This window comes from Alphaproteobacteria bacterium (assembly GCA_040220875.1).
Lineage (GTDB): Bacteria > Pseudomonadota > Alphaproteobacteria > JAVJVX01 > JAVJVX01 > JAVJVX01.
Genome location: JAVJVX010000005.1, coordinates 396,090 through 804,038, shown reverse-complemented (window position 1 = coordinate 804,038; position 407,949 = coordinate 396,090). Strand labels below are relative to the sequence as shown.

Sequence of the window (407,949 nt, the reverse complement as noted above, 5' to 3'; positions counted from 1 at the left end):
ATCTCGCGCACCCGGGCGACGAAATCCTCGTCGCGGTACAGGATCGGGTGATCGCAGCCATGGGCGCGGGCGATCTCCGCCTTCTCGGGACTGCCCACCGTGCCGATCACCGTCGCCCCCAGATGCTTCGCCCATTGGCAGGCGATGGTGCCGACGCCGCCGGCCGCGGCATGAAACAAAATCACGTCGCCCTCTTTGACCCGGTAGACCTGGCGCAACAGCATCTGCACCGTCAGCCCCTGCAGCATCATCGCGGCGCCCTGGCGCGCGGTGATGCCATCGGGCAGTTTGACGGGGCGATCGGCGGGCATCATTCGGGCCTCGGCATAAGCGCCCGACGGGCGCGAGGCATAGGCCACGCGGTCACCGGGGGTGAGGTGGGAGACACCCTCGCCCACCGCCTCGATGGTGCCCGCCCCCTCCATGCCGAGGACGGCCGGGAAGCTGTCGAGCGCATAAAGCCCGGTGCGGTGATAGATGTCGATGAAGTTGACGCCGATGGCCTCTTGCGTCAGCCGCACCTCGCCCGGGCCAGGCGCGCCGATTTCGACATCCTCGTATCGAAGGACGTCGGGCCCGCCGTATTCGTGAATGCGAATTGCCTTGGTCATCGGACCCCCGCCGGCCGGCGCTCAGGCGAGGTGGGTCTTGAAAAACGCGGCCGTGCGCCCATCGGCCAGCTTGGCCGAGTCGGGCTCGTAGTGATCGCCCCCCTCGCGGGCGAAGGCGTGATCGGCGCCCGGATAGGTGTGGGTCGTGATCAGTGCGTTGGCGCCGGCCGCCTCGAGGATACTCTTCTGTGCATCCTTCGGGACGAACTGATCCTCCTCGGCGACATGCATCAGCAGGGGGCGCGAGATGTTTTTCATCTCGTCCAGAAGCCCCTCGATTCCGACGCCGTAATAACTGACATTGCAGTCTGCGTCGGAGCGTGTCGCCATCAGATAGGCGAGTCGCCCGCCGAGACAATAGCCGACGCTGCCCGCCTTGCCGGTGCACGCGTCGAGATCGCGCAGGGCCGTCAGGGTCGATTTCAGATCATCGATTCCCTTTTCCATATCGAACCCTTCCAGCAGGCCGAAGGCGCGCTGGAATTCCTCTTGCGTATTGCCGGTGAGTTGAACGCCCGGCTCCTGGCGCCAGAAAAGATCGGGGCACAGCACCACGTAGCCGGCGGCCGCGAAACCGTCGGCGATCTGGCGCATATTGGCATTGACGCCGAAGATTTCCTGAATGAGCAGAATGCCCGGCCCCTTTCCCGTCTCGGGGCTCGCCATATAGGCGGCAAAGCCGGCGCCATCCGAAGCTGTGATCTCGATCTCGGCCAAGGTTCAGTCCTTCCGTTTTGCTGCTGGGAAATTCACGCTGCTTGCCCGATGCCGCGCCCGCCCTGTTCGAGGGTCAGAAGCGCCGCCTTGGTTTTCAGGCCGCCGCGCCCGGAATAGCCCGTCAACGCGCCCGTGGCGGACAGCACGCGGTGGCAGGGAATCAGGATGGGGATAGGATTGGCGCCGCAGGCCGTGCCCACCGGCCGCGCCGCGCGGGCGCCGATCCGCCGGGCGATTTCTCCGTAGCTCACGGTCGCCCCGTAGGGGATCGCGGCGAGCGCCTGCCAGACTTGTTTTTGAAACGCCGTGCCGCGCGGCGCGAGGGGCAGATCGAAAGCCCGGCGCCGGCCCGCGAAATAGGATGCGATCTGGGCCCGCGCCTCGCGCAAAAGCGGGCTCGGCGTGCCGCCCGCGCCGGCGCGCGTCCACTCGAGACGGGTGATCGCGCCGGCCTCTTCGCTCAGCCTGAGGCGGCCGGCCGGGCTGTCGAATATCAGATCATTCATCGATCGTCCCCCCGCATTGGGCCAGGTCCCCTGTCCCGAATATCATTAGCACAGGGCGCCGCCGGCGCGCTGCCCTTTCCCTCTCGGCCTAACCCGTCGTTGGCCCGGCCGGACCCGGCCCCGAGAGCAGCGCCTCCAGGGCGGCCGGGGTTGTCACGGGTTCGGAACAGACCGGCCCCTCGCACAGATAGGCAGTGGCCGATCCGTCGCGCGCGCCCTTGCCGGTGGCCGGGTGGCCCGGCGGCAGCGGCGTGCCCTCGTCGAGCGCCAGGAGAACCCGGTTGGGACTGGGCGCCTGCCAGGCCGCGCGCGCCAGCGCGGCCGCGTCGGCATCGCTGCCCGGGGGCGCGACGATCACGATCTGAGCGGCGTTTTCGAGGAACTCGGCATTGTTGAGCAGCGTGCCGAGCGGGATGAAGTTTCGCGCGAGGTCACCCGTGAAGGCATGGATGATCGCTGTCGCCCGTTCGAATGCGTCATTGTCCCCGGTGAGGTAGAAAAGCCTGGCGAACACCCCGACCAGGATGCCGTTGCCCGACGGGACCGCCTGGTCGGCCGCGGATTTGGTCCGCACGATGAGGTTTTCGGTATCGTCGGCGGTGAAGAAATAGGCGCCGTCCGCCGGGTCGCGGAAATGCGCGTCGAGGATCGCGATCCAGTCCCGACACTGATCCAGATAGCGCGCCTCGCCGCTGGCCTCGAACAGCGCCAGCGCCGCGCGGCACATATTGGCGTAATCATCGAGCGTTGCCGGCTGGTTGAGCCGGCCGGCCCGCCAGGCATGGCGCAGGACCGTTTCGCGGCCCGATGCCGTCGTCATGGTTCCGGCGACGAAATCGAAAGCGCGGCGTGCGGCCGTCAGCCATTCGGGCATGTCGAACGCGCGTCCCGCAAGGACCAGGGCCGCGATCATCATGCCGTTCCAGTCCGCCAGCACCTTGTCGTCGAAACCGGGATGGATTCGTTTCTCGCGCGCTTCGAACAGGATGCGGCGGCATTTTTCGAGCACCGGATCGCCGATGGCGCCGCCGGGCTCGAGCCCGGCCGGACGGTTCAGGATCGTCTTGCCTTCCCAGTTGCCGCCGGGGCTCACGTCATAGGCTTCCTTGAAGCGGTCGGCATCCTTGCCCAACAGGCGGTCGATCTCTTCCTCGCCCCAGACATAGAACTTGCCTTCGACGCCTTCGCTGTCGGCATCGAGTGTGCTGGCGAAACCGCCCTCCTCGATCTGCATTTCGCGCAGGACCCAGACCACGGTCTCGCGCACCCGCGCCTCGTAAAGCGGCTTTCGCGCGCCCTGCCAGGCCTGGGTGAGAATCTCGATCATCTGGGCGTTGTCGTAGAGCATCTTCTCGAAATGGGGGACCAGCCAGCGGTTATCCGTGGCATACCGCGCGTAGCCGCCGCCGAGATGATCGTAAATGCCGCCCTCGCTCATCCGGTCGAGCGTCAGCAGCACCGCATCGCGTGCGGCCGTGTCCGAGCTCCGGCGCCAGGCGCGCCAGAGCAGCTCGAACAGGGGAACATGGGGAAATTTCGGCGCCCCGCCGATGCCGCCGTTCTGCCTGTCGACCTCGCTCGCGAGGCGGGCCGCGATCCGGTCGAGGTCTTCCGGCATCACGCCGTCCCCGGGAGCGCCGCGCGAAAGCTGCTCGAGAGCCTCGCCAAGGGCGGTGACGTTCTTTTCGACCTTGTCCGGGTTCTCGCGATAGATCTTGTGGATGTGCTTCAAGAGATCGGTGAAGGCGGGGCGACCGAACCGCGTCTCGTTAGGAAAATACGTGCCGCCCCAAAACGGTTTCGCGTCCGGCGTGAGGAACATGGTGAGCGGCCAGCCGCCCTGCTCGCCCAGGAGCGCCAGCGCATTTTGATAAATGGAATCGAGGTCGGGCCGTTCCTCGCGATCGACCTTGATATTGACGAAAAGCTCGTTCATGACCTCAGCCGTCGCGGCGTCCTCGAAGCTTTCATGGGCCATGACATGGCACCAGTGGCACGCGGCGTAACCGACGGACAGCATGATCGGCTTGTCGTCGCGTCGCGCCGTCGTCAGTGCCTCCTCTCCCCAGGGATACCAGTCCACCGGGTTGTCCTTGTGCTGGAGAAGATAAGGGCTGGTCTCGTTCTCGAGGCGGTTTCCCGTCATGTCGCTCGCAGGGTCGGGGTGGGGGTGTCGGGGCGCGTCTGGCCTGATCGGCCGTGTGATCGGGCCTCACTCATAACATAAAACCCCCTGCCTTGTGACCGCCCGGTGCACGGGGCTGGCGAAAGCGGGCCGGGCGCCGCTATCCTGCCGGGCTTGGAACGGGAGACATCGGATGAAAATCACGATCGATATCGATTGCACGCCCGAGGAGGCCCGGCGGTTTCTCGGCCTGCCGGACCTGGCCGCGGCGCAGGCGGATATTCTTGACGAGTTCAAGGCGCAGACGGCGCGGGCGCTCGAAGGCATGGACGGCGAGGCGCTGATGAAACTCTGGCTCTCGGGGGCCGGGCTCGGTGGCGGCAAGATGGACGAGACCCTCTCGGGGCTGGGCGATCTCCAGCGCGCGTTCTGGGAGGGGATGGCAAAGGCGGCCGGCGGGGCCGGCGGCGGGAAAAACTGACATGGCGGAACGCGACGGGCGGGACGGGAACGCGGGGGCGGCTGACGGTGAGACGGGCGCGCGCGACCCGGCGCCCTACTACCGGCGCCACGTTTTCTGCTGCGTCAACGAGCGCAAGCCGGGCGATGCCCGCGGCTGCTGCAGCTCCAGGGGCGGCGCGGATCTGCGGAAATACATGAAGGACCGCGCCTTCGCCCTCGGGCTCGACGGGGTGAGGATCAATCAGGCGGGTTGCCTGGATCGTTGTGAATTCGGCCCGGCCCTGGTGGTCTACCCGGAGGGGGTCTGGTACGCCCCGCGGACCGAGGCCGATATCGACGAGATTCTGGAAACCCACCTCCGGGATGGCGGCCGGGTTCACCGGCTGATGCTGGCCCCCGATGCGCCCTTCCCGTGAGCCGGCCTGACGCTCACCATGTCACGATCTATGCCCCGGCGACGCCGCCGGGCGCGGCGGCGGTGGCCGTGTTGCGGCTGTCGGGGCCGGAGTCGCGCGCCATTCTCAGCTCGTTGACGGGGCGAAATGATTTTGTCCCGCGCCGCGCCAGCCTCGTGACGATCCGTGATCCCGCCAGCGGCGAGACGCTGGACCGGGCCCTGGCGGTGCTCTTTCCCGGGCCGGAGAGCTATACGGGCGAGGATTCGGTGGAGCTTCACCTTCATGGCGGGCGGGCCGTGATGGCCGACGTGCTCGACTGCCTGGCCAGCCTGGCCAGCCTGGCCAGTCTGGCCAGCTTGGCCGGGGAAGGCCGCGCCCTGCGCCCGGCCGAACCCGGCGAGTTCACGCGCCGCGCCTTTCTCGCCGGCAAGATGGACCTGACCGAGGCCGAGGGGATCGCCGATCTGGTGGCGGCCGAGACTTCGGCCCAGCGGCGCCAGGCCCTCGGCCAGGCTGGCGGCGCGTTGGGCCGGCTCTACGAATCCTGGCGCTCGCGCCTGATCCGGATTCTGGCCCATGCGGAAGCGATGATCGACTTCCCGGAGGAGGATTTACCGGAAAGTATTACTGATGAGGCCATACCCAAGATACAGGAGGTTATGGCGGAAATAACACAACATCTTGCGGATGCGCGGCGCGGAGAGATTCTGCGCGACGGTGTTCACGTCGTCATTCTGGGCCCGCCGAATGCCGGCAAATCGACCCTGCTGAACAAGCTGGCGGCGCGTGAGGCGGCGATTGTCGCAGCGAGGGCGGGGACGACGCGCGACGTGATCGAGGTGCGCCTCGACGTCGCGGGCGTCCCGGTCATCCTGGCCGATACGGCGGGGCTGCGGGAAACCGGTGACGAGATCGAGAGCGAGGGGGTGCGCCGGGCGGTGGCGCGGGCGGCCGAGGCCGATCTCCGGCTCGTCGTGGTGGACGCGACCGAGCCCGGCGCCGGGGCGGCTGCGATCGAGCGCTGGGGCGGGGAGGATCCGATGGTCCTGGTGAACAAGATAGACCTCCTCGCCACGACCGCGCCGGTGCCCGAGACGCTGGGCGGGCATCGCTGCCTGGCCCTGTCGCTCGGCACCGGGGCGGGGCTCGGGCCCGCGCTCGCAGCGCTGGCGGGGCGGGTCCGGTCACTCGCCGGAGATGGCAGGGACACTGTCCTAACGAGGGCACGGCATCGTTCAGCCCTCGAGGAGGTCCGGCAGGGGTTGGCGCGCGCGGCCGATCGACTGGGTGCCGGGGGTGGCCTGGATTTGGCGGCGGAAGACCTCAGGTTAGCGGCGAGGTCGCTGGGCCGGATCACGGGCCGGGTCGATGTCGATGAGCTGCTCGATGTGGTTTTCGGGGAATTCTGCATCGGTAAATGAGATTTATAAAACGGCCGAAACGGACTTTTTTTATGGGTGGATTCAGCCGCCTGCACTGTTTCACGTGAAACAGCAGCCGGAATAGGACAGGCCGGGAAAGAATCGCGGCAAAACAGTCGGGCTGGATGGCGCGGCTTTCAGTGTCGGCCCGGGCGGGAGGCACGGATCGAAGGATCGGCCGGCTTTGACTCGGGGCCCCGGTCTCCATAGATTAGCGCGCCATGACCCCGAGCCCTGATATTTCCCGCCATCCGACTGCCGGTGTTTCCCCCGATCTCGCGGAGATCGTGCGGCGCCCGGGCGAGCTGGGCGGGCATGCCGGTTTCGACGTACTGGTGGTCGGCGGCGGGCATGCCGGCTGCGAGGCGGCCGCGGCGGCCGCGCGTGTCGGTGCCCGGACATTGCTGGTGACCCAGAGGGTCGCGACGATCGGGGAAATGTCCTGCAATCCGGCCATTGGCGGGTTGGCCAAGGGGCATCTGGTGCGGGAGATCGACGCGCTGGACGGGTTGATGGGCCGGGTCGCGGACCGCGCCGGGATCCAGTTTCGCCTTCTTAACCGGAGCAAGGGCCCGGCGGTGCGGGGCCCGCGCACTCAGGCCGACCGGAAACTCTATCGCCGCGCCATGCAGGAAAGCCTGGCGGCGGTGGCGGGGCTGACGGTTCTCGAGGATTCGGTCGAGGGTCTGGCCCTCGACGGCGCAGGCCGGGTCGCCGGGCTGATTTGCGCCGGCGCCGGTCTCGTGGCCGGCGGGTCGGTTGTCATCACCACCGGCACTTTCCTGCGCGGCGTTATTCATATCGGGTCGCGCCAGATCGCCGCCGGGCGCGTCGGCGAGATGCCGGCGGTGGGTCTGGCGGAAACTCTGGCGCGCGCCGGATTTCGGCTGGGGCGCCTCAAGACAGGGACTCCGCCCCGCCTCGACGGGCGAACGATCGACTGGTCGGGGCTGCAGGCCCAGCCGCCCGACCGCGAACCGGTGCCGTTCTCCTTCCTCACCCGGGAAATTACCACGCCGCAGATTTCCTGCCATGTGACCGCCACGACCGAGGCCGGGCACGCGCTGATCCGGGAAAATCTCGACCGGTCCCCGCTCTATTCCGGGCAGATCGCCGGGACCGGGCCGCGCTATTGCCCGTCCATCGAGGACAAGGTGGTGCGGTTCGCGGGCAAGACGGCGCACCAGGTTTTCCTCGAGCCCGAGGGGCTGGATGACGACACGGTCTACCCCAACGGGATCTCGACCTCATTGCCGGAAGACGTCCAGCGGGCCCTGGTGGCGAGCATCCCCGGGCTCGAGAATGCCCGGATTTTGCGCCCTGGCTATGCTATCGAGTATGATTTCGTGGACCCGCGCGAGCTTGGACCCAGCCTCGAAACCCGGCGCGTCCCGGGGCTTTTCCTCGCTGGCCAGATCAACGGCACGACCGGCTATGAGGAGGCGGCGGCCCAGGGCCTCATGGCGGGGCTCAACGCGGCCCGCCGGGCCGGCCGCGGCGCGCCCGTCACGCTCGACCGGGCGGACGCCTATATCGGGGTGCTGATCGACGACCTGATCACCCGGGGGACCAGCGAGCCCTACCGGATGTTTACCTCGCGGGCTGAATACCGGCTGACTCTCCGGGCCGACAATGCCGACCAGCGCCTGACGCCGAAAGGCCTGGAGATCGGCTGCATCGGCCGGGAACGGGAGGCGGCCTTCGGTGAAAAGGCAACTGCCCTCGCCGCCGCGCGGGAAATCCTGAGCGATTTGCAGGCGACGCCGAGCCAGCTCGCCAGGCAGGGATTCGCGGCGCCGCAGGACGGAGTCCGACGGACGGCTCTGGACTGGCTCGGTTTTCCCAATATCGCCTGGGCCGATCTCGTGACGCTCTGGCCGGGAATCGGGAGAATTTCGGCCGAAATCGCCGAGCAGTTCGAGATCGAGGCGGCCTATGCCGGCTATCTGCAGCGCCAGGCTAACGACATCGCGGCCTTCCGGCGCGACGAAGCCCTCGAATTGCCGGGCGATCTCGATTACGCGGGGATCGGCGGCCTGTCGGCCGAGGTGCGCCAGAAGCTGGAGACCGCCCGCCCGGCCACGCTGGGGGCGGCCGGGCGCATTTCCGGCGTTACCCCGGCGGCCCTGGTGGCCCTGTTGCGCCATGTGCGCCGCCGCGGGGGTGCCGCCGCGTCGTCCCCCGCGGCCTGAAGGCGGTGACATCCGGAGCCCCTCTGAGCCCGGCCGGATTTGCGTCGGCCACCTCTGTTTCACGTGAAACACTGGGGCGGTTCGAGACCTATCTCGACCTTCTGGGAAAATGGCAGGCGCGGGTCAAGCTGGTCGGACCGGCCGGCCTGACCGATCCCTGGCGCCGGCATTTTCTGGATTCGGCCCAACTCGTCCCCTATCTCCCGAAAACGGCGCGTTCGCTCGTGGATCTAGGATCGGGCGCCGGGTTTCCGGGTCTCGTCCTGGGCATTCTCGCGCTCGAAACCCCGGCCATACCCCCGGTCCATCTGGTCGAGTCCGATCACCGGAAGACCGCCTTTCTGGCCGCGGTGATCGGCGCCACCGGGGCGCGGGCCCGGCTCCATACCGCCCGGGCGGAGGCGCTTGGCGCCGCGCCCGGGGCTCTTGCCACCCAGATTCCAGGGCCCCGGATTGTCACCGCCCGCGCCCTCGCCCACCTCAACAAATTGTTGCCGCTGGCCGCTCCTTTTCTAGATGCTGGGGGTGTGGGGCTGTTTTTGAAGGGAGAAAAGGCAGAAGATGAATTGACCGCGGTCCGGAAAGATTGGATCATGAGCGCGAAATCCCACCCGAGTCGCACGGATTCGGCGGGAAAGCTGCTCGAAATTCGGGGGTTGCGTCGTGTCGATCGCTGAAGCCGCGAATCATTCCGATAACGAAACGAATAATCGCGAACACCGACCGGCTGCGGGCACGCCACGCCGGCCCCGGGTGATCGCCATTGCCAACCAGAAGGGCGGTGTCGGCAAAACCACCACGGCCATCAACCTGGCCACGGCCCTTGCCGCGATCGGCCAGGACGTGCTGCTCGTCGATCTCGACCCCCAGGGCAATGCCAGTACCGGCCTGGGGTTGAGCCCCGAATCCCGGATCCAGACCAGTTACGATGTGCTGCTGGGGGCGGAAGGCGTGGCGCCGGCGACGCTGGCGGCCGCAATCGTCGCCAGCTCCGTCCCCCATCTCGATCTCCTGCCCGCCTCGGTCGACCTGGCGGGGGCCGAGCTGGAACTGATCGACGTCGCCCGCCGGGAGTACCGTCTCCTGGATGCCATCCGCGAAACGCCGCTGCATTACGATTACGTGCTGATCGACTGCCCCCCTGCCCTCGGGCTCCTCACCCTCAACGCGCTGGTCGCGGCCGATGCCATCCTGGTTCCGCTGCAATGCGAGTTCTACGCGCTCGAAGGTCTCGGCCATCTGGTCAAGACCATCGACCGGGTTCGCAATGCCCTCAACCCGCGTCTCGAAATCCAGGGCATCGTCCTCACCATGTACGATAAGCGCAACCGGCTGAGCGACCTGGTCGCGGCCGATGTCCGCGACTATTTCGGCGACAAGGTCTACCAGACGATGATCCCGCGCAATGTCCGGGTGTCAGAAGCGCCGAGCCATGGCAAGCCGGTCCTGCTTTATGATTTTCGCTGCTCCGGCGCCCAGGCCTACATCAAGCTGGCGCGCGAGGTCCTGCATCGGGAAGGAGCGATGGCGTGAGCGAGACGAGCGGCGGAAAACGCAACCAGCTTGGCCGCGGTCTCTCGGCCCTGCTCGGCAACGAGTCGAATGACTACGCCGAGCTCGATCGCGTCCGTGCCGGCAAGAACGTGCCGATCGAGTTTCTGCGCCCGGGGCGGTTTCAGCCACGCCACCGGTTTGACGCGGGCGAGATAAACGCACTCGCCGCCTCGATCACGAAGAACGGTATCCTGCAACCGATCCTCGTCCGCCGCCTGCCGGAAGAACCCAACGCGTTCGAGATCATCGCCGGCGAGCGGCGCTGGCGCGCGGCGCAGCAGGCCAAGCTCTATGAAGTACCGGTCGTCATCCGGGATTTCTCCGACAAGGAAGCGCTTGAAGTCGCGCTGGTGGAAAATCTCCAGCGCCAGGACCTGTCGCCCATCGAAGAGGGCGCGGGCTATCGGCGACTGTTGGAGGAGTTCGGCTATACCCAGACCGATCTCGCCGATTCCCTCGGCAAGAGCCGCAGTCATGTGGCGAACACCATCCGGCTTCTCGATCTGCCGGACGCGGTCCGCATGCTGGTCGATGAGGGCAAGCTGTCGGCCGGGCACGCACGGGCGCTGCTCGCCGCGCGCGAGCCGGTCAGGCTGGCCGAACAGGTCGTGCGCGAAGGGATGAGCGTGCGCCAGGTGGAACGCCTGGTGCAGAAGGAAAAGAGTGCCGCCAACGGCGGCGCGGGTAAACGCACGACCCGCGCGCCCGCGACAAAGGACGCGGATACGCTGGCGCTCGAGCGCGACCTGTCCGCCCTTCTCGGGCTCAAGGTCTCGATCGCCTTCGATGGCAAGGGCGGGACCCTGACAATCCAGTACAAAACGGTCGATCAGCTCGACGACGTGCTCAAGCGGCTCAACGCCAGATGATCGCGCGCGATGGCCGCGGCCGCGCCTAGGCGCGCGGGCGGCGCGGCGCGTGCTGCCGCGCGAGAAGGGCGATATCCACCAACGCCCGATGGCAGACAAGCTCCTCCGGCATCCCCGTCGTTTTGCAGAGACTTTCCGCTGCCGTCAGATCCGCCAGTGCGCCCGCCAGACGCTCGGCCTCCCAGCGCGCGAGAGACCGGCGAAAGACAGTCTCGACCTTGAAGAACACCCGCGGCCTCAAGGCCGCCATCGCCTCGTGCTCGCTCATTCCGCGTTCGATTCTGAGCCGCGTCTGGTGCAACCGGCGCAGATGGCGGAGCGTGGCGCGCAGCAGGCCGACCGCCCCCACCCCCTCCGCGATCGCCCGGGTGAAGCCCCGGTCGAGCCCGGCAAAGTCGCCTAGTCCGGCAGCCAGCGCCACGTCCTCCATCGACATCATTGCGCTGTCACCGATGCAGCCGATGACGTCATCCAGTGTCAGCGTGCCACCCGGTCCCGCAAAAAGTCTCAGCTTTTCAATCTCGCGGCGGGTCTGCAAACGGTCGCCGCCGAGATGGGTGGCGAGAAAATCCATCGCCTCGGACTCGAGTGTGATGCCGTCCTCGCCCAGCATGGTGCGGGCCAGCGCGCGCACCGCTTTCTCGTCATCCACATAGCAAGCGAGCGCCGCTCCGTTGCTCGCCCCCTCGAACAGCTTGCGCAGGGCCGAGCGCGCCGGCAAATCGCCCGCTTCCACCACCACCAGATAATCGCCGGGCGGCGGATCATCGAGCAGGTCCCCGATCGCCTTTAGCCCGGCCCGGTCGCCCGCCTGGCGCACCCGCACCGCGCGCCGGCCACCCGTGAACGAGATCGCCGCCGCCTCGTCCCGCAGCCGGGTCGGCTCATCCGCCAGATCGGCCGCCGGGAATTCCGTCACCTGGAACGGGTCGTTCACGCTCCCGGCCGTGCCGATGACGAGTTTCTCCGCCCGCTCCTGCACCAGCCCCTGATCCGGGCCGTAGACGAGCACCGCCCGCAGAGCCTCGGGGGGTGTGCTGACAAATCTTTCGGCCTCGCGGGGGGGAACCTTCATCGCCGGCCTATGAACGGGTCCGGCTGCGGGAGAGGAAAATCGCGACCCGGGTCGCGATATCGTCCGCCAGAAGGCGGAGCGCTTTTGTGCGCGCGTCCTGTTCCGCCAGCAGCGTGGCGAATTGCTGGTCCAGAATGTCGTAGCTGTTAACCGCCTGGACCTCGCCCGAGAGCGCGATAGCGCTGGTTTCCAGATTGTGCAGGCGGTAATTCGCGGTCACCGTCAGCTTGGCGCGGCTGGCGGTTTCGTCGCGCCGGATGCCGAGGCCCTGCTGTCGCTCGCGCAGCTGAATCGACAGTTGGTATGCCGGCAGTTTCTCCCGCCCCGTCGGGTTGAAGCGGGTGAGCAGGAAATTTTGCAGCTGCTGGCCCGCGCGGTCCGGAATGTTGCCGATACGCACCGCCGCCAGCGTCTCTTCGCCGGTTGCGCCGTAATTGCCGTAAAGCGGGCGCAGCCCGCACCCGGCCAGCAGGCAGCAGAGGCCCAGCATGGCCGCGCGCCCGGCGATCCGGCGCGTCGCCCCCCGGCCGGGGGATGAGAAAGGAGAAATCGTCTCAGGCCACCACATTGACGATCCGGTTTGTTACCACGATCACCCGTTTCGGCGACCGTCCCGAAAGATCGCTCACCACCGTCTCCAGCGCCAGCGCCTTTTCGCGCGCCACCTCCTCGGCCGCATCGACCGGCAATTCCAGGGTGCCGCGCTTCTTGCCGTTGACTTGCACCGCGACAGTCACGACGTCGTCCTGCATGAGGTCCGGATCGGCGACGGGCCAGGGCGCGTCCGCGACCAGTGTCTCATGTCCCAGGCAATGCCAGAGCTCTTCCGCGATATGTGGCGTGATCGGCGCGATCAGACGCACCAGCGCCTCGAATCCGTGCCGGCGCACCCAGGCGCCGTCGGGGGCGTCCGTTTCCGGCAGGTCCGATAACGCGTTCGCCAGCTCGCGGATGCGCGCCACGCCGGCGTTGAAATGAAAGGATTCGATGGCTTCGGTAACCGCGCGGATGGTCTTGTGGGTCAGCCTGAGCGCCGCGTCGGATTTGGGGCCGATCGTGTTCGGCCGCGCCGCGCCGACCGGCGCCAGCGCGCCGCCGCGTTCCTCCGACAAGGCCACGAGCCGCCACAACCGGTTGAGAAACCGCCAGGCGCCCTCGACCCCGGCATCGCTCCATTCCAGATCGCGCTCGGGCGGGCTGTCGGACATCAGGCAGAGCCGCGCCGTGTCGGCGCCGTAGCTGTCAACGACGGATTCGAGCCCGACGACATTGCGCCTGGACTTGCTCATTTTCTCGAGGCGTCCCACGCTGACGGGCCGGCCGTCGCGGGTTTTGAAAACGCCCTCGCCCTCGCGCACCACCTCTTCAGGGTAAAGCCAGTTGCCGTCGGGGTCGCGATAGGTTTCGTGACATACCATGCCCTGGGTGTGCAGCCCGGCAAAAGGCTCACGTGTCGTCAGATATCCCAGATCAGCGAGTGCCCGGGTGAAGAAGCGCGCATAGAGAAGATGCAGCACAGCGTGTTCTATGCCGCCGATATACTGATCCACCGGCATCCAGTAATCGGCCGCCGCGCGGTCGATGCCTCCGTCCGCGGCGGGTGAGCAGAACCGCGCGAAATACCATGACGATTCGAAAAATGTGTCGAACGTGTCAGTCTCACGCACCGCCGGTTTTCCGGTATGCGGGCAGGTCGTGTATTTCCAGCTCGGGTGGTTCTCGAGCGGGTTGCCCGGCCTGGAGAGATCGATGTCTTCCGGCAGTTTCACCGGCAGCTGGTCCTCGGGCACCGGCACCACGGTGCCGTCCTCGAGATACATGACCGGAATCGGACAGCCCCAATAACGCTGGCGCGAGACGCCCCAGTCGCGCAGCCGGTATTGCACCGCGCGCCGGCCCTTGCCGCGCTCCTCCATCCGGCGCGCCACCTCCGCCTTCGCGTCCTTGACCGAGAGCCCGTCGAGAAACTCCGAATTCGCCAGAACGCCGTCCCCGGTATAGGCGGTATCGGTGATCTCGGTGGTTGCGCCGTCCTTCGCGTCGGGCACGACCACGGGCCTGACAGGCAGATCGTATTTGCGTGCGAAATCCAGATCGCGCTGGTCATGGGCGGGGACACCGAAAATCGCGCCCGCGCCATATTCCATGAGAACGAAATTCGCGACATATACAGGCAGACGGTCCTGGCCGAACGGATGGCGCGCGTAAAGCCCGGTGGCGAAGCCCCGTTTCTCGGCCGTCTCCAGCGCCGCCTCGCTCGTGCCGATCTTCTGGCATTCGGCGATGAAGGCCTGCATTTTTTCGTTGTCCTGGGCGAGAGTGACCGCGAGCGGGTGATCCGGCGCAATGGCGCAAAAGGAGGCGCCGAAGATCGTATCGGGGCGAGTGGTAAAGACCTCGAGCTCGTCTTCGCGCGCGTTCCCGCCGGAATCCTCAAGCCCGAACCAAAGATGCAGCCCCTCGGAGCGGCCGATCCAGTTCTGCTGCATCAGCCGCACGCGTTCGGGCCAGCGCTCCAGCTCTTTCAGCCCGGCCAAAAGGTCATCCGCGTAGTCGGTAATCTTGAGAAACCATTGCGACAGTTTCTTGCGCTCCACCAGCGCACCGGAGCGCCAGCCCCGGCCATCGACGACCTGCTCATTGGCGAGCACGGTCTGATCGACGGGATCCCAATTGACGTAGGACTCCTTGCGGTAAGCGAGCCCCTTCTCGAGGAACTCGAGAAACATTTTCTGCTCGTGCCTGAAGTAATCCGGATGGCAAGTGGCGATTTCGCGATCCCAGTCATAGGCAAGGCCCATGCGTTTGAGCTGGTCACGCATGACCCGGATATTGTCGTAGGTCCATTCGGACGGCAGGACGTTGTTCTGGATGGCGGCGTTTTCCGCCGGCATGCCGAACGCGTCCCAGCCCATCGGATGCAACACGTTGTAGCCGGACGCTTTCTTGTAACGCGCCACCACGTCGCCCAGGGTGTAGTTGCGCACATGGCCAACGTGCAGTCGCCCCGAAGGGTAGGGAAACATTTCAAGCACGTAATATTTCTTCGCGCTCGGGTCTTCAGTGACGCGAAACGCGCCTGTCTCTTCCCAGATCCGCTGCCAGCGCATCTCGGTTTCCACCGGATTGTACCGGTCCGCAGTCTCTCGGGATGACGCCATGATGATCTAGAACAGGCTGTAGGTCGTGTCCTGCGCGGCAATTTGCTGCGCACGGTCCATGATCGTTCCGGCCAGGGCGGCGGCCGTTTCTTCGCCGGGCGGTGCGTCGATCCACGCATTCTGGGGATTGCGCCACTGGCGCAGGACCGAGACGCGCAGGTTGCTCCGTGTCAGATCGGAGCCGAGCACGAAAACCCGCACCCGGAACCGTTCATCCGGCGCCTCGGGCGGCGCGTACCAGTCGCTCACGATCAGCCCGTCGTCCTCGTCGCGCACGGTGCGCACGAAAGACAGCGTATCGATGCTCGCCATCCACAACTCATCATTGACGCCGCGCCCGTCGAAACCGAAAAGCCCGGAAAGGGAACCCGCATCCATGTCGAGGCCGTTCTGGCAGCCGCCGAGAAAGACGCTGGCCAGCACGGCGGCGAAGAGGCCGTCGCGAACCCGGTGCCGGGCGGCGGCAGTGCCGGAACGGTGGGCGAGTTGTAGCACGAGGATTCTCCTGACGACGAGACGAGCGAGGCAGGCGGGACGCGGCGCCCGATCCTTACCCCCCGGCAGGGACGCGGCCGCCCAGGGGCTTTTTTTCGGCCTCTTTGGCCCCCCGGTCAAGAGAGGGGGCGAAGGCCGAAACGCCGGCGATCCCCGCGGCCCCCGCGGCGCGGACGCGGGCGACGCGGCCGGGGCCCAATCCGCCGAGGGCGTAGACCGCCATTCCCTGCCGGCGCGCGGCCCGGCAGAGAGCGGCGAATCGTACCGCACCAAGGGGCCGGCGGCCCGGATGGGAGGCGGTGGCGAAGACCGGGGAAACCAGCACCAGGCGGACGCCGGCGCGCTTGGCCCGGAAAAGCTCCGGCAGCCCATGGACGGCAGCGCTCAGGCGGCGGCCGGGCCGGCGCCGGGCGCGGACGGGGTGGCGTTTGAGCCAGGGGGCGCTCAGATGCCAGGCGCCGCGGCGCGCCAAAGCGGGCCGGAGCCCGTCTTGGGGCCGGCAGGCCCGGGCGAGAAAGATGCCGTGCTGGCGACAGGCCCGGGCGAGCCGGCGCGCGAGGGCGGCCCGATCGGGCGCACCATAATGGCGAAAGATGACGAGGCTTCCGGGTGGCAAAGCGGCGGGCAGGCGAAGGGGGTCGCCACCGCGCGCATCATCGGTCAGCGCGATCACTGACGGAGACGCCGCGCCCCGGGGCAAAGGGCGGGGCCATCGCGGTGCGGCTCCTGTTGCGCGGATGGTCATGGGGGCCTCTTTCTTTTGCGCGGGACTGTTGCACGGGCGCCGAAAAACGGCAAAGAAAGACGGATGCCAACGCCTTTCCGGAACCGGCCATGACCAGCCAAGAAACCCTCGAAGCCGCCGCCATCGCCGAGCGCCTCTCGGGGCTGCGCGGGCTGATCGGCGAGGCCGCCGCCGGGGCCGGCCGGCGGGGGGAGGACGTGACCCTGATCGCGATATCGAAGAAACAGCCGGCCCATCGCATCGAGGCGGCGCTCGCGGCCGGGCAGCGGGTCTTCGGCGAAAATCGCGTGCAGGAAGCGGCCGCGCGCTGGCCGGAACTGCGCGCGCGATATGACGCTGTTTCGCTGCATCTCGTGGGGCCGCTGCAAACCAACAAGGTGTCCCAGGCGGTCGAGTTGTTTCAGGCGATCCATACCCTCGATCGGGACCGGCTCGCCCGGGCGCTCGCCCGCGAACGCGACCGGCGGCCGGGCCGGTCATTTCCGGATCTTTTCATTCAGGTGAATACGGGCGAAGAGCCGCAGAAATCGGGCGTGGCGCCGGCCGATTTGCCGGCCCTGCATGCGCTGGCCGCGGGCGAACTGGGCCTGCCGGTGATCGGGCTCATGTGCCTGCCGCCAGTGGACGAGCCGCCGGCCGTGCACTTCGCCTTTCTGGCGAAACTCGCGGGAGAGTTGGGCCTGCCGGGCCTCAGCATGGGGATGAGCGACGATGTCGGGATCGCGGTGCGCCTCGGCGCAACCCATGTCCGCGTCGGCACCGGCATTTTCGGCCCGCGCCCGGATCAGCCCTAGTCAGTCGCCAATGTGTCGGGCACCACAAGATGGGTCTCGCGCGTGGCGGTTCGCAGGACCCGCCGCAGATCCCTTTCGCCCAGCGCGACGCATCCCTGCGTCGGGCGGAAATCGTCATGGGCGAGGTGGAGAAAGATCGCGCTGCCCCGGCCGGGGCGCGGCGGGTCGTCGTTGAACCCGACCACGACAATCACGTCGTAGAGATGATCCGGGCGCCACAGTTTCTCGCACCGCGCCTCGTAAGGCAGCGCCACCATCGAATTGTAGGCCGGATCGCGGGGGTCGTCGCACCAGCCAAGCCCCTCGCGCAGCGGGGCCGCGGGCAACCGGGTTTCAAGATCGGCGATCCGGTCGGGCCGGTACAGCACGCGGCGCAGCGGGAAGCGGCCGGCCGGCGTCGCCTGGTCGCCCTCCACCTTGCGCCGCCGCACCCCGGCTGGCCCGATGGCGCAGGGCAGGGTTTCGCCTTCCCAGGCCAGGGTTCGGGGCGAGGTCAGCAGCAGATGCATGTGCCTCTTATATGGGGGCCGTCCTAAAGCTGCAATTCAAGTCGCGTGGCGGCCGTTCCCCCGCCCGCCGCGGCCCGCGCCGCTTCGGCCGCGCGCGCTGTCTCGCGCATCATCTGCTGATACTTGTCGAGCGCCGTCATCATCCGATCCGCGACCGCTTGCGCCGGGACTGCCGCCAAGTCGTTCGGCATCGTTAAGTCGGTGCCGGCCAGCGGCTCGTCGCCAGGCGCATCGGAGACCCGGGCCGCCACGGACACGTTGTCCGCTGGCGCCGGTGCGGCATCGGGCTTCTCGGCCAGGGTTTCGGGCGCCGCTGGCGAAGCCCGAAAGAGCGCGATAACATGGCCGCCCAGATCGTCGCCGCTGATCCAGTCGAGGACCGCATTGGCGGCCGCGCTGGCGGCGCCGATTGGCCCGCCGAACAGCGCGCCGCCCAGAATACGGGGCACGGCGCTGATGGGATCGTCGACATATTCGCGGTAAAAATTGCTGACGACCGGGATGTGCTGCATCGGATTGACGACATCCAGGAGGTGGTCGAAGAACCCCTCCTCTTCCGCCTGCGGTGTCGCGCCGGCCGCATCCGGCAGCGCCGCGGCAAGGGCCGGGGCCGGGCGGGCCGAGTTCGCGAAGGCGTCGAGAAGATGGTCGAACGCATGGGGCGGGCCGTCCGACGCGCTCGCCCGGGCATGGACCTTCAGATGGTTCAGGGCATTCGCCGGCAGGGTGGCCGGCGTCTCGGCAAGCGGCATGGGGCGTTGGCTCCGGGGCTGATCCACAGGCGGCGCCGCAAGGACGATGCCAGTATGGGGACGGATCCCGGACTTTCTTTTCCAGCGAACTCATGGACTTAGGGGCCGGGCGGCCGCATCCGACCGGGGCCGGGGCGGGGGGCGGCAGGAATTGCCGGGGGGCGGCCAAAAAACGCCCGGTCGATTCTGCCGGCTAAAGCAGGTGGCCGCCCTTGTCGGCCTTGGTGAAGAGGTAGCGCTCGTTATGCGGGTTCGAGGGAAAGACATGGGCCACACGCTCGGTGACCTCGACGCCGTGCGCCTCGAGGTGGCGCATCTTGTCGGGATTGTTTGTCATCAGCCGGACCTGGTCGACACGCAACTGCTTCAGCATTTCGGCTGCGACGATGTAGACCCGCTCATCCGCCTCGTAGCCGACGCGCTCATTGGCATCGAAGGTATCGAGCCCCTCGTCCTGAAGCCGGTAGGCGTGCAGCTTGTTGACGAGGCCGATGCCCCGCCCTTCCTGGGCGAGATACAGCACTATCCCGGCGCCGTTGGTCGCGATCTCCTTGATCGCACCGCGCAGTTGCGGGCCGCAATCGCAGCGCAGGCTGCCCAGCAGATCGCCCGTCAGGCATTCGGAATGCAGGCGGACGAGCACCGGGCGGGAGGTGTCCACCTGGCCGATCACGATCGCCAGGTGCTCCGTGCCCCCATCATCGGGGCGAAAGGCGATGACCCGTGTATCGGCGGCATCCTCGAGCGGGATATGCGCCTCTCCCACCGCGCGGAGATGACGGGCCACCTCTTCCTCGTAGCGGAAGGCATCCGCCGCCTCGACCACCATCAGATCAAGGCCGTCGATTTTTTCCGGGAAGGTGGTGCCGTCCTCAAGCGGCTGCAGCGGCGCGATGACCGCGGCCGGCAGAAGGCGCGCCAGCTTGGTCAGGGCCAGCGCCGCATGTTCGGCGCCTCCCTCCTCGGCTGCCCGGACGTCGCCCCCGGTTTCAAAGTCTCCCGGGACTGTCGCCAGCGGATCGGCGAGAAGCCGGACCACCCCGGCCCCCGTCCCGCGCGCCAGCGGCAGGACGTAGGCGGCGGCGGCGGCGGCAGGGATCGGCGATTCGGCTTTTTCCGGCCCCAGCCCGAGCGCGGCCGCGCGGGGCGGCGTGATCGCCGCGCGCGGGGGATTGCCGGAAAGAACCCTGAGACGGCCCAGGGTTTCGTCGCTGACGGTTTCACCCGCCAGCATGAGATAGGCCTCCCGGCCCCGGCGCAGTCCGACGAAACCGCCCCGGCGCAGGTCGGCGAGCGCCCGGTCCACGGGGATCAGGCGCGAGGGGTCGTCGGTCCGGCCGTAATGAAGCTGGGGCAAGGTCATGATGCGTCGCGCGATTTTCCGCCGCCGCCGCGTTCAGGCGCCGGTCGACCCGGCCCTGGCCAAGTATCGGCGGGGCAATTGTGGTTCTGATACGGCGAAACTGGTGGCCCGGATCGCGGCCGGCATCAGAACGAAAATTCGAAACCAGTGAGCAGGGCCCAATCGTCGAACGGCAGCAGGGGTGCCGCCTCCGTCGCCTGGTCTTTTTCACTGACCGAAAAGGCGGCGCGCAGGTTCATCTTCTCGCCGACGGCATAGCGCCCGGCAAGCTTGACGCTGTCCTCGGTATCGGTGCGATCGATGAAGAGCGAATTGGTGCCAAGCCCGCGCGAGCCCGACAGGCTGACCAGCCCCTGGCCGAATTCATAGGACAGGCCAACGCCGAAGGACCGGCCGAGACTGGTTCCCGCCAGCCGGCCTTCGCCGCCCTGCTGGCTGAGCTGGTGGGAGAGCCCCGCGCCCAGCGCGAAGGCGCCGTAGCGAATATGGCCGTCCACATCGATACCGTCGGTGAGGCCGAGGTAATGGCTGAAGCGGTTCTCGAGGCGCGAGTAGCCCGCGCCTATGCCGACCTCGAATCCGTCGAACACGGTCCCGGAAAGACCGAAGCCGGTCCGATGACCGGTCTGGACCGTGGGGACGCTGAACCGGAACCCGTCATCGGGCGCCTCGGCATCGGCGCCCGAAATGCTGAGCCGCATGCCGCCGCCGGCGGTCCCGAAGCGCGGCGTGAAGAAGGCCGGGCGCGTGTCGGCGTCGAACTGGCTGAGCGCCATCGCGCCCAGACCCAGCCCCGGCGCGCCCGGGCGGGCCAGGTTCTGATCGACGAACCGGAGCGAAAGCGTGTCCTCGGGAGCACCTGCACGCGGCGCGACGGTGACCGTCTCGCCAGCGGCGAGGGCCGGCATGGCAAAGGAGGCGAGCACCAGGACGAGGGCCGGCGCGAGCGCGCGGCGCAGCCGGTGCCGCGCCGTCCGCGCCACCTGCCGATCGCCGGCGGCGATGACCTGTGCCTCCGATCCGCGTGTGCCTCTGTTCATTCTCGTCTCCTGCCCGGGACCGCCCCGCTCGGGGGCGCACCCCGAGGGATCGTTAAGGACTGTCCGGCACCCTTCAGACTACCATGGCCGAACCCGCCTGCCAGAGTCGATTCAATCCCCTTCGATGGCGCATAACGCGCTTATCCGGCGCGGCGTGTCTTTCGGAACACGGTTTTCTTAACCGTGACGGTTTCGGCGAAGATAAGCGGGCGGCGGCCGATCCCGGGCGCGGGCGCCCTGTTTCCGCCCGATTCCGGGCCAAGACTGCGGCTGTGGCGCCGGAGCGGCGACCGGCCCTCCCGGCCCGGCCCGGGCGCCGGTCTGGCGCTAGTTTGGCGGTCGGTCTGGTGGTCGGTCTGGTGGTCGGTCTGGCGCAAGACCTCCCGGCTCGTTTTGTGCTATGTGAGCGGCGTCCGGCGCGCCGCACGGCGGCCGGCCCGGGACTCAAGAGAAGAGGAAGATATGCCTGCTACACGGCTCCTTCTTGTCGATGATGACGAAACCCTGCGCCAGTCGCTGGCCGAGCAGCTTGATCTGTACGAGGACTTCGAAACGGTCCAGGCGGCCGACGGCGCGGCGGCGCTCGAACAGATAAAGTCGGGCCATTTCGACGCCGTGTTCCTGGACGTGGGCCTGCCGGATATGGACGGGCGCGAGGTGTGCCGGCTCATGCGCCGGGCCGGGCTCAAGTCGCCTATCATCATGCTGACCGGCGCGGCCACGGATTCCGACGCCATTCTCGGCCTCGATTCCGGGGCCAATGACTACATCACCAAGCCGTTTCGCATCGGTGTGCTGCTGGCCCGCCTCCGCGCCCAGCTCCGCCAGCATCAGCAGAGCGAGGACGCGGTCTTCACCATTGGCCCCTTCACCTTTCGTCCGGCGGGCAAGGTGCTCGAGGACGGCAACGGCGGCGGTAAGGTGCGGCTGACCGAAAAGGAGACCCAGATCCTTAAATACCTGTATCGCGCCGACGGCAAGGTGGTGGCCCGCGACCAGCTTCTCAATGAGGTCTGGGGCTATAATGCCGGGGTCACGACCCACACGCTGGAGACCCATGTCTACCGGCTGCGCCAGAAGATCGAGCGCGACCCGGCCAACGCCACCCTTCTGGTGACCGAGCCCGGCGGCTATCGGCTGGCGCCCTGATCCGCCTCGCCCGGCCGGACGGCAGCGCTAATTGTTTCGGAATCGAAATGATCTGGCGGCGCGGCAAGCAGGGCTAGACCCGCGGCAGATCGAGGGTCACCGTGACGGGGACGTGATCCGAGGGTTTCTGCCAGTCCCTGGCCTCCCGCAGGATCTCCGCCCCCGCCAGTGCCGGAGCCAGTTCCGGGCTCACCCAGATATGGTCGAGCCGCCGCCCGCGGTCCGATTTCGCCCAGTCCCGGTTGCGATAGCTCCACCAGGTGAAAACCTGTTCCGGTTCCGGAATGAAATGGCGCACCGCATCCACCCAGTCGTAAGCGGCCTGGCATCGGGTCAGGTGCTCGACCTCGACCGGGGTATGGGACACGACGGAGAGAAGCTGCTTGTGGGACCAGACATCGGCCTCGAGGGGCGCGATGTTCAGGTCCCCGACCAGAATACGCCCGCCCGCCCCCGGCGTGACGGCGGCGCCCACCGCCTTGGCTCCCTTGGCCCCCTTGGCCGCCTTGGGGGACCGCGCGGGCACCGCGGCGCGGGCCTCGTCTTTCAGCCAGGCCTCGAGTTCGTTGAGAAATTGAAGCTTGTGGGCGAATTTTTCGTTTGCTTCGGGATCGGGCAGATCGCCCCCGGCCGGTACGTAGAGGTTGTGAAGCTCGACCCCGCCCGGCAGGGTGGCGAAAACATGGCGGGCATCGCGCCGGCCGCACCAGTCGCGACGCCCCGCGGGCCCGAGGGGCAGTTTGGAGAGGATCGCGACGCCGTTATAGCCCTTCATCCCGTATATGGCCTGATAGGGGTAACCGAGCGCTTCCACCGCCCCATGGGGAAATAATTCGTCCATCACCTTGGTTTCCTGCAGGCAGATGACGTCCGGCGCCTGGATCTCGGCCAGTTGGCGCAGCAGGTCCAGGCGCAGCCGGACAGAATTGATGTTCCAAGTGGTCAGGCGAATCGACATGGCGAAGTCAGAATCGCACGCGCGCGCCCGGCATGCAATCGCCCTGCGCCGCGCCCCACGACCGGCCGACTGGCGGCCATCCGGATTTCACTACCTCGGGGCACTACCTGCCGCGTCACTCTCTCGAAACAGCGGGATTCAAAGAGTTTCCGGCCTGTTCCAGGGGTTCCGAAGGTCAGACTAAAAAAGTATGACCGCACTACCTGGCGGGGCCGTTCGGGGAAAGTAGAGGACCCCTGGTCAGGGGGCTGACCAGGGGTCCAGTCTCCGGCCGGAGATCGAAATGCGCGGGGTAACGCATTCCGGGGAGAGGTCGTGGCGTCTAGGGGGGAAGGCGCCGATCCTGGACCTCTCCTTTCGTACAATTTAGAAACTATCAAAGGTGTCTTCAAGAGGCTTCGGCATTTATTCCTCGAAACCGCAGAAACCAGCGCCGCCGAGAGGTTTTTACCGATCCGTCCAGAGGGGCGCGTCAAACTTGAACAGGGCCGGATCGAGATCAGCCCCCCGATCCAGGGATTCGAGCACCACAGTGGTCTCGAGCCCTTGCGGATCCCGCACGGTCCATTGCCGGAGGATCAGCGGATCATCCTCGAAAATCAGGGTCAGGAACCCCGCTTCGGGCTGCTCGGCATTTTGCAGGGTCACCCGCAACAGCCCTCCCTCGCGCGAAAGCCGGCGGAGGGTCACATCGTCGGAAAAATCAATTCGGTCACGCAACAAAATACCGGCCGGCGTGTCCCGTGTCTGGATCCTGTCGGCCTGCTCCAATTCCCGGTCGTAAAGGGTAAGCCAGCCATCGTCGCCCACGACAAGCAGCGTCTCCGGCGGGGCGTATTCGAGCCGCAGGGAATCGGGCCGTTTCATATAGAGCTTGCCGCGGCTCACCTGGCCGCCGGGCGCGTACTGCGTGAACTCGGCGCGAAACTGGTCGAGCCCGTCGAGATATGCTTCGACCCGCGCCAGGTCGCTGGCCGCGCCGGACGTTCCCGGCCGGGCGATGATCAGGGCGAGCGCGGCAACGCCCAAAATCCGCAGGCATGTCCGAAAGATCGTCATTGCTGCCAGTCTGCCCGCGCCCGATGGCGGAACGAGGGCAGCCGGATCCGGCCCCCCCGTCTCACCCGGTCGCCTCGTCCCGGCCCGGCGCCAGTACTTCGCGCCGGCCCACGCGATCGGCCGGGCTGACCACGCCGTCGCGTTCCATCTGTTCGATGATGCGCGCCGCCCGGTTGTAGCCGATCTGCAGATGCCGCTGGACAAAACTGGTCGACGCCTTCCCCTCGCGCACAACCAGCGCAACCGCCTCGTCGAACAGCTCGTCATACCCGTCGCGATTGCCGGCACCGCTGTCCCCCCCGGTGCCGTCCTCGATCTCCTCGGTCACCGCTTCCTGATAGGCCGGCTCGCCCTGCGCGCGGAGCGCGGCGACCACGGCCTCGACCTCCTCGTCGCTGACGAAGGGACCATGCACGCGCGCGATGCGGCCACCCGATCCCATGTGCAGCATGTCGCCCTGGCCGAGCAGCTGTTCGGCGCCGGGCTCACCCAGGATGGTCCGCGAATCGATCTTCGACGTGACCTGAAAGCTGATCCGGTTGGGGAAATTAGCCTTGATGGTGCCGGTGATGACATCGACCGACGGGCGCTGCGTCGCCATGATGAGGTGAATGCCGGCGGCCCGCGCCATCTGAGCGAGCCGCTGGATCGTCGCCTCGATATCCTTGCCGGCGACCAGCATGAGATCTGCCATCTCGTCGACGATGATGACGATATAGGGCATCGGCGTGAGGTCGAGAGTCTCGTCCTCATAGACCGGCTTGCCGGTCTCCTCGTCGTATCCGGTATGAATGCGCCGGCTCAGCACCTCGCCCTTGCCCTTGGCTTCGCCCACCCGCTCGTTATAGCCGGTGATATTGCGCACCCCGAGCTTGGACATGTTGCGGTAGCGCGTCTCCATTTCCCGCACCGCCCATTTAAGGGCGACAACCGCCTTCTTGGGCTCGGTCACCACGGGAGCGATCAGGTGGGGAATCCCCTCGTATATCGACAGCTCGAGCATTTTCGGGTCGATCATGATGAGCTTGCACTCATCCGGCGTCAGCCGGTACAGGAGCGAAAGGATCATGTCGTTGATCGCCACCGACTTGCCCGAGCCCGTCGTGCCGGCAATCAGAAGATGCGGCATTCGGGCAAGGTCGACGATCTCAGGGGCGCCGCCTATATCCTTGCCAAGCACAAGCGGCAGCCGGGCCGTGCTTCGCTCATACGTGCTGGACCCCAGAATTTCGCGGAGACAGACAGTCTCGCGCTCGCTATTGGGCAGTTCAATGCCGATCGCATTCCGCCCCGGCACCACGGCGACGCGGGCCGATACCGCGCTCATCGAGCGTGCGATGTCATCGGCCAGCGCCACAACGCGAGACGTCTTGACCCCCGGCGCCGGAACCAGTTCGTAAAGCGTGACCACAGGCCCCGGCCGCACCTCGGTGATCTCGCCCTTGATGCCGAAATCCTCAAGCACCGATTCCAGCATGCGGGCATTCTGCTTGAGGCTCTCATTGTTCTGCGCCGCCGTCCGTCGTCCGGGCGGTGCTTCGGTCAGAAGCTCGAGCCCCGGCATCTCGTAGGATTCGCCCCCCAGATTAAGCCGCGCCTGTCGCGCAGCTTCCGCACGCTTGCCCGGCGCCGGTCTGGGCCGGGGCGTCACCACAGGCTCCCGGCTGCCTTCCGCGGTCGCGCGAAACCCTTCCGGCGTGGGCGCGGCCGGCGGATCCGCCGGCGCGGCCGGCGCACCGGCCTCGCCCTGCAGTGCCGGCGGCGGAGAAACCGTGACCCTCGGCAGGTGGTCCTTGACGAAGGCCGCGACATCGGGGATCGCGACATGGCCCCCTTTGAGGCGGGCGAGGGCGCGGCGCGCGGTGCCCCAAAGCCAGAGGAGAAGGGCGGCAATGCCGCGGGCCGCAAGGCCGAGGGCAGAGGTCGCGTGGCCACCAATCCAGGCCGCGCCGGCGCGCAGGTTGCGGCCCGCCCAGGACCATTCCGACGCCTCGAAGCCGAGCGCCCAGATGCCCGCCGCCAGTCCCGGCAGGGCGGCCGCGATGGCGACGAGGGGGCGGGCCTGGTCGAGCCCCCACCAGATGTTCACGATCTCGGCCGCCCGGCTGATGCCGAGCGCGCCCGTGACCCCCCCGAGCCCGGCGCTGAAGGGCCACGCATGGGGAGCCGGCACGCCGGCCAGCGCGACCGCGCCCAGGAGCACGGCGAGCGGCAGCAGGCACAGGCGCAGCCAGGGGCGTGACAGGCGGTGCTCGGGACGAAACAGGATTTGCCCGCCCCACGCCAGAAGCGCGAGCCCGATCAAAATGGCGGCGAGGCCCAGCGTTTGCAGCAGGAGGTCGGCACCGTAGGCGCCCGGCAGGTGCAGCCAGTTGGCCGGGGGCGCCGGCGTGGCGCGGTTGAAGGACGGGTCGGCCGCATCGAAACTCGCCAGCGCCAGAACGGTCGCGAGGCCGAGCACGGCCAGAACAGCCCCCCGCACCAGCACGCCGCCCTGTCTGAGCCCCTGACGGAGGGGCTCGGGAATGATCCGGTGTTGCCCAGTCTTCTTCCGCTTTGCCATGCCCGGCTTTCCGGCAAGCCGGCATTCGTGCCGGTCGCCCCGATCTGAACTTCGCCTGCCCCGAAGGTCCCTTGTGTATTGCCTGCGGCCCGCAAGGGATCGCCACGGCGGCACCGGCGCCAGCGGGCCGGCACAAGGTAACCCATCCGGTGCCCGCAACATATTGCGTTTTATGGTTTGTCTCCACCCTACCGGGACGAGGATTTTTGGTCTTCCATTGTTTCATCCCCCGCCCTGCCGGTAGGATGGCGCCCGCTTTCAGTCAATGCCGCGCCCGCCCTGGGGTCATCCGCCGGAGCCGGGCCGGACCAACGAAAAAAGGATAATTGCATGAGTACGATTTGGACCGATCTGGCCGGGGTGGAATTCAAGCAGACCTATTACGACGCGGGAGGCGTCCGCACCCGCGCGATCGAAGCCGGCGACGGGCCGACGCTGATTTTCCTCCACGGCACAGGCGGCCATGCGGAAGCGTATCTGCGCAATATCGAGGCGCATGCAAAGCACTTCCACGTCTACGCCATCGACATGGTCGGGCACGGTTATACCGACATGCCCGATATCGAATACGGGATGCAGGACTATGTCGATTTCCTCAAGAATTTCGTCGACGCCATCGGAGCAGACCGCGTTCATGTCTCCGGCGAATCGCTGGGCGCCACGGTGTCCTCATGGTTTGCCCTCGCGCATCCCGACCGGGTCAACAAGATTGTCATGAACACCGGCATGATGCTGCCGGCGGACAAGGAGGGCGAGAAGGAGTTGCAGGACCTCCTGGAGCGCAGCCGCAAGGCGACCGGGGCTCCCGACCGCGAGGCGATCCGCGCGCGCATCCGCTGGCTCATGTACGAGGATCACAGCGTGACGGAAGAGCTTGTGGACATCCGACACAGAATCTATTCGGCACCGGGGCGCGCCGCGATTATCCGGCGCATTGCCGAACAGAGCATCGGCACGCTGCTGGATCCCGCCCGGCAGGAGAAATGGTACAACCCCGAGCTTCTCAAGAAGCTCGCCTGCCCGACCCTGGTGTTGTGGACTCGCCACAATCCTGGCCAGACCGTGCCGGTGGCAGAGAAGGGCGCGGCGCTCATCCCCAACAGCGAAATGGTGGTGCTGGAAAACAGTGCCCATTGGCCGCAATGGGAAGAGCCCGAGGAATTCAACCGGGTCCATATCGATTTTCTGCGCAAGTAGCCCCGCACGCCCCCGGTTCCCCTGGTCCAAAAATCGCCGTAACGTTTCGGCTGAGACCGGCGATGTGCCGGGGTGGTCGTGCCAGGGCCTGGGGGAGCGGCGATGAACCGAACAAAATCGAGCGACATCACAAGCGATCTTCTGTATCGGAGCGCGGCCTGGGTGCCGGACATGACCGGCGTCGAGGCCGCGCCCATCCCGCCCGGGGGCACGAAGCCCTGGGCGCGGTGGGTGGAGGCCGAGCTCGGCTTCCGCAACCACTGGTACCCGGTGTTCCCGGCCCGCGATCTCGCCCCCGGCGCCGGCAAGGCGGTGGTGCTGATGGGCGAGGAAATCCTGTTCGTTCGCAACAAGGCGGGGAAACTCTACGCGCTTGAAGACCGGTGTGCCCATCGCGGGGCGCGCCTCTCATGCCGTCCGCTCCTCTATACGGACGACACGATCACCTGCTGGCATCACGCCTTCACCTATAACCTCGATGACGGGACGATCGCCTGCATTCTCAATGATCCAACCTCGTCCATGGCCGGGCAGGCGGGGATCAAGATCTATCCGGTCGAGGAGGCGAAGGGCCTGGTCTTCTGCTTCGTTGGCGATATTGACCCGCCGCCGCTGGCCCATGACGTGCCGCCCGGATTTCTCGACCCGGATATGGCGGTCCGCGTGGCCGAGCCCTATGTCGTCCATGCCAATTGGCGGCTTGGGTGCGAGGGCGGCTATGATCCCAGCCACCATTTCATCCACAACTGGTCACCCTTCAACATCAACCTTCAGATACCCGCCGCCTTCGGTTTCGCACCCGAACCGGCGCAGGTGGTCGAAACCACGACTTACGTCGCCGATGACGGCGGCCCCCGGGGGTTTACCCGCGATCAGCAGGCCACGCATCCTCGGTTCCGCGCCACCATTCCCGCCAACAGGAACCGGGGCCCGGTCGAAGTCGTCCTGCCGCTTGCCTATGACAAGGACGAGGCGGAGATCCGCGCCATGGGCGAGGTGAACTACACCACCAAGGTCGGGCTGTGGCTGCCTTGTGGTCTCAAGGTGGATCCCTGGCCGTATCCCGGCCTGTTTCACAATGAATATTACGTGCCACGCGACGCAACCTCCCACTACTACATCCAGTGCGGCTGGCGGCGCGTTTCCAGCGAGGCCGAGCGCGAGGATTGGGAGACCGGCGAGCTTGGCCGCGTGCGTTGGGAGGTGCCGGTGGTCGAGGACTTTACCAGCGCCGACGCCTTCGCGCGGGAAGGCACGACGAAGTTCTATGACGAGGAAGGCGGATGGGAGCTCGAGCGGCTCAATCAGCCGGACATCGAATTGCTGATGTGGCGAATCTTCGCCAGCGACCAGGCACGGGGTATCCAGAAGCCCGATCACACCAAGGGCCGGTTCAAGCGCTGATTGCCGCCGGGCTCAGGAGCGGCAAGCGAAATCAAAAAATGGGCGCCGTTCCGGAGAGAGGGAAACGGCGCCCAATTTGCCCTTGGCGGGCTGACGCGACTTATGAAACCGATTCGCCGTGCAGCGCCTGGTCGAGGCCTTCACGCTCCGCATCGGCATCGACCCGGAGGCCGATAACAAGATCGATGACCTTGAGCAGAATGAAGGTCGCGATCCCGGAATAGATGATCGTGGCGAGGATGCCGTAGATCTGGGTCCAGATCTGGCCGAGATTTCCCTCGAGCGCACCGGGCGTCCCGCCGATCGCCTCGACCGCGAATACGCCCGTAAGGACAGCGCCAACGATACCGCCCACGCCGTGAATGCCGAAGACATCGAGGGAATCGTCGTAGCCGAGCGCCTGCTTGACGCTGACCGCGGCCCAGTAGCAGATGCCACCCGAGGCGATGCCGATGCAGAGCGCGCCCGCCGGGTCGACGAAGCCCGAGGCCGGCGTGACGGCCACGAGCCCCGCAATGGCGCCCGAGATAATGCCCAGCACGCTGGGCTTCCCCCTGAGCGCCCATTCGACGAACATCCAGGTCAGCGCCGCCGCCGCGGTGGCGATCTGGGTCACCAGCATGGCCATGCCCGCGCCGCCATTGGCGCCCACGGCCGAGCCCGCGTTGAACCCGAACCAGCCGACCCACAGCATCGATGCGCCGATCAGGCTGAGTGTGAGATTGTGCGGCGCCATGTTCTCGGTGCCGTAGCCCGTGCGCTTGCCGATGACGAGACAGGCGACCAGGCCCGCCACGCCGGCATTGATGTGCACCACCGTGCCGCCCGCGAAATCGAGCACGCCGTCATCACCGAGAAATCCGCCGCCCCAGACCCAGTGGCAGACGGGGGCATAGACGAGCAGCATCCAGAGCGCGGCAAAGACCACGAGGGCCGAAAACCTCATCCGGTCAACCACGGCGCCCACGATCAGCGCCGTGGTGATGATGGCAAAAGTCATCTGAAACATGATGAAAACGCTTTCGGGAATCGTGCCGGAGAGCGCGTCGACCGTAAGGCCCGACAACATGAAGAAATCCAGCCCGCCGAAATAGGGCGTGCCCTCGGCGAAGGCGATAGAATACCCGGCCACCATCCACAGGACCGAGGCAATACCGGTAATCGCGAAACACTGCATCAGCACGCTCAGCACGTGCTGCTTGCGCACCATGCCGCCATAGAAGAGCGCCAGGCCCGGAATGGTCATCATCAGCACGATCGCCGTCGAGGTCAGCATCCAGGCGGTGTCACCCGTATCGAGGACGGGATCGGCCGCGCCGGCCCCTGTGGTCATGGCCAGAAATCCCGGAACAGCCAAGGCAAGCGGCCCGAAGGCGGTTCTTGTGAGCCGTGCGCGGCGAGCGGTGTTTTTGAAGGTCACGCCAGTTATCCCCTACTCTGTCTCGTTGTCCCTGTTGGGCCGTCGCCCCGGTGGCGGCAGTCGTCTGTGGCGGGCGGGCGCGACCCGGCCGGTCGCCCCGCTGCCCGGTCGGGGACTATTCAATTCCCGTGCCGGCCCGCGGCTCGACGAATAATCCTTTACAGATCAGATATTTGCCCCAACGGGGCCGGGCTGGCTGGGCATCGGCCCGAATAAAAATGCCCGAATTATAAGCAAACAGGGGGAGACGCGGTTTGTATGACCAATTATTATGCAATTCGGGCGCCCGGCTGAATTGTCGCGGCCGGCCCGCCGGCGATTATCGCTATGATGGGCCAAACCGGATTTGAATGAGCTGGCGCAGGCATGACAGAGGTTTCCGTCGTTCCGTCCGATATGTCCGACCCCGAGGCGCATGCGAGCTGCGATGTTCTCATCATCGGGGGGGGCATGGTGGGCCTCACCCTGGCCGAGGCCCTCGCCGGCGCCGTCACCGGCGGGGCCGGTACCCTCCGGATCGCGGTCGTCGATCGCGAGGACCCGGCGCGGGCGGAAGAGGCCGGATTCGACGGGCGCACCACGGCGATCGCGCTTGGCGGCAAGCATATCCTGGATGCGCTTGGGTTGTGGGATGGGCTCGCCCGCGAGGCGTCGCCGATCCTGGACATCCGGGTGTCCGAGGCTGAAAGCACGCTCTTCCTGCATTACGACCATCGCGATGTCGGCGACGAGCCGCTCGGCTTTATCGTCGAGAACCGCTTTATCCGGCGCGCGTTGATGGAAAAGGTGCGAGCGCGGCCAAGCATCGGGTTGTGGCGCGGCCATCTCCTGAAGCGCCTTGACCAGTCGGCCGTCCCCGGCGCGCCGGCCGCGCTCGCCGTTCTGGCGGGACCCGACGGGCGGGAAAAGCGGGTCCGCGCCCGGCTTGTCGTGGCGGCGGACGGGCGTCCGTCACGGCTGGCCCGGGAGGCGGGCATCCCCGTCAGCGACTGGCGCTACCACCAGGCCAGCATCGTTTGCACCATCGCCCATTCGCGCCCGCATCAGGGCGTGGCGATCGAGCATTTCCTGCCGGCCGGCCCGTTCGCGGTCCTGCCGATGCAGCACAACCGCTCGTCCATCGTCTGGACCGAAGACAAGGATCTGGCTGCCGCCCTCGTGCGTCTGCCGGAGGATGAGTTTCTCGAAGAATTCCGTCGCCGGTTCGGTGAGTGGTATGGCGATCTGTCCCTCGTGGGGCCGCGCGCCCTCTACCCGCTAGGCGTCACCTTTGCCCACCGGCTATACCAAGACCGTCTCGTGCTCGTGGGGGACGCGGCCCATGCCATCCATCCGATCGCGGGGCAGGGGTTCAACCTCGCCCTTCGCGATGTCGCGACCCTGGCCGAGCTCATCGTCGATCATCATCGCCTCGGGCTCGATCTCGCGGGCCCGCTGCTCGAGGCCTATGACCGGGCGCGCCGGGCCGACACGCTGGCCCTTCTGGCCGCGACCGACGGGCTTAACCGGCTCTTCTCCAATGATATTGCGCCGGTGCGCGTGCTGCGCGGGCTGGGGCTCGCTGCCGTCAACAACATGCCGGCGCTGAAACGTTTTTTCATGCGCCATGCGATGGGGATCGAAACCGGCTCGGCGGATTCGATGCCGCGCCTCGCGCGCGGCTTGCCGCTCTAGCACCGGCTGTGGGCGCCGGGTGTGGGCGCCAGGTGTAGGCGCCGGCGCGCCTTATGGCTCGCGGCTGAGCCCCTCGCGCCGCAGCGCGGCCAGGTAGGCGGCCCAGCGCGAGTCAAAATTCCGCCCCAACTCGTAAAGATATTTCCAGGAATAGAGCCCGCTATCGTGAAGATCATCGAACTTGATCCGGACGGCATAATTGCCGACGGGCTCGAGCTCGAGAATGCCCACATGGCGCCGGCCCGCCACGATCTTCTTCTCCTCGCCGCCATGGCCCTGCACCTCGGCCGACGGGCTTTCGACGCGAAGATACTCGGCCGGAAGGTCGAACACTTCGCCATTATCGAATGTCACGGAAAGAATCTTTTCGGCCGAGCGAAGCCGGATTTCGACCGGCCAGTGCGCCGCGCCGAGCGGATTATCGCGCGCCGGCGCGCCGGTCACGCGCCGCCCTCCAGGTCGCGCGCCTCATCCACCAGCATGATGGGAATCCCGTCGCGGATCGGATAGGCCAATCCCGCCTTTTCGCTGATCAGCTCCTGGCGGTCGCGATCATACCTGAGCGGCGCCTTGGTGAGCGGGCAGACAAGTATTTCTAGCAATTTCGGGTCCACATCGCGGGGATCGGGATCGGCGCTCTCGTGGGTCATGGTCGTGTATGTCCTTCAGGTCTGTCCAAAGCGGCTGTCTGTGGCAGTCGGATTGCCGGCCGTCTACTGGCGGCGGAACGGGGTCTCGTCATCCTCGGTCTCGGCCGCCCCCATTTCCAGAAGCGCGATGGCGATCTCGGCCCGATGGCGGAAGTCCTCGGCCTCCAGAAGGGCCTGTTTTTCGGGCGGATCGAAGGGGCAGGACATGGCCAGCGTGTTGACAAGATGCACCGTTTCGCTGCCCTCGACCGCCTCCCAGTCCGTCTTGATTTCCTTCACTCTGAAATAGGCGCGGATCGCCTTCAGCAGGCGCGCGCGGTCGATCTCTTCCGCCACCCTCTCGCGCGGTTCGATCATGTCGGCCCGATAAGGACCCCAGTCCGGCGTCACCCGGCGATAGCCATCCCTGGGCGACAATTCGCCGATGGTGCGAAACCGGCACAGCCCGGTCAGGGTGATCATGTAGCGCCCGTCCTCGGTCTCGGCGAAGCTGGTGATCCGGCCGGCGCAGCCCATCGCGTAGAGCGGCGGGTTGAAGTCGCCCAGGCCCGCCTCGCCGCGGGACAGTTTGGGCTGGATCATGCCAATGAGGCGCGGGCCGGCGAGTGCGTCGCTCACCATATTCAGATAGCGCGGCTCGAAGATGTTGAGCGGCAGCTTGCCGCCCGGCAGCAACAGCACCCCCGCCAGCGGAAAGACCGGCAGAATATCCGGCAGTTCCTCGAAGCGGGGTTCGAACCTGTTGCGACCGCTCATATCGGCGTCACACGCTGCCGGGGGTCATGAGAACAGCATCGAGGACAGGGTGCGCCGCCCTTCCATGGTCACGGGATGTTCGTGCCCGAGCGCCTCGAAGAATTTGAGCAACTGCTCCTTCGCCGCGCCATTGTTCCAGGCGCGGTCCGCGCGGAATATATGAAGCAGCTCATCCACCGCCTCTTTCTGACGCCCGGCGCTGAACAGCGCCTCGGCGTACTCGAAGCGCGCCTGATGATTGGCGGGATCGGCGGCGACTTTGTCGGCATGGGCCTGCACCTCCGAATCGGATGCCCCCTCGCCCATGATCTCAAGCGCCGCCACGGCCGTCGCGAGATCGGGATGGGTCCGCTGATCCGCCGGGATCTGGTCCATGAGCTGGCGCGCTTCGGCCACATGCCCGAGCTGCACGAGGCAGCGAATAATGCCGCCCGCCGCTTCGAGGTTATCCGGCTGTTGCTGGGCCACCTGCTGATAGAGCCCACCGGCGCGCTGGTAATCGCCCTCGGCGAAGGCGTCCTTGGCCGCGTTCAGGGCCTGGGTGACCGAGCCCTCGCGCCCGGGCACGCCGCCCTGGCATAGCCGGTCGATGAACTGGCGAATCTGGCTTTCCGGCACCACGCCATTGAAGCCGTCCACCAGTTGCCCGTCCTGAAAGCCGTAGACGGTGGGGATGGACTGGATGCGCAGCTGCTGGGCCAATTCCTGGTTCTCGTCGATATTGACCTTGACCAGCTGCACCTCACCCGCCGCGGCCCGGACCTCGCGCTCGAGGACGGGGGTAAGTTGCTTGCAGGGCTCGCACCAGGGCGCCCAGAAATCCACGATCACCGGGGTCTCGCGGGAGGCGTGGATGACATCCGCCTCAAAACTGGCGGTATCGGTGTCCTTGATGAGCGGCCCGCCCGCGGGCGTGGTCCCCTCGCCAATAATGGGTTCTGTCATGGTCGGGTCCGGAAAAATGTCTCGTGTCCGTGCCAAACATGGGGCCTCAACCGGGCGCTGACAAGCCCTCGCGGGCCTGTCCGGCGCGCCGAACGGGCCCGTCGCGCCCTCTTGCAAAGCGGCGCGTGAAGCGTATGATCGCCCGTCCTCGGCCCCCGATTTGGGGCCGGGCCGAGCCAGAACGCGGGAGTAGCTCAGGGGTAGAGCATCACGTTGCCAACGTGAGGGTCGCGGGTTCAAATCCCGTCTCCCGCTCCAGCCGGCCCCCGCCTGCTCCGTCAGAAATCCCGGCCATTTCGGCCAAGTCGACCCCGCCCGCGGGCGGGTTTCCCCGCCGCGCCCCGGGGCCACGCTGGCGTTAACTATTTTTTTCCCATAATTTCACATAGTTGCGCCAAATTCACAGCGTTGCCGCGATTCCGGGGGATAGTCCGATCGCCCCCGCGGGGCAGAGTCGCGCGAACCGGAGGCATCAGGGTCCATGAGTCAGTCGCAGCAGCAGCGCAAGGCGGATGTCCTCGCCGAAATTCTGAGCGAGGTGCGCGAGCGCGTTCCGGCCAACGACGCTGACGCGGTGGCGCGCTTTACCGAACGGTTCTACCACCATGTCTCCTTCGAAGACCTGGCCGGCCGCACGGCGAGCAATCTCTACGGCGCCGCCCTCTCGCTCTGGCAACTCGGCGCCCGCCGCCCGGCCGGCAAGCCCCGCATCCGCGTTCTCAATCCTCATATCGATGAGCATGGCTGGGCCTGTCCGCATACGGTCATCCAGGTTGTCAATGACGACATGCCGTTTATCGTCGATTCCGTCGTCAACGAGCTCAACCGGCGCGACCTTCTCGTCCATCTGACCATTCACCCGATCGTCAGTGTGCTCCGCGGTGCCGAGGGCGAATGGCTGGGCCTGGGCGAGGCGGGCGAGCAAGGCGCCGTTCAGGAATCTTTCCTTCACATCGAGATCGAGGAGCAGGCGGACTCCGCCATTCCCGAGATCGAGGCCTGTATTGCCGGCATTCTCCATGACGTTCGTCTGGCGGTGGATGACTGGCGCAACGTGGTCGATCGCATGCGCGAGTCGATCCGCGATCTCGAATCCGATCCGCCGCCTCTCGATCCCGGCCATGTCGCCGAGGCAAAATCATTTCTGGAATGGATGGTGGACAACCATTTCACTTTCCTGGGATGTCGCGATTACGACCTTGTCACCGAGAACGGTGCACAATACGTGCGCCTCAGGGAAGACTCGGGTCTTGGTATCCTGCGCGAGGTGAGCGAGGAATCGCGCGCGCGCCATAGCACGCCGCTTGCGGAGGCCGAGCGCGAGTTCGCCAATCGAAAGGAAGTGCTGATCATCCGCAAGGCATATGACCGGGCGACAGTGCATCGCCCGGTGCATATGGACTATATCGGCATCCGCCTCTTTGACGGGGCGGGCAACGTAACGGGCGAACGCCGGTTCCTTGGGCTTTTCACATCGTCCGCCTATCGCGAACGCCCTTCCGTCATCCCGATGATCCGCCAGAAGATGGGCCGGATCATGGCGCGCGCCGGGTTCTCGCCCAACTCCCATGACGGCAAGGCGCTCGAACATGTGCTGGAAAGCTATCCGCGCGACGAGTTGATGCAGGCGGATGAGGAGACGCTTTACGAGGCCGCCATTCGGCTGTTGCGCCTCGAGGAACGCCCGCGCGTCGCGTTCTTCCTCCGGCCCGATCCGTTCCAGCGGTTTCTGTCCTGCCTGATCTATGTGCCGCGAGACCATTACGCCACCGCGATCCGTCACCGGTTCCAGGAGATACTGGAGAGCGAACTGAATGCGACCTGCTCCGCGTTCCAGACAGAGGTGGGCGACGGGCCGCTGGCCCGGATTCATTTCGCGCTCAGCACCGAGCCGGGCAGGATTCCCGACATCGACCCCGATGCGATCGAGGCGAAGCTGGCCGAAGCCGCCACGCGCTGGACCGACAAGCTGAAGGAAGCACTGGTCGCCCGTAATGGCGAGGAGGAGGGGCTTGCCCTTTGGCGCCGCTATCGCTACGCCGTGCCCACCAGCTACAGCGAGAATGTGCCGGCAGAATTTGCCACCCTCGATATCGACCAGGTGGAAGCGACGCTCAGGACGATGAACCTGCGCACGTCGCTCTATCAGAAGCTGGGGGCCAAGGGGACCAACTGGGGGCTCAAGCTGTTCTTCCCCGGCGTGCCGATGACGCTCTCCGATGTCATTCCGATGCTGGAGAATGCCGGGCTGAAGGTGCTGAGTGAAATTCCCTACGAGATTTCACTGAATGAGGGCGCGACGAAGGTCTGGATACATGACTTCGTCGTTTCCTGGACCTCGGAAGCCGAGCTTGACGTGCATGACGTGCGCGACAAGTTCGACCACTTGCTCAAGCGCATCTGGAACCGCCAGGTGGAGGATGACGGGTTCAACCGACTGGTTCTCCGCGCCGGGCTGACCTGGCGTGAGGTTGTGTACTTCCGCACCTGTTGCAAGTATCTGCGTCAGACGGGCATCACGTTTTCCGAACCCTATATGCAGGACACGCTGGATCGGAACCCGAATGTGGTGGTGCTTCTCAGCGAGCTCATCCGCACCCTGTTCAATCTCGAGGACGATGGCCACCGCCACGTCCGCGCGGTAGAGCTCAATGTGCGGATCGAAGAGGCGCTGGAGCAGGTCGCCAATCTCGACGAAGACCGCATCCTGCGCCGGTTTCACAATTTCTTCCGTTCGGTGCTGCGGACGAATATTTTCCAGGAAAGCGAAGGCCGGCCGGCGGACGACGAAATCACGCCCGATCCGGAATTGCGCTTCAAGGAATATGTGTCGTTCAAGATCGACAGTGAGGAGGTGGATGACCTGCCCTTGCCGCGGCCGCGCTACGAAATCTTCGTCTACTCGCCGCGGGTCGAGGGCATTCACCTGCGCGGCGGCAAGGTGGCGCGCGGCGGGCTGCGCTGGTCCGACCGGCGCGAGGATTTCCGGACCGAAATCCTCGGCCTGATGAAGGCTCAGATGGTCAAGAACGCCGTCATCGTGCCGGTTGGCTCCAAGGGCGGGTTCGTGGTCAAGAGGCCGCCGGCGGAGGGCGGACGTGAGGCGCTGATGGAAGAGGTCATCGCCTGCTACAAGACTTTCATATCCGGCCTCCTCGATCTCACCGACAATTTGAAGGAGGGCTCGGTAGTGGCGCCGGCCGGGGTGCTGCGCCACGACGATGATGATCCGTATCTCGTCGTCGCGGCCGACAAGGGCACGGCGACCTTCTCGGATATCGCCAATGGTGTGTCGCGTGATTACGGCTTCTGGCTCGACGATGCTTTCGCATCGGGCGGCTCCGCCGGCTACGACCATAAAAAGATGGGGATCACGGCGCGCGGCGCCTGGGAATCCGTCAAACGCCATTTCCGCGAAATGGGCAAGGACATCCAGTCCGAGGATTTCACCGTCATCGGTGTCGGCGACATGTCTGGCGATGTCTTCGGCAACGGAATGCTGCTCTCGCGCCACATCAAGCTGATCGGCGCCTTCAATCACCAGCATATCTTCATCGATCCCGATCCGGATCCGGAAGCCGGGTTCCGCGAGCGCGAGCGGCTGTTCAAAGAGCCGCGCTCGAGTTGGGCCGACTATGACCGATCCCTCATTTCGAACGGCGGCGGGATTTTCGAACGCTCGGCCAAGAGCGTCACCCTGACGCCGGAAATAAAGGCGCTGTTTGGCGCCAAGTCGGACAAGATGACCCCGGCCGAGTTGATCCGCACCATGCTGACGGCCGAAACCGAGCTCTTATGGTTTGGTGGCATCGGCACTTACGTCAAGGCGATGACCGAATCCCAGGCCGAGGCCGATGACCGGGCGAATGACGCGCTGCGTGTCGACGCGGCCGATGTCCGTGCCCAGGTAATCGGCGAAGGCGCCAATCTGGGCGTGACCCAGCGCGGGCGCATCGAATACGCGCTTGGGGGCGGGCGGCTGAATACGGACGCCATCGACAATTCGGCCGGCGTCGATTGCTCGGATCACGAGGTCAACATCAAGATCGCGTTGCGCGGTGTGCTGGAAGCCGGCGACATGACCATGAAGCAACGCGACCGGCTTCTCGAGGAGATGACGGATGAGGTGGCCGCGCTTGTGCTGCGCGACAACTACCTGCAGACCCAGGCCCTGTCAGTGGAGCAGGCGCGCGGGACGGATGCGCTTGACGAGCATGTCGCGCTGATCCGCTGGCTGGAACGCTCCGGGCGGCTCAACCGGCAGATCGAATTCCTGCCCGATGATGAGAAGCTCACGGAACGCCAGGTCCAGGGCCAGGGCCTGACCCGGCCCGAACTGGCGGTGTTGCTGGGCTACGCCAAGATCGCCCTTTATGACGGCCTGCTGCCTTCGGATCTGCCCGATGACGAATTGCTGGAAGGGGATCTGATCAAATATTTCCCGACCCAGATGGCCGAAGGTCACACGCAGGCGCTGCTCGACCATCGCCTGCGCCGCGAGATCATCGCGACCCGCGCGACCAACAGTCTCGTCAACCGGGCCGGGCCCGGCTTCGTCACCCGCATGGCCGAGCGCACGGGCCTCGACCTGCCTGAAATCGTCCGGGCCTATGCGGTCACGCGCGATGTGTTCGATCTGCGCCGGCTTTGGGAGGAGATCGAGGCACTCGACAACAGGGTAGCGGCGGGCATGCAGACAGATATGCTGATCGCGATCGCTGATCTGATCCAGCGCTGCAGTCTCTGGTTCCTGCTCAATCTGCCCCACCCCATCGATACGGCGGCGGTGACGGCGGAATACGGGGCCGGCATACGCATCCTTGCCGATGAGATCGGCAATCTCGTGGCGGAGCGCGATCGCACCTCGCTGAGCGAGGCGGCGGCGCCGCTTACGGCGGCCGGCGTGCCGGACGACCTGGCCTGGACAGTTGCCAGTTTCGATCTGCTCGCTTCGGGCTGCGATGTCGTCAAGATCGCCAGCACGGAGGGTCTCGAGGTCAGCGGTGTGGCGCGGACATATTTCGGCGCCGGTACGCGGTTCGGTTTTGATCGGCTGCGCGGTTTCGCGCGGGGTGTGGCGACCGAATCGCGCTGGGACAAACAGGCGGTTGATGCCATGCTGGATGATCTTTATGCCAACCAGTCGGCGCTGACGATGCGGATCCTGGAAACGGCGGGCGGAATCGAGAACGTGGATGTGATGATCGAGGCCTGGGGTGCGGCGCGCACGCATGCAATCAAGCGGCTCGAAGCCATTCTGCACGAGCTCGAAACCGCGCCGGCCGTCGATATCGCCATGCTGGCTGTTGCCAATCGCCAGGTCCGCGCCCTGGTGAACGCCTAGGCCGCCCCCCTTGGCCCATCCCCGGGAACCCCGAAAAGCGCTCATTGCCTGGTGTCTTTACGATTGGGCCAACTCGGCCTTCCCCACCATCATCTCGACCTTCATTTTCGCGACATATTTCACCACCGCCGTCGCGCCGGACAAGACCACAGGCACGGTGATGTGGGGGAACACGCTGGCCGTCAGCGGCGTGGCGATCGCGGTGCTGGCGCCCATCATGGGCGCGATCAGCGACGCAAGAGGGCCGCGCAAATCCTCCCTCGCCCTCTTCACGGCGCTTGCCGTCGCCTGCGCTGCCCTCTTGTGGTTCGTGACACCCGATCCCTCGGCGATCTGGCCGGCCCTGATCCTGGTCGGCCTCGGCACGCTCGGATTCGAACTTTCGCTCGTTTTCTATAACGCCATGCTGCCCGAACTCGCCCCGCCGGGGCGGCTCGGCCGCTGGTCCGGCTGGGGCTGGGGGCTCGGCTATCTGGGCGGCCTCTGCTGTCTGGTGATCGCCCTTTTCGGCCTCATCCAGGCCGACCCGCCGCCTTTCGGCCTGGCCCGGGAAAGCGCCGAACATATCAGGGCGACGACGATACTGGTGGCGCTCTGGTTTGCGCTGTTCTCGCTGCCGATTTTCGTGCTGGTGCCCGACCGGCCGGCGAACGGCGATGTGCCCTCCCTTCCGGTCGCGGTGCGCACCGGCCTCGCGCAACTCTGGCGGACAGTGCGCAATGTGCGCGAAAAGGCCAACGCCAACATCGCCCGTTACCTGATCTCGCGGATGTTCTATATCGACGGGCTGAATACGCTCTTCTCTTTCGGTGGCGTGTATGCGGCGGGCACGTTCGGCATGTCCATCGATCAGGTCATTCTGTTCGGCATCGCCCTCAACGTGGCCGCCGGGCTCGGCGCCGCGGCCTTCGCCTGGGTCGATGACTGGCTTGGCTCGAAGCGCACCGTGCTGCTGGGTCTCGGCGCGATGATCGCCTTCGGCACGCCGCTTCTCTTCGTCACCTCGACCACGCTGTTCTGGGTGTTCGGCCTGGCACTTTCGGTGTTCTTCGGCCCGGTTCAGGCCGGCAGCCGGTCCTTCATGGGTCATCTCGCGCCGCCTGACCTGCGCACCGAGATGTTCGGCCTCTACGCTCTCTCGGGCAAGGTCACGGCGTTCCTGGGGCCCGCCCTTCTCGCCTGGGCTACGGGGCTGTTCGACAGCCAGCGCGCAGGAATGGCGATGGTGGTGCTGCTGATCGCGGCCGGTGCCATCATCCTGACGACGGTCCGCGCGCCTCAAGCCGGCGCCGCTAGTGGCGGAAGTGACGCATCCCGGTAAAGACCATGGCGAGGCCGGCCTCGTCGGCGGCCGCAATCACCTCATTGTCGCGCACCGAGCCGCCTGGCTGGATGACCGCCGTCGCGCCCGCCTCGGCCGCGGCCAGAAGCCCGTCCGGAAACGGAAAAAACGCGTCCGAAGCCACCACGGAACCCCGGGTGAGGGGCGTCGCGAGCCCGGCCTCGCGGGCGGCGTCCTCAGCCTTGCGGGCCGCGATGCGTGACGAGTCCACGCGGCTCATCTGCCCGGCACCGATGCCGACACTGGCGCCGTCCCTGACATAAACGATGGCGTTCGACTTGACGTGTTTGGCAATCCGGAACGCCATCAGCAGATCGGCCATCTCGTGGGCATCGGGGGCGCGTCGGGTGACGACCTTGAGATCCCCTGCCGTCACCCGGCCATTGTCCCGCCCCTGAACCAGAAAGCCGCCGGCCAGCGTGCGCACCGTCATCCCGCCGGCGGCGGGATCCGGAAGGGCGCCGGTTTCCAGCACGCGCAGGTTTTTTTTCGCGGCCAGAATTTCGGCCGCCTCGGCACTGATCTCGGGGGCGATCACCACCTCGGCGAAGAGCGTGGATATTTTCTCGGCTGTCTCGCCATCGAGGGCGCGGTTAACCGCGATGATCCCGCCAAACGCGCTGACCGGATCGCAGGCAAGCGCGCGCGCATAGGCGGCGGCGAGCGTGTCGGCGCTGGCGACGCCGGACGGGTTGGCATGCTTGATGATGGCAACGGTAGGGGCTTCGAATTCCGCCACCAGTTCGAAGGCGGCATCGGTGTCGTTCAGATTGTTGTAGCTGAGCGCCTTGCCCTGAAGCTGGCGCGCGGTGGCAACGCCGGGGCGCGGCGCGTGCCCAGGTTCGATCGCGCGGTAAAACGCTGCCGACTGGTGGGGGTTTTCGCCATAGCGCAATATTTCGGCCCGCTCGCCGGTGACCGTCAGGCGTTCGGGCCAGGCCTCGCCCAGCTCGCCCGCCAGCCAGCCCGAAATCGCCGCGTCATAGGCGGCGGTGCGGGCATAGGCCTTGCGCGCCAGCCGGCGACGCAGCCCGGCGGTCGTCGCCCCCTGATTGGCCGTCATCTCCGATCTGACAGCCTCGTAATCCGCGGGGTCCACGACGATGGTGACATCGCCGTGATTCTTCGCCGCCGCCCGGATCAGGGCGGGGCCGCCGATATCGATATTCTCGACGCACGCATCGAAATCCGCGCCTGAATCCACCGTCGCTTCGAACGGGTAAAGATTGACCACCACGAGATCGATCGGCGTGATGCCGTGTGCGGCCATGGCATCGACATGGCCCGGCACATCGCGCCGCCCGAGAATCCCGCCGTGGATCAGCGGATGCAGCGTCTTCACGCGCCCGTCCATGATTTCGGGGAAACCCGTATGGGCGGAAACTTCGGTCACCGGCAGGCCCGCCGCGCGCAGCGCCCGCGCCGAGCCGCCGGTGGAAAGAAGCTCGACCTGATGCGCGATCAGAAACCGGCTGAGCTCGACAAGACCGGTCTTGTCGGAAACGGAGATCAGGGCGCGGTTGATGGTGGTGGTTTTGTCGGTCACGGGCGGGCGTCCTCAAATTGTGCGATGTCTTTTTATGGAGAGGGCGGGACGTGCGATCAACCGCCTTGTCCGCTGGCGAGGCTCTGTTCGCGTTCCTGCGCGGACGCGCCGTATTCGGGCACGAGCTCGGCGAGTGTGGCGCGGCACGCCGCGTCGTCCCAGGCGAGCGCCATTTCTTCCAGCCGGGCTATGCCCGCGCGCAGTTGCGCCAATTCACCCGCACGCGGGGCGGCCAGACGGATGGCGCCATGGGGTGTGGGCATGAGGGATTCGTCCGAATGGAAAAGCTCTTCCGAAAGCTTTTCGCCCGGACGGAGACCCACATACTCGATCCTTATGTCGCTGCCTTCCCTCAGGCCGGCGAGGCGGATCATCTGCCGCGCCAGATCGGCGATCAGCACCGGTTCCCCCATATCCAGAACGAACAGCTTGCCACTGTTGATGTTCTCGCGATAGCGCAGGGTCGAGGCCTCGAGCACCAATTCCACCGCTTCCCTCACTGTCATGAAGTAACGCTTCACTTCAGGATGGGTCACCGTCAGCGGCCCGCCGGCGTGAAGCTGGCGCTCGAACAGCGGCACGACGGAGCCGGTCGATCCAAGCACGTTGCCAAAGCGCACGGTGACGAAACGGGTTGGTGAGTTCTCCCGGTCGAGTGCCTGGCAATAGGCTTCGGCCAGTCGCTTGCTGGCCCCCATCACGTTGACGGGATTGACCGCCTTGTCGGTCGAGATCATCACCATCACCTCGACGCCGTGATCGAACGCCGCATCGGCGACGTTGCGGGTGCCGATAACGTTGGTCAGAACACCTTCCGAGGGATTTTCCTCGACGATGGGGACGTGCTTGAGGGCGGCAGCATGGAACACGATCTGGGGATCAATCTGCTGAAACACCTCGCGCACGCGATTGGCGTCGCGCACATCGGCCAGTATTTTATGGCGCGGCAGACCGGGCAGCCGTTCGCCGATCTCCAGATCGATCGCGTAAAGCAGATATTCCCCATGATCGAGCATGTGGAGGGCCGCCGGATTGAAGCCGCCGATCTGGCGCACCAGTTCGCCCCCGATCGTCCCGCCCGCGCCCGTGACCAGCACGCGCTTGCCCTCGATCAGCGCACGCATGTCCTCGCGATGCAGGACGGCCTGCGGGCGGCCCAGCAGATCCTGGATGGCCACGGGGCGAATCTCCGGCTTTTCTTCGCCGCCCGGGCGAAAATCGGTCAGGCTCGGCAGGCGCGATAGCGGGATGTTGCGGCGCTCGGCAACGTCGAGAATGGCCCGGATGCGCTGACCGTCCATGGCGCGGTTGGCGATGACGATCCGCTCGGGCGCTTCGCCCTGCGCCGCCAGCCTGGCCAGGGCCGGCTCGAGTTCGTCGGCCGTGCCGAGCACCTTGATCCCGTGGATATCGCGCCCCACCCGCGCGCCCTTGTCATCGAGGATGCCGACGATCCGGTAGCTGGCTTCGGGATCGCGGCCGAGATCGCGGATGAAGAGTTCGGCCGTGTCACCTGCGCCGATCAGCAGCACCGGTACGCGACGCATATCGGTGAGCGCCAGTTTGAGATCAAGGCGCCGGTCCTTGTAGGCGCGGTAAAGAAAGCGCGAGGCGCCCAGCATGATGATCAGGACAAACCAGTTGATGACGACGACCGAGCGCGGGAAATCCTGTCCCCGGTTCAGCAGAAACAGGATCGGGACGAAAATCAGGATGGACAGCGTCACACCGCGCCCGATCGCCATCAGATCGTTGAGCGAGGCATAGCGCCAGATACCGCGATAGACCCCGCTGGCACGCAGGACGATCGCCGTGACCACCACGAAAATCAGTCCATCCTGCCAGATGACCTCGGGCGCATAGCTCCAGATCTGGTCGCCCAGCCGCAGGTAGAGCGCGGCCAAAAAGGAAAGCGCCGCCATGACAATGTCATGCAGGAAGGCAAGGTTGGCGCGGGTCAGAAGCTTGTTCACGATTCGGGATTCTGGCCGTTAACGGGAGACAGGCGCAAACCTACCACAGGGGATTCGCGCGGGTCGTCGTCAATCTGGCCCCGCGCCGATCGCGGCGCCCCGGCGGCAGAGCGTGTGCGCGAAGGCGGTGGCCGGATCGACGGGCGGCTGCCAGTCGAACGCCTGGCGAAACGCACTGTCATCCACCTCGAACTGCCCGAGAAGCCGGGTCCTGAGCCCGGGCCGGCCCATCGCCCGACCGGCCAGATCGAGGGCCAGTCCCAGCACTGGCCGGGGACAGGTGAAAAGCCGGGCCGGCCGGCCGGCGGCCCGGCGCAGGCCGGCCATGATTTCGGCCAACGTCATCGCCGGCCCGTCGGTGACGGCGAACGTGCCGCCAAGCGGCGGCGCGCGCTCGATTACCCGGCGCACGGCATCCGCCAGGTTCGCCACGTAAATCAGGCTGCGCCTGTTCGTGAGGCCCGCGAGGGGGAGCGGCCAGGGCGAGCCCGCAAGGCGCAGGAGGCTTGCGAAATTGGCCGCGACGCCCGGCCCGTAAACAAGCGGCGGGCGCAGCACCGTCACCACCATCCCGGGGAACGGCCGGCACGCCCGGGCGAGCACCGTCTCGCCATCGTATTTGGATTGGGCATAGGCGCCCCGGGGCCGCGGCGTGTCGGTTTCGCGAAAGGGGGTGGCGGAGACCTCGCCCATGACCTTGGCCGTACTCATATGGATAAACCGCCGCACGCCCGCCTCGCCGGCCGCGCCGGCGAGCTCGGCAACGGCGCCGACATTGGCGGCGCGAAGCGCCGCCTCGGCCGGTTCGCCCCGAACGTCATGGATGTCATGAATGTCGTGAATGTCATGGGCCCGGCCCGCGAGATGCACCACCGCCTCCATGCCGCTCAGGATCCGGGACCAGTCGCTGCCGCTATCGAAGGGCGCGAGGACTGTCGCATCGGCCGCGAGCGGAGGAGTGTCCGGTTCCGGCCGGCGCAGTCCCGCCGTCACGTGATGGCCGGCACCACGCAGCGCCGGCACGAGGTGGCGGCCGATGAAACCGGTGGCGCCGGTGACGAAGACGCGGGCCACGATCGCCTAGGCCGCCCGCGCGGGGGGCATGTCGCGGCCCTTGAGAAGATTGGCCATGAGGGCTCCCACGACGAGCAGGGCGCAGAAAACGGAAACCCAGGGTGCGCCCGCGGCCGCGACGACCGCGAAACACACGAGCGCGAAGCCGGCCAGCAGCACCCGGAGGCTCACCCCGTCATGGCCAAGGCCCCGGCGCACGGCCTTCTGATACGCGTGCTCGCGATGGGCTTCCCAGATCTTTTCGCGTCGGGCGAGGCGGGCGAGCAATGTGGTGCCCGAATCGACCAGATAATACAGCGGCAGGATCAGCGCCGCCGCCCACTGGCCACTGGCCGCGAGCCACAGGAGCAGCCAGCCCAGGACGAAACCAAGGGTGACGCTGCCCACGTCACCCGCGAAGATGCGCGCGGGTGCCCAGTTCCAGGGCAGGAATCCGGCGACTGCCGCGGCGGCGAACAGCGCCAGCCAGCCCAGCGCTGCCGGGGCGGCGCCCAGCAGCGCCAGCAGACAGAGCCCGCCCGTGATGACGAGGCTCTCGATGCCGGTGATGCCGTCGATCCCGTCCATGAAGTTGTAGAGGTTCAGAAACCAGACCCAGACGATCACCGTCAGCACGCGATCGGCCAACGGCGGCAGCCAGCCCTGAAAGACGAGCGCCGATTCGGGGAAGGAGGAGAGGCCGAGCGCGGCAATCGCGATCTGCACGGGAAAGCGGAAAAGCGGGCTGAGGCCGCGCAGATCGTCGAGCCAGGACATGGCGGCGAGCAGGGCGGCGAGCGCGATCACCGGGCGCGGATCGAAGGCCGCGACCTCAAGCGCCGCCGCCGGCCACAAGGTCAGCCCCGCCCAGCTCGTGAGCAGCACCGCTGTGATGGCGAGGCCCCCGCCCTTGGGTGTGGGGCGCATATGGCTCGAGCGATGATTGGGCGCATCCAGAATGGCGCGCCGTTCCGCGATCCACTGGGTCAGCCAGGTCAGCGCCCAGGCCGCCAGCAAAGCCGACACGGTCAGCAGGGCGAACCATGCGGACGTTCCAAGGCCGCCAGGGTCGGTTCCGGTCACGTCCAAGGCCATCGCTGACCTACCGCCATGCCGCCGCCGGATCATCCGCGGCGCCGTCCTCGCGCCCAGGCGTGCGCCGGCCCAGCACCAGAAGCGCAAGCACCGCCATCAGCACCAGAGTGGCAAGCCACCAGCCCTGCCAGAGCCCGAAGGAAAGCCCCGCGATGGTGAACGCGCTGGCGAGAAACCCGAGCATGCCGGGGACGCGGCCGTCGGGCGTGGCGCGGGCAAGGCCCCGCACCGCGCACCAGAGGAAGGCTGCGAGCAGAACGGCGCCCACCGCGCCGAGCTCCAGCCAGACCTGAAGCGCCCCGTTATGGGGATGGTTGGGCAGGTAATTCGCGCCCGGCCGGATCTCCGCGAAGGCGCCGGGCACGTGGCGGCTCGCATCCATGCCCCAGCCCAGCACCGGGCGTTCGGAAATTCTGTCGCTGGCGAAGTGCCAGACCATAAGACGATGGGTGAGGGAGGATTCGGGCGTGCCCGGCGCGCCGGTCACGGTGCCGGGTGAGGGCAGAAGCTCAACCGCGACCGGTGCCAGAAGCACGGTCGCCGCCACGATCCCGGCCAGCACGCGGCCTGACATCCCGGGACGCCAGAACGCAGCGAGCATGACGAGGAGGCCGAGAGCGAAGGCGAGCTTCGTCGCCATATTGGCGGCGAAAAACACCACGCCCGCCGTCAGCCCGAGCAGCCCGAGCTGCGCCGTGCGCCGGCGGCCGAGAGCCACCAGGATCGGCCAGATACCGAGCGTCAGAATGCAGAAGGCACGGTCGAGGAAAGAGTCCATTTCCCAAACCGGCATGAGGGCGCTGTGCGTGAGCTCGTAGAATGCGCCGCCCGTCTGGTATTCGAAAATGGTGAAGGCCAGAGCGAGGCAGTATCCGGCGATCGCGAAGGGGCCGAGGAGGGTGACGGGCGCAAAGCCGGCCGGCAGGGCGAGGCGGACGAGGAGGGCGCCGCCGATCGCCATGGCGAGAAGCCGCGCGGCGCCACTGGTGGCGTCCACGGGCTGGAGCGCCCAGACGGGCGAGAAGCCGGCCCAGCTCGCGAGCAGGAGGGCGAAGACGAGCGCCGGAAAAGCCATGACGCCACGGGGAAACAGGGGTCCCGGCGCGCGCCAGAGCAGAAGCAGCGCCACCAGAGCCATGAGTGCGAAAAACGGCGCCAGCCCCTTCGGCGCGACCACGCCCAGGACCGGCGTCACGAAACAGATGACCGTCAGTGCCCGGCCTCGGGCCGCGTCGATCGTCGGGACCATCAGTTCTTGTCCGTCACGCGCTGAAGTGCCCACTTTATCACGGCGCCGCCCGGCCGCGTGGTTCCGGCCAGCACGATCTGCTCGGCACGCTGCTGGCGGTCCGCCTGGCCAAGATACACGCTTTCCTCGATCCGGATATCCGCTCCCTTCGCCCGAAACCGCCAGCCCGCGCCCGAGGGCGGGCGCAACAGCACGACGTGGCCGCCCTCGGAAAGGGAGACCCGCACGCGAGGATGGAGATGAAAGCGAACGACGAAGGGCGCGCCGTCGGGGCCTTCGAGGCGGTCTTCGCCCCGGAAATCCCAGCCGGTCGCGTCCAGCCACAACCGCCGCGTATGCATGAGGTCGAAATTGCGCCGGAAGCCGTCCTGCTGGGCCTCGAGCCAGGCGCCATCCTCGCTGTCGTTGCGTGTCAGATGGGTGATCCGGCTGCGTCGGCTGAAAGCGCCCGTGGGCAGGATGTCACTCGAGTCCGCGTCGCACACCGAAAGGGTCGAATGGGCAGCGGTGCGCCGCGCCGCCTGACGCCAGCCGGGTGTCCGGGGGCCGGCGCCGCAGTTCACAACGATCCGTTCACGCCCGACGCTGAATTCGAAGGACAGTGTGCCGGCATGGGCGTAATGATCGGCCCCCGCCGGTGGCGGGGCGCCCGTATCGGCCAGCACGCGTGTGCGGTTGAAGGCGAGACGCTGAAATCCGGTATGAGGCGCGCTGGCAAAGGGCTTGCCTCGCGCCTCGGCCCGCTGCAACACGAGATCGATGATCCAGGCCGCCTCCTCGACGCTGTCATTGAACAGCGCGAGCCCCCCGTCACCATGGCAGTAGAACCGCAGCATGGGCGACATGCGGTCGATCGCCGATTGCAACTCTTCCGGCACAGTTTCGCGGGCGGCGACAAGCGTGGCGCGCATGTCGATGAGATGCCGCAGCACGTTGAGATGCTGTGACGGGCTGCGCTCGACATGGCCGCCGTCGGGAAATACCTGCGCTTCCAGGGCATCGGTCAGAAGGCGCCGCACGCGGTCGAGCCGGGGCGTGTCAAGCGGCAGGCAGGCCTCCACATAGATCAGCCCCTTGAGGGCGGCGATGAGCTGGCTGCCTTCGGCCCCGCGCGGCAACACCCGTGTGAGGTGCCGCGTCTGGCGGCTGATGCTGTGAAAAAAGCGACGGCGAAAATCGTCCGGCGCGCTGGCACAGAAGAAGTCATGCTGCGCCAGCCAGTTCGCCAGCCGGAGCCCGGTGACGTCCGGACGCCAGGCGAGCGCGCTCCAGCTCCCGCATCGCTCCATCCAGTCATCCACCAGGGCGCGGGCGCGTTTGCGCGCAACATCGTTGCCCACGGCGTGCAGGTCGCGCAGCCAGTCGAAGCTGTGCAGCCGGGCGGCGGCTTCGTCATCGATGGCCGCCACGCCGGCGAGAGGCCAGGCACCGCTCGCGTTCCGGAAACGCCGGCCGCCAAAGGTGAATTCGCCCCGCAGGATGGCGGCGCCGCGCTCGCTGTCGCCGGGCCAGGGGTCGGGCGGCGCGGTCTCGATGCTGCGCGGCCGGGCCATCAGCAGGAGGCCGTAGACGGGCGAGGCGTAGGCCGGCTCCATCATCTTGCGCCAGAGCCGCGAAACTGTCAGCCGGGCCGGCGCGGCCTGGGCCAGTTTCAGCCAGTCGCTCAGGGAAAGGCGTGGACTTCGATGGTCCGTGTCGTTGTTGCCGGTAAAAGGTTCGGCAGGGGCAGTCATCTACGCGACATCACGCAAGCGCCGGATATTGCCAGCATAGGCCTCGCGGCCACCAGAGAAGGTCGCGGTGCCCGCGACCAGCACATCGGCGCCGGCCTCGACAGCGCTCCGCGCCGTCTCATTATTGATGCCGCCATCGACTTCGAGGTCGATCTCGCGGCCGGTGGCGTCGATAGCAAGGCGCAGCGCCCGGATCTTGTCGATCTGGGACGGGATGAAGGCCTGTCCGCCAAAACCCGGATTGACGCTCATGACGAGGACGAGGTCGACCTCGCCGAGGACCGGCAGCACCATCTCAATCGGGGTCGCGGGGTTGAGCGCGACGCCGGCCTTCCTGCCATGTTCGCGAATAAGCTGAAGCGTGCGGTGCAGGTGGGGCCCGGCCTCCGGGTGCACGGTGATGATATCGGCCCCCGCCTCTGCAAAGGCGGCGACATATGGATCGACCGGCGAGATCATGAGATGCACGTCGAAGGGGAGATCGCTGGCCGAACGCAGGGCCCGCACGACGCTCGGTCCGATCGTCAGGTTGGGGACGAAGTGGCCATCCATGACATCGACGTGGATATAGTCGGCGCCGGCGTCGGTGACGGCGCGGATCTCCTCGCCCAGCCGCGCAAAATCAGCCGACAGGATACTGGGAGCGATCCGCAGTTTTTGTTGCATGTCGGGTTTCCTATCAGGTCATTCGGAGCGCCGCAAGCGGGCCGCGTAAAACCCGTCCATCCCACCCAGCTCTCCGAGGTGATGGGGCAGGGTGCGCAAATCGCCCTCGGCCGAAACCGCGGCCTCGATCCCGCCTATTTCGGCCGCGCGCACCGGCAGGCGGATGAAGGCAGGATGCTTCTCGAGGAACCGTGCGGTCTGTTCGACGCCTTCCTCGGCCTCGAGCGAACAGGTGCAATAGACGAGGACGCCGCCCGGCTTGACCAGGTGCGCCGACGCCGCCAGCAGGGCCTCCTGCAGCCGGGCCAGTCGCGCCACGTCATCGGGTGTCTTGAGCTGTGCGATATCGGGATGGCGGCGCAGCGTGCCGGTGGCAGTGCAGGGCGCATCCAGGAGGATCGCATCGAACGCCTGGGCCGGGCGCCAGGACAGCACGTCGGCGACCGTGGTCCGGCTCTTCAGGCCAAGCCGGTGGAGATTGGCGTCATGCTTGCGCAGCCGGGCCGGCGAGGTGTCGACGGCGTGAATTTCCGCCCCGCCCTCGGCGCCGTTCCGGCTGCCGGTCATGGCGGCGAGCTGTGCGGTCTTGCCGCCCGGCGCGGCGCAGAGATCGGCGATCCTGAACCCGCCGTGATTGGCCGGAACCGCATTCATCAGGAGTTGCGCCGGCAGGGAGGCGGCCGCATCCTGGACCCACCACGCGCCTTCGTCATAGCCCGGCATGTCGGAAATGGCGCCGCCACCGGCGAGGCGGACGGAGCCGGTCGGCAAGACCGCACCGCCCAACCTCTCGGCCCAGATGCCGGCGGATTCGGGCTCGCGCAGCGTGATGTCGAGCGGCGGGGTCCGCATGTGCATCTCGGCGATGGCCCGGCTCGGCACCTCGCCATATGATCGGCACCAGCTTTGCCAGAGCCAGTCGGGCGTGTTCAACCGGGGCGCGTCCTGGTCCGCGACCCGTTCGCGCGCCTCACGGTCGGCCCGGCGCAGTACTGCATTGACGAGTCCCCGCGCAAAAGAATGCCCGCGCCCCGCCACCAGACGGACGGATGTGTCCACGGCGGCATGCGCCGGGGTGTCCAGAAACAGCAACTGGCAAAGGCCAAGCCGCAGAATATCCTCGACATCGCGCGCATTGGCCTTTAGCGGCCGGTCCAGGAAAGTGGCGATGAGAGCATCGATCTGACCCAGCCGGCGCAGCGTGGTGACGGCGAGAAGCCGGGCGAATGCGCGGTCGCGCGCCTCGAGACGGGTATTGGCGCTGGAGCGTTCGAGAGTGTCGTCGAGCGGGCGCCCCTTGCGCAGCACCGCCTGGAGAAGGTCGAGCGCCACGGTCCGCGCGCCGGGCGTCACCTGCGCCTTGTCGGGCGCGTCGGTCCGGGCGGCGGAATGAGGAGGGTGCGGATCGGACATGCCGGCACTTTAGTCCGGGCGCAGGGGGAAACCACCCGTTCATTTGAGTGTACCCGGGAGCGAGTGCTCCGGTCGCCTTCGGCAGGCACCGGTGGCATACTCGGCTCACCATGACAAAAGCGGAAAAAGAGAAGAAGCCGTCCCGCCCGGCGCCGGCGACCCCGGCGCTACCAGCGTCAGGCGCGGCCGACCTTGCCGGGGCAGACAAGCCGGCCGAGCTTCGGCCCGATCCGACGCGGTATGGTGATTGGGAGAAGGACGGCCGCTGCATCGATTTCTAGCGGGAATCCCTGGCCATATTTGTTGTGCAGCCGGCTCTCGCGGGCTGCCGGCGCCGCTTTTATCTTTACAATCTTAAGTTGTGTAGGCCACTCTGCCCCCGCCCGCAAAGCGGGTACAAGGGACAGCCCCGAATCAAGGGATCCGGCGCATGGCGTCACGGCCGACAGACCCTTTTCCGACCGGCGGCCGGATCGCCCGCAAGCGCTGCGGGCGTCTCCTGGCAACCGTTCTTTCGACAACAGTCCTTGTCACCGCCGGGGCCGGAACGACCGCCGGTATGGCGGCCGCGGAGCAAGGCGGGCTTGGTCCCGTCGCGGCCCACCTCGTGCGTGTCATCGATGGTGACACGGTGCGGGTCCGCGCCCATATCTGGATCGACCAGCAGGTGGAGGTCACGGTGCGCCTCGAGGGTGCGGACGCGGCGGAGCTGAATGGGCGCTGCGAATTCGAACGCCGCCTCGCGCGGGAAGCGCGGGCGCGACTGGGTGAGCTTCTCAGCGACGGCGGTCTCGTGATGGACCGGATCGGCCCCGGCAAGTATGGCGGGCGCGTCGTGGCCCGGGTCTTTACCCTGGCCGGGGACGACATCGCCCAACGGCTCATCGAGGAGGGACTCGCCCGCCCCTATGACGGCGGCGGGCGCGGCCCGTGGTGCGACGCCCTCGCAAGCGCGCCGTAACACCCCTGCGCGTCTGACGTCAGGCCCGGTTTACTTCCTGGCGGTTGACCTTGAGATCGTCCACCACGCCCGGGTCCGCCAGGGTCGAGATATCGCCCAGCTTGTCGAGCTCGTTCTCGGCAATCTTGCGCAGGATGCGCCGCATGATCTTGCCCGATCGGGTCTTGGGCAGACCCGGCGCGAACTGGATCGCATCCGGCACCGCGATGGGGCCGATCTCCTTGCGCACCCATTTCTTCAATTCGTCGCGCAACTCCTCGCTCGGCTCCTCGTTCAGGTTCAGCGTGACATAGGCGTAGATGCCCTGTCCCTTGATGTCGTGGGGCACGCCGACAACGGCGGTTTCGACCACCTTGGGATGGGCGTCCAGCGCGCTCTCCACCTCGGCCGTTCCCATCCGGTGGCCCGAGACGTTGATCACGTCATCGACCCGGCCGGTGATCCAGTAATACCCGTCGTCGTCCCGCCGGCAGCCATCGCCCGTGAAATACTTGCCCTTGTAGGTCGAAAAATAGGTCTGCACGAAACGGTCGTGATCACCGTAAACGGTGCGCATCTGGCCGGGCCAGGAATCCAGCAGGCACAGATTGCCCGAGCACGCCCCCGAGAGCTCCTGACCGTCACTATCGACGATCGCCGGGCGAACCCCGAAAAGCGGACGCGTCGCGCTGCCCGGCTTGAGCCGGGTGGCGCCCGGCAGCGGGCTGATCAGGATGCCGCCGGTTTCCGTCTGCCACCAGGTATCGACAACGGGGCAGCGCTCGTCCCCGACGACCCGGTAATACCAGAGCCAGGCCTGATCGTTGATCGGCTCGCCGACCGAGCCCAGCAGGCGCAGTGATTTGCGACTGGTCTTTTGCACCGGCGCATCGCCGTGGCGTTCGAGTGCACGGATGGCGGTGGGTGCGGTGTAAAAGATGTTCACCTGATGCTTGTCGACCACCTGCCAGAAGCGCGAGACATCGGGATAGTTCGGTACCCCCTCGAACATGAGAGTGGTCGCGCCGTTGGCCAGCGGCCCGTAGACGATGTAGCTGTGTCCCGTCACCCAGCCGACATCGGCGGTGCACCAGAACACCTCGCCCCGCTTGTAGTCGAAGACGTACTCGTGGGTCATCGAGGCATAGACGATATACCCGCCCGATGTGTGCAGCACGCCCTTCGGCTTGCCGGTAGAGCCCGATGTGTAAAGGATGAACAGAGGGTCCTCGGCGTTCATTTCCTCGGGCGGGCATTCGGCCGGCACATCCGCTACCAGCTCGTGATACCAGACGTCACGGTCCGCTTCGAAATTGACGTCCGCGCCCGTGCGTTCAACCATCACGACATTGCGGATCGTGGGGCAGTTCCTGACCGCGTCATCCACATTTTTCTTGAGCGGCACCTTCTTGCTGCCGCGCACCCCCTCGTCCGCCGTGATGACCAGAACCGAATTGCCGTCCTGAATGCGCCCTGCGAGGGAGTCGGGCGAGAATCCGCCAAACACGACCGAATGTATCGCGCCGATCCGCGCGCAGGCGAGCATGGCCACCGCCGCTTCCGGAATCATCGGCATGTAGATGGTTACCACCTCGCCCTTCTTGACGCCCAGCTGCTTCAGCCCGTTGGCGAGGCGGCAGACTTTTTCGTAAAGCTCGCGATAGGTGATACGCGCGTCCTGGTCCGGCTCGTCGCCCTCCCAGATGATGGCGATGTCATCACCCCTGGTTGCCAGGTGCCGATCCAGGCAGTTGGCGGACACGTTGAGTGTCCCGTCGTAAAACCAGCGGATCCGCACGTCGCCCGTAAAATCGACATCCCTGATCTTCGAGTAGGGCTTGATCCAGTCGATCCGCCGCCCTTCCTTCGCCCAGAAGGCCTCAGGGTCGGCGACGGACGCTTCGTAATCCCTGAAATACCGGTCTTCGTTGATATGGGCATCGGCAGCGAACGCCGCCGGCACGGGAAAGACCGGAGCTTCAGACATATGAGACCTCCCTCTGATGGGCCTGTTCCAGAATGACGGGGTGATCGCTGCCGGCGCCATTGGCCGGCATTTCCCTGCCCCCCGCTTGGTTGTAGCCGCCCCCGCTGGCGGGGGGCTCCCGCGTCATTAGCAAAATTGCGGGGTTCCCGCTAGCGCCGCCGGTCCGTCCGCCCCGGCGCCCCTGGGGACAGCTCGTAGAAGTATAAATTAACTAAAGTTTTACCCGTATAAGTTGTAATCCCCTCGACCGGCCCCTGAGGGGCCCTGTGCTGTCGAAGGCCCCTCCGGGGCATCTGTCTGAGAGAGGAAGTTCAAGATGCTGAAGTTTAAGAGCCGGGCCAGCCTGGGCCGGGAGACTGACCAGAGTGACGTTGCCCTGATTTCCGAGGGGGCCGGGGAGGCGCCAGCGACCGATTCTGTGGCGGGTGAGCTCGAACGGCTGCGCCAGGTGATCGACAGCATGCCGGTGAACGTCCTGACCTGCGATCTCAAGGATTTCACCATCACCTTCGCCAACCAGACCAGCCTTCGAACCCTCGAATCACTCGAGGACCTGCTGCCCTGCAAGGGCAGCGAGATCGTCGGCCAGTCGATCGACATTTTCCACAAACACCCGGAGCACCAGCGCAAGCTCCTGCGCGACCCGGCCAACCTGCCCCACCAGGCGATCATTCAGTTGGGCGACGAATTTCTCGATCTGCTCGTTACGGCGATGACTGATCGGGGCGGGAATTACATCGGCCCGATGCTGACCTGGAGCATCATCACTGAAAAAGTAAAACTCGACGAGGCGGCCGCGCGATTGGCCAACATGGTCGATCAAATGCCCATCAACGTGCTGACCTGCGAAAAAACCAATTTCAAAATCAACTACGCGAACAAGACCAGCCTGGACACGCTGGCCGAGCTCGAGCATCTCCTGCCGTGCAAGGCGACCGAGCTGATGGGCCAGTCGATCGACATTTTCCATAAACACCCGGAACATCAGCGCAAGCTCCTGGCCGATCCGGCGAACCTGCCCCATCAGGCGAAGATCCAGCTTGGCAATGAATGGCTCGATCTCAAGGTCTCGGCCATGTACGACAAGCAAGGAAACTACGAGGGGCCAATGCTGACCTGGTCCAGGGTCACCAAACAGATGGAACTGGCCAATAATTTCGAGACGAACGTCTCGGCCGTCGTGGAAGCTGTTTCGTCCGCATCGACCGAAATGCAGGCCACGGCCGAGAGTATGTCGACCACGGCAGAAGAGACGACCCGTCAGGCAAGCGCGGTCGCCGCCGCTTCCGAGGAGGCGGCCGCCAATGTCCAGACCGTCGCGGCCGCTGCGGAGCAACTTTCAAATTCAATCAATGAAATCAGCCGCCAGGTCGCGGAATCGACGAAAATTTCCGCCACCGCCGTCGAGGAGGCGCGGCGCACCAATACCGAGGTCGAGGGGCTTGCCGAGGCCGCCCAGAAAATCGGCGAGGTCGTCGATCTCATCAATGACATTGCCAGCCAGACAAATCTCCTGGCCCTCAACGCGACCATCGAAGCGGCTCGCGCCGGCGAAGCCGGCAAGGGGTTCGCCGTCGTCGCGAGCGAAGTCAAGAGCCTCGCCAACCAGACGGCTCAGGCAACCGAGGAGATCAGCCAGCAGATCGGCAATATCCAAAGTGCGACCACGACCGCCGTCACGGCGATCAAGGGGATCGACGAGATCATCTCCAAGATCAGTGAAGTCACCACGTCGATCGCGTCGGCCGTCGAACAACAGGGCGCGGCCACGAACGAGATCGCGCAGAATGTCCAGCAGGCCTCGAGTGGGACGCAGGAAGTCTCCAGCAATATCGGCGGCGTCAATCAGGCCGCCAGCGAAACCGGCAACGCAGCCGGACAGGTCCTCGAGGCCGCTTCCGGGCTGTCACGGGATTCCGAAACTCTGAAGCAGGCCGTCCAGTCCTTCCTTCAGGAAGTCCGGGCGCTCTAGGCGGGCGTCCCGACGCCGGCGGCCGGCGGGATCCCCCAAATCCTGCCGGCCGCCGTTTCTTCTCCCGTGTCAATCCGGTTCCGGCGGCGCGACCCAGATCGCGCCGTCACGGATTTCATGGGCGACCGGCGTGAGACTGTCGCCGCGGCAGGGACCATGAACGCAGTGCCCGTCCGCAAGCCGAAACAGCGCACCATGGGTGGCACACAGAAAGTGCCGCTTGTCGATATCGAGAAACCGGTCCGGCACCCAGTCCAGCGGGCCGCCCGTGTGGGGGCAGCTGTTTTGGTAGACATAAATCTCCGGGCCGTTGCGATAGACGATGAGGCGGTGCGTGTCTCCGTCACCCGGGTCACCCCGATCGATGCGAAACCCCTTCGCACCTGCGGCCGGCAGTTCGTCGAGACTGGCAAGGCGGATCGATTGGGTCATTTCGTCAACCGGGGATCAGGCGTCGATACCGCCCATCCTGCAGATCCGCTTCCAGCTTCGCGCGTCGAGGGGCGAGACCGAGAGGCGTGACTGGCGCACCAGCGCAATACCGCCAAGCTTCTCATCCGCCTTGATGTCGGAGAGCGCCACGGGTGTATCGAGCGCCATGAGCGCCTTCACATCGACCATGCCGAAACGGCCCGACTCGTCCGTGTGATCCGGGTAGTATTCCCTGACCACCTCGACGACGCCCACGATGCGCCGCTCCTTGCCCGAATGATAAAAGAAGGCGCGGTCGCCCTTCTTCATCGCCTTCATGTTGTTCGAGGCCTGGTAATTGCGCACCCCGTCCCAATGGGTGCGCTTGTCCCTGACCATCTCCGCCCAGGCGTAGGTCTCGGGCTCTGATTTCATGATCCAGTAAGCGATGGAAAGTCTCCCTGAAACGGCCATGTCCTTAGAAGCTGTCGCGGTCGAATTCCTCGCGAAACGGCCGGGCCAGCAGCGCCTCGATCGCATCATCGACATCGGCCCCACGGTTGACGACCGCATCCACGCTTGTCGCGATGGGCATCTCGACGCCCAGCCGCGCCGCCAGATCGACCACCGCGGCCGAGGTGTCGACACCTTCTGTCACGGCGCGCCGTTCGCCCAGCACATCGGCCACCTGCCGGCCCCGGCCGATCTCGATGCCGAGGGACGTGTTGCGTGAACGGGAGCTGTTGCAGGTGAGCGAAAGATCGCCCAGCCCCGACAGCCCCATCACGGTTTCCGCCCGCCCGCCTTTCGCAAGCGTGAGGCGGCGCATTTCAGCCAGCCCGCGCGTCAGAAGCGCGGCGCGCGCATTCTCGCCAAGTGCCTTGCCCATGACAATGCCCGAGGCGATGGCGAACACATTCTTGATCGCGCCGCCGATCTCGGCGCCGATCACGTCGGGCCAGTAATAGGGGCGCAGCGCCCGGCTGCCGAAACGCTCGATCAACCCGTGACCCAGCGTCGGGTCATCGGCCGCCAGCGTCACGGCCGTGGGCAGCCCGCACGCCACCTCGTCGGCGAAGGTGGGTCCCGACATGACGGCGAAGGCGCGACCGGGCGCAACCTCGCCGACCACTTCACTCATCAGTGCGCCCGAGGATTTTTCTATTCCCTTCGCGCAGATGATGAGCGTTGCGCCGTCCTTCAGGAAAGGGATCGCCTTGGCGAGTGTCTCGCGCAGGAATTGCGCCGGGATAACGAGAAAGACGAGATCGGCCCCGGTCAGCGACGCGTCGAGATCGGTGCTCGCCCGGATGGTTTCAGCGAGCGTCTGCCCGGGCAGGTAGAGCGGATTTTCGCGGTCGCGCGCGATGCTCGCCACCACTTCAGTCTCGCGCGCCCAGAGCCGGACCTCATGGCCGGTTCGCGCGAATGTCTGGGCGAGCGCCGTGCCCCAGGCACCGGCGCCGATGACGGCGAGCGGCGACGTGACGGCGCTCATGCGGCCGGCGCCGTCATCTCGGCCAGGGGCCAGCGCGGGCGGACCGGCGCCGCGGGGTCGCCCCTGGCGCCGAGCATGAAGCGTTCGATCCCCGCCCAGGCGATCATCGCCCCATTATCGGTGCAGTAGCGCAGGGGCGGCGCCAGAAGGGTGAGACCGGCGGCGGCGGCGCAGTCGGCAAGCCGGCTGCGCAGGAAGCCGTTGGCCGCCACGCCGCCCGCGACGACGAGATGGCGGAGCCCTACGGCCGCGGGCTCGCCGTCGCGCACGGCCCGGATGGCGTTCGCGACACGGTCGCCCAGCACGTCTCCGACGGCCGATTGGAACGAGGCCGCCATATCCGCGATGTCATCGTCGGTGACGCCGCCCGCCGCCTTGCGCCGCACCAGGGCCAGACGCACGGCGGTCTTGAGCCCGGCGAAGGAAAAATCCGCGCCGTCCCGGCCCAGCATCGGCCGCGGCAGATCGAAAGCCTGGCGCCGCCCCTTGAGCGCGCGGAGCTCGATTTCGGGACCGCCCGGATACGAGAGACCCATCATCTTGGCCACCTTGTCGAAGGCCTCGCCCACCGCATCGTCGATCGTGGTGCCGAGTACACGATACGACCCCACGCCCGAGACCAGCAGGATCTGGCAATGCCCGCCCGAGACCAGCAGGAGCAGATAGGGAAAATCGAGCTCGCGTTCCGTCAGCCGGGCCGACAGGGCGTGCGCCTCGAGATGGTTGATGGCGAGACAGGGACGGCCGGCCGCGAGCGCCACGCCCTTGGCCAGGGTAAGCCCGACCATGAGCCCGCCCACCAGTCCCGGCCCCGAGGTGGCGGCGACGCCATCGAGATCGGCGAAGCCGAGCCTGGCCTCGTCCATCGTTCGGCGCACCAGGTTCTGAAGATGAACCAGATGGGCGCGGGCGGCGATCTCGGGCACCACGCCGCCATAAGGGCGGTGGTCGGCCAACTGGCTCAGGGTCAGTTCGCCCAATACGGCCCGCTCGGCGATGGTGTGGTCGCCACCGATCTCCGCCCGGACCACCGCCGCCGCCGTTTCGTCGCAACTCGTCTCGATGCCGAGAAAAATCACGTTCTGAAATCCCGCCTCTGTCATGCGCGCGCGCCGTGATGTGCCGTGCCGGCCCCGCCTTCCTCTGGCCCGCCACCGCGGTCCCGGCTTTCGCCGCCGCGCGCAACGCGCTAGACATTTACCTACCATGTCCGGCAAAAAAATACCCGCCCCGCCCGGCCCCGCAGGTTTCAGCCTGACGCTCGGCACGCGCGGCAGTCCGCTCGCCCTGGCCCAGGCCCATCAGGTGGCCCGGCGCCTGGCCGCCCTCGGCCGGGAATCCGGCACGCCGATCCGGACCCGAATTCGCACGCTCCAGACGACGGGTGACCGGGAAGTCTCGGGTCCGCTTCGCGATATCGGCGGCAAGGGTCTCTTTACCAAGGAGATCGACGCGGCCCAGCTCGCGGGTGAGGTCGAGGTGGGCGTCCATTCCATGAAGGACCTCGCCACCCGTTTGCCCGATGGCCTCGTCATCGCCGCCGTCCTGCCGCGCGAGGATCCGCGCGACGCGCTGTTCGCGCGCGGCATCACGCGCCTCGCCGATCTGCCCCCGGGCGCGGTCCTGGGCACGGCCTCGCTGCGCCGGGCCGCGCAGGTACGGGCCTTGCGCCCTGATCTCCGGGTCGTGAGCCTGCGCGGCAACGTCCAGACCCGGCTGCGCAAGCTCGCCGCGCGCGAGATCGATGCCACCCTGCTCGCCCTTGCCGGGCTCAACCGGCTCGAACTGGCGGGCGAGGCGGATGCGGTGCTCGAGACCGACGAGATGCTGCCCGCCGTGGCCCAGGGCGCGATAGCCCTCACCTGCCGGGCCGACGATCCGGTGGTCATCCGAATTCTCGCGGCCCTCGACGATCCCGACAGCGCCGATCCGGTCACGGCCGAGCGCGCGATGCTGGCGGTGCTCGACGGCTCGTGCCGGACACCTATCGCGGGGCTGGCCCGCCTGCGCGGGGCGGACATTCATCTCGAAGGCCTCGTCGCCCTGCCGGACGGCTCGGAGGTTCATCGCGCCGAGGCCACGGGCCCGCGCCATGAGGCGCAGAGCCTTGGCCGCCGCCTCGGCGAGCTGTTGCGCGACCGCGCCGGGCCCGGCTTCATGGCCCGGCTTCTGGCCGCAGAGTCGGTCGACGGTCCGGGCGAATCGGGCGGGTCCGGGACATAAGCCCATGGCGCGCCCCATTGCCCTTGTCACCCGCCCCTGGGAGGACGCCGAACCGCTCGCCCATGCGCTCCAGAGCCAGGGGTACCGCCCGGTCGTCGAACCGCTGCTCGGGATCGAGGACCTGCACACGCCGCTGCGCCCGCCCGATGATCTGCAGGCCATCGCCGTCACCAGCACGAACGGGGTGCGCGCGCTCGCCCGCCGCGCCCATCTCGATCTTTGGCACGTGCCGGTGTTCACCGTCGGCGACGCAAGCGCCCGCGCCGCGCGCGCGGCCGGGTTTCGCCATGTCACCTCGGCCGCGGGCGACGTGGCCGCGCTCGCCCGGTGCCTGGTCCAAAATCTCGACCCCGCGGCGGGCCCGGTCCTGCATGTTTCGGGCGCGAATGCTGCCGGGGATCTCGCGGGCCGCCTGGCGGGCGAGGGCTTCGACGCAAAACGTGTCGCGCTCTACCGGGCCGAACCGGCGCGCCGTCTCTCGGAAGCGGCTCGCGCCCTCTTTCGCGCTCGCGCCGTGGCGCTGGCGCTGTTCTTTTCGCCGCGAACCGGGGAGACTTTCGTCCGCCTCGCCAACCGGGACGAGATCGGCCCCGATTGCGCCGAGACGGTCGCGCTCTGCCTGAGCCCGGCGGTGGCGAAAAAAATCAGCATCCTGCCGTGGCGGGCGGTTGTGATCGCCGACAAGCCCGATCAGGATAGCCTCCTCACCGAGGCGGCCCGGCTCGCCAACAGGTTCCACGCCTGAACGCCAGGCGGCCCTACGGCCATCGGGACAGACAGCGTCGGGAAGGATATATTGAGCGGCATGACAGACGATCCCGAAATCGATCGCGATGCAGGCGGGACGGACGGCGACGATGCGAGCCCGGCGGCGCGCGAGTCCGCGAACAAGCCGACGCGCCCCTTTCGCCGCATGATGAGGCGCCTGGCGTGGCTTCTGTCGCTCGGCGTCGTCATTGCGCTGGGTGCCGTGACGCTGGAACACTGGCGCCCCGTCGTGGATGGATGGATCGAGGCGATGACGCCGGCGGCGGAAGATGACGGCGCCCCGGCCGAGGCCCCGGCCTCTGCGCCCGAGGCGCTGGCGCTGGAAGATGACGTCCCGGCCGACGAGGTGCCCAGCCCCGTCGAACCGTCTGGCGATGCCGAACCGTCTGGCGATGCCGAGCCGTTTCGCAGCGCGGTGCAACGCGCGCTCATGGATATCGAGGACCGTTTCATCGGGGTGGAAGACCGGCTCGCCCGGATCGAGGAGACGCTTGGCGACGCTGCCGGTGGGGAAAGGCTCGAGGCCATGGAGGCCAGACTCGGCGCGCTTCTGGCCGAGCAATCGGCGGCGCTGGCGGCACAGAAGCGTCAGCTTGAAGGCGAGCTGGCCCGCCTCCGCGAGCGTGTGGCCGCGCTCACCGCCCGGGTCGCGGCCGCGCCGCAGAATATGGGCGCCCGCGCCCCTCTCGGCGATGAGGGACTGGCGCTGGCGCTTGGTCAGTTGCGCCAGCAATTGCTGGCGGGGCGGGATTATCTGGCCGAGCTGCGCACGGCGACGCGCCTCGCGGGCGAAGAGGCGCGCGCCGCCCTTGACCGGCTGCGCCCCCAGGCCGAGACCGGTCTCGCCGGCCTTGCCGAGCTGGAGCGAGAGTTTCAGCGCCTCACCCCCGCCGTGCTGGCCGGCGCCCGCGAGAATGCGGGGGCAGCGGCGCAACCGGGATGGCTCGATCGTGTCGTGGCCCGGCTGCGCGGCCTCGTCACCATTCGCCGAACCGGCGACGTCGCGGGCGAGGATGCGGGCGCGCGGATCGCGCGGGCGGAAACAGCACTCGCGCGTGACGATCTCGCCGGCGCCGTCGCGGAGATGAAAAATCTCTCGAGCGATCTCGCGGGGGAAGCGGGCGCGGCCGTCTCGGCCTGGCTCGTCCGGGCCGAGGCCCGGCTCCAGGCCTTGGAGTTGCTCGACCGGCTCGACCGGCTGGCGCTGGAACGGCTGACCGATGAAATCCCCGCCCCCGACCCGCCGCCGGACGAGGCCGGCTAGATGCTCCGTGGCGTCGTCATTCTGGCGGGTCTTGCGGTCCTCGCGCTCGGGGCGGCCTGGCTGGCCGATCACCCGGGACGCGTCGTGCTTGACTGGCAGGGCTGGCGCATCGAGACCTCGATCGGCGTCGTCGTGCTGGGGGTGGCCCTTCTCACCCTGACGTTTCTCATAATCTTCCGGCTCTGGTCCTTCATCGCGGCGACGCCGATGCGCTGGCGCAGGGCGCGCGATGCGCGCCGGCGCGAGCGCGGCCAGAACGCCCTGGCCCGGGGCCTCCTCGCGGTGGCGACGGGCGATGGCGCGGCGGCGGCGAAAGAGGCGCGGATCGTCTCCGAAAATCTCGGCCACCGCGTGCTGACACTTCTGCTCGAAGGCGAGGCGGCGCGGGTCAGCGGTGACCACGCAACCGCCCGCCGGCTTTATGGCGAGATGCTGGAGACGCCCGAGACGCGGCTTCTGGGCTATCGCGGTCTCGCGCTCGAAGCCTATCGCGCCGGCGATCTGAACGCCGCGCTCGACCATGTGAGCCAGGCGGCCCGGGCCCAGCCCCGCGCGTCCTGGGCGCTCGAATTGCTGTTTGATGTCCAGCTTCGCACCGCCCGCTGGGCCGAGGCGGAAGAGACACTCGACCGCCTCCTGCGCGCCCGGCTGGTGACCCCCGAGATCGGCAAGCGCCGGCGCGCGCTCCTGCGCCTCGAGCAAAGCCGCGCGGCCGAGACCAACGGGCTCGAGGACGCGGCGCTCGACCATGCGCGCGCGGCCGAGCGGCTTGACGAAACGCTGCTGGCCGCTGTCCTGCGCACGGCCGATCTTCTCGCCCGGCGCGGCCGCACGCAACGCGCCGCCCGCGTGCTGGAACGCGCCTGGGAGCGCGCCCCCCATCGCCTGATCGGGGAAGCCTATGCCGGGCTTTATGCCGATGACACGCCGCTCAACAGGGTGATCAAGATCGAGAAACTGCGCCAGCTCCAGCCCGACCATGCCGAGACCCATCTCATTCTGGGCGAGGCGGCGCTCAAGGCCGGACTCTGGGGCGAAGCCCGGACCCATCTCAAGGCTGCGGCCGAGGGGGCGCCGTCGCGCCGTGTGTTTCGTGCGCTGGCCGAGCTGGCCGAGATGGGTGACAACGATGGCGCGGCGGTGCGCCAGTATCTCGCCCGCGCCGCCGACGCGCCGGCCGATCCGGTCTGGTCGTGCACGAATTGCGGCAAGGAGGTTCGCGAGGTCACGGCCGTCTGCCCCGATTGCGGCGCCTTCGATACGATCCGCTTCGGCCCGCCCGCGCCGCATCACGCGCCGCGCCTGGCGGGCAGCCAGGTGCTCGACGCGCCGGCCCTGCCGGCGGCCGGTTCCGCCCCGGCAGCGGGGGCCACGGGCGCGGCCTGACCGCCCGATTAAGCCGCCTTTAAGCAAAATCGCCGAAAAAGGGCGGCCCCGGTCCCGATCGCCATCCCCGGTCGGGACCCTGATCGGGCCGCCGATCCCGACCCCGGGCCAAACGGCTTGCGCGCCGCGCCCGATCGGCGGTAATCAGGGGGCGTTAACGACAGTTCGCGGGCAAGACCGCCGGGCGCCGGGCCCGGCACTCGCCCCGCTCCCCGCCCCGGCGGGGACGCACATGGGCCGCCTTAGCTCAGTTGGTAGAGCATCGCATTCGTAATGCGGGGGTCGCGTGTTCAAGTCACGCAGGCGGCACCATCCTCTTCATGACGCCCAATCTGGGCTCAGCTTCAGAACCTGAAGGTCGCAGGCGTAAACCCTGCGCCCGCAACCAAAAATAACGTCGGTAGCTCAATGAGTTCGGGGAGTTTTGCTATTTGGGGCGGTGGGTGGCTTGCATCAGATTTGCAGTGAATTTTTTGCCCATGTTGCGGGGTGAGACTGATAGCGGTACCGCCGACCCAATTCTCAATCTTGAACAAATACGGCGATCAAACTGAAGTTATCTTCGGCACCACGATTTTCGACGATGGCCCGCATTTTCTCAACAAACGGACTGGGTTCACTAAAGTCGGCTGCTATGGCACGCATCTCCCGCAAAAAAACTTTTTCGTGCATGCCGTCAGAAGTGAAGAAGAATTTGTCTCCCACATGCACGTCAAAGTCAAAAACGTCTATTTTTGGTTCCTTGCGGGCTCCAAGAGCGCTGTCAAGAATATTTTGTCTTGGGTAATTTATTAATTCTGATTTGCTTAATTTTCCTTGGTCGAATAAACGCTGTGCCTCTGTATGATCCTTTGTTAATCGAAGAATACCATTCTCACGGGCAATCGCTGCTCTACTATCTCCGCAATGAACTCCGGCTACGGTCGAGTTTCGAAAGATTGCCGCCGTTAGTGTCGTCGCCATTGTGCTTTCGCTCGAGCCCGGCGCCTGCGTGGACCTAATTTGGCTGTGGATGAGCTTTGCTAGATCAGAAAGATTAGGTTGGGTTGATTTTTCCTTGGTAACCGCGTTCCCGAATAACTGTATGGCAATCCCCGAGGCCGTATCACCACCGCCCATACCTCCCAACCCGTCAGCAACGGCAACAGCCACAGCTCCACCCGGCAAATTCCAAATGCCTATGCTGTCCTCGTTTACCGTTCTTGGGCCCGCTTCGGTAATGCTTGCTGTTGCAAACCTCATTGACAGAGCTCTGATAGCGCTTGGACGATTTCGGGATGGAGTTGACTGCGGTCCACGCTGATGGATCTTTCTAGATGGGCTACCGCGGAGCAAACCCAATTGTCACGGACCCGAAACTCAATTGCGACCCTCTTAGCTAACGCGTCATCCATATCGGGCCCACAAAGGCGCATAAATTTTCGTTCTACATACCAACGATTGTGGCTGGTTCCCATCTCCAACATTGCAACTAGGCAGTCGACTTTGGTCTCGAAATTGCCTTGTTCGACAAAAATTTCTAATCGGTTTGCAATGCCATCACAGTGATCAAAGTTAAAGGCCGTGTTAAATACCCAATCTGCGTAAACTATACCGATTTGGTTTGCACACCCTGGAGCTGCCTCACAAAGTTCGGTTATGCGCTGCCCGCTAAGATTCATGCATATGGCGCGCCTGTCCTGTTTGCTCGCCTGTGAATCAAGGAAATCTGCGAGCGCAGCCCATACATCTTCGTGTATCGAATTATCCGAATCTAGTTCGCTTATATAGTCAGCAGCCTGCCGGCTTTCGGTTTCGACATTGACGCTACCGACGCTTACCAGCGCGTCCAAGACGCTTCTGGCCGTCCGAAATCGCCGCGCAGGATCAAAGTATGTGCATCCGCGCAAGATTCCCCCATGCGGGCCTTCTTCTTTAATTTCAGCACACGGGACTCGATCAGCTGTGCCAACCATGTCGTGGAGGATGCAGCCAAGAGAATAGATATCGGATTGAGGTGACGCTCGTCTCAAATCTTTTGTTATTTCCGGCGCAGTGTAGTGATCTGAACCTTTCGCCATCCCAGTTGTTGTCAAAGCAGAAAGTTGTGATTCGTTTAGAGAAATCAGGCCAAAGTCACTAACTGCATAATAAGTAACCGGATCGTCACCGGAGTTATCAGTAAATCGGAGTACATTTTGGGGTTTAAGGTCACGATGGTAAATTTGAACCGAGTGCAATTCTTCCAAGGCAGCAACAATATCGCTAATTGCAGCGATAAAATTACCGCCCAGTGTTCTATCTGCGGCGATATCTTTGTCTAACGTACTTTCCGCCACAGGCATTAAGTAATATGGGGGGGCGGCATCTGGGTCGTCATCAATGACAGGAACAATATTCTGGTGTGAAACGCTTTTCTGAATCCGTGCTTCTCTCTTAAATCTCTTAATTACGTTTTCCCGGAGTTCAGGGGTGAGCGGCTGGTTCTCTGAAAACGTCTTGCGAGCGTATCGGGTTCCATCATCGTCCTCGACGAGGTCGACGTTTCCGAAGCCTCCTACCCCCAACTGTTCAATTACCTTCATCGCAAATCATCCGCATATCCCGAGCCGCGTGCTGTGCGAGGGACGAGGATAGCACTGAAACCCCCAAGCGATAATGATCGTTCGAAGGCTTCGGTGTCGGCTACAGGTTCGAGCGGCAGTCGGACTTACGGGTGTCGGAATGAAATCACTCAGCAGCGGTCGGCTGAACGCGGCTGTGGTGGGCATATGTATCCCACGTGATCTTGTAATCGTCTGACTGGTTGCCCCAGCCTACCCACCCCTTTCGGGTGTCGCGAGCGAATAGCTCGATGAAAGGCCCGCGGCCGCACGCCTCGATCACTTCATAGAGTTCATCCAGCTTGCGGCTATGTTCCCGTTTCTGCGTGGGGATTAGGTTCAGCTGAAGCCGAACGGGCGCCGGGCCCGTCCCGGCCCATCCTCGCCCATCCCCGCCCGTCCCGGTCCACCGATACCACCCCGATCGCCACGGATTAACGGCCGTCCGCGAACGGCGCCGGAATTCTCGCGGCGGGCGGATTTTTGCTGATAGGCTTTGCCTGCCGGCAACCGGCTTTCGCGCCGGGCGTCGGGTGAAGCAGAAACCCGCTACCCGAACCCAGGGGGAATCCCATGACACCCGATCTCTATTATCTCGCGCTGACGGCGCTTCTGACCGCTCTTCTATGGGTCGCCCACGTCATCGCCATCGTGCGCACCTATGGCTTTTACGGGCCCAAGGAATATACCGAGGCCAAGGTGCTCGACCTGCCCAGCTGGGGCCAGCGCTGCATGCGCGCGCATCAGAATGCGGTGGAACAATTCGCGCCGTTCGCTGCCCTCGTCCTCGTCGCCCATCTGACGGGCTCGACGGGCGAGACGACGGCGCTCGCCGCGGCCAGCTATTTCTGGCTGCGCGTCGCCTACACCATCGTCTTCTGGCTTGGCGTGCCGTATCTGCGCACGCTTCTCTTCGTGCTCTCGGTGCTGGCGATTCTCGTCATCGGCTGGGAAGTCGTCAGCTAGGCGGCGGCGGGCGGGTGGCCCCGCGCGACCCCGACCGGCCTTGGCCGGACGGGGTCCGCGGTCCCTGTCCCGGACTGGCCCGTCAGTACTTGACCGAGCAGCCGTAGGGCTTGGTCGCGGCCGGGTCCGGCGCCGCGCCCGCGTCAACCGCCTCGAGCGCGGCCGTCACATAATTCGTGGCGCCCGGGACATCACCCTTGTCGGCCGTCGGCCGGTCGTCGATCGCTCCCATGTAGGCGAGCTTGCCGTCGGGGCGGATGACGAACATATGGGGCGTCGTCCGGGCGTCATAGGCGCGCCCGATTTCGCCTTCGGGATCGAGCAGCACGGCGCTCGGATAGGCGCCGCGTTCCGCCGTCAGCTCGTTCGCCATGTCGGACGAGACATGGCCCTGCTTGCCCGGCGCGCTCGAGATCACCGTCAGCCAGACCACGTCCTCGTCCGTGGCGCTTCGCTGCAGGCGCTGCATGTTGCCTGTCTCGTAATGTTTGCGGACATAGGGGCAGTCATGGTTCGACCATTCCAGCACGACCGTCCTGCCCTGAAACGAGTCGAGCGAAACCGTCTTGCCGTTCGAATCGGTCGCCGTGAACCCGGGCGCCGGCGCGTCCACGCGCGGGGACGCGGCTGCCGGGCGCGAGACTATGGCGACCGCGATCGCCAGCGTCATCAGGGCGAGAATGATCAGCGAGAGAAATCTGACGGGCGCGCCGGCCGTGCGCGCGGCCGAGCGGAGTCTCCGGTGTCGATGGGGGGACATGAAACGCCTCCTTCGCGGCGGGTGAGGGGAACGGCGCTGGTACCGCCGCCGGCGCCGCGCCACAGTCTACCCCATGCCCTTCGAGGTCGCGCAAGGGGCAATGGAGGGCGTCAGCCCGCTTCGGGCGCGCGGTCGGGCATGGTGAGCGTCAGCCCGCTTCGGGCGCGCGGTCGGGTAACGTGCCGAGGATCGAGAGAAGCGCGTTTTCGGTCAGGATCTGGGGCAGGATCTCGGGCGGTGCGCCCGGCGCGCGATAGAGGACGTAGAGTGGCACCCCGTTGCGCCCGAACCGGGCCAGCGCCGCCGCGATCTCGGGATCGCGCCGCGTCCAGTCCGCCTTGAGATAGGCGAGATTCTTGTCGCGAAAGGCCGCCACCACCCCCGCGCGCGCGATCGCCACCTCCTCATTGACGAGGCAGGTGATGCACCAGTCGGCCGTGAAATTCACCAGCACCGGTCGGCCCGTGGCGAGGATTTCCGCCGGCCGGCCCGGCGCCCAGGGTGTCCAGTCGGGTCCGCGCGCGGCCTTTTCGGCGCTGGCGACACCGGGCGCGGCGCCGGTCTCGAGCATCCAGCCGAGCGCAAGGGCGAAAGCCAGCGCGGACGCGGCCACCGCCTTGAGGATCACGGGCCGCCGTCCCGTCCCGTCCTCTGCCCGGCGTGCCCAGCCAGTCAGCCAGATCGCGAAGCCGACCAGCAGAAACCCGCTCAACGCCAGTGCGAGCCCCGTCGAATCGACCTGCCGCGACAGCACCCACAACAGCCAGAGTGCGGTCGCGTAAAGCGGAAAGGCGAGGAGCCCCTTGGCGAAGTCCATCCACCGCCCCGGCCGCGGCAAGAGGCGCAGCAGTCCGGGGGACAGGCTCAGCGCCAGATATGGAAGCGCCATGCCAAGGCCAAGCGCGACAAAGACGGTGAGCCCGATCGCGCCCGGCTGGAGGACGGCGAAGCCCAGCGCCGCGCCCATGAAGGGGGCGGTGCAGGGGCTGGCGACGACGGCCGCCAGGACGCCGGTCACGAAGGCGCCCGACAGCCCGTCCCGGCGCGCCGCCAGGCCCTGGCCCAGCCCCATCAGGCGTTCGCCCGGCTGGAACACGCCCGACAGGCTGAAGCCGAGCACGAGGAAGAGATAGGCGAGCCAGGTGAGCACGAGGGGGGATTGCAACTGAAACCCCCAGCCGATGCCGGCACCGCCGGCGCGCAGCGCCAGAAGGATGCCGGCGAGCAGGGCGAAGCTGGCGACCACACCAAGGGTGAAGACCGTGCCCTGAAGGGCCAGCGACCGGCGCCCGTCATGGGCATGGGCGGCGAACCCCGCCGCCTTCATGAACAGGATCGGAAACACGCAGGGCATCACATTCAGGATGAGCCCGCCGATCAGGGCGAAGAGCAGGGCCTGCCAGAGCGAGAGGCCCGGCAAGGCGGGCGAACCCGCCAGCGGGGCGAGCCCGCCCGCCTCGTGCGCCCGGATATCGAAAGCCGCCCGCGCCGCCTCGTCTGTCCCCTCGGCCCCATTGGTGACGAGGACGCCCTGGAGCCGGTCCGGCGCCTCCGCCAGGGCCGCGTTGCGCGGCAGCGCCAAAGTCAGCGCGCCGTCATCTCGCGAAAAATTCTGGGCGCCCGCATAATCGATAACGCCAAAGCCGCCCGAGCCGCGCGGGAAGAACCAGGCGGATTCGATCCGGTCGGGAAGCTCGAGGCCGGAAACCCGCAGGGTGACTGTCTCGTCCCGCGCCTCGAATTCCGCCGAATAGGGTGTGCCCGAAGGTGTCTGGCGCGGCAGATGCGCCCGCGCGCGGGCGAAAAGCGGGGCGTCGGGACTGTCGGGCGGCGTCGCGCCGGCGCCGGCAACGGGCAGCGTCAGGCGGAAATTTCCGTTCTCGGGGATGCAGATTTCGGCACAGACGAGCCAGGTCGCCGCGGCTTCCACTTCGAGCGCCGAAGCCGCGTGCCCCGGCGCGAGGCGCATCGGGACCAGCAGCGTAACCTGTCCCTCGTAGCCGTAATTGGCGAGCGGCCCCACGGGGATAAGCCGGGGATGAGGCCAGCGGATCTCGCCCGCCGTCAGCCCCTCGGGCAAGGTCCACGCGATCCGCGTCGCCTCGCCCGAATCGCCCGGGTTCTCCCAATAGGTGTGCCAGCCCTCGCGCATGGCGAGCGACAGGCCGAGCCAGGCCACTTCCCCCGGCCGAAGCGCGGTTTTCTCGGATACCAGCCGTGCGGTGACATGATCGGTCACCACGCGATCGGTGGCCGTGGGAGCCGCGTCGGCGCCCGCCACGCCGGCCGGCAGGAGGCCGAGACAGAGCGTCAGCCAGAGTGCTGGTAAGAGCGCGCGTATTGCCATCAGGGCTCGCAAGTCAGGGAACGCACCATGCCGCTATCACCAGGCCACTATAGTGAAAAACCGCCAGCCGCCATATGTTCCCGCCAGCCGCGGACGGTGCCCGAGATCCACGGTGTTCTGGTTGAATTTCAAAGGTTTCCGACCGAGGCGGCTTGACTCGCCCGCCCCTGCTTCCTACACAAGCGCGGGGCCGTCGGCGCCTCGAGGCCGGGCGCGAGGCACGGGTGACAAGGACCGACGGCTGGGGATGGCATCGGTTTCGGCCACGATCAGCGTCGGAACTACTCAGATCTCACGAACATGCGCCACCGAGTCACGTCACGGTTTCTCGCGCGTACCCGGCTCACATACGTGTGACGACACGATGACGGGTGCTGCTGGTATTCATGTTCCGCCGGGCGGGACCGTCCATTCGGGCGAGGACGACACGAAGGGCCGGAGGAGGCCCGGTTTGTTTCGGGAGTGCAGAAATGACAGAGATGATCGCGATCGATGGTCTCGTGAAGAAATTTGGACCGATCACCGCGGTCGCCGGCGTCACGTTCCGGGTCGAGAAGGGCGAGGTGCTCGGCTTCCTGGGTCCCAACGGCGCGGGCAAGACGACCACCATGCGCATGATCACAGGCTTCCTCCCGCCCACCGCCGGAACCGCGCGCGTCTGCGGCATCGACGTGACCCGGTCGCCGATTGAGACCAAGGCGCGCATCGGCTACCTGCCGGAAGGCGCGCCTTCCTATTTCGATATGACGGCCGATTCCTATCTCGGCTTCATCGCCAATATTCGCGGCCTCACCGGGGCGGAGAAAAAGCGCCACATCGACGTCGCCGTCGAACGCGCCCATATCCGCGAGGTCATGGGCCGGCCGATTGAAACCCTGTCCAAGGGCTACAAGCGCCGCGTCGCGCTGGCCCAGGCCATCCTCCACGATCCCGACATCCTCATCCTCGACGAGCCGACCGAGGGGCTCGATCCAAACCAGAAATTCGAGGTCCGCGGTCTCATTCGCGAGATGGCGGCGGAGAAAGCGATCATCATCTCCACCCATCTGCTTGAGGAGGTCGAGCCCGTCTGTACCCGCGCCGTGGTCATCTCCCGCGGCCGGCTGGTGGCCGACGGGACGCCGCGCGAGCTGCTGAGCCGCGCCCCGTTTCACAACGCCGTGCAAATCAGCCTCGGCGCAGACACGGCCGGCGCGGCGGCGGCAGCCTTGCGCCAGCTCCCGCGCGTGGACAGTGTCGAGCGGCTGGAGAGCGGCGGAGACCTCGCGCTCTTGCGTGTCGTGCCAAAGGGACGCGCCTCCATCATCAGCGAGGTGACCCAGTTGCTGCGCGACAAGAATATCTCGACCGAAGAGATCCTTGTCGATCCGGGCAGTCTCGAAGACGTGTTCCGCGACCTGACGACCGGCGCCACGAAAAATATCGGGGCGGCGGAGGCGGCCCATGCGTAACACCTGGTTCATCTTCAAGCGCGAACTGGCCGCGTATTTTTCGACGCCGGTCGCCTATGTCTTTATCGTGATTTTTCTCAGCCTGATCGGTGCCCTGACCTTCTATGTCGGCAATTTCTTCGAATCCGGACAGGCCGACCTCCGCGGATTTTTCTTCTTCCATCCCTGGCTGTACCTGTTGCTGATCCCCGCGATCGCGATGCGTCTCTGGGCGGAGGAGCGCAAGTCGGGCACCATCGAAATGCTGACGACGCTGCCAGTCTCCACGACCCAGATCGTGGTTGGCAAATATCTGGCGGCTTGGATCTTCGCGGGGATCGCCCTGGCGCTGACCTTTCCCATCTGGATTACGGTCAACGTGCTCGGCAACCCCGATAATGGCGTGGTCTTCGCAAGCTATATCGGCAGCTTCCTCATGGCCGGCGCGTTCCTCGCCATCGGGTCTTGCGTGTCGGCATTCACGCGCAACCAGGTCATCGCCTTTATCGTCGGGGCCACGGTCTGCTTCCTGTTCACCATGAGCGGCCTCGACCTGGTGCTCAACTTCTTCCGCGCCTGGGCGCCGGAGCTGGTTGTGGAGGCGATCGGCTCGCTGAGCTTTCTCACCCATTTCACATCGGTGACGACGGGTCTTCTCGATCTTCGCGATGTCATCTTTTTCTTCGCGGTGATCGCCGCATGGCTCTACGCCAATGTTGAGATCGTCGAATTGAAGAAAGCGTCGTAGGAGGACGGATATGAGCAAACACAACCCCACCGTTCTCACCATTCTCGGTCTTGCACTTCTTCTGTTGCTGCTGCTGGCAGTCAACATGTTCGCGGGGGAGGCACTCCGGACCGCGCGCGTCGATCTGACGGAGGACAAGCTTTACACACTCTCGGACGCGACCAAGCAGGTGCTCGGGGAAATCGACGAGCCGGTCACCTTCCGGTTCTTCTATACGAAACAGCTCGGCGACCGCAGCCCGGCCATTGCCTCCTACGCGGACCGCATTGAGGAACTGCTGGATCAGTACGCCCTGCTGTCCGACGGCAAGCTCCGGGTCGAAAAATATTACCCCCAGCCCTTCTCCAATGAGGAGGACCAGGCGGTGGCCGCCGGGCTGCGCAGCGTTCCCTACAACGCGCAGGGCGATCTGGGCTTCTTCGGGCTCGAAGCGACCAACTCGACGGATGACCAGAAGCTCGTGGAGTTTTTCTCGCCCGAGCGCGAGAATTTTCTGGAATATGACCTGACGCAGATTGTTTACGCGCTGTCGAATCCCGAACGGAGGGTGCTGGGCCTGCTGAGCAAGCTGCCGCTGAGGGGCACGGAGGGGATTCCCAACCTGCCCCAAAGCCAGCAGATGCCGCCCTGGGCGGTTTACAGTCAGCTCAGCGAATTGTTCGAGATCCGGGAAGTGCCGGTGACGACGGACCGGATCGATCCCGATGTCGACGTGCTGATGGTGGTCCATCCCCAGCAACTTCTCGACAAGACGTTGTATGCGATCGACCAGTTCGTGCTGCGTGGTGGCAAGCTCATGGTCTTCGTCGACCCCTATTCGGAGGTGCAGGGCGGCCAGCAGCGGGGTCCGGCGCAGGGCGCGGCGCTCGGCAATTCCGAAATCTATCTGGAGCCCCTGTACGAGGCCTGGGGCGCCGAGGTGCTTGGCGGCCAGGTGGCGGGCGATCTCGAGGCGGCCGCGCGGGTCGATCTCGGCGGCGGCAAACGGGCCGCCTTTACCGAGTATGTCGCCTGGCTCAACCTGACCAAGCGCAACCTCAATGCTGACGACGTGGTGACCGCCCAGCTCGAGAATCTCTCCCTCGGGACGGCCGGTATCATCGAGCTCACCGAAGGCAGCCAGGCAGAACTTCTGCCGCTGCTCGTGACCTCGGAATATTCCCAGAAGATCGATGTCAACCGTGTGCGGTTCCGGCCCGACCCGGTCAAGCTGCTCAATGAATTCGAGCCTTCCGGGCAAAACATGGTGCTGGGCGCGCGGATCACCGGGACATTCAAATCCGCCTTCCCCGACGGCCCGCCATCTGTACCCCAGCCGGCCGATGGTCCGCCCCCGGCCGAAGAGACGGAGCCGCTGCCTCCGCATATCGCGGAAGCGGCTGCGGCCAACTCGGTGGTGCTGGTGGCCGATACCGACCTCCTTTCGGATCCCTTCTGGCTGTCGCCGCAGGGCGGCATGCCGCTCGCGGATAACGGCACGTTCGTCGCCAATATCGCCGAGAGCCTGACGGGCCGGCAGGACCTCATCGGTTTGCGCAGCCGGGGCACGTCGATCCGTCCGTTCATGCTGATTGAAAAGCTCGAACGTGAAGCGGAGCAGCGCTACCGTTCCGAAGAACAGGCACTTGCGCGGAAACTCCAGGAATCGCAGGAGAAATTCGAAAAGCTTCAGGGCCAGGGCAATCCGGAGAATCGCGACACGATCCTGACCCAGGACCAGAGCGAAACGCTCGAGCAGGTTCGCGCCGAAATCGTCAATACGCGCAAGGAGCTGCGTCGCGTGCAGGGTGAATTGCGCGAGGATGTCAATCGCGTCGGCACCGTCGCCAAGGTGGTGAACATCGTCGCCATGCCGCTTTTGGTGGCGCTTATCGCCATCGGGCTCGCAATCGTGCGCCGGGCCCGTCGCGCGCGTCGCGCCGCGATCGCCGATTAGGCCACGGAACACGCCCATGAACAGGATTACGCAACAAGGGTCGGCACTATGAAACTTTCCACGGTTATCGGACTGGCAGCGGCGACGGCGGTCTTTACCGGGGCCACGATGCTGGTCAACTGGTCGGGCACGGACGATCCCGTTGTGGAACGGGCGGGTGAGCCCGTGTTCCCGGATCTCGAGGAGCGCCTGGATGACGTGCAAAGGATCACGCTGACGAATAACGTGCGCACCCTGACAATTCATCGCGACGAGGGGACCTGGAGACTGAAAGAGTTTGCCGATTATCCGGCACGACAGGCACGGGTGCGCGAATTGCTGATCGGCCTTGCCGACCTCGAATACTACGAGCCCAAGACGAGCCGGCCCGATCTCTACGAGCGTCTGGAACTGAACGACGTCACGGACGACCGCTCGCGCGTGCGTCATATCACTCTCTATGGCGCCGATGATCAGGAGATGCTCGACGTCTACGCGGGCAAAAACCGCTTCAATCTGCCTGGGGCCCAAAACAAGGGTATTTACCTGCGCTTCCCGGGCAAGGAACAGACCTGGCTGACGCGCGGCAGTTTCGTTCCGGTCGAGGACCCGATGCGCTGGATCGACCAATCGATCATCGACCTGCCCTCGACCACCTGGCAAAGGGTCACGCTCCTCAGCCCGGCCGGCGAGAAAATCGTTTTCACGAAGGAGGACCCGGACTCGACGGACTACAAGGTCGCCAATCCGCCCGAGGGAAAGTCGGCCGAGGGCGGCTGGTCGGTCAATGTCGTGGGCTCCGTTCTGACCGGTCTCGATCTCGAAGATGTGAAGAGGGCGGAAGAGGTCGATTTCGAGAATAATGAAGTCTGGCGGGCAACCTACGAATCCTATGACGGGCTTACGGTCAATATCCGGATGGCCGATATCCGGACGGATTACTGGGCCGTCTTCGACGCCTCGGCCGGTGAAAACGCGAGCGAAAACGCCGTCAAATTGGCCAGCGATATCAACGACGAAACAGCCGGCTGGGCCTATCGGCTGGTCAGCTACAAGGCTACGCCCCTGCGCACGCGCATGGACGAGCTGATCGCTGAATCCGGCGCCGAGGGCAGCCCCGGCCGCTAGTCGCCAAGCCCCCCAACAAGCTTGAAAACCAGGTTGGGCCACGGGTAGCCTTACGCCACCCGGGGCGACAGCCGGGATCCTGGAAGTTTCCTTATTTTCAAAGGGGGGTACTGGCACAAATGGCGGCGAAAAACTCATCGGAAAGCTGGGGCGCGGTCGCGCGCATCTTTCACTGGACCATCTTTATCGTGATCGCGGGGCTGCTCGTAGTCGGCGTACTCATGACAGATATGCCGGACGGCCCGGACAAGGGCGAGCTTTACGGCCTGCACAAATCTTTCGGCGCCGTGCTCCTGGCCCTCGTATTGCTGCGCCTTGGATGGCGGCTGATGAATGTGCGTCCCGATCTGCCCGGCCACATGAAAAGCTGGGAAGCGACGCTGGCCAAGGCCAACCATCTTGTGCTGTACGTTGTCATCATCCTGATGCCGGTCAGCGGGATCGTCATGTCGCAGGCGGCCGGGTTTCCCGTCTCCGTCTTCGGCCTCTTTGAACTCCCGACATTCGTCGAGAAGAGCAAGGAGCTGGGCGGGCTGGCGCACAGCATCCATTACTGGACGGGCTGGACAATTGTGGCGCTTGTGGCTCTCCACATCGCGGGCGCCCTCAAGCATCACCTCGTCTACAAGGACAATGTCCTGCGCCGGATGATTTCCGGCTAGACGGATCGCTGTCGGGAATCCGGCGGTCCGGGCATGGCGCCCCCGACGGGAAGCCCAGGAGATGAGCCGATATGCCGTCCGGCGATGCAACGGTCTGCGTCATCATTCCGGCCTACAGGATGCTGGGGGCCCTGCGCCGCGCCCTGGCCAGCGTGGCGGCGCAGACCCGGCTGCCGGACGAGGTGATCGTGGTCGACGACGCGTCGCCTGAGCCCGTCACCGAGGACATTCTCGCCCTCTTCCCGACCCTGCCGGCGCGCATCATCCGGCACGAAGAAAACCAGGGTGCCGCCGGTGCGCGCAATACGGGGGTGGCGGCAGCCGGCTGCGAATTCGTCGCTTTTCTCGATGCCGACGATGAATGGCATCCGCAAAAACTTGAAAAGCAGCTCGGGTTTCTGGCCGGGCAAAGTGAGGCCAACCAGGTCAGCTTCACGGGCTATCGTCTGGTGCATGGCGCGACCGGCCACGCCGACGATCGCCGCGTCCCGCTACGCGGCTCGCCACTCGATACTTACATCTGGGGTTGCAATGTCAGCCTCGGCTCGACCTTCATGGGCCGGCGCGATCTGTTCAACAGGCTCGGCCCATTCGATACCTCCCTCCGGCGCTTCGAGGATTGGGACTGGGTGCTGCGTTCGGCCGACACTCACGATATCGCGGTCCTGTCCGAGATCCTTGCCGTCATTCATTCCGGTGCCTGGCCCTCCTTTGAAAGCGTGCGTCACTCCGTTCGGGTGCTGCGCCGGCGCTACGTGCGGGCCATCGGCTTTCATTCCCGCACCCGCGCGCGGATTTTCGTCTCCAGCCTGCAGCTTGAACTTTCCGTCGCCGCCTATCGTGCGGGCCGGCATTTCCGGGCGACCTGGTATTTTCTCACGGTAATGGCCCTTTATCCGGCGCGGGATGCCAATTTCTGGCATGCGTTTTTCCGCCGCCTGATGCTGGATTTCTGCTCCAGGTTGAAGGAAATCTTCCTTCCGCGCCCCTCGGCGCGTCAAATCTGATGCTTGGAGTGTACCCACCCGGATACGCTCGGGAACGATCCGCGGTTCCGTATGGGCCGGACCTTCTCGGGCCTTTACCCGCCACACATAAATAATTAGTCTGTTCCGTCCTTGTCACGCATAACCGGGCCGCGCCCGGAAGGGATCGCTCATGAAAATCGAGGAAAGCTTCACCGTCCAGGCACCGATCGACAGGGTGTGGGAATTCATCACCGACCCCGAGCAGGTCGGCCCCTGCCTGCCCGGCTGTGAAGAGATCGAGGTGCTGGGCCCCACTACTTACAAGGCGCGGATCAAAGTGGCGCTCGGCCCGATCAAGACGACTTTCAAGGTGGACGTCGAGGTCACGGAAGAGCGCCCGCCGGAATTCGCCGCCTCGGTCACGCGTGGCGAGGAAGGCGGCAAGGCCAGCCGCGTCAGCGCCGACAGCACGTTGGCGCTCAAGGCGCTCGACGAGTCCCAGACGGAGGTGACTTATGCTTCCGATGTGTCGGTGGTCGGACGGCTGGGCAAATTCGGTCTGGGAATCATGAAAAAGAAAGCCAAGAGCATGGGCGAGGAATTCGCCGCGAAGTTTCGCGAACGGGTCGAGGGCGATGGCGCCCGGGCGGCGGAGGCCAGCGCATGAGGTACCTCGCCCCCGGCTCGCTCAAGGAGGCGCTCGACATACTGCGGCGGGAGGACGACGCGCGCTGCATCGCGGGCGGCGCCACGCTCGTCGCCATGATGAATGCCGATCTGGTCGCGGTGGATGTACTGGTGGGTCTGGGCCGTATCGCCGAACTTTCCGGCATCACCGAGACGGATGACGAGGTCCGGATCGGTGCCACGACGCGCCACGCCGAGATCGCCGCAAGTCCCGTGCTTACGGGGGCGCTCGGCGTTGTCCGGAGCGCGGCCGGACAGATCGCGCATCCGGCCGTGCGCAATATGGGGACGATCGGGGGCTCCATCTGCCATGCCGACCCGGCGGCCGATTTCCCGGCTGCACTCCTTGCCGCCGACGCCACCATCGAGGCCGCGAGCGCCGAGGGGACCCGGCAGATACCGATCGGAGAATTTTTCGAGGATTATTTCGAAACGGCGCTCCGCGAGGGCGAGATCGTCACCGCCATCCGGCTGCCCCGAGGGCCCGCCGGCGCCCGGGGCCATCACGTGAAATTCTCGCGCGTGGATGGCGATTACGCCACGGTTTCCGTCTCGGCCGTGCTGGTGATGGCGGGTGCGACATGCAGCTATGCGCGCATCGCGCTCGGCTCCAGCGGCCCCGTGCCGATCCGGGTGACGGCGGCGGAAGAGGCGCTCGTCGGCTCGCCCCTCGATCAGGCGGCGATTGCCGAGGCGGCCCGGCTCCTGGCCGAGGCGGCGGACCCGGTCGACGATGTGCGCGGGACGACGGAATACCGGCTCATGCTGATCCCGCGCCTGTTGGCGCGGGCGCTCAACACGCTCAAAGACGGGGAGACCGCCAGTGTCTGAAATGGACGTGATTGAAAAACAGCCCGTCACGCTTCGCGTAAACGGAAATGTCCATGAACTTGAAATCGCGCCCGCGCGCACGCTTCTGGATGTCTTGCGCTCGGAATTACGCCTTACCGGCGCCAAGCGCAGTTGCAACCAGGGCGTATGCGGCGCCTGTAGCGTGCTGCGTGATGGCAAGCCCGTTCGCGCCTGTATTTCACTGGCGTTTGCGGCGGAGGATAGTGAGATCACGACAATCGAGGGGCTGGCCGACGGCAATCGGCTTTCCCGCGTGCAGCAGGCCTTCGTCGATGCGGGCGCCGTTCAGTGCGGCTTTTGCATGCCGGCAATGGTGATCGCCGCAACTGCGCTTCTGAATGAAAACCCGAACCCCGGTGTCGAGGAAATCCGCCACGGGCTGGGCGGCAATATCTGCCGCTGCTCCGGCTATGTGAAGGTGGTGGATGCAATCCTCTCGCTGACGGAAGGAAGCAAGTCATGAGCCCCGAAGGTGTCACCTCTCCCAACCCGGTCGGGGACGCGATCGGGAAATCGGTGCCGCGTCTCGAGGCTCGTGAGAAACTCACCGGCCAGGCGGTATACACCGATGACATGACCCTGCCGGGCATGCTGCACGCCGCGATGCTGGGCGCCCCGTACGCCCATGCACGTATCCGCTCGATCGACACTTCCGAAGCCGAGGCGCTCGAAGGCGTGCGCGCGGTCGTCACGGCCGAGGATCTGCCGAAAAAGAAATATGTCGGCGTCTTCCTGAAGGACCAGATGACCTTCGCCGGCGACAAGGTGCGCTATATCAGCGAGCCGATCGCTGCTGTTGCCGCCGATACACTGGAAATCGCCCGCAAGGCCCTTCAGTTGATCGAGGTCGAATACGAGGAGCTGCCCGCCGTTTTCGACCCGGAAGAAGCGCTCGAGGCGGATGCGCCCATCCTGCACGAGAACCGCGACGAATACCCCTGCCCCTATGAGCGCCCCGAACATCCCAACGCCGTCGCCTATACCCAGTTCAAGGAAGGCGATATCGACAATGCCTGGGCCGAATGCGATGTGATCGTCGAGGGGGTCTACGAAACGCCGGCGCAGGAACACATGTATATGGAGCCCTGCTCGACGCTGGTGGCGGTCGACGCGAACGGCAAGATCACCATCTGGTCGTCCATGCAAAGCGTTTTTCGCGTCCAGACCATGATTGCCGAGGCGTTCGATATGCCGATGTCGAAAGTTCGCGTGATCGCCCCGCGCATCGGCGGCGGGTTCGGCGGCAAGTGCGATCTGACGAACCAGCCCGCGACGGTGGCGCTGGCATTGAAGTCCGGCCGGCCGGTCAAGATGACGCTGTCGCGCGAAGACGACATGATGATGATGAAAAGCCGCCATGCCGGCAAGATCTACTGCCGCACAGGCGCCCGGAAGGACGGCACGCTGGTCGCCCGCGAAATGCGCCTCTTTCTCGACGGCGGGGCCTACGCCGACGAAAGCCCCGAAGTGTCGACCGTGGCGGCGTTCTTCGGCCGGGGGCCGTATCGGATACCCCATGTCAACGTCGAATCCTGGTCGGTCTATACCAACAAGTTGCGGGCCAGCGCATTCCGCGGCTTCGGCAATCCGCAGGCGACCTTCGCCTCGGAACGCCAGATCGACGAGGTTGCGGAAAAGCTGGGCATGGATCCGATCGACCTGCGCATCAAGAACGCCCTGCAATCGGGTGACAAGTGGCTTGGTGGGCAGACCGTGGAAGGCGGCAGCCTCGCCGAATGCCTGGAAAAGGCGCGCGCGGCCTCGGACTGGGACAAGCGCCGGCAGAACAACGGCAAGGAAGTGCGTCCCGGCAAGCGGCGTGGCATCTGCGTCAGCGGCATGTCCCATATCAGCGGCATGCTGTCGGCCGGTGCGGCGGTGCGCCTGCACGAGGACGGCACCGTAACCGTCAACACCGGTGCGGTGGATATCGGCGAGGGAGCCGATACCGTCATGGCGCAGATTTGCGCGGGCGCCCTGGGCCTGTCGCTCGATCAGGTGAATTACGGCAATCCGGATACGGACTCCTCGCCCTACAACTTTCAGACCTCGGCCAGCCGCGTTACCTACATGGTGGGCAAGGCGGTCGAACAGGCATCGGAGCGCGTGCGCGAGCAGATGTTCCGCCACGCGGGCGAAATGCTCGAATGCGCCGAGGACGATCTCGAGTTGCGCCCGGGCGGCGTGATCGGCATCCGCGGCGTCGGGGACGCGGCCGTGCCTTTCGCGGCGATCGCCGGGCGCTCGCTCTACGCTTCGGGCGGCCCCATCATGGGGACCCATAACTGGCTGTTCGAGGGCGAGCGTTTCGATCCCAAGCGCGCGCTGGTGCGCGGCTTCGCACTCGACGGAATAGGTGTCTTCACCTTTGGCGCCCATGTCGTCGAGGTCGATGTCGACATGGCGACGGGGAAGACCGAGGTGCTCGAAGCCTGGTGCGCGCATGATGTCGGCCGCGCGCTCAACCCGGGCGCCGTCGATGGCCAGATCCACGGCGCCTTCGCCCAGGGGCTGGGCTACGGGCTCTATGAGGAACTGGTCTGGGACGACGGCCGCCTCGTCAACCCCACGATGATGGATTACAAGGTGCCGGGCCCACTCGACCTCCCGTACAAAATCCATCCGATCCTGATCGAGAACCCGTCGGACGGCCCCTTCGGCGCCAAGGGCATTGGTGAGATCGCCCTGGTGGGGACGGCGCCGGCCATTTGCAATGCGATCACGGCTGCCACGGGCGCTGCCATCAACCGGATCCCGGCGACGCCCGAACGTGTGCTCCGCGCCATTCTGGCGGCCGAAGGCGGCTCGTGACCGGCACACCCGTTCCCGAGGACGTCACCGCCGCCGCCCGACTGATGGCCGGGCAGAATTACATCGCCGATCGCAGCCTCGCGGTGACGGTCTTCCTGGCGCTGCGCCTGGGCCGGCCCCTTTTCGTCGAGGGCGAGGCGGGCGTCGGCAAGACCGAGATCGCCAAGGTCCTGGCGGCCGGGCTCAATCGTCGCCTGATCCGCCTGCAATGCTACGAGGGGCTGGACATCGCGGCCGCGGCCTACGAATGGAACTACCCCCGGCAGATGCTGGAAATCCGGCGGGCCGAAGTGACCGGGGAAGCGGCCGATCTGGCCGAGCATCTCTATACCGAGCGGTTCCTCATCAAGCGCCCCCTGCTTCAGGCGATCGAGCCCGATCTCGCGGGACCGCCGGTCCTGCTGATCGACGAGCTGGACCGGGCCGATGAGGCGTTCGAGGCCTATCTCCTCGAGGTGCTGTCCGATTTCCAGATCACCATTCCCGAGCTTGGCACGATGCGCGCGGCAGCGCCGCCCATCGTCGTGCTGACCTCGAACCGCACGCGTGAAATTCACGATGCCCTCAAGCGCCGCTGCCTCTATTTCTGGCTGCCCTATCCCGATGCCGAGCGCGAGCGTGAAATTCTCAGGGTTCGCGCCCCCGGCGTGGGCGAAGAGCTGAGCGGTCAGGTCGTGGATTTCGTCCAGGCCCTGCGCCGGCGTGACCTGTTCAAGCTGCCCGGCGTCGCGGAAACCATCGACTGGCTCGAGGCGCTGATGGCGCTCGATGCGACCGAGCTTACGCTGGAAAACATGCGCGACACGCTCGGCGTCGTCCTCAAATACGAAGAGGATGTGGCCCGGATCGGCGCCGGCGAGGGCGCGGAAATCCTGGCCGAGATACGCGGAGGGGCCTGATGTCGGGCGCCGGTGGGCGGCTCTGGCTCAATCTGATGCATTTCGCGCGTCTTCTGCGCGCGGCCGGCTTCCCGCTCGGCACCGGTGAGGTGGCGCGGGGGATGGAGGCGCTGTCGGCGGTCGGTCTGCGGCGCCGCGACGATGCCTACTGGGCGCTGCACGCTGTCTTCGTGGACCGCCAGGACCGGCACGCGATCTTCGACGAGGCGTTCCGCCTGTTCTGGCGTTCGCTCGATCGTGGCGGCGAAGCGCCCCTGGCGGACGGCGGCGGGGCCCGCCTGTCCCGTCGGCTCGCCGAGGCGCTGGAGGCGGCGGGGGAACGGCCGGCGGGAAAACCCGGTAGCGAGACGATCGAACCGCGCCCGGGGTCCGGTGACGAGGGGGATGGCGATACGCCGCGGCTTCAGGCCCGCCCCACCTATTCGGCGCGCGACGTGGCGGGTGACATGGATTTCGGCCAGATGTCGGCGGCCGAACTGGCCGAGGCGGAGGCCGCGATCCGACGTCTCGCCCTGCCGGACGATCTCGTCCGGCGCCGGCGTTTTCGCGTGCAGGCCGAAGGCCCGCGCGTCGATCTTCGCGCCAGCCTGGCGGCCAGCCACCGGACGGGCGGCGATGTCATCCGGCTCGTCCGGCGCGCGCCCATCGCTGCGCCGCCACCACTCGTCGCGCTCATCGATATATCCGGCTCAATGAGCAACTATTCCCGTGTGATGCTGCGCTTCATGCATCGTCTCGGCCAGGCACGCGGGAACGTGCACTGTTTTCTGTTCGGGACGCGCCTGACCAATGTGACCCGCATGCTCCGCCAGCGGGACGGTGACACGGCGCTGGCTGACGTGGCCGAAAAGGTACGCGACTGGTCGGGCGGCACGCGAATCGGCCCATCGCTGCATGATTTCAACTTCGACTGGTCGCGCCGCGTGCTCACCGGCGGGGCCACGGTGCTGCTTGTGACGGACGGGCTCGAACGCGATCCGGGGGGCGAGCTCGCGGCCGAGATGGCGCGCCTGCGCCGCGCCAGCCGGCGGCTCGTCTGGCTCAATCCCCATCTGCGTAATACGGACTACGCGCTGATGGCCCGGGGGGCGCGGGCGATCCGGCCCTATGTCACCGACTTCCGGCCGGTGCATAATATGACCAGCCTGGCGGCGTTGGTGACGGCCCTTAGCCGGTCGGGACCCCGGGGATCCCGTCGCCAGGCGGCCTGACGGTGACCGGCACAGGGCGGAGTCGAGGATGAGCGCAAGGGAGAGAGACTTTTTTGACGAGGACGCGCTGGCGGTGGCAGGTGCCTGGCGCCGCGCCGGCCGTGGCGTCGCCCTGGCCACGGTGATCCAGACCTGGGGGTCTTCGCCCCGGCCGCTGGGCAGCCAGCTTGCCGTGGCGGATGACGGGCGGTTCCACGGCTCGGTCTCGGGCGGCTGCGTCGAGGCCGCCGTCATTACCGAAGCGCGCGAGGTCATCCGCACCGGTCAAGCCAGGCTCCTCAGCTTCGGCGTCGCGGCCAACGAGGCCTTCGAGGTGGGCCTGCCCTGCGGCGGGCGCATCCGTGTTTTCGTCGAGCCGGTGGATTAGACGGCGATGAAGCTGGCGATCCTCGAGCTTCTCGACCGGGCGGCGCGCGAAGGCCGAGAGGTGGTGCTTGTCACGGATCTCGCCTCGGGCGCGCAGGCGGTGATCGAGGGCGGCGCGCGGGTCGCCGGGGATCTCGTGTTGTCGGATGACGTCGTGAGCTCGGCCGAGACGGCCCAGGCAACGCGCGAGAACCGGCATGTCGAAACCGGCGAGGGCGCGTTTTTTCTGCAGGTCTACGGCCCGGCCCTGCGCATGATCGTCGTCGGCGCGGTACATATCGCCCAGGCGCTGGTCCCGATGGCCCGGCTGGCCGGTTTCGATGTGACGCTGATCGATCCCCGCACGGCCTTCGCCACGCCCGAGCGGTTCCCCGAGACCCGCATCCTTACCGAATGGGCGGAGACGGTCCTGCCCGGGCTGGCCCCCGACAGCCGCACCGCGGTCATCACCCTGACCCATGATCCCAAGCTGGACGAGCCGGCGCTCGCGGCGGCGCTCCGCAGCCCGGCCTTCTATATCGGCGCGCTGGGCAGCCGGCGTTCGGCCGTCTCGCGCAACAAACGCCTCGCGCGGCTTGGCTTCAGCGATGCTGAAATCGGCCGCATTCATGGCCCCGTCGGGCTTCCGCTCGGCGCCGTGACGCCGGCCGAAATCGCCGTCGCCATTCTGGCCGAGGCGGTCAAGGTGCTGCGCACGGGGATCGCGTGAGTCCGCCGGACAGCGCCGGGCCGACCGGGCAGTTCGGCGCCCTGATCCTCGCGGCCGGATCTTCGCGCCGTTTTGCGGCAGAGACGGGCGGGGAGAACAAGCTGCTCGCCCGGCTCGGTGGCAGGCCCCTGATCCGGCAGGTCGTCGAGGGTGTCCAGGCGGCGGTGCCGGGCCCGGTCATGGTGGTGACGGGATATCAGGCGGCGCGGATCGAGGAGGCCCTGGCCGGGCTGGACGTCGCCTTCGTTCACGCTCCCGACCACGGCAAGGGCATGGCCCATTCGCTGAAGGCGGGCGTGGCGGCGCTCTGCCGGCGCGACAGGGGCCTCGAGGCGTTCTTCCTTTGTCTCGGCGACATGCCCTTCATCGACAGCGGGGTTCTGGCGGAGATGATGGCGGTTTTCCGCCAGACCTCGCCCGCGCCCATCGTCATACCGGTGTATGCCGGCCGGCGGGGACATCCGGTTTTGTTCCCCTGCCGCCTGTCGGCCGAATTCGCCGGGCTTGCGGGGGACCGGGGTGCCCGGCCCATTCTCGAGGCTCACGGGGCGGAAATAGTGGAAATTCCGGGCCGCGGCGCCGGTATTTTGCGTGACCTGGACCGGCCATCCGATTTTGGATGACAAAAGCGCCGCCCGCTTGCGCCCCGTGGCGGGTTTTATGGCATGATCGGGCAGGGCGCGGCGATGCCCCGTTTCTTGCCCTGTGCCGTTTGACCGGATTTGTTTGACCGGATTTGTTTGAAAGGACCACCCATGGCGGATGCGCCGAGCGAAGAGGCCTCCCTGCTGTCGCTGCACCGGGATTCCCATCTTTCGGGCAGCGATGCGGAGGCAGCGCTCACCGACTTCGAGTTTGCCCTGCACCACGTGGCGGAATCGTTCCGCCGCTGGGTCAGCGAGCTGAACGCCTATATCAGCGGGGAGGAGCTTACCTGGTCCGATATCTCGGTCCTGCAGGTGGTGCGGTTCCGCGATATGCCAAAAAGCGTCTCGCAAATCGCAAAATTCCTCCATCGCGAGGATCAGGCCAATGTCCAGTACGGGCTGCGAAAGCTGGAACGGGCCGGGCTGGTCCGAAAGGTCCCGGGCGTGGCGCAGCGCCAGACGGCCTATGAAGTGACCGAACGCGGGCGCGATGCGACGGACCACTACGCCCAGCTTCGTCGCGAGGTGCTGGTGGACCTGCTCGACGGGCTGGGCGTGCCCGAGGCGGTATTGGGCGATACCATGAGCCGGCTCATGGTGATGACGGGCCTCTATGATCAGGGGGCCCGGCGGATCGCCCTGAACCGCTCCCACGTGGCAAGCGTCGATCTGGTGGGCCGGGCGCAGAAAAAGGCCGGCTGAGACCCCCCGGCCGCCATGGGTTGAAAAATTATCAGATAAGTTACAGGATAACTTTACAAGTCCAGTTTCGAGCGTCCATCATTGAATTTCGCGCACTCGACGAGGAGGGATCCCATGACCGAGACCAAGGCAACACCCTTGCCCGATTTGCCGCTGACGCCGCACCTGCGGGAAATCCTCGCCGCGCTCGACCCCTCGGCGCAGGGCGTGGACAAGGCCATTTCGCTTCCACCCGACTGCTATACTTCGGAAGAATGGTTCGAGTTCGAGAAGCGTGCGATCTTCGATCGCGATTGGGTGTGTCTCGGCCATCACAGTCTCATCCCCAAGCCGGGCGACTATTATTCGATCACCATGAATGACGACCCGCTGCTGGTCCTGCGCGGCAAGGACGGCGAGGTGCGTGTCATGTCTGCCGTTTGCGCCCATCGCGGCCATGTGCTGGGCGAGGCGCGCGGCAATACGGATGTCTTTACCTGTCCGTTCCATGGCTGGAGCTACAATGTCGACGGCGAACTGGTCAGCGCGCCGGAAATGGATGCGACGCTGCCTTTCGAGGAATTGCAGAAGAAGGCCTGTTTGCCGCAGATCAGGACAGAAGTCTGGAACGGCTTCATTTTCATGAACATGGACGGCCAGGCCAGGCCGCTCGCTTCCCGGCTGAAGAGGCTCTCGAAGGAGGTGGAAAACCACCATCTGGCCGATCTCGTGACGCCGCCCCTTGTCGAGTGGGCCGACAATCCGTGGAACTGGAAGTTCATGCAGGAAAACGCGATCGAGCCCTATCACACCTGGTACCTGCACAAGGGTCCGCACGACTTCGCGCCGTCGCGGCTCGCCAGTTTTGATGAATGGCTCGAGGACGACGATGGCGCGATCTATCACCCGACCGGATTCGTCGAGCTCGATGGCGGCTTCAATATCGCCAATAAATGTCTGATGCCGGTGATCAAGACGCTGACGGAAAAAGAGCGCAAGCGCGTGATGTTCGCCACCGTTGCGCCCAATCTGTTCTTCGGCGCGCAGCCGGATTGCGTATTTTTCTATGTGATCTGCCCGCAAGGCGCCAACAGCCTCACGCTGCAGGTGGGTGCCCTGGTGCCGAAGGAAACCATGCGGCTGCCCGATTTCGACATGCGTTTCGGGGCCACGGTCGAAGGTGTCTCGGTCTTCAACGACCAGGATACGGTCGCCAATACACTGACCCATAAGGGGCTGCGCTCGCGCTTCGCCGGGCGGACCCGGTATGCGCCCAAGGAGGAAACCCTCTCCCAGTTCAATCGCTGGCTGGTCAAGCGGTACAAATCCTATGGCGACGACCTTTCCGGCATGAAACGGGCGGCCGAATAGGAGGCGCGGACATGGCGGCACCGACCGAAAGAGTCCTGCCCACCGCCTTCGAGGATCTGAGCCCCTTTCTCGACTGGGCCGAGCCGACCGAACGCGGGCGTCATCGCCAAAGGCTCTCCAGCTCCCTGGCGGAAATCCGCGCCTTCTACGATGCGATGCACGCGCGCATCGACGCTGTGCTCGACTATCTCAATGAAAAGCCACTCGACAAGATCGCGGGTGCCGACAAGGTGCTGCTCGATCTCGCCCTCGCCCTGCCCGAAGCGGCGAACGCGGTCGAGTTGTTCGAGTCACCGGAGCACCCGTACGGCATGCCGATCGAGCGGTTCGTGCCCGTGCACGATCTGTCGGGCGAGAGGGTAAGGGAGGAATAGGATATGGACGGACAGCTTTCCAGCGGGGCGCCGCGCACCTGGCATCGCAAGGACCCGGGCCAGGGAACGGCCCCGGTCGGTCTGGACGCCTATGTCTCGCCCGATTTTTTCGAGGCCGAGCGGGAAAAGATTTTCCGCGCGGGCTGGATCAACATGGGCCGCGTCGAGGAAATGCCGGAGCCGGGCGATTATCTCGTCCGCGACCTGCGTGTGGCGCATACTTCCATCCTGATCGTCCGTGGCAAGGACGGCCAAATCCGCGGATTTCACAATATGTGCGCCCATCGCGGCAATCCCGTGGCCTGGCACGAAAAGGGCAGGTGCCGGGGCGGATTTACCTGCAAATTCCACGGCTGGGTCTATGACGACAGGGGTCGGCTGGTCCACATATCGGATGAGGGAAGCTTCTTCGATATCGACAAATCCGCGAATGGCCTGACTCCGGTTCACACCGACGTCTGGCAGGGCTTCATCTTCGTCAACCTCGCCGATACCCCGAAACAGGGCCTCGCCGAATTTATGGCACCGGTCACGCCCACCATCGACGGTTACCCGTTCGACGCCATGCGCGGGCGCTATACCTACCGCCCCCGGGAAAACGTCAACTGGAAGACGCTCTGCGAGGCGCAGCAGGAAGGCTGGCACCTGCCCTATCTGCACGACAAGACGCTGGCCAAATCGGCGGCGACGGCTCAGCAGGATTTCCGCCACGCGGCGCTGATCGCCTACGGCCCCCACGGCGTCGTCTCCTCGAGTCCGCCCGAGGGATACAAACCGTCGAAGACGACACAGATCGCCGGCCGCTTCGGCTCCAACAGTTTCGACGCCTTCTCGGTCAAGCGCGGGGAGGACGGCGAACGGCGCGGGCCGAAATGGCACGGCGCATTCGACCTTTATTTCATCTTCCCGAATTTTTTCATCGGCCTGCTGGAAGGGACGTATTTCACCTACAACATATGGCCGGAGGCAGTGGACCGGTCAGTCTGGGAAATCCGCCTGTATTATCCGGAGCCGCAGAACGCCGGGCAGGTCTTCGCCCAGGAATTCGGCAAATGCGGCATCAGGGACACGCTGATGGAAGACGCGTTCACGCACGAAAAGATCCAGTCAGTGATCTCATCGGGTGCCAAGACGCATTTCCACCTTTCGGACGAGGAGCACATCGTCCGTCATTTCCACAACCAGGTGCGGGCCGCCGTCGAGGCCTAGGCGGCGAAAGCGGGCGTATAGTCCAGGCCGAAAAGATCAGCCACCGGCTTGAGCGTCAGCGCGCCCTTCTGCACGTTAAGCCCGTTCTGAAAATGCCGGTCTCGCGTCATCGCGCCCTCTACCCCGTCCTTCGCCAGACGCAGGACGTAAGGCAGACTGGCCTCGCACAGCGCGTGTGAGGCAGTGCGGGGCACCGCGCCCGGCATGTTGGCGACCGCGTAATGTCGACGCCCTTCGGCCTCCATGATGGGGGCGGCGTGGGTGGTGGGCCGGCTCGTTTCGAAGCAGCCACCCTGATCGATGGACACATCGACCAGCAACGCGTCCGGATTGATGCCGCGCAGCATTTCGCGCGTGACGATCCGCGGGGCCGCCGCGCCCGGCACGAGGGCCGCGCCCACGATAAGGTTGGCGTCCGCGCATTCCTCCTTCACCACCGAAGGCGATGAGTGGCGGGTCACCACGCGGCCGCCGTAGCGCTGTTGCAACTCGGCCAGCCGGTCGAAGGACATGTCGATCACGACGACCGACGCGCCAAGCCCAACGGCCACATCTATGGCGTTCTTGCCGACGACGCCGCTGCCGATCACGACCACCTTGGCCGGCCGGACACCCGCGATGCCACCCAGGAGGATGCCGGGGCCGCCTTCCGGCTTTTCGAGGAACCGGATCCCGGCCTGCACCGAAAGGCGCCCGGCGATCGCGCTCATCGGTGCCAGAAGCGGCAGGTTGCCGGCCGGGCTTGTGATCGTCTCGTAGGCGACGGCGGTGCAGCCCGAACGCATCAGATTTTCCGTCAGGCTGCGATCGGCCGCCAGGTGAAGATAGGTGAAAAGCACATGTCGCGGGCCGAGGCGGGCGATCTCGCCCTCCTGGGGTTCCTTGACCTTGACGATCATTTCAGCCGCCTCGAAGACCGCCCCCGCATCGGCGCAGATGGTCGCGCCGGCCTCGGTATAGGTCCCGTCCTCGTAGCCGGCGCCCGCGCCGGCGCCGGTTTCGACGAAGACCTCGTGGCCGTCCGCGATCAGCGCGCGCACGCCATCGGGCAGAATGGCTACCCGGTATTCGTGAGTCTTGATTTCCTTAGGCAGACCGATCCGCATGAAACGGCACTCCTCGACGGTTGGTGGTGAAAGGGTTGTCGGCGCTAGATGTCCGCGATGGCGAACGGCAGCTCCCGCACGCGTTTGCCGGTAAGCGCGAAGACCGCGTTGGCGATCGCGGGCGCGATCGCCGGGGTCCCGGCCTCGCCGATGCCGCCCGGATCGCCCCCGGTCGGCGCGAGATGGACGTCGATTTCCGGCATTGTCTCCATGCGGATCATGTCATAATCGGGAAAATTGCCTTCGACAACCCTTCCCTGATCGATCGTGATGCGACCAAAAAGCGCTGCCGTCGCGCCAAAGGTGACGGCGCTCTCCATCTGGGCCACCACCGTGTCGGGATGGACGACGGTGCCGCAATCGACGGCACAGGTCACCTTGTGCAACCGTATCTCGCCATCCGTCACCGAGATCTCCACGACCTGGGCCACGTAGCTCTCGTAGGATTTGTGCACGGCCAGCCCGCGCCCGCGTCCGGGGGGCGGTTTATCGCCCCAGCCGGATTTTTTCGCCACCAGATCGAGAACCGCGCGATCACGGGGCCGGTCCGCGAGAAGGGCGCGGCGATATTCATAGGGGTCGGCCCCCGCGTTATGGGCCAGCTCGTCGATGAAACTCTCGACAAAAAACGCGTTCAGCGAGTTCCCCACGCTCCGCCACCAGCCCACCGGCACGAGCGGTTCGGTCGTCACATGTTCCACCCGGATATGGGGGATGGCGTAAGCGATGTCTTCGGCCCCCTCGACCTGGGTCGCATCGGCGGTGGGCAGCGGGGCGCCCGGACGGATCCGGCTCATGTAATCGGCCAGCACCGATTGGCCGGCGCTGCGATGATGCCAGGCGACGGGCCGCCCGTCCCCGTCGAGACGGGCCGTCATGCGGCAGGTTCCGGCCGGGCGATAGGTATCGTGACGCATATCCTCTTCCCGGTCCCAGAACAGCTTGACCGGCCGCCCGGCCAGCGCCTTCGCCACCCGCGCGGCCTGGCGCGCCGCGTCGGGCTCGGACCGCCGGCCGAACCCGCCGCCGAGAAACGGGGTTTCGACGGTCACCCGGTCGGCATCGATGTCGATCTCGTCGGCGGCCGCGTTGCGCATCAGGTTCGGGTTCTGATTGCCGGTCCAGAGTGTCAGTGCCCCGTCGGCATAGAGCGCCGTCGCATTCATCGGCTCCATGCAGGCATGGGCAAGATAGGGCAGCCGATAGGTGGCGCTGAACACATTTGCCGTCCCCGCGCCGGCCAGTTGGTCGGGCGCGTCGCCCCTGTCGGTAAAGACATGCGCGTCACCGCTGGCGATAGCGCGGTCGTGGCTCTCGAAAATTTCGTCGCTCGACATCTCGAGTGCGCCCGTGTCATCCCAGATCACCGGCAGTGCCGCGAGGAGCTGGCTGGCGCGCCAGGTGTTGTCGGCGACGACCGCGATGCCGCGCGGGATTTCCACCACATCGATAAACCCGGGCTTGCCCGCGATGGCGCTCTTGTCGAAGGATTTGAGTTTGGCGCCGAAGCGCGGCGCGGTACGGACCGCGCCATAGACCATGCCGTCTCCCTGTATATCGGGTGCGAAAATCGCCTGTCCGTCGGTTTTCTCTCGCAGGTCCAGACGGGGCACATCACTGCCGATCAATTGCCACTCGGCCGGCTCCTTGAGTCGCACATGTTCCGGCGGATCGGTCAGCGCCGCATCCGCTGCCAGCTCGCCGAAGCCAAGTCGCCGGCCCGTCGCGCCATGGGTGACCGTGCCCTTCTCCGCCCGGCACTCGGCCCGCGGGACTTCCCAGCGTCGCGCCGCCGCGGCGATCAGCATCTCGCGCGTGGCCGCCCCCACACGGCGCATCGGATCGTAAGCCTCGCGAATGCTGGTGCTGCCGCCGGTTCCCTGAATTCCCAGCGCCCGGGCGACTTTTTGCGTCGCCCAGCGCACGGCGTCGGCCAGGATACCCTCGCCTTCCGGGCGGAAGCGGATCGCTTCCATGAACAGCGTCACATTGGCATAGACGTTGTCCACCGGCGCCTGGACGAAATGCACGCGCGCCCAGTCCGCGTCCAACTCCTCGGCCGCGAGCAGCGGCAGGGACGTATAGACCCCCTGGCCCATCTCGACACGGGGCACCGCGATCGTGACGTCACCGGCCGCCGAAATCTTGATCCAGGGGTTGAAGACATGCTCGCCCTGTCTGGCGCTTGCCGCAAAGGGATGATCGGCGCCGGCGGCGCGCGCGATCATCGGCAGGCCCACGAGAAGGCCGCCGCCCGCGACCGCGGCCGAGACGAGGACGCGCCGACGGGTGATTCCTTCGGCCGCGAATTTGCCTGTGGCGAGTTTGCCGGTGGACGCTTCGCGGTCCCTCATTCGGCACCTTCCGCGGCGAGATGGATGGCCTTCCGGATCCGTCCATAGGTGCCGCAGCGGCAGATATTCGTTATCGCGTCGTCGATCTCCGCATCGCTCGGCTGGGGGTTCTCCTGCAAAAGCGCGGCCGCGGCCATGATCATGCCCGATTGGCAATAGCCGCATTGCGGGACCTGGGCCGAGACCCAGGCGGCTTGAAGCGGATGCGCGCCGTCGCCCGCGCCTCCCTTCCCGATGCCCTCGATGGTGGTGACAGTGGCGTTCTCGACGGCCGAGATCGGCAGCACGCAGGATCGCCTCGCTTCCCCGTCGACATGTATGGTGCAGGCCCCGCAATCCGCGATGCCACAACCGTATTTGGTGCCTGTCAGCCCGAGCGCGTCGCGCAGCACCCAGAGCAATGGCGTATCCGGCGCGACCTCGGGCGCGACCTCCTCGCCATTCAGGACAAATGCGATTTTCGCCATGGTCCGGATAATATCAGGTCACGGGCGGGCGATCCAACGTCACCGTCAAATTTCGGCCCCCCGCCCGGTCCGGGGTCGCTTTCCCCACCGGGCCGGGTGGGATAGGCTGGCGCGCGCCCCGCCCGCCCCGCCTGTCCGATCCGGCCTGCCATCCATGCTGCATCTGCCTCCCGCCTCTTCGCCCCGAACCTCCTGGCTGCTGGCCGGGGGATGGGGCGTTGTCATCTATCTGACAATTCCGGTGGCCCGTCAGTTGCAGGACACCGTCCTCGCCGCTGCGGCCGGCTGGCGAGGCGCCCGGGCCGAAGATCTCTTCGCCTGGCTGGTTACGCTACTGGCTGTCGTCCTGGTCACGGCGCTGGCCATCGGACTTGCGCGGCAGCGCCGCCTCATGGCGCGCCACCTGTTGTTTCTGCCGCTGATCGTCCTGGCCTTCGCGGCGCTCGCCTTCTCGCTCGATGCGAGTCCTGTCGAATCCCTCCATCTCGCGCAATACGGCGTCCTGGCGCTCCTGATCCTGCGGGCGCTCAGTCATCGCCTTCGCAATCTCAGCGCCTATCCGCTGGCCGCTCTCCTGGCCGGGCTCGTGGGGTTTGGCGATGAGCTGGTGCAATGGGTGCTGCCTCAGCGCTTCTGGGATCTGCGCGATATCTGGCTGAATTTCCTGGGGGGCGCGCTTGCGCTTCTGGGCTACGGGCTGGCCGTGCGCCCCGACAGTCTGTCGCGCCGGCCGGACGCCGCTTCCTGGCGCCGCCTCGCGCGCTGGAGCATGGCGGCGACGGCGGGGCTGGCACTCGTGCTGGCGGCCACGCCGGTGCGGCTGCAGGCGCTCGGGGACACGCTGCCGGGGCTGAGCGCTCTCACCGACGGCACCGATGCGCTCGGCGAATACGGGCGCATGATCGAGATACCGGGCACCGGCCGGGTGCGGTCGCGTCTCTCCCGCCAGGCGCTGATCGAGGCGGATCGCGCGCGGGCCGGCGATGCGGCCCGGGCGATGGCGGCACTTGGCGCGGAAGAGGATTACACGCGCTTTCTGGCAACCCACTCGCCCGGCATCGATCCGTTCCTGTATCAGTTTCGCGTGCATCTCTTTCGCCGCGACCGCTACCTCGCCGCCGCCCTGGCCGCGCCCGAGCCGGGGGATCGCGAGGCTCTCCTTTTCGTCGCCGCCCGGGAAGATGCCATCCTCCAGGCCCTTTATCCGGAGACGCTGGCCGAAACCGGTTCACGGCTGGATGCAGGGACGGCTAAACTCCTCGACGACGCCCAGGATCCGGGCCGGCCTTATACGAGCGCCGCCGGCTCGACCCTGATCACCTGGGCGGGTGAACGGGAACTCCTGGGCGCGCTCGGGCTTGTGTTTCTTGTTTTGCTGGCCGGCGAGCGGCTGGCCGGGCGGCGGCAGAACCGGGGGAAGATCACATGAGCATCACCGGGGGCGGGACACGCCGGCGGTTTCTGGCGCAGCTCGGCGCGACGGCCGGCGCTCTGGCGCTGCCGGGCGCTCTGTTCCGGCCGCGACCAGCCGCGGCGGCGTCCCCCATTGCGTCCCCCGGTGCGTCCCCCATTGCGTCCCCCGGGGCGCCTCCCGTGGCACGCGGCGCACGACCGAAGCTGCATTTCGTCTTTTACACGGATTGCCACACCCGTATCGAATTCGACACGCCCCGCGCCCTCGACATGGCGGGCGGCGCGATCCGGCGGGAATCGCCCGAGATCGTCATCGGCGGCGGCGATTTCATCACCGACGGTTTTCAGAACCATGCCGACTTTGTCGCGCCGCGCTGGGATGCTTATTTGAAATTTCACCACGCTCTCGGGGCGGAGAATTTTCCCGCTATCGGCAACCACGATCTGGTTGCCGCCAACCCCGAGGACGGCCGGCCGGCGGCGGCCGACCCGCGCGCGGTTTATCGCGCCAGGCTGGGTCTGGCGCGCACCTATTATGCCTTCGATGCGGGCGGCTATCATTTCGTCGTGCTCGATCCGATGGAGGTGGTCGGGGGCGATCTGCAATATCGCGGCTTCGTCGACGCGGCGCAGCTCGACTGGTTGCGCGATGACCTGTCGCGCCTGGCGCCGGGCACGGCGGTTATCGCGGTCACCCATATGCCGCTCGCGACCGCCTTCTACCAGGTGACCGAAGGCAACGAGGCGGAAATGCCGGCCAACCGCGTGGTGGTCAATAACCGCGACGTGCTCGATGCCTTCGCGGGGCACAACCTTATTCTTGTGCTTCAGGGACATCTGCATGTGCTGGAAAGCCTGAAATGGCGATCGACACATTTTGTGACCGGCGGTGCGATCTGCGGCAAGTGGTGGCGGGGCAGCTGGCACGGGACACCCGAAGGCTTCTGCGTCTTCGATCTTGACGGCGACGATGTGCGCTGGCGCTATGTCACCTATGGCTGGCAGGCGCAGCGGCCCGTTGATCAATAGGCGGCGGACCAGCATTTGACCTTCTCGCAATTTCCTGTCCCCGAGCGGGACGCCGGACGCGCACCATGACTGATCTTTCCGCCCGGCCGGTCCGTTCCTGGCAGCGCACGCTTCGCGTCTACAGCTCCCCCCGGCTGCTATTCGTCTTCGTCATGGGTTTCGCGAGCGGCTTGCCGCTGTTGCTCACCGGCGGCACGCTCAGTATCTGGATGGCCGAACTCGGCGTGGCGCTCACCACCATCGGCCTCTTCGCCTTTGTCGGCACGCCCTATAATTTCAAGTTCCTCTGGGCGCCCATCGTGGACCGCGTCCCGCTTCCCTGGCTGACGGCCCGGCTCGGCCGGCGGCGCGGCTGGATGCTGGTGATCCAGGGCCTGCTGCTGGCCGCGATTGCCGCGCTCGGCCTCACGGACCCCCTGGCCAGCCCGCTGGTTACCGCGGCGCTGACGCTGGTGGTGGCGTTCTTCTCGGCCAGCCAGGATATCGTGATCGATGCCTACCGCATCGAAATCCTCGACGAGGCGCAACAGGCGCCGGGCGTCGCCATGACTCAGGCCGGATATCGCATCGGGCTGATTGCCGCGGGCGCGGGCGCTCTCTACCTGGCCGACTGGCTGGAAGACTGGTCGATCGTCTATGCGCTTATGGCGCTGCTTGTCCTCGTGGGCATGCTGGCGACCCTGCTGGCCCCTGTGCCCGATGACGACCGCGCCATTCTCGCGCGGGCCGACGGCACAACCGGTGGAATCGAAATAGGCTCCTGGTTTCGCGAGACACTCATCGCCCCGTTCGCGGAGTTCGTCTCGCGCAACGGGCTCGGGACCGCCCTCATCGTGCTCGGCTTCGTGCTGCTCTACAAACTTGGCGATGCCTTCGCCGGGGTCATGGCCAATCCCTTTTACGTGCTGATCGGTTTCACGAAATCCGAGATCGCATCCGTCAGCAAGATCTTTGGCGTCGCCGCCTCTCTCGCCGGCGTGTTTCTCGGCAGCCTCGTGGTCGTGCGATACGGCGTGCTCAAGAGCCTTCTTGGCTGCGGCATCCTTCAGATGTTCTCCAACCTGATGTTCGCCCTGCAGGCCCATGTCGGGGCTGAGGTCTGGCTCCTGTTCTTCACCATCGGGATCGAGAATTTCTCGGGCGGTCTCGGCTCGGCCGCTTTCGTGGCCTATCTGTCGCTTCTGGCCAACCGCAAGTTCACGGGCACGCAATTCGCCCTTCTCACGTCGCTGATGGCGACCGGGCGCACCATGCTGTCGGCGGTCAGCGGCTATGTCGCTGATCAGACTGACTGGACGAGTTTTTTCATCATTTCGACCTTCGTCGCCTTGCCGGGGCTGTTATTGTTGCTCTGGATGATGCGCCATCTGTCGATGGACCGGCAGGTGCACGGGCGGGCGGCGCGCTAGCGCGCGACAGGCCGGGTGCGGGAAAGCCCCGGGGGGAGGTAACGATGACGCTGGGCCGCGAACAGATGGAACGGGCGATCCGTGCCTATTTCGACGGGTGCAACGAGGCCGATCACGCCAAGATCATGAGCTTCTTCACGCCCGACGCCGTGCATTACTTTCCCGGCGGCAGCCCGTTCGGCGCCGCCCGGGGGGCGCGGGCGATCGCCGATCTCTGGCTGCATTGTGTCGAGGTGCTCGGCTCGTGGTGGACGATCGACCGCATGGCGATCGACGAGGCGGCGCGCGAGGCCGTGATCGAGTGGACCCACTTCAAGCCGAAGCAGAGCCAGGTGCTGCGCGGCGATGAATGGTACAAATTCGATGACCGGGGCCTGATTACCGAGATCAGGGCCTATTACGCCTGCCCCACCCATGACGGTGTGGCGAAACATGAAATCGGCGGGTTCGATTACGCGGGTGAGGGTTATCCGCTCGATCTGCCCGAGGCGGCAAGGCGGGCCGGGCGTTAGGGCCCGGCGGCGGCGCAAAATCAGTCCTCGCCCTCGGCCAGGTCGTTGATGGCCTCGATGTCGCACAGCGTCACGTGATGAATGTCGGGAATATCGATCAGCCGGTCGGATTTCATGCGCGACAGCGTGCGACTCACGGTCTCGACCGTCAGTCCCAGATAATCCGCGATATCGACACGCGCCATGGGGATGAAGATGCCGTCGGCGCCATTCCCGAGCCGGCGGCTGACCCCACTCATCATCAGAAGGAAGCTCGCGATCCGCTCGCTCGCCGTCTTGCGTCCCAGAAGCAGCATCTGCCCGTGAGCGAAAGTGATCTCGTGCACGGCGATCTCGCGGAATTTTTCCTCGAGCCGTGGTGAACGCTCGCAGAGCTGGTGCAATTCCGAGCGCGGCAGGCGGCAGACCCGCGTGGCGATGACCGCCTCGGCGTTGACGTCGTGCAATTCGCCAAAGGGGAAATCGACGAAGTCGCCCGGAAAGGCGAAGCCGACGACCTGGTTACGCCCGTCGCGCAGCGTCTTGTAAAGCTTGAGCGCGCCTTCCGAAATGGCGTGGACATGGCGTGCGGGGTCGCCCTCGAGATAGAGGACCTGATCGCGCTCGAGCAGGATCTGGTCCATTTTGGGGAGAAATCGCTCGAAGGCCTGGAAATCGCCCGAGGCAAGTACGCAATTTGCGGAGACTTCGCATCGTCGGCAGCGGTCCCGCGTGCGCGCGGCGCGGCCATTCACATAATTGATGTCACCAAATGGCGGCCCGATTTTCCGCGGGGGTTCGTGGCGCGTGGTCTGCACGCGGTTAGGCATTTCAAGGTTCCTTCGATCTGCGGTTGGGGGGCCGGCCGCAACCGGAACTTGTTGTATTTCTAAATTAACACCCATTTTGCGACTCCTGCGAGTCAATCCGGTCAGAAACTTGTCGAATTCCCTATCGGAGGTAGACCATCCGCGCATTTACCCCTTCGGATGAACACCCCTTCCGGAGAAATCCTCGAGCAGCCCGGCGGAATCAGGCGGGCGGAATTTGTGAATTTTTTGATCTGGATCAAATTTCCGCGCGCCAGTGTCGCGCGCGCCGGGCCATACGGGCCGAGAACTCTGCGTTCATAGAACGTACGGTCAAATAATTCGGAAAGAATCTCAGGAAAGCGGATCGCCGCCCCAGGGGTTGTCGAGGATCTGCACCCAGCGCCCGTCCGGCAGGCGGCGCATGACCTCGGTGCCGCTTCCCGAGATCAGGCTCCGCCGGCCGTCGGGTCCGGTGCCGGTGAACCGCCAGGCCGAGCGCATCAGCGCCAGCTCGTCATGCCGGAGGCAATAGATGGTCTCGAGCGCTGCGTCCTCCGGCTCGAGCGCGAGGAGACCGGCGAGGGCCTCGCGGATCAGGGCCAGCCCCCGCACCGGCGCCGCGCCGGGCGAGGGGACCATCACCGCGTCTTCGTCGTAAAGCGCCATCAGCCCGTCGAGGTCGTGATTGCCGATGGCGGCGATAAAAAGCGTCTGGATCTCTTCGGGGCTGCGCGCATGCCGGCTCATCGTTTCCTCCGCTAAGACGTGGCTGGCGCCAAGCCTAGAAACTTCCCGCCCCCGAGTCACGTCCGCCGCCCTGCCAGTGCCAGTGCCAGTGCCAGTGCCAGTGCCAGTGCCAGTACCAGTACCAGTGCCGGCGGCCCCCATCTGGCGCCCGCCGGCCCCCGCCTGCTATACAGACCCCCGGGTCCCCGTAGCTCAGCAGGATAGAGCACGAGATTCCTAAACGGCCGACCTTCGGGGGCCAAGTTGTTGTGTTGACGTACGTGTTGAGTCGATGATCGCCGCGCGGACCGTGGTTGAGGACCGTGATGGCGGACGGAGCGCCCGTAGCTCAGCAGGATAGAGCACCAGATTCCTAATCTGGGGGTCGCAGGTTCGAATCCTGCCGGGCGCGCCAATTTCCCTCTACTGGCGCATTTTTGATGTCTTCGATCAGGTTCGCGACGTTCCCCCGCACAGAGAGCCCCGCCGAATTCTTGCGGGAACTGGTCGCGGTGTTCGAGCGCCACGAGGCTGACATCTCAACGCGCAATCCAGCGAAGGGCCTGACGAGCGACGAGGTGCTGACACTGCTGCGTCCAGACCTGGTCGAGTTGGGCTTTCAGGTCGAGGCGGGCAAGCGATCCGAGCAGAAGATACGCCGCCCGGTCTTCTTTGGAGAGAACGCCCAGCCGAGCCTGCAGTACGAGATCGACGCTTGGCACCCCGAGTGGCGCGCGGGCCTGGAGGTCGAGGCGGGCCGGGCATGGATGGGCAACGCGGTATATCGCGACCTGATCCAGGCGCTGGTTATGGTGGACCTTCAGCACCTGGTCCTCACCGTCCCCAACTCCTACAGGTACAAGACTGGCGGAAGGAACGTGACCAGAACGACTACGACAACACCGTCGCCGTGGCTGATGCGCTCTTTGGGCACTCGCGTATCCAAATGCCATTCCCCTTGTGCATCGTCGGATATTAGTCGCAGCAATTACCACATCTGGTATGGTTCTCGTTTTGTGCTCGGCAAATATTGACAGCAAGTATACGACTCGCTAGCGTTGCAGCGACGTTGTCTTCAACCAGCGCGAGTCGTGATATGGCTAGGAAACCAAACAAGGAAGTGACGAGTGCCCCTGCCGCGTCGGCCGCAGCGAAAGTGCTGCGGAACCCTAAGTCTACCAAGGCTCAAAAGTCAGCAGCCGCATCGGCGCTGACGCAGCGGCCCGACAGGCGCAAAAAGGGCAGATAAATTGGCTGGGAAGCTTGCCTGCTTGTTACCAACTGCGGCCCGATTTCGTCAGCGAGTGCCGCTAAAGCCGTGAAAATCAAGAAAGTTAAACTGACGCAATTCAAAAGGTTCACCGAACTTACGGTGACAGATATCCCCGAGTCCGCTCGCTTGGTGATAATGGCCGGACCGAATGGAAGCGGTAAGTCGTCGTTTTTCGATGCGCTCAATGCATGGCATCGAGAAGGTTGGAAGGCGGTTGGCGGATGGGACGAAACATACCATAGCAAAGTCGGCTCGCCCGAAAATCTGGGATGGAATAGGGCGATCGAAATCGAGTTTTACGGCGAGGTACCCCAGGATCAGGACGAGAAGCGTAAGGCAATTTATGTCCGATCTGCCTACCGAAACGACCCTGAGTTTCAAATTGGAAATCTGCATCGAATCACCCCCCTACTTCAGGAAGAACGATTCAGCCGGCTCATTGATAATGATGCTGCCGTTGCGAAGAACTATCAGAGAATGGCTAGTCAGGGGCTAGAGGATGTTTATGAAAAGGAAGACCCCTCGCTGACCATTGGCAAATTCAGGGATAAGACGATTGGCGAGATTCAGAGCGCTATAAAGCGGTTGTTTCCAGATCTCATATTAAACAGCTTAGGTAATCCACTTGTAGAGGGAACGTTTAGATTCGATAAGGGGGCCAGTAAGGGGTTCCTCTACAAGAATCTGTCTGGTGGCGAGAAAGCTGCGTTCGATCTAATTCTTGATCTCATCATTAAGCGGCGCGAGTTCAACAATACGGTGTTCTGCATTGACGAGCCTGAGGCTCACATGAACACTCGATTACAGGGCGCGTTGCTCGAAGAATTGTATCGGTTGGTGCCCGAAAATTGCCAGCTTTGGCTAGCAACGCACTCTATCGGAATGATGAAGCGCGCCCGTGATCTAAGTGCAGCCCACCCTGATACTGTCGTTTTTGTAGATTTTGGTGATAAAGATTTCGATGAAACTCAGGTTCTTAAGCCAATACCTCCAACAAGGCCGTTCTGGCAGCGAGTCCTAAATGTTGCGCTAGATGACCTAGCTGCCCTCATTGCTCCAAACCGCGTCGTCATTTGCGAGGGAGCGCCCAAAGTGCCGGGCGCGGGCAAGAACGCTTCAATGGATAGCGAATGTTATGAAAGGATTTTTGAAGCTGAGTTTCCTGAAACGAAATTCATTTCCGCAGGTAACTCACACGAGGTGGAGAATGACCGAATTGCTTTAATTCAAGCTCTTCAATCTCTCGTTCAGGGAACTCAAGTTGTCCGGCTTATTGATCGGGACGATCACGCCCCGGAGGACATTGCGAGCAAAACCGCTCAAGGTGTGCGCGTGCTGTCGCGCCGAAACTTGGAATGCTATTTGTTTGACGATGAAGTGCTTACGAAGCTCTGCGAAGTGCATGGAAAACCAGAGGAAGCCATCAATCTCTTGGGTGACAAGATCACCGCGTTAACTAATGCACAGGCGCGTGGCAAAGCCGCAGATGATCTCAAAGCTGCTTCCGGTGAGATTTATACCCATGCGAAAAAACGTCTCGGGATCGTTGGAGGTGGAAATGATGTCAAGGCTTTCATGAGATCAACACTGACGCCGCTCATAAATCCGGAAATGGGCGTCTACCAAGAGCTTCGAAAAGATATTTTCGGCTAATTTGGACTGCCGATATGCAGCTCAACGGACCCATGTCTCCCGCCCTCTGCCGGCATCCGTCGCACGTGCGATGGTCCGCTCCCTCGCTGCGGAACCGTCGAGTGCACCTAAGGCAGGGACGCTCGACGGTCGGGACGCGTGGCTTGCCGTGCCGGACAATCTTCGTAGCGCTCACACCACCACCTGCGTCGTGATCAGCGACGTGCGTGCCGTCGAGCGGGTCCACGAGGTAGGGCGACAGCGTGCCCAAGGGCGCGCCGGTCTGTGCGATGGCGAACCCTTCCTCGGCGTGGATGCCGCGATGGCCCTCGGCGGCGGCGAGCCCAGCGGGGTGGGACAGTGCCAACCGTCCGGGCGCGGGCATCACGAGCGGCCCGGTGACGAGGTCGTGCGGGGCGGCGAACAACACTCGGAAGGCGGACAGGTTCGCACGGTCGCGGCGGCGCTCGCGCGCCAGCCAGCGGATCGCGTCAGGCAGCGCCATCGGCAAGCAACTCCCGGAAGCGCCGCACCGCCGGGTGCGAGCGCGCGCTGCCGCTTGGCTCGGCGGGGCCGCCGGCAGTTTTTCCTCATTTTCAGTCTCTTGCGGCGGAATTGACCGGCTCGTTTGACTCGCCCGCCTGCCCGGCTCATCTTGGGGCCTCTCCACAGAACCCGGGCACACCCGCCATCGAACCCCAATCAGGCCTTCGATCCCATGACCATTTTGCCATGACCATTTCTTTGCCATGACCATTTCGCCAACCGATTCGCCCGCCGATCTGGCCGACACCCGATCCTTCCAGGAGCTCAACGAAGCCAAGGAGGATTTCGACAGCATCTATGACCGCGCCGACCCGCGCGCCTATTACGGCGAGCTCGGCGGGCTGGGCTACCGCATCCCGACCGAGGCCAAGCCGGTCTTCGCCCGCATCCTCGACGGGCTGGCCGAGCAGCGCGCGCTGGCCCGGCCGACGCTCGCCGATATGGGCTGCTCCTACGGCATCAACGCGGCAATGCTGAAATACGACATGACCTTCCGCGATCTGGTCGAGCGCTACCGGGCGGGCGGGCTCCGTGGGGCAAGCGCGTCCGAGGTGGTTGCCGCCGACACCGCGTTCTTCCGTGGCCGCCGCCCGGTGCGGGACGTCAATGTCATCGGCATGGATGTCGCGAAAAAGGCCGTCGATTACGGATGCAGGGTGGGGCTGCTGAAGGACGGCATCACGCAGAACCTCGAAGAAGCCCCGCCTTCACCCCGATCATCGGCGCTGCTGGGCGAAGTGGATCTCGTCACCTCGACGGGCTGTGTCGGCTACGTGACCGAAAACTCGTTCCGCGAGCTGGTCCCCCGGGCGCGCCGCCCATGGATCGCGTCCTTCGTGCTGCGCATGTTTCCCTACGACGCGATCGCCGATTATTTCGCGACGCTCGGCCTGGTGACGGAAAAACTCAGGGGGCGATTCTTCCCGCAACGCGCCTTCGCCTCGGAAGAGGAAAAGGCGGGCGCGCTCGAGACGCTCTCGGGGCTCGGCATCGATCCCGCCGGGCTCGAGGCGGACGGGCATTACTATGCCGAGTTTTATCTGACCCGCCCCCGGGCCGAGGTCGCGGCCCGGCCGCTCGTCGCGCTGCTCGGGCTGTCGCGGCGGAACGGGTCCTAGCGGAACAGGGAATCGAACGGCAGGGAGTAATTGAGCACGACGATCTCGGTCCCGGGATTCACGTCGTCCAGATTGGCGTTCGAGATGTGATGGAAGGCCACGCCCAGGCGTGAGCGGTCGTCGAAGCGCCAGGCGATCTCGCCGCCGGTGCGAAACTCGATCGTGCTGCCGAGATCCTTGCCGTCGCCGTCGCTGTAGCCGCCTACCGCCGCGCTCGGCGTCAGCACGATGCGCTTGCCGAAATAGAGATCGGCCAGCACGCCGAAATAGCCGTAGACCGCGCGGTCGGTGGTCGCACTCACCCCGACGAAGGGCTTGAGAAAATAAAGGAAACGGTAGTCCGAGCGATATTCGAGGCGAAACTCGCCCGCCTCCTCGTCGTCGTTGACATCGAACATGCCCGCGCCGACGCTCAGATAATCCGGGTCATCCGCCTTTGCGCCCCAAAGATACGCGTCATCGAAATCGCGGTCGTCGGCCAGGGTGCCACCCGCGGACAGAACGAGCACGCCCCAGACCGCCAGCGCGGCCGCGCCTCTCCTCCCCAGGGTTGGGACCAGGGTTCGGGCCAGGTTCAGGACCAAGGTTCGGGCCAGAATCATGTCGTGCCTCGTCTTCCTCGTTTCCCGGCGCCGGTCTCCTCGTACCGGGCCGCCCGCATCTTAGGGCCTGGGATCGTTTTGGCAATTCCCGCCGCGCGCCGGTTTCCGCCCTGCGTCTAATAGACGAGCGATTTGAAATCGGCCGCCGCGTGCAGCAGGGCCGTCCGGATGCCGGGTTCGAGCGCCGAATGTCCGGCATCCGGCACAATGGTGTAGGTAAGCGGCGCCCCCCCAGCCGCCAGATCCCGAATAGGCCAGGCGCGCACCAGCGCGTCCGCGCTGATGATCGGACAGACGATATCATAGCGGCCCTGCACGATATGGGCCGGAATGCCCTGGAGGCGATGGGCGTGGGCAAGCAGCGCGTCGGGCTCCATGAAGATGTCGTTGACGAAGTAATGCGCCTCGATCCGCGCCAGCCCCAGCGCCAGCCGCTCACCCTCGAAGGCGGCGACCGTGCTCGGGCTCGGCCGCAGGGTCGAGCACGCGCCCTCGTACTGGCTCCAGGCGCGGGCGGCCGGCATGTGGACGCCGGGGTCCGGATCGATCAGCCGGCGATGGTAGGCGCGCAGCAGATCGCCCCGCTCGGCCTCGGGCAGGAAGCCCGCGAATTTCTCCCAGTTCTCGGGAAAGATCGTGCCCATGCCGTAAAGGAACCACTCGATTTCCGACGGACGGCACAGGAAAATGCCGCGCAGGATAAGCCCGGCGGTGCGTTCGGGGTGGGCCTCGGCATAGGCCAGCGACAAGGTGCTGCCCCACGAACCGCCGGCGACGATCCAGCGCTCGATCCCGAGATGGGCGCGCAGCTTTTCCATGTCGGCGATCAGATCGGGCGTGGCGTTGGCCGCGAGTTCGCCATGGGGGGTCGAGCGCCCGGCGCCGCGCTGATCGAAGATCACGATGCGGTAGTGGTCCGGATCGAAAAACCGGCGATGAATGGGGCCCGCCCCGGCGCCCGGCCCGCCATGCAGGAAGACCACCGGCCTTCCATCGGGCCTGCCCGATTGTTCCCAATACATCTCATGTGGCGGATCGAGGGGCAGCATGCCCTTATCGAAGGGCTCGAGAGGCGGGAAAAGCTCGGACACGTATACTCGCGGCAAAGGTCAGGGGCGTTGTCGGTTGGACCCGGAGTTTAGCCGTTCAGCGCCCGACCGCAAGGCGGCGGCCCAGGACGGTGTTCAGAACGGTGTCCGGGCGCGGAGATCAATCATATTTCGGCCACGCTGCCTGGCCTATGCTTGGTCCCATGTTTGGTCCCATGTTTGGTCCCATGTTCGGCCCCATGTTTGGTCCGCTACCCCGCTGCGCGCTCCAGAGCCAGGGTTACCGCCCGGTCCTCGTGCTGCTCGTCTGGCTGGCGGGACCGGCACTGGCGCCGGTCCCGCTGGTGGCGGCCGACGCGGAGGGCGCGCGGTTGACCGAGGCGATGGCCGACCAGGCGGGGCTGACCCGCCTGTCGCCCGATGGCGACAGCCCGGCGCGCGTCGGCGGCATCATCGACGGCGATACCCTGGTACTGGGCGACGGCCGCCAGCTTCGGCTCACCGGTATCCAGGCGCCCAAGCTGGCGCTCGGCCGGCAGGAGTTTCGCGCCTGGCCCTTCGCCGAGGAAAGCCGGTCGGCCCTCGTGGCCCTCGCGGCCGACCAGCCGCTTCGGCTTTACCGTGGCGACCTGTCGGAAGACCGCCACGGTCGCGTGCTGGCCCATGCCACGCTGGCCGATGGTACCTGGTTGCAGGGGGCGCTGATCGCGGGCGGTTTCGCCCGGGTCTACAGTTTTGCCGATAACCGCGCCCTGGTCGGCCGCCTGCTCACCCTCGAGGCCGAAGCGCGCCGGGCGGGCCGCGGGCTCTGGGCGCTCGGGGCCTATGCCGAAAGGCCGGCCGAGGCGCTGGCGCGCGCCTTCACGCGCCATTCCGGCGAGCGCGGGGAGTTTCATCTGGTCACCGGCCGGGTGCGCGCCGTGGCGCGGGTGCGCTCCACGGTTTATCTTAATTTCGGTCCCGACTGGCGCAGCGACTTTACCGTCCGGCTCGACCGGCCGGCCGTGCGGCTTTTCGAGGCCGCGGGGCTGGCGCCCGAATCCCTCGACGGGCGGCGGGTTCGCGTGCGCGGCTGGGTGCACCATTTTAACGGGCCGATGATTGACCTCACTCATCCCGAACAGGTGGAGCTTCTGGACGAATGACGAAACTTGCCAATCGCGCTGCCCGGTTTTCTGATCGCGTCCGGATGTCCGGACGGGCCCCGCTGGTGCTCCTGCTCGCGTTCCTGCTGGCCGGTCTTCTCGCCGGATGCACGACGAACCCGGCGACCGGCGAGCCCAGCTTCACGCCCTTCATGTCCAAGGCGGACGAGGTGCGGATCGGGCGCGAGGAGCATCCGAAGATCCTCAAGCAATTTGGCGGTGAGGTGGCGGACCCGGAAATCCGGCGCTACGCGCAAAGCATCGTCGATCTGCTCGTGGCGACCAGTGAAACCCCCGAAGAACCCTTCAAGGCGACCATCCTCAACACGGATGTGGTCAACGCTTTCGCCCTGCCGGGCGGCTATGTCTATGCCACGCGGGGCCTCATGACGCTGGCCGGCAACGAGGCCGAGTTCGCGGGCGTGCTGGGCCACGAGATCGGCCATGTCACCGCCCGCCACACGGCTCAGCGCTACAGCCAGAGTGTCGTGGCTCAGATCGGCGCCGTGCTCGCGGGGGCGGCAACCGGCAATCGGGGGGTTGCCGATCTCGCCAATCTGGGCGCGGGGCTGTACCTGACGAGCTTTTCGCGCGATCAGGAATTCGAGGCCGATATGCTGGGGGTGCGCTACATGAGCCGCGCCGGCTACGACCCTGGCGCCATGGCCTCGTTTCTGGATGCGCTCAGCATGCACAGCGCCCTCGAGGACAGGATCGCGGGCAAGGAGGGCCGGCCCGACGGGATCGACTTCTTCTCAACCCACCCCAGGACCGAGGACCGCGTGAGCGAGGCGATCAGCCTGGCAGGCGAGCGGACGGTCGCGGACCCCATGCTGGCGACCGACATCTACATGAAGAAGATCGACGGCATGATCTACGGTTCCGATCCGAAGCAGGGGGTCATTCGCAACCGCAGTTTCATTCATCCGGAGCTGCGTTTCACCTTCGACGTGCCAAAGGGCTTTCGGCTGGTCAATTCGGAAAGCCAGGTGCTGGCCGTGGGGCCCGACAAGGCACGGATCATTTTCGATATGGCGCCCGAGCCGGTGGATGGTCCGATGGCCTATTACCTGTCTGAAATCTGGGCGCCGGGGGCCAGCCTGACCGGACTGGAGACCATCACCATCAACGGGCTGGAAGCGGCGACGGCGGCGGCCAGCGTCAACACCACGGATGGCGAGATGGCGGCCCGGCTGGTGGCGATCCGCAAGGACGTGCAAACGATCTACCGCTTCCTGTTTCTTGCGCCAGCCGGTGCCATGACCTCGTTTTCCGAGGAGTTCCGGCGCACGACGCACAGCTTCCGCCTGATCTCGGCCAAGGAGGCGGCTGCGGTCCGGCCGCTTCGCCTGCATGTTTTCCGGGCGTCGGCCGCGGACAGCGTCGCCGCGCTTGCCGCCGCCATGCCGTTCGACGATTTCAAGGAAGAGCGCTTCCGGGCGCTGAACGGGCTCACGCCGGGCCAAGGGATCCGCCCCGGACAATGGCTGAAGACCGTGCGCCAGTGATTCTGACGACCGGCCGCCGGCCCCGGGCATAAGAAAACCCCGGCCGCGTGGCCGGGGTTCCGAAAGCCGGGCGTCGGCGCGATGTCAGGCCGCCTTGCGCAGCACGTTCTCCAGTTTTTCCGAGGCGGCATCGGTCTCGATCCGCTCGATCGCGGCCAGTTCGCGCGCCAGCCGGTCCAGCGCCGCCTGATAGATCTGACGTTCGCTGTAGGACTGTTCGGGCTGGTCCTCCTTGCGGAACAGATCGCGCACCACTTCGGCGATACTCACCGGGTCGCCGGAGTTGATCTTGGCTTCATATTCCTGCGCCCGGCGGCTCCACATCGTGCGCTTGACGCGCGCCCGTCCCTTGAGCGTGGTCAGGGCCGAGGCCATACGGTCCTTGCTCGACAGCTTGCGCAATCCCGATTCCTTCGATTTGTCGAGGGGAACGCGCAGCGTCATGCGGTCCTTTTCAAAACTGATGACAATAAGGCCGAGGGTCTCGCCGGCGATTTCCTGCTCCTCGAGCCCGACGACCCGGCCGACCCCATGAGTCGGATAGACGACAAAATCGCCCGGCGAAAACGGCGAGCTCGGTGCCTTGGCCTTCCTGCCGGCTGCTTTCGGCGCGGCCTTCGCGGCGGTTCCGGCCAGCGTTCCGGCCGACGCCTTCTTCGCCTCGGGCTTGGCGGACGGGGTGGCCAGGGTCGTGCCGACGGCTTTGGCCGAGCTCCTGGCCCGGGTCTTTGCGGGTGCCCGGTGCGTGGTCTTGCTCGAGGCCTTCTTCGCCAACGGTTTGCGGCTCGTCGCCGTGCCCGATGTCCGTGCCCGCCCGCCCGGGGCCGTCCCGGCGCGCGTCTTGGATTGGGTCCGGGCCTGGGTCTTCTGGGTCTGGGTCTTTTGGGTCTGGGCTTTAGTCTGGGCTTGGGTCCGGGCTTTGGTCTGGGCCGCCTTCTTGCCGGATACCCGGGGTTTTGCCGTCGATTTCGTCGATTTTGTCGTCTTTTTTGCGGCTGTCTTGGCCATTGAGTGTCCTATCCAGTGTCCTATCCAGTGTCCGGTCTCGAGAGAAATCACGTTTGCCGGGCGCATTGGCGCCTCTGGCAAGGCCAAATACGCAGGTTCCCCCGCCCAGCGACCAGGCCCCCGGGAGAACAGCGGAATTTTTGAATTGAAGTTGCCACAATATATCACAACCGGCGCCGCGGGGACAGCGAAACAACACTGCGCCCTGGAAACAGGCGCCGGCTCGGGAGTTTTTGCGGCCGAATCTGCGTCCAACTACGGGTTTTCGGCTTATTTACCGTGTTTTGGCCCGTTTTTCCGCCCTAAAGGCGGGTTTTCGGCCCAAAATCACCCAGGATCACGATGCCTGGAGCTTCAGGATGCCGGATTCGGGCTGAATTCGCCCTTTTTGCCCGATTTGCCTTCCCATTCCTTGGCGTCCGGCAGCGGGTCCTTCTTGGCGGTGATATTGGGCCATTGCTCGGAATAGGTGCGGTTGAGCTCCAGCCACTCGCCCGACTCGTCGTCGCTTTCGGGCATGATCGCCTCGACCGGGCATTCCGGCACGCAGACGCCGCAATCGATGCACTCATCCGGGTTGATGGTGAGCATGTTCTCACCCTCATAGAAGCAATCGACCGGGCAGACTTCGACGCAATCCGTGAACTTGCATCGGATGCATGCCTCAGTAACGACGTAAGCCATCGCATTAACTCCAGAATTTCGCAAACAACGCTACCGGTCGCGACCTCGCCGGGCGCACCGGGATATATCAGGGTACGTCCTTAGCGTGCCCGCCAGCGTTAGTCGAGCCCTTCCGTTACCGGGTGACGTTCCCGCCGTCGTCGCCCCCGTCATCCGGGGCGATGTCCGCCGCGAGCCGGGCCACGGCCCGCTTGCGCGCCGCGCCACGGTCGAAATCCGTGACATGCAGGAGCCCGCCGAGCCGACGCAGGAGATTGGCCTCGAAATCGTGGAGTTCTCCGTCGGCATAGGCGACTTCCCAGAGCATTTCGACCAGTTCCACCCGCTCGTCGTAATCGAGGGCCCCGGTCAGGCGCAGGGCAAAGGGATGAAGCTGGGTCGATTCGGCGATCTCGGCCTCGGCCTTTGCGAGCAGGTCGCCTGCCTCCGTCGCGGAAAGCCCGAAATGTGCCTCGAGGCAGCGCGCAATGGCAGACCGCTCGGCAGCATCCACCTGGCCGTCCATATGGGCCGCCTCGACCATGAGCGCGGCGGCAGCGAGGTGGATGGCCGCATCCTCGCGGCCTGCCTCGGCCGCCAAATCCGGTGTTCGGAACAGGTTCGCCAGTTTCGAAATCATTTCAGGTCAGTCTCCCGCGCCTCGTCCACCGGTGCAATATCCTCATAAAGAGACCGCGCCTCCCCGGCCGGGGCGCGCCCGTCCGAGAGCCTGAGGATCCGGATGACGCGAATATGCTTGCCCAGGGGGAAGGTCAGGACCTCCCCCCCGCGAACGGAAAAATGTGGCTTGGCGGTCTTTTCTCCGTCGACCCGCAGCCGGCCTGTTTCGACATAGCGCGTGGCCAGACGCCGCGTCCTGAAGAGCCGTGCATGCCAGAGCCATTTGTCGAGACGGAGCGCCGGCGCCGTCACGATCCGCCAGTCTCCGGGTCCGTCGTCTCCGCCTTGCCCGACTTGCCCGCGCCCTGCCGGCGATGGCGCCGGCCGCCGCCGTCCTGCGGCGCGTCGCTGGCAAACTTGAGTTCGCGCAGCTTAGCGAAGGGTGAATAGGACTCGTCGAAACGGGCTTCGCGCGCAGGGCCGCCAGACCGCCAGCCCGGCCGCCCCCCGGCCGATCCCCCAGCATGTCCCCCAGCGTGTCCCCCGGCCTGTCGTGCGCCCTTGCCCCGGCCCCTCTCTTTGGCCGCTTCTTGGGCCGTCTTTTGGGTCGTCTTTTGGGTCGCTCCGTGGGCGGTTTTCGCGGCCGTTTTTTCGGACTGTGGCGCCTCGCCGCCTTGTCGCTCCCGGTTCCGGCCGTGCCGGCCGGCCGGTCGTCTGTTCCGGTCCCCGGCCTGTTTTCCACCGTGTTTCCGGGCCTTTCTTCGGGGACGGTGACGGACCCGGGCGGGCGTATCCTCAGCCGTCAGCAATTCGTATCCGAGCGCCTCGAAAACGCCCGGTGCATCGGCCAGCTTCAACCCCGCCTGTGACAGGAGATCGGCCGGCAGGGGATGACCGGGCCGCGGTCTCGCCGGCGGCCCATCCGTGCCGCCCGTCGCCTCCGTTGCCTCCGTGGCCCCCGCTTCCTGGCCGGCCGGCTGACCGGTTCCAGCGGGTTCCGGAGCCGGCTCTTCTGCACCATCCGGTCCTGCCCCCCCCGCCGCCGCCGCCGCCGCCGCCTCCGGCATTCCGGGCGGCGTTTCGGGCGGTGTATCACGCGCGGCTTCGGGCGGTTCGGCGGTTGCCGGGCCTGGGGTCGGTGGGTGAGACGCCGGCTCGGGTGCCGGATGAGTGGCCTGCCACAGCCCCTGGCCGAGGCGGTTGAGAATATCCGCGCGCAGAAACACCGGCCCCACGCGCAGGTATCCGGCCGCCTGATAAAAGGCGCTGGCCTGGTCGTCCGGTTCTGTCCGGGCGGCGCCGGGCAATGTTTCGGGGTGGAAACTCATGCGCCCGTCAGGGGGCAGCGGCAATGTATCGAAGGTTTCGTGAAAGACCCGCCATAAGAGGGCGCGCAGGGTCAGGCTGGCGCCGCCGCCCTGAAGCCCGTCCACGTAAATCGCCTCACTACCGATGCGGACGCCGGCGCGATTGAGATCGCGGCGCTGTTCCTTCGAGAGTTCGCGGACAAGCTCGATGACCGCACTCCGGCGCAGCGTGCCCAGCGTCTCACAGAGCTGGAAGGCGAGGCCGCGCCCGCTGCCGGTCAGGCTGGCCGCGGTCAGGCGAAAGAGCGGGGCGAGATGGCGCCGCAGTTCTTCGTCAACCCAGGCGGCGAGGCGGGTTGCCATGATGTCGCGTTCGCCCGCCTCGAGGAGATCGCTCGGCAGGATCTCCACGCGCGGGCGGAGGATTTCGGGGCCCCTGGCCAGCCGGGCGATGCGTTCACCGCGCCACAACATTCCGCCATCGGGGGCGAGGCTGAAAGCATCGTGGGTATCGGTTCGCACGCCTTGCAGCCGGGTCACGATTTCGCCCCTGAGCGCCTGGCGGGCCGCCCGGACGAGCGCGCGGGCGTCCTCGCCGGTCGAGGATAGATCGGCTCCGAACCGGAAGCCGGCGAGCTTGCCCACATAAAGATTCTCGACAAGAACTTCTCCCTCCGCGCCGATCTCGGCATTCAAATTATCCTCGGCATTGAGCTTTTGCAGCAGGACCGAGGTTCGCCGGTCGACGAAACGCTGGGTTAGTCCCTGGTGCAGGGCGTCCGACAGTCGGTCCTCGAGCTGCCGCGCCCGCTCCTGCCAGCCCGGCCCGTCCTCGAGCCATTCCTGACGGTGGGAAATATAGGTCCAGATTCGAATCTGCGCGAGCCGCCCCATCAATGTCTCGATATCGCCGTCGACGCGGTCGAGGCGGGCAAGCTGGGCGTTCATCCAGGCCGCCGGCAGGAGGCCGTTCTCGCTCATCAGATATTCGAAAACACGGCCCACGAGCCGGGTATGGGCGTCCGAATGGGTCTGATGGAATTCCGGGATCTGGCAGGCCGCCCAAAGTCGGGTGACGGCATCGCGGCCGGTCGCGCGGGCCGCGATGCCGTCCAATTTTGCCAGGTCGCGCAAGGTTTTCACGTCATCCGAGTCGGGCGCCCGCCAGAGATCGGATGCGGGGGGCGGTGCGTTCAGGGATTCGAGCAACCGGGGGACGGATGCAAAATCCAGTTCGCGATTGCGCCAGTAAATGCCGTCGATACGCTCGAATTCGTGGGACTCGACAGCGGCGATGGTTTCGGGCTCGAGGCGTTCGCAGCCGGCCGTGGTGCCAAAGGTTCCGTCATGCATGTGGCGCCCGGCGCGGCCCGCAATCTGGCCGATCTCGGCAGGGCTTAAGGGCCGCCGGCGCTCGCCGTCGAATTTCCAGCGCGCCGCCAGGGCGACATGGTGCAGATCCATGTTGAGGCCCATGCCGATGGCATCGGTCGCGACCAGATAATCGACATCGCCCGACTGGTACAGCGCAACCTGGGCGTTGCGCGTGCGCGGGCTGAGCGCGCCCATCACTACCGCCGCTCCGCCGCGCTGGCGGCGGATCACCTCGGCCAGCCCATAGACATCGTTGGCCGAGAACGCGACCGCGGCCGAGCGGCGCGGCAGGCGGCCCAGTTTTTTCTCGCCGCCATAGCTTAATGTCGAGAATCTCGGCCGCTCGATAATCTCGATCCCGGGCAGGAGCCGGCTCAAGAGCGGCCGGATCGTCGCTGCGCCGAGGAACATGGTCTCTTCCCGGCCGCGGGCATGGATCAGCCGGTCGGTGAAGACGTGGCCACGCTCCCGGTCGGCCGCGAGCTGGACCTCATCCACGGCCAGAAAAGCGACGTCCCGATCCGCGGGCATCGCTTCCACGGTGCAGACGAAATACCGCGCCGTGGGCGGGACGATCTTTTCCTCGCCCGTGACCAGCGCCACTAGGCTGTCCCCCTTGATCGCCACCAGTCGGTCGTAATTCTCCCGGGCCAGAAGACGCAGCGGAAATCCGATCATGCCCGACGCATGGCCGGCCAGGCGTTCCATGGCCAGATAGGTCTTGCCGGTGTTGGTGGGGCCAAGCACGGCCGTGAGGCGCGCCGTCGCAGGTGTGGTGGGCATGGGGCGAGAGTGGCGTGCCGGGCGGGGTGGTGCAAGGGGGTCGCGGGGCCCGGGCTGCGTTGCGCTGTGGTGCCGTCCGATTTCGTCGCCGTCAGTTCCAGGTCAGTTTCGCGGCGCCCAAAAACGGGCCCATATGTTCGCCCTGAACGAGGATCGCGCATCCGCCGGCGTGGTCCACCATGAGAGTCGATCCGTCGAGGCGCATCTCGAGATCGCCCCCCGGCCATAATCCGACATGAACCAGATTGCGGACGACATTGTAATTGCGCAGGAACATGCCCTGATTCTCGCCGCTGCGTATGGCGGTGCCGCGCAGCTGGTCGAAGGTCACCATCCAGATATGCGCTGGCTCCGCCTGCGGCGGACCGGAGATAGCGACCCTCAGCTCGCCCGAGGCGCCGATTTCGAGGGAAACGCGGGCGCGGTCGGGCTTGGCCTCGCGCGCCATTTCGACCAGTCGTTCCAGCGCGTTTTTCGAGGTTGCGTCCGCCTCGTATTCGCCATCGACCACGAATTGCGGGGTCGAGACCATCTTGTCTCCGAACCGGCGCGCGTAAAGTTTCTGACGCTTGCTGAAGGAGGGCTTCGAATACGGGTCGCGCCAGCCGATGTAATTCCAGTAATCGACGTGGAAGCTCAGCGCGATCACATCCTCGCGGCCGACGAATTCGCCCAGCAAGCGGTCCATGGCCGGGCAGGCTTCGCAGCCCTGGGAGGTGAACAGCTCCATCACCACCGGACCGGTCTCGGACCGGGAGGTGTCCGCGCCCTGCGCCGGCCCCGACGTGATGGTCGCCAGAAGGAGGGCCGCGAGGGCCAGGCCGGCCAGCCCCGGCCGGGCGCCGGCCCTGCTCCCCTGGGGCCGGGCGTGATCCGCTGTCTGTTTCATGGCGACATTTTAGGCGGTGCCCTGGAGAGCCCCCAATCACAACTCCATGAGGCGCTGTTTCATGAGGCGCAGCGCCGGTGCGGTCAGGCGCTTTTCCGCAGTTTGCGCAGGACGAACGAGAGAATCCCGCCATGGCGGAAATAGTCGAGTTCGTCCTCCGTATCGATCCGGCACAGGAGTGCAACCTCCTCCGTCCCGCCGTCCGGCCGGCGCACGATGCATTTCAGCTCCGCGCGCGGTTTCAAATCGCCGATGCCGGAAATGGAAAAAGTCTCTCCGCCGTCCAGCTTTAGGGTTTCGCGCGTCACGCCGTCCTTGAACTGAAGCGGCAGCACGCCCATGCCGACAAGGTTTGATCGGTGGATGCGCTCGAAGCTTTCGACGATCACTGCGCGCACACCCAGAAGCTTGGTTCCTTTCGCGGCCCAGTCGCGGCTGGAGCCGGTGCCGTATTCCTTTCCCGCCACCACGACAAGCGGTGTGCCGGCATCCTGATAGGCCATCGCCGCGTCATAGATGGGCATTTGTGCGCCGTCGGGCATGTGACGGGTGATGCCGCCCGATGTGCCCGGTGCCATCTCGTTGCGCAGGCGGATATTGGCGAAGGTGCCACGCATCATCACTTCGTGATTGCCGCGCCGCGATCCGTAGGAGTTGAAATCGTGCGGCGCCACGCCGTGATCGGTCAGATAGGCGCCGGCCGGACTGTCCGCCTTGATTGCGCCGGCGGGCGAGATGTGATCCGTGGTCACACTGTCGCCAAGAATGGCGAGCGGGCGGGCGTCCACGATGTCTTCGGGGCTGTCGGGGTCGATCGACATGCTCTCGAAATAGGGCGGCTGCTGCACATAAGTGCTGTTCGCATCCCAGTCGTAATTCTTGGCATTTGTGGTTTCAATGCCGCGCCACACTTCATCGCCGGTGAACACATTGGCGTAGCGGGTTTCGTACATATCGCGGGACAGCGCCGCCTGGACCGTTTCGTGAATTTCGTGATTGCTTGGCCAAATGTCCTTGAGGTAGACGGGCTTGCCATCGGCGCCCTCTCCCAGGGGATCGTTCTGCAGATCGACATGCATGGAGCCGGCCAGCGCGTAAGCCACCACGAGGGGCGGCGAAGCCAGATAATTGGCGCGAACATGCGGGCTGATCCGGCCTTCAAAATTCCGGTTGCCCGACAGCACTGAGCAGACGACGAGGTCGCCGCTTTCGATGGCCGCCTCGACCGGTGGCGCGAGCGGACCCGAATTGCCGATACAGGTGGTGCAGCCGTACCCGACGAGATTGAAGCCGAGCTTGTCGAGATCGTCCTGGAGTCCGGCCTTCTCGAGATAATCCGTAACCACCTGCGAGCCGGGCGCCAGCGAGGTCTTGACCCAGGGTTTCACCTTGAGCCCCTTTGCCGCCGCCTTCCGGGCGACCAGCCCCGCGCCCACCATGACCGAGGGGTTCGAGGTGTTGGTGCAGCTCGTGATCGCGGCGATGACAATATCGCCATTGCCGATCTCATAGCCGCCGCCCTCCACGGCGACGCGGGTCGCGGCCTTCTTTTTGTCGCCGCCCACAGCGTCATCAAGCGTCCTGGCGAAGCCTTCGGCGGCGGCTGAGAGCCGCACCCGGTCCTGCGGGCGTTTCGGCCCGGCCAGCGAAGGCTCCACCGTCGCGAGATCGAGTTCCAGCGTGTCGGTATAGACCGGCTCCGGCGCGTCATCCGTGCGCCACATCTCCTGCGCGCGCGCATAGGCTTCGACCAGCGCCACGCGGGCTTCGTCCCGGCCGGTAAAGGCGAGATAATCGGTGGTCTTGCCGTCGATCGGGAAAAGGCCGCAAGTGGCGCCGTATTCGGGCGCCATGTTGGCGATGGTCGCGCGGTCTGCCAGCGGCAACTCGCCGACGCCGGGGCCGAAAAATTCCACGAATTTTCCGACGACACCTTTCTTGCGCAGCATTTCGGTGACCGTCAGTACCAGATCGGTCGCCGTCGCGCCTTCCGAAAGCTGTCCGGTAAGGCGCAGGCCAACAACTTCGGGGATCAGCATGGAGACCGGCTGTCCCAGCATCGCGGCTTCGGCCTCGATGCCGCCCACGCCCCAGCCGAGCACCGCAAGCCCGTTGATCATGGTCGTGTGGCTGTCGGTGCCGACCAGTGTATCGGGATAGGCGACGGTCTCGCCGTCGATTTCGGATGTCCAGACGACCTGGGCCAGGTTCTCCAGATTGACCTGGTGGCAGATACCGGTGCCTGGCGGTACCACGCGAAAATTGCGAAAGGCGTTCTGCCCCCACTTCAGAAATGTGTAGCGCTCGCGGTTGCGCTCGAACTCGACCTCGACGTTCTTGCGAAACGCGTCCGCCGTACCGAAGTAATCCACCATCACGGAATGATCGATCACCAGATCGACCTGCGAGAGCGGGTTGATCTTTTCGGGGTCGCCGCCCAAGGTCTGCATGGCGTCGCGCATCGTGGCCAGGTCCACGACCGCCGGCACGCCGGTGAAATCCTGCATCAGGACACGGGCCGGGCGATAGGCGATCTCGCGGTCGGACTTTCGTTCCTTCAGCCAGTCGGCCACGGCCCGGATGTCATCCGCCGTCACCGTCCGCCCGTCCTCGTGGCGCAAGAGATTTTCCAGCAATACTTTCAGTGAGAACGGCAGGCGGGAAATATCGCCAAGGCCGTTTTCGGCCGCCTTGGCCAGGCTGAAATAGGTCACTGTCTGGCTACCGGCCGTCAGGGTCTGGCGGGCACCGAAGCTGTTGGGGTGGGACACGGAAAGCCTTTCTCGATCAGGGTTGGGCGGCGGCGGTGGACGGGGGCGGCCGAGGGGTGCGATTTACCATCCCGGGGCGTTTTTTGCATCCCTGGAATCGCCCGCGCCAAATGCCCCGGACGGGCCTCTCTTGACAGTTGCCGAAAAATCACAGTTTGGCCACATTCCCGGCGCATTTCGGCCCCGTTGACCAGCCACAGTCCCACCATTCCTACCCCCCTAGGACCCCGACCCTCTTCGGAGAGGTCGGGCCCAGCCTTCCCCCAAAGGCTGGAGACAAGACTGAAGGCCGGCCCTTTCGGGCCGGCCTTTTTTTCTCCGCCCCCCCCCCCCCCCGGGGGGCGCCCGTCCGCTCTCCGGGGCGCCGCGGGCGAAATGACGCGTGCCGGCCAGCTCTGCTCCTGTGCTAGGGTCCGCCGCCCTGGCAGAAGACTGAGCGGCGCGAGATGGTATCGATCGAGACGACGAGAGGAGCGGGGGGCGAGCTGGGCGCGCGCGGGCTGGCCGCAATCCGGGGTGAACGGCTCGTCTTTCAGGATCTCTCCTTCCGGTCCGCGCCCGGCGATCTGCTGGTGGTCACGGGCCCCAACGGCAGTGGCAAGTCCACGCTGCTCCGGCTGCTCGCCGGGCTGCTGGCACCGGCGCGCGGCGAGGTTTCATACGCTGGCCGGGTGGTTCTCGGCACGGGCGCGCGGCCGGATGATGCCTATCGCAGCCGGCTGCATTATCTGGGGCACGATAACGCACTCAAGCCGGCGTTGACCGTGATCGAAAACCTGCGCTTCTGGGCGGGGTTTTATGGCGGGCGGACGGATCGGGCGGCGCTTCTGGACGCGCTCAGACGTTTCGAGGTGGACCGCCTCGCCGATCTGCCGGTGCGGGTGCTGTCCGCCGGCCAGCGCCGGCGCGTGGCGCTCTCCCGCCTGACGGCGGTCCGCCGGTCCCTTTGGATCCTGGACGAGCCCGATGCCGCGCTCGACAGCTACGCGGGCGACCTGCTGGCCGCCGTCATCGCCTCCCATCGCGCTTCGGGCGGGCTCGTGGTGGCCGCGACCCATGGTTCGCTGGCCATGGGCGCACAGCGCGAACTGCGCCTCAGTGCCGCCGGACCGCGCGCTCCGGACAGTCCCCCCGCCTGGATCGAGCATTCGAAGGCGCCCGTTTCATGACCGGATTTCTCGTCCTTCTCCGGCGCGATCTGACGCTGGCGCTCGGCCGGGGCGGCGATACGCTCACGGTTCTCTTTTTCTTCATGCTGACGGTCTCGCTCTTCCCCTTCGGTGTCGGGCCTGGCGACCAGTTGCTCGCCCGGGTCGCATCGGGGATCATCTGGGTGATCGCGCTGCTGGCCGCGTTGCTCGGGATCGAACGTCTTTTTCAGGCGGATGCCGATGACGGCAGCCTCGACCTGCTGGCCCTGGGTCAGGCGCCGTTCGAAATGGTGGTGCTGGCCCGGGTATTGGCTCATTGGCTGGTCACGGGCCTGCCCATCGTGGCGCTCTCTCCGATCCTCGGCTCCATGCTGGCCCTGCCGGCATCGTCGCTCTGGCCGCTTGCGGCGGCGATGGCGCTGGGAACGCCCTGTCTCAGCCTGCTGGGCGCCGTGGGGGCGGCGCTGATTGTGGGCGCGCGCAAGGGCGGGGTCCTGCTGGGGCTGATCGTGCTTCCGTTCTTCGTGCCGGTACTGATTTTCGGCGTGGCGGCGGTCGAGGCCCCGATGGCGGGCCAGGAGACGGGGCCCTTTCTGCTGATTCTGGGCGCCTTTTTGCTCGCCGCGCTGGCACTTTGCCCCTGGGCGGCGGCGGCGGCGCTTCGCCAGTCATTGCAGTAGCGCGAGGAGACATTATGCTTGCCGGACCTGACAGGGACACCGTCTGACGTGATCCACTACCTCGCCAATCCCGCGCGGTTCGCCCGCCTCGCCAATCGGATCCTGCCGTGGAGCTGGGCGGTGGCGCTGGTGCTTGTGGCCTGGGGCGTCTATCTCGGCCTCTGGGCCTCGCCGGCGGATTACCAGCAGGGCGAGACGGTCAGGATCATGTATGTCCACGTCCCGGCGGCCTGGGTCGCGATGCTTTCCTACACCGTTCTCGCCGGCGCCGGCGCCGCCGGGCTCGTCTGGCGCCATCCGCTCGCGTTTCTCGCCGCCCGCGCGGCCGCCCCCATCGGTGCGTGCTTTACCTTCCTCGCGCTGGCGACCGGCTCCCTCTGGGGACAGCCCACCTGGGGGACATGGTGGGTGTGGGACGCCCGGCTCACCTCTGTGCTGGTGCTGTTCTTCCTCTATGTCGGCCACATGGCGCTGGCCAACGCCTTCGAGGACATCAACCGTGGCGACCGGGCGGCAGCGATCCTGGCACTGGTGGGTGTGGTGAACCTGCCCATCATCAAATGGTCGGTCGATTGGTGGAATACGCTGCACCAGCCAGCGTCGGTCATGAAACTCGGCGCGCCCAGCATTCATCCCGATTTGCTAACGCCGCTCCTCATCATGGGGCTCGCCTATGTCGCAATGTTCGTGTCGCTGCTGTTGCTGCGCCTGCGGGGCGAGGTGGCGGCGCGCCGGCTGCGCGTGATGGCGGCCAACCATGCGGCGGGCCAGGATGTCGGCCCGGCGCCCCGGACCGGCGAGGCGCCATGAATGAATTTCTGGAGATGGGCGGGTATGCCGCCTTCGTCTGGCCGGCCTACGGGCTGAGCCTTCTGGTGCTGGTCGGACTCTGGCTGCACTCGCGCCTGCGGCTCGCCCGTATCGAGCGCCGCCTCGCACTTTTCGAATCGCTCTTCGAAGCGGAGCGCGCCGAGGCGGCGGCGGCCGGAGCGGCCGACGACCCCGGCGCGGGAGATGGGCAATGACCCGCCGCGGACGGCGCCTCGTTTTCGTCCTGCTGGCCCTTGCCTGTCTCGGCGGCGCGGCGGCGCTGATCGTCACCGCCTTCGAGGATACGCTGGTCTTTTTCTTCAGTCCGACACAACTGGCGGCGATGGACAGCCTGCCCCAGGACCGGCCCATCCGCGTGGGCGGCCTGGTCGTCGAGAATTCCGTGACCCGTGAGGCGGACGCCGCCGGTCTCGAGGTCGTCACCTTCGCGGTGACCGATACGGCGCATCAGTTCGATGTCCGCTACGCGGGCCACCTGCCCGATCTTTTCCGTGAAGGCCAGGGTGTCGTGGCCGAGGGTCGGTTCGGTCCGGACAATGTCTTCCGGGCCGACCAGGTGCTGGCCAAGCATGATGAGAACTACATGCCGCCCGAAGTGGCCGACGCGCTCAAGGAGGCCGGCGTCTGGCAGGGTGCGCCCGGCGCGGCGCCGCCCGTTGGTGGGGCGCCATGATTGCCGAAATCGGCCATTACGCCCTTGTCCTGGCGTTGTTCCTGTCGCTCGTCCAGGCGTCCTTGCCGCTCTGGGGCGCGGCACGCGACAAGGCCGCCTGGATGGGGCTCGCCGCGCCGGCCGCGATCGGCCAGGCGGTCTTCATCCTGGGCGCCTTCCTGGCGCTGACTTACCTGTATGTCGTGTCCGATTTCACGGTCGCGAATGTCGCCGCCAATTCCCACTCCGCCAAGCCGCTGCTGTACAAGATCAGCGGCGTATGGGGGAACCACGAAGGCTCCATGGTGCTGTGGGTGATGATCCTCGCCTTCTTCGGCGCCGCCGTCGCGCTTTTCGGATCCAACCTGCCGCCCACGCTCAAATCGCGCGTGCTGGCGGTGCAGGGCATGATCGGGGCGGGGTTCCTGCTGTTCATCCTGCTCACCTCCAATCCGTTCCTCCGCCTTCTGCCGCCGCCCGTCGACGGTGGCGGGCTGAACCCGATCCTGCAGGACCCCGGCCTCGCCTTTCACCCGCCGTTTCTTTATCTCGGCTATGTCGGGTTCTCGATGGCGTTTTCCTTCGCCGTGGCGGCGCTCATTGAAGGGCGGGTCGATGCCGCCTGGGCCAGGTGGGTCCGGCCCTGGACGCTGGCTGCCTGGGCGGCGCTCACCCTCGGCATCGCCATGGGCAGCTGGTGGGCCTATTACGAACTGGGCTGGGGTGGCTGGTGGTTCTGGGATCCGGTGGAGAATGCTTCCCTCATGCCGTGGCTGGCGGGGACGGCGCTGCTTCATTCCGCGATCGTCGTCGAGAAACGCGACGCGCTGAAATCATGGACGATTTTCCTCGCCATCCTCACTTTCGGCCTCAGTCTGCTGGGGACGTTCCTCGTGCGCTCTGGCGTGCTGACCTCGGTACACAGCTTCGCCAACGACCCCGAGCGGGGCGTCTTCATCCTGTTGCTGATGATCCTGTCCATCGGCGGCGCACTCACGCTTTACGCGCTGCGCGCCCCAGGCCTGAAAGGTGGCGGGCTGTTTGCACCCATCTCGCGCGAAGGTGCGCTGGTGCTGAACAACCTCCTTTTGACGACAGCGGTGGCGACGGTGCTGATCGGCACACTCTATCCGCTTATCCTCGATGTCCTCGGTGGCGGCAAGGTCTCGGTCGGGCCGCCGTTCTTCAACTTCACCTTCGTGCCGATCGTGGCACCGATGGTTCTGGCGATGGCGATCGGCCCGTCGCTGGCCTGGAAGCGTGGCGATATCGCCGCCCTCTCGGGCCGTCTCTGGGTGGCGCTGGCGGGAGCGGTCCTGCTCGGGCTCGTGGCCTGGTATGTCTTTCAGCCGGGCCCGGTCCTGGCCGTGGTCGCCTTCGCGCTTGCCGCCTGGCTCACCGTCGGCACGCTGCTGGAGTTTGCCGAACGCATAAAGCTCACAAGCGGTCCGCCCGCGGCCGTCCTTCGGCGCATGCGCACAACACCGCGCGCGCTTCACGGCATGACGCTGGCCCATCTCGGCCTGGCGGTAGCGATCATCGGCATGACCGGCACTGCCTGGCAGAAGGAAGTGGTTACCAGCCTCGCCATCGGCGGTGAAGTGGCGCTACGGGATTACACGTTCCGCCTCGAATCCGTCGGCACCGTCCAGGGACCCAATTACGAGGCAGAGCGCGCGACGCTTCGCCTGATGGCGGACGGCCGGCTCATCGCCGTCATGCAGCCGGAAAACCGGTTCTTCAGAGTTAGCGACATGCAGACGACGGAGGCGGCGATCCGCACCACGGGCATGGCCGATATCTATGCGGTGATGGGTGACGAGGCGGAGACGGAAGAGGGCGCGCCCCGGCGTTGGGCCTTTCGTTTCTATCACAACCCGCTCATCCCATGGATCTGGGCGGGGGCGCTGCTGATGGTGTTTGGCGGGCTGGTTTCGCTGAGCGACCGGCGGTATCGCATCGGCGCGCCGCGCCGCGCCCCCGCCGCCGCCGCCGCCCAGCCCAGCGCGGTCGCTGGCGAATGAGGCTCCGGTATTTTCTTCCGGTCATCGCCCTTCTGGTGCTGTCCGTGTTTTTCTTCATGGGGCTCGGGCGCGATCCCTCGGTCGTGCCCTCGCCCCTGATCGACAAGCCGGTCCCCGTCTTTTCCCTGCCGGCCCTGGCCGGGCGGGAAAAAGACGTCGAAACGGACGGCCTCGCCTCGAGCGATCTTCGGGGCGAGGTATCGGTCGTCAACGTGTTCGCCTCCTGGTGTGCCCCCTGCCGGGTCGAGCATCCGGTGCTGACCCGGCTCGCGACCGAATTTGGCGTTTCGCTTCACGGCATCAACTACAAGAACGATCCTGACGAGGCGCGCGCCTGGCTGGCGCGGCTGGGCGACCCGTTTCGCCGGATCGGCGCCGACCGCGATGGACGGGCGGCGATCGAACTGGGCGTCTACGGCGTGCCCGAAACCTTCGTCATCGATCGCGACGGGCGGATCCGCTACCGCCATGTGGGCCCCCTCACGCCCCATGATCTCGAAAACGTGGTCGTCCCCCTGATTCGCGAGGTGGCGCAATGAATATTCCGGTTGCGATGGGCCGACGCCTCGCCCGCCTCATGACAGCGGCGGCGCTCTGCGTGTGCCTGGCCGGCCTCCTGGTGCCGGGCGCGGGGGCCGTACAGCCGGACGAGATTCTGGATGATCCGGTGCTGGAATCCCGGGCCCGGCAAATCGGCAAGGGGCTGCGCTGTCTCGTCTGTCAGAACCAGTCAATCGACGATTCCGACGCGCCGCTCGCGGCCGACCTGCGCAAGCTGGTGCGCGAGCGTCTCGAAGCCGGGGACAGCAACGCGGAAGCGGTCGACTTCGTTGTCGACCGCTACGGCGAATTCGTGCTTCTCAAACCGCCCTTTTCCGTCAAGACCTACGGGCTCTGGTTCGGGCCGTTTCTGGTGCTGGCGGCGGGTGTTGTCGCGCTCTGGCTCTGGCGTCGCCAGCGCCGCCGCGCGGCGTCTGACGCGTCCCAGGCCGTCGCGCCGCTGAGCGCGGAAGAGGAGGCGCGTCTGCGGAGACTGATCCAGGACGATGCGCCGGGCCCAAATGGGGAGGCGCGCGGCGGATGATCTGGTTCATCTTCGGCCTCATGACGCTGGTCGCGGTGGCGGCCCTCCTTTACGGCATGCGCCGGGCCGAGCGGTCGGCCGCTCAGGGCCGCGGCGCTTATGAAAACGAGATTTATCGCGCCCAGCTCCGGGAGATCGCGCGCGATCACCGCGAGGGCCTCCTCGATGACGAGGGGCTCGCTGCCGCCAAGGCGGAAATCGCGCGCAAGCTCTTCATCCTTGCGGACGAGGAGCCGGACGGCGACACGGCCACGCGTCGCCTGTCGCGTCGCTCGGACTCTCTCACCGCCGCCGGCCTGATCCTGGCCCTGCCCGCGCTGGCGGTGGCGACATATCTCGCGCTTGGCCGGCCCGATCTGCCCGGCCTTCCCTACAAGGCCGGGCTTGAACAGGCGGAGGACCGCCGGGCCGAGCTTGAGACCATCCGCATCGAACTCGAAAAGCGGCTCGCCGAAAGCCCGAAGGAGATCGAATCGCTCATCCTTCTGGGCCGGGTGCTCGCCATGCTTGACCGGCCCGGTGAGGCGATCGAGGCGCTGGCCCGCGCCTACAGCCTCGCGCCCGAAGATGCGGCGGTCGCGATGATTTATGGCGAGATGCTGGTGCAACGATCGGGCGGGCGGGTGACCGCGCGCGCACAGGCGGTTTTTTCGCGTCTGGCGGAGGACGTGCCGGATCATCCGGGGGCCGGCTTCTTTCTGGGCCTCGCCGACGCGCAGGAAGGCGACTCTGCCGCCGCCGCGCAGCGCTGGGCGGGGTTGCTGCAGACCCTTCCGGAAGACTCGCCCTGGGAAACCTTCATCCGGCGCCATCTGCGCGATCTGGCGAGCAGTCTCGGCCTCGATCCCGAGGCCATGCGGTCGACCGCGCCGGGCGCGGCGAAGACGGGCGAGGATGCGGGGTCGGATCAGTAACCGGTGAGGTCCCGGACCCGCTGGCGCAGACGGCGGGCGATGTCGTCGAAGGCGTGCGGATCAAACCTGGCCAGCACCTCTCCGCCGTCGAGGCCGACAAGACGCCCTACCGGACAGAGGCGCCGGATCGAATTGGTCAGGCACAGCCCGTCCGCAGCGGTGATATCCGCGAGCGTCATCGGGCGCTCCCTGACCGGACAGTCCTGGGCCAGAAGTTCGATCAGGCAGCGGCGCATCACACCGTCGATACCGGTCGCCTCGATGGGCGGTGTTTCGATCGCGCCGCCGCGCCGGATGAAAATATTGGCGAAGGTCGTCTCCACGACCCGGTCATGCGCGTCGCGCATCAATCCGTCAAATACGGTGGCATCCGTCCATTCCCGCCGGGCAAGCAACTGGTCCTGCCGGCCCAGGGTCTTGATGCCCGCGAGAGCCGGCTGCGCCGAAAGCCGGGTCGCGCACAAGGTCAGGGTGACCGGCGCCGGCGCCTCTTCGGGCAGCAGGCCGCGAATGACGATGCGCCGCGGGGCGGGAGTCTGTGGCGGCGCATAGCCGCGCCCGCCGCTGCCGCGGGTGACGATAATTTTGAGTACGCCCGATGTCCCATCCCGGAACAACCGGCGCGCATCGTGCACCAGGGCCTCGGCCGGCGGGGGAGTAAAACCGAGAGCGCGGCAGCTTTTTTCGAGCCGGGCCAGATGGGCGTGCCAGAGTTCGGCGAGCCCATCGGTGATGCGAATCGTCTCGAACACGCCGTCGCCATAGGTAAAGCCCCGATCGGTGACGGGCAGGCCGGGCCGCACCTCGCCGTCGATGAGGAAATCCGGGGTCATGTGCGCCCGCCATCGGGCTTCCCGCCGGCGACTGCCAGCGCGTGCACCAGCCCCTTGGCCTTGGCGCGGGTCTCGGATATTTCGCGCGACGGAATCGAATCCGCGACGATGCCGCCGCCGGCGCGAAAGGTGACCGTCTGGCCGTCGCGCACAAGCGTGCGGATCAGAATGTTAAGATCCATATCGCCCGAGTGATCGAGATAGCCGAGCGCGCCCGTGTAGAATCCCCGGCCTGTCGCTTCCAGTTCGGCGATGATTTCCATGCAGCGGATCTTGGGGCAGCCGGTGATGGTGCCGCCGGGAAAGACGGCGGCGATTATCTCGCCCGGTGTGACGTGATCGCGCAACTCTCCGGTGACGTTGGACACGATGTGATGCACATGGGCATAGGTTTCGAGGGTCATGTAATCGCTGACCCGGACTGTACCGGGGCGGGCAACACGCGAGAGATCGTTGCGTTCGAGATCGACCAGCATGATGTGTTCGGCCCGTTCCTTCGGATGCGCGATCAACTCATCGCGCAGCTTTGCGTCATCGCTGACCGTCCGGCCGCGCGGCCGGGTGCCGGCGATGGGCCGCGTCTCGACCCGCCGGCCGCGTACGCTGACGAGGCGCTCGGGCGACGAGCTGATGACCGCCACGTCGCCCCAGCTCGCGAGGCCGGCGAACGGGGCGGGGTTGGCGGCGCGCAAATGGTCGTAGAGGGTCGCATGATCGAGACCGGGGGCGAGCCGGGCCAGCCATGGGCGCGAGATATTGGCCTGAAAAATATCGCCGGCCCGGATGTAATCGACAGCGGCCGAAATCCGCGCCAGATGATGCGCCTCCTCCTCCTCCACGGTCGGGCCGGCCGGACCGGCCACCTGAGGGCCGACCGGCGCGCCCGACAGGCGTCCGATATCCTCTTCCATGAGGTCGAGCAGACCGGCCTGCCCGGCCTCGGCGACGAGGATCACCTCATCCGCGGCGCGGTCGCGGATCACCGCCGCCGGCATGCGCGTCGCCAGCGCGACGAGCCGGCCCATCCCGCCGAGCCGGGGGGCGGGCGGCAGACGGAGCACCGGCTCGATCTCCCCCGCCAACTCGTAGCCGAGCGCGAGAAACCAGCCGCCCGCAAATGGCAGGCGGCCGGCCTCGCCGGTCGGCGGCGGCGTTCCTTCCGCCGCATGCCAGGCATCCAGCCCGTCGAGAAACGCCCCGCTCCGGGGGCCGCCAGGAGGGAGGCCAGGAAGGACATAGGGGCCGTCCGTCAGGCTGAGCCCGTCCGCGCGCCGGATCAGGCTCTGGCCCGGGAAGGCGAAGAGGATATCGAACCGGCTGGTGCCGGAAGCGTCGAGGCTTTGCGCCGCGCTTTCGAGAAGATGCGGGTAGCGAGCGGGATCGTGGCGATGGAGCGCCAGCAGGTCCGGCAGGGCGCGGGCGAGCCGGCGCGTTCGGGCGGGATCGTGGCGGATGGTCACGGTCGTGGGGCGCGGGCCGGGGTGACGGGTTTCGGGAGATGGCCGGCGGGTCGGGGTGGTGGAGCCGAGGGGAATCGAACCCCTGACCTTCTCATTGCGAACGAGACGCTCTCCCATCTGAGCTACGGCCCCGATCCCGCCAGCGGAACCGGCCCGGCTGGGCCCGATCCGAGGGGCCGGATAATGTGCGGGGGTGTAGGTGCAGTCAAGTGGGTGACGCGGGCGTTGCGCTCGAGGGGCGCTTGCCGGTAACCTCCGCCAAGCAGAGGCAACGGGGGTTTTCCGATGCAATCGGTTCTCTGGCTGGTGGACACGGTCATCAGCCTCTACATCTTCCTCTTGATCGTTTGGGTCGTGCTCAGCTGGCTGGTGGCGTTCGACGTGGTCAACACGCGCAACCGCTTCGTCTATCTGGTGAACGATTTCCTGTTCCGCATCACCGAGCCTGTCCTGGCCCCGATCCGGCGCGTTATGCCCAATCTGGGCGGGCTCGATATCTCACCGGTGATCCTGATTCTGGCGCTGTATTTCATCCGGAATCTTCTGTTCGAGTATTTCGGCCCCGGCCTGCGCTACTAGCCCGACGGGACCCGGCCGGCCGGCCCCGGCGGCCAAGCCCAACAGCCTGAAAGAAAAAGATTTCCTCTGTCCCGCCGGCGCGAGGCGCAGCGCCGCCGCCGCGTATGCTGTCACAATTGGTTCTTATTCGTGACTAATAAGTTTAACATATTGGTGATTATTTTATAACAGAGCCTAATTAAAGTCCTTCTCGGCAGCGGCGATAAGGTCGTCTGCCAGCGTAGTTTGGAAGGACTGACATGACCGAAGATATGATCCGCCGCCGCCGGCACGAAAACTGGTCCCAATTGGGGCTGGCCCTGGCCCTCGCGTTCTATGCGGCGCTGTTGCTGCAAGCGACTTTCGCCAATACCGGGGCGTTCTAGATCGCTCCGACAGATACGGGAAAACCGCCCGGAGCGCTCTCCCCCTCCCCCCCCTGCTCCGGGTGACGGACCCCCACAGGCACCCCCTTTTCAAGGCCTGTGGGGGTTTTTGTTTGCCCGCGGGTGCGCTGGCCGCCTGTCTTAAAGCCCTGATACAGGAAGGCCTGATCGACAGCCGTGGTCAGGGGTTTCGCTCTGATTTCTGACCAGAGAACCTCGAAAGGTTTTGTTAACCTCTGATAGATTTGAGCAATCTCAGCCGTAATGAATTGAGATTGATAAAACCCGCTGCATCAGCCTGATCATAAACGGAATCTTCCTCGAAGGTGGCGTAGGCCGCGCTATAGAGGCTGTGCGGCGATTCCCGTCCCACCACCTTGGCCGATCCCTTGTACAGCTTGAGGCGAACCCGGCCCGCGACATGGCTCTGGCTTTCGTCGATCAGCTTCTGCAGCATCTCGCGCTCGGGCGAGAACCAGAAGCCGTTATAGACGAGCTCGGCATAGCGCGGCATCACCTCGTCCTTGAGATGGGCGGCCCCGCGGTCGAGGGTCAGGCTCTCGATGCCGCGATGGGCGGCCAGCAGGACCGTCCCGCCCGGGGTTTCGTAGACACCGCGCGATTTCATCCCGACAAAACGGTTCTCCACAATATCCTCGCGCCCGATCCCGTTGGCGCCGGCAAGCTCGTTGAGCCGCGCCAGCAGACTGGCCGGGCTGAGCGCCTCGCCATCGACCGAGACAGGGTCGCCCGCCTCGAAGCCGATCTCGACATAGGTGGGCTTGTCGGGCGCGTTTTCCGGCGCGACGGAGCGGGTGAACATGTCCTCGTCGGGTTCTGTCCACGGGTCTTCCAGGGCTTTGCCCTCATAGCTGATGTGCAAAAGGTTGGCGTCGGTCGAATAGGGCGGCTCGCCCCGCTTGTCGCGCGGCACCGGGATCTGATGGGCTTCGGCGTAATCGATCAGACGCGTCCGCGAAGTCAGATCCCACTCGCGCCACGGCGCGATCACCCGGATGCCGGGGTTCAGCGCGTAATAGGCAAGCTCGAACCGGACCTGGTCGTTGCCCTTGCCGGTGGCCCCATGGGCCACGGCGTCGGCGCCGGTCTCCCGGGCAATCTCGATCTGGCGTTTGCTGATCAGCGGCCGGGCGATGGAGGTGCCGAGCAGATAGACGCCCTCGTAAAGTGCGTTGGCACGAAACATCGGAAAGACGTAGTCACGGACGAATTCTTCCTTGAGATCTTCGACATATATCTCGCTCGCCCCCATCTGCTCCGCCCGTTCGCGGGCCGGGCCCAGCTCCTCGCCCTGGCCGAGATCGGCGGTGAACGTCACCACCTCGCAGCCGTATTGTTCCTGCAGCCAGCGCAGGATGACCGAGGTATCGAGGCCGCCCGAATAGGCGAGCACAACTTTTTTCACGTCTTGGGCCATGGTTCCAAATCCGGTCGGAAACTCGGGACCCGGCGGCGAGGCGTCGGCAGCGCGTGCAGGCCGGGGGTGAGATCGGCCGGCAGTATAGGGGCTTGGCTCGGCCGGGCAAGAGACCCGGCCGCGCTCGCGGCCCCGGCGCCCCCGGCGGCAGCGCGGGAGCGTATTGCACGGCTTGCAAACCGGGCGCGGCAAGCTATTTTGTCGTCCCCGGCCGACCGGGCCGGCCAACCGGCATGAACGGCTCCGGTCCCGTTCGTCCGATCCCCCGTGCCACTCCTGCCAAGAGTTGCGATCCCACACGAATTTCGAGAGGTGCCATGCCCGGCCTGTTCGACCCGCTCTCCCTGCGCGACGTCACGTTTCCCAACCGGATCGGCCTGTCGCCCATGTGCCAGTACAGCGCGCGCGACGGCTTTATCGGCGATTGGCATCTGATGCATCTGGGCGCCCGCGCCCAGGGCGGGGCCGGGCTCATCATCGTTGAGGCCACGGCGGTCCGGCCCGAGGGCCGCATCACCTACGCCGATACGGGCATCTGGTCAGACGACCATATTCCGCAATGGCGCCGGGTGGCCGAGATGATCAGATCCTTCGGCGCCGTCCCCGCGATTCAGCTTGCCCATGCGGGGGTCAAGGCCAGTTCGAGCCGCCCCTGGGCCGACGGCCGGCCCAAAGGCGATGCGGCCGGTTATTCGCTGCCCGATGATGACGCCGAGGGCTGGCCCACCGTGGCAGCGAGCGCGCTTGCCTTTGGCGAAATCACCAAGTTGCCGCGGGCGGTGACGCCGGACGAGATCGCCGACATCACCAGCGCCTTCGGCCAGGCGGCGCGGCGCGCGCGCGAGGCGGGCTTCGATGTGATCGAGATTCACGGCGCCCACGGCTACCTGCTGCACGGTTTCTATTCGCCCCTGACCAACAGGCGCCGGGACGCCTATGGCGGCAGTTTCGAAAACCGCACCCGGATCCTGCGTGAGACCGTCAGTGCGATTCGCGGGGAATGGCCCGAGGGCAAGCCGCTTTTCCTGCGGCTCTCGACCGCTGACGGGTTTGCCGAAGGCTGGCAGGTCGCGGACTCGGCGCGGGTCGCGCGCGACCTCAGGCCGCTTGGCCTCGATCTCGTGGATTGCAGTTCGGGCGGCGCGGCGCCGGGCGGCAGCCTCGTCTATGCTCCCGGCTTTCAGGTGCCGCTGGCGGCGGAGGTGCGGCGCACGGGCGATATCGCGACCGCCGCCGTCGGGGCGATCAGCGATGCGCGCATGGCCGATGCGATCGTCGCCGAGGCCAAGGCGGATCTGGTGCTGTTCGGCCGCAAGCTGCTCGAGGACCCGTACTGGCCCCGGCGTGCGGCGGTCGAGCTGGGTCGGGAGGCCGGCCTGCCGGCCCGACCGATCCAGTACGACTGGTGGCTTTAGGCGGGGGTCTGGCTCTCCCGGACCAGACGGCTTTTCGACGGGCGCTCGGACGCGCTCTTGAGCTGGCCGCAGGCGGCAAGGATATCGCGCCCGCGCGGCGTGCGCACGGGCGAGGCATAGCCCGCCTTCATCACGATGCCGGCGAAACGCTCGATCGTCTCGTCATCCGCGCATTCATAAGGCGCGCCCGGCCAGGGATTGAAGGGAATGAGATTGACCTTGGCCGGAATTCCCTCGATCAGCTTGAGCAGCCGGCGCGCATCCTCGGCGCTGTCATTCACGTCCTTCAACATCACATATTCGAAGGTGATGCGGTTGGAGTTGCGCGCGCGCGGATACTCGCGGCAGGCTTTCAGCAGGGCGGCGATCGGATATTTCCGGTTGAGCGGCACGATCTCGTCGCGCAGCGCGTCCGTCGTCGCATGGAGCGAGACGGCGAGGTTGACGCCGAGCCGCCTGCCGCAGGTCTCCATCATCGGCACCACCCCTGCCGTCGACAGGGTGATGCGCCGCTTGCTGATCTGGATGCCTTCGTTATCGGTGACGATGTCGAGCGCCCGGGCGACGTTGTCGAAATTGTAGAGAGGCTCACCCATACCCATCAGCACGATATTGCTGATCCAGCGCTCGGGCGCGTCGGGGGGCTTCGCGCCGGGCCGGGCGGTCGGCCACTCGCCAATTCGATCGCGGGCCACGAGGACCTGCGCCGTGATCTCGCCCGCGGTCAGGTTGCGCACCAGCCGCTGGGTGCCGGTATGACAGAAGCGGCAGGTCAGCGTGCAGCCCACCTGGGAGGAGACGCACAGCGTGCCGCGGTCCTCTTCGGGGATGAACACGGTCTCGACCAGATTGCCATCGGCAAGCCGCAGAAGCCATTTACGGGTGCCGTCATGGCTGATTTGTTCGCTCGCGATTTCGGGCCGGGTAATATCGGCGTGCTCGCCAAGGCGCTGGCGCAGGGGCTTGCCGAGGCTCGTCATGGCGGCGAAATCCGAGACGCCCTGATTGTAGATCCAGTGCCAGAGCTGCTTGGCCCGAAAGGGCGCCTCGCCGAGGCCGGCAAGGAAATCCGCCAGTTCGGCCCGCGAGAGGCCAATCAGGCCGGCGCGCGCGCCGAGCTCGCCGGAGTTTGCGACAGGGGCGGCGGATACGGCGGGGGATGTGGCGGTGGAAGAAGTCATCACGGGCGGCCTTTCGCCCTCCATATAGGCTGCCCGCACCGGTTAGGAAAGGGCGGCCTCGAGGGCGGCCGCCCGTCTCCCGGGCGCGCGGTCGCGGTCGGCCTGCCTAGCCGGTGCCGCAAGCTTCGGAAATCTTGCGATAGGCGGCCGTAAATCCCTTGAGCGAATAAGTGTCGGTGGTCAGGGTCCCCCGGCTGGAGGTGCCCGTGACCACCATATCCGTGCCCCTTATCATCGCCTGGACAAGGGCTTCCTCGTCCGCCTGGCTGGCCAGCCAGGCCTTGTTGTTCTGGGTGAACAGCTTGAAGGCGCGCCCGCCGACGGTGACCTCGACCGTGCTGCCTTCCTCGTAAGTGTAGCCGGCGATGAACGAAACTTCACCCGTGACGCCGCCATTGCGACCGGGCCAATGGGAAACCTGGGCGAAGATATCGCCCCGGCGCGTGTAATTGCCTTCGTCCTCGTAGGGCTCGCTCGCAATGTAGCAGACCCGGCCCGCGCCGTCGTTTCCGCTCACTTCCGCCTCATAGGCGGCCCAGGCGCCGAACATCCCGATAAAGGTGGGCGCCGCTGCCCGCGCGCCCGTCGCCACCAGCCCCGCCAGCAGCGCCATGGCTATTGCGGCGGCGCCAGCGTGGCGAAGTTTCCGAAAACCGGTCCCGAGATTTCTCATCATCCACCTTGTCATCATGGTTCCTGATGTTTCCCCGCTCATGTCTCGCTGCCACCCCGACGGCCCACGGTGCGCAGTACCGGCCGGCCATGCACCGGCGGCGGAAGCGGGCTCATGTTTCCGCCCGCCGCGACGGGCCGCTCGGCGAAACGGCCAAGCGAAAGCTGCCGGTCATACATCACGATCGCGCCAGCGACACCGACGTTAATGCAGAACTTCGTCGGGATTTTGACAACATGGCGGCAGCGCGCCAGCATCGCATCCGACAGATTTCCGCGTTCGGGCCCCAGCACGTAGGCGCACCGGCGCGGATGGCGGAAACTGGGCAGGCTCACCGCGTCCTCTACCAGCTCGACCCCCACCAGTTCGCATCCCGCCGGCAATTCCATGTCGCCAACGCTGTCGAACTCGAAAAGCGGCACGTTGTTGGCGGCGCAGGAGGTGTCCGCGAGGCCGGCTTCGCGGATGGAGAACTGCGGGTCCACCGCGAAGACGAAGCTGGCGCCGAACGCATGAGCGGAGCGGAACAGGTTGCCCGCGTTCATGGGTTTCGAGATCGTCTCGACACCGATGCCGAAATAGCCGCGCATGGGCCAGATATGCCCGGTTCCGGCAGCGATGGCAAGGTGGCGGGCTAGTTGGTCCCCAGCCCCTGGATCATGATCGGGTTCGGGTCATAATCCTCCGGCACGGCGAACAGGGTCGGGTCGTGGTCGACCACCTTGTAGTCACTGAGTTCTTCCGAATAGGCGATCTCGCCCTGAGGATCGGTGAGTGTGCCCTCGCGTTTGAGCACGACATTCTCGTCGTTGATCCACATCGTCCCTTCCTCGGTGCCGCCGTCGGGATAGACGGCCGAGAATTTGCACTTGAGGACGGGCTCGCCGTTCAGCGTCCCTTCGCCGGCAGGTTCCGATTCCATGTATTCTTCGGGATCCTCGGCCAGCTCGATTTCCGAAAATTTCTTGAACTCCGGCAGCAGCATCCATTCCACCTGCTTGTCGTAGCGGTAAATCAGCACTTCCGTCATGCCCGCCGGTTCGTGACGCTCCATCTCGGCCGTGGCATAGGTCACGGCCGATACGCTCACCTCACCCTGGGTGATGGTCTTCTTGGCCTGGTAGGAAACGGTCGGCCGTCCCTTGCCGCAAACGGCCCAGGCCGCGCCGGGGCCGAGAAGGAGGCCCGTCCCGAGCGCCAGGGCGGATGCGAGGCGCAGCGCGCCCAGGGTGCCGGCCTTTCTGGGAAACGCCGTGAGATGGTTTTTGCTCTTACCCATTTCCTGTCTCCGTTTTCGCTTTCTCCGGTTTCTCGTGCCCCTGGCCGGTGGCCGGCGGTTCGTGCCCGTGGCCGCAGGCTACGGACGCCACCAGACCCCTCCTTCATCCCGCGGCACCTTAGCATCCCGACCCGGGCTGACAACGATCAGGACGGGGCCGGGACTGTCAAAGATGTGTGAACCCGGTCCCCGGCACGTCCGAATGCCGTGTTTTCGCGGTGCGCCGCCGTTTTTGTCGTCGCTCAGGCGGAAATCTCGGGGCGGGCGCGGAACTGCTCCAGCGCGTCGGGATTGGCGAGCGCGCTCCGGTTCTTGACCGGCCGGCCATGGACGACATCCCGGATGGCCAGCTCCACGATCTTGCCGCTCCGCGTGCGGGGGATATCGCTCACCTCGGCGATCCGCGCCGGGACATGGCGCGGCGTGGTATTGGCACGGATGCGCTCCCTGATCGTGGCGGCAAGCTCGTCCGTGAGCGAACCCTCCTCGCGCAGACGCACGAACAGCACGACCCGCACGTCACCCTGCCATTCCTGGCCGATGGCGACCGATTCCAGCACTTCCGGAATCTGTTCCACCTGGCGGTAGATTTCGGCCGTTCCGATCCGCACACCGCCAGGGTTGAGCACCGCGTCCGAGCGGCCATAGACGATGAGGCCATCGTGCCGCGTCAGCTCGACATAATCGCCATGGCACCAGACTCCGGGAAACCGCTCGAAATAGGCGGCGCGGTAACGGCTGCCGTCCGGATCGTTCCAGAAGCCAACGGGCATCGAGGGGAAGGGCCGGGTGCAGACCAGTTCCCCCTTCTCGCCCCGGACCGGCCCGCCCGCCTCGTCGAACACGTCCACCGCCATGCCCAGTCCGCGGGCCTGAATCTCTCCGCGCCAGACCGCGCGCGTGGGACAGCCCAGCATAAAACAGGAGACAATATCTGTGCCGCCCGAAATCGAGGCGAGACACACATCCTTCTTGATCAGCCGGTACACGTCGTCGAAGCGCTCCGGCACCAGGGGCGAGCCGGTGGAACAGATCATCCGAAGGGCCGAAAGATCGTGACTGTCCACGGGGGACAGGTTTTCCTTGGCGACCGAATCGAGATACTTGGCGCCGCAGCCGAAAAGCGTGAGCTTCGTCTCGGCTGCGAGGTCGAAGAGGATGTCGGGCTTCGGATGCACTGGTGAGCCGTCGAACAGCACGATGGTGGCGCCGCTCGCCAATGCCGAGACGAGCCAGTTCCACATCATCCAGCCGCAGGTGGTGAAATAGAACACGCGATCGCCCGGCCGGATGTCGCAATGCAGGCGATGCTCCTTGATGTGCTGGAGCAGAACGCCGCCCGTATTGTGCACGATCCCCTTGGGCAGTCCCGTTGTGCCCGACGAGTACAGGACATAGAGCGGGTCGTTGAAGCCGGCGCGATGATAGGCGGTCGCCACCCCCTCGCCCGCCGCCAGCAGGTCATCGAGCATCACCGTGCGTGCCGCGTGCGGGCCGAGGCGGTCCATCGCCGGTTGCGGGTCGAGGAAGGGCACCAGCACGATTTTTTCGAGTCCCGGCAACTGGCCGGCGATCTCGGCGATCCGTTCCATCCGGTCATGTGCCTTGCCGCCGTAGAAATATCCGTCGGCCGCGACGAGGATCCTCGGTCTGATCTGGGCCAGGCGCTCGACCACGCCGCGGGTGCCGAAATCGGACGAGCAGGAGGACCAGATGGCGCCCAGCTTGGTCGCCGCCAGCATGGCGATGACGGTTTCGGGAATGTTGGGCATGTAGGCGGCAATACGGTCGCCGGGCCGGATGCCGTGATCGTGAAACGCCCCCGCCAGGCGATCGGTGGCGGCGACCAGCTCCGCCCAGGAAAGCCGCCGGCGGGTCCCGTCTTCGCCCCAAAAAAGGATGGCGTCCTCCGATCCGCGCGCCCGGGCATGGTGCAACAGGTTCTCGGCGAAATTCAGGCGCAGCCCCGGAAAGAACCGCGCGCCCGGCATGGAGTCCGCATTCTCGATCACGGGATCGGCCGTGCCCTCACAGACGACGTCGCTCTCGTCCAGGATGGCCTGCCAGAAGGTGGCGGGATGATCGACGGAAGCGCGCCAGAGGTCGTGATATTCGCTGAACCGCGTGCCAAGCCGCTTGGCGAAGCCGCGCTGGAAGGCCGCCATCCGGCTGTCCTGTGCTGCGGCCGGATCGGGCACCCAAAGAGGCTTCTCGGCGGACGGCGCGGATGGGTTCGAGGATGTGTCGGGATCGGTCATGCTCGGACGATCTTACACATCGCGCGCAACATTCTGTCAATGTCGCGCCATCTGGCCTTGTGTCCTGCGAACGGGTAGCGTTGGCTGTGTCCACAAAATCAGCGCTCATCGGGAAATTCAATGCCCTGCCGGGGCAGGCGCGCGCCGCGTTCTGGGCCGTGATGACGGCGGCCGGCTTCGCGGGCGTCGTCGGGATGGTCCGTTATCTCTCGGCCGATTATCACCCACTCGAGATCGTTTTTTTCCGCAACCTGTTCGGTCTTTTGGCGATGGCGCCGTGGGTCCTGCGGGCCGGGCCGCGGGGCCTCAGCACAAGCCGGCCGGGGACGTTCCTGCTCCGTGCCTTTTTAAGCCTGATCGCCATGTCCACCTGGTTCATGGCGGTCAGCCTGGTGCCAATGAGTCAGGCCGTGACACTCAGCTTCACCGCGCCGCTGTTCGCCACGATCGGCGCGGTCCTGATCCTTGGCGAAAAGGTCTGGTTCCGGCGTTGGATCGCCGTCATCGTCGGCTTTCTCGGCGTCATCATTATCATGCGCCCCGACACTGCGGACATTCCGATCGAGGCCGGGTTTGCGCTGGCCTCGGCCGCGGCCATCGCGGCCGCGACGCTGGTGGTGAAATCGCTCTCGCGCACCGAATCGCCTGAAGCCATCGTCGTCCAGCTTGGCCTTTACGTCACTCCCATGGCGCTCATTCCCGCCCTTTTCGTCTGGAAGACCCCGGACCTTACGGGGCTCCTCTGGCTCGCCGTCACGGGCGTCATCGGCACCTTCGCCCAGATCTGCCTGAGCCGGGCGCTTGCCGCCGCGGACGCCAGCGCCGTGGCACCCTATGATTATGTCCGTCTGCCGATGGTGGCGCTGATCGGTTATCTGTTCTTCGGCGAGGTTACCGATCTGACCACCTGGATCGGAGCGGCGGTGATCGTCGGCGCGTCCGCCTATGTGACGCGGCGTGAGCATGTCCTGAGCCGGGCCCGGCAGCGGGACAGCGAGGGACCGCGCTTTGGCGCGGGGCCGATGTAGGGGAGAGGGCGGTGCGGGAAAAGCGTGCAAGCGACCAGAAAGCGGCTGAGGCAGAGGCGCTGGCGGACGAGATTTTCCGCACCCTGCCCCCGCTGTTGCGGGACGCGGCATCGGGCGTGGCCATCCGCGTCGTCGATTTCCCCGACGAGGAAACAACGGCCGATTTCGGACTCGAAAGCCCGTACGAGTTGCTGGGCCTCTACCGGGGCGTGTCACTCGACCGCAAATCGACGCTCGATGTGCCGCTCGATGTCGACATGGTGTTTCTTTATCTCGTGCCCATCGAGGCCTATTGCGCCGAGACGGGCGAAGCCTTTGCGCAGGTGCTGCGCCACGTGCTGATCCACGAAATCGGCCATCACTTCGGCTTCAGCGACGCGGACATGGCCGCGATCGAGGACAGTACCGATGACGGCGGCTAAGCGTGCCAACCTGCCAGGATGTCCCGCACACGCTGGCGCAGGACGGGTACCGCCTCGCGCTCGAACCAGGGGTTCTGCTTCAGCCAGTTGGTGACGCGCCAGCTTGGATGAGGCATCGGAAAAAATGTCGGCCCGCAATCGTGCCAGTGACGCACCGTCTCTCCCATCGTGCGCCGGGCGTCGCGGCCAAGATAAAATTTCTGCGCATAGCTGCCGACAAGGAGAGTCAGTTCGAGGCGTGGAAGGTGGCGTCGCAGTTCCGCGTGCCAGGTCGATGCGCATTCGGGCCGGGGCGGCCGGTCGCCGCCCTGCGGCAGACGGCCGGGATAGCAGAAACCCATGGGCGTGATCGCGATCCGGCGGTCGTCGTAAAAGACCTCGTCGTCGAGATCGAGCCAGTCCCGCAGTCGCTTGCCCGAGGCATCGTCCCACGGGATGCCCGTTTCATGCACGCGCGTGCCGGGGGCCTGGCCGACAATGGCGATCCGGGCCGACGGGGCCGCGCGCAGGACGGGCCGGGGGCCGAGCGGGAGATGCGCGGCGCAAATCCGGCAGGCGCGAATTTGGCCGAGAAGCGTTTCGAGCCTGGCTGCGGCCGGATCGGGAGCCGTCACGACCGTGTTCCCGCCAACAGGGGTTCGATGGGACCGTCAAGGATCACGATATCTCGCATGACTGCCAGGGTGCCAGCGGATGCTCTCCCGCAGGGACGTCAGGCGCGATGGGCGGCGGCGAACGCGCCGGCCCAGACGGGATCGTCAAGTTCGTAATGCGCCTCGGGCGTGTGAATGGCTCCTGAATGGGCGAGGAAACTCGAGAACAGGGTAAACCGCCGCACCGGAATTTCGTCAATCCGGAACAGGTTGCGCTCGGCCATGAATTTGGTGACGTCATGGCCCGAGGCATGACGCAGCCGGGCGAGCGTGACATGGGGGATGAATTTGCGCGGTTCCGGCGGCAGCCCCGCCCGGACGATCGCGGACTCGATCTTGGACTGGAGATGAGCGAGCGCCGAATTGCGGTCGGTCCCGATCCAGAGCATGCGCGGGCTTTCGGGCGATCCGAAGTAGCCGGTCCGCATCAGGGACAGATCGAAGGCGGGGGCGGCGATGCCGGCCAGCATGGTATCGAGGTCGTCCATCGTGTCGTGGCCGATCTCGCCCACGAAGCGAAGTGTCAGGTGGAAATTGGGTGGCTGGACCCAGCGTGCCCCCGGCACACCACCAGTCAGTGTCGCCAGTCGGGCCTGCACATCTGCGTCGAATTCGAGACCGACAAACAGACGAACCATGGAGACCCCCAGATATAGCCGTTCACCCGTGAGCCCCTACAGTATATCCGAAATTTGACGGTTATGGGGCCGGATTTGGAATCCTGGCGTGGATTTTCTCGATCTCCTCCAGGAGATCGGGCGGGAGGATGATGTCGGCCGCCGCAATATCGGCTGCAAGCTGATCGGCGCGGGTGGCCCCGATGATGACCGATGTCATGAAGGGCTGGTGGCAGGCGAAGGCGATCGCCATCTGCGCCGGGTCGAGACCGCGGGATTCGGCCAGCGCCACGTATTCCTCGACCGCCCGGCCCACGAGCGGCTTCTGGTAGCGGGGAAACTTGTCGCCGAACAGGGTCAGGCGACTGTCCGCCGGATGCTGGTCACGGAGATATTTGCCCGAGAGCGTGCCGAAGCCGAGCGGTGAATAGCCGAGAAGCCCGCATTCCTCGCGGATCGCCATTTCCGCCAGCCCCACCTCGAAGGTCCGGTTCACCAGGCTGTAGGGGTTCTGGATCGAGACGGGCCGCGGCCAGCCGCGGGACTCGGCCAGGCGCAAAAAGGCCGCCAGCCCCCAGGGCGTCTCATTGGACAGGCCGAAATGGCGGATCTTGCCTGCCTTGACCAGCTCTGCCAGCGTCTCGTGGGATTCCTCGATCGGGACCGCATGGGCGTCGGGCTGATGCACGTAACCCAGCTTGCCGAAACAGTTGGTCGGCCGGCTCGGCCAGTGCAGCTGATAAAGATCGACATAATCGGTTCTGAGCCGCTTCAGGCTGGCATCGAGCGCGGCGATGATGTTGCGACGGTCGAGGTCCGCCCGATTGTCGCGGATCCAGTGCATCGCCGTGGGCCCTGCCACCTTGGTGGCCAGAATGATCCTGTCCCGGTTCCGCCGCGCAGCGAGCCATGTGCCGACGATTTCCTCGGTCCGGCCATAGGTCTCGGCACGGGCCGGGACCGAATACATCTCTGCCGTGTCGATGAAATTGACGCCGTGATCCAGCGCGTAATCCATCTGCGCGTGTCCGTCGGCCTCGCTGTTCTGCTGGCCGAACGTCATGGTGCCGAGGCAGATGTCGCTCACTTCCAGGCCTGACCAGCCAAGGGGACGGGTTTGCATGAGGTTCCTTTATACGCGGATGGTTGCGGGGATGGTTGCGGGGATGGCCGGGAGCCTGGCCCGGACCGGTTTTAGCGAAAACCGGCGCCTCTGGAAACCGGGCAGCGCTGACGGCCCGGTCTTGCGCGTGGTCCTTCAGTTGCCGGCATCGGCCGCGGCCGCCGGTTTCGGCGCCGTCGCGTCGGCCGCGCGGACATGGGCGATAAGCCGGCGGACATGGGGCAGAATGTTCGAGACGATCACGTCCACGCCTGCCCGGTTGGGATGGATGCCGTCATCCTGATTGAGTGCCGGATCGCCGGCGACCCCTTCCAGGAAGAACGGATAATAGAGGACATCGAAGGCGCGGCTGAGCCGCTCGTAAACGCCGTTGAAGGCGATCGCGTATTCCTCGCCGTAATTGGGGGGCGCGCGCATCCCGGTCAGAAGAACGGCGATATCGCGCCCGGCGAGTTTTTCCAGAATGGCGCCGAGGTTGTCGTGGGTCGTCTCGGGCTCAAAGCCGCGCAGTCCGTCATTGGCCCCGAGCTCGAGGATCACGGCGTCGGGTTTCTGGGCGAGCGACCAGTCGAGCCGGGCCAGGCCTCCGGCCGTGGTGTCCCCGGAAACCCCGGCGTTGAGGACACGGGCCTCGATACCCTTTTCGCGAAGCGCCGTCTCGAGCCGGGCCGGGAAGGAGTCCTCGACCGGAAGACCATAGCCGGCGGTCAGGCTGTCGCCGAAGGCCAGCAGGGTAATGGGTCCGGCCTGCGCTGCCGCACCGGGCTCCGCCGCGGCCGGCGCCGGGCCGGGCAGGGCGAGCCAGAGGGCGACGAGGACGAGGCCCGCGATCTTTCCGATCCGGCGGGGTCTGATCCACCGCGCGGCGCGCGCCCGTATCCTGTGGACGGCCCGGCTGGCGGGTGCCGGACAAAATCTGCCTAAACTTGGCCATAAGGGCATCTGCATATGTATCCTTCCGGGCTAGGCTGCCCGGCCCGATTCGTGACCCTCAACGGAAGTTTCCATATATGCCCGATATGCCCGTTTCCAAGAAGACGACCGAGGGCGCGCGCGCGTCCGCGCCTATCGTGGAATTGCGCGACGTCCGTCTGAGCCTGCCGAGCCAGGCCGGGCTGGTCAATATTCTGCGCGGCATCACTCTGGATATCCGGCCCGGCAGCCATGTTGGCACCACCGGCCCCTCGGGTTCGGGCAAATCGACCCTGATGATGGTCATGGCGGGTCTCGAGCGGCCGAGCAGCGGGGCCGTCAACGTGGCCGGTCACGATCTCACGCAAATGGACGAGGATTCTCTCGCGCTTTTCCGCCGCGATCATGTCGGCATCGTCTTTCAGGGCTTTCATCTGGTGCCGACGATGACGGCGCTCGAAAACGTGACTGTACCGCTCGAGCTTTCGGCCCACCGGGACGCTTTCGACCGCGCCGAAACCGCGCTCGGCCGTGTCGGTCTCGCCCACAGGCTCGGTCATTATCCGGCCCAGCTCTCGGGCGGCGAGCAGCAGCGCGTCGCGGTCGCCCGCGCGCTCTCGGTCGAGCCCGGCCTGCTCCTCGCCGATGAGCCGACGGGCAATCTCGATGGCGAGACGGGGGCGCAGATCATGGACCTTCTGTTCGAGCTCAGCGCCGAGGTGGGCACCACGCTGGTGCTGATCACCCATGACCAGGCGCTGGCGGCCCGCTGCGATCACCTGGTGGGTCTGGTGGACGGCCGCCTTGCCCCGGCCCCGGGCATTGACGGCGGCGCGCCATGAGCGGGGTCGGCGGCGAGCGGGACAGGCCGGGGCGCCCCGGCCTCGGGGCCGCGGTTCGGTTCGCGCGCCGCGAATTGCGCACCGGGACGCGCGGCTTTCGCATCTTCCTGCTGTCGCTGATTCTGGGCGTCGGCGCTGTCGCCGCGGTGGGGTCACTTGGCGCGGCCGTGAGCCAGGGCATAAGGGATCAGGGCCGGATGATACTGGGCGGCGACGCCAGTCTGCGCCTGACCCACCGGCCCGCGACCCCGGCCCAGCTTGCCCATCTGGAAGACGCGGGCCGGGTCAGCCGGATCACGACGCTGCGGGCGATGGCCCGGCGCGAGGGGCCGGTCGCGAGTGCGGCCGAGATCGATCGCGAGCCGGGGTCCGACATGGGCCCGGATGCCGCGAGCGGACCCGGACGTCGCCTCGTCGAACTCAAGGCCGTGGATAGCGCCTATCCGCTTTTCGGGGAGGTTGAGATCGTCCCCCCGCAAGACCTCGCCGCCGCGCTTGCGCCCCGGCCTTCGGCAGCGGGCCCGATCCCGGGGGCGCTCGCTGATGCCAGCCTGATGGCCACGCTCGACCTGTCGGTGGGCAGCCGGCTGCGTCTCGGCGAGGCGGTGTTCGAGGTTCGGGGTGAAATCGCTTTCGAGCCCGATAAGGGCGTCTCGCCCGGTATTTTCGGCCCGCGCCTGTTGATCTCGGAACCAGGGCTCGAAGCCACGGGTCTCATCCGGCCGGGCAGCATGGTGCGCTATTTCTATCGCGTCGATCTGCCGGACGGGATCGATCCCGCAATCTGGGCAGACGACCTGAAGACGCGGTTCCCGGATGCCTGGTGGCGCATCCAGACCTCGGGCAATGCCCTGCCGGGGGTGCAGTTCTTCATCGACCGGATGGCGCAGTTCCTGACCCTGGTGGGGCTGGCTGCGTTGCTCGTGGGAGGCGTGGGGATCGCCAATGGCGTCCGCGCCTTTCTCGCCAGCCGCACCGAAAGCATCGCCACGCTCAAGTGTCTCGGCGCACCGGCCGCCCTCATCTTTCGCACGTATCTCCTCGAGATTGGCGTCATGGCCGCACTTGGCATCGCCGGCGGCCTCGCCGTGGGCGCGCTGGCGCCACCGGTGGCCGGACTTTTCGCCGACGTGCTGCCGGTGCCCGTGGCGGGTGGAATCTATCCCGCGCCCCTGGCGCTGGCTGCCCTCTTCGGCCTGCTGACCGCGCTCGCCTTTTCCCTCCTGCCGCTGGGCGAGGCAGAAAAGGTCTCGCCCGCCCTGCTGTTCCGGGGCCTTGTCGACCCGGCCCCCCGGCGCGCGCCCCGGCGCTACCAATTTATCGTGGCGGGACTGCTTCTGGCTCTGGGCCTTCTCGCGATCTGGGCCAGTGTCGATCGCGTGGTGGCGCTCTGGTTCGTCCTTGGCGCGGGCGCGACCTTCGCCATGTTTCGGCTGGCGGCGGCAGGTGTCATCCGCCTCGCGCGGCGAATGCAGATCCGTCACCGGCCGGGCCTGCGTCTCGCCATTGCCAATCTGCACCGGCCGGGCGCGCCAACGCCCGGGGTGGTGTTGTCCCTCGGGCTCGGCATCACCGTCCTGGTCGCGGTCGCGCTGATCGAAAGCAATCTCGCGCGCGAGATCGACCAGCGCATGCCCAAGGACGCGCCCGCGTTTTTCTTCATCGACATCCAGCCGGATCAACTCGAGGGGTTCACGGAAATCGTGTCGGCCACCCCCGGTACCGGTGAGGTGGCGCACGTGCCCAACCTGCGCGGCCGACTTGTCGCAGTCGATGGTGTGCCGCTGGACCAGGTCAGCATTGCGCCCGAGGTCGCCTGGATCACGCGCGGCGATCGGGGCATCACCACGGCGGCGCGCCCGCCGGCGGAAGTGGATATCGTCGACGGCGAGTGGTGGGCGGCCGATTACGCGGGCGCGCCGCTTATCAGCTTCGACGTCGAGGCGGCGCGCGGCATGGCCCTGGGCGTTGGCGACACGCTGACGGTCAATATTCTCGGGCGCGAGATTACCGGCACCATCGCCAATCTGCGTCAGATCGACTGGCGGTCACTCAGTCTCAACTATGTCATGATCTTCTCGCCCGGCGTTCTGGCCGGGGCGCCCGTCACCCATGTTGCGACGGTCGTCGCACCCCCCGAGGTGGAGGACCGTCTCGAGCGGCGCGTAACCGATGCGTTTCCCAATATCTCGGCCATCCGCGTACGCGACGCGCTGGAGGCGGCCAACGCCATCGTCGCCGATGTCGCACTGGCCGTGCGCCTGACCGCGCTCGTGGCCGTGTTTGCGGGCGCGCTCGTGCTCGCCGGCGCGATCGCCGCCGGCCATCAGCGCCGGATCTATGATGCGGTCATCCTTAAGGTGGTGGGGGCACCGCGCCGATTCATTCTCGGCAGCTTTCTGATGGAGTTCGCCTTCCTTGGCCTCATCACAACGCTGATCGCGGCTCTTGGCGGCACGTTGGCCGCCTACGCCGTCATTACCGAGCTGATGGAGACGCCCTGGTCTTTCGACGCGCTGGCGCTGCTGGTCACCGCCGCATCCGCCGTGCTGCTGACGGCGCTGGGGGGCTTCGCGGGGACCTGGCGGGCGCTGGGCGCGCGGGCGGGGCCGCTCCTGCGCAATCCGTGAGACCGCCACCCCCCGCGGGACCCCCGGCTAACTGTCATACAGCCGGTTTTTTGCGGATTTTAGGCTGGCGGCGTTGAAAACTCGGGCAAAGCACCTAATATCCTGCGGAGGTCCGCGCGCCCGCTCGGGCGCCGCGAATTTTCTGGAGACGAAAACATGTCCAATCGGTTTGAACTTCGCACCGGGGCCGAGGCGCGCGCGGGGGCCGCGATCGACGAGGGTCTGCGCGCCTATATGCTGCGGGTCTACAATTACATGACCGGCGGCCTCGCCATCACCGGCATCGTGGCCTATCTGACGGCGCAGCTTGCCGTCGTGACCGATCCGGCGACGGGGCAGATCGTCGGGGCGACCCAGTTCGGCGCGACGCTGTTCGGCTCACCCCTCGTCTGGCTCGTGATGCTGGCCCCGCTCGGCGCGGTGTTTTTCCTGGGCTTCCGGATCCACAAGCTTCAGCTTTCCACGGCGCAGGCGGTGTTCTGGGGCTTTTCGGTGCTGATGGGCCTGTCGCTGGCGACCATTTTCATCCAGTTCACCGGCGCCAGTATCGCGCGCGTGTTCTTCATCACTGCCGGCACCTTTGCCGCCATGAGCCTTTACGGCTACACGACCAAGAAGGATCTGACGGGCTGGGGCTCGTTCCTTTTCATGGGCCTCATCGGCATCATCATCGCCTCGGTGGTCAACATGTTCATCGCCAGCTCGGCGCTGCATTTCGCGGTTTCGGTCATCGGTGTCCTGGTGTTCACCGGGCTGACCGCCTATGACACGCAGCGCATCAAGAACGTCTACTACGAAGGCGATTCGTCCGAGACCGAAGGCAAAAAGGCGCTGATGGGCGCGCTCAGCCTGTACCTCGATTTCATCAACCTGTTCATCATGCTGATGCGCCTTCTGGGCGAGCGCCGCTAGACCGGCGTCCCCGACGCGCCGGACGCGCATGTACTGTCGAACCGGGCCCGAAAGGGCCCGGTTTTTTTTGACTCCGGCGAAAAAAAATATCGGCAATTTTCGCGAAATCCCCGCGGGATGTCGCCTCCGGCGGGAACGCTCACCCCGTGCGGGCCCGCCCCGGGCGAGGCGCGCGCCTCCCCGACCGCGCGCCTCGACCCCCGCCCCTGGCCAAGACGGGCTTCCGCCGCGGGACCGCGGATTTGTCTCAAATACCGATAAAACAAAATAAAAATTCCGGAAGAATCTGATATTAATAATAATAATATGAGATTATTATTTTATAATACATGACTATTACTAAAACTGTATTTGATCCTTAACACATTTTTATTTCGCCACTGTCATCTTCTCCCCGTGAGGCGCTCCAAACGGGCGCGATAACACACACGGAGGATTGAAAGATGAAAACGTTCTTCAAAAGCCTGCTCCGGGACGAGTCCGGGGCCACCGCTATCGAATACGGCCTGATCGCCGCGCTTGTGTCCGTGGCGGCCATCGGGGCGCTTCAGGCCATGGGCGGATCGCTCGACACGATGTTCACCAGCGTCTCCACGACGCTGAACAGTGCCGTGACCACGCCGTAAGAACAGGGCAATTTCGGGGGCCGGGACAATCCGTCCTGGCCGTCCCGGCCTTCCGGCCCGGCCCCCTTTCCCTTTTTGCCCTGTTGCACAGGCCCGTCAGCGCGGGCCGGATTTTCGCCGGGCGCCCGGCACCGACCGGGAACGAGCCGGGAGACAGCACATGAGCCTCTTCTTCTATCAATGGGTGGTAATTCTGTTCGCGGTGCTGATGGTGGCGGCCGCGATCGAGGACTTTCTCGGAACGCGGATTCCCAATCGCCTGTCGCTCGCGCTCCTCGCGCTGTTCCCTGTTTTTGTCCTGCTGAGCCCCACGCCGGTCGACTGGATCGTCGCCCTGATGCTGGCCGCAGGCGTGTTTGCTGCGGGCGCCGGGCTTTATGCCCTCAATATCTTAGGCGGCGGCGATGTGAAGCTTCTATCTGCGCTCGCGCTCTGGGCCGGGCCCACGCTGTTCGTGCCGGTGATCATGGTGACCCTGCTGGCGGGAGGGGTGCTTTCCCTCATGGCCATGGTCATCCCCGGCCTTGCCCGTGGCCCGATGCCGGCCGGCCTGGCTGATCTGGCTGATCTGGCCGGGGACAGGGTCGGCAGCAGGAGTGGCACCCGGCCGCGCCCGTTTCGCGCAGGCAAGCGGTTTTCAAAATTGACGGTTCCCTACGGCATCGCCATCGCGGCCGGCGGGCTTTATGCCGCCGCCTTCCTTTTCTGGCAGAGCCTCGCCTAGGGCGCGGGCGACCGGGCGCGAAGAGCGGGATTTCGGAGCAATAGCATGCGGCGGACAAAGGCTTCCATCTTCCTGGGCATTGCGGGCCTGCTTGCGGTCGCGACCGCGTTTCTGGTGCGCGCGGCGATCGATTCCGAGCGCGCCAATGCCGCCCGCCCACCTGTCACGGTGGAGGCCGAGCCGGGAACTCACGTGCTGGTCGCGGCGCGCGATCTGATGCCCGGCCAGTTTGTCCGGCCGGACCGACTGCGCTGGCAGTCCTGGCCGGATGATGATCTGGCCGATACCTACGTGGTCAAGGGCAGCCTGACGGCGGACGATTTTACCGGCGCCGTGGTGCGCTCGCGTCTTGTCGAAGGCGAGCCCGTAACCGAGGGCCGTCTGGTGCGGGCCGGCGATCAGGGATTTCTGGCCGCGGTTCTGACGCCGGGCAAGCGCGCGGTCTCGGTGCCGGTCAACGCGACCTCGGGCATCGCCGGGTTTATTTTCCCGGGTGACCGGGTGGACGTGATCCTGACCCATACGGTCCGCGTCGGCTCGGTCGAGGACCGGGTCGAGCGCCGGGCCAGCGAAACCGTACTCGAGGATATCCGGGTACTGGCCATCGATCAGCGCACCGAGGATGTCGACGGCAAGCCGCAAGTGGGCAAGACGGCGACGCTCGAGGTGACGGCCAAGCAGGCCGAGATCATCACTCTCGTCGACGAGGTCGGCAAGCTTTCCCTCAGCCTTCGGTCACTTGCAGTCGAAACCGAGGACGGCCAGCCGGCAGATGCGAGCCGGAGCCACGCCCGGCGCACGCGTCATACCTGGGACAGCGAAGTGAGCCGTGTTCTGGGCGGTGCGGGCCGCGTCATCAACGTATTGCGGGCGAGCGAGAGCGAGTCCCTGACCCTCGGCGGAGGCGCAAGATGATCGCGCTCACTCTTTCCCCTCCGCCACATTTCTGTCAGGGGATGCAAGCCTCGCGGGTGCTGCGCTACGCGCTGGCCATCGTTCTCGGGCTGCTTGTCTTCACCTTTTTTCCGCGATCTCTGGCGGCGCAGGACGTCGAGGTGATCGAGGCCGGCGAGGCCGCGCTCGAGCTTGAGACCAACAAGGGCTTGCTCGTGCGTCTGCCCGGTCCGGCGGAAACAGTCTTTATTGCCAATCCGGAAATCGCCGACATTCAGGTGAAGTCTCCCCGCCTCGTCTACATCTTCGGGAAGAAGCCGGGGGACACGACGCTTTATGCGGCCGACGGCAACGAGCGGATCCTCGCGACCAAGCAGGTTTACGTCAATCACAACATCACGCGACTGAAATCGGCGCTCAGCGGCCTCTTGCCGACCGCCCGGTTCGACGTGCAGTCCGTGGGCGATTCGCTGATGCTGACCGGTAACGTCGCATCGGCCTCGGAAGCGGAGAACGCCCGCATGCTGGCGGCGCGGTTCACGGGCGATCCGGAAAAAGTCATCAACCGCATTGCCGTGGATGCGCCCAACCAGGTGCATCTGCGCGTGCGTGTCGCCGAGGTTTCCCGCGATGTCATCAAGCAGATCGGGATCAACTGGGAATCGGTCTTCAATACCGGCAGTTTCCTGTTCGGCCTGGCGACGGGCAATCCGGTGCTGGTGGCCGGGACGCTGGCCCCAACCAATAATCCGCTGGCGGTGGCGCCGTTTGGTGCCTTCGACCCCCTTGGTGATGCGCTGATCACGCGGGATTTCCGCCTGCGCAACGTCGGGGGCGCGCAGACCACGACCAACAGCCTGTTCGGCAATTTCGCGTCCGGTTCGGTCGATTTGAATGCCGTGATCGACGCGCTCGAGGATGAAGGTTTCATCTCTGTCCTGGCCGAGCCCAACCTGACCTCCATGTCGGGAGAGACGGCAAGTTTTCTCGCAGGCGGCGAGTTTCCCATTCCGGTGCCGCAGGATGCGAACACGATCACCATCGAGTTCAAGAAATTCGGCGTCGGACTCGCCTTTACGCCAACCCTGACAGGCGAACGACGGATCAACCTGCAGGTGCGCCCGGAGGTGAGCGAACTCTCCAATGCCGGCGCCATTCAGTTCAGCGGGTTCACCATCCCCGCGCTCACCAGTCGACGGGCGGAGACCACGGTCGAGTTGGCCAGCGGCCAGAGTTTCGCGATCGCGGGCCTGCTGCAGAACAACGTCACTCACGACATCAACAAATTTCCGGGGCTTGGCGATTTGCCGATCCTGGGCGCGCTGTTCCGATCCGACACGTTTCAGCGCAACGAATCGGAACTCGTCATCATCGTGACGCCCTATATCGTTCGGCCTGTTTCCGAGGCGCGTCTCGCCGCGCCGACGGACGGATACGAAAGCCCGAGCGATGCGGCGCATTATTTCAAGGGCCACCATTACAAGCAGCGTCCGGCGGGTGAAGCGCCGCCGATGGCGCAATCTCAGCCCGCAGGTTCGCCTGAGCGCCGGGAAGAGCCGGTCGGAGCCGTCGTCAAATAGGATCCAAGCCATGAGCCATGTAGTCGAAAATTCATTTCACGGATTCTCCTGTTTTCACCGCGCGAAAGCCGGACGGGCCCGGCGCGCCTGGATAGCGGGTGCGGGGATCCTGGCGCTTCTGTTTCTGGCGGGCTGCAAGAGCGAGACCGTCGGCACGGACGCGAGCGGTAACCGCTCCCTCCTGACATCGACCAAGGCGAATAAGGTGACCTGGGTCGCACGGTCGCACGCGGTGACATTCGAGACGGACAACGTCGCCGTCGACGCGCGTGAACGCGATCGGCTGATCTCTTTCCTGAAGGCCCTGCCGCCGCCGCGCCGGAGCGTCGTCGTGTTGCCCGCCCTGACGGCAGAGACCGCCGAGATCGACCGCATCCGGCTGTCCGAGATTGCCCGGCTGGTGGCCGAGGCGGGATATGAGCCGCGCCAGGGCCGGGCCACCCAGCCCGCGGGCGAGCCGGCAATCGCGATCGAGGGCGGGTTCTGGCAGGTGACGCCGCCAAATTGTCCGGACTGGAGCAAACCTCCCGGCGCCGATTTCACCAATACCACGTCGAGCAATTTCGGCTGCGCGACGGTGACAAATCTCGGCCTCATGGTGGCCTATCCGGAAGACCTCATCCGCGGGCAGGAGATGGGGCCCGCGGACGGGACCGTGGCGGCTGCCGCCGTCGAGCGTTATCGCGCGGGCGAAGTCAATGAATTGCCGGAAGAAGAGGAGGGCGGGGCGACGGCCACCGTGACATTCGAATGAAAGCCGCCTCTCTCCTGAAACCCATTGCCCTGAAATCTCTGGGCCGGAACGCGGCGAAGGCGCGCGCGGCCGAGAACATGATGGCCTTCGTCGCCGACGAGGACACGCGCGCCGTCATCCTGCAGGTGAGTGCCTCGTTCTGGCCGGGAGCACGTGTGGAGGCGGGCGGACTGGACCGCGCGCTTGAGGCGCTGCGCGCCGAACCCTCGCCTCATCTCCTCATGGTGGATATTTCCGGGATCGGTGATCCGCTCGCCGATCTGCGCCGGCTGCGGGACCTTTGTGAGTCCGGCACGATCGTCATCGCGCTTGGCGAGGTGAACGATGTATCCCTCTTCCGCGACCTGATGTCGGAAGGTGTGGCCGACTATCTGATCAAGCCGCTTGAGCCGCTGGCCCTGCAACGGGCGATTCTCAATGCGCTGCGTCCGATCGACGAAATCGAGAAGCCAGCCGCCGCCGGGCGGGTGGTAACGGTACTCGCGGCGCGCGGCGGGGCGGGCGGGACCACTGTCGCGACCACGCTGGCCTGGCTCCTGGCCCATGAGCACGGGCAGAAGGTCTCGCTGGTCGATCTCGATTTGCATTTCGGCAGTGTCGGTCTCGCCCTTGACCTCGCGCCGACCGGCGGGCTGCCCGACGCCCTGGCAAATGCCGCGAGGGTCGACAGCCTGTTCGTGACCAGCGCCGCCGTAGCGGAAAGCGAAAACCTTTCCATTCTCGCGGCCGAAGAGCCGCTGAACACGGACCTGCCGATCGATCCCGAGGCGATGAGCGGCCTGCTCGGCGAATTGAGCGGCACGGCCCAGTACATCGTGCTCGATGTGCCGCGCATGCTGGCGGTGATGAAGCCGGAGCTCATTCAGGCCGCCAGCGATATTTTTATCGTAAGCGACCTGTCCATGGTGGGGCTGCGGGACTCGATGCGCCTTCTGGAACTGGCCCGGACCACCGCGCCCGGCGCCAGTATCAGGCTCGTCATCAACCGCGAGGGCCTCGCCGGCAAGGGCCAGTTGACGCCTGGCGAATACGAGCGAACCATCGGCCAGGATATCGCCGCCCGGATTCCCGAGGATGCCCACGCGGTGGCGGCGGCGGTCAATGCCGGCCGTCCGCTCGCGAAAGCCGCCCGGGGCTCCAAGCTGCTCAAGGCAATGCGCGAGATGGCCAGGGAGCTGGCCCCGCCGCCCGAGGAGGGCGACGGCAGGCCGGCCACCCTTATCGGCCGGCTTTTCGGCTAGGACGGGGGGTATCGCGTGGCTTTCGGCAAGCGTCAGGAGGAAACACCCCACCGCAAGGCACCCCCGCGAATGGCCGGGACGCCGGCCGGCGGCCTCAACGGATCGGCACAGGGCCACCCGATCGGCCGGGATGTGCGCCGGATGTCACGTGGTGGCGACATCGAAAAAGCCGAGGCGGTTGCCCGCGAGCTGGGCACTGAGCTGCGCAAGCGCATTGACCTCGACCTCGCTCGCCGGTTGCCGCGGCGGGATATCGCCGCCCGGTGCTCGGATATCGTTCTCGCCTATGTCAATGCGGGCCGCGCGCAACTGACCCTGCTCGATCAGCGCAATGTCGTGACCGAGATGATCAACAATCTCCTGGCCGAGGCCGAGGCCGCCCGGTGCGAAAGCGAGCCGCCGGGGGATCAGGAGACAGAGGCCGGCGGCGCGCCGGATCAGCCGCTTGGGGCCAGCCCCGTTGCCAGTCCTGTTGCCAGTCCCATTGCCAGTCCCATTGCCGGCCCCGGCCGGGCGGACGGGCGGGTCGTCACATCCAGCCGGTCGGTCATCGAAGAGGCGCGGGAAAAGGTCCAGCCGGTCCTGATCGAGCGCATCGATCCCGTTGTAGCGACACGATTGCCCCGCAAGGAGCTCGCTCGCCAGGTTGGCGAGATCGTCGGTGAAATCGTCGGTGAACAGAAGCTCAAGCTCAATCAGATCGAACAGCGCGATCTGGTGACCGGGCTTTTGAACGAAATGCTGGGCCTGGGTCCGCTGGAGCCGCTTCTGGCCGATGACGAAATCACCGACATCATGGTCAACGGTCCCTATCAGGTATATGTCGAGCGCCGGGGCAAGCTGGAGCTCACGGATGTCAAGTTCAAGGACAACACCCATGTCATGAATATCGCGACGCGGATCGTGACCAAGATCGGGCGGCGGATCGACGAGTCGAGCCCACTGGTCGATGCGCGTCTCGAGGATGGCAGCCGCGTCAACATCATCGCACCGCCGCTCGCGATAGACGGCACCAGCATCTCCATCCGGAAATTCGCGAAAAAATCCATCACCCTCGATATCATGGAAGGTCAGCGCAACATTTCCCCCGCCATGGCCAAGGTCCTCAAGATCGCCTCACGGTGCCGGCTCAATGTCCTGATCTCGGGCGGAACGGGGTCCGGCAAGACCACTCTCCTCAATGCCCTGAGCCAGATGATCGACGGCGGCGAGCGCGTCGTGACTATTGAAGATGCGGCCGAACTCCAGTTGCAGCAGCCCCATGTGGTCCGGCTCGAAACCCGGCCCGCGAATCTCGAGGGACAGGGCCAGATCGATATGCGCGATCTGGTCAAGAACGCACTCCGCATGCGGCCCGACCGGATCATCCTGGGCGAGGTCCGGGGCGCCGAAGCTCTCGATATGCTGCAGGCCATGAATACCGGCCATGACGGTTCGCTCGGGACCGTCCATGCCAACAATCCGCGTGAAGGCCTGACCCGGCTGGAAAACATGGTCGCCATGGCCGGCGTCAATTGGCCCACCCATGCGGTGCGCAACCAGATCGCCGGGGCACTTGACCTTATCGTGCAGGTTTCGCGCATGCGCGACGGCGTGCGCCGCGTGACCCGGATCAGCGAAGTCGTCGGCATGGAGGGCGAGGTCATCACGACCCAGGACCTGTTCACCTTCGAATTTACCGGGGAAGGGGCCGACGGGCGCTTGCAGGGCGATTTCAAATGGTCGGGCCTGCGGCCGCATTTCACCGAGAAGGCGCGCTATTTCGGGCTCGACCGCGCGCTTCTCGATGCGTTGGACTGAGGAGGCGCTCATGATCAGGGACCTCTTGCCGATTATCGCGGCCGTCAGCGTTTTCCTCGCCCTTGGTGCCGGGGTCCTCGCCATGGCCGCGGTCGGAATCGGCGGCGACGACGGCCGCCATCGCCGCCTCGAAGCGCTCAAACGGCGCTGGCCCGGCTTCACGGCGCCCGAAATTTCGGAGAGCATCAAGCGCGACGGTCGCGACAGCTCGATCGCGCGCCTCGACCGGCTGATCAAGCGACTCCTGCCGCAGCCCGAGAAACTGCGCCGGCGGCTGCGCATGACCGGTCGGCCGATCCGTCTCGGTCCTTATCTGCTGGCCAACGGGCTTCTGGCGGTGAGTGCCGCCTGGCTCCTTAACCAGGTCATGCCGCTGCCGTGGCTGGTCAACAGCTTCGCCGGGATCCTCGCCGGGCTTGGGCTGCCGTGGTTCATCGTGGGCTGGATGATTTCGCGACGGCTCGGCAAGTTCAACGCGCAGTTTCCGGACGCTATCGATCTCATCGTGCGCGGCTTGCGCTCGGGTCTGCCGGTAAGCGAGGCGATCAAGTCAGTGGGCGAGGAAATGGCCGATCCGGTGGGTGTCGAATTCCGCGGCATATCGGAAGTCATGCGGATCGGGCGCACGCTTGAGGAAGGTCTTTGGGAGGCGGCGGCGCGTTTCAATACGGCCGATTTCAAATTCTTCGTGGTCACGCTGTCGATCCAGAAGGAAACCGGCGGCAATCTGGCCGAGACGTTGGGCCATCTCTCCGATCTCCTGCGCAAGCGGCGGCAGATGAAGCTGAAGATCCGGGCCATGAGCTCTGAGGCGCGGGCGAGCGCCTACATCCTGGGTGGGCTGCCGTTCATCATGTTTGCGATTATTTTCACGCTCAACCAGGGCTATGCAATGAGCCTCTTCACCGATCCGCGGGGGATGATTCTTATCGGCTTCGGCGCCCTGATGATGCTGATGGGCGCCGGCGTCATGGCAAAAATGGTGAGATTCGAAATATGATCGAGACGCTGTTGCCCTTTGGCCTGGACCAGGCGGATGCGCTGGCCATTCTGACCGGGGCCATGGCCTTCCTGACGGTCGTTGCGATCTGGCGCGCGCTTTTGCCGGAAAGCGAATACGGCCAGCGCATCAGTGCCCTGATCGACCGGCGCGAGCGCCTGCGGCACGCCATGGCCGAGCCCCGACGGCGCGTGGCGCTGGTGGACCGCACGAAATTCATGGAACGGGTGGTTCGGCAGTTCAACCTGCTGCGCACGCGCGAGGCGGAGAGGACGCGCCTCAAGCTGGCTCAGGCCGGCTGGCGATCGGAGCAGGGGCTGGTACGCTATCTGTTCGCGCGACTTTCCCTGCCGCTGCTCGTCGGGCTGTTCGTAATCCTGACATTATTTGCCTCGGGCCCGTACGAGACGAGCGTCACGACACGCCTTCTGATCGCCGCTCTGCTGGTGGTGGCCGGGGCTTATGCACCGGAGCTGTTCGTGCGCAATGCGATCAGCAAGCGCTGGTCGAAAATCCGAAAGGGTCTGCCAGATGCGCTTGATCTCATGGTGATCTGCGCCGAGGCGGGGCTGTCGCTCGATGCGACCTTTACGCGGGTCGCGCGGGAAATGCGCCAGGCTGCGCCCGAAGTATCGGACGAACTGGATGTGACTGCGATCGAGCTCGGCTTTCTGCCTCGGCGCAGGCAGGCCTTGGACAATCTCGGACGCCGCGTCGATATTCCTGAGATGCGAAGCCTCACAAACGCACTGTTGCAGACGGAAAAATACGGTACGCCGCTGGCACGCGCGCTTCGGGTGCTGGCAGCCGAATATCGAGATCAGCGCTTGCTGCGCGCCGAGGAGAAAGCCGCCCGCCTGCCGGCGACCATGACCGTGCCGATGATTATCTTCATCCTGCCGACGCTTTTCGTCGTCCTGATCGGACCCGCGGTCCTGCGCACGATGGACGCATTGCGCGCACTTTAGTCGCCCGCCGACAAAAACGCCCTTCTACCCGGCCAAAAAATAGCTAAGATGCCGCGCAGAACAGGGGTCGCCGGAAATCGGCGAAGCGCATCGGAACGGGGGCGGTCTTGGTCGCATTCCTCAAGGCAGCAATTCCTGGCCGAGGCCGTCACTGCCCGGCGGCCGCGATCGCCATAACCCTGCTTCTTTCGGCTTTCGCCCCGGCCCGGGCGGCCGATCCGTACCGGCCCGGAGACGAGCCGCTTTTCGGGTTCGTCTCTGAAGTCCGGCTCGGGTACGCGTTCCACGACGCCGGCGTTTTCGGGCGTGAGAAGGAAGACGGGGAGGATGTCAACGCCGAGATCGTTTTCGTCAGCCCCGATTTTCTCGAGATTCTCTGGTCACCCCGCCCGCATATCGGTGTGCACATCAACAATGCCGGCGATACCAGCCAGCTTTATGGCGGTCTCACCTGGGACTGGTGGTTCTGGGATGACGTGTTCGTGCTGTTTCATTTCGGCCTGTCGGGCCATAACGGCGAAACCGCCGCGCCCGGACGTGTCGACAAGAAAGAGCTGGGTACGGAGGTATTGTTCCGCGAAGGGCTTGAGCTGGGCTGGAACTTCTACAAGAAGGACAGCATCTCGGTCTTTCTCGACCACGTGTCGCAGGGAAATTTCTTCAACGACGAGAACGAGGGCCTGGATACGTTCGGCCTTCGATACAGCTACCGCTTCTAGCGCGGGCGTCAGTTTTTCGGCTTCGAACCTTTCTCGACGTCTTCGATCGCCTGCCGGTAGCCCTCTTCACGCTTCCAGCGCCTGACGACGCTTAGCGCCGCATCGGGCTTGATCTTGTCGTAAAAGGACAGGACCTTCTGCAGTTCGTGCGGATCCACCGTCTTGTCACCCGGCCGCGCCCGACGGCTGAGCAGGAAAATGCTGGCGAAATCGCTTTTGGGCACTTCCTGCGAGCGACAGGCCACCGCCAGACTCTCGCCCCCGGTTTCGTAAATCACCCGTCGGGCCATTTCGGTATCGATGTTGGCCATCTGGCTGAACAGGGATTCGAAAAGCGGCACCTCACCCCGGCGCAGCACATCGATCAGCATCTGGGCGGTGATCTTCTTTTCCCGGGCGATCTGCCGCGCCAGTACGTCTTCGCTTCTTTCGTTCTTGGCCTGTTTTTCGACCTGGCGGACTTCTTCGGCGACAGTTTCATCCAAAATGTCGTCGAGTTCCGCCTCGTCGATCCGGTGCTGTTCCAGCAGGTGCTTGCGCAGCGCGGCCGAGACCCAGAAAACCATGCGCTTGGCAAGTTCCGTGGGCAGATCCTCGCGCCGGACAAGAGGTTCCTGGAATTCGTTGACCCGCCGGGACTGGTTGACCAGATATTCCATCGTGCTGCGGGCGATCCGGGCGCTGCTATTTTCAAGCAATGTCTTGATGACGTTCGTATTCTCGGTCTCGACCAGGGCATCCGAGACGATCTCGCTGACCTGGGTGCGCATCGCGATCGAAAGCTGATGCTGCAGCGAACGGTGATGGATGATGTCGATCAATTCCTGATCGCGGAGCACGCCGCTTTCGAGAAGTATCGGGCGCGCCACGTCGATCTCGTCGTTCGCGAGCTTGAGAACGAGATCGTGCGGCGCATTGGGCAGTTTCGCGAAACGCTCCGCCAGAGTGTGACGCACGGTCATTTCGACATCGTGGATCAGCTGGTCCAGGATGTCGGTCATGAGGGCGCGTTCGCGGTCCGAGAGATTCAAATCGCTCTCGACATAGAGATCGCCGACGGTCGTGGCCAGGCGCGTACGCCCCTCCACACTTCGGTCGCGAGCCATTTGTAAGAGCTCCTCTAACTCCATATCCTGAAACCGCGGCACGGCCCCCGCTCCTATGTAGAGGAGTTGCTGGTGAATTACGAACAAAGCTTCCCGCCGCCGGCCGTGGCAGGGAAGTCCCGGCCGCAAAATCCGACAGCGAGTCCGAGCTTCGCCGGTCCGCGGTTACCATCGCGTTAAGGCTGCACGCGTCCGAAAAAAATTTATGGTGCGGAATCCGTGCCTTAACTCGAAACGCGAGAATTCTGGCGATATTTATGCTGTTTACCAATGCGTGCAGAAAGGCCGCAAATTTTTTTTTCTCGCCATTAACGTCCCGTTAGACGTGGCCAGGCTAGCCTCCGCTCGCCCCGGCCTTTCCCCTCGTGGAAGGGCCGGTCCGGCCGACCGAGGGTGCCGCCCGCCTATGGATGTGACGAACGCCAGTTTTCTCGCCCAGACACTCGGCGGTCCCCGCCGGGCCTCGGCCCAGGCCGCACCGGCGCAGACCGGTCCGGCGGCGAATAGCGGAAAAATGCCGGGCGCGACCACGCCGGCCGCCGCGACTTCCACGGTCTCCGGCGCAACCCATCTGCCGATGGGCGTGGCGCCCGCCAACTCTTCCCAGGGGGTCCAGCCGTCATCCGATGCGGCGCCGACCGTGCCCGATCCGTCCCGTCCCCTGCCCCCCGGCAGCCTGATCGACATCCGCGTCTGAGATCGGCCGTCCGCCGGCCCAGCTAGTCGGCGCCCGGCCGCCCGGCCGGCTTGCGCTGATGGCGCAGGATCAGGGGCGTTTGCAGCATGGCGAAAATGAACGCGGCCGGCAGCAGGCCGAATACCTTGAAGCTTACCCAGTCATCGGTGCCGAGCGTGCGCCAGGCGATCTCGTTGGCAATGGCAAGGGCGATGAAAAACAGGGCCCAGCGCCGGGTCAGCTTGAGCCATCCCGTCTGGGTCAGGTCGAGCGAATCGCCAAACAAGGGCCGCAGCAGGGGCCGGCCCATGGCCAGCCCGCCCAGGAGAATCGCGGCAAAAATCCCGTTCACGATGGTGGGCTTGAGCTTGATGAAAATCTCATCCTCAAGCACCACGGTCAGCCCGCCGAACACAAGGACCACGATCGTGGCGATCAGTGGCATGAGGGCGAGCCGGCGCTCGCGCCAATAGATGATGGCGAGGGAGAGAGTGGTGGCGAGCACGAACACGGCGGTCGCGGGAATGATCCCGTGCTCGCCATTGATATAGAAGAAGAGAAGCAACGGCGAGAGTTCGACAACAAAGCGAAAGAGTCCGCCCTGCTTTGCTCCCGGCGGCTTTCCGGATGCTTGCGGTTGTGGCGTTCCGGTGTTCTCGGGCTTGTCGGTCATGCGTCATCCAGATCAAGAAGGCCACGGGCGAAGGCGCGGGCCTCGAATGGGCGCAGGTCGTCCACCCCCTCCCCGACGCCGATGGCGTGCACCGGCAGACCGAAGCGCCGGGCAAGTCCGACCAGGACCCCGCCCTTGGCGCTGCCGTCGAGTTTGGTGAGGGCGAGACCCGTCACGTCCACCATTTCGCGAAAAATTTCCACCTGACTATGGGCGTTCTGCCCTGTCGTGGCGTCGAGCACAAGCAGTACCGCATGGGGCGCCGTTTCGTCCTGCTTTTGCAGCACGCGGCGAATTTTCTGCAGTTCGGCCATCAGGTCGGCCCGGTTCTGCAGCCGGCCGGCGGTATCGATCAGCAGCACGTCGGTCCCATCCGCGCGCGCTTCCTGGAGTGACTGGTAGGCCAGCCCCGAAGCATCGCTGCCCGGCGGCGCGCTCAGTACCTGGGCCCCAGCCCGCTCGCCCCAAAGCATGAGCTGTTCGCTCGCGGCCGCACGGAACGTGTCGCAGGCGGCGATCTTTACTTTCTGTCCCGCTTCACCAAAGAGATGGGCCAGCTTGCCGACGCTGGTGGTCTTGCCGCTGCCGTTGACACCGACCACCAGGATGACGAAAGGGCGGTGGCCGGCCGGGACATCCAGTGAGACCGCCACCGGCTCGACGATCCCGGCGATCTCATCGGCCAGCGCCTCGCGCACATTGCGGGCCGTGTCGGCCGCGTCCGCGCCCGCGAGGCCGTTCAGTCGCGCAATCTTCTCGCGCAAGGCCATCGCCGTCTCGGGACCGAGATCGGCCTCGATCAGGAGGTCTTCGAGCGCATCGAGTGTCCTGTCGTCGACCCGGCCGCTGGCGAAAACCTGCCCGATCCCGTCGGCCAGCCTGGACGAGCTTCGCCGCAACCCCTGGCGCAGGCGCTTGAACCACGATCCCCGCCCGGCTGTGGAAGGCGCCTCGGTCATCACGCGCCGGCTACGGCCTGAAGCACGGTTTCCTTGCCCCGTCCCGCCACGCCGGTGACCCGGGCCGTGCGGATAGCGCCCACGCTTTCCGGGCCGAGGCCCGCGATCTCGATGGGCGCAAAATAGGCGGTGTGACCCAGGGCGACGGTGCCTTCGGGCGTCGTCTCGATTTTTTCCACCAGCACCTCTTCGCGTATCGCCACGCGCGAGGCGAGATAGGCCGCGCGGCGCGCCCGGCCGGAGTCCCGGAGCCGGGCCGCCCGGTCCCGCCGGATCTCGGCGGGCAGTTGCGGCATGCGTTCGGCCGGCGTGAAGGGGCGGGGCGAATAGGGGAAGACATGAAGGAACGTGAGGTCGACCTCGTCCACGAGATTGCAGGTATTGCGAAACATCTTTTCGGTTTCGGTCGGAAATCCGGCGATCAGGTCCGCGCCCAGCACGATATCCGGGCGCGCCTGCCGCAAGCGGTCGCAGAAGCGGGTGACATCGGCGCGTGAGTGACGGCGCTTCATGCGCTTGAGGATCATATCGTCGCCCGCCTGCAGGCTGATATGCAGATGGGGCATGAGCCGGGGCTCGTTCGCCACAAGATCGAAGAGTTCGTCGTCCATCTCCGCCGGATCGAGAGATGACAGGCGCAGCCGCTCGATCCCCGGGACCGAGTTGAGCACCCGGCGCACCATCTGGCCCAACCGGGGCTGACCCGGCAGATCGCCGCCGTAAGAGGTGATATCCACGCCGGTCAGCACGACCTCGCGATAGCCCTCCCCGACAAGAAGCCGCAATTGTCTCGCGATATCACCCATGGGAACGCTTCGACTGTTCCCGCGGCCATAGGGAATGACGCAAAAGGTGCAGCGGTGATCGCAGCCATTCTGGACCTGGACGAAGGCGCGCGTGTGATTCTCGAAGCCGGTCACGAGATGCGGCGCCGTTTCCGTCACGGTCATGATATCGGCGACGCGAACGCGGGGCGCATTTTCGTCGTCGCTGCCAAAGACGAAGCTTTCGGGCTTCATTTTCTCGTCGTTGCCGAGAACGCGATCCACTTCCGCCATGGATGCGAACTTGCCGGGCGAAATCTGGGCGGCGCAGCCCGCCACGATGATCCGGGCCCGGGGCCGCTCGCGCCGGAGACGCCGGATGGTCTGGCGGGCCTGGCGTTCCGCCTCGCCGGTCACGGCGCAGGTATTGACGATAATCGCGTCGTCCAGCCCCGCTTCCCCGGCGAGATCGCGCATGACCTCGGACTCGTAGGTATTGAGACGGCAGCCAAGGGTAATGATCTCGGGAGCGCTCATGGTGTCTCCGTCCCTGCCTGAAGCGCCGCCCCGAGGGTGCCCGTAAACGACAGCGCGGCCGGCCCGGTCATCAGGACATGATCGCGCTCGTCCGTCTCGACCCAGAGCGTGCCGCCATCGAGGGTTATCTCGATCCTGCCCCGGGCCAGCCCCCGGCGCCTTGCGGCCACCGCCGCGGCCGAGGCGCCCGTGCCGCAGGCCAGTGTGAGGCCGGCGCCCCGCTCCCAGACGCGAAGCCGCATCCGGTCCTTGCCCGTGATCTGGGCCACGCCGATATTGGCGCGCTCGGGGAACAGGGGATCGTTCTCGAGCCGGGGGCCGAGGTGCGCGAGATCGACCGCCGCCACGTCGTCGACGAAAAAAACCGCATGCGGATTGCCCATGCTGACAGCGACACCGTCGCGCAACCCGTCCGCCGCAAGCGGCAGGTGCAGCGTGTCGACATCGGAAGAGAGCGGGATTTCCCGCCACCCGGTCCGGGCGACGCCCATATCGACGGTGATGAATTTGTCGCCGAAGGCTGCCGGGAAGGCCGCCAAAAGACCGGCGCCCGTTTCTATGGTGACGTGGCCGTCCTGTCCTGCCCGCTCCTCGAACAGGAGCCGGGCGACGCAGCGCGTGGCGTTGCCGCAGGCCATCACTTCCGAACCGTCGGCATTGAAGATGCGCATGGCCACTTGGGCGCCGGTCTCCGTCGCCGGGAACAGAGCAATCACCTGGTCGCAGCCGATCCCGAAATGGCGGTCGGCCAGCCGCCGCGCGCCCGCTTGCGTCAGGGCAAGGCCGCCCGCCCTGCCGTCCAGAATGACGAAATCGTTGCCGAGCCCGTGCATCTTCCAGAAGCGGGTTGGGCCGGCCGAAGCCGGGGGCGGGGGCTGGCGGTCGAGATCGGCCATCATGTCGGCCTTATAGGGCCGCGATGGGGGAAAATCCAATTCTGTCTGCTTTCCGGCGCTCCCGTCAAAAAAACCCCGCCTGCCGGTCGGGGGGCGCCAGCAGGCGGGGTTCCTTTGGGTGACCCGGGAGTGAGGGAGAACCTCATGGGCTGGGAGGAGGAGGACCCCCCGGGTCGCTGAAAGACACGATACTAGGCGCCGGTCAAATTATAATCATGAGTTTTATCAATTTATTGCTGCCCATAAATTGACAATAAAGGGGGTAAATGGTTGGAATCCTTCAAATCTTAATTTGGAACGATAGATCGGTAACGCGTCCCGTCCTGGCCCGACGGGGTTCCGGGGTTTGCTTGACGCCGCCCCGGCTTGCGCCTAAAACCCCGGCATCTTCCGACTGACAGGGTGTTCCCTGCCTCCGAGGAGGTCCGCCGGTCCGCGCGTTGCGCGCACCGGCGCCCTCGGCGTTTGCGCGGTGACAGCCGGTGGCGGCGGAGACCATCCGGATGAGAAGGATCGAGGGGAGCCGAAGGGCCCGTGTTTGACAGTCTCACAGACCGCTTGGGCGAGGTTTTCGGCAAGCTGACCCGCCGCGGGCGCTTGTCGGAGAGCGATGTCACGAGCGCGCTGCGCGAAATCCGCGTGGCGCTGCTCGAGGCCGACGTCGCGCTGCCCGTGGTCAAGGCGCTGATCGAGGATGTGCGCGAGAAGGCGGTCGGCGAGGATGTGCTGCGGTCGGTCACGCCGGGACAGATGGTCATCAAGCTGGTGCACGATCAGCTTGTCGCGATGCTGGGCGCCGAGGCGGCGGCGATCAATCTTCGGGCCAATCCGCCGGTTGCGATCCTCATGGTCGGCCTGCAGGGCTCGGGCAAGACGACGACGACGGCCAAGCTCGCCAGGCGGTTGAGCGAGAGCGAGCGCAAAAAAGTGCTCATGGCCTCGCTCGACGTTTACCGCCCGGCCGCTCAGGAACAGCTCAAGACTCTTGGTCAGCAAACCGGTATCGCCACGCTTCCCATCGTCGCGGGCGAAATGCCGCTCGCGATCGCGCGCCGTGCGATGGAAGCCGGCCGGCTTCAGGGTTTCGATGTGGTGCTTCTCGACACGGCCGGCCGGCTCGCAATCGACGAAAACCTCATGAACGAGCTCGAACAGGTCAAGGCGACGACCTCGCCTGCCGAGACGCTGCTTGTGGCGGATTCCATGACCGGCCAGGACGCTGTCGCCACGGCCAGGACATTCAACGAACGCGTCGGCCTTAGCGGCATTGTGCTGACCCGTGTGGATGGTGACGCACGGGGCGGCGCGGCGCTGTCCATGCGCTGGGTTACAGGGCAGCCGATCAAGTTTCTCGGCACGGGCGAGAAAACCGATGCGCTCGAAGTCTTCCATCCGGACCGGATCGCGGGCCGCATCCTCGGCCAGGGGGATGTCGTCAGCCTGGTGGAAAAAGCGTCCCAGTCGGTCACTCAGGAAGAGGCCGAGAGGATCGCGCGCAAGGCAACCAAGGGGCGCATGGATCTCGACGATTTTCTTCAGCAGTTGCGCCAGGTTCAGAAAATGGGCGGCCTCTCGGGGGTGCTGAAAATGCTGCCCGGCGCGGGCAGTCTCAAGAAGCAGATGCCGGGCGGTCTCGACGAGGCGGCGCTCAGGCGCCAGGAAGCGATCATCCAGTCGATGACCAGGGATGAGCGCCGTCGCCCCGGCCTGATCAAGGCCTCGCGCAAGAAACGTATCGCCGCCGGCTCCGGCACGTCGGTGCAGGACGTCAACAAGCTTCTCAAGCAGTTCGACCAGATGAACACGATGATGAAGCGCGTCGGCAAGATGAGCAAGAAAGGTCAGTTGCCTCCGGGCGATCTGCCGGGCCTGCCGCCCGGCTTGCTGGGCCGGTAGCCGGGGACGAGTGACCCGGTTTTCGAATTGGACGGGATTTAAAATCAGAAAGGACACGTAACAGAATGGCACTTCGAATCAGACTGTCCCGGGGCGGCGCGAAGAAACGCCCCTTTTACCGCATCGTCGTTACCGAAGGGTCGTCGCCGCGCGACGGGCGCTTCATCGAACGCCTCGGCCATTACAACCCCATGGTTCCCAAGGACCATCCGGATCGGGTCCTGCTGAAAAGCGAGCGGATCCAGCATTGGCTGAGCCAGGGGGCCACGCCGAGCGACCGGGTCGCCAAGTTTCTTGCCGCCGCGGATATCATCGAGGCCCGGCCGATCCCGGAACAGACCAAGAAGAGCAAGCCGCGCCCCAAGACGCTGGAGCGGATGCAGGCACGCGACGAGGCGGCAAAGGCCAAGCTCGAAGCCGCTGCCGTGGCCGACCAGAGCGCTGCGGGCGCGGCCCCTGCGGAAGCGGCGGCAGAGGAAGAGGCTCCGGCCGAAGCCGCGCCGGCGGACGAGGCCAGCGGGTCGGGCGAGTCGGAAGATGGCGGGGCCAAGACCGAGGGCTAGCTCATGACCGGTGATCCGGATCCGGGCGGGTTGATCGCCCTGGGCGAGATCACGGGTGCGCATGGTGTGCGAGGCCAGGTGAAGATCCGGAGCTTCACCGCCGAGCCGTCGAGCATCGCGGCCTATGGCCCGGTTCAGGACGGGCGGGGCCGGCAATTCACGATCACGGTGACCGGCCAGCGGGGCGGCAGCGTGGTCGCCACGCTCGATGGCGTGACCGACCGGGACGGTGCGGCTGCCCTCCAGGGCGAACGGCTTTACGTCGCCCGCGCGGCGCTGCCAACGCCGATGGCGGAGGACGAATTCTACCACGCCGATCTGGTGGGGCTCCGGGTCGAGGCGCCTGACGGCACCGTGTTCGGCGAAATCGTGGCGATCCACGATTTCGGCGCGGGCGACGTCCTGGAAATCGGGCCGCCCCCCGAAGGCGGCGGTCCGGCGCGCAAGTCCGGCTCGGTGCTGGTGCCCTTTACGCGCCAAGCGGTGCCGGGGGTGGAAATCGGCCGGGGCCGGGTGGTGATCGATCCGGATGCGGCCGGGCTCGGGCGCGGCTCAACGGCGGAAAGGCGGCGCCATGACGAATGAGAGCGGATCAGCGCAGGCGCGGGGCGCGGTGCCGGGGGGGACCGCCTGGCGGGCCCGGGTCCTGACCCTTTTCCCCGCCATGTTTCCGGGTCCGCTCGGCCAGAGCCTGGCCGGCCGGGCGCTTGAGAACGGGATTTGGACGCTTGAAACGGTGGACATTCGGGATTTTGCGCGCGATAAACACGCCACCGTCGATGACGCCCCCTTCGGGGGCGGGCCGGGCATGGTCCTGAGACCCGATGTCATCGACCGGGCACTCTCGTCGGCCAGCGGCGATCACGCCGAAGCCGGCCCGCTGATCTTCCTGACGCCCCGCGGGCGCCGGCTGACACAGGGCCGCGTTCGCGAGCTGGCGGCCGGGCCCGGGGCCACACTGCTCTGTGGCCGGTTCGAGGGGGTCGATCAGCGGGTGCTCGACAAGACGGGTGCCGAGGAGATCAGTCTCGGCGACTACGTCCTGTCGGGTGGCGAGCCGGCGGCGGTGTGTTTGCTCGATGCCTGCATTCGGCTGCTGCCGGGGGTGATGGGGCAGGCGGACTCGCTGAACGAGGAGAGTTTCGAGCGGGGGTTGCTGGAATACCCCCATTACACCAGACCCCAGGTCTGGGAAGGGCGTGAGGTGCCGGCGGTGCTGCTGTCCGGGCATCACGAAGAGATCAAAGGCTGGCGGCTGGCGCAGTCCGAACGGATCACGCGAGAGCGCCGGCCGGACTTATGGAGCCGTTATCAGGAAAGGGCCCAGCCGGGCCGTCCGAAAACGGGAAAGATGCGGGAACAAGGTCATGAACACGATTGAACAAATTGAACGCGAGCAGATTGCCCAACTGACACGGGACAAGACCATTCCCGATTTCCACCCGGGTGACACGGTGCGCGTGAACGTTCGCGTGGTCGAGGGTACCCGCGAGCGCGTTCAGGCCTTCGAGGGCGTGGTTATCGGCCGCAAGAACGCCGGTCTGAATTCGTCCTTCACCGTGCGCAAGATCTCCTATGGTGAAGGGGTCGAGCGCGTGTTCCCGCTCTATTCGCCGCGACTGGACAGTATCGAACTGGTCCGCAGCGGCCGTGTGCGCCGGGCCAAGCTTTATTATCTGCGGGGCCGGACGGGCAAGCGTGCCCGCATCGTGGAGCGCGCCCGGGCGCGCGCCGGAGTGGATGCCGATTTATCCGGTCTTGAAGGCGCCGTGGCGAGCGCGGCCGATCTGCCGGCCGGCGCCGCTGCGGAGGCGGTCGAGGCCCGGGTCGAGGGAACCGGCGCTGACGAGGCGGCGGCGAAAAAAGACTAATCCCCCGCTGTCGACTGTCGCGCCCCGCCATCACCATCCAGAACCGGGAAGAGACCGATGACAGCACCTCGCACATTGTTCGACAAGATATGGGACAGCCACGTCGCCTATGAGGGCAAGGACGACGAGCCTTCGCTCCTGTATGTGGACCTGCATCTCGTGCACGAAGTCACAAGCCCGCAGGCCTTCGAGGGCCTGCGTCTCGCCGGGCGCAAACCCCGAATGCCCGGCAAGACGGTCGCGGTCCCCGATCATAACGTGCCGACCGATCCCGACCGGTCCGTCATCAAGGACGAGAATTCCCGCATTCAGCTCGAGGCGCTCGAGCGCAACACGCAGGAATTTGGCATTCCCTATATACCGCTCAGCGATATCCGGCAGGGCATTGTGCATATCATCGGGCCCGAACAGGGACTGACCCAGCCCGGCATGACGATCGTCTGTGGCGACAGCCATACCGCCACTCACGGGGCTTTCGGCGCGCTCGCCTTCGGCATCGGCACGAGCGAGGTGGAACATGTGCTGGCAACCCAGACGCTTCGCCAGCGGCGACCCAAAAACATGCGGATTACGGTCGACGGCATTTTGCCCAAGGGCGTCACGGCCAAGGACGTGATCCTCGCCATCATCGGCAAGATCGGCACGGCCGGTGGGACCGGCCATGTGATCGAGTTCGCGGGTGAGGCTATTCGCAATCTTTCCATGGAAGGGCGGATGACGGTCTGCAATATGACCATTGAGGCCGGCGCCCGTGCCGGGCTGATCGCTCCTGACGAGGTCACATACAATTATATGAAGGGCCGTCCTTACGCGCCCAAGGGCGGGGCGTGGGAACAGGCGATGGCCTGGTGGCAGACGTTGCCGTCCGATCCCGGGGCCGCCTATGACCGGGAGGTGACGTTGCGCGCCGAGGAGATCGAGCCGCTCGTGACCTGGGGGACCAGCCCCGAAACGGTGATCCGGATCTCCGACCGGGTGCCTGATCCCGCGGCCGAAAGTGATCCGGACCGCCAGCGCCAAATGGCCCATATGCTTGACTATATGGGGCTCGAGCCGGGCACGCCCATCAAGGATGTCCCGGTCGATTATGTTTTCGTGGGCTCCTGCACCAATGGCCGGATCGAGGATATTCGCGAGGTGGCGCGGATCGCCAGGGGGCGCAAGGTGGCCCCGGGGGTGCGCGCGCTGGTGGTGCCGGGCTCGGGCCTCGTGAAGCACCAGGCGGAGGAGGAAGGGCTCGACAGGGTTCTTCTGGATGCGGGGTTCGAATGGCGCGAGCCGGGCTGCTCCATGTGTCTCGCCATGAACCCCGACAAGCTGCCGCGCGGCAAGCGCAGCGCCTCCACCTCCAACCGGAATTTCGAAGGCCGCCAGGGCCCCGGCGGACGCACACACCTGGTCAGCCCCGCGATGGCGGCGGCGGCGGCGGTGACGGGCACGTTCACCGACGCCCGCGAGTTCGATTGATTGCGAGCGGGAGAGCAACATGGAAAAGTTTGAGAAACTGACCGGCATCGCCGCGCCATTACCGATCAGCAACATCGATACGGATCAGATCATTCCGGCCGAATACCTCAAAGTGGTGACACGCCAGGGGCTGGGCACGCATGCGTTCGAAGCGCTGCGCTATAACGAGGACGGATCGGAGCGTGCCGACTTCCCGCTCAATCAGGAACCCTACCGGCATGCGAAGATTCTGGTGACCGGGCATAATTTCGGCTGCGGATCCTCGCGCGAGCACGCGCCCTGGGCACTCAAGGATTTCGGCATTCGCGCCGTCATCAGCACCGGGTTTGCCGACATCTTCTACAATAACTGCTTCAAGAACGGCATGTTGCCGATCCAGCTTCCGAAAGAACAGGTCGACCTGCTGATGGGCGACGCCAAATCGGGCGCCGAAATCACGATCGACCTCGAAAACCGGCGTATCATCCGGCCCAACCAGGCGGGGACGATCCAATTCGAAATCGAATCCTCGCGCAGGGAAGCGTTGCTGGAGGGTTTGGACGAGATCGGCGCAAGCCTCGCGCATGAGGCCGAAATCACGGCTTACGAGGAAGGGGCCAGGGTGGAGCGCCCCTGGCTCTGGGCGTCCTGAAACGAAGGGCGCTGGCGGTCAATTCAGGGGGAAAGGGGCAGGCTGAGGCATGTCGAACGCATACAACATACTGATGCTGGCGGGTGACGGGATAGGACCCGAAGTCATGGGTCAGGTAAAGCGGCTCATGGACTGGTTCGAGAATCGCCGCGGCCTCCGGTTCGATGTGACCGAAGCGCTTGCCGGGGGCATATGTATCGACCGGCACGATATGCCCATTCTGGACGAGACCATGGCGGCGGCAAAGGCCGCCGATGCGGTGATGCTGGGCGCCGTGGGCGGCCCCAAATGGGACGGGCTGCCTTTTGACAAACGTCCGGAGCGGGCGCTTCTGCGCCTGCGCAAGGATCTGGAGCTCTTCGCCAATCTGCGTCCGGCCTATGTCTTCGCGCCGCTGGCCGCCGCCTCCAGCCTGAAAGACGAACTCGTCTCCGGGCTCGATATCATGATCGTCCGCGAGCTGACGGGCGGCGTCTATTTCGGGACGCCGCGCGGCATCGAGGATCTGCCCAATGGCGAGCAGCGTGGCGTGAATACGCAAGTCTACACGACGAGCGAGATCCAGCGCATCGCGCGGGTCGCCTTCGACCTCGCGCGCAAACGAAAGGGGCGCGTGTCGTCGGCGGAAAAATCCAATGTCATGGAATCTGGGCAGCTCTGGCGTCAGGTGGTGCAGCAGGTGCATGACGAGGAAGGGTATGACGACATCGAGCTCAGTCACATCCTTGCCGATAACTGCGCCATGCAGCTCGTCCGCCAGCCAAAGCAGTTTGACGTGATTGTGACCGATAACCTTTTTGGCGATCTTCTATCGGATGTGGCGGCGATGCTCACGGGCTCGCTCGGGATGCTGCCCTCGGCCTCGCTCGGCAGTGCGGATGAAAGCGGCAAGGCGCCCGCGATGTACGAGCCGGTGCATGGCAGCGCGCCCGATATTGCCGGGCAGAACATCGCCAATCCGCTGGCGACGATCCTCAGCTTTTCGATGGCGCTGCGCTATTCGCTCGACCGAAGCGCCGAGGCCGACCTGCTGGAACGGGCGGTGGATCAAGTGTTGGCGAAAGGCATCCGCACCGGCGATATCATGGGATCGGGCACGGCCGACGGTCTGACGAAAGTTACCTGCTCGGGCATGGGTGACGCGCTTCTCGACGGGCTTGAAGCGGCGGCCTAGGCCACCGCTTCCGGCAGCCGTCGCAGACAGAAAAAACCGGCGGTCTCCCGCCGGTTTTTTGTTCCCGACTCCGGCCTCCCGGGGGGGCCGGTCGCCCGGTCATTTAAGGCTTTCCGATTTTCCGGGATCGCGGGAGAGGCTGATGATCGATTCGGCTTCGACTTCCACGTCACCTTCACCGAACCAGTCGGGCGTGTCCAGCTCACCATAGACAACGAGCCAGTCGCCTTCCGTGATCTGCTGACCGCCTGCCTCGTCAAACGGGTTGTAGGCAAGCTCGCTCGCATCCACCCGGATTGTCCCGAAGGAAGATTCCATCACGAATTCGCGGTCCTCGTCGACATCCGTCACCTTGCCACGAAGCCCCCAACTGCTGTCGGGCACAGTGATAACCGGCGAGACGGCGAATTGCAGGTTCTCCTCATCGGCCGCGTTGGCAAAATAATAGGTGTTCCGGTTGTGCACATAGACCGAGCCCGCCTCGATCACACGGTCCACATACCCGGTCTTGTCGATGGTCCCGTAAACCGTGACCCGGTCACCGACCAGAAGCTTGTGGATATCGGGATACCAGTCCCAGTCATCCATTTCGATGGTGGCGCGTCCGGCGCCGTAATCGACAATGAAATAGTCACCGACGGTGGTGTCGATCGTTCCCGTCAGGGAGACCCAGTCACCCTGCTGGAAACCTGAATTCTGGGCATTGGCCGGCGCGGTGGCGGCGCCAACCGTGATGGCAGCGCCGGTCACGGCAATGAAGAGGGATTTTCTGAAAACAGACATGAGTTTCTCCCTGGATTTTTGTCGAGGGGTCAAGGTCAGGTTTGTCTGCATGTCGTGCGCCAGCAACGGGCCAGCCGTCCGGGCGCAGATGCGTTTTGCAGTTCGCATGGATAAGCCTAGCAACCGCGCGCGCGCGTTCTTTAACCTGGGATAACGCGAGGCAAAAAATCTCCGGCCCGGCGCGCAATTTTTTGCGCCCGGACACCCAAAGTCCGGCTCTGTTGCGTTAGGCTTAAACCTGACGGATGGCGCAACAGAATTGAGGAGGACGCCAGATGGCAGCCAATGGTGAAAAGGACCCGGCTCTTATCCACCCTCTGTTCAAGAGCCCGGAAGACGTGGTCGCAGCCACGAATATGAGTCGGGAAGCAAAGGTGGATGTCCTGCGACGTTGGGAGTACGACCTGCGGGAAATCAAGGTGGCGGAAGAGGAAGGCATGTCGCCCGGGCGGGCACTCGACAGCAATGATCTTCTCGCCCGGGTGCACGCCGCACTGGAGAGGCTGGGCGCCGGCCCGCCGCCGGCAACGGAGGCGCCGACCAAACAGAGCGGCTAGGCCGCCGGCCTGTCCCCGTCGGTCGGCACGGCGGCCTCGAGATGCGGTTTGAGCCGCCCCGTGAACGCCAGGCCGAGCATCCGGAAATCGCTGAGAAGCGACCACACCGGGTGGCCGAATGTGGCGGGTCGGTTTTTCTCGATCCCGAAATGCCCGGTCCAGGCCAGGGCATAGCCGGCCACCGGCCCGGCCAGCACCACGCGCCAGTCGGCCAGCACGAGTCCGGCGGCGACGAGCGCGAGACCCAGGACAGATCCCAGGTAATGGAGCGCCCGGGTGCCGCGCCGCCGATGAGCGGCGAGGTAAACGCGCCAGAACTCCCGGTAACGGGTCGGTTTTGGGACCGCCTGAGCCATGGCGCCATGATACGCTGGCCCGCAGGCCCGGGCCATGCCCTTGCAATCGCCCCGGCTTCATCGTAAGCCAAGCGCTGACACGGCGCCCCCGACGAGGGCCGAAAGTCAGGAAAAGAACAGGAAAAAACAATGGGTTACAAGATTGCCGTCGTCGGCGCCACGGGCAATGTGGGCCGCGAGATACTGCAAATTCTGAAGGAACGCGATTTCCCGGTCGATGAGGTGGCCGCGCTCGCCTCACGGGGTTCCGTCGGCCGCGAGGTTTCCTTTGGCGAGGATGACGTGCTGAAGGTGCAGGATCTCGCGACGTTCGATTTCAAGGGCTGGGATATCGCCCTTTTTTCGCCGGGCGGCAAGGTCTCGGCCGAATTCGCGCCCAAGGCCGCGAAGGCGGGCTGCGTGGTGATCGATAACACCTCGCGTTTCCGCATGGAGCCCGACGTGCCGCTGGTGGTGCCCGAAGTCAACGCCAAGGCAATCGCCGCCTATACCAAGCGCAACATCATCGCCAACCCGAATTGCTCGACCATTCAGATGGTGGTGGCGCTCAAGCCGCTGCACGATCTCGCGAAGATCAGGCGGGTGGTGGTGTCCACCTATCAGTCCGTTTCGGGCGCCGGCAAGGGGGCGATGGACGAGCTCTTCAACCAGACGCGTGCGATCTACGTCAACGACCCCGTGGAGAAGGAAGAGTTCACCAAGCAGATTGCCTTCAACGTCATTCCTCATATCGATGTCTTCATGAAAGACGGGTCGACCAAGGAGGAATGGAAGATGGTGATGGAGACGAAGAAGATCCTGGATCCTGACATCGAGGTCGCGGCAACCTGCGTGCGCGTTCCCGTCTTTATCGGTCACGCCGAATCGATCAATCTGGAATTTGAAAATCCGATCTCGGCCGAGGAGGCGCGCGCCGCGCTGGCCGCGGCGCCCGGCGTGCTCGTGATCGACCGGCGCGAGGACGAGGGGTACATCACGCCGGCGGAAATCGCGGGCGAGGACCTCGTCGCCGTAAGCCGCATCCGCGAGGATCACACGGTGAAAAACGGGCTTGCGATCTGGGTGGTCGGCGACAATCTGCGCAAGGGGGCCGCGCTCAACTCGGTACAGATCGCCGAAGCACTGATCGAGCAATACCTCAAGAAGGCAGCCTGACCATGATGACGGCTGCCCGACCCCGCCGGTCCATGCTCTACATGCCGGGCTCCAACGCGCGCGCGCTCGAAAAGGGGCGTTCGCTCAAGGCGGACGCGCTGATCCTCGATCTTGAAGACGCCGTCGCGCCCGATGCCAAGGTCGAGGCGCGCCGGCTGGTGAGTGAGGCGCTCGCCGCGGGTGGGTATGGCGGGCGTGAGATCCTGGTGCGCACCAACGGCCTCAACTCGCCCTGGGGTGTTGCCGACGTGGTGGCCGCCGCCCGATCGGGCGCGCACGGTGTCCTGCTGCCCAAGGTGGAAAGCGCCGATACAGTGCGTCAGGTGGCCGCGATCCTGGCGGCCGAGGGCGCGCCGGCGGACCAGGCCATCTGGTGCATGATGGAAACGCCGCGCGGCATCCTGCATGCCGAGGAGATCGCCGATGCACCGCGCATGGGCGGCTTCGTGCTCGGCACCAGCGACCTGACCAAGGATTTGCAGGCCCATCACACGCTTGATCGGCTGCCGATGCAGGCCAGCCTCGCCATCTGCCTGCTGGCGGCGCGGGCGGCCGGGATCGCCTGCATCGACGGCGTCCATCTCGATCTTGAGGACGCGGCCGGGCTCCAATCGGCCTGCCGGCAGGGGGCGGATATGGGGTTCGACGGCAAATCGCTCATTCATCCTCGACAGATCGACGCTGCCAATGATGCCTTCCGGCCGAGCGAGGACGAACTCGTCTGGTCGCGCCGGATCATCGACGCCCACGGCGAGGCGGAGGCCAGCGGGGCGGGGGTCGTCGTCGTGGACGGGCGCCTCGTCGAGAATCTTCATGTCGAGAACGCCAAACGGATCGTCAAGCTGGCCGAACAGATCACGGCGCTGGAAAAGGCGTCCGGCTAGCGCGGGGACCGCGCGTGAAACGTTTCCCGGGCGACCGCGCGCCGCCCAGGGCGAGGCGTTGACAGGTTGGTAACCGCAGGTCTTTAGTATCGCCCCATTCGCTAGGCAGGCCGCCTCCATCGGGGCGCGGCAGGAAAACAGGAAAATATGTCCGGCACCGGCAACCAGACAGAGCGGCCCCTTTCGCCGCATTTGCAGATTTACAAACCGCAATGGACAAGCGTCTTGTCCATTACCCATCGGGCGACGGGGCTCGCCCTGGCGCTCGGCACGCTGCTGATCGTCTACTGGCTGGTCGCCGCCGCCAGCGGGCCCGAAGCATTCGCCGCCGCGCAGGCCTGCATCGGATCTTCATTGGGGCGGCTGGCGCTGTTCGGCTGGAGTGCCGCGCTCTTCTATCACCTCGCCAATGGCGTGCGGCATCTCTTCTGGGACGCGGGGCGCGGTTTCGAACTCGAAACAGCCTATCTCAGCGGGCTCGGGGTCCTGGCCGCCACTGTCATCCTGACCACCCTGGCCTGGCTGCTGGGCTACTGGGTCATGGGGGCTTTCTGATGTCATCACCGACGCGATACCGTTCGCCGCTCGCTGGCGCGCGCGGGCATGGCGCCGCGCGCAGCGGTGCCGGCCACTGGATCGCGCAGCGCGTGACGGCGCTGGCGCTCATTCCGTTGACACTCTGGTTCGTCGCCTCCGTCATCGCGCTTATCGGCGCCGATCACGCCAGCTTTTCCGCCTGGATGGCAAATCCGCTGGTGGCGGTGCCGATGGTCCTGTTCCTGCTCGCAGGCTTCTATCATGCAATGCTCGGTGTCCAGGTGGTGATCGAGGATTACATTCAGAGCGAGGGGTGGAAGACCGCTCTGGTGATCGGAATGAAATTCATTTTCGTATTCCTCGGAGGACTGGGCGTGTTCTCGGTCCTGAAAATCGCGTTTGGAGGTTAGGCATGGCGGACGGCGTCGCGGGCGCGGCCTATGATATTATCGACCACGAATACGATGTCGTTGTCGTCGGCGCGGGCGGCGCGGGTCTGCGTGCCACGATGGGTATGGCGACGGAAAACCTGAGAACCGCCTGCATCACCAAAGTCTTTCCCACGCGCAGTCACACGGTGGCGGCGCAGGGCGGAATCAGCGCCGCGCTCGGCAACATGGGCGAGGATGACTGGCGCTGGCATATGTACGATACCGTCAAGGGGTCGGACTGGCTGGGCGATCAGGACGCCATCGAATATATGGTCCGGGAGGCCACTCCGGCCATCATCGAGCTCGAGCACTACGGTGTTCCGTTCTCGCGCACCGAGGAGGGCAAGATTTATCAGCGCCCCTTTGGCGGCATGACGACTCATTTTGGTGAAGGCAGGGCGCAGCGGACCTGTGCCGCGGCTGACCGGACCGGCCATGCAATTCTGCATACGCTCTATCAGCAGTCTCTCAAGCACAAGGCCGAGTTCTTCATCGAATATTTCGCGATCGATCTTCTGATGGAAGACGGCGTATGCCGGGGCATTCTCGCCTGGAATCTCGATGATGGCACGCTCCATCGCTTTCGCGGGCAGATGACGGTGCTGGCGACGGGCGGCTACGGGCGTACGTATTTTTCCTGCACATCCGCTCACACCTGCACCGGCGACGGCAACGCGATGGTGCTGCGCGCGGGACTGGCACTGCAGGACATGGAATTCGTGCAGTTCCATCCCACGGGCATTTATGGAGCGGGCTGCCTGATCACCGAGGGCGCGCGGGGCGAGGGGGGCTATCTCACCAACTCGGAAGGCGAACGCTTCATGGAGCGCTACGCTCCCTCAGCCAAGGACCTCGCGAGCCGCGACGTTGTCAGCCGGTCCATGACGATGGAAATCCGTGAGGGCCGCGGCATCGGCGCGGAAGGAGATCATATCGAACTGCATCTCGAACATCTCGAGCCGGCGCTCCTGCACGAACGGCTGCCCGGCATTTCCGAGACCGCCAAGATCTTCGCCGGAGTCGATGTCACCAGGGAGCCGATCCCCGTGCTGCCGACAGTGCATTACAATATGGGCGGGATTCCGACCAATTATCACGGCGAGGTGGTGACGCTGAAGGATGGCGAGCCGGACTCGGTGGTGCCCGGACTCATGGCGATCGGCGAGGCGGCCTGTGTGTCGGTGCATGGCGCCAACCGGCTCGGTTCCAACTCGCTGCTCGACATCGTGGTTTTCGGCCGCGCGGCGGCCAAGCGCTGCGCCGAGCTGGTCAGACCCGGCGATCGCCTGGCGCCGGCGCCGAAAGAGTCGACCGACCACGCGCTTCAGCGCTTCGACCGGTTGCGGCATGCCGATGGCGGAACCGCCACGGCCGAGCTCAGGCTTGAAATGCAGAAAGCCATGCAGAACAACTGCGCTGTCTTCCGCAACGAGGAAATCCTTGCCGAAGGCAAGGAAAAGCTCGCCCGCGTCTGGGACAAGCGCGGCGATATTCAGGTTCAGGACCGGTCGCTGGTCTGGAACAGCGATCTGATGGAAACGCTGGAATTCGAGAATCTGATCAGCCAGGCGGTGGTGACGTTGCATTCGGCCGCGAATCGCAAGGAAAGCCGTGGCGCCCATGCGCGCGAGGACTACACGGGGCGCGATGACGAGAACTGGATGAAGCACACGCTGGTCTGGATCAATGAGGACGGTGAAACGCGGATCGATTACCGGCCGGTACACAGCCAGCCGATGACCAACGAAATCGAGGCGATCCCGCCCAAGGAACGCGTCTACTAGGCGGAAAGACGGAAGAAACCGATGGCTCAGCTCACCCTGCCCAAGAATTCCAAGGTCAAGCCGGGGAAGACCCACGCGGCCAACGACGCGCGCCGGCCCAGGACTTTCAAGATCTATCGCTGGGACCCGGACGAGGGTGGCAATCCGCGTCTCGACAGTTATACGGTCGATCTCGACCGGTCGGGGCCGATGGTCCTGGACGCGCTGATCAAGATCAAGAACGAGACCGACAGCACGCTCACATTCCGCCGCTCGTGCCGCGAGGGGATTTGCGGCAGCTGCGCGATGAATATTGATGGAACCAACACGCTGGCCTGCACCAAGCCGATCGATGAGGTGAAGGGCGACGTCAAGATTTACCCGCTGCCCCACATGCCCGTGGTCAAGGACCTCGTCCCAGATCTCAAACACGTCTATGCGCAGCTCGCGTCGATCGAGCCGTGGATGAAGACGGAGTCCGCTGCGCCCGACCGCGAGCGCCTGCAATCGCCCGAGGACCGGGCCAGGCTGGACGGGCTTTACGAATGCATCCTGTGTTTCTGCTGCACCACCAGCTGTCCGAGCTATTGGTGGAACCCGGAAAAATATCTGGGTCCCGCGGTGCTGCTTCAGGCGGATCGCTGGATCGAGGATTCGCGCGACGAGGCCACGGGGGAGCGCCTCGACGAGCTGGAAGATCCCTTCCGGCTCTATCGGTGCCATACGATCATGAATTGCACCAAGACCTGCCCGAAAAATCTCAACCCGGCCAGGTCGATCGCCAATATCAAGAAAAAGATCGCCGGGCGGCAGGGGTAGCGGGCCGCCAAAGGATGCGCGCGGCCGTCCATGTCCGGCGGCGCCGGTGCGCAGAACGCTCATGGCCGACAGTCTGATCGAGCGATACAACGCCCAGTGTTATGCCGGCAGGCTCCGCCACGATCCGGTTCAGGAAGAGGTGGCGCGCCGGCTCGATCGCCTGGCCCGCGAGCTGCGCGGCTACACGCCCGCCGCCCGTCGCCACCCCGTCCGGAAACTATTGGGCCGCCCTCCGCCCGCGCCCCCGCGCAGCCTCTATCTGCATGGCGGGGTCGGGCGCGGCAAATCCATGCTGATGGACCTGTTTTTCGATTGCGCGCCCGCGAGCCGCAAGCGCCGTGTTCACTTTCACGAATTCATGCTGGGTGTGCACGAACGGCTCAACAAGTGGCGCAACGAGAATCGCGACCGGCAAACGGGCGAAGCGCCCATGCCGGTGCTGGGCCAGGGCCTCGCCCGCGAGACGACGCTTCTTTGTCTCGACGAATTCCAGGTCACGAATATCGCCGATGCCATGATCCTCGCCCGTCTGTTCACGAATCTGTTCGATCTGGGTGTCGTCTTGGTGGCGACATCCAACACCGCGCCGGCCGATCTCTACAAGGGCGGTCTCCAGCGCGAACTCTTCCTGCCGTTCATCGATCTTTTGCACGACAGGGCCGATATCCTGCTTCTCGAAGGGGAGACCGATTACCGCCTCGACCGGCTTGACGGGGTGGCGGTCTATCACACGCCCCTCGACATGGCCGCTGAATCGGCCCTCGAGGCCGCCTTCGCCACCCTGACCGATCACGCGCCCGACAGGCCCCATGTGCTGGAGGTCAACGGCCGGCACGTCGAACTGCCGCGCTACGCCCGGCGCGTCGCGTTCTGCCGATTTGGCGATCTCTGCGAAAAACCGCTCGGCAGCGCCGATTACCTGGCCCTGGCGCGGGAAATCCATACGCTTGTGCTCGCGGATATCCCACGCATGGGGCCCGAAAAGCGCAACGAGGCCGAACGCTTCATTACGCTGATCGACGCGCTTTATGACCATCGCGTGAAGCTCGTGTGCGCCGCCACCACCCGGCCCGAAGCCCTTTATATGGGGGGTCCGGCGGCGGATCGTTTCAAACGCACCGCTTCGCGGCTTGTCGAAATGCAGTCGGCAGCCTATATCCATCTCCCCCATGTCAGCCGCCTCGCGGCGGATAGCGGGACGGTGGAGGAGACCCAAGACCCTTGAAAGGAGGGTCGGCCGGTCACTACATGTATGAGCCGGGCTGACACCCGCGCCCGGTGACGGTGTCATCGCGTACCGGTCCGCCGGATGCGCCCAACACGCGGAGGGCCAAATGGCTGACACGGGCTATCCGACCAGCGGTCTTGCGGCGCAAGGTGGCGCGCTGCCGGCCGGACTGGATCTTGAGGCCGAGATCAATCGTCTGCGCCGCGCGCGCAACGCGGTCATCCTCGCGCATTACTATCAGGACGGGGATATTCAGGACATTGCCGATTTCGTCGGCGACAGCCTCGATCTGTCGCGCAAGGCGGCGGCTACGGATGCGGATGTGATCGTCTTTTGCGGCGTCCGTTTCATGGCCGAGGTGGCGAAGATTCTGAGCCCTGACAAAACCGTGATCCTGCCCGATATGGCGGCCGGCTGCTCGCTCGAAGAATCCTGCCCGCCGGCCGAGTTCAAGGCCTTTCGCGAAGCTCACCCGGATCACATTGCGATCACCTATATCAACTGCTCGGCCGAGGTGAAGGCGCTTTCCGATATTATCGTCACGTCTTCCAACGCCGAAGCCATCGTGCGCCAGATTCCCGAAGACCAGCCGATCATCTTCGCGCCCGACCGTCATCTGGGCGCCTATATCGCGCGCAAGACCGGGCGCGATATGCTGCTTTGGGAAGGCACCTGCGTGGTGCACGAGCAATTCTCCGAGCGCGAAATCGTGAAGTTGCGCACCCGCCACCCCGAGGCCAAGGTCGTGGCCCATCCCGAATGCCCGGAGGCGATCTTGGCGCATGCCGACAACGTCGCCTCCACTTCGGGCATGCTGCGCTATGTTGACCAGTCGAACGCAGATACATTTATCGTCGCGACCGAGCCCGGACTCATTCACCAGATGAAAAAGGCTCATCCGGAAAAGACCTTCATCACCGCGCCCGGGGCGGATGGCACGTGCTCCTGCGCGACCTGTCCCTTCATGGCCCTCAACACGATGGAAAAACTCCACCACGCGCTCGAAACCCTCAGTCCGGTGATCGAATTGAACGAAACCCTGCGCCAGCGCGCGCTGGCGCCACTCGAGCGTATGCTCGAGATGTCGCCCAAGCCGGCCGGGTCGGACGTTCCCGGCCAGGCGCGGGTCGGGGCCGTCGCCTGAGCGCCGGGAACCAGGGGCCGGCCGGCAGCCCCGTGGAGACGGGCGGGCTTTCGTTGCCGGATCACGAGGAGACCGAGCGTCTCGTGGCCCTGGCCCTGGCCGAGGACGTCGGGCGAGGCGACCTGACGACCGGGGCGATCATTCCCGCCGATGCGCGGCTCGACGGGGTCTTCCGCGCCCGGACCGATCTGGTCCTGGCCGGGCTCTTTTTCGCCCGGGCGGTGTTTCGCCACCTCGATCCCGACATCCGCCTGAGCGCCTGCGCCAGGGAGGGGGAGGGGCTGGCTCCGGGGGACGAGATCGCCGAGATTTCCGGGCGGGCGGCGCCAATCCTGGTGGGTGAGCGTACGGCCCTCAACATGATGCAGCACCTGTGCGGTATTGCCAGCGTGACACGCGCCTATGTGTCGCGCCTGGCCGGGACCGGGGCTACGCTGCTCGACACGCGCAAGACGATTCCGGGCCTCCGCCAGATGGAGAAATATGCCGTGCGCGCGGGGGGTGGCACGAACCATCGCCAGCGCCTCGATGACGGTGTGCTGATCAAGGACAACCATATCGCTGTCGCCGGCTCGGTCGCCGAGGCCGTCCGGCGCGCGCGGGAAGCGGGGCTCGACGAAATCCAGGTCGAATGTGACACGCTGGCCCAGGTCGAGGCGGCGATCGCTGCCGGCGCCCCCCGCCTGCTGCTCGACAATATGGCGCTTGAGGACATGCGCAAGGCCGTCGCCCTGGCGCGGCGCGGCGCGCCCGGGGGCGGGCGTGTCCTGCTCGAGGCCTCGGGCGGCGTGTCGCTCGAAACTGTGCGCGCGATCGCCGAGACCGGGGTCGATTTCATCTCCGTCGGGGGCGCCCTGACGCTGTCCGCGCCGGCCGCCGATATCGGTCTCGACTACAGCCCGGCCCGCTAGCGCGGGTGCCCGGTGCCCCCGTCCTCCACGGGCGCGCATACGGGGGTGCGCCAGCGCTCCCGGTCTTGCCCTTGCGGCGGAATCGCGCTAGACACGCCCCGGCCCCGGACCGGGCTGAAACCCGCGTTGAAATGCGACGAAACGCACGCGGTCCAGCGCGGCGGTTACCGCGAAACAGGTAGACATTCTTTCCTGCCGGGCGGGCGCCGCCAGGCCCGGCCGGTCGGCTTCCGGGACGAGAAAGGACCACACATGGCACGGCACAAAATCGCCCTCATCGGCGCCGGCAATATCGGCGGCACGCTCGCCCATCTCGCAGGCCTCAAGCAGCTCGGCGATGTCGTCCTCTTTGATATCAAGGACGGCATTCCTCAGGGCAAGGCGCTCGACATCGCCCAGGCGGGTCCGATCGAGAATTACGACGCTGACTTCAAGGGCGCGAGCAGCTACAGCGCCATCCGGGGCGCGGATGTCGCCATCGTCACCGCAGGTATCCCCCGCAAGCCGGGCATGAGCCGGGATGATCTGATCTCGACCAACGCCAACGTGATGCAGCAGGTCGGGGCCGGCATCAAGAAATACGCGCCCAATGCCTTCGTCATTGTTATCACCAACCCGCTCGATGCCATGGTCAGCGTGATGCAGAAGGCGACGGGCTTCCCGCACCGCCGCGTGGTCGGCATGGCGGGTGTGCTCGATTCCGCGCGCTTCCGGACCTTCCTGGCCGAGGAATTCAACGTTTCTGTCCGCGACGTGACGGCCTTCGTCCTTGGCGGGCACGGTGATTCGATGGTCCCGCTGGTGCGCTACTCAACCGTAGCCGGGATTCCGATCCCCGATCTCATCAAGATGAAATGGACCACCAAGAAGCGCATCGACGAGATCGTCAAGCGCACCCGTTTCGGTGGCGGCGAGATCGTTCAGCTTCTCCAGACCGGCTCAGCCTTTTACGCGCCGGCCAGCTCCGCCATCGAAATGGCGGAAGCCTATTTGCGCGATTCCAAGCGCGTACTTCCGGCCGCCGCTTATCTGAACGGCGAATTCGGGGTGAAGGGGCTCTATGTGGGCGTGCCCGTGGTGATCGGCGAACGGGGTGTCGAGCGGATCGTCGAGATCAGTCTTTCCGCCGCGGAAAAGAAGATGTTCCAGAAATCCGTCGATTCGGTGCGCGAACTGTCCCGCGCGACCGAAACCATCCTCAAGCCGGGCCGCAAGCCGCAGGCTCGCCGCAAGGCCACCCGAAAGAAATAACCTCGCCTAACGCCAGGGGGCAGGGTCCGCGGCCAGGCAGGGCGGCGGCCGTGAACAAGGGAAGCGACTGAATGAATATTCATGAATATCAGGCCAAGGAGCTTCTGGCCCGCTACGGGGTGGCCGTGCCCAGGGGCCATGTCGCCTATACGGCAGAGGAAGCCGGCCAGGCGGCGGCCGAGCTGGGGGGAGATGTCTGGGTTGTGAAGGCCCAGATCCACGCCGGCGGCCGCGGTAAGGGCGGCGGCGTCAAGGTGGTCAAGTCGAAGGACGAGGTCGAGAAGACCGCGAAAGACATGATCGGGATGAATCTGGTCACGCATCAGACGGGGCCCGAGGGCAAGGAAGTCAAGCGCGTCTATATCGAGGAAGGTTGTGATATCGCGCGCGAGCTTTACCTGGGTGTTCTGATCGATCGGGCGACCAGCCGCATCACCTTCATGGCCTCCACCGAGGGCGGCATGGATATCGAGGAGGTCGCCGCCAAGACGCCCGAGAGAATCGTTACGGTCGACATCGACCCGGCGACCGGCATGCAGGGGTTTTACGGTCGCCAGATCGCCTTCGCGCTGGGGCTGGAGGGGCGACAGATTTCGGCCGCGGTCAAATTTTTGCAGGGCATGTACGAGGCGTTCGTCGATCTGGACGCCAGCCTCGTCGAAATCAATCCCCTCGTCGTGACTGGCGCGGGCGACGTGCTGGCACTGGATGCAAAAATGAACTTTGACGATAATGCGCTCTACCGCCACAAGGATGTGGAGGAGCTGCGCGATACGGACGAGGAAGATCCGGCGGAGCTCGAGGCTTCGCGGCACGACCTCAACTATGTCAAGCTGGACGGCAATATCGGGTGCATGGTCAACGGCGCCGGGCTGGCCATGGCGACGATGGACATCATCAAGCTTTATGGCGGGGAGCCCGCGAACTTCCTCGATGTCGGCGGTGGCGCCACCAAGGAGCGGGTGACGACAGCCTTCAAGCTGATCCTTTCCGATGCCAACGTGGAGGCCATTCTGGTCAATATTTTCGGTGGCATCATGCGCTGCGATGTGATCGCCGAAGGGGTCGTCTCCGCGGCGCGCGAAGTCAGTCTTCATGTGCCGCTCGTCGTGCGCCTCGAAGGCACAAACGTGGAACTGGGCAAGGAAATCCTGGCGAAGTCGGGCTTGCCGATTGTGTCGGCCGACGATCTGGCGGACGCGGCGGAGAAAGTCGTGGAAGCGGCCCGGGAGGCAGCCTGATGTCAGTACTGGTCGAGAAGGATACCAAGGTCATTTGCCAGGGCTTCACGGGAACCCAGGGCACCTTCCATTCCGAACAGGCAATCGCTTACGGCACCAGCATGGTGGGCGGTGTGACGCCGGGCAAGGGCGGGACCTCGCATCTCGATCTGCCGGTTTTCGACACGGTGGCCGAAGCGGTGTCGGCGACGGGGGCCAATGCCTCGGTCATTTACGTGCCACCGCCCTTTGCCGCCGACGCGATCCTTGAGGCCGTCGACGCCGAAATCCCGCTCGTCGTCTGCATTACCGAGGGCATCCCCGTTATCGACATGGTGACGGTCAAGCGCGCCCTCGCCCATTCGAAAACGCGGCTCATCGGCCCCAACTGCCCGGGCATCATCACGCCCGACGCGTGCAAGATCGGCATCATGCCGGGGCATATCCACAAGCGCGGCCGGATCGGCATTGTCTCGCGCTCGGGCACGCTTACTTACGAAGCGGTGGCCCAGACCACGGCGACGGGCCTTGGCCAGTCCACCTGCATCGGGATCGGTGGCGATCCCGTGAACGGGACCAATTTCATCGACTGCCTCGAATTGTTCCTAGCCGATGACGAGACTGACGGGATCGTGATGATCGGCGAGATCGGCGGGTCGGCCGAGGAGGAAGCGGCCGATTTCCTCAAGTCGCATAAGGTGAAAAAGCCCGTCGTCGGCTTCATCGCCGGCCGGACGGCGCCGCCGGGCCGCCGGATGGGCCATGCGGGCGCCATCATCTCGGGCGGCAAGGGCGGGGCCGAGGACAAGATCGAGGCCATGCGCCAGGCGGGGATCCGGGTGGCCGAGTCACCCTCCGCCCTCGGCAGCACGATGACCGAGGCGCTTGGAGCTTAACCCGAACTTCACAGATTTGGGTTGAAATCCAAAACATGGTTAATAGCACTATGTTAACCATGTATATGATGTCGGGACGCCCCGGAAATCGCTGAAGGGGCCGCCCGGCCACCCAGAGCCCGAATCTCAGCCATGACACGCGAAAAACTACTCGAGACATCCTTCCTGACCGGCACCAACGCCGATTTCATCGCCGATCTCTACGGCCGCTACCTGAAAAATCCGCGCGCCGTGGATCCCAGCTGGGCCAAAGTCTTCGACGAGCTGAACGACGCCGAAAAGACCATCTTCGCCGATCTCGCAGGGCCGAGCTGGCAGGGCGAATTGCCGGTGCGGGCAGACGGTTTCGACGACAGCGTTCCCTACGAAAGCGCCACTGGCCGGTCAGCGGAGAAAACGCCTGAAGCCGCTGCCAGCGAGGAAGACGTTCGCGCCGCGACGATGGACAGCATCCGCGCGCTCATGATGATCCGCGCCTATCGGGTCCGCGGCCATCTCATGGCGAACTTCGATCCGCTTGGTCTCGAGGCGCGCGAGCCCCATCCCGAGCTGGATCCGGCGACTTACGGTTTCGGTGAGGAGGACATGGACCGTCCTATCTTCATCGACAACGTGCTGGGTCTCGAAGAGGCGAGCCTGCGCGAAATTCTCGAGGTTGTCCGCGAGACCTATTGCGGCAATATCGGCGTCGAGTTCATGCATATGGGCTCGCCCGAAGAGAAAGCCTGGATCCAGACCCGAATCGAATCGATCCGCAACCAGACCGAGTTCACCCTCGAGGGCAAGAAAGCAATCCTCGAGCGGCTGACGGCGGCCGAGGCCTTCGAGCAGTTTCTTGACCGCAAATACACGGGCACCAAACGTTTCGGCCTCGAGGGGGGCGAGGCGCTCATCCCGGCGCTCGAGCAAATCATCAAGCGCGGCGGCCAGCTCGGCCTGCGCGAGGTCGTGCTCGGCATGCCCCATCGCGGCCGATTGAACGTGCTGGCCAACTTCATGGGCAAGCCCTTTCAGGCCATCTTCTCCGAGTTTCAGGGCACCGCCGCCCATCCCGACGATGTCGAGGGCTCGGGCGATGTGAAATACCATCTCGGCACCTCATCGGACCGCGAGTTCGACGACATCAAGGTGCATCTCTCCCTGACCGCCAACCCCTCGCATCTCGAGGCGGTCGATCCCGTCGTCGTCGGCAAGGTGCGCGCCAAGCAGACCCTGCGCGGCGACCAGGACCGCAAGGAGGTCATGGGCCTTCTCATGCATGGCGATGCGGCCTTCGCGGGCCAGGGGATCGTGGCCGAGGTGTTCGAACTTTCGCACCTCCGCGGCTATCGCTCCGGCGGCACGATCCATGTCGTGGTCAACAACCAGATCGGCTTCACCACCGTGCCACGCTCGGCGCGCTCCAGCCCGTACCCGACCGATGTCGCCAAGATGGTGCAGGCGCCCATTTTTCATGTGAACGGTGACGATCCGGAGGCGGTTGTCCACGTTGCGCGGATCGCGACCGAATACCGCCAGCAATTCGGCAAGGATGTCGTCATCGACATGTTCTGCTACCGCCGGCACGGTCATAACGAAGGTGACGAACCCGCTTTCACTCAGCCGCTCATGTACCGGGCGATCCGGAGCCATCCGACCACACGCCAGGTTTACGCCGAGAAGCTGGTCCGCGACGGGATCATCTCGAAGGAGGACCCGGACGCGCTGGTCAGCGAATGGGACAAGCGCCTGGAAGAGGCCTTTGAGGCCGCCAACAGCTTCAGGCCGAACAAGGCCGACTGGCTGGAAGGGGCATGGTCCGGCCTCAGCCGCGCGTCCGAAGGCGACCGGCGGGGCGATACGGCGGTCGTGCTGGACCGGCTCAAGAAGGTCGGTGGCGCGCTCGTTCGGGTGCCCGAGGGATTTCACATTCACCGCGGGATCAAGCGGGTCCTCGATCGGCGCGCCAAGATGATCGAGTCGGGCGAGGGATTCGACTGGGCCATGGCCGAGGCGCTGGCCTTCGGGACATTGCTCGATGAAGGCGTGAACGTCCGCCTGAGCGGTCAGGACAGCCCGCGCGGCACCTTTTCGCAGCGCCATGCCACACTCGTCCACCAGGACAGTGAGGAAAAATACGCGCCCCTCGAAAATCTCAGCGAAACCCAGGGGCATTTCGAAGCGTTCGAAAGTCCGCTCTCCGAATTTGCCGTGCTCGGGTTCGATTACGGCTATTCACTGGCCGACCCCAACACGCTCGTGTTGTGGGAGGCGCAATTCGGCGATTTCGCCAATGGCGCCCAGGTCATGATCGATCAGTTCATCTCGAGCGGCGAGTCCAAGTGGCTTCGGATGTCCGGCCTGGTCATGCTTCTGCCTCATGGCTACGAAGGTCAGGGGCCCGAACATTCCACGGCCCGGCTCGAGCGCTACCTCCAGCTCTGCGCTGACGACAACATGCAGGTCGTCAACTGCACGACTCCGGCGAATTATTTCCACGTCCTGCGGCGCCAGATCCATCGCGACTTCCGCAAGCCGCTGATCATCATGACGCCGAAATCGCTGCTTCGGCACAAGCTGTGCGTTTCCAGCCTGTCCGACATGGCTGAAGGTTCCAGCTTTCATCGCGTGTTCGGCGAGACGGACGAACTGATCGCGGACAAGGAGGTTCGCCGGGTCGTTCTGTGCTCGGGCAAGGTCTATTACGATCTGCTGGAGGAGCGGCGGGCCCGCAAGATCGAGGATGTCGCCATCCTTCGCCTCGAGCAGTTCTACCCGTTCCCCGAGCAGACGCTCGCGGCGGAGCTCGGGCGCTATCCCAATGCCGAAATCGTCTGGTGCCAGGAGGAGCCCGAGAACATGGGCGGCTGGCATTTTGTCGACCGCCGCCTCGAAGCCGTCATGAACCAGATCGGCGCCAAGGCCCGTCGCCCGGTCTATGTTGGCCGGTGCCCATCGGCCTCGACCGCCTCCGGCATGCTCAAGCGTCACCAGGCGGAACAGGCCAAACTCGTTAACGAGGCGCTGACGGTCGCCTGACCTGAAGGCCCAATTGTCGCGCGGAAAGAAGGTCCGAGATGTCCACAGAAATCAAAGTGCCCGAACTGGGCGAATCGGTGACCGAGGCCACGGTCGGGCAATGGCTGAAGAAAGCCGGGGACCAGGTGGATCGCGATGAACCGCTTGTGGAACTGGAGACGGACAAGGTCACGCTTGAAGTCAACGCGCCCCATGCCGGGACGCTGAGCAGCATTTCGGCCGAGGAAGGGGCCGAGGTGGAAGTGGGGGCGGTGCTTGCGATGCTCGAGGAAGGCGCGGGCGCGGCTGCTCAACCGGCCGGGGAGAAGGCGGAACAGCCGGCCGGGGAGAAGGCGGAACAGCCGGCCGAGGCGCCAGCCGGGAAACCGGCTGAGAAACGCACTGAAAAGCCGGCGGCCGAGACGGCTGAATCCGACACATCGAAACTTTCCCCCGCCGTGCGCCGGCTGATTGACGAACACAATCTCGCGCCGCAACAGATTCCGGCGTCGGGCAAGGACGGTCGGCTGACCAAGGGCGACGTCCTCGCCTTCATCGAAGGCGGAAGCGAAAAGAAGGCTGCGCCCGAGGCAAAGGCGGAGGCGCCGGCCGAGCCGGGCGAGACAGGTCCGCGCGAGGAACGGGTCCGGATGACGAGGCTCCGCCGGCGTGTCGCCGAGCGGCTCAAGGAGGCCCAGAACACCGCGGCCATGCTCACCACCTTCAACGAGGCGGATATGAGCGAGCTTCTCGCCGTGCGTGAGGAATACAAGGAGAGTTTCGAGAAGAAGCACGGCGTCAAGCTCGGCTTCATGTCGTTCTTCGTGAAGGCGGCAGTGACGGCCCTGCAAGACGTGCCGGCGGTCAATGGCGAGATCGATGGCGACGACATCATCTACAAGAATTACTACGATATCGGCGTGGCCGTGAGCGCACCACAGGGCCTGGTGGTACCCGTGGTGCGCGACTGCGACCGCCTGTCCTTTGCCGACGTCGAGAAAACCATCGGCGCACTCGGCAAGAAGGCGCGCGATGGCAAGCTGTCGCTGGACGATCTGACCGGCGGCACCTTCACCATCTCAAACGGCGGCGTTTTCGGCTCGCTTCTCTCGACGCCGATCCTGAACCCGCCCCAGTCGGGCATCCTCGGCATGCACAAGATCCAGAAACGGCCGGTCGCCATCGGCGACGAGATCGCGATCCGGCCCATGATGTATCTGGCTCTCAGCTACGACCATCGCCTGATCGACGGGCGCGAAGCGGTCACGTTTCTGGTCCGCGTCAAGGAATGCATCGAAGATCCCCGCCGCCTCCTTCTCAATCTCTAGCCCGAGACCTCGCATATGGCCGATTCTCCCTACGATCTCATCGTCATCGGCGGCGGCCCGGGCGGCTATGTCGCCGCCATTCGCGCCGCGCAGCTCGGGTTCCGGACTGTCTGCGTGGAAAAGCGCGGGGCGCTCGGCGGCACATGCCTCAATGTCGGCTGCATTCCCTCGAAGGCACTGTTGCAGTCTTCCGAGAAATTTGCCGATGCGCGCGAGCACTTCGCGGCGCATGGCATTCGCGCGGGCGACCTCGCGCTCGATCTCAAGGCCATGATGGCGCGTAAGGACAAGGTGGTGGGCGATCTGACAAAGGGCGTCGAGCACCTCTTCAAGAAAAACAAGATAGACCACGTCGCGGGCACGGGGCGGATCGCACAGGTCGGGAAGGTCGAGGTCGCCCTCAATGACGGCGGCACGCAGGTTCTCGAGGGAAAACGTATCCTGATCGCGACAGGATCGGCACCGACGCCGCTGCCGGGAGTCGATTTTGACGAAAAGCGGATCGTCTCCTCCACCGGCGCGCTCGCGCTCGACGAGGTGCCCGCGGATCTCGTGGTCGTGGGCGGCGGGTATATCGGCCTCGAGATGGGGTCCGTCTGGGCGCGTCTCGGCGCCCGGGTCACGGTGGTGGAATTCCTCGATACAATCGTGCCCGCGATGGACGCGGAGGTCGCCAAGCAGTTCAAGCGCACGCTTGAGAAACAGGGGCTGGTGTTCAAGCTCGGCACCAAGGTCGAGGGAATCGCGTCCCGGAAATCGGGCGTTGAGGTCAAGCTCGCGCCGGCCAAGGGGGGCGAGGGTGAGACGCTCAAGGCCAACGTCGTGCTGGTTGCGATCGGGCGCCGGCCGTACACCGAGGGGCTTGGCCTGGACGAGCTTGGCGTCAAGCGTGACGAACGCGGCTTCGTTGCGGTGAACGAGGCGTTCGAGACCAGCGTGAAGGGCATTTACGCGATTGGCGATGCGATTCCGGGCCCCATGCTGGCGCACAAGGCCGAGGAGGACGGCGTCGCCGCCGTTGAAATCATGGCGGATCGGCCCGGCCACGTGGATTACAACCTCGTGCCCGGGATCGTCTACACCTGGCCGGAAGTCGCAAGCGTGGGCCAGACCGAGCAGCAGTTGAAGGATGCGGGCATTTCATATGCCAGCGGCAAATTCCCTTTCAGCGCCAACGCGCGGGCGCGCACGACGGGGGACGTGGACGGGTTCGTCAAGATCCTGGCGGACAGCAAGTCCGACGAGGTGCTTGGCGTGCATATCATTGGCCCCGACGCCTCGACGCTGATCCATGAAGCCGCCCTCGTCATGGCCTTCCGGGGCTCGGCCGAAGATATCGCGCGAAGCTGTCACGGCCACCCGACCTTCAGTGAGGCCGTGAAAGAGGCCGCACTCGCCGTTGACAAGCGGCCCATCCATATCTGATTTCGGGATGGGCCGGGGGCTGCGCAAATTCGCCACCCTCGCGCTGGGTTGGGGGTTCGTCCTTCTCGGCGTCGCCGGCATTTTCCTGCCAATCCTGCAGGGCATACTTTTCCTCCTGGTAGGGCTCTGGATCCTGTCCACCGAATCGCCGCGTGCGAAGCGCTGGCTCGACCAACTGCGCCGGCGCTACCCGCGCCTGTCAGGCAAGCTCGACGAAGCGCACGCCATCGCCGGCAAAAAGCTCGACCGGCTCGGCCGGCGCTTCCGCAACAACCGGGATCGGAAAGAGCTGTAAGTCCGGCTATTTTCGCGCGCGCGGATGGGCGCCGCGATAGATGGCGCGCAGATGCTCCCCCTCGACTTCGGTATAGCGCTGGGTGGTGGAAAGTGACGCGTGGCCGAGTAATTCCTGAATGACCCGGAGATCGGCGCCATCGGCCAGAAGGTGGGTGGCGAAACTGTGGCGCAACGCATGGGGCGTGGCGCTCTCGTCGAGGCCAAGCGTGCGGCGCAGGCGGCGCATCTGGCGCTGCACGACGCCGGGATTGAGGCGCCCGCCCCGTGACCCGATGAAGAGTGCCGCGTCGCCGCTCGCCGCCGGCCGGACCTGAGCATAGGCGCGCAGCGCCGTGCAGACCTGCGGCAGCAGGGGCACGACGCGCTGCTTGTTGCCCTTGCCCGTGATCGTCAGGCTGTCTTCCGCCCTGGCTGCCACCAGCGGCAGCGAGAGTGCCTCGTCTATGCGCAGTCCCGCGCCGTAGAGAAGCATCAAAAGCGCCACGTCGCGCAGGTTGAGCCAGGCCTCGCCATGCTGCCGCCCCGCCGCCTCGATCAGGCGCAGCGCATCCTCGGCCGCGAGCGGTCGGGGGACGGAGCGCGGCAGTTTCGGGGTTCTGAGGCGACCAAGCGCCGTGTTTGCGACTTTCCCCTCGCGCTCGGCCCAGTTGAAGAAGTTGCGGATCACCGACAGCGCGCGGGTGGTCGAGCTGCGCGCCAGTCCCCTGTCGGCACGATCGGCCAGATATGCGCGAAAATCGGCGGCCGTCAGTCCCGACAGCGCGGCCCCGTCGACCTGACCCCCGAGATGGGCCGAAAGAAAGACAAGAAATCCGGTGAGGTCGCGCCCATAGGCGGCCACCGTATGGGTGGCGGCACGGCGTTCGTCCCGGAGCCAGCCCTGCCAGTCGCGAACCAGGCGGCGCACGTCCGCGCCGGCCGGATCCGCCAGCCGATCGGCCGGCGCCCCGTCGCTGTCAATCGTCTCTAGCGCGGCAGGCCGAGCCATTGGCGCACGCTGATCTCGACCACCTTGCCCATGAACGCGAGAAGATCCGTCCCGTCACGGGGCGAGAAGTTACCGGGCGTGCGTGAGCCAAGCGCGAGGACGCCGGTCCGCCCCTTCCGGCCGAACTGCAGCGGCACCAGCGCATAGCTCTGCACCAGATCGGCGCCGGCGCCGAAAACGTCGGGCATGCCTTTCTCGCTCTCGCGCAGGACGATGCGCAACTCCGGACCCGTCAGTGCCGCAACCCGCCCTTCGGGCAGGGCGTAAATACCCGCGGTCTCCGATTTCGGGCAGTCCGTGCCGTTCATTTCGACGCAGAGCGAGACCACGTCGATATCGAGAAAAACCCCGAGATCGGTCGTCAGGATATGGACGAAGTCCTCGAAATCCTCGGCCGCCAGCAGGGCGAGCACGGCGTTGTGCACCTGCACCTGGCCGGAAAGGTTGCTCCGGCTGATTCGGACCAGCGCATCGCGCTCGCCCCGTATGGCGTCGTTTGCCGCCTGCACGCGCTCGATCATGTAGCGTTGCAGGTCCACGACTCCCTCGCCCATGTTATGGCTGGGCGGTGTGAGGATCGTGGCCAGCTCGCCGTGCCGGGCGAGGAAATCCGGGTGAAGGCGGAGGTAGTCCACGACGGCGCGTTCTGTCGGCTCGACCGCCGGGGCCGCCTGGCGCGCCCTGGTGCCGATCTTGCGGTCGCCGGTCCGCTCGCGACTGGATTTTCCGCCTTCCGGGCTTGCCTCGTCCGCACCGCCTGTCATGGGCCTTCCTCTCTACGCCCCCGCGGGGGCAGCGCTATGCCATCACCGTTTTAGAATTGAGTATGGATTGTCCCGTCTTCTCCCAGTCGGCCAGGAACGCCTCCAGCCCCTTGTCGGTCAGCGGATGGTTGAACATCTGGCGCAAGACCTTGGGTGGCAGCGTTGCGACATCGGCGCCCAACCGGGCCGCCTCGACAACGTGGACCGGATGGCGGACCGAGGCCACCAGCACTTCGGTGCGGAATTCAGGATAATTGTCGTAGATTTCGCAAATCTGCTGAATCAGGCCCATCCCGTTCTCGCCGATATCGTCGAGCCGGCCGACAAAGGGCGAGACGAAGCTGGCCCCCGCCTTGGCCGCCAGGATCGCCTGTGCTGGCGAGAAGCAAAGCGTCACATTGACCTTGTGACGCTCCATCGACAATGCGCGGCATGCCTTCAGCCCATCCACCGTCAGCGGCACCTTTACCGTCACGTTCTCGGCGATGGCGACAAGTTTTTCCGCTTCCTTCAGCATGGTGGGATAATCCGTCGCCGTGACCTCGGCACTGACCGGACCCGGCACGATGCGGCAGATTTCGCCCACCACCTCCAGAAAATCGCCGCCCGACTTGGCAATCAGGCTGGGGTTGGTGGTCACGCCGTCCAGCAACCCGGTCTGCGCCAATTCACGGATTTCATCGAGATCGGCCGTATCGACAAAAAATTTCATACTCTGTTCGTCCTCTGCCCCGTTTTCGGTGAGGCGCTTGCCGCCTCCGCCGCCCCGCCGACACCGTTTCCCAGGTGCCCGCAGGACCGGTAAAGTGTAGACCATGGATTCCCCGACTGAAAGATCACCTGTGGCGGGCCTGGCGCCGCACGGCCGGCACCCGGATTGAGCGGCGTGGGTCAACGACGGATCAGGGTCCTGTTGCCGCTGCCGCTGCCCGGCGCTTACGACTACCTCACGCCGGCGGGCGAAGCCTGCACGCCCGGGGATTTCGTTCTGGTGCCGCTTGGCCGGCGGCGCGAAATCGGCGTGGTCTGGGACGAGCCATCCGGCCGGGGGTCCGGGGCGGAAACAAAGCCCCTCAGCCGGGCACGCCTCAAGACGGTTCTCGCGCGGCTCGACGCGGCGCCGCTGACGGAGCTGCATCGGCGCTTCATCGACTGGGTGGCGGCCTATACGCTGGCGCCGCCCGGCAGCGTGCTCAAGATGGCGATGAGCGTCAAAGGCGCCTTCGACCCGCAGCGTCCTGTCACCGGCTACGACCTGCCCGACGGAGCCCCACCGCCCGCTGATCTGCGTCTGACGGCCGCGCGCCGCCGGGTTCTGGAGGCGGCCGGCTCGGGGCCTCCCCGTCCGGCGCGGGAACTCGCGCTTGAGGCCGGCGTGAGCCCGGGTGTTGTCCGCGGTCTCGCGGCGGCGGGCGTGTTGCGCGCAGTGGAACTCCTGGTCGAGCCGCGTTTCGATACGCCCGATCCGGGGTTCGGGCGCCTCACGCTCACGGCCGATCAGGCCCGCGCCGCGCGCGATCTGCTGGCGCTGGCCGCGGGCACAGACGGCTCGGGCAAGGTCATTCTGCTTGATGGCGTGACCGGCGCCGGCAAGACAGAGGTCTATTTCGAGGCAATCGCCGAAGCCATCCGGGCCGGCCGCCAGGTTCTGGTGCTGGTCCCGGAGATCGCGCTCACGGTGCAATGGCTCGATCGCTTCCAGAGCAGGTTCGGCGCGGCGCCCGCGCCCTGGCATTCCGAACTGGGTCCGGCGCGCCGGCGGGCCATCTGGCGCGCTGTCGGCCAGCACGAGGTGTCGGTGGTGGTTGGCGCGCGCTCCGCCCTGTTCCTGCCGTTCGCGGATCTCGGCCTGATCGTGGTGGACGAGGAGCACGACGCATCCTTCAAGCAGGAGGACGGCGTAATCTACCACGCCCGTGACATGGCGGTGGTGCGTGGCCATCTGGGCCGCATTCCGGTGATCCTCTCCACGGCGACGCCGTCGCTTGAGAGTGTGGTCAATGTCGAGAAGGGAAAATACGAGCACGTCGCGCTGGCACAACGGCCCGGCACGGCGATCATGCCCGGGATCGAGACCATCGATTTGCGCCGCGAACCGCCCGCCAGCCGGCGCGAATTTCTCTCGCCCGTGCTCGCCCGCGCCGTGGCCGAAACCCTCCGCGCGGGCGAGCAGGCAATGCTTTTCCTCAACCGGCGCGGCTATGCCCCGCTGACACTGTGCCGCCATTGCGGCCACAGGTTCGAGTGCGGCCAGTGCAGCGCGTGGCTGGTCGAGCACCGCCAACGCGGCCGGCTGCAATGCCATCACTGCGGGTTCGAGCAGCCGGTGCCCAGGGCCTGTCCGGAATGCGGCACCGAAGACTCGCTGGTCGCCTGCGGGCCGGGGGTGGAGCGGATCCTCGAAGAGGTCCGGCGGCTTTTTCCGGGCGCGAGGACGGCGGTTATGGCGAGCGACACCGTGCACGGCCCCCATTCGGCGGCCGAACTCGTCCGCCGGATGCAGGCGCGCGAAATCGACCTTCTGATCGGGACGCAGATCATGGCCAAGGGCCATCATTTCCCGCGCCTGACGCTGGTCGGGGTGGTCGACGCCGATCTCGGGCTCGAGGGCGGCGACCTGCGCGCGACCGAGCGCACTTTCCAGCTTCTCTCCCAGGTCGCGGGCCGCGCCGGCCGCGCCGACCGTCCCGGCCAGGTCATGCTTCAGACCTTCCAGCCCGAACACCCGGTGATGCAGGCCCTGGTCAAGGGCGACCGGGACGGCTTTCTCGCGCGCGAGGCCGAATCGCGCCGGCGCGCGGGCATGCCACCGTTCGGGCGGTTGGCGGCGATCATCCTTTCGGGCCCCGATCACGACCAGGTCAGGACCGTCGCCCGGGATCTGGCCCGCGCCGCCCCCGTTTCGCCCGACGACCAGAAATCCGGCCTCCGCGTGCTCGGCCCGGCGCCGGCCCCCTTTGCCCTGCTCCGGGGCCGGCATCGTTACCGCTTTCTGCTCAAGGCGCCCCGCGAGATTTCCCTGCAGGGCAAAATCCGCCACTGGCTCGACCAGGTGCCGCTGCCCAGAGGGGTCCGGGCGCAGGTCGATATCGACCCCCAAAGCTTTTTTTGACGAAGCCCTTCCTGACCGCAGCGCTTCGGGCCGGCGCCCGGAAGAGGAGTCGAAAGGCGCCGCGCGGGCCGGTTTTCGCGCCTTCCGGTGTCGAGCCGGGTTGCGCCGCCACAACCTCTATGGTATCACCCGTGCGCCGTCGCGGGGGCGCCAGCCGGACCCGCTGAGGCCCGGAAAATTTCTTTATTCTCAGCCCATTAGCGGTTCCCGCCGGGCGCGACCAGGGGTTCATCATTGGCTGCCGACACGACAGGTCTTTCGACGGTCGCCGGGCGATATGCGAGCGCGCTGCTCGACCTTGCCGACGAGGCGGGTGAGCCCGGCGCGCCGGGCGACGTTCTCGACCGGGTGGCGGGGGATCTTCGGGCATTGAAGGCGCTCATGGCCGAAAACAAGGATCTCAGCCGCGTCATCAAGAGCCCCGTCATGTCCCGGGCGGATCAGGAAAGGGCTCTCGAGGCCGTGCTGAAAGCGGCCGGCGCCCACGACCTGACCCGCCGGCTGGTCGCCATCGCCGCGCGCAACCGCCGTCTCTTCTTGTTATCGGCAATCATCGACGCCTTTCTCGACGCCTTGGCGCGCCGGCGCGGCGAGATCGCGGCCGAGGTCACGACCGCCCGCGCGCTGTCGGACCAGCAGATGGACCGGCTGACCGAAGCCCTGAAACGGGCGGTCGGCAAAAATGTCAAGATCGACCTCAGGATCGATCCCGGTGTGATCGGGGGACTCATCGTGCGCGTCGGCTCGCGCATGGTGGACAGCTCCCTCAAGACCAAACTTCAAAAACTCCAGTTCGCCATGAAAGGGATTGGCTGATGCAGATCCAGGCCGCTGAAATTTCCGCGATCCTGAAAAAGCAGATCGCGGATTTCGACATTGAGGCAGACACCGCCGAGGTGGGTCAGGTTCTCTCCGTCGGGGACGGCATCGCCCGCATCTATGGGCTCGACAATGTGCAGGCGGGGGAAATGGTGGAATTCCCCGGCGGCGTGAAAGGCATGGCGCTCAATCTCGAAACTGACAATGTCGGTGTCGTGATCTTCGGCGATGACCGGGGCATCAAGGAAGGGGATACCGTCAAGCGCACGGGCGCCATCGTCGAGGTGCCCTCGGGCAGGGGCCTTCTGGGCCGTGTGGTGGACGCGCTGGGCAATCCGATAGACGGCAAGGGCCCGCTGAGCGATGTCACCATGGGCCGGGTCGAGATCAAGGCGCCTGGCATCATCGGCCGCAAGTCGGTGCACGAGCCGATGCAGACCGGCCTCAAGGCAATCGACAGTCTGGTGCCTGTGGGACGCGGGCAGCGCGAGCTCATCATCGGCGACCGTCAGACCGGCAAGACCGCTGTGGCGGTGGACGCGATCCTTAACCAGAAGACGCTGCATGAGGGCGACGACGAGAGCAAGAAGCTCTACTGCGTCTATGTGGCGATCGGCCAGAAACGCTCGACCGTGGCGCAGATCGTCAAGACGCTCGAGGAAAACGGCGCTCTCGACTACTCGATCGTGGTGGCGGCGACCGCGTCTGACCCGGCGCCGCTGCAGTATCTCGCTCCCTATACCGGCTGCGCCATGGGCGAATATTTCCGCGACAATGGCATGCACGCCCTGCTGGTTTACGATGACCTTTCCAAGCAAGCCGTGGCCTATCGTCAGATGTCGCTGCTGCTGCGTCGCCCGCCGGGACGCGAGGCCTATCCGGGCGATGTCTTCTACCTTCATTCCCGCCTTCTCGAACGGGCCGCAAAGCTCAGCGACGAGCATGGCGCGGGGTCGCTCACCGCGCTGCCGGTGATCGAGACGCAAGCGGGCGACGTGTCAGCCTATATCCCGACCAACGTCATCTCCATCACCGATGGTCAGATCTTCCTTGAAACCGAGCTGTTCTATAAGGGCATCCGGCCAGCCATCAACGTGGGTCTGTCGGTCAGCCGCGTGGGCTCGTCGGCGCAGACCAAGGCAATGAAGCAGGTCGCGGGCTCGATCAAGCTCGAGCTCGCGCAATACCGCGAGATGCAGGCCTTCGCCCAGTTCGCATCCGATCTCGACGCCTCGACCCAGCGGCTCCTCGCGCGCGGTGCGCGGCTGACGGAGTTGCTCAAGCAGCCGCAATACTCGCCGCTGCCGATGGAAGAACAGGTGGTGGCGATCTTCGCGGGGGTAAGGGGATATCTTGACCGTATCGCGGTGGAGGATATCAACCGGTTCGAAGCGGGCCTCCTGCGTGAGATGCGCGAGAAGGGCGGCGAAATTCTCGAAGCCATCCGCACAGAGGGCAAGCTGTCGGACGACCTCGAAAAGCGGATCGGCAGTTTCATCGAAACCTACGCCAAGACTTTCGCCTAGACGCGGGGACGCCGGACCAGCCCATGCCCAGCCTCAAGGACCTCCGCGTCAGGATCGCCAGCGTCCGATCGACGCAGAAGATCACCTCGGCCATGAAGATGGTCGCGGCCGCCAAACTGCGCCGCGCCCAGGAACAGGCCGAGGCCGCGCGGCCTTATGCCGACCGCATGACCCGGATGCTCGTCTCGCTTGCCGGCAACCTCCCCGAGGAGGGTATCCGGCCGCCGCTGCTGGCCGGGACCGGGGGGAACGCGACCCACCTGGTCGTCCTTGGCACGGCCGATCGCGGGCTTTGTGGCGGGTTCAACGCCTCGCTGGCACGCGACGCGCGGTTGTTTGTCCGGGGCCTCCAGGCCGAAGGCAAGACGGTCAAGATCCTGTGCATCGGCCGCAAGGGACGCGACGCGCTCAAGCGTGAATTTGGCGGGCTGATCATCGAGACGATCGAGGATGTCGGACGTCGCCGTCTGGGCTTCGAGGAGGCGGAAGAAATCGCGCGCCGCATCATCGCGATGCTGGACGAGGGTGCCTTCGATGTCTGCACCTTCATCTATTCCCGGTTCAAGTCGGCGATGAGCCAGGAAGTTACGCGCCAGCAGCTCATTCCCTTGCCGATTCCCGACGTGCCGGACGCGGGCAGGGAAGACGGCGCGAATGGCGTGTACGAGTACGAGCCCGAGGAAGAGGAAATCCTCGCCCGACTTCTGCCGCAGAATCTTGCCATCCAGTTCTTCCGGGGGCTTCTCGAAAACGCCGCCAGCGAGCAGGGCGCGCGGATGACGGCGATGGATAGCGCGACCCGCAACGCCGGGGACATGATCGACCGGTTGACCCTCAACTACAACCGGACGCGCCAGGCGTATATCACCAAGGAACTAATTGAAATTATCTCCGGCGCGGAGGCCCTTTAGGGCGCGCCGGGTCAGCTAGACCGGACAGGAGCAGGCAATGGCCAATAACAGCATAGGTCGCGTTACCCGGGTCACCGGGCCCGTGGTGGATGTTCGCTTCGAGGGGGACCTGCCACAGATTCTGAACGCCCTTCACATGGATATGGGCGGCCGGCGCCTCGTGCTCGAAGTCGCCCAGCACCTGGGAGAATCGACGGTGCGGACCATCGCCATGGACTCGACGGACGGCCTCGTGCGCGGCCAGGAGGCCGTGGATACGGGCAGCCCGATCAGCGTGCCGGTCGGGCCCGAGACGCTCGGGCGGATTCTCAACGTCGTGGGCGAGCCCGTGGATGAGCGGGGTGAGGTGGGCGCGAAGCAGACCCTGCCGATCCATCGCGCGGCGCCGGAGTTCATCGACCAGTCGACCGAGCAGGAAATCCTCGTGACCGGTATCAAGGTCGTGGACCTGCTGGCCCCCTATGCCCGTGGCGGCAAGATCGGCCTCTTCGGTGGCGCCGGCGTCGGCAAGACAGTGCTCATCATGGAGCTCATCAACAACGTCGCCAAGGCGCATGGCGGTTATTCGGTGTTTGCCGGTGTGGGTGAGCGTACCCGCGAGGGCAACGACCTTTACCACGAGATGATCGAATCGGGTGTCATCCAGCCCGACGGCGAGTCCAAGGCAGCGCTGGTTTACGGCCAGATGAACGAGCCGCCCGGCGCGCGCGCGCGTGTCGGCCTGACGGGCCTGACACTGGCCGAGTATTTCCGCGACGAGGAAGGCCAGGACGTGTTGTTCTTCGTGGACAACATCTTCCGTTTCACCCAGGCGGGCTCCGAAGTATCCGCGCTTCTCGGCCGCATTCCCTCGGCCGTGGGCTACCAGCCCACGCTCTCGACCGATATGGGCGCACTGCAGGAGCGGATCACCACGACCAAGAAGGGCTCCATCACCTCTGTCCAGGCTATTTACGTGCCGGCGGACGATCTGACGGACCCGGCGCCAGCCACGTCCTTCGCCCATCTGGATGCGACAACGGTGTTGAGTCGTTCGCTGGCGGAGCTTGGCATCTACCCCGCCGTGGACCCGCTCGATTCCACCTCGCGCATGCTGGATCCGCGGATCGTGGGTGACGAGCATTACGCCGTTGCCCGCGAGGTGCAGGAAGTGTTGCAGACCTACAAGAGCCTGCAGGACATCATCGCCATCCTCGGCATGGACGAACTTTCGGAAGAAGACAAGCTGGTGGTCTCCCGCGCGCGGAAGATCCAGCGGTTTCTGTCGCAGCCCTTCCATGTGGCCGAAGTCTTCACCAACTCGCCGGGCAAGCTGGTCGGCCTTGAAGACACGATCAAGGGCTTCAAGGGGATCGTCGAGGGCGAATACGACGACCTGCCTGAGGCCGCGTTCTACATGGTCGGGCCAATCGAGGAAGCGGTCGAAAAAGCCAAGAAGATGGCGGCCGAGGTCGCCTAACGGCGCGCGAAACAGGGAAACGCATTCATGGCCGATACGGTTACCTTCGAACTCGTCTCTCCCGAGCGGCTGCTGGTCTCCGAACCCGTGGAGATGGTGGTTGTGCCGGGCACTGAGGGGTTGTTCGGCGTGTTGCCGGGCCATGCGCTCATGATTTCCGGCGTCGAACCGGGCCTCGTGGAAATTTACGAGTCCGGCCAGGTGACCCGGCGCATCTTCGTGGGTCCCGGTTTTGCCGAGGTCACGCCCGAACGCTGCACGGTGCTGGCCGATATGGCTATTCCTTTCGAGGAGCTCGAGCGGGGCGAGATCGAAGGGCGCATCAAGGGGCTTACGGACGACATGACCGATGCGCGGGACGAGGCGGAGAAAGACAAGGCGGCGGCCGCGCTGGTGGTGGCCGAAGCCATGCTCAAAGCCCTCGATTATCACGCCGGCTGAGCCGCGCGCTCGGCCGAGGCCCGGCCCCGGGCCCCGCGGACTGCCTCAAAACCGGCTCATTTCTTTGCCGAGACTCGCATGTCGGCGAAATCGACCGGCGTGCCCTCGCGGGCTTGAAAATCCGGTTCTTTTCCTTAGATGAAGAGTCTGTATTACAATTGTGACGCTTAGCGCCGGTCTCGGATTCTCCGAGGCTTAGGGTAGGGGACGCCATGGCACGCTGGACGCTCGAGGACATTCCGTGGGACCGGTTCGACCGCGCGAAGGTCGATCCCGACCTCCTGTGCCTCATCAAGGCGGCCGCGCTGGTGGAATATAACGGCGGCGACTACGCAGCCTATCTGAACCGCGTCTTTGCCGGCGACCGAGCCTTTCAGACGGCAGCCGATCTTTGGGCAACCGAAGAGGTGCAGCATGGCGAGGCTCTCGCCCGGTGGGCCGGGATGGCGGATCCCGATTTCGATTTCCAGGCGGCTTTCGACGAATTCAAGGCAGGGTTCCAACTGCCGCGCGAAGCAGAAGCCTCGGTGCGTGGCTCACGCGCGGGCGAGTTGATAGCGCGGTGCATTGTCGAGGTCGGCACGAACTCTTATTACACCGCGCTGAGCGAAGCGGCCGAGGAGCCTGTCATCAAGGAAATCTGCCGCCTTATCGCCGATGACGAGGCACATCATTACAAATTGTTTCTCGGTCACCTGAAACGCTATCAGGCGCACGAGAATCTGCCGGCCTGGACACGGTTTCGCGTCGCCGCCGGTCGCATCGCGGAAACCGACGATGACGAGCTGGCCTATGCCTATTACGCGTCCAACAAGCCCGGCCCAAGCTACGATCGCAGGCTCGCCTCGCGTGAGTATGCGCGACGGGCCTACCCCCTCTATAGCGCCCGTCATGTGGCCCGCGGCATGGACATGATCTTCCGCGCAATCGGGCTCACCCCGGGTCGCACAAGCCGTGTGTTGGGCCGTCTCGCGCATCGGTTCATGCAATGGCGCGCGGCCGGCTTCGCGCGCCAGGGTGAACCGGCGCACGCGGTGCCCCGCCTCTCCCTGAACGGCTAATCAGTCGATCAGATCAAAGGCGCGCAACACGTCGCGGTAAAGTCCGCGCTTGAAGCTCACGATCTCGGCCATCAGATCGACCGGCCGCGTCCAGCGCCACTCGGAAAACTCGGGATGGGCGGTGGCGATATCGATATCGCTGTCCTCGCCCAGAAAATCCATCAGAAACCATTTCTGGCGCTGCCCGTGAAACCGCCCGCCCCAGGCCTTGCGGGCGTAAGCCTCCGGCAGGTCGTAAAACAGCCAGCCCGGCATCTCGGCTGTCAGGCGTGCCTGGCGCGTGCCGATCTCTTCCTCGAGTTCCCGGAAGGCGGCATCGAGGGGCTCCTCGCCCGGATCGATGCCGCCCTGCGGCATTTGCCAGGGCCGGGTGGCGAAATCCTTGCGCGCGCCGGCAAAGATGTCGCCCCGGGGATTGCGCAGCACGATGCCGACGCCCGGACGATACAGAGCAGGATCGGGCGTGGTGTTCATGCCCTCAACGCGTCGGCTGCCGGTTGACCACCGCGGTGATCGGCGCGAGGGCAAACCCCTTTTTTTCCAGTGTCGGCACCCATGCGCGCAGCCGCTCCAGCGTCACCGGATAGGGGAAGCCCATGGCAACGGCGAAACCCTCCTTGCGCGCGATGGCCTCGATCTCGCCCAGCCGATCGTCGATGGCAGCCCGGCTCGCGCGGTTGTCGATGAACCTGTCGTTGATCGCGCGTGGCAGGCCAATTTCGGCCGCGAGGCGGGCCGCGAGGCTGCGGGCCGAGGAGCGGCTGTCGAGAAACATCAGCCCCCGGTCGCGCAGGGTGATCAGGATCGGGCGAAGCGTGTCGCTGTCGATCGTCAGCCGCGAGCCCATGTGGTTGGTTACACCCACATAGCCCGTGACGCGCGACAGCGCCCATTCCAGACGGGCCTGGTTCTGGTCGGGCGTCAGCCGGGTCAGAAGCGTGTGCGGACCGGGGTCGTTGGCCGGGTATTCCATCGGCTCCATCGGGACGGACAGCAGCACCTCGTGGCCGGCCGCGCGCGCGAGCCGCATCCATTCGCCGAGCCGGGCGGCATAGGGCGAGAAGGCCAGGGTGACCGGTCCCGGCAGGGTCTGGATCGCCGCCTCGGTCGCAGCACTGCTCAGCCCCATGTCGGCGATGACGACGGCGATGCGGGGCAGGGTCGCCGGTGCCTCGAAGGGAGCGGCGTAGGCCAGCCAGGGCTTGCGGCCGTCGGGGCCGATCCGGGGCAGGGGGCCGAGCGCGTTGCCGTTGTCCAGCAGGTCGGGATCGGCCACGGGCCGCCGCAGGGGGGCCGGCAGGGCCGCCTGTTCGACTTCCTCCTCGCCGATCCCGTCGGTCGTGGCTGCCGCTTCGGCGGGCTCGGATTGAGCCGGGGAAGGCGTTGCGTCTTCCGTGCCCTCGATGGCAGGGCGCGCCGTTGGCGGCGGCGCCGGCGTGAGGACCGCGGTCGCTGCCGGGGGCGCGGTCCCGGGCAGGGGTCCCGGTCCCGTGTCCGGGCCGTCGTCCGGCAGCGTAGCCGGGTCCGTCGCGGCCGCGGCAAGTTCCGGGGCTTCCGGCGGCGGGGCGGGGAGTTCCGGTTCCCCGGCCGTTTCCTCAGGATCCGGCGAGGGCGAAACCGTTGTTTCGGAGCCAGCCTCCTCTGCGCCGGGCGCGGGTTCGGATGGCGGCGGGGCGGGCAGGGCCAAGGCCAGGGTCGGGATAGGCGGTGCGGGGGGCGCGGGTGATGTCAGGGCGAGCCACGCCACGCCCGCCCCGAGCAATCCCAACGTGAGGCCCCAGGCGGTGAAGAGCGCGATCAGGCCGCGCCTGTTTTTCCCCCCTGGCGCTCCGGCCGGATCAAGTTGCGCCACGCTGCCCCGCTCTCCCGGCGTTTGGCCGGGAGGCCCCTAATTGGTTACCCGCGTCTTATAGAGAGTGATCCCCTTGAGAAGGTCAAGAGCGCGGCTGAGCTGGTAGTCACTTTCGCCTCTGTCAGCTTCGTCCGCCGCCTCCTCGCCGGCCACCGGCGCTCCATCATCGCCCGGCTGGGCCGCGGGGGTGCCGTTACCATTCTCGTTTTTGAGCGCACCCCGCAAATCGGCTTCGCGCCGCATCGGTCCATTGTCGAGCGCCTCGATCCGGGCCGCGGTCACGCGAATGTCGGGCGTGATTCCCATGGCCTGAATCGAATTGCCCGACGGCGTGTAGTATCGCGCCGTCGTCAGCCGCATCGCGCCATGCTGAGGCAGCGGCACGATGGTCTGCACCGAGCCCTTACCGAAGGTCTTGGTGCCCAACAGGATGGCGCGGCGGTGGTCCTGGAGCGCGCCCGCGACGATTTCGGAGGCGGAGGCGGACCCGCCGTTGATGAGCACGACCATGGGCAGACCCTGGGCCAGATCGCCCGGCCGCGCGTTGAAGCGCTGGGCGTCCTCGGGCTTGCGGCCGCGCGTAGAGACGATCTCGCCTTTTTCAAGGAAGGAGTCGCTGATCGAGACCGCCTGTTCGAGAAGCCCGCCCGGATTGTTCCGCAGGTCCAGCACGATGCCGCGCAGCTTGTTGCCCAACTCCGCCCGCAGGTCGTTCATCGCCTCGTCGATACCCGACTGGGCCTGTTCGTTGAACGTCGTGACCCGGATATAACCGATCCCGTCCTCGTTGCGGTGCCGGACGGACTGGATGCGGATAATGTCGCGGACGATCGTTACATCAAACGGATCGCGACCTTCCCGCCGCACGGTGATCGTCAGGCTGGTATTCGGCGCGCCGCGCATGCGTTCCACCGCCTCTTCCAGGGACAGTCCGACGACATTCTCGCCGTTCAGATGTGTGATGATGTCACCGGGCTGCATTCCGGCGCGGAAGGCGGGCGTATCGTCGATCGGCGAGACGACCTTCACGAACCCGTTTTCCAGCGTGACTTCGATGCCGAGCCCGCCGAATTCGCCCTTGGTCTGGACCTGCATGTCCTCGAACTTCTTGGCGTTCATGTAGCTGGAATGGGGGTCGAGCGAGGTCAGCATCCCGCCGATGGCGGCTTCGATCAGAACGCTGTCTTCGACCTTTTCCACGTAGTCGGCGCGAACGCGTTCGAAAACCTCGCCAAACAGATTAAGCTGACGATACGTATCGGAATTAGGATCGGCGGCAGTGACGAGTCCGGCGCCCAGGACCGTGGCGGTCAATATGGCGCCGGCCGCCGCCGAGAGGGCGTAGCCAAGGGTCCGGGTCGGGACCCGGCCATGCGGGCGTTCCCGCCGAGGGTCTGTCTCGGGAAGACGCATTATCCTCTTACCTTTCTTCCGCGATCTGCCAGCCAGGGCAGAGGGTTGATCGGCTCGCCGTGGTGGCGGAGCTCGACATAAAGCTCGGGTCCCGTTGCGCGAGCGGGGGCCATGGTCCCCACCGGCTCGCCAGCCAGGAGCCACTGGCCTTCCTCGCTGTCTATCCGGAATAATCCAACTAAAAGAGTATGATAGCCGCCCCCATGATCGATGATCAAGGTCGGGCCGTAACCGCGGAATTCACGCGCGAAAACGACCTCACCGTCGAAGGGCGCCACAACCTGGGCCTCGCTCCGGGTCTCGAACCTGAGCCCCTTGCTGGTGCCGCCAAACCCGTCCTTCTCCCCGTAGCGGCTCACCAGCCGCCCCTCGACCGGGAGGGGCAGCCGGCCCCGGGCCGACTGGAAGGACTGGCCGCCGGATGGCCGGGTCGTCGCGGCGGCCCGCCGACTTTCCCGCGCCTTCCGGTCGGCCTCGATCTGGGCGAGCAGGTCTTTCAGTGACTTCGCCTTTTCGGCGAGGCGGCGGACGCGTTCCTGCACTTTTTCCTGATCGGAAGACAGTTTTTCGCTCAACGAGGCCTTGCGTTCGACCAGCCGGGCCAGCTTGCGCCGCTCGCCGCCGAGCTCCCGGGCGGCCAGCGCCACGGCCGCGCGCTGTTCCTCGATCTCGTCGTGAAGGGCGGCCAGGTGGTGAAGATCGTCTCCCAGCGCGGCGGCGTCCTCGGTCAGGGGCGGCAACACGGCGCGCAGAAGGATGGCGCTGCGTACCGAATCATGGGGATCGCCCGGGCGCGCCGCCAGTGCTTCCGGCGGATGGCGGGCCAGCCGCGCCAGCACCGAGAGGCTTGCTGCAAGCTGCCGTCGCGATGTGGTCAGCCGGGCCCGCTTTTCCTGCGCTTCCATGTTGAGCGCGGTCAGCGTCGCCTCGAGCGCGCTGACTTTTCCTTCATTGTCCTGGAGATTGCGGGCCGTCGCGATCATCTGACGGCGCAATTCCGAGAGCTCGGCCGAGAGGCGGCGGCGCTGCTTCTCTATTTTTTGCGCCCGTTGGCGGTCGGTTTCGATCTGGCGCTCGACATTCTCGATCTGGCGTTCCACCGGCGCGTCGGCCCGCGCGGTCCCGGCACCGGCCGGACCCCATCCGAAGCCCCCGGCGGCAACCAGGGCCAGCGCCAGAAGAGCGGGAAAAAAAGCGACACGGCTCACGACCAGGACCTTTCGGACACTCATGCGGCTGAAGCGGCTGGCGACCGCCCGACTATAGGGGTGGCGCGGGCGGCGCCCAAGCACCCTTTGTCTGGCGCCGGCCGCCAGGGCGGGTCGCAATCTGCCCTCCGCACGGGGGGAATCAGGGGGAATGACGCCTAGGCCTTGTGATAGGGGTGGCCGGCCAGAATCTGCTGGGCCCGGTAGAGTTGCTCGGCCAGGAGGCCGCGCGCCAGAAGATGCGGCCAGGTCATGGGACCGAGGCTAAGAACGAGGTCGGCCTCCTCCCGCAGGGTTCCGGCGAGGCCGGCGGCCCCGCCGATGAGAAAGGCGATGTCCCGCCTCCCCGCATTCTCGAATTGGCCGAGGCGTGCGGCGAAATCAGGGCTGGAAAGCTGCTGGCCCCGCTCGTCGAGGACCACGACGACTGCCCCCGCCGGGACCTGACGCGATAACAGCGCCGCCTCGGCCGCCTTGAGCGCCTCGCCGTCCAGGCCCGGCCGGGCTGAAATTTCACGCGTCTCGAGCGGCCAGGACAGGCGCCCGGCATAGGTGCGAAACAGGTCTTGTTCCGGACCGGCGCGCAGGCGGCCTGCCGCCGCTATCGTGATCCGAAGCGCCATGGGAGATATCGCGCCCGCCGCGGGTTAGACGGCGAGCTGCTCCGTCCTGGGCTGGTTCGCCCCCCACATTTTTTCGAGGTTGTAGAACCCCCGGATTTCGGGCCGGAAAAGGTGGATAATCACATCGCCGGCATCAATCAGCACCCAATCCGCCTGGTTCAGCCCCTCGACCGAGATTTCCCGCCCGCTGGCTTTCAGCCGTTCGCGCAGGTGCTCGGCCATGGCTGCCACGTGCCGCTGCGAGCGGCCCGAAGCGACGACCATATGGTCGGCTATGCTGGATTTGCCGGCGAGATCGATCACCACCACCCCTTCGGCCTTGTCGTCCTCAAGGGACCGCTGGGTCGTATCCAGCAGGTCCTCTGGCGGTGCCGTTACTTCATCGGGTCGTATGATCAAATCCTCGCCGAAAGTGGAACGCATTTATTATTCTGGCCTCAAACCGGCCCGGAACTCAACAATCTTTGTCGCCCGCCGCCGTGTTCCGCCGGCCCTGTCCCAGGATGCGGCGCTGGCGACGGATCTCGGTCGCCGAGGCGGGGTGGGTGCGGATATGCAGGAAGACCCAGGCGGGAGGCTTGCGCCGCGTGAGGCGCCGGGCACGGCGGCTCGAAAGCTGTGCCTTCGAGAACCGCTTGGCGGCCTTGGCGGCGAGCGCCGGAAAGGCGTGGCCCGGCCGGTCGAAGATGGCGACCGGCATCAGGCGGAAGATGTCCGTCCAGCGCTGCCAGCGGGAAATCTGCGCCAGGTTATCGGCCCCCATCAGCCAGATGAAATTGGCGCCGGGCGCGCGCCGCCGGAGCTTGGCCAGCGTGTCCGCAGTAAAGACGGACTCGAGATCGGTCTCGATATCGGTCACCACGATACGCCGGTCGCGGGCGAGGGCGCGGGCGCTGGCCATGCGCTCCGCGAGGGGGGCCATGTCGGTCGTGGATTTGAGCGGGTTCTGGGGTGAGACCATCCACCAGACCTCAGCCAGGCGAAACCGCTTGAGGGCGACATGGGTGATATGCAGATGGCCGTCATGGGCCGGGTTGAACGACCCGCCGAGAAGGCCGATGGGCCGTCCGGTCCGCGCGCGGGCGAGGAGGGCGTTGATGCGCGCACGCGGATTTTTTCGCGTGTCGGCGTCCCGCGGCTTCATCCGGCCGTTCAGGGTCGTACCTGCCCGGATCCGCGCACGATGTACTTGTAGGTCGTGAGCTGCTCCGCCCCGACCGGGCCGCGCGCGTGCAGCTTGCCCGTTGAAATGCCGATTTCGGCTCCCATGCCGAACTCGCCGCCATCAGCAAACTGCGTCGAGGCATTCAGTAGAACGATGCCGCTGTCCACCTCGGCCAGGAAGCGCTCGGCCGTTGCCGGGTCACTCGTGATGATCGAGTCCGTATGATGGGAGCCATGGGTGTTGATATGCCGGATCGCCTCCTCGACCCCATCGACCAGCTTGATCGATACGATCGCGTCGAGATATTCGGTGTCCCAATCCGCCGCACTCGCCGGCAGGACGCGGGCATCCAGCGCCTGCACGCCCGAATCGCCCCGTACCTCGCAGCCGGCTTCGGCCAGGTCCGCAATTAGGGGTGGCAGGTGCGACTCAGCCACGGCGCGATCGACGAGGATCGTTTCCGTGGCGCCGCAGATGCCGGGACGGCGCATCTTGGCGTTGAAGGCGACGCGCCGCGCGATATCCGCGTCCGCATCGGCATCGATGTAAACGTGGCAGAGCCCGTCGAGGTGACGGATGACCGGCACCTTGCTTTCCGCGAGGACTCGTTCGATCAGGCTGCGCCCGCCGCGGGGCACGATGATGTCGATGACATCGGTCATGGTCAGCATGATGCCAACCGCCGCACGATCACGGGTGGGTACGTATTGCAGGCAGGCCTCGGGCAGGCCTGCTTCGCGCAGCCCCGTCTTCAGGCAATCGAGAATGACGGCGGAAGAATGGAAACTCTCGGATCCGCCGCGCAGGATGGCCGCGTTCCCCGATTTCAGGCAAAGCCCGCCGGCATCGGCGGTCACGTTGGGACGCGATTCGTAGATGATGCCGATCACGCCAAGCGGCACGCGCACGCGCGCGATATGAAGCCCGTTGGGGCGGGTCCACTCGGCCAGGACATCGCCCACCGGGTCAGGGAGCGCGGCGATATCCTCGAGCCCCGTCGCCATCGCCTCGATCCGCGCGTCGGTCAGTTCGAGCCGGTCCATCAGCGGGGCAGAAAGCCCCTTCTCGCGCCCGAGCGCCATGTCCTCCGCGTTCGCCGTCCGGATTTCGGCGCGCCTGGCCCGGATGGCCGCCGCCGCTGCCCCGAGGGCGCGATTCTTGGTCTCGCCATCGGCGCCGGCCAGGACACGGGCGGCCGCCTTGGCGGCCTGGCCGATCTCGGCCATGACCTTGTTCAGATCGCTCTCAACCAGGGTGTCGGACACACGTCATCTCCAGTATTTCTTTGGTCCTGCCTTGGGTCCTGCCTTGGCCCGCCTGCCGCCCGTTCACCCGCCAGCGCGGCTTATTGCATCACCAGATCGTCGCGGTGGATCACTTCCTCGCGGCCACGGTAGCCGAGCAATTCCTCGATTTCACGGCTTTTGTGCCCCATGATCCGGCGCGCATCTCCGGCGTTATAGGCGCTGAGCCCCCGGCCGATGATCCTGCCCGCCCGATTGACGATCACGACCACGTCGCCGCGCTCGAACTCTCCCTCGATGGCGAGGATTCCGGCCGGTAACAGGCTGCTGCCGTGCCCGAGCGCCTGTTCGGCGCCCTCATCCACCACCAGCCGTCCTTCGGTCTGCAGCACGCCCCCGATCCACTGCTTGCGCGCCCGTGTGGGTGTCGCGCGTGGTCGGAACCATGTCGCCGCTGCGCCCGATGCCAGGCGCGCCAGCGCGTGGGGCGGCTTGCCGTCGGTGATCGCCATCCGGCAGCCCGCCTGCATGGCGATCTTTGCCGCGATCAGCTTGGTCACCATGCCGCCCGAGCTGTATCCGGCCGGTGCATCTCCTGCCATCGCCTCGATCTCCGCCGTGATCTCGCTGACTTCCTCGAGGCGCCGTGCGGTCGCGTCACGTCTCGGGTCGGCCGTGTAAAGCCCGTCGATATCGGAGAGCAGGATCAGCGTGTCGGCACTGATCATCTGGGCGACGCGGGCCGCCAGCCGGTCATTGTCGCCAAACCGGATCTCGTCGGTGGCGATGGTGTCGTTCTCGTTGATGACAGGAATGACGCCGAGCCCGAGCAGGGTCTCCAGTGTCGAGCGCGCGTTGAGATGGCGCCGGCGCTCCTCGGTATCGGTGAGGGAGAGGAGAATCTGGGCAACACCGATCTCGAACCGGGCCAGCGCGTTCTGGTAGGCGTGGGCAAGCTGGATCTGCCCGGTCGCCGCCGCCGCCTGTTTCTCCTCGAGCCGCAGCCGGCGCGCCGTCAGACCCAGCCGACGCCGGCCGACCGCGACGGCGCCGCTCGAGACGACGATGATTTCGCGCCCCGCCCGATGCCAGGCGGCGAGGTCTTCGGCCAATGTGTCGAGCCAGGCGGCGTGAACCCGGCCGGTCGATTCTTCCACCAGAAGGGCGGAGCCGATCTTGACCACGATCCGCCGGGCCTCGCCCAGGGGTCCCCGGTTGAGCGTGTCGTCGGTCATGGCGCGGCCTGCCTTTCGGCGCCCGAACCGGCACCGTCGGCCTGCCGGGCCGCCCGGATTTCCCGGTGAGCCCGGCGGATCAGCGCATCCACCCCCTGGCCCGAAACGCCGGAGATCACGGCGACATCATCCGCCGAGCGCCCCGCTGCCCGGGCCAGCGCCGCGTGTTTTTCGGCGACCACCGCCGCGCTCAGGGCGTCGGCCTTGTTGAGCGCGAGAAGCTCGGGCTTCTCCGCGAGCCCGGCGCCGTAGCCCGCGAGTTCCTCGCGGATGATCCGGTAGGCGGCGACGACATCATCCGCCGTGCCGTCGACCAGATGGATGAGGACGCGGCAGCGCTCGACATGGCCGAGGAAACGGGTGCCGAGCCCCGCGCCTTCATGGGCGCCGGCGATCAGTCCCGGAATATCGGCCAGCACGAACTCTTCGCCCTCCGCATAGACCACGCCAAGCTGGGGGGCGAGGGTGGTGAAAGGATAGTCGGCAATCTTCGGCCGGGCGCGCGACACGTGCGCGAGGAAAGTGGACTTGCCGGCATTGGGCAGCCCGACGAGACCCGCATCGGCGAGCAGTTTGAGTCGCAAAATCACCCAGCGCTCCTCGCCCGGCCCGCCCGGGATCGTCCTGCGGGGCGCGCGGTTGGTCGAGGACTTGAAGCGGGCGTTGCCGACCCCGGCCGAGCCACCATGGGCGAGAACGGTGCGCTGACCTTCCATGGTCAGATCCGCGAGCAAGGTCTCGCCATCTTCGGCAAAGACCTGCGTCCCGACCGGGACCCTGATCACCCGGTCATGGCCCGCGGCGCCGGTGCGGTTGGCGCCTGCCCCGGCCTGGCCGGTCCCGGCCTTGATATGGGGCTGGTAGCGGAAATCGATCAGGGTATTCAGCCCGGCCACCGCTTCCGCGATCACGTCGCCGCCCCGCCCGCCATCGCCACCGTTGGGGCCGCCGAACTCGATGAACTTCTCGCGCCGGAAGCTCAGGCAGCCGTCGCCGCCCTTGCCCGCGCGCAGGTTCACCTTGGCCTGGTCGACAAATTTCATCGTTTTGCCCCGTAGGGCTCCCTGTCTGGTCCAATCGCGCCGCTGGTCGGCGCATGCGAAAACGGGGGGAATGGTATGCCATTCCCCCCGTTTGCGTGCTCGATCGCCGCCTGTCGGGGTGCGTTAGCTCGTCGGCTCGACCGACACGAAGGTCCGGCCCTTCGCGGTCTGGCGAAAGGAGACCTCGCCATCGACGAGGGCGAAAATTGTATGGTCGCGGCCCAGTCCGACGTTGGGGCCGGGGTGAAACTTGGTGCCGCGCTGGCGAATGATGATGTTGCCGGCGCGCACGTTCTCGCCGCCAAACCGCTTGACGCCCAGACGGCGTCCAGCCGAATCACGTCCGTTGCGCGAACTGCCGCCTGCCTTTTTATGTGCCATCGCTCAGGACTCCTTTCCGTCCGCCGCCCCGGCCTCGGCCGGGCTATCCGCCTCGGCCTTGCTGCCGCCGGCGGCCGCCTTGCCCTTGCCTGCGCCATTGATGGCCGAGATGCGCAGGACAGTCACTTCCTGCCGGTGGCCATTCAGTCGCCGGTAATGCTTGCGGCGCTTTTTCTTGAAGACGAGAATCTTGTCGGCGCGCGCCTGGGCGACGATTTCCGCCGTCACCGACGCGCCCTTGACCACGGGCGTGCCCAGCATCGTGGTCTTGCCGTCGTTGACCATCAGGATGTCGTCGAGCGTGATTGTCTCGCCTGCCTCGCCGGCAAGCTTTTCGACCTGGATCACGTCTCCCGGCGCCACGCGGTACTGCTTCCCGCCCGTACGAACCACAGCGAACATTGGAAAACCAATCTAATTCAATAGTTTAACGCGGAACCGGAGGGCCGGCCCGCGCGAAGGCGGCACTATACGCCACGCCTCGCCCAAGTCAAGCATGGCCGGCCCCGCCGAAACCACAGAAAATCCCGGCTTTATCAGGGGTTAGGCCGGGGCGGGCGGGGGTCGGCTCAGGCTTTGTTAAGGGGGTCCCCCTTATTGTATAGTCGTCGGGCCCCGCCACGCCGCAGGCGAGGGCTGGCAGCGACCGGCGGCGCCCCCGTTAACGGCTAGAGGCATCGCCATGACGTGCTCCCCCCCGACTGGCCGTCAGCCATTCCCGATCTGCCTTGCGGTCCTTCTTTGCGTCGGGCTGCTGGCCCCGTGGGCCGGCCCGGCGGGCGCTGCGATCAAGACCGGCGTCGGCGTCCACGACGCCCCCGACGCGGCCGCGGCCCATCGCGGGCTCCGTCATCTCGACAATCTGCGCGGCGATCTTGCGCAGCTCGAGCGCCTCGAGGTGGACCTCGACAGCTACGCCTTCATGGCGCGCCGGCTCCGGTTCGTGGAAGGCCTCCTGGCGGAGAGCCGTGACCTGACCGAACGGCGCGACCGGGCGCAGCGCCTGGCTGCGGCGCGCGAAGCGATCGAGGAGGCGGCGATCTGGGGCGAGGAAGGCTCGAAGGCGCCAAATTACCTGCGTGCGGAGCTCGCCCGGCTGCACCGCATGGTTCTCGATCTGGAAAGCGATCCGACGCCGGCGCTGCTCAAACTCGCCATTCCGCGCGTCACCCAGGCGCGTGAGGCGGCGGCGGCGGAAAGCGATCGGGTCCAGAACGAGTTCGACAGCCTGAACGACCGGGCGCTTCAAATGTTCGAATCCGTCTTCGAGAATTTCGGCCCGCATCAGCAGGACTTCAAACTTTTCAGGGAGCCGGCCGACAGGCCATAGCGCCGGATGAGCCGTCCCTGGCGGCCCCGCCCGGCCGCCCCGACCCGTCGGCCGCTCTTGCCGGCCACCCGCCCATCCAACCTGCTTCCGCCCTTGCCGGGGCGCTGGCGGCGGGCTAGGTTCCGGGCCTGTTCGTCCGGGGCGCGCGCCCGCGCCCGCCCTCGGACCGGGCCGCGTTGGAGGGGTGCCGGAGCGGTCGAACGGGGCGGTCTCGAAAACCGTTGTGCGCATTGCGTACCGAGGGTTCGAATCCCTCCCCCTCCGCCAATTCATCAACGCGACCGGGATCGAACTGTCCCCATCGGTTTGGGCCAAGAGAGATGACTCAAGGTGACGAAGAGTACGTCCGCGGCCTGTTGGAGGCGTTTCTCTGTGACAAAGGCGCTCGTTGTGAACTCGTCAAAAACGATCCTCCGGACATCGTTTGCCGAGTGGGGAACGAAAAATGGGCGACCGAAGTAACACGAGTAGATCAACGGGTGGTTCAAAATGGTTCGGAAAAATCGAGGACAGAGGTTGACCTACCGCTGCTAAATTTTGGAAGGGAGTTGCGTGAGGCGGTCGAGCCTTTCCGCAATCTGAAATACAGTCTGATACTGAACGGGCCGCCTTCCGGAATACACGGGGCGACCTGGAAGAAGCAAGTGCGTCGGGCAGTCGAGGAATTCGTTAAATTGAATACTCTTGGAAGCCACGATTTCGGCGGGGGATCCATTACCGCTTCCGATAGTGGACATTGCTGGTTGGTTGTTAGCACCGGCGCGCCCAATGGGACTTCTGCCCCAGGCGGACATATGATGTCCGACATATCAGCGAACAATCGGGAAATGATAAGTCACGCTCTTGGCGACAAGGTTCAGAAACTGCGCTCTGTGTCCGGTTATGATCGAGTTGGCCTCGTCCTGCTGAACATGTATCCCTTGGCAGGCAGTCCTGACGAGGTGGGTATTGCACTACGCAATGTTATTCGTGGGAGTTCCGAATTTTCTGTTCTGGACTTTGTTTTTTTCGTTGAGGGTGACGTGCTCCATCTCATTTATGAAAAACCGACGAGTCCGCTGTCGAAAAGCGTCGGTTGATCAGGGGAGAGTCATCCGGGGAGGCGGAATTCGCGGCTCCCTTCCGGACGTCAGCGCTGTCGCGCATGATGTAGCCGCCTACGGTGGCACTACCAGATTGTCACCTGGATAAGAATTGCGCTGCCGTAAATCGCCAAAAGCGCAACACTTTCAAGGCCGATCCTGGCTGGTCCCCGACGTTCCCGCACAATCAATCCGGCCATCAGGATCACGGTCATGAGAATGGCGGTCACGACCCAAAAATAATTTGCCATCCCCACCGCGTGGTACAACGAACCCTCCCGGTACGAGAAATCGGCAGCCGCAAGAAACAGGGTATCGAAGGTGTTTCCGCCGATGATCCCTCCGACTGCCAGTTGGAGGGCGCCCCGGCGAACGGCGGCCAGGGTGGTCACCAGTTCAGGCAATGATGTAACGACTGCCGTGCCGAGCGCACCGAAGAGCGCGGCCGAGAGATCCAGCCGCTGCATGACTTCGGACCCGGTCTTGGCGAGTACCCAGCCCGCCACTCCCATGACGATCATGAGGCCGCCAAAAGTTACGAACAGTTGCCCGGTCGTTTCGCTGCGGGCCTTTGGGTTTTCTCTTTCCGGAATGTCCCGGCGAGTGTCCGGGGTCGGCACGGGTCGCCACATCGGGGCTTCGCGCACGGTACGGCTCGCCACAAGCAAACCCACGTAAATCATCGGGATCAGGAAAGAAACCGGGTGAATGGCGAGGATCGTGAATTCGGGCAGAGCCAGGGCGGCCAGCGGGAGTGTCAGCAGTCCGATCAGGACGAGCGCCTGAAATATGTTGGCGAGTTCAGCGGCGGCGTGTTCAAGATTGGCCTTGCGATAGGTCAGGTCGGCGATGGCAAGAAACGCTGTTTGCGCCGCGATACCGCCTATCCCGTTTGAGAACGCCAGTGACGGCTGGGAATCGAACGCCGCGGTGACCGACACGACCACCCCGCTGAGAGATGTGGCCGCACCCAGCAGCACCGCCCCCGCCATCGCCTCGCCCAACCCGGTTCGGTCGGCCAGCCTGTCGATCAGCGCTGTGATCCTCAAGCCGCTGACGAACACCGCGAGCCCCGCCAGGCTGAATCCCACCAGCAATACAATCATCGACCACTGCGAGAGCATGGAGATTACTCCTCCGGTCCCGGCCCTGGGCGGTCCGGCCAATTTCGATATGTGGTCATGTCGATTGGGTACCTCAAAGAACCGGTTTGCCGTGCTGGCGCCGAGCACGGACGTTGGATCGCTGGTTCGAGTTCGCTCGATCTGTCCGGCTGACGGACCCGGCAACGCTCTCCGAATGGCCACGGACACTTTGTTTCCGCGGGAACTCCGAGTTCACGACCCCTTTTCCTGGGCTGGCGCCGTCGCGCACAGGGAGATCCTTTGGGCGCAGGATTCCATGAGCCGACCGCCGGACTTCGTTACGGGCCCGCCGAGCGATGTCGGCACTGTATCCTGTCCGTCGGTTCTCATTGTCTCCGGGTCTCCGGCCACAACCTTTGCGATTCCGGAATCCGTCGGATCGTCCGGGGGATGCCCCGATCGACTGGTGGTGGATGCGGCATCTTTGACCACCCCCGGACCCGATGGTGATATCGCGCGCCGAATTGGCTATCGGGCATCTTCCTGCGAGGTATTTCTTCGAAGAAATAGCCGTTCCCCGATAAAAATAAGCGCGATTCCGGTAGCGGCCGCGTAGATGACGAGCATGTCGGTGCGTGCCTTGATGATAAGGAGGGCACCAAGCACCACAACATCCAGCACAATTGCCGTTATGAGGATCGTGGAGCTTGCACGGATCTCGGTACGCAAGCGGCTAAGGATGCCCCAGTGCACGGCGATATCCATGACGATGTAGAAAATCGCGCCGAGAGAGGCGATGCGGCTCAGATCGAAAAACACGGTGAGAAGCATGGCCGCGACGATTGTATAGACCAGCGTATGTGTTTGAATGCTGCCGGGCATGCCGAAATGGCTGTGGGGGACGAGCTTCATGTCGGTGAGCATGGCGAGCATTCGCGATACGGCAAAGACGCTCGCGATGACTCCCGAGACTGTCGCAACGATCGCGAATCCCACCGTGAACCAGAGCCCGCCGTTGCCGAACGCTGGCCGGGCTGCTTCGGCAAGCGCGTAGTCACGCGCCCGCGTGATCTCGTCGAGCGTCAGCGTGCCTCCCACCGCAAGGGCGACCAGGACGTAAATAACGACGCAGATGGCGATCGAAATTACGATCGCCCGCCCCACGTTCCTATGAGGCTCGACGATCTCGCCGCCGCTGTTGGTGATTGTGGTGAACCCTTTATATGCGAGAACCGAGAGGGCGACCGCCCCCAGAAATCCGCCGGCAGTCGTCTCCGAGGGACTGACCGAAATGCTTTCCAAGCTGAGGCCGGACAGCCACAATCCCACGAGTGCGAAGAGGGCAACCCCGCCGATCTTGAGGAACGCCATGAAGAACGACAGTGTCTGAATCGTTCGGTTGCCGAGGATGTTCACCAGGAAGGCGAAGGTCAGAAGGCCAATCCCCAGTGCCGGCACCAGGCCGCTGTCTTTGCCGACGTCGAACAGTTGAAGCGTATAGGTGCCGAACGTTCGCGCAACGAGGCTTTCGTTGATGACCATGGAGAAATACATCAGGAGCGCGCATGCGCCCGTCATCATGGTCTTGCCGTAAGCCTTCTCGAGGAACGTCGCGATGCCGCCCGCGGACGGCCAGGCATTTGCCAGCTTCACATACGAATAGGCGCTGAAGCCGGCAACAACGGCACCAGCCAAGAAAGCGAGGGGAAACCATGCGCCGGCCAGTTCGGCAATCTGGCCGGTCAATGCAAAGATCCCGGCCCCGATCATCACACCGGTTCCCATGGAGACGGCGCCGATCAGGGTGAGGCTGTTGGCAGTATAGTGCGTTGACCGGTCGTCCGGCTGGCTGCCTGCAGCGCGCGCGCTTTGCTTCGTATCGTGTCGCCGGGTCATTCGGTTTCCGTCCCCTTCGATCCGTCAGGAACCTTTGCCGGCCCAATCCACCAGAACGCGAGGAGGGGAACCGCGATCCATTGAACGAGGGGAGAGAGCCCGACGCCGGTTCCGGGGACCATGGGCATGAGGTCTCGGTAGGCCCAAGATTGCCGAATCTCGATATTCAGCCATTCGCTGAAGAGCGTATGGCCGATGCCAAATATGACCGTCGACAGCGCGACGCGCTGAAAACTTCTTTCCGGCCACTGATGCGTCCCGAAGAAAATCAGCGCGACAGTGAGCGCGCTCAACGCGATCAGAATATCCCCGCCTGTGCAGTGGATGGCTGCGAAGACGATCTCGCTGCGGGTGCCGGTAAGCCAAAGCGTATAGAGCGGCATATGCGCGAATTCCCAGATCAGGTTCCCGATGACGATCACCGATAAATACCGTTTCAGGCCGCTCAACCATGACATCCTGCGGATAGCCCTTTCCCGACACCCGGATTCGCTGCCGTTACACAGCATGAGAACCAACGCTATTCGGACAGCACTTTTCTGCGTTCTTCGTACTCTTCCTTGTCGATCTCGCCCCGGGCGAAACGCTCCTGGAGAATTTCGTGAGGTGACCGATGCGGGGTCGGCCTCGATTCATGCCCGTGTCCGCTTTCGACGCCGAGCCAGCGGACCAGAAGCACGATCAGTACGATGACGCCGCCCCAGAAGGCGATCATCACCAACCCACCGAAGATCATGTGCCCCCAGTTCCAGGCGGGATGCCACCAGACCTCGCGGTCTCCGTGTGCCTGCGCGAGTGCCGGGGCTGCCCACACCAGGGATATGAGAAGTCCGACGGATGTTCTGAAAGCGTTGTGCATATGACACCTTCCTTTCTCGGCCTAAAGGTTAACGGTCAAGCGCGCCGCCATTACTTTCCATTGTGATCCTCTTGATTCCTTCGGCCAGAAGGCCGGAAATGTCGATGGCGTTCGATTCGTGCGCAATCGTGTTGGTCGTCACGACTTGTCTGGCCCCCGCAGCCAGGAGTTCGGGGTAGGCCTTGTCCGCGAAAAGCCCATGGACGGCAACGCACGTTGGCGGTTGCATGCCGGCGTGCATCACGTGACCGACCGTCTCGATCATGGTGCGCGCCGTCGACACGATGTCGTCCACGAGCACTGGCGTATGGCCCCGCCACCGCTCGACCTCGGGAACTGAGACCTCAACATCTCGATCACCGTGCCGGTTCTTTTCGAGCACGAGATGGGGCGCATTCGCATCACGCGCGACCGCCGACACCCATTGCTCGCTCTCTGCGTCCGGGCCAATGAGCAGGGGCCGATCGACGGTTTCCCGAATCCAAGCCGCAATCAGCGGCGCCGCATGTAGCGCGAGTGCCGGTACGGCATAGATCTCGGAAAGCGCACGTCGGCGGTGGAGGTGCGGGTCGACCGTGACGAGCCAGTCGATCTGCCGTGACAGCACTTCGGCGAAACAAGTCGAAGTTACGGCTTCACCCGGCCTAAACCGCTTATCCTGCCGCATGTAAGCGAGATAGGGACTGATCAGTCCGATGGACGCTGCGCCGAGGTCCCGGGCCGTGCCGGCAGCGAACAGAAGGGGCAGGAACTTTTTGTCCGGCCGGTCCAAGGAGCAGAGGATGGCGACCGGCCGCCCTTCAGGCGACGTTGCATACCGTAGATAGGTCTCGCCGTCCGGGAACTTACGGATCTGCAATTGTGAGAACTCGCCGCCGATTGCCTTTGCCAACGGCTCAGCAAGGGGCTCATCCTCACGCAACGTGACGAGTAGCGGCCGCATCATGTTTCCACCAGATCAATGATATCATCGTTGGCCTCCACATAGCCTAGGCTGTACGCGAGCTCACCCGGCGTCTCGGCATGGACCGTATAAAGCGGCTCGCCTGCGTCAACCGTCGCGCCAAGCCGGACATGGATCTCGACTCCCGCCGCTTTGTCCTCCGGCGCTCCGGCGAGCTTTGCCACCCTGGCCAGCCGACGGTTGTCGATCGCGAGAACGCGGCCCTGCCGTGTCGCCACGACGGGACGGCGATGAGGCGCTTGCGGCGGCGTCCGCATCCCGCCTTGGGCATCGCAGATACGCTGGAACTTGGTCCACGCTCGGCCGTCTTGCAGGACCTGAATTGCCATTTCTTCGCCGGTCTCCGGGGCCGCCATACCGGCCAACTCCAATAGCGCGCCGGCCAAGGCGACGGCGCGCGAGCGAAGGTCTCCCGGTGCTTGTGGCGAGCCCTGCAGCACCGCAAGTACGTCCTCGGCCTCCAGGGCAGGTCCGATGCCGCGTCCCACCGGCTGACGTCCATCCGTCACCAGAATGCGTGCGGCAATTCCGAAGGCTTGCGAAACCTTGGTGAGGCTCTGCGCCAAAGCCGAAGCAGCCGCGTCGCTGCGTACCTTAGCCGTCGGACCTACGGGCAGGTCAAGAATCAGGTGGGTGGAGCCGGCGGCGATTTTCTTCGACAACACGGAAGCGACAAGTTGACCTCCACTATCGAGATCGAGGGCGCGCTCGACACGGATTAGCGTGTCGTCCGCGGGGCTCAGGCGCACCGCTCCGCCCCAGATCACGCAGCCGCCCTCGCGTTCTACGACATTCCTCATGGCAGGGATGTCGAGATCGACCGGAGCCAGGGTTTCCATGGCGTCCGCCGTTCCCGCCGGCGACGTGATCGCCCGGGATGATGTTTTCGGCATGGTGAGGCCACAAGCAGCCGCAATGGCAACGACGATCGGCGTGGTTCGGTTTCCTGGAAGGCCGCCGACGCAGTGCTTGTCGACGATAGGCGTGGTGTCCCAATCTAGGCGTTCGCCAGCATCCGCCATCGCTCTCGTCAACGCGACCGTCTCGTCATGGTCGAGGGGTCTTGCGGAACAAGCGGTAATGAACGAGGACAAATAAATGTCCGAGTACCTGCCGGCGACGATATCGGTGACAACTTCCTCGAGTGCGATTGCGTCAAAGGGCTCCCCATAGACCTTCGCGCGAACCTTGCTCAGAGAGTCGAGCGGGCGCGGGTGACTCACGGAAATCAGCTCGCCGTCGACGAGTCCCAGACGGTGCCAGGCCGACTCCGACAGGCCGGCCTCGTCGTGCCTGAGCAAGTCCCCGCTGACGTGATACAGGGTCGCAATGACCGACTGCTCACCGTGCGTCAGCCGAACCCGCGCCTGGGCCGCAAATCCTTCGGACCGGCAGATGGGGCAGTCCTCGCGCATGAACACGACCGCCTCGTATTGCGTGTCGATCCCGAGGCGCCGTGCGCGTAGGGTGTTCGGGGCCGACCGGTTGAGCGCAGCGTTCGGTGGTGGCTTCGCCGTCATGTCAGCTCGGTTTCATCGCGGTAGTCCGGCACCGTGCAAGGCCATCCGAGTTCTTCCGCGATCCGGTGGCGCAGAGCATCCGAGGCGGCCGGCTCGCCATGTGTCACGAAGGTCGTGCGTGGTGGATCGGCGAAGTGTCCCAGCCACGTCATGATCTCGTCCGCGTCGGCGTGTGCCGACAACATTTGCAGGTTGGCGACCTCTGCCCGTATCGGGATGTAGCTGCCATGAATCTTTACACTCTCTGCACCGGCTGTCATGGCGGCACCACGCGTCCCGCCCGCCTGGAAGCCCGTGAAAAGAATGGTATTGCGGCGGTCCGGCGCGAAATGCTTCAGGTGGTGAAGGACTCGCCCACCGGTCGCCATACCGCTCGCCGAGATGATGATCTTTGGCATAATCTCGCGGTCGAGCGACTTGGATTCCTCCGGTTCGCGCACGTAGCGGGCAATACTGCAAGCCTTTCGGCATTGCTCGGTGGTCAGCCGGTGTGCCTCGATATGCTTGCAGAACACCTCACTCGCATCGATCGCCATCGGACTGTCGAGGAATATGGGCAAGTCGGGGATGCGCTTATTCGCCTTCAGGCGCTGGAGGTGGAAGAGAAGCGACTGGGCTCGACCGACCGCGAACGCTGGGATGAGGACGGTGCCGCCCCGCGCGGCCGTATGGTTGATGACCTCGGCAAGCACCTCCTCTGCGTCCTGCGTCTCATGACGCCGATCGCCGTAAGTCGATTCGACGACCAGGTAATCGGCATGAGCGACAGGCGTGGGATCGACCGTTGTGGCGCTATTGGGTCGCCCCAAATCGCCGGAGAAGACGAGGGTCCGCCCGGCAAAACGAACTTCCACAATGGCCGCGCCGAGAATGTGGCCGGCAGGCAAGAAACGGACGGAGAACTTGTCGGCGATTTTCGTCTCGTTGCCAAAAGCGACCGTCGCGAAGCGATCCATACAGGCGTCGGCGTCGGCCTTCGTGTAGAGTGGCAGCGCAGGGCGGTGCTTCGAGAAGCCATGTCGGTTGGCGAACTCGGCATCCTTCTCCTGCAGGTAACCACTATCGGGGAGCAGGATCTCGCAAAGATCCCGCGTGGCCTCAGTGCAGACGACCTGACCCGCGAACCCCTTTCGGACCAGGAGCGGCAGATAGCCTGAATGATCGAGATGGGCGTGGGTCAAAACCACGGCGTCAATACGTTGCGGATCAGTCGGGAGGGGCGCCCAATTGCGCAAGCGGAGCTGCTTGAACCCCTGAAAGAGCCCGCAATCGATCAAGATACGCGCACCGTCATACTCGAGCAGGTATTTCGAACCCGTGACGGTGCCGACTGCACCGAGGAAAGACAGTCGGGCACTCATGCTCGGACGCCCCGCTGACGCTCGCCGCGGCGGGTCACTGGACCTGCCGGAACAGGCCAGGGTAGCGGTTGAAGGCGAACTTCTGCACCAACGAGCCGTCGATGGTGACGATCTTGGCTGTGATGCTGCCATCCTCGGCTTTCGAGATTTTGCCCAACCTCAGGCGCGGATTGTCGTGCCAGGCCAGATACCTCTCCGGAAAGGCGCGCACACGCTGGGGCGTCACCTCTTCCCGGGCCTCCGGCATGCCGTAAATCACGCCATGATTTCCCATCATGGCCAAAGGAGAGGCGGAACCGGCACCCGACATCATGTGCACCATGCCCGGATTGCCCTGATTCATTGCGGCAGGCGGAGCCGCTGCTGTGCCGGGTGCCTGCGCTTCGGGCGTGGTCCGGGTTTCCTCCGGATGATGTGCGTGGGGCCCTTGATCTGTTGCCTGCGCATGCGCGGTGGCCGCTACAGCGACCAGCAGAAATCCCGTGATGAGGAAGGTAGTTAGCGCTGTCAGTCTCATGATCCGTTCCCCTTTTACAGTTGTGTTTCAAGCCGTGCCTCGGCTTCATGCAGCACGCTCTTTCGACGCCAAGACTAGGGATGGGAAAAACGCCGGAACGCGACGGGCATAGGTGGGATACGCATCGCCGAAGGCCGCCTCGACCTCGCGTTCCTCGCGCCGGGCGAGGCGCCAGTACATCACGAGCAGGATCGGCAGCATCAGTCCGGTCACCAGCGTTGGCCACTGCAGGAAGAATCCGATCATGATGAGGGCGAAGCCGACGTATTGGGGGTGTCGGACCCGGGCATAGGGCCCGGTCGTGGCCAATTTTCCCTCCCGTTGCGCGTCGTGAAGGACACGCCAGGCCTTGGCGATCAGGATGAAGCCGCCCCCGATGAACACGAAGCTCAGCAAATGGAATGGGCTCCAGTGCGGGTCCATCGACCAACCGAACAACGCCGGCCAGAGGTGCCCGGCGTCGTGAGACATCGGATCGAGCGCAGGGAATCGATTGCCGAGCCAGCCAGCGAGCAGGTAGAGCGTCAGCGGAAACCCGTACATTTCGGCGAACAACGCGACGATGAAGGCTGAAAATGCCCCCAGAGAGCGCCAGTCGTGTGCGGTCCGTGGCCTGAAAAAGCTGAACGCGAATAGAATGAAGATCGCCGCGTTGATGACGACCAGGAACCACAGACCGTAAGCGGGCACGTCACCGTTCATCTCGACCTGCGCCCCCTCCGCGGTGGCCACCGTGACCGCGATGCATGAAGAAATGCATGCCGACGCAGATGATCAGGAGTAGCAACAGCGGCAATTCCCCCAGAATGTGGGCGCGATGCTCCAGCCATATGAACACGCCACCGATTGCTAGGAAGACGCAGAGCGCGAAGCCGGCCGGCGTATTCCAGAACGAGCGCCTGGGACCTTCGATTTGCTTCGTCGAATGATTGTCAGTCACGGCTTGTGCACCTCGATCCGCGCGCGCTTCAACAGCAGTGAATTACCGATCACGGAGAGCGAGCTCGCGGTCATGGCAATAACGCCCACCATCGGGTGGAGGAGACCGAGGGCGGCGACCGGGATCGCGGCGACGTTGTAGAACCAGGCCCAGAACAGGTTTTGGAGAATTTTTCCGAATGTTGCCCTGGATAGGCGGATCGCCTCGACAGCTTTTGTCAGCTCTCCCTTGACCAGCGTGACGTCGGCGGCCTCGATGGCCACGTCCGCGCCTGCGCCGATCGCGATCCCGACGTTCGCCTGCTTGAGCGCCGGTGCGTCGTTGATGCCGTCGCCCACCATCGCTACGTGGTTGCCGTGCTTCTGTTGAAGCGCGCGGATGGCCTCGACCTTGCCCTCCGGCAGCACGCCCGCCATGACCTCGTCAATGCCGACCTGCGAGGCCACGAACTTTGCCGTGCGTTCATTGTCGCCCGTCACCATCGCAACCAGGATACCCATCTCGTGCAGGGAGGCGATAGCGGCCTTCGAATCGGCCTTGATAGTGTCCGCGACGGCGACGATGCCCGCGGCCCGATCCTCGATGGCAACCAGCATCGCCGTCTTGCCTTCGGTTTCGAGGCTCGTCAGCGCTTCGTCGAGCGAGCCAAGCTCGATGCCCGATTCGTTGAGGAGCCGACGGCTTCCCACTCTGACGAGGCGCCCAGCAGCCCGCCCCTCGACGCCGCGCGCCGTAATTGCCTTGAAGCCTTCGACGGCAGGGACATCCAGGCCGCGCTCCCTGGCACCGGAAACGATCGCCTGGCCCAGCGGATGTTCCGACCCGGCTTCGACGGACGCCGCCCCCCGAAGGACCGTTTTTTCATCGAACCCCTCGGCCGCGATCACGTCGGTCAGCGATGGGCGCCCTTCGGTGATTGTCCCGGTCTTGTCGAGAACGACGACCTTGACGTCCTTCAGTGTTTGGATGGCTTCACCCGAACGGATCAGGATGCCGCGCTCCGCTCCCAGACCGGAACCGACCATGATCGCAGTCGGTGTGGCGAGCCCCAGCGCACAGGGACAGGCAATGACCAGCACCGCGACGGCGGACAAAATGGCGACCATGAGCGGTGCAAGGGTCGGATCCACCCACGGTAGGAAGCCGGCGCCCCAGGCTAGGATCGGCCGAAGCTCTTCCGCGAACAGCAGCCAGATTACGAGACTCGCCAGGCTGATCAGGATCACCGCCGGCACGAACCGCGCCGTGACGCGGTCGGCGAACTCCTGGATGGGGACTTTGGAGCCCTGTGCCTCTTCGACGAGCCGGATTACCTGCGAGAGGAATGTATCTGCGCCCACCTTGGCGGCGCGAACCTTGAGCATGCCCTCCTTGTTAATGGTGGCGCCGATCACTGGGTCGCCCGGGCCCTTTTCGATGGGGACGGATTCGCCGGTGGCAATGGACTCGTCGAGATGGCTGTTGCCCTCGATGATCTCCCCGTCGGTCGGTACCTTGGCGCCGGGACGCACCACCATGATGTCACCGACCTGCAACTCCGCGACAGGCACCTCCACTTCCTGGCCGGCGCGTAGAACAGCAGCCGTCTTGGCGCCCATCGTAATGAGCCGCTTGATCGCCTGGGAGGCCCGACCCTTGGCCCGGGTTTCGAGGTAGCGGCCCAATAGGTGGAAAGTCATGATTGTCGCGGCCATCTCGATGAACGAGGTCATCGGATAGACGAAGCCGACGAGACCGATCAGATAGGGTGGCAGGCTGCCCATTGAGATCAGCACGTCCATGTTGGCCGTGCGGTTGGTCAGCGAACGCCAGGCCGAACGGTGAGTGGCCACACCGCCGTAAGTGAACACCACCGGAAAAGCGAGCACTGCGACGATGGCGAGATATCCCGGGACCGGAACCCAGAACATGTGGACTGCCATTAGCACCATGATCAGGGTGGTCGGAACCGCGGCGATCCACAGCCGTTTCCATGCCTGGATAAGATAACGTTCCTCGGCTTCTTCTCCGGCAGACGGTGTCGCTGTTGCAACCGTTTCAACGCCGGCGACATCGTAGCCCGCGCGTTCAACTGCGTTTCTGATCGTATCAGCACTTGCTTGTGCGGGATCGAAGCGAACGGTTACGCGATGATTGGCGATATTTGTGCCGATTTCGCTGATGCCCGAGAGCCGGTGAATGGATTCCGAAACGATACCGGCACAGTGATCGCTGCCCATGCCTGGCACGGTTAAGCGAATCTCGCGGCCGGCTTCTCCATCTTCCGCATCCACACGATCGACGTCGTAGCCCGCCCGCTCGACCGCAGCTCGCAAGGCGTCCTTGTCGACACGCGCGATGTCAAAGCGAACCTCGACACGGTGCGCCGCGATATTGGTGCGCACATCGCTCACGCCGTCCACGCGCTTGAGTGAGGTGGAAACGATGCCGGCGCAGTGGTCGCTGCCCATGCCGGGGACATACAGTGTTGCCGTCCAGGCCGCGGCGGTTGGGGACGCTTTGTCGTTCATGGCCCGTTCCCCGATCGCGTTTTCAGGCGCCGTTGAAGCACCAGAATCCAGACCACCACGAGCGGGCATGCGATCAAGAACAGCAGCGCCATGGCCGACCACACGGTCAATCCGAGCACCCACAGAATGACCACCGCAGCTGCGGTCCCGACAAGAGCGCAAACCCACTGCAGAAGAGTCCGCGGCCCCCTCGATTTTTCAGGGCCCATTTCCGTCAGGGGCCGCCCGCTATCTTCCGACATGGTCAAGTGCTCCCTTTAATGCATTGGATCAGAAAGCAATATTCACTCAAACAGGTCCTACATATTGCGAAATGTTACCATAGCCTTTTCCCTCGCTCTATGGATGAGGGGCTTCGTGAAAACACATGATCGATATCGAGTATTTCGAATGAAGTGAATCGAAAGGCCGCTCGATCAATCCCAGCGCGCCAGGAACCGCCGCCGTGGTGCAATCTGCCTCATTGCTCCATCCATGAACGACCTTGAGCCTGCATCAAAGAGCGCAGAAGTCGCATCTTATAACGTCAAATGCGTCTAGATGAACTCGTATACCCTCATGTGCTGACGCGCCAGTTTCCCTCGGTCAAAGAGGTGGCCAACCTACTCAAGGTCGGCGGATCAGCCGTTTGCGCCTGGATCAAGGGTGCCGATCTCCGTGGCATCAACGTCGGCCGGGAGTGGCGGATCGCCGCCGAAGACCTGGAGAGCTACTTGGACAGGCTTGCCAACCGGCCTCGAGACCACGATATGCATGCTACGCCGGCAGATGAAACAGGCTCAGGATCCGACAAGATCGATAGACCGTAGCAGAACGGTCGGTTGGTGGACGGTGTATATTGCTTAGGAGGATGCGGCTAAGACCCAGATGATGAAATGTGCTGTCTTCGTGGAGCCGAACCGTATCGTGCTGGACGAGAAACCCCTGCCCGATGTAGGACCGCTCGACGCGCTGATCCGCATCACCACCACTACGATCTGCGGCACCGACGTCCATATCCTGAAAGGCGAATATCCGGTCGAGAAGGGCCTGGCGATCGGCCACGAGCCGGTCGGGTTATCGGGAAGCTGGGTTCGGCCGCACGATGTCCACGCCACCCTCACGCCCACAACCTTCGTCGCTGGCTTCCATTGACGCAAGGGTATCGCCACGCGTCGTGACCGGACCGGTCGGCCGGTCGCGCGCGGGGTTTCGCTCTTACCTGGCTGCGCTCGATCCCGAGCCCGCGCGCCGCCGTCTGTTCGACTGAGGCGCCCGCGCGGGGCGGCCCGGGGCCCCCGAAGAACCTCCCGGATTGTTGCGGCCGCGACCACGGCCGGCGTTCCGCTGCCCGTTTTTCTTCTTCTGTTGCGATTTGTGCTGCTGTTCCTTGTGCCGTGACTTCTCCGGCTGCCGGCCCGGGAGGCGCGGGGTCGCCTCATCGCCGGGCGCAGGACGAATGTCCCCCGACACCTCGATCGCGCGGCCGATCAGCTTCTCAATGTCACGGAGATAGGGACGTTCTCCGACGTCGCACAACGACACCGCCACGCCATTCTTGCCCGCCCGTGCCGTGCGCCCGATGCGATGGACGTAAGCCTCGGGAACATTTGGCAGCTCGTAGTTGACGACGTGCGAGACGTCGTCGACATCGATCCCGCGGGCCGCAATGTCGGTCGCTACCAGGATAATGGTCTTTCCGCTCCGGAACGCGCCGAGCGCCCGTTCGCGCTGGCCCTGGCTCTTGTCCCCATGGATCGCGGCGGCGTCGATCCCCGCCTTCATCAGGTGTTGGGTCACGCGGTCGGCCCCGCGCTTGGTGCGGGTGAAGACGATGGCCCGCTCCACAGCCCGGTCCCTCAGCACCTCCACCAGCACCCGGCGTTTCGCCGGATGCGGCACGTGAATTACCTTCTGCTCGATGCGCTCGATCGGACGTGAGGCCGGTGTGACGGAGATTTCCGCCGGCGCACGGAGAAAGTCGTTCGCAAGCGCCCGGATGGGTCCGGGCATGGTGGCCGACAGGAGGACGGTCTGCCTTTTCGACGGTGCCCTGGCCACGATCCGCCGGATCGCCGGCAGGAACCCCAGGTCAAGCATCTGGTCCGCCTCATCGAGGATAAGTGTGCTCACGCCTTCGAGGCGCACAGCGCCGCTTGACATGTGGTCGAGCAGCCGCCCCGGCGTGGCGACCAGGATATCGACGCCAGGCGCCATGCTGCGAATCTGAGGGCCTGGCCGCGTCCCGCCGACGATGACTGCGACCTGCGGGCGAACATGTCGGCCGTAGGTGCGGATGTTGTCCGCGATTTGCGCCGCAAGCTCGCGGGTCGGCGCCAGGATCAGGGCCCGGCAGGATTTTGGCAGGCGCGGCAGGCGATCGCCGGCAAGGCGGTTCAGTAACGGCAGCACAAAGGCCGCCGTCTTGCCGGTGCCGGTCTGGGCGATGCCGACGGCGTCGCGCCCGGCGAGCAGCACGGGGATCAGCTCTGCCTGGATTGGCGTTGGCCGGGTATAGCCTTCTGCCGTGATGGCGCGAAGGAGGGGCTCGGCAAGGCCGAGCTCGGTGAACTTTTTCAAAGGAATACTCTCAATTTCTGGTTGCGCGCCGGGCTCATGCCGGCCGCAAGCGGGGGTTTTCTCTAAGGGAGGGAGCGTGGCGTAGGTCAGCTGCCTGCTTGGTGCGCCGCCTGTTCGGGGCGCGGTGTCCAAGGCAACGATCAATACGCGGGGAAGGTTGCTCGGTTAATGGTCGCCGTTGACGAATGATCGTCACCTACACCCGGCGAGCACGGCGCCTGTCTCGCACGTTCTCTCTCCCTTGGCAACCGAAATCGCCAAGGGGTTTCCTGTCCGGGCGCCTAATACGTGGCGCCGATACGCTCGCAGGGTTCTGACGGGTCCTGCCCGGGCAGTCCGTAGAGCCACAAATAGGGGTGGACCAGGACGTGGAAGGGCTCGCCCCTGGCCATGATCTCGCGGAGCCGCGCCTCGAAACAGGCGCCGCTGACACGCGTCGTGATCGAGTCGGTCAGATAGTCGAGCCCGTATCGCGACATCATCTGATAGGGCTCGATCCCGGCGCCGTGTTTTGTCGCCCATTCGAGGCCAAGGAATGTGTGGCCCTGACCGATCATCCCGACGAATTCCCCGATCTGTTGTGTTGGCGTGTCTTTCTCCCGCCGCATCCGCAGGGCCTGTTTTTGCAGGGTCATGCCGCCATGCGACGACCAGGACGAGACCGGCGAAAAGGCCTCGCGCAGGCTGGCGAGGGCGTCGGCAAAGCGGTTTCTGCCGCCGGTAACAAGGTCACGTACGAGGCCGGGCGCGAAGCGGTCCGCGTCCTTGAGAACCCTGTATCCGGGGAACGGCTCGTACCAGTACTCGCTCCTGGCGGCCTCCTTGAAATCACGGGAGCCGACAAGCCTGTCCACAAAAGGTCTCAGGCATCTGTCATTCTGCTGCGTGTAGTCGGGGCAGTGCTTGAACCACAGATAGGAATCAGCCGGGCTCAGATGCAGGCCCCAGCGATGTCCAAAACCTTCAAGCTTCTTCAGAAGCAGGAAATCATCACGGGCCGCGTCCTGCCGCGCCGCCGCATTCCAGTGCAGATGCATGCTGGAGCTCACGCCACGCCGGCCTTCAAGGACCATCATGCAGGCCCCGCCGGCGATGTCGCGCACATGGATATCATGGCGCATGTAGAGGAGATTGCCGTCCGTGCCGGAGTCCTCGAACGCCTCCAGCGGCACCATGGCATAACCGCCTTCCGAGGCGGCTTCCAGAAATGAGACATATTGAGGCATCCACGCCTGGCATTTCGCATGCAGGGCCTGGACGAGGTGATCGCGGTCCTCGCCGTCTCTCAGAATTTCCAGAATTTCCGCGTTTATTCTGTCGACGCGTTCCGTCTCGTCCCTGATCACCTTGTTGATCAGGGCACCCGAGTGCCATTTCGACCAGCTGTTGCCGGCGGCATAACGCAGGGCGAAAATCTGGGTATGTCCATCTCCCATGTGGACGCTGACGGTGGGGAGGTCCTCGCGGGAAAGCGAGACGGCTTTCCTGTTTTGTGCGACCGGCGCGTTGTCTTGGATGATCTGACCGCCTCTTCCGGCGGCGCGCCTGACCTCGATCGTCTCGATCCGCGAGAGAATGCTTTGAGGAATATCGAAGAGGGTGGTCAGGGGGAGCGTCGTGCCGGGATCCACCACGAGGCGCCCCCCCCGGACGCTCGCTTCCGCCGGCTCTGCGTCATGATCGCCGGTCGGACTCCACCAGGTTACGGTCGCGAAATAGGCGCCCCCGATCGTGAGGAGTGTCAGGAATGCGATAAACAGAGCCTTCTTGGTCACGGCCAGATCTCTCTATCCGGGAAGTCCGGAGGGCAGGAGTTGCAATGGTTCAGGGTGCGAGCGCGTCCGTCAGCATATGCGACAGCCATTGCTGACCCCGGTAGGACAGGTGGTTGTCGTACCGCCAGGTGAGGTAGCGATCCTCGTCCTCGATGCCGGAGGGGAGGGGCGGGACAATGCACTCGAAATCATTCTCCTCGCAGAAGCGCCGGACATTCTCGGCGAAAATCTCGAATCCCAATTCTGTTGTCTCGCCGTTTTCAAGCGCGTGGGGCTGCCGGCCGGTCGAGGGGTCCTGCGCCGCCCGGATCTGGGCATGGAATGAAAACAGGATAAAACGTATATCCGGGTTTTCCCGCTTCAGCTTGTCCAGAAAATCGCGAAAAATGGCAAACGTTTCCCGGCCTTCCGGCGGCATCCGATCGTACGGTATCAGGAGCGCCTGGTTGGGCAGGACGTCGCTCTTCAATGGAGACATGTCCCTGGGCGTCAGGTGGCGGCGATATCGCACATCCCTGGGCCGGAACTGGAGCCGGCCTCCCTCATCGTAATAGACGGCGCCCCATCGGGGATGCTCCGGATCGACGCCCAATATCTTCTGCTGAAGGATCGGGTGCAGAAACGTCAGCGTCCCCACCTCCACCTCGATCAGAACCACATCCGGCTTGAAGGCGCGAACATAGGTTTCCATGCGCTGGTAGTGGTTGGAGGGTGGCGCGCCGCCCTGGCCGGCGGCGATGATTTCCGCACATTTTTGCAGTCGGACGCCCAGCTCCGCCTCGAGCAGAACATTAAACTTCTCCGTCGTCCGGTGCATGATGTTGGTGATCGTGCTCGGCCCCATCACGACGGCCCGGAAACAGCCGTCCGGATTGTCGAAAAACCTGTCCCGGTCAAAATATCCATAATTATTGGCGAAGGTGACGTTGTGGAATTCCGTGACCTTCCCCGGGATGCCCGTATAGAGCTGGCGCGAATGCGGGACCCTCAGGCCAAAATACTTGCTCTTTCTCGGGAACAGGCTGCTATTGGGGCGCGACAGGTCGCGTGGCGGCGGCTTGGGTTTTTCGGGATTCGTGACCTCTTGCGAGAGGGATATCCGGGGGCGGGTATCGATAACCAGCCGGCCCTGGGCGGTCGCCGCCTCGATCCAGCGGCCATGGGTGACAAAGAAATCGGTCTCCGCCTCGCGAAGCCAGATTGAAACCCGGCTGTCAGCGGGAACATCCGCAAAAGTAAATTCCATATCGGCCGCCAAGGCCGACGATCTCGTTTCGCCGGCTTCAGACAGCATCCGCACCGGCGTTCCCGGCTCGGCATTTCCGATGACCCGGCCTTTGACGTCGATCGTATCCGGTCCGGGTTCGTCCAAAAGAGTCACAAGGCCGAGATTCCGGATAGAAACTGTCTGGCCTTGTGCGCCGACCCACTCGATGAAGAAATAGTCGATCCCGGTGCCGGGATCGGCGGAATCAAGGCGCAGATCGGCGAGGGGCGCGCGGTAAAGGCCTTCCCCGATTTTCTCCAGGCTGGTCGGCTCCCCCTGTTTTTCCAGGCCCGCGATCAACTCGTCGGGGATGTTGCGAAGATAGGGCCCGACAGAACTCGGATCCGGAAAAGTGAATTGATCCTTCGGATAAAAAGTATGCACCTCTCCGTTCCTGAGCGCGATTCCGACCCTGAAGGGGAGCCGCGCGGGGACCGGGCGCTCAAACCTCAGCTCCAGATGTGTCGCGCCGTCGGCCGGAAAGCGGCCCTGGCTCCAGACCAGGAGGGCGTGTGAATCGAGTATCTGAAACTGGGCGGATTTTATGCCGACGGGCCCGTCCTTGGGCAGGCGCAGCTCTCCGCCGTAAATCTCGACAAGTCCCTCTTTTTGATAAGGATCGACGGAATCGATGAAGGAGAGCGTGTTTCGGTAGGATTCCGCCGAAACGGAAAACATGGGGACGAGAAATATTGCCGCGAGGCCTGTTGCAATCAGAAGCGCGGTGCGCGGGATGGGGAGGGAGATGAAACGCTGTTTCATCCGCCACAAAAATCGAGATGGCATTCCGAATTCTCCTCACCAGACAGCCAGACAGCCAGATCGCGGCAATCCGGCCGGGCCGAAGGCCGGCCGCGTGGCCGCTTCCCGCCGCGGCCATCCTGGTATGCCAGAATAGGCGCCTGGTCCCAAGGGGGGGTAAGGGCCTTCTCGACTTTCCCCCGATTTTTGTCGGGCAATCCAGCCGTTTCGCCTCATGCGGAGGTAAAGTCTAACTTGATGGATCAACGCGTAATTTGATAGCTTGTGGCGGCAAAACCGTGGTCGACCGCCTCCCCTCTATTGTCGCCGCAAAAGCGGATTGTGGTGGAACGCGGCCGCTATACTCCGGAAAACCCGGCCCGGCCGCAAGAGGCGCAAAGGCGCCGCGATAGAGCAGGTTTGAAAGTGGTTCACAAGCCAAACAAGGCCGTTCGGCCCGCCGGCGTTCTTTGCGCCGCCCGCAATACCTTCCAGATATCCCGGACCGCTCTGCTCGGGCTGGCGGTGATGGTGACCCTGTCGCTGGCCGGACAGGGCGCGGCGCTTGCCGGGGGCGGCAAAAAGAATTCCCCCGGCATCGCGTGCGAAGCTCCGCTGGAACTCGCCGATGCGCTGCACATCGACTTCCGGGATGTGACACCCGAGAAGGATGGTGAGGTCCTGTACATTGCCCTCGATGTTCAGCCCGCATGGGATCAACTGGTCGATCGCGACGTCGAAAGCCGTGTCGCTGCCTTTGTGGACACGGGGAAGATGCTGGGCACTCGTTATATCTGCAACGAGGAGTATTTCTCTGACCTCACCAGCGTCGAGATCGACTACGTTTCCATCTTCAGCGCCGATGAATACGATACGGCCGATCCCGATTCGTTCAGGTACTACGGATCGCTTCTGTTCAGGACAAGTGACGAGGGCCTCCTCGTGCTTGAAAAGAACCTCCTAGATATGGACGCGCTCACCGCTCAATAGATCCGGGAAAGATCAGATAAAAACGAATGTTTAACCTGAACCCCAAAAATATCGGAAGCGTCCTCATTATCCTCGTCATTGCGACGCTGATCTCTTCGGCGCTGATGTATCTTGCCGGCTACGAGATCCTGAGCGCTCAAGTCGAGCGGTCGGTCAGGGCTGGGGATAAGCAGCCCGGGCGGGGCGAGATTGCCGAACTCAGGCAGGAACTGCAGGCCGCCAACAGGCGGAATCTGGAGCAGATCGCCAGGCTCCGGACGGAGCTTCTCACATCCGATATGGCGACCAATGTCGAGCGGATCCTGGATGGCGCCACAACGGATGCCGAAAAAACCATGCGTCTGGCATTATGGGTATCCTCGAATATCCGCAACGACCGGGCCAGCGATTACGGTCGGGACCCGCTGGCGTGGTTCTCCAACCGGGTTGGCCGGTGCGGCGCCAAGACACGCATGTTCGTGGAAATGCTCAAGTTCGCAAACATTCCCGCCGGCGTTTTCAACATCTACAACTTCAACAGGAATTTCGGCGCTCACAGTGTTGCGCAGGTTTACTATGACGGGGCATGGCACATGTTCGACGTCACATATGCCGGCGTCTTCATGCGGGGTGACCATGTGATGTCCTGGGAGGAGATCAAGCAGGATCCCGAGACGGCTCACGAAAACATGGTCGTTTTCCAGAAGACCATCGATCGCTACATCAGTGAAAATCGGGAAGGTGGTCGGCGCGTCAACAACAATGAGCGTATGAAGCAGGTTTACACCGTGGACTACATCCGCAACGCCAGGACCTACGGGTTCTGGCGCGGGGACGACATGAAGGTACTTTTCCCGCAGGTCGATCTGTCGGAGCATCCCGACGGACTCGTCCTGGGCGAAATTGACGGCGCGTTTGCCGACGTGACCTCGGATGGACGGGAGATGGGCATCAGCGGCGAGATGGGGCGCTCACTCGGGACACACAGGGACACGTTCAGCCTTGAATGGGAGTTCATAAACCCGACGCCCGACCGCCTCTACCGGCTTAATATCCATAGTTACCGGGCGAGTCAGGGGGATTTGAAGTTTTGGGCGAAAAGCGATACGGCCGTCATAGAGCGCGGGGCGGAGTTCGAGACGACGGAAAGCAAGACGACGGAAAGATTGTGGAAATCGAGCCCGGCGACATGGTCTGTCGATTTTCGATGTGGGGATACAGGCGGGTGCAGGCTTGCCATGGGGTATGATTTTCGGGGTCCGAATCGTGGTCTCTTTATCGACAAGATTGAAATCCTTCCCGCTGCCCGGTAGATGGTGCCGCAGCGCTGGTCCCGCCTGGCCGGCCGCTCCGGCAACCGGCTGACACAGGTCCGTGCCAGTCACTCCCGCCCGATACCCGATACGCAGGAAACGAGTCCCTGATGCCCGTATTTGACGCTAATGGAGACTCCCTGTCGGGATTTGCGATCAACAGCTGGGAATTCCTGCTGTTCGCGATCCTGGCCGTCATCGCGATGAACCTGCTGGGCAAGGCAACGGCCAGGAATATTACTCTCCTGGCCTTCAATATTTATTTCATATCGGCCTTCTTCGTTAACGTTGAAACCGTCGGCATTCTGGTGTCGTTCATCGTCCTCACCTATTTCATCGGACGGTGGCGGTTGCGCGCCGAAGCCTCTCGGGCTTCGGCAATCCTTGGCGTCAGCGTCGTTGGCTTGTGGGCATTCCTGTTTCTGGTTCGGGACGGTTCGTTATTTTCGTCCGTTAACCCGTTTTACTATGTGACGGTCCAGATCATCGGCATCTCCTACATGGTATTCAGGAGTATCAGTTACCTTATGGAGGTCGAGTTCATCGAAGAACCCGGCCTTTTGCGTTACTGCAACTACATCCTGTTTTTCCCACTCATACTGGCCGGTCCGATCGAACGCTATCGGCGTTTCGAAACCCAGATGACGCAACCGCAGTGGAACCCGGATCTGGTGATGCCGGCCCTGCACCGTATCGCTAACGGCATGATCAAGAAATTCGTGATTGCCGATAACCTGTCCGTGTTCGGCATCCTGGCATTCGACAATCCTATGGACATGTCTGTACCGGTTCTGTGGCTCGGCGTGATGTCGCAGTTGCTTCTGATCTATCTGGATTTCAGTGGATATTGCGACATTGTCATCGGGCTCGCGATGCTGATGGGGTTCAGGGTGGTCGAGAATTTCAATCGGCCGTTCCACTCCACCAACATCCAGGAGTTCTGGGAGCGCTGGCATATGTCGCTCAGCAGCCTGGTGAAGGATTACATTTTCACGCCGATAAACGTTTATGTTTTTAAAAACGTCCGGCGCCAGTACCAGTTCGCCCTGGTGGTTGCCTCGTATTTCTTCTCCATGGTGCTCATCGCCATGTGGCATGGGACCACGGTCGGTTTCCTGGTCTTCGGCATCCTTCATGGCGGCGCTCTCGCCCTGAGCCAGGCATACAAGAAGATCTTCAAGGCATCGGCGGCGGCCGGGCAGGGTCCGAACGTCGCGACCGTCTATGCCAAGCGCCTTATGGTGTATTCGTTCGTTTCGGTGAGTTTGACGCTGTGGCTGACGTCGGCCTCCGAGTGGGGCGGTATTTTCGGCAGAATGCTGGGATTTAGGTGATGAATAACAGAACCGGGCTCCTCATCAGCAGCTTCTGGCTGGCCCTTAAGATAGCCGCAATTCTGCTCCTGATGAATTCGGGCCAGACATTTTTCGTGTATCAGAACTTCTAGCTGGACAGGGTCGGCATGGCACAGGACACGCCAGTCACAGAGAACGCTCGCCCGGGCCATTTGCACAATCTGGTGGCGCTGGCGAAGGTCGTCGTGCTCGTCCTGCTCTGCATTGGAGTGATCGATGCCGCCGTGCGCGTCTGGTTCTCGCAGAACCAGACGCTGTTCAGGATCGTCGATATTCAAACGCCGAGCGTGCTCTACGCAAAGCTCGAGGCGTTGCGCGAGTTTGACGGGATCAAGGTGATCATCCTCGGGGATTCGCTGGTTTATGGCCGGTCGATGGAGGCACACGGCGACGACGACTGGCGGAGACACGTGATTTCGCGGCAACTTCAGGAGCGGCTGGCGGGGTCCTTTCCTGATCGGGACCTGATGGTTCTGAACCTCGGCATGAACGGTGCCCTGCCGCAGGATCTGGAAAACCTCGTCCGGATCATTCAGCCCTACAAGCCGGATCTGCTGCTGTTTGATCTGAGCCTGCGTTCCTTCTCGGACGATTTCGAGGAGGCGGGAGAAGCGGAAACCCGGCCCTGGCTCAACGACATGGAAATCTCGGGGAACGGTCGCCTCACGACGGGCGGAAAGGGCGCCCGCCTGTCCTCGGTGATTGACGATACCGTCTCCGGGTACTGGTTTCTCCACCGCGTTTCCGATTTCCTGCAGTGGCACCTGCTGGATGGCGAGCCCGTGAACTTCACGCGGAATCTTCGCACGAAGATCGATCTCTGGTTCAAGGGCGGCGTCCCGGAGATGACACGCAAGGAGGAGCGTTCGGAGCGGGCGATTCTTATGATCAAGGCGAAGAGGCGTTACAGCGCAATCCGTCTTGAGGGTGATAATCGCCAGCTTGCGGCCCTGCAGTACATGCTGGAGTTTCTGTCTGCGACCCGTCAGCCCACGCTGATCTTTTATGCGACGGAAAACCCGGGCGTTCTGCGGCAGATTGTGGACGTGTCGAAGCACCAGCAGGATTTGGAGGTGCTGCGGCGCCATATCGAAGATCACGCGGACGGCCGGTATATCGGATATCATCCGGCGCTGGAGTCCCTGAAACCGGGCATGTTTCTGGACCACGTGCATCTGAACGCCGCGGGATATGCCGAGCTTGCCGATAGCCTCTTGCCACAGGCCACGGCACTGATTATCAGCAACCAGGAAAAATAGGGCGCCCCGGCGAGCCTTGAGAGCGCCCCGATCGCTTCGTTAAGGAAGGTTTTGGTTCAAATGATTGAGACTGAAGAGGTTTACAAGCGCTTGACGCCTGTTTTCAGGGATGTCTTCGATGACGACGATATTGTGCCGCATCCGGAGATGACCGCTGCCGAGGTGCCGGCCTGGGACAGTCTCAGCAACATCCGTCTCGTCGTGGCCGTCGAGGAAGAGTTCGGCATTCAGTTCTCGTCAGGGGAAATCGCCAACCTGAACAACGTCGGGGAATTCGTCAAAGTGATCCAGAAAAGGACGGCGGGTTGACGGTCAGGCCCAATATACTGACGTGGGATCAGATACAGCAGGACATGGCCGTGACCGTGCCGTTCTCGGTGTCCCGGGACGACATGGAAAAGTTCGCGGAGCTCTCCGGCGACCGCAGCCGCATACACATGGATCGCGCATTTGCGCGCGCCAGGGGTTTTGAAGATGTTGTCGTGTACGGGGCATTGACCGTCGCGCGGCTGTCCAATCTGGTGGGGATGTATCTTCCCGGCGACTTTGGGTTGGCAACCAGTTGGAAAATTGATTTTAATCGGCCCTTGTATGTCGATGAAGAGGCGGTGATGGAGGCAACCATCACGCACAAGTCAGAGGCCACCCATACGGTCAAGTTGAAGTTTCAGGTCAGGTGCGGCGACAAACTCGTCGCCAGCGGAACGGCGGGCTCGAAACTTCTGGACGGGCCCGACTGACTTTGCGCCTTCCCGGGTCCCGTATATGAAGATTTCCTGATATGGCGTTTTCTGTTCAAAACCTTCCCTGGCTGAAGCCGACCCCGGAGGATTTCCGCGCCCGTTGCGCCGAATTTGATAAACGGCCGCATGAGTCGGGGGTCGCGATCATGTCGCTGGCGAACTGCCGGCTTGACGCGAACAAGCTGGCGCGCCTGACCAAATCCATCGAAATTGCGCGCGAGAACGGCTCGAACCTGGCGCCGATGACGGAATTCCGGCTTGGTGTCATCGGCAATGGCACGACCTGCCTTTACGCGCCCGCGCTGCCGGCCGCTGCCGCCCGGTTCGGTCTGAACCTCGAGGTTGTTCAGGCCGACTACGATCAGGTGATCCAGGAAGCGACGAACCCGGCTTCGACCGTGAACGCGGCCAGGCCCGATGCCGTGCTGCTTGCGCTCGACAAGCGCGGCCTGCCGTTTGGCGATGTCGAGTTCGGCTCGTTCGAGCAGGAGCAGGCGGCGGTCGAGGAAGCGATCGACTATCTGCGCACGATCCGCACGGGGATCGCGGCCGCTTCGGGGGCTTTCGTCATCTACCAGACCCTCGCGCCATTTCCCGATTCCGCATTTGGCAGTATGGACAGGCGAGTAGCCGGGACCAACCTGTCCATGAGCGCGCTGTTCAACCGGCGGCTGGAGGATCTCGCCCGAGAGAGCGGAGATTACGTTCTGAACGTTGCCGGCCTGGCTGCATCCGTTGGGCTCGAAACCTGGCATGACCCGGTTCAGTGGAATCACTACAAGCTCCCCTTTTCCCAGAAGCTCGTCCCCCTATATGTCGATCACGTCTCCCGCCTGATTGCCGCGATCCGCGGCAAGTCCAGAAAATGTCTCGTCCTCGATCTGGATAACACCCTGTGGTCCGGCGTTGTCGGCGACGACGGGCTGGAGGGTATCCTCGTGGGACAGGGCGATGCCATCGCCGAGGCCCATCTCGATATTCAGAAAATGGCGCTGGATCTGCACAGCCGGGGCATCATCCTCGCAATCTGCTCGAAAAACGACGACGAGATCGCCCTGCAGCCGTTTCGGGAGCACCCCGATATGCTTCTTCGGGAAGAACATATCTCGGTGTTCCAGGCGAACTGGACCGACAAGGCAACCAATATCGAAGCAATTGCGAAGGTCCTCAATATTGGCCTGGATGCCATCGTTTTTGTCGATGACAACCCGTTCGAGCGTGAACAGGTCCGTGAGGCCTTGCCGGCCCTGGCGGTGCCGGAATTGCCGGAAGATCCGGCCTTGATACCCAGAACCGTCCTGAGCGCCGGATATTTCGAGAGCGTCATCTTCTCGCAGGAAGATCGCGCCAGGGCCCGCCAGTACCGCGACAATGTCAAGCGGGCCGAGCTTCAGTCGAAGTCCAGAAGCATCGAGGACTACCTGAAATCGCTGGATATGGTCATCCGGTTCGCCCCGTTCACTGCCGCCCAGTTGCCTCGCATCACACAGCTCATAAACAAGACGAACCAGTTCAATCTGACGACCAGACGATATACGGAAAAGGAAGTCGCCGAACTATCCCGCTCGCCCGAAACATATACGCTTCAGGCCCGCCTGCGTGACCGGTTTGGAGATAACGGCATCATATCGGTCGTCATCATCAACCAGGTCGGGCAGACCTGGGATATCGAGACATGGCTGATGAGCTGCCGCGTGCTTGGGCGCAATGTCGAGGATGCGGTCCTGCACCAATTGGTCCGGGCGGCGAAGGAGCGGGAGGTCGGGGAAATTATCGGCCATTATGATCCGACTCCGAAAAACTCCCTCGTAAAGGATCTGTTCGCCAATTTTGGCTTCGATCTCGTCGAGGACGAGGGGGGGCGGACCACCTGGCGGCTGGAGGTTGATGGCTTCACGCCGCGCGACAACCTTCCCTTCGAGGTCGAACAGGCAGGGACAGGAGACGATTAGGGCTTTTTCCGCCCAATGGCCGCGCAGTTCACTGTAAGTGCGTGCTTCCTGCATTGCTCGAGGCTGTAGCCGGTCATGGGAAACAACTCTCTCTGCTCGATTTCGAAGCCGGCCTCCCTCATGAAGCCGAGCGTTTCCTCAGCGTCGGTGATCAGGAATATATGATCGGGTGCCGGACTGTTGGCCGGCATGTTTACGTAGATCCGACCGCCCGGCTTCAGGTAGTCGTGCAAGCACACCAAAGCCCCCTTGGGATCTTCCAGATGCTCCAGAACCTCGCTGACGACAATGCTGTCGTAGCGATTAACGCTGCCCGGCGCGTCATACAGGTTCTGGCAGACCAGAGACACTTTTTCGTCCACGCCGATTGCTGCCAGAGTTCGCCGCGTTGCATCGATGGCTCCCGGGCTGACATCCCAACCCGTCGCCGAGCCCATGCGCGGATCCGTGGCCGCGAAATAGAGCAGCGTGCCGTGGCCGGGCCCGACCTCAAGATGGTCGTACCCCTCGACATTGCCCGCCAGAAATTTTGTGCGGTAGTAAGTCAGGGCGTTGGCGTGATTGATCCAGAAAAGGCCGGATAGCAGAAGCCCGTTCATATATTTTTCCATGATGACGGGATCGGCATACACGTCGTTATAGGCCTCTTCGAAGGTGGAACGTTCATAGCGCTTGTTGCGACGGAAAAAGAGTTCGGCCTTGAGGATCATTTCTTCGCAGAAATAGCGATAATCGGTGCAGATCTTCCGAATCGGCTGCGAATGATCTTCCGCGATCCGCAGAATAAGAGAGGCAAAAATCTCCGAGTCCCTCAGGACCTCGGTGGAACGGTCCCGAAGGCTTGTCGCCAGCGTTGCCTCGTGCGCCGGCCAGACCCCGACCTGTTCCCGACACACCCGTTGGAGGCTGGGATGGTTGCCAAAATCGACTTCTTCCAGGGTTTTCGCCCGGTTACGAACATTCATATCGATCGCCTATCTTGTGCTCACGTTGGCCGCCAAAATAACCGGAACGCCGATCCTCAACCAGAGCGGTTTTACCGAGGCAACTCAGCATGATCCGGTGGGGAAGGGAACCCCCGGCCTGCCGCCGGCTTCAGGCGGTGCGCCGGAAGGAGGCTCAGGCGCCGGGCCCCCGATTGCGCAAGGCGAGGCGGATCTGTTTTTCCGCCTCGATGATGGCGAAAAACACCGCGCCCGTGGCGACGATCAGCAGGCCATCGAAGACCGAGAGCGCGCGGGTTTCAAACACCGTCTGAAGTACCGGCAAATAGGTTAGGGCGAACTGCGCGGCCACAACCGACAGGACGGTAATCCAGACGACGCGCGTGCCGCGCACGGCTTTCCAGGTCAGGGACGTCCCGTAAATATTCCGGACAAAGAACAGATTGAAGATTTCGAGCGTCACGAGCGTATTCACTGCTATGGTCCGCGCCATCTCGGGCGCATCGCCCCGGTCGATTGAAAAAGAATAAAGGCCGAAAACAGCGAACACGAACAGCCCCGAGACCAGCACGATGCGCCAGATCAACTCCCCCGTCAGAAGTGGGGCCCGGCGCGCGCGTGGCGCGCGTCGCATCGTGTCCTCTTCCGTCGGTTCGAAGGCGAGCGCAAGCCCGAGCGTGACGGCGGTGATAAGGTTGATCCACAAGATCTGGACGGGTGTCACCGGCAATGCCATGCCCAGGAACAGGGCGATAATGATGGTCAGCGCCTCGCCGGCATTCGTGGGAAGCGTCCAGCTGATCACCTTCTTGATATTGTCATAGACGGTACGCCCCTCGCGCACGGCGGCCACAATCGAGGCAAAATTGTCATCCGCCAGCACCAGTTCGGCCGCTTCCTTTGCCGCCTCACTTCCTTTCTGGCCCATGGCGATCCCGGCATCGGCGCGCTTCAGCGCCGGCGCGTCGTTCACTCCGTCACCGGTCATGGCAACCGTCAGTCCGTGGGCCTGAAGCGCCATGACCAGGCGCAGCTTGTGATGCGGACTGGTGCGGGCGAAGATGTCGGTCTCCACCGCCACTTCGCTGAGGCGCGCATCGTCCATGTCTTCAAGGTCCGCGCCCGTGAGGACACGGTCCGGATTCTGCAGCCCGATCTGGCGGGCGATCGCGCGTGCCGTGCCGGCGTGGTCGCCGGTGATCATCTTCACGCGTATACCGGCCTCGTGGCATTCGCCGACGGCGGCGATGGCCTCCGGTCGGGGCGGGTCGATCAGACCGATCAGGCCAACCAGGGTCAATCGGCCCTCGAGATCTTCGGTATTCAGGACCACGTGATCCGGTGCCACGTTCCGCCGGGCCAGGGCCAGAACGCGCTGGCCCTCGGCCGTGATGGCCTCGACCCTGGTATGCCAGTCGTCCCGGTCGAGGGGGGCTGTGCCGCCGTCGGACGCAAGCTGGTCCGCGCACATTTCGAGGACGCGCTCGGGCGCGCCCTTTACATCGATCCGCGCATGGCCCTCATGATCGTGATGCAGGACAGCCATATAGCGATGACTGGCATCGAAAGGAATGGCGTCGGTGCGTGTCCATCCGGCAAACGCTTGTGCATGATCCCCCGTGATCTTGCCGGCCAGCGCCTGCAACGCTCCCTCCATCGGATCGCCCTCGACCCGCCAGTCCGTCTCGTGAGCGCGCAGAACGGCGTCGTTGCAAAGCGCGGCCACATGAGCAACCTCACGGAGCACTGCGTCGTCCCGGGCATCGTGCACCGTCTCTCCGATCCGGATCGTACCTTCCGGCGCGTAGCCGCTTCCGCCCACCGTATAGCCTTGGGCCGCCGTGGCGATCGTCGCCGCCATCATTTCGTTGCGCGTCAGCGTGCCGGTCTTGTCGCTGCAAATCACCGAGACGGCGCCGATTGTCTCGATTGCCGGCAGGCGACGGACAATGGCGTTGCGCCGCGCCATGGCCTGGACCCCGATCGCAAGAGTGATGGTGAGGACGGCCGGCAGACCTTCTGGAATGGCGGCAACTGAAAGCCCCACCACGGCCATGAAGAGCTCCGCGAACGGGACGTGGCCGACGAAATAGCCATAGGCAAGCAAAACGGCGGCGACGAGCAGGATCAGCACGGTCAGCCAGCGGGCAAACAGGTTCATTTGCTCGACAAGGGGCGTCGTCAGTGTCTCCACGCGTGACAGCATGCCGCTGATATGCCCGATCTCGGTAGCGCCGGCGGTGGCGACCACCACTCCCCGACCGGTCCCGCCGGCGACCAGCGTGCCGCTATAGGCCATGGAGGACCGGTCCCCCAGCGCGGCCGTTTCAGCCACCGGCCGGGTCGTCTTTTCCACCGGGACGGACTCGCCCGTCAGCACGGCCTCTTCCATGCGCAGTCCGCGCGCGGACAAAAGGCGCAAATCAGCCGTCACCTTGTCGCCCGCCTCCAGCAGGACGATGTCGCCGGGCACGATATCGGCACTCGCGATGCTGTTCCGCTTGCCGTCGCGCAGCACCGTCGTGCGTGAGGCGAGCATTTGACGGATCGCATCCATCGCCTGTTCGGCCCGGCCTTCCTGGATAAATCCGATCAGTGCGTTGACCACGACCACGGCCAGAATGACACCCGTGTCCGTGATGTGTCCCAGGCTTGCGGTGATGATCGCGGAGCCGAGCAGGACATAGATCAGGACGTTGTGAAAATGATGGAGGAAACGGCGCACCGTGCTCTGTTTCACCGGCGGGGGCAGCCGGTTGGCGCCATGTTTCGCGAGCCGGTCCGCCGCCTCCCGCTCGCTCAGCCCTTTTTCTGTCGCTCCCAGGGCGACAAGCGTCTCATCCACCGGAACGGCGTGATAGGTGGGCTGGTCGGCAGGGTCCGTCATGCGCTGTCAGGTCCGAAAAACCGTCGATCAGCCTAACACCGGGTAAGGCCGAGGGCCGATGGGCCAGATCAAGATGCGATCGGGGCGGCGCAGGGTGGCCGCGCGCCGTGCCTTGCGCCAACTCGGCGAACTACGTAATATCCCTTATAAGCGCCACCTCCAAGAGCGGCGAAACGCTGGTCGGTGCCCGGCATTCTCACGAGGAAGCGCCGGCGTTGCGCCCCGCCGGCAACCCGATTACGAGAGGAAGTCCCATGCCGCGCCAGCCCGGCGAAACCACCTATCCCCATATTTTCGAGCCCCTCGCGTTGAAGGGTCTCACGATCCGAAACCGGATCATGCAGTCCGGTCACGCCAAGATGTTCCACAAGAAGACCGGTGTGACCAATAATCGTGACCGCTACTACCACGAGGCGCGCGCGAAAGGCGGGCTGGGTCTGCTGACAACCGGGAACCGGCTGGTGCATCCCACGTCCAATACCTTCGCCCGTGGTTATTCCTACGGTTACAAGCCGGAAATGCTGGAGCCCGACCTCGCGCTCACACGGACCGTGCATGCTCATGGCGCCCATATCATCGCCCAGCTCAATCATTTCGGCGTCAACGGATCGTCAAGTTCGATGGACGATTTTCGCGTCCTCTGGTCAGCCTCCAACATCAAGTCGCCGGCTCTCCATGAAATGGCCAAGGCGATGGAGCGTGAGGATATGGACGAGCTGCGCGACGGCTGGGCGCTGACGGCCGATTACGCCAAACAGGCGGAGTTCGATGGGGTCGAGGTGCATCTCGCGCATTCCTACCTGTTGCAGCAATTCCTCTCGCCGGCCTTCAACAAGCGCACGGATGCCTATGGCGGCAGTTTCGAAAACCGATTGCGGCTGCCGCTGGAAGTGACCGAAAGCGTACGCGAACGGGTCGGCCCCGATTACGTCGTCGGCATCCGCCTGCCCCTGACCGAGATGGTCCCGGGCGGGCTCGAGGTGGAGGACTGGATCGAGATCGCCAAGCGCTTCAAGGAAAGCGGGACGGTCGATTACATCGTGGTGACGGCTGGCACCTATCACGTGCCCAATTACATGATCCCCCCTTTCGATGTCCCCGACGGCTGGCTCCGCGACAGGTGCAAGCAATTGCGCGAGGCCGTCGCGGGCCTGCCCGTCTTCCTGGTGGGAGGCATCAGCCATCCCGCCATGGCCGAACGGGCGCTGGCCGATGGTGTTTGCGACATGGTCGCGATGACGCGGGCCAACCTGGCCGACCCGGAATTCGTGAACAAGGTGCGCGAGGGCCGGGAAGATGAGATCACCCATTGCATTCGCTGCAACCAGGGTTGCATCGGCCGCCTGTTCGAGGGAGGGCCGATGACCTGCATCCTGACGCCCAGTGCCGGCCGCGAGGAGGTCTTCAATGAGCGCACCATCACCCGGGCCGCAAAACCGGGACGCTGGGTCGTCGTCGGTGGCGGTCCGGCCGGCCTAAAGGCGGCCGAGACGCTGGCGCGGCGCGGGCACAACGTGACACTGTTCGAGAAATCGGAAAAGCTGGGCGGCCAGGTCGACCTTATCCTCAAGACACCGCGCCGGCAGAGCTTTGCCCATATCGCCCGCGACCTGGAACGCCAGCTCGTCCGGCTGGGCGTCGATATCCTGAGGGGCACCGAGGCAACGGTGGCCGGGATCCGCGATCTTGCGCCCGGCGGTGTCATCGTCGCGACGGGCGCGGTGCCGGACATGTCGGGCTTCAATATCGTCAACCCGGCGGTCGAACGCCTGCCCGGCGTCGATCAGTCCAATGTGGTCTCGGGCTGGGATGCCATTCGCGCGCCCGGCGGGTTGGGGAAGCGGGTCCTGATTCTGGACGACGATGGAACGCGCTACACCGCCGGCCTGGCCGAATTACTGCTTTCGGACGGGCACGAGGTGCATCTCCTGACCCGCCATCCATCGGCGTTTCACCGCATGAACGCCACGCTCGATCTGCCCGAAATTCTGCCGCGGGTGATGAAGGCGGGGCTCAGGATCACGCCCAATAGCTGGGCCGAGAAACTCTCGGGCGATACGGCTCACATCTTCAATATCTATTCCGGCGAGAAGACGACGATCGGGCCTGTCGATCACTTTGTCCTGTCGACGGCGCAGCTTCCGGCCGACAGTCTCTACTTCGCGCTCAAGGACGAGTTGGCGAACGTCCATCGCGTCGGAGACTGTGTGGCGCCCCGGCGGATCGAACACGCGATATATGAGGGCTTCCTTGCCGGTCTCGAGCGTTTCGACAACTGGACAAAATATATCGAGCCGGGCGATCTCGAGGAATTCACCCCACTGACAAACGCCTGATCGACCTAACGGCCCATCGTCTCGAGGACAGAGAGGCTGACATCCTCCTCCGCCATGGGCGGGTTGATCTGCACCTCCGGCGCCGAGGCGAAGGCGGTCGCGTGTCCGGACTGGAAGTCCGCCGTCATGTCATAGGCCTCATGCACGGCCCAGCGCGTTACGTCATCGACCGTTTCGCGCAGCGTCTGGCCGAGTATCTGGGTTTTCATGTGGTTGCCGGCCTTGTCGTACATTTCTGTCAGGAACGGATGAAACCCATCGGCGCCGATATAGAGGATCTTGTAGCCATACGGGTGGGCGTCCGGCGGCGTTGCCTTGACGATATACACATCGCGCGGCTCCCAATCGTCGATCACATTCCAATGGGGAGCCGAGGCCAGATCGAAACGCGGAAAGCGCTCGTTCTCGCTCGAGGCATCGAGGATCTGCGTCGGCATGCGGCTGTTCGCCACCAGCAGCACTTCCGTCCGGCCAAGGATTTCGAAATCCTCATACCAGGTCGGATAGGCGCCAAATCCCGAGAAATCGTCGTTCAGCCAGTCCGTGCCCGAAATCCGGTCCATCCAGGTCGAGCCCGACAGGCGGCGGATGCGGCGCACATCGCGCACATAGGCCCAGGAATCGTTGAGCCGGCCGGTATCATATTTGATGGTGAAAGTCCCCACGCCCTTGATGTCCTGCGGGCTCATGGCGAAGAACAGGGTCTTGGCCAGAATGTCCCCGTCGCCAAGGACCGGTGTCTCCGGAAAACGAAGGATGCCTTTCATCTTGAAATTGGTGAAAGTCCAGTGCTGCAGCCGTTCCAGCCCGGCCTGCCGGTCGATCAGAAGGATGACCTCGCCCGGATTGTGCACGATGTCACCACCGTTGCGCCCGTGGGTGAGGTTCCAGACGATCTTGATGGCCGCATTCGGGTCGTTGATGGCATCGACCTCGGGAAAGGGCAGGCCGGCCTTCCAGCCATCGATGCGGCCGGTCGCCGGATCGAAGCGCACATCCTTGGCAAATTTCGCGGTCGCTTCCTCGAACCGCGGATCGTCCGGATAGGGTTTGGGGTCGGCCAATTCGAGAGTGAGGCCGAAAGTCCGCATCTGCCAGGCGATCCGATCGGTCACAAGATCGGCCAGCCGCGTGCCGTGGAATTCCCGGTCCTCCAAATCAGCAAGAGCGCCCGCATCTATGCGCGTGCCGGCGGTGAGCGGCTCGCCACCGGCTGCACGGCTGGCGCCCGCTGCAAGCGGCAGGACCAATAAGGCGAGACATCCGAGAACGGCGACACGGCCCGAAAGAAACAAGAACATGGCGAACTCCGGCGGCGGCGATGCGAGGCGGCCTCAACCCTATCACCTTTCGCCCGCCTGTTTGTAGGTTTCCTGTAGCGGGTGCGAGATGCTGGACGCGCCCAAACTATTTCTTTAGCGTCCGGACCATGAGCAAGCGCCGGGGCGGCCAGACAAGACTGTGCGAGATGGGAGTGTGGCCTGGCCTGCCGGCCGGCGTCCGCCGATTTCTGCCGGCGTTCGTGCTGTCCGCGCTGCTCGTCGGCGCGCAAATCGTCGCGCTGCACCACAACACCGAGTTCGGTGGTGACGCGCACAGCCATAATGGCGCCGCGTGCGAAATCGCCGTGCTCGCGAAGGGGCTCACCGGGCTCGCTGAAAACGCGCCGGCCCTGCCGGTGCCCTTCACCCGCCATATCGCCCGCGCACCGCTCGCCCAGGACCAGAATCCGGGCTACCAGCCGGTCGATTCGGGCCGCATTCGCGCCCCACCCCGTACGCTCTCCTGACGACCGGGCTCCTGCGGAGCCCTCATCCACCCATCCAAATCACTAGGAGAGTGTCATGCGCACGATACTGTGCCGTGCCGCCATCACCGCGGCCGTCCCACTTTGCCTGAACGCAGCGCCGGCCGGCGCCCAATCCCCTGAAGTCGAGGCCTTGCGCCAGGAACTTCAGCAGATAAGAAGCGCCTATGAACAACGCATCACCGCGCTCGAAGCACAGCTTCAGGCAGTGGAAGCGAGACAGCGACAGGCGCCGGCCGCACCGCCCACCTCCACCGTGGCGGCCCCGGCCGCGAGGCCACCGGCCAGCCCCGTCTCTGCCAATGCCGGCAAGCGGGTCGTGCGCGATAACAGCTTCAACCCGTCCATTGGCGTCATCCTCAATGGCAAGTTTTCGACCTTCTCGGCCGAAGACTCGGAGATCGCCGGCTTCGCGATCGGCGAAGAGGGCGAGCGCGGGCGCGAGGGGCTGGCCATCGACGAATCGGAGCTCAATTTCTCCGCCAATGTCGATGACAAGTTCTATGGCAGTTCGACGGTCGCGGTCGTGCGTGAGGACGGGGAAGACAAGATTGAGCTGGAGGAGGCCTACATCCAGACCCTGCCGGGCCTGCCGTTGCCCGACGGATTTCGTCTCAAGGCCGGCCGGGCTTTCTGGACTCTCGGCTACCTGAATGAAATTCACGCCCACGCCGATGATTTCGCTGACCGGCCTTTGCCGTATCGGACCTTCCTGAACAAATCCTATAACGACGATGGGGTGGAGGCAGCCTGGGTGTTGCCGCCTCCCTTCTTTGCGGAAATCGGCGGTGGCGTTTTTCGGGGCGAGGACTTCCCGGCCGGCGGCTCGGAAGATGGAGTAGAATCGTGGTCCGCCTTCGGACGCGTGGGCGGTGATTTCGGTCTCCGGCATAACTGGCGCATCGGCGGATATGTGCTCGACAGTGATATCGTCTCCCGCGAAGCGAATGAGGGGGCCGTGACTTTTGCCGGCGACTCGAGGCTCTACATAGCCGATCTGCGCTACACCTGGGCCCTCACGGGCAACCCGCGTCAGTCGGAACTGATCCTGCAGGGCGAGTTCTTTTGGCGTGACGAGGATGGCGTCTATGAAGACACGGATGCGGGGACGGGCCCGATCGGTTTCGATGATGATGCCAGCGGCTGGTATGTGCAGAGCGTCTACAAATTCGCGCCGCCCTGGCGTGTCGGTGTGCGCTACAGCCGCCTCGATGCCCCGTCGGTGCCGGCCGGCCTTCTCGGCAGCGCTCTCGACCCGGCGGGCGAAGACCCGGAGGCTCTTGCCTTCATGGCGGACTGGACAAACAGCGAGTTCGAGCGCCTGCGCTTCCAGTATAATCGCGAGACGCTTGCCGCCAGCAAAACGGACAACCAGTTCGTCCTGCAATACGTCATGAGCATCGGCGCCCATGGGGCGCATCCGTTTTAGGGACCGGAGCCGTGAGACTGATCAAAAACTTCGTTATCGCGGCCGCTTCGGCGGCCGCGATCCTCCTGCCGCCGCCGGCCAAGGCGGGAGTGCGCGTCTTCGCCTGCGAGCCGGAATGGGCGGCCCTGGCCGAGGCGGTGGGCGGGGGTGAAATCGAGGCCTTCGCGGCCACGACGGCCTTTCAGGACCCACATTACATTCGCGCACGGCCAAGCCTGATCGCCCGCATCCGGAGCGCCGATCTGGTGTTTTGTTCGGGCGCCGATCTTGAAATCGGCTGGCTGCCACTTTTGCTCCAAAGGGGCGCGCCGGCAGGGGTTCAACCTGGGCAGCCGGGTCATCTGCTGGCCGCCGATCATGTCGAATTGCGCGACAGGCCGCTCAGCCTGGACCGTGCGGCGGGCGATATCCACCCGCAGGGCAATCCGCATGTCCATCTCGATCCGCGCAACCTGGTGACGCTCGCCCGGGTTCTGGCCGAGCGTCTCGCGATCATTGATCCGGCGAATGCCGAACGTTACCAGGCTGGCGTCGAAGCCTTTGTGAGCGGTTGGTCGGCCCGGATCGCGGCGTGGGAAAAGCGGGCCGAGGGATTTCGTGGCATGAAGGTTATCACCCATCACAAGGCCTGGACCTATCTTGTCGCGTGGTTGGGCCTTGATCGTGTCGCGACCCTCGAACCGAAGCCGGGCCTGCCCCCCACCTCCGCCCATCTTGAGGCGCTTCTCGACCGGGCACGGACGGGGCAGGTGTCGGCGATCCTGCGCACGCCCTACGATCCGCCCGTGGCGGCCCGCTGGCTTTCCGGGCGCACAGGGCTGCCGGAACTTGTTCTGCCTTACACCGTGGGTGCGGACGGCGCCCCCGATCTGGTGGCGCTGTTCGAAACCACCCTTGCGCGACTGGAAAGCGTGCGTCGTGGGCGGTGATCTTTTCGACATTCTCGGCCCCGCCCTGACGATCGCGGTGACCGTGGCTCTCGTCCACGCGCCACTCGGTATCGAGGTGCTCCGGCGCGGGATCGTGTTCATCGATCTCGCCATCGCACAGATCGCAGGGCTGGTCATCGTGCTGGTCAATCTCGTGCTGCACGACCCGGCCTGGGCGCTGGTTCAGGCAATGGCGGTCGCCGCCAGCGTTCTTGCAGCCTTGTTCTTCCGCTGGATCGAGCGAACTGCGGCCCGCGAGCAGGAAGCCGTGATCGGTGCCAGTTTTATTGCCGCCGCCGCCCTGACCCTGCTGGCCCTTGCAAACCATCCCCACGGTGGCGAGGAAATCCAGCACGTGCTGTCGGGACAGGTACTGTTTGTGACCTGGACGGATGTCCTGCAGACCGTTCCCGCCTTTGCGCTCATCCTCGCCCTCTGGCTCCGCGTGCCGGCGCTTCGCCAGGGGCTCGCCTTCTACATCCTGTTCGCTATCACCGTGACCCTCTCTGTTCAGCTCGTCGGCGTCTATGTGGTATTCGCGACGCTGATCCTGCCGGCACTCGGCGCCGGTGGCGGCGCTGGCCGGCCGCTTGGCCTCGCTTGGGCATCTGCGGTGCTGGCGATCGGGCTTGGCCTTGGCGGTGGTTATGCGCTGGATCTGCCGATCGGTCCTGCGCTGGTCGTGGCTCTGACTTTGAGCGCTGTGGCCTTTCGTCTCGGCCGGCGGCTCGGCGTCGGCGCCCGGACCAGGGAAGGGGGATAAGAAACCGCAATCCGTGGTCGAGCGCCGCCACGCAGAACACGCCGGCGGCCCGGAGTCCGACGAATCAGAGAAGGCGCCTCCTGCAATTCGCCGTCGGTTTTCAGGATCAGCCAGCCCGATCGTGAAGGACGGGAAGACGATATGGACCGCGACCGTGACGGCAAACCGGACGCGGGCCGGCGGTACAGGGCCGAAGAGATCGGCCAGGGTGCGGGCCTCCCGCGTGGAAACGCCCCGGGCCCGCGAACGCGCGCGGCCTGGCGTCGTTTGATCCACCTCAAAATACACGGGCCACGGCCCGATACACTTCGCCCAAGGCGTGCCGGCCGGGCACAAGCGGGAACAACCGGCAGCGGCGATAAAACGCGGGCGCAATTTCGCCCCAATTTCGCAACGGGTTGCGCAACGGGTTGATTGCCTGGACAGGCCCCGCATGTCGACATGGACTGAACGATCAGGTCGGTAGCAAGGAGTGAGACGGGGATGGCGAATGGGGGGGCTGAAACGTCGGTGAAACAATTCTGGTCCCCTTTGCTGGCCGGCATTCTGCTGGGGCTCGTTCTTTTTCTCGCATTTCTGATCACCGGACACGGTTTTGGCGCCAGCGGCTTCTTCACGCGCGCGACGGTGGCGCTGTCGGCCGCGCTGGCGCCCGCCTGGACCGAGACGAACGCGTATCTCGGCCCCTATGTGCAGGCGGGCGGCGTTCTCGCGTCCTGGATCACCTGGGAGATCATCGGTCTCGTGATCGGTGCGTTCGCCGGCAGCCTTGTCAGCGGCCGGTTCCGCGCGACCGTGGAGCGGGGACGGGCCAGTTCCCGTGGACGCCGGATGGTCTTCGCCTTCGCGGGCGGGCTTCTCGTCGGTTTCGGCGCGCGTCTCGCGCGCGGCTGCACCAGCGGGCTGGGCCTGTCGGGCAGTGCCACGCTGGCGGTGGCCGGATTTCTCTTTTTGCTCTGTTTCTTCGCGGCCGGATTTCTCGCCCATCATTTTGTGCGAAGGGACTGGGAATGAATCTTCCACTTTATGATAACGGCCTCGCCTCGGGACTTCTGATCGGGATTCTGTTCGGCTTCATCCTCGAGGGGGCGGGACTGGCAAGCCCGAGAAAGCTGACCGGCCAGTTCCGCCTGTCGGACTGGACCGTATTCAAGGTCATGCTGACGGCAGTGATCGTCGCGGCCATCGGGCTCTGGCTGGCCGAAGCCCTCGGCGTGATCGGGGCGCAGGCGGTGTTTTCGCCGACCGTGTTTTTTTGGGCGACGGCGATCGGCGGGCTGCTCATCGGCGCGGGCTTCGCCATCGGCGGCTATTGCCCCGGCACCTCGGCCGCGGGAATCGCGACGGGTCGCGGTGATGCGGGCGTCTTCATCCTCGGCATGCTTGCCGGGACCTGGCTGTTCGCCGCGTTCTTCGAGCCCCTGGAAGGGCTATATCTGGCTGCCCGGGCACCCGAGGGACAGGACATGGGCGCGTTTCTCGGTCTGCCGGATTGGCTTATCATCGCGATGCTCATTCTGATGGGCGCGCTCGGCTGGGCGCTCGCCGCCCGACTGGAAGCGGCGCGGGGCGGCCCCCTCTCGGCGCGCGATCTGGCCGGGCACGAATAGCCGACCGCTCGCCGGGATCACAGGCGCATATCACGCAAAGGGAGAAAACCGGTGAGCCGACGCAAACTGACCTACATGACCACCCTGCCCATCATCGCCGGCCTCGGCGTCACGGGCGCCCCGATCATCACGGGACCGGTTCCCTTCGCTACACCCGCGGCTCAGGCTCAGGTCAATCCCTGCGCCCCGGCCCAGCCGCGCGGATCGGGCGCGGGACGGGGGGCAATGAACCCTTGCGCGCCGGTCAATCCCTGTGCCGCCAGGCCGGGGCGCAAGGCCAGCCCCTGCGCCCCGCGGGCGCGCGACCGGGCCTCGCCCTGCGCCGCCAGGCCCGCTTTCTCGGGGCCGGCCGCTAATCCCTTCGACGTGCCGGCGGGCTACGCTCAGGCACCCTATGGCGACCAGATGCCTGATATCGTGAAGAACTATCTTCGGGCCGCGCCCTATGTCGGGACGGGCGGCGTCGTTGATATTACCGCCTTCGACCGGCTCAAGGCGCTTGGCTTCAAGAGCGTGATCAATCTGAACACCGTTGAGGAAGGCGCGCCCGAAGAGGAAGCGGCGGCAAAAAAGGCGGGGTTGACCTATATTCACATTCCCGTCTCCTCAGGCGCGCCCTCACCGGCCGACGTCGAAGCCTTCAGCGACTATGTCAACGATCCGGCCCATTACCCCGTCCTCGTGCATTGCCAGTCCTCCAATCGGGTGGGCGCGATGTGGGCGCTGTATCGTGCGGCCAACGGCGTGCCGCCCGGGATCGCGGTGCAGGAAGGACGGACGGTCGGCCTCAAGCCCAGCCGCGAGGGCGCGGTGCGCGAGCGGCTGGGTCTGCCGCCACTCGAAGAGTGAGGCCCGGCCGGCGCAACATCAGGCAGCGAGGAATTCCAGAAGCAGCCGGTCATGCTCCTCCGGTTGCTCCCATTGCGACCACTGGCCGGCGTTCTCGATCACATGGAAACGGGAGCCCTGGATGAGGCCGTGCAGGCGCTCGCCCGCGTCGGGGCCATTAAGGGCGTTGCCGTCGCTCCACAGCACGAGAGCGGGGTGTCTGATGGCGGCGACATCGGCTTCGGTGAACTGAAGGGCATTTGTTTCCGGCGCGAAGAGATGCTCGTAAAAACCGCGCATACCCTCGCGGGTCGCCGGGCGCGACCAAAGGGCCCGACGCACGGCGACAATTTCCTCGGTCAGACCGCCCGCCGGAAAAAGCGGGCGCATGCGCTCGCGGATCGTGTCCATCGTGGGATTTTCGAGGGCGCGGAGGCTGGTCTTGAGAAAGTTGTCGGATGATCCTTCATGCTCCGAGACGGTGCCCGGCTTGAACTGAACGCCCCAGATATTGTTGAGGATGATCTTCTCCACCCGGTCGGAATGGTTCAGGGCCATGTCGATGGGGACCCAGCCCGGCGCCGATTCGGCCTCGACGCTCGCCTTGTCGATCCCGAGCGCGTCCATCAGCTCGAGTATCTGTCGCGTGAATTGCTTGAGCCAGTTGGGATCCTCGAAGGCGGGTGCGCTCGAAAGCCCGTGCCAGAGCAGGTCGAGCGATATGGCCCGGCACCCCTGGGCCAGCCGCATGAGGTTGCGGCTGAAGGCCTCGGCGTGCCCGCCGCCGCCATGCAATAAAAAGAGTGCCGGCCCCTCGCCTGCCTCAATCACCCGCGTCCGCCCGATCGGCGTCTCGACGAAATAAGTCTCGGTGCCGAGCAGGTCTGTGTGAATGGTCATCATACCCCCTTAAATTCCGTGTGGGCCGCTTGCCGGGGCCATCCGCAGGTGGCCGCGGGCGGGGGCCCCAACCTCAGCCCGGTCCCGCGCGCCTTGCTTAAGCCAGGGGGATCAAAGAAAGCAAGTCTCTCACCGTTCAGGCGGAACCGGGCCTCCCCCATGCGCGTTCCCGGCCCCTTTCTTGCCCCGATCCCCTTAAAAATGAGGGGAGCGCCAGGGCGAAACCGGCGGGCCGGAAACCCCCTTCTAAAAGTCAGGTATCCACGGATTCGAAAATTGTTTTCCCTTCCCTGCGGAAATCCTGGGCCGGGCCCAGGATAGGCGATCGGGAGTGAAGCAAAGAGATGACGGGTCAATTACCGGAAGGATTCGGAGAACTCGGGCCGCTCCTTGACCGATGGGCCTTGCCCACCGAGAAGGCACGGAACGAGCGTCGCCACAAAAGCACGATGGAAGAAATCGGGGAATTTTACGAAACCGTGCTGCCGAAAATGGAAAAAATAGCGGCGCATCTCGATCAGTTCGATATCGGGACTCTCGACGAGAAGGAGCAAAACCTTCTCAACCTGTCTTGCATGCTTATCGAGATCGCGCCCTGCATTGAACTTTACGGACAAGTACGAGTTCCGAATTCGTTCGAAATCGAACGCTACAACATTCACGGAACGGGCTTTTGACCGAAACGGTCGAAGACCTGGCCCTGTTCCCGATTATCACCTGAGTTCTAAGGCCAATTTCCGATAAACGGCACAGCAGATGATTCGTGGGGACCCCAATGGCAGTAACAGACAAGACGTCGAACGATTACGAGAAATTTTTCGCTCCGGAATTCCCCAGCATGGGAACGGGACCGATCCCGGCGGAGGCCTATACATCTCCTGAATATTTCGAGAAGGAGCGCGAAAACATATTCAAGAAAACCTGGATGATGGTTGGCCGGGAGCAGGAAATTCCGGAACCGGGTGACTATTTCCAGAAGCCAATCTCGATCCTGAACACCAATCTTATCGTTGTGCGCGGTAAAGACGGCATTGTTCGCGCATTCCACAATTCGTGCCGGCACCGGGGCAATCAGGTTTGCTACGAGCAGCACGGCAATACGAAGTTCTTTTCCTGCGGCTTCCACGGCTGGGTTTACGACAACATGGGCAAACTCGTCCACGTAACGGACAGGGACAGATTCTTCGACTTGGACGAGGCGACGCTCGCGTTGGCACCCATCGCAACAGAAACTTGGAACGGGTTCATCTTTGTCAACGCGGAGCCGGAGCCGGAGCAGAACCTGAAAGACTATCTGGGCGGACTCGGGGAACAGCTCGACGGCTATCCATTCGACAAGATGGTGCAGATCGGCAAATGGTCGGCACAAGTCAAATGTAACTGGAAGGTCTTCATCGACGCCTTCCATGAATTATATCATGTCGGCTGGGTGCATCGGAACTGGCTGGGGCCGGCCTTCGTGGAGGCACCGCGCGAAGCCGCCCGAATCTCTTCTGTCCGGATTTACGGCCCCCACCACTCTGCGACGATCCCGCGAAATCCCAATTACCAGCCCACGGAGATCGAGCAACTCGCCTACAAGTATTCCGGCGGCGGGATGGTCCGTAACCGCGAGGCGCGGGGCCTGCCTGAAGGCCCGCCACCGGGCATAAACCCGGATGGCGATGCCAATCACGCCTTCGAGGTCAACGTCATCTTTCCCATCAATTTCATCGACATGGCCCCCGACTGGTATTTCACCTACGAGTTTTGGCCGGTCGCCGTGGATGAAACTCACTGGGTCTGCAAGATGTATTCGCCCAAGCCTCAGACCATTGGTGAGCGCCTGGCCCAAGAGGTTTTGGTCGTGCAGTTCAGGGACGGGCTTCTCGAAGACCTCAGTACGGAGGAAAGCACGCAGCAAGGGTTGAAAAGCGGTGCCGTGCCGTTCCTTCAATTTTCCGATCAGGAAATCACCTGCCGTCACCTGTACGAAGCGGCGGACCAGATGGTGCGAGGGAAGAAAGCCTCGGAAATAAAATACTGAGCCCAACCGCCCCCTAAACCAGAAAAAGATAATTCGAATGCGACCGGTGCGGCCTGCCTGAATGGGGGCCGCCCAAATCCTGGGGAGAAAAGCCGATGAAGAGAATGGGGTTCATTGCGACCACGCTGATGCTCAGCGCGGTCACGCTGACCGGGGCCAGTGCCGAGGCACTGCCCGAAAACACCATAATTTCCAAGGACAACCTTCAGCAAAGTCTGGACAAGACCGTCGACGGCACACCGGTGTCCGACATGCTGGCGGACGGGGTCGGGCACCTGGTCAGCAACTACAATCTTAAGCTTCGCATCATGGACCCGACACCTTGGCCACGCGACCCTCTCATGGACAGGCTGACAGCGGCCAATGCCGGAAAGATCCAACTCGATCCGGCCACCAAGACCCCGATGAACTGGGTTGCTGGGGCGCCTTTTCCGGAGGTTGAAATCGAGTCCGATCCCAAAGCCGGACTGAAGCTGATCTGGAATTACACCTATGGTCGCCAGGAAGGGGATTCCTTCTACAATCCCGAGTTCGCCATGGTCCTCATCGACGGCACCCAGGGGCTCGATCGCGAGCAGATCTGGACCCAGTTGAGCTACAAGATGGTCGGGCGTCTGGTAGGGAACGGCCACACTGCGGGCAACGGCACAATTTTCAACAAACAGCTCCTGTTTGCCCTTCAGCCCCATGACATCGAGGGGCTCGGGACCTTCGCGATCCGCTATGTCGAACCCAAGCTGAACGACACCTGGGCCTATGTCCGGACCGTGCGCCGGATTCGCCGGCTTTCGGGCGGCGCCTGGATGGACCCCATCGGCGGGACAGACCAGTTGCAAGACGATTTCGATATCTTCAACGCCCATCCAGCCTGGTACCCGTCCTACAAGGTGCTGGGCCGGCAGAAAATGCTGGTCTCAGCCAATAATCCCGGCCCCTTCCTGAAAGGCGTCCTGGGCCTCGGCGTCGCCGATGAACGGTTCCCGGCGGTAAATCTGGGGGAGGCACCTTACTGGAACCCGATCGCGTTCTGGGAGCCGCGGGAAGTTTACATCATCGAGGCGACCCCGCCGGAGTATCACCCTTACTCCAAGAAAATCATCTATATGGATGCCGAGGAATACAGCCTCTTCCTGGGTGAATTCTTCGATCGGAAAGGCGAACGCTGGAAGCAGATGGTTCAGCTGTTCAAGGTGTGGGGATCGCCAAATAACGCGACGCCCGAGCGTCAGATCGTGCGGAGCGGCCAGGGGCATACAATAGATCTCCAGCGCATGCATGCGACCATGTATATCCTCGACCCCAAGTTCAACGATCCGACGGTCGAGGAGGATTCGGTCAGCCTGCGCGTCCTGGATGGCGGGCGATAGGATCCTGCTTTCTCCGGGGGCGTCTGAGAGGCGCCCCCATTTTTCCTCGACCCCAGCTAATCGGTTTATGGACAAACCTGCCACGACTGGGGGATCATGCGTCACAAGGCTCTGTGGTGGACCTTCGTTTCCAAATGACCGAAGACCGGACGCGCCATGGACAGTCCCCTCGCCTCTGCCCAGTTAAGCGGAGAGATCCGTTTCCGTCCGGTGGCCCTGCCACCCTTTGCGCTGCCACCGCCGGCGGCTGCCGCTCCGGTCCTCGACTCGCTCGGCGAAACCCCAAGCTATCTCGTCGCTCCGCCTGGTTGGGGAAAATCGACCCTTCTCGCCATTTGGGCCGATGGGGCGATCAAGCGCGGTCAAACGGTCGCCTGGCTTCGTCTGGGGGCCGCCCATAGCGAGCCGGGCCGGTTGTTCGGTGACATTGTCGCAGCTCTCTCGCGGGCGGGGCTCGTTGTCGGCAGTGGTATTGCCACCCTGCGCCGGCAAAACAATCCGGCACTCCGCATGCTTTTTCCTGCACTTCTACTGGACGAATTTTCAGCGCGGGATATCTCGGCGACGCTGGTAATCGATGACGTCGAGCAATTGGACAATGGCGCTGCGGCCAGACTCCTTGGGGAGCTTGGTGCCTCGCCTGAGTCAGGATTGAAGCTGGTCGTGCTCGGCCGGCGGCTGCCAGCCCCTCTTCTGGAAGAGGTCCCGAACGGCGCGGTTTTTCCGGAAGTCTTTACGCACGACAAGCTCCGTTATACCGCGCAATCGCTCCAAACGTATTATTCGCTTGTGACGGGCACGGAAGATCCACCTATGCCCATTTCCGATCTTATCGATGCCAGCGATGGCTGGATCGGGCCCATTGCTCATGTCTCGCATCATCACCAGAAATTCCGGGCCGGATCGAGGCCGACAAAACGTCAGATCGAGGAAATCCTCGACGATTATGTCCGAGCCAAATTTCTGGCGGTTCGATCGCGCGCCGCCCGCCATTCCCTGTTTCAACTGGCCGCACTTGGACAGTTTGGCATTGACGACGTCCGTTCTTTGTCGAGGACCCCGGCCTTGCTTGACGCATTCCAGGATGCGCGGGACCGGGAATTTCTTCTGGAGCCGTCATCGGCATCCGTTCCCGGCAAACTCCAGTTAAATCGGACATTGTGCGAGAGCCTTCGCCGTATCTTCCAGGAAGAGGCCCCCGACAAAAAAAGGCAATGGCACAAATATGCCTTTAGGTTCCTCAGTCGCGGGGACGTGTCGCAGGAAAATTTGCTTGAACACGCCCTTGCTGCGGGATTGACGGACGAGGCCGCCGGCATTGTGAGCTCAATCTCACAGGATCTTTTTTCTCGGGGCAAGATCAAGGAACTGCTTGATTCCGTGGAAGGACTGCCGATGGCGGTCGTGGACCGGTTTCCTGATATCCTGTTGAATCAGGTCTGGGCGCTTGAGGGCAAGTTATCTTTTGACGAAGCCGAGCAGGTCTTAAAACGGATACGCGGACGTCTCAAAACCCTCCAAAAGACAAAGCGGATTTCTGCGGCGAAATTTCTATCCCTGGAAGGCCGGATCAAGCATCGTGAGATGATGCTCTCCCTGTTTCAGGACGATCTGCCCCGCGTTCGCGAGCAGGCCACCCAGTGGCTCGACACATACAAGTCTTCGGGAGCAAATCTGTATGACGAGGCGACGACGTGGTCTTGCCTGGCTCTTGCCACACGCCACGCCGGCGATCTCAATAGCGCCACCCCCATCCTGGAACGCGCAGAAAGCCTCTATGCCAGGACCGATGCGCAATTGGGCAAGATCTATCATTGCTGCATTTCCGGCATCATCCATGGTGATCTCGGCAAGTGGCAATCGGCGTCTCGCTCCTTCCAGCTGGCGGTCGAGCTTGCCCAGTCCTTGGGCGACACCCGCAGTACACTCGAGTCAATGGCTATCGTCGGGCAAATGGAGATTCGTTACGAATTGAACGAGCTGGAAGGCCTGAACGCGCAGATCGGAGAAATACTGCCCTGCCTGCAGAGTTTTGCCCTGCCGGATCTTTTTGGTGTGGCGCATGTGCTGCGCCTCAAAATGGCTGAACGGGGACCAACCGGGACTTTCAGAACGGTCGCGCAGGAAGCGCAGGATTTCGCCCAACGATACGGGTATCCAAGAATTTCTGTGGCCATCGAGAACGAGATCTTGCGACAAGCCGCGCTCCCTCCCTCCGTCGGGCAGGTGGTTCGGATCGCTCGGGACGGTCGTGATATCGAAACTCTCCCGTTCGTTGCCGGAATCGTCTCCGACACCCTGAAAAGCGCGCCGCCGCCTTTCCGTTTGGCGTCAAAGCGCGGGTTGACATTGGAAAGCCTGGGGCTGCACGAAAAATTTGCCCGCGCCGCCCTCCTCGCCGGTCGCGAAGACGAAGGATTATTACAGGAAGCCTCGGCCGCACTAGAGGCGATCTCCCGGGTGCTCGACGCGGGTGGAGCCTTTAGGCCGCTCCTGAAAATAAATTTGTTGCGTGTGGGCCTCCATGGCCGGTTAGGCACCACGGCGAAGGCCGCCGAGGTTCTGGGCGCCACGGCGCGGCTCGCGAATTCGCATGGTTTCGGGCGAACAGTTTATGATGAATTGTCATGGCTCTGGCCAACTCTGCAGCTCTTGCGTGACCAGGCCACGCGCCTCGTGGGCACGCGCGACCTCGACAGGTTTTTCGCGGCCTGCAATAAATTCATGCAGAGCAAGGCGGGGCCTGCCACCATGGTCGCTTCGGTCAGCGAGAACCTGTTGACGCCGCGGGAGGCTGAGGTTCTGCGCGCGATGGGCGCCGGGCTTTCCGACAGTGAAATTGCCCAGCACCTCAAGATCCGAATTACGACGGTTCGTTGGCACATACGCCACATTTATCAGAAGCTGGGCGTCCGCCGTCGTCTTGCTGCGGTTCGAATGGCGGAAAACGCCGGCCTGATATGAGCCGCCGCCGCACCGGCGGGCCGGGTATCCGAGGGCAGGCGGGCCGGCTTTTCCGTGTCCCCCGACAGGGGGCACGCTTGCGGTGTCCTCAGCGCGCATGCCCCCAGGATGCCGCTTTCCTCACGGTCGGCTTGCCCCCGGGGAGGCGGTTTTTCGCCCGGCACCCGGGCGCCGGGGAGATTCGGCCGATCGGCCGCGGATGGACGTCGACCTCGCGGAAGCCCGCTAGGCGTCCGGTGCCTGCGGAAACCATGAGGCGTGGTCGGCCGCGATGAGCCAGGTGCCATCCGCCTGCCGACGGCGTACGTCGAGCGTCCTGGCCTTGAGCTCCAGGTCATCGCCCGTCACCTTGTTCTTGCCCTTCAACGTCCAGGTGCCCCAGTGATATGCCACGTCACCCGAGACGGCCGCGTTATCGTCCCAGTCGAAGGAATCGGCCTGGATGACCTTGAAAAATTCTCCCATCTCGGCGCGGATGGCCTCCTTGCCCACACTCTGGACATTGGCGGGTCCGTAAAGCACGGCGTCGTCGGTATACTGCGCCACGAAGGCGTCCAGATCGCCCGCCAGCATCGCCCGGACCAGCCCGTCCGAACAGTCCTTGGATTGCGGTTCAGCCATTCAGCCCCCCTTTGCGATATTGCGTTACGCCCAGCATGGGACGTGCCGGGCGGGGTCGTCACCCCTCGTTCCGGGTAGCGTATGCCGGGCGGCCCGGCAGACGACAGGGCCTGTGTGCTGTGCGTCCTACCCGAATAGAGGGGTGTGGGGGCGCCGGCCGGGGGGCGAGAATAGCGCACAATCTTACCGTTCGAGGAGAGAACATTATGCGGTTCGGACTTATTCACGAGGCCACGGTGCCTCACGGCACGACCCATCATCGCCGCTACAAGGAGATGATCGACGAGATCGTGCTGGCGGAAGAAATGGGCTTCGATTTCTGGGGTTCGTCCGAGCAGCACTTCCTGCGCGATTTCGGGATGGGGGCGACGGAAGTTTTTTACGGCACTGTCGCCGCCCACACGAGCCGTATCAAGCTGCGCCACATGGTCCGCCTCCTGATCAAGTTCAATCACCCGCTGCGGATCGCCGAGCAGCTTGCAACTCTGGATCTCGTCTCCGATGGCCGGGCCGAGTTCGGGACCGGCCGATCCAACTCGATCATCACCATGGACGCGATGGGCGTCGATCCGACCGAGACCCGCGCCCAATGGAATGAATCCCTGGATTTCATCGTCCAGGCCATGACGGAGGAGCAGGTAGAGTTCCACGGAAAATACTGGGATATGAAAACGCCGGTCTACCTCACGCCCAAGCCGCTGCAAAACCCGCACCCGCCTATCTATGTCGCGACGACCAGTCTTGAAATGCACAAGATCGCCGGCGAGAAGGGGATCGGCGCGATGGCGTGGGACAGTTATTTCGGCTGGGACTACGCCGAGGAATGCGCCCGGATCTATCAGAAGGAGATCGCCGCGCCGACAAAACAGGTCGGGAAGTTCGTGACCAACTCTCTCTCATTTCTGGTTCTTCCGGCCTACTGTGCCGAGACAAAGAAGGACGCGATGGAGCAGGGCGGTCCGACCACGATCGAATTTTTCCACGCAGTCATCGAAATTTACAAAAATCTCGCCAAGCGGTCACCCGATTACAAGTACATGGACCAGATCGAGAAGATCCAGTCGCACATCAACGATATTGATTACGTGCAGAGCACGACACCGGGACTGATGGTGGGGACACCCGATTACTTCATCGAGCAGATTACCCGCCTTCAGGCGCTCGGTTATGACGAAGTCATCCTGCGCCTGGACGGGATCATGAAACACGAGGAGCTCATGCGTTCGATCGAACTGATCGGGAAATACGTCATCCCGACATTCAAGTCGCCCAACAATATCGTGACGGGCGGCCTTCTGGATGTGGCCGCCCTCGCCTAGCGCCGGCTCCCGGTGATTTGAGGCCGGCAGGGGCCGGCACTCGCCCTTTTTCCCTGCGAAAGGGGGGCGGAATTTGCTATCCTCCCCGCTTCGCCAGCGGGAGGAGAGGCGAATGCCGGAAGCGCCGGCCCTTATTTCAACCAAGGTCTTTCTGCCCCGGCCCGGGCGATTGACCCGCCGCGAGCGTCTGCTCGACAAGGTGTGTGCCCTGTCCGAGCGCCCGCTCATGGCGGCCGTGGCGCCGGCCGGATTCGGCAAGACCAGCCTGTTCGCCCAATGGGCCGAGGAAGCGCGCGGCGCCGGCCGGACCGTCGCCTGGGTCAGTCTGGACCGGGGCGACAATGACCTGCACATCTTTCTCTCATATATATGCGCGGCTCTCGATCACGCGGGAACGGAGCTGGGCCACGCCTTGTCCGCTGTTCTGGAAGCGGGCAGGGCCGTGTCGCCGGTTCGCGCCGCGGCTCATCTGACGGAAGCACTCCTCGCCCGCGAGGAAGATGTGTGGCTCGTTCTCGACGATTTCCACGTTCTGGCAGATGGTGAAGTGATCGAGGCCGTGCGCCTCATGGCGGAGCTCTGTCCGGGCAATCTTCATCTCATGCTGCTCAGCCGGGAACGTCCGGCGCTGCCGCTCGCGCGATTCCGCATGCAGGGGACCCTTGCCGAGATCAGATCAGACGATATGAAGTTCTCGGTCAGCGAGGCGAACCTCTATTTTCGCGCCGCGCTCGACATAGATCTGGAGGCGGAGGATCTCGCGCTCCTGAACCACAAGGCCGAGGGATGGATTGCGGCCCTGCAGCTCATGTCCATCTCGCTCAGGACCCGCACACCACAGAACATGACCGGCGCGCTCCGGAGTTTCTCCGGCGCGCACGCCGATATTGCGGACTTCCTGGCCGAGGATGTGCTCGCGAACGTGCCCCAGGATGTCTACACCTTCGTGCTGCAGACGGCACCCCTGGAACGATTTTGTGCGGATTTATGTGACTTCGTCACGGGCAGGCGGGATTCGGCCCAGGTGATCCGCTATTTGGCCGATCGCAACCTGTTCATCGTGCCGCTGGACTCGACCCGTAAATGGTTCCGCTATCATCACCTGCTGGCCGAATTTGCCGAGAACCGGGCGGCCGGCGCCGGAATCCGGTTGAATGAGATTTATCTCAAGGCCTCGCGCTGGTTTTCCGAAAACGGCCTTTTTGGCGAGGCGGTGGATCACGCGCTCAGGGCCGAAGATTTTTCCGAAGCGGCCGCGCTGCTCGACCGTTGGAGCGACCGGATCGTATATACCGGGCAAATTTCCTTCATCAATCGCTATTTCCGCCGGATCCCTGAATCCTATCTCCAGGACTATCCCCGCGCCCGGCTGGTGCAGGCCTGGGCACTGCAGATGCGCTGGCAGTTCGATGAAGCGCGGCGAATTCTCGACGACATCGAACACCGGCTCCCTGCGGACAGGGGCAATTCGCGCGGGAGCAGGTCCCACAGCCTGGCCAGCCGCGTATTGCACAATAAGCTGATGCTGGCGGGGCTGCGCGACGACCTCGCGGCGACGCGGGAATTGGCTACTGAATACCTCAAGCTGGCGCCCGAGGATTCATACCTGACCGGCAGTACCGAAGCGGTGCTGATCATTGCCGAGCGGGAGTTTTTCCAGTTCGAGCGCCTGGCGGAGAGGGCCGCGCGCGCGCGCGATCTTTTCGAGATGACGGACAGTCACGTCGGGCTGGCTTTTCTCGACGGGATTCAGGGGGCCAGCGCCCTGATGATGGGGCGGCTCGATATCGCGGAAGACTCCTTCAGGCGAGCCCTCGCATCACTCAAACGGTTTTCAGGAAACCAGTCGCCCTTGATCGCGGTGGTCGCCCCGCTGCTGGCCGAGCTCCATTACGAGCGCGACGAAGTAGAAAAGGCAGCAGGCCTTCTGGAAGAAAACCTCCACATGGCCGACGAGATCGGGTTCGTCGACCAACTGGTCGCCGGCTATCTCTATCAATCCCGGATTTTGTGGCGCTCGGGCCGGCGTGAGGATGCGCTGAGAATTCTCGGCGAAGGGCGCATCATCGCTCGCAACAAGGGCTTTGCCCGTCTCGACGTCACGCTCATCGCGGAGGAGGTCCGGCAGTTGCTGACCGCCGGCAAGGCCGATCGGGCACGTGAGCTCGCGCTGCGGGCCGGCATTGCCGCCGACGGCCCCGCGATCCTGCCGGGGTCGGACAGCGGCAGTCTCGATTTGATGCCGGCACTCGTCTGGATTCGACTGCGCCTCGCTGGCGAGGACCCGGCGGCGGCCGCGGGACCGGCACGCAAATGGGCACGCTTTCTCGAGAATCGGGGCGCCTGGCGGCTCGCCTGCCAATTACATCTCGTGCATGCTCGCGCGCTTGACCTGACCGGGGACGAGCGCGGTGCTCACCGCGCTCTCCACCAATCCCTGCGCCTTGGCGCGCCAGCGGGCCTCGTGCGCAGCTTCGTTGACGAAGGCGCCCGGATACAGTCGTTGCTGGCGGCGAACCGGCTGCTGTCCGATTTCGTCTCGGGCGATCTGCAGCAATATGTGCTTCACCTTCTCGCTGCTTTCGAGGCCGAGTCCGGTCGCGAGGCGGCTGATGCCGAGGAGTCGTTCAGGGCGGCGACCCTGTCCGATCCGCTCAAGGCACGGGAGGTCGAAATTCTCGAGCGCGTTGGCCGGGGGATGCCCAACCGGCTGATTGCGGTCGAGCTGGGCCTGACCGAGAACACCGTCAAATGGCACCTGAAGCAAATCTTCGCCAAGCTTGATGTGCACCGGCGGATCGACGCGGTGCTCCGCGCGCGCCAGTGCGGCATCATTTGCTAGCTTTGCGGCGCCTTCGCCGGCACCTCGAATTCATCGAAATTCCGGCTATCACCCGGCTATCACCCGGCTATCACAATGAGGCTGCGGGCGGTCAGGGTTAACGGGCCATCCCCGGTCTTATGATGATTTTCCTATCCCCTGTGTTATAGTCGGCCTTCGCCGGCGGACGCACCTCGCTCATCCCGTGCTGCCGCAACCGCACACTGCGTATAGGCCCGCCCCGTGTCATCAGCCCCAAAACCTCAAGTCTGGCGAGTCGCCTCCTTGCCACGGGACATGCTGGGGGCGGTCGTCGAAACCGCCGACGAGGCGGTCTATTTCGTCGAACGCCAGGGGCCGGGCGAACGGCTCGAGGACTTCATCTGTCTCTATCGCAACCGGAAGGCGCGATTGCTGGCCAGCAGTGCCGGCGATCTCTCGTCGCTGGCCGCTGTGATGCCGGCGCCCCTGCCCGACGGATTCGCGCGCATCCTGTCCCGTGTCCTCGATCAGGTCAGGCCGGAAAGCCTCCTGCACCGTTTCAAGGATCATGAGGGAACCGATTTCCTGATCCGCCTGAACCCCATGGACGAGCGCCTCATCGTCAGCCTGCGCGAGGCCAATCCGGTCGCCGGCCTGGATCAGGTGCAGCGCCTCGAAAAACTGCACAAGGATCTTGAGGCCCGGTTCCTGGCCTTCCTGCACGCCGTGCCGGCTGCGGTCTATTTCAAGACCCCGGACGGAAGATACCTGCTGCACAGTACCTACGGGTCCGAATTCTACGGGCTAAACCCGGAAGACATGATCGGGCGGACGGACCAGGAAATTCACCCGACCGATCTGGGCAATAGACTGCGTGAGAACGACCTCGCGGTGATGAAGGCCGGAAAAACCGTTACCGTCGATGAGATGGCTGTGCTCAATGGCCGCGAACGAATTTTCGAATCGATCAAGTTTCCCGTCACCGCTTCGGATGGCGCCCTCGTCGGCCTGGGGGGCATATCGCTCGATGTGACGGAAGAACGTCAGACCATGACCGAACGGGATGCGGCGCTCGCTCTCATTGAGGGGATTTTCGAGGCGTCTTCCATCGGCATCGCCAAATTGACGACCATTCGGGATGACACGGGCCGGATCGTCGACTTCAGGAACGACCTGGTGAACCGCGCAGCCCAGAGGTTGCTGCGCTATCGGGGCGGAACACTTGTCGGAAATTCCCTGCTCGGGGCCTTTCCCGAAGCACGGGACACAGGCCTGTTTCAAAAATTCGTTGATGCGATTGAAACATCGCAACTGCAGCAATTTGAGTATCGCCAGCCAACCGCGGAGGGCGATGTCTGGCTCGAGGTCAGGGCTATCGCGTTCAGGGATGGCATCGTCGATACCTTTTCGGACATCACCCCGCGAAAGAAGGCCGAAGCGGATCTGATGGCGCAGGAGCGCCGCATCCGCACCGTGTTGGAGCAGGCGGGCGAGGCCATCGTGACGATCAGCCCCGGCGGTCTGATCGAATCGCTCAATCGTGCCGCCCAGCGGGTCTTCGGCCGGAACGAACACGATACGATCGGTGCACCCGTGAATGTTCTTTTCAGCACCTACGAGGCAGAAAACCTGAAGCACCTGATGGCCGGTGGAGGATGACGAGGCGGCGACAAAATTCATGCGTCTTTCGGGAGCAAGCCCTTCCGGACGCAAGTTTCCCTTCGATGCCGCCCTGACCCGCATGTCTCTCGGTGGGCGGCAGATCTATATCCTGACCGGCCGTGATACGACCGAACGCGAATTGCTGCAAAGCCAGTTCGTCCAGACCCAGAAGATGGCGTCTCTGGGCCAGATGGCGGCCACCCTGACCCATGAGCTGAACCAGCCGCTCAATGTCATCCGCATGGAGGCCGATATGGCGATCATGTCGGATGAGAACGGCACTTCGCCCCTGATCGCGCGTTTTCGTGCCATTCGGCGACAAACCCAGCGCATGGCCGAGATGATCCGCCACATGCGGGGTTTCGCCCGCAAGGAAGGGGGCCGGCCCTCGGATTTCCTGCTCAGCCAGGCGCTGCTTGGCGCGGCCCGGCTTCTCGAGGCCGAACTGGAGCGCGCACACATCCGTTTCAATGTCGATGTGGCGCAGAGTCATCTGTTGACGACGGGTTTCGCCATTCAGGTGGAACAGATCGTCATCAACCTTGTGCAGAATGCGCGCGATGCGGTCGTGCAGAATGCACGCGATGCGGTCGTGCAGAATGCGCGCGATGCGCCCGCGCAGAATGGTCGGTCGGTAAAGGGCGACGGCCCGATCGGCGAAATCTCGCTCTACCTTGCCGAAGAAGCCGCCCTCAACATGTCATGGTTCACGGTACGTGATACGGGCGGCGGCGTCGTCGCGGCACACAAGGACAAGATATTCGACGCCTTTTTCACGACCAAGGAGGAGGGTAAGGGTACGGGGCTTGGGCTCGCCAACGTATTGACGATCGTCCGCCGAATGGGCGGCAGCGTGAGTGTCGAGAACGTGCCGGGCGGGGCCGAGTTCCGCGTGACCCTGCCGGCTTCGGGCGCGCGGGCAAAGTCGGGGGGCGGTGGTGAAGCCGTGAGCTACGAGGCGCGCCCGAGCGAAAACGCGCCCGGACTCCTCAATCCCGGAGTAACCAGGATCGATGCGCGGGTTTTTGTCGTCGAGGACGAGAAGGAAGCGATGGAAATGGTCGCGACCTACCTGACCGCGCTGGGGTGCGTCGTCGAGACCTTCCAGGAAGGCCGCGCCGCCGCAGACGCTTTTGCCGCCGCCGCCGCCGATATCGTGATCACCGATCTCCGCATGCCCGGCATGGATGGCAAAGCGCTTTTTCGACTTCTCCGGGCGCGTGACCCGCGCCTGCCGGTCATCTTCGTCACGGGCTCGAGCCATATCGGCGAGATCTCTGACCATCTGCAGGACGGCAACACCGCCCTTCTGGAGAAACCGCTGGATCTCATCACACTCGGACGAAAGGTCCTCGAGATGATCTCGGACAGACAATGAGACAAGGACCATGACCCTGAAAGTTGTTGAAGGTGACTACCAGAAAAAAAGCAAGGCCGTCCTCGTTGTCGACGACGATATCGAGGCAGTGCGGCTGGTGGCCGAAGCGCTGAAAATGGATGGTGTCACGATTTACAAGGAGCTGAGCGGCACCGGCGCGATCGCGACGATTCAAGAACTGCGCCCCCGCGTGCTCATAATCGATATCAACATGCCCCGGATCGACGGGATCCAGGTGGCGGAGATGGCGGTCTCCGCCAACCCGGCGGCCAAAATCATCCTGATGTCAGGCGATTTTGATGCCGTCGCCAGGGCCAATCGGGCACGGGTCGCAGTCCACGCCGTCGTCGACAAGCCGGTACCTGTCCGTCAGTTGCGCCGCTTCGTGCGCGAGGCCCTCGGGCTACCGCGGGAAAACTAGTTTCCAGCACCGTGCCGACGCGCACGCGAGCCTCACGTTTTGGTGATATTTTCATGACCCTGGCAGGGTCACGGCCGCGCCGCGACGCGTGATATCACGGGCAATCGCGGCTTTCGGCGCGGCGGGCGGGTTGGCGCGGTCCCGAGTCGCGCGACAGACGGGGCGTCAAAAATCCGGAGTCTGAAATCCTTTTCATGTTGTCCGCGAATGGAATTCCCCGTTATTCTTGAGCACGAACCCACTCGAAAGAAGGGGGACAGAAATTTTCTGGGGGGAACGCATCGGTACCGGTCTGGGGTGGACAGCCCTGCCTCGGAGCACGATGGGTTCGAGACGGGAAACCAAATTCATAAACTTGAGGAGTACGGGATGTTAACTAGAAGAGACCGCATGCGCGTATTCGCAGGCACGGTCGGGTTCGCGGCCGCTCTCGGCCTGTCGGCGAGCGCCGGCGCCGAGGAGTTGGCCCCGGGGACGGTCATCAGTGCTGCGAATATCGACCAGGTCAAGACCCAGACCTTCGAAGGTCACAAGGTGGGCGACCTCATTCCGGAGCGGCTGGAATGGCAGGTCCGCAACAAGAACCTGAAAATCCGCCCGGTCGAGGCAACCAATCCGATGCCCTACGATCCGCGGATCAATCAGCTGACCGAGCAGTACAAGGGCCAGGCCAGCCTCGATCCCACCACCAACATGATCCAGAACTACACGACCGGCATTCCGTTCCCGGAAATCAACGCGGACGACCCGGACGTGGCTGCGAAGATCGTCTGGAACTACACGACGATGCAGCCCCACGGCGACCAGTTCTGGTGCCCGTTCGCCCAGGTCTTCATCGAAGGCTCGCAGGGGATCGAGCGCATCCAGCACTGGACCTTCGCGCGCTACTACATGCGGGCCCGGGTCAACCAACCCTACGTGGAGGGTGACGGATCGCAGTACCACAAGAGCCTGCTCTTCGCCCGCTTCCCGCAGGACATCAAGGGCCTCGGCACCTTTTCCATCCGGTACTGGGATCCCAAGCTGGATGACATCTGGGCCTATATCCGCACCGTCCGCCGGATCCGCCGCCTGTCGGGCGGCGCCTGGATGGACCCCATCGGCGGAACCGACCAGTTGCAGGACGATCTTGAAACCTTCAACGCCCATCCCAGCTGGTACAAGAGCTACAAGCTGCTCGGCAAGACGCATGTCTTCGCACACGCCAACAGCGCCAAGGACGTGCCGCTCACCGATCGCGGCTCATGGTATCCCAACGCCAGTTCCGATCAGGATACCTTCCCGCGGATCGATCTGAGCACCGAGCCCTACTGGAATACCAGGGACATGTGGGAAGTGCGTCCGGTCTACGTCGTCGAATCGACGCCGCCCGAATACCATCCGTATTCGCGCAAGATCAACTGGTTCGATGCCGAAATCTGGCGGCCCTACTTCATGGCCGGATACGACCAGAAGGGCGAATTCTGGAAATGGGCCTCGTTTGCCAACAGGGTCTACGAATCGCTGGACGGATGGCGTGACGCCAACGGCAACCCCGCCATCTACATGTTCACCTCGTTCGGTGTGAACATAGATTTCCAGCGCGACCACGCGACCTTCTTCACCATCGAGGGTGGTGGCGCTTGCGAAATGAACCCGCCAGGCCTGAGCCCCGAGGACTTCAACCTCGCGGTGCTCGAGGAGACGGGCCGCTAAACCCAGCGGACATCACTCGCAATATAACTGCCGGCCAGTGTAAACTGGCCGGCAGTTTCATTTTGACCGCTTGACCGCCTGGAACATGACCCGAAAACCCGTGCCGCAAAATCCGACGGTGGATTTCGATAAATCCTGGCATCTGGCGCGTGACGCGGAGGAGATCTCGCTCACCGAGCTGGAATTTGCCATCCTGCGCTTTGTGTCGGCCTTCAACCGCTTCAACGAGGTGGGCATCCGCACGGCCAGTGGCCATGTTTTGTCGGCGAACGAGATCGTGCTGCTCAACGTTATCCGGATGCAGGATCGGCCGAAAAGCGCCGCGGTACTGGGTACTCTGATGAACCGCGATGATCACTCCAACATCCAGTACAGCCTGCGCAAGTTGCGCGACCTCAAGCTCATCCGGCTGAAACCGGGATCGAAAAAGAAATCCTACGAATATCTGGTGACCCCGGAGGGGACGGCAGCGACCGAGAATTTCGCCGAATTGAAGCGCCAGGTGCTGGGGCCGATGATCCGCTCGATGGCGTTGCCGGGGAAGAAAATCGACGCCACGACGGATCTCGTTCACATCCTGACCGGGGTTTTCGATGAAGGCACGCGGGTGACGGCCACCTACGGGCGGGGTGCCGCAAAAGGTGCCACGCCGGCTGAGACCGGCAGGGAGAAGGGCGCGACCCCCGCGCCGCGGCGGCGAACGGGCGCCCCCCGGCGGAAAGCGACAACTCGTGGCCGGGCCTGAATGGCGGCCGCGCCGCGGCGTTTTATCGTTGGATTTCAATTGAAATTAAATATATTATCGTCCGGCTGGGCGCCACCGGGCGTGGGCAGGGAATAGCGCAGAAAAGGATACCGGATGAGCTATGTCGTGGCGACGGATGTGGGGGGCACGTGCACGGACACGGTGGTTTTTTCCGACGAGCATGGCGTCGCGCTGGGCAAGGCGCTCTCGACCCCGCCTGAATTCGCCAACGGCGTCATGGCGTCCATCAAAACCGCGGCCGACGATCTCGGCATCACCGTCGAGGAGCTCTTCCGCGACACGCGGCTCTTCGTCCATGGGTCCACGGTGGTCGACAACGCGATCCTGACCCGCAGCGGCGGCGCCACGGCGCTTGTCACGACACGGGGGTTCGAGGACACGCTTGCCATGACGCGCGCCGCCTATGGCCGCTGGGGCGGGCTGACGGAAGAGGAGATCAAGCATCCCGTCAAGACCCACCGGGCGCGTCCGTTGGTGGATAAGAGCGCCATTCTCGGCGTGACGGAGCGGGTGGATGCCGCGGGCGAGGTCGTGGTCGAGCTGGATGAACGGCAGACCGAGGCCGCGCTGCGCGATCTGCTGAATCGCACCGGAGCCGAGGCCGTGGCCGTCAGCCTGCTCTGGAGTTTCGCGAACCCCGCCCATGAGGAAAAGATCCGGGAGATCATCGGGCGCATCGACCCCGAAATCTATGTCTCCCTATCCAAGGAGATTGCGCCGGTGCCCGGCGAATACGAACGCACATCGACAACCGTGATCAACGCCTATACCGGGCCGGTCACCCACGCTTATCTGACCGATCTGCAAAAACAGCTCAAATCGACTGGCTATGAGGGGCCGGTCCTGGTGATGCAGGGCTATGGCGGGCTGCTCTCGGCCGAAGAGGCGGCGGAGCGTTCGATCGGCATGCTCGAATGCGGCCCGGCGGCAGGCCTGATCGGCAGTCAGGATCTGGGTCAGCTCATGGGCGAGGACGACGTGATCGCGGCCGACATGGGCGGCACCACCTTCAAGGTCGGTGTCATTCGCGGCGGGCTTCTGGAGTACGCCCGCGAACCGATCGTCGACCGCTACCACTATACGGCGCCCAAGCTCGACATCGTCTCGATCGGTGCCGGCGGCGGCAGCCTGGTACGCGCTGATGCAGCGACGAAATCGCTTCGCATCGGACCGGAGAGCGCCGGAAGCAATCCGGGGCCGGTCTGCTACGGCCTGGGCGGGACAGAGCCTGCGCTGACCGATGTGATGACCCTGATCGGCTATATGGATCCGACGACCTTCCTCAACGGATCGCTGTCGCTGGACGTTGAGGGTGCGCGCCGTGCCTTCGAAGAAAAAGTGGCCCGGCCCCTCGGCCTTGATGTCGAGGAAGCGGCTGTCGGCGTCTACAAGGTCGCCGCCGCCCAGATCACCGATCTCATCCGTAAGGTCACGGTGGAGCGTGGCCATGATCCGCGCGAATTCAGTATCCATGCCTTCGGGGGCAGTTGCGCCCTTCTGGCAGACGCGTTCGGCGCCGAACTCAGTGTTCGCCGCGTCATCATTCCCTATACCGCTTCCGTCAACTGCGCTTATGGCATGGTGGCCTCGGACGTGGTGCACGAATTCTCGACACCTTGCGCCATTCGTGTGCCGGGCGAGGTAAAGACGTTAAACGAATTGCTGTCGGCGCTCATCACCGCAGGCCAGGCACGCCTCCGCGAGGAAGGGTTCTCGGATGACCGGATCGAACTGGATCTGGCAGCCGATCTGCGCTATCGCCGCCAGGTGCATGAGGTGACCACGCGGGTCGGCGCCGATATGCCGCTGGACGAGGCGGGGCTTGAGCGACTGGTCGCTGATTTCGAGCAGCTTTACGAAGATAAATACGGCAAGGGCTCGGCCTACAAGGAGGCCGGAGTCGAGATCCGGATGGTCCGTCTCACGGCCCGGGGCCGGCTGAACACGCCCGGCATGGTGCCGCTCGAGGAAGGCCCGGCGGATCCGGCGGCCGCGCTGATCGGCACAAAGCGCATCTACGCATTGAACGCGGATTCTTTCGTTGACGGCAGGATCTATCGGTTCGAGGCTTTGAAGCCGGGCAATGTGATCGAGGGGGCGGCCGTGATCCTGACCCCCATCACCACCATCGTCGTCCAGGACGGGCACCGTGCACGCATGGACCCTTATCGCAACATCGTGATCGAGTTTTAAGCTATGTCCTTCGATCCCATTACCTTCGAAATCATTCGCCATCGACTGTTTCGCGTCGTGGACGAGGCGGTCATCACGCTCAAGCATGTCTCGGGCAGCGCCATCACCAACGAGGGACATGACCTGATGGTGTCCCTTTACTCGGCGAAGGGTGAACTGCTGATGGGTGGCGTGGGTTTCCTGCACCATCTGACCAGTGCCAGCCAGGCCTGCAAGCACATTATCCGGAACTTCGAGGGCGATATCTTCGAAGGCGATGTGTTCCTGCTCAACGATCCCTATACGGCAGCGCTGCATACATCGGATGTCTATCTCGTCGCACCGATCCACTACGAGGGCGAGCTCGTCGCATGGAGTGCCTGCTTCGTCCACGTCTATGATATCGGAGCACTCAATCCCGGCGGGTTCAGCCCGGATTCCACCGATGTTTTTACCGAGGGATTTTCCTCGCCCGGGATCAAGCTGGTGGACCGGGGGCGGATACGCCATGACGTGTTGAACACGATGCTGAACATGGTCCGGTCGTCCGAAATGGTGGCGCTCGATATCCGGTCCATGATCGCCTGCAACAACGTCGCGCGTGAGCGCATGACCGAGCTGGTCGATAAATACGGCGTGGCGCAGGTGGACGACGCCTGCAGACGGCTTGTCAGCCAGTCGGAAGAGCGTCTGCGTGCCCGGCTCCGCGAACTCCCGGACGGCCAGTGGCAGTCGCGCCAGTTTCTTGAACTCAAGGGCGAGCGCTTCCGGGTCGAGCTCACCATGACCAAGACGGGCGACGAGTTGACCTTCGATTTTTCCGGCTCCAGTCCGCAGACCGCCTATGGCGTCAACTGCGCCTACTGGGCCGCCTGGGGGGGCATGTTTGCGCCGATCTTCCCCTTGCTTTGCTACGACATCACCTGGAACGAGGGCGTCATCCGGCCTATCCGCATGATCGCGCCCGAGGGCACGATCGTGAACTGCACACGACCGGCGCCGGTTTCCGTTGCGACGGTGGGCGCCATCCAGTCGGTAAACAATGCCAGCGTGACCTGCATCTCGAAGATGCTGTCGGCCAGTGAAACCCTGGCGGACGAAGCGACCGCGGTCTGGCACGGCAGCCACGTGGCGCTGTTCCTTTTCGGCAAGAACCAGCGAAACGAGGACGCCATCGGGATCATGACCGAGACCTTCGGCGGCGCTGGCGGGGCCCGCAGTTTCGCCGATGGGATCGATGTGGGCGGTGAAGTGCCCAACCCGATTTCGCGCATGGCCAATGTGGAACAGATGGAATCGGAATTTCCCGTCCTCTACCTGTTCCGGCGCATGATGCCCGATTCGGGCGGGGCCGGTGAGTATCGCGGCGGCATGGGCGCCGAATACGCGATCGTGCCCCATGGCTCGCCCGCGGGCGGGATCGGTTTCGTCATCTCGGGCAAGGGCATTACCTGTCCCATGAGCGAGGGGCTGGCGGGTGGCCTGCCGGGCGGGCCGTCGAACTACGTCAAGGTCAAGAACGTGCTGTCGGGGCCATCCAATCGCGGGCCTCTGCCGGCCTCGCTCGATGAGATGGTTGGCCAGTCGGAGCGGATCTCCTGGGGCCTCTATGGGCTCGACGCGGATGACGGGCTCTATGTGCGCTGGAATGGCGGCGGCGGGTTTGGCGATCCTCTGGCGCGCGAGGTGGCCGCGGTCGAGACGGATCTGCGGCTTGGTGCGGTCTCGGCCGATTCGGCCCTCAGGCTCTATGGCGTGGTCGCCGATCCGGTTTCCGGCCGGGTCGATCAGGCGGCGACGGCCGAGCGGCGGCAGCAGATGCGTGATGATCGGCTTCGGGCGGAGGCTGCGGAATGAACACAAAGCGACTTTCGGCCAGCCTCGTGGCCACGCAGGAAAAGGGCCAGGTCTGGATGACAGCCTGCGCCGCCTGCAAAACGGCGATCGCGCCCGTCAGCCAGTCATGGAAGGAGAAGGCCCGTCTCGACGAGGCGCCGCTCAATCAGGTGGATGGGATCTATACCACCGCCGATGATGTGGTGGTGCGCCGGTTCTTCTGTCCGTCCTGTGGCACGCTGCTCGATGCGGAGACGGCGACGCAGGGCGATCCCTTTCTTGAGGATCGAATCAAGGTCTGATGAAGGAGCAGCGGCATGCATGACTCGGATGTCAGCAAGGAGGTCGCCGACCGTGTTATCGCGCGCCGGGGCCGCTACCATTTGTTTGATGCCATCGACGCTTCGCGCGCCGCACTCGTGGTGATCGACATGCAGCCCACTTTCGTCGCCGAGGGGAGCCCGGCCGAGGTTCCGGCCTCGCGGGGAATTGTCGGGAATATCAACGAGTTCGCGGCTGCATTGCGTGAGCGGGGCGGCACGGTGATCTGGGTGGTTCACGCCAACCAGCCGGTCGGCGAGGGGGGCAGCGACTGGGACGGGTTCTTCAACCGCTTCGTCTCCGACGAGGTGCGCACGCGCACCATCCAAAGCCTGCGCCCCGAGGCGCCGGGCCAGAAGCTCTGGCCCGAGCTGGAGCCTGGCGAAGGCGACGTATTCATAATCAAGAACCGCTACAGCGCGCTCATCCCCGGATCTTCGCCATTGGAGCGCATGCTCCGGAGCCGAGGGTTCAGAAGCCTTTTTATCGCCGGAACCAAGACAAATATCTGCTGCGAGACGACGGCGCGGGACGCGATGATGATGGATTTTGATGTGGTGATGTTGCGTGATTGCTGTGCTGCGCTCTCGGAGCGCGAGCATCAGGCCGCGCTCGAGAACATCATTCAGCAATTCGGCGACGTGATGACCCGCGAGGAAGCAACCGCGGCGCTCGACCGGTTTGGAACGCGCAACGTGGCGGAAGGCGCCGTTTAGTCGCGCGCGGTCCAGAAGGTGCGGTGCTGCGCCAGGCCATCGGCCTCCAGCACTGGACCGGAGACGGGAATTCGCGGGCTCATGCTCTCAAAAAGTCCGTCGGCGGTCAGCCGGTAGTCGAAATCCATGAGCTTGCGCAACTCTGAAATACGGACTCCGAACACGAGTCGCGCGAGACCCGCCCAATACATTTTGCCGCAGCACATGAGGCACGGCTCCGTGCTGGTATAGATTGTGGCGCCGCGGACACCATCGATGCCGAGTTCGCGGAGCGCCCGGTCAAGCAGCTCCGTCTCGGCGTGGCGCGTCGGGTCTTCGCCCTTCCGGGTCGCGTTTTCCGCCTCCATGATGATGGTGTCGTCCTTGACCAGCAGCGCGCCGAAGGGCTCGCTGCCGTGCTGCACCGCGCGCAGCGCCAATTCGTAGCAACGCTGGATGCGTGCCTCGTCTGTGCTCAGGCTCATGCCCGCGAATCTCCCTCTGTCCCGGTCCGATGGCGATGACCGGAAAGATGAGGCGGGCAGATCGGATTGGCAAGGGGCGTCCGCCTGTGGCGGCGCCGGATGTCCGGGAAAGCGGGGGTGCGCGGCCGGTTTTCCGCCATCTCGCACCCCGCTCCCGTCGTTGTCGGCTAGCTGCGCGGGTTGAAATACCAGCGCAGCCCGGCCCCGATCAGGTGGCTGTCGTAGTCGAGCTCGGCGCGGCCGCCGGCCGTGTCGGTAAACTCGGGGTCGGACGCAATGTAATAGCGGTAATCGACCGTTAACTGGACATTCTCCCCGAGACCGTAGGCAAACCCGGTTCCCCACTGGAAGGCCACCTGGTCGTCGGAATCGTCGACCAGCGTCGTGCCCCCGGTGGCGATGCCGTCCGCCTCGAGATGTGCCCAGCCGAGCCCACCGCCGAGATAGGGAATCAGGGGCATGCCGGTTTCCTGGCGCATATCCCAGTCCAGCCACAGATTGGCCATGAGCCCGTAGGAATCGATGTCTCCGCTCGCGCTGGTACCCAGAACCGAGACCTGATCGGCCTCGTTGGACCGGGCATTGCCTTCCAGCTCCAGCCGGACAGGGCCGATATCGTAGCCGAGACCGCCGAGAACCCCCCAACCGCCATCGGTTTCGATTTCGGCGTTGCCAGCCGAACTGGTCACGCTCGAATCCTCAAGAATGCTGTAGCCAGCGGTACCGAAGGCGTAGACGCTCTCTTTCTTGAACCAGTGCGTATCGTCCTGCGCCTGCGCCAGCGCCGGCGCAAAAAGGAAAGTCGCCGCAACAGCGGCCGTGGCGCGAATGCCCGTCATGAAAACTCCTAATCATTATCTATCTTTGATTGTTTTTCCCACCAACGATCAGGTCCGGCGGCGCTCGTCACATCGCCGCGGGTCGCGGGGGCCTCTCCCACACCTAACGCGGAGCGCGCCGGGCCTTCAATGCGATCACACGGATCGTGAACGGTGTTTCGGGAGAAAGTGACGGGATGTCGCAAATTTGCAACGCTGAACCCCGGCCCCGATCGGGGCCGGGCGTCGCGCATCCGGACAATCGCTGGGCCCGGGGCCCCGCGGCATTTTTTATTTCGCGTTTTATTTCGCGGTCCAGAATTCGTATTCGACGACGAGGCCGGCCAGGGCGAGGCCGTCAACGATCCGGAGTGTGCTGGCGGCGGGTTTCACCGCTACGTCCTTGAGCCAGTCGGCAAAAACACGGAAGACTGCCTCGTACTGATCCTCGCCCACCTCTTTGGTGAACGTATATTCAATCCGGATCAGGTCATCTTTCGCATAGCCGGCTTCGGCAAGAAACTTCTCCATGTCCTCAAGGATATATTGCGTCTGGCGCACTGCATCGCCGGGGCTCACGACCGAACCGTCCGCCGCCCAGGCGGGCCGTCCCGTGGCGATGAACAATTCGTCCATGTCGGAAATCTTCAATCCCCAATTGAAGAACCCGCGCATATCCGGCGCGCGGTCGTTGTGGACCGCTGTTTTGCGAGCCATGATTCCTCCCTGCCAAAAATCCGTAATTCTGTTGCTGCGATTTCAGATCCCGGACCGCCCCTGCCATTCGCGTTGCACGCCGCCGGGGCCGTCGCTACCATGCATCCTAACATCCCGCGATCCGGAAAAACGACCAATTCCGGCAGACCTGCCGCGCGGCGTGAAGCGGACCCGCCGGTCAAATCGGCACTATTGAACAAAGGGGGAAAGGCCTTGGGCTTCAACTCTGCACCTGACGATGATTTTCGTCTTTCGCCGGTGCTGCGCGAGCTTCTCGCCGGCATGGATAGCGCGACCGAGGATTTCGAGACGGCGCGGCCGTTACCGGCGGCCTGCTACACTTCGGCCGAATGGTTCGAATTCGAAAAACGTGCCGTCTGGGATCGGGACTGGATCTGTCTCGGCCATCACGGCACGGTGCCCAGGCCGGGAGATTATTTCACGATCGAAATCAACGATGACCCGTTCCTCGTCGTGCACGGCAACGACGGTGAAATCCGGGTGATGCCCGCGGTCTGCCGCCATCGCGGGCATATCCTGGGCGAGGCGGGCGGTAACGCCCGGCAGTTCACCTGCCCTTATCATGGCTGGGTCTACGGCCTCGACGGAGAATTGTTGTCGGCCCCGCAAATGGAACGGACAGCCTCGCTCGACGAGCTGCGGGAGGATCACTGCCTGCCAACTCTGCGCAGTGAGATCTGGAACGGCTTTATCTTTGTCAATCTGAGCGGCACGGCCCGCCCGCTCGCGTCCCGGCTGAAGCGGCTGACGGCGGAAGTGAAGAATCATCGCCTGGCCGACCTCGTCGCCCTGCCGCCCATCGATATCCCGGATAATCCGTGGAACTGGAAATGGATGCAGGAGAACGGCGTCGAGCCCTACCACACCGCCGTCGCTCACAGGGGTTATCATGACATGGCGCCGAACCGGAACGCGACTTTTCCCGACTGGGATCCGGAGGATGACGGAGCCATCTTCTCGCCCACGGCCTTTACCCACAGGGACGCCAATTTCACCCGGACGGGCAAGAGCATGTTTCCCGTACTCGAGAGCTTGACGGAGGAAGACCGCTGGCGGGTCATGTTCAGCGTTGTACCGCCCAACATGCTTTTCACCACGCTGCCCGACGGCGCCTTCTATTTCATTATCCGTCCGGCCGGACCCGAGAACATCACGCTGCGAGTTGGCTTCCTCTATCCCGAAAGCACCGTCAAGCGGCCCGATTTCGAGGAGACTCTCGAAAAGGTCCTCGAGGATTTCAACGAGATCAACGATCAGGACATCACGGCCAACCGCGCGGTTCAGGAGGGCCGGCGATCGCGCTTCGTTTATGGCGGCCGGTACGGATATCTGGAGACGCCGCTCATTCATTTCAACCGCTGGCTGGTGACACGCTTCCGGGCCTATGCGGCCGAACTCGAGGGTGGGGGGAAAATCTCATGAAGGCGCTTCTCGTTCGCGATTTCGCCACCCCCGCCAGGGTCGAGGAAGTTGACGACCCGGTGCTCCGGCCGGGATGTGTCATCGTGCGGGTGGATGCCGGCTTCGTGCCGGCACCGATGAAGGAGTTTACCGAAGGCCGGGTGCCGTTTCCGCTTCCGCCGCCGCCCTATATTCCGGGTACGGACGCTATCGGCACCGTCGAGGCGGTGGCCGAGGACGTGCACGGGCTGGAAGCAGGCCAGAAGGTCTACTGCGATGACTGGGTGACGCTGAAGGGCGTTTCCGGGCTTGGCGGCTATGTCGGGCTGGCGGCGCCGATGCCGGGCGGCGAAGCGGTCCTGAAGGAATGGCCGAACGGGTGCTTTGCAGAGAAGTTTCTCCTGCCGGCGGAATGCGTCACCCCCCTTGGCGCAGCCGAGAAGGTCGATCCCGCCGTGCTGAGCCGTTTCGGCTATATCGGGACGGCCTATTACGCCATCAAGCGCGGCGCATTCCGGCCGGGTCACGTTGCCATTGTCAACGGGGCAACGGGGGCGCTGGGGGTATCAGCGGTCCTGCTGCTCCTCGCCATGGGGGCCTCGACCATCATCGCCATGGGCCGCAAGCCGGCTGCACTCGAGCGGCTGGAAGGCCTGGCGCCCGGTCGGGTCAGGGCGGTCTCCACGGCCAAGGGGGTTGCTGCTGCCGATATCCTGTCCGTCGCCGGGCAGGCGAATCTCTTCGTGGATGCGACGGGGTTCACCCAGGATGCGCGGCCGACGCGGGCGGCCATCGATGCGCTCGGCATCGAAGGCCACGCCGTGCTGATCGGCGGGCTGGACGCCACCATCCCGGTGGATTATGCGACGATGATGATCGGGCGCAAGCTGACGATTCGGGGATCCGAATGGTTCCCTTACGACATGACGGAAGAGTTGCTGCGCCTGATCGGCTCGGGCGCCCTCGACCTTTCGGCGACATCGGCCAAGGTGTTTCCGCTCGACCAGGCGGCCGAGGCACTCGATGCGGCGACACAGGTTTCAAGCGGTTTCGAGCATGTCGCCATCGTGACCTGAGGCGTGTCGGCGCTGGCCCTCCTTAGCCCTTCGCCACGTCCAGCAGGTGGCGTTCCAGTTCGTCGGGGGCCGAAAACATCGGCGAATGGTCGGTGTCCATGGTGATCACCGTCGCGCAAGGCAGCGCCTCCACCATCATGCGCTGATATTTGATCGGGATGGATTTGTCCTGAAGTGCCTCGATATATACGCGCGGCACGCGGCCGAAATTCCCGTCACTCAATTCGAGCGGCGTGGCCATGGGCTTGCGCGACGTGGGTTTCAAATGGTCCATGGCCGCTTCGATCAGCCAGGCGGGTGAGGTATTGAAGATGATCTCCTCCATTGCCTCGGGCTTGAGATCGACCGTCCCGTCCTCATGCATGATAGAGGCGCCCATCACCGGCGACGGTACGCCCAGATCTTCGTAGAATTTTCGCGGGCTGCTGCCATCGGGCAGCAGGAAGGCCGCGACATAGACCAGTTTCCTGATCCTGTCGGGGCGACGCTCCGCTGTTTGCGAGATGGTCAGCCCGCCCAGGCTGTGGCCGACCAGGATGACGGGCTCATCCTCGTCATCAATTATCGCGCTGATGCGGTTCACATAATCATCGAGCCCGATCCCGGCGACCGGCTGCGTGTCCCTGCCCTGGCTCGGCAAATCCGGTGCGATCGCCCGATGGCCGGCCGCTTCCAGCCGGCGTGCCATATCCTCCCAGAACCAGGCTCCCATGAAAGCGCCATGCACCAAGACGTAAGTCGCCATGTTGTACTCCTCCCCTCGTTCCACTCAGAATTCTCTCGAACATTAGAAACTACTCACGGCCGGGGCAAATGATGCCGTATGCCTCCGTGATATCCCCTAGGCTCCGGCTTGACAGGGGCCGGCTTCCCGGTCTAGGCTGGATACCGGGCAAGCGCCAAAGAGCGATTCTCGCACGTGGGTTTAGGGGCGGAGACAGGACAATATGAGTGAGCAGAAGGAGCGTGCCCGGGCGGCGACGCCGTGGGAGCCCTATATCGACGCAGCTCTCGGTTTTCGCAATCACTGGTATCCGGCGTTTTTCAGCCACGAGTTGGCGGAAGCCGATGTCAGCGACCGCGAAGGCCAGCCGGTCAGCCATGCCAGGAGCGTCACGATGCTGGGCGAGGACCTGCTTTTCCGGCGCCTGGACGGCAAGGTGTATTGCGTCAAGGATCAATGTCTGCACAAGGGCGTGCCATTATCGAAACGCCTCGAGTGCTACGCCGCCCATTCGGTGACGTGCTGGTATCATGGCTTCACCTACGATATCCGCGACGGCAACCTCACCCATATCATCACCGATCCGACGAGCCCGCTCATCGGCAAGGCCGCGCTCAAGACCTACCCGGTCGAGGAGCAGAAAGGCATGGTCTTCGTCTTCATCGGCGATATCGACCCGCCGCCGCTGGCCGACGATCTGCAGCCGGGATTTCTCGATCCCGATCTCACGCTTTGTCCCGAGGGCTGGTCGAACATCGTCGAGGCCAACTGGCGGCTTGGCGCGGAAAACGGGTTCGATCCTGCCCATACCTATATGCATCGGAATTCCGGCCTGGTCCGGGGGTTTCATGTGCCGACGGTGCTCGGCGACGCCGACCTCGGCGACGGGCATGGCCTCGAAGTCTATGAGGGGGATGGACCCAAGGGCGTCAAGCTCACCCGCGGCGCGGGCCGGCCCATCTGGGAGGCCGAGGTGGAGCCGGGCGTGACCATCGCGGCCCGCTATATGCCCGACGAGCCGGGTATCCTCGAAGGAATGATCCCCGAAGTGACGATCTGGATGCCGTGCGGCCTCAGGGTCGATCCCTTCCCCACGCCCGATACGGTGCATTTCGAATGGTATGTGCCGGTGACGGAGAAGACTCACCGCTATTTTATCGCCTGGGGCCGCAAGACCCGGACCGAGCAGGAGAAGAAGGCCTTTTTCGACGAGGTCCGCTATGTCTGGCGCGATGTCGTGCCGGGCAAGTTCACCAACGAGGACGTCTTCGCCCGTGAGGCCATGGAGCGCTTTTACGGCGAAGAGAATGGTTGGCGCCGCGAGCGGCTATTCGGCCCGGATGTCGTCACGACGGCCTGGCGCAAGCTCTGCACCCGGGCCAACCGGGGTATCCAGCCCGGAAATCCCAACTAGATCCGCCGCTAAAGCTCCTCGCGCACCTGGGCGTAGGAGATCAGGGCGAAAAGTGCCGTCCCGCCCGCGATATTGCCAGCCAGGGTGGGCAGCAGAAAATGGACCACCATCTCGCCCGCCGTTATGTCCCCGAGCAGGACCAGAAGATTGGCTTCCACCGCCCCCGCGACGATATGAGTGAAATCGCCCAGCGCAATCAGATAGGTGATCAGGATCACGACCCAGAGTCGCGCCGCCTCGGCGCTCGGGATCAGCCAGACCATCGCCGCCACCAGCCAGCCGGCTATGATCCCGCGGAAAAACATGCCGGCCGGGCTCGGCGACATCATGTGCAGGGACAGATCGCGCAGCGCCGCGCTTGTGGCGGGGGAGAAAATGTCCATATGGACGAGGGCGGCAGCCATCAGAAAGGTCCCCACCATATTGGCGAGGAACACGATGCCCCAGAGACGGGCCGTGTTGAGGAGGTTGTCGCGCGTGGGCTCGGCGGCGGTGGGCAGGACCGCCGTAATCGTGCTTTCGGTAAAGAGCTGCTGTCGGCCCAGGACAACGATGAGAAAGCCAACGCAGTAGCCAAAATTGTCGACCAGGGGCCGCCACGGGGCGTCGGGGAGATGGGCGCTGAGCAACGCTTCGACGATGGCGGAGAATCCGATGGACAGACCCGCGGCGACGCCGGACCACCAAAGCGCATTGAACGATCGGACAAGATCTTCTTCGCCCTCCTGGCGGACGATTTCGTAAATCAGCCGGGAGCGCAGGCGAAGGCGCTGCTCGACGTCCTTGAGTTCGCTCCGGCTCAGCCCGCGGTGCCCCTGGCCAAAGGGGGCAAGCCGCGATTTCCGGCGATGATCGGGTTCCTGTTCCATGGGACTCGAATAACCCGGTGGGGAAAAGACGTGTTTTGGCAAGCCGGGACACAGGCGCCATAATGGGGCCATCCTGCCAGACCGGGGGCAGTCTGGCCTTAAACTAGGTTAATCGTATATGCGTTCGGACCGTTCGGGCCGGGGGCTGCAAAAACTGGGAGAGACCCGATATGGATTCAAAGTTTGTTGATGCTGACGGAATCAGGACTCGTTACTTCGAGACGGGAAAGGGGAAGCCCGTTCTTCTCATCCACGGCGGCGGTGCCGGCGCCGATAGCTGGGGCAACTGGCGCTACACCTTGCCGACCTACGGCAAGCAGGTGCACGCGATCGCGGTGGACATGGTGGGTTTCGGTGGTACCGACAAGCCGAGCCCGTCAAGCTACGAATACACTCAGGCCAATCGTGCCAAGCATATCAGCGCCTTTATCCGCGCCCTTAATCTGTCCGAACCGGTCAGCATCATCGGCAACTCCATGGGGGGCTGTACGGCGATCGGCGTCGCGGTGGAGAATCCGGATCTGGTGGACAAGGTCGTGCTCATGGGCTCGGCCGGCATCAAGGCGCCCCTGACGGACGAGCTGAAATCCATCATGAATTACGATTTCACGACCGACGGCATGCGCAAGATCGTGAACGGCCTGACCAACCCCAAATTCGAGGCCGATGAGGAGCTCATCAATTATCGTCACAAACTGTCCATCGACGAGCCGACCAAGGCGGCTTACAGCGCCGTGATGGGCTGGCTCGCCGAGCAGGGCGGGCTTTATCTCGATGACGATTATATCGCGCGCGTCCGGCATCAGACGCTGGTCGTGAACGGCAAGCTGGACAAGGTGGTCCCGACATCGTCGGCCTACCGTTTCCTTGAGCTGATCGAAAATTCATGGGGTTACATCGTGCCGGATTGCGGTCACTGGGCGATGATGGAACATCCCGAGAGCTTCGCGCGCGAAACGCTCAACTTCATCCTGCATGACCCCGCGGCCTGATCCACCTTAGGCGAGGCAGCGAATAGAGGAACAGATGGACGGAAACAGCAGAACCGCCCGCAAGCGCAGCTCCTTGCAGCCCTACCTGGATGCAGGGCTGGGCATCAAGAATCACTGGTACCCCGCTCTCCTCTCCTCGGAACTGGCCGAGGGCGAGGCGAAGGGTGTTACCATTTGCTCGACACCCGTGGTCTTGCGCCGCGCCAGGGGCGAGGTCTACGCCCTCAGGAACGAATGCCGCCATCGTGGTGTGCGCCTGACGGAACGGCCGACCTGTCTGACGGACGAGACGATCACCTGCTGGTATCACGGCTTCACCTATGATCTCGAGTCGGGCAAGCTGGTCTCGATCGTCTCCTCGCCGAAAGACAATGTGATCGGCAAGATCTCGTTGCGCACGTACCCGGTCAGGGAAATCAACAATCTGATCTTTGTTTTCATGGGCGATGCGGACCGTGAGCCCCATGATCTCGATCTCGATCTGCCAAACTCCGAATCCACTTATCCGGAGTACCCGGTCGCCCATCCGACCCACGATCACGTCGTCAATCTTGGTATCCATCGCGAGTGTCGGGGCGACTGGCGGCTTGCGGCGGAAAGCGGTGCCGATCCGGGGCATTTGATCCTGCACCGCGATGCGGCGCTGGTGCTCGTCAAGGATTACGCCTTCACGCTGGGTGAGACGGCGAGTATGGAAGGCGCGATCAAGGTCTTCGACCAGCCCGACCAGCCCAAGGGAATCGGCAAGTATTACGACAAGCTCGATGTCGTTCTCGAAAACGAGCTGACCGGCCTCAAGGCGCGTGGCTCCAAGATTCCGGAGGGGCTGGCGGTCGAAATCTTCATGCCGGGAGTCCTCAAGGTGGAGAATTGGCCCGAGGTCGGGCTGGTCCAGTATGAGTGGTACGTGCCAACGCGCCCTGGCTACCACGAATACTGGCAGATCCTGTCAAAGACCTGTGAGACGGAGGAGGAGCGCGCCTATTTCGAGGCGAAATACACCCATATGTGGGAGGACCTCGCGCTCCGCGGGTTCAACGACGACGATATCCTCGGCCGGGAGGCGATGGAGGATTTTTATGAGGACGGCCGGGGCTGGCAGGAAGAGCAGCTCTTCGAATCCGACCACTTCATCGTGGAATGGCGCAAGCTGTGCGCCAGGCACAATAACGGCATTATCGAGTCCAAATACGGTCTGAAATAGCGTGCGGGGCGGCGGCGCTCAGCCGTCGCCCCGACGGTCTCTCACAACCGGAGCGCGGCCATGACCGGCAGATGGTCCGAGGCCCGGCGATAACGGGGTTCCTTCAGGCTGCGCGGCCGGCCTAGGATCCGCGGCGGTCGCCCCCAGATCCGGTCAAGCGCGGCGACCGGAAGTCGGGCGGGAAAGCTCGCCGGCGCGGCCTGATCCCCCATTCGCTGGCGCAGGCCTGACAATACCGGCGAGGTGCGCCGCCAGACATTGAAGTCGCCCATCAGCACCGTTGGCAGGTCCGGCTTGCGATCGAGCAAGCGGAGAAGCTGACGCATCTGCCGCCGACGTTCGGTCCGCCTCAGCCCCAGATGGGTGCACAACACCCGGAGTGCGCCAGCCGGTGTCTCGATGAGCGCGTCGATCACGTTGCGTGGCTCGGCGTCTTTCTCGCTGATGTCGTGGATGCCGGCGCCGGTAATCGGCCAGGTGCTGAGCAGGAGATTGCCGTACCCCGCCCCGTCCATTGTCAGGGTCGGTGCCCAGAGGCGGTGTCGGGCGCGGCAAAGTGAGTTCGCCGCGTCTTCCAGATCCCGGACTTCCTGCAGGCTGATGACGGCCGCACCGGCGCTATTGAGCAGGGAATCGATACGCTGAGGATCGAAAATCCCGTCCTGTCCCACCAGGCCGTGCACATTGTAGGTCATGACCGATGGGGTCATGACTGCCGTTTGTCAAAGATACGGCGGACGGCTTTCTGCATTATCCAGGACAGGGTGAGCCAGAGGAAAAGAATACCGACAGCCAGGGAAATTTGGCCGGAAGACGGATCGCGCATGATACCGAGCAGGCTTTCACCAAAGAAAGAGAGGGCGAAAAGCCCGGGCGCGAGTCCCATCAGCGTCCCGAGCAGATAGTCGCGAAAACGCACCCGAATGCCTCCCAGCACAAGATTGACGACGGAGAAGGGTGCCACCGGCAGGAGACGCAGGAAGGTGACCGAGATCAGCGAGTTTTTCGACAGGAACCGCCGAAGGCTGGACATGCGGCGGCCCAGCAGCGCGTCGAGGCGCTGTCGCCCGAGCGCCCGCCCGAGGCCGTAGAGAAGGGCGGCGCTCGCCAGACTGCCCAGCGTGCTGTAGGCAAATCCCCAGCCCGGGCCATAGGCGAAGCCTGTTGCGATGATCAGAAGATTGACCGGCAGCGAGACCAGGCCCGCCAGCAGGAATACGCCCGTCACCAGCAGGGGCGCGTAAGGTGCGCCGCGAAGGCCGGTGAGCGCCGCGCCAAGGCTCTCGGCGCTCAGCCCGATCCGCCCCGCGACCAGATGCCAGGCGACGGCAAGCAGAAGCAGCGCCAGCGCGATCCCGAGGCCGATCAGCAGAAAGCGGGGCGGCGGCCGGCGCGCCAGTCCCTGTCGGCCCATCCCGTCCAGAAGTTGGTCGGCCGTGATCGGCCGTTCGGGATCTCCCAACGGGCGCAGCCAGTTGCCGAACTGTTCCTGCGTGGGGTCCTCCGCCGCCGGTGGAACGGGGAGAAGCGGCCGCCCTGGGCTGCCCGATGTTTCGGCCGCGTCATCCAGGCCGGCAAGGCGGAAAATCGATTGATCGGCGAGAGGCTCGAGCGTCTCCGCCTCGACGCCCCGAAGATGTGCGATCAGCCGGGTGCGCAGCCGGCGAAGGCGCTCGCGCCTGGCCGGCGTATCGGCGGCAAGGGCTAGCGTCATCTCGCTGTCGAAACCCATGGAGCGATTGTTCAGATTGGCTGACCCCAGGATGAAGAGCCGGTCATCCACCATCATCAGCTTGGCATGCACCATGATCGGCGAGACGTCATCGCCATCGGGCACCGCCGGGTAGACCAGCCGGACACGCCGGGCGAGCCCGGCAGCTTCCATGTAGCGCTGAAATCGGCGGCGGCCTTCGCCCATCAAACTGTTCTCAAGCCAGCCATGGCAGTCGCGCGGGCAGACGATCAGAACCTCGAGCGCCGGATTTTCCTGTAGCCGCCGTTCCAGCGCCTCCGCGATCACGGCCGCCGTGACATACTGGTTCTCGATGTAGATCGCGCTCTTTGCGGCCTGTATGGCCGCCAGAAGCAGGCTCTCTATCTCACGCGCTTCAGGACGCCCGCGAAACGGCGGCATGGAGCGTGAGAGGGCGACCTCGATATTCTCGAAATCCGGTATCAACTCCGGCGGCCAGAGTTCGTCCCCGTCTTCAGGCGCGGCGGCAAGCCTCTCATTCGTGACTTCAGCCCATCGGTCGCGAAGATGATCGCCGAGCGCCCGGCTCGCAGCGCCCGAAACCACCATGACGGCGTCATGGTAGGGGCCGTAGGGCTCGCCGTCGGGGTCCACGCGGTCGGGGTCGTGCGGGTCGTGGGCCGTGCGGTCCCAGCGCCGGATGGTCAGATCGAGGCCGCCGCAGGTTGCCAGGCGGTCATCGATCACGACGATTTTTTGGTGATGGCTGGCGCCCACGGGCAGTCGGTCGTCAAGCCGAAAGTCGACATTCGCGGGAGTGCGCCAGCCGATCTGGAAACTGGGCAGGATCTCCCGCTCGGCCGCATACATGACGGAATAATCCCAGACCAGGAGCCTGATCTTCAGCTCCGGGTTGCGGCGCGCGATATGGGTGAGCAGCGGGCCCAGCTCGATCGGCGCGCCATCTTCCGGATCATGGGGCAGCAGCCGGGTATCGGAATGAATGTCCCAGCCGGCGATCAGGACCGAATGGCGGGCCTTCAGCAGCGCCTCGCGGATCAGGGCAAAATACGGCCCCCCATCGGTGACGACGGCAGCCCGGTCCGCCCCGACCCGGCGCCAAACGGCCTCTGGCCTGTCCAGCGGTGATATCTCTTCGTCTTCCGGGCCGCTGGTCATGGATGTCATCCCCGGCCGAAACCGGCCGATAAGTTAAAACCCGCGAAGCCGGGTTGCCGCGGCGACCCGCGCGACGCCAATGGCATAGGCCGCCTCGCGGTCATCGATCCCCTCGGTCCGGCTTTTTTCTCTGACGGCATCCCAGGCTTGCATCAGGTGGCGCTTCAACTCCCGCTCCACATTCTCCTCGGTCCAGCGAAAGCGCTGCTTGTTCTGGCACCATTCGAGATATGAGGCCGTCACACCGCCCGCGTTTGCCAGAATATCGGGGACGATCTTGACCCCTTTGTGGCAAAGGGCGAAATGGGCCTTGCAGGTGGTGGGCAGGTTCGCACCCTCGACGATATAACTGGCCGAGACCTCGTTCATATTGTCCTCGTCGATGACGTGCTGTCCGGCGGCTGGAATAAGCACATCCGTCTCGAGGCCGATAATGTCGTCGGCAGTGATTTTTTCGCCCGGCACATCGGCCTCCGCAACCGGGCAGGGCGGGTCTCCGATTTTGGCCGCGATCAGCCTCTCGATATCGAGACCTCGGGCATTATGCAGCCCGCCCCGGCTGTCGGTCACGGCAATCAGCCGTGCGCCCTTCGCCGCGAGCGCGTGTGCTGCATGCCGGCCGACATTGCCGAAACCCTGCAAGGCGATCCGTGTGTCCCGTAGCTTTCGGCCTTCCTCGGCCAGCAGCTTTTCTGTGATCATGGCCACCCCCCGTCCGGTCGCGGACTCGCGCCCGTGGGATCCACCAATTTCGAGCGGCTTTCCCGTCACCACCCCGGGTGAGTCGCCGGTCTGTGACCGGGCGTCGTAAATCCAGGCCATCTCACGCGCGCCGGTGCCCATATCAGGCGCGGGGATGTCCATATCTTCGCCCATCAGCCCGTCCAGGCGCCGCGCGAAGCTCTTGGTCAGTGTCTCGAGCTCATCCAGGGACAGATCGTCCGGCGCGCAGGCAATACCACCTTTTGCCCCGCCAAACGGGATATCCACCAGGGCGCATTTCCAGGTCATCGCCGACGCCAGTGCCCGGAAATGGGCAGAGGCCGCACCAGCGGCGAAACGCAGGCCGCCCTTGAAGGGGCCGCGGCTTCGGTTGTGCTGTACCCGGAAGGCGCGGAAGAGATTGATGGATCCGTTGGCGCGTTTCAGGGGCAGATCAAAGGCCACCTCGCGGTGAGGTGATGTCAGTATGGTTTTCAAATCATCCGGGATGCCGGCGCGATCCGTGGCCCGGTCAACGAACAGGTCAATGCAGTCCCGAATATCTTTTTCGCGCGTGGTTTCCTTCGTTTGGATAGTTTTCACCATATTTGTCTCCCGGATTTATCTCCCGGGCGTTCTCCGGTCGCGGCGATCGCGCCGACGCTGCCGGCGCGACTGTTCAGACTGGACGAGGGGACGGGCACCCGTCGGTGCCGACGGAAGTGGCCGCCCCGGAAGCCGGGGGAGCTCCGGGGCGGCCCTGCCGGAAGTCAGGCTGGGCTTTTGGGGGGCGGGACCCAGCCTTTTCGTCCGACACGGATTTCCGGCTTAGTAGTACTGGTAGGAACGGTACATCCAGTGCGCCGAGGGGAGATCCTGGTCCTTCGCGCGCACCCGCTCCGTCAGGCGGTATTCCGACCGCTCGATCCGGCCGTTATCGTTAAGGTCGAGAGCCTGGAAGCGTTCCTTGGCGCCGGCGCGACGTTCTTTCTGGATCCATTCCGAGGGTTCGATCCGCCCGTCGAAATCGGTATCAAGCGAACCAAAACGCTTGAAGACATCTGTCGCCGCCTCTTCCTGGGAGATCTTTTCGTCCTCGTCGACGTCCGCCGCCATCGGGTCGTAGGACAAGCCCTTCATGCTTTCGGCGTAAAGTTGAAGAGTGGGTGTCGTTTCGTTATAGCGAAAGGCATCGTCATACGCCTTGCGCGAGTAATCCATGTACTCGCTCAGCGTGACCTTCCCGTCGTTGTTGGGATCCATGCCGAGGAACTCTTCCTCAGTGCGCGCTTCGACATAGGGATCACGCGGTGTTTCTGCCGTCGCCCCGGGGTTCAGTGCGACACACTCGACATATTCCTGCCAATCGACCATTTCGTCGTTATTCTCGTCGAGCCGATTGAACGCTAGGCGTTCGCGCGCGTCGATTTCCTCCGAGCTGATTTCACCGTCACCATCCTGGTCAATTGCAGTGAAAGGTTGCCAGCAGAGACCGCGCCGCTCGTTGTTCTCCTGCTCCTGCGCCAGTAAGGGCGTTGACAGCGCGCCAACGCCAAAGGCAGCGACAACGGCAGCAGCGATCGCGGGGGCTGAAATTTTCCTTCTTTTCATGATTGGCCTCCTTCATCGTGAGTCGTCATGCTTCATCGTGAGTCGTCATGCTCTTAAGAGCCAGGCGACCGAGCCATGTCCTTGAGAGCGTTGGGGCACCCTAGGGAGGTGAGACGAGCGCGACATTTACCTGTGTTAATCTTCACAGACGGGATCGGCCCGGTCCGGAATCGGCGGCTATCAGAATCGGCGGCTATCATATGTAAAGGCGCGGCCTGGGCTGGCATGCTTGGCTGGCGGGCGGAAAAAACCTGCAGCTTCACTAACGTTACGGAAAGGAGCGCTGATTAGGTATGGCTTTTAAACTAGGCACGCTTCCATACGGGTTCCGCGCGCTGGAGCCCCACATTTCCGAAGAGACGATGCGAGTCCATCGCAACCGCCATCATGAAGGCTATGTGAGCAAATTGAACCGCGCTATCGAGGACACCCAGTACGAGGGGCGCGAATTGACGCAGATCATCACCGACAGCGCCACAAAACAGGACGATGCGTCGGTATTCAACAATGGCGCGCAGGTCTGGAATCACAGTTTTTATTTCGCCAGCATGTCGCCAGAAGGTGGTGGCCGACCGGATGGCGGGATAGGGACCGAAATCGATCGCGCTTTCGGCGACCTGGACAGATTCCACGAGGCCTTTCGCGCGGCCGCGACGGGTCGGTTCGGCAGCGGCTATGCGTGGGTGGTCTGGAACGGAGAAAAGGTGGAGGTCATGTCAACACCGAACGCGGAGCCGCCGTTTATCCACGACAAATGGCCAATTCTCGGGGCTGATGTCTGGGAGCACGCCTATTATCTCGATTACCTCAACAAGCGCGCCGCCTATGTCGATGCCTTTCTCAACCACCTGATCAACTGGAAATTCGCCAATCAGCAGCTTCGTCTGGTCGAAGACCATTCGCCCATCGATGCCAGCGAAGTGGAAAAGATCGAGTCCAGTCTCGTGGTGGGCTGATCGAGTCCGGTGTCCGGACGTTCCGGGTCGTGTCTTCGGTCGGCCCGATTTCACCAGCTATCGCAGGCGGCATTCTTGGATAATATAAAAGATATAATATCGGGAGGCGGTCTGTGACCAGAAGCGCGGGTTCCGGATCGCTCGATCCCCTGCTCAACAAGCTCCAGAAATACATCACGCTGTCGCGGGAGGAGGTCGGGCTGCTGCGCGAAATGCGCGCCCAGCGCCGTGATTTCCAGCCGGGCGAGGCCATTCTCGAGAAGGACAGGGAATTCGAGGCCAGTTACTGGATGGCGGCCGGCTGGGCCTATAGCTACCGGATGCTGGATGACGGACGACGGCAGATCATCAATTTCATCCTTCCCGGCGACTTCATCGGGTTCTACGGCTTCCTGTTCCGCCGGGCCGAATTCTCGGTCGAGGCCCTGACGAAGGTATCCGTGACGCCCTACGACCCGCAGATGGTCCTGGATCTTTGTCAGCATCACCCGCGCCTTTTCATGGCAATTTCCTGGGCGACGACACGGGACGAATTCATGATTCGCGAGCGGCTGGTGAGCCTGGGCCGGCGGTCGGCGGTGGAGCGCGTATCACATTTCCTTGCCGAGATGCAAAAACGACTGGAATTGCTCGGCTACGCCAGCGAAGAGCGTTACGCCATGCCCCTCACGCAGGAGCTCGTCGCCGATACGCTCGGGCTCTCGGTCGTGCATGTCAATCGCACGCTCAAGACCCTCCGGAAAAGAGGGCTCGTGACGATCGCGGACCGGGAAGTCCACATCCTTGCCCCGGAAAGGCTCCGCGAACAGGCGGAATTCGACACCTCCTACCTGCGACAGCGGCCGGCCTCTCCCAAGGCCCTCGCCCGGGCCGCCATCGATCCCCGGTGATGCCACGCCCGGGTCCGGCGGAGTCTGCCCGAACCACGCTCTTATCGGTTGGTGTTCGCCGCCGATTCTGACAAAATCCGCGGGCAAATCCGCGGGCAAATCCGCGGACAAATCCGACGGACAGCAAGACCTGCGAGCCGGTCCCGCGCCCAGACGGCGCCGGCGGTTCGCCAACCTCCGGAGAGAACCGCATGTATTATGCTATCTACTGCCTCGACAGCGAAAACGGGGCGGCCGCCCGCCAGCAGTCGCGCGAGGCTCATATGGCCTATCTCAAGGACGAGCCGGTTAAGTTCCTGACGGCGGGCCCGCTCATGGACAAGGCAGGCGGCGGGATGGTCGGAAGCCTTTTCATCATCGAGGCGGATTCCTATGACGAGGCCAAGGCCTTCAGCGATAATGACCCCTTCACCCAGGCGGGCGTATTCGAGAGCATCGCCATTCACCCCTATGAAAAGCGCATCTAGGCGCCTGCACGCGTCGCCATTCGGCATTTCCGTCATGGAACTCGACCGCCCCGACCGTTAAGCTGCGCCGGATCCCGCCGCGCGGGCGACAGAACCAGAAAAGGGAGCCCGTGACCGGAATGGGGCGAAAAAAAACCTACCTGCCGCCGAAAAAAAGCGTCGGTTATCAGATCCGCGCGACGCACAGGGCCTTCAACCGGATTCTCGGGGTTCTCCTGGCCGAGCATGACCTGACACCCGCCCAATGGTTCTTTCTTCGCGCGCTGTGGGAGAAAGACGGGGTCTCGCAGCGCGAGCTGAGCCAGACGATGGGACTGACGGAGCCCACCACGGTCGCCGCCCTGCGCGTGATGGAGCGTCGAAAGCTGATTTTCCGTCGGCGCGATCCCAATGACCGCCGCCGGATCGGCGTTTTCCTGTCCGGCAAGGGGCGGGCGCTTCGCGAACGCCTGAGCGATATTCCGCGCCTCGCCAATGAAGCGGGTATCCGGGGAGAGACGGCCGAGGATATCGACGCGCTCCTGACGATCCTCATCCGCATTCGAAATCGGGTCGAGGCGGCCGTCCGCGAAGCGACCCGGTAGGGTGAGCGGCCCTGTGGCAGAAATTGACAGGGTCGTCGCCAGGGCCTATTTTTCTTAGATATCAAAGTAAAAGATGGCCGGCGCGCCAGGGCGGGCCGGCCGAAACCGGAAACAGGGATTGATGATGCCGCCAGCGAAACAGAAATATGAGGGCGATATCGTGAACCTGTCCCGCGGAGAGATCGCGCGGGAGGTCTTCTTCAACCGGAATATCTACGAAACGGAGCTGGAGCGGATTTTCACTCGCTCATGGCTGTTTATCGGCCATGAAAGCCAGGTGCCCAGTCCCGGTGACTTCATTCTCGCACGGATGGGTGAGGAATCGGTCATTCTCAATCGGGATCAGCAGGGCAGGATCCACGTTCTCCTGAATAACTGCCGTCACCGCGGCATGCGGGTGTGCCGCTACGACAAGGGCAACGAGCAGTATTTCACTTGCCCCTACCACGGGTGGGTGTTCGGCGATGACGGCGCGCTCGTCAAGGTGCCCAAGCTCACCAGCGCCTATCATGAGGAGCTCGATCGCCGCGAATGGGGACTGATCTCCCCCCGCGTTCATAATCACCGGGGCAGTATCTGGGCCAACTGGGATGCCGAGGCGCCGGATTTCGAGACGTATATGGGCGACGCTCTCTTTTATTTTGATGACTACCTCGATCTTTTCGACGGGTCGGACGGGCCGTGGGAGGTTTGTGGCGGGATTTTCAAATGGAAAATTCCCAGCAACTGGAAATTCGGCGCCGAGAACTTTGCCGGCGATTATTACCATCAGCCGAGCCATGCCTCGGTGGACAGGATCATTCTGTCGCCGAGCGGGCAGCGGGGCCGTCATATTTACGACCCGGTAACGGCCGCGCGCGAGGCCCACAAGCTCAATATCTGCATCAAGGGCACGGGACACACGATCCGCGGGCAACTCTTCAAGGAAGATTACGACTATATGCCCACGTATCAGGAGATGCCGGTCGTCGAAGAGTATTTTCGGGAGGCCTATTACAAGCGCCAGGAGCGCCTCGGGGAGAAATCCCGCTGGTTCGGACATGGCGGCACGATCTTCCCAAATGTCTCCTTTTCCAACGGTGTGATGAGCATGGGCACCTGGCATCCCGACGGACCGGAACAGACAGAAGTCTGGCGGATTTTCCTCGTTCCCGCCGAGGCGCCGCGGGAGGTGAAGGACGTCCTCCGCCACTACGCGATCCGTTACCAGGGGCCCAGCGGGCTGACCGAGCAGGATGACATGGAGAACTGGACCTACGCCCATGAGGGCGCGCGCGGCACTGTCGCCCGGCGTTTCCCGTTCAATTACCAGATGGGCTCCGGGCATGAACGCAGGTCCTGGCCCGCTTCCTGGCTGGGTGCCAGCGCGTACGCGACCGAGGACGTCTCCGAACAGAACCAGCGCGAGTTTTTTACGCACTGGGCCAGAATGATGGACGGCAGCCAGCCGCGCATATTGGGCTGCGAAAGGGCGGCGGAATGAGCGCGACCACGGGCAGCGCCAGACTCCGCCAGGACCCCGATTTGACGCATCGTGTGGCTCAGTACTTCTATCACGAGGCCGATCTTCTGGACGAGCGCCGGTTCGATGACTGGTTCAAGCTTCTGCATCCGGAAGTCCATTACTGGATGCCGTTGACGCGCAATCTGAAATTCGATTCGTCCGCAACAGAGTTCACGGCCTGCCACGAGAACGACCTCAACTGGTTCGATGAAGGCCATTTCGAGATAGAGCAACGTGTGAAGCAGATCATGGGCGGCGATCACTGGGCCGAAGAGCCGCTCTCGCGGTCCTCTCACCTGATCACCAACGTTGTCGTGACCGAAGCGGACGAGACAGCAGTTCGTACCCGCTGCCGGTTCATGACCTACCGCAATCGCGTGGAATCCGATACCGACATCTTCGTCGGCAAGCGGGAGGACGAACTCGTGCCCGATGGTGACAGTTTTCTCATCCGCCGGCGCAAAATTCTGCTCGACCAGAATGTCCTTCTGGCCAAGAACCTCACCCTGTTCTTCTGACCCATGGCGGACGGCCCGGAAAAGACGGTGATCGTGACCGGCGCGACCTACGGGATCGGCCGGGCCATTACCCTGCGTCTCGCGGGTGCAGGGTTCCGGGTCATCGGGTGTGGCCTCGAAGACTCGCAACCCGGCAGTCGGGCGCGCGCCGGTATCGGGCCCACCCGCGCGGCCCTGTCGGCGGCCGGGCTGTCGGCCGAGCTTGTCGAGGCGGATGTGACGCGCGAGGAGGATGTCGAGCGGGTGATCGTGGCCGCGCGGCAGGGCGGCGGGGCGATCTGGGCGCTGGTGAACAATGCCGCCGTGCGCCCTGCCGGCACTATCACCGAAATCACGCCCGAGGCCTGGCGCAGAGCGCTCGACGTCAACCTGACAGGTGCCTTCCTGATGGCCCGGGCCGTGCTTGACGACCTTCGCGCGCATCACGGCCGGATCGTGAATATAGGCTCGGGCGCGGCCTGGGGTAAGCCGGGGATCGCCGCCTATGGTGCCAGCAAGGCGGGGCTCTACGGGCTCACCATGGCGATGGCTTATGACCATCTGGCCGAGGGAGTCGCCGTCAACATGGTAATTCCCGGCCCGGGCACAGCCTCCGGTATGCTCGAGGCCATGGAGTCGGCCGGGGGCGGGAACCAGGTGCCCCTGACCGTAACCGGACGGGCCAATCAGCCCGAGGATACGGGGGAGATGGTCGCTTACCTCCTTTCGCCGGCGGCCGCGCAGATCAGCGGCGCGGTCTTCGATGTTGGCGGATTTTTCCATCAGGGCGGTGCCGGTCAGCCGCGCCGGCCGGCCTAGCCCTGCCCCCCGCCGGCTTCAGCGCTTCACCCGGCTCATCAGTGCCACCAGTTCCGAGAATTTCTCCCGCTGGCCCGCCGCGTCGCCCGCCTCGATAGCCGATTCCACACAGGACGCCGCGTGGTCGGAAAGTACCGCGTCCTCCACCCGCGAAAGCGCCGCCTTGATCGCCTGCATCTGGTGCAGGATATCGATGCAATAGCGCTCGTCCTCGATCATGCGCGCAATGCCGCGGACCTGCCCCTCGATCCGGCGCAGGCGCCGGATGTTCGCTGCCCTGGCTGTTTTGTCCGTGCCGGCTTTTTCCATGCTCATGCAAGACCCCGCATTGACCCATATACCCCTATAGGGTATTTTCCCAGGAGCATCTTATAAAGATGTATCGAAGGGCTGTGAAGCCATGCTGACTCGCCGGCAGTTTCTCGACAATGCGACGCTCCTGGGCGCGGGCACGGCCCTCTCGGCACTTCTGCCGCCCTGGGCGCGGAGCGCCGCCTCGCCCGCGCGCTCCCCGGCCGGCGGCGCGGTTCTCTCCGGCCAGGAATTCGATCTCGAGATTGCCCCGACCACGGTCGAAATCGACGGGCAGCCGGGGCGCGCGATCACCGTCAACGGCCAGTTGCCGGCACCCCTTCTGCGCTGGCGCGAGGGGGACGACATTACTTTGCGTGTGACCAACCGGCTGGAGGAAGACACGTCGATCCACTGGCACGGGATCTTGCTGCCGGCCGGTATGGACGGCGTCCCCGGTGTCAGCTTTCCCGGAATCCGGCCAGGGGAGACCTTCACCTACCGCTTCCCCGTGCGGCAGGCGGGGACCTACTGGTACCATTCCCATTCCGGCCTGCAGGAACAGGCCGGCCATTACGGCCCGCTGGTCATCGATCCGCGGGAGGCCAGTTCCGTGGCGGCCGATCGCGAATACGTGCTCGTGCTCTCGGACTGGACGTTCCTCGATCCGCACAGCGTGTTCGACCGGCTCAAGAAAAACAGCGAATCCTTCAATTTCCAGAAGCGGACCCTGGGCGACCTGGCGCGGGACGTAACGACAAACGGTCTGGGTCCCACCCTGGCCGACCGCCTTATGTGGGGCGCCATGCGCATGTCGCCCACCGATATCGCGGACGTTACGGGAGAGACCTATACCTATCTCGTCAACGGCCATGGCCCCGGCGATAACTGGACCGGCCTTTTCCGCCCCGGAGAGCGGGTCCGCCTCCGCGTCATCAACGCCTCCGCCATGACCTTCTTCAACGTGCGTCTGCCCGGCCTGCCCCTGACGGTGGTTCAGGCGGACGGTCTCGATGTGAAACCCGTGCAGGTCGACGAATTTCAGATCGGTGTAGCGGAAACCTACGATATCGTCGTCACGCCACCGGCGGACAAGGCCTATACGATCATGTGCGAATCGATGGATCGCAGCGGGTACGGGCGGGCGACGCTGGCGCCCCGCCCGGGCATGTCGGCGCCTGTGCCGGCGCTGCGGGAGCGGCCGTTACTGACGATGAAGGACATGGCCATGGGTGGTCACGCGCCCGACAAGGCCGACGGCCATCAGGCGGGCCACGGCGACGGCCACAGCAACGGCCATGACGGTGGCCACAGCAACGGCCATGACGGTGGCCACAGCGATGGCCATGACGGTGGCCACGATGGTGGCGATCATATTGCCATGCCTCCGGTTCAGGCGCCCATGGCCCACCCGCCATTGCCCCAGCGCCACGACCATCCCCGCGGACCCGGCGTCGCCAATCTTGCCCGCTATCCCGCGAACCGGCTTTCGGAACCGGGACTTGGCCTGCAAGCGGTCGGGCATCGGGTACTCGTCTATAGCGATCTGGAAAGCCTCGTTCCAAATCCCGACACGCGTGTGCCCGGTCGCGAGATGGAGATCCACCTCACGGGGAACATGGAGCGGTATATGTGGTCCTTCGACGGGACCAAGCTTTCCGAGATCGACGGGCCCATAATCTTCAGGCTTGGAGAGCGGCTTCGCCTGCATCTCGTCAACGACACGATGATGGCCCACCCCATCCACCTGCACGGCATGTTCTTCGATGTCGTGACGGGTGAGCACGCGCATAAGCCGCGCAAGCACACCATCTCGGTCAAGCCGGGCGAGAAACTCGCCATCGACATCACGGCCGACGCGCCGGGCGACTGGGCGTTTCACTGTCACCTCTTGTATCACATGCATGCCGGCATGATGCAGATCGTCTCGGTTCGGCCGGACAAGAGCGACGGCCCGGCATGACGGGCCGGGCGGCAGGCTGGCGCTGGGCTCTTCGCCCGCTCGCGCATCCGCTCGCGGTTGCCCTTTGCCTGGCCGCTACACCGGGGGCAGCCGAGACGGGAACGAGCGGAAACGGTGAAATGGAGGCCGCCCGCGATGCGTTCCTCGAAAGCCATGGCGGCGGCCGGATATTCTCGGTCACGGGCGATCGGATCGAGCTTCGCACGGGCGAGGGACAGCCGGCGCTGTTCTGGGACGTGGAGGCGGCCTATGGCGGGGATATCGAAAAGATCGTCTTCTCGGCCGAGGGAGAATACGCGTTCCAGCCGGAATCTCTCGAAGAACTGGAAATCCAGGCTCTCTACCGCCGGGCGGTCAGCCCGTTTTTCGATCTGGAACTGGGCCTGCGGCACGATTTCGAGCCCGATCCGTCGCGCAATTTCGCGGTGCTGGGCATGGTCGGCACGCTGCCTCTGATTATCGAAGGGCTGGCCAGTATTTTCATCAGCGATGACGGCGACGTTTCGGCCCGCCTGGAGGGTGAATACGATCTCCTCATCACCCAGCGCCTGATCCTGCAACCTCGCGTGGAACTCAATCTCGCGGTGCAGGAGGTGGCCGAACTCGGTCTCGGGCAGGGCCTGACCGACGTGGAAGGCGGGCTCAGGCTTCGCTATGAGCTGCGAAGGCGGTTGGCGCCCTATCTCGGCGTCACGTTTTCCCGCGATATCGGGGAGACGGCGAATTTCACGCGGGCCGAGGACGAGGATGTCGGCGCAATTTCCGCCGTGGCGGGTGTGCGGTTCTGGTTCTGAACGCCGCCCTTTGCCCCGCCGGCCCTGCCGGCGGAATTTGCTCAGCTCAGACCGATCATGACATGCCTGCGAAAGGCCGGGCGGTCCATGAGCCGCTCGTACCAGGCGCTGAGACGCGGCAGCTCGGGCCGTTCTAGGGGCAGTTCGAACCAGCGATAGGCGTACATGCCAAGGGATATGTCGGCGACGCTGAACTCGGCCCCCGACAGATAGTCTCCTTCGGCCAGCCCGCCATCCAGAATGGTCATGGCGGCACGGAACTTCTCGATACCCTGATTGATGGCGGCCCAGTTGCGTTCGGCTTCCGGCGCGCGGACGAGGCCCAGAAAAACCGGCGCCTGGGCCGGCGAGACCGTGCTCAATTGCCAGTCCATCCAGCGCTCGCCACGTGCCCGGGTGCGTAGGTCAGCCGGATACAGGCAGGGCGTCCGGTCGGCATGGCTGGCGGCCAGATAACGGATGATGCTGTTGCTTTCCCAGAGGACGAAGTCATCCTCGACCACGGTCGGAATGAGGGAATTGGGGTTGAGCCGCTGATAGGCATCGTCTTTGGTGTTGCCGAAAGCGGCCCCGTAATCTTCGCGCTCGAACGGGATATCGAGCTCATCGCAGCACCAGAGCACCTTTTGCACGTTGGATGATGACTTGCGCCCGAGGATTCTGAGCATCGTCTGCCTCCTGACTGATGCGACGAGGGTAAAGCGGCTGCCCCTCCGGGGCCAAGGCAAAAAAAGGGCCGCCACGCTGCCGCGGCGGCCCTCTCGCTGTTTGTTGGTCACCCGTGCCTAGCGGCCAGCGGCCTCGAGTGTCGCCAGGGTGAAATCGTTTGAACCGGTACCCTGCGTATTGATCGCGAACTCTTCCGCAACGTGGAAGTTGGTCGCATGCATGCGCTGGTAATCCGCCGTATAGCCCCAGGCCTCGAAGGACCACTGTTCCACCTTGCCCGAACGCGGGTCGATGAAACCATCCGCCGTGTCATAGAACCGCGAGGCGAAGGTCTGGGTTTTCCAGAAGTCACCCTTCCGATCGTAGGCCACCTGGAACATGTAGTTGAAGTGGATGGCATCAAAGAACGCAATCCGCTTGCTGTAAGGATGGGCAGCGGGCGGGATGGCTTCGACGACATACGCTTCACGCGGCATGAAGACTTCGTCCATATTCCAGTACGGCCACTGGTCCTCGATCAGACGCGGGAATTCTTCCCCGATGTTGTCCTTGCCGTACTGCCAGGATGCGCGGGTGCCCTTGGGGCTTTCGCCACGCTGCGAATCGCCCGGATGCAGGACCCATTTTTTGCCGAGCAGGCGGAAGTTCTCGTACCAGCCCGGATTGGCGTTGAAGCCGATATCGTCCTGCAACTGGTCGGTCCCGCCGATCGGGTCGAACCAGGCGCCGCCCGACAGACGGCGAACCCGGCGCACTGTCCGGATATAGGCCCAGACATCGTCGAGCTGGGCGCCGTTATAGGCGATGGTGAACGTGCCGACGCCCTTGATGTCGTGGGGCGTGACGGCGAAGAGCAGCGCGGCGCTGAACCGATCGCCATCGCCGAGAACCGGCGGTCCGCCCGTGACGCGGCCGATGTAATAGAACCGGCTGAAGTTCCAGCGCTGAATGCGCTCGACCCCCGAGTTGCCGTCAGAGAGGGTGAACACGAAGTTGGGGCCGGTGTAACTGCCCGGGCTGCCAAACTGATCGCCCTTGGGCCGGCTTACCCGGTAGTTCCAGACGACCTTGGCGCCCGCTTCGGGATCATCCATGTCGATTTCAGCGAACGGAAACCCGGCCTTGTAGTTGCTGATCTGCCGTGTGCTGGGATCGTACTGCGTCGTTCCGGCATATTGCTTGGTCGCCTCTACCAGCCGGTAGGGCAGATTTTCGGCCTCGGTCGTGTCGTTGCTGATGAGCTTCATCGGGTAGGCGTAATTCCGGATGACATGCTCGAAGCGCTCGTGCGGGATCATGTCGCCGATCCGCTTGCCATCGAGGCACTTGTTCATCAGATCGTCGATCGTATCCTTGGTGAGCATCGTGCCGCGGGGCACGTCCGGCCCGTCACAGGCCGCGAGGGCCGTCCGGTCGATGCTGGCGAGCGCCAGGACCCCCAGGCCGGCGACCGCCAGCTTTGAGATATTCTTCATTCGCTTACTCCTCCTCGTTGGTAGCGACGGAGATGTGGGACGTTTGCGCCCCTCAGATTTTTTCTGTTTCCACATTTTTTGTTGCACGTCGAATTCGGTTGCATGCCGGGCCCCCTGTTTGGGGCGCCGTGATCCCAAGCGCGGTTGCCCACGGCGCCTCCGCAAGCGGGGGCGGTCGTGTGTCACCATAACGGCATCAGGCTTGGGCCCCCCAGACACGGTTCCGTTACCGGTTCTCCATTACCGCTACATATACCAGAGCGGTCGGGCGCGCCAGCCCGGTTGGCCCCGAGCACACGGATTTTTGAGTCCGCGCCTCAATCGTTCCGCGCGGAATTCCGGGAAAATACCTGCCCGCTCAAGATATTGTTATTAAGCAACCGCTTTCCGGACCTCGGCACAGGCGAGTTTAGGCATCACTTCCTCACCGAATTCCCGGATGCCGCCGACGAAATCGGGCCAGCTGAATAGCATACCATCCACCTTGGTATTTTCCGCGATCTCGTCGATCCTGCGCGCGACCGTCTGGTAGGAGCCGTGGATCACGGGAAAGCCCATAAAGGCCATATTGCCGTTCTCGAGGCTCTGGGCCAGCCCGGCCTTCAGATGGTCGGCCGTCCCGCCGGCATTGGAATCCAGATTGGCGCTGTTGATGATATTGCGGATGGCCCCTTCGTCGGCCCGGGCGATGATGTCCTCGCCGATTTTGCGGGCCTCTTCGTCCGTCGGCGCGGTGATCAGGCCGAACAGCGCGTAAGTCCCCACCTCGCGCCCGTGCGCCTTGCCCTTGCTCTTGAGGAAGTCGTTGATCCCGGACAGTTCCTTGGGCTCGGCCATGACGAAGTTGCGGTCCCCGGACTTGGCGACGAATTCCATGCCCCGCGGGGACTGACCAGCGCAGACGATGGGGATTTCCCGTGACGGTTTGGGCAGGCAACTGCAGTCGGTGAGATCGAAGAATTCACTCTTGTGGGTCACGGTGCCCTCGCGCCAGAGGGCGCGCAGGATCGAGAGGTAATCCTCGGCGAATTCGTAGCGCTTCTCGTAGTATTCGTCGCCCCGCCAGAGCCCCATCTGCGTGTATTCCGGCTTGTTCCAGCCGGTCACGATATTCAGCCCGGTGCGCCCGTCGCTTATGTCGTCCAGGGTCGCGATCATGCGGGCGACATAGGCGGGATGCTGGCTCAGCACCGCAATGCTCGGAAAAAGGCCGATCCGCTCCGTCACCGCCGCCAGACCGGCCATCAGTGTGAAGGATTCGAGGCAGGCGTCCCAATACCCCGTCTCGCCGCCGAAGCCTTTGAACTTCATCATGGAGAGGACGAAATCGAGGCCCTGCCGCTCGGCCTCGAGCGTGATCGCCTTGTTGTGTTCGAAGGTGGGCAGATACGGCTCCACACCTCGCGAGACGATATAGCCGTTGCTGCCATTGGGCAGAAAAACGCCGAACTTCATAATTCCATCTCCCCTTGCGCGCCGAATGTTCCCGGTGCCGCAATGCCGCGCAACAGCCCTAAGTGATTTCACGTAGGGACATGCTAAAATCCATGCCCGCGATATGCACGGTTTTTTTCCGGCTGTGCCGCTACGGGTTACGGGGAAACCGGGTTCCGCCCAGATAGGCGCGTGCCTCCGCCGTACGCGGGCGGTCGAAGAAATCGCTCGCCGGCCCGGCCTCGGCCAGCCGGCTCCCTGTTTCATGGGGCCACAGAAACAGGACGTCCTCCGCCAACCGGCGGCCGAGATGCAGGTTATGGGTGACCAGCACCACAGCGCGGGTACGTGCGAGGCGCAGGATCACCTCTTCGACCACGGCCGCCGCCGCCGGGTCGAGCGCAGCCGTAGGCTCGTCCATCAGCAGGATCTCCGGCTCCAGCGCGAGGGCGCGGGCGAGGCAAAGCCGTTGCTGCTGTCCGCCGGAGAGCGTGCGCGCCGGCGCCGACAGCCGATCTTTCACTTCCTCGAACAGTCCCGCCTCATGGAGGAGCTGCTCGATCCGGGCCTGCATGTCGCGCCGGCGCACCATTCTGTGCTGGCGCAGCGGGATGCGAAGATTGTCGGCGACCGAGGCCGGAAAGGGGGTGGGAGTCTGGAATACCACGCCCGCCCGCGCCGACAGGGCGGCTGGCCCCGTCAGCCTGCGCCCCGCCGCTTCCAGCAGCCAGATTTCGCCTCCGAGCCGGCAGCCGGGCACGAGCGGCGTCAGCCCCGCCAGCGCGTGCAGCAGGCTGGTCTTGCCCGCGCCGCTCGGCCCCAGAATGACGGTCAGGCCGGGGGCGCGCAACTCGACGGTCACGGAGGCGAGGGCCGTCCGGGCACCGTAGGCAATCGACAGTGCCCGTGTCCCGAAACGCAGGCGGTGGTTGGCGGGGAGGCCGCTTGCCATCGCTGTCATGGTCGGGCACGCACGATTGCCCGGGTTCCGCCCAGGATCAGGCCTGCCTGGGACAGGATCAGAAGTGCCACCACCAGGACGAGGGCCGTCCCGAAGGCGTAAGCGTTGCCGCCGGGCACGTTGAGAGCCAGATCGTAAACATGGACCGACAGCGCACGGCCCGAATCGAGCATGCTTTCGGGCAGGCGATCGACATAGCCGCTCGTGAAGATGAGCGCCGCCGTTTCCGCCAGGGCCCGTGTGAGCCCCAGAATTACGCCGGCCACAAGACCGGGTAGCGCGATGGGGAGCAGGACGCGGCGCAGGGTTGTCCAGCGGCCAAGCCTGAGCGCGGCCGCGCACAAATGCTGGTCGCGCGGCACATCCGAAAGGGCCGCCTCGCTCGTGCGTATCATGAACGGCAACACCATGATGGCCAGGGTCAGGCCGCCGGAGAGAATCGAGAAGCCGAAATTCAGAATCTCGGCAAAAAACAGCAAGCCGAAGAGGCCGAACACGATCGAGGGCACCGCCGCTAACCCGTCCAGGGAACGCCGGATCAGTCGCCCGGCCCGGCTCGCCGCATCCAGTTCGAGAGCAAGGAAATAGGCGGCGAGAAAGGAAAGCGGAAAGGCGGCGGCGAAGCAGATCGCCATAAGCCAGGCCGTCGAAACGAGAATGGGATATATCCCGCCGGCGCGCCCGCCATCGCGCGGGCTGTCGAGAAGAAACGACCAGGACAGCGCCTTGGCTCCGGCCAGAGAAATATCTGCCAGTATCCAGAGAAAGACTCCGGTCACCAGAAGGGCGGCGAGCCCGGCGGTGCCGGCGCTCGCCAGGCGGCGCAATCGTCTGGCGCTCGAAGCGTGCTTCGCGTTCAGTCGGGCACCCGGTACTTCGGTGCGCGCGGTCATCAGCTTTTCCTTTTCAAGGAAATCGCCGCCGCCGTTGCCAGCACCAGCAGCACCAGGACAAGTGCGCTCACAAAAAGAGTGGCGCGATGGGCTTCTGTCGCGTAGCCCATCTCCAGCGCGATGTTGGCCGTGAGAGTCCGAACCGGCGCAAAAACGCTGTCAGGTATTTGCACGATGTTGCCGGCGACCATGACGACGGCCATGGTCTCGCCAAAGGCACGCCCGGCGGCCAGAAGGAGGCCGCCGCCGATACCGCGCCGCGCCGCCGGCACCGCCGTGCGCCAGATCAGGTCGGCCCGGTCCGCTCCGAGTGTGAGCGCGCCGTCGATCTGTTCCGGTGGCACGCCGCCGAGCGCCGCATCGGCCGTGATCGCGACTGTGGGCAGCACCATGATCGCCAGGACGAGGGCGGCGGCCAGCAGGCTGGGGCCGGGCGGCGAGAGGGCGGCGATCAGGGGCACGATGACGGTGAGCGCCCAGAGGCCGAAGACAACCGACGGCAGCGCGGCAAGGATGAAAACCACCCGCCGGAACCCTCCGGCCAGCCAGCGCGGGGCGTAAAATCGCCGAAACACGGCCGCGAGCAGACCGAGCGGCCCGGCCAGGACCATCGCGCCGGCCGCGGCGAGGAGCGTGCCGACGATCATGGGTGCCATGTCGTACCGGCCCGCCAGCGGATGCCATCCGCCATCACTGACAAAACGCCAGACCCCGATCTCCGCCAGTGCCGGCCAGCTGGCATAAGCGATAAAGGCCAGGATCATGACGAGTGTCAGGGCGCTGGTCAGGACCGCAAGCCTCGCACCGCCACGGAGCAGCAGGTCGGCGACGGTGGTCATCGGCCGCGCTCGGCCGGAGACAATCCGGGTCACGACAGGGGACTGGCGACCGGGCTGAATGAAAAGGACCTGATCACGGCCTGCGAGTCTTCCGACAGCGCGAAACCGATGAAGTCCTTCACCGCACCTTCGGGATCTTTCCCGAGGATGAAATTGAGATTGCGCGACACCGGGTACTCGCCCCGCTCGATGCCGGTCAGGGTGGGCGTACGGCCGTCGAAATCGAGCAGCCGAATGGCCGTGCCTTCCTCGGCCGCCGCTTGGGCCGGGCCGAGCGAAACATAGCCGATGGCCCCGGCACTCCCGGCAACCGTCTTTATGCCTTGCGCGTTGTCACCCACTATGACGTCGGGTTTGATTTCGGTGTTGTCCAGTTCGAAATATGTGAGAAACATGTCGAGCGTTCCGCGGCCTTCGGCCTTGTGGACCAGCACGATCACCTGGTCCGGGCCACCGACGTCGCGCCAGTTGCCAGTCTCGCCCAGATAGATGCGCCGTATCTGTTCGCGAGTCAGGTTTTTCACGGGATTGCTCGCATGGGTGATGAACGCGAGCCCGTCGCGCGCGAGGGGAATGGTGCGAAGTCCGTCCTCCCCCGGCTTCAGTTCGCGGCTGGCCATACCGATATCGGCTGTCCCCGTACGGGCGTCCCGGATGCCCCGGCCCGATCCGCCGGTCTGCACGTCGATCCGGATGGCCGGATTTCGAGCCTCGAAACCTTTCGCGATCTCCAGCACAACAGGCGCCATGGTGCTCGAGCCCGTCAATGTCACACGGGTCCGTGGCGCGGGCGAACCATCTGAGACATCCGTCTCCCCATCGCCGCAGCCCTGCAGCCCAAGCGCCAGCAGAAGCAGCAAGGCAAGAGGTGGCGTTGCAAGACCCGGAAACGATATCCTCGTCATGACCAATCTTCCTTCCGGTCGAAATGGAGGCTGCAGCAGCCGAACTCGAGCCGGTCCGGCGCGCCGCCGCCAGCCGGGCCGCGCGTGAGTCCGGGGACCAGGCTGTAGACGATGGTTTTGCCATTGCGCTCGGTGCTGACGAGGCCGGCCTCGCGAAGGATCCTCAGGTGATGGGACAGCAGGGAGCGCTCGATCCCGACCGCCCGCGCCAGATCGCTCACCGGGCGCGGCTTTCTCGCGAGGTGGCGCAGGATGGCGAACCGGCGGGAATCAGCGACGACCCGGAGCCGTTGGGCGCAGTCCGCGGCGTCGGTGGTCTCGAGGGGGGATGGTTTTGGAATGTCTGTTCCGTTCACCGGACAAAACTAGGGCGGCAACATATGAATGAAAATTCACATGTCTGTGACGGCCCCCTGGTTTCGCCGATTTCCCCCGGCAAATAACGCTATTAAGAGGGCTGGATTTTACAACTGGTATGCTAGAATACGTCGGCTGCCAGGGCGTGCTTGTCAGGGCGTGCTGCTGCGACCGACGGGTGATCGAGCGCCCGGCATCCGGGCGGCGCACCGCCCGGAAAAGCCGACGCCGACGAAAGGGCGCAGGTTGCGGAATTCGGGACAGGGAACACAAGAGTGAGGAAACAATGCGCAATATAGATTTGGACAACATCACACGGGCTGTCATCGAGCATGCGGATCCCAAGGTCGCCGATCCGCGCCACTTCGAGATATACGAAAGTCTCATCCGCCATCTGCACGATTTCGTGCGGGAAGTGAAGCTCACGTCGGGAGAGCTTCACGCCGCCCGCGGCCTGATCAACGCGATCGCGCGGCCGCATCAGGAAATGCCGGACGGCGAGACTCACATGATGACGGACCTGCTTGGCATCTCCGAACTGGTCGAGCTGATCCACGACCAGGACCGCAAGGGCGCCACGGAAACCAACCTGGAAGGGCCGCTCTACGTGCCCGATCCGCCCAAGCGCAAGATGGGCGAGTGCATCGGTGTCGATCCTGACGGCGACGCGCTTTTCATGGAGGGGCGCGTGCTGGACGAGAAGGGCAAACCTCTCGCGAACGCGACGGTGGACGTCTGGCAGCCCGATTCCAAGGGCTTCTATGATGTTCAGGATCCGGATCAGGAACCGGGGAATTTCCGCGGCCTGTTTGTCACCGATGACGAGGGCCGCTACGCCTTCGAGACTGTGGTGCCGCTCGGCTACAACGTGCCGGCTTCGGGGCCCAGTGGCGAAGTCCTGCGCGCGCTGGGTCGCCATACCTGGCGGCCGGCGCATATCCATTTCAAGATCCATGCGCCGGGCCACGAGCGTCTGACCACGATGGTCTATGTCGAGGGCGCGAAATACATCGATTCCGACACCACCTTCTCGGTCAAGAAGGCCATTATCGACCCGCAATTCAGGGACAGCGAGGCCGACCTCAAGCGCCGGGGCCTCGATAAGCCTTTCTACGAGGTGTCGTACGATTTTGTGATCCGCGAGGCGGTCCACGAAAAGGTGGCGGCCGAATAACGTCGCCCCCGCGACCCGTATTCCGTTTCCCGACCCTCACGGCCCGGATCCTCAGATCCGGGCCCCTTCTTGTGCGCCCGCTCCCCACGCCCGGGCAGGCCGGGCATTTTCAGCCGGCTGCAACAGATCAAGGCGCCCGCGCCAACATCGCGGTAAACTGATTTTGTACGGCCTGACCTTCTGAATCAGGAATCAGATCGAAAACCAAGATGGAGCGAACCGATGATCTGCCGAAGATTTCCCCTGGACGACGTAAAACGGCGTCTTTTGAGCGAGAGAATGATCCTGATCGTGATCCTGTTGGCGGGGGGCGCGCTGATGCTGTCGATCGCAAGCCGCCCGGCCGGCGCAAGTGAGCACGGCGAACGCGGCCCGGATCATCACGGTAAGATGTTCGAGCGTGCCGATGGCGATGGTGATGGCGTGCTGAGCCTTGAAGAGATGGTGGCGGCACGCGAGGCTCATTTCGACGCCATGGACACGAATGGCGACGGGACCGTCTCGAAGGCGGAATGGCAGGCGCGAATCGCCGACATGTTCGCCAAGGCCGATTCGGACAACAGCGGAACGCTGACCCGGTCTGAAATGCGGGCGCATCATCGCCAGCACCGGATGCCCGGGCGGGACTGACCGGGCGGGACTGGCCGGGCGGGACTGGCCGAAGGGCGCCCGGGCCGGGGCCGTGCCGCCCCTGGTCGCCGCCCCCTCTGGCTCCCGCCCCTCGCTTCGACTGGTTGTGCGGGGCGGCCGTCGGGCGATAAAGGCACGGGGGGTCCGGTTTCGCCTCCCCAAAGGGGGTAGGACATTCGTGCCTCCCCCCTAGCACCCGCGCGAGCCAAAAAAAAGATCGATTATTGATGGATTTAGCGGTAAACCGCCCTCTGGCTTCGGCGCGGGCCGAGAGTGGACGGCCCGATGCGGGAGACCTGCCGCCGAGATCCGATCTGAAGGCGTAGATGCCGAAAATTCTCTCCCCGTCCCGGTTTCAGGCGCTGGCCGCCGCACGCCGCCCGAAGACGCCTGCCAAGGCGACGGCATCGCTCCTCGCCATCGCAGCCTGGCTCGCCGCCGCCGGCGCCATGGCGGGCGATCAGACCATCAGCGCGCTGACCTCCTCCCCCCAAAGCACCACCGTGGGGGATGGTACGGGGCCGGGCGATATCTTGATCACCAATACCGGTTCGGTAGATGTGACGCTCAGCAACGCAGCGGCAGTCACGATCGATTCCGCCAATGATGTGACCAATAACGGCAATATCATCAACCGCGGCATTAACAACGCGGTGGCGGTGCTGGTGCCGACAGCCGTGTCGATCGCCGGCAATCTCGAGAATGAAGGTACGATCCTGACGACGGCCGCGAACAATGTGGCCGTGCGCATCGAAGGCGATATGACCGGGCGGATCTTCAACGGCGGCTCGATCAGCACGGGCGTTGCGGCGCTTTTCGACGCCGACGGGAACAGGACCCAGAATGCCGTTGCGGGCGGCACGGCTCTCGCGATCGGCGGCAATATCGCGGGGGGCATCTTCAATGACGGGCCGGTGGGCGACGCCAGCACCCCCATCGCCGGGTCGATCATCACGCGCGGCTCCGCCCCGACCATCCTTATTGCCCCCTCGGTCGATTCGGGGGGGGCTGACGATATTACCATCGGCGCCGTCGCCGGCTCGGGCTTCGGCATCCTGAACCGGGGTAGCATCACCAGCCAGGGCGGCGATCAGGGGGTCAGTTCGACCGCGATCCGGATCGAAGGGGTCGCGCCCTTCACCACAACCATCACGGGCGGCATCCGCAACGAGGAAGAGATCACGGCCACGGCCGTTGATGCGGACGCGACCGCGATCTCGATCGGCTCCAACGTGGTCTTGCCGACCATCTCGAACACCCAGCTTATCAGCGCCACGACGCAAGGCCTGGTCGAAGACACGACGACCGATGATCCGGTGACGGGCGGCGACGCCGTGGCGATCGTTATCGAGGCGGGCGGTGTCAACACCATCCTCAACCAGGCGGACGGTGTGATCAGCGCCACCGCGCGGGGGGATGCGACGAATGCGACGGCGATCTCGAGCCCCGGCGGGACCATCGGTACGATCACCAATTCAGGCTTCATTACCGCAACCATTGCCGAAGACAGTACCGGCACGGCGACGGCGATCAATCTCGGCGGTTCGGCCACGGCGGCCACCATCACCAATACCGGCCAGATCACGGGGCACATTGTTCTGGGCGATGGCGATGACACGCTGACCCAGACACTTTCCTCGGTGGAGGGCCGCCAGACCTTCATTACCGGCAGTATCCTGACCGGCGCGGGCGCGGACACGGTCACTATCGGCAGCGGCACCGACCTGTTTGGCGGCATCACCAATGGCGGCGGCACACTCGATGTCGTCGTTTCCGGCGGCACCATCAGTCTGGGCCAGGCCGACCGGATCGAGGCCACGACGGCAAGCTTCGATGCGGCGTCCGCGATCAATATAGAGCTCGACGCGGACGCCCCGGCCGTGGCGCGGATCGCGACGACGGGCACGACATCGATCGCATCGGGCGCGACTGTCCGGCTGTCATTGGATCAAATCCTGACGACCGACGCCACGTTTTCCATCGTCGAAGCAGGCACCCTGACCGCGCCGGCCGGGCTTTCGGGGATCGTCTTCGATCAGCTCCCGTTCCTTTACAACGTGGATTTTTCCGTCGTCGGCGGAACCGACATCGAGGCGGATCTGAGCCTCAAGACGGCGGCGGAGCTGGGTCTCACGGGTAATCAGACGGCGGCGCTCAACCCGCTTCTCAATACGCTGAGCCAGGACGCGACCCTGGGTTCCATCTTCGCCAGCATCCCCACCGAGGGAGAATTCTTCGAGGCCTTCACGCAGTTCCTGCCCGATACCAGCAGCGCGACGCGCCGGGCCGCGATACAGATGACCGATCTGTCGAGCTCGGTGATCGTCAATCGCCTCGACGCCATCCGCCATACAAAACGTCAGAACTGGTTCGGACGTCGGGCGACCAACGGACCGTGGGTCCAGATCCTCGGCGAGACGGGGCGCCAGCGCAAGACAGCGACGCAGGCCGGTTACAAGATCAATACCGTGGGCGTGGCCACTGGCCTCGACAAGGAGATTTCGCGCCGCGTGGCGCTCGGTTTCGGGGTGACCCAGGCCTGGACGGAATATACCGAGAACCGCACCATCGACGACCCGTCCACGATCAGCAGCACCGTCGGCAGTCTGTACGCCACATGGGAGAAAGGGAGCTTCTTCGTCAACATGCTCGGCCATGGGGGGCTCAATCGGTACGAGAGCGAGCGGAATGTCGTGCTCGGGACCGAACTGCGCAACAATCGCGGCGACTGGGACGGCATGCAATTTGGCGGCAATGTCGAGATGGGCGCCCAGCTTGGCGCGTTGGGATTGATCGTGACGCCCCGCGCGGGCATCTCATATCTCACGCTTGACGAGGATGGTTACACAGAAGATGGCGGCGGTATCGTTGATCTCAGGCTGTCTGACAGGGATACCGACTCGCTGCGGTCCACATTGGGGCTCGATGTCGATTATCTGACCCGGACAGGGATCGGCGCGCTGGTCACGGGCATCCATACCAAGTGGTCGCGCGAATTCAATACAGATCCGACAACGGTGACGGCGACCTTCGTGGATACCGGGGAAAGTTTCCGCAACGCGAGCGATGAGATCGAGGAAAATTCGATCAATCTTGGTTTTCTTGGCGAATATCGAACGACCTGGTCATCTTTTTCGGTCGGCTACGATGCGACGGTCGAGGAAAAGTTCCTCAGCCACCGTGCGACGGCCACGCTGCGCCTCGTCTTCTAGACCGGGCTCCGCCGGCATATTCCGGTAACGGGGATGAAAAAACAGGCCGGCGGGACCGGCCTGTTCGTCTTTCCGCAATATGTCGGTGCGCCTAGTTGTTCAGCGCGTCGTCGGCGGCATCGCCGGCATCGTCCATGGCATCGCCCATCGCATCACCAGCGTCTTCCATGGCCTGGCCCGCTTTTTCAGCCATGTTGCTGTCATCCGATTTGTCGCAGGCGCCGAGAAAGCCTGCGAAAGCGACGACGGCCGCAGCGCTGGCAAGGCTTTTCAGGAATTTGTCGAGAGTCATGTCCCCTCCTCTGAATATTGATCCCGCTGATCTGTGGAACCTCCTCATCGTAGCAGACCGGGCGGGGCAAAATCTTCACAAATTTCGGGATAACGCCGATGGTGCGGCTCAGCCGCGCGCCGGCGGCATCTGGCGCAACGTCTTGGACGGCGTTTCGCCAAACCGGCGGGCATAGTCGGCCGCAAAGTTGGAAAGATGCGAAAAGCCCCATTTGAGGGCGATATCTGTGACCGATGAGGTCCGGCGATCACCGCTCAGGAGATCCTCCCGCGCGCGATCGAGGCGCACTTGCTTGGCGAAGCCGATGGGGCCGATACCTCGATATTTGCGGAATCCGCGAAAAAGGGCGCTCGCGCTGACGCCGGAAATCGCGACCAGTTCCTCGATGCCCGGGTTTCCGTGCGCGTGCTGAAGGATGTAATCCTCCACACGTTTGACGAAATACGGGCTTGGAAACTTGCGTTCGCGGTTCATCCATTCGCCGTAGCTGTGTGGCTGGACATTCAGGATCGTTGAAAAAAGGAGGTTCTCGATTTCATCGGTTGTCAGTCCCTGGCTGATCAGGGAGTTTGGCCGATCGAGCTCGGCGAGAATCATGTCGATGAGCGCCCCCAGGCTTCGGCCGCGTCCGTCGGTAAGGCGCAAGAAAGTCTGGAAGGCGATGGGGCGATTGACTGGAATATCGAGATAGCGGCTCAGATATTGTTCGAGCGCCGCCCGGTCCATGCGCACCGTCAATGTCTGACAGTTGAGCGTCAGCCAGTTGTATCGGATGGCCGTTCCGGGCGAATAGACATAAGCCTCGCCCGCATGCAGCACCTGGTGATGATTGGCGGTGATTGCCTCCACCCGGCCCGACAGGATGATCGAGATCAGATAAACTTCTTCCGGGCTGCCGGGGTCGATGGTGATCCTGGCGCCGTAGCGCGAGAAGACCAGCGCGGTTTTACCAAGTCCGACATAATTGATACGCACCGAAAGCGCCGCCGGCCCGTCGAGGAAGGCCAGCTTGTGTGGCGTAATATGGCGGGAGACCACTTCCCGGGCCTCGTCCATATGCCGGGTGCGGAGCAGCGGGTAGCGGTCCAGCGGGTAGGTCTTGCTCATCGAGGCCATTTTGTTAAGTCACTGGAAAACCATATAATGGCACTATGCTACATCAGAATCCCGGAAATCAGGGGAGTAAATATATGGTTGCGGGAATAATCGGATATCGGGAAAGTCCGGCCCTGGCCGGCCCCGCCCCGATCCGCCGGCTGGTGGGGCGGGCGGCGCGAACGGTGAAGCGGGCGGGCAGATGAAGATCGGCATCATGAGCGCTGGCGGGATTGGCGGGTATTTCGGCGCGCGGCTCGCCCTTGCCGGCCATGACGTGGCCTTTGTCGCACGAGGTCGCCACCTCGCGGCCCTCAGGGAAACGGGGCTTCTGCTCCGGACGATGGGCGAGGAAATTCGGCTCGATCCGGTCACGGCGACGGCCGATCCCGGCGAGATCGGGCCGGTCGATTACCTCCTGTTCGCGGTCAAGCTCTGGGATACGGATACGGCCGCCCGCCAGGCGCGCCCCATGGTGGGCCGGGCGACAACAGTACTGACGCTTCAGAACGGTATCGACGGGCTGGCGCGTCTGGAAGAGATCTTCGGGCGGGAACGCGTGATGGGCGGCGCGGCGCTGGTATCGAGTCACATCGCCGCCCCGGGCGTCATCGAGCATGTGGGCACGCTCCGCAAGATTGTTTTCGGCGAAGCCGATGGCCGTATATCGGACCGGGCAGAACAGTTTGCCGGGCTCGCCGGCGAGGCCGGTTTCGAAGCGGAGGTTTCCGGCCGGGCCATCCCCGTCCTGTGGGAGAAATTCATCTACCTCTCGGCGCTTTCGGCCGTGACCTGTGCGACCCGTCAGCCCGTTGGCGGCGTCCGTGGCAATCCGGATTGCCGGGCGCTGTTCGAAGCGGCGGTCTCTGAGGCCGCGGCCCTGGCGCGGGCGCGGCGGATCGCGATCCTGCCCGACACCGAAACCCGCACGCTCGCGTTCTTCGACGGTCTGCCGGGGGAGATGAAGTCGTCGATGCAGGTGGATCTCGAGCGCGGCCGCCGGCTCGAGCTGCCGTGGCTCAGCGGCGCCGTCGTCCGGCTGGGGCGTGAAGCCGGGATTGCCACCCCGGTCCACGAGACACTCGCCCGCGCCCTCGCGCCTTATCGGGACGGCGCACCGCCCGCACCCGCCGGGAGCGGGCGCGAAGTCTAGGCGGCCTCGCCGCCGGGGTTACGATTCGGCCCCGACCGGCTCGGCCCTCGGGGTCTCCTTGGCCATGCCCGCGCCCATGCCGGCCCGGTCATGAACCCAGTCATCGACCACCTTGTAGCCATGCCGGATCAGCACCTCCTCGTCATGGAGATAGATTTCCTTCTTGCCCCCCGACATCAGCGCGCGGGACGTGTCCTCCATGGTCGCGGTATCCTCGAGCCAGGCATTGCGCTGGAGAAGCTGCCACTGTTCAAGCGCCCAGCGTTCGCTGTGCGTCGTCGCCGCCGGCAGGTACAGGTGGCCTTCCCATAGCGTCTTGTCCACCGCAATCGGCCAGAAGTGATGGGTAAACCACGAGCCTTCCAGCACGTGTAGAAGGAAGCTCGGGAACATGACCGACAATTCGAAGCACCAGTTCTCGCGCCGGTCCGGATTGAGAGTGGGTGGCAGGCGCGTCTGACCGCGCTTGTTCAGCGTATTGAACACGCCGATGCGATTGGCGACCGCACCCGACGGCGTCAGTTCGCCGGGGTCGGCCAGCATCACCGAGCAGGTCCGATGCGGGCCGAAAATCTTGGCGTTCTCTACCAAAGAGGTGAAAACGTTGGGGAACGAGCCGGCATGGATCGTGTGCACGTGATAGGCCTCGGCGAAAGCGTCGAGGCAGGGTTTCCAGTTGGCGTCCAGATAGGTGTAGTACTGAAAGCAGACGGGCGTTCCCTCGTACGGATAGTTCGAGAAATGATCGCCATAATCGCCCAGGAACTCCTCCAGCGAGGTCTCCGGCTCGGGGTCGAGGTTGATGAACACGAAGCCGTTCCACTCCTCGCACGCGATCGGGGTCAGACCGTGGTCCTCCTTCTGGAAACAGAGGATATGCTCCTCCTCGGGCACATGAATCAGCTTGCCCTGCGAATCATAGACCCAGCCATGGAAGCGGCAGGCCAAGGCACCGCCCTTGGCCCGGCCGGTGAACTCGCGAAAGCCGGGCGTCTCCGTAATGACCGTGTTGCCGCGGTGGCAGCACACGTTGTAGAAGGCGCGAATCTTGTTGTCCCGTCCGCGCACGATAATGGCCGAGGTCCGGGCAAAGTCGATGCGCTTGACCTTGTAATCGCCCGGCCGGGGGAGCTCTTCCACCCGTGCCACCTTCCACCAGGTCTTCATGAAAATCTTTTCGCGCTCGAGCTCGAAATAGGCCGGGTCCGTGCACGGGGTCATGTCCACCGGGCCCGCGCCCAGCTCCGGAAAGGCGCGCGCCCAGCGTGCCTTCTTGCCGCGAATTGCCGCTTCGTCGAGCTTGCTCATCTGCGATCCCCTTGCCTGGCTATTTCTGCCTGACCATTTCTGCCTGACTGTTTCGCGCCACCGGCTGCCCCTGTGACGGCCCCTGTGACGTTCCCGGCGCGAGCCCCCATCTTCCCACCGTCGCGACCATGCTCTAGCCCGGGACCGGCCAAATATCATTGCAGTGTCATTTTTCGTGATCCGGACCCCATTTTTTTGCGGTTCCATGCTTCCTATACGCCAGTCAAAGGATATCCTCGCCCGGCCCCCAGCGCCGATCCCGCCGGTCGATGCGGCGCCGGCTTCGCGTTATAGTGAATGAAACGGGCCGCGCGCCCGCCCGCCCGAACGGGTCAAGGCAGAATTTCACGCGCGGTCAGGCAATTGCAGGTGTCGTCATGAAGGATCAGGTCGCGCTCGAGGACTCCCGGTTGCTTCGCACCCAGTGTTATGTCGCGGGCGCGTGGCAGGACGCGGATAGCGGAAAGACGCTCGAGATCATCAACCCGGCCACGGGCGCGGTCATCGTCACGGTGCCCGATATGGGGGCGGCCGAGACGCGGCGCGCGATCGATGCGGCAGAAAAAGCGTTCCCCTCCTGGCGCGCGCACACGGCAAAGGAACGCGCCCGGATCCTCAGGCGCTGGCATGATCTGATGCTGGAGAATGTCGACGACCTGGCGCGGATCATGACCGTCGAGCAGGGCAAGCCGCTCGCCGAATCGACGGGCGAGATCCGCTATGCTGCCGCCTTCCTCGAATGGTTCGCCGAGGAGGGCAAGCGCGCCTACGGCGAGATCGTGCCCACGCCCATGGCCGGGCGGCGAATTCACGTAACCAAGGAGCCGGTCGGCGTGTCGGCCGCCGTAACACCCTGGAATTTTCCGGCTGCCATGATCACCCGCAAGGCGGGCCCCGCTCTGGCGGCGGGCTGTCCGATGGTGGTCAAGCCCGCCTCGGCGACGCCCCTGACGGCGCTCGCCCTGGCCGAGCTGGCAGCACGGGCAGGTGTGCCCGAGGGCGTGTTCAGCGTCCTCACGGGCAGCGCCCGGGCCATCGGGGGCGAACTCACCGGCAACCCCAAGGTGCGCAAGTTCTCTTTCACCGGATCGACCGAAACCGGAAAGCTGCTGATGAAGCAATGCGCCGAGACGGTGAAGAAAATCTCACTCGAGCTTGGCGGCAATGCACCGTTCATCGTCTTCGATGATGCCGATCTCGATGCCGCGGTCGAGGGTGCGATGGCCAGCAAATACCGCAACATGGGCCAGACCTGCGTGTGCGCGAACCGCATCTACGTGCAGGATGCGGTTTATGACGCCTTCGCCGAAAAACTCACCCGGGCTGTTGGTGGGCTGGTCGTGGGCGACGGCCTCGAAGAGGGTGTCAGCCAGGGACCGCTGATTGATCGGGCGGGGCTGGAGAAGGTCGAGGAGCACATTTCGGACGCGCTGTCGAAGGGTGCCAGGGTCCTGACCGGCGGCAAGCGTCACGAGAAAGGCGGGACCTATTTCCAGCCGACGGTACTCAGCGATGTCACCCAGGAGATGAAAGTCGCGCGTGAAGAAACCTTCGGCCCGGTCGCGCCGCTATTCCGGTTTTCGACCGAAGAAGATGTGCTGCAGATGGCCAACGACACCCCGTTCGGCCTCGCTGCTTATTTCTATGCGCGGGATATCGGGCGCATCATCCGCGTCAGCGAGGGCCTCGAATCCGGGATGGTCTGCGTCAATGCGGGCGTGCTGTCGACCGAGGTGGCGCCCTTCGGGGGGGTCAAGGAATCGGGCATCGGCCGCGAAGGTGCCCATTTCGGCCTCGACGAATATCTCGAGCTGAAATACGTGACGCTGGCCGGTATCGACGACTGACCGGCGGCCCCGGCGATCCGGTCTCGCCAATCCCCACCCCCATCCCCTATAACCCGGGCTGACGTAACAACCGGCGAGGCCGGGGTGCGGTCAAGGGTGGGGGCAGGTGGCGCTAATCTGGATTTCCATCATTTTCTATGTCGCGGTACAGCTCGCTATCGGCGTCTGGGCATCGCGGCGCGTCCATACCGAGGGCGATTATCTGCTGGCGGGCCGGCGTCTCGGCCTGGGCCTCGCCAGTGTCTCGTTGTTCGCAACCTGGTTCGGCGCCGAAACTGTCATGGGCTCGTCTGCCGCCGTCGCCGAACAGGGCCTCGCGGGCGGGCGGGCCGACCCGTTCGGCTACGCGATCTGCCTGTTCCTGATGGCGATCTTCCTCGCCTACCAGATGCGCCGGCGCAATTACGTTACCCTGGGTGATTTCTTCCGCGAGCGCTATTCGCCGCTTCTCGAGCGCGTGGCCGTGCTCGTGCTCCTCCCGGCCGTGATCATATGGGCGGCTGCCCAGTTGCTCGCCTTCGGCCAGATCCTGAACGTGCTGACCGAGGTGCCGCTGGCGCTGTCCCTTGTCGCCGCGACAGTGCTCGTCATCCTCTACACGACACTGGGCGGGCTCTGGGGCGATGTGGTGACCGATGCGGTGCAGGGTGCTGTGCTCGTCATCGGTCTCGTCATTCTTCTTGGATTCGTCCTGGCGGCGGCCGGCGGGATCGGGGCCGGGATCGCCGCGATCGAGCCGGGGCAGTTGCGCCTTGTGGCACCGGATGAAACCGGCTGGGCGCGGCTGGAATTATGGATGATCCCCATTCTGGGATCCCTCGTTTCCCAGGAAGCGCTGTCGCGCCTGCTGGCGGCACGCTCGCCCGCCATCGCACGCCGGGCGTGCTTCGCGGCTGCGGGCGTGTATCTCGCCCTTGGCCTCATTCCCGTAACGATCGCGCTTGTGGGCGCGCATCTGGCACCCGATCTCGCCCATCGGGATCAGTTTTTGCCTGTCCTTGCGGCGAACCTTCTGCCGCCCGTCCTGTTCGCGATCCTGATCGGCGCCTTGCTCTCGGCCATCTTGTCGACCGTAGACAGCACGCTTCTGACCGCCTCGGCACTCGTCTCCCACAATCTCGTCGTGCGCGCGCTCCCCCGCCTGTCCGAAAAAGGCAGGGTGCGCTCCGCCCGGATCATCGTCGTGCTGGCCGGGCTCGCGGCCTATGCCATCGCACGCGGCGACGAGACGATACTCGATCTCGTCGTACTGGCCTCGTCCTTCGGTACCGCCGGCCTTCTGGTCACTGTCCTGTTTGGACTCTGGACGCGCCGGGGCGGGCCGATGACCGCACTGGCCGCGCTCATCGTGGGCTTTGCGGTCACGCTCTGGGGCGAGGCGCTGTTTGCGCTCGAAGCCCCGTTCATGACCGCGATCGGCGCTGCCGCGCTGACCTTTCTTCTGGGCGCCTTCATCAGACCGCGTCCCGAGGCCGCGTGAGACAGAGGGACGGGCGGCCGGTTCTTTGGCCTCCCGAAATGGTGACTTGCCCGGTTCTCACGGGGCAGCGAAATTGGCGGCTGCTCCCAATTTTTTCCTGTCAGGAGGCCTTATGCGCCCGCACCCCCACGGACCCGGCTTGACCCTGAAGCTCCTGATCGCGGCCCTGGCCCTGTCGCTTGCGCCCTTCATCGCGCCGGGCGCGGGGGCGGTGAGCCTCGATGCGCTGTTCGCGCCGAAGGCCGATCTCTGGGAAAGGTGGACACGCCACGACCCCCAATCCGCGCAAATCGTTGATCACCGCGACTGGGGCGAATTTTTGACGCGCTATGTCGTGGTGGGCGATGACGGGATCAATCGCGTCGCGTATGGCGATGTCACGGCCGGGGACAGGGCGGCACTCGGCACGTATATCGACCGTCTGGCGGCGCTGCCGGTCAGCACCCTGAACCGCGACGAGCAGCTGGCGTTCTGGGTCAACCTCTATAACGCGCTGACCGTCCAGGTCGTGCTCGATCATTTTCCGGTGGACACAATCCTCGACATTGACATCTCGCCGGGATTTTTCGCCGATGGTCCCTGGGGCAAGACGCTCGTTACCGTGGAGGGGCACGAAGTTTCTCTCAATGATATCGAGCATCGGATCCTGCGTCCGATCTGGCGCGATCCGCGCATCCATTACGCGGTCAACTGCGCGTCGATCGGCTGCCCCAACCTGATCGCTCACCCCTTTACAGGCAGCGGAGCGCCGGCCCTGCTGGATGAAGGCGCGCGGAGTTACATCAATCATCCGCGCGGCGTTTCGGCCGGCCCGGACGGGCTGGTCCTGTCCAAGATCTATAGCTGGTTTGAGGAGGATTTCGGCCGGGACGAGGAGGATGTCATCGCCCATATTCGCCGTTTCGCGGATTTGGCGTTGGCCGAATCCCTCGCCCTAAACGACGAGATTTCCGACTATCGCTACGACTGGTCGCTCAATGGGACCTCTCTGCCCTGACGGCCACGGCCGGTCGGGCACCCTACGGCCCGGCGGTCACCAGCAGTCGAGGCACATAGAAATAGATCGCCCCCAGCATGAGGGCGAGCAGAATGGCGAGAGCGAGAAGGTTGGACAGGCTCGACTGGCGGGCGGCCTGTTTTTCCAGCCATGTGCGGGGCTTTATTCCCCTCGCCATAAAGACGAGCTGGGCGGCCAGGTTGACCGAGACAATGTTCACCGCCAGGAGAAGGGCCGCGCTGATTGCCAGATGGAAAACGCCGGCGCCGAGGAACAGACCCGTCGCCGCCGCCGGTGGCAAAAGGGCGACGGCGACCATGACCCCCACCAGCCCGGCGGACAGGCCGGTGGTCAGCGAAAGGACGGCGGCGGCGCCCGACGCCAGGGCGAGCACGACGCTGGCCATGTTGACGTCCACCCGGCTCATGAGTTCGACGCTGGCCGTCTCAGGCGGATAGACGGCACCCAGGGCCGCGCTGATCACCAGCACGAGGACCAGCCCCGCAATCAAGGTCCGGATTGCATGGACGATCAGCATCCGGTCGCCCAAAGCCGCGCCCAGAGAAAGCGCCAGATTGGGACCCAACAGGGGGGCGATGACCATGGCGCCGATCACGACGGCCGTGTAATCCGCGAGGAGGCCGATCGCCGCGACCACGGTGGAAAGGCCGACGAGATAGAGATAGGTCCAGCTCAGCGAGGCGCCTGCCGCAACCTCGTTATAGAGTTCCTCCCGGGTCGAGGCGCCTGTCGCCCGACGGGATTCGCCGGTCCCGTTGCCACCGGGCGCGGGCAGCGTGGCCTCGAGGGAGAATATGTCGATGCGCCAGTCTTCGCTCCCGCCGAGCGCCGCCTGCAGCCGGTCCAGCACGTCCTGGCGGTTGTCGGGGCCGACCGCCAGCTCGATCGAGATGCGGCCGTCGCTGAGGGGCGCGCGCTCGCGTATGTCGAGAACGTCACATTCTTCCGCCGTGGCGCGGATCGTATCCTGGTAGCCTGCGGGGGCGGTCACGGAAAAAAGGCGGTTGGGCATCGATCTCTCCGGTGCGCGCCAGCATGCCTGCACGCTTTCCTGTTTTCAATTATGCGTGAATGGCGGCGGGTACGATATGACCGCATCGTCAAATTTTCGAGGATATGGTGTCATCTGATATAACCCTGCTAGATGCTCGGGGTCAGGGGGCCGGCCCTCGCCGGTCCTGCCTGTGGAAGATGGCGGTGCAACCAAGAGAATGACGCAATGACGACGAATTCAGATGCCTGGGACATTCCCAATGACGCACGCCCGGTCGAAGGCGATGTCGATTTCGACCTGAACCGCGCGCTCGATGCGGTTGTCTCCGTGCGCACCCGGATTCCCGAAGACGCGTTCACGGCGCCCATTCTGGGCACCGAGCGAGCCGGCCACGGCGTCGTCATCGCGGAAGGCGGGCTGGTGCTGACGGTGGGTTATCTCGTCACCGAGGCGGCGGATATCTGGCTCACCGCGTCAGGTGGCCGTTCCGGCCTTCAGGCCCTGCCGGCGCATCAGGTCGCCTATGATTTCGAAAGCGGTCTCGGCCTGGTCCAGGCGCTGGGGACGCTTGATGTTGCGCCGTTGCCACTGGGTCGCTCGGCCGCATTGCGGACGGGCGAGCAGGTCCTGTTCGCGGGGGCCGGCGGACGCCGGCGGGCCCTTCTCGCCAAGGTGGAAGACATCCGGCCGTTTGCCGGCTATTGGGAATATTTCCTTAAGGACGCGATCTATACCGGCCCGGCCCATCCCAACTGGGGCGGGGCAGGTCTGATCAACCGGGCCGGCGAACTGGTCGGGATCGGCTCGCTGCTGGTTCAGCCCGAGGACGACGACGACGAAGACCGGGACTCCCTGCTCGATAACGACGAGCCGACCTGGGGCGGGGTTGGTGACGAGGGCGCATCGCTCGATACCGGCGTGCGGGCTCAGGGCAATATGTCGATCCCGATCGATCTCCTGCCGCCTATCCTGGACGATCTCCAGCGCTATGGCCGGCGTCGGACACCGTCGCGCCCCTGGATTGGTGCCTACGCCACCGACGTTGATGGGCGGCTGGTCGTGGTGGGGCTTTCGGAGAAGAGTCCCGCCGCCCGGGCCGGCCTCGCGACAGGCGATGTAATTTTCGCCGTCGGCGACCGCGAGGTCACGACCTTGGCCGGGTTCTTGCGGGGTATGTGGGCGCTGGGCCCCGCGGGCACGGAAATTCCGTTGACTGTATTCCGCGACGGCCAGATGCAGTCGGTCCGCGTACGCTCGGTCGATCGGGCGGATCTGCTGAAGCGTCCCTCCCTCCACTGACCGGCGGGGCGCCTTGGTCCCCGTCCCTTCACGCCGCGCTATGGAGCGATTGAAACAGGGCCGGCCCTGTCCGGTCCTGAGGATGTGAGAAGTCCGCTTATGCCCGGGCGAGTGCTCTCCGGGCGAGGAAAGGCGAGATGAATTACGGCTTTATCTTTCCCCGGTCCCGGTCCGGCGGGTCGGGGCCCGGGCCCGGGCCCGCCCCGGAAAAAAGACTCGGCCTGACGCGCCGCGCGCGCCTTCTGCGCGGGCGCGAAGCCGATATCGAAATGCGCGAAAAGCGCCTGATGGATTTTGCCGAGGTGTGCTCCGACTGGCTGTGGGAGACCGACGACAAGTACCGGCTGATCTTTCTCACGCAACGTATCGAGGATCTGACCGGCCATCCGCCGGATTGGTGGTATGGAAAACTGGCCATCCGGCTCGGCTTCAGGCTCGTGCCCAGGACTCGGATCAAAATCCTCCGCGCCATGATCGCGCCACAGGAATTTCGCGACGCCCTCGTCGAAGGGCGCGACCAGCATGGCAAACCCCGCATCCTGTCGGTCAGCGGCCGGCCGTTCTTCGATAAGGCCGGTCATCTCCTGGGTTACCGGGGTTCGGCAACGGATGTAAGCCATGAACTCGAGGCGGCGCGCACGCGGACCTCGCTCGAGGCGCAGTTTTACGAGGCCCAGAAATACCGCGCACTCGGCACGCTCGCCGGGGGCGTTGCGCATGACTTCAACAACATTCTGGCCGTCATCCTGGGCCACGCCGATCTGCTGAACGAGGAAGTGCCTGCCCGCGGTCCCGCCCGCGAGAGTCTGGACGAGATCTTGCGCGCCGGTCACCGGGCGCAGCGGCTCATCGAGCAAATCCTCGCCTACAGCCGCAAGGGCGCGGAAAGCTTCAGGTCATTTGACCTTCTGGCCACGGTGCACGAAATCACGACCATGCTGCGCTCACTTCTGCCGTCCAGCGTCACGATCGATTTGGCCACAACAGACGGCGCGTTGCGGGTGCTGGGAGACGTCACCCAGATTTATCAGGTGCTGATCAATACCTGCATTAATGCCCGGGATGCGCTGGGCGGCGCCCCGGGACGGCTGACGCTTCGTGTCGGCCCGGCGCGGATCAGCCAGGGAGAGGCGCACGCCTTCAATAATGGAGGCGCGTTGCCCGAGGGCGGGGCGTTTTTTGCCGGTCCCGCGCGGCTGTCGGCCGATCACCGGCCGTATCGGCACGGCGTCGGGACCCTGACGCCCGGCAACCATGCCCGGATCATGGTCGCCGATACAGGATGCGGAATGACGCCTGAAGTTCTGGAGCGCATTTTTGAACCGTTTTTCACCACCAAGGAGGCCGGGGCGGGCTCGGGTCTGGGGCTGGCCGCCGTGCAGGGCATCGTCGCCGGCCACAAGGGCGCGATCCGGGCCGAAACCGTGCCGGGGAACGGGACGCGCTTCGATGTGCTGATCCCGCTCGCTCCGGGCGATGCCGAAGCGGGCGTGAACGAGTCCGCCAATCGGCCCGTGCCGGTGTCGGGCGCGGGGCTGCGGGTGCTGCTGGTCGATGATGACGCCGCCGTTCTCGGCGTCGCGGCGGCGATGCTGCAGCGCCATCAATTCACCGTCGATGCCGTGCGTGAGCCGCGCGTGGCCCTGGCGCGGCTTCAGCAAGCACCCGATCGCTGGGACCTTCTCGTCACCGATCAGGACATGCCGCATTGTTCGGGCGTGGAGCTGGCGCGCGCCGCCCGCGCGGTGCGCCCGAATCTGCCCATTGTGATCTGCACCGGGACCACCAGCCGGGAACTCATGGATGCCCTGGGGGAGATCGGGATTAACCACGTTCTCGTCAAACCCGTCTCTGGCATATCCCTTGCTCATGAAGCACGTCGGGCAATCGCCGACGCTTTTTCCGACAGGGGAGCATCCATTTGATGGCAAGAATTCTCGTGATCGACGATGAGGCAGGCATCCGTAGCTTTTTGCGACGCGTTTTGGAAAAGGCCGGCCATACGGTGAGTGAGGCGGCCGATGGGCGCGATGGCGTGAGGCTGGTCGAGCGCGACCGCCCCGATCTGATGATCACGGATCTGTTCATGCCGGTGCAGGAAGGCATGGAAACCATCCGGGCCGCGCGCCAGCTCCGGCCCGATCTCAAGATCGTGGCTATTTCCGGCGGCGGCTCGCAGCATATCTATGACTATCTCGATTCGGCCCGGCTCATGGGCGCCGACCAAGCGCTGAAGAAGCCGCTGCGGGCCAGGATCGTTCTCGAGACCGTGGCGGCGCTGGCCTGACGCCCCGGCGCGGATTTGCCCCGGGGACGCCGATCCGTGATAGGATTGGGAATTCAATCCATCCGGGAGGCGGTCATGAGCTCGGCACCGGCGGCGACCATGCTTTACCTTACCTACACGCCACGCGAGGACGCGGCGCGCGACAATTACGAGGATTGGCTGCGCGAGGTGGACAACCCGTTTTTCAACAGTATCCCCGGGATTCGGCAATACACCAATTGGAAGGCCATTTCGCCCGTGCCCGCGGCGCACACTTATCGTTGGTTCGACCATATGGTTCTCGATAGTGCCGACGCGGTGACGGAGGTGCTGGGCAATACGGATCTTCAGGCCTTCGCGGCCAACTGGGTGCGGCGATGGGGCCGTCTGCCGGACGAGCCGGATTCGGACGAAAACTACCAGATGTTTCTGGCGCAGCGGACTTTCCTTGCCGAGGATGGCCCGCGCCAGCCCTACCTCCTGATCCGCGTCTACGAGACCGAGGCGCCAGGCCCCGCGGGCGCCCCGCTCTGGGACGATGCGGCGCTGGCACCCCTTATGCGCGGCCGGCGACGAGCGACCTGGTGCCTGACGGACGAAATCAAGGGCCGGTTGAGCCTTCCCGTGATGGATGTGGCCCATCTCGCCGATCCGGCCGAATTCGACACCGTGCTCCGGGCCCGGCCCCATCTGGCGGAAACCGCGTTCGTGGCCGAACGCGTGGCGACACCCCGCGACTAGTGCCGGCATGCGCCCCCGTTCGTGCCGCGGCGGGCGGCCAGGCGGGCCTGTGATGAGCCATGCTTGAGCCCTCCGCCCTCCTGCCGCTGGCGGCACTGCTCCTGGCGACGGGCCTGTTCGCCGGGCTTATCGCCGGCCTGCTTGGCGTCGGCGGCGGTATCGTCATCGTGCCGGTCCTCTTTCACGTGCTGACCGGGTTCGATTTCGACCCGGCTGTCCGCATGCATCTGGCAGTCGGCACCTCGCTGGCCACGATCATCGCGACCTCGACCGTTTCCGCCCTGTCCCACTATCGCCGTGGCGGCGTGGATGGCGCACTCCTGAAAAGCTGGGGCCCCTGGATATTTGTCGGCGTCGCGCTCGGGACCGCCCTCGCCAGCGTGGCCGAAGGCGTGGTGCTGTCGCTTGTTTTCGCGAGCATCGCGCTGATGGTGGCCCTGCGCATGATGATATCGCGCGAAGGCATGCGGATATCCGACCACCTGCCGCAGGGCATCGCCAAGGTTCTCACGGCCGGATTTATCGGCGCGGTTTCGGCAATGATGGGAATCGGCGGCGGCACGTTGTCCGTGCCCGTCCTCAGTGCCTTCGGGTATCCGATCCGGCGCGCCGTCGGGACTGCCGCCGCGATCGGTCTGATCATCGCTATCCCCGGCACCTGCGGATTTGTGGCCGCCGGCTGGGGGCAGACGGGCCTGCCACGCTTCAGCCTTGGCTACGTGAACCTTGCGGCTTTCGGGCTGATCGTGCCGGCTACCATGCTGGCCGCCCCGTGGGGCGCGCGTCTGGCCCACACCATCCGCACGGACTGGCTTCGTACGGCGTTCGCATTTTTTCTGGCCGTTACCTCGGCCCGAATGTACTGGGATGCGCTGACCGGCTGAGCGCCTGGCTCAGGCGGTGATGCGAAAGGCGTGGCTGGCGCCGCCCCGATCTGTCAGATGGTAGGCGCGGCTCGCGGCCGCGTAGGGATCGATGCTCAGCCCTGGCGACATGCTTTCCTGCGCCAGTTGCTGGACGACAAAACCCGTGAAGCGGTGGTCTGTGACGCTGACCTCGCGGGCGAGATCCCGATAGACGACGAGTGCGTCGCGCGACGGCTCGAATGCGGCCTTGTCCCGCGCCGCGGTGCCGGAACCCTCGAAGGGCGTGGGCTTCTCGGCCTCGGCCGGCAGGGGCAGGCGACGGACGGCGCCCGGGCGCTGACCGTCGCGGCCTTGCACCGGGCCCTTGGGGCGCACGGTTTCCACCACGTTCGCGCGTATTCCGGCGCGTTCCGGGGGAAGTATCTCCATGTGTGACTGGGCTAGCACCAGCGCCACGCCTCCGCCTCGGCCGGATTCTCGGCCACCTGTACTAGGCGGAGTTCTAGCAAATATTTCCTTAATTTCAATAAAATTTTATTTAATAAGGCAAACAATTTATTAACTATACTTATTAACCAAGTAAATTAACTATATTATGTAGTAAATATTCATGTCGCCTTACAATCAGAAGGTATTTTTCGAGGTAGGGACGGCCCCGAACAAAAGCGGGTTCCGGCCAAAAAATACTATAAATCAAACGTTTGACATATGTGTCCCGGCCGATGCGATTTTGTTCGGGCCGGCGGGACCGGGCGTCTTAATTCTTCTTAAAGAACTCGGCCCCTAGTCTCCTTCGACGTGCCGGATAGACGAAGGTCTCAAGTAGAGACCGGATCCGGTATCAGGAACGCTTTGGGTAGCAACACTTCAGGTAGAAGGTCCGCGGCGCATGTCTGGTTCTCCACCTCCGTCCCATAACGCCAGTGCCGAGAACGCGCGGCTCCGTCAGATTCTGACGGGCTCGGGCGACGCCATGTTCGACTGGGATTTCCTCGAGGATTCCATTGTCTGGACCGGGCCGGCGGCGGATCTGTTCGGCGTATCCAGCCTGGCGGCGATCGCCGCGGGCGATTCCTACACCCGTCGCATCCATGCGGAAGACCTGGCGCTGCGCATGAAGGCGCTCTCCGATCATTACGCAACCGGCCAGCCGCTCGATTGCGAGTATCGCGTCCGGTCGGGAAGCGGCGAATTCGTCTGGGTGCACGAACGCGCGAGCGCCCTGCAGGACGACGAAGGCCGGCCGGTGCGGTTGTTGGGGCTTCTGCGCTCGATCGACAAGCGCAAGGCTTACGAGGCCCATCTCGAATATCGCGCCCATTACGACGATCTCACAGGCCAGTTCAACCTCGCCCGCGTGCGCGAAGCCCTCGAGCATCAGGTCAACCTGGCGACACGCTATGACCGACCATCCGCCTATTTGCTGATCAGCCTGGACCGCCTGGAAGCGCTTGGCGATATTCACGGCCCGTCCGTGGTCGATGACGTGCTGCTGGAGGCCAGCCAGCGGATCGAGCACGCGCTGCGCATCTGCGATGTTCTGGGACGTGTTGATGCGGCGAAATTCGGCATCGTGCTGAGCGAATGCGACGGGGAGGTCATGAAGGATGTCGCACTCAAGATCCGCTCCGCCCTGACGCGCGCGCCGGTGTCGACGGAGATGGGCGACATTCCGTGCAACGTGACGATCGGCGGCGTGCCGTTCCCCGATATGGCCGACACGGCGCAGGATGTGATGATCAAGGCCGAAGCGGCCTTGGGCCGGGCACGCCATCCCCAGGCGAATGGCTTCGCGACCTATACCATGACCCCTGAAGAACGCGAGGCGCGCGACGCGCAGATGGAGGTGGCCCAGGAAGTCCGCCGCGCGCTGAGCGACCGGCGCATGATTTTCGCCTATCAGCCTATCGTGAGCGCTCAAGACAAGGCCGTCGCGGATTACGAGTGCCTGATCCGCATGCGCGACATTCACGGCCGCCTGGTGCCGGCTGCCAGTTTTGTCCCGGTGGTCGAGAATCTCGGCCTGGTGCGCCAGCTGGACCGGTACTGCCTGCAGTTGGCCGTGCGCGAATTGTCGTCTCACGACGACCTTCGCCTCGCGCTCAATATTTCCGGCCTGACGGTGGTCGATCACTCATGGCTGCGCCTCCTGGTCGCGCTGCTGCGCGGCCGGCGGGATGTCGCCAGGCGGCTGACCATTGAAATTACGGAAACGGCGGCGCTGGAGGACCTCGAGGAATCGGCGCGGTTCATCTCGACGGCGCGGGAGTTGGGCGTCCGCATCGCCCTCGACGACTTCGGCGCGGGCTACACCTCCTTCCGGCATCTCAAATCCCTGCCGGTGGACATCGTCAAGATCGACGGGGCCTTCATCCGCAACCTCACGACGAATTTTGACGATCAGCTTTTCGTCCGCACCCTGCTCGGTCTCGCCAACGCCTTCGGCCTCAAAACCGTCGCGGAATGCGTCGAAACCGAAGAAATAGCCGCCATCCTCACCGAATTCGGCGTCGATTACCTGCAAGGCTGGCATTTCGGAGCGCCCGATGTGGGGCGGCCCTGGGAGCGGCCGACGGACGGAACCGTCGTACCCTATCCGGGGACGAGCGTGTCACCCGAACAGGATATACATCCGGGCGAGCGCGCGGCCAGCTTTCCGCCGGTCGCCTCCTGACGGGCAGCTCCGCCGCGGCCCATGCCGCGAGGCTAATCGCGCTTCTGTTTTGAAAGAGTCTCGATCTCGCGCTGCAACTCGGCCAGACGTTCCTCGACCGAAGGGCCGTCCTGCCCGCCCGCGCCGGTCGTCGCCGGGCCTTCCGGGGGCGGAGTTTTTTCCTCGGCCTCACCCGATCCGGGCATGAACATTTTCATCATCTGCTCGAACACGGCCATGTTTTGCTGGCCTACCTGCTCGAACTGGTTGACCGGAAAAATACCGCCGAAGGCATTCTTCATATAGCCGCGCATTTGTTCCTGATTCTTCTGGAACGTATCCATGGCCATTTCCAGGTAACCCGGCAGCAGCCAGCGCATGTTGTTGTCATACATGGAAATGAGCTGGCGCAGCACGCTGACGGGTAAAAGGTTCTGTCCTTTTCCTTCCTGCTCCACGATGATCTGCGTCAGGACCGAGCGCGTGATGTCGGCGCCCGTCTTGGCATCCACCACAACGAAATCCACGTCCTGGCGGACCATCTCGGCGAGGGTCTCGAGCGTGACATAGCTGCTGCTGGCGGTGTTATAGAGGCGGCGGTTGGCGTATTTCTTGATCACAACCGCGTCGAAAGCGGCGCCGGAATTGCCCTTTTTGTCCGTCGTGCCGGTCTCCTCGGTCACTTTTTCAGCCATGATGCTTTCCTCTCCCAATCCAGTGCATCATGTTAGCAAACTGACGGCAATGCCCCATCCGGAAAAAATCGGCCCGGCCCTCCGGTCGTCCGGGCGTCGGCGGGAACGGGTTTGTACCCTTCTGTCCTTGTGGCGGGCAGGATATACTGGCGGCCATGTCCCGTCGGCAGACAGCAGAAGCACCGGCTATCCCCCCCGAGACGGCCGAGACGCCGGAGACCCCCGAGTTGGCGAAGTTGGCGCGCGACTTCATGGATCTATGGGAGGCGCAGCTCTCTGCTCTCGCCAGCGACCCCGCCAGCGCGGAATTATTCGGCCGGATGGCTTCATCCGGAGCGGGCGGACCCGGGAAAAGCCCCGGCACCGAAACAGAACAGGCGGGAGGGCCCACCTTCAATTCCATGCCCGATCTCTTAGCCATGACATGGGCCTGGTGGCAGGCGATGGCCGGGATGGCGCCGGCGGCTGCCGGTGCCGGGGAAAAAAGGGCCGGAGCAGAAAAGGAAGAAAGCCATGACGGGACCGCCGTCACCCCCCGATCCGCCGGCGCACGCGGCCGCGCCCCGGCCGCTGGGGTTGCACCTCTGGGTGGGGGCCATGACCTGGATGAGCTCGCCCGGCGCCTCGATCGCCTTGAAGAGCGCCTCGCACATCTGGAGCGAAGTGGCCAGGGCCGCGGAAAAAAACCGGCCGGCGCCAGGTCCGGAGGCTGACGGACCGTCGCCGTCCGAGTGGGCAAGGCTGGCGCACCGGGTGGCCGGGGTGGACGGCGTCAATCTCGCCCGCGCCGTCGAGGCCGAGGCGCGCCGCCGGTTCGCCACTTTTCTCGCCGGTGTCAGGCGTTATCAGGGCGCCGCGCGGCCGGCCAGATTTTCCGCCGGGTCCGCCGGACCCGAGCCCTTCCGGCGCGAGGGGACGACTACGGTCTGGGATTATGGCGGGACCGGCCAGCCGGTGCTGCTCATCCCCTCGCTCGTTAACCGCGCCTATATTCTCGACCTCAATGAAGAGGCGAGCCTGTGCCGCTACCTGCGCCGGCAGGGATTCCGGGTGTTTCTGGTCGACTGGGACGCGCCGGGCGAGTTGGAGATGGGGTTCGATCTCGACGATTACATCGCGCGCCGGCTCGGCGATGTGCTCGAGCGCATAGCGGTGGCCGCCGGTTGCCCCGTCCCGCTGGTCGGATACTGCATGGGTGGCAATCTGGCGCTCGCCCTGGCGCTGCGAAAACCGGCGCATGTCGCGGGCGTGTCCCTGCTGGCCACACCCTGGGATTTCCGGACACCCGACGGCGGGCCGACGATTCCGCCGGCGGTCCTGGCGGCGTTGGCGCCGATGATCGAACGTCTCGGGCATTTGCCCGTGGACGGCTTGCAAAGCCTCTTCGCGCTCCTGGATCCGCAACTCGTCCTGCGCAAGTTTGCGGCCTTTGCCGCGCTCGAGAATTCGGACCGGCTGCGGGATTTCCTCCATCTTGAGGACTGGCTGAATGACGGTGTGGCGCTGGCGGGCAAGGTGGCGAAGGAATGTCTGCTCGGCTGGTATGGTGAGAACACCCCGGCCGAGGGCCGCTGGCGCGTGGCCGGGGTGACGGTGGACCCGTCCCGGCTCGAGGTTCCGACCCAGGTGATGATACCGGCGAAGGACCGGATCGTCCCGCCCCCCTCGGCCCGGGCGCTGGCCCGGCAGCTTCCATCCGGGGCGGAGGTCCTCACCCCCAGCCTCGGACATATCGGCATGATCGTCGGCCGCCGGGCACCGGCGCAGGTCTGGGCGCCGCTCAGCCGCTGGCTTGGCGAGATCGGCCGGTCGTAATACCGTTGGTGGCGGAGACATCTTGTGCCGCGAACTTGAACTGGCGGGGTGAACGGGACTACTTTGCTGCAGCGCAACACAACTTGATCCGCCGCCAACGGCCGCGGGACGCAACGCAGACTGGAGGAGAGCGAGATCATGGACGATATCGTCATCGCGGGCGCGGCCCGCACAGCCATCGGCAATCTCGGCGGCGGCCTCAGCACCGTGCCGGCGCATTATCTGGGCGAGACCGTGATCCGCGAGGTTCTGGGCCGCGCCAAGGTCACCGCCGAGGATATCGACGAGGTCATCATGGGGCAGATCTACAGTGCCGGCCAGGGACAGAATCCGGCGCGGCAGGCCGCCGTCAACGCGGGCATTCCGATCGACCGCACGGCCTTCGGGATCAACCAGCTTTGCGGCTCAGGCCTGCGCAGCGTGGCGTTGGCTTACCAGGCGCTGCGTCTCGGAGATGCGCATATCATGGTGGCAGGCGGACAGGAAAGCATGAGTCAGGCGCCGCATGTCGCCCATCTGCGCAGCGGCCACAAACTCGGCAATGTCGAACTCACCGATTCCATGCTGAAAGACGGACTGCTTGACGCGTTTTACGGCTATCACATGGGGAACACCGCCGAAAACATCGCGCGCGAGTGGCAGTTGACGCGTGAGGAGCAGGACAATTTCGCCCTTCGTTCTCAGGCCAAGGCGGAGGCCGCGCAAAAGGCGGGGCGTTTCAAGGAAGAGATCGTGCCGGTGACGATCCCCAGTCGGAAAGGGGATATCGTCGTTGACGCCGACGAGTTTCCACGCCACGGCACGACCATTGAAAATCTCGCCAAGCTGCGTCCGGCCTTCGACAGGGACGGGACCGTCACGGCCGGCAACGCGTCCGGTATCAATGATGGCGCGGCCGCCCTGGTACTCATGTCCCGGGCGGAGGCGGAAAAGCGCGGCACGGCACCGCTCGCCCGGATCGTTTCCTGGGCTACGGCCGGGGTCGATCCCAAAATCATGGGGACCGGGCCGATCCCGGCGACGCGCCGGGCGCTCGAGAAAGCCGGCTGGGCGATCGACGACCTCGATTTGATCGAGGCCAACGAGGCGTTCGCGGCGCAGACCTGCGCGGTTGCCAAGGAGCTCGGCTGGAACGGGGAGAAGGTCAACGTGAATGGCGGCGCCATCGCCCTCGGCCATCCCGTCGGCGCGTCCGGCGCCCGGGTCCTGGTGACACTGCTATACGAAATGCAGAAACGCGACGCCAAGAAAGGACTGGCCACTCTGTGCATCGGCGGCGGCATGGGCATCGCCATGTGCGTGGAGCGCGACTGAAGGTGCGTGGAGCGCGACCGAGCGGTGGTGACCTGTCGCGCAGCAATTAAAAAACACTTCAACCAATCGGGAGGATCGGTATGACGAGGACGGCGGTGGTCACAGGCGGTACGCGGGGCATCGGTGGGGCAATCTCACGGGCGCTTCGGGATGCGGGCTACAAGGTTGCCGCCAGTTATCACGCCAATGATGAAGCGGCGTCGGCCTTCGTCGAGGAAACCGGTGTCGCCGTCTACAAGTTCGACATTTCCGATTTCGAGGCGTGCCAGCAATCGATTGCGAAGATTACCGAAGAAATCGGCCCCGTCGATGTGCTCGTCAACAATGCCGGAATCACGCGGGATGCCACGCTGCACCGGATGGGCCACGAAGACTGGCAGGCGGTCCTCGATACCAATCTCGGATCCTGCTTCAATATGTGCCGCGCGGTGATCGATGGAATGCGCGCCCGGAATTTCGGGCGCATTGTCAATATCGGTTCGATCAACGGGCAGGCCGGGCAATATGGGCAGGTCAACTATGCCGCCGCCAAATCCGGCATTCACGGTTTCACCAAGGCGCTGGCCCAGGAAGGTGCGCCCAAGGGCATCACTGTCAACGCTATCACGCCGGGCTATATCGATACCGACATGGTTCGCGCCGTGCCGGAAAAGGTGCTGGAAAAAATCGTCGAGCGCATTCCGGTGGGCCGGCTGGGTGACGCGAGCGAGATTGCCCGGGGTGTCGTTTTTCTCGTTGCCGACGAGGCCGGCTTCATCACCGGCTCGACTCTCTCGATCAACGGCGGCCAGCACATGTATTAGGCCCCTCCGGCCTCCGCCTGGAGGCCGGAGTTTTTGTGGTGCGGGCGGCTTGTCTCATGTCACCGTCGTGCCGGGGTAAACGATGCATCTCGACGTCATCGATCTCAAGGAGTTCTATGACAGCCGGCTGGGCCGGATCGCCCGGCGTTTCCTGCGCCGCCGGCTGCGCGCAATCTGGCCCGATCTTCGCGGCGAGCGCCTTCTCGGCCTGGGCTACGCGACGCCCTATCTTCGACCCTTTCTCGATGAGGCCGAACGCACTTTCGCCATCATGCCGTCCGCCCAGGGCGTGCTTCACTGGCCGGTCGAAGGGCCAAACCGGACGGCGCTGGCGGCGAGCGACCAGCTTCCCCTGCCCGATCGCGCGATGGATCGGATCCTGCTCGTGCACGAACTGGAGGCGGCGGATCACATCTCGCATCTTCTGCGTGAATCGTGGCGCGTGCTTGCCGATTCGGGCCGGCTCGTCCTGATCGTGCCCAACCGGCGCGGGCTGTGGGGCCGATTCGATCACACACCCTTTGGCGCCGGCCGGCCCTTCAGCACGGGCCAGACGACCCGGCTCCTGCGCGATACCATGTTCCAGCCCATCTCGGTCGAGACGGCCCTCTTCGTGCCGCCAATCCGATCGCGGGTCTTCCTTTCGACCGCCCCGCTCTGGGAGAAAATCGGCCAGCGTTTCTTTGCCACCTTTGGCGGGGCCGTGATTGTCGAGGCCCGCAAGCAGCTTTACGCCATGACCGGCGTGGAGGCCCGCGCCACGCGCCGCCGGCGCGCGCTCAAGGCGGCGACCGGCGTTCGCGGCGCCGGTGCTACTCGCGACTCAGCATAAAGAGGGCTTCCCGGCCGAGAAAATTGCCGAGCCCGCTCATCGGGCCGACGGCCCGAAGCGGCTTGCCACCGTTCAGGATGTAGGCATGTTCGATTCTGGCGCCCAGATCACGGCAGAGACCGACGAAATCGGCGATGGTGCACATGTGGATATCGGAATTGTCGTACCACGCCTCGGCCGTCGCATCAGTGACCGGCATGCGACCGGTCAGGAGCAATTGCAGTCGCGTGCGCCAGTATCCTGCGTTGCGGATCGAGACAATGGCGTGCCGTCCGATCCGCAGCATTTCCCTGAGCACGTTATACGGGTCGCGCGTGGCCTGAATCGTTTGTCCCAAAACCACGTAATCGAACGAGTCCGACGGGTAATCACGCAGATCCGTGTCGGCGTCGCCCTGGATCACCGAAAGACCGCCCGCGACGCACGCGTTCACCCCCGCCTGGCTGAGCTCGATGCCACGTCCGTCCACCTGCTTGTGGTGGACCAGGTAATCGAGCAGCTTGCCATCGCCGCAGCCGACGTCGAGCACACGGCTGCCGGACCGGATCACGTCGGCGATGAGACGCAGATCGGCGCGGGCAAGCGCGCGCCTTGTGTCGCGCGGGGCGGCGGCGGGATTCCCGGCACGCCCGGCATTCGCGGAACCGGCCTGGATTGCTGACCGGGGGTCTCTCATGTGCCGGCCCCGTCGCGCGCCACCACGCCCGGCGCAAGGCTCCGATGTTCGGCCGCGCCATTCAGGAATCCCCCCAGAACGGAGCGGAATTCCGGCTCATCCAGAAGGAACGCGTCATGCCCCTTGTCGGTCTCAATCTCGACAAAGCTGACATTCGCCGCGGCTGCGTTGAGCGCGTGGACGACAGCCCGGCTTTCCGTCGTGGGGAACAGCCAGTCGCTGGTAAAGGAGATGACGCAGAACCGCACCGGCGTTTCGAGGAAGGCTTCGGACAGGTTGCCGCCATGCTCCGCCGCCATGTCGAAATAATCCATGGCCCGCGTGATATAGAGATACGAGTTTGCGTCAAACCGCTCGACAAACGTGCTGCCCTGGTGGCGCAGGTAGCTTTCAACCTGGAAATCGGCTTCAAAGCCGTAAGTCACCCCGGCCCGGTCCTGGAGCGAGCGGCCGAACTTGCGGTGCAGGGCCGCCTCCGACAGGTAGGTGATATGTGCCGCCATACGGGCCACGGCCAGGCCGCGCTTGGGGTTGCACCCTTCCCTCAGATAATTGCCCTGCGCCCAGTCGGGGTCGGCCATGATGGCCTGCCGGCCGACCTCATGAAAGGCGATGTTCTGCGCCGAGTGGCGCGCCGCCCCGGCGATGGGCACGGCCGAAAAAACGGCTTCCGGATAGGTTGCGGCCCATTGCAGGGCCTGCATCGCGCCCATGGAGCCGCCGACCACGCAAAACAGTTTCTCGATCCCGAGATGGTCGACCACCACCTTTTGCGCGCGCACCATGTCGCGTACGGTAATGACCGGAAAGTTCAGCCCGAAGGGCTGGCCGGTTGCGGGGTCGATGGACTTGGGTCCGGTAGTCCCCATGCACCCGCCCAGCACGTTGGCCGAAATCACGAAATAACGCTCGGTGTCGAGGGTCCGGCCGGGACCGACCATGCTGCTCCACCAGCCGGGCTTGCCGGTCAGCGGGTGTGGTTCGGCGAGATACTGGTCGCCGGTCAGCGCATGGCAGACCAGGATGGCGTTCGACTTGTCCGGATTGAGCGTGCCATAGGTCTGATAGGCGATCCGGTAGGGGGCGAGGCTGATACCGGAATCGAGCGTGAGCGGCGCCGTGACCTCGAGCACATGCCCGGGCAGCGCGGCCAGTTCGGCCGTCTCTTGTGGCTGGGGGGCGCGAGATGTCATTCCGTCCTGTCCCTCGGGGCGCGATGGGGCCATTTCCGGGGCGCCCTGCCCGGGGCGGGCTGCCGGGGAGCGGGATAGCTAGGAGGCGGGCAGCCGCTATGTCAATGTTTTCTTTGATTTTACGGTTTCCGCCCTCTATGACTAGGCCGCTTTTTCCCACAACCCGATTCGGGGAAACCCGGCCGATGGCGGACGCCCGACCAGCGCTTGAAGATCTGCGGCGCCAGATTGATGAGTATGACGACCGGTTGCTCGAGGCCCTGACGGCGCGCGCGGGTGTGGCCCGCTACGTTACCGCGGCCAAGCAGCGCGCCGGCATCACCCGCACCATGCAGCCGGGCCGCGAGGCGCGGCTGATGCGGCGTCTGGTCGCCCGCGCCGCCGGGGCCGGGGAAGAGGGCTTTCCCGTCGCCGTGCTCGCCCGGATCTGGCGGGAAATCATCGGCGCCACGCTTCGGATCGAGACGGACTTCCGGGCGGTGGCAAGTCAGAATGCGCGGACGGGCGCTGGCCGCGCGCTGTGGGATGTCGCCCGTGACCATCTGGGCACGGCGATTCCGCTTGAGGCGGCCCGGAGCGATCGGGTCGCGCTCGCGCATCTCGCCGCAGGCGAGGTGACGGTCGCCGTGCTGCCCTTTCCAAGCCTCAGCGAGGATGGCGATGACACGCCGTGGTGGGTCGAGATGGCGAGCCTACCCGCGCGCGACATAGATATCGTCGCGCGGCTTCCCTTCGTGCGCCCGTCGCCGGAGGTGAAAACCGATGCGCTGATGGTCGCGCGCGCCGATTTCCAGGAGACGGGCGACGATCGCACACTGGTCGCATTGATCCTGGCGGCCGATCAGGCGGCGGCCATGATGGCGGACACGCAAGGCCCCGGAGGCCCGACGCTGCTGGCGCGCGCGCCCTATGGCGGGACGGTTGCCGAAACGATCTGCCTTTTCGATCTGCCGGGCTTCGTGACGCTCGAGGACCCGGCGGGGGCCGGACTTGCGCGTTGGGGGCGGCTGGTGCGGCTTGGCGGTTACGCCACTCCGCTTGTCGCGGATGGGGCCGGGCGGACAGACGCGAGGTCGGGGTCATGACAGCGGACAGCCGGAAGAAGACCGGCGGGCCAGGCCCTGTCGTCAAACCCGGGATCATGGAAATCGCGCCCTACCAGGGGGGCAAGGCGCGGATTGCAGGGCGGGCGCGCGCGATCAAGCTATCCGCCAATGAGGGCGCGCTGGGGCCGAGCCCGAAGGCGATGGCCGCGTTCGCTGCGGCGGCACCCGACCTGCACCGCTACCCGGACGGCAGCTCGCGCATCCTGCGCTCGGCCATCAGCCGCTTCAGTGGCCTGGATATGGAGCGCATCGTTTGCGGCGCCGGGTCCGACGAATTGCTGCTGCTGCTGATGCGCGCCTATGCCGGGCTCGGGGACGAAGTACTCTACAGCGCCCACGGATTTCTCATTTACCCGATTTTCGCCCATTCCGTCGGCGCGACGCCGGTAAAGGCGGAGGAAACGAACCTCACGGCCAGCGTCGATGCGTTGCTCGCAAAAGTGACCGCGCGGACCCGGATTGTCTTTCTCGCCAATCCGAACAATCCCACGGGCAGCTATCTGCCGACGGGCGAATTGCGCCGGCTGCGCGCCGGCCTGCCCGATCACGTGCTGCTGGTGCTCGATTCGGCCTACGCTGAATATGTCGACCGTGACGACTACACTGCCGGGGCCGATCTCGTGGACGAAAACAGCAATGTCGTGATGACGCGCACTTTTTCCAAGATTTTCGGTCTGGGCGCCATGCGGCTTGGCTGGTGTTATGCGCCCGCGCCCATCGTCGATGTGCTCAACCGCCTGCGGCCGCCTTTCAATACAACGACGCCGGGCCAGCTCGCGGGGGCGGCGGCGATGGATGATCGCGATCACCTGCGCCGCAGTCAGGACCACAACACCACCTGGCGCGAGTATCTCGGCGAGGCGCTTACAGGCATGGGGTTTCGCGTTTTTCCGAGCGTAGCCAATTTCGTGCTCGTCGAATTCGGCGCCGGCGCGACCGAGGCGGCCGATCGGGCCGAGGCGGCACTGTTGCGCGACGGGCTCATCCCGCGCCGGGTGGATCATTACGGCCTGCCGGGCTGCCTGCGCATTACCATCGGGCAGGAGGCGGAAATGCGCGCGGTTGTCGCCGCCCTTAGCCGGCTGGTCAAGGACGGCTCCCATGTCGGATGATTTCACGCCTTTCAACCGGGCTGTCTTCATCGGAATCGGCCTGATCGGATCCAGTCTTGCGCGGGTCATGCGCCGCGACGGGCTGGCCCGCGAAATCATCGCTGTGGCCCGGCGCCAGGAGACCCTCGACACCGTCAGACGTCTCGCGCTCGCCGATGAAACCCTGAGCGATCCCGCCGCCGCTGTTGCGGGCGCCGATCTCGTCATTATCGGCACACCCCTGGGCGCTTACGAGGCGATCGGCCGCGCTATCGCGCCGGCGCTTGCGCCGGGCGCGATCGTCACCGATGTCGGGTCGACCAAGCAGTCGGCGATGCGTGATCTGGGCCGCCATTTGCCTGGCCATGTGCATTTCGTCCCCGGTCATCCGCTGGCGGGGACGGAACATTCGGGGCCCGAATCGGGGTTCGAAACCCTGTTCGAGGGGCGCTGGTGCATCCTCACCCCCGATCCCGCGACCGACCGCACGGCGGTGAGGCGCATCAGCGATCTCTGGCAGCGGGCCGGGATGATGGTCGAGGAGATGTCGGCCGCTCATCATGACGTGGTGCTGGCCATCACCTCTCATCTGCCGCACCTCATCGCCTACACCATTGTCGGGACGGCCGACGATCTGGAAGAGCACACCAAATCCGAAGTCATCAAATTCGCCGCCAGCGGTTTTCGCGACTTCACACGGATCGCGGCCTCCGACCCGGTCATGTGGCGCGATATCTTTCTCAATAACCGCGAGGCCGTGCTCGATATCCTTGGCCGGTTCAGCGAGGATCTGAGCGTCCTGCAGCGCGCCATTCGCGATGGCAACGGTGCGCTGCTTGAAGAAACCTTCCGGCGCACGCGGGAAATTCGCCGGGGCGTCGTGGCGGCGAAGCAGGATGTGCCGCCCCGGCCTGTCAAGAACGCCTGACCGGCACCCGAGCGCTCTCAATCGGCGAGGGGAGACAGCCGGCCCAGCGCCACGGGCCCCAGAAACAGGCGGCCCTGTCGCGCTTCAAGGGGCAGTGTCAGCATGGGCGCGCCCCCTTCGCCCTCGGGCTTCGACAGCAAGCCCAGCACCAGTCCCGTCAGCCGCGCATCGTCAGCATCGATCTGCCCGGCCGCGACCAGGATATCGAGGGCCGGCGCAAGGCCCGTGATGCGCGTCTCCAGCACACCTTCGGGTCTGAAATCGGCATCGAGCCCCATATCGCCCTCGGCCATGACCGACAGGGGACCCCAGGCCAGGGAGAAATCGTCGAGGGCGAGCCGGCCGTCCTTGGCGCGCCACGCGGCGAGGCTTTCTCGGTCGTTCCGCGGGATCCCCGGCCGCGCGGTCATGACCAGGCGAAGCTTCTGGACTTCGCGGCCAAGCGCGAACTGCCGCGCCGCCGGTTCGGGCATAACGAGGGTCCGGGCGTCGAGATGCAGCCCGGTTGTCGCGAGGCCGCCCGATTGGCCAGGGTGGGCCCGGTCTTCGTCAAAGGTCAGGGCGAGGGAGAATTGCCCGGCCGCGACCGGTTCGCCCGCGGGGGTCGTGATCGCGAGATCATTGAGGCGAAGCCCGGCCGACGACAGCCGGCCGGTCCCGTCCAGCCGGAGCCGCAGGCTGCCGTCCGACGTATCGAAGCTGGTCCGGCTTTGCTCGCCGGTATCGGCGATGACAAGACGGGAGCGGGGGCCGAGATCGACGCGCAATGTCTGAAAGGGCCAGGGAATCAGAGCCAGGCGGGCCGTGTCGGCCGAGAGGCGCCAAAGCGCCGGGCCTTCGCGCGTAAAGACGGCGCCGGTCAGCCGGACATGAAGATCGAGGGGAAATCCGGCCAGCGAAATCCGGCCTTTTTCGAGACGGAGGCCAAGAAAACCGTCGCTTGAGCGCGCGGCTTCAAGCGCGCCATAGACGGGTGCCACGCGATAGGCCAAGGCCCCGGCTGTGCCCAGAATAACAAGGATAGTGATGAGAATGACGAAGCGCTTGATCGTCATGGAGGGTCGTTCCGTCTGCAGTGTCGGCGGGCCGGCGAGGGTCGCGGGCGCTGGAAGCGCCGGGATGTTCTCCCGGCGCGAGGGAGCCTATATGGTGGCGTCATGAGCGCCAAGGACGGAGATCTGACCAAAACGGGAGAGGCCGGCAAGACAGAGACAGGGCTGTGGGTGTTCGGCTACGGCTCCCTCATGTGGCGGCCCGGATTCCCCCATCTCGAGGCGGTGCCGGCCCGGCTTGAGGGCTATCACCGCCAGCTTTGCGTTTTTTCTAGCAAGCATCGCGGCACGCACAGCCACCCCGGCCTGGTCATGGGTCTGGTGCCGGGCGGGGCCTGCCTCGGCCGGGCCTTCCGCATCGCCTCCGCAGATCGCACCCGCGTGCTCGCCTATCTCGATGACCGGGAGGACGGCTATCCCTACGAGCGCCGGCCGGTCACGGTCGTCCTTCTCGAGGACGGCGCGCGCGTGCGCGCCAGCATTCAGGCCGAAACCTTTCTGCCGGTTACCTCGGACCCGCGTTTCGCCGGCGAGATCGACATTGCCGAAGCGGCGCGCTACGTGCGCCAGGGGGAGGGGGTCAGTGGCGCCTGTTCGGCCTATCTCGCGGCCGCGATCGGTCACTTGCGCGAGATGGGAATCCGGGATGACCGCCTCGAGGCCCTGTACGCCCGCGTGATCGCGGACGCGGACGGGGACGGGGACGGGGTTTCGCCATGACCGGCGCCGCCCTTACCGGCGCGTCGGGCGACGATTTCTGGATTTTCGCCTATGGCTCGCTGCTCTGGGCGCCGGGTTTCGAGGTCGCGGAATCGCGCCCGGCCCGGCTCGAGGGGTATCACCGGGCGTTCTGCATCAAATCCATCGTCTATCGGGGCACGCCGGCGCGGCCGGGCCTGGTCCTTGGCCTGGCGCCGGGTGGCCGGTGTGACGGCCGGCTGTACCGGGTCGTACAGGAAGCGCGCGAGGAGGTTCTGGCTTATCTCCGGCGGCGCGAACAGGTCACCCGCGTCTATCTCGAGCGCATGTTGCCGGTAGCCTGCCCGCCCGGCGGGCCAGTGCGGGCGCTGGTGTTTGTTGCCGATCCCGAGCACCCGCAATATGCCGGCGACCTCGATCTTGAAACGGCGGCGCGCATGATCGTCGGCGCGGAAGGGCCCATGGGGCCGTGTCGTGATTATCTCGAAAACACCTGGGCGCATCTGCGTGCGCTGGAAATCGAGGATGCCGCGCTCGAGGCTCTCGTGGCGCAGGTGCACCGGCTGGCCTAGCCGGGGCCGCCTAGGCGCATCTCGAATAGGTGCAGGACGTGCAGATATCGCAGCCTTCCTGCCGGATGACAGAGAACTGGCCGCATTGCGGGCATTGCCGCAGTCCGGTCCCCGGCTGCGCCGCGCCCGGGCCCAGGCCGGCCGCAACATTCTCCTTCTTTTGCAGAAATCCGATGCGGATCATGTGCTCCTCGATCACGTCGCCGATGGCGGCCAGAAGCGAGGGCACGTAACGGCCGTTCATCCATTGTCCGCCGCGCGGGTCGAAAACGGCCTTGAGCTCGTCCACAACGAAACTGACATCGCCGCCGCGGCGGAACACCGCGCTGATCATCCGTGTCAGCGCCACCGTCCAGGCGAAATGCTCGACATTTTTTGAATTGATGAAGATCTCGAATGGCCGACGTCGCCCGTCCTGGATGACGTCATTCAACGTGATGTATATGGCGTGACTCGAATCCGCCCATTTGATCTTGTAGGTCTGACCGGGCAGGACCTCCGGCCGGTCGAGCGGCTGCGTCATATACACGACCGCTCCGGCGTCGAAGGCGTCGTCGGCCCGACTTTCCGCCGCCGGCGGCGTCAGGGCCAGTTCGGGCTCGGCCAATTCGCCCTCCGCTCCGTCGTCTTCCGGCCCCGTGCCGGCGCGCAGGACCGAGCCCGTGACCTCGTTCGGCCGATAGGTGGTGCACCCCTTGCACCCCGATTCATAGGCCTCGAGATAGACCTCCTTGAACGCCTCGAAAGAAAGCCCGGCCGGGCAATTGATGGTTTTCGAAATCGAGCTGTCGATGAAATCCTGGGCGGCAGCCTGCATGACGATGTGATCGTGCGGCGTCAAACTTTGCGCATCGGTGAAGTAGTCGGGTAGCGGCGCGTCCTCGCCGAACTGGCGGCGGAACTGGCGGTAGGCGAAATCTGTCACGCGTTCCTCGCGCCGCTTGTCGTTCGGCATCAGGACGCTTCGCGTATAGCTGTAGCTGAAGACGGGCTCTATTCCGGACGAGACGTTATCGGCAAAAAGCGAGATCGTACCCGTGGGCGCGATCGAGGTGAGCAGCGCATTACGGATACCGTGGCGGGCAATCTCCTCCCTGAGCGCCGGGTCGAGGGATCGCACCGTTTCGCCCGCGAGATAGGCCTCGGCATCGAACAGCGGGAAAGGTCCCTTCTCCTGCGCCAGCGCCGCCGACGCGCGATAGGCTCCGTCCCGCACGGCCTTCAGCCATGCGCGGGTGAACTTGACGGCCCTGGCGCCGCCGTAACGCGCGCCGCACATGATCAGCGCGTCGGCCAGCCCCGTCACGCCGAGACCGATGCGCCGCTTGGTGCGCGCCTCGTTTGCCTGCGCCTCGAGCGGAAAGTCGGATACGTCGACAACGTTATCCAGCATCCGCACGGCGACGGGAATGATACGTTCCAGTGCGGCCTCATCCAGGCGCGCCTCGTCGGTGAACGGGTCCAGCACCAGCTTGGCCAGGTTGATCGATCCGAGGAGACAGGCGCCATAGGGCGGCAGGGGTTGCTCGCCGCAGGGGTTCGTGGCCGCGATTTCCTCGCAGTAATAGAGATTGTTCCGCTGGTTGATCCGGTCGATGAAAATGACGCCCGGTTCGGCATAGGCGTAGGTGGCGCGCATGATCCTGTCCCACAGCGCGCGCGCCCTGGTGACCGCGTAAACCCGGCCGTCGAACACCAGTTCCCACGAGCCGTCGGACCTGACCGCGTCCATGAAGGCGTCCGTCACGAGCACCGACAGGTTGAACATGCGCAAGCGCCCGGGCTCTTGCTTGGCGTCGATGAACGCCTCGATGTCGGGATGATCGCAACGCAAAGTCGCCATCATGGCGCCGCGCCGACTGCCCGCGCTCATGATCGTCTTGCACATGGCGTCCCAGACATCCATGAACGAGAGCGGCCCCGACGCATCGGCGCCAATCCCCTTGACGGTCGCGCCCCTTGGCCGAAGGGTCGAGAAATCGTATCCGATGCCGCCGCCCTGCTGCATGGTCAGCGCGGCTTCGCGCAGATGGGTGAAAATTCCCGCCATGTCGTCGGGAATGGTGCCCATGACGAAGCAGTTGAACAGCGTGACCCGGCGGCCCGTGCCGGCTCCGGCCAGAATGCGCCCGGCCGGCAGGAAGCGGAAATCCTGAAGCATCTCTTCGAAGCGCGACTCCCACGCCTCGGGCTCCTTTTCGACGCGGGCGAGCGCGCGGGCGACCCGGCGCCAGCTATCGCCGATCTGGCGGTCTTCGCTGGCGCCGGATTCCGGCTTGAAGCGGTATTTCATGTCCCAGATCTGTTGGGAAATGGGGGCGATATCCATCACGTCGTCGGGTCCTGCGCGCTTTCGGGGGCCGGGAGTCTAGGGCGGTTGGCACCGGGGAACAATGTTCTTGTTTTGTCCCGGATTTCCGCGCCATTTTTCCACAGCCGGATCCCCTGATAGGTGGGAATTAACCGGCTGTTGAAAAGGATAATTTCAGATTATCCCCGGGATTCCCGGTTTTCTTTTGCCGGCGGGGCGGGAAAACCCGCCTCGGCCTCGAGCCGGCGGGTGATAGCCTCGATCTCGGCCTCAAGCCGGGCCGAGAAAGTCTTGCGCGCCAGCCCCGCCTCGATCGGCTGACCGATCTCCAGGACGATCTTCCCGGGGTGGCGCAGGAAGCTTCGCCTGGGCCAGAACAGGCCCGAGTTCAGCCCGACCGGCACCACCGGGATATCGAGATGGGCGTAAAGTGCGCTGACACCGGGCTGGTAGCGGCGTGTCTCGCCGGGCGCCACCCGCGTGCCCTCGGGAAAGATCACGATCGGGTCGCCCCGTTCGACCGTCCGCGCGGCCCGGCGCAGAAGCCCGCGCATGGCGCCGGCGCCGCCCCTGCGGTCGACCGGGATATGGCCGAGGCGCCGGCAGGCCCAGCCGTAGAAGGGTATGTGGAGCAACTCTGCCTTCAGCACATAGACCGACCCCGGAATGGCGAGCGCGAAAACGACCGTATCCCAGGCCGATTGATGCTTGGCCGCGACGAGATAGGGACGGGGCGGCAGGCGATCGAGACCGCGAAACTCGAAATCCAGCCGGCAGATGATCTTGAGGCCAAGGAGCACGCCGCGCGCCCAGAGACGGGTGACACGCTCCACCGCGCCGCGGCCGAACAGGATGGCCGGGGTCGCCGTCAAGGCCAGGACTGCCGTAAGGCCGTAGAAATAGGCCTGAAAAAGAAGCGAGCGACACCAGATCATGATCCGGCACCACTCCGGGCCAGGTTATTGCCAGGGGCGGAGGCGGGGCGGTCCGGGGAGGCGGGGGCGTGGCGCGAGAGTCCGCCGCGCAGCCGTGCCAGAAGATATTTATGGAATTCGCTCACAATGAAGCGACCGGTGTTTTTCCAGTCCCACCAGGCAGCGGGATCATAGCCGCCGGGAAAGACCGGATACGGCACGATGGCCTTGCCGGGCATGACGGCGTGAAATTCATACAGGCTGCGCGGCATGTGATAGGCCGCCGTGACGAGGACCAGTCTTTCGAGGCCATGAGTGTCCATCCATCTCCTTGTTTCGCGCGCATTGCCTATCGTGTCGGTGGCCAGGCGGTCCAGCTTGATCCGCGCGTCGGACGGCAGGCCGTTCTCCGTCAGGCTGAGAACGTTGCCGATGTCGTAGCCTGGCCCCACGCCCGAAACCAGCAGCCACTTGCCGTCCCGCCGGTTGAGAAGCTCGATCGCGGCCTCGATCCGGTCGGGCCCGCCGGTAAGCACGACGATGGCGTCCCGGTCCGACAGGGGCCCCACCCGATCGGCCGGATCTGGCGCGGCCGGCAGCCGGCTCGCGAAAAACGCGAGCCCGCCGGCCCACAGCGCGATCGCCGCCAGCCCCGTGAGCAGGACCAGCCTCGACATCCGGCTCACGGAAGCCGCGCCAATGCCCGGCGCACTGTAAGCCGGGCCGAGATCATGGCCGTGCCTGCGCTGACGAGCGGCAGGGTGGCAAGCAGCAGCCAGTGCGGGGGCTCGAGCGACAGGGCGGGCATGAATGCCGCGCCGGAGACGCTGACCCCGAATTGCAGCGCGACGAGCGCGACGAGCGCCACGCCAAGCCCGATCAGCCCCCCTTTCGCGCCGAGGGTCAGGGCATGGTGCTGGAACTGGTCGGCGATATAGCTGTCCGTCGCGCCCATGAGGTGCATAAGATCGATCACATCACGGTGGACGTCCAGCGCCGTCCGGGTGGCAAATACCACCACCAGGACCGCGGCCGTCTGGACAAGGGCGAAGATAACAAAGGCCAGCGCGCCGGCCGCGCGTGCGGCACGGATCAGCCGACCGAACCAGATTCCATGATCGTCCAGCGTGATGCCGGGACTGATTTCGTGAAGCCGGATCTGCAGCGCTGTCAGGTCCAGTGCGCGGGCATCATCGAGCGTGACATCGATCAGCATGGGAAGCGGCAGTTCGTCCACCAGCCCGGCGCGTCCGAGCCATGGTTCGAGCAACGCCATGACCTTTTCTGCCGAAAGCGGCTCGGCCTTGTCGATGCCGGGGATTTCCTCAAGCAGCACGAGGGCGGCGGCCGCCATCTCCGCCTGCTGCGCGGCCCGCTCCGGTGTCGTGGCCGGGATCTCGACCGTGATCGTGCCTTCCAGATCGGTTTCCCACTGGTCTATGACGCCGGCGATGGCAAGCATGAGGGCGAGGGCCAGGGTGGCGAGGAAAACCGTGAACGCGATGATCCAGGGCAGAAAGCGGCTGGACGGATCGCTCGCAAGCGGCAGGTCCAGCCGGCGCGTCCAGAATTTTTTGATGAATGAGGTCAAACCCTCGCTCCGTCCGCGCCGGTTTCGTCGAGCACACCGTTTTCGAGATGCAGGCAGGGATGAGCGAAGTTCTTGACCAGTTGCAGATTATGCGTGGCGATCACCACTGTGGTGCCGGTCTTGTTGAGTTCCTCGAAAAGGAACATGAGCCGATCGGCGATCGCCGAATCGACATTGCCGGTGGGCTCATCAGCCAGCAGCAGGCGGGGCCGGGCGATGATCGCCCGGGCAATTGCAACCCGCTGTTTTTCTCCGCCCGAAAGCGTGCGGGGCTTCGCGTCGATCCGGTCACCGAGCCCGACCCAGCGCAGCAATTCGCACACATGGTCATGCACCTGCTTTGCCGAGGCCCCCGCGATCCGAAGCGGCAGGGCCACGTTGTCCATCGCGGTCAGATGGTCGATGAGGCGGAAGTTCTGAAAGACCACGCCGATCCGGCGGCGCAGAAGCGGAAAGTCGTCGCGCGGTACAGTGGCGATATCCCGGTCAAACAGGGTGATCAGGCCGCGCGTCGGCCGTCGGGCCAGATACATCAGCTTGAGGAGCGAGGATTTGCCGGCGCCGCTGGCGCCGGTCAGATAGCGGAACGAGCCCGGCTCCAGGGTGAAGGAAATGTCGCGCAGGATCTCCGGCCCGGTGCCATAGCGCATGCCGACATTTTCAAACCGAACCATGGATGATGTCACTCACCGCCAGTTGTTCCTCAGGCCCGCCACCCCTTTTGCCCCGTGCGGATGGCCGTTTCCGGGCAGGGCCCGCCGGCCCGGGGCGCCAGCGGGAAGGAAGATCGCACGGGACGGAGGTCGCGGCAATGCAGCGTCGCGCGCCCGGCGCCGGGGCGCGCTTGCGCGCCAAGGGGCTTCTCCTTATAAATCCGGGGGCTTCCTGGAAAGTATCATGATTGTTACCTGCCCCGCCTGCCAGACGAGATTCCGTCTCGACGAACGCGCCGTGGGTCCGTCGGGCCGCCGCCTGAAATGCGGACGATGCCAGCATGTCTGGCGTTACACGCCCCCGGACGGGGGCGAGGGCGCGGCGGCGGCGGAACAGGCGGCGGCGGATCTTGATCTCGACCGCCGGGCGGATCGCGAAATCGTCCCCGCCGGGCGGCGCGCCCGCGGCGCCATGCCCGATGAGCCGCCGTTCCTCAAGGCCGATAAAAGCGCGGGCGCCATGACCGCCGGCTGGGTGCTTCTGGCCGTCACGGTGCTCGGCCTCGTGGCCGGTCTCTTTTTCCTCCAGGACGGGATTGTCGCCAACTGGCCTCAGGCCGAGCGTGCGTATGCCGCCCTCGGTCTCAGCAATCAGGTTACGACGGACGGTTTCGAACTGCGCGACGTGTCGACCCGTCACACGGAAGTGAATGGCGCGCCGGCGCTCGAAGTTTCGGGGCAGCTTATCAACAATTCCGGCGCGGTCCGCCGCCCCCCGTTGTTGCGTGTCGTGGTCCAGGATGAGACCGGCCGCGCTATTCGGGAATGGACGGTCAGCGTCGCGAACACGCGCCTGCTACCGGGCGAAGCGGCCGACTTCTCCTCGGCGCTCGAGAATCCGCCGGCCGGCGCGGCCAATCTCACCTTCTATCTCGTCGCGGCGAAATAGGCCGGGTCCGGGGTATGGCAAAGATCCTGATCGTGGATGATGACGCCACCCTCGGCGAATTCATCCGGCGCGGACTGGAAAAAGCGGGCCACGAACCGGCCTTTGTGAACGACGCCTACGCGGCCCTCGATCGGATGTCGCGCCGGCCCTTCGACGTGCTGCTGACCGACATTGCCATGCCCGAGATGGATGGCATCTCCCTTGCCCTCAAGGCGTCCAACGACCATCCCCGGATCCGGATTATCCTGATGAGCGGCTACGCAGAGGAACGCGAGCGCGCGCATAATCTGGATGCGCTTATCCAGGGGCTCCTGGCCAAGCCCTTTACACTCGAAACGCTGGAAGCGACCATCGCCACGGCGCTGGCCTGACCGCACGGCACTTCAGAAAGGCGTCAGGAGGCGGTCGAGATACTCGCGCTCCTCCTCGGGCCGCGTGCGGTCGCCCGCGCGTCGGCGAAGCTCCTGCAGGATCTGCCAGGCGCGCTGGACCTCAGCCTCTTCGGGGATTTCGACATCCTCCCCCTCGCTGCTCGCCACGCTGCCGGCGCCGCCGCCATAACCCTCGTCCTGGCCGTCGCCGGCCCGGCCCTGACCCTGTTCGGCGAGCTGGCGGTTGAGCGCTTCCCTCAGTTCCTCGGCCCCCGTGCGAAGCTGGTCCAGCGCCTGGCCCTGCTGGTCCAGTGCCGGTTGGCGCTCACCCGCGCCAAGCGCCTCGCCGGCGCCCCGCATGGATCGTTCCGCCCGACCGAGACTTTCCGGGATTTCGCCTGCGCGTTCGCCGAGTTGGCGCATGAAATCGCCAAGCTGGCGACGCAGATTCTCCTGAGCGGCCGCGGCCTCGGGATCGGGTGTGCCGCCGGCCCCGTCGCCGCCCGGCTCGCCCGCATCCTCCGGCGGCTGGTTGCCGGGCTGGCCGTAGGGGTCGGCGAAACCGTCGCGAAACCGCTCGGCAAACCGTTGACCGAGGGGCGTGTCGAAGGGCGGAAAGGCGCCGGTTCCGGGCGGCACGCCAGGTGGCGTTTCGAATGGCGCGCCGGGGGAATTCTCCTGCTGGGCGCGGAAATTTTCGTCCATCAGTTCCTGCTGGCGGCGGGTCAGCCCCTCAAGCCGTTTCAGCGCCTCGCCGGCGAAGCGCTCGAGCGGTCCCTCGGACGCGGCGTCGGCCGTTCGCAGGTTTTCCAGAATATCCTGAAGCTGCGCGAGCATTTTGGCCGCCGCCTCGCGCGCGCCGGTGCGTGACAGGTTCTGGATCTGCTCCATCATGCGCTGGAGATCTTCCGGCCGGATGGTCTCGCCCTCGTCGGCCAGGGCCGATGCGCCCGGTTGCGCCCCCTGGCCGGACTGTGTCCTGGCCAGGGTCGTGAGATAATTGTCGAGCGCGTTCTTCAATTCGTCCATCAACTGATCGAGGGTCTCGGGCGTGACGGTTTCGTCAGCCAGCGCCTCCTGAAGCCGCTCGCGTGCCTCGCGCAGGCGTTGTTCGGCGCTGCCGACTTCGCCCTCCTCGATCCGGAGCGCCGCGTCCCAGAGGAGTCGCATGATTTCCTGGCGTGTCTCGGCCCCGGGGTTACGCAGGAGCCGGGCGCGCGCCGCACTCAGGGACAGGCTGACGACGCTGTCGTTCCCGTACTCCTCGGGCGCGCTGGCGATGGTTTCGAGCGCGCCCGCGATGGATTGCGCGTCTTTGGGCGAGGTCACGAGGCGTTTGCGCTGCTCGACGATGGCGCGGGCCACGGGATGGCGAAAAATTCGCTCGGGCAGCACGACAAGTTCAGGCGCGCTCACGCCCTGCTGTTTTTTCCCGTCGCGCGCGATGAGACGAATCTTGGTTGGCAGCCCGGCCCAGGGATGGGACGTCAGGTCGTGGTAGCCGGTACCCGTCACATCGGCCTCGTGCGGATTATTGATCGGGAGGTCGAGAACGAGTTTTTCTCCCGTGATCTTGTCCGCACGTTCGATCCGCGCCCGGACATCGGCGACGCCGAAATCGTCACGCGCCTCGAAACTGACCTTGAGCGCCTTGCGCCCGGTTGGCAGCGGACGCTCGGCGAAGACGATCTCGGGCGGGGTATCGGCGTCGATCAGGAGGAGGCGCTCGAAGAGAACGCGGCCGCCCTGGCGGATGACGAGAGAGGTGCCGCCGTCAAGGCGCGTTTCGAGCTGGTAGCTCGAGCCGCCGAGGGACTCGAAATCGAGCCGGGCCTGGTCCACCTCCAGTTGCGGTTGCCCGGAACCGCCGGTGACATGGGCGAGAAGACGGCTGCCCTCCAGCACTTCCAGCGGCTCGGCGCTTCGTGACGGGGCCCTGTGTCCACCCAGATAGAGGGGCGCCGCGCCACTGTAATCGGGCGGCGTGATCCAGAGCGCGACCTCGGACGGAGTGATGCCGCCCGCCTCGCGGCCCGGCGCGAAACCGCTGAGCAGACGCGTGCCCGGTGCTTCGAGGCCGATCAGGCCGATCAGGAGGGCGAAGGCGAGGACGGCCCTGAGGCCATAGGGATCCTGTTTTTCCAGGCTGGCCCGCGGCCGGCCGATCCTGAGCCGGCCAAGCGCCGCCCGCGCCGCTGCCTGGTGCTGGCGCCAGAGCGCTTCAGTCCCGCGATCGCCGCCCGCCGTGTCGAACGGCGTATCGGCCAGCGCGGTGAGCGGGCGATGAGCGAGACCGCTTTCGCGTTCCAGGCGGTGACGGGCGGCCGCCAGGTCCGGCCAGGGGATCGTCGCCACGACCCTGTAGACCAGCACCGTCAGCCCGGCGCCGTAAAGCAGCAGGACGATGACGTGAAGCCAGGTTGGCAGCCAGGCCAACACGCCATAAAGGGCGGCGGCGAGGAAGGCGCCGATGGCGAGCGTGACCGGCCAGAAGCGCGGCCAGGCGCGCTGCCAGATTTCCGCCAGCCAGGCCAGCGCCAGCGTCAGGGCGTAGCCCGGCCGGGCATCGCCGGTTTTCCATGTCTCGCGCGCTTGGCCGAGCGCGCCCGCGAAGCGCGACACGAACCCACCCTCGCGCCGCTTCTGGGCCATCAGCCTTTCCCCGCGACCTTCTTTGGTGGCACCGCCTGGCGAGGCCGGGCCTCCAGCCAGGGGGCAAACCGGTCAGCCGCGAGAAGATCGGCCACCTCCTCGCGCGGCCGGATGATGGCGAAATTGTCGCCCTCGACCAGGATCTCGGGTGCTCGCGGGCGCGTGTTGTAATTGGAGGCCATGACCGCGCCATAGGCGCCGGCGGACCGGATCGCCAGGAGATCACCCGCTGCCGTCTCGGGCAGGAGTCGGCCGGTGGCGAAGGCGTCCCCCGTCTCGCAGACCGGTCCCACCACATCCACCGGCTTGAGGTGTGCGGGATCGGCAGGGGCGCTCACCGGCTGGATGGCGTGATAGGCGTCGTACAGGGCCGGACGAAGCAGATCGTTCATGGCCGCGTCCACGATCACGAAATTCCGGGTGCCCGATTCCTTCACATACTCGACGCGCGTGACCATCACGCCGGCATTGCCGACAAGGGCGCGGCCCGGCTCCAGCACGATCTCGCAATCGAGATCGGCCATGGTCGTGCGGACCACATCGGCATAGGCCGCCACTGCGGGTGGTGTGTCTTCTGCCTCGTCGTAACGCACCCCGAGTCCGCCGCCGAGATCGACCCGCGAGACCGTCAGGCCGGTAGCGCGCAGGGCCGTGACGAAATCCGCGACCCGGGTGAAGGCGTGGCGAAAGGGGGCCAGCCCGAGAAGCTGGGACCCGATATGGACTGCGACGCCCACCGGGCGCACGCCGGGCATCGCAATAGCCGCGGCGTAGGCATCCATGGCCTGGTCCATGGTGATGCCAAATTTGTTTTCACGCATGCCTGTGGTGATCTTGGCGTGAGTCCGTGCATCCACATCAGGATTGATGCGCAAGGCGATATCAACCGACTTGCCGGCCTCTTCCGCCACCGCCGAAATCGCCTCCAGCTCGGGCACCGATTCCACGTTGATCTGCAGCACGCCGATTTCGATTGCCTGCCGGATTTCCGCCCGCGTCTTACCCACGCCTGAAAACACGATCCGCTCGGGCAGCATCCCCGCCTCGAGCGCACGGGCAAGCTCACCCCCCGAAACCACGTCGGCACCCGCCCCCATCCCGGCCAGCAAGCGCAGCACCGACAGGTTGGAATTCGCCTTAACGGCAAAACACAGGGTCACCGGATCGTTCCGGAACGCCTCTTCGAACGCGCCGTAGGCATGGCGGATCGCGGCCGTCGAATAGCAGTAGAAGGGCGTGCCCACCTCCGACGCGAGGCGGGCGAGCGAAACGTCCTCGGCCATGAGTTGGCCGTCCCTGTAGACGAACTCATCCATGTGGATAGGTCCTCGGATACTCTTTCTCGCTGTCCGGCGGGACTTCCAGTCTTCCTTTCTTGCCGCAGCCCGCAAGCCCGCCGAGCATGGCGAGGGCCAGCACGACGGCCACGACCCCGGCTGCCGCGCGCCCGATCATGAGAGGAAGCGCTCGCGCGCGGCCAGAATGGCCCGCCGGACGTTTTCGGGTGCCGTGCCGCCCTGGCTGGTGCGCGAGGCGACCGACGCGTCGACGCTGAGGACCCTGAACACGTCCTCGGTGATGCCGGGCTCGACCACCTGCATGTCCGCGAGGCTCAGCCCGTCCAGCGCAACGCCTTTTTCCTCCGCCGCCCGGACCAGCGCGCCGGTCACATGATGGGCCTGGCGAAACGGCAGGCCAAGCCGGCGTACCAGCCAGTCAGCCAGATCGGTTGCGGTGGCGTGCCCCCGGCCGGCCTCTTCGCGCAGTCGTTCCTTCGAGACCGTGAGATCGCTGACCATGCCGGTCATGGCCGCGAGACACAGCGACAATGTGCCGGTGGCATCGAACACCGGTTCCTTGTCCTCCTGCATGTCCTTGCTGTAGGCGAGCGGCAGCCCCTTAAGGACGACCAGCACGGTCTGGAGCGCGCCAATCACCCGCCCGCTCTTGCCGCGTACCAGCTCGGCCGCGTCGGGATTGCGCTTTTGCGGCATGATGGAGCTGCCGGTCGAAAAGTTGTCCGAGAGCGTGACAAAGCCGAAGGGCGCGCTGGACCACACGACGAGCTCTTCTGCCAGGCGCGAGAGATGGACCGCCGCAATCGACAGCACGGCCAGGAACTCGGCCGCGAAATCACGTGCCGAGACGGCGTCGATGGAATTGGCCATCGGCCGCTCGAAGTCGAGCTCTCGGGCGGTCGATTCACGGTCGATGGGGAAGGACGTGCCGGCGAGCGCTGCCGATCCGAGGGGCGATTCGTTGACCCTGGCCCGGCAGTCGCGCGCGCGCGACCGGTCCCGGCCGAACATTTCACAATAGGCGAGGAGGTAATGGCCAAGCGTCACGGGCTGGGCCGTCTGCAAATGCGTGAAGCCCGGCATCACCGTTTCCGCATGCTCCTCGGCCCGTGTGATCAGCGCGTCCTGCAAATCGCGGAGATGCCCGTCGATCCGATCGATGGCGTCGCGCACCCAGAGGCGAAAGTCGGTTGCCACCTGGTCGTTCCGCGAGCGCGCGGTGTGAAGCCGCCCGGCGGCGTCGCCGATCAGCCCGGCCAGGCGAGATTCGACATTCATATGGATGTCTTCGAGCGCGCGCTCAAACCGGAAGCTGCCGTCCTCGATTTCCGCGAGCACGGTATCGAGCCCGGCGAGAATGGAATTCCCGTCCGCCTCGGAGATGATCTTTTGCCGGACGAGCATGGCGCAATGGGCCCGGCTTGCGCGGATATCCTCGGCATACAGCGCCCGATCGAAGTCTATGGACGGGTTGATCGCCGCCATCGCCTCGCCCGGCCCGCCGGTAAACCGCCCGCCCCACATCCGGTTGGGGGCTGCTTCGGCGGCCCGGCCCGTGCCGGCTTCTTTTCCGCCGTTTTCTGTTCCGGTTGTCTTTTTCACCATCTTTTCCGTACAACAGGGGATGTCGAAGCCGGCCCGGCGGCCGGTACGCCCGAGGTGTCGCCCCGTGAAAAAATCCGCTCCGATCGTAGCATCGCTGACCCTGGCAGGCCTCCTTCTTGCGGGGCTCTTCGCAATTTTTTGGGGGCCCTCAATATCACGGGGGCCCGAGCGGGACCAGCGTCCCGCCGCGTCCGGGCCGGGGACGGCCGGGCCGGCCCTGCCGGCGGCGGCCGAGAACCCCTTCGCCCCCCGGCGGGGCGGGAAAACGGCCCGGCCGGCGCTGATGCCCGCCATACCGTTTTTCGACCGCGACGGCGCGCCCGTGACCTTTGAAGATTACAGCGGCAAGGTCGTGCTGGTGAATTTCTGGGCGACATGGTGCGCCCCTTGCGTGGCCGAGATGCCGTCGCTCGACCGGCTCGAAAGCAAGCTGGGGGGTGCCGATTTCGCAGTGCTGCCCATTTCGCAGGACCGCGAGGGGGTGGAGAAGGTGGCGGCCTGGTACACCCGAATCGGGATTGCCCGCCTGCCGATCCTGATCGACCGGCAAGGGCAGCTTGCCCGTGAACTCGGGCTCACCGGCCTGCCGACCTCGTACCTGCTCGACCGGCAGGGTCAGATCGTGGGCAAGTTCCTGGGCAGCGCGGAATGGGATTCACCGGAAATGCTCGCGTTTTTCCGGACGGTGATCGAGGACGGGCCCGAGGGCGCGGATCCTGACCTTGTGCCCGAGGCAACCGGACCAAGGCAGACCCGGCGCCCGGATCCGCGGGCCGGCGCCCCCGGATTGTCCTAGCGGGTCGGGATCGGCGTCGGCCCCGCGTAATCGTAAAAGCCCCGCCCGGCCTTGCGGCCAAGCCAGCCCGCTTCGACATATTTCACGAGCAGCGGACAGGGCCGGTACTTGCTGTCGGCCAGCCCCTCGTAAAGCACCTGCATGACGGCGAGGCAGGTATCGAGCCCCACGAAATCGGCCAGTTCCAGCGGGCCCATCGGGTGGTTGGCGCCCAGTTTCATGGCCGTGTCGATGGCTTCAACCGAGCCCACGCCCTCGTAAAGCGTATAAATCGCCTCGTTGATCATGGGCAGCAGGATGCGGTTGACGATAAAGGCCGGAAAATCTTCCGCCGTTGCGGGGGTCTTGCCGAGCTTGAGCGTGAGGTCGTGGATCGCCCGGAAAGTGTCCTCGTCGGTCGCAATCCCGCGGATCAGCTCCACCAACTGCATCACCGGAACCGGATTCATGAAATGCATGCCCATGAACTTCTCCGGCCGCCCCGTCTCGGATGCGAGCCGGGTGATCGAAATCGATGAGGTATTGGAGGCGATGAGCGTCTTTTCGGGCAGTTGCGGGCTAAGTTCGCGGAAAATATCCAGCTTGACCGCCTCGTTTTCCGTTGCGGCCTCGATCACGAGATCGCATTCGCCGAATGATCCGAGCCCCGTCGCCCGCGCGATCCGGGCGAGCGCGGCCGCCTTGTCATCGGCCGAAATCGCGCCTTTGGATTCCTGGCGTGCGAGGTTCTTCTCGATGACCGCGATCCCGGCCGTTACCCGGTCCTCGGACACGTCGGACAGCACGACGTCGAGTCCGGCCAGCGCGCAGACATGGGCGATTCCGCTGCCCATCTGACCGGCTCCGACGACGCCGATTTTCTGTAATGTGGTCATCCCCTTGTCTCCAGAAAAGATTTGAAATCGGGCATGGGCCTTCCGGGCCTCACGCCGTGCCCCCGTTGTGTTTGTCCAGCTCGGCTGCCAGCGCCGGCAGGGCTTCGAACAGGTCGGCCACCAGCCCGTAATCCGCCACCTCGAAAATCGGCGCATCCTCGTCCTTGTTGATGGCGACGATCACCTTGCTGTCCTTCATGCCGGCGAGGTGCTGGATAGCCCCCGAAATGCCGACGGCGATATAAAGTTCTGGCGCAACGATCTTGCCGGTTTGGCCGACCTGGTAGTCGTTCGGGACGAATCCCGCGTCGACCGCCGATCGAGAGGCGCCGATCGCGGCCCCCAGCTTGTCCGCGACCTCTTCCAGCAATTTGAAATTTTTGCCGTCGCCCATGCCCCGCCCGCCCGAAATGACGACGCGGGCGCTGGTCAGTTCCGGACGCTCGGACCGGGTAAGCTCGGCCCCGACGAAGGCAACGCGTCCCCCGGCGGCGGTGGGTTCGGGCAGGGCGAGCGCCTCGATCGCCGCGGCGCCCGCGCTCTTCGGGGCGGCCGGAAAGGCTGTTGGCCGGATGGTCAGAATTTTTTTCAAATCATTTGGGCGCACGGTGGCAATGGCGTTGCCGGCATAGATCGGCCGGTCGAAACTGCCGTCCCCGTTTATTGCGATGACATCGGAAACCGGGGCCACATCCAGGAGCGCCGCCACCCGGGGCAGCAGGTTCTTGCCGAACGTGCTGGCCGGTGCGAGGACGGCATCGAAGGCCCCGGCCGCGGCCGCGGCCACGGGGGCCATCACTTCGGCCAGCAGGCCCGCGAAGCGGGGGTCGTCGGCCGCGATCACGCGGCCCACACCCTCGATCGCCGCCGCCTCCTCCGCCACCGCGCCGATCTCTTCTCCCATCACCAGGATCGCGACCTCGTCGGACAATTGCCGGGCGGCCGAGATGGTGTTGAGAATGCCGGGCCTGAGTCGGCCCGCTTCGTGTTCGGCTATGACCAGCGCCGCCATCAGAGGACTCCCGCTTCATCAGCGAGCTTTTCGACGAGCTCCGCGACATTCGCTACCTTGCGGCCACCCTGGCGCGGATCTGGCTCGCGCACTTTCAGCGTTTCCATCCGTGGCGCCGTCTCGATATCCAGATCGGCCAGCGCGATCGTGTCCATCGGCTTTTTCTTGGCCTTCATGATATTGGGCAGCGAGGCGTAGCGCGGCTCGTTGAGCCGCAGATCCGCAGTCACGACCGCCGGCAGCGAGAGTGCAAGGGTCTCCAGTCCGCCGTCGATTTCGCGGGTGACCGTCGCCTTTCCGTCAGCGATCTCCAGCTTCGAGGCGAAGGTGCCTTGCGGCCAGTCCAGAAGGGCGGCCAGCATCTGGCCCGTCTGGTTGGAATCGTCATCGATCGCCTGCTTGCCCATGATGACCAGGTCCGGGCTTTCGCGGCCGACAAATTCGCGCAGCACCTTGGCGACGGCCAATGGCTCGATCATCTCGGTTGTTTCGATCAGGAGGGCACGGTCGGCGCCAATGGCCATGGCCTGACGCAACGTGTCGCCCGCCTCGGCCGGGCCGATTGAGATTGCCACGATCTCGTCCGCGAGCCCGGCTTCCTTCAGCCGGACGGCTTCCTCGACGGCAATTTCGTCGAAGGGGTTCATGGCCATTTTCACATTCGCGAGGTCGACCCCGCTCTGGTCCGCCTTGACGCGCACCTTCACGTTGTAGTCGATCACCCGCTTAACGGTGACTAGAACCTTCATGTATCTCGCGTCAGCCAGGTCCGGTGATGGTCCGGACGATTTTTATTCGGGCGCCCGCCGGGGCCGCTGAGGGTGCGGTTCGGGGGCGGGTGGTTGAAGCCACCTTATGTTGCGGTGCAAAATAAGTCTTGGGACGTTTCGTGTCAATTCGAGGACAATCGTCCCATATCCGTTAGCCGGCGCGCTTTTTTGCGCCCGCCCGGCGGTCAGCGATGCTTGCCCGGTACCCAGAGCACGTCGTCGGCGCCCCGGTTGGCCGCATGGCGGGCCAGGACGAACAGCAGGTCGGACAGCCGGTTCAAATACCTGAGTGCCGCCCCGCCCACTTTCTCCGTCTCGGCCAGATGGCTCGTCACCCGTTCCGCCCGGCGGACCACGGTGCGCGCCAGATGAAGCCGGGTGGTGGTCGCCGAGCCTGCCGGTAGGATGAAGGACTCGAGCGGCGCCAGCGCGGCGTTGAATTCGTCGATCCGCTCCTCCAGCCAGACGACCTGCCCCTCCACGATCCGCAGCGGCTCGAACTCTTTCGGGTCCGACGGCATGCCCAGATCGGCGCCCAGATCAAACATGTCGTTCTGTATGCGCGACAGCAGGGCATCGATGTCGGACGCCGCGTCGAGCCGGGCGAAGCCGATCATGGCGTTGGCCTCGTCCACGGCGCCGATCGCCTCGACGCGGAGCGCATGTTTGGCCAGGCGCGTGCCGTCGCCCAGGGACGTCTCGCCCTGGTCGCCCCCGCGCGTGTAAATTTTCGTCAATCGGACCACGTCGTCTCCGGGGCCGGTCTATCAGGCCGTGCCAAAAAACACGGCGAATAACACAAGCAGCATCACGGTCAGCGCCTGAAGCAGCACGCGCAGGCGCATCAGCTTGTTGGATCGCGACATGCCCTGGCCCCTCGCCGAGCCGCCGCTTCTGGCGAGCACGATGACGCCAAGGATGAGAACGACCGTGGTGGCGAGGACGCCGGCACCGATCAGATAGGGAAAGAGGTCTGGGATCTGGGCCAATGATTGCTCCCGGGCCGGTAATGTCGGCCGCCGGCGACAGGCGGGCGGCCGAGGGACGAGAGCTTAACGGGCCGCGCGCGCGGCGGAAAGGGGCGGCTGGTCGCAGGCCGCCCCTGGCTAGGTATCGAGTTCGGGCCCGGCCGCGCGGAACTCGGGCGGGATATTTACGGGCCAGGGCTCGGCCGTGCGAAAATTGGCGCCCTGGCGCGAGATCCGGAGAGGATGCAGCGTATTGGCGAGATAGCGCAGCATATCGTCCTGATGCTCCGGCGGCGCGGCCGCCCAGGTGACGGACAGGTTGCGCAGCCCGTCGGGGGTGCGGCCGGCAAGTTCGCGGCGTACGGCAGCGAGATGGCCTCCCAGGTCGTTGCTGAGGCCGATTTCCAGGCTGCGGGCGAGGAAGGCGCCGACGCCGACGAGATAGAGTCCGCTGATGCCCGCGACCTGCGGGCTGGCGAGATCGATGCCGCTGAAACGATACAGGCAGCCGGTTTCCGTGCGATGCCATTCCAGAGTGAGGCGGGGCCGGCGGGGCCGAACCGGGGCCTGGGCCTGGGCCTGAGTCACCGGGGTCATGGGACAAGCTCCTTTCAACAATTTCCATCGGGCGGGCGGTGTCCCGGTCCCCATTCCGGAAATTGCCAGCGCCATTTTTTCGACAGTTCATCCCGGCGGCTTTTCCGCCGGGCCCGTCGGCTGACGCGATCCCCAAAATCGACGTGCCCTAACGCGTAATCCCTGTCCCCCAACCTTGCCAGTTCGCCGAAATCTAAACAGAAATGGTTAACAAAGCCCTAAGGGAACCAACCATAACTATATGAAAAATATGACAAGACGATGTTCTATCCACAAGTTTTTCCACAGGCTCGCCCCGTGCTCCCCCTGTGCTTCGCCCCGTGCTTCGCCCCATGCTTCGCCCCGTGCTTCGATCGGGGGGCAGGTCAAAACGGCCGCGGGGGGTTGGGGCGATCACGCGGGTTTCCCGCGTTCTTCCCTTTGATCTTGCGCCGGATATGGTCGAAAAAGCAGGCATGACCCGCCTCGCCCGCCATATCGATGCCTGCAACCGGTTCCGCACGGCCGATTTCCTGCCCTTCGAGGTGGCCGGCCGGGTCGCTGGCGCCGTGCGGCGCAGGGACCTGGGCGACCTGGCGGGGCTCGAGGAAATCCTTGAGATCGGGCCCGACAGGGTCCGGCTTCCGGGTTGCCTCGACACCCCGGCAAAGCGAACCGAGGCGCTGTTGACGGCGGCGCGCGCCCTGGTCGCGGCCGGCCGGCTGCGGCGGCTCAGGGACGAGCCCTATATCGTCACCGCCGATGACCACCTGCCGGAAATGACCGGGCGGCCGGCTCTTTGCGAACTGGACCGGGCCGCCGTTCCGTTTTTCGGTACCCGCGGCTGGGGCGTTCATGTCAACGGCTTCCTGCGCAAGGGGGGCGAGATCCTGATGTGGGTGGCCGAGCGCGCGCGGCACAAGACGACCTATCCGGGCCGGCTCGACAACATGGTGGCGGGCGGCCAGCCCGCCTCGCTCGGCATCGCGGAGAACCTGATCAAGGAGGCGGGCGAAGAGGCAAGCATCCCGGCGGCGCTGGCGCGGCAGGCGCGGCCCGTCGGTGCGATCTCCTATAATGTGGACACGCGCGCGGGATTGCGGTGCGATGTGATCTATGCGTTCGATCTGGAATTGCCGCGCGATTTCGTCCCCGTCCCGGATGATGGGGAAGTGGCGGCCTTCCACCTGATGACGGGCACTGAAGCGCTCGACATCGTGCGCACCACGGATCGCTTCAAGTTCAACTGCAATCTGGTGGTGATCGATTTCGCCCTTCGTCATGGCCTTATAGGTCGGGACCATCCCGAATACGAGGCGCTTCGCGACGGGCTCCGCCGGCCGCCCGCCTTTCGCGAAATCGCCCGCCAGCGGCCGGCCACGTCACACTGAGGCTTCATCCTGCGTTTTTGAAGAGATCGAGATCGCTCATGCCACCCAGCCCGTCCCGCACCCTGCCTCTGCCAGGTCCCGAACTGGGCCCTGCCGCCGGTGGGCGGGCGGCGGCGCTCGTCATCCTGCTGCATGGTGTCGGTGCCAATGGCGACGACCTGATCGGTCTCGCGCCCCATCTGGCGTCCGCCTTGCCGGATGCCCGCTTCATCGCGCCGGACGCGCCCGAGGCGTTTCCTTATCAGCCGATGGGCGGACGGGCACGGCAATGGTTTCCTGTCGACGATATGGATTTGCATCGTCTCGCGCGCGAAGCGGAGCGCGCCCGCCCGGTCCTCGAAGCATATATCGAGGCGGCCCTCGCGCGCGACGGCCTGGCCCCCCGGCATCTTGCTCTCGTCGGTTTCTCGCAGGGCGCGATGATGGCTCTGGCGGCGGCGCTGGCGCGCGTCGACCCCGTCGCGGCGGTGGTTTCATTTTCAGGCGCGCATCTGGGGGCGGTTCGACCGGATGTTGCACATCCGCCGGTGCTGCTGGTGCATGGCGCGGCCGACACGGTCGTCCCGGCGCACGCGCTCGACATGACGCGGGAGAGCCTCTGGGCGGCGGGTGTCGATGTCACGGCGCATCTGCGCCCCGGTCTCGGCCACGGCATCGATCCCGAGGCCTTGGCCCTGGCGCGCGATTTTCTGGTGGCCCGACTGGCGCCCGGAAAGTCCATCGGCTGAACGCGATCTGACTTGGTGTTTGTCCGGCTACTCCGTCGGGCACGCCCGCTTCGCTATTTGGTATTTAATTTGTCATAGGGCCTAGGTATTGTGGTTGCGTGAACCCAAGCCGGCAGAGGTAGGACGTTGAACCTTGGACCGCATAGCTGTCAGGCACTGGTGCTCAACGCGGATTTCCGCCCGTTGAGCTACTTCCCGCTGTCGCTCTGGTCCTGGCAGGAGACGGTCAAGGCGGTGTTCCTCGAACGGGTGGACATCGTCGCCCAATATGACGAGATCGTCCGTTCGCCCCGATTCGAGATGCGCCTGCCCAGTGTCATCTCTCTCAAGCGCTACATCCCGGTTTCGCGGTATCCCGCCTTCACGCGGTTCAACGTGTTCCTGCGCGACAAGTTTTCATGCCAGTATTGCGACCGTGATTTTCCGGCGTCGGACCTGACATTCGATCATGTCATTCCGCGCTCGCGCGGGGGGCGTACCACTTGGGCCAACGTGGTGGCCGCCTGCGGGCCGTGCAATCTCGCCAAGGGCAGCCGGACACCGTCGGAAAGCCACCTCGCGCCGCGCCGCCCGCCGCGCTGCCCCACGGCGCGCGAACTGCAGCAGAACGGCCGTGCCTTCCCGCCCAATTACCTGCATGAGCACTGGCGCGATTTCCTTTACTGGGACAGCGAGCTCGATCCCTAAGCATCCGGCGCGGGAGACCGGCCGGGCCGCCTAAAAGCGTTCCGACAGCCAGATGGCGAGGCGCGAGGCGGCCTTGATCGTCTCGGTCAGGGGGCGGTAGGCAGCCGCTTCCCGGGCCCCCTGGGCGAGGGCCTCGTCGCGATGGTCGATCTCGTCCTGGCGGAATTCCTCGATCGTCTCCCTGAGTGCGGCCTCGTCCGCCCCTTCCATCCGCGCGAGCGCCGCTGACTGGCGCGCGTAATGTTCGTCGATGACCTCCTCGACGGCAACGGTGCATGCCATGGCCGCCCGCGGGCCCATCAGGGCGGTCATGCCGCCAAGCGCGTAACCCGCGACATGCCACAAGGGGGACAGGGCGGTCGGTCGCACGCGGCGGGTTGCAATCAACTCGTCGAATGTTTCGAGATGGCGTTGCTCCTGCATCGCCATGCGCCGGATCGGAGCGGCAGCCGGGCTGTCGCCCAGCACCGAAAGCTGGCCCTCGTAGATCCGTACCGCGCCGTGCTCGCCCGCGTGATCGACGCGGATCATGCGCGCGAGACGCTGCTCGTCCGGCAGATCGCCGGGAAGGGGCGGCAGGGGCTTTCCAGTTTCGTTTTCGCCGTGCTCGTTCATTTACGCCTGCCGTCGCTCCGGATCGTCGCGGGCCATCGCCGTCAGCCGCGTGATGCCATCATGCCAGAAAGCCGCGCGCCTGCCAGCCCGGCCAGGCAGGTGCTGGCGATGACGTTGAGCCCCGCCAGAGTCAGGCCATGGAATGACCAGGCGATTTCGTCGCAGCGGATTACGGGTGTTTGCAGCAACGCCGCCTTGAGGTCTTCCAGCGAGGTGGCCGCGCCCGTTGCCACGTTTTCGCAGGCCGCCGGGCCGGCCCAGGCGCCTTGCTCGACGCCCGCATGGTAGGCGCCAAGCGCGATCGAGACCAGAAACGTGAAGAACAGCACGAGGTAGATTGCGGCGAGCGTGTCACGCCCGACCCCGTCGGGGCGGCGGGTGAGGGCGAGGCCAGCCAGCCCGACAGCGGCCGCGACCCAGTAGGGGGTGCGCTGGTACAGGCACAGCACGCAGGGCGCGAGGCCGCCCCAGCTTTCAGCCAGGTGAACCGTAAGCAGAACGAGCGCGCTGGCGCCGGTCAGGAAGGCGAGGACGAAAGTATGGCTCGTGTCGCGCGATATCATGTCCCGAGTATAGAAGGCCGGCCGGCGGAGGCCACGCAGGAAATCGCCCGGCGCCACGGGGGACACGTGCCACCGGGCCGCATTGCGCCCGCGCTACATCACGTAGGAGGCAACGACATAGCTTCCGAGCAGGAGCGCGAGAAACAGCGTCGCAAGGAATTTCAGGTTGTGTTCGACAAAGCGCCGGATGGTCGGGCCGAAATACCAGAGAAGAGCGGCGGCGGCAAAAAAGCGGAGCCCTCGCGCCAGTGTCGAGACCAGCGCAAACAGCCAGGGATCGAGCGCCATCACCCCGCTCGTGATGGTGATCACCTTGTAGGGAAAGGGCGTCAGTCCGGCGCCCCCCACGATCCAGGCGCCCCAGTCGCGATACATGTCCTGAAACGCGGCGAACTGGTCCATGGCGCCATAGAATTCGAGGATGGGCTGTCCCAACTGCTGGAACAGGAAATGGCCGATGCCGTAGCCGAACATTCCCCCGAGCACCGAAGCAACCGTCGCCACCGCGGCAATCCGCCAGGCAGCGTGCCGGTTGGCCAGTATCATGGGAATGATCAGGACATCGGGCGGAATGGGAAAGACGGAGCTTTCAAGGAAGCTGATCAGCGCCAGCGCGGCGAGCGCGTGGCGATGGCTCGACAGGCGGAGTGTCCAGTCATAGGTTTTCTGAAGCACGCGGCGATCCGGTCGTCGGTCTGGCTTGGGCACCGTCCACCGGCGCGGCCGAAGCCCGGCCGATACTCTCCCCCCTCAACCGGTCAGCGCATGGGCGTGGTGCGAGTGGGGAGACTCGAACTCCCAAGCCGTTGCCGGCGGTGGATTTTGAGTCCACTGCGTCTACCAGTTCCGCCACACTCGCCCACTGTCTGACCGGTCGCCAGACTTACCCTTTTCAAGCGGGTCCTGTCGAGTTTTTCGCACCCTGTTCGCGCCCCGTCGGGAGCCCCGCGCCCGTCCCGGCGGTGCTTCGGCATCCGTGAAAAAGACCCAATCAAATCAGATAATTAGACCATAAAATTTGTTAACTCGTTGCTAAGGCGGCGTCGCTAGGCTGCCGTGCGGAGCGGAATATCAGGAGGCCGGCGCGAACACACCGCCGGTCAACGGGTGACACATGATCTTCAGTTTACCCAAGGCGAGAGCGAGGTCAGCAGCCGCGCGCGCCGCGCCCGGCTCCGCACCCGGCCCCGCGCCCGGCGGCGCGTCCTGCTCCGCGTTCGATCCCATGCCGACAGACGCCGTGGCCGACCCCGTCTCGGCCTGGGCCCGTTCGACACTGGACAACCTGCTTGACGAAATCTTCGTCGTCGATTCCGACAGTCGCGTCGTTTACGCCAACCGGGCCGCCTGCAAGAATCTCGGCTACACGCAGGAAGAGACATGCGAGCTTAGCGTTGCCGATTTCGATGCTCACATGACGCCCGAAATCTATGCGGCGATTTGGAACGACCTCATCGTCCAGGGCCATGGCCACCGGGTCACCCGTCACCGCCGCAAGTCGGGCAGCACCTACCCGGCCGAGGTCCGCGTGTCGCTCATCCGCTGGGGGGAGGATACCCTGGCCTGCGCGTCGGTACGTGATACATCCGCGCTGGACCGCATCGAGACAACCCTGAAGCAGAGCCAGGAAAGGTTCCGCGATTTTGCCGAAGCGGGCTCGGATCTCTTCTGCGAGACCGACCAGGACCTGCGCTACGTGCAGTTCTCCGCGCCGACGGAGCGGATTCTCGGCCTGGCCGAAAGCGAGCTGATCGGGCGCTACGTCTGGGATATCGGAACGGTGCCGGGCGGACTCGAAGCCATGGCCTCCCAGATCGAATGTCTGAAGCGCCACCGGACCTTTCGCGATCTGGAGGTGGTGATCGCAAGTGAGACGGGGCAGGAGCGGATTTTCCGTATCAGCGGCAAACCGGTCTTCGAAAGCGGCGGCAGGTTCGCCAGTTTTCGCCTGGTCTGGAAAGAAGTCACGGACGCCGTCCGGTCGGAACGCGAGCGCTCGCGTCTGGCCGATCTCCTCAGAGGCGTGATTGACGCCTCGCCGGCCGCGATCGTCCTGTTCGCGCCGGTCTATGATGAGTCAAACGCTGTCGTGGATTTTCGCTACGAAGTCGTAAACGGCGTGACGGAACGATTGCTCGATATGTCCGAGGCCGAGATCATTGGCAAACTGCTGTCAGAGGTCCTGCCCAATCATGGCCGCGCGGTCACCGCGTATCGCGATGTGTTCGAGACCGGCACTCCCAAGGTGACGGAGGTGCATGTCACGGATCTCGGTATCGACAAATGGTTCCGCCTCACAATCGGCAAGGCGGGCGATCGGGTCGCGGTGACGGGCTCCGACATCACGGCCTATAAGGAGGCGCTCGAGGAGCTGAGCGTCAAGGAGGAACGCCTGGAGCTCGCGGTGACGGGCGGGAGCGATGGCCTCTGGGACCGGGATCTGGTCACGGGCGAGATGTATTTCTCGCCCCGCTGGTGCGAAATGCTCGGCTACACGACCGGGGAGTTCGCATCCGGGGAAGTGACCTGGGCAGGGCTCGTCCATCCCGACGATTTTCGCGAGGCGCGCCGGCGCGTGGTCAGGGTGTTGGAAGGCCTGGATGATTCCTACCAGAGTGAGCATCGCCTCCGACATCGGGATGGCACATATCGCTGGTTCCGGGCGCGCGGGCGGGTGGTCCGGAACGAGGAAGGCCGGCCCGTGCGATTCGTCGGGCTCAGTTCCGATATCAGTGATCGAAAGCGCCTCGAGGAGGACATGGCCACCGCCCGGGACGCGGCGGAAAAGGCCAACGCCGCCAAATCCCAGTTCCTCGCCAATATGAGCCACGAGTTGCGCACGCCTCTGAACGCGATAATCGGGTTCTCCGAGATCCTCGCCGGCGGGATCGTCAATGTCGATCTGGACCAGCAGCGGAGCTATGCCTCGCACATCCTGGATGGCGGGCGCCATCTTCTGGCCCTCATCAATGACATCCTCGATCTGTCCAAGGCCGAGGCCGGCAAGCTGGAGCCACAGCCGGAGTACTTCAAGCTTGCCGAAGTCGTCTCGATCGCCAACGACATGCTGGCAGGCTCGGCCCGGAAAAAAGGCGTCCGCATCGACACCGATATCCAGGGCGACATTTCAAAGCTCTATGCGGACCGCCGCATGGTGCTTCAGGTCCTGATCAATATCGTGTCCAATGCGATCAAGTTCACGGGCGAGAACGGCCGGGTCGCGATCGAGGGCCAGCACATGGCGGACGGGTCGGTGCGGATCCGGATCCGGGATACCGGGATCGGTATTTCCCCAAACGATATCGAAACGGTTCTCTCGCCCTTCGGCCAGGTCGATAACAAGCTCAACCGAAGCCATATGGGCACGGGCCTCGGCCTGCCACTGTCGCGGCGGCTGATGGAACTGCACGGCGGCACCCTGCAACTCGACAGCACGCCCGGAGAGGGGACTACGGTCACCCTCGTTTTCCCGCCCGAGATGCTTCTCGCCGGCCTGTAAGGCCGGGACGCCGGCTTTTGGGTAAGAGTTTCTTCGGATTTTTCTGAAAACACTGGACGAGAGCGAGACCAGCGAGATACCGCGCCCGGAGACCGGCTGGCGGAGCCGATGGGAGCACCACCTTGGCAGCCCGATTTAGCAGGCGAGGAAGATTAACGACCCCGCGTGGCCGGACCGGCGCGAGCGGCGGCGCTCCCGTGCGCCGCCGCCCGGCCAGCGCCGACGACCAGATCATCGCCTTCGAGGACAGGGCCCTGGCGGGCCTCAGGAATCCGTCCTTCCGCCGGGGGCAGGGGGGTGTCGGGCGGGCCGAACTGACCTTCGAGCTGGGGGAAAATACCGTTTCCCTGCCGCTCGCGGGCGTGCGCCAGGAATTCGCCATCAGTGAAGGGTCGCCGGATTCGCGCCTTCTGGACCTGATCGCACAAGGCCTCGCCTTCGTGCCCGTCCTGCGCCCGGGCGATCCCATCCCGAGCGAGGTGCTTACCGGCGATCCGTCCTGGGAAGTGGCCGAGCGCCATCGCCACTTGGCGGCCCGGCGGGTCAATGGACAGCTCGTCGCGTGGCTCGCCGGCGAAAATACGGACAGCATCGATGGCCGGCGTCTGGATCAGCTCGCCCGCGATCCGCGAATGAAGGAAAAGATCAACGCGGCTTTCGCGGGCATCGCCTCGGAGCTGGGTTTTGGCCAGGACGAAAAGGAACGGGTCATCGACCTCATTCAGGAGCTGGTGCACGAGCTCGCCTATATCGAAGCGTTGCGCGAATCGGCAAAGGGGATCCAGCGCGTCGGGGAAAAGATACGTGATCTTCAAAAGCTCTACGGCGCCGAATTCGGCATCAAGGAGATTGCGGACGCGGTGAACCGGCTGATGCGCAACGCTGTTGGCGAGATGCGTGATCACTTCACCCAATTGGATGCGGTGACCACCGACATCGTTGGCACGCTGCGTCACCTCCGCCGCCGGATTCTCGAAATCAGGGCGGCGCGGGACGAGCTCTACAAGCGGCTTGTGGTCTGGCAGGACCCCATCGCGGCCTGGATGGAGGCGCCCCTAGTGCGTTCGGGCGACAGTATCGAACTCCTGCGTGAAACCTACCGGTTCCTGGCTCCCCGCTACATGGACAGCGCCGAATGGACCCTGCGTAACGATTATCGCCGGTCCCGGCAGGGGGCGGACCAGGCGGGGGCGGCGGGAGATTTTCCGGTCGCCTGACGCCGCGGCGCCGGTCATTTCCGATTGCGGCCCCGGAGTCACAGGGCTGACACGCATCGCTGCTACAAAAAAGGGGCAGACGGGGCCTATCCCACCCCGGGGTGCCCGTACGACCGGTCCCGACCGTCTCGCTCCTCCGCGTCCCCCGGTCGTACGGGCCCAAGCCCCCCGAAAGAACCCGATCCCGCCCCCGCGACGGACCCCAGGCCCGGCATTCCCGCCGGCCGGGAGGCATTTCCCGACAATCCAGGCGATAACGTCCAAATCCTGCGCTGGCCCGTATAACTGGAAAAGCTGCTAGGAGAGGGGGCCGCGTCAAGGGCGGCTTCTGAAAGGAAATTTACCGCATGCCACCTGTCACTTTGGGCCCGCACCCTGTCGGCCCGGCCGATCCTGCCTGCCCCCCGGCTGCCCGGACGAAAATCGCCGTCATCGGCGCCGGCATCGCCGGGCTGGGCGCCGCCTGGCTGCTGAGCCAGCGCCATGACGTTACGCTTTTCGAGCGCGAGGCCCGCCTCGGCGGGCACAGTCATACGGTTGATGTCCCCGGCATCGACGGGCCGATCGCCGTCGATACCGGCTTCATCGTCTATAACGAGCGCAATTATCCCAATCTGACGGCCCTGTTCGACCATCTGGGGGTGGCGACACAGGCGAGCGACATGTCATTCGCCGTCTCGATCGCCGGGGGAGATCTGGAATATGCCGGCTCGCGCGTGGGTGCCCTTTTCGCCCAGAAGCGCAACCTCCTGCGCCCGCGCATGTGGCGTATGCTGCGTGACGTGCTCCGCTTCTATCGCGAAGCGCCCGCGCTGCTGGACAAGGCGGACTACGCCCATGTCACGCTGCGCGACTATCTTGAGGAGGCCGGGTATTCGGAGGATTTCCTCTATGATCACCTGTTGCCCATGGGTGCAGAAATCTGGTCGTGCTCGCTCGACGATATCGGGGCGCATCCGGTTCAGTCCTTCGTGCGCTTTTTCGATAATCACGGCCTGCTCCAGCTTGGGGCACGCCCGCAATGGCGCACGGTCACCGGGGGCAGCCGTGAATATGTCCGCCGGTTGCGCGATCGGCTCAGCGCGACCGTCGCCACGGGCCGCGCCGCGCGCCATGTGCGCCGCACGGCCGGCGGCGTGACGGTCACGGACGCTCTCGGCAAAACAGCGCTTTTCGACAGGGTCCTGATCGCGACCCATGCCGACGAGGCGCTCGGCCTTCTCGAGGATCCGAGCGCGGCCGAACGCGAGGTGCTGGGCGCTTTCCGCTACATCGCGAACGATGTCGTCCTCCATGGCGACAAGTCCCTGATGCCCCGACGCCGCGCCGCCTGGTCAAGCTGGAACTATCTCTGCGACGACCGGCGCCCGATCTCTCCGCGCGTTTGTGCCACCTACTGGATGAACCGGCTGCAATCGCTTGACCCGCGCGTGCCGCTTTTCATTACACTCAATCCCATCCGCGCGCCCCGCGACGATCTTGTTTATCGGCGGTTTCAGTACGACCATCCGCAGTTCGACACCGCTGCGCTCGCGGCCCAGAAGCGTCTGGCCGGGCTTCAGGGGGTGGCGGCGACCTGGTTCGCCGGCAGCTATGCCGGCCACGGTTTTCACGAGGACGCGCTGGCCTCGGGGCTGGCGGCGGCGGAGGCGCTGGCGCGGGACATCGGCCCGGTGACCCGGCCCTGGGCCCGGCCCGGAGCGCGGGACACCAGCGTCGGGCCCGACATCTCCCCGAACGTGGTTGCGGGGATGCCGGCGCGCAAGGTGGCGGCGGCGTAAACCCGTCAGGAAAGTGGCGGTCATGATGAAAGCGGACGGGGAGCGACGGTTTTATTCCGCCCTTTATGCGGGTGAGGTGGCGCATGTCCGCTTTCGCCCGGCGCGGCACCGACTGGCCTACAGGGTCTCTTATTTTCTCTTCGATCTGGACGAATTGCCCGAGATCGACAGTGCCCTCCGTCTGTTCGCCTATAATCGGCCGGGCCTGTTCTCCTTCCGGGACCGCGACCATGGCCCCCTGCCGCGGGCAGACCGGTCCGGGCCGCCGGGCTTGCGGTCCTGGGTGGACGAGACTCTCCGCACCGCCGGTCTCGATATTGGCCGGGGCCGGGTCCTGCTTCTTACGCTGCCGCGCATCTTCGGCCATGTCTTCAACCCCATCTCGGTCTTCTACTGTTATGGCGAAGAGGGGGGACTCCAGGCCCTCATCTACGAGGTCAACAACACGTTCGGCCATCGGCACGCCTATGTGCTGCGTCCCGGCCCCGCGGTGTCCGGCGTGTATCGCCATGTGGCCGACAAGAAGATGCACGTCTCGCCCTTTATCGACATGACGGCGCGTTATGATTTCCGGCTCAACGCACCTGGCCTCGCACCCGGCGGCGATCTCACTTTCGCAATCCGCGAAAGCGACGCGGCCGGCCGCTTGTTGCATGCGGGTTTCAAGGGCACGCGCCTTGAGCTCAGCGACCGGCGGCTGGCCTGGCAGATTCTGCGGTTTCCGTTCATGACGTTCAAAATCATTGCGGGGATCCACTGGGAAGCGCTTAAACTTTGGCTGAAGGGCACGCCGTTCCACCGGACGCCCGCGCCGCCCCGGCACGGCGTAACGCTGGGTGGCGGTTCTAGTCAGTCCTGACGAAGATGGAGCGACCCGATGCTGACAGAAAGGCGCCAGAACCGGGGACGGAGGATGGCACATCTGGACCCCTGGACTCCGATGCTGCTCGCGACGCTGCGCAAAATTCAGGTGGGGACTATTACGCTCACCCTGCCGGATGGGGCGGTGCACAGGATCGCAGGGCCGCGTCCGGGGCCCGAGGCCGAGCTTCATCTCGGGACACCGGCGGCCGCGCGCAGCCTGCTGCTTCGCGGCGATATCGGCTTCGCCGAAAGCTATATGGCGGGAGACTGGTCCACACCCGATCTCGAAAAGGTGCTGGAGATCGGCGCGCGCAACGTGCGGGTGCTGGAAGAATCGATCCGCGGGCAATGGTGGTTCAGGCTGGCCCAGCGTCTTCTGCATCTGCGGCGGGCGAATACCCGCAAGGGCGCACGGTGGAACATCGAATACCACTACGACCTGGGCAACGCCTTCTATGACAAGTGGCTGGATTCGTCGATGACCTATTCCTCGGCCGTGTTCGCCGACCCCGACCAGCCATTGACCGAGGCACAGAGAAACAAGTACCGCCTGATCGCCGAGCAACTCGATCTTCGCCCGGGCGCCCATGTGCTCGAAATCGGAAGCGGGTGGGGCGGGTTCGCCTGCTATCTTGCCAGCGCCCATGATTGCCGCGTGACCGGCATCACCCTTTCGCCCAGCCAGCTGGACGAGGCGACCCGGCGGGCCGCGGCGCAGGGATTGTCGGACAGGGTGGATTTCCGGCTCGAGGATTACCGCGATGTGACGGGCCAGTTCGATGCCATCGCGTCGATCGAGATGTTCGAGGCGGTGGGCGAGGAAAACTGGCCGAAATTCTTTCGAACCGTTCACGATCGCCTGAAACCCGGCGGCCGGGCCGCGCTCCAGATCATCACCATCGATAACCAGCTCTTCGAACGCTATCGCCGGCACACGGATTTCATCCAGCGCTATGTATTCCCGGGCGGCATGCTGCCCTCGCCCGAGGTTTTGCGCCGGCAGGTGGACAAGGCCGGGCTCGCGCTCACGCGGTCGGCCAGCTACGGTCTGCACTACGCCAAGACATTGCGGAGCTGGACGCAACGGTTCAAGGCTGCCTGGCACGACATTGCAAGGCTCGGATTCGATGACCGTTTCCGCCGCCTGTGGGAGTTTTACCTGGCCTATTGCGAGGCGGGTTTCCGCTCCAGCAATATCGACGTGACACAGATTCGGCTTGTCCGGGCCTAGGCCTTCCCCCTGCCGCGCCGCCGTCCGGCCCGGCGGCCGCCTGTCCCTCGTGACGCTGATCGCCTACGCGTTGCCGGCGCTGACGCTCGCGGTGCCGACGATCCCTGTCTACGTCAAGCTGCCGACCTTCTATGCCGAAACCGTCGGGCTGCCCGTGGCGGCCATCGGTGCAGCGCTTTTTCTCGCCCGTGTCCTCGATGTGGTGACCGATCCGCTGATCGGCTGGGCCAGTGATCGGCTCCGCGCCCCGCTGCCGCGCCGCAAGCCTCTTGTCCTTCTCGGCGCGCCCATCGCGGGGCTGGGGCTTTACCGGCTCTTCGTGCCGGAAGCGGAGGCCGGCCTGGTCTATCTCGCTTTCTGGGCCGGTGTTCTGTATCTGGGATGGACACTGGTAAGCCTGCCCTACACTGCCTGGGCGGCGGAACTCACCCCCGATTATGACGAGCGGTCACGAATCACGGGCTGGCGCGAGGGGCTCGGCCTTGCCGGCATCATGCTGGCTGCCGTTCTCCCCGTCCTCTGGCCCGGCGATGCCGCGTCCGATCTGCGCGCCCTCGCCCTTGCGGTCATCCTCGGCGGCGCCGCCACGCTCCTTTTCCTGCTCCATCGCGTGCCCGACCAGCCGCTCGCGCCTGGCCCAGCCGGTCCGGCCCGGCTTGCGCCACCGGCCTGGCGCCGGCACGTCGACGCGTTTCGCCGAAACAAGCCGTTCCAGCGCCTCATCCTGGCGTGGGGGCTGAACGGGCTGGCCAACGGCCTGCCGGCGGTGCTGTTTCCCTTGTTCGTGACCGAACGCCTGGCCCTTGCGCCGGCCGATCGCGACCTTCTGATCCTGGCGTACTTCGCCGCCGCCATTGGCGCGATCCCTTTCTGGTACCTCGCCTCCCGCCGGATGGAGAAGCATGTGACCTGGAGCCTCGCCATGGTGGTCGCGGCCGTGACTTTCGCCGCCGCTCCCTTTCTGCCGGAGGGTGCCTTCGCGCCCTTTCTCGCCATCTGTCTCGTCACTGGCGCGGCGCTGGGGGCCGATCTGTTTCTGCCGCCCTCGATGCAGGCCGATGTCGTCGATTACGACACCTGGCAGACGGGTGAGAAACGCGCCGGCCTGTTTTTCGCCCTGTGGAGCATGGTGACAAAAATCTCCATGGCCGCGGCCGTCGGCATCGCCTTTCCACTGCTTGGCTGGGCAGGGTTCGAGGCGGGCGGAGGCAATTCGACCGACCAGCTTGGCCTTCTCGCGTTTCTCTATGCCGGGCTGCCGGTCCTGTTCAAGCTCGGGGCCGTGGCCCTCGTCCGGGCACACCCGCTGACAGCCCGACGGCACAGGGCCATCCGCCGGCGCCTCGCGCGCCGCGGCTAGGGGCGGGTCGCCAGCCTTCGCCGGATCCGGCGCAAGAGGGCGCCGATCAGGGGCAGTTTCTCGTACAGATGGCGGGCCGCGTCCCAATAATCGATGTGGCGGAAAACCTTGCCGTTCTTATCGATGTGCAGTTCGCTGACACCCTCGATCGTCACCGGCCGGTTGCGGAGGACGAAGGAAAACCGCCAGGCGATGAACGCGATGCCGTCATCTGCGGTGAGGTGCGTCACCCGGAACCCGGGCTGGCCCACATCCTCGAACATTTTCTTGAACACCTGCGAGAGTGCCTCGCGCCCGGTGACGTGGTTGAACGGATCCTGAAAGACCACATCGGAACGCGCGTAATCGCCAAGGCGGGTGAGCGTTTCGGGCGTCAGGTTTTCCAGATAGGCGCCGTAAGCCCGGGCCGCGGCCCGTGTTCCGGAGGGGTCCTTTTCCGTGCCCGTCATTTCATTGCCCGGTGATCCGGCGGATGGCCGGAAAATAAAGACGATCGGGCAGAAGACGCAGGCATTTCATCGGCCAGATCAGGCGGCGCGGGAAAGCGATCTCGAACCGTGTGCCGGCCAGCCCCCTGAGGATGCGCGCCGCCGCCTCGTCCGGCTCCATCAGGAATGGCATCCTGAAATTGTTCTTGTCTGTCATGGGCGTGCGGACGAAGCCCGGGTGGACCACCCGGATATCGACGCCCGCCCGGTCGAGATCGAACTTCAGACTTTCCGCGAGATTGGTGACGGCCGCCTTGGCGGGGCCGTAAGCCGCGTTGTTGGGCAGTCCACGGTAGCCCGATGGACTCGAGAGGAGTGCTATCCGCCCCGTGCCCCGGTTCATCATGCCGGGCAGCAATTCAGCCAGGCAATTGACCAGACCCGTGAGATTGACCTCGATCTGGCGGGCGAACTCGGCGCTGTCGAGGCTGGACGCGTTCATCGGGTTGTAGGCGCCCGCGCCCAGAATGGCGAGATGCACCGGCCCGGCGACGCGCTCGACCGCCGCCAGACTATCCTTCACCGCCGCCCGGTCGCTCACGTCCAGCGGGCAGGGGGCGATCCGGCCGGCGCCCGCCCTGGACAGATCTTCCAGCCCGGCGCGACCGCGCGCGCTGGCGGCAACGGGCCAGCCCTCCTTGGCAAGAGCGAGCGCGAGCGCGCGGCCGATGCCCGAACTGGCGCCGGTAATCCAGGCCGCGCCTTTCTCGGGGGGTGGAAGGGACGGACTCATCCGGCTCTCCTAACGAAGGACGTAGTCGATCTCGGTACCGCTTTTGTCCTCGAAACGCAATTTCACCAGTTGCCCGCCATCGTCGAACCAGAGATCGAGGCGCAGATCGCCGGTCAGACGGTAGCGGGTGGCGCGGCGCATCTGACCCCGGGCGGTGACGGTCTCGAGGCCGAGAGTCTCCACGACGACATCGAGAAGGCGGCCGTCCTGCGTATTCAGCAGGTGCGGCCGGGACAGGATGGCGCGGTTCCAGTAACTCGTGGGCACGATGTCGGGCGGCGCCGTGACGGTCCCCTCGGGATGCCGGATCTCGATGACGGAAGTTTCGTCACCACCCGTCACTGCCTTGGTCGCGTCGACGAAATACTCCCGGCCATCGTCATTCGTGCGGGTCGACAGGCGCGCCAGCCGGCCGTCCCGCCAGACCTCCTGGCTCTGATGGCTGTAACGGAAGACGGGGATGCCGATGAAACGCACCTCGAGATCGATCGCAATCCGGACCCGCAATTCATCCTCGGCCGGATTGTGAAAGGTCAGCACGTGCCGGCCGATGGGCTCGCCCGCCCGCATCACATCGAAGGCCAGTTCGCCGTTTTCGGGCAGGGCCCAGCCCGCCGCCCGGGCCGGGGCGACGGGGGCAACGGCGGCGGCGGCCACGGCGGCCACCGCGAGGGCGCCCGTCAAAAGGGCCGCAAACCGCGCGCGACGATATGAAAAATCGTGTGTCCCGGCCATGGGCTGCCCTCCGATCCGAAGCGCCTGTCATCTCATCAACAGGATACGCAATCCGGGCCCGGCCGGATGAGCCCCGTGCCGGGTTCGTCAGCAGAACTGTTCGAGGAGAAGGAAAACGGGCTTGTCCGCGAAGGTCATGAACTTGCCGGCGATTTCCTGGATCTTATCGCTCTGCGCTTCTGAACCCAGCTTGTCGAAGTCACTGATGGTGATGATTTCAGCGTACTGGTACGGCGGTGGAGTGCCATCCATCGTGCCGATGATCCGGTTGACCGCCATATCGGTCACCGATGAGAGTTTCTTGACCTCCGGCATGTCCTCGCTCGCCGCGAAGGCTTCGTACTCGTCCGCGCTCGCTCCCGGTTTCAGGTTGAACAGCACGACCATGAATTTCTGCATTCCATATCTCCCTGGGATGTTGCGGGACTGATGTGCCGGCCCGCGCCGGCCTGCGGGCGCCCATTCTCATCGCATCGCCCGGCCGGGTCAATTTTGCGTCTCCCGCCCGTTGGTCCCGCCGCCGAGAAGCGCGTCGATCACCCGCGCGGTCACTGTCATGCGGGCGATGGTGCGCGGAAAGGGGCGGGCGAAATCCAAAAACCGGTCCCGCGCCCGGCCCCGGGGGGGCGGACAGCACGAAAGGGCCGCGGGTGCGGGCTGGGTCTCGGGGCCGAGCCGACGGGCGCAGGCGCGCGCGTTCTCTTCCATTGTCGCGGCCGCGCGCTCTATGTCTCCGGAGCGGCTGATCGTGGCCAGCGGCGCCGCCAGAGCCGGAAGCAGCCCCGGCCAGTTGGCCAGATGGCGATAGAGGCCGGGGATCATGGTCGATTGCTCGCCGGCGCCGAGCGCGGTCAGGCGGCGCACCGCGTCCGCCGTCGCCGGCGCCATGTCCTCGAGGCGCCGGAGGGGCGGGAGCGGCGGCCCGGCCCGGGGGCCTGCCGGTTGCCCTGTGGGCGCACCCTCCTCGGGCAGGCTCGGGGCCGCGCCTGGCCCGTCGATGCGATCGAGAAGATAGAGGAGGGCGATCAGGTTGACCGGGTTGGCCCGGAGATAAAAATCAAGGACTGCCGCAATTCCGGCCCGGGCCTCGTCATCCAGCCCGATGGCCGAATACTCGCCCGGTTCGAGCGGACGGGTTTGCGGAACAGGGGTTTCGGCCAGCAACCGGGTGGCGGCGCGGGTGAGGCTGCCTTCGAGGTACAGCGGGCGCCATTCCGCCCAGACCCATTCGAGGCAACCCGGAATGGTGGCGAAATGGCGCAGCAGCGTATTGACCGCGGGCACCCCCAGTACCTGCTTGAAATCCTCGAAAATGCGCCTGGTCGTACCGGTTGCGTCGGCTTCCGCAATTTCGGGCAGCGCGCCGGGCGCTTGCGATTTCTCGTTCACGCCCGCCCCGTTCGGTTAAAGGGATGACCCCGCGGCCTCATCCAGTTCTCCCTGCTTCGTCTCGCCTCGCCCCTCGCCGTCGGCAAGGATAGGAGATTGGCCGGCGCCGGGGTAGGACCCGCGCGTCTCCGGCCGGGTCTAGTCGTTGCCCGGCAGGTTTCCCGGCATAGCGGGCGGCGGCGGCAGGCGTCTGTGCCGATGGGACGCCATCAGCGCCGCGCCCACCGCCAGTCCCGCATAAACCGTGAACAGGACCATCGGCAATCCCGTGGCGCCGATCCGGTCCATCGCCACGCCGCCCGCGATGGGGCCGATGAAATTGCCCGCGTTATAGGCAAAGATGAACACTGCGTTGGCCCGGGCCAGGTCGCCGGGTCCGAACACGCTGCCCAGCAAGGCGAGCGAAAGGCTGTAAAGACCGATCGCCAGTCCGCCCCAGACGAGAAGATGGGGCCAGAGCAAGACACTGCCGCTCACGAAGGGCAGGGTCAGCGCCCCCACCGCGCCGCCCGCGGCGACGGCGGTCAGGACCCGCGCCTTGTCGAAGCGGTCGGCGAGCCAGCCAAGCGGCCATTGCAGCAGAATGCTGCCGGCCACGAAGACCGAGATCATGGCAAGCGCAAACCGTTCGCCCGTGTCCGTCATCAGGCCATAAACGGGAAGCTGGACGAAGCTGGCGTTATCCGCGATTCCGGCGAGAAATCCCGCGAGCACAACGATGGGCGCCACGCGGAGGATATGGCGGAACGCGCCCGTGTCATGGCCCGACAGATCGGGCGCCCGACGGACCAGCACGAAGAGCGGAAGCGCGGCCGCGATGGTCGCCAGACCGATCGTCCAGAAGGGCCAGCCGGTATCCAGATCCGTCAGGGTGATCACCATCGGGCCCAGTGCGAAACCGCTGGCCAGCACGGTGACGTATAGCGCGATCACCTTGCCGCGGTTCCGCGCTTCGGCCAGGTAGTTGACCCAGGTTTCGCTCAGCACCCAATGGATCGCGACACCGATACCGGCGATAAAGCGCAGCACGAACCATCCGGTAAACCCGGTCCAGAATGGAAACAGCAGGGTGGGAAGCGCGATCAGGGCGATGCCCAGGTAGAGCGCGGGCAGGGTGCCGATGCGTCGGGCGATGCGCGGCGTCATTGGCGCGAGGACGAGGATCGCCAGCGTGGAGGCGGCGGCATTGGCCCCGATCATCCCGGCCGAATAGCCGGCGCGCTCCATCAGGATGGCGATCAGGGGGATGAGGGCGCCAAAGGCAAATCCGACGACGGCGGCACTCGCGATGATCGCGAGCAGCATCGCCCAGCGGGGGCTGAGGAACGGCACCAGGGCCCGGCGCGGTTCGAAGCCGCGCGCGGCGACGGCCAGGGGGTCAGCCTGGGGCGGTGTGGCGGTTGGCGAGGATGACGGCGGCGGCATGAGTGCAGGTCCGGCCGGGGCTTGGGATGCTGGCCAAATTTCGCGGGCGGGCTACCAGGGCCAGGAGCGGACCTTGCGGAAGCCGTATCCTTCGAGGCAGCGATTGACCATTTTGTCGAAACTCTTGTCGTAGCCCAGTTCGGTCATCTGCTCCTGCAATTCCCCGGTTCCACGACGGTCGTAATCGGGCGGCGAAGAGATTTCGCGGTCGTAGTCGATTTCCTTGTCGCGCGCCACGATCGCCTGGGCGCGCTCTTCGCACTGGCGCACGTATTCGACGAATTGCGCGTCTGACACGCCCGGATGCCGCCATCGCGGTTCGCCCCACGGCCAGCAGGCCGAGACAAGCAAGGGGAGCAGGAGGACCGGGAGAAGTTGGCGGGGAAAGGATGTCATCATCGGTCCAGCTAAGCTTTGTTTGGCGGCGAGCGCAATGCTCCATTCGCGAGAGCGCGGAAATTACGGCCTCTCTCCGTCTTGCGTGCGTGACCGGCCGGCCCGCCGCCGGGCCGATATCTCGATCACCCGCACCGTCTCGGACCACAGGCCGAAATCGGCAAGCGCGGCGGGGCTTGCCCAGCACACCTCGCCGACATCGTCACCCGCGACCGCCTCGCCGACCGGCGCCTCGCCCTCCAGATCGATCAGCACGTAGTGAAAGCAGACCTGCCCCGCCTCGTCGTGTTCGATGAAATCCACCACATCGATCAGCCGCCCGACCTCGATATCGAGCCCGGTCTCTTCGCGGACCTCGCGCATCGCCGCCTCGCGCACCGTCTCGCCCGGATGCTGCGCGCCGCCCGGCAGGCTCCAGTCGCCGGCTCGGGGTGGCTTATTCCGGCGCACCAGCAGCACCCGGTCCTGACGCCAGACGACGACGCCGACGGCTGGCAGGGGATGGGGCGGATAATCGCGGCGCATCGGGGCATCCCGGGGGGGGGGGAAGACGGGCCGGGAGGATAGCGGGCGGCGAGCCGGGAAGCCAGTGGGCGGGTCTGGCCGGCGCGCCTAGTCCGCCGGGCGGACGCGGATCACATGCGCCTTGTTGATCAGCTGGATCTCGCCGGTTTCGCTGATAAAGGGGAAAAAGTGATTGGGGCCGTTGAGCAGGTCCTGAATCCGCAAGGTCGCCTCGACAAAGACGTAGCCCGCCATGGAAACGCCGTCCTGCATGGTGATTTCGGCGAATTCCCTCACCTTCGGCACCTTGGGCGGTATCTTCGAGACAACATGACCCTGGCGGCGGTTCTGGAAATCGAGCATGTCCTGATCCCTGACGTTACGGCCCGGCTTGCCGGGCTGACCTCCCAGTATTGGGAAATACCGGTTGCGATCCGGTTAATGCGCGCCCTTGCCGGCCGGGGGACGGGGGAAAATGGCGGGATTTTCGGGTCCCCCGGCGCTTGTCGCGCCCGGACCGCTTTCCTATAGTGGCGCCGCTTTTTGCGGTGCAAAAATATGAGTGCCGCCGGGGCGCGGGCCGGGAATGACCGGCCCCGTGGAAGCGTCAGCCCTGCGGAAGCGTCAGATTACAAAAGCGCCAGATTGGAGATGCGTATATGGACACCCTCGCGCCCCAGAATACGGGGCTTTTCCTGGAGGACCTGTCGGTCGGTCAGAGCGCCCGGATGACACGGGAAATCACCGCCAACGATGTTGCCACGTTTGCGAGTATTTCGGGCGATATGAACCCCGTGCATCTGGATGCGGATTATGCGGCGACGACCCCGTTCGAGCGGCCGATCGTCCACGGGATACTCACGGCGAGCCATATCTCGGCGGTCCTCGGCATGAAGCTGCCGGGGCCCGGCGCGATCTACGTCTCCCAGGATTTGCGCTTCAAGGCCCCGGTGCCGATCGGCGCCACCGTGGTCACCGAGGTCACGGTCACGGCAATCGACCCGGCGCGGAAGCGCGCGGTTTTCTCGACCGTCTGTTCGGTCGGGGACAAGGTGGTGCTGGAGGGCGAGGCCAGGCTGATGGTGCGCTCGCGCGCCGATTGACGAGCCGGGCGGCAGATTGACGGATAGTAAGCCGGGCTTCATAAGAGACGCCCGGCGTCCCGATTCCCCGAGAACCGCACCAGGACCGCGCGCATGAAGATCTTCCGCCACCATACCGGCCTGCCGCCGGAGGCCCGCGGCGGATGCGTGGCGGTGGGTAATTTCGACGGCGTCCATCTCGGCCATCAGCAGGTTATCAGGACCGCCCGCGAAACCGCCCGCGAGAAGGGGCTCAGGTTTTCCGTCCTCACCTTCGAGCCCCACCCGAGGCGTCATTTCCAGCCCGATGCGCCGCCCTTCCGTCTCACGCCCTTTCGCCTCAAGGCCAGGTATATGGAGGCGCTTGGCGTCGAATTTCTTGTCGCCGTTCATTTCGATGCCGCGCTCGCCGGCCTGACGGCGGATGCCTTCATCACCGACGTTCTGGCCGGCGGCCTCGAGGCCCGCCATCTGGTCGTGGGCTATGACTTTGTTTTCGGGCGCGACCGCGGTGGCAGCGCCGATTTACTGATGGCCGGCGCGGACAGCCACGGCTTCACCGTGACTGCGGTATCAGCGGTGGCGGGGCCGAATGGCGAGGTCTATTCCTCGACCCGTGCGCGCGAATATCTGCGCAGGGGCGAGGTCGGTCCCGCCGCCGCCCTTCTTGGCCGCTGGTGGGAAGTGGAGGGCCGGGTCGAACAGGGCGACGCGCGCGGCCGCACGATCGGGTTTCCGACGGCGAATTTGTTCCTCGACGAGCAGCTCCGCCCCGCGATGGGGGTCTACGCCGTGCGGGCCGGCGTCGACCGGGGGGAGGAAACGGTCTGGTATGACGGGGTGGCCAATTTCGGTAAAAGGCCCACGATCGGCACGGCGCATAGCTCGCTGGAGGTGCATCTCTTCGGCTTCGATGCGGACATTTACGGCGAGCACCTGCGCGTCCAGCTGATTGATTTCCTCCGCGGCGAAGTCAAATTCGACGGGCTCGATGCGCTGAAAGCCCAGATTTCCAAGGATTGCGCGCGGGCACGGGCCGTGCTAGCCCGCAGGCACGAGGAAGGGCTGGACCCGAGCGCGATACAAAGCGAAATTTTCCTCTGAACCTTCGCTCGAATGAATCCTCGCCCGAATTTTCCGCCCGACCCTTTTCGTCCAACTTTCCGCTGATCTTCCGCCAGGGGCTGTCCGACCGCCGCATCATGACCGACGAGAAAAAACCCGATTACAAGTCAACGGTCTTCCTGCCTCGGACCGATTTTCCCATGAAGGCGAACCTGCCCGGGCGGGAGCCCGAGCTGCTGACGCGCTGGGCTGCCATGGATCTCCGCGCGCGGACCCTGAAAGGCGCTGCCGGGCGGGAGAAATTCATCCTGCACGACGGCCCGCCTTACGCCAACGGCCATTTGCATATGGGCCATGCGCTCAACAAGGTCCTCAAGGATCTGATCAATCGCTCGCAGCAGATGCTGGGGAAGAACGCCGTCTACGTGCCCGGCTGGGACTGCCACGGGCTGCCGATCGAATGGAAGGTGGAGGAGCGCTACCGGGCGGCGGGCAAAAACAAGGACGATGTGCCGGTGATCGAATTCCGGCGCGAATGTCGAGAATTCGCGGAGAAATGGATCAGCGTCCAGTCGGATGAGTTCCAGCGCCTCGGGGTGACGGGTGACTGGGAGAACCCCTACACCACCATGGCCTTTGCCGCGGAAGCGCAGATCGTGCGCGAGCTTGGCAAGTTCATCATGAATGGCGGGCTTTATCGCGGCGAAAAACCCGTCATGTGGTCGGTGGTGGAAAAGACCGCGCTGGCCGAGGCGGAAGTCGAGTATCACGATCACACGTCGACGACCATCCACGTGGGGTTTCCGGTCGCGGAAACACCCCTGGCCGCGCTCGCCGGCGCCGAGGTGCTCATCTGGACGACGACGCCCTGGACCATGCCAGGGAACCGCGCCATCGCTTATGGCGAGGAGATCGATTACGAGCTGGTCGAGGTGACTTCGGTCGAAGATGGCGCCACGGCCAAGCCGCATGCCCGGTTGCTGATCGCCCGGGCGCTGGTTGATGACGTGCTGGCCGCCTGCCATGTGACCGGCTGGCGGCGGCTGGGCGGATACCGGGGCGCTGACCTCGAGGGGGTCATCTGCCGCCATCCGTTGCATGAAAAGGGTTATGGCGATTTTACCGTGCCCCTTCTGCCGGGCGAGCATGTCACGACCGAACAGGGCACGGGGTTCGTCCACACCGCGCCCGGCCACGGCGAAGAGGATTTCGTTGTCGGCCAGCGCTTCGGCCTTGAAGTCCCCCGGACGGTCGGGCCGGACGGCCTGTTCTACGCACATGTTCCGATCGTGGGCGGTGTTCATGTCTTCAAGGCGGATGCGCCCATCGTCGAGGCGCTACGAGCAAGCGGCCACCTGCTGGCGCAGGGGAAGCTCCGCCACAGCTATCCCCATTCCTGGCGCTCCAAGGCGCCGCTCATCTATCGCACCACGCCGCAATGGTTCATCTCGATGTCGGCGAACAATCTCCGCGAGCGTGCGCTTGCCGCCATCGACGCGACCGCCTTCTTCCCCGAAGGCGGGCGCAACCGCCTTCGGTCCATGGTGGCGACCAGGCCAGACTGGTGTGTCTCGCGCCAGCGCGCCTGGGGCGTGCCCATCACGGTGTTCGCGAACAAGGAAACCGGTGCGCCGCTGCGCGACCAGAAGGTGCTGGATCGGATCGCCGAGGCGGTCGAGGCGGAAGGCGCGGATGCCTGGTTCGCCAGCCCGGCCGAGCGGTTTCTTGCGCCCGAGTATGATCCGGCCGATTTCGAGCAGGTCTTCGATATTCTGGATGTGTGGTTCGACAGTGGTGTCACGCACAGCTTCGTCCTCGAGGCGCGTGACGAGCTCGCCTGGCCCGCGACGCTGTATCTAGAGGGCTCGGACCAGCATCGCGGCTGGTTCCAGTCTTCCCTTCTCGAATCCTGCGGCACGCGCGGCCGCGCGCCGTATGAACAGGTCCTGACCCATGGCTTCCTGCTCGACGAGCAGGGCTACAAGATGTCGAAGTCGCGCGGCAACGATACCCCGCCCCAGGATGTGGTCGCCCAGCACGGCGCCGATGTGCTCAGGCTCTGGGTGGCGCTCTCGGATTACACCGAGGATCTGAGGGTCGGCCCGGATATCGTCAAGCAGCATGCGGATTACTACCGCCGGCTGCGTAACACGCTGCGCTATCTGCTGGGCAATCTCGACGGATATGACGCTGGCGGCGCGGTCCAGATCGTCGACATGCCCGAACTGGAGCGCTGGGTGCTGCACCGGCTGTGGGAGCTCGACGCGCTGATGCGCCGGTCCTTTGCGGTCTATGATTTCCACGGCTTTTATCACGAGTTGCACAATTTCTGCACCGTCGACCTTTCCGCCTTCTATTTCGATATTCGCAAGGACGCGCTGTATTGCGATGCCCCGTCCAGCCTGCGCCGGCGATCGGCGCAAACCGTGCTCGACATTCTGTTCCGTTTCCTTGTGCGCTGGCTGGCGCCGGTACTCTGCTTCACGGCCGAGGAAGCCTGGCTCACGCGCTATGGCGATGGTGAGGATGTCAGCGTCCATCTCGAAACTTTCGAAGCCCCCGGTACGGGCTGGCGCGATGATGCGCTGGCGGCAAAATGGGCGCGGGTGCGCGACCTGCGTCGCGTCGTGACCGGCGCGCTCGAACGCGAACGGGCGGAGAAGCGCCTTCGCTCGTCGCTCGAAGCAGCCCCGCTGGTCACCGTCGAGAGCGCCTATCTGGAGGCGCTGGAGGGTGTCGATCTCGCAGAGGTCTCGATCGCTTCGGACATCGATGTCCGTCCGCCGGACAGAGCCCAGCCGGATGACGGGTTTACACTCCCCGATGTCAGCGGGGTCACGGTCTGGCCGCGCCGGGCGGCGGGCGAGAAATGCGGTCGGTGCTGGCGCATCCTTCCCGAAGTGTCGGAGGCGGGCGCGTTATGCGGGCGGTGCCGGGAGGCGGTGGCGGAAATCTCGGCGCCGGACGGGTCCGCGAAAGACCGACGCGCATGACCGGCCCGATATGCCGCGCGGGGACCCGGCCCGGCCCGGTCACGACGGCGGCTCTTCTGGCGGCACTCGTCGTTCTGCTGGATCAGGCGAGCAAATACATCATTCTCGAACAGGTGATGCGCCCGCCGCGCGTGATCGAGGTCACCGGGTTCTTCAATCTCGTCCTCGCCTGGAATCCGGGTGTGAGCTTCAGCCTGTTCGCGTCGGACGATCCTCGCGCTCCCTGGCTCCTGACCGGCCTCGCCCTTGCCATCGTGACGGGGCTCATCCTCTGGCTGGTCCGTCTCGCCCGGGTCGGCCGGGCGAATGGCTGGATCGCGGCCGGCACGGGGCTGGTCGCGGGCGGCGCATTGGGCAATGTGATCGACCGGCTCCGCTTCGGCGCGGTGGCTGATTTTCTCGATTTCCACCTGGCGGGGTTCCATTGGCCCGCCTTTAATTTGGCTGATTTTTGCATTACCACTGGCGTGATACTGATCCTGATCGAAGCCTTTTATGTGGGCGCGCGGACCCCTAAATGAGGGGAGTCCCTCGCGCGGGGGCGGGTTTCAGCCTACGATGGGGCCGCCCGGCGACAGGGATGATGGGCGAAGGGCTGGCGAAAGGTCCTTGGGCGAGTGGAAAAACGGGCGAGAAGAGGGAAAGACCGATGACGACCAAGCGAGTTTTCCGCGAGACGGATACCATCGCCGCGACGCCCGCCGGCCGGCGCTCAAGCCGCCAATTCTTTCCGGTGCTGGTAGCGGCCGCCCTGGTGCTCGGCGGGTGCGGCGAATTGCGTCGCGTTGTCCTGGGTGAAAAGCGCTCCGGACCCGATGAATCGCAGGTCGTCGAGGTGCCCCCGCTCGCTATTCCGCCAGATTTCGAGATGCGCCCGCCAACGGATGTCACTGAATCGGACCGATTGGCGCGTGACGAACGGGCGCTCAGAAGCGGCTCGCTGCAGGGCTCGGGCAGTCCGGCCGAACGCCTGGCCCAGATCAAGGCCCAGGCCGGCTATATCGCTCCGGAAGGCCAGATCCGCTCGGACCGGGTCGCGCGGCAGGCGACGGACGGCGCACAGGCCGCGCCGGGCCAGCCCGGTGAGATCGGTGAGGCGCCGGCCCATCCGGGCACGGAGATCGCCCAGGCGCCGGCCCCGGACAATCAGGGCTATCCGGACTATCAGGCTCAGCCGTACCAGAACCCCTACACGCAGTATTATACCCAGCCCTATCAGTACCAGCCCCCCGCACCGGTTCTGCCCTCGTCATCATACGACACGCCCGGAAGCGGGTATGGCGGCGTGACCCCGTCTTCCGGCTACGGCGCGATGCCATCCTCGGGCTATGGGGCCGGCTACGGCTATGGTGCGCCCCAGCCCTATCCTGCGCCGCCCCAGGCATATCCGGCGCCCCAGGCCTACCCGGCACCCCAAGCGTATCCGGCCTACCCGGCGCCCCAGGCCTATCAGCCTGGCCCCGCGCAAAATCCCCCCATCCCGGTACCTGCGGCGACGGGCGGGCAATCGGCCGGCGAACGGGCGCTGCTTGCCCGCGCGGCCGCGTCGGCCGCGGAAGCCGGGGGAAATTAGAGCGCTCGACCACAAGCGCTTACGGAAAGTATCGAATGCGCCGACCGGCCCGCCGAGCACGACCGCACCGTCCCAGGCCCTGGCTGAGCCCCCTTGTCGGCGGCCTGCTCGCCGCCGCAACCCTCCCGGTCGCCCCCGCATTCGCGACAGACGGCGCGCCGCCGGCCATGGGCGCCTCGCCGGCGACCGCGGCCGTGCCGGCCCGGCTCGACATCTCCAAAATCGATTTCGGCGCGGAGAGCGCGGTGCTCGAGAACGGGCTTCGCATCGTCGTAATTCCGAACCATCGCTCGCCCGTCGTCACGCACATGGTCTGGTACCAGGTGGGCTCGGCCGACGAGGCGCCGGGGCAATCGGGGATCGCCCATTTCTTCGAACATCTCATGTTCAAGGGGACTGAAAAAATCGCGCCGGGCGAATTCTCGCGCATCGTGGCCCGTCTCGGCGGGCGGGATAATGCCTTCACCAGCCAGGACTACACCGCCTATTTCCAGAGCGTCGCGCGCGACCGGCTTGCACGGGTGATGGAGTTGGAGGCCGACCGGATGCGCAATCTGCGTCTCGACGCCGAAACAGTCATGACCGAGCGGGACGTGATCCTGGAGGAGAGGCGCCAACGGATCGACAACGAGCCCGCCAGCCGGCTGCGCGAACAGATGATGGCGGCGCTGTTCGTCAATCATCCCTATGGCGGGCCCATCATCGGTTGGGCGCCCGAGGTGGCGGCGCTGACGCAAGAAGACGCGCTCGCCTTCTACCGCCGATATTACGCCCCCAACAACGCCATTCTCGTCGTCGCGGGCGATGTGACGTTGGAGGAGGTTCTGCCGCTTGCACGTAAGTATTACGGCGGTCATGCCCCCTCTGACCTGCCGGCGCGCGAACGGCCTCGGGAACCCGCGGGCGATGCGATCCGCGAGGTCACGATCGAAAGCGCCGAGGTCAGCCTGCCCCGGCTCAATCGCGCCTATCTGGCTCCGTCCTATCGTTCGGCTGATCGCGTGCCCGATGCCGGCAACGATGCTTTCGCGGCCGAAGTGCTGGCCCATATTCTGGGCGGCGGCCCGACCAGCCGGCTCTATACCGAACTGGCGATCGATGCCGGCCTCGCCGCCGGCGCGAGCGCTTATTACGACGGCGAAGCGCGCGATCTGGGCACGTTCTGGCTTTCCCTTTCGCCGCGGCCCGGGGTCGAGCTGGCGGCGCTCGAATCGGGGATGGCCGGAATTCTGGACGACATCAAGAGCGATGGCGTCAGCGAAACCGAGGTGGCCCGGGCCGTCGGCCAGATGCAGGCCTCTGCCATCTACGCCCAGGACAGCCTGTTTGCGCTGGCCCGCGTCTTCGGCGTCACGCTCTCGACGGGTGGCACGATGGACGACGTCTCCGGCTGGGTTGCGGGGATTTCGGCGGTCACGCCGGCAGACGTGCAGCGTGTGGCGAAGCGCATTCTCGTGCCGTTCGCCTCGGTGACGGGGTATCTGGTGCCGGTCGCGACCGCCGATGCCCCGGCCCCGGCCCCGGCACTGCCGTGACCGGAGGAAAACCCGGATGAAGCGCCTTGTCCCTGTCCTCGTTGCGCTGTTGCTGGCCTGGCCGGCCGCGGCCGCCGTTCCGGTCGAGCGTGTGGTCAGCCCGGGCGGGATCGAGGCCTGGCTGGTCGAGGATCACAGCCTGCCTGTCATATCTCTCCGCTTTGCCTTCAAAGGGGGGGCGGCACTCGATCCGGCGGACAAGGGCGGGCTCGCCTCTTTCGCCACGGTTCTGCTCGACGAGGGCGCCGGGCCGCTCGATTCCCAGGCCTTTCAGGCGCGGCTCGAGGAGCTCGCCGTCGATCTCGGCTTTTCGGCCGGGCCCGACGAGGTCACGGGCGAGTTGCGCACCCTTTCGGCCAATCGGGCCGCCGCCTTCGACCTGCTGCGCCTCGCCCTGACGGACCCGCGCTTCGAATCAGATGTGGTGGAACGCAAGCGCGCCGAAATCATCGCCCGGCTTCGCCAGCGTGCCCAGGATCCCGATGTTATCGCAAGCCGGGGCTGGTACCGCGCGATGCTGGGTGATCATCCGTACAGCCGGCCGGCGGAAGGGACGCCCGAGACCATCTCGGACATCACGGTCGAGGACCTGCGCGCCCTCGTCAAAGACCGTTTCGCGCGCGAGAATTTGATGATTGCCGTGGCGGGCGACATCACGCCGGCCGAACTGGGCGGACTGCTCGATGAGACGTTCGGGGCGTTGCGCGAGAGACCGGCGGCGGGCGACGTCCCGCGGGCCAGCATATCGGAAGACGGCGGGGCGCTGGTCGTGCGGCGCGACCGGCCGCAAAGCGTCGTGATTTTCGGCCATCGCGGGATCGCGCGCGATGACCCGGATTTCTACGCCGCCTATGTACTCAATTATATCCTGGGCGGGGGCGGGTTCGCAGCCCGTCTTATGGAGGAGGTGCGGGAGAAGCGCGGCCTCGCCTACGGGATCAGCACCTATCTCGTGCCGCTCGACCAGGCGCCGCTGATGATTGGCAATGTGGCGACGGAAAACGCGCGGGTGGCCGAGACCATCGCCATCATCCGCGAGGAGTGGGAGAAGTTGCAGTCCGGCGGTGTGACGGAGAGCGAGCGTGCGGATGCCATCACCTACCTGACCGGCTCCTTTCCGCTCAGACTGACCAGCACGGGCAAGATTGCCGACATGGTGCTGATGATGCAGCGCAATGACCTTGGCATCGATTACATGGACCGGCGCAACGCCCTGATCGAGGGCGTTAGCCTGGCCGATCTTCAGCGCGTCGCGAAGCGTCTCCTGGCCCCCGGCGCGCTCACCTTCGTGGTGGCCGGCGAGCCCGAAAACCTCGACGATGCGCAATCGCTGGCCCTGCCTTCCGCGCCGGAGTGAAACGCGCGCTCCCGGAACGGGTGATCGGCCGTCCCGGCTCTGCTAAGTTGGGCCTCCGCCCCTGCGGCGCGCTGACCTGAAAGCCATCTGCCATGACGTCCGAGTCCGGTTTCGACAGCCTGCCCTATCTCATGCGCGTGGAGGGATGCCTTTCGGAGCGGCTCGGGGCAGGGGGTCTCGCGAGGTCCGATCTCGTCCGCTATGAGGCGCGCCTCTCGGCTCGGCTAGCCCGCCTTCAGGACGAGCATGACCGCAACAGACTCCCCATGCTGCGCCTGCCCACGCGAAGCGACGATCTGGCGGCCCTTCGTTCCCTGGCCGACCGGTTTCGGCGCGATATGGCGGATGTGGTGGTGCTGGGGACCGGCGGCTCCAGCCTCGGCGCCCGGACGCTCTGCGCGCTGCCGGGTGCCGGCGGGCCGCGACTGCATTTCCTCGACAACATCGATCCGGACGGCATCGAGACGGTCCTCGCCCGGATCGACCCGGCGAGAACAGGCTATCTCGTCGTTTCCAAATCGGGCTCCACGGCGGAAACGCTGTGCCAGTTCGCAATTGTCTTCGATCACTGGCGGCAAGCGGCAACCGGGAGAGAGGCGGCGGATCACTTCGTGGCCATCACGGTGCCGGACGCCTCGCCACTTCGCCGCGCGGCCGCACGGCTCGGCTTCCCCGTCCTGGATCACGACCCTGCGGTGGGTGGGCGGTTTTCCATCCTCTCCCTGGTGGGGCTCCTGCCCGCCTTCATCCATGGTGTGGACGGGCGGGCGCTGCGCGAGGGGGCCGCGCTCGTTCTCGACGAAACTCTCTCGGCCGCGTCCGCGCTGGATGCGCCGCCCGCCGCCGGCGCGGCGCTTCTGGTGGGGCTGGCGGAAGGGCGCAGGCGCAGCCAGTCGGTCCTGATGCCGTATATCGACGTGCTGTTTCCCTTCGCCCTCTGGTTCCGCCAGCTCTGGGCGGAAAGTCTGGGCAAGAACGGCAAGGGGCTCACTCCCATCGCGGCCCGGGGCGCGGTGGACCAGCACAGCCAGTTGCAGCTTTATCTCGACGGGCCGGCCGACAAGGTGGTGACGATGATCCAGGCCGCGATGGGCGGGACCGGCCGTCGCATCGGACCCGACTGGGCGGAGGCGGATTCGGATCTGGCGTATCTTGGCGGCCGGACCATGGGCGATCTGATGGCGGCCGAGCAGCGCGCCACGGCCGAAACCCTTATCAAGCGCGGCCACCCGGTCCGCGTGTTCGAGATAGACGCGCTGTCGGCCCGGACCCTCGGCGGGCTGCTCATGCATTTCATGCTTGAGACGGTTTTTGCGGCCGAGCTACTCGGGGTCGACCCGTTCGATCAGCCGGCGGTCGAGGAGGGCAAGGTGCTGGCCCGCGAATATCTGCGCGAGCAGGCTCGACGATGACCGATCCCGCGTCCGCCAGCCCCGCGCGAGCCCGTATCCGCCGCCTGTCGGAGGCGACGATCAACCGCATCGCCGCCGGCGAAGTGATCGAGCGCCCCGGCTCCGTCATCAAGGAGTTGGTGGAGAACGCGATCGATGCGGGGGCGCGAAAGGTGGATATTGCGATCCGCAATGGCGGCTGCAGCCTGATCGCGGTCACCGATGACGGCGCCGGCATGACGGCCGAGGACATGTGTCTCGCGCTCGAGCGCCATTGCACCTCCAAGCTGGAGAACGACGATCTCTTCGATATTTCGAGCTTCGGCTTTCGTGGCGAGGCGCTGCCCTCGATAGCCGCCGTGGCCCGGGTCACCCTGACCAGCCGGACCCGCGGGGGCACGGGCGGAGACGGCGCGTGGCAGGTTTCGGTGGAGGGCGGGCGGATCGGCGATCAGCGCCCGGCCCGTCTTGTCGCGGGCACGCGGATCGAGGTGCGCGACCTTTTTTTCGCGACGCCGGCGCGGCTCAAATTTCTCAAGAGCGAAAGGGCGGAACAGGCAAATGCGGTCGATGTCGTTCAGCGGCTTGCCATGGCGCATCCCGAAATCGGCTTTTCGCTGCGTCTCGATGACAAGTTGCCCCGGCAATACAACGCGGGCACCGGCGATCTTCTCGAAAGCCGACGGACGCGCCTGGCGGAAATTATGGGTCGCGAGTTCGGCGAGAACGCGCTCGCCATCGAGGCGTCGCGGGGACCCGTACGCCTGTCCGGCTTCGCCGGCCTGCCCACGCTGAACCGCGCGCTGGCCGATCGGCAGTATCTCTTCGTGAACGGCAGGCCAGTGCGCGACAAATTGCTTTTTGGTGCCGTGCGCGGCGCGTACCAGGATTTTCTCGCGCGCAACCGTCACCCCCTGGTGGCCCTCTTTCTCGACCTGCCGGCGGATCAGGTGGATGTCAACGTGCATCCGGCCAAGGCCGAGGTGCGGTTTCGCGACAACGCACTCGTGCGCAGCCTGATCGTCGGCGCTCTCCGCCAGGCGCTGGCCGCGGCCGGCCACCGGACATCGACGACGGCGGCCGAGGCGGCGCTCGGCGCTTTTTACCGCGAAGGGCCAGCGCCTGCCTCGTCGTCGCGACCCGGCCTGGCCGAAGGGCCCGGGGCGGCGTACGGCCGGGATCCAGGAACCGGTCCCGCCAGCCCGGGAGCTGGCGGTACTACGGCAACATTGGGCGATGCGATCGCGCTGGCGCCTCAGGCCGATTCCCGCGCCGGGCTCGGGCATGACGGGTCTGTCGATACCCCGCCAGCGACCGACTACCCGCTTGGCGCGGCGCGCGGGCAGGTGCACGAGACCTATGTCGTCGCCCAGACGCGTGACGGTCTCGTGATCGTCGATCAGCATGCGGCACACGAACGCCTCGTTTATGAGCGCATGAAACGCCACCTCGCCGCGGGAGGCGTGCCGCGTCAGGGATTGCTGTTGCCCGAGATTATCGAGATGGACGAGGAGGATTGTGCCCGTCTCGTCGCCCGGGCGGACGAATTGGGCGAGCTCGGGCTCGCGATCGAGGCCTTTGGCGCTGGCGCTGTCGTCGTGCGGGAAATGCCGGCGCTGCTCGGTGAGGCAGATATTCAGGGCCTCGTCCGGGATCTGGCCGATGAGTTGCGCGGGCTGGGTGAGATGCTGTCGCTCAAGGAAAAGTTACAGGATGTCTGCGGCACCCTCGCCTGTCACGGCAGCGTGCGCGCCGGCCGCCGCCTCAGCCTGGCGGAAATGAACGCGCTTCTGCGCGAAATGGAAGCGACGCCCCATTCCGGCCAGTGCAACCACGGCCGGCCCACCTTCATCGAGCTCAAACTCAAGGATATCGAAAAGCTTTTCGGTCGGCGCTGATCTTGCGTATGGTCCAGGCACCGGTCACCCGCACGGGCGCGCCGCTCCCCGTTACCGCAACACTGCCAATCCTGTCTCGGGCATTTTTCCAGTCCTAATTCATGCCTATTTTGCTTCTGATCGTTTTCGTTGATCTTCTCGGGTTTGGCATCATCATCCCGCTGGCGCCCTATTACGCCGAACATTTCGGCGCCGCGCCCGATGTCGTGACCCTTTTGATGGCCACATTCTCGGTCGCGCAGTTCATCGCCGCCCCGTTCTGGGGGCGCCTGTCGGATCGGATCGGTCGCAAGCCCGTGCTGGCGGCCTCGGTCCTCGGCACGGCGGCGGCCTATCTCTGGATGGCGTTTGCGACCGATCTCTGGATGCTGTTCGCGGCCAGGGCCGCCAGCGGCTTCATGTCCGGCAACATCGCCGCCGCCATGGCCTATGTCGCCGACGTTACGCGGCCCGAGCAACGCTCGCGCGGCATGGGGCTGATCGGCGCCGCCTTCGGCCTCGGCTTTATCTTCGGCCCCATTATCGGCGGGCTTCTGGGCGGCCCCAGTGCAAGCGAGGCGGATTTCCGCACGCCCTTCCTGGTTGCCGCGGGGCTTTCCAGTGTTGCGGTCGTGATGACACTGACGCTGCTCAGGGAATCCTGGACGGCGGACAAACGCGCGGCCGCCTTCCGGGGCCTCACGCCAGCCGGCCGGCTGGCCGAGCTCGGTCGCGCATTGCACCTGCCCGTGCTGGGCCTCTTGATCGTGCTGTTCTTCATTTTCACCTTTGTCTTTGCGGGCATGGAATCGACCTACGCCCTCTGGGCCGAGCGCCGGCTCGATTGGGGGCCGCGTCAGGTCGGGACCGCCTTTGGCGTGGCCGGGTTGCTCGCGGCCCTCATCCAGGGCGGCGCCATCGGGCCGCTGACGCGTCTCATGGGCGAAGCCAATCTCGTGCTCCTGGGCAGTCTCGTGCTCGGCTTCGGCCTGTTCGCGGTGACGCAGACTGAAACACCCGCCGGCGCCTATACCGCGATGGGTCTGATGGCGGCCGGGATCAGCTTCGCCAGTCCGGCCCTCTCGGCGCTCATCTCGCGCAACAGCCCGTCCGAAATGCAGGGCAGCGTACTGGGCATATCGCAATCGGCCTCCAGCCTCGCGCGGGTGCTGGGACCCGCCTGGGCCGGGTTCATCTTCGTCGGGCTGGGGCCGGACGGGCCTTATCTGTCCGGTGCCCTGATTATGGTCCCGGCATTCATGCTGGCGTTTCTCGCGAGCCGCCGGTTGAGGGCGGGGTAAGGCATGAGCCTCGGCCAGCAGCCAGGTGAGGACCTGCCACCGGGCGCCGGTCGGGCATCGGGGTGGCCGGCATCGCCGCCCCCGCCGCCGGCCCGGTTCGGCGCCACCGCGCGCGATATCTGGCATTTCTTGTGTCACCCGACGCCCGTGCGCTATGCGGCGCGGCCGGCCAAGCGTTTCCGGATCCTGCTGCGCTGCCTGCTGATTGCGGCCGGGCTCATCCTGCTTCTGTCACCGGCCATCTATGGCGTCCTCGAGCAGCTTGGCGGCTACGAGCACAGCGTCGAAAAGCTGTTCGAAGCGGGCGACAGCCTGCTTCTGCTGTTCGCGCTGGCGGTGGTGCTGGTGCCCGTCGTGGAAGAGACGGTCTTCCGCCTTTACGTCGCTCGATTTCATCCGATTTTTATCGTTATCTCTCTCGCCGGCGGGCTCGTCACCGCGGCCATGCTCGAGGCGATGGCCGTTCTGATGATCCTGGCCGTTCTCCTGGGTTTTCTGGTGGCCGGCCTGCTGCGCGGACAGCGCGAGCGCCTTGGCGCCTGGTGGACGCGCCATTTCCGCTGGATCGTCTATGCCTCGGCACTGGTCTTCGGCCTCGTGCATCTCGCCAATTTCGTCTTCCCCGAGGATCAGGCGGTGCCGGCCGCGATCAAGCTGGTGCTGGTCACGCCGCAGATTCTGATGGGGCTGTTCCTCGCCTATATGCGGGTGCGTCACGGCCTTGTCTGGTCGATGCTGCTGCATGGCAGCTATAACGGGCTGCTTCTGGGGCTGGGGCTGGTTTTTTACGACCTGACCGAAGGGGCTCTCAGCCCGTCCGCCGGGTGAAGCAAATCCGGGCCGCGCCGTAGCGTCGCGTATCGACGATCTCGAAACCCTCGGGCGGGGCAAACGCGTCGCGCGCACCCATCTCGAACACCGCGACCACCGCCGGAGCCACCCAACCGGCCCGGTCGAGCGCGACCAGCGCTGCGGGACCAAGGTTTTCGCCATAGGGCGGGTCGAGGAAGACGAGCCCGGCCCGGCCCGGGAGAGACGGACCCGGTCGGGGCGGGGCGAGGGCGTCCGCCTGAAGGGACAGGCTGCGCCCGGCTTCGCCGAGGGCGCGGATGTTTTCGCGCGTGCGGGCGAGCGCGTGGGGACTTGTATCCATGAACACGGCGAAGCCGGCGCTCTGGCTGAGCGCCTCGAGGCCGAGCGCGCCGGTGCCGCAGAACGCGTCGAGGACGACCGCGCCCTCGATCGACCATCCTGTCGCCGCCAGCCTGCCGCGGGCCAGGATATCGAAAACCGCCGCCCTGGCCCGATCCGACGTGGGGCGGATGTCCCGGCCGTCGATCTCCGCCAGGCGGCGGCCGCGATGCTGCCCGGCCGCGATCCTCATCCCGATCGGCCCAATTCCTTGAGAACCCCGCCCAGTTGCTCCCGCAGCACCTTGGCAGGCACTTCTGCCGCGTCGCCCGGCTTGAGCCGACCGATCTGGAACGGGCCATAGGCGATGCGGATCAGCCGGTTCACCTCGAGCCCGAGATGGGCCATCACGCGGCGAACCTCGCGGTTCTTGCCCTCGCGCAGGCTGACGGTCAGCCAGGCATTGGCGCCGGTTCGCTGCTCCAACCGCGCCTCGATCGGCCCGTAGCTCACGCCCTCGATGGTGACGCCCCCGGCCAGCCTGGCCAACCCGTCGGGATCGGGCCGGCCGTGCACCCGCACGCGGTAGCGTCGTCGCCAGCCCGTGGCCGGCAATTCGAGATGGCGGGCGAGGCCGCCGTCATTGGTCAGCAGCAACAATCCTTCCGAGTTGATGTCGAGGCGCCCGACGCTCACGAGGCGCGCCACCTCGTCCTTGAGGGTCGGCGGCAGGTGGTCGAAAACCGTGGGCCGGCCCTCGGGATCGCGATGGGTCGTGACATGGCCGACCGGCTTGTAATAGCGAAAGAGGCGGATGGGCGCGGCCCCGGCCAGGCTTTCGCCGTCGATTTCGATCGCGGCATCGGGGGGCACGTTGCGGGCCGGCTGGCTGACGGGCTGGCCCGCCAGGGTGACGCGACCGTCGGCGATCAGCCTTTCCGCGTCGCGCCGCGAATAGGGGCTTCGCCGGGCGATGACCTTGGCGATGCGCTCGCCAGCCGTTCCGCCATCGGGCTTCGCCGTCATTTGCGGGCGGCCTCGAGAAAGGCCTCGAACAGCCGCCGGTCACCCGGTGAAATCTCGAATTCGGGATGCCACTGGACACCGAGACAGAAGCGATAGCGCGGGTTCTCGATCCCCTCGATCACGCCGTCCGCCGCCGTCGCGTTGACCACGACAGGACCGGGCACCGTCCTGACCGCCTGGTGATGGGCGCTGTTTACCATGAGCGTATCGGTTCCGACGATCTCGTAAAGCAACGTGTCCGGCCGGACCGTGACCTCGTGTCCCGCTTCGTCGCGCGGGTTGGGCTGCTCGTGGGCGAGCGCGCCCTCGACTTCGTCCGGGATGTGCTGGATCAGCGTGCCGCCCAGCGCTACCGCCAGCAATTGCTGGCCGCCGCAAATGCCCAGCACCGGCAGGTCCCGGGCGAGCGCGCCCTCAGTCACCGCCATCTCGAAGGCGGTGCGCCGGTCCTTGGTGGTGACGCTCGCATGTTTTTCGGCTGCCCCGAAAAGCGCCGGGTCGACGTCGAAATTTCCGCCCGTGATCACGAGCCCGTCGAGCCGGTCGAGGTAATGGTCCGTGAGGTCGGGTTCATGCGGCAGCAGCATCGCAAGGCCACCCGCGCGGGCGATGACGCCGGCATAATTCTCGCGCAGCGCATACCACGGAAATTTCGAATATCCCCCGGGGGCTTCGGAATCCACCGTCACCCCGATCACGGGGCGGCGCGTGCCGGACATTGTCGGAGCTGATGTCATGGGGTTCCACTCATGGCGCGTAACCTAGGCAAGGCCGCTTGACGCCTCAAGCGTCCTGGGCGACCGTCCGGTCATGAATACGCCGGAGCCCCCGTCTTATCCATTGCAATCGCCGGCCAATGACGCGGGCGCGCCCATGGATTTGGCGCTCGATCTGGCCCGCCAGGCATCGGCGCGGGGGGAGGTGCCGGTGGGCTGCGTCATCGTCGATGGGCGGTCGGGCCGTATCCTCGCCCGTGCCCATAACCTGACCGAGACCCAGACCGATCCGACGGCCCATGCAGAAATCCTGGCCCTGCGCGAGGCAGCCCTGCACGGGGGCAGCCCGCGCCTGCCCGATGCCGATCTTTACGTTACGCTGGAGCCGTGCCCCATGTGCGCGCAGGCGATCTCCTTTGCGCGGATACGCCGCCTGGTGTTCGGCGCCTATGACCCGAAGGGCGGCGGGGTGGAGCATGGCCCCCGCATTTTCGACAGCACGAGCTGCCACCATGCGCCCGAGATCATCGGCGGCGTGCGCGAAACCGCCGCCGCCGCGCTGCTTCAGGATTTCTTCAAACCCCGGCGCTGATGGCAGCCCGGCCGGCCCTGCCCGGGGCTAGGTGCTGTCCGCCCGCTCGTCCGCGCCCGTCCGTTCCACCGCCCGCCAGCCGATATCGCGGCGGCAGAAACCGCCCGGCCAGTCGATCCGGTCGACCGCCGCATAGGCCCGCACCTGCGCCTCGCGCGCATTCTGTCCGCGTGCCGTCACGCCCAGCACGCGCCCGCCCGTCGCCACCAGCCGGCCGTCCCGGCGCGACGTGCCGGCGTGAAACACCACCACGTCGTCGTCCTGGGCGGCGGCGAGATTCCGGATTTCGGTGTTGCGTTCATAGCTGCCGGGATAGCCCCTGGCCGCCATGACGACGCACAGCGCCGTCCGAGGGTCCCAGCGCATATCGAAATCGGCCAGCTCGCCATCGGTCGCCGCGACCAGCGCGGTCAGGAGATCGGATCTGAGACGCATCATCAGCGCCTGGCATTCGGGATCGCCAAAGCGCACGTTGAATTCGAGAAGCTTCGGGCCGTTTTCGTCCACCATGAGGCCGGCGAACAGCACGCCCTCGAACGGGCAGCCTTCCGCCTTCATGGCCGCGACCGTGGGGGTGATGATCGTCGCCATGACCTCCTCGGCCAGCGCATCGGTCATGATCGGCGCCGGCGAATAGGCGCCCATTCCGCCCGTGTTCGGCCCCGTATCGCCTTCGCCCACCGCCTTGTGGTCCTGGGCCGAGGCCAGCGGCAGCGCAGTCTCTCCATCCACCAGGGCAAAGAAGCTGACTTCCTCACCCCGGAGGCGCTCCTCGATCACCACTTCCCGGCCGGCCTCGCCGAACCGGTCGCCCGCCATCATTTCCCGCACCGCCTCGATCGCCTCCGCCTCGCTATCGGCCAGGATCACGCCCTTGCCGGCCGCCAGCCCGTCGGCCTTGACGACGATGGGAGCCCCTTTTTCGCGGATGAAGCGGATTGCGGCCTCGGCGTCGTGAAACCGGCCATAAGCGGCGGTGGGAATGCCGTATTTGTTGGCGAGATCCTTCATGAACCCCTTGGACCCTTCGAGGCGCGCGGCCCGGGCGCTGGGGCCGAAGGCGCGGATGCCTTCCTCGCGCAGCGCGTCTGCCAGGCCGAGGACGAGGGGCGCCTCGGGGCCGATGACGACGAGATCGATCGCCCGGTCGCGGGCAAGCGCGACCAGTCCCTCCACATCATCGGCGGCAACCGCGACGCACTCGGCGATCTCTGCGATCCCGGCATTGCCGGGCGCCGCAATGATCGCCTCGCACAAGGGCGAGGCGCTGAGCGCCCAGCAGAGCGCATGTTCCCGTCCGCCGCTGCCGACCACGAGGATTTTCATCCTTTCCGTCCCCCTCTTCGCATTTTCACTCATCGCGGATCCGATGCGCGCGGGCCCGTATCGCCCCTTGCGGTTTCACCTGATAGGATGGCCATCCGTCTTCTAGCACAAGGAAAGCCATGGCGGAAAAAACCGGGCCCGGCCATAACCAGGGTGAATACACCGTCTCCGAGCTCTCGGGCGCGCTCAAGCGCGTGATCGAGGGCGAGTTCGGCACGGTGCGTGTGCGGGGCGAGATTTCCGGTCTCAAGCGGGCCGGCTCGGGCCATGTCTATTTCGCACTCAAGGACGAGAGCGCGGTGATCGACGGGGTCATGTGGCGCGGAACGGCCGGCCGGCTGCGGCTCGCGCTGGAAGACGGGATGGAGGTCATCTGCGCCGGGCGGGTGACTACCTTTGCCGCGCGCTCGCGCTACCAGATCGTGGTGGAAAGCGTGGAACTCGCGGGCGAGGGTGCGCTCCTCAAGCTGATCGAGGACCGCCGCCGCAAGCTCGCGGCCGAGGGGCTTTTCGACGAGGCGAAGAAAAAGCCGCTGCCGTTTCTGCCCCGGGTCATCGGCGTCGTCACCTCGCCCACGGGAGCGGTCATCCGCGATATTCTCCACCGGCTGAGCGACCGCTTTCCGGTTCATGTGCTGATCTGGCCCGCTGCGGTACAGGGCGAGGCGGCCGCGGGACAGGTGGCCGAGGCCATCCGGGGGTTCAACGCACTCCGGCCGGGCGGGCCGGTGCCGCGCCCCGACGTGCTGATCGTCGCCCGGGGCGGCGGCAGTCTCGAAGACCTCATGGCGTTCAACGAGGAGATTGTCGTGCGCGCCGCGGCCGAGTCCGATCTGCCGCTGATTTCCGCCGTCGGGCATGAAACCGATACGACGCTGATCGATTTCGCTTCAGACCGGCGCGCGCCGACACCAACGGCGGCGGCCGAGATGGCGGTTCCGGTGCGGCACCAGTTGATCGAGGAGGTGGCCCAGAAATCCGCGCGCCTCGACGGGGCCGTGCGCCGGGTCATCGATTATCGCCGGACCCGCCTGGAGGGCCTCGCGCGCGGCCTGCCGGATCCCCGGAGCTTGCTCGAGGATGCCATGCGCCGCCTCGATGAGACGGGCGACCGCCTCAGTTTCAGCCTGCGGGCACTCCTGCGCGAGAAGGCGCATCGTCTGTCCGGGGCCGGCGACCCGACGGGTGCCTTGCAGCGCCTCCTCCGCGACCGGGAGGCGGCCCTTCGGCACCGAACGGCCCGCCTCCGTCCCGCGATGCTCAACCAGGACATCCGGCGCCAGCGGCGCGAGGTCGCCCGGCTTGGCGACGCGCTTGCCAGGACCGGAAGGCGCTTCGTGGCCGAGCGCAGGCGGGAGGTCGCCAGCCTCGCCCAGCTGCTTACGAGCTATTCCTACGAGGATGTGCTCCGCCGGGGGTATGCCGTGGTGCGCGATCCGGCCGACCACCCGATAACGGCGCGCGCGGCGCTCCTCAAGGCGGCGGCGACGGACCCGCGCGTCATCATCGAGTTTCACGACGGGCGTGCGGCGGCGACAGTGACGAACGCGGTCGAGTCGGGAAAATCCGCCGGCGGCCGTAACACGGCCGCGAAGGCAAAGGGAAAGCGGGCGGTGCCGGCAAAGCGGGGGCCCGACGACCGGCAGGGAGATCTCTTGTGATGAAACGCGCGCTCGAACGGAATCGGACGATGATGGCCGGTCGCAGGATTTTCAGTCTGATGCTGGGGCTCGCCGTCATCATCGCGGCCTCCCCATCCGCTCGGGCGGAAGCGCCGTCGGTCGCGCTCGAGGGCCCCGCCCGGCCGGGCGGGCTCATGACGGGGCGGGTGCCGGCCGGGTCGACAGCGCGTTTCGATGCGGGTGCGGTCGCAGTCGGGCCTTCGGGTGCGCTGTTGCTGGGCATAGCCCCGGACGCCGGCCAATCCGCGACCCTCGTCGTGGTCGCACCCGACGGCACGGAAACGCGGACCGCGCTTCGGATCGCGCCGCGCGACTACGATGTTCAGCGGATCGACGGGCTACCGCCCCGCAAGGTTTCGCCGAGCGCGGCGGATATGGCGCGTATCCGGGAAGAGGGCGCCCTCATCAAGGCGGCGAAGGCCCGGTTCAGCCCGGCGGAATTTTTCGACAAGGCCTTTATCTGGCCGGCCGAAGGGCCCGTCACCGGCGTCTACGGCAGCCGGCGCATCCTGAACGGCCAGCCTCGCCGGCCCCATTGGGGCATCGACATCGCCGCCCCGGCGGGCACGCCGGTGCGGGCGCCCGCTGCCGGCACGGTTGCGGTCGCGCACAAGGACATGTTCTTCACCGGCGGTACGGTCATTCTGGATCACGGCCACGGACTGACCACGGTCTACTCCCATCTCCAGGACGTGCTGGTGGTGGAAGGCGCCATTGCCGCCCGGGGCACGCTGATCGGCACGGTCGGCGCGACGGGCCGAGCCACCGGCGCGCATCTCGACTGGCGGATGAACCTGTTCGATACGCCGCTCGATCCGGCCCTTGTCACGCCGGGCCGCCCGGACGATCCGCCGCCCTCCTGAGCGCGGGTCGGGGCCTAGCTGTCCGGCCAGCGCCGGTGCAGCCAGAGCCATTGCTCGGGATGATCGCGGATCCAGCCCTCGATGATCCGGTTCACGCGGGTCATGGTCTCCACCACATCAGCCTGGGTATCGCCGGTATCGGGCAGCGCCATCGGCGGGTAGAGCCACATGCGAAACCGCGCGCCCTTGAGCCGCTCGCAGCGCGCCGGGATCACGGGGCAGCGAAATTTGAGCGCCAGCGCCGCCAGGGCCGGCGCCGTCATGGCATCGCGCCCGAAAAACGGGATGGGCAGGCCCTCGTTCATCTTCTGGTCCACCAGGAGGGCCAGATGGCCGCCACCGCGCAGCAGTTCGAGCGCGCCGCGGGCCGCCTGGCGGCCCTTGGGCAGCATGGTCTTCGTCGCCGTGCGCCGGGCGTAGCGCAGCAGGTGGTCGGCGATCCGGTTGTTGACCGGGCGATAGATCTGGGTGATCTCGCAGCCGCGCTGTGCGGCCGACAGGGAACACACTTCCCAGTTGCCGAGATGGGCGGAAAAGAAGATGCCGGGCGCGCCATCGTCGCGCAGCAGGTCGATATTCTCGGCGCCGATGACTTCGACCCGGTCGCCGTTATAGAGATCCAGGTTCGCGAGATGGGGATATTCGGCGAAGACGCGGCCGAAATTTTCCCACATGCCGCGGACGATGCGGTTGATTTCGGCGTCGTCCTTTTCCGGAAAGGCGGCGCGCAGGTTTTTCCGGGCGCGGCGGCTGATCCTGAGGCGGGGGCCGATAGTCCGCGCGATGGCGCCGCCGGCGGCCGAGGCCGGATCGATCGGCACCAGGCGAAACAGGCCGAAGATGAGGAACAGAAGCGCGGCTTCAATCGGCCAGTAAATCCAACGATTTACCCGGGCCCGCCATCCATCGTGAACCATGGTCTGCCTTATCCCAGGGCCTGCGCTCAGGCCGGCCGGCCGTTGCCGGGCATGCCGATTTTCGTTCGGATCAGCGCCAGCAGTCGGGCCAGGTCCCGGATCTCGAGCGTTACGGGCAGGGTTTCGATCCGGGCGCGATAGGCCGTCGGCAGGCGCGCGGCGTCTTTTTCCGTTGTCACGATCGTGGCGTCAAGGCTTTGTGCCTCGGCCAGAATGCGATCGAGCGTCCGGGCGTCGAACGGGTGATGATCGGCGAAGGCGTGGCGGGCAACGATCGTCGCGCCAAGGCCGGCGAGCGTACCGAAGAATTTTTCGGGCCGCCCGATACCGGCGATGGCGACGACCCGTCGTCCCTGAAGGCGGTGGGCGGCTACGGGGTCGGGCCGTATCTCGGCCTGGAACAGGGGGACCCCACCCAGCCTGCCTGCCAGCCCGGTCTCGTCCGGGCCGACGATCATGGCGGCCGCCGCCCGCGCGAGTCCGCTGGCGAGCGATTCGCGCAGCGGCCCCGCCGGCAGGGTACGGTTGTTGCCGAGACCATACCCGCCATCGAAGACGAGAAGACTCGCGTCCGGGCGGACGGCCGGGTTCTGGAACCCGTCATCCATGATGACCAGATCAGGCCCGCTTTCGGCCGCCGCGGCGATCCCCGCCTTACGGTCGCGGGCGATCCAGGTCGGCGCGACACGCGCCAGAAGCAGCGCCTCGTCGCCCACCTCGCCGGCAACGTGGCGTTCGGGGTCGACCCGGATCGGCCCCGCCTCCCGCCCGCCATAGCCGCGCGCCAGAAAATGAACGCGCAAATCCTCGCGCACGAAGGCGCGCGCCAGCGCCAGCGCCGCCGGCGTCTTGCCGGCCCCGCCGGCGACGAGATTGCCGATGCAGACCACCGGCACGCCCGCGACGCAGGGTCGGGTCGCCCGGCGGCGGAGCCAGGCGCCGGCCTGAAACAGCCAGCTTGCCGGGGTGAGCGCGAGACGCGTCAGCCTTGCGCCCGTTCCGCGCCGGTCGCCGCGCCAGAATTCAGGCGCGCGCATCGCCCGCCTCGCGATTTTTTGCACTCGCTTCGGTCCCGGCGACGTCGCTCGCCGACCGACGGGCCTTGTCGAGCTCCAGCAGTTCCTCGACCAGAAGATCGACGATCTTGCGCTCCGCCGCCGCCGCCGCGCGGGCACGCCGGGCCAGCGCCTCGCGCTCCTCGGGCGCGCGCAAAAGCGCCGATACGCTTGCCGCCAGATCATCGGCACGGACCGGCCGCACGGCGTCGGCGTCGCGGAGCCGGGCCATGATTTCGGTGAAGTTTTCCATATGCGGACCGGTCAGGATGGCCGCCCCGAACTGGGCCGGTTCCAGCAGATTGTGCCCGCCATGGGGCACGAGGGACCCGCCTACCAGCACGACCGGGGCGAGACGAAAGAACGTGCCCAGCTCGCCGATTGTATCGATCAGCCAGATATCCGTCTCCTGGGTCGGCATTTCGCCCCGGCTGCGCCGCGCGAAGTTCAGGCCCCGACGCTCCAGCAGTCGGGCGACGGAGTCACCCCGATTGGGATGGCGCGGGGCAAGGACGGTCAGGAGCGCTGGATGGTCTTTCGCGATCTCGCGATGCGCGGCGGCGACGATTTCCTCTTCGCCCGGATGGGTGCTGGCCGCCATCCAGACGGGCCGGTCGCGGAGGCGCGCGGCGCTATCGTGAACCAACGCTTCCTTCACCGGCAAGGGATCGGCTGCGTATTTGAGATTGCCGAGATGACGCGCCGGCCCGGCACCCAGCCGGGTGAGCCGCGCGAGCGCTTCCTCGCTCTGGGCGAAGATCTTGTCGAACCGCCCGAGGAGGGCACGAAAGGCGAACCCGGCGCGCCGCCAGCGCCGGGCGGAGCGGGCCGACAGTCGGGCATTGATCAGGGCAAGCGGAATGGCGCGCCGCTCCGCGCCGAGAATCAGGTTCGGCCAGAATTCTGACTCCACCCAAACGCCCAGATCGGGCCGCCAGTGATCGAGGAACCGGGCGACGGCCTGCGGGCAGTCCACCGGCACAAAGCGGTGTTGCGCGCGGGCCGGCAGCCGGGCTTTGAGAATCTCGGCTGAGGTGACGGTGCCTGTCGTCACCAGAATGTTCAGCGCGGGATCGCGCTCGAGCAGGGCGCGGATCAGCGGCAGCAGGGAGAGGCTTTCGCCAACGCTGGCGCCGTGAAACCAGAACAGCCGGCCAGTGGGCCGCGCCTCCCGCGTTCGTCCGAAGCGCTCGGCCAGTCGCCTCGGATCTTCCTTGCCGCGCGCCACGCGCACCTGCAGCACCAGCCAGGCCATCGGCCAGCCCAGTGCCGCGACCAGGCGATAGAGGCGATAGATCATGCTGCCCCCGCCCGATCGAGAGGCGCGGGCTCGACGGGCGGGCGGCCGCATTTTCGGTCGGCGTCGCGGGTGAGATCGTTGAGTGATGCTTCGAGTTCGTGGCGTGCCTGCATCATGTCCCCGGGCCCGGCCCGTTCGGCAACGCGAATTGGGCGGCCCCAGAGAAAGACGCCCCGGGCAAAGGGCAGCGCCACCAGAAACCGGTCCCAGCTACCCACCTGAACCGCCCGGCTGGCCGAAAAGGTGGCCGGCAGGATCGGCGCACCGGTCAGCCGCGCGAGCGCGATCGCGCCGTCGCCCGCGCGCATCCGGGGTCCTTTGGGCCCGTCCGGGGTGATGCCCACGGATTCTCCGGCCCTGAGGGCGCGGATCATGGTCCGGAGCGCGCCGGCACCGCCGCGCGTCGACGAGCCGGCAGCCCAGCCGATGCCGAAATGGCGCACTGTCCGCGCGATAAGCTGGCCGTCGGGATGGTTCGAAATGAGCATGCGGATCGCGACCCCCCGGCGCCAGGCATAGGGCATCATCAGAAGCCGGCCGTGCCAGAAGGCGAGAATAAAGGCGTCGCCCCGGTCCCAAAGCCGGCGCGTCTCCTCGTCGCCGCCGACCTCCCAGCGGCCGGTCAGATAGACCAGGCGGATATACCACGCGCCCAGCCAGCACAGCCCGGCCTGTGCCGGAGCGCTTCGGCTTATGCGCTTGATGAGGCTCACCGGACGGGTGACGGCGAGGCAGCCGCATCCAGGCCCAGCGCGACCTCGCCCGTATCCGTGCCGCCGTCGCGGAATTGCAGCGCATAGAGCCGGGCATAGGCGCCGCCCGAAGCGAGGAGTTCGCTATGGGTGCCGCGCTCGACGATCTCGCCCTTGTCCAGAACGCAGATAAGGTCGGCGTGCTGTACCGTGGACAGGCGATGGGCGATCAGCACCGTCGTCCGCCCGCGCATCAGTTCTTCCATGCCGGCCTGGATGAGCCGCTCCGATTCAGTATCAAGCGAGGAGGTCGCCTCGTCGAGGAGCAGGATCGGCGCATCGTTCAGAATGGCACGTGCGATCGAGATCCGCTGGCGCTGGCCGCCCGACAGGCGCACGCCCATCTCGCCGACAAAGGTGTCATAGCCATCGGGCAACGCCCGAATGAAATCATCCGCCGCCGCGCGCCGGGCCGCTGCCTCGATCTCCTCGAAAGACGCGGTCTCGCGGCCATAGGCGATATTGGCGCGAATCGTATTGTCGAACAGCGCAACCTCCTGACTCACAAGCGACAGACTCTGGCGCAGCGAGCGAAGTGTCACGTCGCGTATGTCCTGTCCGTCGATCGTGATGCGCCCTTCGTCCGGCTCGTAAAACCGCGGGATCAGGTTAAGCAGGGTCGATTTCCCGCTGCCGCTGGGCCCGACCAGCGCGATGGTCTGTCCCCTCCTGGCCTCCAGGTTTATGGCGCGCAGCGCCGGGGCTTCCGGGTGATATGAAAATGAGACGTTCTCGAAGCCGAGCGCCGCGTCCGTCACCTTGAGGGCAGGGGCGCCGGGGCGGTCCCGGATCTCGGGCTCGATGTCGATGAAGCTGAAGACGCGGTAGGCGGCAGCGAGTCCTTCCTGCAGCGAGGCGTTCAGCGTCGCCAGGCTTTTGGCTGGCGCATAGGCCATCAGCAGCGCCGTAATAAAGGAAAAGAATGTGCCGGGCGTCGTCGCGCCTTCGATCACGCGCGCGCCGCCGTAAAAGATGATCACGGCGATGGCGACGCCCCCCAGCGTCTCCATGAGTGGATGGTTGAGGGAGCGCACGCGCTCGGCCTTGTAGAAAAGCCGGAACACCTTTTCGATCACGGTATCGGCCTTGTTCGCCTCGTGCTCCTCCATCGTGTAGGCCTTGACGTGACGTGCGCCCTGGAAGGTCTGGTCCAGATGGGTCGTGAATTCGGCTACTTCACGCTGCGTATTGGTCGAGACCTTGCGCATGCGCCGGCCGATCTTGCGCACCGGCAGGATCGCCACGGGAAAGATCACCAGCGCAATCAGGGCAAGCTGCCAGTCCTGAAAGATGAGCACGCCCAGAAGCGCCACAAGGGTGAGGCTGTCGCGCACGATGGCGGTCAGCACGCTCGAGGTCGCGCCGCGCAGCATCTGCGTGTCGTTGGTGAACCGGGCGATCAGGGTCCCGGTCGAGGTGTTCTGGAAAAACGCGAGATCGGCGTGGATCAGGTGGCGGTACAGGCGGCGCTGGATATCGGCGACGATTTGCAGCCCGGCCCGGTTCATCAGTATCGCCTGGGCATAGGTGGCCGCGCCCTTGATCGCGAACACCGCCAGTACCGCCAGCGGGACCAGCATCAAGACCGTTTCGTCGCGGGCCAGAAACACGTCGTCCAGAATGGGCTTCATCAGCCAGGCGCTCGCGGCTGTCGCCCCGGCGGCTATCGCCATGAAAAAGCTGGCAGCGATCAGCGTGCCGAGATAGCGCCGGATATGCTCGCGATAGAGCCGGGCCAGAAGGCGGGGGGTGTCGGCATCGCCGAGGCGGGCAGGGGAACGGGGCGGGGCTGTCGGGCTCACGCGCGGTCCCTTCGGGTCGTCATGGTCAGTTCCGTGCTCCGGGCGGCGCAGGTCGGCTCCGGGACCGGATTTGCCACATTGGTCCCCGCCGGCAAGGCGCGCACCATATCATGCGTTACCGGGGGCCGCCAGCACACAAATTCAGCCTAAGTGTCTGAGTTCGCAGCCGGTTTATGGCCAGCCAACGGTCCCTGGGGAGCCTGCCAGGCCGCGCTCAGACGCGCATGAAGCCGCGGATTGGCGGCAAGCAGGGAAGGGGCGCGAAACGGGGTGCGATAATCCGGCAGGGGGCCCGTCAGGGTGGTGGCCCGCCCGCCTGCTTCTTCGACGAGGAACTGCCCGGCCGCCAGATCCCAGCACGACTTGGCGCTGGCGGACAGTGTGGCCTCCATTCGTCCGGCCGCGACCAGGGCGAGGCGGTAGGCGACCGAGTTAAACCGTTCCAGCCGGGCGTCCCGTAAGGGCCCTTCGCGCAGGGTCCGGGGCAGTTCGCGCACGAAACCGGCGATCCGGCTCCCGGCGATCTCGTCCCGGTCGCTCACCCGGGCCGCGACACCGTTCCACCTTACGCCGGCACCCCGATATCCCTCGCAGAGTTCGCCCGTTGCAGGGTTGAGGATGGCCCCCGCCACGGGCTGGCCGCCCTCCACCAGCCCGACCGAGACGGTGAAGAAAGGCTCGCCCCGGACGAGCGCGCGCGTCCCGTCGATCGGATCCACAAACCAGCTCCTTGGTCCATCCGGTCGCCAGTCGCTCGCGGGGGTTTCTTCCGAAATCCAGCCGTAATCGGGCCGGGCGTCCGAGAGGATTTCGAACAGCCGGTCATTAACCGCGTGGTCGACCTCGGTCACGGGATCGCCCGGCCGCTTTTCCCAGGATCTGAAGGTGCCGCGATAAGCCTGGCTGGCGAGGGCGCCCGCCTCGCGCACGGCCGCGACCATGAGCGACCAGTCCTCCTTCAGAGGGGCGGCGCCGTCCGGACTCAACTGCCGGCCACGGTCATGCCATCGACACGCAATGTCGGGGCATTGGTACCGAACTGGAATACGAGATCGTCGGCCGGCGTGATATGGCGAAACATCTCCTTGAGGTTTCCAGCCACCGTGACTTCGCTGACGGGATAGGCAATTTCGCCCTTCTCGATCCAGAACCCACTTGCGCCGCGGCTGTAATCGCCGGTGATGGGATTGACGCCGAAGCCCATCATCTCGGTCACCAGGAAGCCGGTCTCGATATCGCCGATCAGGTCCGCAACCGATTGGGTGCCCGGTTCCAGATAGAGGTTTGAGCTGGCCGGGGAAGGTGGTCCGCCGGTCGAGCGGCTGGCGTGACCGGTCGAGCTCAAACCCAGTTGGCGTGCCGTGCGCAGATCGAGAATCCAGGTGGTCAGCCGGCCGTTCTGGATCACCTGGTGCCGCGCGCCGCCCAACCCCTCCACATCGAAGGGCTTGGACTTGAGCCCCCGGCGGCGGTGCGGGTCATCGATCACCGTCAGGCCCGGCGCGAAGATTTCCTCGCCCATCCGGTCCTTGAGAAAACTGGTGCCGCGCGCCACGTCCCGGCCGTTGATCGCGCTCGCGAGGTGGCCCAGAAGCGAGTTGGCGACCCGGCGGTCGAACATGACCGGCACCCGTGCCGTCTTCGCCTTGCGCGCGCCGAGGCGGCGGATGGCCCGTTCGCCGGCGCGACGGCCCACTTCCGCCGCTGGCATCAAATCCTCGCCATAGACGGCGGCGGTGAATTCGTAATCGCGCTCCATCGCCGTGCCGGCGCCGGCGAGAACGGCGGCCGAGACACTTTGCTGGGTGCGGGTGAACCCGCCCCGGAAGCCGTTGCTCGCGGCCATGGCGACGGTGGCCCGGCCCCAGCTGGCGCTGCCCCCCTCGGAATTGGTGACGCCCGCTATGGCCCGCGCCGCTTCTTCGGCCTCGAGCGCGCGCGCCGCCAGTTGCTCGGGGCTCGGCTCGACCCTGTCGGCGAGATCGAGATCGGGCACTTCGGTGGTGATCTGCGCTGGCGTCGCGAGACCGCAAAACGGATCTTCGGGCACGGCCCGGGCCATGGCGAGCGTACGCTCGACCAGCGCCTCCAGCGCTTCAGGCTCGCGGTCGGTCGAGGAGACGCAGGCCTGGCGCTTGCCCACGATCACGCGCAGTCCGATGTCCGATTCCTCGGCGCGCTCGACATGCTCGGGCGCACCGAGCCGGCAGCTTGCCGAGAGCGAGGTGCTGTCCACCAGGAGTGCATCGGCCTCGTCCGCGCCGGCCTTCAGCGCCCGGCTGACGAGATCGGACAACTGGTCGAGGGTATCGGGCAGAATATCGGTCATGGGGTGTCCTTGAAAATTTTCGAGGCGATCGGGGGAATGAACCAGATTGGAGGGTTCCTGTTTTGGAAATGGGGAGAGGGGGACGGCGATTAAAGCCCTTGCGCCCAGACACGAGCGGTCGCGGCTAATCCCCGACCGGCCGACCACTGCCGGGGAGCCCGAGCTCGGCCCATCTGTCCGTGACCTGGCGGATCATGGACTCGGACATTTTGAGGACCCGGCCCCATTCGCGCGTGGTCTCGGGGCCGATCTTGATGGTCGCATCGAATCCGATCTTGCCGCCAAGGCCGGACTCGGGCGAGGCG

Annotated in this window: 377 protein-coding genes, 6 tRNA genes and 2 pseudogenes (1 of these 385 cut by a window edge); 211 read left to right on the top strand and 174 right to left on the bottom strand. The window is 65.0% G+C overall.

Annotation, left to right across the window (positions count from 1 at the left end; translation table 11 throughout):
- From RLQ26_06070 to RLQ26_06055, 4 genes are all read right to left on the bottom strand, one after another.
- A partial coding sequence (locus tag RLQ26_06070; protein ID MEQ9088290.1) for a quinone oxidoreductase occupies positions 1 to 611 on the bottom strand: 611 nt, incomplete at its 3' end.
- Between the two features lie 21 nt (positions 612 to 632).
- Positions 633 to 1,328 (bottom strand): dienelactone hydrolase family protein, encoded by a 696-nt coding sequence (locus tag RLQ26_06065; protein MEQ9088289.1) that lies wholly within the window; start codon positions 1,326 to 1,328, stop codon positions 633 to 635.
- A 32-nt stretch (positions 1,329 to 1,360) separates the two neighbouring features.
- Positions 1,361 to 1,834 carry a methylated-DNA--[protein]-cysteine S-methyltransferase gene (locus tag RLQ26_06060; GenBank protein ID MEQ9088288.1) on the bottom strand — a complete coding sequence of 158 codons (474 nt, stop codon included), beginning with the start codon at positions 1,832 to 1,834 and terminating at the stop codon, positions 1,361 to 1,363.
- A gap of 88 nt (positions 1,835 to 1,922) precedes the next feature.
- A complete protein-coding gene (locus RLQ26_06055) occupies positions 1,923 to 3,980 on the bottom strand; it encodes a thioredoxin domain-containing protein (protein ID MEQ9088287.1) in 2,058 nt (685 codons plus the stop codon).
- A 172-nt stretch (positions 3,981 to 4,152) separates the two neighbouring features.
- Between RLQ26_06055 and RLQ26_06050 the strand changes: the two genes are divergently transcribed.
- From RLQ26_06050 to RLQ26_06020, 7 genes are all read left to right on the top strand, one after another.
- Positions 4,153 to 4,440 carry a DUF6489 family protein gene (locus tag RLQ26_06050; protein MEQ9088286.1) on the top strand — a complete coding sequence of 96 codons (288 nt, stop codon included), beginning with the start codon at positions 4,153 to 4,155 and terminating at the stop codon, positions 4,438 to 4,440.
- Position 4,441: 1 nt separating this feature from the next.
- Positions 4,442 to 4,837 (top strand): (2Fe-2S) ferredoxin domain-containing protein, encoded by a 396-nt coding sequence (locus RLQ26_06045; GenBank protein ID MEQ9088285.1) that lies wholly within the window; start codon positions 4,442 to 4,444, stop codon positions 4,835 to 4,837.
- Positions 4,834 to 6,240 carry a tRNA uridine-5-carboxymethylaminomethyl(34) synthesis GTPase MnmE gene (mnmE, locus tag RLQ26_06040; GenBank protein ID MEQ9088284.1) on the top strand — a complete coding sequence of 469 codons (1,407 nt, stop codon included), beginning with the start codon at positions 4,834 to 4,836 and terminating at the stop codon, positions 6,238 to 6,240. Before RLQ26_06045 ends, mnmE begins: the two co-directional genes overlap by 4 nt.
- A gap of 221 nt (positions 6,241 to 6,461) precedes the next feature.
- The gene (gene mnmG / locus RLQ26_06035) at positions 6,462 to 8,432 is read left to right on the top strand and encodes a tRNA uridine-5-carboxymethylaminomethyl(34) synthesis enzyme MnmG (GenBank protein ID MEQ9088283.1); all 1,971 of its coding nucleotides are present in this window, start codon (positions 6,462 to 6,464) and stop codon (positions 8,430 to 8,432) included.
- A 23-nt stretch (positions 8,433 to 8,455) separates the two neighbouring features.
- Entirely contained in the window at positions 8,456 to 9,109 is a 654-nt protein-coding gene (locus RLQ26_06030; GenBank protein ID MEQ9088282.1) for a 16S rRNA (guanine(527)-N(7))-methyltransferase RsmG, read from the top strand.
- A 76-nt stretch (positions 9,110 to 9,185) separates the two neighbouring features.
- Positions 9,186 to 9,965 (top strand): ParA family protein, encoded by a 780-nt coding sequence (locus RLQ26_06025; protein ID MEQ9088281.1) that lies wholly within the window; start codon positions 9,186 to 9,188, stop codon positions 9,963 to 9,965.
- Positions 9,962 to 10,855, top strand: a complete 894-nt coding sequence (locus tag RLQ26_06020) for a ParB/RepB/Spo0J family partition protein (protein ID MEQ9088280.1) — start codon at positions 9,962 to 9,964, stop codon at positions 10,853 to 10,855. Before RLQ26_06025 ends, RLQ26_06020 begins: the two co-directional genes overlap by 4 nt.
- A 25-nt stretch (positions 10,856 to 10,880) precedes the next feature.
- Here the strand turns inward: RLQ26_06020 and holA are convergent, their stop codons facing one another.
- The 5 genes from holA to RLQ26_05995 are packed head-to-tail and all read right to left on the bottom strand — an operon-like array spanning position 10,881 to position 16,259.
- On the bottom strand, positions 10,881 to 11,930 hold the full coding sequence (gene holA, locus RLQ26_06015; protein MEQ9088279.1) for a DNA polymerase III subunit delta: 1,050 nt from the start codon (positions 11,928 to 11,930) through the stop codon (positions 10,881 to 10,883).
- A gap of 7 nt (positions 11,931 to 11,937) precedes the next feature.
- Positions 11,938 to 12,498, bottom strand: coding sequence for an LPS assembly lipoprotein LptE (gene lptE, locus RLQ26_06010; GenBank protein MEQ9088278.1), 561 nt, complete (start codon positions 12,496 to 12,498; stop codon positions 11,938 to 11,940).
- Positions 12,485 to 15,091, bottom strand: a complete 2,607-nt coding sequence (gene leuS / locus RLQ26_06005) for a leucine--tRNA ligase (protein ID MEQ9088277.1) — start codon at positions 15,089 to 15,091, stop codon at positions 12,485 to 12,487. The genes lptE and leuS overlap by 14 nt, the downstream gene beginning before the upstream one ends.
- 6 nt (positions 15,092 to 15,097) lie before the next feature.
- Complete coding sequence (locus RLQ26_06000; protein ID MEQ9088276.1) at positions 15,098 to 15,586, bottom strand: DUF3576 domain-containing protein; 489 nt, start codon at positions 15,584 to 15,586, stop codon at positions 15,098 to 15,100.
- 55 nt (positions 15,587 to 15,641) lie between these two features.
- Positions 15,642 to 16,259 carry a thiamine phosphate synthase gene (locus RLQ26_05995; protein ID MEQ9088275.1) on the bottom strand — a complete coding sequence of 206 codons (618 nt, stop codon included), beginning with the start codon at positions 16,257 to 16,259 and terminating at the stop codon, positions 15,642 to 15,644.
- A gap of 161 nt (positions 16,260 to 16,420) precedes the next feature.
- Between RLQ26_05995 and RLQ26_05990 the strand changes: the two genes are divergently transcribed.
- Complete coding sequence (locus tag RLQ26_05990) at positions 16,421 to 17,125, top strand: YggS family pyridoxal phosphate-dependent enzyme (GenBank protein ID MEQ9088274.1); 705 nt, start codon at positions 16,421 to 16,423, stop codon at positions 17,123 to 17,125.
- On the opposite strand, the gene RLQ26_05985 is transcribed toward RLQ26_05990, so the two are convergent.
- The 4 genes from RLQ26_05985 to RLQ26_05970 all read right to left on the bottom strand — a co-directional run bounded on the left by RLQ26_05985 (position 17,122) and on the right by RLQ26_05970 (position 20,789).
- The gene (locus RLQ26_05985) at positions 17,122 to 17,634 is read right to left on the bottom strand and encodes a L,D-transpeptidase family protein (protein MEQ9088273.1); all 513 of its coding nucleotides are present in this window, start codon (positions 17,632 to 17,634) and stop codon (positions 17,122 to 17,124) included. The two genes, RLQ26_05990 and RLQ26_05985, sit on opposite strands and share 4 nt — an antisense overlap.
- Positions 17,635 to 17,657: 23 nt before the next feature.
- Positions 17,658 to 18,386: a hypothetical protein gene (locus RLQ26_05980; GenBank protein MEQ9088272.1), complete on the bottom strand. Its 729-nt coding sequence runs from the start codon at positions 18,384 to 18,386 to the stop codon at positions 17,658 to 17,660.
- 193 nt (positions 18,387 to 18,579) lie between these two features.
- Positions 18,580 to 19,749, bottom strand: coding sequence for a GTP cyclohydrolase II (gene ribA / locus RLQ26_05975; protein ID MEQ9088271.1), 1,170 nt, complete (start codon positions 19,747 to 19,749; stop codon positions 18,580 to 18,582).
- Between the two features lie 125 nt (positions 19,750 to 19,874).
- Complete coding sequence (locus tag RLQ26_05970) at positions 19,875 to 20,789, bottom strand: hypothetical protein (protein MEQ9088270.1); 915 nt, start codon at positions 20,787 to 20,789, stop codon at positions 19,875 to 19,877.
- Positions 20,790 to 21,251: 462 nt separating this feature from the next.
- Here RLQ26_05970 and RLQ26_05965 point away from each other — a divergent pair, with 462 nt between their 5' ends.
- Entirely contained in the window at positions 21,252 to 21,938 is a 687-nt protein-coding gene (locus RLQ26_05965; GenBank protein ID MEQ9088269.1) for a response regulator transcription factor, read from the top strand.
- 73 nt (positions 21,939 to 22,011) lie between these two features.
- Here the strand turns inward: RLQ26_05965 and RLQ26_05960 are convergent, their stop codons facing one another.
- From RLQ26_05960 to RLQ26_05950, 3 genes are all read right to left on the bottom strand, one after another.
- The gene (locus RLQ26_05960) at positions 22,012 to 22,896 is read right to left on the bottom strand and encodes an endonuclease/exonuclease/phosphatase family protein (GenBank protein MEQ9088268.1); all 885 of its coding nucleotides are present in this window, start codon (positions 22,894 to 22,896) and stop codon (positions 22,012 to 22,014) included.
- Positions 22,897 to 23,343: 447 nt separating this feature from the next.
- On the bottom strand, positions 23,344 to 23,955 hold the full coding sequence (locus tag RLQ26_05955) for an outer membrane lipoprotein carrier protein LolA (GenBank protein ID MEQ9088267.1): 612 nt from the start codon (positions 23,953 to 23,955) through the stop codon (positions 23,344 to 23,346).
- 61 nt (positions 23,956 to 24,016) lie between these two features.
- Positions 24,017 to 26,518 carry a DNA translocase FtsK 4TM domain-containing protein gene (locus RLQ26_05950; protein MEQ9088266.1) on the bottom strand — a complete coding sequence of 834 codons (2,502 nt, stop codon included), beginning with the start codon at positions 26,516 to 26,518 and terminating at the stop codon, positions 24,017 to 24,019.
- A 330-nt stretch (positions 26,519 to 26,848) separates the two neighbouring features.
- On the opposite strand from RLQ26_05950, the gene RLQ26_05945 reads away from it, so the two are divergent.
- Positions 26,849 to 27,715: an alpha/beta hydrolase gene (locus RLQ26_05945; GenBank protein MEQ9088265.1), complete on the top strand. Its 867-nt coding sequence runs from the start codon at positions 26,849 to 26,851 to the stop codon at positions 27,713 to 27,715.
- 102 nt (positions 27,716 to 27,817) lie between these two features.
- Entirely contained in the window at positions 27,818 to 29,119 is a 1,302-nt protein-coding gene (locus RLQ26_05940; GenBank protein ID MEQ9088264.1) for a Rieske 2Fe-2S domain-containing protein, read from the top strand.
- Positions 29,120 to 29,219: 100 nt separating this feature from the next.
- Here the strand turns inward: RLQ26_05940 and RLQ26_05935 are convergent, their stop codons facing one another.
- Positions 29,220 to 30,452, bottom strand: coding sequence for an ammonium transporter (locus RLQ26_05935; GenBank protein ID MEQ9088263.1), 1,233 nt, complete (start codon positions 30,450 to 30,452; stop codon positions 29,220 to 29,222).
- Between the two features lie 453 nt (positions 30,453 to 30,905).
- Between RLQ26_05935 and RLQ26_05930 the strand changes: the two genes are divergently transcribed.
- On the top strand, positions 30,906 to 32,213 hold the full coding sequence (locus RLQ26_05930) for a UbiH/UbiF/VisC/COQ6 family ubiquinone biosynthesis hydroxylase (protein ID MEQ9088262.1): 1,308 nt from the start codon (positions 30,906 to 30,908) through the stop codon (positions 32,211 to 32,213).
- 51 nt (positions 32,214 to 32,264) lie between these two features.
- Here the strand turns inward: RLQ26_05930 and RLQ26_05925 are convergent, their stop codons facing one another.
- The 4 genes from RLQ26_05925 to trxA form a co-directional block, all read right to left on the bottom strand.
- On the bottom strand, positions 32,265 to 32,657 hold the full coding sequence (locus RLQ26_05925) for a DUF971 domain-containing protein (GenBank protein MEQ9088261.1): 393 nt from the start codon (positions 32,655 to 32,657) through the stop codon (positions 32,265 to 32,267).
- The gene (locus RLQ26_05920) at positions 32,654 to 32,863 is read right to left on the bottom strand and encodes a Trm112 family protein (GenBank protein ID MEQ9088260.1); all 210 of its coding nucleotides are present in this window, start codon (positions 32,861 to 32,863) and stop codon (positions 32,654 to 32,656) included. The genes RLQ26_05925 and RLQ26_05920 overlap by 4 nt, the downstream gene beginning before the upstream one ends.
- A 63-nt stretch (positions 32,864 to 32,926) precedes the next feature.
- Positions 32,927 to 33,619 carry an LON peptidase substrate-binding domain-containing protein gene (locus tag RLQ26_05915; GenBank protein ID MEQ9088259.1) on the bottom strand — a complete coding sequence of 231 codons (693 nt, stop codon included), beginning with the start codon at positions 33,617 to 33,619 and terminating at the stop codon, positions 32,927 to 32,929.
- A 24-nt stretch (positions 33,620 to 33,643) separates the two neighbouring features.
- The gene (trxA, locus tag RLQ26_05910; GenBank protein MEQ9088258.1) at positions 33,644 to 34,564 is read right to left on the bottom strand and encodes a thioredoxin; all 921 of its coding nucleotides are present in this window, start codon (positions 34,562 to 34,564) and stop codon (positions 33,644 to 33,646) included.
- A 183-nt stretch (positions 34,565 to 34,747) separates the two neighbouring features.
- Here trxA and RLQ26_05905 point away from each other — a divergent pair.
- The 3 genes from RLQ26_05905 (at position 34,748) to RLQ26_05895 (ending at position 41,229) form a co-directional block, all read left to right on the top strand.
- Positions 34,748 to 34,822 (top strand) — tRNA-Gly (locus tag RLQ26_05905).
- A 223-nt stretch (positions 34,823 to 35,045) separates the two neighbouring features.
- Positions 35,046 to 39,908 carry an NAD-glutamate dehydrogenase gene (locus RLQ26_05900; protein ID MEQ9088257.1) on the top strand — a complete coding sequence of 1,621 codons (4,863 nt, stop codon included), beginning with the start codon at positions 35,046 to 35,048 and terminating at the stop codon, positions 39,906 to 39,908.
- A gap of 10 nt (positions 39,909 to 39,918) precedes the next feature.
- Positions 39,919 to 41,229: an MFS transporter gene (locus RLQ26_05895; protein ID MEQ9088256.1), complete on the top strand. Its 1,311-nt coding sequence runs from the start codon at positions 39,919 to 39,921 to the stop codon at positions 41,227 to 41,229.
- On the opposite strand, the gene purH is transcribed toward RLQ26_05895, so the two are convergent.
- The 8 genes from purH to RLQ26_05855 form a co-directional block, all read right to left on the bottom strand.
- Positions 41,201 to 42,796 (bottom strand): bifunctional phosphoribosylaminoimidazolecarboxamide formyltransferase/IMP cyclohydrolase, encoded by a 1,596-nt coding sequence (gene purH, locus RLQ26_05890; protein MEQ9088255.1) that lies wholly within the window; start codon positions 42,794 to 42,796, stop codon positions 41,201 to 41,203. The genes RLQ26_05895 and purH overlap by 29 nt on opposite strands.
- 56 nt (positions 42,797 to 42,852) lie before the next feature.
- Complete coding sequence (locus RLQ26_05885; protein MEQ9088254.1) at positions 42,853 to 44,769, bottom strand: nucleoside-diphosphate sugar epimerase/dehydratase; 1,917 nt, start codon at positions 44,767 to 44,769, stop codon at positions 42,853 to 42,855.
- Positions 44,770 to 44,838: 69 nt separating this feature from the next.
- The gene (locus RLQ26_05880) at positions 44,839 to 45,843 is read right to left on the bottom strand and encodes an NAD-dependent epimerase/dehydratase family protein (GenBank protein MEQ9088253.1); all 1,005 of its coding nucleotides are present in this window, start codon (positions 45,841 to 45,843) and stop codon (positions 44,839 to 44,841) included.
- A 6-nt stretch (positions 45,844 to 45,849) separates the two neighbouring features.
- Positions 45,850 to 46,917: a glycosyltransferase family 4 protein gene (locus RLQ26_05875; GenBank protein ID MEQ9088252.1), complete on the bottom strand. Its 1,068-nt coding sequence runs from the start codon at positions 46,915 to 46,917 to the stop codon at positions 45,850 to 45,852.
- 7 nt (positions 46,918 to 46,924) lie between these two features.
- On the bottom strand, positions 46,925 to 48,166 hold the full coding sequence (locus tag RLQ26_05870) for an O-antigen ligase family protein (protein MEQ9088251.1): 1,242 nt from the start codon (positions 48,164 to 48,166) through the stop codon (positions 46,925 to 46,927).
- Positions 48,166 to 49,899: a heparinase II/III family protein gene (locus RLQ26_05865; protein ID MEQ9088250.1), complete on the bottom strand. Its 1,734-nt coding sequence runs from the start codon at positions 49,897 to 49,899 to the stop codon at positions 48,166 to 48,168. The genes RLQ26_05870 and RLQ26_05865 overlap by 1 nt, the downstream gene beginning before the upstream one ends.
- Positions 49,900 to 50,565: a ribulose-phosphate 3-epimerase gene (gene rpe / locus RLQ26_05860; GenBank protein ID MEQ9088249.1), complete on the bottom strand. Its 666-nt coding sequence runs from the start codon at positions 50,563 to 50,565 to the stop codon at positions 49,900 to 49,902. It abuts the gene before it with no gap.
- Between the two features lie 18 nt (positions 50,566 to 50,583).
- Positions 50,584 to 51,978 carry a transcription antitermination factor NusB gene (locus tag RLQ26_05855; protein ID MEQ9088248.1) on the bottom strand — a complete coding sequence of 465 codons (1,395 nt, stop codon included), beginning with the start codon at positions 51,976 to 51,978 and terminating at the stop codon, positions 50,584 to 50,586.
- 110 nt (positions 51,979 to 52,088) lie between these two features.
- Between RLQ26_05855 and RLQ26_05850 the strand changes: the two genes are divergently transcribed.
- Together RLQ26_05850 and RLQ26_05845 are read left to right on the top strand one after the other, a co-directional pair.
- Positions 52,089 to 52,259 carry a DUF1674 domain-containing protein gene (locus tag RLQ26_05850; GenBank protein ID MEQ9088247.1) on the top strand — a complete coding sequence of 57 codons (171 nt, stop codon included), beginning with the start codon at positions 52,089 to 52,091 and terminating at the stop codon, positions 52,257 to 52,259.
- 149 nt (positions 52,260 to 52,408) lie between these two features.
- On the top strand, positions 52,409 to 52,939 hold the full coding sequence (locus RLQ26_05845) for a thermonuclease family protein (protein MEQ9088246.1): 531 nt from the start codon (positions 52,409 to 52,411) through the stop codon (positions 52,937 to 52,939).
- 19 nt (positions 52,940 to 52,958) lie between these two features.
- On the opposite strand, the gene acs is transcribed toward RLQ26_05845, so the two are convergent.
- Positions 52,959 to 54,905 carry an acetate--CoA ligase gene (gene acs / locus RLQ26_05840; protein MEQ9088245.1) on the bottom strand — a complete coding sequence of 649 codons (1,947 nt, stop codon included), beginning with the start codon at positions 54,903 to 54,905 and terminating at the stop codon, positions 52,959 to 52,961.
- A gap of 316 nt (positions 54,906 to 55,221) precedes the next feature.
- On the opposite strand from acs, the gene RLQ26_05835 reads away from it, so the two are divergent.
- The gene (locus tag RLQ26_05835) at positions 55,222 to 56,877 is read left to right on the top strand and encodes a methyl-accepting chemotaxis protein (protein MEQ9088244.1); all 1,656 of its coding nucleotides are present in this window, start codon (positions 55,222 to 55,224) and stop codon (positions 56,875 to 56,877) included.
- 69 nt (positions 56,878 to 56,946) lie between these two features.
- Here the strand turns inward: RLQ26_05835 and RLQ26_05830 are convergent, their stop codons facing one another.
- Genes RLQ26_05830 through tsaD form a run of 4 tightly spaced genes read right to left on the bottom strand, consistent with a single transcriptional unit; the run spans position 56,947 to position 59,889 of the window.
- Positions 56,947 to 57,309 (bottom strand): Rieske (2Fe-2S) protein, encoded by a 363-nt coding sequence (locus RLQ26_05830; GenBank protein MEQ9088243.1) that lies wholly within the window; start codon positions 57,307 to 57,309, stop codon positions 56,947 to 56,949.
- Positions 57,310 to 57,324: 15 nt separating this feature from the next.
- A complete protein-coding gene (locus tag RLQ26_05825; GenBank protein ID MEQ9088242.1) occupies positions 57,325 to 57,738 on the bottom strand; it encodes an EVE domain-containing protein in 414 nt (137 codons plus the stop codon).
- A 28-nt stretch (positions 57,739 to 57,766) separates the two neighbouring features.
- Complete coding sequence (locus tag RLQ26_05820) at positions 57,767 to 58,786, bottom strand: NAD(P)H-dependent glycerol-3-phosphate dehydrogenase (protein MEQ9088241.1); 1,020 nt, start codon at positions 58,784 to 58,786, stop codon at positions 57,767 to 57,769.
- Positions 58,783 to 59,889, bottom strand: a complete 1,107-nt coding sequence (gene tsaD, locus RLQ26_05815) for a tRNA (adenosine(37)-N6)-threonylcarbamoyltransferase complex transferase subunit TsaD (protein ID MEQ9088240.1) — start codon at positions 59,887 to 59,889, stop codon at positions 58,783 to 58,785. Before tsaD ends, RLQ26_05820 begins: the two co-directional genes overlap by 4 nt.
- A gap of 103 nt (positions 59,890 to 59,992) precedes the next feature.
- On the opposite strand from tsaD, the gene hemC reads away from it, so the two are divergent.
- The 5 genes from hemC (at position 59,993) to RLQ26_05790 (ending at position 64,739) form a co-directional block, all read left to right on the top strand.
- Complete coding sequence (hemC, locus tag RLQ26_05810; GenBank protein MEQ9088239.1) at positions 59,993 to 61,009, top strand: hydroxymethylbilane synthase; 1,017 nt, start codon at positions 59,993 to 59,995, stop codon at positions 61,007 to 61,009.
- A gap of 4 nt (positions 61,010 to 61,013) precedes the next feature.
- Positions 61,014 to 61,754: a uroporphyrinogen-III synthase gene (locus RLQ26_05805; GenBank protein ID MEQ9088238.1), complete on the top strand. Its 741-nt coding sequence runs from the start codon at positions 61,014 to 61,016 to the stop codon at positions 61,752 to 61,754.
- A gap of 60 nt (positions 61,755 to 61,814) precedes the next feature.
- A complete protein-coding gene (locus RLQ26_05800) occupies positions 61,815 to 63,041 on the top strand; it encodes a hypothetical protein (GenBank protein MEQ9088237.1) in 1,227 nt (408 codons plus the stop codon).
- Positions 63,042 to 64,427 (top strand): heme biosynthesis HemY N-terminal domain-containing protein, encoded by a 1,386-nt coding sequence (locus RLQ26_05795; protein MEQ9088236.1) that lies wholly within the window; start codon positions 63,042 to 63,044, stop codon positions 64,425 to 64,427.
- A gap of 236 nt (positions 64,428 to 64,663) precedes the next feature.
- A tRNA-Thr gene (locus RLQ26_05790) sits at positions 64,664 to 64,739 on the top strand.
- A gap of 210 nt (positions 64,740 to 64,949) precedes the next feature.
- Here the strand turns inward: RLQ26_05790 and RLQ26_05785 are convergent.
- From RLQ26_05785 to RLQ26_05775, 3 genes are all read right to left on the bottom strand, one after another.
- Positions 64,950 to 65,669 carry a protein phosphatase 2C domain-containing protein gene (locus RLQ26_05785; protein ID MEQ9088235.1) on the bottom strand — a complete coding sequence of 240 codons (720 nt, stop codon included), beginning with the start codon at positions 65,667 to 65,669 and terminating at the stop codon, positions 64,950 to 64,952.
- Entirely contained in the window at positions 65,666 to 66,991 is a 1,326-nt protein-coding gene (locus tag RLQ26_05780; GenBank protein MEQ9088234.1) for a serine/threonine-protein kinase, read from the bottom strand. The genes RLQ26_05785 and RLQ26_05780 overlap by 4 nt, the downstream gene beginning before the upstream one ends.
- Positions 66,992 to 67,136: 145 nt before the next feature.
- Entirely contained in the window at positions 67,137 to 67,589 is a 453-nt protein-coding gene (locus RLQ26_05775) for an MT-A70 family methyltransferase (GenBank protein MEQ9088233.1), read from the bottom strand.
- On the opposite strand from RLQ26_05775, the gene RLQ26_05770 reads away from it, so the two are divergent.
- Positions 67,583 to 67,975: an MAPEG family protein gene (locus RLQ26_05770; GenBank protein MEQ9088232.1), complete on the top strand. Its 393-nt coding sequence runs from the start codon at positions 67,583 to 67,585 to the stop codon at positions 67,973 to 67,975. The genes RLQ26_05775 and RLQ26_05770 overlap by 7 nt on opposite strands.
- Before the next feature lie 82 nt (positions 67,976 to 68,057).
- On the opposite strand, the gene RLQ26_05765 is transcribed toward RLQ26_05770, so the two are convergent.
- Together RLQ26_05765 and RLQ26_05760 are read right to left on the bottom strand one after the other, a co-directional pair.
- Positions 68,058 to 68,645 (bottom strand): redoxin domain-containing protein, encoded by a 588-nt coding sequence (locus RLQ26_05765; GenBank protein ID MEQ9088231.1) that lies wholly within the window; start codon positions 68,643 to 68,645, stop codon positions 68,058 to 68,060.
- A 238-nt stretch (positions 68,646 to 68,883) separates the two neighbouring features.
- Positions 68,884 to 71,082: a protein-disulfide reductase DsbD family protein gene (locus tag RLQ26_05760; protein ID MEQ9088230.1), complete on the bottom strand. Its 2,199-nt coding sequence runs from the start codon at positions 71,080 to 71,082 to the stop codon at positions 68,884 to 68,886.
- 470 nt (positions 71,083 to 71,552) lie between these two features.
- Here RLQ26_05760 and RLQ26_05755 point away from each other — a divergent pair, with 470 nt between their 5' ends.
- The 19 genes from RLQ26_05755 to RLQ26_05665 all read left to right on the top strand — a co-directional run bounded on the left by RLQ26_05755 (position 71,553) and on the right by RLQ26_05665 (position 89,750).
- Positions 71,553 to 72,533: an ABC transporter ATP-binding protein gene (locus tag RLQ26_05755; GenBank protein ID MEQ9088229.1), complete on the top strand. Its 981-nt coding sequence runs from the start codon at positions 71,553 to 71,555 to the stop codon at positions 72,531 to 72,533.
- Positions 72,526 to 73,260: an ABC transporter permease subunit gene (locus RLQ26_05750; GenBank protein ID MEQ9088228.1), complete on the top strand. Its 735-nt coding sequence runs from the start codon at positions 72,526 to 72,528 to the stop codon at positions 73,258 to 73,260. Before RLQ26_05755 ends, RLQ26_05750 begins: the two co-directional genes overlap by 8 nt.
- A gap of 10 nt (positions 73,261 to 73,270) precedes the next feature.
- On the top strand, positions 73,271 to 75,196 hold the full coding sequence (locus tag RLQ26_05745) for a Gldg family protein (protein ID MEQ9088227.1): 1,926 nt from the start codon (positions 73,271 to 73,273) through the stop codon (positions 75,194 to 75,196).
- A 48-nt stretch (positions 75,197 to 75,244) separates the two neighbouring features.
- Complete coding sequence (locus RLQ26_05740) at positions 75,245 to 76,303, top strand: DUF4340 domain-containing protein (GenBank protein ID MEQ9088226.1); 1,059 nt, start codon at positions 75,245 to 75,247, stop codon at positions 76,301 to 76,303.
- A gap of 119 nt (positions 76,304 to 76,422) precedes the next feature.
- The gene (locus RLQ26_05735; protein MEQ9088225.1) at positions 76,423 to 76,965 is read left to right on the top strand and encodes a cytochrome b; all 543 of its coding nucleotides are present in this window, start codon (positions 76,423 to 76,425) and stop codon (positions 76,963 to 76,965) included.
- Between the two features lie 71 nt (positions 76,966 to 77,036).
- The gene (locus RLQ26_05730; GenBank protein MEQ9088224.1) at positions 77,037 to 77,972 is read left to right on the top strand and encodes a glycosyltransferase family 2 protein; all 936 of its coding nucleotides are present in this window, start codon (positions 77,037 to 77,039) and stop codon (positions 77,970 to 77,972) included.
- A 151-nt stretch (positions 77,973 to 78,123) separates the two neighbouring features.
- Positions 78,124 to 78,600, top strand: coding sequence for a carbon monoxide dehydrogenase subunit G (locus tag RLQ26_05725; protein ID MEQ9088223.1), 477 nt, complete (start codon positions 78,124 to 78,126; stop codon positions 78,598 to 78,600).
- On the top strand, positions 78,597 to 79,451 hold the full coding sequence (locus tag RLQ26_05720; GenBank protein MEQ9088222.1) for a xanthine dehydrogenase family protein subunit M: 855 nt from the start codon (positions 78,597 to 78,599) through the stop codon (positions 79,449 to 79,451). The genes RLQ26_05725 and RLQ26_05720 overlap by 4 nt, the downstream gene beginning before the upstream one ends.
- Before the next feature lies 1 nt (position 79,452).
- Positions 79,453 to 79,935 carry a (2Fe-2S)-binding protein gene (locus RLQ26_05715; GenBank protein MEQ9088221.1) on the top strand — a complete coding sequence of 161 codons (483 nt, stop codon included), beginning with the start codon at positions 79,453 to 79,455 and terminating at the stop codon, positions 79,933 to 79,935.
- On the top strand, positions 79,932 to 82,283 hold the full coding sequence (locus RLQ26_05710) for a xanthine dehydrogenase family protein molybdopterin-binding subunit (protein MEQ9088220.1): 2,352 nt from the start codon (positions 79,932 to 79,934) through the stop codon (positions 82,281 to 82,283). The genes RLQ26_05715 and RLQ26_05710 overlap by 4 nt, the downstream gene beginning before the upstream one ends.
- Positions 82,284 to 82,327: 44 nt before the next feature.
- Complete coding sequence (locus RLQ26_05705; protein MEQ9088219.1) at positions 82,328 to 83,182, top strand: MoxR family ATPase; 855 nt, start codon at positions 82,328 to 82,330, stop codon at positions 83,180 to 83,182.
- Positions 83,182 to 84,393, top strand: a complete 1,212-nt coding sequence (locus RLQ26_05700) for a VWA domain-containing protein (GenBank protein ID MEQ9088218.1) — start codon at positions 83,182 to 83,184, stop codon at positions 84,391 to 84,393. The genes RLQ26_05705 and RLQ26_05700 overlap by 1 nt, the downstream gene beginning before the upstream one ends.
- 28 nt (positions 84,394 to 84,421) lie before the next feature.
- Positions 84,422 to 84,760 (top strand): XdhC family protein, encoded by a 339-nt coding sequence (locus RLQ26_05695; protein MEQ9088217.1) that lies wholly within the window; start codon positions 84,422 to 84,424, stop codon positions 84,758 to 84,760.
- A gap of 6 nt (positions 84,761 to 84,766) precedes the next feature.
- A complete protein-coding gene (locus tag RLQ26_05690) occupies positions 84,767 to 85,468 on the top strand; it encodes an XdhC family protein (GenBank protein ID MEQ9088216.1) in 702 nt (233 codons plus the stop codon).
- Positions 85,465 to 86,091: a nucleotidyltransferase family protein gene (locus RLQ26_05685; protein ID MEQ9088215.1), complete on the top strand. Its 627-nt coding sequence runs from the start codon at positions 85,465 to 85,467 to the stop codon at positions 86,089 to 86,091. Before RLQ26_05690 ends, RLQ26_05685 begins: the two co-directional genes overlap by 4 nt.
- A 132-nt stretch (positions 86,092 to 86,223) precedes the next feature.
- Complete coding sequence (locus RLQ26_05680; GenBank protein MEQ9088214.1) at positions 86,224 to 86,817, top strand: winged helix DNA-binding protein; 594 nt, start codon at positions 86,224 to 86,226, stop codon at positions 86,815 to 86,817.
- A 114-nt stretch (positions 86,818 to 86,931) separates the two neighbouring features.
- Positions 86,932 to 88,167: an aromatic ring-hydroxylating dioxygenase subunit alpha gene (locus RLQ26_05675; GenBank protein ID MEQ9088213.1), complete on the top strand. Its 1,236-nt coding sequence runs from the start codon at positions 86,932 to 86,934 to the stop codon at positions 88,165 to 88,167.
- Positions 88,168 to 88,178: 11 nt separating this feature from the next.
- Positions 88,179 to 88,541, top strand: a complete 363-nt coding sequence (locus RLQ26_05670) for a hypothetical protein (protein MEQ9088212.1) — start codon at positions 88,179 to 88,181, stop codon at positions 88,539 to 88,541.
- A 3-nt stretch (positions 88,542 to 88,544) separates the two neighbouring features.
- Complete coding sequence (locus RLQ26_05665) at positions 88,545 to 89,750, top strand: aromatic ring-hydroxylating dioxygenase subunit alpha (protein ID MEQ9088211.1); 1,206 nt, start codon at positions 88,545 to 88,547, stop codon at positions 89,748 to 89,750.
- Here RLQ26_05665 and ald read toward each other — a convergent pair.
- From ald to RLQ26_05650, 3 genes are read right to left on the bottom strand one after another with little or no spacing between them, the layout of a single operon-like run.
- A complete protein-coding gene (gene ald, locus RLQ26_05660; GenBank protein MEQ9088210.1) occupies positions 89,747 to 90,856 on the bottom strand; it encodes an alanine dehydrogenase in 1,110 nt (369 codons plus the stop codon). The two genes, RLQ26_05665 and ald, sit on opposite strands and share 4 nt — an antisense overlap.
- A 44-nt stretch (positions 90,857 to 90,900) precedes the next feature.
- Complete coding sequence (locus RLQ26_05655; protein MEQ9088209.1) at positions 90,901 to 93,210, bottom strand: molybdopterin cofactor-binding domain-containing protein; 2,310 nt, start codon at positions 93,208 to 93,210, stop codon at positions 90,901 to 90,903.
- On the bottom strand, positions 93,207 to 93,677 hold the full coding sequence (locus RLQ26_05650; GenBank protein ID MEQ9088208.1) for a (2Fe-2S)-binding protein: 471 nt from the start codon (positions 93,675 to 93,677) through the stop codon (positions 93,207 to 93,209). Before RLQ26_05650 ends, RLQ26_05655 begins: the two co-directional genes overlap by 4 nt.
- Before the next feature lie 154 nt (positions 93,678 to 93,831).
- On the opposite strand from RLQ26_05650, the gene RLQ26_05645 reads away from it, so the two are divergent.
- The 4 genes from RLQ26_05645 to RLQ26_05630 all read left to right on the top strand — a co-directional run bounded on the left by RLQ26_05645 (position 93,832) and on the right by RLQ26_05630 (position 98,040).
- Positions 93,832 to 95,106, top strand: a complete 1,275-nt coding sequence (locus tag RLQ26_05645) for a VanZ family protein (protein MEQ9088207.1) — start codon at positions 93,832 to 93,834, stop codon at positions 95,104 to 95,106.
- Complete coding sequence (locus RLQ26_05640) at positions 95,103 to 96,119, top strand: metallophosphoesterase (GenBank protein MEQ9088206.1); 1,017 nt, start codon at positions 95,103 to 95,105, stop codon at positions 96,117 to 96,119. Before RLQ26_05645 ends, RLQ26_05640 begins: the two co-directional genes overlap by 4 nt.
- A 65-nt stretch (positions 96,120 to 96,184) precedes the next feature.
- A complete protein-coding gene (locus tag RLQ26_05635) occupies positions 96,185 to 97,528 on the top strand; it encodes an AmpG family muropeptide MFS transporter (GenBank protein ID MEQ9088205.1) in 1,344 nt (447 codons plus the stop codon).
- Positions 97,529 to 97,572: 44 nt separating this feature from the next.
- Positions 97,573 to 98,040, top strand: a complete 468-nt coding sequence (locus RLQ26_05630) for a nuclear transport factor 2 family protein (protein MEQ9088204.1) — start codon at positions 97,573 to 97,575, stop codon at positions 98,038 to 98,040.
- Between the two features lie 20 nt (positions 98,041 to 98,060).
- Here RLQ26_05630 and RLQ26_05625 read toward each other — a convergent pair whose 3' ends face one another.
- Both RLQ26_05625 and RLQ26_05620 read right to left on the bottom strand, forming a co-directional pair.
- Positions 98,061 to 98,849 carry a helix-turn-helix domain-containing protein gene (locus tag RLQ26_05625; protein ID MEQ9088203.1) on the bottom strand — a complete coding sequence of 263 codons (789 nt, stop codon included), beginning with the start codon at positions 98,847 to 98,849 and terminating at the stop codon, positions 98,061 to 98,063.
- Between the two features lie 333 nt (positions 98,850 to 99,182).
- Positions 99,183 to 99,578 carry a nuclear transport factor 2 family protein gene (locus tag RLQ26_05620; GenBank protein ID MEQ9088202.1) on the bottom strand — a complete coding sequence of 132 codons (396 nt, stop codon included), beginning with the start codon at positions 99,576 to 99,578 and terminating at the stop codon, positions 99,183 to 99,185.
- A 317-nt stretch (positions 99,579 to 99,895) separates the two neighbouring features.
- On the opposite strand from RLQ26_05620, the gene RLQ26_05615 reads away from it, so the two are divergent.
- From RLQ26_05615 to RLQ26_05595, 5 genes are all read left to right on the top strand, one after another.
- A tRNA-Arg gene (locus RLQ26_05615) sits at positions 99,896 to 99,972 on the top strand.
- Between the two features lie 25 nt (positions 99,973 to 99,997).
- Entirely contained in the window at positions 99,998 to 100,591 is a 594-nt protein-coding gene (locus tag RLQ26_05610; GenBank protein MEQ9088201.1) for a hypothetical protein, read from the top strand.
- Positions 100,592 to 100,875: 284 nt separating this feature from the next.
- Positions 100,876 to 102,483, top strand: a complete 1,608-nt coding sequence (locus tag RLQ26_05605; protein ID MEQ9088200.1) for an AAA family ATPase — start codon at positions 100,876 to 100,878, stop codon at positions 102,481 to 102,483.
- 70 nt (positions 102,484 to 102,553) lie between these two features.
- Positions 102,554 to 103,081, top strand: a complete 528-nt coding sequence (locus RLQ26_05600; protein MEQ9088199.1) for a hypothetical protein — start codon at positions 102,554 to 102,556, stop codon at positions 103,079 to 103,081.
- Between the two features lie 130 nt (positions 103,082 to 103,211).
- Positions 103,212 to 104,126 carry a class I SAM-dependent methyltransferase gene (locus tag RLQ26_05595; GenBank protein ID MEQ9088198.1) on the top strand — a complete coding sequence of 305 codons (915 nt, stop codon included), beginning with the start codon at positions 103,212 to 103,214 and terminating at the stop codon, positions 104,124 to 104,126.
- On the opposite strand, the gene RLQ26_05590 is transcribed toward RLQ26_05595, so the two are convergent.
- Together RLQ26_05590 and pip are read right to left on the bottom strand one after the other, a co-directional pair.
- The gene (locus RLQ26_05590) at positions 104,123 to 104,728 is read right to left on the bottom strand and encodes an acyloxyacyl hydrolase (GenBank protein ID MEQ9088197.1); all 606 of its coding nucleotides are present in this window, start codon (positions 104,726 to 104,728) and stop codon (positions 104,123 to 104,125) included. The genes RLQ26_05595 and RLQ26_05590 overlap by 4 nt on opposite strands.
- A gap of 116 nt (positions 104,729 to 104,844) precedes the next feature.
- Complete coding sequence (pip, locus tag RLQ26_05585; protein ID MEQ9088196.1) at positions 104,845 to 105,819, bottom strand: prolyl aminopeptidase; 975 nt, start codon at positions 105,817 to 105,819, stop codon at positions 104,845 to 104,847.
- 161 nt (positions 105,820 to 105,980) lie between these two features.
- On the opposite strand from pip, the gene RLQ26_05580 reads away from it, so the two are divergent.
- Entirely contained in the window at positions 105,981 to 106,922 is a 942-nt protein-coding gene (locus RLQ26_05580) for a thermonuclease family protein (protein MEQ9088195.1), read from the top strand.
- The gene (locus RLQ26_05575) at positions 106,919 to 108,430 is read left to right on the top strand and encodes a M48 family metalloprotease (protein MEQ9088194.1); all 1,512 of its coding nucleotides are present in this window, start codon (positions 106,919 to 106,921) and stop codon (positions 108,428 to 108,430) included. The genes RLQ26_05580 and RLQ26_05575 overlap by 4 nt, the downstream gene beginning before the upstream one ends.
- An 84-nt stretch (positions 108,431 to 108,514) precedes the next feature.
- Here RLQ26_05575 and RLQ26_05570 read toward each other — a convergent pair whose 3' ends face one another.
- The 7 genes from RLQ26_05570 to acnA form a co-directional block, all read right to left on the bottom strand.
- Positions 108,515 to 109,438: a CarD family transcriptional regulator gene (locus RLQ26_05570; protein MEQ9088193.1), complete on the bottom strand. Its 924-nt coding sequence runs from the start codon at positions 109,436 to 109,438 to the stop codon at positions 108,515 to 108,517.
- Positions 109,439 to 109,792: 354 nt separating this feature from the next.
- Entirely contained in the window at positions 109,793 to 110,122 is a 330-nt protein-coding gene (locus tag RLQ26_05565; protein MEQ9088192.1) for a ferredoxin family protein, read from the bottom strand.
- 115 nt (positions 110,123 to 110,237) lie between these two features.
- The gene (locus RLQ26_05560; protein MEQ9088191.1) at positions 110,238 to 110,741 is read right to left on the bottom strand and encodes a TerB family tellurite resistance protein; all 504 of its coding nucleotides are present in this window, start codon (positions 110,739 to 110,741) and stop codon (positions 110,238 to 110,240) included.
- Positions 110,738 to 111,034, bottom strand: coding sequence for a S4 domain-containing protein (locus RLQ26_05555; GenBank protein MEQ9088190.1), 297 nt, complete (start codon positions 111,032 to 111,034; stop codon positions 110,738 to 110,740). Before RLQ26_05555 ends, RLQ26_05560 begins: the two co-directional genes overlap by 4 nt.
- Positions 111,031 to 114,186: a helicase-related protein gene (locus RLQ26_05550; GenBank protein ID MEQ9088189.1), complete on the bottom strand. Its 3,156-nt coding sequence runs from the start codon at positions 114,184 to 114,186 to the stop codon at positions 111,031 to 111,033. Before RLQ26_05550 ends, RLQ26_05555 begins: the two co-directional genes overlap by 4 nt.
- Before the next feature lie 91 nt (positions 114,187 to 114,277).
- Entirely contained in the window at positions 114,278 to 115,075 is a 798-nt protein-coding gene (locus RLQ26_05545; GenBank protein MEQ9088188.1) for a DUF1223 domain-containing protein, read from the bottom strand.
- An 83-nt stretch (positions 115,076 to 115,158) separates the two neighbouring features.
- The gene (gene acnA / locus RLQ26_05540; GenBank protein ID MEQ9088187.1) at positions 115,159 to 117,846 is read right to left on the bottom strand and encodes an aconitate hydratase AcnA; all 2,688 of its coding nucleotides are present in this window, start codon (positions 117,844 to 117,846) and stop codon (positions 115,159 to 115,161) included.
- Positions 117,847 to 118,292: 446 nt separating this feature from the next.
- Here acnA and ccmA point away from each other — a divergent pair, with 446 nt between their 5' ends.
- From ccmA to ccmI, 9 genes are read left to right on the top strand one after another with little or no spacing between them, the layout of a single operon-like run.
- A complete protein-coding gene (ccmA, locus tag RLQ26_05535) occupies positions 118,293 to 119,015 on the top strand; it encodes a heme ABC exporter ATP-binding protein CcmA (GenBank protein ID MEQ9088186.1) in 723 nt (240 codons plus the stop codon).
- Complete coding sequence (gene ccmB, locus RLQ26_05530; protein MEQ9088185.1) at positions 119,012 to 119,677, top strand: heme exporter protein CcmB; 666 nt, start codon at positions 119,012 to 119,014, stop codon at positions 119,675 to 119,677. Before ccmA ends, ccmB begins: the two co-directional genes overlap by 4 nt.
- A 51-nt stretch (positions 119,678 to 119,728) precedes the next feature.
- A complete protein-coding gene (locus RLQ26_05525; GenBank protein MEQ9088184.1) occupies positions 119,729 to 120,487 on the top strand; it encodes a heme ABC transporter permease in 759 nt (252 codons plus the stop codon).
- Positions 120,484 to 120,702 (top strand): heme exporter protein CcmD, encoded by a 219-nt coding sequence (gene ccmD / locus RLQ26_05520; protein ID MEQ9088183.1) that lies wholly within the window; start codon positions 120,484 to 120,486, stop codon positions 120,700 to 120,702. The genes RLQ26_05525 and ccmD overlap by 4 nt, the downstream gene beginning before the upstream one ends.
- On the top strand, positions 120,699 to 121,181 hold the full coding sequence (gene ccmE / locus RLQ26_05515) for a cytochrome c maturation protein CcmE (GenBank protein ID MEQ9088182.1): 483 nt from the start codon (positions 120,699 to 120,701) through the stop codon (positions 121,179 to 121,181). Before ccmD ends, ccmE begins: the two co-directional genes overlap by 4 nt.
- Positions 121,178 to 123,184 carry a heme lyase CcmF/NrfE family subunit gene (locus tag RLQ26_05510; protein ID MEQ9088181.1) on the top strand — a complete coding sequence of 669 codons (2,007 nt, stop codon included), beginning with the start codon at positions 121,178 to 121,180 and terminating at the stop codon, positions 123,182 to 123,184. The genes ccmE and RLQ26_05510 overlap by 4 nt, the downstream gene beginning before the upstream one ends.
- Positions 123,181 to 123,723 (top strand): DsbE family thiol:disulfide interchange protein, encoded by a 543-nt coding sequence (locus RLQ26_05505; GenBank protein MEQ9088180.1) that lies wholly within the window; start codon positions 123,181 to 123,183, stop codon positions 123,721 to 123,723. Before RLQ26_05510 ends, RLQ26_05505 begins: the two co-directional genes overlap by 4 nt.
- Positions 123,720 to 124,268, top strand: a complete 549-nt coding sequence (locus RLQ26_05500) for a cytochrome c-type biogenesis protein (GenBank protein ID MEQ9088179.1) — start codon at positions 123,720 to 123,722, stop codon at positions 124,266 to 124,268. Before RLQ26_05505 ends, RLQ26_05500 begins: the two co-directional genes overlap by 4 nt.
- The gene (gene ccmI / locus RLQ26_05495) at positions 124,265 to 125,182 is read left to right on the top strand and encodes a c-type cytochrome biogenesis protein CcmI (GenBank protein ID MEQ9088178.1); all 918 of its coding nucleotides are present in this window, start codon (positions 124,265 to 124,267) and stop codon (positions 125,180 to 125,182) included. Before RLQ26_05500 ends, ccmI begins: the two co-directional genes overlap by 4 nt.
- Here ccmI and pabC read toward each other — a convergent pair.
- From pabC to RLQ26_05480, 3 genes are all read right to left on the bottom strand, one after another.
- Positions 125,176 to 126,015 carry an aminodeoxychorismate lyase gene (pabC, locus tag RLQ26_05490; protein MEQ9088177.1) on the bottom strand — a complete coding sequence of 280 codons (840 nt, stop codon included), beginning with the start codon at positions 126,013 to 126,015 and terminating at the stop codon, positions 125,176 to 125,178. The two genes, ccmI and pabC, sit on opposite strands and share 7 nt — an antisense overlap.
- A complete protein-coding gene (locus tag RLQ26_05485; GenBank protein ID MEQ9088176.1) occupies positions 126,012 to 127,475 on the bottom strand; it encodes an aminodeoxychorismate synthase component I in 1,464 nt (487 codons plus the stop codon). Before RLQ26_05485 ends, pabC begins: the two co-directional genes overlap by 4 nt.
- A 56-nt stretch (positions 127,476 to 127,531) precedes the next feature.
- A tRNA-Ala gene (locus tag RLQ26_05480) sits at positions 127,532 to 127,607 on the bottom strand.
- Between the two features lie 153 nt (positions 127,608 to 127,760).
- On the opposite strand from RLQ26_05480, the gene RLQ26_05475 reads away from it, so the two are divergent.
- Both RLQ26_05475 and RLQ26_05470 read left to right on the top strand, forming a co-directional pair.
- Positions 127,761 to 128,054: a YggT family protein gene (locus RLQ26_05475; GenBank protein MEQ9088175.1), complete on the top strand. Its 294-nt coding sequence runs from the start codon at positions 127,761 to 127,763 to the stop codon at positions 128,052 to 128,054.
- A gap of 239 nt (positions 128,055 to 128,293) precedes the next feature.
- On the top strand, positions 128,294 to 128,419 hold the full coding sequence (locus tag RLQ26_05470; protein MEQ9088174.1) for a hypothetical protein: 126 nt from the start codon (positions 128,294 to 128,296) through the stop codon (positions 128,417 to 128,419).
- 229 nt (positions 128,420 to 128,648) lie between these two features.
- On the opposite strand, the gene RLQ26_05465 is transcribed toward RLQ26_05470, so the two are convergent.
- Positions 128,649 to 129,857: an argininosuccinate synthase gene (locus RLQ26_05465; GenBank protein ID MEQ9088173.1), complete on the bottom strand. Its 1,209-nt coding sequence runs from the start codon at positions 129,855 to 129,857 to the stop codon at positions 128,649 to 128,651.
- A gap of 317 nt (positions 129,858 to 130,174) precedes the next feature.
- Between RLQ26_05465 and RLQ26_05460 the strand changes: the two genes are divergently transcribed.
- Positions 130,175 to 131,272, top strand: coding sequence for an NADH:flavin oxidoreductase/NADH oxidase (locus RLQ26_05460; GenBank protein ID MEQ9088172.1), 1,098 nt, complete (start codon positions 130,175 to 130,177; stop codon positions 131,270 to 131,272).
- On the opposite strand, the gene rlmN is transcribed toward RLQ26_05460, so the two are convergent.
- The 5 genes from rlmN to RLQ26_05435 all read right to left on the bottom strand — a co-directional run bounded on the left by rlmN (position 131,269) and on the right by RLQ26_05435 (position 136,663).
- Positions 131,269 to 132,453 (bottom strand): 23S rRNA (adenine(2503)-C(2))-methyltransferase RlmN, encoded by a 1,185-nt coding sequence (gene rlmN / locus RLQ26_05455; protein MEQ9088171.1) that lies wholly within the window; start codon positions 132,451 to 132,453, stop codon positions 131,269 to 131,271. The two genes, RLQ26_05460 and rlmN, sit on opposite strands and share 4 nt — an antisense overlap.
- Positions 132,454 to 132,559: 106 nt before the next feature.
- The gene (locus tag RLQ26_05450; protein ID MEQ9088170.1) at positions 132,560 to 133,144 is read right to left on the bottom strand and encodes an invasion associated locus B family protein; all 585 of its coding nucleotides are present in this window, start codon (positions 133,142 to 133,144) and stop codon (positions 132,560 to 132,562) included.
- A gap of 20 nt (positions 133,145 to 133,164) precedes the next feature.
- Positions 133,165 to 133,716: an RNA methyltransferase gene (locus RLQ26_05445; protein MEQ9088169.1), complete on the bottom strand. Its 552-nt coding sequence runs from the start codon at positions 133,714 to 133,716 to the stop codon at positions 133,165 to 133,167.
- Positions 133,717 to 133,760: 44 nt separating this feature from the next.
- On the bottom strand, positions 133,761 to 134,405 hold the full coding sequence (locus RLQ26_05440) for a hypothetical protein (GenBank protein MEQ9088168.1): 645 nt from the start codon (positions 134,403 to 134,405) through the stop codon (positions 133,761 to 133,763).
- A 242-nt stretch (positions 134,406 to 134,647) separates the two neighbouring features.
- Entirely contained in the window at positions 134,648 to 136,663 is a 2,016-nt protein-coding gene (locus RLQ26_05435) for an acetoacetate--CoA ligase (protein MEQ9088167.1), read from the bottom strand.
- Positions 136,664 to 136,749: 86 nt separating this feature from the next.
- Here RLQ26_05435 and RLQ26_05430 point away from each other — a divergent pair, with 86 nt between their 5' ends.
- Both RLQ26_05430 and RLQ26_05425 read left to right on the top strand, forming a co-directional pair.
- Positions 136,750 to 137,691: an EamA family transporter gene (locus RLQ26_05430; GenBank protein ID MEQ9088166.1), complete on the top strand. Its 942-nt coding sequence runs from the start codon at positions 136,750 to 136,752 to the stop codon at positions 137,689 to 137,691.
- A gap of 11 nt (positions 137,692 to 137,702) precedes the next feature.
- Positions 137,703 to 138,113 carry a metallopeptidase family protein gene (locus tag RLQ26_05425; protein MEQ9088165.1) on the top strand — a complete coding sequence of 137 codons (411 nt, stop codon included), beginning with the start codon at positions 137,703 to 137,705 and terminating at the stop codon, positions 138,111 to 138,113.
- Here the strand turns inward: RLQ26_05425 and RLQ26_05420 are convergent.
- The 4 genes from RLQ26_05420 to RLQ26_05405 form a co-directional block, all read right to left on the bottom strand.
- Positions 138,110 to 138,727 carry a uracil-DNA glycosylase family protein gene (locus tag RLQ26_05420; protein MEQ9088164.1) on the bottom strand — a complete coding sequence of 206 codons (618 nt, stop codon included), beginning with the start codon at positions 138,725 to 138,727 and terminating at the stop codon, positions 138,110 to 138,112. The genes RLQ26_05425 and RLQ26_05420 overlap by 4 nt on opposite strands.
- A gap of 98 nt (positions 138,728 to 138,825) precedes the next feature.
- Positions 138,826 to 139,404, bottom strand: a complete 579-nt coding sequence (gene thpR, locus RLQ26_05415; GenBank protein MEQ9088163.1) for an RNA 2',3'-cyclic phosphodiesterase — start codon at positions 139,402 to 139,404, stop codon at positions 138,826 to 138,828.
- Between the two features lie 61 nt (positions 139,405 to 139,465).
- The gene (locus RLQ26_05410) at positions 139,466 to 140,506 is read right to left on the bottom strand and encodes an NADP(H)-dependent aldo-keto reductase (GenBank protein ID MEQ9088162.1); all 1,041 of its coding nucleotides are present in this window, start codon (positions 140,504 to 140,506) and stop codon (positions 139,466 to 139,468) included.
- A gap of 135 nt (positions 140,507 to 140,641) precedes the next feature.
- The gene (locus RLQ26_05405; protein ID MEQ9088161.1) at positions 140,642 to 141,448 is read right to left on the bottom strand and encodes an arylesterase; all 807 of its coding nucleotides are present in this window, start codon (positions 141,446 to 141,448) and stop codon (positions 140,642 to 140,644) included.
- Positions 141,449 to 141,516: 68 nt separating this feature from the next.
- Between RLQ26_05405 and RLQ26_05400 the strand changes: the two genes are divergently transcribed.
- The 13 genes from RLQ26_05400 to RLQ26_05340 all read left to right on the top strand — a co-directional run bounded on the left by RLQ26_05400 (position 141,517) and on the right by RLQ26_05340 (position 156,108).
- Positions 141,517 to 142,260, top strand: a complete 744-nt coding sequence (locus RLQ26_05400; GenBank protein MEQ9088160.1) for an ABC transporter ATP-binding protein — start codon at positions 141,517 to 141,519, stop codon at positions 142,258 to 142,260.
- Positions 142,257 to 144,890, top strand: coding sequence for an FtsX-like permease family protein (locus RLQ26_05395; protein ID MEQ9088159.1), 2,634 nt, complete (start codon positions 142,257 to 142,259; stop codon positions 144,888 to 144,890). The genes RLQ26_05400 and RLQ26_05395 overlap by 4 nt, the downstream gene beginning before the upstream one ends.
- Before the next feature lie 156 nt (positions 144,891 to 145,046).
- Entirely contained in the window at positions 145,047 to 145,802 is a 756-nt protein-coding gene (locus RLQ26_05390; GenBank protein ID MEQ9088158.1) for a Bax inhibitor-1/YccA family protein, read from the top strand.
- Between the two features lie 443 nt (positions 145,803 to 146,245).
- Positions 146,246 to 146,428, top strand: a complete 183-nt coding sequence (locus RLQ26_05385) for a Flp family type IVb pilin (GenBank protein ID MEQ9088157.1) — start codon at positions 146,246 to 146,248, stop codon at positions 146,426 to 146,428.
- A gap of 160 nt (positions 146,429 to 146,588) precedes the next feature.
- The gene (locus RLQ26_05380) at positions 146,589 to 147,152 is read left to right on the top strand and encodes a prepilin peptidase (protein ID MEQ9088156.1); all 564 of its coding nucleotides are present in this window, start codon (positions 146,589 to 146,591) and stop codon (positions 147,150 to 147,152) included.
- A gap of 45 nt (positions 147,153 to 147,197) precedes the next feature.
- Positions 147,198 to 148,067, top strand: a complete 870-nt coding sequence (gene cpaB / locus RLQ26_05375) for a Flp pilus assembly protein CpaB (GenBank protein MEQ9088155.1) — start codon at positions 147,198 to 147,200, stop codon at positions 148,065 to 148,067.
- Positions 148,064 to 149,626 (top strand): type II and III secretion system protein family protein, encoded by a 1,563-nt coding sequence (locus RLQ26_05370; protein ID MEQ9088154.1) that lies wholly within the window; start codon positions 148,064 to 148,066, stop codon positions 149,624 to 149,626. The genes cpaB and RLQ26_05370 overlap by 4 nt, the downstream gene beginning before the upstream one ends.
- A gap of 10 nt (positions 149,627 to 149,636) precedes the next feature.
- Complete coding sequence (locus tag RLQ26_05365) at positions 149,637 to 150,380, top strand: CpaD family pilus assembly lipoprotein (protein ID MEQ9088153.1); 744 nt, start codon at positions 149,637 to 149,639, stop codon at positions 150,378 to 150,380.
- Complete coding sequence (locus tag RLQ26_05360) at positions 150,377 to 151,621, top strand: AAA family ATPase (GenBank protein MEQ9088152.1); 1,245 nt, start codon at positions 150,377 to 150,379, stop codon at positions 151,619 to 151,621. The genes RLQ26_05365 and RLQ26_05360 overlap by 4 nt, the downstream gene beginning before the upstream one ends.
- 345 nt (positions 151,622 to 151,966) lie before the next feature.
- Entirely contained in the window at positions 151,967 to 153,421 is a 1,455-nt protein-coding gene (locus RLQ26_05355; protein ID MEQ9088151.1) for a CpaF family protein, read from the top strand.
- A 10-nt stretch (positions 153,422 to 153,431) separates the two neighbouring features.
- Positions 153,432 to 154,421 (top strand): type II secretion system F family protein, encoded by a 990-nt coding sequence (locus RLQ26_05350; protein MEQ9088150.1) that lies wholly within the window; start codon positions 153,432 to 153,434, stop codon positions 154,419 to 154,421.
- Complete coding sequence (locus RLQ26_05345) at positions 154,418 to 155,389, top strand: type II secretion system F family protein (protein ID MEQ9088149.1); 972 nt, start codon at positions 154,418 to 154,420, stop codon at positions 155,387 to 155,389. Before RLQ26_05350 ends, RLQ26_05345 begins: the two co-directional genes overlap by 4 nt.
- A 107-nt stretch (positions 155,390 to 155,496) precedes the next feature.
- Positions 155,497 to 156,108: an acyloxyacyl hydrolase gene (locus tag RLQ26_05340; GenBank protein ID MEQ9088148.1), complete on the top strand. Its 612-nt coding sequence runs from the start codon at positions 155,497 to 155,499 to the stop codon at positions 156,106 to 156,108.
- An 8-nt stretch (positions 156,109 to 156,116) separates the two neighbouring features.
- Here RLQ26_05340 and RLQ26_05335 read toward each other — a convergent pair whose 3' ends face one another.
- The gene (locus tag RLQ26_05335; GenBank protein MEQ9088147.1) at positions 156,117 to 157,214 is read right to left on the bottom strand and encodes a DUF2336 domain-containing protein; all 1,098 of its coding nucleotides are present in this window, start codon (positions 157,212 to 157,214) and stop codon (positions 156,117 to 156,119) included.
- Positions 157,215 to 157,620: 406 nt separating this feature from the next.
- On the opposite strand from RLQ26_05335, the gene RLQ26_05330 reads away from it, so the two are divergent.
- Positions 157,621 to 157,911 (top strand): hypothetical protein, encoded by a 291-nt coding sequence (locus RLQ26_05330; GenBank protein MEQ9088146.1) that lies wholly within the window; start codon positions 157,621 to 157,623, stop codon positions 157,909 to 157,911.
- Positions 157,912 to 157,933: 22 nt separating this feature from the next.
- Here the strand turns inward: RLQ26_05330 and RLQ26_05325 are convergent, their stop codons facing one another.
- Genes RLQ26_05325 through dapF form a run of 4 tightly spaced genes read right to left on the bottom strand, consistent with a single transcriptional unit; the run spans position 157,934 to position 161,719 of the window.
- Positions 157,934 to 158,563 carry a septation protein A gene (locus tag RLQ26_05325; GenBank protein ID MEQ9088145.1) on the bottom strand — a complete coding sequence of 210 codons (630 nt, stop codon included), beginning with the start codon at positions 158,561 to 158,563 and terminating at the stop codon, positions 157,934 to 157,936.
- Positions 158,560 to 159,522 carry a signal recognition particle-docking protein FtsY gene (gene ftsY / locus RLQ26_05320; protein ID MEQ9088144.1) on the bottom strand — a complete coding sequence of 321 codons (963 nt, stop codon included), beginning with the start codon at positions 159,520 to 159,522 and terminating at the stop codon, positions 158,560 to 158,562. The genes RLQ26_05325 and ftsY overlap by 4 nt, the downstream gene beginning before the upstream one ends.
- Positions 159,522 to 160,823, bottom strand: coding sequence for a tRNA (N(6)-L-threonylcarbamoyladenosine(37)-C(2))-methylthiotransferase MtaB (gene mtaB, locus RLQ26_05315; GenBank protein MEQ9088143.1), 1,302 nt, complete (start codon positions 160,821 to 160,823; stop codon positions 159,522 to 159,524). Before mtaB ends, ftsY begins: the two co-directional genes overlap by 1 nt.
- Complete coding sequence (gene dapF, locus RLQ26_05310) at positions 160,820 to 161,719, bottom strand: diaminopimelate epimerase (protein ID MEQ9088142.1); 900 nt, start codon at positions 161,717 to 161,719, stop codon at positions 160,820 to 160,822. The genes mtaB and dapF overlap by 4 nt, the downstream gene beginning before the upstream one ends.
- A 534-nt stretch (positions 161,720 to 162,253) precedes the next feature.
- Here dapF and ffh point away from each other — a divergent pair.
- The 8 genes and pseudogenes from ffh to leuB all read left to right on the top strand — a co-directional run bounded on the left by ffh (position 162,254) and on the right by leuB (position 169,321).
- The gene (gene ffh / locus RLQ26_05305; protein MEQ9088141.1) at positions 162,254 to 163,615 is read left to right on the top strand and encodes a signal recognition particle protein; all 1,362 of its coding nucleotides are present in this window, start codon (positions 162,254 to 162,256) and stop codon (positions 163,613 to 163,615) included.
- 65 nt (positions 163,616 to 163,680) lie between these two features.
- Positions 163,681 to 164,049: pseudogene (gene rpsP / locus RLQ26_05300) on the top strand (30S ribosomal protein S16).
- 132 nt (positions 164,050 to 164,181) lie between these two features.
- On the top strand, positions 164,182 to 164,763 hold the full coding sequence (rimM, locus tag RLQ26_05295; GenBank protein ID MEQ9088140.1) for a ribosome maturation factor RimM: 582 nt from the start codon (positions 164,182 to 164,184) through the stop codon (positions 164,761 to 164,763).
- Positions 164,753 to 165,559 carry a tRNA (guanosine(37)-N1)-methyltransferase TrmD gene (gene trmD / locus RLQ26_05290; GenBank protein MEQ9088139.1) on the top strand — a complete coding sequence of 269 codons (807 nt, stop codon included), beginning with the start codon at positions 164,753 to 164,755 and terminating at the stop codon, positions 165,557 to 165,559. Before rimM ends, trmD begins: the two co-directional genes overlap by 11 nt.
- The gene (gene rplS, locus RLQ26_05285) at positions 165,546 to 166,049 is read left to right on the top strand and encodes a 50S ribosomal protein L19 (protein ID MEQ9088138.1); all 504 of its coding nucleotides are present in this window, start codon (positions 165,546 to 165,548) and stop codon (positions 166,047 to 166,049) included. Before trmD ends, rplS begins: the two co-directional genes overlap by 14 nt.
- A gap of 57 nt (positions 166,050 to 166,106) precedes the next feature.
- Positions 166,107 to 167,516 carry a 3-isopropylmalate dehydratase large subunit gene (gene leuC, locus RLQ26_05280; GenBank protein MEQ9088137.1) on the top strand — a complete coding sequence of 470 codons (1,410 nt, stop codon included), beginning with the start codon at positions 166,107 to 166,109 and terminating at the stop codon, positions 167,514 to 167,516.
- Positions 167,517 to 167,535: 19 nt separating this feature from the next.
- Positions 167,536 to 168,147, top strand: a complete 612-nt coding sequence (leuD, locus tag RLQ26_05275; protein MEQ9088136.1) for a 3-isopropylmalate dehydratase small subunit — start codon at positions 167,536 to 167,538, stop codon at positions 168,145 to 168,147.
- Positions 168,148 to 168,196: 49 nt separating this feature from the next.
- Complete coding sequence (gene leuB / locus RLQ26_05270; protein ID MEQ9088135.1) at positions 168,197 to 169,321, top strand: 3-isopropylmalate dehydrogenase; 1,125 nt, start codon at positions 168,197 to 168,199, stop codon at positions 169,319 to 169,321.
- A 99-nt stretch (positions 169,322 to 169,420) separates the two neighbouring features.
- On the opposite strand, the gene RLQ26_05265 is transcribed toward leuB, so the two are convergent.
- Positions 169,421 to 170,104, bottom strand: a complete 684-nt coding sequence (locus tag RLQ26_05265) for a hypothetical protein (GenBank protein ID MEQ9088134.1) — start codon at positions 170,102 to 170,104, stop codon at positions 169,421 to 169,423.
- A 275-nt stretch (positions 170,105 to 170,379) separates the two neighbouring features.
- On the opposite strand from RLQ26_05265, the gene RLQ26_05260 reads away from it, so the two are divergent.
- A complete protein-coding gene (locus tag RLQ26_05260; GenBank protein MEQ9088133.1) occupies positions 170,380 to 170,661 on the top strand; it encodes a hypothetical protein in 282 nt (93 codons plus the stop codon).
- Here RLQ26_05260 and RLQ26_05255 read toward each other — a convergent pair.
- On the bottom strand, positions 170,658 to 171,017 hold the full coding sequence (locus tag RLQ26_05255) for a DUF962 domain-containing protein (protein MEQ9088132.1): 360 nt from the start codon (positions 171,015 to 171,017) through the stop codon (positions 170,658 to 170,660). The genes RLQ26_05260 and RLQ26_05255 overlap by 4 nt on opposite strands.
- 129 nt (positions 171,018 to 171,146) lie before the next feature.
- On the opposite strand from RLQ26_05255, the gene RLQ26_05250 reads away from it, so the two are divergent.
- The 16 genes from RLQ26_05250 (at position 171,147) to RLQ26_05175 (ending at position 189,301) form a co-directional block, all read left to right on the top strand.
- Complete coding sequence (locus tag RLQ26_05250; protein MEQ9088131.1) at positions 171,147 to 172,172, top strand: aspartate-semialdehyde dehydrogenase; 1,026 nt, start codon at positions 171,147 to 171,149, stop codon at positions 172,170 to 172,172.
- A gap of 2 nt (positions 172,173 to 172,174) precedes the next feature.
- Positions 172,175 to 173,056, top strand: a complete 882-nt coding sequence (locus tag RLQ26_05245) for a CoA ester lyase (GenBank protein ID MEQ9088130.1) — start codon at positions 172,175 to 172,177, stop codon at positions 173,054 to 173,056.
- 147 nt (positions 173,057 to 173,203) lie between these two features.
- Positions 173,204 to 173,611, top strand: a complete 408-nt coding sequence (sdhC, locus tag RLQ26_05240) for a succinate dehydrogenase, cytochrome b556 subunit (protein MEQ9088129.1) — start codon at positions 173,204 to 173,206, stop codon at positions 173,609 to 173,611.
- On the top strand, positions 173,611 to 174,003 hold the full coding sequence (gene sdhD, locus RLQ26_05235; GenBank protein ID MEQ9088128.1) for a succinate dehydrogenase, hydrophobic membrane anchor protein: 393 nt from the start codon (positions 173,611 to 173,613) through the stop codon (positions 174,001 to 174,003). Before sdhC ends, sdhD begins: the two co-directional genes overlap by 1 nt.
- A gap of 2 nt (positions 174,004 to 174,005) precedes the next feature.
- Positions 174,006 to 175,808: a succinate dehydrogenase flavoprotein subunit gene (gene sdhA, locus RLQ26_05230; GenBank protein MEQ9088127.1), complete on the top strand. Its 1,803-nt coding sequence runs from the start codon at positions 174,006 to 174,008 to the stop codon at positions 175,806 to 175,808.
- A gap of 21 nt (positions 175,809 to 175,829) precedes the next feature.
- Positions 175,830 to 176,606 (top strand): succinate dehydrogenase iron-sulfur subunit, encoded by a 777-nt coding sequence (locus tag RLQ26_05225; protein ID MEQ9088126.1) that lies wholly within the window; start codon positions 175,830 to 175,832, stop codon positions 176,604 to 176,606.
- 61 nt (positions 176,607 to 176,667) lie between these two features.
- On the top strand, positions 176,668 to 177,831 hold the full coding sequence (gene zapE, locus RLQ26_05220) for a cell division protein ZapE (GenBank protein MEQ9088125.1): 1,164 nt from the start codon (positions 176,668 to 176,670) through the stop codon (positions 177,829 to 177,831).
- Between the two features lie 109 nt (positions 177,832 to 177,940).
- The gene (nadA, locus tag RLQ26_05215) at positions 177,941 to 178,978 is read left to right on the top strand and encodes a quinolinate synthase NadA (protein MEQ9088124.1); all 1,038 of its coding nucleotides are present in this window, start codon (positions 177,941 to 177,943) and stop codon (positions 178,976 to 178,978) included.
- Positions 178,979 to 179,031: 53 nt separating this feature from the next.
- A complete protein-coding gene (gene nadC / locus RLQ26_05210) occupies positions 179,032 to 179,889 on the top strand; it encodes a carboxylating nicotinate-nucleotide diphosphorylase (GenBank protein ID MEQ9088123.1) in 858 nt (285 codons plus the stop codon).
- Between the two features lie 252 nt (positions 179,890 to 180,141).
- The gene (gene mdh / locus RLQ26_05205; protein MEQ9088122.1) at positions 180,142 to 181,140 is read left to right on the top strand and encodes a malate dehydrogenase; all 999 of its coding nucleotides are present in this window, start codon (positions 180,142 to 180,144) and stop codon (positions 181,138 to 181,140) included.
- Between the two features lie 71 nt (positions 181,141 to 181,211).
- On the top strand, positions 181,212 to 182,381 hold the full coding sequence (sucC, locus tag RLQ26_05200; protein MEQ9088121.1) for an ADP-forming succinate--CoA ligase subunit beta: 1,170 nt from the start codon (positions 181,212 to 181,214) through the stop codon (positions 182,379 to 182,381).
- Positions 182,381 to 183,256 (top strand): succinate--CoA ligase subunit alpha, encoded by an 876-nt coding sequence (gene sucD, locus RLQ26_05195; GenBank protein ID MEQ9088120.1) that lies wholly within the window; start codon positions 182,381 to 182,383, stop codon positions 183,254 to 183,256. Before sucC ends, sucD begins: the two co-directional genes overlap by 1 nt.
- 132 nt (positions 183,257 to 183,388) lie before the next feature.
- Complete coding sequence (locus RLQ26_05190; protein MEQ9088119.1) at positions 183,389 to 186,274, top strand: 2-oxoglutarate dehydrogenase E1 component; 2,886 nt, start codon at positions 183,389 to 183,391, stop codon at positions 186,272 to 186,274.
- A gap of 38 nt (positions 186,275 to 186,312) precedes the next feature.
- Positions 186,313 to 187,581 (top strand): 2-oxoglutarate dehydrogenase complex dihydrolipoyllysine-residue succinyltransferase, encoded by a 1,269-nt coding sequence (odhB, locus tag RLQ26_05185; protein MEQ9088118.1) that lies wholly within the window; start codon positions 186,313 to 186,315, stop codon positions 187,579 to 187,581.
- Between the two features lie 15 nt (positions 187,582 to 187,596).
- Complete coding sequence (gene lpdA / locus RLQ26_05180; protein ID MEQ9088117.1) at positions 187,597 to 189,006, top strand: dihydrolipoyl dehydrogenase; 1,410 nt, start codon at positions 187,597 to 187,599, stop codon at positions 189,004 to 189,006.
- A gap of 7 nt (positions 189,007 to 189,013) precedes the next feature.
- The gene (locus tag RLQ26_05175; GenBank protein ID MEQ9088116.1) at positions 189,014 to 189,301 is read left to right on the top strand and encodes a DUF454 family protein; all 288 of its coding nucleotides are present in this window, start codon (positions 189,014 to 189,016) and stop codon (positions 189,299 to 189,301) included.
- A gap of 6 nt (positions 189,302 to 189,307) precedes the next feature.
- Here the strand turns inward: RLQ26_05175 and RLQ26_05170 are convergent, their stop codons facing one another.
- From RLQ26_05170 to fsa, 3 genes are read right to left on the bottom strand one after another with little or no spacing between them, the layout of a single operon-like run.
- Positions 189,308 to 190,291, bottom strand: coding sequence for a tyrosine recombinase XerC (locus RLQ26_05170; protein ID MEQ9088115.1), 984 nt, complete (start codon positions 190,289 to 190,291; stop codon positions 189,308 to 189,310).
- Positions 190,270 to 191,055, bottom strand: a complete 786-nt coding sequence (locus RLQ26_05165; protein MEQ9088114.1) for a DUF484 family protein — start codon at positions 191,053 to 191,055, stop codon at positions 190,270 to 190,272. Before RLQ26_05165 ends, RLQ26_05170 begins: the two co-directional genes overlap by 22 nt.
- Before the next feature lie 34 nt (positions 191,056 to 191,089).
- On the bottom strand, positions 191,090 to 191,767 hold the full coding sequence (gene fsa, locus RLQ26_05160; protein ID MEQ9088113.1) for a fructose-6-phosphate aldolase: 678 nt from the start codon (positions 191,765 to 191,767) through the stop codon (positions 191,090 to 191,092).
- Between the two features lie 174 nt (positions 191,768 to 191,941).
- On the opposite strand from fsa, the gene RLQ26_05155 reads away from it, so the two are divergent.
- The 7 genes from RLQ26_05155 to RLQ26_05125 all read left to right on the top strand — a co-directional run bounded on the left by RLQ26_05155 (position 191,942) and on the right by RLQ26_05125 (position 200,384).
- Positions 191,942 to 194,167 carry a primosomal protein N' gene (locus RLQ26_05155; protein ID MEQ9088112.1) on the top strand — a complete coding sequence of 742 codons (2,226 nt, stop codon included), beginning with the start codon at positions 191,942 to 191,944 and terminating at the stop codon, positions 194,165 to 194,167.
- A 234-nt stretch (positions 194,168 to 194,401) separates the two neighbouring features.
- Positions 194,402 to 194,983 carry a F0F1 ATP synthase subunit delta gene (locus tag RLQ26_05150; GenBank protein ID MEQ9088111.1) on the top strand — a complete coding sequence of 194 codons (582 nt, stop codon included), beginning with the start codon at positions 194,402 to 194,404 and terminating at the stop codon, positions 194,981 to 194,983.
- On the top strand, positions 194,983 to 196,512 hold the full coding sequence (gene atpA, locus RLQ26_05145; GenBank protein MEQ9088110.1) for a F0F1 ATP synthase subunit alpha: 1,530 nt from the start codon (positions 194,983 to 194,985) through the stop codon (positions 196,510 to 196,512). Before RLQ26_05150 ends, atpA begins: the two co-directional genes overlap by 1 nt.
- 23 nt (positions 196,513 to 196,535) lie before the next feature.
- Positions 196,536 to 197,423 (top strand): F0F1 ATP synthase subunit gamma, encoded by an 888-nt coding sequence (locus tag RLQ26_05140; protein MEQ9088109.1) that lies wholly within the window; start codon positions 196,536 to 196,538, stop codon positions 197,421 to 197,423.
- Between the two features lie 37 nt (positions 197,424 to 197,460).
- On the top strand, positions 197,461 to 198,882 hold the full coding sequence (atpD, locus tag RLQ26_05135; protein ID MEQ9088108.1) for a F0F1 ATP synthase subunit beta: 1,422 nt from the start codon (positions 197,461 to 197,463) through the stop codon (positions 198,880 to 198,882).
- A 27-nt stretch (positions 198,883 to 198,909) separates the two neighbouring features.
- A complete protein-coding gene (gene atpC, locus RLQ26_05130) occupies positions 198,910 to 199,323 on the top strand; it encodes an ATP synthase F1 subunit epsilon (protein MEQ9088107.1) in 414 nt (137 codons plus the stop codon).
- A gap of 212 nt (positions 199,324 to 199,535) precedes the next feature.
- Positions 199,536 to 200,384, top strand: a complete 849-nt coding sequence (locus RLQ26_05125; protein MEQ9088106.1) for a ferritin-like domain-containing protein — start codon at positions 199,536 to 199,538, stop codon at positions 200,382 to 200,384.
- On the opposite strand, the gene RLQ26_05120 is transcribed toward RLQ26_05125, so the two are convergent.
- From RLQ26_05120 to rplU, 12 genes are all read right to left on the bottom strand, one after another.
- Positions 200,385 to 200,858 (bottom strand): RNA pyrophosphohydrolase, encoded by a 474-nt coding sequence (locus RLQ26_05120; protein ID MEQ9088105.1) that lies wholly within the window; start codon positions 200,856 to 200,858, stop codon positions 200,385 to 200,387. It lies immediately after the preceding gene.
- Positions 200,859 to 200,862: 4 nt separating this feature from the next.
- Positions 200,863 to 202,236, bottom strand: coding sequence for a divergent polysaccharide deacetylase family protein (locus RLQ26_05115; GenBank protein ID MEQ9088104.1), 1,374 nt, complete (start codon positions 202,234 to 202,236; stop codon positions 200,863 to 200,865).
- A 36-nt stretch (positions 202,237 to 202,272) separates the two neighbouring features.
- Positions 202,273 to 203,649 (bottom strand): S41 family peptidase, encoded by a 1,377-nt coding sequence (locus RLQ26_05110; protein ID MEQ9088103.1) that lies wholly within the window; start codon positions 203,647 to 203,649, stop codon positions 202,273 to 202,275.
- A complete protein-coding gene (locus RLQ26_05105) occupies positions 203,649 to 204,881 on the bottom strand; it encodes a peptidoglycan DD-metalloendopeptidase family protein (GenBank protein MEQ9088102.1) in 1,233 nt (410 codons plus the stop codon). The genes RLQ26_05110 and RLQ26_05105 overlap by 1 nt, the downstream gene beginning before the upstream one ends.
- 134 nt (positions 204,882 to 205,015) lie before the next feature.
- Positions 205,016 to 205,480 carry a 23S rRNA (pseudouridine(1915)-N(3))-methyltransferase RlmH gene (gene rlmH / locus RLQ26_05100; GenBank protein MEQ9088101.1) on the bottom strand — a complete coding sequence of 155 codons (465 nt, stop codon included), beginning with the start codon at positions 205,478 to 205,480 and terminating at the stop codon, positions 205,016 to 205,018.
- Positions 205,481 to 205,504: 24 nt separating this feature from the next.
- Entirely contained in the window at positions 205,505 to 205,903 is a 399-nt protein-coding gene (gene rsfS / locus RLQ26_05095; protein ID MEQ9088100.1) for a ribosome silencing factor, read from the bottom strand.
- A gap of 31 nt (positions 205,904 to 205,934) precedes the next feature.
- Positions 205,935 to 206,624 carry a nicotinate-nucleotide adenylyltransferase gene (locus tag RLQ26_05090; protein ID MEQ9088099.1) on the bottom strand — a complete coding sequence of 230 codons (690 nt, stop codon included), beginning with the start codon at positions 206,622 to 206,624 and terminating at the stop codon, positions 205,935 to 205,937.
- 8 nt (positions 206,625 to 206,632) lie between these two features.
- Entirely contained in the window at positions 206,633 to 207,871 is a 1,239-nt protein-coding gene (locus RLQ26_05085; protein ID MEQ9088098.1) for a glutamate-5-semialdehyde dehydrogenase, read from the bottom strand.
- Positions 207,872 to 207,990: 119 nt separating this feature from the next.
- On the bottom strand, positions 207,991 to 209,124 hold the full coding sequence (gene proB / locus RLQ26_05080; GenBank protein MEQ9088097.1) for a glutamate 5-kinase: 1,134 nt from the start codon (positions 209,122 to 209,124) through the stop codon (positions 207,991 to 207,993).
- Positions 209,121 to 210,167, bottom strand: coding sequence for a GTPase ObgE (gene obgE, locus RLQ26_05075; protein ID MEQ9088096.1), 1,047 nt, complete (start codon positions 210,165 to 210,167; stop codon positions 209,121 to 209,123). The genes proB and obgE overlap by 4 nt, the downstream gene beginning before the upstream one ends.
- Before the next feature lie 123 nt (positions 210,168 to 210,290).
- Positions 210,291 to 210,548 carry a 50S ribosomal protein L27 gene (gene rpmA, locus RLQ26_05070; protein ID MEQ9088095.1) on the bottom strand — a complete coding sequence of 86 codons (258 nt, stop codon included), beginning with the start codon at positions 210,546 to 210,548 and terminating at the stop codon, positions 210,291 to 210,293.
- 3 nt (positions 210,549 to 210,551) lie between these two features.
- On the bottom strand, positions 210,552 to 210,950 hold the full coding sequence (gene rplU, locus RLQ26_05065) for a 50S ribosomal protein L21 (GenBank protein MEQ9088094.1): 399 nt from the start codon (positions 210,948 to 210,950) through the stop codon (positions 210,552 to 210,554).
- Positions 210,951 to 211,230: 280 nt separating this feature from the next.
- On the opposite strand from rplU, the gene RLQ26_05060 reads away from it, so the two are divergent.
- From RLQ26_05060 to RLQ26_05050, 3 genes are all read left to right on the top strand, one after another.
- Entirely contained in the window at positions 211,231 to 211,878 is a 648-nt protein-coding gene (locus tag RLQ26_05060; GenBank protein ID MEQ9088093.1) for a hypothetical protein, read from the top strand.
- 178 nt (positions 211,879 to 212,056) lie between these two features.
- Positions 212,057 to 212,145 (top strand) — tRNA-Ser (locus RLQ26_05055).
- Between the two features lie 53 nt (positions 212,146 to 212,198).
- Positions 212,199 to 212,957 (top strand): hypothetical protein, encoded by a 759-nt coding sequence (locus RLQ26_05050; GenBank protein MEQ9088092.1) that lies wholly within the window; start codon positions 212,199 to 212,201, stop codon positions 212,955 to 212,957.
- An 89-nt stretch (positions 212,958 to 213,046) separates the two neighbouring features.
- Here the strand turns inward: RLQ26_05050 and RLQ26_05045 are convergent, their stop codons facing one another.
- The 11 genes from RLQ26_05045 to RLQ26_04995 all read right to left on the bottom strand — a co-directional run bounded on the left by RLQ26_05045 (position 213,047) and on the right by RLQ26_04995 (position 224,612).
- On the bottom strand, positions 213,047 to 214,084 hold the full coding sequence (locus tag RLQ26_05045; GenBank protein ID MEQ9088091.1) for a sodium:calcium antiporter: 1,038 nt from the start codon (positions 214,082 to 214,084) through the stop codon (positions 213,047 to 213,049).
- A 489-nt stretch (positions 214,085 to 214,573) separates the two neighbouring features.
- On the bottom strand, positions 214,574 to 215,941 hold the full coding sequence (locus tag RLQ26_05040; GenBank protein ID MEQ9088090.1) for an APC family permease: 1,368 nt from the start codon (positions 215,939 to 215,941) through the stop codon (positions 214,574 to 214,576).
- A complete protein-coding gene (locus tag RLQ26_05035; GenBank protein MEQ9088089.1) occupies positions 215,938 to 216,399 on the bottom strand; it encodes a hypothetical protein in 462 nt (153 codons plus the stop codon). Before RLQ26_05035 ends, RLQ26_05040 begins: the two co-directional genes overlap by 4 nt.
- A gap of 62 nt (positions 216,400 to 216,461) precedes the next feature.
- A complete protein-coding gene (locus RLQ26_05030) occupies positions 216,462 to 216,800 on the bottom strand; it encodes an SHOCT domain-containing protein (GenBank protein ID MEQ9088088.1) in 339 nt (112 codons plus the stop codon).
- Between the two features lie 28 nt (positions 216,801 to 216,828).
- Entirely contained in the window at positions 216,829 to 217,746 is a 918-nt protein-coding gene (locus RLQ26_05025; GenBank protein MEQ9088087.1) for a ribose-phosphate pyrophosphokinase, read from the bottom strand.
- Positions 217,743 to 219,284 (bottom strand): thymidine phosphorylase family protein, encoded by a 1,542-nt coding sequence (locus tag RLQ26_05020; GenBank protein MEQ9088086.1) that lies wholly within the window; start codon positions 219,282 to 219,284, stop codon positions 217,743 to 217,745. The genes RLQ26_05025 and RLQ26_05020 overlap by 4 nt, the downstream gene beginning before the upstream one ends.
- Positions 219,281 to 220,645, bottom strand: coding sequence for an MBL fold metallo-hydrolase (locus tag RLQ26_05015; protein ID MEQ9088085.1), 1,365 nt, complete (start codon positions 220,643 to 220,645; stop codon positions 219,281 to 219,283). The genes RLQ26_05020 and RLQ26_05015 overlap by 4 nt, the downstream gene beginning before the upstream one ends.
- Before the next feature lie 34 nt (positions 220,646 to 220,679).
- Complete coding sequence (locus RLQ26_05010; protein ID MEQ9088084.1) at positions 220,680 to 221,162, bottom strand: hypothetical protein; 483 nt, start codon at positions 221,160 to 221,162, stop codon at positions 220,680 to 220,682.
- Between the two features lie 45 nt (positions 221,163 to 221,207).
- Positions 221,208 to 221,864 (bottom strand): isoprenylcysteine carboxylmethyltransferase family protein, encoded by a 657-nt coding sequence (locus RLQ26_05005; protein MEQ9088083.1) that lies wholly within the window; start codon positions 221,862 to 221,864, stop codon positions 221,208 to 221,210.
- Positions 221,854 to 222,102 carry a DUF2933 domain-containing protein gene (locus RLQ26_05000; GenBank protein ID MEQ9088082.1) on the bottom strand — a complete coding sequence of 83 codons (249 nt, stop codon included), beginning with the start codon at positions 222,100 to 222,102 and terminating at the stop codon, positions 221,854 to 221,856. The genes RLQ26_05005 and RLQ26_05000 overlap by 11 nt, the downstream gene beginning before the upstream one ends.
- Positions 222,099 to 224,612, bottom strand: a complete 2,514-nt coding sequence (locus tag RLQ26_04995; protein MEQ9088081.1) for a heavy metal translocating P-type ATPase — start codon at positions 224,610 to 224,612, stop codon at positions 222,099 to 222,101. The genes RLQ26_05000 and RLQ26_04995 overlap by 4 nt, the downstream gene beginning before the upstream one ends.
- Positions 224,613 to 225,142: 530 nt before the next feature.
- Between RLQ26_04995 and RLQ26_04990 the strand changes: the two genes are divergently transcribed.
- Together RLQ26_04990 and RLQ26_04985 are read left to right on the top strand one after the other, a co-directional pair.
- A complete protein-coding gene (locus RLQ26_04990) occupies positions 225,143 to 225,421 on the top strand; it encodes a helix-turn-helix domain-containing protein (GenBank protein MEQ9088080.1) in 279 nt (92 codons plus the stop codon).
- 58 nt (positions 225,422 to 225,479) lie between these two features.
- Positions 225,480 to 225,671 (top strand): annotated as a pseudogene (locus tag RLQ26_04985) (alcohol dehydrogenase catalytic domain-containing protein).
- A gap of 138 nt (positions 225,672 to 225,809) precedes the next feature.
- Here RLQ26_04985 and RLQ26_04980 read toward each other — a convergent pair.
- The 3 genes from RLQ26_04980 to RLQ26_04970 form a co-directional block, all read right to left on the bottom strand.
- A complete protein-coding gene (locus RLQ26_04980) occupies positions 225,810 to 227,171 on the bottom strand; it encodes a DEAD/DEAH box helicase (protein MEQ9088079.1) in 1,362 nt (453 codons plus the stop codon).
- Between the two features lie 281 nt (positions 227,172 to 227,452).
- On the bottom strand, positions 227,453 to 228,946 hold the full coding sequence (locus RLQ26_04975) for a hypothetical protein (GenBank protein MEQ9088078.1): 1,494 nt from the start codon (positions 228,944 to 228,946) through the stop codon (positions 227,453 to 227,455).
- Between the two features lie 49 nt (positions 228,947 to 228,995).
- Positions 228,996 to 230,999 carry a hypothetical protein gene (locus RLQ26_04970; protein MEQ9088077.1) on the bottom strand — a complete coding sequence of 668 codons (2,004 nt, stop codon included), beginning with the start codon at positions 230,997 to 230,999 and terminating at the stop codon, positions 228,996 to 228,998.
- A gap of 381 nt (positions 231,000 to 231,380) precedes the next feature.
- Here RLQ26_04970 and RLQ26_04965 point away from each other — a divergent pair, with 381 nt between their 5' ends.
- The 7 genes from RLQ26_04965 (at position 231,381) to RLQ26_04935 (ending at position 238,545) form a co-directional block, all read left to right on the top strand.
- Entirely contained in the window at positions 231,381 to 231,944 is a 564-nt protein-coding gene (locus tag RLQ26_04965) for a hypothetical protein (protein ID MEQ9088076.1), read from the top strand.
- 26 nt (positions 231,945 to 231,970) lie between these two features.
- Entirely contained in the window at positions 231,971 to 233,236 is a 1,266-nt protein-coding gene (locus RLQ26_04960; GenBank protein ID MEQ9088075.1) for a transglutaminase-like domain-containing protein, read from the top strand.
- A 110-nt stretch (positions 233,237 to 233,346) separates the two neighbouring features.
- Complete coding sequence (locus tag RLQ26_04955) at positions 233,347 to 234,570, top strand: MBOAT family O-acyltransferase (GenBank protein ID MEQ9088074.1); 1,224 nt, start codon at positions 233,347 to 233,349, stop codon at positions 234,568 to 234,570.
- 128 nt (positions 234,571 to 234,698) lie between these two features.
- Positions 234,699 to 235,850: a hypothetical protein gene (locus RLQ26_04950; protein ID MEQ9088073.1), complete on the top strand. Its 1,152-nt coding sequence runs from the start codon at positions 234,699 to 234,701 to the stop codon at positions 235,848 to 235,850.
- Positions 235,851 to 235,910: 60 nt separating this feature from the next.
- A complete protein-coding gene (locus tag RLQ26_04945; GenBank protein ID MEQ9088072.1) occupies positions 235,911 to 236,159 on the top strand; it encodes an acyl carrier protein in 249 nt (82 codons plus the stop codon).
- Between the two features lie 44 nt (positions 236,160 to 236,203).
- Complete coding sequence (locus tag RLQ26_04940) at positions 236,204 to 236,590, top strand: MaoC/PaaZ C-terminal domain-containing protein (protein MEQ9088071.1); 387 nt, start codon at positions 236,204 to 236,206, stop codon at positions 236,588 to 236,590.
- 149 nt (positions 236,591 to 236,739) lie between these two features.
- Positions 236,740 to 238,545: an HAD-IIIC family phosphatase gene (locus tag RLQ26_04935; protein MEQ9088070.1), complete on the top strand. Its 1,806-nt coding sequence runs from the start codon at positions 236,740 to 236,742 to the stop codon at positions 238,543 to 238,545.
- On the opposite strand, the gene RLQ26_04930 is transcribed toward RLQ26_04935, so the two are convergent.
- Together RLQ26_04930 and RLQ26_04925 are read right to left on the bottom strand one after the other, a co-directional pair.
- Positions 238,542 to 239,510, bottom strand: a complete 969-nt coding sequence (locus RLQ26_04930; GenBank protein ID MEQ9088069.1) for a methyltransferase — start codon at positions 239,508 to 239,510, stop codon at positions 238,542 to 238,544. The two genes, RLQ26_04935 and RLQ26_04930, sit on opposite strands and share 4 nt — an antisense overlap.
- 154 nt (positions 239,511 to 239,664) lie before the next feature.
- Positions 239,665 to 242,376, bottom strand: a complete 2,712-nt coding sequence (locus RLQ26_04925) for a cation-transporting P-type ATPase (GenBank protein MEQ9088068.1) — start codon at positions 242,374 to 242,376, stop codon at positions 239,665 to 239,667.
- 254 nt (positions 242,377 to 242,630) lie between these two features.
- On the opposite strand from RLQ26_04925, the gene RLQ26_04920 reads away from it, so the two are divergent.
- Positions 242,631 to 244,712: an NAD(P)-binding protein gene (locus tag RLQ26_04920; GenBank protein MEQ9088067.1), complete on the top strand. Its 2,082-nt coding sequence runs from the start codon at positions 242,631 to 242,633 to the stop codon at positions 244,710 to 244,712.
- A 5-nt stretch (positions 244,713 to 244,717) separates the two neighbouring features.
- Here RLQ26_04920 and RLQ26_04915 read toward each other — a convergent pair whose 3' ends face one another.
- The gene (locus tag RLQ26_04915) at positions 244,718 to 246,013 is read right to left on the bottom strand and encodes a DUF1329 domain-containing protein (GenBank protein ID MEQ9088066.1); all 1,296 of its coding nucleotides are present in this window, start codon (positions 246,011 to 246,013) and stop codon (positions 244,718 to 244,720) included.
- Positions 246,014 to 246,180: 167 nt separating this feature from the next.
- On the opposite strand from RLQ26_04915, the gene RLQ26_04910 reads away from it, so the two are divergent.
- The 7 genes from RLQ26_04910 to RLQ26_04880 all read left to right on the top strand — a co-directional run bounded on the left by RLQ26_04910 (position 246,181) and on the right by RLQ26_04880 (position 252,099).
- On the top strand, positions 246,181 to 246,501 hold the full coding sequence (locus tag RLQ26_04910) for a hypothetical protein (protein MEQ9088065.1): 321 nt from the start codon (positions 246,181 to 246,183) through the stop codon (positions 246,499 to 246,501).
- A 55-nt stretch (positions 246,502 to 246,556) separates the two neighbouring features.
- Entirely contained in the window at positions 246,557 to 247,948 is a 1,392-nt protein-coding gene (locus RLQ26_04905) for a hypothetical protein (GenBank protein MEQ9088064.1), read from the top strand.
- Positions 247,949 to 247,959: 11 nt separating this feature from the next.
- Positions 247,960 to 248,877: a zinc ABC transporter substrate-binding protein gene (locus RLQ26_04900; GenBank protein MEQ9088063.1), complete on the top strand. Its 918-nt coding sequence runs from the start codon at positions 247,960 to 247,962 to the stop codon at positions 248,875 to 248,877.
- Positions 248,867 to 249,640: a metal ABC transporter permease gene (locus tag RLQ26_04895; GenBank protein ID MEQ9088062.1), complete on the top strand. Its 774-nt coding sequence runs from the start codon at positions 248,867 to 248,869 to the stop codon at positions 249,638 to 249,640. The genes RLQ26_04900 and RLQ26_04895 overlap by 11 nt, the downstream gene beginning before the upstream one ends.
- 483 nt (positions 249,641 to 250,123) lie before the next feature.
- Positions 250,124 to 250,654, top strand: a complete 531-nt coding sequence (locus tag RLQ26_04890) for a YeeE/YedE thiosulfate transporter family protein (GenBank protein ID MEQ9088061.1) — start codon at positions 250,124 to 250,126, stop codon at positions 250,652 to 250,654.
- Entirely contained in the window at positions 250,651 to 251,250 is a 600-nt protein-coding gene (locus RLQ26_04885; GenBank protein ID MEQ9088060.1) for a YeeE/YedE thiosulfate transporter family protein, read from the top strand. Before RLQ26_04890 ends, RLQ26_04885 begins: the two co-directional genes overlap by 4 nt.
- A gap of 51 nt (positions 251,251 to 251,301) precedes the next feature.
- On the top strand, positions 251,302 to 252,099 hold the full coding sequence (locus RLQ26_04880) for a sulfur transferase domain-containing protein (GenBank protein MEQ9088059.1): 798 nt from the start codon (positions 251,302 to 251,304) through the stop codon (positions 252,097 to 252,099).
- Positions 252,100 to 252,117: 18 nt separating this feature from the next.
- Here the strand turns inward: RLQ26_04880 and RLQ26_04875 are convergent, their stop codons facing one another.
- Positions 252,118 to 252,978, bottom strand: a complete 861-nt coding sequence (locus tag RLQ26_04875) for an alpha/beta hydrolase (protein ID MEQ9088058.1) — start codon at positions 252,976 to 252,978, stop codon at positions 252,118 to 252,120.
- 344 nt (positions 252,979 to 253,322) lie between these two features.
- Between RLQ26_04875 and RLQ26_04870 the strand changes: the two genes are divergently transcribed.
- The 4 genes from RLQ26_04870 to RLQ26_04855 all read left to right on the top strand — a co-directional run bounded on the left by RLQ26_04870 (position 253,323) and on the right by RLQ26_04855 (position 259,335).
- On the top strand, positions 253,323 to 253,655 hold the full coding sequence (locus RLQ26_04870) for a hypothetical protein (GenBank protein MEQ9088057.1): 333 nt from the start codon (positions 253,323 to 253,325) through the stop codon (positions 253,653 to 253,655).
- Between the two features lie 98 nt (positions 253,656 to 253,753).
- Entirely contained in the window at positions 253,754 to 255,004 is a 1,251-nt protein-coding gene (locus tag RLQ26_04865) for an aromatic ring-hydroxylating dioxygenase subunit alpha (GenBank protein ID MEQ9088056.1), read from the top strand.
- 95 nt (positions 255,005 to 255,099) lie between these two features.
- Positions 255,100 to 256,371, top strand: coding sequence for a DUF1329 domain-containing protein (locus RLQ26_04860; GenBank protein ID MEQ9088055.1), 1,272 nt, complete (start codon positions 255,100 to 255,102; stop codon positions 256,369 to 256,371).
- A 414-nt stretch (positions 256,372 to 256,785) separates the two neighbouring features.
- Positions 256,786 to 259,335 carry a LuxR C-terminal-related transcriptional regulator gene (locus RLQ26_04855; protein MEQ9088054.1) on the top strand — a complete coding sequence of 850 codons (2,550 nt, stop codon included), beginning with the start codon at positions 256,786 to 256,788 and terminating at the stop codon, positions 259,333 to 259,335.
- A gap of 225 nt (positions 259,336 to 259,560) precedes the next feature.
- Here the strand turns inward: RLQ26_04855 and RLQ26_04850 are convergent, their stop codons facing one another.
- Positions 259,561 to 259,956: a nuclear transport factor 2 family protein gene (locus tag RLQ26_04850; protein ID MEQ9088053.1), complete on the bottom strand. Its 396-nt coding sequence runs from the start codon at positions 259,954 to 259,956 to the stop codon at positions 259,561 to 259,563.
- Positions 259,957 to 260,162: 206 nt separating this feature from the next.
- Here RLQ26_04850 and RLQ26_04845 point away from each other — a divergent pair, with 206 nt between their 5' ends.
- From RLQ26_04845 to RLQ26_04795, 11 genes are all read left to right on the top strand, one after another.
- Positions 260,163 to 261,275 (top strand): LLM class flavin-dependent oxidoreductase, encoded by a 1,113-nt coding sequence (locus tag RLQ26_04845; GenBank protein ID MEQ9088052.1) that lies wholly within the window; start codon positions 260,163 to 260,165, stop codon positions 261,273 to 261,275.
- 112 nt (positions 261,276 to 261,387) lie between these two features.
- Positions 261,388 to 264,117 (top strand): LuxR C-terminal-related transcriptional regulator, encoded by a 2,730-nt coding sequence (locus RLQ26_04840; protein MEQ9088051.1) that lies wholly within the window; start codon positions 261,388 to 261,390, stop codon positions 264,115 to 264,117.
- A 264-nt stretch (positions 264,118 to 264,381) separates the two neighbouring features.
- Positions 264,382 to 265,737 (top strand): PAS domain-containing protein, encoded by a 1,356-nt coding sequence (locus tag RLQ26_04835; GenBank protein ID MEQ9088050.1) that lies wholly within the window; start codon positions 264,382 to 264,384, stop codon positions 265,735 to 265,737.
- Positions 265,727 to 267,118 carry a response regulator gene (locus RLQ26_04830; GenBank protein ID MEQ9088049.1) on the top strand — a complete coding sequence of 464 codons (1,392 nt, stop codon included), beginning with the start codon at positions 265,727 to 265,729 and terminating at the stop codon, positions 267,116 to 267,118. Before RLQ26_04835 ends, RLQ26_04830 begins: the two co-directional genes overlap by 11 nt.
- Before the next feature lie 10 nt (positions 267,119 to 267,128).
- Positions 267,129 to 267,539, top strand: a complete 411-nt coding sequence (locus RLQ26_04825) for a response regulator (protein MEQ9088048.1) — start codon at positions 267,129 to 267,131, stop codon at positions 267,537 to 267,539.
- A gap of 390 nt (positions 267,540 to 267,929) precedes the next feature.
- Positions 267,930 to 269,234, top strand: coding sequence for a DUF1329 domain-containing protein (locus RLQ26_04820; protein MEQ9088047.1), 1,305 nt, complete (start codon positions 267,930 to 267,932; stop codon positions 269,232 to 269,234).
- Positions 269,235 to 269,319: 85 nt separating this feature from the next.
- Positions 269,320 to 269,979 (top strand): winged helix DNA-binding protein, encoded by a 660-nt coding sequence (locus RLQ26_04815; protein MEQ9088046.1) that lies wholly within the window; start codon positions 269,320 to 269,322, stop codon positions 269,977 to 269,979.
- Positions 269,980 to 270,093: 114 nt separating this feature from the next.
- Entirely contained in the window at positions 270,094 to 272,193 is a 2,100-nt protein-coding gene (locus RLQ26_04810) for a hydantoinase/oxoprolinase family protein (protein ID MEQ9088045.1), read from the top strand.
- 3 nt (positions 272,194 to 272,196) lie between these two features.
- A complete protein-coding gene (locus RLQ26_04805; GenBank protein MEQ9088044.1) occupies positions 272,197 to 274,029 on the top strand; it encodes a hydantoinase B/oxoprolinase family protein in 1,833 nt (610 codons plus the stop codon).
- On the top strand, positions 274,026 to 274,310 hold the full coding sequence (locus RLQ26_04800; GenBank protein MEQ9088043.1) for an acetone carboxylase subunit gamma: 285 nt from the start codon (positions 274,026 to 274,028) through the stop codon (positions 274,308 to 274,310). The genes RLQ26_04805 and RLQ26_04800 overlap by 4 nt, the downstream gene beginning before the upstream one ends.
- A gap of 15 nt (positions 274,311 to 274,325) precedes the next feature.
- Positions 274,326 to 275,045: a cysteine hydrolase gene (locus RLQ26_04795; GenBank protein MEQ9088042.1), complete on the top strand. Its 720-nt coding sequence runs from the start codon at positions 274,326 to 274,328 to the stop codon at positions 275,043 to 275,045.
- On the opposite strand, the gene RLQ26_04790 is transcribed toward RLQ26_04795, so the two are convergent.
- The 3 genes from RLQ26_04790 to RLQ26_04780 all read right to left on the bottom strand — a co-directional run bounded on the left by RLQ26_04790 (position 275,042) and on the right by RLQ26_04780 (position 277,044).
- On the bottom strand, positions 275,042 to 275,509 hold the full coding sequence (locus tag RLQ26_04790) for a nucleoside deaminase (GenBank protein ID MEQ9088041.1): 468 nt from the start codon (positions 275,507 to 275,509) through the stop codon (positions 275,042 to 275,044). The two genes, RLQ26_04795 and RLQ26_04790, sit on opposite strands and share 4 nt — an antisense overlap.
- Before the next feature lie 167 nt (positions 275,510 to 275,676).
- A complete protein-coding gene (locus RLQ26_04785; GenBank protein ID MEQ9088040.1) occupies positions 275,677 to 276,348 on the bottom strand; it encodes an outer membrane beta-barrel protein in 672 nt (223 codons plus the stop codon).
- A gap of 282 nt (positions 276,349 to 276,630) precedes the next feature.
- Positions 276,631 to 277,044 (bottom strand): RidA family protein, encoded by a 414-nt coding sequence (locus RLQ26_04780; protein ID MEQ9088039.1) that lies wholly within the window; start codon positions 277,042 to 277,044, stop codon positions 276,631 to 276,633.
- A 213-nt stretch (positions 277,045 to 277,257) separates the two neighbouring features.
- Here RLQ26_04780 and RLQ26_04775 point away from each other — a divergent pair, with 213 nt between their 5' ends.
- Positions 277,258 to 278,487: an aromatic ring-hydroxylating dioxygenase subunit alpha gene (locus RLQ26_04775; protein ID MEQ9088038.1), complete on the top strand. Its 1,230-nt coding sequence runs from the start codon at positions 277,258 to 277,260 to the stop codon at positions 278,485 to 278,487.
- Positions 278,484 to 279,542, top strand: a complete 1,059-nt coding sequence (locus RLQ26_04770; protein MEQ9088037.1) for a hypothetical protein — start codon at positions 278,484 to 278,486, stop codon at positions 279,540 to 279,542. The genes RLQ26_04775 and RLQ26_04770 overlap by 4 nt, the downstream gene beginning before the upstream one ends.
- 22 nt (positions 279,543 to 279,564) lie before the next feature.
- On the opposite strand, the gene RLQ26_04765 is transcribed toward RLQ26_04770, so the two are convergent.
- Positions 279,565 to 280,287, bottom strand: a complete 723-nt coding sequence (locus RLQ26_04765) for an alpha/beta fold hydrolase (protein MEQ9088036.1) — start codon at positions 280,285 to 280,287, stop codon at positions 279,565 to 279,567.
- 202 nt (positions 280,288 to 280,489) lie between these two features.
- Here RLQ26_04765 and RLQ26_04760 point away from each other — a divergent pair, with 202 nt between their 5' ends.
- Positions 280,490 to 281,680 (top strand): Rieske 2Fe-2S domain-containing protein, encoded by a 1,191-nt coding sequence (locus RLQ26_04760; protein MEQ9088035.1) that lies wholly within the window; start codon positions 280,490 to 280,492, stop codon positions 281,678 to 281,680.
- An 8-nt stretch (positions 281,681 to 281,688) separates the two neighbouring features.
- Here the strand turns inward: RLQ26_04760 and RLQ26_04755 are convergent, their stop codons facing one another.
- Positions 281,689 to 282,549 carry a formate/nitrite transporter family protein gene (locus RLQ26_04755; protein MEQ9088034.1) on the bottom strand — a complete coding sequence of 287 codons (861 nt, stop codon included), beginning with the start codon at positions 282,547 to 282,549 and terminating at the stop codon, positions 281,689 to 281,691.
- Between the two features lie 170 nt (positions 282,550 to 282,719).
- Here RLQ26_04755 and RLQ26_04750 point away from each other — a divergent pair, with 170 nt between their 5' ends.
- Positions 282,720 to 283,541 carry an alpha/beta hydrolase gene (locus RLQ26_04750; GenBank protein ID MEQ9088033.1) on the top strand — a complete coding sequence of 274 codons (822 nt, stop codon included), beginning with the start codon at positions 282,720 to 282,722 and terminating at the stop codon, positions 283,539 to 283,541.
- A 34-nt stretch (positions 283,542 to 283,575) separates the two neighbouring features.
- Positions 283,576 to 284,745: a Rieske 2Fe-2S domain-containing protein gene (locus RLQ26_04745; GenBank protein MEQ9088032.1), complete on the top strand. Its 1,170-nt coding sequence runs from the start codon at positions 283,576 to 283,578 to the stop codon at positions 284,743 to 284,745.
- A gap of 41 nt (positions 284,746 to 284,786) precedes the next feature.
- On the opposite strand, the gene RLQ26_04740 is transcribed toward RLQ26_04745, so the two are convergent.
- From RLQ26_04740 to RLQ26_04725, 4 genes are all read right to left on the bottom strand, one after another.
- Positions 284,787 to 285,455, bottom strand: coding sequence for an endonuclease/exonuclease/phosphatase family protein (locus tag RLQ26_04740; protein MEQ9088031.1), 669 nt, complete (start codon positions 285,453 to 285,455; stop codon positions 284,787 to 284,789).
- A complete protein-coding gene (locus RLQ26_04735) occupies positions 285,452 to 287,617 on the bottom strand; it encodes a VTT domain-containing protein (protein ID MEQ9088030.1) in 2,166 nt (721 codons plus the stop codon). Before RLQ26_04735 ends, RLQ26_04740 begins: the two co-directional genes overlap by 4 nt.
- Positions 287,618 to 287,650: 33 nt before the next feature.
- A complete protein-coding gene (locus RLQ26_04730) occupies positions 287,651 to 288,925 on the bottom strand; it encodes a Glu/Leu/Phe/Val dehydrogenase dimerization domain-containing protein (GenBank protein MEQ9088029.1) in 1,275 nt (424 codons plus the stop codon).
- Positions 288,926 to 289,147: 222 nt separating this feature from the next.
- Positions 289,148 to 289,930 (bottom strand): hypothetical protein, encoded by a 783-nt coding sequence (locus tag RLQ26_04725; protein ID MEQ9088028.1) that lies wholly within the window; start codon positions 289,928 to 289,930, stop codon positions 289,148 to 289,150.
- 293 nt (positions 289,931 to 290,223) lie between these two features.
- Here RLQ26_04725 and RLQ26_04720 point away from each other — a divergent pair, with 293 nt between their 5' ends.
- From RLQ26_04720 to RLQ26_04690, 7 genes are all read left to right on the top strand, one after another.
- A complete protein-coding gene (locus RLQ26_04720) occupies positions 290,224 to 290,886 on the top strand; it encodes a superoxide dismutase (protein ID MEQ9088027.1) in 663 nt (220 codons plus the stop codon).
- 113 nt (positions 290,887 to 290,999) lie between these two features.
- The gene (locus RLQ26_04715; protein ID MEQ9088026.1) at positions 291,000 to 291,776 is read left to right on the top strand and encodes a Crp/Fnr family transcriptional regulator; all 777 of its coding nucleotides are present in this window, start codon (positions 291,000 to 291,002) and stop codon (positions 291,774 to 291,776) included.
- A gap of 191 nt (positions 291,777 to 291,967) precedes the next feature.
- Positions 291,968 to 292,243 carry a YciI family protein gene (locus tag RLQ26_04710; GenBank protein ID MEQ9088025.1) on the top strand — a complete coding sequence of 92 codons (276 nt, stop codon included), beginning with the start codon at positions 291,968 to 291,970 and terminating at the stop codon, positions 292,241 to 292,243.
- A gap of 119 nt (positions 292,244 to 292,362) precedes the next feature.
- A complete protein-coding gene (locus tag RLQ26_04705; protein ID MEQ9088024.1) occupies positions 292,363 to 292,827 on the top strand; it encodes a MarR family winged helix-turn-helix transcriptional regulator in 465 nt (154 codons plus the stop codon).
- Between the two features lie 121 nt (positions 292,828 to 292,948).
- Positions 292,949 to 294,310 (top strand): aromatic ring-hydroxylating dioxygenase subunit alpha, encoded by a 1,362-nt coding sequence (locus tag RLQ26_04700; GenBank protein ID MEQ9088023.1) that lies wholly within the window; start codon positions 292,949 to 292,951, stop codon positions 294,308 to 294,310.
- Positions 294,307 to 294,849, top strand: coding sequence for a 3-phenylpropionate/cinnamic acid dioxygenase subunit beta (locus RLQ26_04695; protein ID MEQ9088022.1), 543 nt, complete (start codon positions 294,307 to 294,309; stop codon positions 294,847 to 294,849). The genes RLQ26_04700 and RLQ26_04695 overlap by 4 nt, the downstream gene beginning before the upstream one ends.
- 3 nt (positions 294,850 to 294,852) lie before the next feature.
- Entirely contained in the window at positions 294,853 to 295,647 is a 795-nt protein-coding gene (locus tag RLQ26_04690) for an SDR family oxidoreductase (GenBank protein ID MEQ9088021.1), read from the top strand.
- An 18-nt stretch (positions 295,648 to 295,665) separates the two neighbouring features.
- On the opposite strand, the gene RLQ26_04685 is transcribed toward RLQ26_04690, so the two are convergent.
- Positions 295,666 to 295,956, bottom strand: coding sequence for a metal-sensitive transcriptional regulator (locus RLQ26_04685; protein MEQ9088020.1), 291 nt, complete (start codon positions 295,954 to 295,956; stop codon positions 295,666 to 295,668).
- A gap of 91 nt (positions 295,957 to 296,047) precedes the next feature.
- On the opposite strand from RLQ26_04685, the gene RLQ26_04680 reads away from it, so the two are divergent.
- Together RLQ26_04680 and RLQ26_04675 are read left to right on the top strand one after the other, a co-directional pair.
- Positions 296,048 to 297,901 (top strand): copper resistance system multicopper oxidase, encoded by a 1,854-nt coding sequence (locus tag RLQ26_04680; protein MEQ9088019.1) that lies wholly within the window; start codon positions 296,048 to 296,050, stop codon positions 297,899 to 297,901.
- Positions 297,898 to 298,695 carry a copper resistance protein B gene (locus RLQ26_04675; protein ID MEQ9088018.1) on the top strand — a complete coding sequence of 266 codons (798 nt, stop codon included), beginning with the start codon at positions 297,898 to 297,900 and terminating at the stop codon, positions 298,693 to 298,695. Before RLQ26_04680 ends, RLQ26_04675 begins: the two co-directional genes overlap by 4 nt.
- 41 nt (positions 298,696 to 298,736) lie before the next feature.
- Here the strand turns inward: RLQ26_04675 and RLQ26_04670 are convergent, their stop codons facing one another.
- The 8 genes from RLQ26_04670 to RLQ26_04635 form a co-directional block, all read right to left on the bottom strand.
- Positions 298,737 to 299,363 carry a glutathione S-transferase gene (locus tag RLQ26_04670; protein ID MEQ9088017.1) on the bottom strand — a complete coding sequence of 209 codons (627 nt, stop codon included), beginning with the start codon at positions 299,361 to 299,363 and terminating at the stop codon, positions 298,737 to 298,739.
- Between the two features lie 117 nt (positions 299,364 to 299,480).
- Positions 299,481 to 300,839 (bottom strand): DUF1329 domain-containing protein, encoded by a 1,359-nt coding sequence (locus RLQ26_04665; protein MEQ9088016.1) that lies wholly within the window; start codon positions 300,837 to 300,839, stop codon positions 299,481 to 299,483.
- A gap of 372 nt (positions 300,840 to 301,211) precedes the next feature.
- Positions 301,212 to 302,294 carry an LLM class flavin-dependent oxidoreductase gene (locus RLQ26_04660; GenBank protein MEQ9088015.1) on the bottom strand — a complete coding sequence of 361 codons (1,083 nt, stop codon included), beginning with the start codon at positions 302,292 to 302,294 and terminating at the stop codon, positions 301,212 to 301,214.
- Between the two features lie 130 nt (positions 302,295 to 302,424).
- Positions 302,425 to 303,234 (bottom strand): phosphate ABC transporter ATP-binding protein, encoded by an 810-nt coding sequence (locus tag RLQ26_04655; protein ID MEQ9088014.1) that lies wholly within the window; start codon positions 303,232 to 303,234, stop codon positions 302,425 to 302,427.
- Complete coding sequence (pstA, locus tag RLQ26_04650; GenBank protein ID MEQ9088013.1) at positions 303,231 to 304,127, bottom strand: phosphate ABC transporter permease PstA; 897 nt, start codon at positions 304,125 to 304,127, stop codon at positions 303,231 to 303,233. Before pstA ends, RLQ26_04655 begins: the two co-directional genes overlap by 4 nt.
- The gene (pstC, locus tag RLQ26_04645) at positions 304,127 to 304,966 is read right to left on the bottom strand and encodes a phosphate ABC transporter permease subunit PstC (GenBank protein ID MEQ9088012.1); all 840 of its coding nucleotides are present in this window, start codon (positions 304,964 to 304,966) and stop codon (positions 304,127 to 304,129) included. The genes pstA and pstC overlap by 1 nt, the downstream gene beginning before the upstream one ends.
- A 29-nt stretch (positions 304,967 to 304,995) precedes the next feature.
- Positions 304,996 to 305,871 carry a phosphate ABC transporter substrate-binding protein gene (locus tag RLQ26_04640; GenBank protein ID MEQ9088011.1) on the bottom strand — a complete coding sequence of 292 codons (876 nt, stop codon included), beginning with the start codon at positions 305,869 to 305,871 and terminating at the stop codon, positions 304,996 to 304,998.
- The gene (locus tag RLQ26_04635) at positions 305,868 to 306,227 is read right to left on the bottom strand and encodes a metalloregulator ArsR/SmtB family transcription factor (GenBank protein MEQ9088010.1); all 360 of its coding nucleotides are present in this window, start codon (positions 306,225 to 306,227) and stop codon (positions 305,868 to 305,870) included. Before RLQ26_04635 ends, RLQ26_04640 begins: the two co-directional genes overlap by 4 nt.
- Before the next feature lie 287 nt (positions 306,228 to 306,514).
- On the opposite strand from RLQ26_04635, the gene RLQ26_04630 reads away from it, so the two are divergent.
- The 3 genes from RLQ26_04630 (at position 306,515) to RLQ26_04620 (ending at position 311,244) form a co-directional block, all read left to right on the top strand.
- Positions 306,515 to 307,402, top strand: coding sequence for a dioxygenase (locus RLQ26_04630; protein MEQ9088009.1), 888 nt, complete (start codon positions 306,515 to 306,517; stop codon positions 307,400 to 307,402).
- 279 nt (positions 307,403 to 307,681) lie between these two features.
- Positions 307,682 to 308,032, top strand: coding sequence for an EF-hand domain-containing protein (locus tag RLQ26_04625; GenBank protein ID MEQ9088008.1), 351 nt, complete (start codon positions 307,682 to 307,684; stop codon positions 308,030 to 308,032).
- 326 nt (positions 308,033 to 308,358) lie between these two features.
- Complete coding sequence (locus RLQ26_04620) at positions 308,359 to 311,244, top strand: autotransporter domain-containing protein (GenBank protein ID MEQ9088007.1); 2,886 nt, start codon at positions 308,359 to 308,361, stop codon at positions 311,242 to 311,244.
- Between the two features lie 91 nt (positions 311,245 to 311,335).
- On the opposite strand, the gene RLQ26_04615 is transcribed toward RLQ26_04620, so the two are convergent.
- The gene (locus RLQ26_04615) at positions 311,336 to 311,536 is read right to left on the bottom strand and encodes a hypothetical protein (protein MEQ9088006.1); all 201 of its coding nucleotides are present in this window, start codon (positions 311,534 to 311,536) and stop codon (positions 311,336 to 311,338) included.
- A gap of 108 nt (positions 311,537 to 311,644) precedes the next feature.
- Complete coding sequence (locus RLQ26_04610; protein ID MEQ9088005.1) at positions 311,645 to 312,643, bottom strand: AraC family transcriptional regulator; 999 nt, start codon at positions 312,641 to 312,643, stop codon at positions 311,645 to 311,647.
- A 190-nt stretch (positions 312,644 to 312,833) separates the two neighbouring features.
- Between RLQ26_04610 and RLQ26_04605 the strand changes: the two genes are divergently transcribed.
- On the top strand, positions 312,834 to 313,784 hold the full coding sequence (locus RLQ26_04605) for a 2-dehydropantoate 2-reductase (GenBank protein ID MEQ9088004.1): 951 nt from the start codon (positions 312,834 to 312,836) through the stop codon (positions 313,782 to 313,784).
- Between the two features lie 18 nt (positions 313,785 to 313,802).
- Here RLQ26_04605 and RLQ26_04600 read toward each other — a convergent pair whose 3' ends face one another.
- Complete coding sequence (locus RLQ26_04600) at positions 313,803 to 315,092, bottom strand: aromatic ring-hydroxylating dioxygenase subunit alpha (GenBank protein MEQ9088003.1); 1,290 nt, start codon at positions 315,090 to 315,092, stop codon at positions 313,803 to 313,805.
- A 377-nt stretch (positions 315,093 to 315,469) separates the two neighbouring features.
- Between RLQ26_04600 and RLQ26_04595 the strand changes: the two genes are divergently transcribed.
- The 3 genes from RLQ26_04595 (at position 315,470) to RLQ26_04585 (ending at position 319,416) form a co-directional block, all read left to right on the top strand.
- Positions 315,470 to 316,939 carry an NAD-dependent succinate-semialdehyde dehydrogenase gene (locus RLQ26_04595; protein MEQ9088002.1) on the top strand — a complete coding sequence of 490 codons (1,470 nt, stop codon included), beginning with the start codon at positions 315,470 to 315,472 and terminating at the stop codon, positions 316,937 to 316,939.
- A gap of 106 nt (positions 316,940 to 317,045) precedes the next feature.
- Positions 317,046 to 318,419: a sodium:solute symporter family protein gene (locus tag RLQ26_04590; protein MEQ9088001.1), complete on the top strand. Its 1,374-nt coding sequence runs from the start codon at positions 317,046 to 317,048 to the stop codon at positions 318,417 to 318,419.
- A 139-nt stretch (positions 318,420 to 318,558) separates the two neighbouring features.
- A complete protein-coding gene (locus tag RLQ26_04585) occupies positions 318,559 to 319,416 on the top strand; it encodes a DUF547 domain-containing protein (GenBank protein MEQ9088000.1) in 858 nt (285 codons plus the stop codon).
- A gap of 22 nt (positions 319,417 to 319,438) precedes the next feature.
- Here RLQ26_04585 and RLQ26_04580 read toward each other — a convergent pair whose 3' ends face one another.
- The gene (locus RLQ26_04580; GenBank protein ID MEQ9087999.1) at positions 319,439 to 320,449 is read right to left on the bottom strand and encodes a TIGR00341 family protein; all 1,011 of its coding nucleotides are present in this window, start codon (positions 320,447 to 320,449) and stop codon (positions 319,439 to 319,441) included.
- 207 nt (positions 320,450 to 320,656) lie between these two features.
- Here RLQ26_04580 and RLQ26_04575 point away from each other — a divergent pair, with 207 nt between their 5' ends.
- From RLQ26_04575 to RLQ26_04555, 5 genes are all read left to right on the top strand, one after another.
- Positions 320,657 to 321,730 (top strand): S1C family serine protease, encoded by a 1,074-nt coding sequence (locus tag RLQ26_04575; protein ID MEQ9087998.1) that lies wholly within the window; start codon positions 320,657 to 320,659, stop codon positions 321,728 to 321,730.
- Positions 321,731 to 321,867: 137 nt separating this feature from the next.
- Positions 321,868 to 323,655 (top strand): response regulator, encoded by a 1,788-nt coding sequence (locus tag RLQ26_04570; protein ID MEQ9087997.1) that lies wholly within the window; start codon positions 321,868 to 321,870, stop codon positions 323,653 to 323,655.
- Positions 323,655 to 324,017 (top strand): response regulator, encoded by a 363-nt coding sequence (locus tag RLQ26_04565; GenBank protein MEQ9087996.1) that lies wholly within the window; start codon positions 323,655 to 323,657, stop codon positions 324,015 to 324,017. The genes RLQ26_04570 and RLQ26_04565 overlap by 1 nt, the downstream gene beginning before the upstream one ends.
- Before the next feature lie 75 nt (positions 324,018 to 324,092).
- Positions 324,093 to 324,737 carry a hypothetical protein gene (locus RLQ26_04560; protein ID MEQ9087995.1) on the top strand — a complete coding sequence of 215 codons (645 nt, stop codon included), beginning with the start codon at positions 324,093 to 324,095 and terminating at the stop codon, positions 324,735 to 324,737.
- Positions 324,738 to 324,796: 59 nt separating this feature from the next.
- Positions 324,797 to 325,621, top strand: a complete 825-nt coding sequence (locus RLQ26_04555; protein ID MEQ9087994.1) for a sulfite exporter TauE/SafE family protein — start codon at positions 324,797 to 324,799, stop codon at positions 325,619 to 325,621.
- Between the two features lie 9 nt (positions 325,622 to 325,630).
- On the opposite strand, the gene RLQ26_04550 is transcribed toward RLQ26_04555, so the two are convergent.
- Entirely contained in the window at positions 325,631 to 326,059 is a 429-nt protein-coding gene (locus tag RLQ26_04550) for a hypothetical protein (GenBank protein ID MEQ9087993.1), read from the bottom strand.
- 433 nt (positions 326,060 to 326,492) lie between these two features.
- Here RLQ26_04550 and RLQ26_04545 point away from each other — a divergent pair, with 433 nt between their 5' ends.
- A complete protein-coding gene (locus tag RLQ26_04545; GenBank protein MEQ9087992.1) occupies positions 326,493 to 328,277 on the top strand; it encodes a GGDEF and EAL domain-containing protein in 1,785 nt (594 codons plus the stop codon).
- Positions 328,278 to 328,309: 32 nt separating this feature from the next.
- On the opposite strand, the gene phaR is transcribed toward RLQ26_04545, so the two are convergent.
- Complete coding sequence (phaR, locus tag RLQ26_04540; GenBank protein ID MEQ9087991.1) at positions 328,310 to 328,951, bottom strand: polyhydroxyalkanoate synthesis repressor PhaR; 642 nt, start codon at positions 328,949 to 328,951, stop codon at positions 328,310 to 328,312.
- Positions 328,952 to 329,464: 513 nt separating this feature from the next.
- Here phaR and RLQ26_04535 point away from each other — a divergent pair.
- The 4 genes from RLQ26_04535 to RLQ26_04520 all read left to right on the top strand — a co-directional run bounded on the left by RLQ26_04535 (position 329,465) and on the right by RLQ26_04520 (position 333,715).
- Complete coding sequence (locus RLQ26_04535; protein ID MEQ9087990.1) at positions 329,465 to 330,766, top strand: alpha/beta fold hydrolase; 1,302 nt, start codon at positions 329,465 to 329,467, stop codon at positions 330,764 to 330,766.
- Positions 330,767 to 330,904: 138 nt separating this feature from the next.
- Positions 330,905 to 332,080, top strand: coding sequence for an acetyl-CoA C-acetyltransferase (locus RLQ26_04530; GenBank protein MEQ9087989.1), 1,176 nt, complete (start codon positions 330,905 to 330,907; stop codon positions 332,078 to 332,080).
- 80 nt (positions 332,081 to 332,160) lie between these two features.
- Positions 332,161 to 332,883: an acetoacetyl-CoA reductase gene (gene phbB / locus RLQ26_04525; GenBank protein ID MEQ9087988.1), complete on the top strand. Its 723-nt coding sequence runs from the start codon at positions 332,161 to 332,163 to the stop codon at positions 332,881 to 332,883.
- 82 nt (positions 332,884 to 332,965) lie between these two features.
- Positions 332,966 to 333,715: a methyltransferase domain-containing protein gene (locus RLQ26_04520; GenBank protein MEQ9087987.1), complete on the top strand. Its 750-nt coding sequence runs from the start codon at positions 332,966 to 332,968 to the stop codon at positions 333,713 to 333,715.
- Here the strand turns inward: RLQ26_04520 and metW are convergent.
- Together metW and RLQ26_04510 are read right to left on the bottom strand one after the other, a co-directional pair.
- Entirely contained in the window at positions 333,696 to 334,391 is a 696-nt protein-coding gene (gene metW, locus RLQ26_04515) for a methionine biosynthesis protein MetW (GenBank protein ID MEQ9087986.1), read from the bottom strand. The genes RLQ26_04520 and metW overlap by 20 nt on opposite strands.
- Positions 334,388 to 335,584: a homoserine O-acetyltransferase gene (locus RLQ26_04510; GenBank protein ID MEQ9087985.1), complete on the bottom strand. Its 1,197-nt coding sequence runs from the start codon at positions 335,582 to 335,584 to the stop codon at positions 334,388 to 334,390. The genes metW and RLQ26_04510 overlap by 4 nt, the downstream gene beginning before the upstream one ends.
- Positions 335,585 to 335,769: 185 nt before the next feature.
- On the opposite strand from RLQ26_04510, the gene RLQ26_04505 reads away from it, so the two are divergent.
- From RLQ26_04505 to RLQ26_04495, 3 genes are read left to right on the top strand one after another with little or no spacing between them, the layout of a single operon-like run.
- Positions 335,770 to 336,669, top strand: coding sequence for a chorismate mutase (locus RLQ26_04505; protein MEQ9087984.1), 900 nt, complete (start codon positions 335,770 to 335,772; stop codon positions 336,667 to 336,669).
- Positions 336,666 to 337,802 carry a histidinol-phosphate transaminase gene (gene hisC / locus RLQ26_04500; protein ID MEQ9087983.1) on the top strand — a complete coding sequence of 379 codons (1,137 nt, stop codon included), beginning with the start codon at positions 336,666 to 336,668 and terminating at the stop codon, positions 337,800 to 337,802. Before RLQ26_04505 ends, hisC begins: the two co-directional genes overlap by 4 nt.
- The gene (locus tag RLQ26_04495; protein MEQ9087982.1) at positions 337,792 to 338,709 is read left to right on the top strand and encodes a prephenate/arogenate dehydrogenase family protein; all 918 of its coding nucleotides are present in this window, start codon (positions 337,792 to 337,794) and stop codon (positions 338,707 to 338,709) included. Before hisC ends, RLQ26_04495 begins: the two co-directional genes overlap by 11 nt.
- A 17-nt stretch (positions 338,710 to 338,726) precedes the next feature.
- Here RLQ26_04495 and RLQ26_04490 read toward each other — a convergent pair whose 3' ends face one another.
- Positions 338,727 to 339,764 (bottom strand): DUF2125 domain-containing protein, encoded by a 1,038-nt coding sequence (locus RLQ26_04490; GenBank protein MEQ9087981.1) that lies wholly within the window; start codon positions 339,762 to 339,764, stop codon positions 338,727 to 338,729.
- A gap of 102 nt (positions 339,765 to 339,866) precedes the next feature.
- On the opposite strand from RLQ26_04490, the gene RLQ26_04485 reads away from it, so the two are divergent.
- Both RLQ26_04485 and RLQ26_04480 read left to right on the top strand, forming a co-directional pair.
- A complete protein-coding gene (locus RLQ26_04485; protein MEQ9087980.1) occupies positions 339,867 to 340,481 on the top strand; it encodes a gamma-glutamylcyclotransferase in 615 nt (204 codons plus the stop codon).
- Positions 340,478 to 341,032, top strand: a complete 555-nt coding sequence (locus RLQ26_04480; protein ID MEQ9087979.1) for a gamma-glutamylcyclotransferase — start codon at positions 340,478 to 340,480, stop codon at positions 341,030 to 341,032. The genes RLQ26_04485 and RLQ26_04480 overlap by 4 nt, the downstream gene beginning before the upstream one ends.
- Before the next feature lie 10 nt (positions 341,033 to 341,042).
- Here the strand turns inward: RLQ26_04480 and RLQ26_04475 are convergent, their stop codons facing one another.
- The 5 genes from RLQ26_04475 to ftsE all read right to left on the bottom strand — a co-directional run bounded on the left by RLQ26_04475 (position 341,043) and on the right by ftsE (position 346,522).
- Entirely contained in the window at positions 341,043 to 343,361 is a 2,319-nt protein-coding gene (locus RLQ26_04475) for an adenosylcobalamin-dependent ribonucleoside-diphosphate reductase (GenBank protein ID MEQ9087978.1), read from the bottom strand.
- A gap of 161 nt (positions 343,362 to 343,522) precedes the next feature.
- Positions 343,523 to 344,278, bottom strand: a complete 756-nt coding sequence (locus RLQ26_04470) for a lysophospholipid acyltransferase family protein (protein MEQ9087977.1) — start codon at positions 344,276 to 344,278, stop codon at positions 343,523 to 343,525.
- The gene (locus RLQ26_04465; GenBank protein ID MEQ9087976.1) at positions 344,275 to 344,934 is read right to left on the bottom strand and encodes a YdcF family protein; all 660 of its coding nucleotides are present in this window, start codon (positions 344,932 to 344,934) and stop codon (positions 344,275 to 344,277) included. Before RLQ26_04465 ends, RLQ26_04470 begins: the two co-directional genes overlap by 4 nt.
- 5 nt (positions 344,935 to 344,939) lie before the next feature.
- Positions 344,940 to 345,848, bottom strand: a complete 909-nt coding sequence (locus tag RLQ26_04460) for an FtsX-like permease family protein (GenBank protein MEQ9087975.1) — start codon at positions 345,846 to 345,848, stop codon at positions 344,940 to 344,942.
- A complete protein-coding gene (ftsE, locus tag RLQ26_04455; GenBank protein MEQ9087974.1) occupies positions 345,845 to 346,522 on the bottom strand; it encodes a cell division ATP-binding protein FtsE in 678 nt (225 codons plus the stop codon). Before ftsE ends, RLQ26_04460 begins: the two co-directional genes overlap by 4 nt.
- Before the next feature lie 223 nt (positions 346,523 to 346,745).
- On the opposite strand from ftsE, the gene RLQ26_04450 reads away from it, so the two are divergent.
- A complete protein-coding gene (locus RLQ26_04450; protein MEQ9087973.1) occupies positions 346,746 to 347,450 on the top strand; it encodes a DUF3426 domain-containing protein in 705 nt (234 codons plus the stop codon).
- Positions 347,451 to 347,464: 14 nt separating this feature from the next.
- On the top strand, positions 347,465 to 347,821 hold the full coding sequence (locus RLQ26_04445; protein ID MEQ9087972.1) for a response regulator: 357 nt from the start codon (positions 347,465 to 347,467) through the stop codon (positions 347,819 to 347,821).
- Between the two features lie 12 nt (positions 347,822 to 347,833).
- Here the strand turns inward: RLQ26_04445 and RLQ26_04440 are convergent, their stop codons facing one another.
- Genes RLQ26_04440 through argH form a run of 4 tightly spaced genes read right to left on the bottom strand, consistent with a single transcriptional unit; the run spans position 347,834 to position 353,295 of the window.
- Positions 347,834 to 350,473, bottom strand: a complete 2,640-nt coding sequence (locus RLQ26_04440) for a TIGR02302 family protein (GenBank protein ID MEQ9087971.1) — start codon at positions 350,471 to 350,473, stop codon at positions 347,834 to 347,836.
- Positions 350,473 to 351,789 carry a diaminopimelate decarboxylase gene (gene lysA / locus RLQ26_04435; protein MEQ9087970.1) on the bottom strand — a complete coding sequence of 439 codons (1,317 nt, stop codon included), beginning with the start codon at positions 351,787 to 351,789 and terminating at the stop codon, positions 350,473 to 350,475. The genes RLQ26_04440 and lysA overlap by 1 nt, the downstream gene beginning before the upstream one ends.
- Complete coding sequence (locus RLQ26_04430) at positions 351,782 to 351,928, bottom strand: hypothetical protein (protein ID MEQ9087969.1); 147 nt, start codon at positions 351,926 to 351,928, stop codon at positions 351,782 to 351,784. Before RLQ26_04430 ends, lysA begins: the two co-directional genes overlap by 8 nt.
- Positions 351,925 to 353,295: an argininosuccinate lyase gene (gene argH / locus RLQ26_04425; GenBank protein ID MEQ9087968.1), complete on the bottom strand. Its 1,371-nt coding sequence runs from the start codon at positions 353,293 to 353,295 to the stop codon at positions 351,925 to 351,927. The genes RLQ26_04430 and argH overlap by 4 nt, the downstream gene beginning before the upstream one ends.
- 364 nt (positions 353,296 to 353,659) lie before the next feature.
- Between argH and RLQ26_04420 the strand changes: the two genes are divergently transcribed.
- A complete protein-coding gene (locus tag RLQ26_04420; GenBank protein ID MEQ9087967.1) occupies positions 353,660 to 354,172 on the top strand; it encodes a TlpA disulfide reductase family protein in 513 nt (170 codons plus the stop codon).
- Here the strand turns inward: RLQ26_04420 and RLQ26_04415 are convergent.
- From RLQ26_04415 to RLQ26_04390, 6 genes are all read right to left on the bottom strand, one after another.
- Positions 354,169 to 355,047 (bottom strand): 3-hydroxybutyryl-CoA dehydrogenase, encoded by an 879-nt coding sequence (locus RLQ26_04415; protein ID MEQ9087966.1) that lies wholly within the window; start codon positions 355,045 to 355,047, stop codon positions 354,169 to 354,171. The two genes, RLQ26_04420 and RLQ26_04415, sit on opposite strands and share 4 nt — an antisense overlap.
- Positions 355,048 to 355,096: 49 nt before the next feature.
- The gene (locus RLQ26_04410) at positions 355,097 to 356,059 is read right to left on the bottom strand and encodes an FAD-binding protein (GenBank protein MEQ9087965.1); all 963 of its coding nucleotides are present in this window, start codon (positions 356,057 to 356,059) and stop codon (positions 355,097 to 355,099) included.
- A complete protein-coding gene (locus tag RLQ26_04405) occupies positions 356,059 to 356,808 on the bottom strand; it encodes an electron transfer flavoprotein subunit beta/FixA family protein (protein ID MEQ9087964.1) in 750 nt (249 codons plus the stop codon). The genes RLQ26_04410 and RLQ26_04405 overlap by 1 nt, the downstream gene beginning before the upstream one ends.
- 206 nt (positions 356,809 to 357,014) lie before the next feature.
- The gene (locus RLQ26_04400) at positions 357,015 to 357,575 is read right to left on the bottom strand and encodes a cob(I)yrinic acid a,c-diamide adenosyltransferase (GenBank protein MEQ9087963.1); all 561 of its coding nucleotides are present in this window, start codon (positions 357,573 to 357,575) and stop codon (positions 357,015 to 357,017) included.
- A gap of 21 nt (positions 357,576 to 357,596) precedes the next feature.
- Positions 357,597 to 357,818 (bottom strand): HIG1 domain-containing protein, encoded by a 222-nt coding sequence (locus RLQ26_04395; GenBank protein ID MEQ9087962.1) that lies wholly within the window; start codon positions 357,816 to 357,818, stop codon positions 357,597 to 357,599.
- A 117-nt stretch (positions 357,819 to 357,935) separates the two neighbouring features.
- On the bottom strand, positions 357,936 to 358,394 hold the full coding sequence (locus RLQ26_04390) for a hypothetical protein (protein MEQ9087961.1): 459 nt from the start codon (positions 358,392 to 358,394) through the stop codon (positions 357,936 to 357,938).
- 437 nt (positions 358,395 to 358,831) lie between these two features.
- Between RLQ26_04390 and RLQ26_04385 the strand changes: the two genes are divergently transcribed.
- From RLQ26_04385 to RLQ26_04375, 3 genes are all read left to right on the top strand, one after another.
- On the top strand, positions 358,832 to 359,764 hold the full coding sequence (locus RLQ26_04385; protein ID MEQ9087960.1) for a DUF4743 domain-containing protein: 933 nt from the start codon (positions 358,832 to 358,834) through the stop codon (positions 359,762 to 359,764).
- Positions 359,765 to 359,802: 38 nt separating this feature from the next.
- A complete protein-coding gene (locus RLQ26_04380) occupies positions 359,803 to 360,492 on the top strand; it encodes an alpha/beta fold hydrolase (protein ID MEQ9087959.1) in 690 nt (229 codons plus the stop codon).
- A gap of 126 nt (positions 360,493 to 360,618) precedes the next feature.
- Entirely contained in the window at positions 360,619 to 361,179 is a 561-nt protein-coding gene (locus RLQ26_04375; GenBank protein MEQ9087958.1) for an HNH endonuclease, read from the top strand.
- Between the two features lie 30 nt (positions 361,180 to 361,209).
- On the opposite strand, the gene RLQ26_04370 is transcribed toward RLQ26_04375, so the two are convergent.
- From RLQ26_04370 to RLQ26_04355, 4 genes are all read right to left on the bottom strand, one after another.
- A complete protein-coding gene (locus tag RLQ26_04370; protein MEQ9087957.1) occupies positions 361,210 to 361,794 on the bottom strand; it encodes a demethoxyubiquinone hydroxylase family protein in 585 nt (194 codons plus the stop codon).
- 41 nt (positions 361,795 to 361,835) lie between these two features.
- Entirely contained in the window at positions 361,836 to 362,357 is a 522-nt protein-coding gene (locus RLQ26_04365) for a disulfide bond formation protein B (GenBank protein ID MEQ9087956.1), read from the bottom strand.
- 93 nt (positions 362,358 to 362,450) lie between these two features.
- On the bottom strand, positions 362,451 to 363,032 hold the full coding sequence (locus RLQ26_04360; GenBank protein ID MEQ9087955.1) for a YqaA family protein: 582 nt from the start codon (positions 363,030 to 363,032) through the stop codon (positions 362,451 to 362,453).
- 97 nt (positions 363,033 to 363,129) lie between these two features.
- Positions 363,130 to 363,216: transfer RNA gene (locus RLQ26_04355), tRNA-Leu, on the bottom strand.
- 366 nt (positions 363,217 to 363,582) lie between these two features.
- On the opposite strand from RLQ26_04355, the gene RLQ26_04350 reads away from it, so the two are divergent.
- The 6 genes from RLQ26_04350 (at position 363,583) to RLQ26_04325 (ending at position 372,309) form a co-directional block, all read left to right on the top strand.
- A complete protein-coding gene (locus RLQ26_04350) occupies positions 363,583 to 365,856 on the top strand; it encodes a PAS domain S-box protein (protein ID MEQ9087954.1) in 2,274 nt (757 codons plus the stop codon).
- Positions 365,857 to 366,053: 197 nt separating this feature from the next.
- Positions 366,054 to 367,073, top strand: a complete 1,020-nt coding sequence (locus tag RLQ26_04345; GenBank protein MEQ9087953.1) for a hypothetical protein — start codon at positions 366,054 to 366,056, stop codon at positions 367,071 to 367,073.
- A gap of 347 nt (positions 367,074 to 367,420) precedes the next feature.
- Positions 367,421 to 368,854: an FAD-dependent oxidoreductase gene (locus RLQ26_04340; protein ID MEQ9087952.1), complete on the top strand. Its 1,434-nt coding sequence runs from the start codon at positions 367,421 to 367,423 to the stop codon at positions 368,852 to 368,854.
- A 22-nt stretch (positions 368,855 to 368,876) separates the two neighbouring features.
- Positions 368,877 to 369,713 carry a DUF1365 domain-containing protein gene (locus tag RLQ26_04335; GenBank protein ID MEQ9087951.1) on the top strand — a complete coding sequence of 279 codons (837 nt, stop codon included), beginning with the start codon at positions 368,877 to 368,879 and terminating at the stop codon, positions 369,711 to 369,713.
- A 54-nt stretch (positions 369,714 to 369,767) separates the two neighbouring features.
- On the top strand, positions 369,768 to 370,949 hold the full coding sequence (locus tag RLQ26_04330; GenBank protein MEQ9087950.1) for a cyclopropane-fatty-acyl-phospholipid synthase family protein: 1,182 nt from the start codon (positions 369,768 to 369,770) through the stop codon (positions 370,947 to 370,949).
- A 49-nt stretch (positions 370,950 to 370,998) separates the two neighbouring features.
- The gene (locus tag RLQ26_04325) at positions 370,999 to 372,309 is read left to right on the top strand and encodes an MFS transporter (protein ID MEQ9087949.1); all 1,311 of its coding nucleotides are present in this window, start codon (positions 370,999 to 371,001) and stop codon (positions 372,307 to 372,309) included.
- Here the strand turns inward: RLQ26_04325 and RLQ26_04320 are convergent.
- The 9 genes from RLQ26_04320 to RLQ26_04280 all read right to left on the bottom strand — a co-directional run bounded on the left by RLQ26_04320 (position 372,306) and on the right by RLQ26_04280 (position 378,342).
- Complete coding sequence (locus tag RLQ26_04320; protein MEQ9087948.1) at positions 372,306 to 372,758, bottom strand: nuclear transport factor 2 family protein; 453 nt, start codon at positions 372,756 to 372,758, stop codon at positions 372,306 to 372,308. The genes RLQ26_04325 and RLQ26_04320 overlap by 4 nt on opposite strands.
- 1 nt (position 372,759) lies before the next feature.
- The gene (locus tag RLQ26_04315) at positions 372,760 to 373,530 is read right to left on the bottom strand and encodes an SDR family NAD(P)-dependent oxidoreductase (GenBank protein ID MEQ9087947.1); all 771 of its coding nucleotides are present in this window, start codon (positions 373,528 to 373,530) and stop codon (positions 372,760 to 372,762) included.
- A 9-nt stretch (positions 373,531 to 373,539) separates the two neighbouring features.
- Positions 373,540 to 374,265 carry a DUF6134 family protein gene (locus RLQ26_04310; GenBank protein ID MEQ9087946.1) on the bottom strand — a complete coding sequence of 242 codons (726 nt, stop codon included), beginning with the start codon at positions 374,263 to 374,265 and terminating at the stop codon, positions 373,540 to 373,542.
- A gap of 87 nt (positions 374,266 to 374,352) precedes the next feature.
- Positions 374,353 to 374,664, bottom strand: a complete 312-nt coding sequence (locus RLQ26_04305; protein ID MEQ9087945.1) for an REDY-like protein HapK — start codon at positions 374,662 to 374,664, stop codon at positions 374,353 to 374,355.
- An 87-nt stretch (positions 374,665 to 374,751) separates the two neighbouring features.
- On the bottom strand, positions 374,752 to 375,654 hold the full coding sequence (locus tag RLQ26_04300; GenBank protein MEQ9087944.1) for a hypothetical protein: 903 nt from the start codon (positions 375,652 to 375,654) through the stop codon (positions 374,752 to 374,754).
- 138 nt (positions 375,655 to 375,792) lie between these two features.
- Positions 375,793 to 377,079, bottom strand: a complete 1,287-nt coding sequence (locus RLQ26_04295) for an MFS transporter (GenBank protein MEQ9087943.1) — start codon at positions 377,077 to 377,079, stop codon at positions 375,793 to 375,795.
- A 51-nt stretch (positions 377,080 to 377,130) separates the two neighbouring features.
- Positions 377,131 to 377,376: a hypothetical protein gene (locus RLQ26_04290; protein ID MEQ9087942.1), complete on the bottom strand. Its 246-nt coding sequence runs from the start codon at positions 377,374 to 377,376 to the stop codon at positions 377,131 to 377,133.
- Positions 377,377 to 377,538: 162 nt separating this feature from the next.
- Positions 377,539 to 378,000 (bottom strand): NUDIX hydrolase, encoded by a 462-nt coding sequence (locus RLQ26_04285; GenBank protein MEQ9087941.1) that lies wholly within the window; start codon positions 377,998 to 378,000, stop codon positions 377,539 to 377,541.
- Between the two features lie 87 nt (positions 378,001 to 378,087).
- Positions 378,088 to 378,342, bottom strand: coding sequence for a hypothetical protein (locus RLQ26_04280; GenBank protein ID MEQ9087940.1), 255 nt, complete (start codon positions 378,340 to 378,342; stop codon positions 378,088 to 378,090).
- Between the two features lie 296 nt (positions 378,343 to 378,638).
- On the opposite strand from RLQ26_04280, the gene RLQ26_04275 reads away from it, so the two are divergent.
- The 11 genes from RLQ26_04275 (at position 378,639) to RLQ26_04225 (ending at position 392,981) form a co-directional block, all read left to right on the top strand.
- A complete protein-coding gene (locus tag RLQ26_04275; GenBank protein ID MEQ9087939.1) occupies positions 378,639 to 379,082 on the top strand; it encodes a MaoC family dehydratase in 444 nt (147 codons plus the stop codon).
- A 93-nt stretch (positions 379,083 to 379,175) separates the two neighbouring features.
- Positions 379,176 to 380,165, top strand: a complete 990-nt coding sequence (locus tag RLQ26_04270) for a bifunctional riboflavin kinase/FAD synthetase (protein ID MEQ9087938.1) — start codon at positions 379,176 to 379,178, stop codon at positions 380,163 to 380,165.
- A gap of 98 nt (positions 380,166 to 380,263) precedes the next feature.
- Positions 380,264 to 383,119: an isoleucine--tRNA ligase gene (ileS, locus tag RLQ26_04265; protein ID MEQ9087937.1), complete on the top strand. Its 2,856-nt coding sequence runs from the start codon at positions 380,264 to 380,266 to the stop codon at positions 383,117 to 383,119.
- Entirely contained in the window at positions 383,116 to 383,640 is a 525-nt protein-coding gene (lspA, locus tag RLQ26_04260) for a signal peptidase II (GenBank protein ID MEQ9087936.1), read from the top strand. Before ileS ends, lspA begins: the two co-directional genes overlap by 4 nt.
- Positions 383,641 to 383,768: 128 nt before the next feature.
- Positions 383,769 to 384,692 carry a DUF3035 domain-containing protein gene (locus RLQ26_04255; protein ID MEQ9087935.1) on the top strand — a complete coding sequence of 308 codons (924 nt, stop codon included), beginning with the start codon at positions 383,769 to 383,771 and terminating at the stop codon, positions 384,690 to 384,692.
- A 35-nt stretch (positions 384,693 to 384,727) separates the two neighbouring features.
- Positions 384,728 to 386,227 (top strand): pitrilysin family protein, encoded by a 1,500-nt coding sequence (locus RLQ26_04250; protein MEQ9087934.1) that lies wholly within the window; start codon positions 384,728 to 384,730, stop codon positions 386,225 to 386,227.
- A 16-nt stretch (positions 386,228 to 386,243) separates the two neighbouring features.
- On the top strand, positions 386,244 to 387,584 hold the full coding sequence (locus RLQ26_04245; protein ID MEQ9087933.1) for a pitrilysin family protein: 1,341 nt from the start codon (positions 386,244 to 386,246) through the stop codon (positions 387,582 to 387,584).
- 92 nt (positions 387,585 to 387,676) lie between these two features.
- Positions 387,677 to 388,996: a glucose-6-phosphate isomerase gene (locus RLQ26_04240; protein MEQ9087932.1), complete on the top strand. Its 1,320-nt coding sequence runs from the start codon at positions 387,677 to 387,679 to the stop codon at positions 388,994 to 388,996.
- Complete coding sequence (gene mutL / locus RLQ26_04235; GenBank protein ID MEQ9087931.1) at positions 388,993 to 390,873, top strand: DNA mismatch repair endonuclease MutL; 1,881 nt, start codon at positions 388,993 to 388,995, stop codon at positions 390,871 to 390,873. Before RLQ26_04240 ends, mutL begins: the two co-directional genes overlap by 4 nt.
- A gap of 101 nt (positions 390,874 to 390,974) precedes the next feature.
- Complete coding sequence (locus RLQ26_04230; GenBank protein ID MEQ9087930.1) at positions 390,975 to 392,153, top strand: MFS transporter; 1,179 nt, start codon at positions 390,975 to 390,977, stop codon at positions 392,151 to 392,153.
- A gap of 3 nt (positions 392,154 to 392,156) precedes the next feature.
- On the top strand, positions 392,157 to 392,981 hold the full coding sequence (locus RLQ26_04225; GenBank protein ID MEQ9087929.1) for a CPBP family intramembrane glutamic endopeptidase: 825 nt from the start codon (positions 392,157 to 392,159) through the stop codon (positions 392,979 to 392,981).
- Here RLQ26_04225 and RLQ26_04220 read toward each other — a convergent pair.
- The 3 genes from RLQ26_04220 to RLQ26_04210 are packed head-to-tail and all read right to left on the bottom strand — an operon-like array spanning position 392,962 to position 395,047.
- Positions 392,962 to 393,537, bottom strand: coding sequence for an RsmD family RNA methyltransferase (locus RLQ26_04220; protein ID MEQ9087928.1), 576 nt, complete (start codon positions 393,535 to 393,537; stop codon positions 392,962 to 392,964). The two genes, RLQ26_04225 and RLQ26_04220, sit on opposite strands and share 20 nt — an antisense overlap.
- Positions 393,534 to 394,310 carry a pseudouridine synthase gene (locus RLQ26_04215; GenBank protein MEQ9087927.1) on the bottom strand — a complete coding sequence of 259 codons (777 nt, stop codon included), beginning with the start codon at positions 394,308 to 394,310 and terminating at the stop codon, positions 393,534 to 393,536. Before RLQ26_04215 ends, RLQ26_04220 begins: the two co-directional genes overlap by 4 nt.
- Complete coding sequence (locus RLQ26_04210) at positions 394,307 to 395,047, bottom strand: gamma-glutamyl-gamma-aminobutyrate hydrolase family protein (GenBank protein ID MEQ9087926.1); 741 nt, start codon at positions 395,045 to 395,047, stop codon at positions 394,307 to 394,309. The genes RLQ26_04215 and RLQ26_04210 overlap by 4 nt, the downstream gene beginning before the upstream one ends.
- A gap of 136 nt (positions 395,048 to 395,183) precedes the next feature.
- Here RLQ26_04210 and RLQ26_04205 point away from each other — a divergent pair, with 136 nt between their 5' ends.
- A complete protein-coding gene (locus RLQ26_04205) occupies positions 395,184 to 395,618 on the top strand; it encodes a nucleoside deaminase (protein ID MEQ9087925.1) in 435 nt (144 codons plus the stop codon).
- Positions 395,619 to 395,645: 27 nt separating this feature from the next.
- On the opposite strand, the gene purD is transcribed toward RLQ26_04205, so the two are convergent.
- Positions 395,646 to 396,944 (bottom strand): phosphoribosylamine--glycine ligase, encoded by a 1,299-nt coding sequence (gene purD, locus RLQ26_04200; protein ID MEQ9087924.1) that lies wholly within the window; start codon positions 396,942 to 396,944, stop codon positions 395,646 to 395,648.
- 119 nt (positions 396,945 to 397,063) lie between these two features.
- Between purD and xseA the strand changes: the two genes are divergently transcribed.
- Both xseA and RLQ26_04190 read left to right on the top strand, forming a co-directional pair.
- Positions 397,064 to 398,605 (top strand): exodeoxyribonuclease VII large subunit, encoded by a 1,542-nt coding sequence (xseA, locus tag RLQ26_04195; GenBank protein ID MEQ9087923.1) that lies wholly within the window; start codon positions 397,064 to 397,066, stop codon positions 398,603 to 398,605.
- A complete protein-coding gene (locus RLQ26_04190; GenBank protein ID MEQ9087922.1) occupies positions 398,605 to 399,489 on the top strand; it encodes a M23 family metallopeptidase in 885 nt (294 codons plus the stop codon). The genes xseA and RLQ26_04190 overlap by 1 nt, the downstream gene beginning before the upstream one ends.
- Positions 399,490 to 399,503: 14 nt before the next feature.
- Here RLQ26_04190 and RLQ26_04185 read toward each other — a convergent pair whose 3' ends face one another.
- The 8 genes from RLQ26_04185 to RLQ26_04150 all read right to left on the bottom strand — a co-directional run.
- On the bottom strand, positions 399,504 to 400,406 hold the full coding sequence (locus RLQ26_04185; GenBank protein MEQ9087921.1) for a lipid A biosynthesis lauroyl acyltransferase: 903 nt from the start codon (positions 400,404 to 400,406) through the stop codon (positions 399,504 to 399,506).
- Positions 400,407 to 400,432: 26 nt separating this feature from the next.
- Complete coding sequence (gene lpxK, locus RLQ26_04180) at positions 400,433 to 401,443, bottom strand: tetraacyldisaccharide 4'-kinase (protein ID MEQ9087920.1); 1,011 nt, start codon at positions 401,441 to 401,443, stop codon at positions 400,433 to 400,435.
- Entirely contained in the window at positions 401,430 to 402,761 is a 1,332-nt protein-coding gene (locus RLQ26_04175) for a 3-deoxy-D-manno-octulosonic acid transferase (GenBank protein ID MEQ9087919.1), read from the bottom strand. Before RLQ26_04175 ends, lpxK begins: the two co-directional genes overlap by 14 nt.
- Positions 402,758 to 403,474, bottom strand: coding sequence for a lysophospholipid acyltransferase family protein (locus RLQ26_04170; GenBank protein MEQ9087918.1), 717 nt, complete (start codon positions 403,472 to 403,474; stop codon positions 402,758 to 402,760). The genes RLQ26_04175 and RLQ26_04170 overlap by 4 nt, the downstream gene beginning before the upstream one ends.
- Positions 403,471 to 405,315, bottom strand: a complete 1,845-nt coding sequence (msbA, locus tag RLQ26_04165; protein ID MEQ9087917.1) for a lipid A export permease/ATP-binding protein MsbA — start codon at positions 405,313 to 405,315, stop codon at positions 403,471 to 403,473. The genes RLQ26_04170 and msbA overlap by 4 nt, the downstream gene beginning before the upstream one ends.
- Positions 405,316 to 405,461: 146 nt before the next feature.
- Positions 405,462 to 406,256, bottom strand: a complete 795-nt coding sequence (locus RLQ26_04160) for an inositol monophosphatase (protein MEQ9087916.1) — start codon at positions 406,254 to 406,256, stop codon at positions 405,462 to 405,464.
- Between the two features lie 41 nt (positions 406,257 to 406,297).
- Complete coding sequence (locus tag RLQ26_04155) at positions 406,298 to 407,644, bottom strand: TldD/PmbA family protein (GenBank protein ID MEQ9087915.1); 1,347 nt, start codon at positions 407,642 to 407,644, stop codon at positions 406,298 to 406,300.
- Positions 407,645 to 407,768: 124 nt separating this feature from the next.
- Positions 407,769 to 407,949 carry the 3' portion of a UbiD family decarboxylase gene (locus tag RLQ26_04150; GenBank protein ID MEQ9087914.1) on the bottom strand. The gene runs 1,337 nt beyond the window's last position, so 181 of the gene's 1,518 nt are visible here — the last part of the coding sequence; its start codon lies off the right edge, out of view; its stop codon occupies positions 407,769 to 407,771.

Bases quoted from the DNA above. Each gene is read 5' to 3' on its own strand.
- RLQ26_04740 (MEQ9088031.1), bottom strand. From the start codon at position 285,455: ATGACCCCATCGGTCATGACCTACAATGTGCACGGCCTGGTGGGACAG.
- RLQ26_04755 (MEQ9088034.1), bottom strand. From the start codon at position 282,549: ATGGAACAGGAACCCGATCATCGCCGGAAATCGCGGCTTGCCCCCTTT.
- RLQ26_05265 (MEQ9088134.1), bottom strand. From the start codon at position 170,104: ATGTCTGTTTTCAGAAAATCCCTCTTCATTGCCGTGACCGGCGCTGCC.
- RLQ26_05005 (MEQ9088083.1), bottom strand. From the start codon at position 221,864: ATGAACGGTGACGTGCCCGCTTACGGTCTGTGGTTCCTGGTCGTCATC.
- RLQ26_04800 (MEQ9088043.1), top strand. From the start codon at position 274,026: ATGAACACAAAGCGACTTTCGGCCAGCCTCGTGGCCACGCAGGAAAAG.
- RLQ26_04605 (MEQ9088004.1), top strand. From the start codon at position 312,834: ATGAAGATCGGCATCATGAGCGCTGGCGGGATTGGCGGGTATTTCGGC.
- RLQ26_04745 (MEQ9088032.1), top strand. From the start codon at position 283,576: ATGGACGGAAACAGCAGAACCGCCCGCAAGCGCAGCTCCTTGCAGCCC.
- ccmA (MEQ9088186.1), top strand. From the start codon at position 118,293: ATGGTATCGATCGAGACGACGAGAGGAGCGGGGGGCGAGCTGGGCGCG.
- RLQ26_05830 (MEQ9088243.1), bottom strand. From the start codon at position 57,309: ATGACCCAATCGATCCGCCTTGCCAGTCTCGACGAACTGCCGGCCGCA.
- RLQ26_04660 (MEQ9088015.1), bottom strand. From the start codon at position 302,294: ATGAAGTTCGGCGTTTTTCTGCCCAATGGCAGCAACGGCTATATCGTC.
- RLQ26_05670 (MEQ9088212.1), top strand. From the start codon at position 88,179: ATGGCGGCACCGACCGAAAGAGTCCTGCCCACCGCCTTCGAGGATCTG.
- RLQ26_04720 (MEQ9088027.1), top strand. From the start codon at position 290,224: ATGGCTTTTAAACTAGGCACGCTTCCATACGGGTTCCGCGCGCTGGAG.
- RLQ26_04610 (MEQ9088005.1), bottom strand. From the start codon at position 312,643: ATGAGCAAGACCTACCCGCTGGACCGCTACCCGCTGCTCCGCACCCGG.
- RLQ26_04250 (MEQ9087934.1), top strand. From the start codon at position 384,728: ATGCGCCGACCGGCCCGCCGAGCACGACCGCACCGTCCCAGGCCCTGG.
- RLQ26_05170 (MEQ9088115.1), bottom strand. From the start codon at position 190,291: ATGGCTCGGCCTGCCGCGCTAGAGACGATTGACAGCGACGGGGCGCCG.
- RLQ26_04330 (MEQ9087950.1), top strand. From the start codon at position 369,768: ATGGCACATCTGGACCCCTGGACTCCGATGCTGCTCGCGACGCTGCGC.
- RLQ26_05675 (MEQ9088213.1), top strand. From the start codon at position 86,932: ATGACCGAGACCAAGGCAACACCCTTGCCCGATTTGCCGCTGACGCCG.
- RLQ26_05920 (MEQ9088260.1), bottom strand. From the start codon at position 32,863: ATGACCCACGAGAGCGCCGATCCCGATCCCCGCGATGTGGACCCGAAA.
- RLQ26_05955 (MEQ9088267.1), bottom strand. From the start codon at position 23,955: ATGACGATCTTTCGGACATGCCTGCGGATTTTGGGCGTTGCCGCGCTC.
- RLQ26_05435 (MEQ9088167.1), bottom strand. From the start codon at position 136,663: ATGACCGATCCCGACACATCCTCGAACCCATCCGCGCCGTCCGCCGAG.
- holA (MEQ9088279.1), bottom strand. From the start codon at position 11,930: ATGAAGGTTCCCCCCCGCGAGGCCGAAAGATTTGTCAGCACACCCCCC.
- RLQ26_05950 (MEQ9088266.1), bottom strand. From the start codon at position 26,518: ATGGCAAAGCGGAAGAAGACTGGGCAACACCGGATCATTCCCGAGCCC.
- RLQ26_05665 (MEQ9088211.1), top strand. From the start codon at position 88,545: ATGGACGGACAGCTTTCCAGCGGGGCGCCGCGCACCTGGCATCGCAAG.
- RLQ26_05050 (MEQ9088092.1), top strand. From the start codon at position 212,199: ATGACTCAAGGTGACGAAGAGTACGTCCGCGGCCTGTTGGAGGCGTTT.
- RLQ26_04370 (MEQ9087957.1), bottom strand. From the start codon at position 361,794: ATGAACGAGCACGGCGAAAACGAAACTGGAAAGCCCCTGCCGCCCCTT.
- RLQ26_05085 (MEQ9088098.1), bottom strand. From the start codon at position 207,871: ATGGCCGAGATCGGCCAGGCCGCCAAGGCGGCCGCCCGTGTCCTGGCC.
- RLQ26_04485 (MEQ9087980.1), top strand. From the start codon at position 339,867: ATGAGCGCCAAGGACGGAGATCTGACCAAAACGGGAGAGGCCGGCAAG.
- cpaB (MEQ9088155.1), top strand. From the start codon at position 147,198: ATGCGGCGGACAAAGGCTTCCATCTTCCTGGGCATTGCGGGCCTGCTT.
- RLQ26_05445 (MEQ9088169.1), bottom strand. From the start codon at position 133,716: ATGCGCGGCTATTTCGGCATCGGTGTCGAGACGATCTCGAAACCCATG.
- RLQ26_04780 (MEQ9088039.1), bottom strand. From the start codon at position 277,044: ATGGCTCGCAAAACAGCGGTCCACAACGACCGCGCGCCGGATATGCGC.
- lpxK (MEQ9087920.1), bottom strand. From the start codon at position 401,443: ATGCGCGCGCCTGAATTCTGGCGCGGCGACCGGCGCGGAACGGGCGCA.
- RLQ26_05105 (MEQ9088102.1), bottom strand. From the start codon at position 204,881: ATGAGTGTCCGAAAGGTCCTGGTCGTGAGCCGTGTCGCTTTTTTTCCC.
- RLQ26_04230 (MEQ9087930.1), top strand. From the start codon at position 390,975: ATGCCTATTTTGCTTCTGATCGTTTTCGTTGATCTTCTCGGGTTTGGC.
- RLQ26_05715 (MEQ9088221.1), top strand. From the start codon at position 79,453: ATGGACGTGATTGAAAAACAGCCCGTCACGCTTCGCGTAAACGGAAAT.
- ald (MEQ9088210.1), bottom strand. From the start codon at position 90,856: ATGCGGATCGGTCTGCCTAAGGAAATCAAGACTCACGAATACCGGGTA.
- RLQ26_05110 (MEQ9088103.1), bottom strand. From the start codon at position 203,649: ATGCGTCTTCCCGAGACAGACCCTCGGCGGGAACGCCCGCATGGCCGG.
- pabC (MEQ9088177.1), bottom strand. From the start codon at position 126,015: ATGACCCCGGATTTCCTCATCGACGGCGAGGTGCGGCCCGGCCTGCCC.
- RLQ26_05225 (MEQ9088126.1), top strand. From the start codon at position 175,830: ATGGCTCAGCTCACCCTGCCCAAGAATTCCAAGGTCAAGCCGGGGAAG.
- sdhA (MEQ9088127.1), top strand. From the start codon at position 174,006: ATGGCGGACGGCGTCGCGGGCGCGGCCTATGATATTATCGACCACGAA.
- RLQ26_04535 (MEQ9087990.1), top strand. From the start codon at position 329,465: ATGACGGGACCGCCGTCACCCCCCGATCCGCCGGCGCACGCGGCCGCG.
- RLQ26_04155 (MEQ9087915.1), bottom strand. From the start codon at position 407,644: ATGACCGATATTCTGCCCGATACCCTCGACCAGTTGTCCGATCTCGTC.
- RLQ26_05165 (MEQ9088114.1), bottom strand. From the start codon at position 191,055: ATGACAGGCGGTGCGGACGAGGCAAGCCCGGAAGGCGGAAAATCCAGT.
- RLQ26_05370 (MEQ9088154.1), top strand. From the start codon at position 148,064: ATGATCGCGCTCACTCTTTCCCCTCCGCCACATTTCTGTCAGGGGATG.
- RLQ26_04320 (MEQ9087948.1), bottom strand. From the start codon at position 372,758: ATGACGGGCACGGAAAAGGACCCCTCCGGAACACGGGCCGCGGCCCGG.
- RLQ26_04175 (MEQ9087919.1), bottom strand. From the start codon at position 402,761: ATGATCTATCGCCTCTATCGCCTGGTCGCGGCACTGGGCTGGCCGATG.
- mnmG (MEQ9088283.1), top strand. From the start codon at position 6,462: ATGACCCCGAGCCCTGATATTTCCCGCCATCCGACTGCCGGTGTTTCC.
- ccmB (MEQ9088185.1), top strand. From the start codon at position 119,012: ATGACCGGATTTCTCGTCCTTCTCCGGCGCGATCTGACGCTGGCGCTC.
- RLQ26_04815 (MEQ9088046.1), top strand. From the start codon at position 269,320: ATGACCCGAAAACCCGTGCCGCAAAATCCGACGGTGGATTTCGATAAA.
- RLQ26_04475 (MEQ9087978.1), bottom strand. From the start codon at position 343,361: ATGGATATCGCCCCCATTTCCCAACAGATCTGGGACATGAAATACCGC.
- RLQ26_05610 (MEQ9088201.1), top strand. From the start codon at position 99,998: ATGTCTTCGATCAGGTTCGCGACGTTCCCCCGCACAGAGAGCCCCGCC.
- RLQ26_04305 (MEQ9087945.1), bottom strand. From the start codon at position 374,664: ATGCAGAAATTCATGGTCGTGCTGTTCAACCTGAAACCGGGAGCGAGC.
- RLQ26_04285 (MEQ9087941.1), bottom strand. From the start codon at position 378,000: ATGCGCCGCGATTATCCGCCCCATCCCCTGCCAGCCGTCGGCGTCGTC.
- RLQ26_05990 (MEQ9088274.1), top strand. From the start codon at position 16,421: ATGACCAGCCAAGAAACCCTCGAAGCCGCCGCCATCGCCGAGCGCCTC.
- leuD (MEQ9088136.1), top strand. From the start codon at position 167,536: ATGGAAAAGTTTGAGAAACTGACCGGCATCGCCGCGCCATTACCGATC.
- lptE (MEQ9088278.1), bottom strand. From the start codon at position 12,498: ATGTGGTGGCCTGAGACGATTTCTCCTTTCTCATCCCCCGGCCGGGGG.
- RLQ26_05330 (MEQ9088146.1), top strand. From the start codon at position 157,621: ATGGATGTGACGAACGCCAGTTTTCTCGCCCAGACACTCGGCGGTCCC.
- RLQ26_05820 (MEQ9088241.1), bottom strand. From the start codon at position 58,786: ATGAGCGCCGTCACGTCGCCGCTCGCCGTCATCGGCGCCGGTGCCTGG.
- RLQ26_04520 (MEQ9087987.1), top strand. From the start codon at position 332,966: ATGCATCTCGACGTCATCGATCTCAAGGAGTTCTATGACAGCCGGCTG.
- RLQ26_05030 (MEQ9088088.1), bottom strand. From the start codon at position 216,800: ATGCACAACGCTTTCAGAACATCCGTCGGACTTCTCATATCCCTGGTG.
- RLQ26_05545 (MEQ9088188.1), bottom strand. From the start codon at position 115,075: ATGAAACAGACAGCGGATCACGCCCGGCCCCAGGGGAGCAGGGCCGGC.
- RLQ26_04545 (MEQ9087992.1), top strand. From the start codon at position 326,493: ATGTCTGGTTCTCCACCTCCGTCCCATAACGCCAGTGCCGAGAACGCG.
- leuC (MEQ9088137.1), top strand. From the start codon at position 166,107: ATGACAGCACCTCGCACATTGTTCGACAAGATATGGGACAGCCACGTC.
- RLQ26_04960 (MEQ9088075.1), top strand. From the start codon at position 231,971: ATGTTTAACCTGAACCCCAAAAATATCGGAAGCGTCCTCATTATCCTC.
- RLQ26_05440 (MEQ9088168.1), bottom strand. From the start codon at position 134,405: ATGGGTAAGAGCAAAAACCATCTCACGGCGTTTCCCAGAAAGGCCGGC.
- RLQ26_04160 (MEQ9087916.1), bottom strand. From the start codon at position 406,256: ATGGTCGCGGCCGTGCGCGAGGCGGGCGCCCTCGCCAGCCAGGCTTAT.
- RLQ26_04805 (MEQ9088044.1), top strand. From the start codon at position 272,197: ATGTCCTTCGATCCCATTACCTTCGAAATCATTCGCCATCGACTGTTT.
- RLQ26_05045 (MEQ9088091.1), bottom strand. From the start codon at position 214,084: ATGCTCTCGCAGTGGTCGATGATTGTATTGCTGGTGGGATTCAGCCTG.
- RLQ26_04670 (MEQ9088017.1), bottom strand. From the start codon at position 299,363: ATGCTCAGAATCCTCGGGCGCAAGTCATCATCCAACGTGCAAAAGGTG.
- RLQ26_05510 (MEQ9088181.1), top strand. From the start codon at position 121,178: ATGATTGCCGAAATCGGCCATTACGCCCTTGTCCTGGCGTTGTTCCTG.
- RLQ26_04255 (MEQ9087935.1), top strand. From the start codon at position 383,769: ATGACGACCAAGCGAGTTTTCCGCGAGACGGATACCATCGCCGCGACG.
- rimM (MEQ9088140.1), top strand. From the start codon at position 164,182: ATGACCGGTGATCCGGATCCGGGCGGGTTGATCGCCCTGGGCGAGATC.
- RLQ26_04705 (MEQ9088024.1), top strand. From the start codon at position 292,363: ATGGGGCGAAAAAAAACCTACCTGCCGCCGAAAAAAAGCGTCGGTTAT.
- phaR (MEQ9087991.1), bottom strand. From the start codon at position 328,951: ATGGCTGAAAAAGTGACCGAGGAGACCGGCACGACGGACAAAAAGGGC.
- RLQ26_05385 (MEQ9088157.1), top strand. From the start codon at position 146,246: ATGAAAACGTTCTTCAAAAGCCTGCTCCGGGACGAGTCCGGGGCCACC.
- RLQ26_04595 (MEQ9088002.1), top strand. From the start codon at position 315,470: ATGAAGGATCAGGTCGCGCTCGAGGACTCCCGGTTGCTTCGCACCCAG.
- RLQ26_05650 (MEQ9088208.1), bottom strand. From the start codon at position 93,677: ATGGCGAAAATCGCATTTGTCCTGAATGGCGAGGAGGTCGCGCCCGAG.
- RLQ26_04995 (MEQ9088081.1), bottom strand. From the start codon at position 224,612: ATGAACGACAAAGCGTCCCCAACCGCCGCGGCCTGGACGGCAACACTG.
- RLQ26_04565 (MEQ9087996.1), top strand. From the start codon at position 323,655: ATGGCAAGAATTCTCGTGATCGACGATGAGGCAGGCATCCGTAGCTTT.
- RLQ26_04770 (MEQ9088037.1), top strand. From the start codon at position 278,484: ATGAAGGCGCTTCTCGTTCGCGATTTCGCCACCCCCGCCAGGGTCGAG.
- RLQ26_04450 (MEQ9087973.1), top strand. From the start codon at position 346,746: ATGATTGTTACCTGCCCCGCCTGCCAGACGAGATTCCGTCTCGACGAA.
- leuB (MEQ9088135.1), top strand. From the start codon at position 168,197: ATGTCGAACGCATACAACATACTGATGCTGGCGGGTGACGGGATAGGA.
- rplU (MEQ9088094.1), bottom strand. From the start codon at position 210,950: ATGTTCGCTGTGGTTCGTACGGGCGGGAAGCAGTACCGCGTGGCGCCG.
- RLQ26_05960 (MEQ9088268.1), bottom strand. From the start codon at position 22,896: ATGTCGATTCGCCTGACCACTTGGAACATCAATTCTGTCCGGCTGCGC.
- rlmH (MEQ9088101.1), bottom strand. From the start codon at position 205,480: ATGGCGCTTCGGATCACGATAGCGGCGGCAGGCCGCCTGCGCGCCGGT.
- RLQ26_05980 (MEQ9088272.1), bottom strand. From the start codon at position 18,386: ATGCCGCTTGCCGAGACGCCGGCCACCCTGCCGGCGAATGCCCTGAAC.
- RLQ26_05360 (MEQ9088152.1), top strand. From the start codon at position 150,377: ATGAAAGCCGCCTCTCTCCTGAAACCCATTGCCCTGAAATCTCTGGGC.
- RLQ26_05460 (MEQ9088172.1), top strand. From the start codon at position 130,175: ATGCCCGGCCTGTTCGACCCGCTCTCCCTGCGCGACGTCACGTTTCCC.
- RLQ26_05335 (MEQ9088147.1), bottom strand. From the start codon at position 157,214: ATGGCTCGCGACCGAAGTGTGGAGGGGCGTACGCGCCTGGCCACGACC.
- RLQ26_04580 (MEQ9087999.1), bottom strand. From the start codon at position 320,449: ATGCCCAACCGCCTTTTTTCCGTGACCGCCCCCGCAGGCTACCAGGAT.
- RLQ26_04245 (MEQ9087933.1), top strand. From the start codon at position 386,244: ATGAAGCGCCTTGTCCCTGTCCTCGTTGCGCTGTTGCTGGCCTGGCCG.
- ccmI (MEQ9088178.1), top strand. From the start codon at position 124,265: ATGATCTGGTTCATCTTCGGCCTCATGACGCTGGTCGCGGTGGCGGCC.
- RLQ26_04840 (MEQ9088051.1), top strand. From the start codon at position 261,388: ATGCCGGAAGCGCCGGCCCTTATTTCAACCAAGGTCTTTCTGCCCCGG.
- atpC (MEQ9088107.1), top strand. From the start codon at position 198,910: ATGGCCGATACGGTTACCTTCGAACTCGTCTCTCCCGAGCGGCTGCTG.
- odhB (MEQ9088118.1), top strand. From the start codon at position 186,313: ATGTCCACAGAAATCAAAGTGCCCGAACTGGGCGAATCGGTGACCGAG.
- RLQ26_04575 (MEQ9087998.1), top strand. From the start codon at position 320,657: ATGACGACGAATTCAGATGCCTGGGACATTCCCAATGACGCACGCCCG.
- RLQ26_05580 (MEQ9088195.1), top strand. From the start codon at position 105,981: ATGTTTGGTCCCATGTTTGGTCCCATGTTCGGCCCCATGTTTGGTCCG.
- RLQ26_05630 (MEQ9088204.1), top strand. From the start codon at position 97,573: ATGACGCTGGGCCGCGAACAGATGGAACGGGCGATCCGTGCCTATTTC.
- RLQ26_04465 (MEQ9087976.1), bottom strand. From the start codon at position 344,934: ATGTCGAGGCTGGTCCTGCTCACGGGGCTGGCGGCGATCGCGCTGTGG.
- RLQ26_04700 (MEQ9088023.1), top strand. From the start codon at position 292,949: ATGATGCCGCCAGCGAAACAGAAATATGAGGGCGATATCGTGAACCTG.
- lysA (MEQ9087970.1), bottom strand. From the start codon at position 351,789: ATGGATGAGTTCGTCTACAGGGACGGCCAACTCATGGCCGAGGACGTT.
- rpe (MEQ9088249.1), bottom strand. From the start codon at position 50,565: ATGCAACAAAAACTGCGGATCGCTCCCAGTATCCTGTCGGCTGATTTT.
- RLQ26_05835 (MEQ9088244.1), top strand. From the start codon at position 55,222: ATGCTGAAGTTTAAGAGCCGGGCCAGCCTGGGCCGGGAGACTGACCAG.
- fsa (MEQ9088113.1), bottom strand. From the start codon at position 191,767: ATGAAATTTTTTGTCGATACGGCCGATCTCGATGAAATCCGTGAATTG.
- RLQ26_05985 (MEQ9088273.1), bottom strand. From the start codon at position 17,634: ATGCATCTGCTGCTGACCTCGCCCCGAACCCTGGCCTGGGAAGGCGAA.
- RLQ26_04845 (MEQ9088052.1), top strand. From the start codon at position 260,163: ATGCGGTTCGGACTTATTCACGAGGCCACGGTGCCTCACGGCACGACC.
- RLQ26_05865 (MEQ9088250.1), bottom strand. From the start codon at position 49,899: ATGACTGCCCCTGCCGAACCTTTTACCGGCAACAACGACACGGACCAT.
- RLQ26_04270 (MEQ9087938.1), top strand. From the start codon at position 379,176: ATGAAGATCTTCCGCCACCATACCGGCCTGCCGCCGGAGGCCCGCGGC.
- sucC (MEQ9088121.1), top strand. From the start codon at position 181,212: ATGAATATTCATGAATATCAGGCCAAGGAGCTTCTGGCCCGCTACGGG.
- purD (MEQ9087924.1), bottom strand. From the start codon at position 396,944: ATGAAAATCCTCGTGGTCGGCAGCGGCGGACGGGAACATGCGCTCTGC.
- tsaD (MEQ9088240.1), bottom strand. From the start codon at position 59,889: ATGACAGAGGCGGGATTTCAGAACGTGATTTTTCTCGGCATCGAGACG.
- RLQ26_04680 (MEQ9088019.1), top strand. From the start codon at position 296,048: ATGCTGACTCGCCGGCAGTTTCTCGACAATGCGACGCTCCTGGGCGCG.
- RLQ26_05745 (MEQ9088227.1), top strand. From the start codon at position 73,271: ATGAGCAAACACAACCCCACCGTTCTCACCATTCTCGGTCTTGCACTT.
- RLQ26_05010 (MEQ9088084.1), bottom strand. From the start codon at position 221,162: ATGAGACTGACAGCGCTAACTACCTTCCTCATCACGGGATTTCTGCTG.
- RLQ26_04955 (MEQ9088074.1), top strand. From the start codon at position 233,347: ATGCCCGTATTTGACGCTAATGGAGACTCCCTGTCGGGATTTGCGATC.
- RLQ26_05870 (MEQ9088251.1), bottom strand. From the start codon at position 48,166: ATGGTCCCGACGATCGACGCGGCCCGAGGCCGGGCACTGACGGTCATC.
- RLQ26_05470 (MEQ9088174.1), top strand. From the start codon at position 128,294: ATGACCGAAGATATGATCCGCCGCCGCCGGCACGAAAACTGGTCCCAA.
- RLQ26_05850 (MEQ9088247.1), top strand. From the start codon at position 52,089: ATGACAAAAGCGGAAAAAGAGAAGAAGCCGTCCCGCCCGGCGCCGGCG.
- RLQ26_05730 (MEQ9088224.1), top strand. From the start codon at position 77,037: ATGCCGTCCGGCGATGCAACGGTCTGCGTCATCATTCCGGCCTACAGG.
- RLQ26_04730 (MEQ9088029.1), bottom strand. From the start codon at position 288,925: ATGGTGAAAACTATCCAAACGAAGGAAACCACGCGCGAAAAAGATATT.
- RLQ26_05760 (MEQ9088230.1), bottom strand. From the start codon at position 71,082: ATGGCAATACGCGCGCTCTTACCAGCACTCTGGCTGACGCTCTGTCTC.
- RLQ26_05710 (MEQ9088220.1), top strand. From the start codon at position 79,932: ATGAGCCCCGAAGGTGTCACCTCTCCCAACCCGGTCGGGGACGCGATC.
- argH (MEQ9087968.1), bottom strand. From the start codon at position 353,295: ATGTGGGGCGGGCGGTTTACCGGCGGGCCGGGCGAGGCGATGGCGGCG.
- RLQ26_04225 (MEQ9087929.1), top strand. From the start codon at position 392,157: ATGAGCCTCGGCCAGCAGCCAGGTGAGGACCTGCCACCGGGCGCCGGT.
- RLQ26_04480 (MEQ9087979.1), top strand. From the start codon at position 340,478: ATGACCGGCGCCGCCCTTACCGGCGCGTCGGGCGACGATTTCTGGATT.
- RLQ26_04935 (MEQ9088070.1), top strand. From the start codon at position 236,740: ATGTCGCTGGCGAACTGCCGGCTTGACGCGAACAAGCTGGCGCGCCTG.
- obgE (MEQ9088096.1), bottom strand. From the start codon at position 210,167: ATGAAATTTGTCGACCAGGCCAAGGTGAACCTGCGCGCGGGCAAGGGC.
- pstC (MEQ9088012.1), bottom strand. From the start codon at position 304,966: ATGACCACCGTCGCCGACCTGCTGCTCCGTGGCGGTGCGAGGCTTGCG.
- RLQ26_04785 (MEQ9088040.1), bottom strand. From the start codon at position 276,348: ATGACGGGCATTCGCGCCACGGCCGCTGTTGCGGCGACTTTCCTTTTT.
- RLQ26_04220 (MEQ9087928.1), bottom strand. From the start codon at position 393,537: ATGAGGATCGCGGCCGGGCAGCATCGCGGCCGCCGCCTGGCGGAGATC.
- RLQ26_04420 (MEQ9087967.1), top strand. From the start codon at position 353,660: ATGCCCGCCATACCGTTTTTCGACCGCGACGGCGCGCCCGTGACCTTT.
- RLQ26_04890 (MEQ9088061.1), top strand. From the start codon at position 250,124: ATGGCGAATGGGGGGGCTGAAACGTCGGTGAAACAATTCTGGTCCCCT.
- RLQ26_05090 (MEQ9088099.1), bottom strand. From the start codon at position 206,624: ATGAAGCCGCGGGACGCCGACACGCGAAAAAATCCGCGTGCGCGCATC.
- RLQ26_04910 (MEQ9088065.1), top strand. From the start codon at position 246,181: ATGGGAGTGTGGCCTGGCCTGCCGGCCGGCGTCCGCCGATTTCTGCCG.
- RLQ26_04555 (MEQ9087994.1), top strand. From the start codon at position 324,797: ATGCTTGAGCCCTCCGCCCTCCTGCCGCTGGCGGCACTGCTCCTGGCG.
- lpdA (MEQ9088117.1), top strand. From the start codon at position 187,597: ATGGCCGATTCTCCCTACGATCTCATCGTCATCGGCGGCGGCCCGGGC.
- RLQ26_04655 (MEQ9088014.1), bottom strand. From the start codon at position 303,234: ATGACAGCGATGGCAAGCGGCCTCCCCGCCAACCACCGCCTGCGTTTC.
- RLQ26_05805 (MEQ9088238.1), top strand. From the start codon at position 61,014: ATGGCGCGCCCCATTGCCCTTGTCACCCGCCCCTGGGAGGACGCCGAA.
- RLQ26_05355 (MEQ9088151.1), top strand. From the start codon at position 151,967: ATGATCAACAATCTCCTGGCCGAGGCCGAGGCCGCCCGGTGCGAAAGC.
- RLQ26_04695 (MEQ9088022.1), top strand. From the start codon at position 294,307: ATGAGCGCGACCACGGGCAGCGCCAGACTCCGCCAGGACCCCGATTTG.
- RLQ26_04795 (MEQ9088042.1), top strand. From the start codon at position 274,326: ATGCATGACTCGGATGTCAGCAAGGAGGTCGCCGACCGTGTTATCGCG.
- ileS (MEQ9087937.1), top strand. From the start codon at position 380,264: ATGACCGACGAGAAAAAACCCGATTACAAGTCAACGGTCTTCCTGCCT.
- xseA (MEQ9087923.1), top strand. From the start codon at position 397,064: ATGGCGGAAAAAACCGGGCCCGGCCATAACCAGGGTGAATACACCGTC.
- RLQ26_04495 (MEQ9087982.1), top strand. From the start codon at position 337,792: ATGTCGGATGATTTCACGCCTTTCAACCGGGCTGTCTTCATCGGAATC.
- RLQ26_04275 (MEQ9087939.1), top strand. From the start codon at position 378,639: ATGGACACCCTCGCGCCCCAGAATACGGGGCTTTTCCTGGAGGACCTG.
- RLQ26_05025 (MEQ9088087.1), bottom strand. From the start codon at position 217,746: ATGATGCGGCCGCTACTCGTCACGTTGCGTGAGGATGAGCCCCTTGCT.
- RLQ26_05590 (MEQ9088197.1), bottom strand. From the start codon at position 104,728: ATGATTCTGGCCCGAACCTTGGTCCTGAACCTGGCCCGAACCCTGGTC.
- RLQ26_05655 (MEQ9088209.1), bottom strand. From the start codon at position 93,210: ATGAGGGACCGCGAAGCGTCCACCGGCAAACTCGCCACAGGCAAATTC.
- RLQ26_05465 (MEQ9088173.1), bottom strand. From the start codon at position 129,857: ATGGCCCAAGACGTGAAAAAAGTTGTGCTCGCCTATTCGGGCGGCCTC.
- RLQ26_04945 (MEQ9088072.1), top strand. From the start codon at position 235,911: ATGATTGAGACTGAAGAGGTTTACAAGCGCTTGACGCCTGTTTTCAGG.
- RLQ26_05690 (MEQ9088216.1), top strand. From the start codon at position 84,767: ATGAAGCTGGCGATCCTCGAGCTTCTCGACCGGGCGGCGCGCGAAGGC.
- RLQ26_04820 (MEQ9088047.1), top strand. From the start codon at position 267,930: ATGCGCGTATTCGCAGGCACGGTCGGGTTCGCGGCCGCTCTCGGCCTG.
- acs (MEQ9088245.1), bottom strand. From the start codon at position 54,905: ATGTCTGAAGCTCCGGTCTTTCCCGTGCCGGCGGCGTTCGCTGCCGAT.
- RLQ26_05250 (MEQ9088131.1), top strand. From the start codon at position 171,147: ATGGGTTACAAGATTGCCGTCGTCGGCGCCACGGGCAATGTGGGCCGC.
- trxA (MEQ9088258.1), bottom strand. From the start codon at position 34,564: ATGACAGAACCCATTATTGGCGAGGGGACCACGCCCGCGGGCGGGCCG.
- RLQ26_05325 (MEQ9088145.1), bottom strand. From the start codon at position 158,563: ATGACCGACAAGCCCGAGAACACCGGAACGCCACAACCGCAAGCATCC.
- RLQ26_05940 (MEQ9088264.1), top strand. From the start codon at position 27,818: ATGAACCGAACAAAATCGAGCGACATCACAAGCGATCTTCTGTATCGG.
- RLQ26_06045 (MEQ9088285.1), top strand. From the start codon at position 4,442: ATGGCGGAACGCGACGGGCGGGACGGGAACGCGGGGGCGGCTGACGGT.
- hisC (MEQ9087983.1), top strand. From the start codon at position 336,666: ATGACAGCGGACAGCCGGAAGAAGACCGGCGGGCCAGGCCCTGTCGTC.
- nadA (MEQ9088124.1), top strand. From the start codon at position 177,941: ATGGCTGACACGGGCTATCCGACCAGCGGTCTTGCGGCGCAAGGTGGC.
- RLQ26_05725 (MEQ9088223.1), top strand. From the start codon at position 78,124: ATGAAAATCGAGGAAAGCTTCACCGTCCAGGCACCGATCGACAGGGTG.
- RLQ26_05190 (MEQ9088119.1), top strand. From the start codon at position 183,389: ATGACACGCGAAAAACTACTCGAGACATCCTTCCTGACCGGCACCAAC.
- RLQ26_05965 (MEQ9088269.1), top strand. From the start codon at position 21,252: ATGCCTGCTACACGGCTCCTTCTTGTCGATGATGACGAAACCCTGCGC.
- RLQ26_04600 (MEQ9088003.1), bottom strand. From the start codon at position 315,092: ATGAGCAAGCTCGACGAAGCGGCAATTCGCGGCAAGAAGGCACGCTGG.
- RLQ26_04810 (MEQ9088045.1), top strand. From the start codon at position 270,094: ATGAGCTATGTCGTGGCGACGGATGTGGGGGGCACGTGCACGGACACG.
- phbB (MEQ9087988.1), top strand. From the start codon at position 332,161: ATGACGAGGACGGCGGTGGTCACAGGCGGTACGCGGGGCATCGGTGGG.
- sdhC (MEQ9088129.1), top strand. From the start codon at position 173,204: ATGTCCGGCACCGGCAACCAGACAGAGCGGCCCCTTTCGCCGCATTTG.
- RLQ26_05595 (MEQ9088198.1), top strand. From the start codon at position 103,212: ATGACCATTTCGCCAACCGATTCGCCCGCCGATCTGGCCGACACCCGA.
- RLQ26_05680 (MEQ9088214.1), top strand. From the start codon at position 86,224: ATGGCGGATGCGCCGAGCGAAGAGGCCTCCCTGCTGTCGCTGCACCGG.
- RLQ26_05400 (MEQ9088160.1), top strand. From the start codon at position 141,517: ATGCCCGATATGCCCGTTTCCAAGAAGACGACCGAGGGCGCGCGCGCG.
- mdh (MEQ9088122.1), top strand. From the start codon at position 180,142: ATGGCACGGCACAAAATCGCCCTCATCGGCGCCGGCAATATCGGCGGC.
- RLQ26_04570 (MEQ9087997.1), top strand. From the start codon at position 321,868: ATGAATTACGGCTTTATCTTTCCCCGGTCCCGGTCCGGCGGGTCGGGG.
- RLQ26_04625 (MEQ9088008.1), top strand. From the start codon at position 307,682: ATGATCCTGATCGTGATCCTGTTGGCGGGGGGCGCGCTGATGCTGTCG.
- RLQ26_05500 (MEQ9088179.1), top strand. From the start codon at position 123,720: ATGAATATTCCGGTTGCGATGGGCCGACGCCTCGCCCGCCTCATGACA.
- RLQ26_04430 (MEQ9087969.1), bottom strand. From the start codon at position 351,928: ATGATCGGGCGCGCGGCAGCCGGGGTCGTGGCCGTCGTGCTGGCCCTC.
- RLQ26_05255 (MEQ9088132.1), bottom strand. From the start codon at position 171,017: ATGGCTCAGGCGGTCCCAAAACCGACCCGTTACCGGGAGTTCTGGCGC.
- RLQ26_05550 (MEQ9088189.1), bottom strand. From the start codon at position 114,186: ATGCCCACCACACCTGCGACGGCGCGCCTCACGGCCGTGCTTGGCCCC.
- RLQ26_05750 (MEQ9088228.1), top strand. From the start codon at position 72,526: ATGCGTAACACCTGGTTCATCTTCAAGCGCGAACTGGCCGCGTATTTT.
- RLQ26_05700 (MEQ9088218.1), top strand. From the start codon at position 83,182: ATGTCGGGCGCCGGTGGGCGGCTCTGGCTCAATCTGATGCATTTCGCG.
- RLQ26_04970 (MEQ9088077.1), bottom strand. From the start codon at position 230,999: ATGCCATCTCGATTTTTGTGGCGGATGAAACAGCGTTTCATCTCCCTC.
- RLQ26_05405 (MEQ9088161.1), bottom strand. From the start codon at position 141,448: ATGCCCTTATGGCCAAGTTTAGGCAGATTTTGTCCGGCACCCGCCAGC.
- RLQ26_05855 (MEQ9088248.1), bottom strand. From the start codon at position 51,978: ATGTCCGATCCGCACCCTCCTCATTCCGCCGCCCGGACCGACGCGCCC.
- RLQ26_05645 (MEQ9088207.1), top strand. From the start codon at position 93,832: ATGCTGCATCTGCCTCCCGCCTCTTCGCCCCGAACCTCCTGGCTGCTG.
- RLQ26_04630 (MEQ9088009.1), top strand. From the start codon at position 306,515: ATGCGCAATATAGATTTGGACAACATCACACGGGCTGTCATCGAGCAT.
- RLQ26_04295 (MEQ9087943.1), bottom strand. From the start codon at position 377,079: ATGCCGCCGCCGTCATCCTCGCCAACCGCCACACCGCCCCAGGCTGAC.
- RLQ26_04410 (MEQ9087965.1), bottom strand. From the start codon at position 356,059: ATGGCGGCGCTGGTCATAGCCGAACACGAAGCGGGCCGACTCAGGCCC.
- rlmN (MEQ9088171.1), bottom strand. From the start codon at position 132,453: ATGACTTCTTCCACCGCCACATCCCCCGCCGTATCCGCCGCCCCTGTC.
- RLQ26_05125 (MEQ9088106.1), top strand. From the start codon at position 199,536: ATGGCACGCTGGACGCTCGAGGACATTCCGTGGGACCGGTTCGACCGC.
- RLQ26_04870 (MEQ9088057.1), top strand. From the start codon at position 253,323: ATGACGGGTCAATTACCGGAAGGATTCGGAGAACTCGGGCCGCTCCTT.
- RLQ26_05570 (MEQ9088193.1), bottom strand. From the start codon at position 109,438: ATGGCCAAGACAGCCGCAAAAAAGACGACAAAATCGACGAAATCGACG.
- RLQ26_05770 (MEQ9088232.1), top strand. From the start codon at position 67,583: ATGACACCCGATCTCTATTATCTCGCGCTGACGGCGCTTCTGACCGCT.
- RLQ26_05395 (MEQ9088159.1), top strand. From the start codon at position 142,257: ATGAGCGGGGTCGGCGGCGAGCGGGACAGGCCGGGGCGCCCCGGCCTC.
- RLQ26_04205 (MEQ9087925.1), top strand. From the start codon at position 395,184: ATGGATTTGGCGCTCGATCTGGCCCGCCAGGCATCGGCGCGGGGGGAG.
- trmD (MEQ9088139.1), top strand. From the start codon at position 164,753: ATGACGAATGAGAGCGGATCAGCGCAGGCGCGGGGCGCGGTGCCGGGG.
- RLQ26_04760 (MEQ9088035.1), top strand. From the start codon at position 280,490: ATGAGTGAGCAGAAGGAGCGTGCCCGGGCGGCGACGCCGTGGGAGCCC.
- RLQ26_04675 (MEQ9088018.1), top strand. From the start codon at position 297,898: ATGACGGGCCGGGCGGCAGGCTGGCGCTGGGCTCTTCGCCCGCTCGCG.
- atpA (MEQ9088110.1), top strand. From the start codon at position 194,983: ATGCAGATCCAGGCCGCTGAAATTTCCGCGATCCTGAAAAAGCAGATC.
- RLQ26_05755 (MEQ9088229.1), top strand. From the start codon at position 71,553: ATGACAGAGATGATCGCGATCGATGGTCTCGTGAAGAAATTTGGACCG.
- thpR (MEQ9088163.1), bottom strand. From the start codon at position 139,404: ATGGTTCGTCTGTTTGTCGGTCTCGAATTCGACGCAGATGTGCAGGCC.
- RLQ26_05475 (MEQ9088175.1), top strand. From the start codon at position 127,761: ATGCAATCGGTTCTCTGGCTGGTGGACACGGTCATCAGCCTCTACATC.
- RLQ26_04340 (MEQ9087952.1), top strand. From the start codon at position 367,421: ATGCCACCTGTCACTTTGGGCCCGCACCCTGTCGGCCCGGCCGATCCT.
- RLQ26_05060 (MEQ9088093.1), top strand. From the start codon at position 211,231: ATGACGTGCTCCCCCCCGACTGGCCGTCAGCCATTCCCGATCTGCCTT.
- RLQ26_05720 (MEQ9088222.1), top strand. From the start codon at position 78,597: ATGAGGTACCTCGCCCCCGGCTCGCTCAAGGAGGCGCTCGACATACTG.
- RLQ26_05915 (MEQ9088259.1), bottom strand. From the start codon at position 33,619: ATGAGCGGTCGCAACAGGTTCGAACCCCGCTTCGAGGAACTGCCGGAT.
- RLQ26_04335 (MEQ9087951.1), top strand. From the start codon at position 368,877: ATGATGAAAGCGGACGGGGAGCGACGGTTTTATTCCGCCCTTTATGCG.
- RLQ26_05935 (MEQ9088263.1), bottom strand. From the start codon at position 30,452: ATGACCACAGGGGCCGGCGCGGCCGATCCCGTCCTCGATACGGGTGAC.
- RLQ26_05040 (MEQ9088090.1), bottom strand. From the start codon at position 215,941: ATGACCCGGCGACACGATACGAAGCAAAGCGCGCGCGCTGCAGGCAGC.
- RLQ26_05735 (MEQ9088225.1), top strand. From the start codon at position 76,423: ATGGCGGCGAAAAACTCATCGGAAAGCTGGGGCGCGGTCGCGCGCATC.
- RLQ26_05845 (MEQ9088246.1), top strand. From the start codon at position 52,409: ATGGCGTCACGGCCGACAGACCCTTTTCCGACCGGCGGCCGGATCGCC.
- RLQ26_04505 (MEQ9087984.1), top strand. From the start codon at position 335,770: ATGGCGGACGCCCGACCAGCGCTTGAAGATCTGCGGCGCCAGATTGAT.
- RLQ26_04690 (MEQ9088021.1), top strand. From the start codon at position 294,853: ATGGCGGACGGCCCGGAAAAGACGGTGATCGTGACCGGCGCGACCTAC.
- RLQ26_04560 (MEQ9087995.1), top strand. From the start codon at position 324,093: ATGAGCTCGGCACCGGCGGCGACCATGCTTTACCTTACCTACACGCCA.
- RLQ26_04885 (MEQ9088060.1), top strand. From the start codon at position 250,651: ATGAATCTTCCACTTTATGATAACGGCCTCGCCTCGGGACTTCTGATC.
- RLQ26_04310 (MEQ9087946.1), bottom strand. From the start codon at position 374,265: ATGGCCGGGACACACGATTTTTCATATCGTCGCGCGCGGTTTGCGGCC.
- RLQ26_05635 (MEQ9088205.1), top strand. From the start codon at position 96,185: ATGACTGATCTTTCCGCCCGGCCGGTCCGTTCCTGGCAGCGCACGCTT.
- RLQ26_05035 (MEQ9088089.1), bottom strand. From the start codon at position 216,399: ATGTCATGGTTGAGCGGCCTGAAACGGTATTTATCGGTGATCGTCATC.
- RLQ26_05350 (MEQ9088150.1), top strand. From the start codon at position 153,432: ATGATCAGGGACCTCTTGCCGATTATCGCGGCCGTCAGCGTTTTCCTC.
- RLQ26_05800 (MEQ9088237.1), top strand. From the start codon at position 61,815: ATGACAGACGATCCCGAAATCGATCGCGATGCAGGCGGGACGGACGGC.
- RLQ26_04280 (MEQ9087940.1), bottom strand. From the start codon at position 378,342: ATGCTCGATTTCCAGAACCGCCGCCAGGGTCATGTTGTCTCGAAGATA.
- RLQ26_04915 (MEQ9088066.1), bottom strand. From the start codon at position 246,013: ATGTTCTTGTTTCTTTCGGGCCGTGTCGCCGTTCTCGGATGTCTCGCC.
- atpD (MEQ9088108.1), top strand. From the start codon at position 197,461: ATGGCCAATAACAGCATAGGTCGCGTTACCCGGGTCACCGGGCCCGTG.
- RLQ26_06060 (MEQ9088288.1), bottom strand. From the start codon at position 1,834: ATGAATGATCTGATATTCGACAGCCCGGCCGGCCGCCTCAGGCTGAGC.
- RLQ26_05795 (MEQ9088236.1), top strand. From the start codon at position 63,042: ATGCTCCGTGGCGTCGTCATTCTGGCGGGTCTTGCGGTCCTCGCGCTC.
- RLQ26_04865 (MEQ9088056.1), top strand. From the start codon at position 253,754: ATGGCAGTAACAGACAAGACGTCGAACGATTACGAGAAATTTTTCGCT.
- RLQ26_05560 (MEQ9088191.1), bottom strand. From the start codon at position 110,741: ATGATTTCGAAACTGGCGAACCTGTTCCGAACACCGGATTTGGCGGCC.
- RLQ26_04765 (MEQ9088036.1), bottom strand. From the start codon at position 280,287: ATGGCGACTTACGTCTTGGTGCATGGCGCTTTCATGGGAGCCTGGTTC.
- RLQ26_04850 (MEQ9088053.1), bottom strand. From the start codon at position 259,956: ATGGCTGAACCGCAATCCAAGGACTGTTCGGACGGGCTGGTCCGGGCG.
- RLQ26_05600 (MEQ9088199.1), top strand. From the start codon at position 102,554: ATGGTCCGCTCCCTCGCTGCGGAACCGTCGAGTGCACCTAAGGCAGGG.
- RLQ26_05625 (MEQ9088203.1), bottom strand. From the start codon at position 98,849: ATGCCTAACCGCGTGCAGACCACGCGCCACGAACCCCCGCGGAAAATC.
- RLQ26_04415 (MEQ9087966.1), bottom strand. From the start codon at position 355,047: ATGACCACATTACAGAAAATCGGCGTCGTCGGAGCCGGTCAGATGGGC.
- RLQ26_04350 (MEQ9087954.1), top strand. From the start codon at position 363,583: ATGCCGACAGACGCCGTGGCCGACCCCGTCTCGGCCTGGGCCCGTTCG.
- RLQ26_04190 (MEQ9087922.1), top strand. From the start codon at position 398,605: ATGAAACGCGCGCTCGAACGGAATCGGACGATGATGGCCGGTCGCAGG.
- RLQ26_04510 (MEQ9087985.1), bottom strand. From the start codon at position 335,584: ATGACATCTCGCGCCCCCCAGCCACAAGAGACGGCCGAACTGGCCGCG.
- RLQ26_05765 (MEQ9088231.1), bottom strand. From the start codon at position 68,645: ATGACGCTGGCGATCGCGGTCGCCATAGTCTCGCGCCCGGCAGCCGCG.
- leuS (MEQ9088277.1), bottom strand. From the start codon at position 15,091: ATGGCGTCATCCCGAGAGACTGCGGACCGGTACAATCCGGTGGAAACC.
- pstA (MEQ9088013.1), bottom strand. From the start codon at position 304,127: ATGACCGCGCGCACCGAAGTACCGGGTGCCCGACTGAACGCGAAGCAC.
- RLQ26_05780 (MEQ9088234.1), bottom strand. From the start codon at position 66,991: ATGAAGGTAATTGAACAGTTGGGGGTAGGAGGCTTCGGAAACGTCGAC.
- RLQ26_04530 (MEQ9087989.1), top strand. From the start codon at position 330,905: ATGGACGATATCGTCATCGCGGGCGCGGCCCGCACAGCCATCGGCAAT.
- RLQ26_04825 (MEQ9088048.1), top strand. From the start codon at position 267,129: ATGACCCTGAAAGTTGTTGAAGGTGACTACCAGAAAAAAAGCAAGGCC.
- rpmA (MEQ9088095.1), bottom strand. From the start codon at position 210,548: ATGGCACATAAAAAGGCAGGCGGCAGTTCGCGCAACGGACGTGATTCG.
- RLQ26_05390 (MEQ9088158.1), top strand. From the start codon at position 145,047: ATGTCCAATCGGTTTGAACTTCGCACCGGGGCCGAGGCGCGCGCGGGG.
- ccmE (MEQ9088182.1), top strand. From the start codon at position 120,699: ATGACCCGCCGCGGACGGCGCCTCGTTTTCGTCCTGCTGGCCCTTGCC.
- RLQ26_04875 (MEQ9088058.1), bottom strand. From the start codon at position 252,978: ATGACCATTCACACAGACCTGCTCGGCACCGAGACTTATTTCGTCGAG.
- RLQ26_04735 (MEQ9088030.1), bottom strand. From the start codon at position 287,617: ATGACCAGCGGCCCGGAAGACGAAGAGATATCACCGCTGGACAGGCCA.
- RLQ26_04990 (MEQ9088080.1), top strand. From the start codon at position 225,143: ATGCGTCTAGATGAACTCGTATACCCTCATGTGCTGACGCGCCAGTTT.
- RLQ26_04710 (MEQ9088025.1), top strand. From the start codon at position 291,968: ATGTATTATGCTATCTACTGCCTCGACAGCGAAAACGGGGCGGCCGCC.
- RLQ26_04185 (MEQ9087921.1), bottom strand. From the start codon at position 400,406: ATGGTTCACGATGGATGGCGGGCCCGGGTAAATCGTTGGATTTACTGG.
- metW (MEQ9087986.1), bottom strand. From the start codon at position 334,391: ATGAGAGACCCCCGGTCAGCAATCCAGGCCGGTTCCGCGAATGCCGGG.
- RLQ26_04685 (MEQ9088020.1), bottom strand. From the start codon at position 295,956: ATGGAAAAAGCCGGCACGGACAAAACAGCCAGGGCAGCGAACATCCGG.
- RLQ26_04925 (MEQ9088068.1), bottom strand. From the start codon at position 242,376: ATGACGGACCCTGCCGACCAGCCCACCTATCACGCCGTTCCGGTGGAT.
- RLQ26_05380 (MEQ9088156.1), top strand. From the start codon at position 146,589: ATGAGCCTCTTCTTCTATCAATGGGTGGTAATTCTGTTCGCGGTGCTG.
- RLQ26_04440 (MEQ9087971.1), bottom strand. From the start codon at position 350,473: ATGGCCCAGAAGCGGCGCGAGGGTGGGTTCGTGTCGCGCTTCGCGGGC.
- RLQ26_04615 (MEQ9088006.1), bottom strand. From the start codon at position 311,536: ATGACTCTCGACAAATTCCTGAAAAGCCTTGCCAGCGCTGCGGCCGTC.
- RLQ26_04620 (MEQ9088007.1), top strand. From the start codon at position 308,359: ATGCCGAAAATTCTCTCCCCGTCCCGGTTTCAGGCGCTGGCCGCCGCA.
- hemC (MEQ9088239.1), top strand. From the start codon at position 59,993: ATGTCCGGCAAAAAAATACCCGCCCCGCCCGGCCCCGCAGGTTTCAGC.
- RLQ26_05410 (MEQ9088162.1), bottom strand. From the start codon at position 140,506: ATGCAAACCCGTCCCCTTGGCTGGTCAGGCCTGGAAGTGAGCGACATC.
- rsfS (MEQ9088100.1), bottom strand. From the start codon at position 205,903: ATGCGTTCCACTTTCGGCGAGGATTTGATCATACGACCCGATGAAGTA.
- RLQ26_04905 (MEQ9088064.1), top strand. From the start codon at position 246,557: ATGCGCACGATACTGTGCCGTGCCGCCATCACCGCGGCCGTCCCACTT.
- dapF (MEQ9088142.1), bottom strand. From the start codon at position 161,719: ATGGCCGATCTCGACCGCCAGCCCCCGCCCCCGGCTTCGGCCGGCCCA.
- RLQ26_05620 (MEQ9088202.1), bottom strand. From the start codon at position 99,578: ATGAGCCGGCATGCGCGCAGCCCCGAAGAGATCCAGACGCTTTTTATC.
- RLQ26_05260 (MEQ9088133.1), top strand. From the start codon at position 170,380: ATGGCAGCCAATGGTGAAAAGGACCCGGCTCTTATCCACCCTCTGTTC.
- RLQ26_05175 (MEQ9088116.1), top strand. From the start codon at position 189,014: ATGGGCCGGGGGCTGCGCAAATTCGCCACCCTCGCGCTGGGTTGGGGG.
- RLQ26_04860 (MEQ9088055.1), top strand. From the start codon at position 255,100: ATGAAGAGAATGGGGTTCATTGCGACCACGCTGATGCTCAGCGCGGTC.
- RLQ26_04490 (MEQ9087981.1), bottom strand. From the start codon at position 339,764: ATGACGATCAAGCGCTTCGTCATTCTCATCACTATCCTTGTTATTCTG.
- RLQ26_05875 (MEQ9088252.1), bottom strand. From the start codon at position 46,917: ATGGCCTTGGACGTGACCGGAACCGACCCTGGCGGCCTTGGAACGTCC.
- RLQ26_04210 (MEQ9087926.1), bottom strand. From the start codon at position 395,047: ATGACATCAGCTCCGACAATGTCCGGCACGCGCCGCCCCGTGATCGGG.
- ribA (MEQ9088271.1), bottom strand. From the start codon at position 19,749: ATGACCTTGCCCCAGCTTCATTACGGCCGGACCGACGACCCCTCGCGC.
- ftsE (MEQ9087974.1), bottom strand. From the start codon at position 346,522: ATGGTTCGGTTTGAAAATGTCGGCATGCGCTATGGCACCGGGCCGGAG.
- RLQ26_05365 (MEQ9088153.1), top strand. From the start codon at position 149,637: ATGAGCCATGTAGTCGAAAATTCATTTCACGGATTCTCCTGTTTTCAC.
- RLQ26_05785 (MEQ9088235.1), bottom strand. From the start codon at position 65,669: ATGAGGTTTGCAACAGCAAGCATTACCGAAGCGGGCCCAAGAACGGTA.
- RLQ26_04790 (MEQ9088041.1), bottom strand. From the start codon at position 275,509: ATGAGCCTGAGCACAGACGAGGCACGCATCCAGCGTTGCTACGAATTG.
- RLQ26_05245 (MEQ9088130.1), top strand. From the start codon at position 172,175: ATGATGACGGCTGCCCGACCCCGCCGGTCCATGCTCTACATGCCGGGC.
- RLQ26_04950 (MEQ9088073.1), top strand. From the start codon at position 234,699: ATGGCACAGGACACGCCAGTCACAGAGAACGCTCGCCCGGGCCATTTG.
- RLQ26_05120 (MEQ9088105.1), bottom strand. From the start codon at position 200,858: ATGAACACCACGCCCGATCCTGCTCTGTATCGTCCGGGCGTCGGCATC.
- RLQ26_04920 (MEQ9088067.1), top strand. From the start codon at position 242,631: ATGCCGCGCCAGCCCGGCGAAACCACCTATCCCCATATTTTCGAGCCC.
- RLQ26_05900 (MEQ9088257.1), top strand. From the start codon at position 35,046: ATGAGTCAGTCGCAGCAGCAGCGCAAGGCGGATGTCCTCGCCGAAATT.
- rplS (MEQ9088138.1), top strand. From the start codon at position 165,546: ATGAACACGATTGAACAAATTGAACGCGAGCAGATTGCCCAACTGACA.
- RLQ26_04665 (MEQ9088016.1), bottom strand. From the start codon at position 300,839: ATGAAGAATATCTCAAAGCTGGCGGTCGCCGGCCTGGGGGTCCTGGCG.
- RLQ26_04470 (MEQ9087977.1), bottom strand. From the start codon at position 344,278: ATGATCTGGTGTCGCTCGCTTCTTTTTCAGGCCTATTTCTACGGCCTT.
- RLQ26_05695 (MEQ9088217.1), top strand. From the start codon at position 84,422: ATGAGCGCAAGGGAGAGAGACTTTTTTGACGAGGACGCGCTGGCGGTG.
- lspA (MEQ9087936.1), top strand. From the start codon at position 383,116: ATGACCGGCCCGATATGCCGCGCGGGGACCCGGCCCGGCCCGGTCACG.
- mutL (MEQ9087931.1), top strand. From the start codon at position 388,993: ATGACCGATCCCGCGTCCGCCAGCCCCGCGCGAGCCCGTATCCGCCGC.
- sdhD (MEQ9088128.1), top strand. From the start codon at position 173,611: ATGTCATCACCGACGCGATACCGTTCGCCGCTCGCTGGCGCGCGCGGG.
- RLQ26_04445 (MEQ9087972.1), top strand. From the start codon at position 347,465: ATGGCAAAGATCCTGATCGTGGATGATGACGCCACCCTCGGCGAATTC.
- RLQ26_06050 (MEQ9088286.1), top strand. From the start codon at position 4,153: ATGAAAATCACGATCGATATCGATTGCACGCCCGAGGAGGCCCGGCGG.
- RLQ26_04385 (MEQ9087960.1), top strand. From the start codon at position 358,832: ATGGTCGAAAAAGCAGGCATGACCCGCCTCGCCCGCCATATCGATGCC.
- proB (MEQ9088097.1), bottom strand. From the start codon at position 209,124: ATGACCGACGACACGCTCAACCGGGGACCCCTGGGCGAGGCCCGGCGG.
- RLQ26_04750 (MEQ9088033.1), top strand. From the start codon at position 282,720: ATGGATTCAAAGTTTGTTGATGCTGACGGAATCAGGACTCGTTACTTC.
- sucD (MEQ9088120.1), top strand. From the start codon at position 182,381: ATGTCAGTACTGGTCGAGAAGGATACCAAGGTCATTTGCCAGGGCTTC.
- RLQ26_05020 (MEQ9088086.1), bottom strand. From the start codon at position 219,284: ATGACGGCGAAGCCACCACCGAACGCTGCGCTCAACCGGTCGGCCCCG.
- ccmD (MEQ9088183.1), top strand. From the start codon at position 120,484: ATGAATGAATTTCTGGAGATGGGCGGGTATGCCGCCTTCGTCTGGCCG.
- RLQ26_04390 (MEQ9087961.1), bottom strand. From the start codon at position 358,394: ATGACCCCGGTGACTCAGGCCCAGGCCCAGGCCCCGGTTCGGCCCCGC.
- RLQ26_04405 (MEQ9087964.1), bottom strand. From the start codon at position 356,808: ATGAAGGTTCTAGTCACCGTTAAGCGGGTGATCGACTACAACGTGAAG.
- RLQ26_05450 (MEQ9088170.1), bottom strand. From the start codon at position 133,144: ATGATGACAAGGTGGATGATGAGAAATCTCGGGACCGGTTTTCGGAAA.
- RLQ26_05705 (MEQ9088219.1), top strand. From the start codon at position 82,328: ATGGCCGGGCAGAATTACATCGCCGATCGCAGCCTCGCGGTGACGGTC.
- RLQ26_05740 (MEQ9088226.1), top strand. From the start codon at position 75,245: ATGAAACTTTCCACGGTTATCGGACTGGCAGCGGCGACGGCGGTCTTT.
- RLQ26_05565 (MEQ9088192.1), bottom strand. From the start codon at position 110,122: ATGGCTTACGTCGTTACTGAGGCATGCATCCGATGCAAGTTCACGGAT.
- RLQ26_05970 (MEQ9088270.1), bottom strand. From the start codon at position 20,789: ATGAACAGAGGCACACGCGGATCGGAGGCACAGGTCATCGCCGCCGGC.
- RLQ26_04365 (MEQ9087956.1), bottom strand. From the start codon at position 362,357: ATGATATCGCGCGACACGAGCCATACTTTCGTCCTCGCCTTCCTGACC.
- RLQ26_05505 (MEQ9088180.1), top strand. From the start codon at position 123,181: ATGAGGCTCCGGTATTTTCTTCCGGTCATCGCCCTTCTGGTGCTGTCC.
- RLQ26_05140 (MEQ9088109.1), top strand. From the start codon at position 196,536: ATGCCCAGCCTCAAGGACCTCCGCGTCAGGATCGCCAGCGTCCGATCG.
- RLQ26_05945 (MEQ9088265.1), top strand. From the start codon at position 26,849: ATGAGTACGATTTGGACCGATCTGGCCGGGGTGGAATTCAAGCAGACC.
- RLQ26_04215 (MEQ9087927.1), bottom strand. From the start codon at position 394,310: ATGACGGCGAAGCCCGATGGCGGAACGGCTGGCGAGCGCATCGCCAAG.
- RLQ26_04240 (MEQ9087932.1), top strand. From the start codon at position 387,677: ATGACGTCCGAGTCCGGTTTCGACAGCCTGCCCTATCTCATGCGCGTG.
- RLQ26_05575 (MEQ9088194.1), top strand. From the start codon at position 106,919: ATGACGAAACTTGCCAATCGCGCTGCCCGGTTTTCTGATCGCGTCCGG.
- RLQ26_04930 (MEQ9088069.1), bottom strand. From the start codon at position 239,510: ATGAATGTTCGTAACCGGGCGAAAACCCTGGAAGAAGTCGATTTTGGC.
- RLQ26_05930 (MEQ9088262.1), top strand. From the start codon at position 30,906: ATGACAGAGGTTTCCGTCGTTCCGTCCGATATGTCCGACCCCGAGGCG.
- RLQ26_04940 (MEQ9088071.1), top strand. From the start codon at position 236,204: ATGGCCGTGACCGTGCCGTTCTCGGTGTCCCGGGACGACATGGAAAAG.
- RLQ26_05015 (MEQ9088085.1), bottom strand. From the start codon at position 220,645: ATGAGTGCCCGACTGTCTTTCCTCGGTGCAGTCGGCACCGTCACGGGT.
- RLQ26_05640 (MEQ9088206.1), top strand. From the start codon at position 95,103: ATGAGCATCACCGGGGGCGGGACACGCCGGCGGTTTCTGGCGCAGCTC.
- ftsY (MEQ9088144.1), bottom strand. From the start codon at position 159,522: ATGACCGAGGCGCCTTCCACAGCCGGGCGGGGATCGTGGTTCAAGCGC.
- RLQ26_04315 (MEQ9087947.1), bottom strand. From the start codon at position 373,530: ATGAGTCCGTCCCTTCCACCCCCCGAGAAAGGCGCGGCCTGGATTACC.
- mtaB (MEQ9088143.1), bottom strand. From the start codon at position 160,823: ATGAGCGCTCCCGAGATCATTACCCTTGGCTGCCGTCTCAATACCTAC.
- zapE (MEQ9088125.1), top strand. From the start codon at position 176,668: ATGGCCGACAGTCTGATCGAGCGATACAACGCCCAGTGTTATGCCGGC.
- RLQ26_04725 (MEQ9088028.1), bottom strand. From the start codon at position 289,930: ATGAAAAGAAGGAAAATTTCAGCCCCCGCGATCGCTGCTGCCGTTGTC.
- RLQ26_04380 (MEQ9087959.1), top strand. From the start codon at position 359,803: ATGCCACCCAGCCCGTCCCGCACCCTGCCTCTGCCAGGTCCCGAACTG.
- RLQ26_06055 (MEQ9088287.1), bottom strand. From the start codon at position 3,980: ATGACGGGAAACCGCCTCGAGAACGAGACCAGCCCTTATCTTCTCCAG.
- RLQ26_04640 (MEQ9088011.1), bottom strand. From the start codon at position 305,871: ATGACGAGGATATCGTTTCCGGGTCTTGCAACGCCACCTCTTGCCTTG.
- RLQ26_05345 (MEQ9088149.1), top strand. From the start codon at position 154,418: ATGATCGAGACGCTGTTGCCCTTTGGCCTGGACCAGGCGGATGCGCTG.